This is a genomic window from Hyphomicrobium methylovorum (assembly GCF_013626205.1).
In the GTDB taxonomy this organism is placed as follows: domain Bacteria; phylum Pseudomonadota; class Alphaproteobacteria; order Rhizobiales; family Hyphomicrobiaceae; genus Hyphomicrobium_B; species Hyphomicrobium_B methylovorum.
In genome coordinates this window covers 1-454,758 of record NZ_QHJE01000001.1, presented here as the reverse complement: position 1 = coordinate 454,758, position 454,758 = coordinate 1, and the positions used below count along the sequence as shown (strand labels likewise).

Annotated in this window: 442 protein-coding genes, 9 tRNA genes and 4 pseudogenes (1 of these 455 only partly in view); 286 read left to right on the top strand and 169 right to left on the bottom strand. The window is 59.5% G+C overall.

Going from position 1 to position 454,758, the window contains the following annotated elements; genetic code table 11:
- Together DLM45_RS02265 and DLM45_RS02260 are read left to right on the top strand one after the other, a co-directional pair.
- Positions 1-1,336: the 3' portion of a hypothetical protein gene (locus DLM45_RS02265; RefSeq protein WP_181335372.1), read on the top strand. Its footprint begins 158 nt before the window's first position; 1,336 of the gene's 1,494 nt are visible here — the last part of the coding sequence; its start codon lies off the left edge, out of view; the stop codon is at positions 1,334-1,336.
- Positions 1,336-3,591 (top strand): hypothetical protein, encoded by a 2,256-nt coding sequence (locus DLM45_RS02260; protein ID WP_181335371.1) that lies wholly within the window; start codon positions 1,336-1,338, stop codon positions 3,589-3,591. Before DLM45_RS02265 ends, DLM45_RS02260 begins: the two co-directional genes overlap by 1 nt.
- Here DLM45_RS02260 and DLM45_RS02255 read toward each other — a convergent pair.
- Entirely contained in the window at positions 3,588-3,737 is a 150-nt protein-coding gene (locus DLM45_RS02255) for a hypothetical protein (protein ID WP_181335370.1), read from the bottom strand. The two genes, DLM45_RS02260 and DLM45_RS02255, sit on opposite strands and share 4 nt — an antisense overlap.
- Before the next feature lie 54 nt (positions 3,738-3,791).
- On the opposite strand from DLM45_RS02255, the gene DLM45_RS02250 reads away from it, so the two are divergent.
- The 3 genes from DLM45_RS02250 to DLM45_RS02240 are packed head-to-tail and all read left to right on the top strand — an operon-like array spanning position 3,792 to position 5,933.
- A complete protein-coding gene (locus DLM45_RS02250; protein WP_181335369.1) occupies positions 3,792-5,138 on the top strand; it encodes a DUF2793 domain-containing protein in 1,347 nt (448 codons plus the stop codon).
- Positions 5,135-5,578 (top strand): hypothetical protein, encoded by a 444-nt coding sequence (locus DLM45_RS02245; protein WP_181335368.1) that lies wholly within the window; start codon positions 5,135-5,137, stop codon positions 5,576-5,578. Before DLM45_RS02250 ends, DLM45_RS02245 begins: the two co-directional genes overlap by 4 nt.
- The gene (locus tag DLM45_RS02240) at positions 5,565-5,933 is read left to right on the top strand and encodes a hypothetical protein (RefSeq protein WP_181335367.1); all 369 of its coding nucleotides are present in this window, start codon (positions 5,565-5,567) and stop codon (positions 5,931-5,933) included. The genes DLM45_RS02245 and DLM45_RS02240 overlap by 14 nt, the downstream gene beginning before the upstream one ends.
- Here DLM45_RS02240 and DLM45_RS02235 read toward each other — a convergent pair.
- Positions 5,893-6,510 (bottom strand): HNH endonuclease, encoded by a 618-nt coding sequence (locus tag DLM45_RS02235; protein ID WP_181335366.1) that lies wholly within the window; start codon positions 6,508-6,510, stop codon positions 5,893-5,895. The genes DLM45_RS02240 and DLM45_RS02235 overlap by 41 nt on opposite strands.
- Here DLM45_RS02235 and DLM45_RS02230 point away from each other — a divergent pair.
- From DLM45_RS02230 to DLM45_RS16590, 4 genes are all read left to right on the top strand, one after another.
- A complete protein-coding gene (locus DLM45_RS02230; RefSeq protein WP_181335365.1) occupies positions 6,510-7,292 on the top strand; it encodes a lysozyme in 783 nt (260 codons plus the stop codon). The two genes, DLM45_RS02235 and DLM45_RS02230, sit on opposite strands and share 1 nt — an antisense overlap.
- A complete protein-coding gene (locus tag DLM45_RS02225) occupies positions 7,289-7,534 on the top strand; it encodes a hypothetical protein (RefSeq protein ID WP_181335364.1) in 246 nt (81 codons plus the stop codon). The genes DLM45_RS02230 and DLM45_RS02225 overlap by 4 nt, the downstream gene beginning before the upstream one ends.
- Positions 7,535-7,746: 212 nt before the next feature.
- Positions 7,747-8,001, top strand: a complete 255-nt coding sequence (locus DLM45_RS02220; RefSeq protein ID WP_181335363.1) for a hypothetical protein — start codon at positions 7,747-7,749, stop codon at positions 7,999-8,001.
- A 303-nt stretch (positions 8,002-8,304) separates the two neighbouring features.
- Positions 8,305-8,436: a hypothetical protein gene (locus tag DLM45_RS16590; RefSeq protein ID WP_281365421.1), complete on the top strand. Its 132-nt coding sequence runs from the start codon at positions 8,305-8,307 to the stop codon at positions 8,434-8,436.
- A gap of 9 nt (positions 8,437-8,445) precedes the next feature.
- Here the strand turns inward: DLM45_RS16590 and DLM45_RS02215 are convergent, their stop codons facing one another.
- Both DLM45_RS02215 and idi read right to left on the bottom strand, forming a co-directional pair.
- On the bottom strand, positions 8,446-10,197 hold the full coding sequence (locus DLM45_RS02215; protein WP_181335362.1) for a cytochrome c biogenesis protein DipZ: 1,752 nt from the start codon (positions 10,195-10,197) through the stop codon (positions 8,446-8,448).
- Positions 10,198-10,325: 128 nt separating this feature from the next.
- Complete coding sequence (gene idi / locus DLM45_RS02210) at positions 10,326-10,901, bottom strand: isopentenyl-diphosphate Delta-isomerase (RefSeq protein WP_181335361.1); 576 nt, start codon at positions 10,899-10,901, stop codon at positions 10,326-10,328.
- A 224-nt stretch (positions 10,902-11,125) separates the two neighbouring features.
- On the opposite strand from idi, the gene DLM45_RS02205 reads away from it, so the two are divergent.
- From DLM45_RS02205 to DLM45_RS02185, 5 genes are all read left to right on the top strand, one after another.
- The gene (locus DLM45_RS02205) at positions 11,126-11,494 is read left to right on the top strand and encodes a DUF2946 family protein (protein WP_181335360.1); all 369 of its coding nucleotides are present in this window, start codon (positions 11,126-11,128) and stop codon (positions 11,492-11,494) included.
- A gap of 93 nt (positions 11,495-11,587) precedes the next feature.
- Positions 11,588-14,095, top strand: a complete 2,508-nt coding sequence (locus DLM45_RS02200; protein ID WP_181335359.1) for a TonB-dependent receptor family protein — start codon at positions 11,588-11,590, stop codon at positions 14,093-14,095.
- Between the two features lie 2 nt (positions 14,096-14,097).
- On the top strand, positions 14,098-15,321 hold the full coding sequence (locus DLM45_RS02195) for a sialidase family protein (RefSeq protein WP_181335358.1): 1,224 nt from the start codon (positions 14,098-14,100) through the stop codon (positions 15,319-15,321).
- Positions 15,318-15,854, top strand: a complete 537-nt coding sequence (locus DLM45_RS02190; protein WP_246317115.1) for a TlpA family protein disulfide reductase — start codon at positions 15,318-15,320, stop codon at positions 15,852-15,854. The genes DLM45_RS02195 and DLM45_RS02190 overlap by 4 nt, the downstream gene beginning before the upstream one ends.
- Before the next feature lie 138 nt (positions 15,855-15,992).
- Positions 15,993-16,256 (top strand): GlsB/YeaQ/YmgE family stress response membrane protein, encoded by a 264-nt coding sequence (locus DLM45_RS02185; RefSeq protein WP_181335357.1) that lies wholly within the window; start codon positions 15,993-15,995, stop codon positions 16,254-16,256.
- A 110-nt stretch (positions 16,257-16,366) separates the two neighbouring features.
- Here the strand turns inward: DLM45_RS02185 and DLM45_RS02180 are convergent, their stop codons facing one another.
- Entirely contained in the window at positions 16,367-17,341 is a 975-nt protein-coding gene (locus tag DLM45_RS02180) for an NAD(P)H-dependent flavin oxidoreductase (RefSeq protein WP_181335356.1), read from the bottom strand.
- Positions 17,342-17,666: 325 nt separating this feature from the next.
- Here DLM45_RS02180 and DLM45_RS02175 point away from each other — a divergent pair, with 325 nt between their 5' ends.
- Positions 17,667-18,086: a group III truncated hemoglobin gene (locus DLM45_RS02175; protein ID WP_181335355.1), complete on the top strand. Its 420-nt coding sequence runs from the start codon at positions 17,667-17,669 to the stop codon at positions 18,084-18,086.
- 15 nt (positions 18,087-18,101) lie between these two features.
- Here DLM45_RS02175 and DLM45_RS02170 read toward each other — a convergent pair whose 3' ends face one another.
- The 3 genes from DLM45_RS02170 to DLM45_RS02160 form a co-directional block, all read right to left on the bottom strand.
- Positions 18,102-18,434 (bottom strand): YnfA family protein, encoded by a 333-nt coding sequence (locus tag DLM45_RS02170; RefSeq protein ID WP_181335354.1) that lies wholly within the window; start codon positions 18,432-18,434, stop codon positions 18,102-18,104.
- Between the two features lie 183 nt (positions 18,435-18,617).
- Positions 18,618-18,691 (bottom strand) — tRNA-Gly (locus DLM45_RS02165).
- A gap of 158 nt (positions 18,692-18,849) precedes the next feature.
- Positions 18,850-20,418, bottom strand: coding sequence for an OpgD/OpgG family glucan biosynthesis protein (locus DLM45_RS02160; RefSeq protein ID WP_181335353.1), 1,569 nt, complete (start codon positions 20,416-20,418; stop codon positions 18,850-18,852).
- 337 nt (positions 20,419-20,755) lie between these two features.
- Between DLM45_RS02160 and DLM45_RS02155 the strand changes: the two genes are divergently transcribed.
- The 43 genes from DLM45_RS02155 to DLM45_RS01945 all read left to right on the top strand — a co-directional run bounded on the left by DLM45_RS02155 (position 20,756) and on the right by DLM45_RS01945 (position 56,509).
- On the top strand, positions 20,756-21,091 hold the full coding sequence (locus DLM45_RS02155; RefSeq protein ID WP_181335352.1) for a YbjQ family protein: 336 nt from the start codon (positions 20,756-20,758) through the stop codon (positions 21,089-21,091).
- A 132-nt stretch (positions 21,092-21,223) separates the two neighbouring features.
- Positions 21,224-21,299 (top strand) — tRNA-Trp (locus DLM45_RS02150).
- A gap of 92 nt (positions 21,300-21,391) precedes the next feature.
- Entirely contained in the window at positions 21,392-21,589 is a 198-nt protein-coding gene (secE, locus tag DLM45_RS02145; protein WP_181335351.1) for a preprotein translocase subunit SecE, read from the top strand.
- A gap of 51 nt (positions 21,590-21,640) precedes the next feature.
- Positions 21,641-22,216 carry a transcription termination/antitermination protein NusG gene (gene nusG / locus DLM45_RS02140; protein ID WP_181335350.1) on the top strand — a complete coding sequence of 192 codons (576 nt, stop codon included), beginning with the start codon at positions 21,641-21,643 and terminating at the stop codon, positions 22,214-22,216.
- Positions 22,217-22,420: 204 nt separating this feature from the next.
- On the top strand, positions 22,421-22,867 hold the full coding sequence (gene rplK, locus DLM45_RS02135) for a 50S ribosomal protein L11 (protein ID WP_181335349.1): 447 nt from the start codon (positions 22,421-22,423) through the stop codon (positions 22,865-22,867).
- Between the two features lie 4 nt (positions 22,868-22,871).
- Complete coding sequence (gene rplA, locus DLM45_RS02130) at positions 22,872-23,621, top strand: 50S ribosomal protein L1 (RefSeq protein WP_281365420.1); 750 nt, start codon at positions 22,872-22,874, stop codon at positions 23,619-23,621.
- A gap of 324 nt (positions 23,622-23,945) precedes the next feature.
- Complete coding sequence (gene rplJ / locus DLM45_RS02125) at positions 23,946-24,464, top strand: 50S ribosomal protein L10 (protein ID WP_181335348.1); 519 nt, start codon at positions 23,946-23,948, stop codon at positions 24,462-24,464.
- 109 nt (positions 24,465-24,573) lie between these two features.
- On the top strand, positions 24,574-24,948 hold the full coding sequence (gene rplL / locus DLM45_RS02120) for a 50S ribosomal protein L7/L12 (RefSeq protein WP_181335347.1): 375 nt from the start codon (positions 24,574-24,576) through the stop codon (positions 24,946-24,948).
- Positions 24,949-25,259: 311 nt separating this feature from the next.
- The gene (rpoB, locus tag DLM45_RS02115; protein ID WP_181335346.1) at positions 25,260-29,426 is read left to right on the top strand and encodes a DNA-directed RNA polymerase subunit beta; all 4,167 of its coding nucleotides are present in this window, start codon (positions 25,260-25,262) and stop codon (positions 29,424-29,426) included.
- A gap of 107 nt (positions 29,427-29,533) precedes the next feature.
- Positions 29,534-33,751, top strand: coding sequence for a DNA-directed RNA polymerase subunit beta' (rpoC, locus tag DLM45_RS02110; RefSeq protein ID WP_181335345.1), 4,218 nt, complete (start codon positions 29,534-29,536; stop codon positions 33,749-33,751).
- 509 nt (positions 33,752-34,260) lie between these two features.
- Positions 34,261-34,632, top strand: a complete 372-nt coding sequence (gene rpsL / locus DLM45_RS02105) for a 30S ribosomal protein S12 (protein ID WP_015598237.1) — start codon at positions 34,261-34,263, stop codon at positions 34,630-34,632.
- 67 nt (positions 34,633-34,699) lie between these two features.
- Positions 34,700-35,170: a 30S ribosomal protein S7 gene (gene rpsG / locus DLM45_RS02100; RefSeq protein WP_181335344.1), complete on the top strand. Its 471-nt coding sequence runs from the start codon at positions 34,700-34,702 to the stop codon at positions 35,168-35,170.
- A 45-nt stretch (positions 35,171-35,215) separates the two neighbouring features.
- Complete coding sequence (fusA, locus tag DLM45_RS02095; RefSeq protein ID WP_181335343.1) at positions 35,216-37,303, top strand: elongation factor G; 2,088 nt, start codon at positions 35,216-35,218, stop codon at positions 37,301-37,303.
- Positions 37,304-37,421: 118 nt separating this feature from the next.
- Positions 37,422-38,630: an elongation factor Tu gene (gene tuf / locus DLM45_RS02090; RefSeq protein ID WP_181335342.1), complete on the top strand. Its 1,209-nt coding sequence runs from the start codon at positions 37,422-37,424 to the stop codon at positions 38,628-38,630.
- Between the two features lie 60 nt (positions 38,631-38,690).
- Complete coding sequence (rpsJ, locus tag DLM45_RS02085; protein ID WP_013215045.1) at positions 38,691-38,999, top strand: 30S ribosomal protein S10; 309 nt, start codon at positions 38,691-38,693, stop codon at positions 38,997-38,999.
- A 60-nt stretch (positions 39,000-39,059) separates the two neighbouring features.
- Positions 39,060-39,761: a 50S ribosomal protein L3 gene (gene rplC, locus DLM45_RS02080; protein WP_181335341.1), complete on the top strand. Its 702-nt coding sequence runs from the start codon at positions 39,060-39,062 to the stop codon at positions 39,759-39,761.
- The gene (gene rplD, locus DLM45_RS02075; RefSeq protein WP_181335340.1) at positions 39,761-40,381 is read left to right on the top strand and encodes a 50S ribosomal protein L4; all 621 of its coding nucleotides are present in this window, start codon (positions 39,761-39,763) and stop codon (positions 40,379-40,381) included. The genes rplC and rplD overlap by 1 nt, the downstream gene beginning before the upstream one ends.
- Positions 40,378-40,674, top strand: a complete 297-nt coding sequence (locus DLM45_RS02070) for a 50S ribosomal protein L23 (RefSeq protein ID WP_181335339.1) — start codon at positions 40,378-40,380, stop codon at positions 40,672-40,674. Before rplD ends, DLM45_RS02070 begins: the two co-directional genes overlap by 4 nt.
- A 13-nt stretch (positions 40,675-40,687) precedes the next feature.
- A complete protein-coding gene (rplB, locus tag DLM45_RS02065; protein ID WP_181335338.1) occupies positions 40,688-41,509 on the top strand; it encodes a 50S ribosomal protein L2 in 822 nt (273 codons plus the stop codon).
- A 24-nt stretch (positions 41,510-41,533) separates the two neighbouring features.
- Positions 41,534-41,812 carry a 30S ribosomal protein S19 gene (gene rpsS / locus DLM45_RS02060; RefSeq protein WP_181335337.1) on the top strand — a complete coding sequence of 93 codons (279 nt, stop codon included), beginning with the start codon at positions 41,534-41,536 and terminating at the stop codon, positions 41,810-41,812.
- On the top strand, positions 41,812-42,297 hold the full coding sequence (rplV, locus tag DLM45_RS02055) for a 50S ribosomal protein L22 (RefSeq protein WP_181335336.1): 486 nt from the start codon (positions 41,812-41,814) through the stop codon (positions 42,295-42,297). Before rpsS ends, rplV begins: the two co-directional genes overlap by 1 nt.
- 1 nt (position 42,298) lies before the next feature.
- Positions 42,299-43,141: a 30S ribosomal protein S3 gene (gene rpsC / locus DLM45_RS02050; protein WP_181335335.1), complete on the top strand. Its 843-nt coding sequence runs from the start codon at positions 42,299-42,301 to the stop codon at positions 43,139-43,141.
- Positions 43,142-43,162: 21 nt separating this feature from the next.
- Complete coding sequence (gene rplP / locus DLM45_RS02045; RefSeq protein WP_181335334.1) at positions 43,163-43,573, top strand: 50S ribosomal protein L16; 411 nt, start codon at positions 43,163-43,165, stop codon at positions 43,571-43,573.
- A gap of 39 nt (positions 43,574-43,612) precedes the next feature.
- On the top strand, positions 43,613-43,819 hold the full coding sequence (gene rpmC / locus DLM45_RS02040) for a 50S ribosomal protein L29 (RefSeq protein WP_181335333.1): 207 nt from the start codon (positions 43,613-43,615) through the stop codon (positions 43,817-43,819).
- Positions 43,820-43,833: 14 nt separating this feature from the next.
- Positions 43,834-44,064 (top strand): 30S ribosomal protein S17, encoded by a 231-nt coding sequence (gene rpsQ, locus DLM45_RS02035; RefSeq protein WP_181335332.1) that lies wholly within the window; start codon positions 43,834-43,836, stop codon positions 44,062-44,064.
- Between the two features lie 153 nt (positions 44,065-44,217).
- A complete protein-coding gene (rplN, locus tag DLM45_RS02030; protein ID WP_013215056.1) occupies positions 44,218-44,586 on the top strand; it encodes a 50S ribosomal protein L14 in 369 nt (122 codons plus the stop codon).
- Positions 44,586-44,912: a 50S ribosomal protein L24 gene (gene rplX / locus DLM45_RS02025; RefSeq protein ID WP_181335331.1), complete on the top strand. Its 327-nt coding sequence runs from the start codon at positions 44,586-44,588 to the stop codon at positions 44,910-44,912. Before rplN ends, rplX begins: the two co-directional genes overlap by 1 nt.
- Positions 44,913-44,915: 3 nt before the next feature.
- Positions 44,916-45,602, top strand: a complete 687-nt coding sequence (gene rplE / locus DLM45_RS02020) for a 50S ribosomal protein L5 (RefSeq protein WP_181335330.1) — start codon at positions 44,916-44,918, stop codon at positions 45,600-45,602.
- A 54-nt stretch (positions 45,603-45,656) separates the two neighbouring features.
- Positions 45,657-45,962, top strand: a complete 306-nt coding sequence (gene rpsN / locus DLM45_RS02015) for a 30S ribosomal protein S14 (RefSeq protein WP_181335329.1) — start codon at positions 45,657-45,659, stop codon at positions 45,960-45,962.
- Between the two features lie 12 nt (positions 45,963-45,974).
- On the top strand, positions 45,975-46,373 hold the full coding sequence (rpsH, locus tag DLM45_RS02010) for a 30S ribosomal protein S8 (protein ID WP_181335328.1): 399 nt from the start codon (positions 45,975-45,977) through the stop codon (positions 46,371-46,373).
- Between the two features lie 48 nt (positions 46,374-46,421).
- Entirely contained in the window at positions 46,422-46,964 is a 543-nt protein-coding gene (gene rplF, locus DLM45_RS02005; protein WP_181335327.1) for a 50S ribosomal protein L6, read from the top strand.
- Positions 46,965-46,975: 11 nt separating this feature from the next.
- Entirely contained in the window at positions 46,976-47,338 is a 363-nt protein-coding gene (rplR, locus tag DLM45_RS02000) for a 50S ribosomal protein L18 (RefSeq protein WP_181335326.1), read from the top strand.
- Positions 47,339-47,362: 24 nt separating this feature from the next.
- Positions 47,363-47,935, top strand: coding sequence for a 30S ribosomal protein S5 (rpsE, locus tag DLM45_RS01995; protein ID WP_181335325.1), 573 nt, complete (start codon positions 47,363-47,365; stop codon positions 47,933-47,935).
- A gap of 63 nt (positions 47,936-47,998) precedes the next feature.
- The gene (gene rpmD, locus DLM45_RS01990; protein WP_181335324.1) at positions 47,999-48,190 is read left to right on the top strand and encodes a 50S ribosomal protein L30; all 192 of its coding nucleotides are present in this window, start codon (positions 47,999-48,001) and stop codon (positions 48,188-48,190) included.
- Between the two features lie 80 nt (positions 48,191-48,270).
- Positions 48,271-48,825: a 50S ribosomal protein L15 gene (rplO, locus tag DLM45_RS01985; protein WP_181335323.1), complete on the top strand. Its 555-nt coding sequence runs from the start codon at positions 48,271-48,273 to the stop codon at positions 48,823-48,825.
- Between the two features lie 130 nt (positions 48,826-48,955).
- Entirely contained in the window at positions 48,956-50,299 is a 1,344-nt protein-coding gene (gene secY / locus DLM45_RS01980; protein WP_181335322.1) for a preprotein translocase subunit SecY, read from the top strand.
- Entirely contained in the window at positions 50,296-50,889 is a 594-nt protein-coding gene (locus DLM45_RS01975; RefSeq protein ID WP_181335321.1) for an adenylate kinase, read from the top strand. Before secY ends, DLM45_RS01975 begins: the two co-directional genes overlap by 4 nt.
- Positions 50,890-51,115: 226 nt before the next feature.
- On the top strand, positions 51,116-51,493 hold the full coding sequence (gene rpsM / locus DLM45_RS01970) for a 30S ribosomal protein S13 (protein ID WP_181335320.1): 378 nt from the start codon (positions 51,116-51,118) through the stop codon (positions 51,491-51,493).
- A 96-nt stretch (positions 51,494-51,589) separates the two neighbouring features.
- Positions 51,590-51,985 carry a 30S ribosomal protein S11 gene (rpsK, locus tag DLM45_RS01965; RefSeq protein ID WP_181335319.1) on the top strand — a complete coding sequence of 132 codons (396 nt, stop codon included), beginning with the start codon at positions 51,590-51,592 and terminating at the stop codon, positions 51,983-51,985.
- 107 nt (positions 51,986-52,092) lie between these two features.
- The gene (locus DLM45_RS01960) at positions 52,093-53,115 is read left to right on the top strand and encodes a DNA-directed RNA polymerase subunit alpha (RefSeq protein ID WP_181335318.1); all 1,023 of its coding nucleotides are present in this window, start codon (positions 52,093-52,095) and stop codon (positions 53,113-53,115) included.
- A 237-nt stretch (positions 53,116-53,352) separates the two neighbouring features.
- Positions 53,353-53,781, top strand: coding sequence for a 50S ribosomal protein L17 (rplQ, locus tag DLM45_RS01955; RefSeq protein WP_181335317.1), 429 nt, complete (start codon positions 53,353-53,355; stop codon positions 53,779-53,781).
- A 187-nt stretch (positions 53,782-53,968) separates the two neighbouring features.
- The gene (locus DLM45_RS01950) at positions 53,969-54,997 is read left to right on the top strand and encodes an SDR family oxidoreductase (RefSeq protein WP_181335316.1); all 1,029 of its coding nucleotides are present in this window, start codon (positions 53,969-53,971) and stop codon (positions 54,995-54,997) included.
- Positions 54,998-55,081: 84 nt separating this feature from the next.
- Positions 55,082-56,509, top strand: a complete 1,428-nt coding sequence (locus tag DLM45_RS01945; RefSeq protein WP_181338152.1) for a Do family serine endopeptidase — start codon at positions 55,082-55,084, stop codon at positions 56,507-56,509.
- 20 nt (positions 56,510-56,529) lie between these two features.
- On the opposite strand, the gene DLM45_RS01940 is transcribed toward DLM45_RS01945, so the two are convergent.
- The 6 genes from DLM45_RS01940 to crcB all read right to left on the bottom strand — a co-directional run bounded on the left by DLM45_RS01940 (position 56,530) and on the right by crcB (position 62,414).
- On the bottom strand, positions 56,530-57,330 hold the full coding sequence (locus DLM45_RS01940) for a sulfite exporter TauE/SafE family protein (protein ID WP_181335315.1): 801 nt from the start codon (positions 57,328-57,330) through the stop codon (positions 56,530-56,532).
- A gap of 155 nt (positions 57,331-57,485) precedes the next feature.
- Positions 57,486-59,033 carry a GTP-binding protein gene (locus DLM45_RS01935; RefSeq protein ID WP_181335314.1) on the bottom strand — a complete coding sequence of 516 codons (1,548 nt, stop codon included), beginning with the start codon at positions 59,031-59,033 and terminating at the stop codon, positions 57,486-57,488.
- Entirely contained in the window at positions 59,033-59,938 is a 906-nt protein-coding gene (gene cysD / locus DLM45_RS01930; protein ID WP_181335313.1) for a sulfate adenylyltransferase subunit CysD, read from the bottom strand. Before cysD ends, DLM45_RS01935 begins: the two co-directional genes overlap by 1 nt.
- The gene (locus tag DLM45_RS01925) at positions 59,935-60,744 is read right to left on the bottom strand and encodes a phosphoadenylyl-sulfate reductase (protein WP_181335312.1); all 810 of its coding nucleotides are present in this window, start codon (positions 60,742-60,744) and stop codon (positions 59,935-59,937) included. The genes cysD and DLM45_RS01925 overlap by 4 nt, the downstream gene beginning before the upstream one ends.
- A 294-nt stretch (positions 60,745-61,038) precedes the next feature.
- Positions 61,039-62,037, bottom strand: coding sequence for an RluA family pseudouridine synthase (locus DLM45_RS01920; protein ID WP_343062230.1), 999 nt, complete (start codon positions 62,035-62,037; stop codon positions 61,039-61,041).
- Positions 62,034-62,414, bottom strand: a complete 381-nt coding sequence (gene crcB / locus DLM45_RS01915; RefSeq protein ID WP_181335311.1) for a fluoride efflux transporter CrcB — start codon at positions 62,412-62,414, stop codon at positions 62,034-62,036. Before crcB ends, DLM45_RS01920 begins: the two co-directional genes overlap by 4 nt.
- A 218-nt stretch (positions 62,415-62,632) precedes the next feature.
- Between crcB and DLM45_RS01910 the strand changes: the two genes are divergently transcribed.
- The 4 genes from DLM45_RS01910 to DLM45_RS01895 all read left to right on the top strand — a co-directional run bounded on the left by DLM45_RS01910 (position 62,633) and on the right by DLM45_RS01895 (position 65,934).
- Positions 62,633-63,283 (top strand): polymer-forming cytoskeletal protein, encoded by a 651-nt coding sequence (locus DLM45_RS01910; RefSeq protein ID WP_181335310.1) that lies wholly within the window; start codon positions 62,633-62,635, stop codon positions 63,281-63,283.
- A 54-nt stretch (positions 63,284-63,337) separates the two neighbouring features.
- Complete coding sequence (locus DLM45_RS01905) at positions 63,338-63,880, top strand: AAA family ATPase (protein WP_181335309.1); 543 nt, start codon at positions 63,338-63,340, stop codon at positions 63,878-63,880.
- Positions 63,881-63,969: 89 nt separating this feature from the next.
- Complete coding sequence (locus DLM45_RS01900) at positions 63,970-65,286, top strand: replication-associated recombination protein A (protein ID WP_181335308.1); 1,317 nt, start codon at positions 63,970-63,972, stop codon at positions 65,284-65,286.
- 24 nt (positions 65,287-65,310) lie between these two features.
- Positions 65,311-65,934 (top strand): ParB-like protein, encoded by a 624-nt coding sequence (locus tag DLM45_RS01895; protein ID WP_181335307.1) that lies wholly within the window; start codon positions 65,311-65,313, stop codon positions 65,932-65,934.
- 15 nt (positions 65,935-65,949) lie between these two features.
- Here DLM45_RS01895 and pepN read toward each other — a convergent pair whose 3' ends face one another.
- The 6 genes from pepN to DLM45_RS01865 all read right to left on the bottom strand — a co-directional run bounded on the left by pepN (position 65,950) and on the right by DLM45_RS01865 (position 73,413).
- A complete protein-coding gene (gene pepN / locus DLM45_RS01890; protein ID WP_181335306.1) occupies positions 65,950-68,607 on the bottom strand; it encodes an aminopeptidase N in 2,658 nt (885 codons plus the stop codon).
- A gap of 104 nt (positions 68,608-68,711) precedes the next feature.
- Complete coding sequence (nspC, locus tag DLM45_RS01885) at positions 68,712-69,881, bottom strand: carboxynorspermidine decarboxylase (RefSeq protein WP_181335305.1); 1,170 nt, start codon at positions 69,879-69,881, stop codon at positions 68,712-68,714.
- A 32-nt stretch (positions 69,882-69,913) separates the two neighbouring features.
- Complete coding sequence (locus DLM45_RS01880) at positions 69,914-70,351, bottom strand: hypothetical protein (protein ID WP_181335304.1); 438 nt, start codon at positions 70,349-70,351, stop codon at positions 69,914-69,916.
- Positions 70,351-71,565, bottom strand: a complete 1,215-nt coding sequence (locus DLM45_RS01875; RefSeq protein ID WP_181335303.1) for a saccharopine dehydrogenase family protein — start codon at positions 71,563-71,565, stop codon at positions 70,351-70,353. The genes DLM45_RS01880 and DLM45_RS01875 overlap by 1 nt, the downstream gene beginning before the upstream one ends.
- Positions 71,566-71,854: 289 nt before the next feature.
- The gene (locus DLM45_RS01870; RefSeq protein WP_181335302.1) at positions 71,855-72,673 is read right to left on the bottom strand and encodes a quinoprotein dehydrogenase-associated SoxYZ-like carrier; all 819 of its coding nucleotides are present in this window, start codon (positions 72,671-72,673) and stop codon (positions 71,855-71,857) included.
- Positions 72,674-72,843: 170 nt separating this feature from the next.
- Positions 72,844-73,413: a TetR/AcrR family transcriptional regulator gene (locus DLM45_RS01865; RefSeq protein WP_246317114.1), complete on the bottom strand. Its 570-nt coding sequence runs from the start codon at positions 73,411-73,413 to the stop codon at positions 72,844-72,846.
- Between the two features lie 273 nt (positions 73,414-73,686).
- Between DLM45_RS01865 and DLM45_RS01860 the strand changes: the two genes are divergently transcribed.
- The 3 genes from DLM45_RS01860 (at position 73,687) to DLM45_RS01850 (ending at position 80,637) form a co-directional block, all read left to right on the top strand.
- Positions 73,687-74,874, top strand: a complete 1,188-nt coding sequence (locus tag DLM45_RS01860) for an efflux RND transporter periplasmic adaptor subunit (protein WP_343062229.1) — start codon at positions 73,687-73,689, stop codon at positions 74,872-74,874.
- 14 nt (positions 74,875-74,888) lie between these two features.
- A complete protein-coding gene (locus tag DLM45_RS01855) occupies positions 74,889-78,056 on the top strand; it encodes an efflux RND transporter permease subunit (RefSeq protein WP_181335300.1) in 3,168 nt (1,055 codons plus the stop codon).
- 109 nt (positions 78,057-78,165) lie between these two features.
- Positions 78,166-80,637, top strand: a complete 2,472-nt coding sequence (locus tag DLM45_RS01850) for a tetratricopeptide repeat protein (protein ID WP_181335299.1) — start codon at positions 78,166-78,168, stop codon at positions 80,635-80,637.
- A 29-nt stretch (positions 80,638-80,666) separates the two neighbouring features.
- On the opposite strand, the gene DLM45_RS01845 is transcribed toward DLM45_RS01850, so the two are convergent.
- The 3 genes from DLM45_RS01845 to DLM45_RS01835 form a co-directional block, all read right to left on the bottom strand.
- On the bottom strand, positions 80,667-81,830 hold the full coding sequence (locus DLM45_RS01845; RefSeq protein ID WP_343062227.1) for an extensin family protein: 1,164 nt from the start codon (positions 81,828-81,830) through the stop codon (positions 80,667-80,669).
- Between the two features lie 191 nt (positions 81,831-82,021).
- Positions 82,022-82,945, bottom strand: coding sequence for an AraC-like ligand-binding domain-containing protein (locus DLM45_RS01840; protein WP_246317505.1), 924 nt, complete (start codon positions 82,943-82,945; stop codon positions 82,022-82,024).
- A 182-nt stretch (positions 82,946-83,127) separates the two neighbouring features.
- On the bottom strand, positions 83,128-83,556 hold the full coding sequence (locus DLM45_RS01835; protein WP_181335298.1) for a MarR family winged helix-turn-helix transcriptional regulator: 429 nt from the start codon (positions 83,554-83,556) through the stop codon (positions 83,128-83,130).
- Between the two features lie 404 nt (positions 83,557-83,960).
- Here DLM45_RS01835 and DLM45_RS01830 point away from each other — a divergent pair, with 404 nt between their 5' ends.
- From DLM45_RS01830 to DLM45_RS01800, 7 genes are all read left to right on the top strand, one after another.
- On the top strand, positions 83,961-85,877 hold the full coding sequence (locus DLM45_RS01830) for an alpha/beta hydrolase (RefSeq protein WP_181335297.1): 1,917 nt from the start codon (positions 83,961-83,963) through the stop codon (positions 85,875-85,877).
- 237 nt (positions 85,878-86,114) lie between these two features.
- Positions 86,115-87,230 (top strand): WD40/YVTN/BNR-like repeat-containing protein, encoded by a 1,116-nt coding sequence (locus tag DLM45_RS01825; RefSeq protein WP_181335296.1) that lies wholly within the window; start codon positions 86,115-86,117, stop codon positions 87,228-87,230.
- The gene (locus tag DLM45_RS01820; protein WP_181335295.1) at positions 87,227-87,523 is read left to right on the top strand and encodes a MoaD/ThiS family protein; all 297 of its coding nucleotides are present in this window, start codon (positions 87,227-87,229) and stop codon (positions 87,521-87,523) included. Before DLM45_RS01825 ends, DLM45_RS01820 begins: the two co-directional genes overlap by 4 nt.
- Positions 87,524-87,581: 58 nt before the next feature.
- Positions 87,582-87,983 carry a hypothetical protein gene (locus tag DLM45_RS01815; protein WP_181335294.1) on the top strand — a complete coding sequence of 134 codons (402 nt, stop codon included), beginning with the start codon at positions 87,582-87,584 and terminating at the stop codon, positions 87,981-87,983.
- Between the two features lie 116 nt (positions 87,984-88,099).
- A complete protein-coding gene (locus tag DLM45_RS01810; protein WP_181335293.1) occupies positions 88,100-89,944 on the top strand; it encodes an HlyD family efflux transporter periplasmic adaptor subunit in 1,845 nt (614 codons plus the stop codon).
- A gap of 8 nt (positions 89,945-89,952) precedes the next feature.
- On the top strand, positions 89,953-93,069 hold the full coding sequence (locus DLM45_RS01805) for an efflux RND transporter permease subunit (RefSeq protein ID WP_181335292.1): 3,117 nt from the start codon (positions 89,953-89,955) through the stop codon (positions 93,067-93,069).
- 143 nt (positions 93,070-93,212) lie between these two features.
- Positions 93,213-94,013 (top strand): DeoR/GlpR family DNA-binding transcription regulator, encoded by an 801-nt coding sequence (locus DLM45_RS01800; RefSeq protein WP_343062226.1) that lies wholly within the window; start codon positions 93,213-93,215, stop codon positions 94,011-94,013.
- A 23-nt stretch (positions 94,014-94,036) separates the two neighbouring features.
- On the opposite strand, the gene DLM45_RS01795 is transcribed toward DLM45_RS01800, so the two are convergent.
- Together DLM45_RS01795 and DLM45_RS01790 are read right to left on the bottom strand one after the other, a co-directional pair.
- Positions 94,037-95,398, bottom strand: coding sequence for an aspartate aminotransferase family protein (locus tag DLM45_RS01795; protein ID WP_181335290.1), 1,362 nt, complete (start codon positions 95,396-95,398; stop codon positions 94,037-94,039).
- On the bottom strand, positions 95,395-96,411 hold the full coding sequence (locus DLM45_RS01790) for a phosphotransferase enzyme family protein (protein ID WP_181335289.1): 1,017 nt from the start codon (positions 96,409-96,411) through the stop codon (positions 95,395-95,397). Before DLM45_RS01790 ends, DLM45_RS01795 begins: the two co-directional genes overlap by 4 nt.
- Before the next feature lie 180 nt (positions 96,412-96,591).
- Here DLM45_RS01790 and DLM45_RS01785 point away from each other — a divergent pair, with 180 nt between their 5' ends.
- The 6 genes from DLM45_RS01785 to DLM45_RS01760 all read left to right on the top strand — a co-directional run bounded on the left by DLM45_RS01785 (position 96,592) and on the right by DLM45_RS01760 (position 103,325).
- A complete protein-coding gene (locus tag DLM45_RS01785; RefSeq protein WP_181335288.1) occupies positions 96,592-97,728 on the top strand; it encodes an ABC transporter substrate-binding protein in 1,137 nt (378 codons plus the stop codon).
- An 80-nt stretch (positions 97,729-97,808) separates the two neighbouring features.
- Positions 97,809-98,882, top strand: a complete 1,074-nt coding sequence (locus tag DLM45_RS01780; RefSeq protein WP_181335287.1) for an ABC transporter ATP-binding protein — start codon at positions 97,809-97,811, stop codon at positions 98,880-98,882.
- A gap of 1 nt (position 98,883) precedes the next feature.
- Positions 98,884-99,738, top strand: a complete 855-nt coding sequence (locus DLM45_RS01775; protein WP_181335286.1) for an ABC transporter permease subunit — start codon at positions 98,884-98,886, stop codon at positions 99,736-99,738.
- Entirely contained in the window at positions 99,738-100,544 is an 807-nt protein-coding gene (locus DLM45_RS01770) for an ABC transporter permease (RefSeq protein ID WP_181335285.1), read from the top strand. The genes DLM45_RS01775 and DLM45_RS01770 overlap by 1 nt, the downstream gene beginning before the upstream one ends.
- Positions 100,545-100,559: 15 nt before the next feature.
- Positions 100,560-101,339 carry a 3-oxoacyl-ACP reductase FabG gene (fabG, locus tag DLM45_RS01765; protein WP_181335284.1) on the top strand — a complete coding sequence of 260 codons (780 nt, stop codon included), beginning with the start codon at positions 100,560-100,562 and terminating at the stop codon, positions 101,337-101,339.
- Positions 101,340-101,423: 84 nt separating this feature from the next.
- On the top strand, positions 101,424-103,325 hold the full coding sequence (locus DLM45_RS01760) for a propionyl-CoA synthetase (RefSeq protein ID WP_181335283.1): 1,902 nt from the start codon (positions 101,424-101,426) through the stop codon (positions 103,323-103,325).
- Positions 103,326-103,426: 101 nt separating this feature from the next.
- Here DLM45_RS01760 and DLM45_RS01755 read toward each other — a convergent pair whose 3' ends face one another.
- Genes DLM45_RS01755 through DLM45_RS01745 form a run of 3 tightly spaced genes read right to left on the bottom strand, consistent with a single transcriptional unit; the run spans position 103,427 to position 105,932 of the window.
- The gene (locus tag DLM45_RS01755) at positions 103,427-104,176 is read right to left on the bottom strand and encodes an ABC transporter ATP-binding protein (protein WP_181335282.1); all 750 of its coding nucleotides are present in this window, start codon (positions 104,174-104,176) and stop codon (positions 103,427-103,429) included.
- 2 nt (positions 104,177-104,178) lie between these two features.
- Complete coding sequence (locus tag DLM45_RS01750) at positions 104,179-104,925, bottom strand: ABC transporter permease (protein ID WP_181335281.1); 747 nt, start codon at positions 104,923-104,925, stop codon at positions 104,179-104,181.
- Between the two features lie 20 nt (positions 104,926-104,945).
- Positions 104,946-105,932 (bottom strand): ABC transporter substrate-binding protein, encoded by a 987-nt coding sequence (locus DLM45_RS01745; RefSeq protein WP_181335280.1) that lies wholly within the window; start codon positions 105,930-105,932, stop codon positions 104,946-104,948.
- A gap of 282 nt (positions 105,933-106,214) precedes the next feature.
- On the opposite strand from DLM45_RS01745, the gene DLM45_RS01740 reads away from it, so the two are divergent.
- The 7 genes from DLM45_RS01740 to DLM45_RS01710 all read left to right on the top strand — a co-directional run bounded on the left by DLM45_RS01740 (position 106,215) and on the right by DLM45_RS01710 (position 115,075).
- Complete coding sequence (locus tag DLM45_RS01740; protein ID WP_181335279.1) at positions 106,215-106,814, top strand: cyclic nucleotide-binding domain-containing protein; 600 nt, start codon at positions 106,215-106,217, stop codon at positions 106,812-106,814.
- A 238-nt stretch (positions 106,815-107,052) separates the two neighbouring features.
- Complete coding sequence (locus DLM45_RS01735) at positions 107,053-110,886, top strand: two-partner secretion domain-containing protein (RefSeq protein WP_181335278.1); 3,834 nt, start codon at positions 107,053-107,055, stop codon at positions 110,884-110,886.
- Between the two features lie 49 nt (positions 110,887-110,935).
- Positions 110,936-111,556 carry an invasion associated locus B family protein gene (locus DLM45_RS01730; RefSeq protein WP_181335277.1) on the top strand — a complete coding sequence of 207 codons (621 nt, stop codon included), beginning with the start codon at positions 110,936-110,938 and terminating at the stop codon, positions 111,554-111,556.
- Between the two features lie 99 nt (positions 111,557-111,655).
- Positions 111,656-113,386, top strand: coding sequence for a ShlB/FhaC/HecB family hemolysin secretion/activation protein (locus tag DLM45_RS01725; RefSeq protein ID WP_246317113.1), 1,731 nt, complete (start codon positions 111,656-111,658; stop codon positions 113,384-113,386).
- Between the two features lie 20 nt (positions 113,387-113,406).
- Positions 113,407-113,862: a TonB-system energizer ExbB gene (gene exbB / locus DLM45_RS01720; RefSeq protein WP_181338147.1), complete on the top strand. Its 456-nt coding sequence runs from the start codon at positions 113,407-113,409 to the stop codon at positions 113,860-113,862.
- An 11-nt stretch (positions 113,863-113,873) separates the two neighbouring features.
- Entirely contained in the window at positions 113,874-114,320 is a 447-nt protein-coding gene (locus tag DLM45_RS01715; RefSeq protein ID WP_181335275.1) for an ExbD/TolR family protein, read from the top strand.
- Complete coding sequence (locus tag DLM45_RS01710) at positions 114,317-115,075, top strand: TonB family protein (RefSeq protein WP_181335274.1); 759 nt, start codon at positions 114,317-114,319, stop codon at positions 115,073-115,075. The genes DLM45_RS01715 and DLM45_RS01710 overlap by 4 nt, the downstream gene beginning before the upstream one ends.
- A 35-nt stretch (positions 115,076-115,110) precedes the next feature.
- On the opposite strand, the gene modD is transcribed toward DLM45_RS01710, so the two are convergent.
- The 3 genes from modD to DLM45_RS01695 form a co-directional block, all read right to left on the bottom strand.
- A complete protein-coding gene (modD, locus tag DLM45_RS01705) occupies positions 115,111-115,953 on the bottom strand; it encodes a ModD protein (protein WP_246317112.1) in 843 nt (280 codons plus the stop codon).
- A gap of 740 nt (positions 115,954-116,693) precedes the next feature.
- The gene (locus DLM45_RS01700) at positions 116,694-117,311 is read right to left on the bottom strand and encodes a recombinase family protein (RefSeq protein WP_181335273.1); all 618 of its coding nucleotides are present in this window, start codon (positions 117,309-117,311) and stop codon (positions 116,694-116,696) included.
- Between the two features lie 236 nt (positions 117,312-117,547).
- Positions 117,548-118,447, bottom strand: a complete 900-nt coding sequence (locus tag DLM45_RS01695; protein ID WP_181335272.1) for a cation diffusion facilitator family transporter — start codon at positions 118,445-118,447, stop codon at positions 117,548-117,550.
- Between the two features lie 119 nt (positions 118,448-118,566).
- Here DLM45_RS01695 and DLM45_RS01690 point away from each other — a divergent pair, with 119 nt between their 5' ends.
- From DLM45_RS01690 to DLM45_RS01635, 12 genes are all read left to right on the top strand, one after another.
- A complete protein-coding gene (locus tag DLM45_RS01690) occupies positions 118,567-118,989 on the top strand; it encodes a hypothetical protein (protein WP_181335271.1) in 423 nt (140 codons plus the stop codon).
- Between the two features lie 80 nt (positions 118,990-119,069).
- A complete protein-coding gene (locus DLM45_RS01685) occupies positions 119,070-120,440 on the top strand; it encodes a TolC family protein (RefSeq protein WP_181335270.1) in 1,371 nt (456 codons plus the stop codon).
- Complete coding sequence (locus DLM45_RS01680; protein ID WP_181335269.1) at positions 120,437-121,873, top strand: efflux RND transporter periplasmic adaptor subunit; 1,437 nt, start codon at positions 120,437-120,439, stop codon at positions 121,871-121,873. The genes DLM45_RS01685 and DLM45_RS01680 overlap by 4 nt, the downstream gene beginning before the upstream one ends.
- A gap of 16 nt (positions 121,874-121,889) precedes the next feature.
- On the top strand, positions 121,890-125,141 hold the full coding sequence (locus DLM45_RS01675) for an efflux RND transporter permease subunit (protein ID WP_181335268.1): 3,252 nt from the start codon (positions 121,890-121,892) through the stop codon (positions 125,139-125,141).
- Positions 125,138-125,608, top strand: a complete 471-nt coding sequence (locus tag DLM45_RS01670; RefSeq protein WP_181335267.1) for a hypothetical protein — start codon at positions 125,138-125,140, stop codon at positions 125,606-125,608. Before DLM45_RS01675 ends, DLM45_RS01670 begins: the two co-directional genes overlap by 4 nt.
- A gap of 44 nt (positions 125,609-125,652) precedes the next feature.
- Positions 125,653-126,753: a tetratricopeptide repeat protein gene (locus DLM45_RS01665; protein WP_210269773.1), complete on the top strand. Its 1,101-nt coding sequence runs from the start codon at positions 125,653-125,655 to the stop codon at positions 126,751-126,753.
- Positions 126,754-126,812: 59 nt separating this feature from the next.
- Positions 126,813-127,055, top strand: coding sequence for a hypothetical protein (locus DLM45_RS01660; RefSeq protein ID WP_181335265.1), 243 nt, complete (start codon positions 126,813-126,815; stop codon positions 127,053-127,055).
- Positions 127,056-127,097: 42 nt separating this feature from the next.
- Entirely contained in the window at positions 127,098-127,682 is a 585-nt protein-coding gene (locus DLM45_RS01655; protein ID WP_210269772.1) for a hypothetical protein, read from the top strand.
- A 76-nt stretch (positions 127,683-127,758) separates the two neighbouring features.
- Entirely contained in the window at positions 127,759-128,376 is a 618-nt protein-coding gene (locus DLM45_RS01650) for a cation efflux transmembrane domain-containing protein (RefSeq protein ID WP_181338145.1), read from the top strand.
- 512 nt (positions 128,377-128,888) lie between these two features.
- Positions 128,889-129,284, top strand: a complete 396-nt coding sequence (locus DLM45_RS01645) for a FixH family protein (protein WP_181335263.1) — start codon at positions 128,889-128,891, stop codon at positions 129,282-129,284.
- A 17-nt stretch (positions 129,285-129,301) separates the two neighbouring features.
- Positions 129,302-130,711, top strand: a complete 1,410-nt coding sequence (locus tag DLM45_RS01640) for an efflux RND transporter periplasmic adaptor subunit (RefSeq protein WP_246317111.1) — start codon at positions 129,302-129,304, stop codon at positions 130,709-130,711.
- Positions 130,708-133,881, top strand: coding sequence for an efflux RND transporter permease subunit (locus tag DLM45_RS01635; protein WP_181335261.1), 3,174 nt, complete (start codon positions 130,708-130,710; stop codon positions 133,879-133,881). The genes DLM45_RS01640 and DLM45_RS01635 overlap by 4 nt, the downstream gene beginning before the upstream one ends.
- 117 nt (positions 133,882-133,998) lie before the next feature.
- Here DLM45_RS01635 and DLM45_RS01630 read toward each other — a convergent pair whose 3' ends face one another.
- From DLM45_RS01630 to DLM45_RS01610, 5 genes are all read right to left on the bottom strand, one after another.
- Positions 133,999-134,280 (bottom strand): hypothetical protein, encoded by a 282-nt coding sequence (locus DLM45_RS01630; protein ID WP_181335260.1) that lies wholly within the window; start codon positions 134,278-134,280, stop codon positions 133,999-134,001.
- Between the two features lie 256 nt (positions 134,281-134,536).
- Positions 134,537-134,737 (bottom strand): hypothetical protein, encoded by a 201-nt coding sequence (locus tag DLM45_RS01625; protein WP_181335259.1) that lies wholly within the window; start codon positions 134,735-134,737, stop codon positions 134,537-134,539.
- Positions 134,738-134,867: 130 nt separating this feature from the next.
- Positions 134,868-135,080: a hypothetical protein gene (locus tag DLM45_RS01620; RefSeq protein ID WP_181335258.1), complete on the bottom strand. Its 213-nt coding sequence runs from the start codon at positions 135,078-135,080 to the stop codon at positions 134,868-134,870.
- A 94-nt stretch (positions 135,081-135,174) separates the two neighbouring features.
- On the bottom strand, positions 135,175-135,654 hold the full coding sequence (locus DLM45_RS01615) for a hypothetical protein (RefSeq protein WP_181335257.1): 480 nt from the start codon (positions 135,652-135,654) through the stop codon (positions 135,175-135,177).
- Between the two features lie 2 nt (positions 135,655-135,656).
- Entirely contained in the window at positions 135,657-135,974 is a 318-nt protein-coding gene (locus tag DLM45_RS01610; protein WP_181335256.1) for a hypothetical protein, read from the bottom strand.
- A gap of 595 nt (positions 135,975-136,569) precedes the next feature.
- On the opposite strand from DLM45_RS01610, the gene DLM45_RS01605 reads away from it, so the two are divergent.
- The 6 genes from DLM45_RS01605 (at position 136,570) to DLM45_RS01580 (ending at position 139,248) form a co-directional block, all read left to right on the top strand.
- Positions 136,570-137,433 (top strand): phage integrase N-terminal domain-containing protein, encoded by an 864-nt coding sequence (locus DLM45_RS01605; RefSeq protein WP_181335255.1) that lies wholly within the window; start codon positions 136,570-136,572, stop codon positions 137,431-137,433.
- Positions 137,434-137,462: 29 nt separating this feature from the next.
- Positions 137,463-137,840, top strand: a complete 378-nt coding sequence (locus DLM45_RS01600; RefSeq protein ID WP_181335254.1) for a hypothetical protein — start codon at positions 137,463-137,465, stop codon at positions 137,838-137,840.
- Between the two features lie 242 nt (positions 137,841-138,082).
- Positions 138,083-138,355, top strand: coding sequence for a hypothetical protein (locus DLM45_RS01595; RefSeq protein WP_181335253.1), 273 nt, complete (start codon positions 138,083-138,085; stop codon positions 138,353-138,355).
- Between the two features lie 11 nt (positions 138,356-138,366).
- Positions 138,367-138,720: a hypothetical protein gene (locus DLM45_RS01590; RefSeq protein WP_181335252.1), complete on the top strand. Its 354-nt coding sequence runs from the start codon at positions 138,367-138,369 to the stop codon at positions 138,718-138,720.
- Positions 138,721-138,736: 16 nt separating this feature from the next.
- Positions 138,737-138,982, top strand: a complete 246-nt coding sequence (locus tag DLM45_RS01585; RefSeq protein ID WP_181335251.1) for a hypothetical protein — start codon at positions 138,737-138,739, stop codon at positions 138,980-138,982.
- Between the two features lie 11 nt (positions 138,983-138,993).
- Positions 138,994-139,248 (top strand): hypothetical protein, encoded by a 255-nt coding sequence (locus tag DLM45_RS01580; protein ID WP_181335250.1) that lies wholly within the window; start codon positions 138,994-138,996, stop codon positions 139,246-139,248.
- A 77-nt stretch (positions 139,249-139,325) separates the two neighbouring features.
- Here the strand turns inward: DLM45_RS01580 and DLM45_RS01575 are convergent, their stop codons facing one another.
- On the bottom strand, positions 139,326-139,583 hold the full coding sequence (locus DLM45_RS01575; protein ID WP_181335249.1) for a hypothetical protein: 258 nt from the start codon (positions 139,581-139,583) through the stop codon (positions 139,326-139,328).
- Between the two features lie 524 nt (positions 139,584-140,107).
- Here DLM45_RS01575 and DLM45_RS01570 point away from each other — a divergent pair.
- The 11 genes from DLM45_RS01570 to DLM45_RS01520 all read left to right on the top strand — a co-directional run bounded on the left by DLM45_RS01570 (position 140,108) and on the right by DLM45_RS01520 (position 144,584).
- Positions 140,108-140,386: a hypothetical protein gene (locus DLM45_RS01570; protein WP_181335248.1), complete on the top strand. Its 279-nt coding sequence runs from the start codon at positions 140,108-140,110 to the stop codon at positions 140,384-140,386.
- Between the two features lie 3 nt (positions 140,387-140,389).
- Positions 140,390-140,764: a DUF2958 domain-containing protein gene (locus DLM45_RS01565; RefSeq protein WP_181335247.1), complete on the top strand. Its 375-nt coding sequence runs from the start codon at positions 140,390-140,392 to the stop codon at positions 140,762-140,764.
- A gap of 233 nt (positions 140,765-140,997) precedes the next feature.
- Positions 140,998-141,213, top strand: coding sequence for a hypothetical protein (locus DLM45_RS01560; protein ID WP_181335246.1), 216 nt, complete (start codon positions 140,998-141,000; stop codon positions 141,211-141,213).
- A 732-nt stretch (positions 141,214-141,945) separates the two neighbouring features.
- Positions 141,946-142,179 carry a hypothetical protein gene (locus DLM45_RS01555; protein ID WP_181335245.1) on the top strand — a complete coding sequence of 78 codons (234 nt, stop codon included), beginning with the start codon at positions 141,946-141,948 and terminating at the stop codon, positions 142,177-142,179.
- Positions 142,172-142,591, top strand: coding sequence for a hypothetical protein (locus DLM45_RS01550; RefSeq protein ID WP_181335244.1), 420 nt, complete (start codon positions 142,172-142,174; stop codon positions 142,589-142,591). Before DLM45_RS01555 ends, DLM45_RS01550 begins: the two co-directional genes overlap by 8 nt.
- Positions 142,588-142,806 (top strand): hypothetical protein, encoded by a 219-nt coding sequence (locus tag DLM45_RS01545; protein ID WP_181335243.1) that lies wholly within the window; start codon positions 142,588-142,590, stop codon positions 142,804-142,806. Before DLM45_RS01550 ends, DLM45_RS01545 begins: the two co-directional genes overlap by 4 nt.
- Complete coding sequence (locus tag DLM45_RS01540) at positions 142,793-143,173, top strand: DUF6878 family protein (RefSeq protein ID WP_181335242.1); 381 nt, start codon at positions 142,793-142,795, stop codon at positions 143,171-143,173. Before DLM45_RS01545 ends, DLM45_RS01540 begins: the two co-directional genes overlap by 14 nt.
- 1 nt (position 143,174) lies before the next feature.
- Entirely contained in the window at positions 143,175-143,543 is a 369-nt protein-coding gene (locus DLM45_RS01535) for a DUF6915 family protein (protein ID WP_181335241.1), read from the top strand.
- A complete protein-coding gene (locus DLM45_RS01530) occupies positions 143,540-143,848 on the top strand; it encodes a hypothetical protein (RefSeq protein WP_181335240.1) in 309 nt (102 codons plus the stop codon). The genes DLM45_RS01535 and DLM45_RS01530 overlap by 4 nt, the downstream gene beginning before the upstream one ends.
- The gene (locus DLM45_RS01525; protein WP_181335239.1) at positions 143,821-144,174 is read left to right on the top strand and encodes a hypothetical protein; all 354 of its coding nucleotides are present in this window, start codon (positions 143,821-143,823) and stop codon (positions 144,172-144,174) included. The genes DLM45_RS01530 and DLM45_RS01525 overlap by 28 nt, the downstream gene beginning before the upstream one ends.
- Entirely contained in the window at positions 144,171-144,584 is a 414-nt protein-coding gene (locus DLM45_RS01520) for a hypothetical protein (RefSeq protein ID WP_181335238.1), read from the top strand. The genes DLM45_RS01525 and DLM45_RS01520 overlap by 4 nt, the downstream gene beginning before the upstream one ends.
- A gap of 751 nt (positions 144,585-145,335) precedes the next feature.
- On the opposite strand, the gene DLM45_RS01515 is transcribed toward DLM45_RS01520, so the two are convergent.
- From DLM45_RS01515 to DLM45_RS01470, 10 genes are all read right to left on the bottom strand, one after another.
- Positions 145,336-147,234, bottom strand: coding sequence for a DNA polymerase (locus tag DLM45_RS01515; protein ID WP_181335237.1), 1,899 nt, complete (start codon positions 147,232-147,234; stop codon positions 145,336-145,338).
- Positions 147,235-147,301: 67 nt separating this feature from the next.
- The gene (locus tag DLM45_RS01510; protein ID WP_181335236.1) at positions 147,302-147,556 is read right to left on the bottom strand and encodes a hypothetical protein; all 255 of its coding nucleotides are present in this window, start codon (positions 147,554-147,556) and stop codon (positions 147,302-147,304) included.
- A 113-nt stretch (positions 147,557-147,669) separates the two neighbouring features.
- Entirely contained in the window at positions 147,670-147,903 is a 234-nt protein-coding gene (locus tag DLM45_RS01505; protein WP_181335235.1) for a helix-turn-helix domain-containing protein, read from the bottom strand.
- A gap of 1 nt (position 147,904) precedes the next feature.
- On the bottom strand, positions 147,905-149,350 hold the full coding sequence (locus DLM45_RS01500; protein WP_181335234.1) for an FtsK/SpoIIIE domain-containing protein: 1,446 nt from the start codon (positions 149,348-149,350) through the stop codon (positions 147,905-147,907).
- Positions 149,351-149,360: 10 nt separating this feature from the next.
- A complete protein-coding gene (locus DLM45_RS01495) occupies positions 149,361-149,765 on the bottom strand; it encodes a hypothetical protein (protein WP_181335233.1) in 405 nt (134 codons plus the stop codon).
- Complete coding sequence (locus tag DLM45_RS01490) at positions 149,762-150,307, bottom strand: hypothetical protein (protein WP_181335232.1); 546 nt, start codon at positions 150,305-150,307, stop codon at positions 149,762-149,764. The genes DLM45_RS01495 and DLM45_RS01490 overlap by 4 nt, the downstream gene beginning before the upstream one ends.
- Before the next feature lie 75 nt (positions 150,308-150,382).
- Positions 150,383-150,712, bottom strand: a complete 330-nt coding sequence (locus DLM45_RS01485; RefSeq protein ID WP_181335231.1) for a hypothetical protein — start codon at positions 150,710-150,712, stop codon at positions 150,383-150,385.
- A gap of 64 nt (positions 150,713-150,776) precedes the next feature.
- Entirely contained in the window at positions 150,777-151,097 is a 321-nt protein-coding gene (locus tag DLM45_RS01480) for a hypothetical protein (protein ID WP_181335230.1), read from the bottom strand.
- Between the two features lie 4 nt (positions 151,098-151,101).
- Positions 151,102-152,133, bottom strand: coding sequence for a protein rep (locus DLM45_RS01475; RefSeq protein WP_181335229.1), 1,032 nt, complete (start codon positions 152,131-152,133; stop codon positions 151,102-151,104).
- Positions 152,134-152,292: 159 nt separating this feature from the next.
- On the bottom strand, positions 152,293-152,679 hold the full coding sequence (locus DLM45_RS01470) for a hypothetical protein (protein ID WP_181335228.1): 387 nt from the start codon (positions 152,677-152,679) through the stop codon (positions 152,293-152,295).
- Positions 152,680-153,130: 451 nt separating this feature from the next.
- On the opposite strand from DLM45_RS01470, the gene DLM45_RS01465 reads away from it, so the two are divergent.
- Together DLM45_RS01465 and DLM45_RS01460 are read left to right on the top strand one after the other, a co-directional pair.
- Positions 153,131-154,075, top strand: a complete 945-nt coding sequence (locus DLM45_RS01465) for a hypothetical protein (RefSeq protein ID WP_181335227.1) — start codon at positions 153,131-153,133, stop codon at positions 154,073-154,075.
- Between the two features lie 88 nt (positions 154,076-154,163).
- Positions 154,164-154,382 carry a hypothetical protein gene (locus DLM45_RS01460; RefSeq protein ID WP_181335226.1) on the top strand — a complete coding sequence of 73 codons (219 nt, stop codon included), beginning with the start codon at positions 154,164-154,166 and terminating at the stop codon, positions 154,380-154,382.
- A gap of 402 nt (positions 154,383-154,784) precedes the next feature.
- On the opposite strand, the gene DLM45_RS01455 is transcribed toward DLM45_RS01460, so the two are convergent.
- From DLM45_RS01455 to DLM45_RS01445, 3 genes are read right to left on the bottom strand one after another with little or no spacing between them, the layout of a single operon-like run.
- Entirely contained in the window at positions 154,785-155,111 is a 327-nt protein-coding gene (locus DLM45_RS01455; RefSeq protein ID WP_181335225.1) for a hypothetical protein, read from the bottom strand.
- Positions 155,108-155,422: a hypothetical protein gene (locus DLM45_RS01450; protein WP_181335224.1), complete on the bottom strand. Its 315-nt coding sequence runs from the start codon at positions 155,420-155,422 to the stop codon at positions 155,108-155,110. The genes DLM45_RS01455 and DLM45_RS01450 overlap by 4 nt, the downstream gene beginning before the upstream one ends.
- Positions 155,415-156,317 (bottom strand): ArdC family protein, encoded by a 903-nt coding sequence (locus DLM45_RS01445; RefSeq protein ID WP_181335223.1) that lies wholly within the window; start codon positions 156,315-156,317, stop codon positions 155,415-155,417. The genes DLM45_RS01450 and DLM45_RS01445 overlap by 8 nt, the downstream gene beginning before the upstream one ends.
- A 1,081-nt stretch (positions 156,318-157,398) precedes the next feature.
- On the opposite strand from DLM45_RS01445, the gene DLM45_RS01440 reads away from it, so the two are divergent.
- The 3 genes from DLM45_RS01440 to DLM45_RS01430 all read left to right on the top strand — a co-directional run bounded on the left by DLM45_RS01440 (position 157,399) and on the right by DLM45_RS01430 (position 159,489).
- Positions 157,399-158,352 carry a hypothetical protein gene (locus DLM45_RS01440; protein WP_181335222.1) on the top strand — a complete coding sequence of 318 codons (954 nt, stop codon included), beginning with the start codon at positions 157,399-157,401 and terminating at the stop codon, positions 158,350-158,352.
- Positions 158,353-158,543: 191 nt separating this feature from the next.
- The gene (locus tag DLM45_RS01435) at positions 158,544-159,245 is read left to right on the top strand and encodes a ParA family protein (RefSeq protein WP_181335221.1); all 702 of its coding nucleotides are present in this window, start codon (positions 158,544-158,546) and stop codon (positions 159,243-159,245) included.
- On the top strand, positions 159,226-159,489 hold the full coding sequence (locus DLM45_RS01430; protein WP_181335220.1) for a hypothetical protein: 264 nt from the start codon (positions 159,226-159,228) through the stop codon (positions 159,487-159,489). Before DLM45_RS01435 ends, DLM45_RS01430 begins: the two co-directional genes overlap by 20 nt.
- Positions 159,490-159,505: 16 nt before the next feature.
- On the opposite strand, the gene DLM45_RS01425 is transcribed toward DLM45_RS01430, so the two are convergent.
- Both DLM45_RS01425 and DLM45_RS01420 read right to left on the bottom strand, forming a co-directional pair.
- The gene (locus DLM45_RS01425; RefSeq protein WP_181335219.1) at positions 159,506-160,186 is read right to left on the bottom strand and encodes a hypothetical protein; all 681 of its coding nucleotides are present in this window, start codon (positions 160,184-160,186) and stop codon (positions 159,506-159,508) included.
- Between the two features lie 81 nt (positions 160,187-160,267).
- Positions 160,268-161,335, bottom strand: coding sequence for a site-specific integrase (locus tag DLM45_RS01420; RefSeq protein ID WP_181335218.1), 1,068 nt, complete (start codon positions 161,333-161,335; stop codon positions 160,268-160,270).
- A gap of 139 nt (positions 161,336-161,474) precedes the next feature.
- On the opposite strand from DLM45_RS01420, the gene dusA reads away from it, so the two are divergent.
- Entirely contained in the window at positions 161,475-162,479 is a 1,005-nt protein-coding gene (dusA, locus tag DLM45_RS01415; RefSeq protein WP_343062225.1) for a tRNA dihydrouridine(20/20a) synthase DusA, read from the top strand.
- The gene (locus tag DLM45_RS01410; RefSeq protein ID WP_343062224.1) at positions 162,469-163,314 is read left to right on the top strand and encodes a sulfite exporter TauE/SafE family protein; all 846 of its coding nucleotides are present in this window, start codon (positions 162,469-162,471) and stop codon (positions 163,312-163,314) included. The genes dusA and DLM45_RS01410 overlap by 11 nt, the downstream gene beginning before the upstream one ends.
- Before the next feature lie 29 nt (positions 163,315-163,343).
- Here the strand turns inward: DLM45_RS01410 and DLM45_RS01405 are convergent, their stop codons facing one another.
- The 4 genes from DLM45_RS01405 to DLM45_RS01390 all read right to left on the bottom strand — a co-directional run bounded on the left by DLM45_RS01405 (position 163,344) and on the right by DLM45_RS01390 (position 167,901).
- On the bottom strand, positions 163,344-164,849 hold the full coding sequence (locus DLM45_RS01405; RefSeq protein WP_181335216.1) for a phosphomannomutase/phosphoglucomutase: 1,506 nt from the start codon (positions 164,847-164,849) through the stop codon (positions 163,344-163,346).
- Between the two features lie 106 nt (positions 164,850-164,955).
- Complete coding sequence (locus tag DLM45_RS01400; protein WP_181335215.1) at positions 164,956-165,531, bottom strand: retropepsin-like aspartic protease family protein; 576 nt, start codon at positions 165,529-165,531, stop codon at positions 164,956-164,958.
- Positions 165,532-165,564: 33 nt separating this feature from the next.
- Complete coding sequence (locus tag DLM45_RS01395; RefSeq protein ID WP_246317108.1) at positions 165,565-166,260, bottom strand: retropepsin-like aspartic protease family protein; 696 nt, start codon at positions 166,258-166,260, stop codon at positions 165,565-165,567.
- Between the two features lie 3 nt (positions 166,261-166,263).
- Complete coding sequence (locus DLM45_RS01390; RefSeq protein ID WP_181335214.1) at positions 166,264-167,901, bottom strand: sensor histidine kinase; 1,638 nt, start codon at positions 167,899-167,901, stop codon at positions 166,264-166,266.
- Positions 167,902-168,023: 122 nt separating this feature from the next.
- Here DLM45_RS01390 and DLM45_RS01385 point away from each other — a divergent pair, with 122 nt between their 5' ends.
- The 3 genes from DLM45_RS01385 (at position 168,024) to DLM45_RS01375 (ending at position 169,818) form a co-directional block, all read left to right on the top strand.
- Positions 168,024-168,572 (top strand): thermonuclease family protein, encoded by a 549-nt coding sequence (locus DLM45_RS01385; protein WP_181335213.1) that lies wholly within the window; start codon positions 168,024-168,026, stop codon positions 168,570-168,572.
- A gap of 5 nt (positions 168,573-168,577) precedes the next feature.
- Complete coding sequence (locus DLM45_RS01380; protein ID WP_181335212.1) at positions 168,578-169,189, top strand: glutathione S-transferase family protein; 612 nt, start codon at positions 168,578-168,580, stop codon at positions 169,187-169,189.
- 128 nt (positions 169,190-169,317) lie between these two features.
- The gene (locus tag DLM45_RS01375; protein ID WP_181338142.1) at positions 169,318-169,818 is read left to right on the top strand and encodes an Lrp/AsnC family transcriptional regulator; all 501 of its coding nucleotides are present in this window, start codon (positions 169,318-169,320) and stop codon (positions 169,816-169,818) included.
- 10 nt (positions 169,819-169,828) lie between these two features.
- Here DLM45_RS01375 and DLM45_RS01370 read toward each other — a convergent pair whose 3' ends face one another.
- Positions 169,829-170,710, bottom strand: a complete 882-nt coding sequence (locus tag DLM45_RS01370; protein ID WP_181335211.1) for an NAD(P)-dependent oxidoreductase — start codon at positions 170,708-170,710, stop codon at positions 169,829-169,831.
- Between the two features lie 507 nt (positions 170,711-171,217).
- Entirely contained in the window at positions 171,218-172,981 is a 1,764-nt protein-coding gene (locus DLM45_RS01365) for an ABC transporter ATP-binding protein (protein ID WP_181335210.1), read from the bottom strand.
- Between the two features lie 245 nt (positions 172,982-173,226).
- On the opposite strand from DLM45_RS01365, the gene DLM45_RS01360 reads away from it, so the two are divergent.
- Together DLM45_RS01360 and DLM45_RS01355 are read left to right on the top strand one after the other, a co-directional pair.
- Complete coding sequence (locus tag DLM45_RS01360; RefSeq protein WP_181335209.1) at positions 173,227-175,533, top strand: DUF4384 domain-containing protein; 2,307 nt, start codon at positions 173,227-173,229, stop codon at positions 175,531-175,533.
- A 242-nt stretch (positions 175,534-175,775) separates the two neighbouring features.
- Positions 175,776-176,954: a type III PLP-dependent enzyme domain-containing protein gene (locus DLM45_RS01355; protein WP_181335208.1), complete on the top strand. Its 1,179-nt coding sequence runs from the start codon at positions 175,776-175,778 to the stop codon at positions 176,952-176,954.
- Positions 176,955-176,978: 24 nt separating this feature from the next.
- Here DLM45_RS01355 and msrA read toward each other — a convergent pair whose 3' ends face one another.
- The 3 genes from msrA to DLM45_RS01340 all read right to left on the bottom strand — a co-directional run bounded on the left by msrA (position 176,979) and on the right by DLM45_RS01340 (position 178,562).
- Positions 176,979-177,725 (bottom strand): peptide-methionine (S)-S-oxide reductase MsrA, encoded by a 747-nt coding sequence (msrA, locus tag DLM45_RS01350; protein ID WP_181335207.1) that lies wholly within the window; start codon positions 177,723-177,725, stop codon positions 176,979-176,981.
- Positions 177,726-177,828: 103 nt separating this feature from the next.
- A complete protein-coding gene (locus DLM45_RS01345) occupies positions 177,829-178,377 on the bottom strand; it encodes a BPSL1445 family SYLF domain-containing lipoprotein (RefSeq protein WP_181335206.1) in 549 nt (182 codons plus the stop codon).
- Between the two features lie 110 nt (positions 178,378-178,487).
- Positions 178,488-178,562, bottom strand: a tRNA-Val gene (locus DLM45_RS01340).
- Between the two features lie 258 nt (positions 178,563-178,820).
- Between DLM45_RS01340 and DLM45_RS01335 the strand changes: the two genes are divergently transcribed.
- Together DLM45_RS01335 and DLM45_RS01330 are read left to right on the top strand one after the other, a co-directional pair.
- Positions 178,821-181,208 carry an efflux RND transporter permease subunit gene (locus DLM45_RS01335; protein ID WP_181335205.1) on the top strand — a complete coding sequence of 796 codons (2,388 nt, stop codon included), beginning with the start codon at positions 178,821-178,823 and terminating at the stop codon, positions 181,206-181,208.
- Positions 181,209-181,276: 68 nt separating this feature from the next.
- Positions 181,277-181,657, top strand: a complete 381-nt coding sequence (locus DLM45_RS01330; protein WP_181335204.1) for a DsrE family protein — start codon at positions 181,277-181,279, stop codon at positions 181,655-181,657.
- Here the strand turns inward: DLM45_RS01330 and DLM45_RS01325 are convergent.
- Positions 181,651-182,331 carry an HAD family hydrolase gene (locus tag DLM45_RS01325; protein ID WP_181335203.1) on the bottom strand — a complete coding sequence of 227 codons (681 nt, stop codon included), beginning with the start codon at positions 182,329-182,331 and terminating at the stop codon, positions 181,651-181,653. The two genes, DLM45_RS01330 and DLM45_RS01325, sit on opposite strands and share 7 nt — an antisense overlap.
- Before the next feature lie 156 nt (positions 182,332-182,487).
- On the opposite strand from DLM45_RS01325, the gene rpiA reads away from it, so the two are divergent.
- The 9 genes from rpiA to gltX all read left to right on the top strand — a co-directional run bounded on the left by rpiA (position 182,488) and on the right by gltX (position 191,483).
- The gene (gene rpiA, locus DLM45_RS01320; protein WP_181335202.1) at positions 182,488-183,210 is read left to right on the top strand and encodes a ribose-5-phosphate isomerase RpiA; all 723 of its coding nucleotides are present in this window, start codon (positions 182,488-182,490) and stop codon (positions 183,208-183,210) included.
- Positions 183,211-183,702 (top strand): DUF2059 domain-containing protein, encoded by a 492-nt coding sequence (locus DLM45_RS01315; RefSeq protein ID WP_181335201.1) that lies wholly within the window; start codon positions 183,211-183,213, stop codon positions 183,700-183,702.
- 16 nt (positions 183,703-183,718) lie between these two features.
- A complete protein-coding gene (gene gor, locus DLM45_RS01310) occupies positions 183,719-185,101 on the top strand; it encodes a glutathione-disulfide reductase (RefSeq protein WP_181335200.1) in 1,383 nt (460 codons plus the stop codon).
- 54 nt (positions 185,102-185,155) lie between these two features.
- Entirely contained in the window at positions 185,156-185,911 is a 756-nt protein-coding gene (locus DLM45_RS01305) for an SDR family NAD(P)-dependent oxidoreductase (RefSeq protein WP_181335199.1), read from the top strand.
- Positions 185,912-186,138: 227 nt separating this feature from the next.
- Entirely contained in the window at positions 186,139-187,542 is a 1,404-nt protein-coding gene (locus DLM45_RS01300; RefSeq protein WP_181335198.1) for a class II 3-deoxy-7-phosphoheptulonate synthase, read from the top strand.
- Positions 187,543-187,731: 189 nt separating this feature from the next.
- Entirely contained in the window at positions 187,732-188,145 is a 414-nt protein-coding gene (locus DLM45_RS01295; protein WP_181335197.1) for a universal stress protein, read from the top strand.
- 78 nt (positions 188,146-188,223) lie between these two features.
- Positions 188,224-188,385: a hypothetical protein gene (locus tag DLM45_RS01290; protein ID WP_181335196.1), complete on the top strand. Its 162-nt coding sequence runs from the start codon at positions 188,224-188,226 to the stop codon at positions 188,383-188,385.
- Between the two features lie 54 nt (positions 188,386-188,439).
- Entirely contained in the window at positions 188,440-190,116 is a 1,677-nt protein-coding gene (locus DLM45_RS01285; protein ID WP_181335195.1) for an NAD+ synthase, read from the top strand.
- Positions 190,113-191,483, top strand: a complete 1,371-nt coding sequence (gene gltX, locus DLM45_RS01280; protein ID WP_181335194.1) for a glutamate--tRNA ligase — start codon at positions 190,113-190,115, stop codon at positions 191,481-191,483. The genes DLM45_RS01285 and gltX overlap by 4 nt, the downstream gene beginning before the upstream one ends.
- A gap of 59 nt (positions 191,484-191,542) precedes the next feature.
- Here gltX and DLM45_RS01275 read toward each other — a convergent pair whose 3' ends face one another.
- The gene (locus tag DLM45_RS01275) at positions 191,543-192,742 is read right to left on the bottom strand and encodes a DUF2865 domain-containing protein (protein ID WP_343062223.1); all 1,200 of its coding nucleotides are present in this window, start codon (positions 192,740-192,742) and stop codon (positions 191,543-191,545) included.
- A 255-nt stretch (positions 192,743-192,997) separates the two neighbouring features.
- On the opposite strand from DLM45_RS01275, the gene cysS reads away from it, so the two are divergent.
- From cysS to cimA, 3 genes are all read left to right on the top strand, one after another.
- Positions 192,998-194,437 carry a cysteine--tRNA ligase gene (gene cysS, locus DLM45_RS01270; protein WP_181335192.1) on the top strand — a complete coding sequence of 480 codons (1,440 nt, stop codon included), beginning with the start codon at positions 192,998-193,000 and terminating at the stop codon, positions 194,435-194,437.
- A gap of 584 nt (positions 194,438-195,021) precedes the next feature.
- Positions 195,022-195,537, top strand: coding sequence for a GNAT family N-acetyltransferase (locus DLM45_RS01265; RefSeq protein ID WP_181335191.1), 516 nt, complete (start codon positions 195,022-195,024; stop codon positions 195,535-195,537).
- Positions 195,534-197,171: a citramalate synthase gene (gene cimA, locus DLM45_RS01260; RefSeq protein ID WP_181335190.1), complete on the top strand. Its 1,638-nt coding sequence runs from the start codon at positions 195,534-195,536 to the stop codon at positions 197,169-197,171. Before DLM45_RS01265 ends, cimA begins: the two co-directional genes overlap by 4 nt.
- 24 nt (positions 197,172-197,195) lie before the next feature.
- Here the strand turns inward: cimA and soxZ are convergent, their stop codons facing one another.
- Both soxZ and DLM45_RS01250 read right to left on the bottom strand, forming a co-directional pair.
- Positions 197,196-197,525, bottom strand: coding sequence for a thiosulfate oxidation carrier complex protein SoxZ (gene soxZ / locus DLM45_RS01255; protein ID WP_181335189.1), 330 nt, complete (start codon positions 197,523-197,525; stop codon positions 197,196-197,198).
- Positions 197,526-197,532: 7 nt separating this feature from the next.
- The gene (locus DLM45_RS01250; protein ID WP_181335188.1) at positions 197,533-198,021 is read right to left on the bottom strand and encodes a thiosulfate oxidation carrier protein SoxY; all 489 of its coding nucleotides are present in this window, start codon (positions 198,019-198,021) and stop codon (positions 197,533-197,535) included.
- Positions 198,022-198,184: 163 nt separating this feature from the next.
- Between DLM45_RS01250 and DLM45_RS01245 the strand changes: the two genes are divergently transcribed.
- The 5 genes from DLM45_RS01245 (at position 198,185) to DLM45_RS01225 (ending at position 207,003) form a co-directional block, all read left to right on the top strand.
- Positions 198,185-199,498, top strand: coding sequence for an NAD(P)/FAD-dependent oxidoreductase (locus tag DLM45_RS01245; protein ID WP_181335187.1), 1,314 nt, complete (start codon positions 198,185-198,187; stop codon positions 199,496-199,498).
- A gap of 241 nt (positions 199,499-199,739) precedes the next feature.
- The gene (locus tag DLM45_RS01240; protein ID WP_181335186.1) at positions 199,740-202,217 is read left to right on the top strand and encodes an acyl-CoA dehydrogenase; all 2,478 of its coding nucleotides are present in this window, start codon (positions 199,740-199,742) and stop codon (positions 202,215-202,217) included.
- A gap of 28 nt (positions 202,218-202,245) precedes the next feature.
- Entirely contained in the window at positions 202,246-204,246 is a 2,001-nt protein-coding gene (locus tag DLM45_RS01235; protein WP_181335185.1) for a 3-hydroxyacyl-CoA dehydrogenase NAD-binding domain-containing protein, read from the top strand.
- Positions 204,247-204,276: 30 nt separating this feature from the next.
- Positions 204,277-205,581 carry an acetyl-CoA C-acetyltransferase gene (locus tag DLM45_RS01230; RefSeq protein ID WP_181335184.1) on the top strand — a complete coding sequence of 435 codons (1,305 nt, stop codon included), beginning with the start codon at positions 204,277-204,279 and terminating at the stop codon, positions 205,579-205,581.
- A gap of 108 nt (positions 205,582-205,689) precedes the next feature.
- On the top strand, positions 205,690-207,003 hold the full coding sequence (locus tag DLM45_RS01225) for an SAM-dependent methyltransferase (RefSeq protein WP_181335183.1): 1,314 nt from the start codon (positions 205,690-205,692) through the stop codon (positions 207,001-207,003).
- Positions 207,004-207,116: 113 nt separating this feature from the next.
- Here the strand turns inward: DLM45_RS01225 and DLM45_RS01220 are convergent, their stop codons facing one another.
- Positions 207,117-208,826 (bottom strand): long-chain-fatty-acid--CoA ligase, encoded by a 1,710-nt coding sequence (locus DLM45_RS01220; RefSeq protein WP_181335182.1) that lies wholly within the window; start codon positions 208,824-208,826, stop codon positions 207,117-207,119.
- Between the two features lie 316 nt (positions 208,827-209,142).
- Here DLM45_RS01220 and DLM45_RS01215 point away from each other — a divergent pair, with 316 nt between their 5' ends.
- The 3 genes from DLM45_RS01215 (at position 209,143) to DLM45_RS01205 (ending at position 211,377) form a co-directional block, all read left to right on the top strand.
- Positions 209,143-209,412: an acyl carrier protein gene (locus DLM45_RS01215; protein ID WP_045836129.1), complete on the top strand. Its 270-nt coding sequence runs from the start codon at positions 209,143-209,145 to the stop codon at positions 209,410-209,412.
- A gap of 97 nt (positions 209,413-209,509) precedes the next feature.
- Positions 209,510-210,754 (top strand): beta-ketoacyl-[acyl-carrier-protein] synthase family protein, encoded by a 1,245-nt coding sequence (locus tag DLM45_RS01210; RefSeq protein WP_181335181.1) that lies wholly within the window; start codon positions 209,510-209,512, stop codon positions 210,752-210,754.
- A 245-nt stretch (positions 210,755-210,999) separates the two neighbouring features.
- Positions 211,000-211,377 (top strand): cyclophilin-like fold protein, encoded by a 378-nt coding sequence (locus tag DLM45_RS01205; RefSeq protein WP_181335180.1) that lies wholly within the window; start codon positions 211,000-211,002, stop codon positions 211,375-211,377.
- A 36-nt stretch (positions 211,378-211,413) separates the two neighbouring features.
- Here the strand turns inward: DLM45_RS01205 and DLM45_RS01200 are convergent, their stop codons facing one another.
- Entirely contained in the window at positions 211,414-211,557 is a 144-nt protein-coding gene (locus DLM45_RS01200; RefSeq protein ID WP_181335179.1) for a hypothetical protein, read from the bottom strand.
- Positions 211,558-211,654: 97 nt separating this feature from the next.
- Between DLM45_RS01200 and DLM45_RS01195 the strand changes: the two genes are divergently transcribed.
- Entirely contained in the window at positions 211,655-212,008 is a 354-nt protein-coding gene (locus DLM45_RS01195) for a YbaN family protein (RefSeq protein ID WP_181335178.1), read from the top strand.
- 39 nt (positions 212,009-212,047) lie between these two features.
- Here DLM45_RS01195 and DLM45_RS01190 read toward each other — a convergent pair whose 3' ends face one another.
- Complete coding sequence (locus DLM45_RS01190) at positions 212,048-212,380, bottom strand: hypothetical protein (protein ID WP_181335177.1); 333 nt, start codon at positions 212,378-212,380, stop codon at positions 212,048-212,050.
- A 201-nt stretch (positions 212,381-212,581) separates the two neighbouring features.
- Between DLM45_RS01190 and DLM45_RS01185 the strand changes: the two genes are divergently transcribed.
- Both DLM45_RS01185 and DLM45_RS01180 read left to right on the top strand, forming a co-directional pair.
- On the top strand, positions 212,582-212,998 hold the full coding sequence (locus DLM45_RS01185) for a hypothetical protein (protein ID WP_181335176.1): 417 nt from the start codon (positions 212,582-212,584) through the stop codon (positions 212,996-212,998).
- Positions 212,976-213,878 carry a COG3904 family protein gene (locus DLM45_RS01180; RefSeq protein ID WP_181335175.1) on the top strand — a complete coding sequence of 301 codons (903 nt, stop codon included), beginning with the start codon at positions 212,976-212,978 and terminating at the stop codon, positions 213,876-213,878. Before DLM45_RS01185 ends, DLM45_RS01180 begins: the two co-directional genes overlap by 23 nt.
- Positions 213,879-214,054: 176 nt before the next feature.
- Here the strand turns inward: DLM45_RS01180 and DLM45_RS01175 are convergent.
- Positions 214,055-214,130 (bottom strand) — tRNA-Ile (locus tag DLM45_RS01175).
- A 110-nt stretch (positions 214,131-214,240) separates the two neighbouring features.
- On the opposite strand from DLM45_RS01175, the gene DLM45_RS01170 reads away from it, so the two are divergent.
- On the top strand, positions 214,241-214,981 hold the full coding sequence (locus DLM45_RS01170) for an SIMPL domain-containing protein (RefSeq protein ID WP_181335174.1): 741 nt from the start codon (positions 214,241-214,243) through the stop codon (positions 214,979-214,981).
- Here DLM45_RS01170 and DLM45_RS01165 read toward each other — a convergent pair whose 3' ends face one another.
- The 4 genes from DLM45_RS01165 to DLM45_RS01150 form a co-directional block, all read right to left on the bottom strand.
- Complete coding sequence (locus tag DLM45_RS01165; RefSeq protein ID WP_181335173.1) at positions 214,982-215,893, bottom strand: carbon-nitrogen hydrolase family protein; 912 nt, start codon at positions 215,891-215,893, stop codon at positions 214,982-214,984.
- Positions 215,890-216,501 carry a GNAT family N-acetyltransferase gene (locus tag DLM45_RS01160; protein ID WP_181335172.1) on the bottom strand — a complete coding sequence of 204 codons (612 nt, stop codon included), beginning with the start codon at positions 216,499-216,501 and terminating at the stop codon, positions 215,890-215,892. The genes DLM45_RS01165 and DLM45_RS01160 overlap by 4 nt, the downstream gene beginning before the upstream one ends.
- Before the next feature lie 14 nt (positions 216,502-216,515).
- Positions 216,516-216,947, bottom strand: a complete 432-nt coding sequence (locus DLM45_RS01155) for a ketosteroid isomerase-related protein (RefSeq protein WP_181335171.1) — start codon at positions 216,945-216,947, stop codon at positions 216,516-216,518.
- 134 nt (positions 216,948-217,081) lie between these two features.
- The gene (locus DLM45_RS01150) at positions 217,082-217,501 is read right to left on the bottom strand and encodes a secondary thiamine-phosphate synthase enzyme YjbQ (protein WP_181335170.1); all 420 of its coding nucleotides are present in this window, start codon (positions 217,499-217,501) and stop codon (positions 217,082-217,084) included.
- 38 nt (positions 217,502-217,539) lie between these two features.
- Between DLM45_RS01150 and greA (DLM45_RS01145) the strand changes: the two genes are divergently transcribed.
- Entirely contained in the window at positions 217,540-217,998 is a 459-nt protein-coding gene (gene greA, locus DLM45_RS01145) for a transcription elongation factor GreA (protein WP_181335169.1), read from the top strand.
- Between the two features lie 182 nt (positions 217,999-218,180).
- A complete protein-coding gene (locus tag DLM45_RS01140; protein WP_181335168.1) occupies positions 218,181-219,293 on the top strand; it encodes a type I restriction enzyme HsdR N-terminal domain-containing protein in 1,113 nt (370 codons plus the stop codon).
- 55 nt (positions 219,294-219,348) lie between these two features.
- On the opposite strand, the gene rpoD is transcribed toward DLM45_RS01140, so the two are convergent.
- The 3 genes from rpoD to DLM45_RS01125 all read right to left on the bottom strand — a co-directional run bounded on the left by rpoD (position 219,349) and on the right by DLM45_RS01125 (position 224,054).
- Positions 219,349-221,343, bottom strand: coding sequence for an RNA polymerase sigma factor RpoD (gene rpoD, locus DLM45_RS01135; protein WP_181335167.1), 1,995 nt, complete (start codon positions 221,341-221,343; stop codon positions 219,349-219,351).
- A gap of 102 nt (positions 221,344-221,445) precedes the next feature.
- Positions 221,446-223,422, bottom strand: coding sequence for a DNA primase (dnaG, locus tag DLM45_RS01130; RefSeq protein WP_181335166.1), 1,977 nt, complete (start codon positions 223,420-223,422; stop codon positions 221,446-221,448).
- A 191-nt stretch (positions 223,423-223,613) separates the two neighbouring features.
- Positions 223,614-224,054, bottom strand: a complete 441-nt coding sequence (locus DLM45_RS01125) for a GatB/YqeY domain-containing protein (protein ID WP_181335165.1) — start codon at positions 224,052-224,054, stop codon at positions 223,614-223,616.
- A gap of 171 nt (positions 224,055-224,225) precedes the next feature.
- Here DLM45_RS01125 and carA point away from each other — a divergent pair, with 171 nt between their 5' ends.
- From carA to greA (DLM45_RS01090), 7 genes are all read left to right on the top strand, one after another.
- Complete coding sequence (carA, locus tag DLM45_RS01120) at positions 224,226-225,425, top strand: glutamine-hydrolyzing carbamoyl-phosphate synthase small subunit (protein ID WP_181335164.1); 1,200 nt, start codon at positions 224,226-224,228, stop codon at positions 225,423-225,425.
- Positions 225,426-225,457: 32 nt separating this feature from the next.
- Positions 225,458-226,501, top strand: a complete 1,044-nt coding sequence (locus DLM45_RS01115; RefSeq protein WP_181335163.1) for a ChaN family lipoprotein — start codon at positions 225,458-225,460, stop codon at positions 226,499-226,501.
- A 134-nt stretch (positions 226,502-226,635) separates the two neighbouring features.
- Entirely contained in the window at positions 226,636-227,265 is a 630-nt protein-coding gene (locus DLM45_RS01110) for a hypothetical protein (protein WP_181335162.1), read from the top strand.
- 31 nt (positions 227,266-227,296) lie between these two features.
- A complete protein-coding gene (locus tag DLM45_RS01105) occupies positions 227,297-228,052 on the top strand; it encodes a hypothetical protein (protein WP_181335161.1) in 756 nt (251 codons plus the stop codon).
- 107 nt (positions 228,053-228,159) lie between these two features.
- Complete coding sequence (locus DLM45_RS01100; protein ID WP_181335160.1) at positions 228,160-229,401, top strand: MFS transporter; 1,242 nt, start codon at positions 228,160-228,162, stop codon at positions 229,399-229,401.
- A gap of 155 nt (positions 229,402-229,556) precedes the next feature.
- Positions 229,557-232,886 (top strand): carbamoyl-phosphate synthase large subunit, encoded by a 3,330-nt coding sequence (carB, locus tag DLM45_RS01095; RefSeq protein ID WP_181335159.1) that lies wholly within the window; start codon positions 229,557-229,559, stop codon positions 232,884-232,886.
- 145 nt (positions 232,887-233,031) lie between these two features.
- On the top strand, positions 233,032-233,505 hold the full coding sequence (greA, locus tag DLM45_RS01090) for a transcription elongation factor GreA (protein ID WP_181335158.1): 474 nt from the start codon (positions 233,032-233,034) through the stop codon (positions 233,503-233,505).
- Positions 233,506-233,566: 61 nt separating this feature from the next.
- On the opposite strand, the gene DLM45_RS01085 is transcribed toward greA (DLM45_RS01090), so the two are convergent.
- Positions 233,567-234,055 (bottom strand): Lrp/AsnC family transcriptional regulator, encoded by a 489-nt coding sequence (locus tag DLM45_RS01085; protein WP_181335157.1) that lies wholly within the window; start codon positions 234,053-234,055, stop codon positions 233,567-233,569.
- Between the two features lie 139 nt (positions 234,056-234,194).
- On the opposite strand from DLM45_RS01085, the gene DLM45_RS01080 reads away from it, so the two are divergent.
- From DLM45_RS01080 to ettA, 3 genes are all read left to right on the top strand, one after another.
- Positions 234,195-235,229, top strand: a complete 1,035-nt coding sequence (locus tag DLM45_RS01080) for a mitochondrial fission ELM1 family protein (protein WP_181335156.1) — start codon at positions 234,195-234,197, stop codon at positions 235,227-235,229.
- An 8-nt stretch (positions 235,230-235,237) separates the two neighbouring features.
- Positions 235,238-235,981: a CPBP family intramembrane glutamic endopeptidase gene (locus tag DLM45_RS01075; RefSeq protein WP_181335155.1), complete on the top strand. Its 744-nt coding sequence runs from the start codon at positions 235,238-235,240 to the stop codon at positions 235,979-235,981.
- A 132-nt stretch (positions 235,982-236,113) separates the two neighbouring features.
- Entirely contained in the window at positions 236,114-237,772 is a 1,659-nt protein-coding gene (gene ettA / locus DLM45_RS01070; protein WP_181335154.1) for an energy-dependent translational throttle protein EttA, read from the top strand.
- Positions 237,773-237,796: 24 nt separating this feature from the next.
- Here the strand turns inward: ettA and DLM45_RS01065 are convergent, their stop codons facing one another.
- The 4 genes from DLM45_RS01065 to DLM45_RS01050 all read right to left on the bottom strand — a co-directional run bounded on the left by DLM45_RS01065 (position 237,797) and on the right by DLM45_RS01050 (position 242,149).
- On the bottom strand, positions 237,797-239,647 hold the full coding sequence (locus tag DLM45_RS01065) for a hypothetical protein (protein ID WP_181335153.1): 1,851 nt from the start codon (positions 239,645-239,647) through the stop codon (positions 237,797-237,799).
- Between the two features lie 173 nt (positions 239,648-239,820).
- A complete protein-coding gene (locus tag DLM45_RS01060) occupies positions 239,821-240,489 on the bottom strand; it encodes a PRC-barrel domain-containing protein (protein WP_181335152.1) in 669 nt (222 codons plus the stop codon).
- Positions 240,490-240,785: 296 nt separating this feature from the next.
- Positions 240,786-241,367 carry an ABC transporter substrate-binding protein gene (locus tag DLM45_RS01055; RefSeq protein WP_181335151.1) on the bottom strand — a complete coding sequence of 194 codons (582 nt, stop codon included), beginning with the start codon at positions 241,365-241,367 and terminating at the stop codon, positions 240,786-240,788.
- Positions 241,368-241,510: 143 nt separating this feature from the next.
- Positions 241,511-242,149, bottom strand: a complete 639-nt coding sequence (locus DLM45_RS01050) for a hypothetical protein (protein ID WP_181335150.1) — start codon at positions 242,147-242,149, stop codon at positions 241,511-241,513.
- A gap of 152 nt (positions 242,150-242,301) precedes the next feature.
- On the opposite strand from DLM45_RS01050, the gene DLM45_RS01045 reads away from it, so the two are divergent.
- From DLM45_RS01045 to metH, 4 genes are read left to right on the top strand one after another with little or no spacing between them, the layout of a single operon-like run.
- Positions 242,302-243,327 (top strand): ArsR/SmtB family transcription factor, encoded by a 1,026-nt coding sequence (locus tag DLM45_RS01045; protein ID WP_181338141.1) that lies wholly within the window; start codon positions 242,302-242,304, stop codon positions 243,325-243,327.
- A complete protein-coding gene (metF, locus tag DLM45_RS01040; protein ID WP_181335149.1) occupies positions 243,327-244,241 on the top strand; it encodes a methylenetetrahydrofolate reductase [NAD(P)H] in 915 nt (304 codons plus the stop codon). Before DLM45_RS01045 ends, metF begins: the two co-directional genes overlap by 1 nt.
- A 28-nt stretch (positions 244,242-244,269) precedes the next feature.
- Positions 244,270-245,331, top strand: a complete 1,062-nt coding sequence (locus DLM45_RS01035) for a homocysteine S-methyltransferase family protein (RefSeq protein WP_181335148.1) — start codon at positions 244,270-244,272, stop codon at positions 245,329-245,331.
- Positions 245,256-248,036 (top strand): methionine synthase, encoded by a 2,781-nt coding sequence (gene metH / locus DLM45_RS01030; protein ID WP_343062333.1) that lies wholly within the window; start codon positions 245,256-245,258, stop codon positions 248,034-248,036. The genes DLM45_RS01035 and metH overlap by 76 nt, the downstream gene beginning before the upstream one ends.
- 651 nt (positions 248,037-248,687) lie before the next feature.
- On the opposite strand, the gene DLM45_RS01025 is transcribed toward metH, so the two are convergent.
- From DLM45_RS01025 to DLM45_RS01015, 3 genes are read right to left on the bottom strand one after another with little or no spacing between them, the layout of a single operon-like run.
- Positions 248,688-249,179 carry a GNAT family N-acetyltransferase gene (locus tag DLM45_RS01025; RefSeq protein ID WP_181335146.1) on the bottom strand — a complete coding sequence of 164 codons (492 nt, stop codon included), beginning with the start codon at positions 249,177-249,179 and terminating at the stop codon, positions 248,688-248,690.
- A 1-nt stretch (position 249,180) separates the two neighbouring features.
- Positions 249,181-250,299 carry a polysaccharide deacetylase family protein gene (locus tag DLM45_RS01020; RefSeq protein ID WP_181335145.1) on the bottom strand — a complete coding sequence of 373 codons (1,119 nt, stop codon included), beginning with the start codon at positions 250,297-250,299 and terminating at the stop codon, positions 249,181-249,183.
- A gap of 1 nt (position 250,300) precedes the next feature.
- Entirely contained in the window at positions 250,301-251,101 is an 801-nt protein-coding gene (locus tag DLM45_RS01015) for an enoyl-CoA hydratase (protein ID WP_181335144.1), read from the bottom strand.
- 214 nt (positions 251,102-251,315) lie between these two features.
- Here DLM45_RS01015 and cysE point away from each other — a divergent pair, with 214 nt between their 5' ends.
- Genes cysE through DLM45_RS01000 form a run of 3 tightly spaced genes read left to right on the top strand, consistent with a single transcriptional unit; the run spans position 251,316 to position 252,954 of the window.
- Complete coding sequence (cysE, locus tag DLM45_RS01010; protein ID WP_181335143.1) at positions 251,316-252,143, top strand: serine O-acetyltransferase; 828 nt, start codon at positions 251,316-251,318, stop codon at positions 252,141-252,143.
- 21 nt (positions 252,144-252,164) lie between these two features.
- Entirely contained in the window at positions 252,165-252,380 is a 216-nt protein-coding gene (locus tag DLM45_RS01005) for a DUF3126 family protein (protein WP_181335142.1), read from the top strand.
- A gap of 19 nt (positions 252,381-252,399) precedes the next feature.
- Entirely contained in the window at positions 252,400-252,954 is a 555-nt protein-coding gene (locus DLM45_RS01000) for a gamma carbonic anhydrase family protein (protein ID WP_181335141.1), read from the top strand.
- Between the two features lie 49 nt (positions 252,955-253,003).
- Here the strand turns inward: DLM45_RS01000 and DLM45_RS00995 are convergent, their stop codons facing one another.
- From DLM45_RS00995 to DLM45_RS00985, 3 genes are all read right to left on the bottom strand, one after another.
- A complete protein-coding gene (locus tag DLM45_RS00995) occupies positions 253,004-253,690 on the bottom strand; it encodes a transglutaminase-like cysteine peptidase (RefSeq protein WP_181335140.1) in 687 nt (228 codons plus the stop codon).
- 160 nt (positions 253,691-253,850) lie between these two features.
- Positions 253,851-254,480 (bottom strand): PilZ domain-containing protein, encoded by a 630-nt coding sequence (locus DLM45_RS00990; protein WP_181335139.1) that lies wholly within the window; start codon positions 254,478-254,480, stop codon positions 253,851-253,853.
- A 191-nt stretch (positions 254,481-254,671) separates the two neighbouring features.
- Positions 254,672-255,310: a PAS domain-containing protein gene (locus tag DLM45_RS00985; protein ID WP_181335138.1), complete on the bottom strand. Its 639-nt coding sequence runs from the start codon at positions 255,308-255,310 to the stop codon at positions 254,672-254,674.
- Between the two features lie 221 nt (positions 255,311-255,531).
- On the opposite strand from DLM45_RS00985, the gene DLM45_RS00980 reads away from it, so the two are divergent.
- The gene (locus DLM45_RS00980; RefSeq protein ID WP_181335137.1) at positions 255,532-256,260 is read left to right on the top strand and encodes a rhomboid family intramembrane serine protease; all 729 of its coding nucleotides are present in this window, start codon (positions 255,532-255,534) and stop codon (positions 256,258-256,260) included.
- A gap of 184 nt (positions 256,261-256,444) precedes the next feature.
- Positions 256,445-256,876, top strand: coding sequence for a CBS domain-containing protein (locus DLM45_RS00975; protein WP_181335136.1), 432 nt, complete (start codon positions 256,445-256,447; stop codon positions 256,874-256,876).
- Here DLM45_RS00975 and rssA read toward each other — a convergent pair.
- The 3 genes from rssA to folE all read right to left on the bottom strand — a co-directional run bounded on the left by rssA (position 256,858) and on the right by folE (position 259,126).
- Positions 256,858-257,871: a patatin-like phospholipase RssA gene (gene rssA, locus DLM45_RS00970; RefSeq protein WP_181335135.1), complete on the bottom strand. Its 1,014-nt coding sequence runs from the start codon at positions 257,869-257,871 to the stop codon at positions 256,858-256,860. The genes DLM45_RS00975 and rssA overlap by 19 nt on opposite strands.
- A 174-nt stretch (positions 257,872-258,045) precedes the next feature.
- Positions 258,046-258,489 (bottom strand): phosphoribosyl-AMP cyclohydrolase, encoded by a 444-nt coding sequence (gene hisI / locus DLM45_RS00965; RefSeq protein WP_181335134.1) that lies wholly within the window; start codon positions 258,487-258,489, stop codon positions 258,046-258,048.
- 22 nt (positions 258,490-258,511) lie between these two features.
- Positions 258,512-259,126: a GTP cyclohydrolase I gene (gene folE, locus DLM45_RS00960; RefSeq protein WP_181335133.1), complete on the bottom strand. Its 615-nt coding sequence runs from the start codon at positions 259,124-259,126 to the stop codon at positions 258,512-258,514.
- Between the two features lie 146 nt (positions 259,127-259,272).
- Between folE and DLM45_RS00955 the strand changes: the two genes are divergently transcribed.
- The 4 genes from DLM45_RS00955 to thrS all read left to right on the top strand — a co-directional run bounded on the left by DLM45_RS00955 (position 259,273) and on the right by thrS (position 263,167).
- Positions 259,273-259,734: an iron-sulfur cluster assembly scaffold protein gene (locus DLM45_RS00955; protein ID WP_181335132.1), complete on the top strand. Its 462-nt coding sequence runs from the start codon at positions 259,273-259,275 to the stop codon at positions 259,732-259,734.
- 242 nt (positions 259,735-259,976) lie between these two features.
- On the top strand, positions 259,977-260,645 hold the full coding sequence (locus tag DLM45_RS00950) for a hypothetical protein (RefSeq protein ID WP_181335131.1): 669 nt from the start codon (positions 259,977-259,979) through the stop codon (positions 260,643-260,645).
- A 113-nt stretch (positions 260,646-260,758) separates the two neighbouring features.
- The gene (yidD, locus tag DLM45_RS00945; RefSeq protein WP_181335130.1) at positions 260,759-261,034 is read left to right on the top strand and encodes a membrane protein insertion efficiency factor YidD; all 276 of its coding nucleotides are present in this window, start codon (positions 260,759-260,761) and stop codon (positions 261,032-261,034) included.
- A gap of 171 nt (positions 261,035-261,205) precedes the next feature.
- Entirely contained in the window at positions 261,206-263,167 is a 1,962-nt protein-coding gene (gene thrS / locus DLM45_RS00940; RefSeq protein WP_181335129.1) for a threonine--tRNA ligase, read from the top strand.
- A gap of 111 nt (positions 263,168-263,278) precedes the next feature.
- On the opposite strand, the gene DLM45_RS00935 is transcribed toward thrS, so the two are convergent.
- Both DLM45_RS00935 and DLM45_RS00930 read right to left on the bottom strand, forming a co-directional pair.
- Complete coding sequence (locus tag DLM45_RS00935) at positions 263,279-263,734, bottom strand: allene oxide cyclase family protein (RefSeq protein ID WP_181335128.1); 456 nt, start codon at positions 263,732-263,734, stop codon at positions 263,279-263,281.
- 93 nt (positions 263,735-263,827) lie between these two features.
- Positions 263,828-264,043: a tautomerase family protein gene (locus tag DLM45_RS00930; RefSeq protein ID WP_181335127.1), complete on the bottom strand. Its 216-nt coding sequence runs from the start codon at positions 264,041-264,043 to the stop codon at positions 263,828-263,830.
- A gap of 229 nt (positions 264,044-264,272) precedes the next feature.
- Here DLM45_RS00930 and DLM45_RS00925 point away from each other — a divergent pair, with 229 nt between their 5' ends.
- Positions 264,273-264,932 (top strand): winged helix-turn-helix transcriptional regulator, encoded by a 660-nt coding sequence (locus DLM45_RS00925; protein ID WP_425485226.1) that lies wholly within the window; start codon positions 264,273-264,275, stop codon positions 264,930-264,932.
- Between the two features lie 37 nt (positions 264,933-264,969).
- Here the strand turns inward: DLM45_RS00925 and DLM45_RS00920 are convergent, their stop codons facing one another.
- Both DLM45_RS00920 and DLM45_RS00915 read right to left on the bottom strand, forming a co-directional pair.
- The gene (locus tag DLM45_RS00920) at positions 264,970-265,464 is read right to left on the bottom strand and encodes a DUF992 domain-containing protein (RefSeq protein WP_181335125.1); all 495 of its coding nucleotides are present in this window, start codon (positions 265,462-265,464) and stop codon (positions 264,970-264,972) included.
- Positions 265,465-265,667: 203 nt separating this feature from the next.
- Positions 265,668-266,093 (bottom strand): lysozyme inhibitor LprI family protein, encoded by a 426-nt coding sequence (locus DLM45_RS00915; protein WP_181335124.1) that lies wholly within the window; start codon positions 266,091-266,093, stop codon positions 265,668-265,670.
- A gap of 145 nt (positions 266,094-266,238) precedes the next feature.
- Here DLM45_RS00915 and DLM45_RS00910 point away from each other — a divergent pair, with 145 nt between their 5' ends.
- From DLM45_RS00910 to DLM45_RS00900, 3 genes are all read left to right on the top strand, one after another.
- Positions 266,239-266,754 (top strand): thiol-disulfide oxidoreductase DCC family protein, encoded by a 516-nt coding sequence (locus DLM45_RS00910; RefSeq protein ID WP_181335123.1) that lies wholly within the window; start codon positions 266,239-266,241, stop codon positions 266,752-266,754.
- 10 nt (positions 266,755-266,764) lie between these two features.
- Positions 266,765-267,688, top strand: coding sequence for a pirin family protein (locus DLM45_RS00905; protein ID WP_181335122.1), 924 nt, complete (start codon positions 266,765-266,767; stop codon positions 267,686-267,688).
- A 303-nt stretch (positions 267,689-267,991) separates the two neighbouring features.
- Complete coding sequence (locus tag DLM45_RS00900; RefSeq protein ID WP_181335121.1) at positions 267,992-268,285, top strand: hypothetical protein; 294 nt, start codon at positions 267,992-267,994, stop codon at positions 268,283-268,285.
- A gap of 60 nt (positions 268,286-268,345) precedes the next feature.
- Here the strand turns inward: DLM45_RS00900 and queF are convergent, their stop codons facing one another.
- The 5 genes from queF to DLM45_RS00875 all read right to left on the bottom strand — a co-directional run bounded on the left by queF (position 268,346) and on the right by DLM45_RS00875 (position 271,032).
- Complete coding sequence (gene queF, locus DLM45_RS00895) at positions 268,346-268,807, bottom strand: preQ(1) synthase (RefSeq protein ID WP_181335120.1); 462 nt, start codon at positions 268,805-268,807, stop codon at positions 268,346-268,348.
- A gap of 8 nt (positions 268,808-268,815) precedes the next feature.
- Positions 268,816-269,202 carry a 6-pyruvoyl trahydropterin synthase family protein gene (locus tag DLM45_RS00890; protein ID WP_181335119.1) on the bottom strand — a complete coding sequence of 129 codons (387 nt, stop codon included), beginning with the start codon at positions 269,200-269,202 and terminating at the stop codon, positions 268,816-268,818.
- Between the two features lie 87 nt (positions 269,203-269,289).
- Positions 269,290-269,919, bottom strand: a complete 630-nt coding sequence (gene queE / locus DLM45_RS00885; protein ID WP_181335118.1) for a 7-carboxy-7-deazaguanine synthase — start codon at positions 269,917-269,919, stop codon at positions 269,290-269,292.
- 48 nt (positions 269,920-269,967) lie between these two features.
- Positions 269,968-270,669 (bottom strand): 7-cyano-7-deazaguanine synthase QueC, encoded by a 702-nt coding sequence (queC, locus tag DLM45_RS00880; RefSeq protein WP_181335117.1) that lies wholly within the window; start codon positions 270,667-270,669, stop codon positions 269,968-269,970.
- Between the two features lie 3 nt (positions 270,670-270,672).
- Positions 270,673-271,032 (bottom strand): GFA family protein, encoded by a 360-nt coding sequence (locus DLM45_RS00875; protein ID WP_181335116.1) that lies wholly within the window; start codon positions 271,030-271,032, stop codon positions 270,673-270,675.
- Positions 271,033-271,188: 156 nt separating this feature from the next.
- On the opposite strand from DLM45_RS00875, the gene eno reads away from it, so the two are divergent.
- The 6 genes from eno to DLM45_RS00845 all read left to right on the top strand — a co-directional run bounded on the left by eno (position 271,189) and on the right by DLM45_RS00845 (position 275,610).
- Positions 271,189-272,475, top strand: coding sequence for a phosphopyruvate hydratase (eno, locus tag DLM45_RS00870; protein ID WP_181335115.1), 1,287 nt, complete (start codon positions 271,189-271,191; stop codon positions 272,473-272,475).
- 107 nt (positions 272,476-272,582) lie between these two features.
- Positions 272,583-272,945 (top strand): hypothetical protein, encoded by a 363-nt coding sequence (locus DLM45_RS00865; RefSeq protein ID WP_181335114.1) that lies wholly within the window; start codon positions 272,583-272,585, stop codon positions 272,943-272,945.
- 133 nt (positions 272,946-273,078) lie between these two features.
- On the top strand, positions 273,079-273,477 hold the full coding sequence (locus tag DLM45_RS00860) for a hypothetical protein (RefSeq protein ID WP_181335113.1): 399 nt from the start codon (positions 273,079-273,081) through the stop codon (positions 273,475-273,477).
- 337 nt (positions 273,478-273,814) lie between these two features.
- Positions 273,815-274,147, top strand: a complete 333-nt coding sequence (locus DLM45_RS00855) for a hypothetical protein (protein ID WP_181335112.1) — start codon at positions 273,815-273,817, stop codon at positions 274,145-274,147.
- A 239-nt stretch (positions 274,148-274,386) separates the two neighbouring features.
- Positions 274,387-274,614, top strand: a complete 228-nt coding sequence (locus tag DLM45_RS00850; RefSeq protein WP_181335111.1) for a hypothetical protein — start codon at positions 274,387-274,389, stop codon at positions 274,612-274,614.
- Between the two features lie 162 nt (positions 274,615-274,776).
- A complete protein-coding gene (locus tag DLM45_RS00845; RefSeq protein WP_181335110.1) occupies positions 274,777-275,610 on the top strand; it encodes an LssY C-terminal domain-containing protein in 834 nt (277 codons plus the stop codon).
- A gap of 38 nt (positions 275,611-275,648) precedes the next feature.
- Here the strand turns inward: DLM45_RS00845 and DLM45_RS00840 are convergent, their stop codons facing one another.
- Entirely contained in the window at positions 275,649-277,454 is a 1,806-nt protein-coding gene (locus tag DLM45_RS00840) for a monovalent cation:proton antiporter-2 (CPA2) family protein (RefSeq protein ID WP_181335109.1), read from the bottom strand.
- A 108-nt stretch (positions 277,455-277,562) separates the two neighbouring features.
- Positions 277,563-278,335: pseudogene (locus DLM45_RS00835) on the bottom strand (SDR family oxidoreductase).
- Between the two features lie 140 nt (positions 278,336-278,475).
- Between DLM45_RS00835 and DLM45_RS00830 the strand changes: the two are divergent.
- Together DLM45_RS00830 and DLM45_RS00825 are read left to right on the top strand one after the other, a co-directional pair.
- A pseudogene (locus DLM45_RS00830) lies at positions 278,476-279,378 on the top strand (LysR family transcriptional regulator).
- Positions 279,379-279,645: 267 nt separating this feature from the next.
- Positions 279,646-280,494, top strand: a complete 849-nt coding sequence (locus tag DLM45_RS00825) for a DUF2092 domain-containing protein (RefSeq protein WP_246317106.1) — start codon at positions 279,646-279,648, stop codon at positions 280,492-280,494.
- 45 nt (positions 280,495-280,539) lie between these two features.
- On the opposite strand, the gene DLM45_RS00820 is transcribed toward DLM45_RS00825, so the two are convergent.
- Entirely contained in the window at positions 280,540-281,082 is a 543-nt protein-coding gene (locus tag DLM45_RS00820; protein ID WP_181335108.1) for a TetR/AcrR family transcriptional regulator, read from the bottom strand.
- An 84-nt stretch (positions 281,083-281,166) separates the two neighbouring features.
- Here DLM45_RS00820 and DLM45_RS00815 point away from each other — a divergent pair, with 84 nt between their 5' ends.
- Entirely contained in the window at positions 281,167-282,687 is a 1,521-nt protein-coding gene (locus tag DLM45_RS00815) for an MFS transporter (RefSeq protein WP_181335107.1), read from the top strand.
- Positions 282,688-282,789: 102 nt separating this feature from the next.
- Here the strand turns inward: DLM45_RS00815 and DLM45_RS00810 are convergent, their stop codons facing one another.
- The 6 genes from DLM45_RS00810 to DLM45_RS00785 all read right to left on the bottom strand — a co-directional run bounded on the left by DLM45_RS00810 (position 282,790) and on the right by DLM45_RS00785 (position 291,969).
- Positions 282,790-283,626, bottom strand: coding sequence for an ABC transporter ATP-binding protein (locus tag DLM45_RS00810; protein WP_181335106.1), 837 nt, complete (start codon positions 283,624-283,626; stop codon positions 282,790-282,792).
- 19 nt (positions 283,627-283,645) lie between these two features.
- On the bottom strand, positions 283,646-284,665 hold the full coding sequence (locus DLM45_RS00805) for a FecCD family ABC transporter permease (RefSeq protein ID WP_246317104.1): 1,020 nt from the start codon (positions 284,663-284,665) through the stop codon (positions 283,646-283,648).
- Positions 284,662-285,756 (bottom strand): LLM class flavin-dependent oxidoreductase, encoded by a 1,095-nt coding sequence (locus tag DLM45_RS00800; protein WP_181335105.1) that lies wholly within the window; start codon positions 285,754-285,756, stop codon positions 284,662-284,664. The genes DLM45_RS00805 and DLM45_RS00800 overlap by 4 nt, the downstream gene beginning before the upstream one ends.
- 60 nt (positions 285,757-285,816) lie before the next feature.
- Positions 285,817-286,863, bottom strand: a complete 1,047-nt coding sequence (locus DLM45_RS00795; RefSeq protein WP_181335104.1) for an ABC transporter substrate-binding protein — start codon at positions 286,861-286,863, stop codon at positions 285,817-285,819.
- 81 nt (positions 286,864-286,944) lie between these two features.
- Positions 286,945-289,362 carry a TonB-dependent receptor domain-containing protein gene (locus tag DLM45_RS00790; protein ID WP_181335103.1) on the bottom strand — a complete coding sequence of 806 codons (2,418 nt, stop codon included), beginning with the start codon at positions 289,360-289,362 and terminating at the stop codon, positions 286,945-286,947.
- Positions 289,363-290,214: 852 nt separating this feature from the next.
- Entirely contained in the window at positions 290,215-291,969 is a 1,755-nt protein-coding gene (locus DLM45_RS00785) for a trimethylamine N-oxide permease (protein ID WP_181335102.1), read from the bottom strand.
- Positions 291,970-292,199: 230 nt separating this feature from the next.
- On the opposite strand from DLM45_RS00785, the gene DLM45_RS00780 reads away from it, so the two are divergent.
- Positions 292,200-292,853 carry a helix-turn-helix domain-containing protein gene (locus DLM45_RS00780; protein ID WP_181335101.1) on the top strand — a complete coding sequence of 218 codons (654 nt, stop codon included), beginning with the start codon at positions 292,200-292,202 and terminating at the stop codon, positions 292,851-292,853.
- A 63-nt stretch (positions 292,854-292,916) separates the two neighbouring features.
- Here DLM45_RS00780 and DLM45_RS00775 read toward each other — a convergent pair whose 3' ends face one another.
- The 4 genes from DLM45_RS00775 to glnT are packed head-to-tail and all read right to left on the bottom strand — an operon-like array spanning position 292,917 to position 297,262.
- A complete protein-coding gene (locus DLM45_RS00775; protein ID WP_181335100.1) occupies positions 292,917-294,254 on the bottom strand; it encodes an FMN-binding glutamate synthase family protein in 1,338 nt (445 codons plus the stop codon).
- On the bottom strand, positions 294,254-294,943 hold the full coding sequence (locus tag DLM45_RS00770) for a GltB/FmdC/FwdC-like GXGXG domain-containing protein (protein WP_181335099.1): 690 nt from the start codon (positions 294,941-294,943) through the stop codon (positions 294,254-294,256). Before DLM45_RS00770 ends, DLM45_RS00775 begins: the two co-directional genes overlap by 1 nt.
- A complete protein-coding gene (locus DLM45_RS00765) occupies positions 294,944-295,843 on the bottom strand; it encodes a class II glutamine amidotransferase (RefSeq protein ID WP_181335098.1) in 900 nt (299 codons plus the stop codon).
- 21 nt (positions 295,844-295,864) lie between these two features.
- Positions 295,865-297,262 carry a type III glutamate--ammonia ligase gene (glnT, locus tag DLM45_RS00760; protein WP_181335097.1) on the bottom strand — a complete coding sequence of 466 codons (1,398 nt, stop codon included), beginning with the start codon at positions 297,260-297,262 and terminating at the stop codon, positions 295,865-295,867.
- Between the two features lie 164 nt (positions 297,263-297,426).
- Here glnT and DLM45_RS00755 point away from each other — a divergent pair, with 164 nt between their 5' ends.
- Positions 297,427-298,776: an NAD(P)/FAD-dependent oxidoreductase gene (locus DLM45_RS00755; protein WP_181335096.1), complete on the top strand. Its 1,350-nt coding sequence runs from the start codon at positions 297,427-297,429 to the stop codon at positions 298,774-298,776.
- A 20-nt stretch (positions 298,777-298,796) separates the two neighbouring features.
- Positions 298,797-299,192 (top strand): RidA family protein, encoded by a 396-nt coding sequence (locus tag DLM45_RS00750; protein ID WP_181335095.1) that lies wholly within the window; start codon positions 298,797-298,799, stop codon positions 299,190-299,192.
- A gap of 218 nt (positions 299,193-299,410) precedes the next feature.
- Here the strand turns inward: DLM45_RS00750 and DLM45_RS00745 are convergent.
- Positions 299,411-299,500: transfer RNA gene (locus DLM45_RS00745), tRNA-Ser, on the bottom strand.
- 402 nt (positions 299,501-299,902) lie between these two features.
- On the opposite strand from DLM45_RS00745, the gene DLM45_RS00740 reads away from it, so the two are divergent.
- From DLM45_RS00740 to DLM45_RS00710, 7 genes are all read left to right on the top strand, one after another.
- On the top strand, positions 299,903-301,030 hold the full coding sequence (locus DLM45_RS00740; protein WP_181338138.1) for a septal ring lytic transglycosylase RlpA family protein: 1,128 nt from the start codon (positions 299,903-299,905) through the stop codon (positions 301,028-301,030).
- 132 nt (positions 301,031-301,162) lie between these two features.
- Positions 301,163-301,843 carry an HAD-IA family hydrolase gene (locus DLM45_RS00735; RefSeq protein WP_181335094.1) on the top strand — a complete coding sequence of 227 codons (681 nt, stop codon included), beginning with the start codon at positions 301,163-301,165 and terminating at the stop codon, positions 301,841-301,843.
- On the top strand, positions 301,840-302,643 hold the full coding sequence (locus DLM45_RS00730) for an ATP12 family chaperone protein (protein WP_181335093.1): 804 nt from the start codon (positions 301,840-301,842) through the stop codon (positions 302,641-302,643). Before DLM45_RS00735 ends, DLM45_RS00730 begins: the two co-directional genes overlap by 4 nt.
- Positions 302,644-302,723: 80 nt before the next feature.
- Positions 302,724-304,697: an acyltransferase family protein gene (locus DLM45_RS00725; RefSeq protein ID WP_181335092.1), complete on the top strand. Its 1,974-nt coding sequence runs from the start codon at positions 302,724-302,726 to the stop codon at positions 304,695-304,697.
- Positions 304,698-304,793: 96 nt separating this feature from the next.
- Positions 304,794-305,483 carry a DUF2750 domain-containing protein gene (locus DLM45_RS00720; RefSeq protein WP_246317103.1) on the top strand — a complete coding sequence of 230 codons (690 nt, stop codon included), beginning with the start codon at positions 304,794-304,796 and terminating at the stop codon, positions 305,481-305,483.
- Between the two features lie 126 nt (positions 305,484-305,609).
- Entirely contained in the window at positions 305,610-307,142 is a 1,533-nt protein-coding gene (locus tag DLM45_RS00715; RefSeq protein ID WP_181335090.1) for an acyl-CoA carboxylase subunit beta, read from the top strand.
- A gap of 237 nt (positions 307,143-307,379) precedes the next feature.
- Positions 307,380-308,093: an MgtC/SapB family protein gene (locus DLM45_RS00710; RefSeq protein ID WP_181335089.1), complete on the top strand. Its 714-nt coding sequence runs from the start codon at positions 307,380-307,382 to the stop codon at positions 308,091-308,093.
- A 30-nt stretch (positions 308,094-308,123) separates the two neighbouring features.
- On the opposite strand, the gene DLM45_RS00705 is transcribed toward DLM45_RS00710, so the two are convergent.
- Positions 308,124-310,517 carry a heavy metal translocating P-type ATPase gene (locus DLM45_RS00705; RefSeq protein ID WP_181335088.1) on the bottom strand — a complete coding sequence of 798 codons (2,394 nt, stop codon included), beginning with the start codon at positions 310,515-310,517 and terminating at the stop codon, positions 308,124-308,126.
- 78 nt (positions 310,518-310,595) lie between these two features.
- Here DLM45_RS00705 and DLM45_RS00700 point away from each other — a divergent pair, with 78 nt between their 5' ends.
- The gene (locus DLM45_RS00700) at positions 310,596-310,871 is read left to right on the top strand and encodes a metal-sensitive transcriptional regulator (protein ID WP_181335087.1); all 276 of its coding nucleotides are present in this window, start codon (positions 310,596-310,598) and stop codon (positions 310,869-310,871) included.
- Positions 310,872-310,908: 37 nt separating this feature from the next.
- On the opposite strand, the gene DLM45_RS00695 is transcribed toward DLM45_RS00700, so the two are convergent.
- Positions 310,909-312,159, bottom strand: a complete 1,251-nt coding sequence (locus tag DLM45_RS00695) for a TIGR03862 family flavoprotein (RefSeq protein WP_181335086.1) — start codon at positions 312,157-312,159, stop codon at positions 310,909-310,911.
- Positions 312,160-312,683: 524 nt separating this feature from the next.
- Between DLM45_RS00695 and DLM45_RS00690 the strand changes: the two genes are divergently transcribed.
- Both DLM45_RS00690 and DLM45_RS00685 read left to right on the top strand, forming a co-directional pair.
- Positions 312,684-313,280 carry a cold-shock protein gene (locus tag DLM45_RS00690; protein ID WP_181335085.1) on the top strand — a complete coding sequence of 199 codons (597 nt, stop codon included), beginning with the start codon at positions 312,684-312,686 and terminating at the stop codon, positions 313,278-313,280.
- Positions 313,281-313,336: 56 nt separating this feature from the next.
- Positions 313,337-313,825 carry a DUF192 domain-containing protein gene (locus DLM45_RS00685; RefSeq protein WP_343062220.1) on the top strand — a complete coding sequence of 163 codons (489 nt, stop codon included), beginning with the start codon at positions 313,337-313,339 and terminating at the stop codon, positions 313,823-313,825.
- Between the two features lie 74 nt (positions 313,826-313,899).
- Here DLM45_RS00685 and DLM45_RS00680 read toward each other — a convergent pair whose 3' ends face one another.
- A complete protein-coding gene (locus tag DLM45_RS00680; protein ID WP_181335084.1) occupies positions 313,900-314,796 on the bottom strand; it encodes a hypothetical protein in 897 nt (298 codons plus the stop codon).
- A 262-nt stretch (positions 314,797-315,058) separates the two neighbouring features.
- Here DLM45_RS00680 and DLM45_RS00675 point away from each other — a divergent pair.
- A tRNA-Pro gene (locus DLM45_RS00675) sits at positions 315,059-315,135 on the top strand.
- Between the two features lie 79 nt (positions 315,136-315,214).
- On the opposite strand, the gene DLM45_RS00670 is transcribed toward DLM45_RS00675, so the two are convergent.
- Complete coding sequence (locus DLM45_RS00670) at positions 315,215-316,831, bottom strand: sensor histidine kinase (RefSeq protein ID WP_181335083.1); 1,617 nt, start codon at positions 316,829-316,831, stop codon at positions 315,215-315,217.
- 84 nt (positions 316,832-316,915) lie between these two features.
- On the opposite strand from DLM45_RS00670, the gene DLM45_RS16435 reads away from it, so the two are divergent.
- Together DLM45_RS16435 and DLM45_RS16430 are read left to right on the top strand one after the other, a co-directional pair.
- Positions 316,916-317,230 (top strand): response regulator, encoded by a 315-nt coding sequence (locus DLM45_RS16435; protein WP_246317102.1) that lies wholly within the window; start codon positions 316,916-316,918, stop codon positions 317,228-317,230.
- The gene (locus tag DLM45_RS16430; protein WP_246317093.1) at positions 317,205-317,519 is read left to right on the top strand and encodes a response regulator transcription factor; all 315 of its coding nucleotides are present in this window, start codon (positions 317,205-317,207) and stop codon (positions 317,517-317,519) included. The genes DLM45_RS16435 and DLM45_RS16430 overlap by 26 nt, the downstream gene beginning before the upstream one ends.
- Positions 317,520-317,579: 60 nt before the next feature.
- Here the strand turns inward: DLM45_RS16430 and DLM45_RS00660 are convergent, their stop codons facing one another.
- Positions 317,580-320,822: an efflux RND transporter permease subunit gene (locus tag DLM45_RS00660; RefSeq protein WP_181335082.1), complete on the bottom strand. Its 3,243-nt coding sequence runs from the start codon at positions 320,820-320,822 to the stop codon at positions 317,580-317,582.
- A 69-nt stretch (positions 320,823-320,891) separates the two neighbouring features.
- On the bottom strand, positions 320,892-322,091 hold the full coding sequence (locus tag DLM45_RS00655) for an efflux RND transporter periplasmic adaptor subunit (RefSeq protein WP_210269769.1): 1,200 nt from the start codon (positions 322,089-322,091) through the stop codon (positions 320,892-320,894).
- Between the two features lie 340 nt (positions 322,092-322,431).
- Between DLM45_RS00655 and DLM45_RS00650 the strand changes: the two genes are divergently transcribed.
- Both DLM45_RS00650 and DLM45_RS00645 read left to right on the top strand, forming a co-directional pair.
- A complete protein-coding gene (locus DLM45_RS00650) occupies positions 322,432-324,750 on the top strand; it encodes a TonB-dependent siderophore receptor (protein WP_181335081.1) in 2,319 nt (772 codons plus the stop codon).
- 137 nt (positions 324,751-324,887) lie between these two features.
- Positions 324,888-325,193 (top strand): ETC complex I subunit, encoded by a 306-nt coding sequence (locus tag DLM45_RS00645; RefSeq protein ID WP_181335080.1) that lies wholly within the window; start codon positions 324,888-324,890, stop codon positions 325,191-325,193.
- A 132-nt stretch (positions 325,194-325,325) separates the two neighbouring features.
- On the opposite strand, the gene DLM45_RS00640 is transcribed toward DLM45_RS00645, so the two are convergent.
- Entirely contained in the window at positions 325,326-326,972 is a 1,647-nt protein-coding gene (locus DLM45_RS00640) for an OFA family MFS transporter (RefSeq protein WP_181335079.1), read from the bottom strand.
- A gap of 217 nt (positions 326,973-327,189) precedes the next feature.
- On the opposite strand from DLM45_RS00640, the gene DLM45_RS00635 reads away from it, so the two are divergent.
- The 6 genes from DLM45_RS00635 (at position 327,190) to DLM45_RS00610 (ending at position 331,045) form a co-directional block, all read left to right on the top strand.
- A tRNA-Arg gene (locus DLM45_RS00635) sits at positions 327,190-327,266 on the top strand.
- A 117-nt stretch (positions 327,267-327,383) separates the two neighbouring features.
- The gene (locus tag DLM45_RS00630; protein WP_181335078.1) at positions 327,384-327,893 is read left to right on the top strand and encodes a DUF4142 domain-containing protein; all 510 of its coding nucleotides are present in this window, start codon (positions 327,384-327,386) and stop codon (positions 327,891-327,893) included.
- 13 nt (positions 327,894-327,906) lie between these two features.
- The gene (locus DLM45_RS00625; protein ID WP_181335077.1) at positions 327,907-328,116 is read left to right on the top strand and encodes a hypothetical protein; all 210 of its coding nucleotides are present in this window, start codon (positions 327,907-327,909) and stop codon (positions 328,114-328,116) included.
- 111 nt (positions 328,117-328,227) lie between these two features.
- Positions 328,228-329,298, top strand: a complete 1,071-nt coding sequence (gene dinB / locus DLM45_RS00620) for a DNA polymerase IV (protein WP_181335076.1) — start codon at positions 328,228-328,230, stop codon at positions 329,296-329,298.
- 182 nt (positions 329,299-329,480) lie between these two features.
- Positions 329,481-330,575: a dTDP-glucose 4,6-dehydratase gene (gene rfbB / locus DLM45_RS00615; RefSeq protein ID WP_181335075.1), complete on the top strand. Its 1,095-nt coding sequence runs from the start codon at positions 329,481-329,483 to the stop codon at positions 330,573-330,575.
- A 167-nt stretch (positions 330,576-330,742) separates the two neighbouring features.
- Positions 330,743-331,045, top strand: coding sequence for an EF-hand domain-containing protein (locus tag DLM45_RS00610; protein ID WP_181335074.1), 303 nt, complete (start codon positions 330,743-330,745; stop codon positions 331,043-331,045).
- Between the two features lie 140 nt (positions 331,046-331,185).
- On the opposite strand, the gene DLM45_RS00605 is transcribed toward DLM45_RS00610, so the two are convergent.
- From DLM45_RS00605 to DLM45_RS00570, 8 genes are all read right to left on the bottom strand, one after another.
- Positions 331,186-331,917, bottom strand: a complete 732-nt coding sequence (locus DLM45_RS00605; RefSeq protein WP_181335073.1) for a proteasome-type protease — start codon at positions 331,915-331,917, stop codon at positions 331,186-331,188.
- 21 nt (positions 331,918-331,938) lie between these two features.
- Positions 331,939-332,763: a transglutaminase family protein gene (locus tag DLM45_RS00600; protein ID WP_181335072.1), complete on the bottom strand. Its 825-nt coding sequence runs from the start codon at positions 332,761-332,763 to the stop codon at positions 331,939-331,941.
- Between the two features lie 9 nt (positions 332,764-332,772).
- Positions 332,773-333,720, bottom strand: coding sequence for an alpha-E domain-containing protein (locus tag DLM45_RS00595; RefSeq protein WP_181335071.1), 948 nt, complete (start codon positions 333,718-333,720; stop codon positions 332,773-332,775).
- A 7-nt stretch (positions 333,721-333,727) separates the two neighbouring features.
- Complete coding sequence (locus DLM45_RS00590) at positions 333,728-335,122, bottom strand: circularly permuted type 2 ATP-grasp protein (protein WP_181338135.1); 1,395 nt, start codon at positions 335,120-335,122, stop codon at positions 333,728-333,730.
- 167 nt (positions 335,123-335,289) lie between these two features.
- A complete protein-coding gene (locus DLM45_RS00585; RefSeq protein ID WP_181335070.1) occupies positions 335,290-335,535 on the bottom strand; it encodes a hypothetical protein in 246 nt (81 codons plus the stop codon).
- 8 nt (positions 335,536-335,543) lie between these two features.
- Positions 335,544-336,686: a PepSY-associated TM helix domain-containing protein gene (locus DLM45_RS00580; protein WP_181335069.1), complete on the bottom strand. Its 1,143-nt coding sequence runs from the start codon at positions 336,684-336,686 to the stop codon at positions 335,544-335,546.
- Positions 336,687-336,704: 18 nt separating this feature from the next.
- Entirely contained in the window at positions 336,705-339,050 is a 2,346-nt protein-coding gene (locus tag DLM45_RS00575; RefSeq protein WP_181335068.1) for a TonB-dependent siderophore receptor, read from the bottom strand.
- Positions 339,051-339,190: 140 nt separating this feature from the next.
- Positions 339,191-339,988 (bottom strand): cobalamin-binding protein, encoded by a 798-nt coding sequence (locus tag DLM45_RS00570; RefSeq protein ID WP_181335067.1) that lies wholly within the window; start codon positions 339,986-339,988, stop codon positions 339,191-339,193.
- A 187-nt stretch (positions 339,989-340,175) separates the two neighbouring features.
- Between DLM45_RS00570 and DLM45_RS00565 the strand changes: the two genes are divergently transcribed.
- Positions 340,176-340,370: a hypothetical protein gene (locus DLM45_RS00565; RefSeq protein ID WP_181335066.1), complete on the top strand. Its 195-nt coding sequence runs from the start codon at positions 340,176-340,178 to the stop codon at positions 340,368-340,370.
- Between the two features lie 95 nt (positions 340,371-340,465).
- A complete protein-coding gene (gene ku, locus DLM45_RS00560) occupies positions 340,466-341,374 on the top strand; it encodes a non-homologous end joining protein Ku (RefSeq protein ID WP_181335065.1) in 909 nt (302 codons plus the stop codon).
- Between the two features lie 23 nt (positions 341,375-341,397).
- On the opposite strand, the gene ligD (DLM45_RS00555) is transcribed toward ku, so the two are convergent.
- From ligD (DLM45_RS00555) to DLM45_RS00540, 4 genes are all read right to left on the bottom strand, one after another.
- Complete coding sequence (ligD, locus tag DLM45_RS00555; protein ID WP_181335064.1) at positions 341,398-342,456, bottom strand: non-homologous end-joining DNA ligase; 1,059 nt, start codon at positions 342,454-342,456, stop codon at positions 341,398-341,400.
- Positions 342,457-342,475: 19 nt separating this feature from the next.
- Entirely contained in the window at positions 342,476-344,149 is a 1,674-nt protein-coding gene (ligD, locus tag DLM45_RS00550) for a non-homologous end-joining DNA ligase (RefSeq protein WP_181335063.1), read from the bottom strand.
- Positions 344,150-344,338: 189 nt separating this feature from the next.
- A complete protein-coding gene (locus tag DLM45_RS00545; protein ID WP_181335062.1) occupies positions 344,339-344,647 on the bottom strand; it encodes a hypothetical protein in 309 nt (102 codons plus the stop codon).
- A 159-nt stretch (positions 344,648-344,806) separates the two neighbouring features.
- Positions 344,807-346,114: an NRAMP family divalent metal transporter gene (locus tag DLM45_RS00540; protein WP_181335061.1), complete on the bottom strand. Its 1,308-nt coding sequence runs from the start codon at positions 346,112-346,114 to the stop codon at positions 344,807-344,809.
- A gap of 169 nt (positions 346,115-346,283) precedes the next feature.
- On the opposite strand from DLM45_RS00540, the gene DLM45_RS00535 reads away from it, so the two are divergent.
- Entirely contained in the window at positions 346,284-346,775 is a 492-nt protein-coding gene (locus DLM45_RS00535; protein WP_181335060.1) for a hypothetical protein, read from the top strand.
- Between the two features lie 106 nt (positions 346,776-346,881).
- Here DLM45_RS00535 and DLM45_RS00530 read toward each other — a convergent pair whose 3' ends face one another.
- From DLM45_RS00530 to DLM45_RS00520, 3 genes are all read right to left on the bottom strand, one after another.
- On the bottom strand, positions 346,882-347,214 hold the full coding sequence (locus DLM45_RS00530) for a hypothetical protein (protein ID WP_181335059.1): 333 nt from the start codon (positions 347,212-347,214) through the stop codon (positions 346,882-346,884).
- A gap of 174 nt (positions 347,215-347,388) precedes the next feature.
- On the bottom strand, positions 347,389-347,751 hold the full coding sequence (locus DLM45_RS00525; protein ID WP_181335058.1) for a PRC-barrel domain-containing protein: 363 nt from the start codon (positions 347,749-347,751) through the stop codon (positions 347,389-347,391).
- 28 nt (positions 347,752-347,779) lie between these two features.
- Positions 347,780-348,331, bottom strand: coding sequence for a PRC-barrel domain-containing protein (locus DLM45_RS00520; protein ID WP_246317092.1), 552 nt, complete (start codon positions 348,329-348,331; stop codon positions 347,780-347,782).
- Positions 348,332-348,474: 143 nt separating this feature from the next.
- Between DLM45_RS00520 and DLM45_RS00515 the strand changes: the two genes are divergently transcribed.
- Positions 348,475-349,452 carry an SDR family oxidoreductase gene (locus DLM45_RS00515; protein ID WP_181335057.1) on the top strand — a complete coding sequence of 326 codons (978 nt, stop codon included), beginning with the start codon at positions 348,475-348,477 and terminating at the stop codon, positions 349,450-349,452.
- 112 nt (positions 349,453-349,564) lie between these two features.
- On the opposite strand, the gene DLM45_RS00510 is transcribed toward DLM45_RS00515, so the two are convergent.
- Entirely contained in the window at positions 349,565-349,927 is a 363-nt protein-coding gene (locus DLM45_RS00510) for a hypothetical protein (RefSeq protein ID WP_181335056.1), read from the bottom strand.
- Between the two features lie 198 nt (positions 349,928-350,125).
- Between DLM45_RS00510 and DLM45_RS00505 the strand changes: the two genes are divergently transcribed.
- Together DLM45_RS00505 and DLM45_RS00500 are read left to right on the top strand one after the other, a co-directional pair.
- Positions 350,126-350,201: transfer RNA gene (locus DLM45_RS00505), tRNA-Arg, on the top strand.
- 198 nt (positions 350,202-350,399) lie between these two features.
- Positions 350,400-352,253, top strand: coding sequence for a L,D-transpeptidase family protein (locus DLM45_RS00500; RefSeq protein ID WP_246317091.1), 1,854 nt, complete (start codon positions 350,400-350,402; stop codon positions 352,251-352,253).
- Positions 352,254-352,300: 47 nt separating this feature from the next.
- Here the strand turns inward: DLM45_RS00500 and metC are convergent, their stop codons facing one another.
- Positions 352,301-353,491, bottom strand: a complete 1,191-nt coding sequence (gene metC / locus DLM45_RS00495; RefSeq protein ID WP_181335055.1) for a cystathionine beta-lyase — start codon at positions 353,489-353,491, stop codon at positions 352,301-352,303.
- A gap of 197 nt (positions 353,492-353,688) precedes the next feature.
- Here metC and DLM45_RS00490 point away from each other — a divergent pair, with 197 nt between their 5' ends.
- Positions 353,689-354,726, top strand: coding sequence for an amino acid ABC transporter substrate-binding protein (locus DLM45_RS00490; protein WP_181335054.1), 1,038 nt, complete (start codon positions 353,689-353,691; stop codon positions 354,724-354,726).
- Between the two features lie 27 nt (positions 354,727-354,753).
- Positions 354,754-355,290, top strand: coding sequence for a hypothetical protein (locus tag DLM45_RS00485; RefSeq protein WP_246317089.1), 537 nt, complete (start codon positions 354,754-354,756; stop codon positions 355,288-355,290).
- On the opposite strand, the gene DLM45_RS00480 is transcribed toward DLM45_RS00485, so the two are convergent.
- Both DLM45_RS00480 and DLM45_RS00475 read right to left on the bottom strand, forming a co-directional pair.
- On the bottom strand, positions 355,277-356,317 hold the full coding sequence (locus DLM45_RS00480) for a hypothetical protein (protein WP_181335053.1): 1,041 nt from the start codon (positions 356,315-356,317) through the stop codon (positions 355,277-355,279). The genes DLM45_RS00485 and DLM45_RS00480 overlap by 14 nt on opposite strands.
- A 32-nt stretch (positions 356,318-356,349) precedes the next feature.
- Positions 356,350-358,272: a vWA domain-containing protein gene (locus DLM45_RS00475; protein ID WP_181335052.1), complete on the bottom strand. Its 1,923-nt coding sequence runs from the start codon at positions 358,270-358,272 to the stop codon at positions 356,350-356,352.
- Positions 358,273-358,362: 90 nt separating this feature from the next.
- Between DLM45_RS00475 and DLM45_RS00470 the strand changes: the two genes are divergently transcribed.
- Positions 358,363-358,938 (top strand): nitroreductase family protein, encoded by a 576-nt coding sequence (locus DLM45_RS00470; protein ID WP_181335051.1) that lies wholly within the window; start codon positions 358,363-358,365, stop codon positions 358,936-358,938.
- A 300-nt stretch (positions 358,939-359,238) separates the two neighbouring features.
- Here DLM45_RS00470 and DLM45_RS00465 read toward each other — a convergent pair whose 3' ends face one another.
- A complete protein-coding gene (locus DLM45_RS00465) occupies positions 359,239-360,021 on the bottom strand; it encodes an NAD kinase (protein ID WP_181335050.1) in 783 nt (260 codons plus the stop codon).
- 54 nt (positions 360,022-360,075) lie between these two features.
- Here DLM45_RS00465 and cutA point away from each other — a divergent pair, with 54 nt between their 5' ends.
- Positions 360,076-360,450, top strand: a complete 375-nt coding sequence (gene cutA, locus DLM45_RS00460; RefSeq protein WP_246317088.1) for a divalent-cation tolerance protein CutA — start codon at positions 360,076-360,078, stop codon at positions 360,448-360,450.
- Positions 360,451-360,479: 29 nt separating this feature from the next.
- On the opposite strand, the gene DLM45_RS00455 is transcribed toward cutA, so the two are convergent.
- On the bottom strand, positions 360,480-361,562 hold the full coding sequence (locus DLM45_RS00455) for a hypothetical protein (protein WP_181335049.1): 1,083 nt from the start codon (positions 361,560-361,562) through the stop codon (positions 360,480-360,482).
- An 814-nt stretch (positions 361,563-362,376) separates the two neighbouring features.
- Between DLM45_RS00455 and DLM45_RS00450 the strand changes: the two genes are divergently transcribed.
- Positions 362,377-363,702 carry a hypothetical protein gene (locus tag DLM45_RS00450; protein ID WP_181335048.1) on the top strand — a complete coding sequence of 442 codons (1,326 nt, stop codon included), beginning with the start codon at positions 362,377-362,379 and terminating at the stop codon, positions 363,700-363,702.
- 159 nt (positions 363,703-363,861) lie between these two features.
- A complete protein-coding gene (locus tag DLM45_RS00445; RefSeq protein WP_181335047.1) occupies positions 363,862-364,248 on the top strand; it encodes a hypothetical protein in 387 nt (128 codons plus the stop codon).
- Between the two features lie 115 nt (positions 364,249-364,363).
- On the opposite strand, the gene DLM45_RS00440 is transcribed toward DLM45_RS00445, so the two are convergent.
- A complete protein-coding gene (locus tag DLM45_RS00440) occupies positions 364,364-364,579 on the bottom strand; it encodes a CsbD family protein (RefSeq protein WP_181335046.1) in 216 nt (71 codons plus the stop codon).
- A 162-nt stretch (positions 364,580-364,741) separates the two neighbouring features.
- A complete protein-coding gene (locus DLM45_RS00435; protein ID WP_181335045.1) occupies positions 364,742-366,901 on the bottom strand; it encodes a S9 family peptidase in 2,160 nt (719 codons plus the stop codon).
- A 351-nt stretch (positions 366,902-367,252) separates the two neighbouring features.
- Here DLM45_RS00435 and DLM45_RS00430 point away from each other — a divergent pair, with 351 nt between their 5' ends.
- The 3 genes from DLM45_RS00430 to DLM45_RS00420 all read left to right on the top strand — a co-directional run bounded on the left by DLM45_RS00430 (position 367,253) and on the right by DLM45_RS00420 (position 369,246).
- Positions 367,253-367,660 (top strand): Ros/MucR family transcriptional regulator, encoded by a 408-nt coding sequence (locus DLM45_RS00430; RefSeq protein WP_181335044.1) that lies wholly within the window; start codon positions 367,253-367,255, stop codon positions 367,658-367,660.
- Between the two features lie 597 nt (positions 367,661-368,257).
- A complete protein-coding gene (locus DLM45_RS00425; protein ID WP_181335043.1) occupies positions 368,258-368,650 on the top strand; it encodes a helix-turn-helix domain-containing protein in 393 nt (130 codons plus the stop codon).
- 14 nt (positions 368,651-368,664) lie between these two features.
- On the top strand, positions 368,665-369,246 hold the full coding sequence (locus DLM45_RS00420) for a DUF6456 domain-containing protein (protein ID WP_181335042.1): 582 nt from the start codon (positions 368,665-368,667) through the stop codon (positions 369,244-369,246).
- Here DLM45_RS00420 and DLM45_RS00415 read toward each other — a convergent pair.
- Together DLM45_RS00415 and DLM45_RS00410 are read right to left on the bottom strand one after the other, a co-directional pair.
- Positions 369,227-369,676 (bottom strand): SufE family protein, encoded by a 450-nt coding sequence (locus DLM45_RS00415; RefSeq protein WP_181335041.1) that lies wholly within the window; start codon positions 369,674-369,676, stop codon positions 369,227-369,229. The genes DLM45_RS00420 and DLM45_RS00415 overlap by 20 nt on opposite strands.
- Positions 369,677-369,758: 82 nt before the next feature.
- A complete protein-coding gene (locus DLM45_RS00410) occupies positions 369,759-370,124 on the bottom strand; it encodes a DUF5330 domain-containing protein (protein WP_181335040.1) in 366 nt (121 codons plus the stop codon).
- 265 nt (positions 370,125-370,389) lie between these two features.
- On the opposite strand from DLM45_RS00410, the gene DLM45_RS00405 reads away from it, so the two are divergent.
- The 3 genes from DLM45_RS00405 to DLM45_RS00395 all read left to right on the top strand — a co-directional run bounded on the left by DLM45_RS00405 (position 370,390) and on the right by DLM45_RS00395 (position 371,947).
- Complete coding sequence (locus DLM45_RS00405) at positions 370,390-371,100, top strand: peptidoglycan-binding domain-containing protein (RefSeq protein WP_181335039.1); 711 nt, start codon at positions 370,390-370,392, stop codon at positions 371,098-371,100.
- An 88-nt stretch (positions 371,101-371,188) separates the two neighbouring features.
- Positions 371,189-371,533, top strand: coding sequence for a DUF1491 family protein (locus DLM45_RS00400; protein WP_181335038.1), 345 nt, complete (start codon positions 371,189-371,191; stop codon positions 371,531-371,533).
- Between the two features lie 219 nt (positions 371,534-371,752).
- Positions 371,753-371,947 carry a hypothetical protein gene (locus tag DLM45_RS00395; protein ID WP_181335037.1) on the top strand — a complete coding sequence of 65 codons (195 nt, stop codon included), beginning with the start codon at positions 371,753-371,755 and terminating at the stop codon, positions 371,945-371,947.
- A gap of 46 nt (positions 371,948-371,993) precedes the next feature.
- Here DLM45_RS00395 and DLM45_RS00390 read toward each other — a convergent pair whose 3' ends face one another.
- Genes DLM45_RS00390 through DLM45_RS00380 form a run of 3 tightly spaced genes read right to left on the bottom strand, consistent with a single transcriptional unit; the run spans position 371,994 to position 375,514 of the window.
- Positions 371,994-372,551 carry a hypothetical protein gene (locus tag DLM45_RS00390; RefSeq protein ID WP_181335036.1) on the bottom strand — a complete coding sequence of 186 codons (558 nt, stop codon included), beginning with the start codon at positions 372,549-372,551 and terminating at the stop codon, positions 371,994-371,996.
- A complete protein-coding gene (locus DLM45_RS00385; RefSeq protein ID WP_181335035.1) occupies positions 372,548-373,204 on the bottom strand; it encodes a DUF1214 domain-containing protein in 657 nt (218 codons plus the stop codon). Before DLM45_RS00385 ends, DLM45_RS00390 begins: the two co-directional genes overlap by 4 nt.
- A 15-nt stretch (positions 373,205-373,219) precedes the next feature.
- Positions 373,220-375,514, bottom strand: coding sequence for a transglycosylase domain-containing protein (locus tag DLM45_RS00380; protein WP_181335034.1), 2,295 nt, complete (start codon positions 375,512-375,514; stop codon positions 373,220-373,222).
- Positions 375,515-375,771: 257 nt separating this feature from the next.
- Between DLM45_RS00380 and DLM45_RS00375 the strand changes: the two genes are divergently transcribed.
- From DLM45_RS00375 to DLM45_RS00285, 19 genes are all read left to right on the top strand, one after another.
- Complete coding sequence (locus tag DLM45_RS00375) at positions 375,772-376,233, top strand: YcgN family cysteine cluster protein (RefSeq protein ID WP_181335033.1); 462 nt, start codon at positions 375,772-375,774, stop codon at positions 376,231-376,233.
- Between the two features lie 29 nt (positions 376,234-376,262).
- Positions 376,263-376,673, top strand: a complete 411-nt coding sequence (locus DLM45_RS00370) for a hypothetical protein (RefSeq protein WP_181335032.1) — start codon at positions 376,263-376,265, stop codon at positions 376,671-376,673.
- Positions 376,674-376,776: 103 nt separating this feature from the next.
- Positions 376,777-377,133, top strand: a complete 357-nt coding sequence (locus DLM45_RS00365; protein WP_181335031.1) for a hypothetical protein — start codon at positions 376,777-376,779, stop codon at positions 377,131-377,133.
- A 68-nt stretch (positions 377,134-377,201) separates the two neighbouring features.
- Entirely contained in the window at positions 377,202-378,515 is a 1,314-nt protein-coding gene (locus DLM45_RS00360) for a TIGR02594 family protein (protein ID WP_181335030.1), read from the top strand.
- A gap of 91 nt (positions 378,516-378,606) precedes the next feature.
- Complete coding sequence (locus tag DLM45_RS00355; RefSeq protein ID WP_181335029.1) at positions 378,607-378,897, top strand: hypothetical protein; 291 nt, start codon at positions 378,607-378,609, stop codon at positions 378,895-378,897.
- A gap of 74 nt (positions 378,898-378,971) precedes the next feature.
- Complete coding sequence (locus tag DLM45_RS00350) at positions 378,972-379,643, top strand: response regulator (RefSeq protein WP_181335028.1); 672 nt, start codon at positions 378,972-378,974, stop codon at positions 379,641-379,643.
- Positions 379,633-381,015, top strand: coding sequence for a sensor histidine kinase (locus tag DLM45_RS00345; RefSeq protein ID WP_181335027.1), 1,383 nt, complete (start codon positions 379,633-379,635; stop codon positions 381,013-381,015). The genes DLM45_RS00350 and DLM45_RS00345 overlap by 11 nt, the downstream gene beginning before the upstream one ends.
- A 185-nt stretch (positions 381,016-381,200) precedes the next feature.
- Positions 381,201-381,677 (top strand): RT0821/Lpp0805 family surface protein, encoded by a 477-nt coding sequence (locus DLM45_RS00340; protein WP_181335026.1) that lies wholly within the window; start codon positions 381,201-381,203, stop codon positions 381,675-381,677.
- A gap of 139 nt (positions 381,678-381,816) precedes the next feature.
- On the top strand, positions 381,817-383,055 hold the full coding sequence (ccmI, locus tag DLM45_RS00335; RefSeq protein WP_181335025.1) for a c-type cytochrome biogenesis protein CcmI: 1,239 nt from the start codon (positions 381,817-381,819) through the stop codon (positions 383,053-383,055).
- A gap of 25 nt (positions 383,056-383,080) precedes the next feature.
- Entirely contained in the window at positions 383,081-383,548 is a 468-nt protein-coding gene (gene ccmE, locus DLM45_RS00330; RefSeq protein ID WP_181335024.1) for a cytochrome c maturation protein CcmE, read from the top strand.
- 25 nt (positions 383,549-383,573) lie between these two features.
- Entirely contained in the window at positions 383,574-385,553 is a 1,980-nt protein-coding gene (locus DLM45_RS00325) for a heme lyase CcmF/NrfE family subunit (RefSeq protein ID WP_181335023.1), read from the top strand.
- 5 nt (positions 385,554-385,558) lie between these two features.
- Complete coding sequence (locus tag DLM45_RS00320) at positions 385,559-386,041, top strand: cytochrome c-type biogenesis protein (RefSeq protein WP_181335022.1); 483 nt, start codon at positions 385,559-385,561, stop codon at positions 386,039-386,041.
- 120 nt (positions 386,042-386,161) lie between these two features.
- The gene (locus tag DLM45_RS00315; RefSeq protein WP_181335021.1) at positions 386,162-387,748 is read left to right on the top strand and encodes a Do family serine endopeptidase; all 1,587 of its coding nucleotides are present in this window, start codon (positions 386,162-386,164) and stop codon (positions 387,746-387,748) included.
- A 118-nt stretch (positions 387,749-387,866) separates the two neighbouring features.
- Entirely contained in the window at positions 387,867-388,547 is a 681-nt protein-coding gene (locus DLM45_RS00310; RefSeq protein WP_181338130.1) for a response regulator transcription factor, read from the top strand.
- Positions 388,534-389,976 (top strand): sensor histidine kinase, encoded by a 1,443-nt coding sequence (locus DLM45_RS00305; protein ID WP_210269767.1) that lies wholly within the window; start codon positions 388,534-388,536, stop codon positions 389,974-389,976. Before DLM45_RS00310 ends, DLM45_RS00305 begins: the two co-directional genes overlap by 14 nt.
- A 4-nt stretch (positions 389,977-389,980) precedes the next feature.
- Positions 389,981-392,935 (top strand): bifunctional [glutamine synthetase] adenylyltransferase/[glutamine synthetase]-adenylyl-L-tyrosine phosphorylase, encoded by a 2,955-nt coding sequence (locus tag DLM45_RS00300; RefSeq protein WP_246317083.1) that lies wholly within the window; start codon positions 389,981-389,983, stop codon positions 392,933-392,935.
- Between the two features lie 131 nt (positions 392,936-393,066).
- Positions 393,067-393,684 carry a sigma-70 family RNA polymerase sigma factor gene (locus tag DLM45_RS00295; RefSeq protein ID WP_343062219.1) on the top strand — a complete coding sequence of 206 codons (618 nt, stop codon included), beginning with the start codon at positions 393,067-393,069 and terminating at the stop codon, positions 393,682-393,684.
- Positions 393,685-393,704: 20 nt separating this feature from the next.
- Complete coding sequence (locus DLM45_RS00290; protein ID WP_181335018.1) at positions 393,705-394,181, top strand: anti-sigma factor; 477 nt, start codon at positions 393,705-393,707, stop codon at positions 394,179-394,181.
- Positions 394,178-394,711 (top strand): periplasmic heavy metal sensor, encoded by a 534-nt coding sequence (locus DLM45_RS00285; RefSeq protein WP_181335017.1) that lies wholly within the window; start codon positions 394,178-394,180, stop codon positions 394,709-394,711. Before DLM45_RS00290 ends, DLM45_RS00285 begins: the two co-directional genes overlap by 4 nt.
- A 43-nt stretch (positions 394,712-394,754) precedes the next feature.
- On the opposite strand, the gene DLM45_RS00280 is transcribed toward DLM45_RS00285, so the two are convergent.
- Positions 394,755-395,762, bottom strand: a complete 1,008-nt coding sequence (locus DLM45_RS00280; protein WP_181335016.1) for a sensor histidine kinase — start codon at positions 395,760-395,762, stop codon at positions 394,755-394,757.
- Positions 395,763-396,112: 350 nt separating this feature from the next.
- On the opposite strand from DLM45_RS00280, the gene DLM45_RS00275 reads away from it, so the two are divergent.
- Positions 396,113-397,072 (top strand): L,D-transpeptidase, encoded by a 960-nt coding sequence (locus DLM45_RS00275; protein ID WP_181335015.1) that lies wholly within the window; start codon positions 396,113-396,115, stop codon positions 397,070-397,072.
- Between the two features lie 58 nt (positions 397,073-397,130).
- A pseudogene (locus DLM45_RS00270) lies at positions 397,131-397,923 on the top strand (SDR family NAD(P)-dependent oxidoreductase).
- A 69-nt stretch (positions 397,924-397,992) separates the two neighbouring features.
- Here the strand turns inward: DLM45_RS00270 and DLM45_RS00265 are convergent.
- Complete coding sequence (locus DLM45_RS00265; RefSeq protein ID WP_181335014.1) at positions 397,993-398,244, bottom strand: hypothetical protein; 252 nt, start codon at positions 398,242-398,244, stop codon at positions 397,993-397,995.
- An 88-nt stretch (positions 398,245-398,332) separates the two neighbouring features.
- On the bottom strand, positions 398,333-399,040 hold the full coding sequence (locus DLM45_RS00260; RefSeq protein ID WP_181335013.1) for a CAP domain-containing protein: 708 nt from the start codon (positions 399,038-399,040) through the stop codon (positions 398,333-398,335).
- Between the two features lie 215 nt (positions 399,041-399,255).
- Here DLM45_RS00260 and parC point away from each other — a divergent pair, with 215 nt between their 5' ends.
- The gene (gene parC, locus DLM45_RS00255) at positions 399,256-401,508 is read left to right on the top strand and encodes a DNA topoisomerase IV subunit A (protein ID WP_181335012.1); all 2,253 of its coding nucleotides are present in this window, start codon (positions 399,256-399,258) and stop codon (positions 401,506-401,508) included.
- Positions 401,509-401,563: 55 nt separating this feature from the next.
- Positions 401,564-402,028: a hypothetical protein gene (locus DLM45_RS00250; protein WP_181335011.1), complete on the top strand. Its 465-nt coding sequence runs from the start codon at positions 401,564-401,566 to the stop codon at positions 402,026-402,028.
- Positions 402,029-402,035: 7 nt separating this feature from the next.
- On the opposite strand, the gene DLM45_RS00245 is transcribed toward DLM45_RS00250, so the two are convergent.
- Positions 402,036-402,794 carry an arginyltransferase gene (locus DLM45_RS00245; protein WP_181335010.1) on the bottom strand — a complete coding sequence of 253 codons (759 nt, stop codon included), beginning with the start codon at positions 402,792-402,794 and terminating at the stop codon, positions 402,036-402,038.
- 859 nt (positions 402,795-403,653) lie between these two features.
- Between DLM45_RS00245 and DLM45_RS00240 the strand changes: the two genes are divergently transcribed.
- The 3 genes from DLM45_RS00240 (at position 403,654) to DLM45_RS00230 (ending at position 405,569) form a co-directional block, all read left to right on the top strand.
- On the top strand, positions 403,654-403,860 hold the full coding sequence (locus DLM45_RS00240; RefSeq protein ID WP_181335009.1) for a hypothetical protein: 207 nt from the start codon (positions 403,654-403,656) through the stop codon (positions 403,858-403,860).
- Positions 403,861-403,938: 78 nt separating this feature from the next.
- Entirely contained in the window at positions 403,939-405,225 is a 1,287-nt protein-coding gene (locus tag DLM45_RS00235; protein ID WP_181335008.1) for an O-acetylhomoserine aminocarboxypropyltransferase, read from the top strand.
- A 23-nt stretch (positions 405,226-405,248) separates the two neighbouring features.
- Positions 405,249-405,569 carry a hypothetical protein gene (locus DLM45_RS00230; protein WP_181335007.1) on the top strand — a complete coding sequence of 107 codons (321 nt, stop codon included), beginning with the start codon at positions 405,249-405,251 and terminating at the stop codon, positions 405,567-405,569.
- 202 nt (positions 405,570-405,771) lie between these two features.
- Here DLM45_RS00230 and DLM45_RS00225 read toward each other — a convergent pair whose 3' ends face one another.
- Positions 405,772-407,580, bottom strand: a complete 1,809-nt coding sequence (locus tag DLM45_RS00225) for a PHA/PHB synthase family protein (protein WP_181335006.1) — start codon at positions 407,578-407,580, stop codon at positions 405,772-405,774.
- Between the two features lie 364 nt (positions 407,581-407,944).
- Between DLM45_RS00225 and DLM45_RS00220 the strand changes: the two genes are divergently transcribed.
- From DLM45_RS00220 to DLM45_RS00200, 5 genes are all read left to right on the top strand, one after another.
- Positions 407,945-409,168, top strand: coding sequence for an LL-diaminopimelate aminotransferase (locus DLM45_RS00220; RefSeq protein ID WP_181335005.1), 1,224 nt, complete (start codon positions 407,945-407,947; stop codon positions 409,166-409,168).
- 10 nt (positions 409,169-409,178) lie between these two features.
- Positions 409,179-410,504, top strand: coding sequence for a homoserine dehydrogenase (locus DLM45_RS00215; RefSeq protein WP_181335004.1), 1,326 nt, complete (start codon positions 409,179-409,181; stop codon positions 410,502-410,504).
- A gap of 41 nt (positions 410,505-410,545) precedes the next feature.
- Positions 410,546-411,547, top strand: a complete 1,002-nt coding sequence (glpX, locus tag DLM45_RS00210; protein ID WP_181335003.1) for a class II fructose-bisphosphatase — start codon at positions 410,546-410,548, stop codon at positions 411,545-411,547.
- Positions 411,548-411,655: 108 nt separating this feature from the next.
- Entirely contained in the window at positions 411,656-413,506 is a 1,851-nt protein-coding gene (recJ, locus tag DLM45_RS00205; RefSeq protein WP_181335002.1) for a single-stranded-DNA-specific exonuclease RecJ, read from the top strand.
- 130 nt (positions 413,507-413,636) lie between these two features.
- A tRNA-Glu gene (locus tag DLM45_RS00200) sits at positions 413,637-413,711 on the top strand.
- A gap of 170 nt (positions 413,712-413,881) precedes the next feature.
- Here DLM45_RS00200 and DLM45_RS00195 read toward each other — a convergent pair.
- The gene (locus tag DLM45_RS00195) at positions 413,882-414,424 is read right to left on the bottom strand and encodes an O-fucosyltransferase family protein (protein ID WP_181335001.1); all 543 of its coding nucleotides are present in this window, start codon (positions 414,422-414,424) and stop codon (positions 413,882-413,884) included.
- Positions 414,425-414,937: 513 nt separating this feature from the next.
- Between DLM45_RS00195 and DLM45_RS00190 the strand changes: the two genes are divergently transcribed.
- The gene (locus tag DLM45_RS00190) at positions 414,938-415,468 is read left to right on the top strand and encodes a dihydrofolate reductase family protein (protein WP_181335000.1); all 531 of its coding nucleotides are present in this window, start codon (positions 414,938-414,940) and stop codon (positions 415,466-415,468) included.
- A 107-nt stretch (positions 415,469-415,575) separates the two neighbouring features.
- Here DLM45_RS00190 and DLM45_RS00185 read toward each other — a convergent pair whose 3' ends face one another.
- On the bottom strand, positions 415,576-416,073 hold the full coding sequence (locus DLM45_RS00185) for a hypothetical protein (protein ID WP_181334999.1): 498 nt from the start codon (positions 416,071-416,073) through the stop codon (positions 415,576-415,578).
- Positions 416,074-416,449: 376 nt separating this feature from the next.
- Between DLM45_RS00185 and rfbD the strand changes: the two genes are divergently transcribed.
- The 4 genes from rfbD to DLM45_RS00165 all read left to right on the top strand — a co-directional run bounded on the left by rfbD (position 416,450) and on the right by DLM45_RS00165 (position 419,701).
- A complete protein-coding gene (gene rfbD, locus DLM45_RS00180) occupies positions 416,450-417,349 on the top strand; it encodes a dTDP-4-dehydrorhamnose reductase (RefSeq protein ID WP_181334998.1) in 900 nt (299 codons plus the stop codon).
- Positions 417,346-418,215 (top strand): glucose-1-phosphate thymidylyltransferase RfbA, encoded by an 870-nt coding sequence (gene rfbA, locus DLM45_RS00175; RefSeq protein WP_181334997.1) that lies wholly within the window; start codon positions 417,346-417,348, stop codon positions 418,213-418,215. The genes rfbD and rfbA overlap by 4 nt, the downstream gene beginning before the upstream one ends.
- Before the next feature lie 5 nt (positions 418,216-418,220).
- A complete protein-coding gene (gene rfbC / locus DLM45_RS00170) occupies positions 418,221-418,787 on the top strand; it encodes a dTDP-4-dehydrorhamnose 3,5-epimerase (RefSeq protein WP_181334996.1) in 567 nt (188 codons plus the stop codon).
- A gap of 161 nt (positions 418,788-418,948) precedes the next feature.
- Positions 418,949-419,701 (top strand): DUF1194 domain-containing protein, encoded by a 753-nt coding sequence (locus tag DLM45_RS00165; protein WP_181334995.1) that lies wholly within the window; start codon positions 418,949-418,951, stop codon positions 419,699-419,701.
- A 30-nt stretch (positions 419,702-419,731) separates the two neighbouring features.
- Here the strand turns inward: DLM45_RS00165 and DLM45_RS00160 are convergent, their stop codons facing one another.
- The 5 genes from DLM45_RS00160 to DLM45_RS00140 all read right to left on the bottom strand — a co-directional run bounded on the left by DLM45_RS00160 (position 419,732) and on the right by DLM45_RS00140 (position 424,740).
- On the bottom strand, positions 419,732-419,932 hold the full coding sequence (locus DLM45_RS00160; protein WP_181334994.1) for a hypothetical protein: 201 nt from the start codon (positions 419,930-419,932) through the stop codon (positions 419,732-419,734).
- 129 nt (positions 419,933-420,061) lie between these two features.
- Positions 420,062-420,874, bottom strand: coding sequence for a formylmethanofuran dehydrogenase subunit C (locus DLM45_RS00155; RefSeq protein WP_181334993.1), 813 nt, complete (start codon positions 420,872-420,874; stop codon positions 420,062-420,064).
- Positions 420,874-421,776: a formylmethanofuran--tetrahydromethanopterin N-formyltransferase gene (gene fhcD / locus DLM45_RS00150; RefSeq protein ID WP_181334992.1), complete on the bottom strand. Its 903-nt coding sequence runs from the start codon at positions 421,774-421,776 to the stop codon at positions 420,874-420,876. Before fhcD ends, DLM45_RS00155 begins: the two co-directional genes overlap by 1 nt.
- Positions 421,773-423,437 carry a formylmethanofuran dehydrogenase subunit A gene (locus DLM45_RS00145; protein ID WP_181334991.1) on the bottom strand — a complete coding sequence of 555 codons (1,665 nt, stop codon included), beginning with the start codon at positions 423,435-423,437 and terminating at the stop codon, positions 421,773-421,775. The genes fhcD and DLM45_RS00145 overlap by 4 nt, the downstream gene beginning before the upstream one ends.
- Before the next feature lie 19 nt (positions 423,438-423,456).
- The gene (locus DLM45_RS00140) at positions 423,457-424,740 is read right to left on the bottom strand and encodes a formylmethanofuran dehydrogenase (protein ID WP_181334990.1); all 1,284 of its coding nucleotides are present in this window, start codon (positions 424,738-424,740) and stop codon (positions 423,457-423,459) included.
- Positions 424,741-424,969: 229 nt separating this feature from the next.
- Between DLM45_RS00140 and DLM45_RS00135 the strand changes: the two genes are divergently transcribed.
- The 4 genes from DLM45_RS00135 (at position 424,970) to DLM45_RS00120 (ending at position 427,673) form a co-directional block, all read left to right on the top strand.
- The gene (locus tag DLM45_RS00135; protein ID WP_181334989.1) at positions 424,970-425,503 is read left to right on the top strand and encodes an SRPBCC family protein; all 534 of its coding nucleotides are present in this window, start codon (positions 424,970-424,972) and stop codon (positions 425,501-425,503) included.
- Positions 425,500-426,453: a YVTN family beta-propeller repeat protein gene (locus DLM45_RS00130; RefSeq protein ID WP_181334988.1), complete on the top strand. Its 954-nt coding sequence runs from the start codon at positions 425,500-425,502 to the stop codon at positions 426,451-426,453. The genes DLM45_RS00135 and DLM45_RS00130 overlap by 4 nt, the downstream gene beginning before the upstream one ends.
- Before the next feature lie 168 nt (positions 426,454-426,621).
- Positions 426,622-427,311 (top strand): hypothetical protein, encoded by a 690-nt coding sequence (locus tag DLM45_RS00125; RefSeq protein ID WP_181334987.1) that lies wholly within the window; start codon positions 426,622-426,624, stop codon positions 427,309-427,311.
- Positions 427,308-427,673 carry a hypothetical protein gene (locus DLM45_RS00120; RefSeq protein WP_181334986.1) on the top strand — a complete coding sequence of 122 codons (366 nt, stop codon included), beginning with the start codon at positions 427,308-427,310 and terminating at the stop codon, positions 427,671-427,673. The genes DLM45_RS00125 and DLM45_RS00120 overlap by 4 nt, the downstream gene beginning before the upstream one ends.
- A gap of 140 nt (positions 427,674-427,813) precedes the next feature.
- On the opposite strand, the gene DLM45_RS00115 is transcribed toward DLM45_RS00120, so the two are convergent.
- Positions 427,814-428,770 carry a quinoprotein relay system zinc metallohydrolase 2 gene (locus DLM45_RS00115; RefSeq protein WP_181334985.1) on the bottom strand — a complete coding sequence of 319 codons (957 nt, stop codon included), beginning with the start codon at positions 428,768-428,770 and terminating at the stop codon, positions 427,814-427,816.
- Positions 428,771-429,219: 449 nt separating this feature from the next.
- Between DLM45_RS00115 and DLM45_RS00110 the strand changes: the two genes are divergently transcribed.
- From DLM45_RS00110 to DLM45_RS00065, 10 genes are all read left to right on the top strand, one after another.
- Positions 429,220-431,040, top strand: a complete 1,821-nt coding sequence (locus DLM45_RS00110) for a methanol/ethanol family PQQ-dependent dehydrogenase (RefSeq protein ID WP_181334984.1) — start codon at positions 429,220-429,222, stop codon at positions 431,038-431,040.
- Between the two features lie 269 nt (positions 431,041-431,309).
- Complete coding sequence (locus tag DLM45_RS00105) at positions 431,310-431,945, top strand: c-type cytochrome, methanol metabolism-related (protein ID WP_181334983.1); 636 nt, start codon at positions 431,310-431,312, stop codon at positions 431,943-431,945.
- A gap of 162 nt (positions 431,946-432,107) precedes the next feature.
- Positions 432,108-433,097, top strand: a complete 990-nt coding sequence (locus DLM45_RS00100) for a substrate-binding domain-containing protein (RefSeq protein ID WP_246317079.1) — start codon at positions 432,108-432,110, stop codon at positions 433,095-433,097.
- Between the two features lie 199 nt (positions 433,098-433,296).
- Positions 433,297-433,809, top strand: a complete 513-nt coding sequence (locus tag DLM45_RS00095) for a PQQ-dependent catabolism-associated CXXCW motif protein (protein WP_425485225.1) — start codon at positions 433,297-433,299, stop codon at positions 433,807-433,809.
- Between the two features lie 154 nt (positions 433,810-433,963).
- The gene (locus DLM45_RS00090; protein WP_181334982.1) at positions 433,964-435,796 is read left to right on the top strand and encodes a monovalent cation:proton antiporter-2 (CPA2) family protein; all 1,833 of its coding nucleotides are present in this window, start codon (positions 433,964-433,966) and stop codon (positions 435,794-435,796) included.
- A 162-nt stretch (positions 435,797-435,958) separates the two neighbouring features.
- Positions 435,959-437,971, top strand: coding sequence for a transketolase (gene tkt, locus DLM45_RS00085; RefSeq protein WP_181334981.1), 2,013 nt, complete (start codon positions 435,959-435,961; stop codon positions 437,969-437,971).
- Positions 437,972-438,011: 40 nt separating this feature from the next.
- On the top strand, positions 438,012-439,208 hold the full coding sequence (locus tag DLM45_RS00080; RefSeq protein ID WP_181334980.1) for a phosphoglycerate kinase: 1,197 nt from the start codon (positions 438,012-438,014) through the stop codon (positions 439,206-439,208).
- A 45-nt stretch (positions 439,209-439,253) separates the two neighbouring features.
- Entirely contained in the window at positions 439,254-440,051 is a 798-nt protein-coding gene (locus DLM45_RS00075; protein ID WP_181334979.1) for a cytochrome c biogenesis CcdA family protein, read from the top strand.
- A 50-nt stretch (positions 440,052-440,101) separates the two neighbouring features.
- A complete protein-coding gene (gene thiD, locus DLM45_RS00070) occupies positions 440,102-440,887 on the top strand; it encodes a bifunctional hydroxymethylpyrimidine kinase/phosphomethylpyrimidine kinase (protein ID WP_181338126.1) in 786 nt (261 codons plus the stop codon).
- A gap of 388 nt (positions 440,888-441,275) precedes the next feature.
- Positions 441,276-442,532 carry an OmpP1/FadL family transporter gene (locus DLM45_RS00065; RefSeq protein WP_181334978.1) on the top strand — a complete coding sequence of 419 codons (1,257 nt, stop codon included), beginning with the start codon at positions 441,276-441,278 and terminating at the stop codon, positions 442,530-442,532.
- A gap of 69 nt (positions 442,533-442,601) precedes the next feature.
- Here the strand turns inward: DLM45_RS00065 and DLM45_RS00060 are convergent, their stop codons facing one another.
- The gene (locus DLM45_RS00060) at positions 442,602-443,156 is read right to left on the bottom strand and encodes a hypothetical protein (RefSeq protein WP_181334977.1); all 555 of its coding nucleotides are present in this window, start codon (positions 443,154-443,156) and stop codon (positions 442,602-442,604) included.
- A gap of 162 nt (positions 443,157-443,318) precedes the next feature.
- On the opposite strand from DLM45_RS00060, the gene DLM45_RS00055 reads away from it, so the two are divergent.
- The gene (locus DLM45_RS00055; RefSeq protein ID WP_181334976.1) at positions 443,319-444,524 is read left to right on the top strand and encodes an MFS transporter; all 1,206 of its coding nucleotides are present in this window, start codon (positions 443,319-443,321) and stop codon (positions 444,522-444,524) included.
- A 12-nt stretch (positions 444,525-444,536) separates the two neighbouring features.
- Here DLM45_RS00055 and dgcA read toward each other — a convergent pair whose 3' ends face one another.
- Both dgcA and DLM45_RS00045 read right to left on the bottom strand, forming a co-directional pair.
- The gene (gene dgcA / locus DLM45_RS00050) at positions 444,537-445,511 is read right to left on the bottom strand and encodes an N-acetyl-D-Glu racemase DgcA (RefSeq protein ID WP_181334975.1); all 975 of its coding nucleotides are present in this window, start codon (positions 445,509-445,511) and stop codon (positions 444,537-444,539) included.
- Between the two features lie 78 nt (positions 445,512-445,589).
- A complete protein-coding gene (locus DLM45_RS00045) occupies positions 445,590-448,298 on the bottom strand; it encodes a coiled-coil domain-containing protein (RefSeq protein ID WP_181334974.1) in 2,709 nt (902 codons plus the stop codon).
- Between the two features lie 434 nt (positions 448,299-448,732).
- Between DLM45_RS00045 and DLM45_RS00040 the strand changes: the two genes are divergently transcribed.
- The 3 genes from DLM45_RS00040 (at position 448,733) to DLM45_RS00030 (ending at position 450,625) form a co-directional block, all read left to right on the top strand.
- Positions 448,733-449,074: an Hpt domain-containing protein gene (locus DLM45_RS00040; RefSeq protein ID WP_181334973.1), complete on the top strand. Its 342-nt coding sequence runs from the start codon at positions 448,733-448,735 to the stop codon at positions 449,072-449,074.
- Positions 449,075-449,219: 145 nt separating this feature from the next.
- Positions 449,220-449,540, top strand: a complete 321-nt coding sequence (locus DLM45_RS00035) for a 2Fe-2S iron-sulfur cluster-binding protein (RefSeq protein WP_181334972.1) — start codon at positions 449,220-449,222, stop codon at positions 449,538-449,540.
- 23 nt (positions 449,541-449,563) lie between these two features.
- Positions 449,564-450,625: an NAD(P)/FAD-dependent oxidoreductase gene (locus DLM45_RS00030; RefSeq protein WP_181334971.1), complete on the top strand. Its 1,062-nt coding sequence runs from the start codon at positions 449,564-449,566 to the stop codon at positions 450,623-450,625.
- 7 nt (positions 450,626-450,632) lie between these two features.
- Here the strand turns inward: DLM45_RS00030 and DLM45_RS00025 are convergent, their stop codons facing one another.
- The 5 genes and pseudogenes from DLM45_RS00025 to DLM45_RS00005 all read right to left on the bottom strand — a co-directional run.
- Complete coding sequence (locus DLM45_RS00025; RefSeq protein WP_181334970.1) at positions 450,633-451,889, bottom strand: GNAT family N-acetyltransferase; 1,257 nt, start codon at positions 451,887-451,889, stop codon at positions 450,633-450,635.
- Positions 451,890-451,994: 105 nt separating this feature from the next.
- Complete coding sequence (locus DLM45_RS00020) at positions 451,995-452,360, bottom strand: ABC transporter permease (RefSeq protein WP_181334969.1); 366 nt, start codon at positions 452,358-452,360, stop codon at positions 451,995-451,997.
- Positions 452,361-452,423: 63 nt separating this feature from the next.
- A complete protein-coding gene (locus DLM45_RS00015; protein ID WP_181334968.1) occupies positions 452,424-452,939 on the bottom strand; it encodes a hypothetical protein in 516 nt (171 codons plus the stop codon).
- Positions 452,940-453,092: 153 nt separating this feature from the next.
- Positions 453,093-454,268 carry a vWA domain-containing protein gene (locus tag DLM45_RS00010; protein WP_181334967.1) on the bottom strand — a complete coding sequence of 392 codons (1,176 nt, stop codon included), beginning with the start codon at positions 454,266-454,268 and terminating at the stop codon, positions 453,093-453,095.
- Positions 454,269-454,388: 120 nt separating this feature from the next.
- A pseudogene (locus tag DLM45_RS00005) lies at positions 454,389-454,758 on the bottom strand (porin); the annotation flags it as partial.

Sequence of the window (454,758 nt, the reverse complement as noted above, 5' to 3'; positions counted from 1 at the left end):
ACAGCAGTACCGGCATGGACGGGATGAGAAGCAGGACAAGCTGCAGGCCGTGCAGCTATTCGGGAAACAGGCGGGTGCAGTGGAACAGATGCAGGGGTCACAGCGAGCCGCGGCGTGGCAGTCCGTTCTCGCCAAACACGGTACCGATGGATTGACACCGGAAGAACTAGACCCAGTTACCGGCCCAAAGTTGATGATGGCACAGGCGGGACAGTTTACAGACCAGCTGGACAAACAAGAGAAGGAGCTCGGTCTTCGGAAGACGCAAGCGGAGATTGACTATTACAATCGCCGCGATCCAATCGATCCGATTGACACGATGATCGCAGATCGGATGCGCGGCTTGCAGTCGCCATCACAAGCACCACGTCCCGCACCTCCGGTCCCCTACATGCAGCAGCAAAGCTTTGAGGGCGCGCCGCAACAACCGAGACTGCAGAATATCAACAACACCATCGGAGCGCCGCCGCCATCTCCGCAGCCACAGTCTGGCCTGATGCCCGGCGTTCAGCTTGTCGGGGACACGCTATCCGACGGTGGTGATCAAGAACCACATCAGGCGGTCGGAGGCGATGAGGAAATCGATACCCCAATGGGGCCAATGTCGCGCCGCGATGCAATGCAACTTGGCGCGCAGATGTCCCTCAACCCGAAGCGCGCAGCATTCGGAAAAATCCTCGTTGATCTTGCGAAAGAAGGTTCAGGCGGCCCAGGGCAACTCGCTAAACCGGCTGAGACCGACTTAGACAAGGGCATTATTAGCGCAGCGAATACACTCGGACGACTGAGCGACATAAGGAAAGGGTTCAAGCCAGAATTTCAAACTCTGGCGGGTAAATTTAAAATGTCTGGGGCATCGTGGAGTTCATTTCTTGGCGCCGATCCAGATAAGACATTCGGTGCGGGCACGACGCAGATGCTCAAAGATTATTCGGCCTACAGATCGACGGCTTACAATAACTTCAACATGCTCTTGAAAGAATTGTCCGGCACGGCGGTGTCCGCGCAAGAACTCCAGCGGCAAAAACTCGTTCAGCCGAATCCTGGCGAAGGGATTTTCGATGGTGACGATCCGATTACTCTGCAGTCGAAGCTCGACAACGGAGAGCGTGTTGCTCGGGCCGCCATGGCACGTATGAATTTCATGCGTTCACGCGGTCTAAAGTTCGACAGAAACACCGCTGAGCAGTTTCTCAGCCTCGACGATGTTCCTGCAGCGATCGACAAACGGGGGCATGAAATCGAGCAGAAGTTGAAGGCGCAAAACCCGAAGATTGACCCGATGTCGTTGGAACGCGCCACGAAGAAGCAACTCTCCAAGGAGTTTGGCATCTGATGGGGAAATATTCGGATGCACTACTAAACCCGGTAGCCGATCAAGCGTCGGAGCAGAACGGGCCACGACCGGGCAAATACTCTTCTCAGTTGCTCGGATCGCCATCCGTAGACCCAAAAGCCGCCGACCCCAACGCGACGCCTGACGCACCGACATGGTGGGGACGTCGGAAGCAAGACATCCAGGGCCGTCAGGATCAACGCTTTAAAGATCTTGGGACCGTTTACCAGCAATTCCCCGGCGAACTCGAAGCGGCGGGCGGTTGGGAAGGTTTTCTTGGAGCTTCCGACGCGCAACTAGGCGATGTGTTTGAGAAGAAGCTTGGCGATCGATTCATCCGTCGAGAGCAGGACGCCAACGGTTACGACATCTTCGTCACTAAAGGTGAGGATGGCCAAGAGCAACGCGGCTACCTGAATAAGCCTGGCCTGGACAGCGAAGACGTGACGCGCGCCATTCGCGGGACACTGCCGTATGCGCTCGTCGGGGGTGCGATCGGCGCGGCTACACGCGGCGCCGGTATTGGCATTCAGGCGATCTCCCAGGGCGTCGGCGCGGGAACTACGAGTGTTGCAGGTGACGTGGCGCAAATTCCACTCGGATCGGATCAGTTCGTCGAACTTGGCAAGGCTGGGGCGATGACCGCGTTCGGTGCAGGTGCGCCGGTGCTTGGTGCGGCCGCTGGCGCGCTTTGGCGCCGGTTCGTCACCATCCCAGGTCTAATCGATAGATCAACCGGTCAGCTGACGCCGAAAGGGATGGAAGTCGCAAAATCGGCGGGCATTGACACGACCAACATCGAACCGGATTTCGCCAAGGCGTTCTCGGAATCGCTTGCGAGATCGGGTAATTCCGCAGAAGCGGCGACCGAAGGCAGTCTGTCCCAGTTCAATATTCCGGCAACACGTGGGCAGATCACGAAAGATCCGTATCTCCTCACGCAAGAGGAAGGGATGCGCCGCCGTCTCTACGGCGAGAGTGCACAGGACACGATGCGCGGTTTTGATCAGCGTCAGTCAGAAGCGATCGAACGCGCTGCATTTGGTGACGACAGCAGTCATTTTGTGGGCATCGGTGGACGGATCAATCCCGATCGCGTCATCGGCGGCGGACAAGCCGACCGTGCACCAGGCGTTTTAGGCGAGAGCGTGCAGGATGCGTTGCAGTCTGCCAGACAAGGTGCGAAGCAGCAGGAATCCAAACTTTGGGACGATAACGTCAAGAACCTTGCAGCAACTCCCGAAGCACTCGAAACCTTGCGCCCGAACATCACTGCGGCTCTCGCTGACGAGACGGCGTTCACGCCGACAGGCGAAGCGATGGCAAAGGTGCTCGGAGAGTTCGCAGAAGGCAAAGCGCCGGTGAATGCGGCCGGGGGCATCGAATTAAAGCCCGTGCAGACGGTCGACCAGATGCGGCGGAGGCTCGGTGAGCTTGTCGAAGCGGCACCGGATGCCGACAAATACCAAGCAGGAAAGATATACGACGCCTTCAACGATTGGATCGGGGACGCGGCGAGCAAATCTCTTCTCGCGGGTGACCCCGCAGCCGCGATGCAACTCGTCAAAGCGCGGGCCTTTACCAAAGAGGTGCGTCAGATTTTTGAGCCGCGCGCTGCTGATGGAACGCGATCCGGCGCCGGTCGCAGAATCATTGCAGCGCTCGATGGAGCCAAGGCAGATAGCGGCGAGAGCGTCATTAAAAATCTCATCGGTACGCCCGGTTCGCGCGATGTTCCGTCCGGGGCGGTTCATGCGCTGCGCAACGTCAAAATCGCGCTAGACCGGTTCGCTCCTCAGCACGCAACGCAAGCTTGGAACGATATTCGGCTTGCGTACTGGTCGCGGCTCGTGACTGGGAAGAACGGCGATCTTCTCGGCCCGACCGCAATGGCAAGTAATCTGAAATCGGCTCTCCACAATCAGGCGAGCGTAATGCAGACGCTATACACCGAGCCAGAACGGCGACAGATCACCCAGATGCTCAAGGCGCTGGAAACGGTGTCTTACAAGCCGCCAAATGCGTCGGGATCAGGCTATACCGCTGCATCTTTCGCCAAGGAAGGCATTCTTAGGATCATTGACTCGTTTGGCATTGGAACGCCCGCGCGGGCGGTGCTGGAGAGAACGGGTATCGGCAACGCCTGGAATTCAGCAGCCGCGAAGCAGGCGGTGCGGTCAACTGCAAGGCCTGTTCGGCCGAATGTTGCGCCGTATGTGCTCGGTGGCGCGCAGGCAGATCAGCATAGGCGTTAATCCGGCGGGCGATAGTCCCAAAACTTCCAGATAATCACGCCCATTACGACCCAGAAGCCTGCGTACCAGTGCCAGTTCTCCGGGGACGTGGCGAAGCGAACGAACACGCCCAGCAGACCCATGCCGATCGTCATACAGACGAACATGAATAGTGGCTTCCAGCGCTCTGGATCGCCTCGGAACATTAGGAAATCCCCCATATGACCGACGCCGTTGCCGTATGGCCTCCGGGCTATCGCCTAACCGACTCTGAAACCGGTGCTCCCATCATCGGGGCGACCATTCAATTCTTCGACGCTCAGTCGACCAACCCTAAAACCGTTTACGCCGACCGTGACCTCTCTGTCGAGTTGGGAACGTCCGTCGTCACCGATTCTCTTGGGTGCCCAACATCCAATGGAACGGCAAAAACCGACGTGTTCGTCGGACCGGCCGATTACAAGGTCGTCATCAAAGACGCCAATGGCGTCGTCATCGAAACCAAGGACAACCGCCCCGGAGCTACGGTTTCCGCCTCATCGGTCGATGTCGCCGTCACTGCAATATTCCCCGTCGTCACGAAGTCGCTGAGTTACACCGTACTTCCAGAGGACCAGAACACGACCTTCCTGGTCAATTGCTCATCTGGAAACGTGACACTGACGCTGCCCTCCGCAACCGATGTCGCCAATGGATGGAAGATAAAGGTCCAGCACGCAGGATCGGCCAACCAGGCAATCATCGTCAGAAAGTCCGGGTCTGGGCAATCGATCAACGAAGGCACCAAGACCTATGGCGGCGCGTCGTTTGCTCTGGCGCTGAACGGCGAGGATTGCGAGATCACGTCGGACGGCGGCAACTGGCGTGTCTCAGCTCACACTACCCCATTCATCAAAAACAGCCAGGGCGTCATTCCGATCGTCGATCGTCTGGCGACGTCTCCGGGATCGCCAGCCGCTGGATCAGCCTATCTCCTCACGGGCGTCGGTGGTTCGTGGTCAACCTTCACCACGGGAGATATCGCGCTCTACACCGGGGCAGGCTGGGTCAGCATTACGCCGTACACAGACTGCGGTTGGCTCGTCTTCGTGCAAGACGAGAACCTCTACTATGAGTTTCAGGATTCAGCTTGGGTCTCGCAAAACGCAACGACGGGCCGCGCTGGCCGGGTGAAAGTCGCCAACCAAACGTCTCAGGAAGCCGCGGCGGCGAACGACACTGCAGTTACGCCCGGCACGCAGCAGTGGCATCCCTCTGCCGTGTCCGTGTGGGGCAAGGCGAGCGTTTCCGGCGGCAATCCTAGTCTCGTTGCGTCGTTCAATATGACCAGTATCACCGATTCGGGTGTAGGGGATCTGACGGCGACCATCGCGACAGATTTCTCAAGCAACGCTTGGGCGTGCGCTGCGCTCCTGACGAACGCGAGCGGCAGCAATATTCAGTTTGCCGGGATCGTTTCGGGGGGGCAATCCGCAGGTGCCGTCGAGTTCGCCTGTACCACGCGTCAGGACGCTGACGGGCTGAGCGACCCGGGGGCGTGGCACTGGTCTGGCCTTGGTGATCAATGACGCGTGAGCGCATTCTCGACACCCGCGCCAACGGCCGGGTGGCTGTGACGTGTCCGGCAGAGTCCGGGATCAGTTACCTGATGCGCGGATCAACAGATCCGTTCCATCCCTGGCACGGACGTCCGTGGTGGTTCTGGATCGTCCAGTTCAATCGCATGATCGCGCGCGGTGTCCTGCCCCGGGCTGCCTACCGCTATTGCCGGATGATGGTAACGGGCGGCTGCACGCGACGAGATGCGATCCAGCTCATTGCGGAGCGCGACTGCGGGCATTTGGGCGGCGCCCTAGAGATTATCGACATCGACGACCTTCCGAACGACCGAACCTACCGGGACGCATGGCGACGATCCGCCAATGGCGGGCCGGTCTGGATCGACAGCGACCACGCGCAACGCATCGACGAAGCAATCATGTGGAAGGCTTACAATGAGAGAACCTGAAGAAATGGGCTGGTTCCAGGTGGACGGCGAGGATGGTTTTCCGCGCGCCTGCAACGGCGTGAAGCGACTAATGCCGGAAGGCTCGATCGAGATCACCGAAGACGTGGCGAGAAAGATTTCGGATGATGTGCGAGCGCGGGCACCGCAGATGCAGATGGTGTCCCGGAGAGATACCGGCGGATCGGCGCCTGTGGACCTGCAACCCATACAAGACCAGATCGACGCTCTGAAACAGACGGTCATCGGTCAGGCGCGCGCCATCGACGCCCAGGACGTCGAAGTGAAAGCCGTCAACACGTCGCTTGTCGAGCTTCTTAAGGGGCAAAAGAAACTTGGCGGAGGGGGTGGGGCATGAAGCTCTCAGACGCAGGGCGCTTCCGCCCCTTCCGAATTTTATAAATCAGAGAGTCGGACACGCCGTATTCTGCAGCGAGACGGCGGAATACGACGCCACCGGCGTCCAGCCGCGCGATTATCTCACGCAGCTGCGCGTCAGAGAGCTTCGCACTCGGGTGTTTTTCGCCGCGCAGATCGAGCAATCCTGTTTCCCATTGCTTCTGCGTGTTTTCCTCTAGCGACACCCATTCAAGATTGGTCGCTCGATTATCCAGCTTGTCGCCGTTTATGTGATTGACCGTAAGCTGAGGATCATACCCCGGCACAAACGCCTGAGCGATCAATCGGTGAAGGAGAAAACGGTGCCTTTTTCTCTGAACGTAAAAAGCGACGGCGCGGTAACCGTGGTTGCCGACTTCGCCTGCGATCATCTGATCGGGCTTAGTTTGTTCGCTAACGGTGCCCCACTTAGTCCGTATGCGGTAGCGGCGGTTCGAAACCCGCATCCGGCCGCGATCTGACACCTCTATCACCCCGCCATATCCGGGCAGGAAGTCGATGCGTTTCCATTGTTCCATTTGAGAAAGATACCACAATGGCGAAGCTTTCGGCCGAAGGAAAACGGCTTATCTACTCATTTGAGGGGCTTCATAAAGCGCTCGGAGATGGCCGCTATGCCGCCTATCTCTGCCCTGCTGGCGTGCCGACGATCTATGCCGGATGCACCACGGGTGTGAAGATCGGCATGGTCGTCACCGAGGCCGAAGGCGAAGCGATGTTCGCCAAGGAAATGGGGCGCTTCGAAGAGGCCGTCACGGAAGCGGTGACTGTCTCCATCAATCAGAACGAAGCGGATGCGCTCATCAGCTTCGCCTACAACATCGGCGTTGCCGGGTTCAAGGGTTCAACGCTGCTCAAGAAGTTGAACAAGGGCGACAGGAAGGGCGCTGTGGCCGAGTTCGGCCGATGGAACAAGGCGACCGTCAAAGGAAAGAAAGTCGCGCTCGCAGGGCTCACGTCGCGGCGTACACGGGAAGCCTCGCTTTTTCAGAAGCCGATGGCTGCGCCGGAAGAACCGGCCATGCCGCATGTCGTGTCGGAAAGCGCTGACCCCCCCTCGCGCAAAACCGTCGCTGCTGTCGCTGTCAGCGCCGCTACGGGCGTGGCTCAGTTCATGCCAGCCGATCCGCTGACCTCCGTCGAAACCGCCTTGAAGACCGGCCAGCGCGTCAAGGGCATCAGCGATCAGGGACACGGCCTCTACAGCTGGGCCTCCGCCGGTGTGCCGCTCTCCGCTCTGCTCGCAATCGCAGCCTGTGGCGGGTTCTACTACCTCATCTGCCACTACCTGCCGAAGAAACAGGAGACGCCGACATGACCGCTCTCGCAAGCCTGATCCCATGGTTCGGCACGACCTTGGGCCGTCTCGCCGTCATCGGTTTCATTGCCGGCGCGTGGTTCGGCTGGCTCTATCACCACGACAGTAAGGTTGAAAACCGCGTTATCTCGAAGATCGAACAACGGAACTCAGCCAATGTCGAAAAAGCTACCGCCGCGCGCCGCTCTGTCGAAACGGTTCCTCTCGATCAGCTTAACGACCGTTATCGGCGCAACGATTAGCGGCTGCTCGAGCCTGCCGATCGATAGCGGCTGCAAAAGCTTCGCTCCGATCCACTGGAGTCGGCAGGACACTGCGCAAACGCAGCGTGAAGTGGTCGCTCACAATCGCGCCTGGGACAGTATCTGCAAGGGGTAGGACGCGCCACCGCCCTACACTTCTCACCTACTAACGAGTGCCTGCGTTCCCAACATGGAACGAAAGATCATGACCCATGCAAAACTCCGACGGGTTGCCACCGAGCTGGCCCTGGATGCTCAATATCGAGCGCCGGGTTACCCGCTTGGAAACCCTCATTCGGCAACGTGGAGCGAAGACTACGGACCGGAGCGGCGAATCCCCCAAGTGGCAGCCCAGAGACTTCATGATGGCTGGTTCGGGCCTGGCGATGGTGTTCGCAGCTCTGAGCGAGAAAGTCGGCTGGTCGACCGTGGTCGCCGGTCTCGTCCGTCTCTATGGAGGAAAGTAACCGCAGGCATTTGCCCCGGAACTCAGGTGTTCCTCGCTTGCGTGGGGATCGTGACGTTCATTCTGGTGGTGTGATCCACCGCCCGTGCTACCGCCCGTGAAAGGCGTGAACGCGAAGCGAACGAATCGCCAGTCAATAGCGTGAAAACGCCATAAAACACGGAAGACGGGTTTCTTCGGGAGCAAGGGGTCGGAGGTTCGAATCCTCTCGCTCCGACCAACACTTTCCAACGCGTTAGCGAATTTGGAGAGCTAACGCCTTCCAGACATTCTCCAAGTAACCCTGTTTTTTTGCAGGCGCAGAATGACGTTGCGAGCACACTGCGTGCGTACCCTGCTGCAGTTTTCGGGTGGCCGACCGTTGATGCCACCCGGTTTTGTCGGCTTCATCGATACGGTCGTCGATAAGCCCGTCTTTCGACTGCGCTCAGCGTGATCGCTTCAGCTATCCGAACGTGAAAGCGTACGCTTCGACACCGGGATCGAGAAACTCAATCGAAAATGTCCGCTCGCGCGTAGAGTCGGCTTGCCGCACGAGTTGATACAGGCGGTTGTTTGTGACGGTGCCGTTGCCTTCGGCATCTGTATCCGCGCCGTGGTCAGCGCCAGGCGCTTTGCCATCGATAGTCACGCGAAACCGCACGGGCTTTCCATCCGCGCCAGGGCCAAGCACGAGATGCAGATCGCGTGCGTGGAAACGATAGTCGATCGAACCGGGCGCCGCGTCGAGCCGCGCATGCTGACCGCCGATCGTCCACTTGCCAGCCAGCGCCCACTGATTGAGCATCGGCGTTGACGCACTCGCACGGTAGTCGTGCGCAACGTCGCGAACTGCGCCGCCCGGCGAGACGAAATTCTCCGCGCGATTGTAGCCGATGTACGTTTCCGGCGACTTGACGAGATCGAGCTGTGAAGACGCCTCGACGCCCGAACCCGTCACCGCAACGGTCGTCTGCGGAATGTTCGATTGGCCAGCTTCCATGAGAAGCTTCTGAATGACTTTCTCAGAGCGCTCGTATTCGCCTTCGCCGTAATGATGGTAGCGCACGTTGCCATGCGCATCGATGAAGTAGTGCGCGGGCCAGTACTGATTTTTGAATGCGCGCCAGATGCTGTAATTGTTGTCGATCGCGACGGGGTAGGAAATTTTGAGGTCCGTCAGCGCGCGGCGAACATTGTTGGCATCCTTCTCGAACGCGAACTCCGGCGTATGCACGCCGATGACGACGAGGCCGTCATTCTTGTACTTCTCGGCCCACGCCCGAACGTAGGGGATCGTCCTCAAGCAATTGATGCACGAGTACGTCCAGAAATCGATGAGCACCACCTTGCCCTTGAGTTCGTCGGCACTGAGCGGCGGCGAATTGAGCCATTCGACCGCGCCGCCAAGCGACGGCAACATGCCTTCGATCGCCAGATCATCTGACGTGTGTGCAACCTTTGCATCGTCGCCCGATCCACGCGGTTTGCGAAACGCATCCACGAGGCGCTGCTCGATTGCCGCCGTGCTGGTCGTGGAGAGCCGAGTCAGGAAGCCGGTGTCGGCGCCAAGCGCGATAGCAGCCGTGGCGGCGAGAACGGCAACGCCGAGACCGCGGCGAATCCATTCACTCGTTCCGAGTGACCCCTTCATCGCCTGGAAGACGCGGTTTCCTGCTAACAGCGCGAGCGCCAGCGACGTTGCGGCGCCGGCCGCATACGCGACGAGCAGACCCGTCGTTTGCACATTCGCGCCGTTGAGAGCCGCGCCCGTCAGGATCAACCCGAGGATTGGTCCCGCGCACGGAGCCCAAAGAAGTCCGATAGCGCCGCCGAGCAGCAGCGGAGAGAGGATCGATTGCTTTTCGCCAGCAGCAGTCGTTGCATCCGCGCGTTGCGACAAGCGGTTTCCTAGCGCCACGACTGGCCGCGACAGCCGCTCTGCAAGCTCTGGGAAAATCAACGTCACCCCGAGCAGCGCCATGACCGCGAGCGCGATATAGCGGCCGTAAACATTTGCCGCCACGGCCCATCCGCCTCCGACCGCCGCAAGCGTCGCGACCAGCGCGAACACCACCGCCATGCCGATCAATGTCGGCAGCCCGTTGCTGTAAAACGGACGATCGGCGCGCGCGAATACGAACGGAAGGACCGGCAGAATGCAGGGGCTGACGATGGTCAGAACACCGCCGAGGTAGGCGAGCAGGAGCAGCAGCATGCAAAATCTCGGTTTACGGTTTGGGCCGCCACGCGGGAGCGCGGCTTGTCATACGCTAAACCGTACGCGCCCGAACCCCGTGCCGTTACCGCTCCGCGCGCCGAAAGCTGCGCACGCCGGAAAATTGCCTAGTCTTGCACCCGCGCCGCGGCGGCAGTCGTGCTTCGCTGCGGCAGTGCCGTCTCGGAAGGAGGCACTATGGGCCAACCTGCGGCGACGTATTTGCGAAACCACGCGCTGAACGCCTCCGGAACCGCAGACACTTGGCGTTGGATCACCTCCGGGCTCGACCAGCTGAAGCCGTCGCACTCTTCCGGATTGGGAGCGATGGCTCCGTCATACCTGCCGCTAAAGATATGGACGAGTTCGTTCTCGATCAGGCCGCCATCAAGTTCGGCGCGATAAGTGAATGTGCCGATGGGCGCGAGCGGGCACGAGAAGCCCATCTCTTCATTGAGCCGCCGGAACGCCGCGTCCCCCGCGCTCTCGCCGGGGCGAGGATGCCCGCAGCACGAGTTCGTCCAAAGGCCACCCGAATGATACTTGTCGATCTGGCGTCGCTGCAGCAGCAGCCGTCCATTCCTGTCCCAGATCATCACCGAGAATGCACGATGCAGCGCGCCGCGCAGGTGCGTCTCTAGTTTCTCAGCGATCCCAAGCTCTCGGTCCTCGCTATCAACGAGGATGACGTCTTCGTGCAGCATAATTTAGTAAACCCAAATGCCCGTCGTTGCCCAAGCATATCACAGCGCGCCCGCGATGCTTCGGCTTAAATACAACAATGCCCGGTTCATCCGACATTACCGTGCCCGAGAAAAGGCACTGTGCGCGTAGTTTTACGTGACGATAAAGTCACGCGCGTGAGTTGCAGAACACCAGTTCGCAGATTATTGTTGTCGCATCGACTCTCGTGTCGACCGGGTCAACGATGCACCGTTTGCTGAAAATCTTATTCGGCTTCGTCTTTGCGGTTCGCTGTATGCTGCCCGTCGGCTTCATGCTGGCTGCATCACCGGTGCAGGGCGCTGGGATTGAAATCATCATCTGCACCGGCCACGGCCTGCAAAGCATGACGGTCGCCGATTCGGATAGTTCGGTGCCGGAGAAGTCGCCTGTCTCCGCGAAGGACACCTGTCCGTATACGCCAGTAGGCGCAACCGCACCCGCGTCCGAAGCGCTGCCCAGCCTCGCTCGGACAGTTGAATACGTTGCGGTCGCCTATCGCATCATCGCCGATCATTACAGCGCGACGCCGTTGCCGAGCGCCCGATCCGCCCGAGGGCCACCGACCGCTTGATCTGACAGTTCCGAGTATTTTGCCGCGGCCGCAGGTCGTCCTTAGAGACGCCGCACCGCATTCTCGAAGCATCAGTTTCAGTGGAATACATCCATGTTTCCTAAGTCCAGCCGATGTCCGGAAACCGCGCGCGAGGTGCGACGCAATCCGACAAACGGCCACTCACGCCGTGCAGCAGTCGCTCTATGCGCGCTCGCTGCGTTCTTCACCGGTCCCACAGCCTTGTCGGCACAGGACGCCGAGCCTGCGCAAGACGAAATCTCGCTGCCGGACGTAACCGTGCAGCAGACGCCTGCCCAACAAGCTGCGGCCAAGCCACGGCAGGGGCAGAAGTCGCAGAACAAAACAGCCGCGAAAAAACCAGCGAAGCCGGTCGCGCAGCCCGTTCAACCTGCGTCGCTTCCAACGAGCGAGCCGAACTTCCCACTGACTATAGATGCTGCCAGCCTTCGCCCGGCTGAGAGCAATCCCGGAGCGCCGTCATCCGGCGTTGCAGGCATCGCCGGAGCCAACTCGGCAGGCGCACAAACCGCAACCAGCGCCAGCATGAAGCGCTTCGAGAACACGCCGGTATTCTCGGTGTCCGACATTCTGCACGACGTGCCGGGTGTTTCGCTGAAGCAGGGCAATGGCCCGCGCGACATGGGCATATCGATCCGCGGATCCAACGCCCGCAACGGCTTCGCCATTCGCAACATCGTTATCTTTGATGACGGATTTCCGGTAACGCAGCCAGATGGCCTTTCGCGGAGCGACCTGATCGATCCGCGCGCCTATTCCGGCGTCGACGTCTGGCGCGGACCATCGTCAGCGCTGTTTGGAAACTACGCGACCGGTGGCGCCATCAATTTCCGCACCCGCCCGGGCGGCGAGATCAATGGCGTCGAATACGGCGTTGATGTCGGCAGCTCGAATTACCTGAACAACTATGTGATCGGCGGCACAAGTGGCGACGGCTACGAAGCATCCGTCTTCATGAGTGACGTGCGCGGCGACGGCAACTTTGGCTACAGCGCGTTCGACACGCAAACCATCAACGCCCTCATCACGCTGATGCCGACATCCAAAGACAGGATCACGCTGAAGGCGATCAATAACGAAGTCGACACCGAGCTGCCGTTCCGCATGTCGCTGAACAACTTCAAGCTCAATCCCTATCAAAAAGGATGCGAGAAGGCCGCCACCGCTGCGCCGGGCTGCGTCATCAACAATTTCTCGGCAACGGGTTCGGGAACACGCACGCCGCAAACCGCGGAGGAAGCAGGCGCTGGCCGCAACGATCGCCGAAGCATCGGCGGCATGCGCTGGGAGCATGATTTCGACGCCGCGACGACGGGACAGATCCAATTCGTCATCGACGACCGCAACATCAGTCAGCCGACCGGAACGACCAGTTCGATCGGCGATTACCTGTCGTACAATTTGAGCACCGGCATCACCAACCGCGCCACCTTCGCGGGCCTGCCAACGCTTCAATACCTCGGCGCGTTTTGGAATTACCTGCCGGTCGACGGGCTAACGTACAACGTGGCGCCGGGTGGCAATGCCCGCCTTGGTCTGCTGCAATCCCGAACGATCGGCTCGACGATGAACTACGGCGCGCGTGCGCGTCAGGAAGTGCAACTGACGGACGCGATCTCTGTCGTCGGTGGAGCGACTGTCGAACGGACGGCGCTGAACGGATCGCAACGGAGCTTCCGCTATAATCCCGACGGCTCGCTGCTGAGCGAGGCATCGGTCTCGGCGGATCGCGAAATGACGAACATCGCTCCCGAGCTTGGCGTTCTCTACCGGGCAAACCGGCAGTGGCAACTGCGCGCTCGCGTCGGCACAGGCTACGGCACGCCCGCGTTCACGAACCTGTTCGTGACGCCAGAGGGCACGCCGGGCAACAACACCGATCTCAAGTCGCAGAAGAACGTCGGCTACGATCTCGGCGCGGACTGGACCCCGGTCAACGGCGTGATGTTGAGCGTCACAGGCTTCTACGAGTTCTTCAACGACGAACTCGTGTCGCAAGCGCCGCCGACTGCGGGCCTGCCGAACTTCACCTTTAACGCTCCAGGCTCTGAGCACCGCGGCATTGAAGTGGCCGCCAATATCGATCTGGGCGGAGGTGCGCGTCTGACGACCGCCTATCTCTTCAACGACCAGATTTACACCGATTATGCCGAAATGCTCGCGGGCGCCGCCAGTCCGGTCAGCCGGAACGGCAATAAGATCCCCGGAGTTTCGCCCCATGAATTGACGGCGCGGCTGAGCTACGATGTGCCAACCGGCCTTTATAAAGGCGTCGGTGCTTACGTCGAATATCAGTGGCACGACGGTTTCTACATGGAGAACGCAAACCTGCTGACGGCGCCCGGCTATCAGCTGGTCGACGTCAACCTGCATTACGAAAAGAAGCTCGATTGGGGCCCGATCCGCTCGCTGATGGCCTACGTCGAAGTGCGCAACATATTCGACGAAACCTACATCGCGTCAGCCAATAACATCACCGACGCGGTGACCAGTACGCCAGTCACGCTGGCGAACGCGCCAGGCTCCATCTATTCCGGCGCCCCGCGAACCTATTACGGCGGTATGAAAGTGAGGTTTTGAGTATGCGTAAGTATCTTCTTGCCGGTGCGAGCGCAGCATTGCTCGCACTCATCACCGCTCCGCCTGCCGCGCAGGCGCACAACGGTCATCATCACGGCCCCGCAACCGCCTGCAAGACGACAGAGCTTGCGTGCGCGAGTGTCGTCTCGACAACATTCGGATCCGATGGAAAGCTGTGGCTCGTATGGGCTGCAGGCGGTCGGATCTCCGTTGCAAGCTCGACGGACCTGGGCCAGCACATTTCGACACCTGTTATGCTGCCCAAGACCGAGTCTGGCCTCGACGACGGCCCCGATGCGCGCGCGAAGATCGCGGTGGGTAGCGCAGGCGAAGTGATCGTGACGTTCGCAACGCGTGATGAAAAATACAATGGCCACGCATTCATCACGCGCTCGAACGACGGCGGCAAAACATTTGCGACACCCGAACCCATCACGTCGAACTCACCGAGCCAGCGCTTCGAAACGGCGGTGATTACACCTGATGGCCGCGCGTTCGTTGCCTGGATCGATAAACGCAACATGGCCGCTGCGAAAAAGGCTGGCATACCTTATGAGGGCGCAGCGCTCGCGTATGCGTGGAGCGACAAGACCGGCGGCAAGCTCGAAACAGCTACGATCGCGCGCGACAACACGTGTGAGTGCTGCCGCATCTCCGTCGCGTTCGATGCCGCGTCCGAGCCGGTGGTCATGTTCCGCAACATCTTCGATGGTGGAATTCGCGATCACGCCGTCATTGCGTTTTCGAACGCAGGCAAGCCCGGCGAACTGCACCGGGTGAGCGATGACGACGCGAAGATCGACGCATGTCCGCATCAAGGCCCCACCCTCGCCATCGGCCCGCAGGATGTCTATCACGCGACGTGGTTTGCGCTCGGCCGCAAACTGAAAGGCAACTACTACGCCCGCTCGGAAGATAACGGGAAGACGTTCTCAACGCCGGTGCATCTCGGACGTACTGGAACGCAGACGTCTCGTCCTTACGTCTTGGCCACGGCGAACAAGGTCTACCTCGTCTACAAATCGTTCGACGGCGAAAAGACGGACATCGAGCTGATGACGTCGGCGGACGCGGGAAAAACGTGGGATGCTCCGCGCGTCGCAGCATCGACGGGCGATGAATCGGATCATCCCCTGTTGGTTGCCGACAAAACGGGCAATGCCTACCTATCTTGGATGACGGTGAAAGACGGCTATCGGCTCATTCCGCTGGAGCCACAATCATGAACGTATTCCAGGGCGCCACGCCAACCCCACGCAGACGCAACACGGCCGTCGCGCTTCTCGCTGCGGCAGCCTCATTGCTATCGATTACCGCGGTGTGGGCTGCCGAGCCCCTCCGCAACCTCGACGCGGCGACTTGGAAAGCCTTCGCGGAAAGCCGCCAGGGTCGCCCGATGATCGTGCACTTCTGGGGCCTGACGTGTGGCAACTGCATGGTCGAACTTAAAGATTGGGGCCGCTTCGCTGCCGAGCATCCCGGAACGGAGATCGTGCTCGTCAATTGGGACCGCCGCAACGCCGACAGAAAACGGATGGGCACCGCGCTAACCGAGTCGGGTCTCGGACATCTGCCGAGCTTTGCTCTTGCTGACGGATACGAAGAAAAGCTCCGCTTTGCAGTCGACCATGACTGGCAAGGCGAGCTCCCCTACACGAGACTTGTCGCGGGCGACGGCTCCGTCACGACGTTCTCGGGCACAGCTGACTTTACGAAGCTGACGCAATGGCTGGACGGCACGATCAAGCATTACGACTGATGCGAATTTGGCATTTGCGCGAAGTGATTCGCGCAGTGCTGCCTGGCCTCTATCCCAATCCACCTTGTCAATCGTCTCGATGGCGCGGATTATTGTCGCGGTCCGATTCGTGAGCGTGCTGGACAGGGAGAAGAGCTAATGAATATCGATCCCCAAGCATTGATCATCTGGTTGATAGTCGGCGCCGTTGCCGGTTGGCTGGCTGGACAAATCGTCAAAGGCGGCGGCTTCGGCCTCGTCGGAGACATCATCGTCGGAATCGTCGGCGCGTTCATCGCGGGTGCGTTGTTCCCGAGCCTGCATTTTTCTCTCGGCGGCGGCATCCTCGGCGCAATTATCACAGCCGCGATTGGTGCCATTCTGCTGCTCTTGGTTTTGCGATTGGTTCGACGAGGGGTTTAGCGAAACCTCGTCACAACTGATTTTCGGCGCGAAGCCGGCTGCTATGGCAGCCGGTTGCGTGTCCCGAAAGCCAGCTTAACAGTCGCGTTTGAATTGTGCGGAACCGTCACTCAGCTTGAGATGAACCGCTGCGAATCCCGTAGCACCGATTCCGCTTCGCGCACCATGCGCTCGATAATCGTCGACACCGGTTCGATCTCCCGAATTAATCCGACAACCTCACCGACAAACGTATTGCTGCGATCGGGATCGCCTTCGGCCCAGGCCGCGCGATACTTGGCGGCTTCCTCGTCGGCCACCGTCATCAGCTCGGCTTCATTGCCATGCCAGCGCGCGATGAAAGCGTTCTTCAGAACACGCGCCGAATAGCGCTGCGGCCACGGCAGCTTCCGCGCGAGATCCATCGTCTGCGAGCGAATGGTATCGTCACCCGTCGCGTTAAGGGCGGCGCGATGCATTCCCTCGCTGACGTTCGCTTCCGTTGACGCCCACAGGCGCGAACCGATCATTGCCCCGTCGGCACCGAGAAGAAGCGCGGCAGCCAAACCGCGTCCATCGCCAATGCCACCCGCGGCACAAAGAAGAACGTCTGATTTTTTGGCCGCGATGAGATCCGCGACTTCCGGAATGAGCGCAAGCGTGCCGCGCTTCTCTCCGTGTCCGCCCGCTTCTGAACCTTGGGCGATCACGACATCAGCACCGCAATCAATCGCGCGCTCGGCATCACGCCGCGTTTGGACTTGGCAGAAAAGCAGCGCACCGGATGCCTTGATGCGATCCGCGAAAGGAGCGGGATCACTGAATGACAGCAGAACGGCGCGCGGCTTATGCGCCAACGCGAGATCGAGGAGTTCGGGCTGTCTGCCAAGTGACCAAGTAATGAAACCGCAGCCGACCTTCTGATCTCCGGCCGCGCGAAATTCTTGTTCAAGCCATTGGGCGTCGCCATAGCCGCCGCCGATCAGTCCGAAACCACCGGCCGCAGTCACCGCCGCCGCGAGCTTGCCACCAGCAGCAAACGCCATCGGTGCGTTGATGATCGGAAAGCGCAGCGAAAGCCGCTCAGTCAAACGTGTGTTTAACATAGTCCCCTCCAAAATATTTTGTTCGTTCGCAGCGGACGCACAGCATGGTGCTGTCGCGTCAAGCGGCGCGCAATTGTTCGCAACGTAGAGATCGTTCGAGGGGCGTCGAGCTAAGGTGCGCGCGGCGCGGCTCGGATAGGGCGGGTAAACCCGTGATCGTCACTCTGCGGCCGATCCAGAGTTATCGCAACTCCAAGTATTGTCGCGCTCGTGATGGCTGGGAGCTGAGCGGGACCCTGCGCCGCAGAAGATCCGGCGACGGAGTCATTGCGGAATGGCGGGAGAGTCCATAAGATACATTACGTTTGCATCTTTTGGTGAACACATGACCGAAACTGCACTGAGCCCGCCGCATCCCAAAGCTCCCGGCATCGAAGCGGGCATCGACGAAGCGATGATTGCGATGGTTGTGGACCGCTTCTACGCGGCTGTCCGCGAAGACCCGTTGCTTGGTCCGGTGTTCAATTCCCGCGTCGAAGATTGGGATGAGCATCTGACAAAGCTCAAAGCGTTCTGGTCGTCGGTCGTATTGATGACGGGACGCTACAAGGGCCGCCCGATGCCGGTTCACGTCGCGATCGAAGAAATCACGCCGCAGCATTTCGCGCGCTGGCTGGCGCTGTTCGCGGAAACGGTAGAGCGTGATTGCCCACCCGCCGCAGCAAAATTATTCATCGACCGCTCGCGCCGCATTGCGGAGTCATTGCATCTCGGCATTCAGGCCAGTCGCGGCATCATCGGTTGACGTCGCGGGCGCATATCAAGACGCGACAGCTCTCGGTCCAAATAGAATGACGAGCGTACCCAGCACGCAGATCGCGCCGCCGACCGAATCCCAGAAATCCGGACGCGCGCCTTCCATGCCCCACAGCCACGCGAGAGACGCGACGACGTAAATCCCACCGTAAGCGGCATAGGCCCGCCCGGCGTGGCTAACGTCGATCTGCGTCAAGAGGTATGCGAAGCCAATCAGGCAAGCGACGCCCGGCAGCATCCACCAGCCCGAAGCATTCTCTCGCGCCCAGATCCAGAAAGCGAAGCATCCCGCGATCTCGAGAATTGCGGTGAGTGAGAAAATGAAAATGGATGTCATGGCTTCCCCGGCGATAGGCGCTGCAAGTCCATGACACCAGACCTCACCCTGTTTCGTCCAGAGGCGCTTTCGAGACGACACGGACGAAGAACCGCTGTGGCGCGCAAGACGCGCAAAAAACGCCTGCGCCGAAGTCAGCGGCTGCTCAGCGTCACGTCGGCACTTTTAGCGGGGGAGGGAGGTTGGAGCGGGTGATGGGAATCGAACCCACGTATTCAGCTTGGAAGGCTGCTGCTCTACCATTGAGCTACACCCGCAGAGAACGCTCAGGTTCTCGAAACGAAGCCGGTTTCTGGCACAGCTCCGTCGAACCTGCAATCGTTCAAACCGATTCAATCACGCGCGTTCATCGTCGCAGTCGCATCGAGACGCCGATCAGGCGGCCGCCGACGCGCGTTTATACGGTTGGAGCCGCTCAGGGGAAGACTTCGTAAATCCACGTCTCGCTGAGCTGCGTGTTGTTCTTTTCCAAGTAGGCACGCAAGTCGGCGGGTTGACCGTCGAGATCGGACAGGTCGAACATCATGCGCCAACGGTTCGTGCCGACAACGGGGAACGCTTCCACGCCGCTGATCGTGCCCCGTGACGTGGTAACAGCCGTCCGCGTGCCATCGAAGCGCGTCAGATCTTCAAGCGCCTTGCCTTCAAGGTCGATCATGAACTTGCGCGCGCCAGGCTTGGTGTGGCGCAGATCGAGATCGCGCCCTCCAAGCCCGCCGAGGCCGACGCGCGTTGCAACAACGCGCGCAACGTCACCCGCTGGAGGTGCTTCGACGCCCCAATACATCCGATAGCGCGCGTTAATCACCGAACCTGCAACCACCGGCTTCTCCGGCGTCCAGAACGCGACCATGTTGTCTTCGGTCTCATTCTGCGAGGGCAGTTGCACCAGATTGACGGCGCCCTTACCCCAGCCGGGCGCAGGCTCAACCCAGATGCTCGGTCTGCGATCGTAGAAGAGGCTATCGTCCTGGTAGTTCTCGAAATCCCGATCACGCTGGATCAGTCCGAATCCCTTGGGGTTTTCATCGCTGAAGCTGTTCGTCACGATGCGAGGCGGATTGACGAGCGGCCGCCAGATGCGCTCACCGCGACCGGTCCAGAGTTGCAACCCGTCGCAATCGTGAACTTCCGGACGCCAGTCGCCGCGGAAATGGCCCGAATTCTCGCCATACCAGAACATACCTGTCAGCGGCGCAATGCCGAGCAGGTCAACCGGTGCACGGAAATACAACTCACACTCGACGTCCTGCACCGCACCGGCTTGGCCACCCTGAACGCGCCGGCTATCCATGCGATAGGCACCAGTCACGCTCTGGCTTTCAAGCAGCGCGTAGATCGTGAGCCCGCTGCCGTTCTGCTCCAGCCAAAACGCGGTGAACCGCGGAAATTCTTCGGGCCGTCCGGTATTGATCGCAAGCCCGCGCGCCGACGCGCCATACTGATCGTTGGGATCGGACGCTCGGAAGTACGACGCGCCGAGATACGCAAGCCAATCGCTCACGCCGCCGCGGCTCATCAAACGAAAACCTGCAAACCCTGCCGTCTTCAGTTTCCGCAGCGGATGATTGTCCGGCATCTTGAAGAAGTCGGGCGAGTATTCGATCAACCGCGACTGCCCGTTTTCAAGAACGCTGATCGCAACCGGTTCCGCGTAGTAACGCCCCTGGGGAAACAGGCGGACCTTCTGCGCGCCGGGAACGTCGCGCCAGAGTTCCATCTCGGGCTTGAACACGGCCTGCGCAAACGTATCGAAGGTCATGCCGCGCAGATGATCGGAATCGGACGGCTGCAGGGGCGGCACATATTGCTTCGTCGAGAGCGCCTTGGCGCGCTCCTTCAGCATATCGAACGAGAAGGGTTCGGCCGGACCGAGCGCGAACGGTCCGACGGATGAGTCGGCGATCGCGGAGGACGTCCAGGATGCGGCGGAAGCAGCAATGGCTCCGGCAAGGACGTCACGACGATTGAGGGGAAAAGTCATGTGCGTTGGTATGCTTGGCCGATCTTGGCAGGAATGGGGTTCAACGAGGCAGGCGGGCGGTTCTATCGCAGGCAGCGTGGCATTTGTTTGTCGGCTGATGAAATGGCAAATGAAGTAGGGGGTAACTTAGGCTCCGCCCATTGATTATTGGATGCCTCGTTCGTTGGAAAGCGCGCAGGCAATGCCCAAGGGAACACGCGGAATACATGAATGTCCGCTAGCGTTGGGCGAGCAGGACGTCAGAGCACCGGAACGTCGCCATCGCCATCAGCTAAGCCCTGCATTAACCTAAGTCCATCGACGGCTCAGACAGGGCCGCAAACCAAGGGGATCAGCAATGCTTGTTGTGACGACCAACGACATCCAGGGGTATCGCGTTGTCCGGCACCTCGGGATGGTTCGCGGCCTAACGGTGCGGTCGCGCAGTGTCGTCGGCAATCTGGGGGCCGCGATCCAGATTTTCTTTGGCGGAAATATCTCTGTTTATACAAGTCTCGCCGAGCAAGCGCGCCAGGAAGCGTTCGATCTTCTCATCCAGCACGCTCAGGAGATGGGGGCCAACGCCGTCATCGCCATGCGCTATGACGCCAATGAGATCGCCGCAGCAGTCACAGAGGTGCTGGCTTACGGCTCCGCGGTGATTATTGAGCCGCTGCCCGCATCCCAAAGCTGATTTTCGAGGCGGCGCGAGCACTTGCCGCGCGAAAAAATATTCCCAACGGGGTGACAACCCTAAAAACATCGGTTAAGCAAAGCGGCCGCGAAAGAGGCTGTTCGCCGCTGGGCTTTGCTCGTGTAGCGTGCTAGGGGTGTAGCTCAATTGGTAGAGCGTCGGTCTCCAAAACCGAAGGTCGGGGGTTCGAGACCCTCCGCCCCTGCCAGCCTCGCCAAGGTTTGATGTGCCGACCAACCCGATCATAAGGATGGGGCTGGGAGCGGCATGTTGTCGCATTTGCTGACAGAAAGCACTATTATGGCGAAGTTCAACCCCATTACCTTTATTCAGGAAGTTCGGCAGGAAACTTCCAAGGTCACTTGGCCGACCTGGAAAGAGGTGTGGATCACGACTGTGATGGTGCTCATCATGGTCGCGTTTGCCTCGGTTTTCTTTTTGCTCGTTGATCAGGCGTTGAGCCATATCGTGCGCTTCGTCCTGGGGGTAGGCAGCTAAGGTCGTCCCATTTTTATTTGGCTTCGGTGACGCGCAAGAGGGCGTTTGAGAATGGTTGTCGCGCAGCAACGCGAAGAAAAAACGACGGTCGCCGGTACGCGCTGGTACATCGTGCACGCTTATACGAACTTCGAACGCAAGGTCGCTGACGCCATTCGCGAGCGCGCGAAAGCGGGCGGACTCGAGCACCTCTTTGAAGAGGTCGTGGTGCCGACGGAAGAGGTCGTCGAGGTCAAGCGTGGTCGCAAGATTCCAACCGAGCGCAAGTTTTTGCCGGGCTACGTCCTCGTCAAGATGAAGATGACGGACGCGGCCTTCGTCATGATCAAGAACACGCCGAAGGTCACCGGCTTTCTGGGTGCTGATAACAAGCCGATGCCGATCCCTGAGGATGAGGCGTTGCGCATTCTGAACCAGGTCAAAGAAGGCGTGGAGCGGCCGAAGCCGACGATCACCTTCGAGATCGGAGAAAACGTCAAGGTCGCAGACGGGCCGTTCGCGTCGTTCACGGGTGTCGTCGAGGAAGTCGACGAGGAGCGTTCGCGGGTCAAGGTGGCTGTGTCGATCTTCGGCCGCCCGACGCCTGTCGAACTCGAGTTCGGCCAGGTCGAGAAGGTGCCAGGTTGAGGGCGGGTTCACTGGGGAGTGCCGTTGGCACGTAGAAACGGAATTCGAATTTCCGCCTTCGAAAGAGGGCGGAATACGCGCTTTGGATCATCTGAAGCGCGAAGCTGTGCGGGAGGGCTGAGTTCGTTTGCGAACCACGGCCCGCAGAACCGCTAACCCTGAGTCTGGTGCAAGGCATCCAGTCTCTAACGCTAAAGGGGAACCATGGCGAAGAAGATAGAAGGCTTTATCAACTTACAAGTACCGGCAGGGGCGGCCAATCCGTCGCCACCGATCGGTCCCGCGCTTGGCCAGCGTGGCGTGAACATCATGGAATTCTGCAAATCCTTCAACGCCAAGACGAAGGACATCGACCAGGGCACGCCCATCCCGGTGAAGATCACGGTCTATTCTGACCGCTCGTTCTCGTTCGAGATGCGCCAGCCGCCCGCAACGTTCTTGATCAAAAAGGCTGCAGGCTTGCGTGCCACCGGTAAGGGCGGCACGGGCTCCAAGGAGCCGGGTCGCGCCGTTGCCGGTCAGGTGACGATCGCGCAGCTGAAAGAGATTGCCAAGGGCAAGCTCAAGGACATGAACACCGACGATCTGGATGCCGCCGCTCGCACGCTTGCGGGTAGCGCCCGGTCGATGGGCCTGACGGTGGTGGAGTAAGTCGATGGCAAAAGCTCAAATCAGCGCCGAAAAGGTCAAGGAAACGCGCCTCGCAGGTGGCAAGCGGATGCTGTCCGTCAAGGACGGTCTCAATCCCAGCAAAGCCTACGAGATCGAAGAAGCGGTGAAGATCATCAAGGGACGCGCCAAGGCGAAGTTCGATGAGACGATCGAAGTCGCTGTCAATCTCGGCGTTGACCCCAAGCACGCGGATCAGATGGTTCGCGGCGTTTGCAATCTGCCGAACGGCTCAGGCCGCACGGCGCGCGTTGCCGTCTTCGCAAAGGGTGCCAAGGCTGAAGAAGCCAAGGCAGCCGGAGCAGACATCGTCGGCGCGGAAGACCTCGTTGAAATCGTCCAGGGCGGCACGATCAATTTCGATCGCTGCATCGCGACGCCGGACATGATGGGCCTCGTCGGCCGCCTCGGTAAGGTGCTTGGCCCCCGCGGCCTGATGCCGAACCCGCGCGTCGGCACCGTCACGATGGACGTCACGGGCGCCGTCAAGGGTGCGAAGGGTGGCTCGGTTGAATTCCGTGTCGAGAAGGCTGGCATCGTCCACGCCGGCATCGGCAAGGCAAGCTTCACCGAAGAAGCGCTCGTCCAGAACATCAAGGCTTTCGTCGACGCCGTCGTCAAAGCCAAGCCGACCGGCTCGAAGGGCACGTACCTCAAGAAGGTATCGCTGTCCTCGACAATGGGGCCGGGCTTGAAGCTCGAAACCGCCTCCGTCGCATCGGGGCCGGTGGCTTAAAGACTTTCGCCAATTCCGGGGCAACCCGGAAAACTCCGAACCGGAGTTCGCTCTGGTTCGGCACTGTCCGAGATTGCGGGTGCTGCTTCCAGTTCGCTGGAGAAGCCTAAGTCTCTCTTTCGAGAGCCTGCATGAGACAGAAGTTGATCGAATTTAGGGCGAGAGCCCGCAATTCGATTTGAACCTTCTGGGTCAGCACCGTGCCGCAAGTTGCGGTCCACGGGAACGAGGACAGACCAAGCGTCGTCCGATCCTTCGGGATCAGGCGGCAAGGTGCAACCCGCGAAACTTCGCAAATGAAGTTTCGCAGCAAGGAGACGAGACGTGGATAGAGCCGCGAAACGTGAGCTCATCGACCATCTTCACGGCGAGCTGAAAAGCACCGGCGTGGTCGTGGTCGCCCACAACACCGGCATGGTGGCCTCTCAATCCGCAGAATTCCGCAAGCGCGTTAAAGAAGCTGGCGGATCTGTGAAAGTGGCCAAGAACAAGCTGGCGCAGCTCGCGCTCAAGGATACCGACGCCGAACAACTTTCGGGACTGATGACGGGGCCGACCATTCTGGCCTTTTCGAAAGATCCGATTGCTGCGGCGAAGGCAGCCGTCACGTACTCCAAGGTGAACGACAAGCTCGTGATCCTCGGCGGCGCGATGGGCAAGACCATCCTCGACGCGAACGGCGTGAAAGCGCTCGCCGATCTACCATCGCTTGATGAACTGAGAGCCAAGCTCATTGGCCTCCTGAACGCTCCGGCGACGAAAATCGCTCGGACGGTCAAGGAGCCGGGTGCCCAGCTCGCTCGTGTTATCCAGGCGAAGGCAGCTCAAGGCGAGGCCGCATAAGCCGGACGGAATGTTGTGGGGCTCTTTAGAGACCCGGATCGAAACGCAGCAACCCGCGACAAGGGTGCTGCAACTCAACCACTAGGTTCAAATCGGAAGGTACCTATATATGTCCAAGATTGAGAAAATCGTTGAAGACTTGTCGAGCCTCACCGTGCTCGAAGCCGCTGAGCTTGCCAAGGCTCTGGAAGAGAAGTGGGGCGTTTCGGCTGCTGCAGCCGTCGCTGTTGCTGCTCCGGCTGCTGGTGGCGGTGCTGCCCCCGCTGAAGAACAGACGGAATTCACCGTCATTCTGAAGTCGGGCGGAGACAAGAAGATCAACGTCATCAAGGAAGTTCGCGCCATCACGGGCCTCGGCTTGAAGGAAGCCAAGGACCTCGTTGAGGCCGGTGGCAAGACCGTGAAGGAAGGCGTCACGAAGGACGAAGCTGCAAAGCTGAAGAAGCAGCTCGAAGATCAGGGCGCTGTCGTCGAAGTGAAGTAATTGCCTTAGGCGCCGATCGGAATTTCCGGTCGGCGCCGAAGCGCTTTGTGCACACTCTTCCGCTCGTGGCGGCCGGCTCCCCGAAGGGGAGTCGCCACGAGCAAAACAAAACGCTGCTCGTGGCGGCCGGCTCCCCGAAGGGGCGTCGCCAAGAGCAAAGAAAAACGGTTTTCCGGAGGGTCCTTGAGGTTTCTCGCCTCGAAAGGGCCTTCCGGTGAACCGTTTCAGGCGGTCCCGGTATTCAGGGACCCTGAGGCGTCGCAATTAAATCGCGGGTCCGCCCCCGCTTACGAGAGCACGAAGGGACCGAAATGGCTCAAACCCTCACCAGCCGCAAACGCCTCCGCAAGCAATTTGGTTCGATCGGCGAAGTCGCTGAGATGCCGAACCTCATCGAGGTTCAAAAAGCGTCCTATGATGACTTCTTGATGGTGAAAGAACCGCCCGGCGGCCGTCAGGATGATTTCGGCCTGCAGTCGGTGTTCAAGGGCGTTTTCCCGATTTCCGATTTCGCCGGTAAATCGACTCTCGAATTCGTCAGCTACGAGTTCGAAGCGCCGAAGTTCGACGTCGACGAGTGTATGCAGCGCGACATGACGTACGCAGCGCCGCTCAAGGTGAAGCTGCGCCTGATCGTGTTCGATATCAACGAAGAAACCGGCTCGAAGTCGATCAAGGACGTTAAGGAGCAGGACGTTTACATGGGCGACATGCCCCTGATGACGCTCAACGGCACCTTCATCATCAACGGCACCGAGCGCGTAATCGTCTCGCAGATGCACCGCTCGCCGGGCGTCTTCTTCGATCACGATCGCGGTAAGACGCATTCGTCCGGCAAGCTGCTGTTCGCTGCTCGCATCATTCCCTATCGCGGTTCGTGGCTCGATTTCGAGTTCGACGCGAAGGACAACGTCTATGTGCGTATCGACCGTCGCCGCAAGCTGCCGGTGACGACGATGCTGTATGCGCTGGGCCTCGATGACGAGCAGATCCTGTCGCACTTCTACAAGCACATTCTGATCAAGGAATCGAAGCGCGGCTGGAAGATGCCGTACATCGCCGAGAAGTTCCGCGGCATCACACCTCTGTCCGACATCGCAGACGCCAAGACCGGCGAAGTGATCGCCCGTCAGGGTGAGAAGATCACGGCGCGGCGCTCGCGTGAGCTTGCCGAAAACGGCGTGAAGGAAATCCTGATCTCCGCTGACGATCTGGCGGGCCGCTTCATCGGCGAAGATATCGTCGATCTCGAAACGGGCAAGATCTTCGCTGAAGCAGGCGACGAACTCGATGCCAACTTGCTGGCCGAGCTCAAGGAACAGAAGGTCAAGGAATTTAACATCCTCGACATCGACTACGTCAATGTCGGCGCCTTCATCCGCAACACGCTCAACATCGATAAGAACGCCAATCAGCAGGAAGCGCTGATGGACGTCTATCGTGTGATGCGTCCTGGCGAACCGCCGACGATCGAAGCCGCGACTGCGCTGTTCCACGGCCTGTTCTTCGATCCGGAGCGCTTTGATCTCTCGGCTGTTGGCCGCGTGAAGATGAACATGCGCCTCGAACTCGATGCGCCCGATACGATGCGCGTGCTCCGCAAGGAAGACATCCTCGCGGTCGTGAAGACGCTTGTCGATCTGCGTGACGGCAAGGGTGAGATCGACGACATCGACCATCTCGGCAACCGCCGCGTTCGCTCGGTCGGCGAGCTGATGGAAAATCAGTATCGCGTCGGTCTGCTCCGCATGGAGCGCGCCATCAAGGAACGCATGTCGAGCGTCGACATCGACACCGTGATGCCGCAGGACCTGATCAACGCGAAGCCGGCGGCCGCCGCCGTGCGCGAATTCTTCGGTTCCTCGCAGCTCTCGCAGTTCATGGACCAGACCAACCCGCTTTCCGAGATTACGCACAAGCGTCGTCTTTCGGCGCTTGGACCGGGCGGCTTGACGCGTGAACGCGCAGGCTTCGAAGTCCGCGACGTGCATCCCACACACTACGGCCGTATCTGCCCGATTGAAACGCCGGAAGGTCCGAACATCGGCCTCATCAACTCGCTCGCGACGTTCGCGCGCGTGAACAAGTATGGCTTCATCGAAAGCCCATACCGCAAGGTCATCAACGGCCGCGTGACGAACGATGTCGTCTATCTCTCCGCCATGGAAGAGATGCGCCACCACGTTGCTCAGGCGAACGCTGAGATCGACGCCAAGGGCAAGATGACGGAAGACTTGGTCACCGTTCGTCACCAGGGCGACGTCATGCTCGTGCCGACCGATCGCGTCGATTACATCGACGTGTCGCCGAAGCAGCTCGTCTCCGTCGCGGCAGCGCTCATCCCGTTCCTTGAGAACGACGACGCCAACCGCGCTCTGATGGGCTCGAACATGCAGCGTCAGGCCGTTCCGCTCGTGAAGGCGGAAGCGCCGCTCGTCGGCACCGGCATGGAAGAGCGCGTGGCGCACGACTCGGGCGCAGCGATCGCTGCGCGCCGCACCGGCATCGTCGATCAGGTGGACGCAACGCGTATCGTTATCCGCGCGACGGAAGAGACCGATCCCTCGAAGCCGGGCGTGGACATCTATCGTCTGCGCAAGTTCCAGCGTTCGAACCAGAACACGTGCATCAACCAGCGGCCGTTGATCAACGTTGGCGACCACGTTCGCGCTGGCGAAATCATCGCCGATGGTCCCTCGACCGAGTTCGGCGAACTGGCTCTCGGCAAGAACGTGCTCGTCGCGTTCATGCCGTGGATGGGCTACAACTTCGAAGACTCGATTTTGATGAACGAGCGCGTCGTCTCTGAAGACGTGTTCACCTCGATCCACATCGAGGAATTCGAGGTGATGGCTCGCGACACCAAGCTCGGGCCGGAAGAAATCACGCGCGATATTCCGAACGTTTCGGAAGAAGCGCTGAAGAACCTCGACGAAGCTGGCATCGTCTATATCGGCGCCGAAGTGCATCCGGGCGACATCCTCGTCGGCAAGATTACGCCGAAGGGCGAAAGCCCGATGACGCCGGAAGAAAAGCTTCTGCGCGCGATCTTCGGTGAGAAGGCTTCTGACGTCCGCGATACCTCGCTTCGTCTGCCGCCCGGCGTGGCCGGAACGATCGTCGAAGTGCGCGTCTTCAACCGTCACGGCGTCGAAAAAGACGAACGTGCGATGGCGATCGAGCGCGAGGAAATCGAACGTCTCGCGAAGGACCGCGACGACGAATTGCAGATCCTCGACCGCAACGTCTACGCACGTCTCAAAGACGCGCTGATGGGCAAGGAAGTCTCCAAGGGTCCGAAGAATGCTCGCAAGGGCACGGTGATCGACCTCGAGATCCTTGACGATATTCCGCGCAGCCAGTGGTGGGAAATCGGCCTGGCCAACGAGAAGGCACAGGCAGAGGTCGAAGCCATCCAGAAGCAGTACGAGGACGCCAAGAAGGGCCTCGGTCTTCGCTTTGCCGATAAGGTCGACAAGCTGCAGCGCGGTGACGAGATGCCTCCGGGCGTCATGAAGATGGTCAAGGTCTTCGTCGCCGTGAAGCGCAAGATCCAGCCGGGCGATAAGATGGCCGGCCGCCATGGCAACAAAGGCGTCGTTTCGATGATCGTGCCGTCTGAGGACATGCCGTTCCTCGAAGACGGAACGCCGGTCGACGTCGTGCTCAATCCGCTCGGCGTGCCGAGCCGCATGAACGTCGGACAGATTCTCGAAACGCACCTTGGCTGGGCGTGCCGTGGTCTGGGCCGCTTGATCGATGACGCCTTGCACCAGTTCCACGAAAGCGGACAGGCGAAGGCGCTGCGCGACCAGATGACGAAAGTCTACGGCGCCGGAGAGATCAAAGCCTCGATGAAGGATGAAGAGCTGGCGGGTCTTGCTGAAAACCTGAAGACCGGCGTTCCGATTGCGACGCCCGTGTTCAACGGCGCACGCGAGAAGGACATCGTCGAAATGCTCGAACTCGCGGGCTTCGATACGTCGGGACAGGTAACGCTGTTCGACGGCCGCACGGGCGAACCGTTCGATCGTAAGGTGACGGTTGGCTACAAGTACGTTCTGAAGCTGCACCATCTTGTCGACGACAAGATCCATGCTCGCTCGATCGGACCGTACTCGCTGGTCACGCAGCAGCCGTTGGGCGGTAAGGCTCAGTTCGGCGGACAGCGTTTCGGCGAAATGGAAGTCTGGGCGCTCGAAGCATACGGCGCTGCTTACACGCTGCAGGAAATGCTGACGGTCAAGTCAGACGACGTTGCTGGCCGCACCAAGGTCTACGAGGCCATCGTGCGTGGTGACGATGCATTCGAAGCAGGCGTGCCGGAAAGCTTCAACGTTCTGGTCAAGGAAATGCGAGCACTCGGATTGAACGTCGAGCTGCTCAATTCCGATGCACCGGCCAACGATGCCACGCCGCCGGACGAGGAACCGGAGGCACCGCCACAGGCGCAATTGCCGCCCGCAGCAGCCGAGTAAGAAACACGAGTGGCCTTCGTTCCGGGATCCGGAGCGGAGGCCTCCGACACTAACATTTTTGTCCACGGGAGCGGCTTCGCGGGCCGATCCCCTTAGGAGACAGCCGAATGAACGAAATCACCAATATTTTCAAATCGCAGGCTCCGATCCCGACGTTCGATCAGATCCGTATCTCGATCGCGTCGCCCGAGGACATCCTGTCGTGGTCCTTCGGCGAGATCAAAAAGCCCGAGACGATCAACTACCGCACGTTCAAGCCGGAGCGCGATGGCCTCTTCTGTGCGCGCATCTTTGGTCCGATCAAGGACTATGAGTGCCTTTGCGGCAAGTACAAGCGCATGAAGTACAAGGGCCTGATCTGCGAAAAGTGCGGCGTTGAAGTGACGCTCGCAAAGGTCCGTCGCGAGCGCATGGGCCACATCGAGCTCGCCGCGCCAGTTGCACACATCTGGTTCCTGAAGTCGCTGCCCTCGCGCATCGGCCTCCTGATGGATATGGCGCTGAAGGATCTTGAGCGCGTTCTCTATTTCGAAAACTACGTCGTCATCGAGCCGGGCACGACGCCGTTCGCAGAGCGCCAGCTTCTCACGGAAGAGCAGTACAATCAGGCGATCGAGGAATTCGGCGCCGACACCTTCACCGCCGGCATCGGCGCTGAAGCGATCCGCGAACTGCTGTCCGCGATGGATCTGCCGAAGATCGCCATCGATCTGCGTCAGGAAATCGCCGAAGCGACGACCGAACTGAAGCCGAAGAAGCTCGGCAAGCGCCTGAAGGTCATCGAAGCCTTCATGGAATCGGGCAACCGTCCGGAATGGATGATCCTGACTCAGGTTCCGGTCATCCCGCCGGAATTGCGTCCGCTCGTTCCGCTGGATGGCGGCCGTTTCGCAACGTCCGACCTGAACGACCTCTATCGCCGCGTCATCAACCGCAACAATCGTCTGAAGCGGCTGATGGAACTGCGCGCGCCGGACATCATCATCCGCAACGAAAAGCGCATGCTTCAGGAAGCTGTCGACGCGCTCTTCGATAACGGCCGTCGTGGTCGCGTCATCACGGGCGCGAACAAGCGTCCGCTGAAGTCGCTCGCCGACATGCTGAAGGGCAAGCAGGGCCGCTTCCGTCAGAACTTGCTCGGCAAGCGCGTCGACTATTCCGGCCGCTCGGTCATCGTCGTCGGTCCCGAACTGAAATTGCATCAGTGCGGCCTGCCGAAGAAGATGGCGCTCGAACTCTTCAAGCCGTTCATCTACGCGCGCTTGCAGACGCTCGGCCAGGCAGCCACCGTCAAGCAGGCGAAGAAGCTCGTCGAAAAGGAAAAGCCGGAAGTCTGGGACGTCCTCGACGAAGTCATTCGCGAGCATCCCGTGATGCTGAACCGCGCACCGACGCTGCATCGCCTCGGCATTCAGGCGTTTGAGCCACAACTCATCGAAGGCAAGGCGATCCAGCTTCATCCGCTGGTTTGCGCAGCCTTCAACGCTGACTTCGACGGCGACCAGATGGCCGTGCACGTTCCGCTGTCGCTTGAAGCGCAGCTGGAAGCGCGCGTGCTGATGATGTCGACGAACAACATTCTGCATCCCGCGAACGGCCAGCCGATCATCGTGCCCTCGCAGGACATCGTTCTCGGCCTCTATTACCTCTCGATGCAGCGTGACGGCGAACCGGGCGAAGGCATGATGCTCGGCTCGATCAACGAAGTGCATCACGCGCTCGAAGCCAAGGCTGTGTCACTGCACGCCAAGGTGAAGGGCCGCTTCGTCACGGTTGATGATGAAGGTAACGAGCTTATCGAAATCCACGAGACGACTCCGGGCCGCTTGCTCCTCGCAGAGCATCTGCCGAAGTCGGGCAAGGTGAAGTTCGCACTCGCCAACCAGCTTCTGACGAAGCGGAACATCTCCGGCATGATCGATGCCGTCTACCGTAACTGCGGTCAGAAGGAGACGGTGATCTTCTGCGACAGGATCATGTCGCTAGGGTTCCACCATGCGTTCAAGGCCGGCATCTCGTTCGGCAAGGACGACATGCAGATCCCGGACACCAAAGAGAAGATCGTCGAAAAGACCAACGTCGAAGTTCGCGACTTCGAGCAGCAGTATCAGGACGGTCTGATCACGCAGCTCGAGAAGTACAACAAGGTCGTCGACGCTTGGTCGCGTTGCACGGACTTGATCGCGAAGGAAATGATGGATCGCATTTCGGCAGTCCAGAAGGACTCGGCCGGTCGCGAACGTCAGATCAACTCGGTCTACATGATGAGCCACTCGGGTGCGCGCGGTTCGCCGGCGCAGATGAAGCAGCTCGCCGGTATGCGCGGCCTGATGACGAAGCCCTCGGGCGAAATCATCGAGACGCCGATCATTTCGAACTTCAAGGAAGGCCTGTCCGTTCTAGAGTACTTCAACTCGACGCACGGCGCCCGTAAGGGTCTGGCCGATACGGCCTTGAAGACGGCGAACTCCGGCTACCTGACGCGTCGTCTCGTCGACGTTGCGCAGGACGCCATCATCTCCGAAGTCGATTGCGGAACCGACGAAGGCATCAACGTGCAGGCGGTCGTTGACGCCGGTCAGGTGATCGTGTCGCTCGCGGCACGCGTGCTCGGCCGTACGGCAGCAGAAGACATCAAGCATCCGACGACGGGCGAAGTCATCGTCGAGAATGGCGAACTGATCGAGGAACGGCACGCCGAAGCCATCGGCAAGGCTGAGATTCAGGAAGTTCGCATCCGCTCGGTGTTGACCTGCGAAACGATCAGCGGCGTCTGCGCGAAGTGCTACGGTCGCGACCTCGCACGCGGCACGCCGGTGAACATCGGCGAAGCCGTCGGCGTCATCGCGGCTCAGTCGATCGGCGAACCCGGCACGCAGCTCACGATGCGTACGTTCCACATCGGCGGCACGGCCAACCTCGTCGATTCATCGTTCATCGAGTCGAACTTCAACGGCACGGTGAAGCTGAAGAATCGCGCGATCGCCAAGGACTCGAAGGGTCAGAACGTCGCCACCAGCCGGATCATGTCGGTCATCATCGTTGACCAGTCCGGCAAGGAACTCGCGACGCACAAGATCACCTACGGCGCCCGCATCTTCGTGGATGAAGGCGATACCGTGAAGCGCGGCACCAAGATCGCGCAGTGGGATCCATACACCCGTCCGATTCTGTCGGAAGCCAACGGCACCGTCGATTTCGAAGATCTGATCGAAGGCGCATCCGTGCGCGAACAGACCGACGAAATGAAGGGCACGTCGAACCGCGTCATCGTCGATTGGCGTGCGTCTCCGCGTGGCGCTGAGCTGAAGCCGGCGATCGTCATCAAGGACAGCAAAGGCAAGCCGATCAAGGTCGCGCGTGGCGGTGATGCGCGTTACTTGCTCTCAGTCGAAGCTGTGCTCTCGGTCGATCGCGGCGCGGAGGTCAAGGCGGGCGACGTTCTCGCGCGTATTCCGACCGCGTCTGCAAAATCGGGCGACATCACCGGCGGTCTGCCGCGCGTTGCGGAACTCTTCGAGGCCCGGCGTCCGAAGGATCACGCGATCCTCGCGGAAGTCTCCGGCACGGTCGAGTTCGGCAAGGACTACAAGAACAAGCAGCGCATCCATATCAAGCCGGATGACGAAACGGTTGAAGCGGTCGAATACCTGATCCCGCGCGGCAAGAGCCTCGCGGTTCAGCACGGCGACCGTGTCGAGCGTGGCGACTTTGTCTACGACGGCAATCCGGCTCCGCATGACATTCTGGCGATCAAGGGCGTCGAGGAACTCGCGAACTACCTGATCAACGAAATCCAGGACGTCTACCGACTCCAGGGCGTGACGATCAACGACAAGCACATCGAAGTGATCGTTCGGCAGATGCTGCAGAAGGTGGAGATCACCGACGCGGGCGAGACCGAGCTGATCAAGGGCGAGCAGCTTGACCGCATCGAGTACGATGAGGTCAACGCCGCAGCGGAGAAGGCGGGCAAGCGCGTAGCATCGGCAACCCCAGTGCTCCTGGGCATCACCAAGGCTTCGCTGCAGACGCGTTCGTTCATCTCGGCAGCGTCCTTCCAGGAAACGACACGCGTCCTCACAGACGCCGCCGTCAACGGCAAGTCGGATACGCTCGAAGGCCTGAAGGAGAACGTCATCGTTGGCCGCCTCATCCCGGCGGGCACGGGCGGCATGCTGCGTCAGCTCCGCAAGGTTGCAACGCAGCGTGACGAGCTGATCGCAAAGGAAAAGGCGAAATCCGCCAACCTGCCGTCACCCGATGGGGCGACCGGTCCGGGCGCGCGCCGTCGCCGCCGTCCGGCGGAAGAGGCCGCCGAGTAGGGCAGCCTTCGTCTTCTCGGATCACAAGAATTGTTGGCCGCTCCTCGCAAGGGGGCGGCCTTCTTCTTGGCGGGGTCAGGGCTGAGACCGAGCAGTCCGATTCCCGGCTTAAAAAGAAATTACATCCCGCGATGCGAAAAGAATCCGGGTTGGAACGGCAAGAAACGATCGATCCGACAACGGGTCGCAGGTCGAAATTGCCTTTAAGCGCGCGAATTTCTGAAATTAATTTCGATGCCGCGCCGAGTGGCTGTTGACCAATATGGCCGGTGTGTATATAGCTCCGCCCACTCTCACGGTAGGTGGTAGACCTTTCGGCGCTTCGCGCCTTTTCCTGGTCTAAACGCTATCGTCCATAAAGCAGAGCACATCGACGGGCCAAGATCTGTTACCCTTACAAAGGGCGGCATGATCCTCTGGTTTTTTACTTGCTAGGGGCGGACTTCGCGCACCTGGCAGGTTTGTTTGGCGCATTCCAATGGATGCGTCCCGAAGTCAGGATTGGGCGAATGCCGACGATACAACAGTTGATCCGGAAGCCGCGGGTAAAGCCGGTCTATCGCGAGAAGTCGCGCCACATGGAAGCGTGCCCGCAGAAACGCGGTGTTTGCACGCGCGTGTACACGACGACACCGAAGAAGCCGAACTCCGCGCTTCGTAAGGTTGCGAAGATCCGTCTCACGAACGGCTATGAAGTAATCGGCTACATCCCGGGCGAAGGTCATAACCTTCAGGAGCACTCTGTCGTGCTCATCCGCGGCGGCCGCGTAAAGGACCTTCCCGGTGTCCGTTATCATATCGTCCGCGGCGTGCTCGACACGCAGGGCGTTGCGGCACGCCGTCAGCGGCGTTCGAAATACGGTGCGAAGCGGCCTAAGTAATAGGCTGCAAATCGGGCCGGACGATCTGGCCCACCAACATTAGAATTGAAGCGAAGGGCCAGCCATAATGTCTCGTCGTCACGCGGCGCAAAAGCGGGAAGTGATCCCGGATCCGAAGTTCAACGACCTCGTCGTCACCAAGTTCATGAACGCGGTGATGGAACACGGCAAGAAGTCGGTCGCCGAGCGCATGGTTTACGGCGCCTTCGACAAGATGGAACAGAAGGGCAAAGCAAACCCGCTCGACCTGTTCCGTCAGGCGCTCGACAACGTGATGCCGGCCGTTGAGGTCCGCTCGCGTCGCGTCGGCGGTGCCACGTATCAGGTGCCGGTCGAAGTTCGCAACGAGCGTCGTCAGGCCCTCGCGATCCGTTGGCTTATTGCAGCCGCTCGTTCGCGCAATGAATCGACGCTGATTGACAAGCTCTCGGGCGAATTGCTCGACGCCGCAAGCAACCGCGGCACGGCCGTCAAGAAGCGTGAAGACACGCACAAGATGGCTGAAGCCAACCGCGCCTTCTCGCACTATCGCTGGTAGGCGGCGCGGACTGACCTTTTTGCTCTAAGGATTTCGAGGCACAGAATGGCCCGGCAATACGCGATTGAGGACTACCGCAACTTCGGCATCATGGCTCACATTGATGCTGGCAAGACGACGACGACTGAGCGGATCCTCTATTTCACCGGCAGGAACTACAAGATCGGCGAGACGCATGATGGCGCCTCGACGATGGACTTTATGGATCAGGAAGCCGAGCGCGGCATCACGATCACGTCCGCTGCTACGACGTGCTTCTGGGTTCGTAACAACAAGAAGCATCGCCTCAACATCATCGACACCCCAGGCCACGTCGACTTCACCATCGAAGTCGAACGCAGCTTGCGCGTGCTCGACGGCGCTGTGTGCGTTCTCGACTCCAACCAGGGCGTCGAGCCGCAGACGGAAACCGTCTGGCGTCAGGGCGACAAGTACAACGTTCCGCGCATCATCTTCTCCAACAAGATGGACAAGACCGGCGCTGACTTCTTCATGTGCCTCGCCGATATCAAGGACAAGCTTGGCGCGAAAGCCGTGCCGCTGCAGATTCCGATTGGCGCGGAAGCGGACTTCCGTGGCGTGATCGACCTTATCCGTATGAAGGCCCTCACCTGGGACGGCGACGGCAAGGACACGACGATGATCGAGGGTGAGATCCCGGCCGATCTCGCCGACAAGGCTGCGGAATACCGCGCCAGCATGATCGAAGCTGCCGTCGAGATGGACGATGCTGCGCTTGAAGCCTTCCTCGAAGGCAAAGAGCCGGACGAAGCAACGCTTCGCAAGCTGATCCGTAAAGCGACCGTTACGCGCGCATTCTATCCGATGATGTGCGGCTCGGCGTTTAAGAACAAAGGCGTCCAGCCTCTTCTTGACGCTGTCGTGGATTTCCTTCCGTCGCCCGTTGATCGTGAAGCCTATAAGGGCATCGATCCGAAGACCGGCGGAGAGCTTCTGCGCCGTCCGTCCGATAGCGAACCGCTTTCGCTCATCGCGTTCAAGATCATGAGCTTCGAGCACGTTGGCTCGATCACGTTCTGCCGCATCTACTCGGGTAAGCTCGAGCAGGGTATGGCGCTCGCCAATACCACGCGCGACAAGAAAGAACGTGCCGGCCGCATGTATCTGATGCACGCCGCTGATCGCGAAGAAATCAAGGAAGCGTTTGCGGGCGACATCGTTGCTCTGCAGGGCCTCAAGGATACCCGCACCGGCGAAACGCTGTGCGATCCGCAGAAGCCCGTCATTCTCGAAAAGATGGAATTCCCGAATCCCGTCATTGAAATGAAGATCGAGCCGAAGACGAAGGCCGACCAGGAAAAGATGGCGATTGCCCTCAATACGATGGCACTCGAAGATCCGTCCTTCCGCGTCTCGGTCGACTCGGAATCGGGCGAAACGATTCTGAAGGGCATGGGCGAACTTCATCTCGACATCAAAGTCGACATCCTGAGGCGCACCTATAACGTCGAAGCGAACACGGGCGCACCGCAGGTCGCCTATCGCGAGACGCTCGCCCGCGCGACGGACATCGATTACACGCATAAGAAGCAGACGGGCGGTACGGGCCAGTTCGCTCGCGTGAAGCTGAAGCTCGAGCCGAACGAAGTCGGCAAGGGCAACGAGTTCTCGACCACGATCGTCGGCGGTTCGATCCCGAAGGAATACATTCCGGGCGTCGAAAAGGGCGTTCAGTCGGTCTGGGACAACGGCATTCTGATCGGCTTCCCGATGGTGGACATGAAGGTCAACCTTTATGACGGCGCGTTCCACGAAGTGGACTCGTCCGCCATCGCCTTCGAAATCGCAACGCGTGCTGCGATGAAGGAAGGTTGTGAGAAGGCTGGCGTTAAGCTGCTCGAGCCCATCATGGACGTTGAAGTGGTCTCGCCTGGCGAGTTCGTCGGTGGTGTCATCGGCGACATCAACTCGCGGCGCGGTCAGATCCGCGATCAGCAGATGCGCGGCAACGCAACCGTAATCCGCGCATTTGTGCCGCTGGCCAACATGTTCGGTTACATCAACACACTGCGTTCGATGTCGACGGGTCGTGCTCAATACACGATGCAGTTCGCACACTATTCGGACGTGCCAAGGAACGTCGCCGACGAAGTGAAGGCGAAGTACGCCTAATACGAACAGCCGAAAGGCAAGCCTCGGCCGTGATCGGGTAGATCACCGTTGCGGCTGAAAGTTGAACTAAGATGGGCCGAGTAAGCCCAAGAACGATAGCTAAAGTGGAGAGCCTACGATGGCCAAAGCAAAATTTGAGCGGAACAAGCCGCACTGCAACGTCGGCACAATTGGACACGTCGACCACGGCAAGACGACGCTAACGGCCGCGTTGACGAAGGTTTCGGCCGATCGCGGCTGGACGTCGACCTCCATCGCTTACGACGAAGTTGCGAAGGCATCTGAATCGCAAGGCCGTCGCGACCCGACGAAGATTCTGACGATCGCAACCTCGCACGTTGAGTACGCGACGCCGAACCGTCACTACGCACACGTCGACTGCCCAGGCCACGCCGACTACGTGAAGAACATGATCACCGGCGCCGCGCAGATGGACGGCGCGATCCTCGTCGTGTCGGCCGTTGACGGCCCGATGCCCCAGACGCGTGAGCACATCCTGCTCGCTCGCCAGGTTGGCGTTCCGAAGATCGTCGTCTTCTTGAACAAGTGCGATATCGTCGAAGACGAAGAGCTTCTCGACCTCGTCGAAATGGAAGTTCGCGAACTTCTCTCGAAGTACAACTTCCCGGGCGACGACACGCCGGTTATCCGCGGTGCAGCCGTCAAGGCGCTGAACGGCGAAAAGGGCCCGCTGGCTGACGAAGCCATCATCAAGCTCTACGAAGCGATGGACACCTTCATTCCGATCCCGGATCGTCCGAAGGATCAGCCGTTCCTGATGCCGATCGAAGACGTGTTCTCGATCTCGGGTCGCGGCACCGTCGTCACCGGCCGTATCGAACGCGGCGTGATCAAGGTTGGCGAAGAAGTCGAAATCGTCGGCATCCGCGACACGCAGAAGTCGGTTGTTACCGGCGTCGAAATGTTCCGCAAGCTGCTCGACTCGGGCGAAGCCGGCGACAACGTCGGTTGCCTCCTGCGCGGCATCGACAAGGAAGCTGTTGAGCGTGGCCAGGTTCTCTGCAAGCCGGGCTCTGTTAAGCCGCACAAGAAGTTCGCTGCTGAGGCCTACATCCTGAACAAGGAAGAAGGCGGCCGTCATACGCCGTTCTTCACGAACTACCGGCCCCAGTTCTATTTCCGTACGACCGACGTGACCGGAACCGTCCAGCTCGCTGAAGGCACCGAAATGGTTATGCCGGGCGACAACGTCTCCGTAACTGTCGAGCTCGTCTCGCCGATCGCCATGGAAGAGAAGGTGCGCTTCGCAATTCGCGAAGGCGGCCGCACCGTTGGCGCCGGCGTCGTTACGAAAATTCTCGAGTAGTAGGGGTCTTCCTTTTCTCCACCGCTTCTAGCGGTGGGGAAGGGGAGAGTGGAGCAAACAATGCACGGCCAAAACATCCGCATCCGGCTCAAGGCGTTCGATCATCGCATTCTTGATGCATCGACCCGCGAGATCGTGAACACGGCGAAGCGCACCGGCGCCGAAGTCCGTGGCCCGATTCCGCTGCCGACGCGCATCGAGCGCTTCACAGTCAACCGCTCGCCGCACATCGACAAGAAGAGCCGCGAGCAGTTTGAAATGCGCACCCATAAACGGCTTCTCGACATCGTCGATCCGACACCGCAGACGGTCGACGCATTGATGAAGCTTGATCTCGCTGCCGGCGTCGACGTCGAGATCAAACTCTGAACCAATAAAAGGGCCCTCTGGCGGTAACGCGAACGGCCCCAACGATAGGAAGGAATGCACATGCGTTCCGGGGTAATTGCACAGAAGGTGGGCATGACCCGCATCTTCACGGAAGCGGGAGAGCATGTCCCGGTGACCGTGTTGCGGCTCGATGGCCTGCAGGTTCTTTCTCACCGTACGGACGAGAAGAACGGATACACCGCGATTCAGGTCGGCGGCGGTACGCGGAAGCCCTCGCGCTTGACGAAGGCTGAGCGCGGCACGTTCGCGAAGGCCGAAGTCGAACCGAAGCGGAAGATAGCAGAGTTCCGTGTCAGTCCTGAGAACCTCATCGAGGTGGGCGCCGAAATCACGGCCGACCATTTCGTTGCCGGTCAGTTCGTGGACGTCACGGGCACTACGCAGGGTAAAGGGTTCCAGGGCGCCATGAAGCGCTGGAACTTCGGCGGCATGCGCGCCACCCACGGCGTCTCGATCACGCACCGTGCACATGGTTCGACCGGTCAGCGTCAGGACCCCGGCAAGGTGTTCAAAGGTAAGAAGATGGCGGGTCATCTGGGTGACGAACGCGTCACCACGCAGAACCTCGTCGTCGCAAAGATCGACAAGGCACGTGGCCTTGTAATGGTTCGCGGTGCAGTTCCGGGATCGAAGGGTGGCTGGGTCGTCGTTCGCGATGCGGTGAAGAAAGCCGCGCCCGCTGATCTGCCGAAGCCCGGCGCCTTCAAGGCGCGCGGCGAAATGAAGAAGGAAGGCGCGTGATGAAAGCCGAAGTCACGAGCATCGATGCCGCCAAGGCTGGCGATATCGATTTGCCGGATGAGATTTTCGGGCTCGAAGTCCGCAACGATCTCATTCACCGCATGGTGCGCTACCAGACGCTGAAGCGTATGGCTGGCACGCATCACGCTCAGGATCGTTCTGAAGTGGCCGTCACCGGCAAGAAGAGCGTCAAGCAGAAGGGCTCTGGCGGAGCTCGTCATGGCGACAAGTCGGCTCCGCAGTTCCGCGGCGGCGGCAAGGCGTTCGGACCGAAGCCGCGCTCGCACGCTATCGAGCTGCCGAAGAAGGTTCGCGCGCTCGCTCTGCGTCATGCGCTTTCGTCGAAAGCCAAGGCCGGTGAGATCGTTGTGATCGACAAGGCGACGTCGGCCGAAGGCAAGACGTCGGCTCTGAAGAAGCAGTTCGCAGCGCTCTCGCTCGATAACGCGCTCATCATTGATGGTGCGGAACTCGAAGTCGCGTTCGCCCGTGCGGCCCGCAACATTCCGAATATCGACGTGCTCCCTGTTCAGGGCATCAACGTCTACGACATTCTCCGTCGTAAGAAGCTGGTGTTGACGCGGGCGGCCGTTGCTGCGCTGGAGGCGCGCTTCAAATGACGCTGAAACGCACCGCATATGACGTCATCGTTGCGCCGGTCATCACCGAAAAGGCGACGCTGGCGTCCGAAGCAAACCAGGTGATCTTCAAGGTCAACCCGAACGCGACGAAGCCCGAGATCAAGGCTGCGATCGAGACCCTGTTCAAGGTCAAGGTCAAAGCCGTGAACACGATCGTTCGCAAGGGCAAGCTGAGGACGTTCCGCGGCGTCAAGGCCGTGTTGAGCGACACGAAGAGAGCCGTTGTAACGCTCGAAGACGGGCAGTCGATCGACGTGACGACAGGGCTCTGAAAGGTAACGCATTATGGCGCTTAAGACATACAACCCGACGTCGCCCGGACGCCGCCACCTGATCCAGGTCGATAAATCGACGCTGTGGAAGGGCAAGCCCGTCAAGATGCTCGTTGAGGGCAAGTCGAAGACGGGTGGACGCAACAACGACGGCCGCATCACGTCTCGCCACATCGGCGGCGGCGCGAAGCAGGCTTATCGCCGGATCGATTTCCGCCGTCGCAAGTTCGACACGCCGGCAAACGTCGAGCGCCTGGAATACGATCCCAACCGCACAGCCTTCATCGCACTGATCAAGTACGAAGATGGCACGCAGGCTTACATTCTCGCGCCGCAGCGCCTTGGCGTTGGCGACACAGTCGTGTCGGGCTCGAAGGTTGACGTGAAGCCGGGCAACGCAATGCCACTCTCGGCAATGCCGATCGGCACGATCGTCCATAACGTCGAAATGAAGCCCGGCAAGGGCGGTCAGATCGCTCGTTCGGCTGGTTCGTTCGTTCAGCTCGTTGGCCGTGACTCTGGCTTTGCAGTTCTGCGTCTTAACTCGGGTGAAACCCGCAAGGTCGGCGCCGAATGCCTGGCGACCGTCGGCGCGGTGTCGAACCCCGATCACATGAACACCGTCACCGGCAAGGCTGGCCGCACACGCTGGCAGGGCCGCCGTCCGACGGTTCGCTCGATCGCAATGAACCCGGTCGATCACCCCAACGGTGGTCGTACGAAGGGCGGCAAGCACTGGGCAACGCCTTGGGGCAAGCCGACCAAGGGCTTCAAGACTCGCAAGAACAAGACGACCACGAAATATATCGTTCGCTCACGCCAGAAGGCGAAGTAAGCGGCGCCCTGAAGGAGACGCATTTTGACACGTTCAGTTTGGAAAGGCCCGTTCGTCGACGGTTACCTCCTGAAGAAGGCGGAGAAATCGCGCGCGTCGGGCAGGAACGAGGTGATCAAGATCTGGAGCCGTCGCTCTACGATCCTGCCTCAGTTCGTCGGTCTCACCTTCGGTGTGCACAACGGTCAGAAGCACATTCCGGTCGTCGTGACTGAAGACATGATCGGCCACAAGTTCGGTGAATTTTCCCCGACCCGTATTTTCCACGGTCACGGCGGCGATAAGAAATCGGTGAGGAAGTAATGGGCAAGCCAAGCCATCAGCGACGCCTCCCGGAGAACGAGGCACAGGCGGTCGTGAGATCGTTGCGTGTCTCGCCGCAGAAGCTCAACCTCGTTGCCGGACTTATTCGCGGCAAGAAGGTCGATCGTGCGCTCGCAGAACTCGAGTTCAGCGAGAAGCGCATCGCGGGCGACGTCAGAAAGTGCGTGATGAGCGCTGTTGCGAACGCCGAGAACAATCATTCTCTCGACGTGAACGACCTGATCGTGGCCGAAGCCTTTGTTGGCAAGAACCTCGTGATGAAGCGCTTCCACGCTCGCGGCCGCGGCCGCGGCGCGCCGATCCTGAAGCCCTTCTCGCAGTTGACCGTAATCGTCCGCCAGGTCGAAGAAGACAAGGCAGACAAGAAGAAGCCGTCAAAGAAGGCCGCCAAGACAACGTCTCGTAAGCCTGCCGCAAAGGCAGCATCGGACGAGGCTGCTGCGACGTCCAAGGAGGCCAAATAATATGGGTCAAAAAGTCAACCCGATCGGACTTCGCGTCGGCATCAACCGTACATGGGACAGCCGCTGGTTCGCCGCGCGCGGGACCTATGGCAAGTTGCTGCACGAAGACCGTGCCATCCGCGCTCACATCATGAAAGAGCAGCGCGAGGCGGGCATCTCTAAGGTCGTGATCGAGCGCCCGCACAAGAAGTGCCGCGTCACGGTTCACACCGCCCGTCCCGGCATCTTGATCGGCAAGAAGGGTGATAAGATCGAGCGCCTGCGTTCGGATCTCGCACGCCTGACGAGCTCGGAAGTTCACCTGAACATCCTCGAAATCCGCAAGCCGGAAATCGATGCCACGCTGATCGCTGAAGGTATTGCCCAGCAGCTCGAGCGCCGCGTTGCATTCCGTCGTGCGATGAAGCGCGCTGTTCAGTCGGCTCTGCGTCTCGGCGCAGTCGGCATCCGTATCAACGTCGCTGGCCGTCTCGGCGGTGCGGAAATCGCCCGTACCGAATGGTACCGCGAAGGCCGCGTGCCGCTTCACACGCTCCGCGCCGACATCGACTTCGGTTACGGCGTCGCGCGTACGGCGTACGGCATCATCGGCATCAAGGTCTGGGTCTTCAAAGGCGAGATCATCGAGCACGATCCGATGGCTGCCGATAAGAAGCACGCTGAAATGCAAGAGAGCGGCTCACCGCGCCCGCGTCGCGACGATGGCGACCGGCAGGATCGCCGTGATCGCCGCCCTGGCCGCGGTGGACGCGGTGGCGGACGTACCGGCGGTGGTGGTGGCGCAGGCGGCGGTGCTCCGTCGACTGCAGGCACCGATGCCGGCTCGTCGACGCCGGAATCTTGAGACCCGAAAGGCAACTGAATCATGCTGCAGCCGAAACGGACGAAGTTCCGCAAACAGTTCAAGGGTCGCATCCACGGCGCCGCCAAAAGCGGCACGACGCTGGCCTACGGCGAAATCGGCCTGAAGGCCATGGAACCGGAGCGCTTGTCAGCGCGCCAGATCGAGGCCGCACGTCGCGCCATCGCACGCCATACCAAGCGCGCAGGCCGCATGTGGCTCCGCATCTTCCCGGATGTGCCGGTAACGAAGAAGCCTGCCGAAGTCCGCATGGGCTCCGGTAAGGGTTCGCCTGAGCTCTGGGTGGCGCGCGTCAAGCCTGGCCGCATCATTTTCGAGATCGGCGGCGTAAATCCGCAGGTCGCCAAGGAAGCTTTGATCCTTGGCGCCGCAAAGCTGCCGATCAAGACGCGTGTCGTAACGCGCCTGGATTAATTTTGAGACCCGCACGAAGGGACGAAGTGAGGAACAGTCATGGCTAGCGACTTCAAGGATTTGTCGCTCGATCAGCTCGACGATCAGCTGATGAAGCTCAAGAAAGAGCAGTTCAATCTGCGCTTCCAGCGGGCGTCGGGTCAGCTTGAGAATACTGCGCGCATCCGGCTCATTCGCCGTGATATCGCGCGCGTCAAAACCGTAGCCAGCGCCAAGCGCGCCGGCAGCGTCACCAAAGGCGCGTAAGGGAGAACGAGATTATGCCGAAGCGCGTGCTGCAGGGTGTGGTGGTTTCTGACAAGAACGAAAAAACGATCGTAGTTCAGGTCGAACGCCGCTACACACATCCGCTGCTGAAGAAGACCGTGCGTCGTACGAAGAAGTATCACGCACACGATGAGAAGAATTCGTTCAAGGTGGGCGACAAGGTTTCGATTGAAGAAACCCGGCCGATCTCCAAGAACAAACGCTGGATCGCGGTTGCTGAGTGAGGCTTCGGCCTCAATGGTGAGCAGCGGACGCGAGTACAGTTCGGGCGCTTTTTGAGCCGTCGGAGAGTTGGGATTTTCCCCCAAGACCCCGCGAGCCTTAAGGCAAGTTTGAGAATAGGGCTCTGAGCTAGCCCATAGAGAAGGAACGACGCGATGATCCAGATGGAGAGCAATCTCGACGTCGCCGACAATTCTGGCGCGCGTCGCGTTCAGTGCATCAAGGTGCTGGGCGGGTCGAAGCGCAAGTACGCAACTGTCGGCGATACCATCGTCGTCTCCGTGAAGGAGGCGATTCCGAAGGGCCGCGTCAAGAAAGGCCAGGTGATGAAGGCCGTCATCGTTCGCGTTGCGAAGGGTATTCGCCGCGCTGATGGCTCGCTCATCCGCTTTGACCGTAACGCTGCCGTGTTGATCAACGCCAACGGCGAGCCGGTCGGCACCCGCATCTTCGGACCCGTGACGCGCGAGCTGCGGGCCAAGAACCATATGAAAATCGTTTCCCTCGCTCCGGAGGTTCTTTGATGTCCGCGTTTAAGATCAAAAAGGGCGACAACGTCGTTGTCCTGGCGGGCCGCGATAAAGGCAAGCGCGGCGAGGTCATCGAGATCCGCCCGAAAGAGCAGCGCGCCCTCGTGCGTGGCGTCAACATGGTTCGCCGCCATCAGCGCCAGTCTGCCAGCCAGGAAGGCGGCATCATTTCCAAGGAAGGTCCGATTGCGATCTCGAACATCGCCGTCGAGGATCCCAAGGACGGAAAGCCGACACGCGTTGGCTTCAAGATTTTGAACGACGGGAAGAAGATCCGCGTCGCGAAGCGCTCGGGCGAGCAGATCCCGGAGAAGAAGTAAGCTATGGCTAAGGATGCAAAGCCGGCGAAAGCCGCAAAGCCCCAGGGCGGCGCCCCGGGCGGTGACAAAGCTAAGAAGGCGAAGGGCGCTTCCAAGGCAGCCGCCAGCGCCGAACCGCGCGCAGCCGCAACGCCGCGCCCGAAGGATTACAAGCCGCGTCTCAAGGCGCATTACGAGAACGTTGTCCGTGCTGCTCTGAAAGAGAAGTTCGGCTACGCCAACGTGATGCAGATTCCGAAGATCGAAAAGATCGTTCTGAATATGGGCGTCGGTGAAGCCGTCAACGACCGTAAGAAGGTCGATAACGCTGCTTCCGATCTCGCGCTTATCGCCGGTCAAAAGCCGGTCGTCACACGTGCCCGCAAGGCTCTCGCGACCTACAAGTTGCGCGAAGGCATGGCGATCGGCGCCAAAGTGACGCTGCGCGGCGACCGCATGTACGAGTTCCTCGACCGCTTCGTCACGATCGCGCTGCCGCGCGTGAAGGACTTCCGCGGTTTGAACGCGAAGAGCTTCGACGGCCGCGGCAACTACGCCACCGGCCTCAAGGAGCACCTCGTGTTTCCGGAAATCGACTACGACAAAGTCGACGATGTGCTGGGTCTCGATGTGATTGTTTGCACATCCGCCCATACCGATGACGAAGCCCGCGAATTGCTCAAAGGCTTCAACTTCCCGTTTCGCAGCTAAAGGACCTCGGGATTAGGCGATGAAGCCGCCCGAAAGGCCTTTGGAGGAGATGTAATGGCAAAGACCAGTTCTATCGAAAAGAATAACCGCCGGCGCAAGATGGCGTTGGCGCAGGCTCCGAAGCGTTTGCGTCTGAAGGCGCTCGCCAAGGACAAGACGAAGACACCGGAAGAGCGCTTCGCGGCACGGCTGAAATTGGCCGAAATGCCTCGCAATGGCTCGAAGGTCCGTATTCGCAATCGCTGTGAAATCACCGGCCGGCCGCGCGGCAACTACCGCAAGCTGAGGATGTGCCGCAACCAGCTTCGTGAGCTGGCGAGCCAGGGGCGCATCCCCGGCATGGTCAAGTCGAGCTGGTAAAAGGAACGCACGATGTCCGTGAATGATCCATTGGGCGATATGCTGACTCGCATCCGGAACGCTCAGATGCGTCGCCGGCCGAAGGTCGCAACGCCGGCTTCGAATCTCCGCGCGCGCGTCCTCGACGTGCTTGCCGAAGAAGGCTACATCCGTGGCTATAGCCGCGTTGAACTCAAGGGCGAGCTCCCGCAGTTCGAAATCGAGTTGAAGTACTACAACGGCCAGCCCGCGATCCGCGAGATCGAGCGCATTTCGAAGCCTGGCCGTCGCGTTTACTCACCGGCGAAGACGATCCCAACCGTTGCAAACGGTCTCGGCGTCGCGATCCTCTCCACGCCGAAGGGCGTGATGTCGGATTCCAAGGCGCGCGAAGCCAACGTCGGCGGTGAAGTGATCTGCAGCATATTCTAAATCTCGGGCCGGTTCGCCGGCCGGACGAAACGAAGGTTATGAGAAGTCATGTCGCGCATCGGTAAAAAGCCCGTTCCTGTTCCGTCGAACGTGACGGCGACGATCGACGGCCAGACCGTGAAAGTGAAAGGCCCGAAAGGCGAGCTGGCATTTATCGTGCCGGACGCTCTGAAGGTTCAGCGCACGGACGAGGGCATCGATATCTCGCTCATCGAAGACAACAAGCCCGCCCGCTCGAAATGGGGTATGTCGCGCACGCAGGTCGCGAACCTCATCAAGGGTGTGACGGACGGCTACAGCCAGGATCTCGAAATCCATGGCGTCGGCTTCAAGGCTTCGATGAAGGGCAAGGATACGCTCACGCTGTCGGTCGGCTACAGCCACGACGTTGTGCTGAAGATCCCGGCGGGCGTCGACGTCAAGGTCGGCGGCGCTAAGCAGGAACTGCTCAACGTTAGCGGCATCGATAAGCAAGCCGTCGGCGAAGTCGCATCCGTCATCCGCGCCTCGCGCAAGCCGGAGCCCTACCAGGGCAAGGGCGTCCGCTATAAGGGCGAATATATCTTCCGCAAGGAAGGGAAGAAGAAGTAGGAACCGCAGCAATGGCTAAGGTCAACGACAAGTACAATAATCGCCGCGCGCGCGTTCGCCGTGAGCTGAAGCGCGCCGGAAACGGTCGTCCGCGGCTTTCCGTACATCGCACGTCTGAGCACATCTATGCTCAGGTGATCGATGACGTGAAGGGCGTAACGGTCGCCGCCGCATCGACACTCGAGAAGGACGTCAAGGGCGCGCTGAAGACCGGAGCCGATAAGGCCGCCGCAGCTGCCGTTGGCAAGCTCGTCGCTGAACGCGCCGTCAAGGCGGGTGTCGGCGAGGTCATCTTCGACCGTGGCGGATTCCTTTTTCACGGGCGCGTTAAGGCGCTCGCCGACGCCGCCCGCGAAGGCGGATTGAAATTTTAAGACTCACCCGAGAGGACTGAAATCGTGGCACGTGGACCCCAGAGAGACCGTGGCAGAGAGCGCGAAGAGCGCGACAGCGAGTTCACCGATAAGCTGGTGCACATCAATCGCGTCGCCAAGGTCGTCAAAGGCGGCAAACGGTTCGGCTTTGCCGCGCTGGTCGTCGTCGGCGATCTGAAGGGCCGGGTCGGTTTCGGCCACGGCAAAGCACGCGAAGTGCCGGAAGCGATCCGCAAGGCAACGGAAGGCGCCAAGCGCAACTTGCTCCGCGTTCCGCTGCGCGACGCACGTACGCTCCACCATGACAGCGTTGGCCGTCACGGATCGGGCAAGGTTGTTCTCCGCGCGGCACCGGCAGGTACCGGCATCATCGCTGGCGGCGCAATGCGCGCTGTCTTCGAAATGGTCGGCGTGCACGACGTCGTTGCCAAGTCGATGGGTTCGACCAACCCGTACAACGTCGTCCGTGCAACGTTCGACGCGCTCAAGGCACAGGAAAATCCCCGTGCTGTTGCAGCCCGGCGCAATAAGAAGGTATCTGACATCGTCTCGCGTCGTCGCGACGGTTCGGCCATAGAAGCGACGGCCGAAGGCTGATCGCAATACGATGGATCGAGGCATGCCGCGCGCATGCCGTGAGAATGGTTTGAGGTAGGGATTATGGCCGCTAAGAAAACGATCACTCTGCAACAGGTGCGGAGCCCAGCTCGTCGCCCGGAACGGCAGACGGCGACTCTCATCGGGCTGGGTCTCAACAAGCTCGGCCGCACGGCAACCTTGGAAGACACGCCCGCCGTGCGCGGAATGCTGAAGAAGGTCCAGCATCTCGTCGAAGTCGTCGACGGGAAGTAATTTTTCTTCGCCTTTCGGCCCGGTTTTTATGAAGCCGGTCTCGAAGGTGAAAATACAAAACGAGAAGGAGCTTGGGTCCCATGCGGCTCAACGGCATTAAAGACAACCCCGGCGCGCGCAAAACGCGTGTTCGCATCGGTCGCGGTATCGGCTCGGGTCTCGGCAAGATGGGCGGCCGCGGTGGCAAGGGCCAGACCGCACGTACCGGCGTTGCCATCGGCGGCTTCGAAGGCGGTCAGATGCCGTTGCATCGTCGTCTGCCGAAGCGCGGCTTCAACAAGTGGCGCCCTGCGGATTACAACGAAATCAACATCGGCTCGCTGCAGCAGGCCATCGACGACAAGCGCCTCGACGGCTCCAAGCCGGTTGACGTCGCTTCGCTAGTCGAGGCCGGTCTGGTCCGCCGCCCGAAGGACGGTCTCCGTCTTCTTGGTGACGGCGAGATCAAGGCCAAGATCGCCATCACGGTCAATCACGCGACCGCCAAGGCGAAGGCCGCGATTGAGAAGGCTGGCGGCAGCGTCTCGGTGATCGAGAAGAAAATTCTCGCGGCCGACGAAGCCAAGCGCAAAAAGTCGGCCGACAAAAAGGCGGCTCAGGGCAAGAAGCCCGCTGCTGCAAAGGGCGACGAATAATACGGCTGCGCGGCGTGGCGAACCTTCGCCGCGTGATCCGTTCCCCCGTGAGCGCTCAATGCGTAGACCGGGCTTAAGGTGCGGCGTTATCCTCAACGGACGACGACGCGACCGTTAGGAGAAGACAGCAATGGTTTCCGCTGCCGAGCAGCTTGCTTCGAACCTCAACTTCAAGTCTTTTGCTAAAGCTGAAGATTTGAAGCGGCGCCTATGGTTCACCCTGGGCGCAATGATCGTTTATCGGCTCGGCACGTTCATTCCGCTGCCCGGTATCAATCCGGCGGCGTTCGCGGCTACCTTCCAATCGCAGGCTGGCGGCATCCTGGGCATGTTCAACATGTTCTCAGGCGGCGCGCTCGAACGCCTCGCGATTTTCGCCCTCAACATCATGCCGTACATCTCGGCCGCGATCATCATGCAGTTGATGCAGTCGATCTCGCCGAAGCTGGAAGCGCTGAAGAAGGAAGGCGAGGCGGGCCGCAAGCAGATCAACCAATACACGCGCTATTTGACTGTCGTGCTTGCAGCACTTCAGGCTTACGGCATTGCCGTCGGTCTTGAAGGATCGCGCAACGCGGCTGGCGCCGTCGTTATTGATCCTGGCATGTTCTTCCGCGCCACGACCGTTATCACGCTTGTTGGCGGTACGGTTTTCTTGATGTGGTTGGGCGAGCAGGTCACGCAGCGCGGTGTCGGTAACGGCACGTCGTTGATCATTTTCGCCGGCATCGTTGCGGGCCTTCCGGGCGCCGTCGCGCAGCTCTTCGAACTGTCGCGGACCGGATCGATCGCGCCTGCAATCGTTGTCTTCTTCCTCGTGATGGCACTGGCCGTTATCGCCGTCATCGTGTTCTTCGAACGCGCGCAGCGGCGCTTGTTGGTCCAGTATCCAAAACGCCAGGTCGGCAACAAGATGTTCCAGGGCGAGGCTTCGCATCTGCCGCTGAAGCTCAACCCGTCGGGCGTCATTCCGCCGATTTTCGCGTCGTCTCTTCTGCTTCTGCCGATCACTGTCGCCCAGTTCTCGGCCGGTCAGGGTCCGGAATGGCTCAACACGACCGTCGCGATGCTCGGCAGCGGACAGCCACTTCATCTCGTGATCTACGCGAGCATGATCATCTTCTTCACGTTCTTCTACACGGCCGTCGTCATCAATCCGAAAGAGACCGCCGACAATCTGCGGAAGTACGGCGGGTTCCTGCCCGGTATTCGCCCCGGTGAAAAGACGGCCGAATTCATCGACTACGTCATGACGCGAATTACGGTTGTTGGTGCCCTCTACTTGGCCGCGGTCTGCGTCATGCCGGAAATTCTCACCGCTTACGCTGGCATCCCGCTCTACTTCGGCGGCACGTCTCTTCTGATCGTCGTCAGCGTCACGATGGATACGGTTGCCCAGGTTCAGAGCCATCTGATCGCGCAGCAGTACGAAGGTTTGATCAAGAAAGCGAAGCTTCGGGGGGCGCGTCGATGATCTTGATGCTGTTGGGTCCACCTGGCGCAGGCAAGGGGACCCAGTCTCAGCTGATCTCAGAGAAGCTCGGCATTCCTCAGCTCTCCACGGGAGACATGCTGCGGGCCGCCGTGAAAGCGGGCACGAAGGTCGGTCTGGAAGCAAAAAAGGTGATGGCCGAAGGCGGCCTGGTGAGCGACGCGATCGTGATCGGAATCATCGCTGATCGCATTTCCGAGCCAGACTGCGCCAAGGGTTTTATCCTCGACGGCTTTCCGCGCACGCTCGCTCAGGCGGACGCACTCGACGAACTTCTGAAATCCAAGAGCCGCGTCATCGATTGCGTCATCGAGCTGAAAGTGGACGACACGCAGCTGGTAGACCGCATCGAATGCCGCGCCCGGGAAACACTGGCCGCAGGCGGAACGGTTCGCGCCGATGACAATGCTGAGGCCCTCAAGACTCGCTTGATGGCCTACTATCGCGAGACGGCGCCGCTCATCGGCTACTATTTCGCGCACAAGTTGCTCAAGACGGTCGATGGCATGGCGCCAATCGACAAGGTCGGCGTTCAAATTGACGGTATTTTGAAGGAGCATCAGCCCGCTTAACCTAAATGCCGCACATTGACGAAAGGGTACGGTCGAGCTACAACACCCCACTTCTTTTAGGCTCAACTTGATCCGGACCTGGGCTTAGGCCCCGGGAGCCGCGGTCGTTGCGCCCTTTTGGCACTTGAAGGGCAGAAATTTGGGTCCGGGCGGCATGCCTGGGTTCGGTATTCGACGAAATTCGACTGAGACAAAACAGCACGACGAGATAAGGCAGGAGATTCACGTGGCCCGCATCGCAGGCGTCAACATTCCCACCGGCAAGCGCGTTGAAATCGCGCTCCGTTATATTCATGGCATCGGCCCGAAATTCTCGAAAGAGATTTGCGAAAAGTGCGGCATTCCTTCGGACCGCCGCGTGAATCAGCTGACGGACGCCGAAGTCCTGCAGATCCGCGAATCCATCGACCGTGATTACACGGTTGAAGGCGATCTTCGTCGTGAAGTGCAGACGAACATCAAGCGCCTGATGGATCTCGGTTGCTATCGCGGTCTTCGCCACCGTAAGGGCCTGCCGGTCCGCGGTCAGCGCACGCACACGAACGCCCGCACCCGCAAGGGCAAGGCTGTTGCGATCGCTGGTAAGAAGAAAGCGACGAAGTAATCTGCTGCCCTCACAGGGCAGCATCTAATGCGCTTCTGAAGCGCGCTAACTGGTTTTTTGCCTCCGGATCTCGGCAGGCTAGGAGTGACGATCGCAATGGCAAAAGAAGCAGCGCGCGGCAAGGTCAAAAAGCGCGAGAAGAAGAACATCACGTCGGGCGTTGCGCACGTCAACGCGTCCTTCAACAACACGATGATCACGATCACCGACGCGCAGGGCAACACGATCGCTTGGTCGTCGTCGGGCACGAAGGGCTTCAAGGGCTCGCGCAAGTCGACGCCGTACGCCGCGCAGATGGCCGCTGAAGACGCGGGCAAGAAGGCGCAAGAGCACGGTATGAAGGTGCTCGAAGTTGAAGTCTGCGGTCCGGGCTCGGGTCGTGAATCGGCTCTCCGCGCATTGCAGTCCGTCGGCTTCCAGATCACGTCGATCCGCGACGTCACGCCGATCCCGCACAACGGTTGCCGCCCGCGCAAGCGCCGCCGCGTTTAATTTGATTAAGGCGCCGCCGCAGATGGGTGGCGCTTTTCTGTCTATATTTTAAGTTCGCTTAAGTCGCGGGTCTTCCGCCGCCCGCGCCAAACGAAACGAGGCTCCCCGTGAACGTTCTCCAGAAGAACTGGCAAGATCTGATCAAGCCGTCGAAGCTGGACATCCAGATTGGCCGCGATCGCTCGCGTATCGCGACTGTCGTCGCAGAGCCGCTTGAGCGTGGCTTCGGCATGACGCTCGGCAACGCGCTGCGTCGCGTTCTGCTGTCGTCGCTGCAGGGCGCCGCCGTCAAGACCGTCCAGATCGATGGCGTACTGCATGAGTTCTCCTCCGTCCCCGGCGTTCGCGAGGACGTGACGAACATCATTCTGAACATCAAGGAAATTGCGCTCCGCATCCATTCGGAAGGCGTGAAGCGTATGGTGCTCAAGAAGGAAGGCGCAGGCCCTGTCACCGCTGGTGACATCGAGGCGTCGTCCGAAGTTGAAGTGCTGAACCCGGACCACGTTATCTGCCATCTCGACCAGGGCGCGTCGATCCGCATGGAGTTCACGGCCGATATCGGCAAGGGCTACGTCGCGTCAGATCGCAATCGTCCGGAAGATGCGCCGATCGGCCTGATCCCGGTCGATAGCCTCTACTCGCCGGTCAAGAAGGTTTCCTACAAGGTCGAGAACACGCGCGAAGGTCAGATTCTGGACTTCGATAAGCTGACGATGGTTGTCGAGACGGATGGTTCGGTCCGTCCGGAAGATGCTGTCGCGCTCGCCGCTCGTATCCTTCAGGACCAGCTCGCCGTCTTCATCAACTTCGAAGAGCCGAAGAAGGCACAGGAAGAGCAGCGTCATCCGGAGCTGGCGTTCAACGCTGCGCTTCTGAAGAAGGTCGACGAGCTCGAGCTGTCGGTTCGCTCGGCGAACTGCTTGAAGAACGACAACATCGTCTACATCGGCGACCTGATCCAGAAGACGGAAGCCGAGATGCTGCGCACGCCGAACTTCGGCCGCAAGTCGCTCAACGAGATCAAGGAAGTCCTGGCGACGATGGGGCTCCATCTCGGTATGGAAGTGCCGAACTGGCCGCCGGACAACATCGACGAACTCGCGAAGCGCTTCGAAGATCAGTACTAAGTCGAACACGACTACCGTGCTCGGCGGCCGACTCCCCTCAGGGGAGCGCTGAGCGCAAACAAAGTACCCTACCGTGCTCGGCGGCCGGCTCCCCGCAGGGGAGTCGCCGAGCACAAACAAAGACAGGCGAAGGTGAGGCCATAGAACCTCCCGCGCCGAACCGGACGGCAAGAACGCCGACGGTCAACGCAAGCCCCGGCATATGCCGAGGGCCAACAATGTAAGGATGAAGACACTATGCGACACAAGAAGCTTGGCCGCCGCTTTGGCCGTCACGTTGGCCACCGCCAGGCAATGTTCTCGAACATGGCCGCCGCTCTCATCAAGCATGAGCAGATCGTGACCACGCTGCCGAAGGCGAAAGACCTGAAGCGCGTCGTCGATAAGTACATCACGCTCGCTAAGCGCGGTGATCTGAACTCGCGCCGTCTCGCCATCGCTCGCCTGCGCGACGAGGACATGGTCAAGAAGCTTTTTGACGTGCTTGGCCCGCGTTACAAGACCCGCAATGGCGGTTACACCCGCGTGTTGAAGGCTGGTTTCCGCTACGGCGACGCGTCGCCCCGCGCAGTTATCGAACTCGTCGATCGCGATGAGTCGGTGAAGGGCGCTGAGGACAAGGCCCGTCACGAAGCGAAGGTTGCTGAAGAAGCAGCAGCGAGCTGATTGCGTTGGCCGGTTCCAGTTCGGAGCAGGCCACCAACAACCCGAATTCGAGAAACCCCCGTGCGTCCTGCGCCGGGGTTTTTCATTTCATATTCGCGGATCGATCGCCCGTTGCCATCGTGCGCTCATCTGGCCAATTATCGCGCTCTGCAATCGCGATGATTGCCAGCACCGAGGTATCAGCGCCATGTCCGATAGACCTCCTGTCGTCGTCACCGGCTCGACCGGGCTTGTCGCCAAACACATCATCGCCGAACTCGTAAAACGCGGACATGCCGTTCGCGCCACGCTGCGCCGGATGGAGAAGGCCGACGACGTCCGGCGCGCTGTGAAGCGCCTCGGCGGCGAGGCAGCTCAGCTTGAATTCGTCGTCGCGGATCTTGAGCAACGGGCCGGTTGGGATGAAGCCGTCGCCGGCAGCCAGATCGTCATTCACACGGCGTCGCCCTTTCCGATGGCGCAGCCAGACAATCCCGAAGACGTTATACGGCCCGCACGCGACGGCACACTCCGCGTGCTGGAAGCGGCGACGCGAGCAGCCGTGCAGCGCTTCGTGCTGACGTCGTCGTCCGTCGCGATTTTTTACGGCCGCGATTTGCCGTCCGATCACATCTATTCCGAAGCCGACTTCACCGACGAGACGCGCACCGACCTGACGCCCTATATCAAGTCGAAGACGATCGCCGAGAAGGCCGCATGGGACTTCGTACAGAAGAACGCGGCTGCGCCTCAACTTGCGGTGATCAATCCTGGCTTTGTGCAAGGTCCGGCGCCCGACGCGGATCTCTCGACGTCGCACGAACTCTATCGCCTGATGGCGCGCGGCGTTTATCCGGCGGCGCCCCGCATACGCTTTCCGGTAGCCGATGTGCGCGACGTCGCTCTCGCGCATGCCGAGGCCACAGAGCGCCCTGACGCCGCTGGAAACCGCTTTCTCGTCGGTTCGGGGCAGCTGACGCTCTTTGAACTGGGGCGCATCCTTGCCCGCGAGTATCCCGAACTCAGCTCCAAGGTGCCGAAATTCGAACTTCCCGATGCCGCCGTCCGCGCGCTCGCATATGTCGACAAACGGATGCGAACGATCCTGCCGGAACTTGGCGCGACAAAAGATTACACGAACGCGCACGTTACAAGCGCGTTGGGTTTACGCCTTAGGGATGCTGATGAAGCGGCGACCGCCGCTGTCCGATCATTACGAGACCTTAGGTTGATCTGAAGACGCACGCGGCCGTATTTTTACAACCGCTACCAGTTATCTGGTGAGTCTCGAGGCTGCGACACCCAAGGCAAAGGCATGACGATGAAGAAATCGACGTTCGGCTTGGCGATGGCCGTGCTGGCCGCGCTCGCGGTTTTCACCTTCGGTCCGGCCGATAGATTTTCGTTTGCGCAGGACAAGATCCCGCCGCCTTCGCGTCCGGCAATACAGTATTCGTACGCTCCGATCGTGCGCGCCGCTGCGCCCGCAGTCGTCAACGTCTACGTCCGCAGTCGCGTGCAAACGTTCAATACGCCATTCGGCAATGACCCGTGGTTCCGCCGCTTCTTCGGCGAAGCATTCGGGCAGCCGTCCGAGCGTGTGATGAGTTCGCTGGGTTCGGGCGTCATCGTCAGCCCGGATGGTTTGATCGTCACGAACTCGCACGTCGTCAAAGGCCGGGGCGAAACGGAAATTCGTGTCGCGCTGTCGGACAAACGCGAGTTTGATGCCAAGGTGATCGCGCAGGACGAGAAGGCGGATATCGCCGTTCTGAAGATCGAGAATGGCGATGGAAAATTCCAGTTTCTGCAGTTCGATGATTCCGACAGCCTTGAGGTCGGCGATCTCGTTCTCGCAATCGGCAATCCATTCGGCGTCGGTCAAACGGTGACGAGCGGCATCGTCTCGGCGCTTTCGCGATCCGAGATGGCGGAATCCGATAGCCAGGTCTTCATTCAAACGGACGCTGCGATCAATCCCGGTAACTCCGGCGGCGCGCTGGTCGATATGTCGGGCCGCCTCGTCGGCATCAACACGATGATCTATTCGCAGACGGGCGGCTCGGTCGGCATCGGCTTCGCAATTCCCTCAAACCTCGTTCGCGTTTACGCCGAAAGCGCCGCGCAGGGCCGCAAGGTGGAACGCCCATGGATCGGCGCGAAGCTCGAAGCCATGTCGCACGATATCGCCGAAGGGCTGGGTCTGAAGCGTGTCAGCGGCGCAGTCGTCACACGCTTGTACGATAAGGGTCCCGCGGCTGATGCTGGTTTGAATGCGGGCGACGTCATCACCAACGTCGATGGCGTCGAAGTGGCGGACGCACGCGCCGTCTACTACCGCCTTGCAACGCGCGGCATCGGGCAGACTGCGAAACTCGTAGTGATCCGCAACGGTAGCAACGTCGATATTTCGTTGCCGCTGATCGCGGCGCCGAAACCGGGAAAGAACGATGCGCGTAACTTGTCCGGAAATAATCCTCTCGACGGCGCACGTATCTCAAACATTCTGCCATCGGTCGCGGATGAACTCAGCATCGACCAGACGGACGGCGTCGCCATCGTTTCGGTACGCAACGGGTCCGTAGCGCAGAACCTCGGCTTCCAGCCGGGCGACATCATCGTATCGATCCAAGGGAAGAACATCACGAACGTGCTCGACGCCGAGACGGCCGTGGCGACGCGGCAGCGCGTTTGGCAGGTGTCCGTAAAGCGTGGAGCGCGCGTGCTGCAGCTTCAGGTGCCCGGCTAAGCCAGCGCATCGGGATTACGTCAGAGGTGGATCCAGATCTGGTACGCCGCGAAGCACAGAATTGCCGAAAGGAAGAGACGCAGCAGCCAATCGGGGAGCTTGCCGGTCAGCCGTGAACCGAGCGCAATGCCGGGGATCGAACCGACCAAAAGCAAGCCGAGCAACCCGAAGCTGGTATTCCCGATTGACATATGCCCGAGGCCGGAGATCAGCGTCAGCGGTACCGCATGAACGATGTCTGTACCGATCAAGCGGCGTGTCAGCAGATTCGGATATAACAGCGTGAGCACCACAACGCCGATGGCCCCGGCGCCGACTGATGTGATCGTAACGACAGATCCAAGAACAAGCCCGAGCGCCAGCGTCGGCAGCCGCCGGAGCGTGATTTCCTTGGGCTCAACAACATCGGCGCCGCGACGCGTGATGATCGGATAGATCAGGATCGCAAGGGCGCTAAGCGCGAGCGCGAAGATGAGCGATCTCTTGATGACGAGCGCCATCAACTCGGTGTCGAGATCGAAATAACTCAAAAACATAAGCATCGCGATTGAGCCCGGCACGCTGCCGAGCGCGAGCCATCCGACAATGCGCCAGTTGACGTTCCCGAATGTGTGGTGAGGCCAAGCCGCGGACGCCTTCGTGATCGATGCGAACAGCAGGTCCGTTCCAACCGCGAGTGGCGCGCCGACGCCGATCTGCGTGATGAGAAACGGCGTCATCAGCGAGCCAGCGCCGACGCCTGTCATTCCCACGAGGAACCCGACCACGAAACCGCCCGATATGATCATGGGCCATAAATTGTGCAGATCGATTTCCGGCATGGAAGTCCACCGTCGCGGCAGGCCATGATGACGTACGCGAGATCATCGTGGTCTGCAATTGCAGATGACTAGTGTTGGCGATGTTTTGGAGGTGCTCTCTGCAAAACGCGCCGAAGCTGTGAAGATCGGCGCGTTTCGATACACTTATTGAGAGCTCAAAGACCGGGATCCATACCATCGTCGAGCGGTGGCGGTGCTTCGATGGCAACTGACACACCAGCTGCGCGCAGGATGATCGCGACTTCGTTGGCGCGCCGCATGAACTCCTCGCGATCCTTCGACGTGAGTGAAAGATCTCGATTCAGTCCGTTGGCAAGAACATCGCGCTTCAGAACGAAATGCCCTTCGACGGGTTCTTCAGCCTTCGCGTTGACGCCCGTTGCAATTCCGCCCGCCACAGTAGACCCGGTGACGGAATCGACGAGCAGCAGCGTGCCCGTCGCCGGTGTCTCCGTGAATACGTCGATAGCAATCGGCCTGCCGACGGAAATTTTCGCGATCGCGATATCGTTCGCAGCGCAACTCCGCGACGGACGGGATGCCATTGTCTCGAGATCGAGCAAAGCCTTGATCTCGATATTCGAGACGGTGACGAGATCCGTCGCGGTGCGGAGAAGATATCCGGCGGACGGATTGAAGGCATCTTCCGACAGCCAGACGAAGCGCGCGTCGATCGTCTGCGCCGCAACCGGTGCATTCTCAACCAACGAGAGCACCGCACCGCGAGAAATATCGAGGTCGACGTCGAGCTGCAATGTTACGGCTTGACCGGCACTGGCCAACTGGAGATCGCCGTCCATCGTCGCGATGCGAATAACTTTGCCACGCGCGTTGCTGACGACGTCCGTAACCGCGTCACCGATTTTGACGGAACCTGAGGAAACCGTACCGGCGAGCCCACGAAAATCTTGCCCATCGCGCAGAACCATCTGCACCGGAAAGCGGAAGACGGAACCCGCTTCGCTCGCGCGGCTCGGCACCTTTCCGAGATGTTCGATGAGCGTCGGCCCGCTGTACCAATCGATGTTCTTCGACGCCGTCGTGACGTTATCGCCGAACACTGCGGAGAGAGGAATAGCGGTCGCGTCCCAGAAGTTGAACTTCCAGCACAGCGTCTTGAAATCCTCTTCGATCTTGCGGAACACGTCTTCAGACCAACCGACAAGATCCATCTTATTGACGGCAAGAACCACGTGCTTGACGCCGACGAGATCAAGAATGGCTGCATGCCGCTTCGTCTGCTTCTTCACGCCGGAGCGCGCATCGACAAGAACGATCGCGACATCCGCGTGGGATGCGCCAGACGCCATGTTGCGCGTGTACTGTTCGTGGCCTGGTGAATCGATGATCACAAAACGGCGCGCGTCGGTATCGAAATACTTCCACGCGATATCGATCGTGATGCCCTGTTCGCGTTCGGCTACGAGGCCATCGAGCAGCATCGAATAGTCGGGAAGGTCCGTTCCCGCAGCTTTGCGCCCGGAACGACGCACGCTCTCACGCTGGTCTTCGTAAAGATCGGACGCATCCCAAAGAAGCCGTCCGATCAGCGTCGATTTTCCGTCATCGACCGAGCCGCACGTTAGAAGATGCGTAATACCTTGAAGCTCGCGGACAAGACCGGGAACGGCAGGAGGCGTTGTCTCCAATGGCGCAACTGTGCGTGTCGCGCGCTTCGCAGTCGCCAAAGTGTGCACAGTCATCAGAAATAGCCTTCCTGCTTTTTCTTTTCCATCGCGCCAACTTGATCGTGATCGATCAGGCGGCCTTCGCGCTCAGAGGTCTGCGCGTTGAGTGTTTCTGCAACAACGTCATCGATTGTTTCCGCGTCGGAATAGACCGCGGCCGTCAGCGGGTAACACCCGAGCGTGCGAAAGCGGATCTTCCGCATTTCGACTTTCTCGCCCTCGCGCGGCTGGAGACGCTCGTCGTCCTGCATCAGGATCTGACCGTCGCGCACGATCGTCGGACGCTCGGCTGCGAAATACAGCGGCACGACTTCAAGCTTCTCGCGCAGGATGTAGCGCCAGACGTCTTTTTCCGTCCAATTCGACATCGGGAAGATACGAACTGTTTCGCCGGTGCCGAGACGCCCGTTGAGCAGATCCCACATTTCCGGACGCTGCCGTCGCGGATCCCAGCGATGCCCAGCGGCGCGGAATGAAAATACGCGCTCCTTGGCGCGGCTCGCTTCCTCGTCACGCCGTGCGCCGCCGAATGCAGCGTCAAAGCCATACTTGTCGAGCGCCTGCTTCAAAGCCTGCGTTTTCAAAACGTCGGTGTGAATGGACGGCGCATGGTCGATCGGGTTGATGCCGCGCTTGATGCCGTCGTGATTGGTGTAAACGATAAGATCCAGGCCAAGCTCTTTCGCCTGCCGGTCGCGAAACGCGATCATGTCCCGGAACTTCCAGGTCGTATCGACGTGCAGCAAGGGAAACGGGACCGGCTGCGGATAAAATGCTTTGCGCGCGAGATGCAGCAAAACAGTGGAGTCCTTGCCGATCGAATACAGCATGACCGGCAAACGGAACTGCGCCGCAGCTTCCCGGAAGATGTGAATGCTCTCTGCTTCGAGCATATCGAGATGAGATGGCGAAACCGTCATGCTGCGCGGTCCTTCGGTTCAAATCCTGGATCGTCGGATTGCGTGTGGAGACCGCATTCCTTTCCGTTTTGGCTTTCCCACCACCACCGTCCCGCTCGGATGTCTTCGCCCGGTTTGATGGCGCGCGTGCACGGTTGGCAGCCTATGGAGGGGAAGCCCTGAGCATGCAGCGCGTTGATCGGAATGGCGTTGGCGGCGACGTAGTTTTCAAGCTGCTCCAAGCTCCAGTCGGCGATGGGGTTCAGCTTGATGAGTTTCTGAGCCGCGTCGTAGCTCGCGAACGGAACGTGAGAACGTCCCTGTGATTGATCGCGCCGCAAACCCGTAACCCAGCCAGAAACGCCTTTCAGTGCCCGGTTGAGCGGACGTACTTTGCGAATTTCGCAGCACGCTTTTCGCGCTTCGACCGAATATCGGAAGCCGTTGATACCGTCGTTCGCGACAAGCTCTTCGACTTCGGCTGCATCCGGAAACATCACGCGGATCTTGAGTCCGTATTTGCCTTCGGTCTCGAAAAGAGTGTCGAGCGTCTCGGGGAAGTGCCGCCCGGTGTCGAGCGTGAAGATGTCGATCTTGGCGCCGGTTTTCGCGATGGCGTGCGTAATGGCCTGATCCTCGATGCCAAGGCTGGACGAGAAGGCGACCGGGCCCTCGATCGCCGCACGGATGGCCAGCACGCGGTCCTCAAGCGAACTCAGACCCTGAAGCGCAGCATCGAGGCGCGAAGCACGGGCTTGCTGCGCTGCGGTATGCTCATCCGTCTGCGATCCGCTGTGGGTCGGAGAAACGGCCTCGAACAATGTCATGGCGACCTCCCAATGCCAGCATACATAAGGGCAAAACATTCTCATGAGAAGCCTTATAACCAAACAAGAATAGGATATTATTTCAATAATACAGACGTATGAGTATTGTTAATCTACGGAAGTTCGCAATGGTCAACGCGCTCGCAAATGCGAAATGTGAGGCGGAATTGGCTTAGAAACGAGGCTCGGCGAAAAACTATTCTTCCTGCAGTGTCCGGAAACGCGGAGGCTGCAGCAAAAGGCCGCCCGTAGGCGGCCTAAGTGCGAGACAAATTTGGGGACGCTTAGTCGTCGTCAGTCTTCGAAGCGGCGGGCATCGAACCCCAGAAGATCCCACGATGCCATCATGTGATCCGGCAACGGCGCAGTGACGTCGATGGTCTGCCCGGTCTTCGGATGTGGGATCACGAGACGGCGTGCGTGCAAATGCAACTTGTTCTCGATGTTCTCCGCCGGCAAGTTGACGTCGCCCTCGTATTTATTGTCGCCGACGATGGGATGCCCAATCAGATGCATGTGGGCGCGCAACTGATGCTGCCGTCCCGTCACGGGCTTCAACGACACCCACGCCGCCTTGTGCGCAACGCGATCGACGACGGAGTAATGCGTCGTCGCGTGCATCGCCTGCGCCTGTTCTCCGGGCCGTGATTTGCGCACGCGGTCGCCGTCGGGGCCTGAGGCCTTAACCAGCGCGGCCTCGATCTTCCCCTGAGGCGGCTTCGGCACGCCGCGAACGAGTGCCCAGTAGGTCTTTGCAGCCGAACGCGATTGAAACGTCTTGCCTAGACGGCCAGCCGCATCGCGGGTCTTCGCGACCAGTAGGACTCCGGACGTATCCCGGTCGAGACGATGGACGAGGCGCGGGCGCTCGCCGCCGAACCGATCGGCCATGCCTTCCAGCATTCCGTCGATGTGCCTCTTGGTACCCGTGCCGCCTTGGACAGCCAAGCCGAATGGCTTGTTGAGCACGAGCACGTACTCATCCTCGTAGAGGATCATTTTCTCGATCGCGTCGCGGTCGCCCTTGGAAACGCCAAGTGGCGCGCGGCCATCGAGCTTCGGCTTTTTCGGCTCGCGAATAACGGCGGGAACGCGGATTTCGGCGCCAGCGATCAGACGGTCGTTGGCCTGCGCGCGCTTGGAATCGATCCGCACCTGGCCCGAGCGCAGCAGCTTTTGCAGATACGTATAGCCGACCTCGGGGAAATGAACGCGGAACCAGCGATCGAGCCGCATGTCCGTTTCAGAGTCGCTCACCCGAATGGTTTCGACTTTGCTTGCAGTTGTCGTCACGCCAGCAGTCCTCGTGCAATCCAAAGCCCTGCGAACACAGCGAGAATGCTGAGTACGACCGACGCCAAGACATAACCGAACGCTTGAACCAGATCGCCCCGTTCGTAAAGCGTCGCGAACTCAAGCGAAAACGCCGAGAACGTCGTGTAACCGCCAAGGATGCCGGTCACGAGAAAAGTTCGCAGCTCGTTGGACGCATTATAGCGCAGCGCGAGTACCTCGATCAGGACGCCGATCAGGAATGAACCCGAGATATTGATCACCAGGGTCGCCCAGGGAAAATTGACCAACCCCTGATGCATGAACGCTCGACCGATGAGATGGCGTAATCCGGCGCCGATGGCACCGCCGCTTGAAGCGAGCAGCAGCAGCTTCATGTTCGTGTCCTTCGATAGACGCTGGGAAGCTATAGCGGCACACCTATGGCTGAGGAAGCCGCTGCAATGCCCCAGTCCCGCGTCGCATTCGAGAGAAAAGCTCGACAAAATCGTGCGGCATTAACCACTTGGGATACACGGCTCGCGGCATCCCGTCGAGAAGCTGACAAATTCATGGCGGAGGTTGTGGCATGTAACGCGTAACCTGGAGTTCGCCGATGTCCGACAATCGTGGCGTATTGATCCTCGGCGAAGGTGCCGTCCTCAAAGGCGAGGTCAAAGACGGACGCCGGGTCGAGGTCTGGGGCTACATCGAAGGCGGCGTCAACGCATCCGAGGTCATCGTCCAGGAAGGCGGTAAGGTCTTCGGGCAGGTGAATTCCGATACCGCGGAAATTCGCGGCACGGTGCAGGGTGACGTTCGCGTGCAGCAGTTGATCGCGCTCAAGCGTACAGGCAGCGCTTCAGGTAAAATCCGCTACGGCCGTCTGTCGATGGAAGAGGGGAGCGAACTGTCCGCTCATGTCCGCAACATCCCGCCAACGCTCGCAGGCGATCTTGACCTGACCGTCGACAAGGGCAGATCGGTCCGCATCACGCTCGCCGATCTGAATGCCGTCGATCCCGACGATAAACCGGAAGATCTGAAGTTCGAAGTTTCGAACGCCGCCGGTGGCTCCGTCGTACTCGGCGCCGCGCCCAGCCAGCACGTCACGACGTTCACGCAGGCCGATCTTGCGGGAGGACAAGTGTTTTTTGCGCATGACGGCACAGACAGCGAAAAAGCAGCGTTCGATGTTCTGGTGACGGACGCGTCGGGCGCGAGTTCCGGACCGGCAAAAACCGTGAACGTCGCCGTTCGGATTTAGCTCTACGCAGGCGCTAGCCGTCGCCCCGAGAGTTTACGCACATAAGGGGGCAGCGTGAGCGAACGTTACGTCGTGCTGTCCGGGTGCTCAGGTGGCGGAAAGTCATCGATCCTCGCAGAACTTCGGCGGCGCGGATACGCAGTGGTCGAAGAGCCGGGCAGGCGGATCATCCAGTCAGAAATGGCGAGCGGAAGCCAGGCCCTCCCTTGGGTTGATATCGCGGCATTCGCACGCCGTGCGATCGAAACGTCGCTTGCGGATCGGGTCGCGGCTGCGGCGTCAGCGGGGTGGGTGTTTTTTGATCGAGGATTGATCGACGCTGCCGTCGCGTTGGAACACGCAACCGGGGAACCCGCGATCGAACGATATGGGCGACCGCACCGCTATCATCATACGGTGTTCTTTACGCCGCCTTGGCCCGAAATCTACGCTTCGGACCCGGAGCGGCGGCACGGCTTAGACGACGCGCTCGGCGAGTATCGGCGGCTCGAACATGCCTATCCGGCGCTGGGATATCGCCTCGCCGTGCTTCCGAAAGTCGGCGTTGCCGCGCGGGCAGACGCCGTTCTGGCAGCGCTCGAAGTAAACGCCGCCTGACCTATCCGGCGAGCAACCGGTATCCGATAGGACAATTGGCCTTTCTAAGCATTTGGAGCGGCAGGCGCGGGCCTCTATATACTGGCGCAATGGCCAATCTGTTCGAAGCCGCAGGACTGGAAAAGAGCGCGCCACGCCCGCTCGCCGATCGCCTGCGCCCAAAATCGCTGCCCGAAGTTGCCGGGCAGGATCACATCGTCGGACCCGACGGAACGCTGACGCGTATGCTCAAGACCGGGCGCATCCCAAGCCTCGTTCTCTGGGGCCCGCCCGGTTCCGGCAAGACGACAATCGCGCGCTTGCTCGCGGGCGAAACCAATCTCGCGTTTGAGCAACTCTCGGCAATCTTCTCCGGCGTCGCGGAATTGCGTAAGGCGTTCGACCGCGCCAAGGCGCATCGCGAGCAGGGCAAAGGCACGCTGCTTTTCATCGACGAAATTCATCGCTTCAATCGTTCGCAGCAGGATTCATTCCTGCCACACATGGAAGACGGCACCATCACGCTCGTCGGCGCGACGACAGAAAATCCGTCGTTCGAACTCAACGCCGCTCTTCTGTCACGCGCCACGGTGCTGACGCTCAACCGTCTGGATGATGCAACTCTCGAGACGCTTCTGAAGAGATCGGAAACCGAAGTAAGCCGGCAGCTTCCATTGGACGACGGCGCACGCGAGGCGCTCAAGGGTATGGCCGATGGCGACGGCCGCGCCATTCTCAATCTCGCAGAAGACGTCTTCGCTGGTGTTGCGCCGGGTTCAAAGCCGCTTGATCGGGAAGCGCTCGTCAAGCTCGTGCAGCGCCGCGCGCCGCTCTACGACAAGTCGCGCGAAGGGCATTACAATCTGATATCGGCCTTGCATAAGGCCGTGCGCGGTTCTGATCCCGATGCCGCGCTCTACTATCTTTGCCGCATGCTCGATGGCGGCGAGGATCGCCTGTTCATCGCTCGCCGGCTTGTTCGCATGGCGATCGAAGACATTGGCCTCGCCGATCCCCAAGCGCTCGTTATCGCCAACGCCGCCAAGGACGCTTACGATTTTCTGGGTTCGCCGGAAGGCGAACTGGCGCTGAGCGAAGCGACGATCTACATGGCCACCGCGCCGAAATCGAATGCCAATTACGTGGCGTATAAAGCAGCCATGCGCTCGGCCAAGGATCTGGGTTCCGTATCGCCTCCGAAAACAATCCTCAACGCGCCAACCAAGTTGATGGAGGATGAGGGGTACGGCTCGGACTATCTCTACGATCACGATCAACCCGAAGCGTTTTCGGGCCAGAACTATTTTCCGGATGCCTTCAAGAAGCGTCCGAAATTCTACGACCCACCGGAACGTGGCTTCGAGCGGGAAGTCAGAAAGCGGTTGGACTATTGGGCGAAGCTTAGGAGCGAGCGAAACGCGAAGTAAAATCCTGCAACCCCGGAGCGCGCCATGGCGCAAGCATTGAGTCCGATACTGCATTCCGTAGCAATTGCCGATCTACGGCCAACGCAAATGACGGTTGGCATGCATGAAGTTCGCCGCAAACAAAAGGAATGGCGCACCCTCGCTGACGGCAAACGAGCCGAGTTCCTCGGTCGGCATATGGTGCCGATTGTTCGCGGGCCGAAAGATCGCGCCTATATCATCGATCATCATCATCTTGCCCGCGCTTTGCACGAAGAAGGTGTGAAAGACATTCTCATTTCCGCCGTCGCAGATCTGCGCAAGCTCGACAAGGATGCCTTCTGGACGTTCCTCGACAATCGGGGCTGGATGCACCCGTTCGACGATAATGGGAAACGCCAGACGCGCAACGAGCTTCCGAAAACAGTCGCGGATCTTGATGACGATCCCTATCGCAGCCTTGCCGGAGAACTGCGCTTTGCAGGCGGCTTCGCGAAGGACACGGCACCTTTCAGCGAGTTCCTCTGGGCCGATGCGTTGCGCCGCCGAGTTCCACGCAAGATTGCCGAAAATGATTTCGACGAAGGTCTGCGTCTGGCGCTTGAATTTGCCAAAAGTGCAGACGCTTCGTTCTTACCCGGCTGGTGCGGACCGCACGCGCACGATTGATCGGCGTCGCGAACTTTAATCGTCAAGCATGCGTGTAACGATCTCGTGGCAATCGCGAGAGAGCGGGGAGGAGCCTGCCACGTGGTGCAAGGCGGCCTTCGCCAGTGCGCGCCTCTTGGGCTCGAGCGACCGGAAACTGCGGAACGCGCCAAGCATTCTCGCCGCCACCTGAGGATTGAGCCGGTCGATCTCCAGCACCATGTCGGCGAGAAAACGATAGCCCGCGCCGTCAGGCCGGTTGAATTGCACCGGATTGGCCATCGCGAACGTGCCGATCAGCGCTCGCACTTTGTTTGGTGTCGTCAGCCTGAAGAGTGGATCTCGCGTAAGCGCTTTGACCTCATCGAGCGTTTCAGAACGCGGGGACTGGGCCTGGGCGGCAAACCACAGATCGATCACAAGATGATCGCCCTTCCAGCGATCGTGGAAATCGCGAAGCACGGTCTCACGCTCGGGCGCGTCGACGCCTGAAATCAAAACGAGCGCATGGGCTGAGTCCGTCATGTTCGACGCGCGCTTGTAATGCGCGGCGACACGCGCGTAATCCTCCGGTCCATCGCACGTCGTCAACAATGTAAGAGCCGCGTTGCGAAGGGCGCGCCGCCCCGCACTTTTTGCATCCGGCGAAAACGTCTTGCTGCGCGACTTACGATCATAGATTTCGACGAGGTCGTCTTTCAGCGCTTCGGCAATTGCGCGCGAAAAACTCCGGTGCGCGGTGAAGATGGCAGAATGATCGACTTTCGATGACTTCTCGCGCGCCACGTCGGCGATTCCCGGAAGCTTCAGCAACTCGGCTTTATAGGCGTCGTCCAAGCGGTCATCGAAAAGCGCGCTTCTGATCGCCGTCGCGAATTTCGCCGCCTTTGCGCCAAGGACGGCTTTCGGCCGCTTAGCTTCGATGAGTGCGAGAATGCTGCGCGTTGCGTACTGATTGCCAGCTTGCCAGCGATTGAAAAGATCGCTGTCGTGAAGCATCAGAAACGCCAGATCGCCGTCGGACAGCGAGATATTGATGTTAACGGGTGCCGAGAATCCGCGCAGGAGAGAAGGCACCGGCCGCGACGTGACACCGGAGAACTTGAACGTATTCGTCCGCTCCGTAACAGCGAGAACGCCGTCGCGAATTTCTCGGCCCTCGGTGACTTTAACGTCCATCTCCTTGCCGTTCTCGCCCAGCAGCGCCATCGCGAGCGGAATGAACTGCGGTTGCTTCTTCTGCTTTCCGGGAGACGCCTTCAGCGTTTGATGCACGGTGAGCTCGGCCGATTTCCGCCGCTTGTCGTAAGTGAGATCGCAGACCAGCTCCGGCGTACCCGATTGCGTGTACCAGCGCATGAACTGCGAGAAGTCAGTCCCGCTCGCGTCAGCAAAACACGCGACGAAATCTTCGATCGTCACCGCCTGTCCGTCGTGCCGTTCGAAATAAAGATCCATCCCCGCGCGGAATGTCTTGTCGCCCAGAATGGTCTTGATCATGCGCACGATTTCCGCGCCCTTCTCATAGACCGTCGGCGTGTAGAAGTTGTTGATCTCGATATAGCTGTCGGGGCGAACGGGATGCGCAAGCGGCCCGCCGTCTTCCGGAAATTGCAGCGACTTCAATTGGCGTACGTCCGAGATCCGCTGCACCGTGCGGCTGCGTTCTTCAGCCGAGAATTCCTGATCGCGAAAAACGGTCAACCCTTCCTTCAGGCACAACTGGAACCAATCGCGGCACGTGATGCGGTTGCCCGTCCAATTGTGAAAGTATTCATGCGCGACGACGCTTTCGATCGCTTCATAGTTGGCGTCAGTCGCGGTCTCGGGCGAGGCAAGCACTAAGCGATCGTTGAAGATATTGAGGCCTTTGTTCTCCATCGCGCCCATGTTGAAATCAGACACGGCGACAATGTTGAAAACGTCGAGATCGTATTCGCAGCCGAAGCGTTTCTCATCCCACCGCATCGACCGCTTGAGCGAATCCATCGCCCAATGCGCGCGCTCTTCCTTTCCGTGCTCGACATAGATGCGCAAATCCACATCTCGACCCGACGCGGTCTTGAACGTCGATGCGACGGAGCCGAGATCGCCACCGACAATGGCGAACAGATACGAAGGCTTAGGATGCGGGTCATGCCAGATCGCATAGTGGCGTTTACGTTTCGCAAGCGTGCCGCGTTCGACCGGATTGCCATTTGCCAGCAACACAGGTGCCGCATCGACGTCTGCTTCAAGCCGCACCGTAAAGCGCGCGAGCACGTCCGGCCGGTCACTGAAATAGGTAATGCGGCGGAAGCCCTGCGCCTCGCATTGCGAGCAATAGACGCCGCGCGAAAGATAAATGCCCTGCAGCGCCGTGTTTGCCTGCGGATTGACGTACGTCACCGTTTCGAGAGTAAACGGCTCTTGCGGCGGGGAAGGGATCGTCAGGCTCGTATCATCAACGCGATAGGCTGGCTTTTTGAGTTGCCGCCCATCAAGCGCGATGCTTTCGAGTTCCATAAGCTCACCGTCGAGCTTCAGCGGAACCTTGCCGACTGTTTTGAGAGCAGGGTTGCGAACGATCGATAGTTTCGCAGCCACCCGCGTCCGTGTCGGATCGAGCGCGATGTCGAGTTCGACGGTTTCGATCAGGTACTCGGGCGGCTGATAGTCAGCCAACAGGATTGTTTGAGGGCCTTCAGCTTCCATGGGTGTCGCAATGCCGGAGGTTGTCCCTGAAGGATCCAGGGATCGAATGGGTTGGTATACTCTCTCGCTTGAGCCGTCGCCAGCGGAGCAAAGTTCTAGGCCGGCTACCCGAGACGGCGGCGGAACTCGTCGTAACCGAATGACCGGATCACCTCATATTCCTGATTCTCCTTCAGGATTGCGAGATCGGGTAACGGCACACCGTTGAAGGTGTTATTTTTTACAAACGAGTACTGCATCATGTCGCGGAAGATCAGCCGATCGCCCGCCTTCAGCGGCGCATCGAACGAATACTCGCCGATGATGTCGCCGGTCATGCACGTTTTACCGCCGAGAATGTAACTGTGCGCCTTCTCTCCCGGCGCACCCGCGCCGACAATAAGCGGCGTATAGGGCACTTCCAGAACGTCCGGCATATGCGTCGAGGCCGAAGCGTCGAGGATGGCGATGTTCTTCTCGTTGTGATGCACGGCGAGAACGCTTCCGACGAGATACCCGGTATCGACAACAAGGCCGCCACCCGGCTCCAGGATGACGTCCACGTTGAACGCGCGCCGGAATGCCTGTATGGCGGCGATGAGCTTGCGGATGTCATAGCCCGGCTTGTTGAGGAAGTGACCGCCGCCGAAGTTCACGGCCTTTACCCGGCCAATGTAGTCACCGAACTCGCGCGCCACGTGCTCGATGAGCCCAACGGAACCCGCATCACCTGACTCGCACAAAGCGTGCGTGTGAAGAATATCGACATCGTCCCAAGGCACTTGGTCCAGCGTGTCGGGCGTCGCGCCGAAACGCGAGAAGGGCGCGCACGGATCATAGAGCGAGCCGCCGACGGTAGCGTTCGAGTATCCGGGATTGATGCGAATGCCGATCTCGACATCCGGATGCCGCTTCAGAACGTCGAGGTGGGCGATGATCTGTTCGGGCGAATTGAAATAGATGTGTCCGGCAAGTTCCGTCAGTCGTTCCACTTCGCCCGGAGCATAAGCGGGCGAGTAAACGTGAACGTCCTTGCCGAACGTTTCCTTGCCAAGACGCGCCTCGTATTCACCGCTCGCCGTCGTTCCATCGAGCACGTCGCGCATGAGCGGAAACGCGGCCGGAAGCGCGAACGCCTTCGTCGCCAACAGCACCTTGCAGCCGGTCTCAGCCTTGATCGTGGAGACATGCGCAAGATTGCGCTTGAGCGCAGCCGCATCGAGCACGTAGGCGGGCGTTGCGATGGACTGTGCCCAATCGAAGGTCGAGGCATGAATCTTTGAGGACGTCGACAATCAGATCACCGAAGAAGCGAGAGCCAAAGACGTTAGTGCGCCACGCGCACTTGCCCGGCAGTTGTTCCGGGCCACGAGTAGATAAAAGTGAGATACGCGAGCGCAATATAGATCGCGCCGAAGGATGCCGCTCCGAGGCACGCAGAAGCTTCAAAAAGCGACAAGCCGTAGAGCCAGGATGGGCGAACATCGCCGAAGTTTGCGATTCCGCTCGCAGGGTTCACGATCGTCGCCCACGCCCGGTTCGTTCCAAGCAGAAGCTCATTCAGCCCGGCCGTCAGCGCGCCCATGAACGCAAGACCGAACGAGAGCAGCCCGAACGCCAAAAGCCGAAGCGAAATCGGAGCTTCGCGCAGAAACAGCCAAAGCCCCGCGATATACGCCGAGATCATTCCAAAACTCACCGACACGACCGAGATGACTAGCCCAGTCAGTTCGTTGCGGAGTGAAAAGATCTCGGCTTCGCTCATCAGGTCTCGACCGCGAACAGCTTCTTCTGGTCGTGCTTCTCGATTTCCTTGACGTGCCAGGGCAGGCCCTGCTTGCCAAGTTCTTCGAGATACGGCTGCGGCGGAAGCTGCTCGACGTTGAAGACGCCTTCACCCTTCCAAAGACCTTTGAACAGCATGATCGCGCCGGTAACTGCTGGAACGCCGGTCGTGTAGGAAACGGCCTGAGCGCCGACTTCCTTGTTCGTCTCAGCGTGATCCGTAACGTTCCAGATCATGTAGCGCTTCTTCTTGCCCTTGCGCTCGCCCTTGATCACGACGCCGATCGACGTCTTGCCTGTGTAATTTTCAGCAAGCGAAGAGGGCTCCGGCAGCAGCGATTTGAGGAACTCCATCGGAATGATGGGCGTGCCTTTGTGCATGACCGGATCGATCCGCGTCATGCCGACATTTTCGAGCACTTCGAGGTGCTTGATGTAGTTATCCGAGAAGGTCATCCAGAAGCGGATTTGCTTCAGGCCCTTGATGTTCTCGACCAGGCTTTCCTCTTCCTCGTGGTAGATGAGGTACGACTTGACCGGCCCGACTTCCGGATAGTCGATCATCGTCGAGATGGAGAGCGGATCGATCTCGATCCATTCGCCGTTCTTCCAGTATTTGCCGCGCTGGGTCACTTCCCGGAGATTGATCTCGGGATTGAAGTTCGTCGCGAACGCCTTGCCATGGCTGCCGGCGTTGCAATCGATAATGTCGATGGTGTGGATCTCGTCGAACAGTTCCTCCTGCGCGTAGGCGCAGAAAATGTTCGTCACGCCGGGATCGAAGCCGCAGCCGAGCACGGCCATCAGGCCCTTCTCTTTGTACTTCTCGTGGTAGGGCCACTGGTATTTGTAGGTAAACTTCGCTTCGTCGCGCGGCTCATAGTTCGCCGTGTCCATGTAGTGCACGCCCGCTTCCAGGCACGCGTCCATGATCGGCAGATCCTGATAAGGGAGCGCCATGTTGATGACGAGGTCAGGCTTGACCTTCTTTATGAGCTCCACCGTTTCCGCAACGTTGTCGGCATCGACTTGAGAAATGTCGATCGGCGTCTCGCACTCCGCCTGCACTTTTTTGCAGCTTTCGAGGCGACGCGAAGCGAGATGAATCTTTTTGAAGACATCGCGGTTCATCGCGCATTTTTTTGCAACGACCGAACCCGCTGCACCGGCCCCGATGATGAGTACGTTTTCCAAGACTGCTCCAAGAAAATGAAAATGAATTGCGGACATCCGGCACGGCCGGCGCGACAAGCGATTTCTCACGCTGGGAGCGGGAGATAGGACACGCGACCGCTTAATTCAACACTATTTCAAATCGCCGCGCGAGTGCGATCTAGCAAACGGCTCCCGAGGGCCGAATTGAGACATTTATGACAGTTTTATTGCGGTAATTCGCCGGCGCCGCCGCTACGGGTCGCTTCGACACGCGAAGGCGCTCTTTCTCTCGAAGGCGCCTTCGCCGCAGTTAACGCGGATCGACCGTTTACGACTGGCTGGGCGTCGAATGCCCGCTCAGCTCCGTGCCCATGGAATCTTCCGCCTGGACTTCCATCACATCCGATGGGTTGCCCTGATACGTGAAACGGAAATTGGGATCTTCACTGAGCGAAATGCCGCCCTCGACTGCAAAAACCAGCTTCCCACCGGTCTTCACCGAAATCTTCGACAAGAAGCGCGGCGGTGGGTAGCCATGCGTTACAGGATCCATCGCCATGCCCGACGTATTGGGATGACGGATCATCACCTGCGCTTCGGTGAGGGCTGGATCCGCAGGATCTTTCAGCGTCGTCTTGATGAGCATCTTGCCGAGCGACTTTGCAGCCTCTTCCGCGTCCTTGCTTGCGGGAGCCGAACAGCCGCCGGATGCCTTCACGAAATTGGTCGTCATGAAGAGGCTGCCATCGTTCTTCTCTGCGATGGCGCGAACGTCAGAGTACTGATCGACGCGAATGCGCGTGGAGAGCACGCGATCGGCAGAACCCGCTGCTTCGCCGTAGGTGAAAGTGGCGGCGAGCGGAGCAGGGTTCTTGTCGATGATGATGGTGAGAGATTTGACGTCCTTCGCGAAGTCCGCGGGCAGCCGGACGCTGATCGGCACCACAGCGCCGTCTTCTGCACGGATCGGCGTTTCGAGCGCGATCTTGCCGGTGCCGTCCTCGATCTGACGCGTGCCGTACATGTCCTTGCGGATGCTGTCCCAAGTCTCGCTGCGGTCATCGGCGGCCGCTGCGAAAACGGCACCTGCCGTGAAGACGGCGGCGAGGGATCCGAGAATCAAAGGCTTTATTGCAGCGCTGCGCATCGCATTCCTCTTGGTTGCCGCTCGAAACTGAGAACGTCCGAGCCCGGAAAAGTTCCCGGGATACTACAACAATATGGTGTCGCGGTCATCTTCAACAGAGGGCCGCGCCAAGCCAATCCGCTGTCTTTCTGCTCGACCGTTAACCGCCGAAAAATTCAGGAGAAATTGGCTTAACGTGCCGATTGGGCTCGTTGAGCGGCCTCTGGCTGCAATCGCCGCCCGGCCGCCAGCAGGTTTCGCAGCATCGAGACGACTCTCCGGGCAGGCCCTTTGCCGCCGCATTGGATACTGATCCGTGCACCTTCGAACAGAAGAAAAACCTCGTCAGCCAGACGCTCTGGCTCCGCATATCGCGCGGCTTTGAAAACCTTGACGATATTCGCGCGTTTGCGCCGCTTGTAGGTCTCGATGAGCGCTTTGGCGGGATGTTCCGAGTCGAGTTCGACAGCGGCATTGGCAAGCGCGCAACCGCGCTCGTACTTATTCGTCAGCACATCTTCGATATAATCAACCCAGCCATTAAGCTGGAGATCGGGATTTCCTTTGTGTTCCGAGAGGATACGCTCCCAGATATCGTCACCTTCTTTCGCCAGGAGTTCGATGTAGGCGACGATAAGGTCGTCCTTTGACTTGAAATGCCGATAAAGCGTCATTTTATTCGTAAGCGCCGCCTCCGCGATGGCGTCCACACCAACTTGATGCAGGCCAATTCGGTAAAATAAATCGCGGGAGGCGATCAAAATGCGCTCTCGAGGTGGCAGCGATGCAAAGTCCGCCGGCATTGCTCTGCGCGAATGGGAGGTCTGCGTTGTGCTCATGGTCCTTGACGAGAAAGTTACCGGTCGGTAACTAGGTGGTACCGATCGGTACCCAATAGCACGATTGCCTGAGATTTGTCATTCGTGTTTTTGCAGCTTCGCTTATGCACCCCCGTGCACGAATAGAATAATCCTTATACGGCCAATTGCGAATAACGTTACGCGATACGGCGCAAGACGGAGATATTGTAGACCGTGAGACGAGTTCCATTAGCTGCGTCATTGATCTTGCTGCTACTGGGCCTCTCGGCCTGCAGTGAGGATAAATCGAACGCACAAACGGCCGCCGCTCCCCCCGCTCCGGCCGTTACCGTTGCCAAGCCCGTAAAGAAGCTTGTGTCTGACTACGACGAATACGTCGGCCGATTCGTTGCGGTCGATTTCGTTGAAGTGCGCGCTCGTGTTTCTGGCTACCTGGATAAAATCCGCTTCAAGGACGGTCAGATGGTGAAGGCGGGTGACCCGCTGTTCACGATTGATCGCCGTCCGTTCCAGGCGTCACTCAATCAGGCGAATGCCGCAGTCGAGCAGGCGGAAGCCAATCTGGCGTTCGCAGAAGCCGACTTGAAACGCGGCGAAAGCCTCGTGCGCGGCACGACCATTACGCAGCAAACGCTCGATCAGCGCGTGCAGAGTAAGCGCGTGGCCGAAGCCAACGTGACGGCGCAAAAGGCTGCGACCGAACAGGCAGATCTTGACCTCCAGTTCACAGAGCTGACCGCGCCTGTCTCCGGCCGCATCGGTGATCGGCGTGTGTCCATCGGCAATCTGGTGACTGGCGGCAGCGCTGGCTCCACGACGCTGCTCGCGACAATCGTTTCCGTCGATCCCATCCGCTTCGAGTTCACGATGGATGAGGCCTCTTATCTCCGCTATCTGCGTGCCGCGTCTGCCGGTTCCGCAAACAGTGTGGACCGCGGTATGTCGATTCCGACAAAGCTGAAGCTGATCGATGAGAACGACTTCGCGCACGAAGGACGAATTGATTTCGTCGACAACGTAATCGATCGTTCGACCGGAACGATCCGTGCCCGCGCTGAATTCAGCAACCCCACCGGCAAGTTCACGCCGGGCATGTTTGGCCGCATTCGGATCAGCGCCTCGGCTCCCGCGCAGGCACTTCTCGTGCCCGACGCCGCCATCGGCACAGAGCAGGTTCGCAAGTTCGTCTACGCTGTTGGCGACGATAACGTCGCGACGCCGAAGTACGTCACGCTTGGACCGACCGTTGATGGCCTTCGCGTCATTACCGCCGGTCTTGATCCCAATGACACCGTCATCGTCAACGGCCTGATGCGTGTGAAGCCGGGAGCGAAAGTTGCGCCCCAGCAGGCTTCCGCCGAGGCGACGACCGCCAAAGACCAGACGGTCCGCACCAACTGATCGGCGAATCTTAAATGCGCATCTCGCACTTTTTCATCGACCGGCCGATCTTTGCCGCAGTCATCTCGATCGTGCTGATAATCCTCGGCGCGGTCTCGGTGCTGCGGTTGCCGATCGCGCAATACCCTGAAATCGCGCCGCCAGTAATCAACGTCACGGGCCAGTATCCGGGCGCAAGCGCGGAAGTCGTCGCGGCAACCGTTGCGTCTCCGCTCGAGCAGCAGATCAACGGCGTCGAGCATATGCTGTTCGTGTCGTCGAACTCGACGAATGACGGCCGCTTCTCGATCTCCGTCACGTTCGACCTCGGCACCAATCTCGATATCGCGCAGGTGCAGGTTCAAAACCGCGTCGCAATCGCAACTCCGCGATTGCCGGCCGACGTGCGCAATATCGGCGTAACGGTCGCGAAGGCGTCGCCCGACCTGATGATGGTCGTGCATCTTCTCTCGCCGGACAACTCTCGCGATACGCTGTTCATATCGAACTGGGCCAGCGTCAACGTCGTTGATACCCTGTCTCGTATCGAAGGCGTGGGTTCAATCAACGTCTTTGGCGGACGCGATTATTCCATGCGCGTCTGGCTAGACCCTGACCGCTTGCAATCACTCTCGCTGACCGCAAGCGACGTCGTGACGGCGCTCCAACGCCAGAACGTTCAAGTCGCCGCCGGTGTTTTGAATCAGCCGCCGCTGCCGAATCCGGGTGCGTTCCAGATCACGGTCCAGACGCTAGGACGTCTCGCCGATCCCAATGCCTTCGGCGAAATCGTCGTCAAGCAAACGGAGAACGCAATCGTCCGCGTGAAGGATATCGCGCGGGTGGAGCTTGCGGCCCTCGACTACGGCACCAATTCGTATCTCGATAAAACGGCTGCTGTAGGCCTCGGCATCTTCCAGTTGCCGGGTACGAACGCCATCGAGACGGCCAAGAAGATCAAGGACGCAATGACGGAGATCTCCAAGAGATTTCCGCCGGGCGTCGAATATACGATCGTCTACAACCCGACAGACTACATCCAGGAGTCCGTCAACGCCGTTATTCACACGATCCTGGAAGCCATCGTTCTGGTCGTGCTCGTCGTCGTGCTATTCTTGCAGACATGGCGCGCCGCGATCATTCCCATCGTTGCGATTCCGATCTCGCTCATCGGCACGTTCTTCCTAATGGCAGCGTTCGGCTTCTCGTTGAACAACCTGTCGCTGTTCGGGCTTGTTCTCGCGATCGGCATCGTGGTGGACGATGCGATCGTCGTGGTCGAAAACGTCGAACGTAACATCGCCAACGGGCTCAGTCCGCGCGAAGCCTCGTACCGGACGATGGAAGAAGTCGGCACCGCGCTGATCGCGATCGCGCTCGTGTTGACGGCGGTGTTCGTGCCGTCCGCATTCATCACCGGCATCTCCGGCCGCTTCTATCAGCAGTTCGCACTGACGATCGCCGGCGCCACGATCATCTCGCTCATCGTATCGCTCACGCTGTCACCAGCTCTCTGCGCATTGCTGCTGAAGCCGCATTCCGCCGGACACAGCACGAGCTGGTACATGTGGCCGATCCACGCGTTCTTCCGCATGTTCAACTGGAGCTTCGATAAGCTCTCGTCCGGCTACGGTTGGTTCATCGGACGCATCGTGCGCTTCGCAGGCGTAATGCTCGTCATCTATATCGGATTGATTGCATTCGGCCTGAACGAGTTCCGCAAGACGCCGGTCGGCTTCATTCCCGATCAGGATGGCGGCTACCTGATCACCGTCATTCAGATGCCGCCCGCGGCATCGCTTGCACGCACGGACGAAGTGAACCGGCGCGTTTCGGAACTCGCGCTCGCAACACCGGGCGTCGCCCATGCCGTGAGCTTTACCGGCTTCTCCGGCGCGACCCGAGTGAATGCGTCGAACGCCGGTGCGGTGTTCGTCACGCTGAAGCCATTCGAGGAACGAAAAACGCCGGAGCTTTCAGCACAGGCTATCAAGGCCACGCTGTTCAAGAAGTTCTCCGAGATCCAGGAAGGCACCGTTCTCGTCGTCTCGCCACCTCCTGTGCGCGGCTTGGGCAGCGCTGGCGGTTTTCGTATGATGGTCGAAGACCGCTCCGGAGCTGGGTCAGCAGCGCTGCAGGGCGCGGTCAATGCCATGATGGGTAAGGCCGCTCAAACGCAAGGCGTCCAGCAGGTCTTCTCGCTGTTCGAAACGGCAACGCCACAGCTCTATCTCGACATCGATCGCGTCAAAGCCCAGATGCTCGGCATCAACGTCGCTGACGTGTTCTCGGCCCTGCAGACGTATCTCGGCTCGGCCTACGTCAACGACTTCAACATTCTCGGCCGCACGTTCCGCGTCACTGCGCAAGCCGATAGCGAGTACCGCCTGACGAGCAAGGATGCGTTGAACATCCGCGTTCGCAACAACAAGGGCGAGGCTGTTCCGCTCGGTTCGTTCACGACGGTGAGCGACATCTCAGGTCCGTCGCGCGTTCCGCGCTACAACCTGTATCCGGCGGCTGAACTCGATGGCTCCGCCGCGCCGGGCTTCTCGCAAGGGCAAGCGATCGAGATCATGCAGAAAATGGCCGCCGAAACCTTGCCGCCGGGCTTCTCCTACGAGTGGACCGACCTTGCATTTCAGCAGATCCGGGCAGGCAACACGGCCGCCTTCGCGTTCGCGCTGGGTGTGATGTTCGTGTTCCTGGTGCTTGCGGCCCAGTTCGAAAGTCTGACATTGCCGCTGGCCGTCATTCTGATCGTGCCGATGAGTCTCATCGCCTCGATTACCGGCGTCATCTTGCGAGGGATGGACAACAACATCCTCACGCAGGTCGGCTTTATCGTCCTCATAGGCTTGGCGGCCAAGAACGCGATTCTCATCGTCGAGTTCGCGGAGCAGCTGGAGAAGCAGGGTCGCGATCGCTTCGCAGCAGCGACGGAAGCGGCACGCCTTCGCATGCGGCCAATTCTGATGACGTCGCTGGCGTTCATTCTTGGTGTGGTTCCGCTGGTCTGGGCCGTCGGCGCAGGCGCCGAGTTGCGTCAGGCGCTCGGCACCGCCGTGTTCTCGGGAATGATCGGCGTCACGTTCTTCGGCCTGATCTTCACGCCGGTCTTTTACGTGCTTTGCCGTTGGCTCTCGGGCCTTCGCCGCCGCCGCGCGACGGCAGGGGAGCACGCGCCCCAACCGGGCGAATAACTAGGAAAATGCAGCGCGCCGGGAAAACTCCCGGCGCCGCAAGCTCCGCACACGTTGCGCGAGTCATGTCTCGTTAGATCATGCCAGCCAGCAGATCGACGAGTGGCAGATGAATCGCAATGCGCGGCGGCGGGCTCAGGCTCAAAGTCGAACGACAGGAAAGTCCAACACGAACTCCGCAGCCGCGGCGGACTTCCGCGCGGCCGTCGAGTATCTGCGGGCTGGCGACTGGCACCGGTCTGCGATTGCACACCGCCGCGTGCTGGAATTATCGCCAAGGCATCCGCCGAGCCTTCACCACCTTGGCCTTATCGCTTACCAGCTCTCCGCGCCCGATCAGGCTATCGATTACATTCGCCAGAGCGTCGACGCAGATCCGAGCTATCACGAAGCGTGGCTCAATCTCGCGGTAATTCTCGGAGAGCTGCGTCGCTCAAACGATGCGATCGCCGCATGCAAGCGCTCGCTCGCGTTGCAGCCGAAGAATTCCGAAGCTTACGCCGTCCTCGGCAATCTGCTCAAAAATGCTGAGAACAGCGCCGAAGCGACGGAGGCCTATCTAACGGCGCTTCGCCTCAAGCCAGATCAACCAGTGGTGCTCATTCGCCTGAGCGCTTTGATGCTTCAGGCCGGCAACGTCGAAGCGGCGATGACCTATTGCCGTCGCGCTCTCGCGGCCGATCCCGCAAACGCAGAAGCCAAGAAGCTTGAGCGCCGCATCCTGGCGATGACGGGATCGATCGAAGATGCCGAAAGCAGTTTGGCCGCCGACTCGACCAGTGCAGCCGATCTCGCAAGCGCCCTCAACGATCTCGGCACGACCCTGCGCGTTGCGTTTCGTCACGAGGAAGCAATCGAAGTCTATGGTCGCGCGAGCTTCGCCGATCCATCGAGCCCGGAACCGCTGTTCAACATGGCGTTGGCCTTCGAAGCGTTGGGGCGGCGCGAAGAGGCGCTTGCGAGCTATCAGGCTGGGCTCGCAATAGACCCCAATCGCGCCGACGCCTACACGAACGTCGGCAACCTTCTGCGTTCAATGAATTTGCATGATGGCGCGATCCAGGCGCTCGAACATGCCATCTCGCTTGATCCGGCTTCGGCAACGGCACACTACAATCTCGCGGTGACGCTGAAGGTCCGCTCCCGTTACGACGAATCCCGCGCGGCATTCGCAAAATCGGTCGAGCTCGCACCCAATTCGGTTGGCAATCGCTTCGAACTCATCAACCTGCGTCGCACGCTATGCGATTGGGACGGCCTGGACGCCGACGAGCGCGCAAGTCTCAGCCTGTTCCGTGCAGGATCGGCGGCCATTGCGCCATTTCAGCTCATAGCGGGCGCCGCAAGCCGGGCCGATCAACTCGAAGCCGCACGGCGATACAGTAAGCTGTTCGCGGTTCCCGACGCGGTTCGGTTTTCTGACTACAGCAACACCCTCGGCGCGGGCGGGCGTCCGTTGCGCATCGGCTGGCTGTCGTCCGATTTCTTCGAGCACGCAACTGCAATGCTTCTCGTCGAGGTTTTGGAAAGCCTCGATCGCACCCGCTTCGAGAACATAGCCTATTGCTACAGCAATGAAGACGGTAGCGCATTGCGTCGGCGGACACTTGCAGCCTTCGATAAGCATGTCCCCATTCACGGTCTGACGGACCGAAGCGCCGCCCGCGCAATCCATGGCGACGGCGTCGACATCCTGATCGACCTGAAGGGCTATACCCGCGACGCGCGAACGGAAATCCTCGCCTATCGACCGGCGCCCCTGCAGGTCAACTATCTCGGCTATCCGGCCACGATGGGAGCAGACTTCATCGATTACATTCTGGCTGATGAAACGGTAGCGCCGATGGCGCATCAGGATGGTTATTCCGAGCGCATCGTGCACCTGCCGAACTGCTATCAGCCGAACGACCGCCGTCGCGAGATCGCCGAAACGCCCATGACGCGCGCCGATTTTGGCCTGCCGGATGGCGCATTCGTGTTCTGCTCATTCAACAATAGCTACAAACTCAACCCCACGATGTTCGACATCTGGATGACGCTGCTCAAAAGCGTTCCGGGTTCGGTTCTGTGGCTCCTCGTTCCGACAGACAGTTGCCATGAGAACCTTCGGCGGGAAGCATCCCGCCGCGGCGTCGACCCATCGCGATTGGTTTTCGCAAAACGCCTCCCGACCGCGGAGCACTTGGCGCGGCACCGCTTGGCGGATCTGTTCCTCGACGTCGTGCCGTGCAACGCGCATACGACGACGAGTGACGCGCTCTGGGCGGGGCTGCCTGTGCTGACGATTACGGGCGAGACGTTCTCTGGCCGCGTCGCCGGAAGCCTGCTGCGGGTGATGGGCTTGCCGGAACTTGTGACGGCGAACCTGAAAGATTACAGCGCGATGGCGTTAGCCTTGGCGCAAAATCCAGAGATGCTCACGGGCATTCGCGAGCGCTTGTCTGCTGCGCGAGAAACAGCGCCGCTGTATGATACCGCGCGCTACACTCGGAACCTCGAAAGCGCATTCGAAACGATGGCGAATTTAATGCGCGCCGGAGAACCTCCGAAGCCATTCACGGTCTCTGAGCAGGCTGACTAAACCGGACGCTGAAACGCCGTTCTGCTGTTCTAATGACAGATAGAGCGGAAGCGCCGGGCTTTCATATCGAGATGGAAATGATCGCGGTGAGCCTCGTTCGCTTCGGGCCCAAGCACCGTGCCAAACAACGAGCAGGCATCGCTATGGGCCTGATGCAGAAAAGCAGATGACGCTTCCTGCTGCTTATCGCGCTTCGGCACCGTCACCTTCACTTTGACGACGACGGACGCGGCAGCGGTCGCGCCGCCGCCAAGCTTCGCCGCCGCCGACCGCATAGCTTTTGCCTTATCGGTTTTCGCGTCTTGTTCCTCTGTGTCTGCGGTATTCTTCTCCGGCTCGTGCGGTGGCTTCCAGCCCTTCGACACGCGAATGACTTTGCCGTTGGCGAGCACGAACGCCGAAATGTCGATTGCGTTCATCAGCGCGTGCTCGCTGATCGGCGCACGCGCAAGCCCATACCGGTTCCGGCACGAATATGATCCGGCGATGATGCGAACGACGGGCGAGTTAAAGTTCTCCTTCGCCGCCGTTTGAAGTTTTTCGCTGACCCAGGTGTTCATAGCCGCAATCATCGGACACGACAGCGTGGCAGGAGGATCGATCTTTGTCTTGTCTGGTCCAAGGCTTCTCAAGAGCCGAGGAGCCGGCGCACCACATATGCCTTCTCGCGCAGGAGGAAGCTCCTCCGCAACGTAGGTAACCTTTTCAAGAAGACGGTCGCACTCGCTCTTTGCCGCCGCGATTTCTCTATCGCTCCAAGGCGGCGCTTGCTGCTCGGAGGGCGGCACTGGCTTCTCCTCTTTGGGGTCCGGCAGCGCCATCGCCGGCTTCGTTTCCGAGAGAGAAGGGGGCTCTTCTTCGCGTGCGGCAGTCGGCTTCGGCGACGTGCTGGAAACGGCCTGCGGAACGGCCGAACGCGTCTTTAGCGTTTCGGAGGGCGGCGCGGATGCAATGAGCGTCTCGCGCTTGATCGCGAACGGCAGTGAGCATGCCAATGCAATCAGTCCGATGAATACCGCTCGCGATAACCTGTCCGATGTCTTGATTGCGAAGCGTGACGCGCGCTCCAGCGCCACGATGCGAAATTTGTTCGCGGATGTTTGCGCCCGCGCGCGAAATGCCAGCGCCGAAGTCCGCAGCACTTTGGCGCGTCTCTTAAACTGGCGTATGAGCAACTCTGGGCGGGTGCTCACGATCAAGCTCCAACTGTACCGGCGGGCCCCGCGGCGCCAGCGATTAGTGTCTCATCTCTGGGTTACGTTTTGATTAGGGCGGCAGAAAGCCGTTCAGGCCGCCCATTTTGAGCGAGGCCCGAGGATAACGAACTTCGAATGCCGGGAGTTCCGCGAGCATTACCAAGATGTTGGGAGGGCGGAATGGGGCTCTAAGGCTGGCGCGCCTGCATACGGTAGCTACGTGGCGTCATTCCCGTAGCGTCTTTGAAAAGCCGGCCGAAGTGCGAAGGATCGTCGAAACCCCAGGAGTAAGCGATGTCGCTGATTTGCCGATGCGCTTGCGTCTTGTCAGCCAGTGTCGCCTGGCACTTCGCAATCCGCCTGCTGAACAGCAACCGCCGAAGCGACGTATCTTCAGCGTCAAGAAGCTGGTTGGCGTAGCGCACCGAAATGCCAGCGGCGTTCGCAAGATCCTCGCACGTCACGTTGCTGTTCGAAAGGTTGGCATCGACTACGGACTTGAGCCGAAGCAGGGAAGCAAGCCGCCCGGACGATTGCACCGGGCCAGCACTTTCGCCTTCCGACAAAGCGACGGCGACGAGATCAATCACCTGCAGCGAGATCTGCGCCTGAGCGCCGGAACTCAACTGCGAGGATTGTCCGCGCAGACCTTGTACGAAAGTAGAAAGAAGCTTTCCAAGGCCACGAGAGCCATCAATCCGACGCGCGGCCGATTGCTGAATTTTCCCGAGGCGGGCTTCGCAATCTCTACGACCCAGCTCAAGCAGAAGCTTATGGGAGTTGAGCGAGCTGGTCATGTTGGCCTGCAAGCCATTATCGACGAGCGCAAGATCACCATCGGAAAGGGAGACATCCCGGCCGTACTGACTGAACCGCGCGCTTCCTACCAACTGCAGACAAAGAAACACGCAGTCGTTCGCCTGGGCGATCTGCCGACGCGTCCGCCAAGTGGTAATGCCATTATGGCTGACAGAGGTAAGCGAGCCCCCCGCTAAAGTTTCCGCATGAATTTCGCCTTGAAAAGCGGCGCGATTTCGAGGCCGGCATTCGTGCGGCGTCGTCGCTCGACAGGCGATCTCATGCCAGTAATCAAAACGGTCGCGGGGGTGCAATTGCGATGTGGAAATCAGCTTCGAATCTGAGCCGTCAGAAAGCGCTGGCCCGCCGCATCTGCCGATGAACGTCAAAAGGTTTCACTCCGCCAAACTGCGAAATGATAGAGCGACGCCTGAAAGCGTCCAATGCTAAGTATGAAGATCAGATCAGCATTTATGCGGGCGCAGAAAGGCAAACTTTAGTTTGTCTGTGCGCTGAGAATGGATTTGAGCGACGAAACGAATTGATTGGCTTCGCCCGAGGGAAGTCCGGACAGCAGCTTCTTCTCTATCCGAGTGTAAATCCGGTCCGCTCCGGCTATTGCTTTGACTCCGCGCTTGGAAAGGCGCACGCAATAGGCCCGGCCATCTTCGGGAGAGCGACGGCGTTCCAGCAAGCCCTTGCCGATAAGGCGGCTGACAATCCCCGCGACCGTCGAACGATCGATACCCGTTTTTACGACGAGGTCGGTCTGGCTGAGATCAGGTTCCTGAGAAATTGCGGTCAGAATTGCAAGCTGCCTCAGCGTCAAATCCGAGTCGGACGCTTCTGTGGAATAGAGTTGGGCGGCACACTGATCGACGCGTCGCAGAAGATGGATGATCGAACGTTGAGCATCGTGGCGCATTCTAGTCTCCCGTTGGTGATCCAGTGTTACTCAGCATGCAAACACTCCGCACAGAACAAGAGTTCCATTCCAATTTCTCGCTTGGCTGGGCTGTGAAAATAGGATGGCAGGGAGATGCTTTAAAACAGACCGATAAACCCGATGCGCGCTTAACCGCTATTACAAAATTGTAAACTGGCCACATGGGCTAAGACTATTTGACACGTCTCGAACTTGGATTGTGTCGGACGGCAAATAGCGGATTTACTGCCACAGATTGTTACTTTTGCTTTCTTTTCCGGCGCACCTGGGGTGCTACGCCTTCCAACTTAAGCCATCATAAGTCCAAGAGACTGCAACGAACGGCGACGCTCGGATTGGCGCGTGTTTGGGTTGAGGTAGGCTGGACGTACGGGGCTGCGTAAATGGCGACGATCATCATCGTACACGGCACGTTTGCGCGCCCCACGGCCGTTGAAGCCGAAGGGGGCGAAACCGAGCTTCAATGGTGGGAGACCGGAAGCACGTTCGACACGCACATTCGCAAGCTTGTCGAGTCAAGAGACGGCCAGCTCAACATCGTTCCTTTCGTGTGGAGCGGCAATAACAGCGAGGTCGATCGGCGCGAGGCGGGTGAAAAGCTCGTTCGTGTCATGCGCGATCTCGAAACAAAAAGCGAACCGTACTGCGTCGTCGGACACAGTCACGGCGGGTCGGTCATATCGAGTGCACTGCTGAGCGCCGCTTCGCGCAAAAAAGGTCTGCCGAACCTAAAGCGCTGGATCACGATAGGCACGCCATTCCTTGGCCTGCGCAAAGAGCTCTTTCTGCTCACCCGTTTGAACCTGATGCGCAAGGTGATCTTCGTCGCCTCGATGATGCTCCTGCTCATGTTCCTGGTCTACATGTTCGCGATCATGACGAGCGGCGACAAAATGCTGTTCGGCGGACTGTTCCCACGCATCCGCGTCGTCACCGCGGTGATGATGAGCCTCCCGGCGATCATCTTCTATATCGCGCTACGCTATCTTGAGCGCCGCTCGATGCTCGCTCACAATCCGCGCGTGCGAAAACGGACGAAAGAAAACTTTGGTCCGCGCTGGCTCTCTCTCGCGCATCCTGATGATGAGGCGATCCAGGGGCTATCGCTTCTCCCCGATGCCAAGCTGGCCTTTTTCGATCGGACGTTCGCCGTCTCCGCAATCACGCTTTTGTCAGTCGTGACGCTGCCGATCATCTACTTTGCGGTGTTGTTTTCGCCGCCAACGATGGTCGCTCTTGCCGATTGGCTAAAAACCGAAATCTACGACTCGCGTGCCACTCCGGAAGCAGAGGCGGCGCTGAAAGCGTTACGCGAGGAACTGGCGCTGACACGCAAGAAGGAAGATCTGACCGACGCAGCGGAAGCCAACCCAGCGAGGTTCGGGCCGAACGTAGACCGTCGAGAAATATGGCGCACGTATCGCGAGAGGCGGCATCTACTCGAAGCAAAATTTCCTAACATCGACTCGATCGAACGCGGCATTCGCTTCAAGCAACGCTTCTTTCAGAGAAATGGCCAGCCGTGCCCCGACAACAAGTTATGTGGAGGCGGCCGCGACCTTGCCATCAACAGCGGACTGTTGCTGCATGTCGTGACGGATGAATTGTCATGGGCGCTGGGCGCGGCTGACGTGGAAGACCGGCGCCGGCGCTGGTTCTGGTCGCTCGTTGTTCCCGCGGTCATGGTGCCGGTCATCCTCGGAGCATTCGCGCTGGTCTTGATGCTGGTCATCAAAGTGATTGCAACAATCGTCAGCCGCGTGGTGAGCGATCTTCTCAATCGCATCACCAATTCGGAAGTGAAACGCGCGGCCTTCGGCAACGACACGGAAGGAGAGGTCGCTCTCGGAGCGACGGACCGGCCAGTCTGGCTCGACGCTTCGCCGATACGCCTTCCGGAACCGATCGCCGGACTCGTATCGAACTACAGCAATCAGGCGGCGAGCCTTTCGATTGCGAAATTCCGCCGTGCCATCGGCCAGATCACCTTCGCCGATCCGCGCCATTCGGCGGACTCAGCCATAAGCACCTATTTCACCTGGAAAGAACTGGTCCACGCGTCGTACTTTGACGTGCCAGAATTTCGCAAACTGGTAGCCCAGGCAATCACCCGCCTGGACGGGTTCAACCCCAGCGACGCATTCCGCAAGGATCGAGATTTCGCACGCTCCGCGCGATGGCTCGACGAGATTGAGAGTTCACCGAAAACGACCGAGGAACCAGCCGATCAGCCGTTGGACGCACAGGACGCCAAGGCCGTTGCGGCTGTCGTCGGCTCGACGGTGAAGGCGGAACCCTAGAGCGTACTGAGCCAAAGCGGCGGGCACGGTTACAGTCTGGCCGCTGCTCGATAACCCATTGAACAGCAATACAAAGCAGGCAAGTGGCATAAGCTTGCCCGGTATCTTACATCTCGCGTTCGATGAGCCTTGCTTACGCCTTTCAATCCGGCAAATTATTTCTCTCGATCATGTCGGGAACGAGCGCGCCCGTTCGTCCTGGTTCTGTAATGGAAGCAATCGCCAGGGAGAGACAGCATGGGCAGCGTACGTGTGCTGGTCGGAACGCGCAAAGGCGCCTTCATTCTGCGGTCCGACGGAAATCGCAGATCGTGGAGTGTGGACGGTCCGTTCTTTGCGGGCTGGGAAATGTATCATCTGCACGGCTCTCCCGCCGATCCCGATCGCATCTATGCCTCGCAATCGAGCAGCTGGTTCGGACAGCAGATCCAACGCTCGAACGATGGCGGAAAAACTTGGGAGGCTGTCGACAACAGCTTCGCCTACAAAGGCGTCCCAGGCACACATCAATGGTACGATGGAACGCCTCACCCCTGGGAGTTCAAGCGCGTCTGGCATCTCGAACCGTCAGCGAAAGATCCTGACACCGTCTATGCAGGCGTCGAAGACGCCGCTCTGTTTCAGTCTCGTGACGGCGGCCGATCCTGGGAGGAGCTGGAAGGTTTGCGCGGGCATGGTTCGGGAGACCATTGGATGCCAGGCGCCGGCGGCATGTGCTTGCACACCATTCTTCTCGACCCGAGCGACGATAAGCGAATGTTCGTTGCCATTTCGGCAGCAGGCGCGTTCCGAACGGACGATGCAGGCAAAACGTGGCGTCCCATAAACAAGGGCCTCCATTCCGAGTACATCCCCGATCCCAAAGCAGAAGTCGGCCACTGCGTTCATCGCCTCGCCATGCACGCGTCGCGACCGAACGTCCTCTTCATGCAAAAGCATTGGGACGTGATGCGCTCCGACGACTCTGGCGACACTTGGCACGAGGTGAGCGGCAATCTGCCGACGGATTTCGGCTTCGCAATTGACGTCCACGCCCACGAACCCGAAACGATCTACGTCGTCCCGATCAAAAGCGATTCCGAACACTTCCCGCCGGACGGTCAGCTGCGCGTCTGGCGCAGCCGCTCGGGTGGTCACGAGTGGGAAGCGCTCACGAACGGGCTTCCGCAATCGAACTGCTATGTGAACGTTTTGCGAGACGCGATGGCCGTCGACAAGATGGACTCGTGCGGCGTCTATTTCGGAACGACCGGCGGACAGGTTTATGCGTCCGCCGATTCCGGCGACACGTGGTCGGCAATCGTGCGCGATCTGCCACCCGTCCTCTCCGTCGAGGTTCAAACCCTGCCATGATCCGCGTCGTTCTGCCGGCCCACCTCAAGATGCACGCCAACGTCAACGGCGAGGTGACACTCGTTATTGACGGGCCGGTGACGCCGTCTTCCGTTCTCGACGCACTGGAACAGGCCTATCCGATGCTACGCGGCGCCATCCGCGACCATGAGACGAAGCGGCGCCGCGCGTTCTTAAGGTTCTTCGCCTGCCAACAGGATTTCTCGCACACCCCCGCCGACGGGCCGCTGCCCGATGCTGTGGCAACCGGCGCGCAGCCGTTCCTGATCGTCGGCGCTCTGGCGGGAGGTTAAGGCAGGAATGTGTCCGTGCCTCTTGACGATTCAGACTGAAGGTTGTTTGGCTCTGCACGTGAAGAGAACAGTCCAACAGGTTTTGATTGCCGTACTGTTCCTGGTGCCGCTGTTCGGCGGCGCCGGGCTGCCCATATTGCATGCGGCCGTTCACTCGCACGCTCACGACATCCAGCAGACGAGCGAGCAAAACACGCACCGGCAGGAAGTTGTCACCGCGTCGGCGTGGGTGGCTGCTGCACAGGACGCGCTCGACCAGCATGGCGACCAGCACAACGGCATCGATTTCGGATGCTGCCAAGCCCATGCTCATTGCTGCGCTTCAGTCGCTATTCTAACGGCGTTCAATTCGGGTCCCCAAACACCGGTGCTCACGTCTACGCCGAGCAAACGCGCCGCTGCGCTGCCCTATGGCGAACTAACCCAGCCTCTGCTGCGGCCTCCAAAAACCATCGCCTGATTTGATGCACGCCACGTGGCGTGCAGTCATCGTCGGACCTTCAACGGTCTCGGCGGCGCATATGCGTCGCGACTCGCCGGTCCACCCCGATGCTTCGAATATCAGGACGGCACGCCATGCCACGACTTCTCACGATTGTACTTTGCCTGTTTGCCTTCGCTGCGCCGCTCGCCGCGCACGAGGGTCACGACCACGAAGATCAGAAAGCGAACGCGCCAGCAGCCGTGCAGCTTCCGCGTATGGAAGTGACCGGAGACGGTCTGGAGCTTGTAGCTGTTTCCGCGGGCCACGATTTAACGATCTATCTCGACAAATCGGACACCAACGAGCCTATCGACGGCGCGACGATCAGCGTCGTCGCAGACGGAGGCGAAACCGCAGCGGCTCGGCCCGCGGGCCAAGGCACCTATATGGCCGAAGCGCATTGGGCCGAAGCACCCGGCACCAAGGCGGTCAAATTTACGATTACACACGACGGGAAGACGGTTTCCCTCGACGGTAAGCTCGAAATTCCGGCACCAGCCGAAGATGCGGACGCCGGGCACGCGCATGCGCTCAGTGATCTGTTCGAAAGCCCGATTGCCTGGTTAGCGCTGGGATTTGCTGCAGTCATCGGATTTGTCGTCGCCTTCGCATTTCGCCCGGCGCGACTGGCGCTCCTGATTGGCTTCTGCATCCTGGCTGCGAATAACACGCCCGCCAAAGCAGAACCCAACGATGGTCACAAACACACCGAGGGCGGCGCCACCCACAGCCACGATGATCACAAACACACTGAGGGCGACGGCCACAATCACGACGATCACAAGCACACCGAAGGCGCCACCCACAGCCACGACGACCACAAACACACTGAAGGTGACGGCCACAGCCACGATGATCACAACCACGGCGAGGGCACCAGCCACAGCCACGATCATCACCATGACGAGTCAAGCACGACGAAAATGCCGCCGCTTCTCGGCGTGGGGCCTCACGCACTTTCGGATGGCGACGTCTTCATGCCGAAGCCCTCGCAGCGTCTGCTAAACATTCGCACGCGCGTTGCAGTCATCGAAAAGGCGCGAGAGACCCGTGAACTGATCGGCAAGGTGGTGCCCGATCCGTCGTCATTCGGTCAGGTACAGGCACCGATGGACGGCCGCATCGAACTCACCCAACGCGGCATTTCACACATCGGCGAACACGTCAAAGCCGGCGATGTTCTCGCGCTGCTCTATCCGAATATTCCCATTGCCGATCTCGGAACTATGCAGCAATTGACGGCAGAAGTTGTCGGCAAGCTGCGCATCGCGGAACAGAAGCTTGCGCGCTTAACGCGTATCTCCGGTGTCGTTCCGCAGAAGGACATCGACGACACGCGTGCCGAACTCGAAGCCTTGCGTGAACAGCAGCGCGTTCTCGCGCCAAAGGATGCTGAGCGCATTGAGCTGAAAGCGCCCGTTGATGGCGTCATCTCCGTCGCCAACGTGCGCGCCGGACAGGTCGTGACCACGCGCGATACGCTCTTCGAAATCGTCGATCCCAACAAACTATGGATCGAAGCGATCGGCGTCTCGGCGCACCCGTCGCCCGAAATATCGAACGCGCACGCCGTCGATCCGGATGGCCACACGATCAAGCTGTCCTACATTGGGCGTGCACCGTCGCTGCGTCAGCAATCATTGTCGTTGCAGTTCAAGGTCGATGAAATCCACGAAGGCCTGATCATCGGTTCCGCCGTCAAAGTCTTTGTCGAACAGGGCGAGGCCGTGGAGGGCGTTGTCGTTCCGTCCGACGCGGTCGTGCGCGGAACCAGCGGATTATTGCAGGTCTGGGTCAAGACGGGAGCCGAGGTCTTCCGGCCCGTCCCGGTTCGCACACTTCCGCTGGACGGAACGCGCGTCCTTGTCGTCGCCGGTCTCGAAGATGGCGATCGTGTCGCCGTCCAAGGCGCCGAATTCATCAATCAGGTGCGGTGAGGCAGATCATGTTTGATGCAATCATTCGCGCCAGTCTCCGTCATCGCCTGTTCATTCTCGTCGGCGCGTTGGCGATCGCGACTTACGGGCTCTACAGTCTCCGTCAGCTCAGCGTTGACGTATTCCCCGATCTCAACCGCCCGACAGTTACGCTGATATCGGAGATCGAGGGCTTTGCTCCCGAAGAGGTGGAGCAACTCGTCACCTATCCGATTGAAACCGCCATGAACGGCATGGCGGGCGTAACACGCGTTCGCTCGGTCTCCGGCGTCGGTCTTTCAATCGTCTATGTCGAATTCGATTGGTCGGTTGAAATCTATCGCGCGCGCCAGGAAGTTTCGGAACGGCTTCGCCTCGTTCGCGAGCAGCTTCCCTCCAACGTATCCGCGCAGATGGGCCCGATCTCGTCGGTGATGGGCGAGATCATGTTGATCGCTATGTCGGGAACGAGCGTCAATCCGATGACGCTGCGGGAGTTAGCGGATTTCACGATGCGGCCGCAGCTTCTGACGGTGCCGGGCGTCTCGCAGGTCATCCCGATCGGCGGCGAGGTGCGCCAGTACCGCGTCGTGCCCGACCCGCGCCGAATGGCGACGATGGATGTCGCGTTCGAGACGGTGCAATCGGCGTTGCGCCAGTTCGGCGTCAACACCGGTGGCGGATTCGTCGACCTCTCGTCGCGCGAATATCTCATTCGCAACATCGGCCGCACGACAAAGATCCAGGATCTTCAGAAACTCGTCGTGGCTTACCATGACGGTCAGCCGATCACGCTCGATCAGGTGGCGGACGTAGATTTTGCGGCACGCACGAAGCGTGGTGATGCAGGACTCGGCGGCAAGCCGGCCGTCATCCTCGCTGTGCAGAAGCAGCCAGGCGCCGACACCGTCGCGATCACGAAGCGGATCGAAACGATGCTGCCGGAGCTTCAGGGCATCATGCCGGAAGGCGTGACGGCTACAACTGTACAGTTCCGGCAGGCGACCTTCATCGAAACGTCGATTGCGAACGTCAAGCGCGTGCTCGTCGAAGCACTCGTCTGCGTCGCGATCGTTCTGTTCATCTTCCTGCTCAACTGGCAGACGACATTCATATCGCTGATGGCGATTCCACTCTCGGTGTTGACGACGTTTGTCGTGTTTAGCCTCATGGGCCTTTCGATCAACACGATGACGTTGGGCGGATTGGCGATCGCCATCGGCGCATTGGTCGATGACGCGGTTGTTGACGTGGAGAATATTTATCGGCGTCTCGGTCTCCACCGGAAAGCGGGCGCAAATGACAAACGCTCGCTAGAAGAGGTCGTCGCGTCGGCTTCAATGGAAGTGCGTTCCGGCATCTTGTACGCGACGATGATTATCGTGCTCGTGTTTCTGCCGGTGTTCGCGCTGTCGGGAATAGAAGGGCGGCTGTTCGCGCCGCTCGGGATTGCCTTCATTGTCTCGATTATCGCGAGCCTCGTCGTATCGCTGACCGTCACGCCCGTACTTTCATATTGGCTTCTGCCGCGTATGAAATCGCTCACGGAGCATGACACCGCGCTGGTGCGCGTTCTTAAACGTGCCCAGGAGGCTGGCCTCAAATGGTGTTTCGCACGTCCGGCTTTCGTCATAGGAGTGCCGATCGTTGCGGTCGCCATGGCAATCGTTGCCGGCATCATGCTGCCGCGAGCATTCTTGCCGCCCTTCAACGAAGGAACGGCGCTTATCAGCCTGACTCTGCAGCCCGGTATTTCCCTTGCCGAGTCTGACCGTGTGGGCCGCATCGCCGAGAATCTCGTGGCGTCGGTGCCCGAAGTTCACTCCGTCGGCCGCCGCACAGGGCGCGCCGAACTCGACGAGCATGCGGAGGGCGTCCACGTCAGCGAACTCGATGTCGATTTGAAAACATCCGAGCGCAGCCGTGAGGATGTTCTCTCCGATATTCGCACGCGCCTCTCCGCGCTTCCGGCGAGTGTTACGGTCGGTCAGCCTATTGCCCACCGCATCGATCACATGCTGTCGGGCGTGAAAGCGCAGATCGCGGTGAAGATCTACGGCGAGGATTACGACACGCTGCGCCGTCTCGCGGCGGGGCTTCAATCGCGGCTCGCCTCCATTCCAGGCGTCGTCGATTTGCAGACTGAGAAGCAAGTGCGCATTCCGCAGCTCCAGGTTCGCGTCGACTATGACAAGGCGGCGCTTTATGGCCTGAACCCGAGCAAGATCACCGAAGCGCTGGCAACGCTTTCGAACGGTCAGGTCGTGTCGCAAATCGTCGATCAGTCGAAACGCTTCGACGTCGTCGTTCGCATAAGCGATGCCAATCGCAATACCGTTGCGTTGGCCGATATGCCGATAGAAAGCCCAGCCGGGCGTGTTCCGCTTGGCGCCGTTGCAGATATCGTTGAAACGGATGGTCCCAACCAGATCCAGCGCGAAAACGGTCGACGCCGCATTGCGGTCTTTGCCAACACCAACGGCTCAGACATGGCCCAGATCGTTGAAGAAATTCGCGAAGCCGTTTCTACCTTCGACTTCCCGCAAGATTATTTTGCGCGCGTCGAAGGGCAGTTCCAGGCGCAGGAGGAGGCATCGCGCTTGATCGGTCTGCTATCGGCAGCGTCGTTCGCGATGATCTTTCTGCTGCTGTATTCCCGCTACCGCTCGGCGGTACTGGCTTTGATTGTCATGGCAAACGTGCCGTTGGCATTCATCGGCGCTGTCGCCGCGCTCTGGATCGCAAATGAACCGTTCTCCGTTGCGAGCGCCATTGGCTTCATTACGCTCGCGGGCATTGCCACACGCAACGGTATCCTCAAGATCAGCCACTACATAAATCTCGTGAGGTTGGAGGGCCAGCCGTTTGGCCGCGAGATGGTTGTGCGCGGCACCCTGGAACGATTGACGCCAGTATTGATGACGGCCCTTGCCGCAGGAATGGCGCTCATACCGCTGCTGATAGGCGCGCACGAAGCGGGCAAGGAAATCCTCCACCCGGTCGCGGTGACGATTTTCGGAGGGTTGATTTCGGCAGTCCTGCTCGACGCCTTTGTTACGCCCGTGCTGTTCCTGATGTTCGGAGAAAAGGAGATTGCAAGACTGAACGAGGAAACCGGCGCGTCGCCCGCCCAGACCGCGTTTTGAGGTTGAGTTAGCCTTCGCCGGATATAAGCGACGCTCACCTATGGACGGAGAACCGGCGTCGGCGCTAGGAGTGTATTTGGAGCTCGTCGTTGCGCTTTGCGAAAGGCGCAACGACACCAATCTGCGTAAGACATCCGGCTGGGGTGCAGGTCATTCATATCAACGTCAGGCCTGATACAAGTAAGAAGACCGTGCGCCAGAAGGAGATCGTCTCTCTTCTGGCGGACCACCCGGCGTTGCGGGTGAGCGAGCTTGCTGAAATGCTTCGCGTCACGACAGAGACGATCCGGCGTGACCTCGATGAACTGACGGAACGGGGGCTGATCAGCCGGACTTATGGCGGCGCTATTCTTCGCCTGGTCGCTGAACCCGCAGCCGCGCAGCGGCACAATCTGCTCATCGAAGAACGCACGCGCATCGCAAACACGGCGTTTTTCGAATGCCGGGATGCGCGCGTCTTCATGCTCGGCTCAGGCGCCACCACGCTCCACGTTGCGCGCCGCATGGCGTCCGGCATGCAGAACATTACGGTCATCACCCATGCGCACGCCATCGCGAGCGCACTTGCCACCAACTCGACGATCAAGGTGTTGATGACACCGGGATTCTATCATTCAGGCGAGGGGGCCGTGTACGGAACGCAGACGCTGCGCTTCCTCGAAATGTACAGCGCGGAGTGGGCAATTCTCGGCGCCAGCGGTATCGCGCCCGACGGCCCAAGCGATGCAATGATCGAAATGGCCGACGTCTATTCGGGCATGATTGGCCGCGCAAACCGCAGCATGGTCGTGGCCGATGCCTCCAAATTCAATCAGATGTTTACCGCGCGCTACGCCGCCTGGAGCCAGATCGATCAGCTGGTGACCGATCAATCGCCGAAATCGGCGCTGCGTAAGGCGATGCAGACAGCCGACGTCGAAATCAAAATTGCCCAGTCGGATTGAACTGCGCGCTCGCGCTTCTCGCGCTATTTCTTCCCCGCCGCCTTTGCTGGAAGGTCTGCCAGCGTCTCAGACAGCCGATCGACGAAGATGTCCGCTTCTTCTTGCGAAAGAGACAGCGGCGGCCGGACCTTCAGAGTGTTTCCGTACGTTCCCGCAGCGCCGATCAAAACGCGACGCTCCTTGAGGCCATTGATGACCGCGGTAGCAAGCTCGGCGTTGGGATCATCCTTGCGGCCCGGCTGACTGAGTTCGATGCCGAGGAACAGTCCAGCACCGCGCACGTCCGCGATACGGTCGTCCTTCTCCGCTAGCGAACGCAACCGCTCCTTGATGTAGTTGCCCTGACGAAGAGCGTTCGCCTGCAGTCTTTCTTCTTCGATCACGTTCAGCACGGCCATGCCTGCGGCCGCAGCAACCGGATTGCCACCGAATGTACTGAAGTATCCAGTATCCGCGCAAAAGCGCTCAAGCAGAGCAGGGCGCGTCGCGAGGCCCGACATCGGAAACCCGTTCCCCATCGGTTTTCCCATCGTCACGATATCGGGGATGACGCCATGGCGCGCAAAGCCCCAGAAGGCTTCGCCCGTACGGGCAAATCCGGGTTGCACTTCGTCAGCGATGTAAATTCCGCCCGCCTTGCGAACGAGGTCTATGCCCTTGCGCAGAAATCCCGGCGGGTCCGCGTAAACGCCGTCGCTGGAGAAAATCGAGTCGCAGATAAACGCGGAAAGCGAATGTCCGCGCCGCTTGAGTTCGGCGATCGCGCGGTCGATCTCGGCAGCGAACGCGTCATCGATCGAAGCATGCTCACCCGCGCTGCTCGGCGCCGCAACAGTCACCACGTGATCGGGCAGCGAACCGCGCTTTAGAGCAGACGGCGAAATATCGGAAATGATCGACGTATTGCCATGATACGCATTCGCACTAACGATGATGCCCGTGCCGCCGCTCGTCGCAGCAGCGATACGGATCGCAAGATCATTCGCCTCGCTGCCGCTGCAGGAGAGAACGATGTTGGATAGCGGATCAGGCAGCGTCGCTTTCAGCGCATCGAGATACCGATCAACGACGGAGTTCAGATACCGCGAATTGATATTGAGCCGCGAGATCTGGATCGTTACCGCAGCGACGACTCGTGGGTGGCTGTGACCCACGGACAGAACGTTGTTGTAGAAATCGAGATAGCGCGTGCCGTCCGCCGCGGTCATCCAGGAGCCGCTTGCCGACACGACTTCGATAGGCTCGCGATAGAAAAGGACCGACGCTGCGCCCACATTGGCGATACGCTGTGCGAGAAGCGGGTTCGCATTCTTTCCCGCCTGTCCGGCATCGTAAGCGTTCATATCCAGAATTTGCCGCGCGGCGCGCGCATTACTTTTGGTCATGTCGGCTGGCCTTGTCCGGCGTGCTGTAAGAGGAAGGTCTGTGCAAGTTTCACGGTGCCGTCGGTGAACGCGCTACCAAGCGATTGTGCCGTCGGCGTTTCCGCATGGCTCGCAACCCATGCGGTCAAAAGCATGCGCCGCAGCATGATGAACATCGGGATCGCCGCGACGTCCTCGTCGGAGAGCGGCGCGATTTCCCGGTATCCCGCAACCCAGGCGTCTTGCAGCTTGGGAATGATGGGATCGTCTTCAAAGAAACTGATCGCAGACGCAAAATCGTAGACGAACCAACTGAAGCCGCAGTCGTCAAAATCGATGACTCCAAGCCGATCGCCGTCGACGAGAAGATTGGCAAGTCGAAGATCCGCATGGATCAGTCCGAAACGCTCCGGCCCTTCGCCATATTCGGCGAGCATTTTTTTGAGCACGGCGCTGGTCTGTTCGAGAATGGCTTTGCCGTCTGCCGTGAGACCGAGCGCATCACGCCAGTCGCCCCAGAGCGGCGCGTTTCCGAGCATGCTCTCGAAATTCCAGGTTGTACGACGGAAGTTTTCCGGGCGTTGCCATGCGCGTGCGTGCAGGTGCAGACGCGCGCTGATCTTTCCAAGCTCGTTGAACCCTTCGACAATCTTGTCGTCTTGAGCAGCAGGCTCGGCTCCGCTCATGAATTCGAACGCTACGACATGGCGAACATCGCCCGCGGCAACCATGCTGCCGATCGCAGTGGCGTCAGCGCGCGGCAAAGGCTTCGGCGTTACGACAACGTTCTCGCGGCGCAGGTCGTGAATCCAATCGAGTTCGCTCTCGATCTCGTCGATGTCGTGATAGCCGGGACGATGCACCCGGAGGATCGCTGGCTTGCCGGTCTGGGGATCGACCGCTTTGAAGGTGGCGTTCTCGGAAATGTTGAGGGTGGTTACGCTGCAGTGCGAAGACAGATCCCACTCGTGGATTATATTCGATAATCCTTGGCGCAACGCTTCAACAAATTCGTTCTCGTACATGCCTGCCATTTGTTCGTCCTGCCTATACGCTGTGCAGGAATAAAGAAAAATTCTGTGACCTGCAACATTTTGCTTGCGTTTCGCAACACATATCGTGGAACGTAGATCAACCGAATTCAATGCGGCCTTAGCTCGGCGTTGAATTGATGAGCGCTCGTTTTCGGCGCCGGATCGATATGGGAGGCTTCGATGGAACTGACACGTCGTCACTTCGCCAAAACAGCTGCCGGCGCAGCAGCGTTCGCTGCATTGGGAACGCACGCAAGACAGGCCTTCGCCGCGCGCGACAAGGAAATGAATATCCTGTGCTGGGAAGGCTACAACACGGACAACGTGCTTGGCCCTTTCCGTAAAGCCTTTCCCGGCGTAACGGCGCGCGCTGAAAGCGGCACGTCCGATCCCGATATGATCAACAAGCTTCGCGCTGGTGAGTTGAAGGTTTGGGATCTGATCAATGTCAATCAGCCATGGGCCCGTCAGCAGCTTTTTCCCGAGAAGCTGATCAAGCCGCTTTCGAAAGATCGCTTCCTTCCGTATTTCGCAACGATGTCACCGGAATTCTCGGCACCCTATCCGCTGGCATTTGCAGAAAGTGGCGAGCTTATTGGAATGCCGCAGCGCTATGGCCCATTCAGCTTCGTCGTAAATACCGATAAGATCAGCCGCAAAACTGCCGAGGATCAGGGTTGGTCGATCTTTCTCGATCCGGCAATGAAAGGCCGCTTCGGCGTTCTGACGTACGACAATTGGAACGTGATCCATCTCTGTTTGACGGCGGGAATTAACCCGTTCAAGGCCGTCGGTGCTGACGGCGTCACGAAGTTCACCGACACGACGAAAAAGGTTTTCGAAGGCGCGAAGATGCTGAGCGACGATCTCGTCGCGATGAACACCGCCCTTATCAACGGCGAGATCGACGCCTACTTCACAGGCGGAACATACACCGCAAGCCCGGCGCGCTTCGATGGCGCAACGAACATCCGCGCTATTACGCCGAACAGCGGCCCAGTCGATGGCAAGGGCGGAATCGTCTGGATCGAGCTGACCTCGGTCGTCAACAATCCGGACGTCAGTCCGCTGGCGGAAGAGTTCCTGCATTTTGTTCAGAAGCCGGAAATCGCGAAGGCCGTGAGCTTCGCGGAAGGCACGTACAATCCCGTTAGCCAGATGGGAAATCCGGATACGTTCAAAATGTGGAGCAATGTCGAGCTTGACGCGATCCAGTGGGATAGCTTGACGGAAGAACTCTCGCGCTCGGTCGATTTCTCGATCGTCCCCGATTACGAAGAGCTTCTCAAAATCTATACCGTGGCCAAGCGTCGATGAACGCAGAGCCGGCCCATCAGGTCCGCCATCCAAACACGGCGGACCTTTCTTTTCAGACCGACCCGTGCAGAACTGTAGCTATGTCCACTCAGCCAATCCTCCGCATCGTCGATCTGAAAAAGACATTCGATCAATTCACTGCCCTCGACTCCGTCAACCTGACGGTCGCGGACGGAGAGTTCCTGGCCATTGTAGGCCCGTCCGGCAGTGGCAAGACGACCCTCATCCGGCTGCTCGTCGGCATGGAAGAACAGACGAGCGGCGAAATCTGGCTTCGTGACCGGCGCATCGACGGCGTACCCGCAAACCAGCGGCCGACCTGCATGGTGTTCCAGTCGCTGGCTCTGTTTCCGCATCGCTCTGTCGGTCAGAATATCGAGTTTCCGTTGAAGATCCGAGGCGTCGATCCGGCCGTCCGTCGCGCACGCGCGCTGGAGCTGCTCGAACTCGTGCGCCTGCCAGCAAATTACTACGACAAGCGCATCCAGCAGTGCTCGGGCGGCGAACGTCAGCGCGTTGCGCTCGCTCGCGCGCTCGCATTCGATCCCGAGATTTTGTTTTTCGATGAGCCGTTGTCCGCGCTCGATTTCCGCTTGCGCAAAATGCTCGAAAAGGAACTGAAAGACCTTCACCGCCGCACCGGAAAGACCTTCATCTACATCACGCACAGCCTCGAAGAAGCGATGGTGATGTCGGATCGGATCGCCATCATGCGCTCCGGGCGCTTCGAGCAGTTCGGCCCCGCTGAAGAAATTTATTCGCGGCCAACAAGCGCCTTCGTCGCTGAATTCATGGGTGAGGTAAATCTCTTCCGGTCCATCGCCAACGGCAGCGCCGCGTCCTTCGAGCATGTGACGATCGATACGAGCTCTAACGCAGCTCAGAAAATTCCGCCGAACTTTAAAGGCCGTCTCATGGCGAGACCGGAAAGCATTCGCGTGCTCGGTCCGGCAGATCGCGCGGACGTAACCGCGACAGGCGAAATCGAAGCCGAATATCTTCTCGGCTCTCGCGTGCAATATCTTGTCCGGCTTGATGATGGCTACAAGCTGACCGTCGAACTCTCGCGCGAGAACCAGATCTCTTGGAAAGAGGGCGATCGGATGCGGTTCGGATTCGACCTCGATCGCGCGCATCTCATTCCGGAGGCGTGACGTGGAGCGGCTCAATCAGCGCTTGGGGTTATTGAGTGCGCTACCTGTCAGCCTGTTCCTGGCGCTCGGCTTCCTTGCGCCTCTGTTTGTCGTCGCCGCCTTCTCGGTGATGCCGCAAAAAGTCTTTTCTCTTGGAAACCTCCCCGATTTTTCGTCCTACGCGATCATGGTGCAGGAGGGATATTGGCAATCGCTGATTACCTCCCTCGCGATGGCGACGGCCGCAACGCTGATCCTGTTCGTCATCTGCTGGCCGCTGGCGTTCGCCATGGCGAAAGTCTTCGGACGCTTCACGCTGGTGCTTACCATCGGCGTTGTGATGACGCTGTTCGTGTCCGAAAACATCCGTCTGTTTGGCTGGGTTCTGACCTTGATGAAGGGCGGATTGATCGAAGGCTATTGGCGAAACTGGACCGGCGGGACGTTCGATGGTCTGCTCTATAATGTGCCGATCATCATTTTCGGTCTCGTCTATGTCTACTTACCGTTCATGCTGTTTCCGCTGGCGCAGGCGATCGCCATGGTGCCGGACGATGCGCGGCAAGCTGCATTCGATCTCGGCGCGAGCCGATGGCAGATTTTCCGCGAAATCGACTTACCGCTTTCCGCGCCCGGCATTGTCGTCGGCTGCCTCATCACATTCGTTCTGACGGCAGGCGCAATCGCTGAATCGAAACTTCTCGGCGGGCGCGCAGTCATCGTGATAGCCGACGAAATCGAGCGCGCCTTCACATATGGCCAGAACTGGCCGCTCGGATCGGCGTTGGCCGTAACGCTGATCGCCGTCGTCGGCGCATTGGCGATCTTCGGCGTCTCTCGCATCGACCTCGACGCGATCATGGGGAGGAAGCGCTGATGCAACCCTCCAAGACCGGGCGCATCGCTCTTTATATTTACGGCGCGCTGATCCTCGCGTTCCTCTATTTGCCGCTGGTCGCCATCGGCTTCGCATCGGTATCGCAAGCGCGCTATCTTTCGTTTCCGATCCGCCAGCACACGACGAACTGGTACGTGCAGGCGCTCCACAGCGGCACGGTTTCAGACCTGCTTTGGATTTCTCTGAAGATCGCGCTGATCGTCACCATCATCTCGATGGTTCTCGGCTTCTTCGGTGCGCTTGCCTTCGCGCGGTATCAATGGCGCTACCGCCGCCTCTACCAGAAGCTTATTTTGCTTCCGATTTTCTTTCCGCAATCCGTTCTCGGTCTCGCGCTGTTGATGTGGTTCAACGCCGTCGGCATCCTTCCGACTTGGCATACCGCGATCATTGCGCATCTCGTGTGGATCACGCCGATCGCAACGCTAATCGTCGCTATTCGCGCATATGGGTTCGATCCGGCGTTAGAGGAAGCTGCACGCGATATGGGCTGCTCTACGTGGCAAATTCTTCGCGAAGTCACGATTCCATTGCTGATGCCGGGCGTCATAACGGCCGGTCTTTTCGCGTTTCTTCTGAGCTGGGGAAATTTCCCGTTGTCGCTGTTCACCACCGGCGCCGACTCGACGCTTCCCGAATGGCTTTACGCAAAGATGGTGTCCGCCTATTCGCCGCTCGTGCCAACCGTCGGCATGCTGTCGGTCGCCGCTTCGATCATCATGGTCGCGATTGCATTCGCGATTCCCTATCTCCTAAATCGCTTCAAACCAAAAACACTGAACTGATAAGGGGACGAAACAATGCTGACCTCGATTGCAGGCCAGAGCGTCATCGTGACAGGTGGCTCCAAGGGTATCGGCAAGGGCATCGCGAAGGTGTTCGCGGCACAAGGCGCGAAGGTGCTGGTTGCGGCGCGCGGATTGGCTGACGCCGAAGCAACGGCCGAGCAAATCCGTAAATCCGGCGGCACAGCGGTGGCCCACGCGGCTGACGTTTCCGATTGGGAAAGCGTTCAGCGTCTCGTCGCCAAGACGATCGAAGTCTTCGGTCAGGTCAATATCCTCTGCTCGAACGCTGGAATTTTTCCGCAGAAGAAGATGGTCGAACTCAGTCCTGACGAGTGGGACCACGTCATGACGACCAACCTCAAAAGCACCTTCCTGTGCGTCAAGGCTTGCATTCCAGCCTTCGAGAAAGCGGGAAAGGGCCGCGTGGTCGTGACGTCATCGATCACCGGTCCAATCACCGGCTACCCGGGTTGGGCGCACTACGGTGCGTCGAAAGCAGGTCAGCTTGGTTTCCTGAGAACTGCTGCAATGGAACTCGCGCGCTACAACACGACGATCAACGCCGTCATGCCCGGCAACATCATCACCGAAGGCTTGCGGGATCTCGGGCAAGCCTATCTCGACGGCATGGCGGCCGCTATTCCGCTGAAGCGATTGGGCCGGGTGGAGGATATTGGCAACGCGGCGCTGTTCTTGGCGTCTGACGAAGCATCCTACATCACCGGCCAGACCATTGTTGTTGACGGCGGGCAGATCCTTCCGGAATCCGCTGAAGCGATCGACAGCATCTAGTCATTGAAACGTTGGACGCGGCGTGTGGAAAACGCATGCCGCGTGCCCGCGCTGCTGCCGCGCATGAAAATTGAGATGCACACCATGACCGCATATCGGGACGTCTACAATGCTTGGCTCGCGGACCCGGAAGGTTTCTGGGCCGAACAGGCGAAAAGCATCGATTGGTTCAAACAACCCGAGCGCACGTTCGACTCCACGATTGCTCCATACGGGCGCTGGTTCATCGGCGGCGAGACCAATACGGCCTACAATTGCCTCGACCGTCACGTGGGCGCTGGCCGTGGCGATCAACTCGCCATCATTTATGATAGCCCCGTCACCGGCACCCGCCGCACGTTGACCTACGCGCAACTCCTCGATGACGTCGAAGTCTTTGCCGCCGCGCTGGCCGGGCTTGGTATCACTAAAGGCGATCGCGTCCTGATCTACATGCCGATGGTGCCGGAAGTCGCGATCGCCATGCTCGCGGTTGCGCGATTGGGTGCAATCCACTCTGTTGTTTTCGGCGGGTTCGCCGCGAATGAAGTTGCCATCCGCTTGAACGAAGCAAAACCCAAAGTCGTGATCTCGGCATCTTGCGGAGTCGAGCCCAAGCACGTCGTGAAATACAAGCCATTGCTCGATGCGGCGATCGAACTGGCTGCACACAAACCGGAGTATTGCATCGTTCTTCAACGCGAGGTCGAGACGGCCACTTTGCACGAAGGCCGCGATCTCGATTGGGCAACGCTCGTCGACAAAACGCGCAAAGCAGGCGGCAAGGCCGCATGCGTTCCCGTTCAAGCAACGGACCCGCTCTATATCCTCTACACGTCCGGCAGCACCGGCCAGCCAAAGGGCGTGGTCCGAGATACCGGTGGCATGGTCGCGCTCGCGTGGTCCATGCGAAATGTTTACGGCGTGGAGCCCGGCGAAGTGTTCTGGTCCGCGTCCGATGTCGGATGGGTGGTTGGCCACTCCTACATCATTTATGGCCCTCTCCTGAACGGAAACACCACAATCATCTACGAGGGTAAGCCCGTCGGCACGCCCGACGCCGGTGCCTTCTGGCGCGTTATTTCCCAATACAAAGTCGCCGCGCTCTTCACAGCGCCGACCGCGATCCGCGCGATTAAAAAAGAAGATCCATACGGCGCGTTGATCGGCAAGTACGATATGTCCAGCCTGCGAACGCTTTTCCTTGCAGGCGAACGCGCCGATCCCGCGACGATCGCATGGGCGGAACATTATCTGGACGTCCCAGTCATCGACAACTGGTGGCAGACGGAAACGGGTTGGCCGATTGTTGCCAACCCTATCGGTCTCGGTGCGCTGCCGGTCAAACCCGGTTCGCCCACCGTTCCAATGCCCGGCTATGACGTTCGCATTCTGGACGATGCAGGAACTGAGGTCGAAGCAGGTCAGCTTGGAAATATCGTTATCAAGATGCCGCTGCCGCCGGGATGCTTTCCAACTCTGTGGGGCGCAGAAGATCGCTTCGGTAAAACGTATACGGATGATTTTCCGGGTCACTACAAAACGTCCGACGCGGGTTATCGCGATGAAGACGGATACATCTTCATCATGGGGCGAACGGACGACATCATCAACGTCGCGGGCCACCGTCTTTCCACCGGCGCAATGGAGGAAGTTCTGTCATCGCACCGCGATGTCGCCGAGTGCGCCGTCGTCGGAGCCGCCGATGCGCTGAAGGGAGAGCTTCCGGTCGGCTTTGTTGTGTTGAAGGCAGGCGTCAGCCGTGCTGCCAGTGAGATCGAAGACGAGGTCGTCGCGCTGGTGCGCGAGCGCATCGGCCCCGTCGCCGCGTTCAAATCGGTGCGCACGATCGCGCGATTGCCGAAAACCCGCTCCGGAAAAATCCTGCGCGGGACGATCCGAAAGATCGTCGAAGGCGCGGACTACAAGATGCCGCCAACCATCGACGATCCGGCAATCCTCAGCGAGATCGAAGCGGTCCTCGTCGAACGACCTCTAGCGGGGTGACGGCACGGTTCGGACGTAAGTCAGACTTTCTTTGAGATTGCGCTAGTCTACTCAAGACATAAGCACCGCATTGGTGGGGCGCGCGTGTGTCTCCATCCATTTCAAGACTGTGCTTCAAAGCTGCCTGCGATAGCATCAGAAGTCATCAGCGCCGCCACGACGGCTGGGTGGCGCAGTATTTCTGCGGATGCTTCATAAACGCCGACTTGCGTAGATGGGGGGCTATTCGAAAGATCAGCGACGACCTTGGTTGGCGTTGGTGCCATCACGATGATGCGGTCGGCAAGGCGAACGGCTTCGGTCACGTCGTGGGTAACAAATAAAACGGCGATGGCGCTTTCTCGTACTGCGACGCGAACCATGTCCTGCATCTCGCGCCGGAGACCGGAATCGAGCGCGCCAAATGGCTCATCCATCAAAATAAGCTGCGGATCGATCGCCAGCGCACGCGCTGTAGCGACACGCTGAGCCATGCCCCCGGACAATTCTCCAGATCGTTTATTGAGATCGGAATTTTTCAACCCGAAGCGACGCAAAAGCGCTTTTGCGCGCGCAAGCCTTTCGCCGCGCTCCATGCCGAGAGCTTTCATTGCGAAGGATGCGTTTTCAAGCGCGCTTGCCCAGGGCAATAGTCGCGGCTCCTGAAAGACGCAGGCGGTTCGTGTAAATGTATTCAGAACGCGCCCGCGCCTCGGTTGCAAAAGTCCGGCTGCGATCCGTAACGCGGACGTCTTGCCACAACCAGACTGGCCGAGCATGACCACAAGCTCGCCAGCGTTGACCGTAAGGTCGAGGCCATCAATGACCGGCGTTGTGCCGAAGTCCAGGCTCACATCATCGAAGCGCAGCATGATCAGCCGCCTCGCGTCTGGCCAAAACGCGCATTGATGCGGCGGCGTAGAGGAAGAAGCAAAAGCCCGTCGGAGATAAGAACCAGAACCAGGATGACAGTGATCCAAGCCATCGTCTCGGGCAAATCGAGGTTGGCGCGAGCGGTCTCCAGGCGTCCGCCGATCCCCGTCCCGCCGCCCAGCACTTCAGCCATGATTGCTACTTTCCACGAGTAGGTGAGGGCTGTTGTCAAAGCTGGCAGTGCGTATCCCCAGAGTTGCGGTAGTAAAACGTCGGTCGTGTGCAGTGTTCGGGACACAGAGAAAACGCGAGCCATCTCATCCAGATTCGTATCGCGGCTTCTCACGCCTTGTTGGCTGGCGGCAAAGACGATCGGAAATGTCGACATGACGGCTGCAAACGCCGGCTCAATACTGCCTGGGCCATACCAGAGCAGCGCCAACACCACCCAAACGATTGGCGGCGTACCAAGGATCATCGTCGCCAAGGGCGAGAGAGCGTCGCCGACCGGCTTGATGAATCCGGAAAGCAGCCCAAGACCAAACCCGATGGCGCCAGCGATGATCCATCCCGCCAGCGCCTGCTTGGCGGTTGAAATAACAGCCGGTGCCACGTCTCCGGTAAGCGTAATCCGAATGAACGCAGACAACGTCTCGTAGAGCGATGGGAGAACAAATGGGCCAGAGACGAGGTGAACGATCTGCCAAGTCGCTAGGAACAGCGAAATACCGACAGACGCCCAAAGCAACTTTGATAAATCGCTGTGCATCATAACGAGGCGTAGAAGTCGTCGCCGGGAAGTTTGCCGCCGATCGCGCGCGCATCGAGATCGATGAGGGTCTGATAGAATGCTGCCAGATCAGCTTTCATGCTCTCGGCCGAAGCGATCTCAATGCGCGAATGGTCTAGCGCTCCGATAAAGGGTTCCGGACGCATTCCGAGCCGACGCTCAGCAAGCGCACCGGCCTCGGCTCGGTTATTGAATGCCCACGCTTTCTCGCGCGGAAGGCCCTCCCGCAATGCTGCGATAAGGTCCGGGTGCTCTTCGCGTAGGCTGGCATCGACAGCTAACCCGATCATCGGCACGCGCTGCTTTCGATGAGCGAACCATATCTCCTGCAAATCGATCGCGCGGCGAAGTTTGCGGCCCTTACTCGCGGCCATAAGAATGGAACCCGTGGCGGGAGGTTCGGCAAGAACTGCGGTTTCCGCCTTGCCAGCCGCGAGCATATGCGCCGCTTCCATCGGCGATTGCACATAGCTCAACTTCATATCTCGATCGGGATCGATGCCCTCCATCTTGGAGACGGCTCGAAACACCAAGTCTGGCATATCGTTCTTGAAGAACATGAGGACCGGCTTGCCCTTCAGATCCTCAAGTTTCTTGATCGACTCATCGCTGGTCACGACTGAAAGATGACCCATGCCAAGCACAGCGACGAGGCGCATCGGAAGCCCGCGGTTGAACAGCGTCGCGGGCAGGTGTGTCGGCGTTGCGAAAACTCGGGATCGACCGGAAACGACGGCTGCCCGCAACTCGTCCGGCGAGCGCCAAGTTCTAAAGGTGATTCCCGGCGCAACCTTCGCAAGGTCGCCATTCTCGACAAGGTAAGCCAGGAGAATGCTAGCCGCATTATGCGGTGCTAGAATTTCGAGACCACCGCCTTCGGCAGCGCATGCAGGAAAATTGACGGAGACTCCGGCGACCGCCGCACCTGCACCGCCGCCGATCAGCATTGTACGTCGTGACAGCATCTCTAACCTCCCTGCAGCCCCGATAGGATGGTTGCAAGGAAGGGCAGCTTACAACGCGATATATCGTCTCCGATATATCGATATGATCAAAAAAAGACCAGACCGTCCGCTGAAATTTACGTCTAAGCTGTGCCGGGCTCCTCATTCACATATCTGCGACGCAAACGCGGACGATTTGGTGGTGTGAGAAGTTACGACCGCATGAACTCGCGATCGACGTGATGCGCTTAATCGGCGGCCCGAAGAACTTGTCAATGTCACACGCAGTGAGGATCCATCGCAGTGTCGTTCCAGGAATGGGTACCGTCGTCGCTTCGATCTTCGAGCTCGATTCTAACATTTGCGCCTGGTGGCGTCGTGTTTTCGCAGGGCGGTCAATCTGTGGGGTTCTACGAAGTTCTACGCGGGCGGGTACGCATGGAGCGCCCGACGATCACGGGAAAGCTCGTCTCATTATATGTGGCGCGACCGGGCGATTTTCTTGCGGAAGCATCGCTGTTCGCTGACGCTTATCATTGCGAAGCCACGGCTTTGGTTCAATCGACCGTGCGGCTCTATCCGAAAAAGGAGGTCCTCGCCGAGTTTGAGCGCAGGGGAGATTTTGCCAAAGCCTACACGATGATGGTCTCTCGTAGTTTGATAGCTGTGCGAGAGCGTAACGAGCGGCTCATGCTGCATTCCGCAAGAGATCGCATTCGGCATTTTCTCGCCCTCAATGCCGCGGATGACGACAGAACGGTCGTCATCAATGGGCCGTTGAAGGATCTGGCAGCAGAATTAGGTCTGACGCACGAAGTTCTCTACAGGTCGCTCGCTCGGATGACCGATGATGGAGAGATCGAGCGCGACGATAATGCAATTCGGCTTATCGATCTCAAGTAACGAAATGCCGCGCGCGGATGAGATTTTCTGCGGTCGGCACATCCATCTGTTGCGATTTTGCATATGAGAAGCTGAATTCTCCCACCTCGTATGATCGAGATCATCACCCCCTCCTTTGACCCCATGCTACGGGACCCATTCTATATCCTGTTGGCTATATCGATCGGCAGCAACTAAGCTGATCGTCGTTATGTTTGGGGGACTAATGCGTTCGTCCTGTCGCGCGGAAGCGCTGATCATGCGCGCTGAAGCAGATGAGCCGGCCAGAGAGAAAGTGGGAGCAAGCCTCTGGCGTCCCAAAGATTTCTCAGCCGGAATACTTCATCGGCTTGTGGCTTGCACGGCGATCGCAAGCCTGGTGACGCCCCATTTGGCGTTCGCTGAACCGGCCGGCGGCAATGTTGTTTCCGGCGCCGCGAGCATCTCGCAGACTGGTCCGGTCACGAACATCAACCAGACGACGGGCAAAGCGATTATCAACTGGCAGGGATTCTCGGTCGCACCGCATGAGACCGTCAACTTCCACCAGCCCGATGCTTCATCGGTGACGCTCAATCGTGTGATTGGAAACGAAAGTTCGATCATTCAGGGCGCGCTTAACGCGAACGGTCAGATCTTCCTCGTCAACTCAAACGGCATTCTGTTTTCTGATGCTGCCAAGGTGAGCGTAGGCGGCATTGTCGCCTCCACACTCGACATTTCGAACGACGACTTCCTGGCTGGAAACTACACATTCGCAGGTTCATCTGCCGCGTCCGTGGTCAATAAGGGCACCATTAGCGCCACCCAAGGCGGATACGTCTCGCTGCTTGGAAAGACCGTTTCAAACCAAGGCGCCATCACGGCGACGCTTGGCACCGTGGCCTTGTCTGCGGGCAGTAAGACGACGTTGAATTTCGGCGGCAACTCGCTTGTCGATGTGACGATCGATAAGGGGGTGTTCAACGCGCTGGTCGAGAATAAGCAGATCATCAAGGCAGACGGCGGCCAGGTCATCATGACCGCGCGCGCTGCTGACGCTGTGCTTTCCGCGCAAGTTAATAACACGGGGATCAGCGTGCAATTGAATGGCCAAGGTTTCATCACCGGCAACGGTGTCGGAACTTATGACATGTCGCTTGCTGCACTGACCGCGAGCGGGAATTCCAACTACACGATGAATGGTGCGACCGGACTTGCCATCATTTATCAGGCGGCATTGCCTGTAGGGCCGAAGGTTATCTCGGGAGATAACGTGACGGTCGCGACCAACGGCAAGGTGATGACCGTTGGCCAGAGTTCGCAAAAAGCGATCATCAACTGGGACAGCTTCAATATCGGCACCGGCTATACGGTCGCATTCAATCAGCCGAGTTCGAAGGCCGTAACGCTGAATCGGGTTATCGGTAACGAAGAGAGCGTCATCTCTGGCGCCATGACGGCACCGGGGCACGTCTACCTCGTGAATTCGGCAGGCGTGCTGTTCACAGGCTCTTCTCGAGTAAACGTCGGATCGCTGATCGCATCCACCCAGGATATGACGAATACGAGCTTCCTCAGCGGCAGCTACGTCTTCGGCGCGAACGCGGCTTCGGGATGGGTTGAGGCCCATGGCGACATTACCGTCAGCGACGGCGGCTACGTCGGCTTGATCGGAAATGGTGTCGCAAACCACGGTGCCATCAAGGCCGCCGGAGGTAAGGTCCTTCTGGCTGGCGGATCCGGGATCGGACTTACGGTCGACGCTGATGGCCACCTGACTGATTTTTCGATCGCGACAGCCAATCAGTGGGTGAACATTGGCGGCACGATCGACGTCTCATCAAACGTCGGCAATGGCGGCGTCATCGAAACCGCTGGCTACGTTACGCTCGCTCCGCATCTCTCCCTCTCCGCGTCCGGAGCACCGGGCTTCGCCAATGGCTATTGGCAAATGAAAGCGCCCGGCGATTTCAACATCGCTGCTGGAGCAAACATCCGCGGGGCCGATCTGACGAGACTGCTCGGTAGCCTCGACGTCAACGTCCGATCCAATACGGGCAACGTGAACGTTAAAGACGCCGTCTCCTGGTCGAAAAATACCCTGAGCCTCGTCTCGCCTAGCGACATCAATGTCAGCAACGTCATGACGGTGACTGACAGCGCAAGCCTCTTTGCGTCCTACGGCATCACGACCTTCGTTAGGCATCTGTCGGGCAATCTGCTCGGTGTTACGCAACCCGTCAGAGATTATACACTGCACGGCATTAACATGGCTTATGCGACTGATGCCGCCGGCAAGCCTACGAACGCTTTCAAAGGCAAGATCGACTTTCAGAGTTCCGGTAGCCTCGTGATGGGCAGCACCGGAAACGAGACGGCTTACACGGTCATCAATTCGGTCAACCATCTCCAGGCCATCAACGACAGCGCCGACAACTTCGCGAGCGGCAAGCGCTATGCGTTGGGCAAGGATCTGGACTTGGGAGAAATCGATAACTGGACGCCGCTCGGCGTGACCGGTGGCGGCACAGTTTCCTTCGACGGCGTGTTCAACGGAATGGGACACACAGTGTCGAACCTCACCTCGTCGAGAAATGGCCTGTTTGAACATGTCGGACGCGCACAATTCGATGAAGGCGCGCCGTCGGTGTCGGATCCGACGGTTGCCTTTGGCGTCGTTCCAGAATTCGCAGGCGTGAGCAATGTTGGCGTTGTCAACGTCAACGTGGATTGCACGGCAGATTGCGTCGCGAACGGCAGCTATTCCATCGGCGGTCTTGCGGGATACGCAGAAGGTCAAATGACGAATGTATTCTCGACCGGAAAGATCAACGCGCGCTACACGGCGTCCAACTCCGCGCAGAGCAGCGCTGGCGGGCTTTACGGTTTGTTCTCGGGGTACGCCAAAAACAACTATTCTACCGTAGATCTGACGACGGCGGGCTTTGCTTACGTCGGTGGTCTCACCGGTGAGAGTGGCTCAGGATACATCGGGAACAGCCACGCGTTCGGCAGTATTGCGTTCGATAGTCTTGGACGAACCAAAGCCCATGTCGGCGGCTTCGTCGGCTATTCGCATGGCACGACGATCATTGCATCGTCTGCAAGCGGCAATGTCACAGCGAAGGGCGGATATGTAGGCGGCTTTGCTGGTTACGTTGAAATGGGCACGCTCATTTCAAACTCCAAAGCAAGCGGCGACGTTTATCTCGACGATTCCGTATACGCTCGCGATGACGCGGCCGGTGGCTTCGTTGGTATGATCTATGACGGCAGCGTGGCTTTCTCATCTTCGTCCGGTCGCGTACGATCCGCGCTCGGAGATCACACCTATGTCGGCGGCTTTTCCGGAATGGTCGTTAGCGGACTGCACGGCATGGCAGTCGGCAACTTCTGGAACGTCGAAACGAGTGGAATTTCGACGAACGGCGGCGGCAACTACGAGCCCAACCACGGACCTGGAGAAGGCACACCTATCGTCGATGCTTACAACGCTCAGTATGGCACCAATCTTACGCCCGCTCAGTTCCACGGCGGTGCGGTCGGTGTGAACTCGGGCGATGCTGCGACGTTGCAGCAGCAGTCCGGCGATCCGGCAGCGCTGGCGAAGAGCACAGAAAGCATCATGAACGGTGGCTCGCCGATTCCGACGGGCGGTGGAACTGGCACCGGAAACGGCGGTGGTGGCTTAACGCCGGTCTCACCGACGCGTCCGACACGCACGCCAGCAACTGGTGTGACGCCTCAACAGTACGTCTCGTCAATTGGTGCAGCTGCCGTCTCGGCAACTGTCGGAATTGAGAAGGCGCGTGAGGACCAGGTTACGCCTTCCGATGCCAAGGCTGGTGTCGCGCAGACGACAGCAAAATCCGCTCCGAAACTCGACGAGATAATCGATCTTTCAAAGGCGCCTTCGGCGACGACGAAGGTTTCGGACGATGATCAGCGACGCCGCAAAAAGGCAAAGCGCGCAGCAGCGCCTGCTGCTGATGCCGACTATGGCGCACAGATCAAATCGATCGACGTCGATGGACAGCGGTTCGATCTCGAAAAGAAGGACGAGAGTCCTGACGGTGGCGAAACTGCGGCGCCGCCCTCCGGCGCGCCATGAGACGCACGGCCGACAAACACATCAGCATATTGGTTGAGAGTAGGGGACGATGAAAGCGCGTTTGAATATCCGTAGCAGCCACCCGCCAAGGAGGCTGCGCCGCAAAGTTCTGAATATTCTGGCAGGCGGTATCACGTTCGTGGTCGCGCCGCTGACAGCTCTGGCGCAGACAACTGCACCGCCGTCCGGAGGACAGCAAGCCGCCCCGTCCGCCGCACCGTCAGTGCTTCCCGGTGGCGCGCAGGCGATCAACGAAGCTTTTCAGGATTGGATGGTGCAGTGCGTTTCGTCTGATGGTGGTAAGCGCTGCTCGATCAGCCAACAGCAAGCCGATGCCAACACTCGGCAACGGCTCCTTGCGATCGAACTACAGCCCAAGGGCGAGAAAGCAGATGGCGTGTTGGTATTGCCCTTCGGGATTTTGATCGACAAGGGCGTGACGTTCAAAGTCGGAGATACGTCTCTCGGCTCCCTGCGCTTCAAGACGTGTCTACCGCAAGGCTGCCTCGTACCATTCAGCTTTGATGCGAAATCATTGGCCTTGTTGCGAGCTGAAAATGCGCCGCTCTCGATTGGTGCCCAGAATGACGCGAAACAGCCGTTGGCGTTCAGCGTTTCGGTAAAAGGCTTCGGGCAGGCGCTCGATCGAGCAACGTCGCTCGGGAAATAGCTCACCTCTCGGTCAATTATCACGAAGGACATGCCCTTCGTGCCCGTCTGGATGAGGCGTGTGGTGCGCAGTTGGGGAAATAAATCGATGTCACGGATCATGTCGCGCTCTGCATATTCGTATCGCGCTCGTCAGGTCGCTACGGCGTTCTTTGCAAGTGCGGCGCTCGTTCCTCAAGTCGCAGCACAGAACTACGACGCCGGAACCGCAGCGCGCGAGGGCGAGCAAGCGCAGAAGTATGCGCCGCAACCGCAACGGGGGGGCGTGCTGGACCTGCCACAGCTAGTCGAGCCACAACTGAATATGCCCCAGGGAGAGAAGCTGCATATCCGAACTATCGCCGTTAGTGGCGGAGATGACCTCGTGCCATCGCAGAGTGTTCGTGCGCTATTGAAGCCGTACGAAGGCCGCAGGTTGTCGCTCGCGCAAATCTATGAGGTCGCCGACAAGATCACAGCGCTCTATCGCGAAGCCGGTTATCTGGTGGCCAAGGTTTATGTTCCCGAGCAAGACGCGCGCGGCGGCACGCTCAATTTGAAACTCGTGCCGGGGCGTTATGGTCGAGTCACCGTCAATAACGCCTCGCTTATCCGCGACCATGTCATCGACGGCATTCTCGTTCAGCAGGGCGTGACGGAAGGCCCGTTGATTGAAAAGAACGGGCTTGAGCGCGCCATGTTGCTCATCTCTGACCTATCCGGTGCGGGCATGCCGCGCTCAGTGATGGGCGCAGGTCGGGCGCAGGGTACGTCCGACTTTCAGTTCGAAGTTCCGGAGGGCCGCCGCTTCGATGGCTTTGTGCTCGAGGACAACTTTGGCACGCCATACACAGGACGCTGGCGCACTATGGCCGGTATCAACGCCAATTCGCTGCTCGGCCTCGGAGATCGATTGTCGGTGTTCGGAATGATCTCCGAAAACACTGACCTTATGAATGGGCGCGTCGCCTATTCCGTGCCCATTGGCTATGATGGATTAAGAGCAGAAGCCGCGGTCTATCGCACCGACTATGCGCTCGGCGACCAGTTCGCAAGTCTTGACGCGGCCGGCACCGTCGACGGCATTTCTGGTGCCCTGTTCTATCCGCTGTTGCGCTCTCGCGAAGACACGATCGTCGTGTCGGCGGTTTATAACTACAAGCGCCTCAACGATCTCGTTCTCGATATGTCTACGAACTATCGGAAGATCAACGAAGGCACGGTTTCGATCAACCGAGAGCGTGTCGGTGAACTGTTCGGGCTTCCTCTTGTCACCAGCTCCAATCTCGGTCTGACGATCGGCAATGTCGAATATCCCGATGCGGCCCAGCTCGCCTTCAATAAGGCTGGCGCCGACACTGCTGGTGATTTCCAGAAGATTTCCGGCGGCATCACGTTGACGTTGGCACTTGCGCAGAAGCTTTCGCTTGTTGTCGATGCTCGCGGGCAGAAATCATTGTCGGGCAATCTCGACTCGAGCGAACAGTTCGGTCTCAGCGGCATCTACGGCATACGTTCATTGAATGAGGGACTCTCTGGCGACTCGGGATGGGTGATTACGCCAGAGTTGAAATATGCCTTGCCTGATATCTACGCATGGCACCACGCCGCAAGCGTGTTCATCGATGTCGGAGGTGTTGCGCTGGAAAATGGCGACTACACGACAACGCAGCCTGACTATCTCTCTACTGCCGACATCGGCATCGGGTACTACGGAACCTACGAACACAGCCCCGGTCGCGCGCTGATGCTGAAAGCCTATCTCGCGCACACCATCCACGAGTCAAGCGATACGCAATCATATAGCCGCGGATCGACCGTTGGCCTCCTACAGGCTGGCATTACGTTCTGAAGGGACGCATTCGCGTGACAATGGATCTGGAAGGCCTGAGTGGCCTCGTCGACTACGGCGTCATTGGATTGCTCGCAATCTCAAGCGTGCTCGTCGTCGCCATTATACTTGAGAGGCTGGCATTCTATGCGCGGTTAAAACTCGCCACCTACACGAGCGCGGAAGCTCTCGAACTCGATCTCACCAAGCGTCTCGTGATTGTCGCATCAGTCGCTTCGAATGCGCCTTACATTGGTCTGCTCGGCACAGTGCTCGGCATCATGCTGACATTCTACAGTATGGATTTTGCAGAGGGCGCCGATCCTGGAAAAATCATGGTCGGCCTGGCGCTCGCTCTTAAAGCAACAGCGATGGGTCTCGTTGTCGCCCTGGTCGCAGTCGTCGCCTACAACGGACTGTTGCGGCGGGCGAAGGTTCTCATGCTGCGCTGGAAAATTGCGCAGGTCGCCAGCGTTGAACCCGTTGCGCAGAGATAACGAGAGCGGCCATGGATGACAAACCATTCGAAAGTCTGAACGTCATTCCGTTCGTCGATATTATGCTGGTGCTCCTGACTATGGTGCTGACGACGGCGACGTTTGTCGCAGTTGGCCGCATTCCTATAGCGCTGCCGCAAGCTTCCCCAACGCAAGTTGAGAAGCAAAAGGAAACGACGATCGAGATCGCGCCCGGCGGAATCGTCCACTACGACGGCAGCCCTGTTGGCCTCAAGGAGCTAGAGCAGCGCCTTGGGGATCTTCCCAAGGACACCAGTTTTATTATCCGGGCCGACAAGAGCATTCCGTTCCAGGCATTCATCGATGTCGCTGACGCGTTGAAGCGTGGTGGTTTCACCAAAGTCGGCGTCCAGACACAAAGCGTCGGCAGTGCAGGGAAGCCGTCCGTTCAAGAGCTTTCCGACGATAGAAGTAAGCCTGCGAGTTCGGAGCCGTGAACCTCACATTCTGGCATGCGATGATCGTCTCGATTGCGCTGCACAGTGCGCTTGTGCTGCCATTCATGCTGCCTCAACCCGAGCCTCCGGAAGAACCACCCATTCTCGTCGTCGAGCTGATGGGCATCGAAGCTCCAACCCAGAGCGAAGAAAAAATCCAACAGCAGACCAAGGGCGAAGACGCGCCGCAACAGCCACAAGCTGCGGCGCCCGAGACGCCGCCAACGCCTCAAGTACAGCAGCCGACACCAACACCAGAGGAGCCGCAAGAGGTGACCTCCGAGGATGGAATTCGGCAGCAGGCTGAGCAGAAACAGCAAGAATCCCCGCCGCAGCAGCAACCTTCGCCTCCAGCACCGGCAAGCACGGGCAATACCGGCAGCGCGAACGTCGAAGGAGAAGCCGAACAGAAAAAAGCGCAGACGCTCGCCGCCGAACAAGCGGAAGAGACAGAACGCCTACGCATCTATCTTCGAAGGCTCACAAAAAAAGTGCAGGAAAATTTGCTTTATCCCGATGCAGGTCGGAAAGGCGGATTGAAAGGCACCGCAAGTGTCGCCTTTACCCTCCAGGCCGACGGCGCGATCGCTCCGGGCACGCTGCGCATCGAGACAGGATCCGGCCAGCCCGAACTCGATGTAGCCGCCATGAAGACGGTTGAGGCCAGCGCTCCATTCGAAGCTCCGCCACGCGTCATTTCAATTGCCATCTCCGTTGTCTACGGCAAGGTCGCAAGCGGCGCGAAGAAGAAATAGCCGCCGTTGGCAGGCGACGCGGATATGACAATTCCTCACGCAGGTCGAATATCGACTTTGACATCGCACGGCCGTCCGAAATAGGGAGCGGATGTGACAAGCATATCGACGCCTGTCTTAGCGTAAGCTCCGGCGTTGCCGACGTTAATGCCTCCAGTCGCACTAATCATCGGGCGCGGTGTTCCAGCACCGATGGCAGACACAATCTGGGCGACTGCTTCAGGCTTCAGTTTATCGATTTGAATGACATCAAACCCGGCCTCGCGTGCTGCACGCGCTTCGTCGAGCGACGTCACTTCGATGATGAGTTTCTGTTCGGGCGCCGCTCGCCGCAGACGTTCTACGAGCGCAGACAATGGTTCATCGTGCAAAAAGGCGCGATGCTGCGCAAATACCAGGACGGTTTCAGAAAGTCCGAGCCGATGCATCGTGGCACCGCCTGCGCGGACCGCGCGTACAGCAAATGATTTGGTTCCGGGAACGTGTTTACGCGTGCAACCAACGATGATGCGGGGAGACGCTTCCTGGGCCGCATCGACGATGGCGCGGGCTGCGGTCGCAACGCCGCTCCAGGTTTCGATGAGCGTTTGGGCCACTTTACTCGCCGCGAAAAGGCTGCCGCCCTTGCCTTGCGCGGTCAGGATCGTCTGCCCTGCGGCGATACGATTGCCGGATTGGACGTCGAGTGAGACGTGGCAGCCGGCCATTTCGAGCAGCGCCGCGGCACTCTCGACTTCAGCAAGCACCATTTCATCGCGAGCCGTAAATGTCATTTTGCCGGCGATGCGCGCTAGGCCGAGGCCTTCAGTCGTCAGATCGCCATTCGGAACGTCGTCGTAAAGGAGGCTTTCAAGTTCTGCGCGCGATGTACCGGACAACAAGTTCGTACTCCGTAAATCTAAGAATTTCTGCTCGTTCAACGAGTTCTGTAATTGCCTCATGTAAAGCAGGATGTCGAACAACATCGACTTCAAGACAACATTCGATCCCACTTCAACATCATCCAACGCTAACGTTCGCTCCGCGAAATTTCCGAAGGACTCATGCGCGCTTCGACGGAGCGGAAAACCTGTCCTCGTCTGCCACGCGATACGTCAGGATTTGGAAGGTGGCGACGCATGCAGGGTCGAGGATGATCGGCTTCGTCACAGAGCATCGTGCAAATCCCCTCCTGACACATCGTGGCGATCGCGAACGTGTTGTCGTCGCTCGGGTTACGACCGATCTCGGTCTCGACGCTCCGGCCCCTCTTCGACCAGTCGGAAGGTTCGGAGGATGCTAACCCTTGCGACGGAGCGGCGCTCGCCAACGGCTGGAAGGTAGCTTATCGAATGCTGGCGTGAGACTATTGCGGGTAGGTTCCGGCGCGCACAACGTGCGCACGCAAGATGCGATCAGATTGTGCACGGTCTCGTTCGAGAACACTAAAGAATAGGAAAGCCTTGCAGTTTCAGTCACATAGATTCTCCGTCGCGCCGATGATGGATGGCTGCGACTGATCAATCAGATCAAAAGGTTAGAGGCTGCCGTGCACGAAACGTGCACACACGTACTGCGAATATTTGCGTAAAGACGAGTAGGTTTTAAGGCAAACTGGCGGGGCGCCGCTAGAAGGCATTCAAGCAAGTTTTGAATCGTCCATCGCAGCATTCTCTGCGCGCCGACGAGAGCGCCACAACGTCGAACGGTGAACGCCAAGTTCAGCTGCTGCCTTTGCCAGAGAGAACTCTTTGTCTCGGGCAATCGCCGCCTGATCTGCTTTAGCCATGACGCCCGCGAGAGCATAGGGCGCGATCTTGGGTTTGGCACCGCCGCGACGGCCGCGTGCACGAGCCGAGTTAAGCCCGGCCTTCGTGCGTTCTGAAATCAAGTCTCGTTCAAACTCGGCAAGCGCAGCGAAGATGCCGAATGTCAGCTTGCCGTTTGGTGTCGTTGTGTCGATGTTGGCGCCTTGTCCAGTGAGGACAATGAAAGCGACGCCTCGGTCTTGCAGCCCTCGAACGGTGTTGATCAGGTGGCGAAAGTTCCGGCCGAGCCGGTCGAGCTTCCAGACGAGCAGGGTATCTCCCTCACGGAGTGCCTTGAGGCACGCATCAAGGCCGGGCCGGTTGTCGTTTCTGCCGGAAGACTTGTCTTCATAGATGTTCTCGCGGCTAACGCCGGCATCGACCAGAGCATCAAATTGAAGGTCGAGGTTCTGGTCAGTCGTCGAGACGCGGGCGTATCCGATTTTCACTCTTCACACTTTCATCGTGCGAAGAGGATGCCATGACGATGCCCTCAGGGCGATGAATACAATCGGATGCTGTCTAACTCGCGATAGGGGTAGTTGCGGGTCTGCACACTTGACCGTTCCTGCATCATGATACTGCAACGTCATTCCGCAACGTCAGCCGGATGGATCGGCTGCGGATTTCCGCGCAAAAGGTTCCACGGTTCCACACGTTGCATGAATGACCGTTTGTGCGACGCCTAATGCAGGCCGTGGTGATCTACGCCGTCACGGCAGTCTGTGGATTCCATTTGAATCGTCACGTGAGTGATCTTGAATTGGCGGGAAAGCGTTGCTGCTACCTGTTGGCGCACGTCATCGGCGCTAGCGCCATCCGTAACGATGACGTGCACTGATAGTGAAGGCAGATCGCTCGTCAGCGCCCAGACGTGCAGATCGTGGAGGTCGGCAACGTGAGGCGTCGCTTTAATGCCCGAGGCAATCGCTTCGAGGTCAAGTCCATCCGGGACGCCTTCCAACAGAACGTTCATGGTCTCGCTAAAGAGCTGCCAAGTTCGCGGCAGCACCCACAATCCAATTGCCACAGCGACAACCGGATCAACCCAACGCCAATCGGTGAACCAGATGATCGTTGCAGCGGCCATGACACCAATCGAGCCGAGCATGTCGCTCCAGACTTCCAGATAGGCACCTTTGACGTTTAAGCTCGATTGCGCGTTGCCTGCCAGCAGCCGCATGGCGGCAAGGTTCACGAGAAGTCCGAGGAACGCCACCACGAGCATTGGTATAGACTGGACTTCTGTTGGGGCGAGAACCCGCTGGTAGGCTTCATACAGAATGTACGCAGCCACACCGAACAGCAGCATCGCGTTGAAGGCTGCGGCCAGAATCTCGAAGCGGCGGTAGCCGAAGGTCCGCCGGCTGTCGGCAGGCCGTTCGCCGACCTTAATGGCGGCGAGCGCAATTGCGAGCCCGGCCGTGTCGGTCAGCATGTGAGCGGCATCGGAAATGAGCGCCAGGCTGCCGGTCAAGATACCGGCCACCACCTCAACGACCAGGAACGTCCCGGTCAGCGCCAGGGCTTTGGTCAGCGCAGACGCGCTGGATGACGTATGCCCGTGATCGTGACCGGCGCCCATATGATCTCCTCGTTACAGAAATATAACTGATGTGCAAACAGGCAACACTCGCTCTGCCGGATTTCCATGCAGCAGAAAATCGTGATAGTGCTTCTTAGTGAGGAGAATATAACCACATCATGCGACGCGTCTTAACCGCTCTGCTGCTTGCGCTATTTATCCCGGCCACCCTGGTTGCCGGGTCGATGCGCCTGTGCATCGGCAACGACGGCCACCGGATGGTGGAGTTCGTCCACAGCTCCATGCACCACCAGAACGACCAAGTTGCTGACCTTGCGCATGAAAAGGCCTCGCAAACCGACAGTCTCAAGAACGGTCCGGATTGCGTCGATATTGCTCTTCAGGCAACAACAACAGTCACCTTCTCCTCGATCAAGAAGCAGTCGACCGATGACGGCGGTAATTCGCCGTTGCAAATCGCACCTATACCTCTCGCGTTCCAACCGGAGCAAATTCGTGTTGCTTCGAGCCGCTATGCTGTGCCGCATGTGTCCAGCGACCCGCGTCTTGACGCCCTGAGCACGGTTATCCTCCTCATTTAGCGCCTCCCGTCTGATCTTTGGCTGCGCACGTCGGCACACTCGCTGACGGCGCAAAACATGATTCGATGCCTGGGGGCCCTATGGCGAAATGTACGACATTTAATCTCTTGCTGGCTGTGGCACTGGCCACCGCTTGCTCGGGCTATAGCGCCACGGGCGAAGAACTTTCCGGCTGGAGCACGGAAACGGCAGTGTCCGGGGAAGCCGGACCGACGCTGTTTCCGTCTGTTAGCGCCACGTCGACCCTAAGCTATGAAAACCGGCTGACGCTTCGCGACGCAGTCAGCCGGACGTTGGCTTACAATCCTACGGTTCGCGCGGCCTACCACGAAATCCAGGCGCGTGATGGCGAAGCCTTTCAAGCCTCACGCCGGCCCAATCCGGAGTTGTTGCTGGAGGTCGAGAACTTCGGCGGCTCTAAGGATAAGCGCGACTTCGATGTCGCCGAAGAAACCGCGAGCCTGACCCAGCTCATTGAACTCGGTGGCAAGCGCTATGCGCGTTTGCAGGCCGCTCAGCTCGAAACGTCACTTGCCACGTGGGACTACGAGGGCATCCGCGTGCAGATGGCGACCTTGGCCGCCCAGTCCTTCGTGGACGTGCTCACCGCGCAAGAGCGGGTAAAGGTTTTGGGTGAGTTTGTCTCGATAGCGGAGAAGACACGCAAAAGCGTCGATGCCCGCGTCAAGGCCGGCAAGGCCAGCCCGATCGAGCTGGATCGTACTTTGGTAGCGGCGGCGCGAGCCAAGGCCCTTCAAGGTGCGGAGAAAGCCCGGCTGGATGCGGCCAAACGCAAACTTTCGACGCTGTGGGGCGCGCATGCGCCCGATTTCGGCGCTGCAGCTGGCCGGCTTGGCAACGATACCAGCGTGCCGTCCGTGGAAGCATTGAAAACCTTCCTCAATAGCAATCCAACGCTGGCGCGCTGGAGTGATGAGGTTGGCCGCCGTGCTGCCCAAGTGGATCTGGAGCATGCCAAATCCATCCCCGACCTTCGGGTTGGCGCCGGGGTCCGTCAGTTTAATGAGAACGACTCGACGGCGATCGTTGCGTCCGTCGCGATCCCGCTACCGATTTTTGATCGCAATGACGGCAACATTGCCGCCGCCGAAAGCCGGCTTGCGAAAGCCGAGACCGATGCGCTGGCTGTCCGCGATGAACTGCTGAGAGCCTTGATTGAGGCTGTTGGCGAGCTTGAAGTTGCGGCAACGCAGCTCAATGGATTGAAGCGCGACGTGCTGCCCGTCGCGCAGACGGCCTTTGATCGGACCAAGATCGGTTACGACGAAGGCAAGTTCGATCTTCTGAATGTTCTCGATGTTCAGCGCTCGGTGTTCGAGGTGCGGCTCGATCTGTTAAACGCCCGCGCCGACTACGAGAAGGCACGGGTCAAGGTCGAGGCCCTGATCGGGCGCGACATCAAGGAATTCCAGGAAAGCATTGCTAAATGAAGTTCACCCCGAAACTGACCCTGGCCTTTGCAGCAGCACTTTTGGGCTTGTTCGTGGCGTATCGCGAGACCAGCTCCATGTGCGGACCCGCGAAAGTGGATGCGCATGGCCATGGCCACGGTCATGGCGAGGAGCAAGACGCTGGTCATGCAGCCGAAGGCTTTGGCACGAAGGTCTGTGAGGACGGAGTTTTCCGGGCCGTTTGGGAATCGGTCTGGCCTTCCAGCGCAGAGATGGCGCCGGTTGCGAAAGCGGACGCCGACCATGGTAAAATGACTGCAAGCGAGAAGGGCACGGACGGTCATGCCCACGGTAAGGAGGCTGCCGGGGAAAAGGACGCGGATGGCCATGCCCACGGCAAGGAAGAAGGCGAATCTTCGGAAGGGCTGATCAAACTCAGTGCCGAGCAGATCAAGGCTGCAACGATCGAGATGCAGCCGGCGGCTTCCGGCAAGCTCAGTAAGGAGGTTGCTGCACCGGGCCGGATAACGATGAATGCCAACGCCCAGGCCCGGGTTGTACCCAAACTGACCGGTACCGTGGCGAGCGTTGATCGGCAACTTGGCGAAACCGTTGCTGTTGGCGATCTACTTGCCACGATCGACAGCCGCGAAATGGCCGATGCAAAGGCTGATTTTCTGGCGGCGTCGCGTACCGAGGAACTGGCGCGCTCAACTTATGAGCGGGAAGAGCGCCTGTGGAAGCAGAAGGTGACTGCGGAGCAGGAGTACCTCGCCGCCCGCAACGCCCATGCGGAAGCCAAAATCAGGCTCGATGTTGCCCATCAACGCCTGCACGCGATCGGACTCTCTGACGACGAAATAAAACGGCTGCCAAAGGTCGGCGATGAGAGCAGTTTTCGCATCTACGATCTGCGGGCGCCCATCGCCGGTCAGGTCACCGCGCGTGACCTGGTGCTCGGTCAGACTGTTGGAACCGACAAAGAGGTGTTCACGATCGCCGATCCGGCAAAGGTCTGGATTGAGCTGGCTGTCGCGCCCAATGACCTGCCGTTTGCCAAACAAGGTCAAACGATACGCGTGCAGTCGGGTACTAGGCAGGCAAGCGGAACGATCATTGCGCTCAGCCCGGTGATTGATCAGGAGACGCGCTCCGCCAAAGCAATTGCCGAGGTGGACAATGCAGCCGGCACATGGAAGCCCGGCGACTATGTGGATGCGCGCCTCATCGCGTCAGAGCAGGAGGTCGACATTCTGGTGCCCGCTGGCGCCATTCAGACGGTAAAGGGTTCCAAGGTGGTGTTCGTCAGCGAAAGCGGCGGTTTCCGTGCGCGGCCGGTGACAACGGGCCGCGAGGATTCGCGAAACGTCGAGATCGTGTCAGGGCTCGAATTCGGCGAGACCGTAGCCACCTCCAACACCTTCACGCTCAAGGCCGAGCTCGGCAAAGCCGAAGCCGAGCATGAGCATTGAGGGGAGGGAATCAGCCATGATTGAACGCATCCTCAGTTTCTCCCTCACGCACCGCGTGCTGGTGGTCTTGCTGGTCGCTGCCGCATCAGCATTCGGTCTCTATTCACTGCAACGGCTGCCGATCGACGCGGTGCCGGACATCACCAACAACCAGATTCAGATCAACACGGAAGCGGCGGCGCTGTCGCCCTTTGAAATCGAAAAGAACGTCACCTTCCCGATCGAAACGGCACTCGCGGGGATACCGGGGCTCTCCTACACGCGCTCGCTATCGCGCAACGGGTTTTCGCAGGTCACGGCGGTCTTTGAGGACAACGTCGACATCTACTTTGCGCGCTCCCAGGTTTCGGAGCGGATGAACCAGGCCAAAGCCAATCTGCCGGCGGGGGCTGAACCACGCATGGGTGCCGTTTCAACGGGCCTCGGCGAAATCTACATGTGGACCGTCCATTTCGAACATCCGCGCGGCAAGGGTGCTGAGGTCAAAGACGGCAAACCAGGCTGGCAGAGCGATGGCAGTTACTTGACGCCGGAAGGCCTGGTTCTGCGTAAGGACTTCGAATTTTCCATGTACCTGCGCACGGTGCAGGACTGGATCATCCGGCCCCAGCTTAAAGGCGTGACCGGCGTTGCCGAGGTGGATGCCATCGGCGGCTACGAGCAACAATACCAGGTACAGCCTGATCCGCAGAAGCTGTTGTCGCTAGGGCTGACGTTTAGCGACGTCATCACCGCGTTGGAGCGCAACAACACCAGCGTCGGTGCCGGATACATCGAGCAAAAGGGTGAATCCTACATCGTCCGGGCCGACGGGCGCCTCGAAACAGCGACCGACATCGGCAATGTTATCATCGCCAATCGCAACGGTGTGCCGGTTTACTTGAAAGACGTCGCAGAAGTTGGAATCGGCCGCGAACTTCGTACCGGTTCGGCCAGCGAGAACGGATATGAGGTGGTGGTCGGCACCACGATGATGCTGAAGGGCGGCAACAGCCGCATCGTTTCCGCCGCTGTTGACGAGAAGATCAAAACGATCTCCAAGTCACTGCCGCCGGATATCGCCATCAAGACGGTGCTTGACCGCACGGTTCTGGTTGATGCCACCGTCAAGACGGTGGCCAAAAACCTCGCGGAAGGCGCGCTGCTGGTTATCGTCGTGCTGTTTTTGATGCTCGGCAACCTGCGCGCCGCACTCATCACGGCGCTGGTCATTCCCATCACGATGCTTTTCACCACGGTCGGGATGGTGGAAGCCGGGATTTCCGCCAACCTCATGAGCCTTGGCGCACTCGACTTCGGGCTCATCGTCGACGGCGCGGTGATCATCACCGAAAACGCACTGCGCAGACTAGCCGAACGTCAGCACCACGAAGGCCGGCTGCTCAACGTCTCCGAGCGGCTGCATGAGGTGATGGTCGCCAGCAAGGAGATGATCCAGCCGTCGGTGTTCGGGCAAATCATCATCATCACCGTCTATCTGCCGCTCCTCACCTTCACAGGGGTAGAAGGCAAAATGTTCGAACCGATGGGGCTGACCGTCATCATCGCGCTGCTAGCAGCATTCGTCATGTCACTGACCTTCGTCCCGGCCATGATCGGACTGTTCGTAACCGGTCGCGTTGAAGAAAAGGAAAGCGCGATCATCCGCTATTCCAAGCGGGTTTACGAACCGGCGTTGCGCAACGCGCTGGCAGACACCACCAGCGTCATCTGGATGTCGGTCGCCTTTTTCGTGTTCTCGCTGTTCTTGTTCACGCGCCTTGGCCAGGAATTCATCCCGACATTGGATGAGAAGAACCTCGCCATGCATGCCATGCGCATTCCCTCAACGTCCCTCTCCCAGTCGCAGGACATGCAATTAAAGGTGGAGGCGACGGTTCGTGCATTCCCCGAAGTAGCGTTCGTATTCTCCAAGACCGGTACGGCGGAAATGGCATCGGACCCGATGCCGCCTCACGTCTCGGATACCTTCATCATCCTCAAACCTCAGTCGGATTGGCCAGATCCGAGCATGACCAAGGCTGAGCTGGTCGAAAAGATTGCGGCGGCTGTCGGCCTGCTGCCGGGCAACAACTACGAGTACACCCAGCCGATCCAAATGCGCTTCAATGAGCTGATCGCGGGTGTGCGCAGCGATGTGGCCGTCAAGGTGTTCGGTGACGACTTTGACGAGCTTGGGACCACGGCGACCAAGGTGGCCTCCGTGCTGCGGCAGGTGCCGGGCGCAGCCGACGTAAAGGTGGAACAGACCACGGGCTTGCCCATGTTGGACGTCAAGCTCGATAAGCAGGCCATCTCTCGTTACGGCCTTAACATCGGGGATGTTCTGGACGTCATCTCGATTGCGGTCGGCGGGCGCGAAGCGGGGCTTGTGTTCCAGGGCGACCGCCGCTTCGCCATTCTGGTGCGCCTGCCCGACCACTTGCGCGACAATCTCGAAACCCTGGAAAATCTGCCGGTTCCCGTACCGGATACCGACGGCGACGGCGCAAAGACATCATTCATCCCGCTCAAGACTCTGGCGCGGTTTGTGGTCGAGGAAGGCCCGAACCAGATCAGCCGCGAAAACGGCAAGCGCCGCGTGGTCGTTCAGGCGAACGTGCGCGGGCGTGACATCGGCTCTTTTGTCGAAGAGGCGCAGCGTCGCATTGATACCGAGGTTCAGGTGCCTCCAGGCAACTGGCTGGCCTGGGGCGGGCAGTTTGAAAACCTGCAAGCGGCCCGCAGCCGGTTGATGATCGTCGTACCGGCGTGCTTCTTCATCATCTTCCTGATGCTATTCACCGCATTCGGCAAAGTGCGCGAGGCACTACTGGTGTTCTCCGGCGTGCCGCTCGCGATTTCAGGCGGCATCCTCACGCTCTATCTCCGTGACATGCCCTTCTCGATTTCCGCCGCGGTCGGCTTCATCGCGCTGTCCGGCGTGGCCGTACTGAACGGTCTCGTAATGGTGACCTACATCAACCAGCTGAGGCTCAAGGGCATCCAAGGCGAACTGGCCATCATCGAAGGTGCGATGACCCGCCTCCGACCTGTTCTGATGACCGCGCTGGTCGCTTCGCTCGGCTTCGTTCCGATGGCGATCGCGACAGGAACGGGCGCCGAAGTTCAAAAGCCGCTGGCCACGGTCGTCATTGGCGGTCTGATCACCGCCACGCTGCTGACACTGATTGTGCTGCCGGCGCTCTACAAGCGCTTCTGCCTCAACGAAGAGTTCACCGCCGAAGCCGAACCAGAAACCCAAATTGCAAAGGAGCATGTCGCATGAGCACCATCCGAACAATCCTGGCTGCCGCAGCCGCTGTCGTCTTTGCCGTGTCGTCGCCTGTGATGGCCGAAGAGGGCCATGACCACGGCAAGGAACACGCGCACGGGAAGGACGAGGCCCACTTCAAGGTCACGCCACCAGCCAACGTCAAAGAGGCCTGGACGCTGATCACGGCGAAGTTGAGCGAAGCCGAGACGGCCATTGGCGGCAATAAACTGGCCGGGGCTCATGAAGCGGGTGAGCACATGGAAGCGGCGGTGCACACGCTGCAGGAGAAGTCGGACATGGTTGCCGACGGCTCGAAGACCAAGCTGACCTCTGCTCTCAAGCAGCTCGATAAGGCTGTTGACGAGCTACACCACGGCGCTGAGCACAACGAGGCTGATGCTGCCTCGACCGCGCTAACGAAGATCAAGGGACTTTTGCCGCTCGTCGAAGGTCTTTACCCGCCCGGCACCCTGAAATGACACCAGCGGCCCCGCAGGCCTGTTGACGATGGAGTGCGCGTTTCATGCCTCTTGCCCTGACGCCGAAGTGCTATTTGGCCGTCCTTTTCGCAGTCCTCATTTGCGCGACAGGCGCGTCTTTGGCGCGAGGGGCTCCGGCTGAACGCGGAGAGTCTGCTGAGGCCGCCGACTTCGCCACTATCCATGACCGTGCCGCAGCCGACTACATGCAGGGCGAACTGGACGATGCCTTGGCAGGCTTCAACGCCGCGATTGCACTTAATCCGGCTAGTGCCTTGGCCTATTACAACCGTGGCAATGTCCATTATGCGAAAGGCGACTACATCGCGGCCGTCCGAGATTTTACCGAGGCCCTGAAGATCAGCCCTGGACTACCCTACGCCAACATGAATCGTGGGAACGCGTTGTCCAACCTCGGGCGGCTTGATGAAGCCCTTAAGGACCTGGACGAAGCGGTTCGACTGCAGCCCGAAGTCAGCGACAGCTACTTCAACCGCGCGATCGTGCATGTGCGCCGCCGGGAACTTGAGCAGGCGCTTAGCGACTACGAAACAGCCATCGGCCGCGACGCCGAGGACCAGGAAGCGGCTGCGGCGCGACAGCGGTTGGTGGACCTGCTCGGTGGCGCCAGGGACGGCGGTCTGGCAACGGTCGACACCTCCAAAATTGCAACGGAGATTGCCCATGCGCGGCAAGTCGAGCACCTTCTGCGGCTGGTCGCAAAGACCTGTATCGCGCACGGCGATAGCCTGGAAGGCCTGAAGACCCTTGCCCTCGTTGGCAAATGGAAACCTGCTCCGAACGAAGACTTGACGCGCAGAAGCGGCGCTGCCCACATCGACGGGGGGTGGACGTTCCACGACAGGTTCGGTGCCTATGCGTTGGTCCATTCGGCAAGCAGCCACAAGCCACCAGTATACGTCTGCTCGCTCACCACCCAGTCCGTCAGCCTGCATCTCTTCGACGATGTAAAGGCCGGGTTTGAGGCGCGTTTTGGCGTGGCACCACACGACACGCCCACATGGCCGGGTCAGCAGGTGACGCGCTATCAACTGTCGAACGGTACTGGCAGCTTGTTCACTGCGCTGGCTTTTACGCCAAAACACGGCGCGCTGACCTTCCGCATTTATTTGGGCAATCCCTGAAAGGAGGTTACGCGACTGACAACCGTTACGGCAATCAAACGCGAAACAGGAGTATCTCTATGATCAAGCCAATCATCATCGCGATTGCGACGGCGTCGCTTTTTACAGCAGCGGCCTTTGCGGGCGAGGAGCACGGTCACTGCTCGGGCCCGTCCGTCTGTCAGGGCGATGCCGCGTGCGAAAAGCAGGGCTGGAAGGAACTGACTAAAGAAGAATGCGCGAAGATTGACGGCGCCACGTTTGAGGCATCGTCGCACGAAGGTGAAGACCACAAGGACGCCGATCACGACCACAAGAAGTGACAGCCAGCGCCAAAGGAGGAAGTGCCATGAGGAAGCAAAGTTTTGCAGTCATCCTCGCCGCTGCGCTTGCAGTATTCGGCGGGACCTCTGCCGCAACGGCTCTGGTTCCGGCCGGCAACGGTCGGATCGCTCTGTCCCAGACTAGCGCGTCCGATGTTCAACAGGTTCGCCATCGGCATCACGGTCATTGGCGGCATCACGGTCACCGCCGATGGGGCCACCATCATCGCCGCTCGTGGAGGCACCGCCATCGCAGTTATGGCTATTACGGATTCGTGCCGCGGATTTACGGCTGGGGCGGCGGTCATCACCATCATCACCACGGTCATCATTAAGCGAACGGGCGGCGGCGTGAGCCGCCGTCCTCGCCGGAGAAAAATCATGACTCGGCTTTACCTAGTTGCTTGCGTCGCCGCGCTGCTTGGTTTCAGCGCCACATCAGCAACGGCACATGTTGTGCCTTGGCGTGATGGAGAGTCTCGCATGAAAGGCTTTGGCCATTGCGCCAAAGGCCCGTGCATGAAGCGGTATGACTTCAGTTCGCGCAAGCCGCACCACCATCACGGAAACCAGGTCATGATGGGCTCCAACCGTCACACCGCGCAGTGCGGTTATGCTGTGAGATGAGCAAGTGACCAATATCGTGGAGACAGACTGTAACGAGCACGCGTGCGGCTGCCACAGTACGCCGAAGTTCGACGGTATGGATCGGCGATACATGCGGGTGCTGTGGGTCGTGATCGCCATCAATGCCGTGATGTTCGCGGTCGAAATGACGGCAGGGCAACTCGCCAGCTCGCAGGCGTTGCAGGCCGATGCCCTGGACTTCCTTGGCGATACGCTGACTTACGGCCTCAGTCTCGCCGTCATCGGTCGATCGCAGGCGCTGCGTTCTTCCGCAGCACTGGCGAAGGGCGTCAGCCTGCTCGGCATGGGGCTGCTTGTTTTTGGAACCACGCTGTATCAGGTTCTCGTCCTTGGAACGCCACGTGCTGAGATCATGGGAGGCATCGGATTTCTCGCGCTTGCCGCCAACGGCGCGAGCGTACTGTTACTGCTGCGCTACAAGGACGGCGATGCCAACGTGCGCTCGGTCTGGCTCTGCTCACGTAATGATGCTGTCGGCAATGTTGCGGTCATGCTCGCTGCTGCGGGCGTCTGGGTAACACAAAGCGCATGGCCTGATCTGGTGGTCGCAGGTCTGATGGCCGGGCTCTTTTTGAGTTCGTCTTTGCAGATCCTCCGGCAAGCCTGGTCTGAACGGCAACCGGCGGCTGCAGATGACCGAAATTTAACGGCATCTGAGGGCTCGTCGCGGTAATGTTGAAAATCCGGCCAGCCTGTGTCAGGATTCTCCCGTGAGAAAGCGCAGTTGCCATCGTTGGTTTGTTGTCCTCGGCATGCTTGCCATGCTCGGGGCGCTTGTCGCTATGCCGTTGACCAGCACGTTTGCAGTTGCGATGGCGGGGGCGACGCACGCTGATCAATTAAGCGCCGATGAAATGCCCTGCCACAAGCCGGCGAAGCCGTCGCCCTGTCCGGACTGCCCGCAAAAGGTATGTCCGGACATGGGCACATGCTTGGTGAAATGCTTCCAGCAACTTGTGCCGCCGCTTACGGGGGGGATGCCACTTGGGCTCCTGGTGGCCGCGAAGCTTGCGCCCGAGCCGTCGGCCGTTGCCGCCAGCTCCCTCGTGCCACCTCTTCTCCGCCCTCCCAGCGTCTGACCCGCGCCCTTTGGGCGTCATGACGGCTGCGGCATCTGCCGTGGCCGCTGAACGTGTCGGCCAATAACGGCCGTCGCGACGGTTCACGACAACAGGAGAAGTAGACATGAAGCGCACATCATTGTGCGCGGTTGCCTTGGGCACCGCGCTACTCACCACGATTGCCACATCGGCATTGGCGGATATCAGGGACTATGAGTTCCAGCTCGTTGAAAAGGAGCTGAAGCAGGGCGAGGCCGTTGTCTCGGTCAAGCTTGTGCACAAGCCCTCGGGCCGGGCCATTCGGGACGCCGTGATCTTCGCTAAGCGCATCGATATGGGGCCCGATAAAATGGAGGCGATGACCGCGCCGCTTGAGCCGGTCCCCTCCACCGAGCCTGGCGTCTATCGCTTCAAGACCGACTTGACGATGGCTGGGCAATGGGCGCTGTCGCTCGGCGCGAAAGTCCAGGGTGAAGAGGGAACGGTCGAGACCAAACTGATCCTCAAGGCAACGCCATGAGCCCGTTATCCAGGGGTATGGCGACCGTCGCGGCGCTTGTGGCCGCGATGGGAGCCGGGGTGTGGGCCGGCCAGCATGGCCTACTCACCCTGCCGTGGGCCGAGCCGCCCGCAGCGATGGATACTGCACACTCAACCAAGCCTTCCGGCGCGGTGATCTACTATCGCGACCCGGACATGCGGCCGTTCTATGCGCTCGTCCCCCGCAAGACCGACGACGGGCGGGACTATGTTCCGGTGCTGGCCAGCGAGGACGTCAGCTTCGATCCCAAGCCTCTGCCCGAGGCCGCATCCGGCGAGCGCAAGATCAAGTTCTACCGCAATCCGATGGGCCTGCCGGATACGTCGACCGTGCCGAAGAAGGACTCGATGGGGATGGACTACATCCCCGTCTATGACGGCGAGGAGTCGGACGATGGCTCGGTCACGGTATCTCCCGGTAAGCTGCAGCGGACCGGCGTCGAGACGACGCTCGTAGGTAGGCACGTACTCACACACACCATCAAAGCTCCAGGGGTTGTCGAGCTGGACGAGCGCCGCGTCGCTGTCGTTGCCCCGCGGTACGACGGATTCATTGCCAAAGTCGGCCCTGCAACAACGGCAACCCATGTAAGAAAGGGGGATGAACTCGTGACGCTGTTCAGCCAGGAAGTGGTCGGCTGGGCCGCCAATCTAAGCGTGGAGAATATTGGCGATCGGCGCAGTTCGCCGACGGCAGGTGATGGCAATGGCCGTAGCTTTGGTGCCGCTCGCCGCCTTGAGAACCTCGGGGTGCCGGCCGACTTCATCGAGATCATCCGCAAAACGGGTCAAGTACCCAACACCTTTGTGGTGAGAGCTCCGTTGGACGGGGTGGTTCTCGAACGCAATGCCGTCGATGGCCAGGCCTTCAAGTCCGGTGACGTTCTGTTCCGCATGGCCGATCATTCCGTGGTGTGGATGATGGCCGATTTATCGGAAGGCGACATCGATGCGATCGCCGTGGGTCAGGATGTTCAGGTCACGACGCGCGCAAGGCCTGGACGCATCTTCAAGGGAATAGTCGCGGTCATCTACCCGCATCTCATGAAAGAAACCCGCACGGCTCGGGTCCGCATCGAACTTGCCAATGCGGATCTCGCTCTATTGCCGGACATGTATGGCGACGTAGCCATTACGACCGGTGAACAAGATCCTGTCGTCGCGGTGCCAATAAGCGCCGTCATCGACAGCGGATCAAGGCAGGTCGTTCTCGTTGATCGCAGCGAAGGCCGATTCGAGCCTCGTGCTGTTAGGGTCGGCCGCAAAGGTGACGGTTACGCGGAGATTCTGGATGGCATAGCCGAAGGCGACCGTGTCGTAGTCAACGGCAACTTCCTCATCGACGCGGAAAGCAATCTTCAGGCGGCTCTCAAGCCCTTCGAACAGGCGACGGAGTCCAAACCATGATCGCCAGTCTCATCGCGTGGTCTGCCCGCAATCTCATGCTGGTCTTCATCTCCACTGCCTTCGCGGTCGTGGCGGGTGTGTGGGCGGTACGGACACTGCCTCTCGACGCCATCCCTGACCTCTCGGATACCCAGGTGATCGTCTACACTGAGTTTCCGGGGCAGGCGCCGGAAGTTGTTGAGGACCAGGTTACCTATCCCCTGACAACGTCGATGCTGACCGTGCCGCGCTCCAAGGTGGTACGCGGTTTCTCGTTCTTCGGCGTCTCCTTTGTCTACGTGATCTTCGAGGATGGCACCGATATCTACTGGGCACGCTCGCGCGTTCTCGAATACCTCAATGCCGCTGCAAAGCGGCTGCCGTCCGGCGTTACGCCGACACTGGGACCCGACGCAAGTGGGGTGGGCTGGGTATACCAGTATGCCGTGATCGGCAAAGACAAGTCGCTTGCGACGTTGCGCTCCCTGCAGGACTGGGAGGTTCGCTTCGGGCTCTCAAAGGCCGAGGGAGTTGCCGAAGTCGCGTCCGTGGGCGGCTTCGTCAAGCAGTACAACGTCGTCGTCGATCCTGGCCGGTTGCGCAGTCTCGGGATTCCGCTCGACAAGATCCGCGAGGTCATTCGCGGCAACAACATGGATGTCGGCGGCCGGACGCTGGAGCTGGCCGAGCATGAGTTCATGGTGCGGGGACGCGGATACCTCAAAGGCATTGCCGATATCGAAAGCATTGTGGTCAAGGCTGATGGCGGCACACCGGTACTTCTGAAGGACGTGGCGCGCGTTGAACTGGCCGGCGACGAGCGCCGCGGCATCACCGAATTGAATGGCGATGGGGAAGTCGCAAGCGGCATCGCCTTGCAACGCTCCGGCGCCAATGCGCTGACGGTCATCGACAACGTTAAGGCGCGCATTGAAGACATCATGCCGTCACTGCCCGAAGGCACGGAGATCGTGCCGGTTTACGACCGCTCGGAGCTGATCCATCGCGCCATTGCCACACTCAAGACCACGCTGATTGAAGAAAGCATCATCGTGGCGTTGGTGTGCATTGTGTTCCTGCTGCATGTGCGGAGCGCCCTGGTCGCCATTCTCATGCTGCCCGTGGGCATATTGCTGGCGTTTGTCGCCATGCGCATGCTCGGCCTGGGGTCCAACATCATGAGCCTTGGCGGCATTGCCATCGCAATCGGCGCGATGATTGATGCGGCGATCGTTATGATCGAGAACGCTCACAAGCATCTGGAGCGCGCTCCACCTGAAAAACCTCGGAATGAGATCCTGATCGAAGCAGCGTCGGAGGTCGGCCCTGCACTCTTCTTCTCGCTGCTCATCATCACCGTGTCGTTCCTGCCGATCTTCACGCTGGAAGCCCAGGAAGGTCGCTTATTCGGCCCGCTTGCGTTTACCAAGACCTTTGCGATGGCGGCAGCAGCCTTGCTGTCGGTGACGCTCGTTCCGGCGCTGATGATCCTGTTCGTACGTGGCCGCATCATTCCGGAAGCCAAGAATCCGCTCAATCGCGCGATGATTGCAGTCTACCGGCCGGTCATCCGTGGCGTGCTCAAAGCGAAGAAGTTGACCATTGCGCTGGCTGTGGCCGTGTTGGGGATTTCATTGTGGCCTGCCACGCAGGTCGGCAGCGAGTTCATGCCGAACCTGGACGAAGGCACGCTGATGTACATGCCGACGACGTTGCCGGGACTGTCGGTCACCAAATCCGCCGAACTGCTGCAGACCCAGGACCGCATCATCAAGTCGTTTCCGGAGGTCGTATCGGTCTATGGCAAGGCCGGCCGGGCGCAGACCGCGACCGATCCGGCGCCAATCGAGATGTTCGAGACGGTGATCAACCTGAAACCCAAGGAGGAGTGGCGGCCGGGCGTCACCACGGACACCCTGATTCAGGAAATGGACAAAGCACTGCAATTTCCTGGGGTCTCCAACGCCTGGACCATGCCGATCAAGGCGCGCATCGACATGCTTTCGACCGGCATCCGCACCCCTGTGGGCGTGAAGGTCATCGGAAAAGACCTGACCCAGATGGAGAAGGTCGCCCGCGAGGTCGAAACCGTCCTCAAATCGGTCCCAGGCACGTCCAGCGCCTATGCCGAACGCGTTGTCGGCGGATTCTATCTTGAAATCGCTCCGAACCGCGAACGCCTGGCGCGCTATGGACTGATGGTGTCCGATGTTCAGGATGTTGTCGCCATGGCTTTGGGTGCCGAGCCGATCACCACAACGGTAGAAGGTCGCGAAAGGTATACCGTCGCGATCCGCTATCCGCGTGACTTGCGCTCGGACCCACAAGCGATTGCCAAGGATGTGCTCGTATCCATGCCGGGCGGAGGCACGGTGCCGCTCGGCGAGGTGGCAGACATCCGGCGAACCCAGGGGCCGACCAGCATCCGCACCGAAAACGCCAAGCTCGCGACTTACATCTTTGTCGATATCCGGGACCGCGACCTCGGTGGCTATATTGCCGACGCGAAGAAGGCGGTGACGGACCAAGTCAAGCTGCCCGCCGGCACCTATCTGGTGTGGAGCGGCCAGTTCGAATACCTGGAACGCGCGGAAGCCAGGCTCAAGCTCGTGGTTCCGTTGACGCTGATGATTATCTTTCTGCTGCTTTACCTGAACTTCCGCCGCATCACTGAAACGCTTATCGTCATGCTGTCGCTGCCGTTCGCGCTCATTGGAGGCATGTGGATGATCTGGTGGCTCGGCTTCAACATGTCGGTCGCCGTAGCGGTCGGATTTATCGCTCTTGCGGGCGTGGCAGCCGAGACCGGGGTCATCATGCTGATCTACCTCGACCACGCCGTCGAGGAGATCAAGGTCAAGTGCCGGGCCGGAGGGAAGCCATTTACGCGCATTGATTTGAATGAGGCCATCATGATCGGAGCTGTCGAGCGCGTTCGCCCGAAGATGATGACGGTGGTGGCCATCATGGCGGGACTTCTGCCAATCCTTTGGAGCACTGGTACGGGCTCCGAGGTCATGCAGCGCATCGCCGTGCCGATGATCGGTGGCATGGTGTCATCCACGCTGCTGACGCTGGTCGTCATCCCGGCGATCTATGCGGTGGTAAAGGGCTGGCGGCTTTCATCTGCTCGTCAGCCCGAGGTGACAAGTGGTTTTGACTACAAAGAAGACCTAACGATGAAATCGTAACGGGTAATAGAAAAGGAAAACTTCTTAATTTAGGAAGATTAAGACGCTCCACAGCTCGAATCTTGTGGAGCGTCATTCAATAACTGCTAATTGCAACAGTTATGACAGTGCTAGGCTCTACTCAGAACCCGGTATACATTCAGGCTGATCTGCATTTCCCACTTCATATTGCGGCATCATATGCTGACGGATACCACCATTATAAAGTTTACAATCTCGACCTGGAATGCGTTTGGCGCCGTCTAGATCGGATGTGCCAACGGAGGATTTTTGTATAATCGACTTTTCGGAATCGACAGCTGGGTCGCTGTGGTACTTGTCAGCAAGTGCGGTGCTTGCAAAGCTTAAAGAAATAAGAGCTCCGGCAATCAGTGCAGTCTTCATTTTATATACTTTCATTTTTTAAATTACGCCTGATGTCGACTAAGCCAATATGAATACAAGCGACGCATGCCATTTTTGGGGATGCATGATTTATTATAGCGCAACTACCTTTGGAGGCAACGCAAATGGAATGCACTTTGAAAGTTTCAGCAATTTGATGGTTCATTTGTTGCGAGCTGCCGGTGAAAAAATTGTCTGGCGCTGCTATTGGCGACTTACCCTGCGCGCCAGAGTAGGTAGCGAAACGCCCCCCTGAAGAGGGGGGCTTAGCTTACGGCAATGGGGCCGAACCTTCCTGGCGTATGGCCTTTATGCAGTCGATGACCGCAGTCAGCTTTGCCGCGCGCATGCCGTACTGCATGGTATAACAGCGCGTGTAGGCAAGCTTTGTCCATGTGCTTGGCGCCTTGCCGGTCTGGCGAAGGATGCGACGCGCACGCGGGGAAGGCGGCAGAGCAGCGTATTTCTGCATGGCAGACTCCAAACGTGAGGGGTTGGGTTTGAAGTCTGGGGCGGTGACGACGTTTCGCCAGTGGGGCGCCAATAAAAAAAGAAGCCCCCGCCATTTCTGACGGGGGCATGCTCGTAAGAGCGGTTCGGTGTCAGGCGGCTTCCGCTTCTTCCTTGGCCTTGGGAACCGAAAGGACGAGACGGATGTCACCCGTGAGGGTGACGCCGGGGTTCAGGATGATCGTGACCGGCGACTGCTCGCTGTCGTTCTTGAACGCAATGCCGACGCGGGTCCAGAAGTCCCGGCCGTCGCGCTCGGCAACGAGGTTGACGATGAAGTCGATCTTCTTGGTGCCTTTTGCCATTTCACTCTCCAGTGTTGAGTACCAAACGATTGCAGATAGTTCTGCACTCAAGGTCTGGGGCGGTAAGTCCGGTTCGCAAGTGGGGGTGTGAAAATTATCCTTCGCAGCTAGCCACGAAGAGGGCGTAGTCAAATCCTTCATCGAACGGTCGGCATTGCGTCATGGCGTCGACCGGGATCGCGCAGACCTCACGGCCTTTAAGCCGCATGCGATGGGAGGCGCGGATGTCGGTGTTGCGGAACAGCAGGGCCACATCGTGCTCGTGGTCTGGATACCACGCGTACCAGACCGTCAGCCCGAAATACCGTTGAAAGAAATGGAAGCCGTCGTATTCGTCGATCTCGATGATGCCGTGGCCGTCGAACAGGTCGCGGCCCTTCACGTCGACGGCGACCATGTGATCGAGAATGCCCACGAGAAAGTCAGGTCGTTTGACCTTCGAGGCAGTGATCGGCACGGTGAAGGGTGTCTGGTCGACGATCATGTAGCCGAGGCGGGTACGGTCGAGCCAGGCCCTGAAGGCCTGTTCAGCGAGAGCGCCGCGTGTGCGGCTGGCGGCAGGTATGCGGGCCATGGTTACGGTTCGAGGAATTCCGCCAATCGCTCGGAGAACCAATGGGCCGTTCTTGCATTGGTCTGCCGGGGTGTCAGGCCATCCAACAGGTGGGCCTCATGCATCCCCGCGAGTAGACGGTATAGAGGGCCAAGAACGTGGCGCTCGTGGTCGGCCATGACTTCGTCGACCGCCGCATCGCGCTGACTTGCAGCATGGGTGAGATAGGCGGCGATCCGGTCCAGCACCTGGTTTCGGAAATCGACGGAGCATGCCAACAGCGTGATGAGATGTACCAGTTGAGGATCGGGATCGGAGGGGACGGGTACGGTCGCGGTCATTCGCCATCGGAACACGACCGGCGGCAGCTGTCGAAAATGTAGCGACAAGGCTGATGTTTCAGGGATTGCACGTGTGACACGTTTGACACGGTTTGTTTTTTTCGGCCCCTCACTAGACAATGAAATTGGGTAGTGAGGGGCCGGCACGAGGTCGGTCAGGTTCGGCGACGATGATGTGTTGACCTGTGTAGCCGATGCTCGGCGCAGATCGCGGCCAGAACGGGTTTTCAGGGTGGGGACTGGCAGAACTGCATTTGCCGCCCAATAATCAATTGTAGCCACGTGACGGACGTCCGTGGCTACGACGCATCCCTCCGGCATCAGTTGGAGGTGGCCTGTTCACAGGACAACAACGAGAAGCCAAGCGGCCCTTGCTGTCTGACACGGTCCTTCGGGCACGGTCAGCGGCGCGCAGAGCGCAGAAGGGAAGTAGGCAAACTCGGGAACCGTGAACGGCGCGCGGATACCCCTTGCCGGGATACCCGCAGACCCAAGTGCAGGAAGCGCTTGTGCCGATGATTATAAGCATCGGGCGGCCTGACCATTGCTACGTGCATGGCAGGCGGACATAAAAACTAACGAGGATTCAAATGACGTGGACGCGTTGGCGTTCGACCTGAAGAACCTGTGTGCCCAATCAAAGATGGGCAGCTTCGCCACGCGAGCCAACCGGCATGACATGCTGCAAGCGGTGGCCCGGGACATCAAAAGCCTGGGCTACCATTTGCCGGGGGCGAAGTCGCTGAAGCCCAAGCATGTGCAGGGGCTGGTGACGCTTTGGCAATCGCAAGGGTTGAAAGACGGGACCATTGCGAACCGGCTGTCGGCGGTGCGGTGGTGGGCGGAGAAGGTCAACAAGAAGTCCGTAATGTTGCGGCACAATGCCGATTACGGCGTGGCACCGGTTCGGCGCATGGAAAAGCGAGCCCAGAAACTTGACCGCGAGAAGCTTACGAAGATTGATGATCCGTACATCGCGATGAGTTTGGAGCTTCAAGCAGCGTTTGGTTTGCGGCGTGAAGAAGCGATCAAGTTCAACCCGTCATACGCCGACCAGGGCAACGGCATTCAGTTACGCGGCTCGTGGGCCAAGGGCGGTCGACCGCGTTTTGTGCCGATCACGCACCAACGCCAGCGAGAAGTACTGGACTGTGCTCACGCGCTGGCCGGTTCCTGTGCGCTGATTCCGCAAGGCCGGAACTACATCGAGCACCTCAAGGCCTATGAGTACCAAACGCTACGAGTTGGCTTGCGGAACACCCACGGCTTGCGCCATGGCTGGGCGCAATGGCGTTACAAGCAGCTAAGTGGCGGGATGGACTGTCCGGCAAAAGGTGGTCCCGATCCGAAGACCTTGCGCGGTCGCGAGTGGGAAATTGACCAGGACGCCCGCCGTCAGCTTTCGCAAGAGCTTGGGCACAATCGTATCCAGATCACCAAGACCTACCTGGGCGGATGAAGCACGAAGGCCTACCCCCGTCGCAACTGATGACAGCGGTGATAAAGGCCCGCGAAGCCTACGCGCGCGAGCTGTTCGATATCGAACGCCTGCGCCAGCTGATGTGGAAGGAGGCAGACGCTGGCCACGAGATGCTGCACGTGGCTCAGGACAAGCCATTGCGCCTGCAAAGCACACGCGCGGCGATGAAACTCATCGCCTGGCTCGCGCGCGAAGGCCACCGCATTGACTGGAAGGAGATTGTGCCGAAGGACGGCGACCCCGATACGCGCCAGTATGCTGAGCTTCGCATCTACTGGTCTAAAAGCTTCGACATGATTTCCATCCCGGCCGAGAAGTATTTAGCGGACGCTGGATATGTGAAGGAGGACAACGGGGCTGACACCTTGCCGGGCGCTCAGCAGTAAGCCCGTCAGGAATTCGCCATCGTCCCTTGCCATAAGACACCGCGCCGCTCAGGACGGCGTGTTGAAACGCACATCAGATGGACCGCCTCAGTCTTCGGACTGGGGCGGTTTTCATTTTAACGGGGGCTGTGCCTGTCGGTGCTCCAGCGCAATTTTGACGAACTGGTGGCATCCCAAAAATACCTTAGTTGCTTCGGGCAAAAAATCGCGCTCGCTTTAGGCCTTCAACAACGGAGGTCAACATGCAGCGACAGACGATGATGCAGCAGGGCTCGGTCACCACCTACGACCGCGATGGAACCGTCCTTTCCCACTCGGAAAGCGAGACGGAGATCGCGGTGCCGTTGCACCGCGAGCCGGACGTGTTCGCAGCTTTTAGCCAAGCGCTGCGCAACGGCGAGAACGTGCTCGATATCGCCGAGCGCTTCGGCAGCGACCACTGCACCGTTCTGTACTGGAAGCGCAGGCTAGCCTTCAGCGGTGAGTTGGATATCGGCGCAGGCGTAGATCAGTAAGGGAGGGTGCGATGGACGACGTACGCTGGCGGGGAGCCTCAGGTTCGGCGCGAACCGTGATCACGTGGCCCGAGGGCAAGCGGCCGAGGGATGGCGCCAGTTCGCCGTCGCTGAGCAAAGAGCAGGCCCTGATGTTCCTCAAGGGAATTGCAGAAGGCCGCGAGCCGATTGCGATGGCGGAGTTCTACGGCATCGAGTCGTTCGATGTCAGTTACAGCAGGTCGACACTCAGCCAGACCGGACGACGGACCAAGAAGCCGCGCTGGTGCGTCCACATCCTGGTGGGCCTGTGCCCCAACCGCGATGCGGATTACTTCCGGAAGCCCCTTGAGGGACTTCCCCCTGAATCGTTTCGTGGGCTGTAAAGGGGGAGAATGGCCAATGATCGACGAACCGGATCTCTACTTCGTGGATACCGAAAGGGCGGACGGGAACACCGTTGTGCAGGTTCACCGCCCGTCGATGCCGGGCGCTAATCGCAGTTTATCGCCGGAAGAGCGCCGTGCGCTGCTGGATGCCCTTGGGCGCGGTGACGTTCGCGAGACCGCTGAGAAGCTCGGCCTTGCCTACTTGAACGTCATGTATTCGCGGCAGGACGATGGGTTCAAGGCGACGGTGTTGCTGTAGGGAGGTTTTGCATGGCGGATTATCGCTCTGTTGTCGATGAAGGCCAGTGGGTGTGCGACACGCTCGATGGCCATGATCTGACCTGGTCGGGCAAAGAACCCAAGGGAAAGTTCAACAGGATGCTTGCACCGGAGGAGCGCAGAGAACTCCTCGAATCCGTGGTGTACGGCGAGACGCTCGACATCGCTGAAGACCTTGGGATGAACTACATGATGATTGTGTTCTCCCGCATCAACGGCGAGTTGAAGGCGCTCGTCATGACGTAGTTGCGCGAATACCGGCGGCGAGTGGGGTAAGTCTCCTTCACGGAGGGGATGGGCCGGATGGCCTTGAACGCCGCCGGTTAGTCACGGGCTGCTGACGTTTCCGCAGAGACCTGTTCATCGGCTATCAGCTTCATAAGCTCAGCCTCAAAGACACACTTCGATTCTTCGAGGTACGATTTCAATTCTGGGGAAACCACCTGAAGCAGCGCATTCTCGATATCGGGAAGGATGCGACGTAGTTCTATGATGCGTCTGCGTCGGAGAAAACCGTCGCCATCGAAATCAATGACCATGCGGCGGGATGCTGCTGAAAAAGCGGTCTGCGGCGAGTTCATACCGGAGCTTGAGGCACCGCTCCATCACGTCCATCACAAACGGCGACTCCTGAGCGCTTGTCGCTGAAGCTTCGTGATCCACGCAAGCACGTAGCCATTCATTTCGCCGTTCGATGGCTGTCCTTAGCTGGTCTGTCGTCTGATCAGGCATGTTCGTCATATGCAGATTCTAGTCGAGCTAAATGTATACAACAAGCGCAAGCGAGCAGTCGCCACTTCGACGTGGCGCTAAATTGAGGATCAAGGAAAGGTCCGGCCTGCTTGCGCTGAGACGCAGGCGTGTGGGGATGTGTGCACGTCATCACGTGACGTGTCTGTTGACGCCGGAGCAGCCGTAAGCCCCTGAGATGTCGCGAGCCTGACGGACGTGGCCGTCCGCACAAGGGCCGCCTGCAAAGGGGCCCCTTTATCCCCTTTTCGTCGCCTTCGGTTTCAGCCCTTGCCCGGCCGTCCTTCAACGCCCGTCGTGGCGTTCGCGACGGGGCCGCACGGCGTGGCCCCTTCCAACAAGAAAGTCACGTCCAATGACCCGCACGACAACGACCCCAGCATCTGCTGCGGTCAGCCACATCAAACCGAGCCATACCTTGACGCTCGACAAACTCATCAACCCAGATGCACGACCCGCGCTGTTCTCCTGCTTCGCCGATGGCAAACCTGCCGTGGCGCTCGTCAACGTCACCTACGAAGGCGATACGACGTTCATTGAGCCGCTGTTCCTCGCCATCGAACCCAACGTGGTTCTCACCGACCACAACGGCGCAACGCCGACGTGGTCGCAATCGCCGGGCAAGGAGGGCTGAGCCATGAAGCTCCTCCTGCAAGCGCAATACGATCAGCTGCTTCACAACGGCCGTATGCAAGCCGTCCTTGAAGACTTCGATCCGAAGCCGGTCGTGAAGCTGTTCACGCCGGATGCCGGCTGCACCTGGTTGCTCACTGCGATCGAGCCCGACGAACCGGATATCGCCTGGGGGCTTTGCGATCTGGGGCTCGGCTTCGCCGAGTTCGGCACCGTAAGCTTGAGCGAAATCCAAGCCGTGCGCGGCAAACTTGGTCTGCCGGTCGAGCGCGACCGGCACTTCGTCGCGAAGGCACCGATCTCGGTCTACATGAAGTATTCGTATCCGGCTGGGCGCATCGTCACCAACATTCCTGCATTCGCGGAGACGGCGCCATGAGCGCCGCCCTCTTGGTGTGATCCCTTTTGATGAAACCGCGCCAAGCCTTCGGGCCGTCAAGACGCGGCTCCGTAACCAACGCTATTCGGCATCCACACGTATCCCCAGAGGGGCCCCTCGTGCGGAGCCTCCGAATAGCTCGTGCTTTCCTTGTCAACGTGGTGTCGCCGGTCTGTGACGGCCCGAAGGCCATGGGCGATAATTCCCTCACCAACAAAGAAAGGAAACAACACATGGACGACATCATCATCATCGGCAAATACGTGACGTTTTGGGCGATAATGAACACCGCAACCGGCATCTGGTATCTGCTCTATCGCATGGAGCAAGTGCGCCTTGAACGCCTCAAACGCGAAGGGTTCTTTCGCAAGCACCGCTTCGCGAGAAACAACTACGCGAAGAACGGCAAGTGGCCCGAGGACTATCCCGATGACCTGCCCTTGCGGTGAACGCCGCATGCGCGGGTTCACTCTGGGAACAGCGGTTGCAACAAACCGGCGGGTTTTCCGCCGGTCTATGCCTGTGACGGCGGCGGGTGCTCCCGTTGGTCGCCCCCTTGCCGCCCGCTCGCGTTTACCCCTCGCTCGCCCCGCCATGCTTCGTTGCAAACGGGCTGCGGCGCGGCGGCTGCGCCGCCGTGCTCGCCCGCCTGCTGCCTCGCTTGTCACCGCAAGCTTCGGGCGCTCGCGGGTGTGTCTGGGGGGCTTCGTGGTCTTCCCATTGCGTCCGGTGAATAGTCCAACGCTGGCCCGCGGCTCGCCGACGCCCACGGCCGCCAGGATGTCCACGAAGTGAACGTGACCACCCTGACTGGCCGTGACAGCGTCGGCTCGCCGTCAACCGACTGCGGTATCCCGCGATCGGCAGGATGCGATTGCTATTCGGCTGACGAAGACGACCGTCCATGCATCGGCAGAAGCCGATTGCTGGCAGCGAAGGTTCATCAGACAACGCAGCCTTTGAGCCGCGCTAAGAGCGCGACGTGTTTTTTGATTTCTTGAACGGGGGCGTTGCCCCCCAGCCCGTCAAGGGCATCCACACGTATCCCCAGTAGCGCGGGGCCCCTCGTGCGGAGCCTCCCTTGACTGGCCACCCCCCACCCGTCGCCCGGGGGGCGAGGGTAATGTCGCGGACATTACCCCTCGACAATTACGCAAACCAACAAGAAGGAGACCCCCACCATGCCGGTCAACGTCAGACCCATGAACCGCAAACCCATGAAAGCGTACCGTGTACGCTTCCGCGCACCCGAACCCACCGCCGTTGACGTTCTAGCCTATGGCAAGCGCAACGCCGTAACCCTTGCCCGCGAACTCTTCGCCCGCTTCGGCTGCGATGCCGAACTGAGCTTCTCGCGTGACGAGCGCACGCTCATCGGCCGCAACTGGCAAGCCGTGGAGGCCAGCCATGGGTAACCGCTGCATCCTCACCCTTGAGAACGACAAAGGCGAACAGCATCCCGTTGCCCTCTATCTGCATTGGAACGGCGGACTGGAAAGCGTTCTCGCCTTCATCCAGTACACTTGGGACACCTATCCGCGCGGACACGGTGACCTGTTCACATTCCACGCCCGCCTGTGCCAAGTGCTCGGCAATTTCTTCCCCGATGGCATGTGCCTCTATGGCCACCCGCTCGAAAACGCAGACGGATGGGCCGAGGGTTGCGACAATGGCCGGTTTCACTTCACCATTGGCGCGAAGGCCTTTGAACTCAAAGGCCGCGCTGCAGAAGTCGAACAGGCCAAACTCCACAAATACTGGACGGAAGAGCGCAACATCTTCGCCAGCATCAAGGATGCCATGCCCAAGGCGGAGGTGGTCGCATGAGCCAGCCCCGCAAAATCTACACCATCAGCGTTGGCTGGTACGAAGTCCGCAACGTCGACATCGTTGCAACATCTGCCGATGAAGCGATGGAAAAGGCCCAGAAGGATTGGGGCCTCGACCGCAATCTGAGCTGGCGGGATTGCCCGAGCTTCGAGCCTCCGCACTTCCAAATCGAAGACGAGGAAGAGGAGGGCCGTACCCATGAGCCTTTTTGATTGGGAATGGCCCATCGAGCAGGCCAAGGCCGTGCTCATCGCGCACCTCAAGACGCTCGGCTACACCGAGGTTCGTGTTGGCTACGACGGCATAGGCGATGAGGGTGGCATCACCGACATCGAAGCGCTCGAACCCAAGCTCGTAAAAATCAAGTTGATGCAGGATGGCTGGCGCATCCCTCCGCACGAAGCATTGGCCGATGCCCTAGAAAACTTCGCATGGAAGGTACTCGACGAGCACCACGATGGATTCGAAATCGATGATGGAGCGTTTGGGACGGTGACCCTCAACGTCACAACGAGGAAGCTAACGCTGGAGCGCAACGACCGCTTCACGAGCTTTGAGACCACAACGGTGGAGGTGTGACATGGCACATCCGTACCATCACGCCCTGTCATCGGTGAAGAAGTGGGGAGGGGTGGTTGAGGACTACCTCCCCATCCATAGCTGGTTCGATGAAAGCAAAGCCATCTTGGCGGACTTCCGCCATCGCGCCCTCCGGCATCACGCCGAAGGCATCTTCATGGCCGAGCGCATCTTCGGCAACACCATCACGCTTTCCAGCGGTCGGGTCATTCCGACCCGCTGGGTGGGCGAGCAGCATGTGCGCGAGGACTTGGGCCGCATCCCATCCTTTGCGGACTGGGCACGCGCCATCCGGCCAGAGCCATGGATGGGCAAGGCTGAAAAGCTCTCCCACCTTGACGAACAACCCAACGAAAGCATCACCTCATGACCACGCGTCGCAAACCCTACGAAGTCGCGATGCTCACTCGGCAGGACATCCGCACCATTCTGATTGATTGGATGGGATGGGAACCCATAGACGTCCAGAGCTTCTGGCTCGTTTGCGCGAAGCTCGCCAAGCGAGAGCCCATTCGTCTCATCGGTACCCCGCGTCCTTACATTGTGAAGACCAGCCACATCACATTGCGGGTTGAGGGCGCCAGCAGCGCTGCGCATGCCATTGCTATCGTCTGCAAATCGGAAGGCTGTCCGAGAAGTGCCATCCGATGGGTGAAACCCGCACCGCCAGCATAGGCGAGAGCGGACGACGACAGAGCCGTATCAACGGCCTGAATACAAAAAAAGCAAGAACAAGAGGAAACAACCTCATGCACAAGATGAATCTCAAACGCGCGCTTTTCGCCGAACGCGCACTAGACGCCTTCCGAGCGGAAGTTGGCTTAGACGCCATCGGCGACACCGTTACCGACCTCATGTCGGATATCGGGCACCTTTGCGATGCAAAGGAGCTGGATTTTCTGGCGTTGCTCGCCAAGGCCATTGGCGACTGGAAGCTGGAGCAAACCAACCCTGAAAGCGTCGATGTGCGGCCAATGGTAAAAATTGAGGTGGTGTCATGAACCACCTTCGCCGTTGCAGTAACTGCAAGACCCTTTACGCCGAGTGTGGAGGACAGAGCATCACGAGATGCAGGCTGTGCAGCAAAGATGATGCGCTCATGGATACGCCGTTGATTGATGCGACGCCGGTTGCGCCGCCTGCAATACCTTACAAGCGCGCGATGCCGTGGCGCGTATTTGAACGGCGGTACCTACCGATAGCGAAGCCAGATGGAAGTTATGTGTGGGAGAAATGGGAAATACCCAAAGACGCGGATTACCGCGAGTGGTGGACGGTGGTTGACCCGATGACACGTTGTGGACGCTGGTATCTGGCGGCAGGGTTTCATCTGGTGAACCGCGTCGGGTTCGTGCGCTGCGCCGTTCCATGGGGCGGGGAATGGGAGGAGCATCCGGAGTATGTGTATTGAGGGTGAGGGCGACGCTTGATGTATACGAAAGAGCGGAGCATCATTCGCGTGCTCCATTCTTCAATTGGATGCGTGGAAAGGCCCCGGATGACGTACGGGGCCTATTCCGAAGCTTCGCCGCTGAAAGTCGTCATCGGGCTTGCGGTATACAATTAATTACCCGATGATTCAGTCATCGCTTTCGGCGAGTTACTCGAAATCGCAAGGGGCCGGTTCATAGCCGGCCCCTTGTGCAATTCCTATGGAAGAAAATCGCGTTCCATTGACGTGTCGCGAACTTTATCTTCGATTGCGGAGCGTGTCTGTTCATAGGACGTACGCTCCACGTTACGATTGCCCGACTTAAGCGCTTCTACTCTTTGGACCTGATTGTGCTGTCGAGTAAATTCCGAAGAGGGGCTACGTGAGGCCTTGTCGCTCTTTGCAAGTGCAGTTATTGCCGAGAAGGGTAGCGCGACTGCGGCACCGACAGCCGCGCCGCCTACCGCACCAGCTACACCACCGATTATAGCGCACGTTGCAGCACCTGCCGGTCCACTAACAGCACCGACTTGAACTCCAAAGTACGAACCAGCTACGGCGCCATAAAACCAACCTTGGTCAATGAGTTTGGGACTGGTTGTGCGTAACTCACTCACCAAGCGCTTAAAATAACCGTTACGGGCCGTGGCCAATGTAGGAGTCCTTCCTTGTTCAAATATTCATGGAAGGTGACACAAACACTGACTGACACATGAAAGGTGACGCTGATCTAGTGGCTATCGGCCCACGTGTTGCCAACGCTGAAGTTGCCCTTCAGCGGACAGGCGAACTTGAATTGCTCACCTGCCTTGCGGATGGCATCAGCAGCGGTTTGGCCGACCAGCTCGGCAATCTCCGGCCTAGCCTCGATTTGCCATTCGTCGTGGATGTTGGCGACGAACTCGTAATCGATGCCGGCTGCAAGACCGAGACGGGCGAGGTCGTCGTCGAGGATGACCAGCGCCTGCTTCATCTGCACGGCGCCGGCCGACTGCAACAACGTGTTGAGCGCGGCGTGCGGTGAACGTGCCCGAAGCTTGCGGCCGTCAAGGCCGACCAGATAACCGGTGTCCTTGAGTTTTTTCTGGACGGCAGCAACGAGACTGGCGAGAGCCGGAAGGTTTTTCTGAAACAGCTCGCGCTGCTCACGCCCGACCTTGATACCGCCGCCGCTGATCATCCCCAGTCGGGCATCTCCGGCACCGTAGATGTAGGCGTAGAACCATGTCTTCGCGTCATCTCGGCTGGAAAGACCCAAGGCCCGCATGTTGACGGAGTGAATGTCGGTGCCGTCTTCCTTGCGGCCTTCGAGCACCGTGCGGATGTAGGCGCCGTCGTCCCACCGCGCCATGTAACCGGCGAGGTCCCGCAGTTCGAGGGCATCGGCGTCACAACCGACGAGCACCCAGCCGGGGGAAGCCCGGAACAGCGACCGGCACTCCGTACCGTAGGGCGAACGCACGGCCGGAACCTGAGCCACGTTCGGCGCGAAGTGCGCCATGCGGCCGGTAACCGTGCCGTTTGGAATGACCGAGCCGTGGATACGGCCGTTCTTCACGACCTTCAGCCACGCCTGGTTGCCATCAGCAATTTGCCCAAGGCGTTTGGTGACAAGAAGGTATTCTGCCAGGGGCTTCGCTTCAGGGTAGGGCAGCGCTGAAAGCACCGTGTCATCGAGAGCGGTTTTCCCGGTCAGTGTGCGCTTATCAGGCTTCCATCCCCGCAGCGTGACCAGACGGTCGACGATGTGAGCATGGGAACCCGGATTGAACGTGACGGTCTTGGTCTTACGAACCGGCACACCGGCAACATAGCCCTTGCGCTTGTTATCGCGCTTCGGTGTGAACTCGCCGTCATCGACTTCCCACGGCGGGAAAACGAGCTGCAATTCAGTCTTCAGTTCGGCTTGGCGTTGGCGAAGCAGCGTTTCCAGTTCGCGCGCACCATCCGCATCGAACGCGAAGCCGCGAGCCACCTGCCGTGCGATGATGGCAGCAACGCGGTGCTCCATCTCGATCGCACCGCCCGGAAGCCGATCTGGCTTGAGATAATCCCAGAGACGCGTGGCAACGTGAACGTCCTGCTCGCAATAGTCGAGCATCTCTGGCGTGAAACGGTCCCAGGCATCCGCAGCCTTGCCATAGTTGCCTTTGTGGATGCCAAGACGAATGCCCCAGGCTGCCAGCGAATGCGAGCCGACCAGCTTGCCCGTCAGTTCAAGCCCTTTCTTGATACGGGCGTAGTCGAATGGTGCGATGTCCGGGAAGGCCAGACGGGATAGCACAAGCGTATCGCGCACCGTGGCCGTGGGCTTGAACCCGAACAGCTTGACCAGCACCGGCAGGTCGTAACCGATGCCGTTGTGTGCCACGATCTGCGTGGCATCCCGCAGCAAGTTAAGGCCGTCTGCGATTGAGCCGTGGATGTCGCGGGCGTGAGGATTATTGGCAAAGCGCCGCACGGCATGGGTGTTCAGGCACTTTGCCACCATGCAATGCACGGTCGATGCCGTATCGAGAAGGCCGTTGGTTTCGAGGTCGAAGAAGAGGTTCTTGAATGTAGCGGTGTCTGGCGCAGATGCGTCGGCACACGCGATCGCATCCGGCCCGAAATATTCGGGTCGGTTCATGAGAGTCACCGTTGTTGAGGGGGAGGAAGAGTGGGAGCTAAAAAAGCCACCCGTAATGGGCGGCTAGTTAGCGAAGCATGATGAAGTATCGACGCCCGTGGATGGCATCCTCGAAATCGAGCGGACAGATATCGACCGCATCAACTTCGTTCACGTACTTCAGCGAGATTTTCCGCTCGCGATACAGAGCGTGAATATGCTTGAAGGACGGCGAGTTTCGAGCGTGTTCCGGTGAAGGGTAATACGTTTCGAAGACATCACCCTTCTTCAAGTGATCGACAAAGCGGATGACGACGTCGTCGTAGGTCGAGTTCGCGCTCATGTTTACTCCATGTAGGTTGAGTTGAAAGGATAGGTTGGCGGGCAAGGTGTTGGACGCACGCGCCACCTCTTCAAGTGCCAGCGAAAAAAGACGACGGGCCGTTAGACCCGCCGTCATGTGGGATATTCGGAAGTGGACCTGTAGGCGAAGCCGTCAAGCCAGGCCTGAAGATCGGCTTGGCGGTACAGCACGCGGCAGCGTTTGCCGGTACCGGCCTTGAGGAAGGCGGGCCCCGAGCCTTCAACCCGAAAGCGTTCAAGTGTCCGCGGCGAAAGTCGCAAGTAAGCCGCCGCTTCCGGTGTTGTCATGTAGGCTTGAGGCTCGGCAGGTTTTGCCGGGGAGGTCATGTCAGCTCCTTTCCGCTGGTGGGATGCACGACTTCAAAGTTTCCAGGTCATCCGGATCGCAGAACGTGGCTTGCAACAGATGAACCTGATTGTCGGCACCGTTCTTGAAGATGTACTGGCCGTTGGGCAGGCTGGTCGGATCGGCCGGAAGTTCCGTCAGCTCGCCAAACAACGTCGAAGCGTTGACCTTGCTTTGGATCATGAAGCACAGCGTTGACGGCAGGTTCTCGCGAACGGAGGTCTCGATGTACTTGTCGACCGGCTTCTGCAGCTGGGCGTAGATCCGGATGTTGGCCGCACGGGCTTGGGCGGCCAGCAAGTTCAAGTTCTCCATCATGCGTTGATGACGGGCGTACCGTTCCTTGTCGGTCTTCGGCGGTTCGTTCAGGCTGATCGCGGCGTACTCGTCGATGATCAGGAAGATGTACCGGCCGGGATACTTGACCGCGCCCGCGGCCAGCATTTCCGCGAAGCGTGCGTTCATGGTCTTGACGAGACCGTCGATCATGTCGGGCAGCTCGTCGTAATCCTTGATCACGCGATACTTCGGCGACATCGCCGCGAAGCGCATCATTTCCACACCGCCCTTGGCGTCGACGATGATGGCTTCGTCGATGATCGGCAGGTTGTGCGAGATGCTGCACATCATCTGCCGCAACTGCACCGACTTACCCTTGCCGTTCATGCCGGCGACGAGCGTATGGGTCATATCCTTGATCGGCCAGTAATACGGCTGGCCGTCATCGATACGGAACCCCATGAAGATCGCCCCGTCGCGGAGATAGGAGCGGTTGAACGGAATGGAGCTTGGCAGTTCCGGAACAGACCAGAGCTTGACACTGGTGCCGTCCAGCTCTTCGACCTGCCAGCGGCCGCCGAGATAGCGATTGACCATCGTGATGTGTTCTCGCCAGGCGCGCGCATCAGCGGGGCCGTAGTGAGACACGTAAACAAAGGTTCGTGCCGCAGGATCGCTGCGATTGAAATCGAGGCGCGGATAGTCTTTGCCGATGCTGAGACCGAGGTACGCCGGCAGGAACATGGCCTTGCCGTCAAATGGGAGGCCCGCAAAATCGATTTTACGGCGGTCATCGCGGTGGTACTCAGCCGCGCGGGTATAAAACTCCCTAATCGTGTCCTGCTGCGTTTGGTCTGCCGATTGATACCGCGTCAGGATGTCGGCCAGCTTACCGGGATTTTCGAGGAAGTTCAGGTCTCGGTAGATGGCATTCTTACGCTCCTCTTCGACTTCGGCGGCATGCTCGCGGGCACGTTCAGCCGCCTTTGCATCCCGCTGGGCTTGGTCGCGTGCGGCCACCTCTTGGTCGCGGCGCTCTTTCTCGCGACGGAAGTAATCGTCCCGCGCCTGGGTGTACGTGCGGGTGGCGATATCGGCCTGCTTCAGGGCTTCGGCCTGAATTTTCCTGGTGAAGAATGGAAACGGCATGGGTTGCTCCTCAATGGGTCCAGATGGTGGTGGGCTCTTCGGAAAACTGCGCCGTCGCGGCGCCTGTACCGATCGTGATGGTGACCGGTTTGCCTGAGCGCTTGCCGACATCGATCTTGCCGGTCTCGATCGTCGAGGCTCGGCAATAGCGTGCGCGGCTGATACTGCCGGCATCATCAAAAACGACATGCGTGAGCAGCACCGCGTTGAATGGATATTCCCAGAGCGGCGTGCGGATCAGGACAAAATAGCCCTCATCGACGCGGCCCCAGGCAATGATGGTGTGTTGGCCGGATGCGGGTGGCGGCATCGGATATTCGAAGGCAGGCGCTGGTTCTGACTCTTGCGAAAATGCCCAGATCACAACGGGCAACAGCAACAGCCCACCAATCACCCACAACAAGGTGCTGGTCATAATTTTCTCCAAAGGTGAGGGGCGGTCAGGGTGAGTTCAGGTTGATCGGCTGGGGGATACGTTTGCCAGACCGTGGTGCCGTCAGGCTGCAACATCGAGATGATGCGCTTATCGTTGTTCGGTCGGGTCTTCACATAGACCGGTTGCCATCCGCGCATACCGGCAATGACCATTCCTTCGTCTTCCCCGCACGTCAGGTAGGTGGCGCGCGACGAAGTAAGGCGACCGTCACGGTTGAAGTGCGACAACGTCAGAACGCACGGATAGCGGTCGTATTTGCTAAGTTCCTTGCGGGTTAGGACGGCAACACCGCTGTCCACCTTCACGCGCCCGAGTACCACCGGCTGTGGCGGCATCGCGTCTTTGCGTTTGCGCAGGAATTCTTGCAGGCGTTCGATGCCAAAGCCGACAACGCACACAATACCGAACAGCACGGCCAGCCCGACACCGGTCCACACCAAGTACAGCCAATACTCGGCAACGAAGCCGACAATGAGCACGCAGATTAGAACGGCGAGACCGCCGGCAATTTCATCCTTCATGTGCGGGAACCTTTCTCGACAATAAAAAACCCCCTCCGGCTCAGGGAAGCCGAAGGGGGTGTGACGTGTCAGATCTTACGCGGCCTTGGGCGCAGTGAAGCCGGGCAGCTCGTTCGGAGCGAGCTTGCGGTTCAGCTTCTTGAAGTCGCCGTCGTGAACCACATAGCGGGTCATGCCGGTGATGCGGTCGCCTTCGCGGCGAAGACGAACATCGACCACGAACTGCCAGATGTCGCCTTCACGCAGTTGCATGAAGTCGAAGTGTTCCGGAAAGCGAATTTCAATGGCCTCCATACGCCCCTTGGTGGGCTTAAGAGTCATCTGGGCATAGGCAAACTTGCCGTACTGGCCTTCACCCGATTGAATGTTCTCGATTTTACCGGCGATAAGTGAGATCGCGTTCATGTTTAGCTCCAATGTTACGCGTTGTTGGGGGGGAAGTTTCAGGGGTCGTGGATCAGCGGCTATCTCATGCGGCTCTCCTTTTCTTGCGAGGGGTTGATGGGCGGACCGGAACAACCGACGGAGCCAGCCTCATGGGCGGCGCGCGGTTGCCCGGTTCAGGCATCACAAAGTCCGCCTGCCCTGGACGCTTCCAGGTGAAGGCAAGATCTTTGCTGCGCTGATGGGTGAAACGGTTTTCGTCGACCAGCGTGCCGTTCCGATCGAACAGAACGACGCGAACGATCAGCTGGTCGGGGTGGGTCATATCCCGCGAGAGATAGACCTCGGCGGTGTGCTCGCCGCAGACACGGCGATGCACGCACGCCTCATCGGGGTGCTTGAACAATGGATTACTCCTTGTCGGGTTTGGATGTGTCGGGGACGTACGCCGGGCGATGCCAGAGCGAGCCCTGCTCGTAAACGACCGCCTTGACGGCCAATGGCTCGTCGTCATGCGGCAAGGGTAGCGGCTGTTCGGTTTCGATATCGACCAGCCAGTCGTCGGCATGATCGCCCTCGCCCGGCAACTGGTCGCCGTCGAGGTTCTTCACCTTGAGGTCTTTTGCGACCTCACGGATTAGACCGCCGAACGCGTAGGTGCGTTTGCCCTTCATCGCCCGATGGAAGATGTCGAGGACGTCCGGATCGACCCGAAAGCCTTCGACGGTCTCCTCGGTAAACTCGGCACTCTTCCAAGGATACTTCAGGGCCTGGGCGATGGCCTGATCAAAGGTACTTTCACTGCCCCTTGGGTTCGGCGCACGGATGTCGACAATCGGGTTGTCGACGCCGTAGGCGTTGCCCCAGAGCTGCTTCCAGCCCGGTTGATCGATGTAATCGGCGCCCTTGAAGTACGTGGCGCCGTTCACAAGGATCAGACAGTGAAAGTGGGGATGGGTGTTGCCGTGCTTGGATGACCAGGTCACCTCAAGGACGCGCAACCAGCCCACCACCACCTTCTGCCAGCGCTTCGTACGAACGAGGCGGGTGAACGCCGCGTTCATGGCATCAATGGTGTCGGCGAGATGGTCACCGGTCACGTTCGGCACCGTCAGCGTCAGAAACAGCAACCGCAGACCAGCATGCCGTTCGAACAGCTCGGAGAAGATTCGCCGGATGTTCCGGATGATCCTGAGCCGTCGATCGGCATCGCAGTTCTGGCAATTACGCTGGTTGCAGCGGTACGAAGACTTGGCGCGGGTTCGAACACTCCCGTCTTCTTCAAGCTTGTCGCTGAGCGTGAGCTTCTGGTTACACCGAAGCATCTTGTCAGCGCGTTTTCGGTATTCGTCGCCGTCGGGATGTCCCCGTTCGGCGAGCTGCAAATGGCCGTTGGCCATTGCGATGGTTCGGGCCGTCCGTTCGGCCCTGACTTCCAGCATCGGCCTCAGGGGCCGGCGCCGATACAGTCGTTTCGGAGTGCAGAGATGTTTATAGGAGGATCTAGGAAAGGACTTCGACATCATCACCTCCGTCGACGATGCGCAAAAAAAGAGACCGCACTTGGCGGTCTCTGTTTGGTTTAAGTCGCGGCACTTGCCTTAGCGCCGGTTGCGGATCGGATAGACATCGAGGGGTGGTGCGACTTCCAGAAAGTTGGCCTCGTCATCCGACACCACGAGAAGCTGCTTACGCTGTGGCGAGTAGATGATCGGATATCCGTAAAACGTATCGCCAACAGGGTAGTCGCATTCGATGCGAGGGCCGTAGACTTCAGAGACGGCCATACGTTCGAGGCTGCCGCACATAGGCCGCATGGTAGTGAACAGGCGGCTGACGCTATCTCCATGGCGAGCTTCCGCGATGCAGACGAGCCCGCTGTCCGCATAGAACTGAGCGACAAAACTGCCAACACCGCTTGTCACTCCTTCTTGGAGTTCCGCGTTGTAATGGGCCCGGGCGAGGTCGTTCAGGTTCACTGTGTACATTGCTCTTCTCCATATGATGATGTGATGGGAGTTTTGAACCGTGCGTTAGACGCCGACACGCAGCGCCCTAACGGTGGACCAGACAGCAGAGGACTGCGGTCAGGGCCGTCACGCCGGGGATTGCTTCTCGGCGTTCTCTAGTGAATCCTACCGAGGCGGCACTTTCGCGCGACGATCGGTAGGTGTCGCTTTCCACCCAGCACCAGCTCACGTCATCGGCGGTCCGATGGCGTAAGGCGTACGCTTTCAAACGTCTGCCCGCGTGATAGTGGTTAGGTGCGGACAGGCCAGGTGGCCGATCTATTCGGTTTTCAAAGAGCACCTCGCGCTACTCCGGCCGGCATGGCCGATCGGCGGTTGCAGCGATTGCTCACAGGGATAGACGACGGTCGCTTCGCCGTGGGGCTTAGCCGGAAAGTCAATTTTTGAGTTTCCGCAAGGGGGGGTGAGGATGGGCGAGCGCGGAACAAAGCGCGGAGGATTGATTACCGGTGAGGAACCGAAGCGCGCGGAAAAACCGGTCAAAAAAGCCGCCGAGCGCTACGGGGGCTATGAAGCTCTGCGCCAGCCGCAAAAAATACGGCAGCTTCTTCAGGAAATTGCGGTCCAGCGGTTTCGCGAAAAGCATGATGACACAGCGGTGCCATTAGCCCGAAATCTATTCGGGCTCGTTTTTGAAGATGGACACGGCCAGTTCTGGAACCTTCCGGCAACTGACCGCTTCGACATTCGGAGTGAGACGGCGCTGGTGACGGCATGGCTTGCAGCTCAGGTGAAGGACGCGCAGCTATTTCGATTGGCGTTGGATCAAATTCGCGCACAGCTTAAATTTGATCATAACCTGACTCTTATTTATCAAGGGCACATGGAGTGTATTGGAGCTGAGAAGTTCGGAAGGCAAGTCGAGAATGCAGCGCCTTTTACCTTTGAGCCCGAAAAGGTGTACGGGTTGTTGAGCGGCCCGTTTGCCGGTTTGAAGCCGCTACCAAACGTGGTCCGTGCAATCACAGTGCGCCACGTCAAAAGTCAGGCCGACACGGCGGACAGCCTCGATGCTACTGTGCCCGGCAGTAACAAGACTTATTTTCGCTGGCTGTTGGAATTGCGTGACGAAGCCCTGGAAAAAGGCTTGTGTGACGATGACGGCTTTTTTGTTGGTAGCGTTGTGCTCCTGGAAAGCTTGAATTTTTCTCTAACTTCTGCGGTGCGCAGAAATGATATGTCAGAAGCGATGCGCTGCTACGACCGGTGTTTTCGAGTGTACACAGAATTGATGCTCCAATCGCGAAAAGGTACGCCACGACTTTTCATGTCTCCAAACGCGCAATCCCTTCTTGATCAGGCAGATGATATTATGGCGCGAACAGTAAAGTTCATGAAAACGATTGACCGATAAGTCAACTTTTGAGAGTCTGCTCGTGATGAAGCCGCTCCGGCTTCCGCATCCGCCCCCGGCGAGATGCGGGGCGACAGGAGCAAGCAACATGAAGCATCTCGATCAATTGTTGCGTGATGCCGTTTTGGCCCGCGATGCCGAGGAAATGAAGCGGCTTATTCGACAAGGCGCCAGCCGCTTTACAGAAGGTCCTGACGGACAGGACGCAACAGATCTCGTGTTTCAGATTGAAGACGCCAATCAACGACTTGAGTGTCGACGCGCACTTACGATCCTGACAACCGACGCAATTAACAGAATGATATGATGCGCATATAGCGAAACCCGGCTTCGGCCGGGTCTTTTTCTATTTTTGCCAGTGCTTCCAACTTGTTTCGCCATGGCCGTTGGAGCCGCCCACAGCCGACCAGCACCAATGCGGCGGGCCCCTATCCAGCCCGCGCGAAGCGCGCCAAAGGCTTGGGCTGGATAGGGAAACGCATTGGTGCAGGCTGAGCACTTGGCGGTGGAGATGGCCTTGGCGAAAGCGCCATGGCCCTTGGTGAGCCAGACTTCGTCTAACGCGTTCTAGACACGTTTTCGCGTCGTGACGTACTCGGCATCATCTAAACCAGCAAAACACATCCAGACCGCGACGCGCAACCTCACAGACCAATGTGCAAGGTGTGCCGACGCGGACGACGTGATCCGCGCCGGCATCGGCGTATGATTATGCGAACAGATCCAGTTGCTGCCAGCGAGCAAGTGCTTTGCGGTAGGCCTTCGAGTCCGCCTCGCGGTCGAGCCATGCCCGGAAGAACGCGACTGGCCCGCCAGCGGCTTTGAGATCGGCTTCATCGAGGAAGTGGGACAGGTAACCGGTATCGGTGATCGGCACTGGTCTACCCTTCGGCTTAACAACGCGAAGCTCAATGTGGCTCCAACCAGCCGAGATGTAGTTCGGCGAATGCGTGGCCGACATCTCGATGCCCCGCCACGTGAACTTTTCGACCGAATTGCGCGGCTGGGCTTTAGTCTTCGCGGAAGTCTTGCTCATGAAAACCTCCCGCCATCGATGCCGGGCACGGTGATCAGGAGGTAGTCGCGGCCGTCAATGACGACCGTCTTCAGTGGCGTTTGCGCGCCAATGACCAGCTCGGCGGCGTACACGAGATTCTGTTTCATCAGCGAGGTGGCAACCATGCGGTTGTCATCGTCGTCTACGAACACCTCGACGGCGTGAAGCACCATCGGGCAGTCGCCAAAGAACAACGGCGCCATCAGGTGGATGCGGGGGTTATCGAACGGCCCGACCGGGCACCAGGTGATACGGTCGATGTCGACGATGTTGGGACACGGCTTACTCATGGCTCCCCTCCGCCGCCGTGATGCGTTTGAGGTAGCCAACCGCTTCCGACGCCTTGGCGGCGGCGGTGAAGATCGCGCGGTTGTCGGATTTCAGCACCGCCAGCCAGTTGTGGATGTACTGGGCATGATCAAGCCGAGGTTCCGGCGTGATGCCGAGTTCGGCGCACAGGAACGCGGCGCCGAGTTCAGCGACCAGTTCCTCCATGGCGTAGGCCTCGTTGCCGAAACGGCCGGACAGGTCGCGATCGAGACGGTGTTTAGCACCACTGGCATGGGTCAGCTCATGGCAGAGCACGGCGTAGTAGGCTTCCGACCGCGAACTGGTCGCGGTGCCGGTGAACAGGTGCTCGTCCGGCATCTGCACGAAGTCACCGCTTGGCCGGTAATAGGCCCGTGAGCCGCCGTAGCGGATGTCCACGTTGGTCGCGGTGACAAACGCATCGGCACGCGCCATGCGCTCGACCGGGTTCGACGGAGGCGGCGGTTCCTCCAGCTGGTATCCGTCGACTTGCGCGACGTTGAAGACCCACGAGGCCTTCGCCACCCGACGTTTGCCGTCGTCGTCGGGGTTTTGCGCGTCAGGCTCGGTCTCGTAGTTCTTGTAGAACACGACGAGCGACGCTTTTTCGCCTTTGCGCACTTGGGCATTAAGTTCGGCCCATTGGCGGTAGGTGCCCCACAGCGGGGTCTGATATCCGAACGCGTCGGATGAAGCCCAGAGCGATACGATGTTGATCCCATTGTACGGGTTCTTCGTCAGGGCATTGACCGGCAGGACGAACGGAGCGTTTGGCCGGTACCACGGCATCTGCGGCTCGCCAGGATTGGCTTCGATGGCCGCGATGATCGTGTTGGTAATGTCGGCGTGGAGGTCTCGCCGTTGGGTATCGCGCATGGTGGCGCTCTCCTCATGTTTGGCAAAGCGCGCCTATCGCGCTTGCTTCATGAGGATTTGAGTTCCGATCCGTGGGCCTCGGCGTCACCCGCAGGGCCGGAACGGAGTGGAGGAGAGCGGCCCCCTTGCCGCTCTTGACGCTGGGGTGGATCGGATACGATTCAAAGACGAAGCAAGCACACTTTGGTTTGGGATGTGTGTCCGGTGCGAGCGGCGTGCTTGCCCGCGTCAGCGACCGAAGCCGGATGGCGGCCGACGCGCTGCTTGCGCGGCGCCGTTCACGAGGGCGCGGCCCCGAGCGGTGCGAGGGGAGACGCCGATGTGGCAACGATTAAACGTGAGTTTGGCAATGATTAGCGGAAATCAGCACCGATACCGCGAAGCGGATAAATCCGCTCGCGTTCTTACGCGAGCACGTCTGATACTGGCGTGTGTAACGCCACAGGGGCAAGCGATTGGACGTCTGAGGCTGTCAGGATGGCGTTGTCGTTATGTATACAGTGCGGTTTCGCCTCATCACCCTTTTCATTAGCAAAACTGGTTTTAAACGCGTTCTACAAAGCGGGAACGTAGCCACGGTTGGCCGTTCAGAGCGTTAGCGGCGAACGGATTGAGAATTGTGAGCGGTTTCTTCAACCGCGAACGCAATTTTAAGGGTCCCGGCTAAGAACGCTGCCAGCAGTTTCGTCGAGCAGTTATCCACATGCTGCGGAAGAAGGTCAGGTCTCTAAGTCGTCTCTAATTAGTCTCTAATAAGTCTATGTACCAACCGACATGAATTAAATCAGAGGGTTGTCTAATATTTCTGCGAGGACCATTCCGTAATCTGCGAGGACCCTTCCCGTTTCTGCGGGGACCGTTACGGTTTTTGCGAGGATCATTCCGCCGATTGCTCAGAAAGTAAGCATGGCCGCTGCGGTCGTGGCGCTGCAAATCTGCGAGGACCTCTACGGGCGATCATTGCCTCCCTCTAACACATTGAAATTACGTCGCCGCATGCTGGCGAAATCATCGAAAAATGCTGGCGCTGTTCCGGATTGTGATGGCGTCGTTCCCTTTGCTGTGATTCAATTCGATCATAGTGAGCACGAACAACTCGCCCGTTCTGACGCCAGCCGAAGCACGGCGGCTCAAGCGTATCTCGGATCGACGAGGCCGGAAGAAGCCGGCGAAAGTCCCTGCCCGTTTGACGCGAACTGCTGCCTTCGCGCCGAAGCGCCATGGCCTCAACACCGACAGTGACTTCAAACGGCTTTACATCGTGCCGGGCCATTCCGTCATCCAGGTCTCCGGCCGAGAGCTTGGCTCACAACACCGCGATGCGCTTTACGCGGTATTTCGGCTCCAACGCAAAGAGACATTCATTGTTGATCCCGAAAGCACCTGGCGCCGTCGCGGCTTTATCGCGAACGCCACATGGCGCGAACTCGTGCGCCTTATGGGACTGACTGAGCACGTGAATAATGTGGCGACTTTGGTTTGCGTCCTCGGTGAGATCAAAAAGGTCGTGGTGACCGCGTACGAAGGCGATCCTGAACTCTTGCTCGAACAATACAATGCCGGGCACCTGCCCCGTGGCAAAGGCCGGATGGGTAACATCCTTCATGACATCGCCTGGGAAGGAGTCGGTCTCGATGACCGTGTGACAGTGACCTTCGGCGACTGGACTGTCGAAGCTATGCTTAAAGCCCGTCTGGTCAGTCTCAATGCCGATGTGCAATTTTCGCTCAAGTCGGACTACGCCAAGTCATTCTGGCCCTACATCGATGGCTTCAACAGCCACACGTTTGTCGATGAAGCCATGCTCGGACATTTGACGGGTAAGGACGTTGCCAAAATGCCGGCACGAGAGAAGTCCTTCTTTCGCGTGGCCTGTCGGCACGCATTTGACGACATGGTACGCGCAGGCGGGCTTGTGAACTGGCGGGAAGAAGTTCGCGGTATCGGTCGCAACAAGACGCGGCGCTATTACTACCGGCACGCCCTGGAACGTCAGATGGAGCTGGATCTGCTCAGCACATCATCGAGCGCATGACATCATAACTGTACGACTTCATACTGCATGAAATCATGCAAGGCAGGTCGCCGGAAAATCAGAAGGTTGTCGACCTTATCGAGTAATGCAGCCATTGTTCGTTGGCCTGTCGTGGCAGAATAAACGCACAGGGTACTGCGAAGGCGGTTGCATGACTTCATCAAAGCATGAAGTTGTGAAAGCATGAGATTATGAAACCATCATCTCATGCACTTCACCTGCCGCGCGTGATTGTTCTCGCAAGCGGCAAGGGCGGCGTTGGCAAGTCCACGCTCGTTCGTTCTCTCGCGGCCCACTGGCTTTCTGTCGGCCAAACCCCAGCCATCGTAGATGCCGATCCGCAGGCGAGTATCGTGAGCCTTCACGATGCAGAAGGCCTAATGGCCAAGGTGACCGTCGTCGCCGACCCAGAAGTCGAAACAATCAAGTCCACCATTGGTGACCTTGCAGCCCGGCACTCCATCGTACTGGTCGATACAGCCGGTTTCCGCAACCAGACGACGATCATGGCCTGCATCTCGGCTGACACGGTCGTCATCCCGTTGAAGCCTGCCGCTGAAGACGCGCGCGAGGCTCTGGCGATGCTCGACCTGATCAACGAACTCAATGCCACGCCGGAGCGGACGAGGGCGCCCATCGACGCACGTCTCGTGATGACCATGGTAACACCGGGGACGTTGATCGCCCGGCAAGTCAGGAAAGAGCTGGAGAAGGGTGGTTATCCCATCCTCGAAACGGACGTGATGCAGCGGGTCGCATTCCCAGAGCTGTCGATGCGGGGGCTGGCACCCAGCATCGTCGATCCCGATGGCTCGGCTGCGCGCAATATTGCGGCTGTCGCGACCGAACTTGGCAAGTCAGGGAGCACCAACCGTGTCGTCCAAGCAGCTTGAGGGTATTTTGGGGCGGGCGACGAGGGCGACCCCACCCGACGCTCCCAAACCTGTCGTAGCGCCGCCGCAGCCCGCTCAGGAACGCGAAGAACTACTCCAGGCTCGCATACCGGCAAACATCAAGCGAGAAGTGGCACGCATCGCCTTCGAACGAGGCAAGACCGTAAGGACGCTGCTGCTGGAAAGTTTGCGCCTGAACGGAGTCGCCGTGAGCGAGGATCAGCTGAAAGACCGGCGGAAATAGTTCAGACGCATGTCAGCTAGTGACGGATGCGGTTTAGTTGCTCGCGCAAAGGGATGAGTGCGGCTGTGATGTCTTCCTCTGTTACAATTCGCCGTTCAAGCCGATCGAGCTTTTGGTCTTCTATCCAGATGTCGACATGGGTCGCAGCTCGGCCTATCGGAGAGCTGATTTTGGTCATGCTGGATTGGGTCCGGTCATACAGTCGCGTTCGCTGTTCTTGGTGATCGGGCTCCGGGTCGAAGATCGGCGCGCCGTTTCCAGAGAGGTCAGACAGAACAGGCTCAATCCGATCGAAAGTTCTGTCACGCAGAGGCGATCGCTCTGTCCAGGACTTATAGGAACGATGCAAAAGCCATACGAAGGCTAGCTTTGTCCCCAATGCCGCTTCTACAGCCATATTCTTCGTCAGTTCGCGAACGTACTCCTGAGCGAACTCAGTGGCCACAGTGGAGAAGTCGACGGTGAAAAGCGCTTCCCAGCTGCCATCTCTCTGCCTGAAGTCGTGGATGTGGAAATGTCGAGAATGGTCCCCGACGTTCGTCGGAATGCGGCCTTCAGTAAAAAAATAAGCGTGCGCGCCCAAGAATTCCTGAGCGCCCGCAGTTATCTGTTTTTCAAGGCTGGTGGGCATCTTGTGGTGGGTTGCACCCAAGCCGTCGTACACAAGCCGTAGCGTGATAGAAGCCGGGTTTTCCAAGTGCGACCACCAAGACGATTGATCTCCTCGGAAAAGCCTACATTGATTCGGCTGGCACTGGTAAGATGCGAGTGCCAATTCTTAGCGCGGGTATCGAACTGATTGCGGGCGCCGTCCCACTAACTGGTGCGGCCGCAGGTTCAGATACCGGCGCAGCATCTTCCAGTCTTTGTGGCCAGTCACGAGCGATACTTCGGGAATGTCGAAGCCCGCTTCGAACAGGCGGCTGGTTGCCTCGTGGCGCAGGTCGTGGAAGTGCAGGTCTTCGATACCAAGCTCGCGGCATGTGCGTCGGAAGGCTGTTCCCAGCGATCTGCCGTTGTAGGGAAACACGCGATCCCCCCCGAGACCAAGGGCCTTCTGTTCTTTGAGGATGGCGATGGCGTCATAGCCGGTGGCATCGAGGAGGGGGACCTTCTGGTCATTGCCGGACTTGCGGCGTGGGTCCTTGCGATTGCGAACCGTTGCGAGGCTGGTGCCAAAATCCACATCCGCCCAGCGAAGGGTGCAGATCTCCTCCTGGCGCATTGCGGTCGCCACGGCGAACTTGACCAGTAGGCCAACCGGTATGCCTTGGCGGGGGTTGTTGTCGTTGTAGGCAATGATGCGGTCCAACTCGTCCTGCGTCGGCCGGCGATCCCGCTCCTGACCTTTGCCAATAAGTCCTAACCGGCGCAGCGCCACGCGAGCTAGCATCACCTGCTCGGTCGGGACCTCGACACCATGGACGGCGGCTGCATGGACGAGAATGGTTCGGATATAACCGAGGTCGATGCTCAACGTGATCGGACCGGCGCCTTCGAGTGCCCGCTGCTTGCCGAAACTGATCAGGCGTTCGCGGGTAATATTCGATAGGCGCTCACTGCCAAGCTCACGGCGCAGCTTCTCAAGGCACATGGCCTTGCTGCGTAGAAGGGGTTTGCCGACTTCGGCCAGATCGGCGATATGCAAGTCGACGAGGGTGCCGAAAAGGGTTTTCGCGTCGATCTGGACTGCGTCAGGGCTCTTTCCGGCCTGGACGGCCCGCTCAGTATCAATGGCCCACGCCTCGGCCTCCGACTTGAGCCGGAACGTCTTCGAGACGTACTGGCCTTTGCGGCGAACCTGGGCTCGCCAGTAGCCCGAGGGGAGTTTGTCGAACGAGGCCATCGGTCCGAGTGACGTACCCTTCGTTTTCGTGCACAAAACGTGCACACGGAAGTTGCGAAACACTGCGTAGAGATGAGAACAGAAGAGAACAAAAGTGTGCATGTTCTCGGTCGTGCACACTGATAGAACAGGAAAATCGGTGCAATTTCAAGCGCATAGATTCTGTGTGGCCCCGATGATGGACTGGACCGATAGACATGCGCGCGTGTTTCATCGCCAGCTGACGCGGCGCGCGCTGCTTTATACGGAGATGGTCACGGCCGAGGCGATCATTCACGGAAAGCGCGAGCGCCTGCTTGGGTTTTCGGAGTGCGAGCATCCTCTGGCACTGCAACTCGGTGGCTCCGATCCGGCGAAGCTCGCTGAAGCCGCCGCGATCGGCGCGGACTTCGGTTACGACGAAATCAATCTCAACGTCGGTTGCCCATCTGACCGCGTGCAGGAAGGCCGCTTCGGCGCATGCTTGATGGCGGAGCCGGATCTTGTCGCGCGCTGCGTCAGCGCGATGCGCGCAAGCCAGACGTTGCCCGTCACCGTCAAATGCCGGATCGGAATCGACAATCAGGATGAGGACGAGTCGCTAAGCCATTTCGTCGATACAGTCGCGGCAGCTGGCTGCACGACGTTTGTCGTGCACGCGCGCAAGGCTTGGCTGAAGGGACTCTCGCCGAAAGAAAATCGTGAAGTCCCGCCGCTGAATTTCGAACGCGTCTACCGATTGAAGGAGGCGCATCCCGAATTGACGATCGTGATCAATGGCGGGATCAATTCGATTGACGAGGCGGTCGCTCACTTGCAGCACGTTGACGGCGTCATGCTCGGCCGTGCTGCGTATCAGAACCCCGCCATCCTTGCCGATGTCGATCGTGTCATCTTCGGCGAAGCATCCGCCGCCCCGACGCGCGGAGAAGCGCTGGCGGCGCTCATTCCGTATGTCGAAGAGCACATCGGCCGGGGAGGCCGCTTGTCGAACGTCACACGCCACGTTCTTGGCCTTTATCATGGTCGTCCGCGTGGCCGCGCCTTCCGCCGGCTGTTGAGCGAACGCGCAACTGAATCCGAAGCAACGGTCGACGTGCTTCGCGCTGCGATCGAACTCGCGGAATTCGGCCGGACAGCCGAAGGGGACGCGCGTGCAGCTTAGCCTGCCAATGCTGGCGGCGATGCCGACGGAAAGCGTTGTGGGTTTGGTTCTGCTGCTCGTTGCAGCAGGGTTGCTCGGCGGGTTTCTCTCCGGCGTCCTCGGGATCGGTGGCGGCGGCATCCTCGTGCCGGTGCTCTACGAGGTCTTCGGCGCGCTCGGTGTGCCGGAAGACATCCGCATGCACGTGACGCTCGGCACCACGCTCGGCGTCATCGCGCCGACAGTCTTGACCTCGTTTTCCGCATTCCGAGCACGTGGGTCTGTCGATATGGATATCGTCTGGCGCATGGGGCCGTGGGTGTTCTTCGGCGTATTGCTCGGCGTTGTCATCGCAGATCACGCCGACAGCGTTGCGCTCCGCTGGATCTGGGTGGTGTTCGGCAGCGCGCTCGCAATCAAGATGGTGCTCGGACGGGATGACTGGCGGATCGCCGACACGTTGCCACCCCGGCCCTGGCTTGAGACCGGCGGCTTCTTCATCGGCGCGGCGTCGACGCTGATGGGCATCGGCGGCGCGACGTTCACCGTTCCGCTGTTGACGCTTTATGGCCGGCCGCTTCTCCGCGCGGTTGCGACTGCGACCGGCATCGGACCGATCATCGCGTTGCCAGGGCTCGTTGGATACATGATCGCGGGTTGGGGTGAACCCGGTTTGCCGCCGTATTCACTCGGATACGTCAACGCTGGCGCGCTTTTGGTTGCGCCGCTTGGTGTCCTCGCCGCGCCGCTCGGGGTGCGTGTCGCTCACGGCATCCCGAAGCGTACGCTTGAACTCGCGTTCGCCGCATTTCTGATCTGCGTCGTCTCGCGCTTTCTCTGGACTCTGTTAGCCTAAGCCCCGCGCAGCGGAGTGGCCAGCGCCCATCAAACAGCGATCTTCTGATTGTACGCACCAACTTCCGGGAAGCGCGAAAGCTGCTGATCGATGTCGCGGAAGATCGCCTTCATGTTGGCTTCCGACGTCGGGCTTTCGACCACAACGACGAGTTCCGGCTTATTGGACGAGGCGCGCACAAGTCCCCATGTCCCGTCAGCCAGCATCACGCGCACACCGTTGACGGTGATGAGATCGCGAATGGACTGCCCTGCGACTTGCCCACCGGACTCCATCTGACGCTGATAATGCTCTGTCACGCGCGCAACGATATCGTACTTCTTATCGTCATCGCAGTGCGGCGACATCGTTGGAGAGCCCCAGGTCTTCGGAAGCGCGTCACGAAGATCCGCAACTGTCTTGTCCGGATTGCGATCGAGCATATCGCAAACAGCCAGCGCTGAGACGATCCCGTCGTCATAACCCCGGCCAAGCGGCGTGTTGAAGAAGAAGTGACCTGACTTTTCAAACCCGACGAGCGTCTTATTCTCGAAGTTGAAGCGCTTGATGTAGCTGTGTCCCGTTTTCCAATACGTGGTCTTCGCACCATTCGCGATAAGCACCGGATCGGTCGTGAACAGCCCTGTTGATTTGACATCGACGACAAACGTCGCATTCTTATGCAATGATGAGATATCGCGCGCCAACATCACGCCGACTTTGTCCGCGAAGATCTCGTGTCCGTCGTTTGCGACCACGCCGCAGCGGTCTCCATCGCCATCGAACGCAAGACCAACGTCAGCGCCAGTTTCCAGAACCTTGGCGGAAACCGCGTTGAGCATCTTCATGTCTTCGGGATTGGGATTGTGGTTCGGGAAAGAGTGATCGAGTTCGGCGTTGAGCGGGATCACCTCGCATCCGAGGGCTTCGAGAACTTGCGGCGCAAATGCGCCCGCCGTGCCATTGCCTGACGCCGCAACGACCTTCAGACGCCGCTTTAGTTTCGGCCGGTTCGTGAGTGATTTGATGTAGCGTTCCGCCATGTCGGGCACAAAAACGTAGCGGCCGCCAGCGCGCGTCTCAAAGTCACCGGAAAGTACGATCTCTTTCAATTCCGACATATCGTCGGGCCCGAAGGTCAACGGGCGCGAAAGCCCCATCTTGATTCCGGTCCAGCCATTGTCGTTGTGGCTGGCGGTGACCATCGCCACGCCTTCGACGTCGAGTTCGAATTGCGCAAAATAAGCCATCGGCGAAAGCGCCAAGCCGATGTCGTGAACTTCACATCCGCCCGCCAGCAGTCCGGTCATCAGCGCCTGTTTTACGGCGCCTGAATACCACCGGTAGTCGTGTCCAACCACGATGCGGCGCGGCACTCCGCGACGGGTGAACAGCGTCGCCATGCCGAGGCCAACGGCATTGAGCCCCATAAGATTGATTTCATCGGGAAATAGCCAGCGTGCGTCGTATTCGCGAAATCCCGTCGGCTTGACGAGAGGAAAGCGCTCAAAGTCCGCGGTATTGGGCTTGAGGTCGGCACGAGGCTTCGGCAGCATGAATCCATCCCGATGACTGATAATCCCACACGTTGGCGGCATGCGAAGTACCGACCAGCGCCGGGCGCGCGAAATTCCCTTTGTTGGGGAGAGAGATTTAGTTGAACTACTCTTGGAGCACTAGGGTTCCTGAGCGCATTTCAACGCTGGAAAGCCGTCCTAAAAATGACATACCCAGCAGCGTTTTCTCGGATTTCCCCTGCTCGGAAACGACTGCGGGCACACGCCGCACCGTAATGTCGCCGATGCTGATCCGGTCCAGCGTGATGGACGCAACACGCGCCAGTCCGTTGGCGGTCTTGGCCGTGTGGCTGAAATCCCGGGGCTTCAAGAATATCCCGAGCCGCGCCGCGTCCTCATAGGTGAGCGCAACGAGAGAAGCGCCGGTATCGACCATGACGGGAACCGAACGCCCGTTGATCTCCGCATCCGTATCGAAATGTCCGTAGGCGCCCGCCTGGATGACCGCCGATCCGGGGAGCTGGCCAGGGCGGGATGCACTGGAGTCATCCTCGCCAACCTCGCCGCCGTCGACCGTTGCGGGCGCTTGCATCGTTCGTTCGCTTACCGGGGTGAGGACGCGCGCGAGAATACCCGGATGCGCAAGCGTGTAAGCGAGGCCGGTAGCGCCGATCGCAGCCAGAGCTACGGAGACAAAGAGACTGGACGTCGCCGAAGACATAACCGGGGCCTAGTTGCGCTGTTGAAAGGACGCCTATTGCCGAAGCGTGACGAAGTCTCCGGCGACCTGATAGGATACGAGACGCCTTAAGAAACTCATACCGAGCAAGTTTTCGTTAAGCGTTCCGGGTTTGGCGACGAGCGCCTCGACGTCGTAAACCGAAATCTGGCCAACGTGCACCGTCTTCAAACGAACGGGCGCCAGATACGTGACGCCATTGGCCGTCTTCAACGGCATCTCGAATGTCAGACGGCTCACGTCGATGCCCGCCTTCTCTGCGTCGGATTGCTTGAGCACGACCGTCGACGCACCGCTGTCGATCAGCATCGTAAGCGTCTGACCGTTCACATCGCCATTCGCCACAAAACCGGCATCCGTTTTCCGGATGAGAACGGACGCTGGCGCGCGCTGCGCGAGCGGATTGTCGTCGATGTCGGCCGTGGCGGGCTTGAAGAAATCGGCCAACATTATGGGGCGGTCGATCGAAAGGGTGAACGCGGCAACGGCAATGGCAAGGCCAAGCGCAAGGAAGATCGGCAAACGGCCAAAGCGCCGTTCGCTTCGCTCGCCATGCAACGACAGGAGATAGAGAACGATCAACGCGCCGACGACGACCGCTGCAATAGGTGGACCCTGAAGCGTTTCAAGGTTCGTGCCGTTCAACACCGCAACCCAAACCGCGCTGCCAATCGCGGCGATGATGGCGACGAGAATAAGGAACATCGGCATGCGTCAGGCCTCCCCAACAACCCGGTTCGAAACCGCTGCTGCACCGTAGGGCGAAGCCGCCCGTATGCGTCCCTGCCTTAGCGGCCGCGGAGCGGGATCGCGGTGGCGCTCTTGTCCGAGCGGCTGCAACGGCGAGATTGGATTGAGAATGCGCTGGCGCGGCAGCGTCACCGTCACTTCAGTGCCCTTGCGCAGCTCCGATTGGAGATCGAACGTACCGCCGTGCAGTTGAATGAGGTTCTGCACGATCGGCAAACCGAGACCCGTTCCGCCCTCGGCTGTTTCATGCGCGAGCGAACCCTGGCCGAACGCCTGCAGCACGCGCGGGATCTCGTTTTTGGGAATTCCGGGTCCGGTGTCCGCAACGCTCAGGTACTGCCCGCCGTCATCCGTATGTCCGACCGAGATCGTGATGCGGCCGTTCTTCGGGGTAAATTTCAGCGCGTTGGAAAGCAGGTTCAGGCAGATCTGCCGCATAGCGCGCGGATCGGCCCAGACCGGGGAGAGGTCCGGCGCAAAGTCCTCAATGATCTGCAGCGATTTAGCGCCCGCCTTGATCTTCACCAAACGCTGGCAGTCTTCGGCGATGTCGGTCAGACGAATTGACTCTTCGTTGATGTCGTAACGGCCTGCCTCGATGCGCGAGAGATCGAGAATCTCGTTGATGATCGACAACAGATGATCGCCGCTATCGTAGATATTGCGCACGTATTCGCGATACGTCTCGCTGCCGATCGGCCCGAGCAGCTCTTTCTCCATCACTTCCGAAAAGCCCATGATTGCGTTGAGCGGTGTGCGAAGTTCATGACTCATCGTCGCGAGAAAGCGCGACTTGGCTTTGTTGGCGGCTTCTGCGCGGCGCCGCGCTTCATCGGAAATGGCGCTCGCTTCTTCCAATACGGAGATCAGGTTGTCCTTCTCGGCGCGATATTCGACCATCGAGAGCGCCGTCGAGTGGAGACCGCGCGCCAGATAAACAAAGAAGACGTGAATGCCGACAGCCATCGATGCGAGCGCGAAGTAGAATGGCTCGTTCAGCGTGAACAACCGGCCAGTGACGGCCAGCGTCATCGGCACTGTGCCCGCGAGGAAGAGGCCCGGCAGCGTCGATGCGAACGTCATGCGGATCGCCAAGACGACCATCAACGTCGCGAAAATGAAAACATGCGAGGAGAAGGTCGCCGGATTGGATTGCGCGAGCGGCGTCATGGTGATGCCGATCAGAGCGAATGCGGCGAGGGCCAGTCCGTTGATCAGCTCGATACGGATGAAATGCCGCCGCCATTGTCCGACGTTGACTTCGCTGCGCGGGATCGAGAGCAACCGGCGGCACTGATCGAGCATGTAAACGCGCGTGATCGAGACAACCGCGATCCATACCGTCGCTTCGATGAAGGACGCCCAAAACATCGAAGCGATATAAAAGATAAAGCACAGCGCAGGCATGGCGAACGGCGCGCTTGTTTCGTTGCGCGCGAACATCGTCAGCAGTTCGTATTCGAACTCGGGCTTATGCGTGGTTCCATGTGCAAGACGGTCACGAAACGATTTGAGTTCGTCCGTCTGGCGGGATCGCGCCGGTCGCAGCGGGGACGGTGGACTTTTAATCCTCCGTTCGACGCTTTCGCTACCGTCGTGCATTGTGTTAGCCGCCAATCCATAGTGCATCGTCGCAGCAACCCGATGAGGGCCCGCGACCGCCGTAAATTGACGCCAATTGGTTAAAGCAAGGCTTAAAACCTGCCAAACTGCTAAGAAGAACAATGAGAATTTCGCGAATTCCCAGGTACCGGCAGCGGCAAATCCTACGCCAGGGGGCGATCCTGCTGTTCGCTGCGCTTGTCCTGATATTCGGTCGAAACGTCAGCCGACACCCCGGTCAGGACGATCCGTTCCCGCCCTCGATTGAGGGGAGAGGTCACCCGATTGATGGCGACAGCCTCCGCGTCGGCGGCGACGAGGTTCGACTGAAAGGAATTGACGCGCCGGAAGGCCGTCAGACATGCCGCCGCGATGGCACCCCCTGGAATTGCGGCGATGCTGCTCGTGACACGCTGCGTCAGCTCATCGGTGGCGACACGGTCGTTTGCAGCGTGAGCGAGCGTGACCGCTTCGGCCGCCTGCTCGCAAATTGCAGAGCTGGATCGCGCGAACTGAACGCTGGAATGGTCGCCGCGGGAATGGCCGTGTCGTATGGTGGCTTTCGCAGCGAAGAAGCGCAGGCAAAGGCGGCACGGAAGGGCCTTTGGGGAGCCGAGTTTCAGATGCCGCGTGCGTGGCGCGACGAACACCAGAAAAATTCGGGATCATGACGCCCATGCGGATCATCGAAACGCACCGTGCACCAAATCCGAGGCGCGTCTCCATCTTCCTAGCGGAAAAAGGCATCGATGTTCCGCGCGAAGAGCGCAACATGATGACGGAGAACTTATCCTCTCCGGACTTCGTGGATCTGAACCCCTGGCAGCGCGTGCCCGTGCTCGTGCTTGACGACGGGCGCACCATTGCCGAGTCCGTCGCGATCTGCCGGTACTTTGAAGAGATGTACCCGGAGCCCGCATTGTTCGGCAGTGGCGCGTTTGGGAAGGCTCAAGTCGAAATGTGGAATCGCCGCGCGGAACTCGGGCTTTTCAATGCAGTCACAGCCGTGTTCCGCCATCTTCATCCGAAGATCGCTCACCTCGAGGTGCCGCAAGTGGCCTCATGGGGAGAAGCAAACCGCGCGAAGACGGAAGCTGAGTTGGCGCGGCTGAACACCCGTCTTGGAGAGAGTCGTTATCTCGCTGGCGATGCGTATTCCATCGCCGATATCACACTGCTCGTCGCAATCGATTTTATGAAGCCGGCACGCGCAGGAAGTGCCGAAGGATTTCAGCACGTCATGCGTTGGTATTCTGAGGTCTCGTCGCGATCATCCGCCTCCGCATGATCTGGGGAAAGTCTTTCCCGGTATGAGGGAAAAATCCGACCGGACCACTGGTTGACAGGGGCTGTAAAAGAGAATTGAAATCTAAAAGCAGCCAAAAATAAAAAAAGAGATTTCGGAGACGCCGGATGCTGGATGAAATGGATGTCAAGATATTGCGCATTCTGCAGCAGGACTGCACGCGCGCAGTAGCTGAGATCGGCAAAGAGGTCGGACTATCGACGACGCCCTGTTGGCGCCGGGTTCAAAAACTTGAGGAAGCTGGCGTCATCCAGCGACGTGTTGCAATTTTGGATGCTCAGCAGGTCAATGCGGGCGTCACGGTGTTCGTCTCGATCAAAACCGACAAACACTCGCTCGACTGGCTCGAAAAATTTCATGTCGCCGTCGCCGAATTCCCCGAGGTCGTGGAATTCTATCGCATGTCCGGAGACATCGACTATCTGCTGCGGGTAGCGGTGCCAGACATCGCCGCCTATGACGCCTTTTACAAAAAGCTCATTTCGCGCATTGCTATCGCGAAGGTGTCATCCGCGTTCGCGATGGAACAGATCAAATATACCACCGCGCTCCCGCTTCAGTTTGCACTGCCAAAGCGCGAGGCGAACTCGCCACAGACCGTCCCGGCCTGAGCGCAAGAGTCTATTCGGGCGTTTGCGGTTTGAGACGGGCGATGAGGCTCGACGTATCCCAACGCCCGCCGCCGAGCGCCTGCACTTCGGCATAGAACGTGTCGATCAGGCGCGTGATGGGAAGATCGGCGCCGTTGCGCGCGCCTTCCTCAAGGCAGATCCCCAAATCTTTGCGTATCCAATCGACCGCGAAGCCGAACTCGAACTCACGATCGTGCATCGTTCGCCAGCGGTTTTCCATCTGCCAGGATTGAGCCGCGCCTTTCGAAATCGTCGCAATCAACGCTTCGACGTCGAGGCCCGCGCGCTCCGCAAAATTGATCGCTTCTGATAGGCCCTGAACCACGCCCGCGACAGCGATCTGGTTCGCCATCTTCGCTAGCTGCCCAGAGCCAGATTGGCCCATCAACCGGATCGAGCGCGCAAAGCACGCAATCAGCGGCTCGACTTTGGCAAAAGCTGCGTCATCGCCCCCGGCCATAACGGTCAGCACACCGCCTTCTGCGCCCGCCTGACCGCCCGACACCGGACAATCGAGGAAGCTGAGACCGCGTCCGTGCGCGGCTTTAGCCAATTCGCGCGCGACGTCTGCGGACGTGGTCGTATGATCGATGAAGACCGCGCCGCCTGTCATCGTCTGAAATGCGCCGTCCGGTCCAGTCGTCACCGCGCGCACGTCGTCATCGTTGCCAACGCACGCAAACACCGCGTCGCATCCGCGCGCAGCCAAGGCGGGCGTCTCGGCAATCTCGCCGCCGAATTCATCGCGCCAACGCTCGGCCTTGGCGGCGGAGCGATTATAAACGACGAGGTCATGGCCGCCGCGGCGCTTCAAATGCCCGGCCATAGGGTAACCCATGACACCAAGCCCGAGCCACGCAACTTTTGCCATCCTGTTAACCCCCTCGTTGCTGCGGCCGCCTTGGCGCGCCGCAGCGCTTATACCGCCTTTACCCGTCCATGCCGTCGCGGCCGTTTGCCCGACGGTGCCATGCCCGATGGGAATGAAAAAGGCCCCGCGAGGTTATCGCAGGGCCGGAGTTTGGATCGGTAGGGGGGAGTGATCGTCAAAAACTGTTAGCGTTGAGAAATCGAAACCATGTTCGCTTCAGACGTGTTCGCTGGAGAAAGGATGAGCGTCGCAAGCATGATGCCGCCCGTCAAACAAAGGCAGAGCATCGTGCACGTATGGGCAATTCGCTGAAACCTCGCGTCTCGGTCATATGTCGATTTGAAGTCCATCGCCGTCCGCCTTGAATTCAATCGAGTAAGTTTCTTGTAACTGAGTTTTGGTTTTCAGTCGAAGGTCATGTCGCACCATCGCTAACGCGCATATCGTAGATTTAACGAGTTCTTTACGTCTCTTAACGAGACGTTAACGGGTGACTTGGCGTGTGACTTACGCGGCTACGCAGTGCAGTCGGCGCACTTCGAGATCGACGAGAGATTTATAAGCGCCACCACGACGGAGCAGGGCATCGGGTCGGCCGTCCTGCACCACTTCGCCATCCTGGATCACCATGATCCGGTCGAAGCTCCGCAACGTCGATAAGCGATGCGCTATGGCGAGCACGGTCCGGCCGGTCATCAAGGTCGACAACGCCTCGCGGATCATTTCTTCAGACTCTGCGTCGAGGGCCGACGTCGCTTCGTCGAGCAGAAGGATCGGCGCATCTTTCAGAAACGCGCGGGCTATCGCGATGCGCTGGCGCTGTCCGCCGGAAAGCTTGGCACCCCGGTCGCCGACGATCGTATCGAGGCCTTCGGGAAGCCTCTCGATGAAGTCGAAGCAGCGCGCCGTTCTCGCGGCATCCCAAACCTCCGCGTCCGTCGCGTCCGGGCGGCCGTAACGGATGTTCTCCCGCAGACTGCGATGGAAGAGGCTGACATCCTGCGGCACCACGGCGATAGCGCGTCGGAGCGCGGCATCGGGCATCGCGGCGTTCTCCTGCCCATTGATCAAGATTGCGCCGCCCTGCTTGTCGTAAAAGCGCTGCATGAGGGAGAAGATGGTCGATTTGCCCGCGCCAGATGGACCGACGATGCCGACGCGGCTTCCAGCCTCAACGCGGAAATTCAATCCGCTGAAAACGTCGCCGCCATCGGGATAGCCGAAGTGGACATCGCGAAATTCCACGACGCCACGCGAATGAGCCGGTCCGACGCCAACGGTCGGCGCGATGAGCGTATGCCGAACGAGCAGCGTGCGCAGCGCTTCCGAGAAGCGCGCGAGATGCTGCGTGACGTCCACAAGAGCAACCGCAAGATCGCGGGTCGCGCACAGGATCGACAATCCAAGCGTGCTGACCAAAACCACATCGCCCGGCGTTGCGCGCCCGGATTGCCAAAGCGAAATCGCCCAAGCGAGCACGCCGCACATGAGCAAAGCGGTGCTCGCGGCGTGGAAGATACGCAGCTTTTCGAGGAAGTAGAGGCTTGTCTTCCGTGCGCGCATTTCCTGGCCGATCACGGAACCGAGGCGGCAGTGCTCGCTGCGCAATCGCCCAAATGATTTGACGATGGAAATATTGGAGACGACATCGATCATGTCGCCATCAACACTGGCCGCCGCGCGGGCGTAGGCGTGATGATGCGGCGTCCCGCGAGCGGCCCAATAGAAAATGATGCAGACAACAACCGCGACAGCCGCTGTCAACGAAGCAGCCATGCCGACGCTGACGGTCGCGAGATAAATGATTGCCACCACCGTCGCGATCAGCGGCGGCAGCACGTTGAACGTCACCATCGTTTCGGTCATGTAAAGCGCGTTCGACGTCGCCGTGATGCGGCTCGTGAGAGCGCCTGGCGCCTGGCTGGCGAAGAAGCTCGGTGCATGGCCGGTGAGGTGGCGGAACAGCTTTCGCCGTACGCTTCCGGATACGCCGACATAGGTCGAATGGCAGAGCCACGCGGCGATCCGCCAGAACAGATTGTCGGCCGCGATGAGCGACACCAGAAGGAAGAACGCCAACCAAACGCCAGCGTGGCGCGCGGGATCCGAAAGTGAATCGACGAGGTGCTTCAACCCGTACTGCGTTGAAACGGAACACGTCACCGCGCCAAGAACGGCGAGCCCGATAGCGACGTGGCTCCAGAAGTAGCCACCGATAACGGATCGGATGAAGCGAAAAGGATGGTTCGCATAGGCGGACAAGTCTCGCATGCGGTCTCCCGTGTCCGGTCGCAAGCTTTTCGGGCTAACAAGCGCGACGGTCGGCGGTTCAGGAGAAACGCCGCGCAATTCGTCGCGGCACTGCGCTTCGGGCAAACGGCCCGTGAATAGCGTGGCGCTGAATCCTGTTGTTTCCGCCGCCGCGCCACTATGGTGCCCCGACCGGCGGCTAATGCAGAAGCGGTTGCCGGGGGCGGGGACGAGTGGCGAGAAACTCATTGCGTTGCACACGTGTAATGAACGTGATTTCGGTCACGGCGCTGACGCTTGGCCTGCTCGTCGTCCTTTGCGTCGGTGCGAAAGGCGCCCTCGCGCAGAATAGCGCTCCCGTGAATGCGTCGTCCGTTGGTGTTCCGCCGCGGCCGGAAGAGGCGCGCGCCGCCAAGGCATACACCGTTATTGAAACATACTGCTCACGCTGCCATCAGGCCGGACGCCTCGAACGTCCGCTCGCCTCGGGCGGCCTCGCCGATATTCTGTCGCTTGATGTTCTGGCGCGCGATCCGGTGGTGGTGAAGCCCGGTCTGCCAGACGCATCGCGCCTTTACGAAGTGTTCGAAGCCCGCCACGCACCGCTCGATCTCTATTCGACTGGAACGGCAGAACCTCAGCCGGAAGAAATTCAGGCTGTTCGCGAATGGATCAAGGATCTCGCGCCGGACGTCGCAACATGCCCGTTACGTCATCCGGTAAAGAGCGCCGACGTTGCCCGTATGCTTCGGGATGCGCAGCGGCTTGAACGCGATCAGGGCGGCGACGTTCGCTTTATCTCGCTTGTTCACCTCTACAACGCATGCACCTCAGACGCGGACATGGCGGCATATGGCCAAGCGCTGAACAAGCTCATCAACGGCGTCTCGCATGCGTCGCGTCCGGTGAAGCTGACCTCGCTCGACGCCGCGGGCACCGTTTATTCGTTCCGCCTCGCCGACATTGGCTGGACACCGGAGCGCTGGGAACGCATCGCGCGCAGCTATCCGCCGACTCTCGTTCGCCCGTTCGATGATGCCATTACGAAAACCGCGGGCACGAACGTCGCGATCGTCAACGGAGATTGGCTCGCCGCCACGATCGAAGCACCGCTGTATTACGAGTTGCTCGATACGCCGGCGAAGCTATCCGATCTGGCTGAGGCAAACGGTGTCGATATCGCCGCCGATATCAAATCCGGAGCCGCGCGCCGCATTGCCAGACGGACAAGCGCCGTCACCCGCGCGAACCGTCTGATCGAGCGCCACCCCGGCGCACGTGGCGGACTCTGGTTGGTGTACGATTTTGCGACCGCCACAGGCGATCAGGACATCTTCGAGCATCCGCACGGGCCGAAGTCTGCGAGCGACAATCCGGAGCCGTTCCGGCACGACGAAGTGCGTGTCATCTACACGCTGCCGAATGGATTTTATGCCTACGCGCTCTTCGATGCTCAAGGACATCGCGTCGACCGTGTGCTGCCCGGAATTGAAAAACTTTACGCTGGCGCTGAGGCCGATGCGATCGAGCCGACGACTCGGGCAGGTGGCAAATGTCAGGCCTGCCATACGCAAGGGCTCGTTGCCGCGATCGACGAATTCAAGTCCGCAGGCCCGACGGATGCAAGCGCACCGCGAAGTCCGATCCGCGCAACTGCGCTTCCGCTCTATGCGACCGATAGCGAGAATGCACTTTTGATGCTGGGCGGAACGGAAAACTTCCAGGCCGCAGCCAAAACAGTTGGCATCGATTTGAACCTGCGCATACGCGGCGAAGAATTGATCCAGGGGCTGGCGCGGCGATACCGCGAAGATGCGGACTTTGAATCGGCGCTGAGCGAAACCGGCCAGGAGCGAGACGCCTTCATGCGCGAACTGGCTGCTGCAAAAGGGCAGGCCGCACCGCTGGCTCGCCGTCTGCTGCACGGAGTGTTGTCGCGTCCCGAACTCGACCGTCTGTTCGCACTTCTGCAAGGGATCGACGAACCGCGGCAATCGTCATTCGGCGGCTTCCTGCGCGACGAGAAAACCGAAATTGGTCTCAGCCTCTGGTTCGATAAACCGCGTCCCGTCCCCGGAGACCTGATCACGGTCAAGGCCGAAGCCGATAACGACTGTTATCTCACTGTAATCAGCGTCGACGCAGCGGGCATCGCGACGATCTTGTTTCCAAACGATTTCGAACGCGACAATCGTTTGACGGCTGCCAAGCCGATCAGCATTCCGGGAAAAGCCGCGCCGTTCCAACTTCGCTTCAAATCGGAAGGCAGCGAGACGCTGCTTGGCCGCTGCTCGACCAGCGCCACGCCACCGATCGGGATTGAGCATGACTTCGAGCGTCAGCGGTTCACCGCGCTTGGGAACTGGGAGAACTTCATCCAGGACACGCTCGTCACCGAAGCCGAGATGCGCTTGAGCCCCGAGAAGGCCGAACGCGCGCGCATTGCCCGGTCGGGAGCGTTGCGCCGCCGCGTGGACAGCGGAGAGCGCATCGAGCCGAGGCGCCCGGACATCGATACCGGCGGCGTTGCTTTGCGTGACGGACGCGCGGTGCTGATCCTCGGCCAAAAGTGACGCGCTGGTCGCTCATCGGCGGTCTGAGTGCCGCGTTTTGCGAAATCGTCATGAAACCGCACAAATGGCGCTCGTATTTCCGCTTTGGCGCGGAAGCCCTTTGGCCTGTTAAAGTCTTTCGCCGGAATGTCTTTACATGGGGGTCCGCCGATCCTAAATGCACGAACTTTGTGGGAGTACCGACTCCCGATCACCGACAGCCCGGTTTGAACCCGCTTTCGCTTACAAGGTAGACGCTCGCGATGGAGAAATTTGCAACCGCACTCGAGATGGTGACGGAACTGAAGCCGGACAGTCCGGTTTTGGCCGCGCGCCCTCATGCGGCGGCTCGCGCCGCGCGCTGGTTCATCAACAATTTCCCCGGCGAAGTGGCTTACGCCTACAAGGCCAATAGCTCGGTGTTTCTGCTCGGCGCGCTCTACGGCGCCGGCATCACGCAGTTTGACGTTGCCTCCGTTGCCGAGCTTGAAGACGCTGCAACGATCCCCGGCGTGCGCCTGCATTTCATGCACCCGGTCAAATCGCGCTACGCGATCCGTCGCGCTTACTTCGACTATGACATCAAGTGCTTTGCGCTCGACACCGAAGACGAACTGCAAAAGATCGTCGAAGAAACGGATGGCGCGAAAGACCTGGAGCTGTTCGTGCGCATCTCGGTTCCGGCCAAGAACAGCCGCGTGCCGCTGGAGCATAAGTTCGGCATCACAGGACAAAAGGCGCAGCGCTTGCTCGTCAAGGCGCGCCAGGTGGCGGACGAACTCGGCATCACCTTCCACGTCGGCTCGCAGACAACGACGCCGGACGCCTATGCCATGGCATTCGATGAAGTCAAAAAACTCATCGTCAAGGCGGGCGTCGTCGTCGACGGTATCGATATCGGAGGCGGCTTTCCCTCGCGCTATACCGACAGCGTTCCTGCGCGTCTTTCGGACTTCATCGAAGTCATAAAGGCGTCGATGGCAAAGATGCCGGTTACCGAACATTGCCGTTTGATATGCGAACCCGGCCGCGCGCTTGTCGCCGAAGCCGAGAGCTTGATCGTCAAGGTCGATCTGCGGAAGTCGGGCAACCAGCTATTCATCAATGACGGCGGTTATGGCGCGCTGTTCGATAGCGCGAACATGGGTTTCGTCTTTCCGGTTCGCTTGATCCGCGCGGGCCTCGACCCGAACGAGCCGCTCGAGCCTTTCGAGCTCTGGGGACCGACGTGTGACTCGATCGATCGGATGAAGGGACCCTTCATGCTGCCGGCATCGGTTCGCGAAGGCGACTACATCGAGATCGGCAACATCGGCGCATACGGCCGCGCGCTCGCTACGCGCTTCAACGGCTACGGCGAATACATCGACGTCATCCTGCAGGATGAGCCGATGTACTCGATTTACACCAACGATCTCGAGCCGGTTGCAAAGAACGCCTGACGCTTACGGACGCCGCGGTCGCCATCAGTGCGACTGCGATGACTGCGCCACTAAAACTGGATCCGCGCGATAGGATTGGGCGAAGACGCGCTTCAGCGCTGCGATCTTCGGCAGGTCGTTGATGACGATGTACGCGTAGCGCGGATTGCGCGTCAGGAAATCCTGATGATACGCCTCTGCGGGGTAGAAGACTTTGCCGGTCTCGACCGTTGTCTTGATCGTATCGGGAAAGACCTTCGCTGCGCCGAGCTGCGCAATGTAGGCGCGAGCAACTTTCTCCTGCTCGGCAGATGTCGGGAAGATCGTCGAGCGGTACTGCGTGCCGTGGTCCGGGCCTTGGCGATTGAGTTCCGTCGGATCGTGCGCGACCGAGAAATAGATCTGCAGAAGTTTGCCGTAACTGATTTCGCGCGGATCGAACGTCACGCTGACGGATTCTGCGTGCCCCGTGTCGCCGAGGCCTACCTTCTCGTACTTGGCCGTGTCGGCGTTTCCGCCCGCATACCCGGAGACGGCATTCCGAACTCCGGCAACATGCTGGAAAACGCCTTGCACGCCCCAGAAGCACCCGCCCGCAAAAACAGCCGTTTCGCTGGAGGCGGCCGCGTTCACCGGTTCATCCACGAGGGGAGGCGGCACCGCCCGCGCGTCTTCGGCCGAAAGATTGGAAACATGATAGGCCGCGAACACTGAGACCGCTGCCAGCGCCGCAACCGCGATTGATCGGCCGCGGCTGCTGAAAATACGGGAGAATGCGGGCGCTTTCGCCATGTGCTTCGCTCCTGACGCTTGAATCTGGGCTGGCCCGCCGCGCCCTTCACGCGCGCGACGATCGCCCAGTTTCATACGCCCGCGATGGAACGAGCGTTACGCGCTATTTCCGGATGCGCGAGATCTTTGAGCCTTCAAGCGTCAGATTATACATCAGTCCCGTGGGATCGAGAATGAAGCCGACGACGGGGCTCGTGACCTTGTTCGTGTCGATCGAGCCGCCCGCGCCAACCGTGATGATCGCGATCGATCCATCGACGCCGACTTTCCAGCCCGCGGTCTTACGGAACTGGTTCAGGGCCGAGTCGGTCATGAACATGATGATGACGGACCGCGCCTGAACGCCAAGCTGAAAGCCGAACGATGCCGAGATGGAATTGTAATACCCGGCAGTGCGGCCGTGAACGCGCAGCGCGCCTTCGCCGTATTCCCCGCCAACGCCGAAGCCTGCCTTGACGATCGACGGGAACACCAGAATGCCCACGGCCTTGTGCGCCAGTTCGCGCGCGCCGCCGACCTTGTAGAAGAACCGGTCCAGCGTCTCGTCAACGCCAGCGTCGATCTCGCGCGCTGAAGCCGCCTGGCTCTGAGGCGCCGCTGCCGCAACGGCAAAGAGCGTCAAGAGCAGACAAGCGAAGCCTTTAATGGACATGATTCTCTCCCACGATGGCCGTCCCGCCGCAGTCCTGGCTCTGCTTCGTGGCCAAATTCGGTGCTCCGCCCACAGAGTGAGCAAATTCTGTCGATCGATTTTTGGTTAAATGGTGGGCGGTATAGGGATTGAACCTATGACCCCACGCGTGTGAAGCGTGTGCTCTACCGCTGAGCTAACCGCCCGGACCGAAGAACCGCCCTTATGGGAGGGGCCGCCTCGGACTGTCAAGCCATCCGAAGAGGCGCGAATCCGCCGGGACGCCAGATCGTATTCGCGAACGGATGACGCGCCCGTCGGACTAGCGATCTCCTCCAGGAGAATCGCCGCTGGTCCTACGTGCTTGCCGTTCGACAAGCGTAAGCAGCGAATACCCGGAAAGCTGAGGCTTTGACCGTGCCTATTGGGCCACGCTGCCTTGCCTTCGCCCACTCTTCAATGGCATGTCTCCCCGCTGGGATATCACCCGACAGAAGGCGGAGCTTTGGACTTCGCACGAGGTCGAAGATTGGGAGGGACGGTTGACGCCCGCGGATCAGAAACGCGCCTTCCCATTCTCGCTGGGCTTGAACAAGTTAGGTCTGATCGGGCTGAAGTCTCCGGTCTTGACGGCGATCCTGGCGCTCATCGTAACGGCGATCGCCGCTTTCGGCCTTCTCAACCTCCGCGTTGACGACAGCCTGTCGGAGCTGTTCCGCACCAATACGCCCGAATTTAAAACATACGAGGAAATCGACAAGCGCTTCCCCTCGAGCGAATACGACGTTCTGGTCGTCGTCGAAGGGAAGAACCTGCTGACGCACGAGGGGCTCACGGCCTTCGCGGCAGCCGCTGCCGATCTACAACTTGCCGACGGCGTGGCAGGCATCGTCTCGATGCTTTCCGCGCGCGGCCACCCCGATCCAACCGGTTACGCGCCGCCCGTCGTCCCCGACGATTTGCCGGAGGGGAAGGCGTTCGACGAGATGATCGCGGCGCTGAAGGCCAATGACATCGTCAAAGGCAAATTCCTGTCCGAGGACGGCCAGCTTGCGATGATCGTGCTGGCTCTCGACCGCGCGGTGGTGGAAGAAAAATCCGCCAAGTCCGTCATCGGTGAGATTGAAGAAGTCGCACGTCAAGACCTCAACCCCGCCGGGCTTTCGGTCAAGCTGGCTGGCGCTCCGGTCATGCAGCTCGAAATCCGCAACGCCGTCGAGCGCGACCAGATCGTCTATAACGGATTTGGCCTGTTGTTCGGCGCAGTGATCGCAGCGATCTTCTTCCGTCGCGTATCGCTGATGCTGGTGGCTGCATTGCCGCCGGTGATCGCGGTCGTCTGGTCGCTTGGCCTTCTCGGTTGGCTACACTTCAAGCTCAACTTGTTCCTCAACGTTATGACGCCGCTCATCATGGTGATGGGCTTCGCAGACAGCATGCAGATGGTCTCGGCCATTCGCATTCGACTGCGCGAAGGCGACAACAAGCTCGAAGCCGTGCGCTTTGCCATCAACGTTGTGGGCCCCGCGTGCGTGCTGGCGCATGGCGCAGCGCTCTTGTCGTTCCTGGCGTTGCTATTCTCCGAATCCGGTCTCATCCGCGCCTTCGGCGAAGCCGGGGCGATGGCTGTCTGTATTTCGTTCATTGCCGTGATCGTGGTGCTTCCGATCCTGGCGCTGCTGTTTATCCGCAACGAGGATCAGCTTGCGCGTGACGTGACGCCCGCCGATGGCATGATGGACAGCCTCGGCAATTTCGTCGGTGGCATCGTGGATCGCGTGGTGAAACATGCCGGTCTTTATACGCTGGCCTTCGTCGGGCTATTTTCGCTCTTCGCGTATCTCCACCTCCAGCTCGAGCCGAGGTATCGCCTCGCCGATCAGGTGCCAGACCGCGAGCAGGCGCTGGCCGCCACGGGCCGGATCGACAGCAAGTTGACGGGTGCCAATCCGTTCCACGTCATGATCCAGTGGAAGAATGGCGCCAGCCTTTACGACCCGGCGACGCTTCAAGTGATAAAGGAAACGCACGAGGCGCTCGAAAAGGCGGCGGGCCTCGGAAACGTCTGGTCGCTCGAAAGTCTGCGGCGCTGGCTGCGTGAGATGGGCGGCGACAACGTCGAGACCATCAAAAAATACGTGAATTTGCTGCCCAAGCATCTCGTCCGCCGCTTCATCGATGAGAAGGAAGACGCGGTTCTTGTTACGGGCCGTTTGCCGGACGTCGATGCCAGCCAGATCCTGCCAGTGGTGAAATCCGTCGATCACGCACTGGACCCGATTCGACAGGCGCATCCGGAGTACGAGATTTCGGTTACCGGGCTGCCAGCGCTCGCCGCCCGCAACAGCTATCGCATGATCTCGCAGCTCGACGAGAGCATTCCGCTGTGCGTGCTGGTTGCGGGGCTATTGCTCGCGGTGGCGTTCCGTTCGCCGTTCGTCGGCGTCATCAGCTTGCTTCCGGGACTGTTCCCGGTCGTAGCGTCTGGTGCGTTACTCTGGCTTTTGGGGGGCGGACTCGAATTCGCGTCCGTCGTCGCGCTACTCGTGACCTTCGGTCTCGGCGTCGATGCGCTGATCCACTTCCTCAACCGTCTGCGTCTGGAAGAAGGGCCCGGCGTCACGCCAGAGGACGCGATCAGGCACGCTCGCGTTCTTGTCGGCCCAGCGATCATCCTGACGACGATCGTGCTTGCCTTTGGATTGGGCGTCACGATCTTCTCGGAGCTTCCGTCTCTCCGGCTGTTCGGCTTCGTCTGCAGCGTCACGTTGATCGCTTCGCTTTTCGCAGACCTCGTCTTTCTGCCAGCGACGATTCTTGTCTACCGCCGCTACATCAGCAAGCATTTCTAGCCCGCGCCCATTGCGACTGAAGGAAAGGCCGGGCTAGTCTCACCTCCACAGCGGAATGTGAGGATGCAGTGGCGCGGAAGCTGATCATTATTCTCGCGAACGTCGATCCAACCGACGGAGAGGCGCTAAGCGCACCGATCTTCCAGGCAACCGTCGCCGCAGCAATGTCTCACCAAGTCGAGGTTGTTTGCACGGGAAGGTCGGCGAAGATCCTGTGCAAAGGCTCGTCCGTCGAGATCGAACTCAAGCCCGGCGGCGGCAAGCGCTCGATCCATGATTTCATCCGTGAGGCGCGCGCAGCGGGCGCGAAGTTCTATTGCCTCGCGCCCGATCTCGACATCTGCAACATGCACAAGGACGACTTGATCTCCGAATGCTGCGGCGTGCTCGGCGCGGCGCATCTCATCGAAGAAATCATGTCGAACGACAGTAAAGTCCTCACTTACTGACGGGGCGCACCTGCGAATTTCGCCAACGCCGCCGGCAATTCGAGATAGTCGTCGATGATGCAATCCGGCCCGAACGACGCTACGGGATCGACGCTATAACCGAAGCTGACAGCAACCACGGGCACATTGGCCGCCTTCGCGGTGCGAATGTCGGTCTCGCTGTCGCCAACCATGATCGACTGGCGAACGTCTCCGTTTGCGCGCTCGATCGTGCCGGTCAGGTGTTTGGGGTCGGGCTTATACGCGCCAAGACTGTCGCGCCCGGTGAGGGCCGCAAAATACCCGTCGAGCTTGAGCGCTTCGAGCACGCCGCGCGCCTGCATCTCCATCTTGTTCGTACATACCGCGAGCGTTGCCCCTGCGGCTTGTAATGATACGAGCGTCGAGACTACATTCGGATAGGGAACGCTCCGTTCGGCGATGTGCGCGGTGTAGTAGCTAAGGAAGACCTCGAAGAGATCGTGCAGCTCGCGTTCGCCCAGTTTGCGTCCATGCGCACGCACCGCGCCGTCGATCATCGCAAGCGCGCCATGTCCGACGAAGGGGCGAATTTCGAGTTCGTTGATGCGTTCGAGCCCAAGCGTCCCAAGAACGTAATTCGTCGCCTCGGCAAGGTCCGGCGCCGTATCGACGAGGGTCCCGTCGAGATCGAAAACGATTGTCCAGCCCTTCATGATACCCCCTAAATGTGTCGGTTAGCCTAGCCGTGCGACCCTTGGATGTCACCGCGGCCCAAAAGACCGGGCGGCGGCTTGAAAGGGCCCCAACTGCGGCCTAGACATTCGCCACCGGAAAACGCCGCGGTGCGAGCCGGGCAGATAGGGGGCAGCATGAGCAGCGATGAGTGGAAGCGCCAGGCGGCTGAGCAGGCGCTCGCGCACGTCGAAGACGGAATGAAGCTCGGCCTCGGAACAGGCTCGACGGCAGCGAAATTCGTCGAACTGCTCGGCGAGCGCGTGAAGGCCGGACTGAAGGTCATCTGCGTGCCGACGTCGGAAGCGACACGTGCGCAGGCGGCCGCGCTGAACATCCCCCTTGCAACCCTCGACGAATATCCCGCTCTCGATCTGACCGTCGATGGAGCCGACGAAATCGACGAGGACCTGCGCCTCATCAAAGGTGGCGGCGGCGCGCTGCTGCGGGAAAAGATCGTCGCCGTCGCTTCGGCGCGCGTCATAATCATCGCTGACAGCACCAAGCTCGTGGACGTCCTCGGCCGCTTTCCGCTTCCCATCGAAGTCGTGCCATTCGGCCTCGGCTCGTCGCGCAGTCTTATTGAGCGCCTCGCGGCCGATAGCGGCTGTGAAGGCGAAATAAAACTGCGTACAGCCCCAGGCGGCGCACCCTTCGTTACAGACAATGGCAACCATATTCTCGATTGCTCATTCGGCGAGATTGACGATCCCGAAGCGTTGGACGACGCTTTGAAGCTGGTTCCCGGCGTGGTCGAGAGCGGCCTTTTCCTGGGCATCGCGGACATTGGCATCATCGCCGGGCCGAAAGGCGTCGAAACTCTGTCAGCAATCGAATCCGATTTCGAAGAGGAGGAATGAATGCGCAATCTCGTCCTGGGCCTCGCGCTCTGTTTTGCCGTGGCCCTCGCTGCGCCTGTCATCGCTGACGACGCGACGCCACCGGTAGATCCCGCACGCGTCGCCGCCGCTCGCGACCTCCTCGAAGTGACCGGCGTGACAAAGCAGATGGACGGCATGGTCGACGCCATGTCGAAGGGCTTCGCCAGAGGCGCGAATGCCGACAACTCCGAAGCCGGTAAGAAACTCTCGGCCGAGTTCGATGTGACGATGAAGAAGCTCCTCAGCTACAAAGATCAGATGATCACGGACTTCGCGGAGCTTTACGCGCAGACGTTCACCGTCGAGGAAATGAAATCCGTCGCAGACTTCTATCGTTCGGGCCCTGGCGCGAAGTTCATTTCGATGACGCCTGAACTGATGCAGAAGGGCGCTGCCATCGGAATGAAATACAGCGATAAGATCACAGCGGAGATGAGGGCGGCCGTGCCTCCCGCTGGCGGCGCGAAGTAGGACGCGGCCAAGCGGAATGGCCGATCCGGTATACGATCTGTTTGTCATTGGCGCGGGCTCCGGCGGGGTCCGTGCAGCGCGCATCGCCGCGAGCCACGGTGCACGCGTGGCTATCGCAGAGGAATACCGCGTCGGCGGAACCTGCGTGATCCGCGGCTGCGTTCCGAAGAAGCTGTTGGTGTACGCCAGCCGCTTTCGCGATGAGTTCGAAGATGCCGCCGGGTTTGGCTGGTCATTGGATGAGCCGCGCTTCGATTGGGCGTCGCTGATCGCAGCAAAAGACAAAGAGATCGGCAGGCTCGAAGCCGCCTACGGCCAGACGCTCGCGAAGTATAACGTGGATCTCTTCGCCGAGCGCGCAACCGTCAGCGGGCCGAACGAGATCCGCCTCGAAAAGTCGGGCCGTGCGATTTGCGCCAAGACGATTTTGATCGCGACGGGCGGCACGCCCAACGTCGACACAAATCTTCCCGGCGTCGAACACGTCATCACGTCGAACGAAGCCTTCAATCTGAAGACGCTGCCACGACGCGTCGTCATCGCAGGCGGCGGTTACATTGCCGTCGAGTTTGCTGCGATTTTCAACGGCCTCGGCGCGGACGTAACGCTGATCTATCGCGGCGAGAAAATTCTGCGTGGCTTCGATGAAGATCTGCGCGACGGGCTAACCGCTGCGTTCGCCGCGCGCGGCATCCGCATCATTTCGGGCGACGTGTTCACGCGCATCGATAAATCCGCGGCAGGCCTGACAGGCCAGTTGCGGAAGGGCGGCGCGCTCGAAGCCGACGCAATCATGTTTGCAATCGGCCGCTCGCCGAACACAGCCTCTCTTGGATTGGAGACGGTAGGTGTAAAGCTCGATCGGCAGGGTGCCGTCGTGGTTGAGGCCGACTCGCAGACCTCGGTCCCTTCGATCTATGCCGTCGGCGACGTCACCAATCGCGTGGCGCTCACGCCGGTTGCCATCCGTGAGGGCCATGCCTTTGCCGACACGGTCTTCGGCAACAAGCGATGGACCGTCGATTACACGACGATACCGACGGCAGTTTTCTCGACGCCGGAGATCGGCACCGTTGGCTACAGCGAGCACGAGGCGCGCGCGCAGTTCGGCGACGTCCACATCTACAAAGGCCGCTTCCGTCCGATGAAGGCCATCGTCGCCGGACGCGACGAACGCATGCTGATGAAAGTCGTCGTCGATGCGGCAAGCGACCGAGTGATCGGCGTTCACGTATTCGGTCCTGACGCGGCCGAGATCGTTCAGATGGCGGCGATTGCCGTTCGCCTGGGGGCGACGAAGGCTGACTTCGATCAGACGATGGCTCTGCATCCATCAGCCGCGGAAGAACTCGTAACTTTGCGGGAAAAATGGGTGGCTCCGGGCGAAGCCGCCGGTTGATCGAAGCGCACTGGAGGCCTATGGATCTCGCCGTTCGGACCCCATGAGGACGCCATGAATCGGCTTAGCGGAAAAATCGCAATCGTCACCGGTTCAGGTGGCGGCATCGGCCGCGCGATCGCGGAACGCTTTGCTGCTGAGGGCGCACACGTCTGGGTGACCGATATCAACGGCGAGACGGCGGAAGAAACGGTCGCCGGCATCAAGGCGAAGGGCGGCGCTGCAACCGCAATGGTTGTCGATGTCTCGAAGGGCCAGGATCTCACCGCCCTGATCCGCAACGTCGACAGTCAACACGGATACGCAGACATCCTGGTAAACAACGCCGGCATTTTGGTTCGTGGCGAAGTCCGCCAGCTCTCGGATGCCGACTGGACCAAGCTCCGCGAGGTCAACATTGACGGCGTCCTGCGGCTCTGCCGCGACGCGCTCCCGCTTCTAAGGAAGTCGTCCTCGGCGACCATCATTAACATCTCGTCGATCATGGCAGACCGTGGCCTGCGCCCACTCGCGGCCTACACGGCAACCAAGGGCGCAGTCACTGCGCTGACGAAGGGCTTGGCGGTCGAATACGCCCCCTTCAAAGTCCGTGTGAACGCGATTTCGCCTGGCTATATCGAAACCGCCATTACAGATCGGCTGCTGAAGCTGCCGCCCGTTAAGCAGGCGTTGATCGACAAAACGCCGATGGGCCGCCTTGGCCAGCCGGAAGATCTGACGGGCGCGGCTGTCTTTTTTGCCTCCGACGATAGTCTGTATTGCACCGGCTCCGATCTCGCGGTGGATGGCGGTATGGGTGCAGGGCTCTGATTCGCCGCCGATCGCGCTGGCGGCCGGCTCCCCAGCGGGGAGTCGCCAGCGCCAACCAAAAGCTCGGCATGGGTGCGGGCCTCTAAAGTCCGTCTCTCTGGCGCCCCCGGACTGTTTCGCCTCTCTGGCGCGCTCCGGAGATATCTTTTATAAGCCGCGGATAAACCCGACATAGAGCGAATGTCAGGCCACGCAGAAGGGCGTTGGCCTGTCTTCAGGAGTTCAAGATGGCATCTGCCAGTCAGACTGAGAAATGGGCGCCAGACACGTGGCGCAGCAAGCCGATCCTGCAGGTTCCGGATTATCCGGACGCCCGCGTGCTGAAGGATGTCGAGGCGCGTCTGACGACGTTTCCGCCGCTCGTTTTTGCAGGCGAGGCGCGGGACCTCAAGAAGCAGCTCGCCGCGATTGCGAACGGCAACGGCTTCCTGCTTCAGGGCGGAGACTGCGCCGAAAGCTTCGCTGAGCATAGGGCCGATAACATTCGCGATTTCTTCCGCGTCTTCCTTCAGATGGCGGTGGTGCTGACGTATGCCGGTGGCCAGCCCGTTGTGAAGGTGGGCCGCATCGCCGGTCAGTTCGCGAAGCCGCGTTCTTCGCCCATGGAGAAGAAGGACGGTGTGGAGCTGCCGAGTTATCGCGGCGACATCATCAACGGACCGGACTTTTCCCCCGAAGCGCGCATCCCGGACCCGAACCGTCAGCTTGAAGCTTACCGTCAGTCTGCGGCGACGCTGAACCTGATCCGCGCGTTCGCGACCGGCGGCTATGCCGATCTTGAGCGCGTGCATCAGTGGAACATGGGCTTCGTGAAGGATAGCCCGCAGGGCCAGCACTATCAGGAACTCGCCGATCGTATCGCCGAGACGCTGCAGTTCATGCGCGCCTGCGGAATCACGCCCGAAAACACGCCGCAGCTTCGCACGACCAATTTCTACACCAGCCACGAAGCTCTGCTGCTCGGTTACGAGGAAGCACTGACGCGTAAGGATTCGACCAGCGGCGACTGGTACGCAACCAGCGGACACATGATCTGGGTCGGCGACCGTACGCGCCAGCCGGATCATGCGCATATCGAATACTGCCGTGGCATCAAGAACCCGATCGGGTTGAAGTGCGGTCCGTCGCTCGATGCGGACGGTCTGTTGCGCCTGATCGACCAGCTCAATCCGAAGGACGAGCCTGGCCGCCTGACGCTCATCTGCCGTTTCGGCTTCGACAAGGTGGAGGCGCATCTGCCGAAGCTGATCCGCGCCGTCAAAAAGGCAGGGCGCTCGGTGATCTGGTCATGCGATCCGATGCACGGCAACACCGTCTCGGCCGTCAACGGCTACAAGACGCGGCCGTTCGATCGCATCCTCAAGGAGAGCCTCGCGTTCTTCGAGATCCACCGTGCGGAAGGTACGCACGCGGGCGGCATCCACGTGGAGATGACGGGCCAGAACGTCACCGAATGCACCGGTGGCGCGACGGCGATCTCCGAGCAGGATCTGTCCAGCCGCTACCACACGCATTGCGATCCGCGTCTCAATGCCGACCAGGCGTTGGAGCTCGCGTTCCTCGTGGCGGGTCAGCTTAGGAAAGAGCGCGATACAGATGCGCGCTTCGAACCGAGAACGCTGATCGCTTGAATTAGCACGATCAAATTAGCATTCGCATCAGGATGCGTACGTCATAATTCGTCCTGCGAAGCCGTTAACCGGGTTTCGCGGGACGTTTTGCGTTGGAATGGGACTGGCCACCGCAGGTTGTTTTAGAGCAGTATGCCAGCGCGGGTTCCCCGCAAGCTCCTTAAGGCCAGCCCCCTCCGAGAGGATAATATGGTTCACAAAATCCTATGTGCCGTTGATGGCACCAAGCATTCCGACAAAGCAGTTGAACTCGCCGCTGAGCTTTCGACCAAGCTCGGTTCCGCTTTGACGATCGCAACCGTAAACGTTTTGATCGGCGGCGCGCGCAGCGGCCAGATTTATGCCCATGACGACGCTGACGTTCAAAAGACGCTTGCCGACGCCAAAAAAATCGCGGAAGCAGCCGGCGCCAAAAACGCTCAGATCGTGGTTCTACGGAGCCGCGAGGCGTCCGCCGGGATCGTCGCCTATGCGGAGCAGGATGATTTCGATATCATCGTAACCGGAACGGGCGACAAGCATGGGCTGTCGCGTCTGGTGCTTGGGTCCGTCGCGGCCGATATCGCGGGCAAGGCTCATTGCACGGTTATGATCGCCCGTTAACGGGTGATGGCCAGGTTATGAATAGGCATCGAGCGGCGGCCGTTTTGGGCCGCCGCCCGGCTATCTGGAGGGGCGGACTTGTGGGTACGTCTCGTCTTCGCCACGCTCCTCGCTGTTATTACGGTTGAGGGGATAGCCGCAGCAGCGGATGGGCGAAGCGCGTCCCGCGTTCAACCGCCCGGCATCTGCTGGGATCCGGATGTCGAATTCCCCGTGGCCTGCGATGACGACGATGATTGACGGCGCGACCGGCCGACGCTGGACCGGCGCAGCGGCTCGCCTTAATAACGCTGCATGATCTCACCGGCTTCCCTCAAAATCGCTATTGCCCAACTCAATCCCGTCGTTGGCGACCTCGAAGGTAACGCCCGCCGCGCTGAGCATGCACACGCCGACGCAAAAAAGCTCGGCGCCGACGTCGTCGTTTTCCCTGAGTTGTTTCTCAACGGCTATCCGCCGGAAGACCTCGTGCTGAAACCTGCATTTCAGGACGAAACGCGGAGGACGCTCGAACGCCTCGCGGAGCGTTGCAAGGACGGGCCCGCTGTCGTCATCGGCGCGATCTGGCGAGAGAAGGAAAAGCCGCACAACGCCGTTGCCGTGCTCGACGGCGGTCGCATCGCCAGCATTAGCTTGAAATACAACCTGCCGAATTACGGTGTGTTCGATGAAAAGCGCGTGTTCGCGCCAGGTCCGATGCCGGGACCGGTCAACATCCGCGGCGTCCGCATCGGGTTGCCGATCTGCGAAGACATCTGGGAACCCGAGGTCGTCGAAACGCTGGCCGAAACCGGCGCCGAACTCATCGTCAGTCCCAACGGCTCGCCATTCGACTGGCCGAAGTTTTCCAATCGCATGAACGCAGCAATTGCGCGTGTGACGGAAAGCGGTTTGCCGCTCATGTACGTCAATCAGGTGGGCGGCCAAGACGAGCTTGTGTTCGACGGCGCATCGTTTGTCTTGAATAGCGACCGCAGCCTGCCGGTGCAGTTGCCCGCGTGGCGCGAAGGCCTCCTCGTCACCGAATGGGAGAAGACGCCGAACGGGTGGCGCTGCAAACCGAGCGAAGTGACGCCGATCGCCGAAGGCGCAGCAGCCGCCTATCACGCTTCCGTTCTGGGCCTCAGGGACTACGTGACCAAGAACAGGTTTCCGGGAGTCGTGCTTGGACTTTCGGGCGGAATCGATTCCGCCCTCGTTGCGGCCATCGCTGTCGATGCGCTGGGCAGCGAAAAGGTTCACGCCGTCATGCTGCCGTCGAAGTTCACGTCGGACGAGAGTCTCGCAGACGCCGCCGCTTGCGCCAAAACGCTTGGCATCCGCTACGACAAGATCTCCATCGAGCCGACGGTCTCGGCGCTGACGTGGAGCCTCAAGGATATTTTCGCCGGGACCAATTCGGATATCACCGAGGAAAATCTACAGAGCCGCGTGCGTGGCACAATCCTCATGGCGATCTCGAACAAGTTCGGCCACATGGTCGTCACCACCGGCAACAAAAGCGAGATGTCCGTCGGCTACGCCACGCTCTACGGCGACATGAACGGCGGCTTCAATCCGATCAAGGACCTCTACAAGACCGAGGTCTATCAATTGAGCAACTGGCGCAATGAGAACGTGCCGGAAGGTGGCCTCGGCCCCGCTGGCACTGTCATTCCGGAGCGCATCATAACAAAAGCGCCGACGGCCGAATTGCGCGCCAACCAAACCGACCAGGATTCGCTTCCGCCCTACGACGAGTTGGACGACATCCTGCGGTGTCTGGTCGAGAATGAAATGCCGGTTGCAGATGTCGTCGCACGCGGGCATTCCGCTGAAACGGTCGGCAGGGTTGAACGGTTACTCTATCTCGCGGAGTACAAGCGCCGTCAGGCAGCGCCTGGCATCAAGATTTCCGCGCGCAGTTTCGGCAGAGATCGCCGCTACCCGATCACCAACTGGTTTCGCGAAACAACGAGCACCCGCAAATGACCCCGAGAGTCCGTTTTGCTCCTAGCCCAACGGGGCGTCTCCACATCGGCAATATCCGCACGGCGGCGTTGAACTGGCTGTTCGCGAAGAAGCACGGCGGAAATTTCCTCCTGCGCCTGGACGACACCGACGCCGCGCGCTCGACCGAAGAATTCGCGGATGCTATTCGCGACGACCTCACGTGGCTCGGCCTCACGTGGAACGAAGAAGCGCGCCAGCGCGATCGCACGGAACGCTATGAAGAACAGGTTGTCCGGCTCAAGAGCGCGGGCGTCCTCTATCCCTGTTTCGAGACGGAAGAAGAACTCGATCGTCGCCGCAAGCGTCAGCTCGCGATGCGCCGCCCGCCGATCTACGACCGCGCTGCGTTGAAACTCACGCTGTCCGAAGTTGAAGCCAGGATCGCAGCCGGTGAAACCCCGCACTGGCGCTTCCGGCTGCCGAACACGGAAGAGGTGACTGGCCTCGTGCCGCAGCCGACGCTCGTTTCATGGAACGATCTGATCCGCGGCGACCAGACGGTCGATCTCGGCTCGCTGTCGGATCCAGTTCTGATCCGCGCGGATGGAACATTCCTCTACACGCTGACGAGCGTCATCGACGATATCGACTTCGCGATTACGCATATCGTGCGCGGTGAGGATCACGTCACGAACACCGGCGTGCAGGTCGCACTGTTCGAGGCGCTGGGGTCGGACGCGCCTGCGTTCGGTCATCACTCGCTGCTGGTCGGTGCCGACGGTCAGGCGCTTTCGAAACGTCTCGGCGCTCTATCGATCCAGAGCTTCCGTGACGCGAACATCGAGCCGATGGCGGTTCTCTGCCATGCTGCGCTCGTCGGCACGTCCGACGCGATCGAGCCGTTGACGTCACGCGATGAACTCGCAGCGAAACTGGATTTCTCCAAGATATCGACCGCGCCCGGCCGCTTCGATGTGGCGGAGCTGCGCACGCTCAACGGCAAGCTTCTGCATCATCTCGACTACGCCGATGTCGCCGGGCACCTGAACGAACTTGGTGTCGGGGGCGGCGAAGCGTTCTGGCACGCGGTACGTGGCAACCTCGAAGTTCTCCCCGATGCGCGTATGTGGTGGGATATCGCCACGCGCGACATCGATCCGGTGATTGAAGATCCAAACGCGACCGCCGCAGCAGCCGCGGTGCTTCCCGCGGAGCCGTGGGACGAAAGCACTTGGAGCGCGTGGACCGCCGCTGTGAAAGCCGCGACCGGCGCTAAGGGCCGCGCTCTGTTTCACCCGTTGCGGCTGGCATTGACGGCGCGCGAGGCGGGGCCAGAGTTGAAAACGCTTCTACCCTTCATAGGCCGGGAGCGTGCGCTCGCTCGTCTCGCTGGCCGCCGCTCGTAAACATTCTACCCCGCCTCCGGCTCCCCAAAGCGGAGTCGCGCGAGTAACCCAAAAACTCTTTACTGCGGTTGGGCTTCGGTGTGCCAAGCGTCGCCGGCGTCAGCAGGCGCGCCCGCTGCGGGCGGCATCGTTCCGGTATTGACGGCGTTTTGACCGGCAGCGCCGCCACTCGCGGCAGCCGCGGCTTCTACCTCAGCTTTCTTGGCCTTTCCGGCTGCGTCCGTCGGAACGAACTCGGCCGTCTTGCACGAACAGCCGTTGACGTATTCCTTCCGATACCGGAACGCGGACTTCATCTTCGAATAGGGTTCTTGTGATCCGAGCGCGACCGACTGATCGATAGAGCCGCCCGGATTGGGATAGTAGTAAAGCTCCGTCGGCGCCGCGCACTTGGACTGGCAGGAATCCGCATCCTGCGTGAAGTGGCTGGGCAGCGTTGAGAAGCTCACCGGAAAATAGAAGCCGTCGCAGAGGCGCACGCACACCGTACGAAACGTCTGCGCACCGTTGAGCGCTGCTGAGGGCGACCACGTGTTGTTGCCGCTCGACTCTTCGTCTTCCCACATGCCGTCCGTGCGCCGCCGCGCCATGTCGACGTAATTCGCGCCGCAGTTGTTGCGCGCCAGTTCGCGAATGATGTCGTCCTGATACGACCGGCCTGACGATCCCATGATGTCCTGCCGCTTCGCCTCAAGGTCCGCGAGCTTGCGCTTCGACAGCTCGACCTGACGCGCAAGATCCTTGCACTGGGGCGAGTTGCGGAACGTCTTCGTGAACAGGAACGACTCGTAGCAGCCGCGATCGAGCTGCTGCTGGCCGCTGCGGTACGCACGGTCGACGGTGCGAATTTCGTCCTCGATTTGCGGCAGCTGGTTGCGCGATTGGCCGGACTTCTGGCCTTCCTGCACAAGCCGCTGTTCGAGCTGATAGCAGATCGGGCCCTTGGTGGACGATCCGCCGCCGCCGACAGCGGATGACGGAGCACCAGGAGCCGGCCGCGGTGCATTGGAATAGCCCGGAGGAGCGCCGGGCGGCGGCTGATTGTCGGGCGGGATTGGTGCGGGAACATTGCCCGGCGGCTCGCGGTAAACGGGCTCGCGCGGCACGGGCGGGCGCGGCGCTTCCTCATCATTACCGCCAAACGGCCACCAGCTCTGTGCCGAGGCTGCATTCGGCACGGCCGATAGCGTCGCCGCCACCGCCACAAAAGCGAGAAGCAGGCGGCGGATGATATGGAGATGCGCGATCGCTTGGCTCACGCCGGGGGCCTCGAACCGATGGTCAAATTTGTGCATGCGTCTGGTGCCCGAACGGGCATTCCGGGACCCTAAGCAGCCATTTGCTAGACGGTCAATGCGGAGCAATTGCGACCGCTTGGCTTTTGTAAACCCCTTCAAGCGCTTGACGCCGCCGAATGGCGTTGCCACAGCCTGAGGCCAAAGTTATCCCCGGTCTTTCGCGCTGTGGCATAGTCCGCCATAACAGGCGGCCCGACCATTCGACGAGGACGAATCTTGGCGCTCAAGCTCTACAACACGCTAACCCGGCAAAAGGCCGATTTTAAGCCGATCGATGACAAGAACGTCCGCATGTACGTATGCGGACCGACGGTCTACGACTACGCCCACATCGGCAACGCGCGCCCGGTGATCGTTTTCGACGTGCTGTTCCGTTTGCTGCGCCACGTCTATGGGGCGGAACACGTCACCTACGTTCGCAACATCACCGACGTGGACGACAAGATCAACGCCCGCGCCGCGCGCGACTATCCCACCTTGCCGCTGAACGACGCCATCCGCAAAGTCACGGAGGCGACGGAGCAGCAGTTCCACACCGACATCGCCGCGCTCGGCGTTCTCGAACCGAAGTACGAACCGCGCGCCACGGAATATATTCGCCGCGATGACGGCCGCGAGGACATGGTGTCGATGATCGACGCCCTCGTTGCGCGCGGACATGCCTACGTCGCTGAAGACCACGTTCTGTTCGACGTCGGCTCGATGCCGGACTACGGCCGCCTTTCGAACCGCTCGCTCGACGAGATGGAAGCGGGCGCCCGCGTCGAGGTCGCGCCGTACAAGAAGGGGCCGATGGATTTCGTGCTCTGGAAGCCATCGAAGCCCGGCGAACCGGCGTGGCCGTCACCCGCTGGCATCGCGACGCCCGGCCGCCCCGGCTGGCACATCGAATGCTCCGCCATGTCCGGCGCGTTGCTTGGCCCCGAGTTCGACATTCACGGCGGCGGCATCGATCTCGCGTTCCCGCACCACGAGAACGAAATCGCGCAATCGCGCTGCGCGCACGGCACGCCCGTGATGGCGAAGGTCTGGATGCACAACGGCTTCCTGCAGGTCGAGGGCGAGAAGATGTCGAAAAGCCTCGGCAACTTCATCACGATCAATGAGCTTCTGACGATGGAAAAGTTCGGCGGCCGCCGCTGGCCCGGCGAAGTGCTTCGCCTCGCGATGCTGATGACGCACTATCGCGAGCCGATCGATTTTTCCGTCAAGCGACTGGAAGAGGCGCAAGCCATCCTCAATCGCTGGTCCGATCTCGCGTTTGGCGTTTCGACGATCGGCATATCGGCGCGCGTACCCGACGAGCATCCGCTGCTGGACGATCTGAATACACCGCAGTTCATCACGCAGATGCATGGTCTCTACAAAGCAGCCAAGGCGGGGGACGAAGCTGCGCTGACGAGTTTCCGCCTGGGTCTGGAACTCCTCGGCTTTACAGACGTCATGGCAGCCGCGAACAAATTGAGAAACCAGGATGTGCAGGCGGACCCTCGTGTTCAGGAACTCGTCACCGCTCGCCTCGAAGCGCGCAAACGCAAAGACTTCGCCGAGTCCGATCGCATCCGCGACGAACTCGCTGCAATGGGCATCACTGTGAAAGACGTAAAGAACAAGACCACCGGCGAAATCGAAACGACGTGGGAAGTCGCGCGCTAACCACACGCCCCTTCCGTCATCAACGTGCCTTCGGCAACCTTTACGCTGGATTCCCGGTCTTCGACGCGGCGTCGCCGCGCTCGACCGAGAATGACGGTCGAAATCGAAGCACCCCCGCAGCGTCTTCCGTCATCCTCGGCCGAATGAGCGAAGCGAATGACGGCCGGGGATCCAGCGTCAAGCTCGGCGCAGCCGACGTGGGTCTCTTAATCTCCGCTTCGCACCAATGACGTCCGGCTGGTAGGGCCAACGTGCCTTCGGCGACCTTTGCGCTGGATTTCCGGTCTTCGACGCGGCGCTGCCGCGCTCGACCGAGAATGACGGTCGAGGGCGAAGCACCCGCAACCCCGCAGCTTCTTCCGTCATCCTCGGCCAAGTGAGCAAAGCGAATGACGGCCGGGGATCCAGCGTTAAGCTCGGCGCAGCCGACACGCGCATCTTAATCTTCACATCCGCGCTAAAGATCTTGCATCGCGCCGCGTGCAACGATAGGCGTCGGGGGCGACGCGCATGCACGCACATTTGCGAACGACCGCGCGCCGAATAATCGATTCATTCATACCCGTTCAGTAAGTACAGCGTCGATGACCGAAGATTACCCGCTCCGTCCGTTTTTGCCGGCCGATACGATGGCCCTGCGCGATCTTTTTGCGCAAAGCATCGAAGAGTTGACGGGCGACGACTACGATGAAGATCAGCGTCTGGCATGGGCGGCGTCCGCCGTGGATGCCGAGGCATTTCTCAATCGGCTCGCAGGCGCACTGACGCTCATCGTTCAGATCGACGGTGAGTATCTGGGGTTTGCCTCCCTGAAGGACAACAAGATCATCGATATGCTCTTCGTCCATCCGGAATATGCGGGCGAGGGTATCGGCTCGGCGCTGGTGGCGGCACTGGAAAAAATAGCAGCCGCACGCGGCACAAACGAGATTTCGGTGGACGCGAGCGATACGGCCGTGCCGTTTTTCGCCGGGCGGGGCTATGAACCGGTGCGGCGCAATTCCGTGCCGCTTGATGACCAATGGTTGTCAAACACGACAATGAAAAAGCCGCTCGCCGCAGCCGACAAGAGTTCAGCACCTGCCGCCAAACCGTCATGAGCAAAGAGCGCCTCTATCTGTTCGATACAACGCTGCGTGACGGTGCGCAGACGACGGGCGTTGATTTTTCGCTCGAAGACAAGCGCAGGCTGATGCGCGTGCTCGACCAGTTGGGCATCGACTATATCGAGGGCGGCTATCCCGGCGCCAACGAGACCGACACAGCGCTCTTTTCCGCCCGGCCCGAATTACAGTGCGCGCGCTTCACCGCGTTCGGCATGACGAAGCGCTCCGGCCGCTCGGTGTCAAACGATCCGGGCCTGCAAGCCGTTCTGCAGTCCGCCGCCGATAGCATCTGCCTCGTCGCCAAGGCATCGGACTATCAGGTGCGCGTCGCGCTTGGAATCTCTAACGAGGAAAACCTGGGCGCGGTCGCCCAATCCGTGCGCGCAATCGTGGAAACGCAGCGCGAAGCCATGATCGACTGCGAGCATTTTTTCGACGGCTACAAAGCCAATCCGGAGTACGCGATCGCTGTCGCGCGGACGGCATACGACTCCGGTGCGCGCTGGGTTGTCCTTTGCGATACCAACGGCGGAACTCTGTCGCATGAAATTGAGCGCATCGTCGGAACGGTTGCGAAGCACGTGCCCGGCGCGAACCTTGGAATTCACACCCACAACGATACCGAAAACGCCGTCGCCAATACCTTGATGGCGGTACGCGCAGGCTGTCGCCAGATCCAGGGAACGTTGAATGGTCTCGGTGAGCGGTGCGGCAACGCCAACCTGACGTCCGTCATCCCGACACTATTGCTCAAGAGCGAATTCGCGGATGCCTTCTCGACCGGCATCACGCCCGAGAGGCTGCGGAACCTGACGCACGCCAGCCGGGTGCTGGATGAAATCCTGAACGAAGCGCCGGATCGCCATGCGCCCTACGTTGGCGAAAGCGCCTTCGCGACCAAAGCGGGTATTCACGCATCCGCCTTGATCAAAGCGCCTGAAACTTACGAGCATGTGCCACCCGAAAGCGTCGGCAACGAGCGGCGCATCCTCGTTTCAAAGCAGGGCGGACGTTCTTCAATGACGGCGGCGCTGGAGCGTCTTGGTCTGCCTGCGGACAAAGACGATCCGCGCGTTCATGCGCTGCTGGACGAAGTGAAGGAGCGAGAGGCGCGAGGCTATTCCTACGAGGCGGCCGAAGCCTCGTTTGAGCTCCTCGCGCGCCGCAGCCTCGCAAGCGTTCCGCGCTTTTTCTCGGTGGAGTCGTTCCGTGTGACTGTCGAACGATCCCGCGCGCTCAACGGGAATGGAAACGGCAATGGAAGCGGTTCGCGCTCGCAAGCCACGGTAACCGTCTCGATTGCAGGTGACGGCGAGCCGGTTGTTTCTCTCGGAGAAGGCAACGGTCCGGTAAACGCGCTCGACTCCGCTCTTCGCAAGGATCTCGGCCGCTACCAGAAGCACATCCAGAACGTGGAGCTGGTGGACTACAAGGTCCGCATCCTCACGCAAACCCATAAGGGCGGCACCGACGCCGTAACGCGCGTTTTGGTCGAAAGCCAGGATATCGGAACCGGCGAACGCTGGACGACCGTCGGCGTATCGCCAAACATCATCGACGCGAGCTTCGAAGCGCTGCTCGATGGCATCAACTACAAGCTGCTGCGGGATGGAGCGCCTGCGGGCTGATGTGACGCTCGAATGCCGTCGAGCTTATGTCACGACGTTCAAGATCTCGCGCGCTGTTGTTGTCACGCCCTGATCGTCCGTCCACGCGAAATCGAACGCGCCGGGTCCTGGCACGCGCAACTGAAACGCGACGTAAGGATTTGCCGAAACGCCCGGACCGAACTCGGCGCGAAAAACCTCCACGTCACCAAAGAGCGCGACGAATGCATTGATAATGTTGCGCGAGATCAATCGGCCATGCTTGTCGTGACGGTTGCCGGTTTCCATGATGTGCGTGATCAACGTCTTCACCTCGATGATCTCGCCAGCCTTGGCGCTCTCGGGCAGCTTGATGCGCGGATTGGGTTTCGTCATGAGCGCCTCACAACCCGCAGCCGCCGATCAAGACTTTGACGAACGACGTCGCGATCAGCATGTCGCCGGTCGAAAGCTCGGCGAGGGTAACGACGTCCTGCGACTTCGCGAGGCGCAGCCGGCTTTGTACGCGCGCGACCCCGTTGAGAGGCGACAGGTGAAACCGCGCAACTCCGGCAACCGGATTGGCCGTCGAAAGCAGATGGATTGTTTTGACGTAATCGGCGTCGGTCATCGGGCTTTCGACAGAGATCGTGATCGGCACGAAATTTCCGTTGTCGGCGCGCTCGGGCAGATCGACGGTTAGGCCGTGTTCAACCGGCGTTGCGCTGCCGATGATGGCCTGGAATTCGGAATCGAACTGAAGGCTGCGCTCCGGCGCCGAAGCATTTTCGGCTGCCACGCGGCCAATACTCGCCAGCATGCACGAAGCGGCAGAAGCCGAAACGAGAAACGACCGGCGATCCATGACTGAGATTGTAATCAATTTACGCACTATGGCATCTCGAAGGCGGATAACCCTTTGTGGCGTCATCTAAGAAGCCGATTGCTCAGCTACCGGTTACAGGGCAATTTGCGCTCTGCCAAGACCAGCTCGGAGAGGGGCGGACTATGCGTCTGGTACTTCGGGCCGCATCACGGCGAAAAGGGTTCGGACGATGCAAGAGATAACGCGCCGGAAATTTGCGCTGCTCGCGGCAGGCGCCGCGGCGGCGCTGCCCGAAATCTCGCGTCCGGCTTTGGCTGCGGGGCCCGCGCATGTCGTTATCATCGGCGGAGGGGCGGGCGGGGCCGCAGTAGCGAACCGCTTACGCTCGGCGGATCCCGACATTGCCGTCACGCTCGTCGAACCGAAAGAGAAGTACACGACCTGCTTCTATTCGAACCTTTACCTCGGCGGCTTTCGCTCGTTCCGTTCGATCACCTTCGACTACGAGGGCGTGAGGAAGCGTGGCGTCACCGTCATTCACGACACAGCAACAGCAATCGACACCGCCGCCAGAACCGTCACGTTGGCAAAGGACTCCGCGCCGCTCCGGTATGATCGCCTCGTCGTCGCGCCGGGTATCGACATCAAATTTGAAACCATCGAAGGTTATTCGCCCGAAGCCGCGCGCTTGATGCCGCACGCATGGATCGGTGGGGAGCAAACGTGGCTGCTGAAGGAAAAGCTGCTGGCGATGCCCGACGGCGGTCTCGTCGTCATGTCTGCGCCGCCGAACCCCTATCGCTGTCCGCCCGGCCCCTATGAACGCGCCTGCATGATCGCGCATTTTCTCAAGACAAAGAAACGCAACGCGAAGCTCGTTATCCTCGACGCAAAAAAGACGTTCTCGAAACAGGCGGTATTCGAAGAAGCCTTCCGAGAATTTTACGATGACATCATCGAGCTCAATCTCACGAACGAGATCGACGACTTCGCAGTCGTCAAAGTGAATGCGGCAACAGGCGAAGTGACAACGCGCTCGGGGCAGACATTCCGCGCGGCCGTGGCAAACATCATTCCGGCGCAACGCGCGGGCGCGATTGCCGCCAAGGCCGGATTGACGGAAGGCGACTGGTGCCCGATCCATCCGGAAAACTTCGCCTCGACCAAAGCGCGTGACGTCTACGTTCTGGGAGACGCTGCCATCGCAGCCGACATGCCGAAGTCTGCTTTCTCGGCGATCAGTCAGGCAGGCGTCGTCGCGGCAGACATCATCGCAGACCTCTCCGGCAAACCGCGGGAGAAGGGAACGTATAGCAACACGTGCTGGTCGATGGTCGCGCCGGGCAATAGCGCGAAGATCGGCGGCGACTACGCGCCAGGGATACTGAAGGGCCGCCCATACCTCGCCCCAAGCGGCGAGTTCATCTCCAGGCCCGACGATAGCGACGATATACGCCATCAGGTCTATCAGGAGAGCCAGGACTGGTATCAGGCGGCCGTTGCCGATCTGTTCGGCCAGGAACCGCAAATGACGGAACCGTAAGCGGCGTTCCGGGTCGAAACCGCCAAGGGCCGATCCCAAATGCCTATAATGTTGAGGAGTGCCGTCCGGCATGACCCCTCTTCTTTAAGATTTTTCGCGCAGCATCCGCGCCATGCGCCGGGATTTGCCCAAGAATTAGCGGCTTGCGGCCAAACGTGATTAAATAGTTTACGGAATTCGCCTGCTACCGTGTCCAGCAGGCCCCCGCGAAGACCGTAAGCGGATCGATGGAGACTAAGAAATGCTAGCGCTGGGTCTTGTCCTCGTGCTGATCGTGGCCGTGCTCGCGCTCGGTATGTTGCGTGCTCCGATGTGGGCTTGGGCTCTCGCCACCGGCATTTGGACGGCCCTCGCAACGTCGGGAACCACCGGCGTGCTGGCATACGCGGCTTGGCTGCCGTTCATCGCGCTCGTGATCCTGTCGATCCCTTCATTTCGCCGCCAGCTTGTCGTCGCGCCGATCTTCGCAAGTATCAAAAAAATTCTTCCCAAGGTTTCCGAAACGGAAACGCAGGCATTGGAAGCCGGAACGGTCGGCTTCGATGCGGAACTCTTCTCCGGAACGCTGGACTGGGTGAAACTTCAGTCGATCCCGAAGATCGTACTGTCTCCGGAAGAGCAGGCATTCCTCGACGGCCCGACGGAAGAGCTTTGCGGCATGATCAGCGATTGGCAGATACGCCATACGCTGCATGAGATCCCGGATGAGATCTGGGATTTCGTGAAGGCCAACGGCTTCCTGGGCATGCTGATCTCGAAGGAGCACGGCGGCCTCGGTTTTTCCGCGCAGGCTCAGTCGCTCATTCTCGGCAAGATCGCGTCGCGCTCGCCGGACGTCGTAACGATCGTCATGGTGCCGAATTCACTCGGGCCAGGTGAGCTGATCGAAAAATACGGGACAGTCACGCAGAAGGAACATTATCTTCCGCGCCTCGCAAAAGGCGCCGAAGTGCCTTGCTTCTCGCTAACGGGCCCAACGTCCGGCTCCGACGCGGCAACGATGCGCGATATCGGCTTCGTGACGCGCGGTTCGTTTCAAGGACAGGACACGCTCGGCATCCGCCTGTCGTGGGACAAGCGCTACATCACACTCGGCCCTAAGGCGACGCTCGTCGGTCTCGCATTCCGTCTGTTCGATTCCGATAATCTGCTCGGCAAGGGTGAAGACATCGGCATCACGCTCGCGCTCATTCCGGCGAACCATACCGGCGTCAATATCGGCCGCCGCCATCTGCCATCAGGCGCGGCATTCCCGAACGGTCCGAACTGGGGCAACGACGTTTTCATCCCGATGGAGTGGGTGATTGGCGGCGAAGCAATGGTCGGACACGGCTGGCGCATGCTGATGGAATGCCTCTCCGCAGGTCGCGCGATTTCGCTCCCGTCGTCCGCAACGGCGGGCGCCAAGTCGATGCTGCGCGTAACGTCTGCGTATGCGCGCATCCGCAAGCAATTCGGGCTTCCCATTGCCCGCATGGAAGGCGTCGAAGAACCGCTCGTTCGCCTTGTCGAAACCGCTTACGTCAACGAGGCCGCTCGCGCGATGACCGCCGCAATGGTCTCCCGCGGCGAGAGGCCGTCCGTCATCTCGGCGCTGATGAAATATCAGACGACGGAAAAGATGCGCACCGCCGTCAACGACGCGATGGACATTCACGGCGGTCGCGGCATTTGCGATGGCCCGTCGAACTATCTGCAGTCCGCGTATCAGATGGTGCCGGTCGGCATCACGGTCGAAGGCGCCAATATTCTCACGCGCACGTTGATCACCTTCGCGCAAGGCGCGTTGCGCTCCCATCCCTATCTCTACAAGGAAGTGCAGGCGGCTCAGGATCTCGACCGGGATCGCGGTCTCAACGCGTTCGAAGATGCGTTCAACGATCATATCGCTTTCTCGCTCTCGAACGCGACGGGCGCGTTCGTACACAACGTGACAGGCGGCGCATTGACGTCCGCGCCCGAGGGCGCGCTCAGCATGTCGCATTGGTATCGCCAGCTTGCCCGCGCGAGCCGGTCGTTCGCGTTCATCGCGGATCTGACGGTCGCCTTCCTCGGTGGCGGACTTAAAACGCGGCAGAAGATCACCGGACGCATGGCCGATGCGCTCTCCGAACTCTACATGCTCGCAGCAACGCTGAAGCGCTACGAAGACGACGGCCGCCCGGCAGGCGACGAGCACATCGTTGAACTCGCCGCGCTGAATGCGCTGAATCGCTTCCAAAACGCGATCGGTGGCGTGATCGATAACTTCCCGGTTCTCTGGGTGCGTCCGCTGATGCGCATCGTCGTCTTCCCGCTCGGCCGGCGCTTCAAGCCCGCGTCGGATGCGCTTGCGCGCGTCGTTGCCCGCCATGCGTTACAGCCCGGCGAAGCGCGCGATCGGCTGACGCGACACATTCATGTCTCGCACCGCGTCGATGATCCGATGGGTATCCTCGAAGTGACACTGGAAAAGGTGATCGCCGCCGAGCCGGTCGAGAAGAAACTCGACAAGGCAATCCGCGACGGCATCGTCCGGCGTTATCACGGACTGGATTGGTTCGCGGATGCTGTCACAAAAGGCGTGCTGACGGAATCTGAAGCCGAACAACTCCGCGAGGTCGAGCGGCTTGTCGCGCGCGTCGTGGCGGTCGATCACTTCGATCCGGCGGAACTGAAACCGAATTATGCGGTCCTCGGACACAATGTCCGCGGCGCCGATGCGCTCGCAGCCGAATGAGTGCGCTTTCGATATGTTGAGGTAAGCGATGACTGAGACGACGGCGCTTTTGCATGACTGGCGGTTCTCGATCGACGGCGAGAACATCGCCTGGGCGAAATTCGATCGCGAAGGTGAGAGCGCCAATTCGCTCGGCCGCCGCCCCATTGAAGAACTCAACGCCATCATCGAGCGCGTCGAAGCGGAAGTGCGCGCGAAGAGCGTGCGCGGCCTCGTCATCATGTCCGGCAAGGAACGCGGTTACATCGTCGGTGCCGACATTCGCGAGTTCGACAGCTTCGAAACCGAAAATCAGGTGGTCGACAGTTTGCGGCCGGTCAACGCGCTGCTCGACCGTATCGAGAAATTATCGGTGCCCGTCGTGGCGGCGATCCACGGCGTTTGCGTCGGCGGCGGATTGGAATTGATCCTCGCGTGCCACTACCGCATCGCTACGCGAGATGACTCGACGCGTGTCGGTTTCCCTGAGGTCAAGCTCGGCATCTTTCCCGGCTTCAACGGCACGGCGCGCTCGATCCGCCAGGTCGGGCCGATGGCCGCAATGCAGGCGATGCTGACAGGCGGAATGATCCGCGCCAGCGCCGCGAGAGCGCTCGGCTTCATCGACCAGCTCGTATCGAGCCCGGGCGAGCTTCACTGGGCCGCGCGGAAGGCCGTGCTTCAGAACCGGAAATCGAAAACCGCCAGTGCCGCGAAGCTTCTGCTGACCAAGTGGCCGCTGCGTGGCATCCTCGCGAACAAGATGCGCCAGGAAACGGCGAAGAAAGTCCGCGCTGACCATTATCCTGCACCCTTCCGCCTGATCGATCTGTTCGAGAAGGAAGGCGGCGACCTCGACGCGATGAAGGCAGCGGAAACAACGGCGTTCGCGCCGCTGATGGTGTCTGATACCGCGCGCAATCTTCGCCGCGTATTCCGTCTGACCGAGCTTCTCAAGGGGCAGGCGCCGAAGGGTCTCAAATGGCGGCCGAGCCGCGTGCATGTCATCGGCGCGGGCACGATGGGCGCCGACATTGCGGGTGTCTGCGTTGCCGCCGGAATGGAAGTGACGCTGCAGGATATTTCCGCTGAGCAGCTTGAAAAAGGCATCAAGGCGCAAGGCAAGCTCTTCGCGAAGAAGTTCAAGACCAAGCCGACGCGCGATGCTGCCAAGGCGCGTCTCATCGCGGACCCTGAAGGCAAGGGCGTGGCCCGCGCCGATCTCGTCATTGAAGCGATCGTCGAACGGCTCGACATCAAGCAGAAGCTGTTTGCGGACCTTGAAACGAAAATCAAACCGGATGCGGTTCTCGCAACCAACACATCTTCGCTGAAGCTCGAAGACATCGCGTCTCCACTGCGCGATCCAGGCCGTCTGATCGGCCTGCATTTCTTCTCGCCCGTGCCGCAGATGCCGTTGGTTGAAGTCGTGCGCGGTGCGACGACACGCGACGAGGAAGTGAAAAAAGGCGCCGCCTTCGTAACCGCAATCGGCAAGTTCCCGCTGATTACGAAGGATGTGCCGGGCTTCCTCGTCAACAAAGTGCTGACGCCATATATGTTTGCCGCAATGACCCGGCTTGAGGCAGGCGAAGACAAGGAAAAAATCGACGAAGCGGCGCGTTCCTTCGGCATGCCGATGGGACCGATCGAACTTGCCGACAATGTCGGCCTCGATATCTGCGCGCACGTCGCCAAGATCCTGGGTCAATCGCCGGAAGGATCAAGACTGGAACGGCTCGTCGAGTCCGGCCGCCTGGGCAAGAAAACGGGCGAGGGGTTCTACACCTGGAAAGACGGCAAGCCCGTCAAATCGGACAAGACATTTCCCAAGGAAGAGCTTGAACGCCTGGGTCGCGAACTCGTTGAACCGATGATCGCCGAAGCACAGCGCTCGCTCGACGAAGGTGTCGTCGAAACAGCCGATCTCGTAGATGCCGGCATGATCTTCGGCACCGGATTTGCGCCCTTCCGCGGTGGCCCGCTTCATTACAAGAATAATCTCGCGAACGCGGATGGGGCATCGAGCAGCCTCGCCGCTGCAGAATGAATTTCGCATGACGCGCGAATGGAGGATTGAATGACACGAGAACTTCGGCGCGTTGCGGTCATCGGCGGCGTGCGCATTCCATTTTGCCGCTCGAACACGCTCTACGCCGATCTCTCTAATCTCGACATGATGTCGTCCGCGTTGAACGGGCTCGTCGACCGCTTCGGCTTGAAAGGCCAGCACATCGACGAGGTCGTCGGCGGCGCGGTTGTCACGCATTCGAAAGACTTCAATCTCGCGCGTGAAGCGGTGCTGTCCTCGAAGCTCGCGCCATCCACGCCGGGAGTAACGCTGATCCAGGCCTGCGGAACATCGCTTCAATCGGCGCTGATGTCGGCAGCTAAAATCGCGACGGGCGAAATCGAAAGCGCGATCTCCGCTGGATCGGACACCACGTCCGACGCGCCGATCGTCTTTTCGAAGAAATTCTCCAAGCGCCTGATCGACGTCGGCCAGCGCAAATCGGCAATCGACAAGATCAAGGTTTTCAAAGGATTGTCGCCGGGCGAACTCGCACCGCAGCCGCCGAACGTCGCCGAGCCGCGCACAGGCCTCACGATGGGCCAGCATTGCGAACTGATGGCGCAGGAGTGGCACATTCCGCGCGCCGACCAGGATGAGCTTGCGTACGAAAGCCACATGAAGGGCGCTGCCGCTTACGAGTCCGGATACATGGACGATCTCATCGTGCCGTGCGCAGGCGTCTATCGTGACAACAACCTGCGGCCCGACACCACGCTCGAAAAACTCGCGAGCTTAAAGCCCGCATATGAAAAATCCGAGCGCGGAACGCTGACGGCTGGAAACTCGACGCCACTAACGGACGGCGCGTCCAGCGTATTGCTCGCGTCTGAAGCTTGGGCCGCCGAGCACAATCTGCCAGTGCTCGCCTATCTCACTTTCGGCCAGCATATCGCCAACGATTTCGTGGGCGGCGACGGCTTGCTGATGGCGCCGACTATCGCCGTTTCGAAGATGCTCGACCGCGCGGGATTGACGTTGCAGGATTTCGATTTCTACGAAATCCACGAAGCGTTTGCCGCGCAGGTGCTGTGCACGCTGAAGGCCTGGGAAGATGCCGATTACTGCCGCACGAAACTCGGCAAATCCGCGCCCCTCGGAGCCATCGATCGCACGAAGCTGAACGTCAAAGGCTCCTCGCTCGCGTTCGGCCATCCCTTCGCAGCGACAGGCGCGCGCATCGTCGCGAACCTCGCGAAATTGCTGTCGATCCACGGCGGCCGCGGCCTGATCTCCGTCTGCACCGCGGGCGGCATGGGCGTTGCGGCGATCCTGGAGGCACCGACGACGATCGAAGCCCGCGCCGCGGCGTGAAACCGCAGCCACAAGGCCACGCTGGCGGCCGGCTCGACGAAGGAGAGTCGCCAGCGCCATCATAAAAAGCTATGCACCACGGCGACACGAACAGCCGGGGGCCGACCGATGGTCGCGAAAGCGGATAAGCAACTCGATGCAGCGCGCGCGCTCGTGCGCAGTCTTGCCGATCGTCTCGATCTCGACGCCTGGGTGCGCCTATGGGACGGAACGCGCCTGCCGCTCGGCCACGCCCCGACGTCGAATTTCGAGATTTCGTTGCGCGATCCCGGCGTCATCGGTTCGATCCTGCGCAAGCCGGGTCTCGATTCCATCATTCTGCAGTACATCGGCAAGGGCATCGATTTTTCCGGCGGCACGCTGATCGATTTCGGACGCCAACTGCAAAGCGGCCGGAAATCCGTGAAGCTGAAGGGACGCGACGTCGCCAAAATCGGCTTGGCGCTTGCACCCTTCTTTCTCGAAAAATCCGCTCCCGCGCGCGACGCGCACGGCTTTCAAGGCGAGATAACGGGCGCCAATCGCAAGACGGCTGACAACAAGGATTTCATTCAGTTCCACTATGATCTGTCGAACGATTTCTATGCGCTCTTTCTCGATCCCGAGATGGTCTATTCCTGTGCTTACTTCACGGATTGGACGAACGGCATCGAAACGGCGCAGCACGACAAGCTGGAAATGATCTGCCGTAAGCTGCGTCTGAAGCCGGGCGATCGCATGCTCGACATCGGCGCGGGCTGGGGTGGATTGATCTGCCACGCAGCGCAAAATTACGGCGTCACGGCACACGGCATCACGCTTGCGGAGGAACAGCTTGCGTTCGCACGCGCCAAGGCGGAACGGCTGGGGTTGTCTGATCGCGTGACGTTCGAGCTTGCCGACTATTCGAAAATTTCGGGCAGCTACGACAAGATCGCGTCCATCGGCATGTACGAACACATCGGCCTGAAAAACATCCCGGCGTACATGGAGAAGGTACAGTCGCTTCTGAGCGAAGACGGTCTCTTCTTGAATCACGCCATCTCGCGCCGCGCGCCGAAGAACCCCGCTCAATGGATCAAGGGCCGGATGCGCCCCGAAAAGAAAGCCATCGCGAAGTACATCTTCCCAGGCGGCGAACTCGATGATGTCGGACACTCGATTTCCGCAATGGAGAGAGCGGGCTTTGAGGTGCACGACGTCGAAGGCTGGCGCTTGCACTATGCACGCACGTGCGAACTTTGGTGCAACCGGCTGACGGCGCACGAAAAGGAAGCCATCGCGTTTGTCGGCGAGGAGAAATATCGCATTTGGGTCGCGTATCTCGCGGGCGTAAGCCTGGCATTCTCGCGCGGCACGCTGCGGCTGTTTCAAACGCTCGCGTCGAAGTCAGCCAAGCGCCCGCCACCCTTGCCGCCAACCCGCGCCGATCTGTATCGCTAGCGCAGCCGCCTCGTCATCCTCGGTCGAGCGCGACGCAGTCGCGTCGAAGACCGGGGATCCAGCGTAAGACTCGGCAAAGCCGACCTGCGAACTATCTCGACACCAGCCGCAAACTACCCGCGAGCCTTCTTCGCTTCTTCTGCCGCCAGTTCTTTTTTCGAGAGCTTGCCGATCATCGTCTTTGGCAAGGTGTCGCGAAATTCGATCTGCGAAGGAAGCTCGATACGCGAAATCTTCGCTTCGAGATGTTTCAGGATGTCGGCCTCTGTCGCCGTCATACCCGTCTTGAGTTTGATGAACGCTTTCGGTGCTTCGCCGCGGTAGGTATCGGGAATGCCGATCACGGTCACTTCCTCGACGGCCGGGTGTTCGTAGATCGCTTCCTCGATGCGGCGCGGGTAAACGTTGTAACCCGAGCAGATGATGAGGTCCTTGATGCGATCGACGATGGAGAAGTAGCCGCGCTCGTCCATGATCGCGACGTCGCCCGTGCGAAGAAAATCGCCGACGAACTGATGCTCGGTCTCGGCGGGCTTCTTCCAATAGCCCTTCATGACCTGCGGCCCCTTGGCGCAGAGTTCTCCACGCTCCCCGAGCGGCACTTCTTTCGTGGGATCGTCGAGATCGCGCAGCGAGATAATGGTGCCGGGGAGGGGCGGGCCGATGGACCCGGCCACCGGCGGACCCTGGATCGGATTGCATGTGAGCACGGGGGAGGTCTCTGACAGTCCGTATCCCTCGACAACCTTCGAGCCCGACGCCGTTTCGAACTTCAGTTTGATTTCCATCGGCAGAGGAGCGCCGCCTGAAAGGCAGAAGCGCAGCGAAGAGAGATTGTACGATTTGATGTTCGCGGAATTGAGCATCGCGGTGAAAATTGTCGGGACCGCGGGTAGCACCGTCGGCTTCTCGCGGTGAATGAGCCGCAACGCTTCGAGCAGTTGGAAGCGCGGGAGCAGAACGATCTTGGCCGCCATCGCGACGCCCATGTTCATCACGACCGACATCGCAAAGACGTGGAAGAGCGGCAGAGCTCCGAGAATGGTCTCCTCGCCCGGTACGAGGTCGATGCCCCATGCCCGGATCTGCTCCGTATTGGCCGTCAGATTGGCATGCGTCAGCATGGCGCCCTTCGGCGTGCCGGTGGTCCCACCCGTGTACTGAAGGACTGCGACATCGTTGTCAGGGTCGATGGCGACGGGCACGGGCGGCTCGGTCGTGGCGGCAAGGGCGGCCCCATCGACGATCCGGTCCCGGACGGCCGACCCCTTGATGTCGGCAATATCCTTCCGCTTGAAGACCGAAAACAGAACGGACTTCAGCGGCGGCAGGACGTCTTTGAAGGGAACGACGATGGCGCGATGGAGGGTCCCAGCCGCCATCAGCCCCTCGACCTTGGAAAAAAGCTGCGCGAGGTCATGCGTCACCATGATCTCGGTTTCGCTGTCCTTCGTTTGGTAGGTTAGTTCTTCGAGAGTATAAAGCGGATTGAAATTAACGACGGTTGCGCCCGCTTTGAGTATTGCAAAGTAGTAGACGATGAATGTAGGGGTATTCGGCAAAAAGAGGCCGACTTTCATTCCCCGGCCAACCCCGATTTTCTGTAGTCCAGCGGTTACGCGGGCGACCTCGGCGGCAAGATCAACATAACTTGTGGTTCGCCCAAGGAAACTGATAGCGGGATTGTTGGGAAATTGTGCCGCGGCTTGGTCCAGCAACCCAGGCACCGGACCGGTTGGAATATCCATGAACCAGTCGACCCCGGGCGGATAGGATGCGATCCAGGGGTGCTGTGCCGAGGAGGACGATGCTGCGTCAGTCATTGAGTTTGTTCCCATTTGGTCCATCTCTTCGGGGCCAGGAGATCAAAACACATTCCTCCCTCCGAGGCGCTACGATCGCGACCGATTGAACAACTTTTGTGCTGGCCCGCGTTTACCTCTGGCAAAAAGGTATGAGGCTAGGATGCGGCCGGAACGGTTAGGAAGGCATGCGGGAACGGGGCCGACGGCCCGCAACTGGACTTGACCGGTGTTTAAGGATAAGTGACCCCCCCGCTTGATGGCGGAGTGGTCTTGATTTAGGTAGAAGCCAACTAAACTGGCCCATCGCAGCGGTCTGCGAGGGTGGGAGAGGCCAATGGACGAAGTCGCGACAAAGGTTATCGAAATCCTCAAGAAGCATATGAAGGAGCCGCGCGACGACATCTCGCTCGACACCCAGCTTACTGACCTCAAGATCGAGTCACTCGATCTTGCCATGATTGTCTTCGATATCGAAGACGGTTTCGGTATTGAAATTCCCTATAACGCCAACGAAGAAGTCGAAGCGTTCAAGACGGTCGGCTCAGTCGTTGATCGCGTCAAATCGCTTATTGCTGCAAAGCAAGCATCGGCCGCAAAGGCTTGAGCGAATTCGGTCGGACGATCTCGGTTGATCGTGGGTTGGCGCGCAGCGCGCGTCGACCCGGTCCGATCGTCAACCCGAAATAGAAAGATCGTAAGTAATGTCGAAAGGTAAGGCGAGCCACCGCGTCGTCGTTACCGGACTTGGAGCTGTCACGCCTATCGGCACGACGGTCGATGAGTTCTGGAACGGCATCAAGGCTGGAAAGTCGGGCGTCAGCGAACTCGGTGGGTTCCCGCTCGATGATCTCAAAATTCTCATTGCCGCGCAGATCAAGGATTTCGATCCCAAGCAGCGGCTAAAGCACTTCAAGCGCGATCGCATCATCACGCTCGCGGACCGCTACTCCTGGTTCGCCGCTGCCGCCGCTGATGAAGCCGTGCGCATGTCCGGTCTTCAGCTCCCGGAAGAAGATCCCTATCGCTCGGCCTGCATCATCGGTTCGGGCGCCGGCGGTCTCGTGACGTTTGAAACGGCGTATCGCGATCTCTTCATCCATAACAAGCGCGCCACGCATCCGCTGACGCTGTTGCGCATCATCGGCTCGTCGGCTGCGGCGCACGTCGGTATCGAGTTTGGCGTCAAGGGTCCGACGTTCGCGACCTGCTCGGCATGCTCCACTGCAACGCACGCCATCGGCATCGCGCGCGATTACATTCGTGATGGCATCGTCGATGTTGCGATCGCTGGCGCGTCGGAGTCGGTCATCAACTACGGAACGATGAAGGCCTGGCAGGCGCTCCACGTTCTGTCGCCGGAAGGCTGCTTCCCGTTCGCCAAGAAGCGCAACGGAACGGTTCTCGCGGAAGGCGCAGGCATTCTCGTGCTCGAAAGCCTCGAACACGCGCAAGCACGCGGCGCAACGATCCTCGCAGAGCTCTGCGGATACGGTATGGCGTCCGACAGCCAGGACATGGTGAAGCCGACGGTCGAAGGACCGAGCGTCGCCATGCAGGATGCCCTCAAGGACGCTGGTCTCAAGCCGGAGCAGATCGACTATCTGAATGCCCACGGTACGGCGACCATGGACAACGACATCAACGAGACGAAGGCGATCAAGAACGTCTTCGGCGACTACGCTTACAAGCTTCCGATCTCGTCGACGAAGTCGATGCACGGCCATCCGCTCGGCGCGGGAGGCGGTATCGAAGCTGTCGTGTGCATCAAGTCGATGCAGGACTCGTTTGTTCCACCCACGATCGGCCTCGACGAGCCAGGCGAGGGCTGCGATCTCGACTACGTGCCGAACGTCGGCCGCGAGAAGAAGATCACCTACGCAATGTCGAACTCATTCGCGTTCGGTGGCCTCAACGCCGTTGTCGTATTCGGACCGCCGCCAGCCTGAGCACGCTCACTAACGAGTTAGGCGAACGATTTTGACAGCCGCGAGCATGAGTAATGCTCGCGGCTGTATTGTCTTTGGACGTCACGACAACCGTCCGCCGCAGGCATAAATGGAAGAATAGTGGAAGATTAGTTTTTCGGCCTCAATTGGGCCCGAAACCCTTGAAGACCGCGCGCTCGAATGACAGACTGCGCCGCGGCGGCCGGGGTCAGTAGGCCGTACGGACTTCGGATGGATCAAGGCGCATGCGAAAGATCGTGATACGGGCGGGAAGCGTTTCAATCCGTGCCCGGCTTCTTGATACGCCGACGGCTGAACGCATCTGGGCTGCGCTACCTATCGAGGCTTCAGCGCGCACGTGGGGCGAGGAAGTCTATTTCGATACCCCGGTCACGTCTGAGGCAGAGCCTGATGCCCGCGTGCTCGTAAAGGCTGGCGATATCGCCTTCTGGCCGGATGGCGAAGCAATCACCATCGGCTTTGGCCCAACCCCTCTCTCGCGCACGCGCGCCGAGATCCGCCTTGCAGGACCGTGTAATGTCTGGGCGCAAGCGCTCGACGATGTGCGGCAACTGAAGTGTGTTCACGCAGGCGTCGCCATCTCCATCCACGAAGACGGCTGACACGCTACTCTAAACCCACCATCCCGATTTTTCTGCCTACGGACTGCCGCGCGCCGCGCGAGTGTCGAGCTGTGTCTGCGCGAGCATAAGCGTGGCGATTAAGTGATGGAGCGCAACTGAGAGTCGCTCGACCATCTTGTCTGCTGGGCTATACGTGACGTCGACGAACTCAATTGCCATCAGTTGTCGGCAGTCTGACTTTCAACATGCCGCTCAGCTATTGATAACGACGTCAGCGCTGGGCCTCGCCAATCATCAAACCGGAAGACCATCGTATTTGCGCATTCTATTCGCCACCGCCGGACTGTTCTTCGTCATGCTGGGCGTCATTGGCGTTTTTCTGCCGGTATTGCCGACAACCCCCTTCATCATTCTCGCAGCCGCCTGCTTCGCCAGATCGTCACCTCGGCTCGAAGCGTGGCTTCTGTCCCATCGGATCTTCGGACCATTGCTTCGCGATTGGCGCGAAAGGGGCGCCATTCCAAGACGCGCCAAACTGGCGGCATTGGTCGGATGTGCCTCTGGCTACGCAGTGTTCTGGTTCGGCACGGAACCAACGGCCGCGCTGAAAATTGGCGTCGGCCTCTTCATGCTGGCGGGCCTCGCCTACGTCTTCTCCAGGCCCTCGTAGGCGGTCGCGCGCGACGTCGCAGACATCATCTCGGTGTTTCTACGGCAGCGGCACACAGGAATAGCCATAGCCTTTGATCTTTTTCATAATTGGCGCTGACGTCGTCACAATGCCTTCGATCTTTTCGCGTCCGAGCGCGGCGGCGACGCTTCCTTCGTCATAGTCGCGCAGCGCCTCGCCTTTGTGCTGCTCGACATATGCGCAGCCTTTATCCGAATAGCAGGCAATGGAGAGCTCTTCGAGGGACGCCGCATCGCCCGACTTGAGGCAGATGAACTCCGGTGACGCCGCGATTGCAGACACGGTCGTGCAAAGAAACGCGAGCGCGGCGCACGCCATCAGCCGCGAAGGGTCGCAAGAGCGAAAACGCATCGGAACCACCTTCTGCCTACCTATCGAGCGGCAACCTAGTGCGCCGTCACCACGGCAGCAATCGCGCAGCGTGCTCGGCTAAACCAGCTTTCATCTTAACGCTAACCGGAAGGCGAATGCGGGGTAGGCGTCGTTTTGCGATTGCGGAGGGCTTTGGTTCGGCTAGTGTCCAGCCGTTTCGATAGGGTTCGTGGAGGAAGCTTGCTGATAGCGAAGCGCATTCGCCTCTGGGCCGCAATCGCGGGTATTGCGCTTCTGGCGACGCCGGCAGCAGCGATTGGCGAATGCCTGTCGCCAAGTGATCCGATCGCCGGAACGCTCCGCAAGGTCACCATCCGGCACCCCGAAAGCCGTAAATTGCTCACCAACTGGCACATCGTTCCCAGCGATCCCGTGTGCGTGAAAATCGGCGACGTGATCTGGAAAAATCAGCCCGATATCAAAATCGAATTCTCAAAATCCGTCGACCTTGCGGAGATGGACGCGCGATTGGGCATGCCGATCGGCTTCAAGGGCAAGATTGTCGGCTTTCGCGACGCGCGAGACACCGCAGATATTATTATGACCGACGCCAAGCCTTATGGGGAACTCGACGATGCAGGAGAGCTCAAGCGTTGAGCAACCGCGAAGGCGTCTTCTACCGCGCTTCATCGTCCGGCATTGGCAGGGCGATGCGCCGTTCTGGCTGAGCCTGCTTGGATGGACGCTGGCGCTGACGATATCGGTCTATGTCGTCTCGACGCTGTGGCTGACTAAGTGGTCCCTGCAGGATACGCCGGTCTCGCGTATGACCCAGGGCGTGATCGTAATCATGCTGATCGCCAGCGTCGCGATTTGGCAGCTTGTCGGAACATGGCGTGCCAGCAGCAGCACGAAGGCGCCGCAGCGTTGGTGGATCACCCGGTGGATTGCACGCTTGCTGGCCGCCATGGTGTGCGCGGCCGGGTTCCTGATGCTGAGCGGAATACCTCCGGGTATGAAATCGCTCTACGAAGAGGCAACGGATCAGGACTGGATCGGCCAAAACGGTTATTCGGTTACGATCGAAAATGAGAACCTCGTCATCACGGGCCATCTGGCGTGGGGCGTTCTCGACGCCGTGGCGCGCGAACTCTCAAATCATCCCGGCATTCAAATGTTCGTCTTGAACAGTCCCGGCGGACACGTCGGCGTTGGCACGCGCCTCTATGACATGATCAAGGCTCGCAAGCTCGATACCTACACAACCGAGATGTGCGCGAGCGCATGCATCATCCCGTTCCTCGCAGGCAACAACAGGTACCTACAGAAGAACGCGAAACTCGGATTTCATGCCGTCGGCGGCGAAGCAGGCAATTCGATTACGGCGGGCACCGATAAAGTGCTGTCGATTTATCGGGCGTCGAATGTTCCAGAGCCGTTTATTCAGCGGATGCTTGCGACACCCATAGAAAGCGCCTGGTATCCCACCCCTAAGCAGCTGATTGCCGCGAACGTCGTAACGGAGCTTGTCCAATGAGCGCGGATCTCTAGGCGCGGGTACGAACTCTCCCCACGAACCTCGCGGTGCCACTTTACCGTGCTCCCACCGGTTCAGCCTTTAGTGCCGAGCACTGTCCGCAAAGGCTATCCTTCGCCGCGGATGCGGGCAGCTTCTGGACGCGGTGAAATGCGCGACTAAGTTACTGATATTGTTGGTGGGCCCGCCAGGACTCGAACCTGGAACCAGACGGTTATGAGCCGTCAGCTCTAACCATTGAGCTACGGGCCCACTCAGGGGCTCTCATATCAGATGTTCAGCCGGGCGACAGCCTATCGCCTTCTTTTTTCCGTCATGACTTTATAGCGACCGCTATCGCCAGCACGAGGAGATCGGAAGTTATGCTAGCACCCCAACGAAGCACGTTTGACACGGCCATTTTGGCAGGCGTTGCCGCGGCCGTGATGATGGCGATTGCGCCGGTTTCTGCTGCCCACGCCGAGGAGAAAAAGATGGAACGGACGATCACCGTATCGGCAACGGGAACGGCGGAAGCAGAGCCCGATCGGGCACGGATTACCTCGGGCGTCGTTATCGAAGCGCCGACCGCGCGCGAGGCGCTTTCCCAGAACACGCAGGCGATGACCAAGGTCGTCGCGCAGTTGAAGGAGAAGGGCATCGAGGCGAAGGACATCCAGACGGCGTCGTTCAACGTCGAGCCTGTGATGGACTACCACAAGGATGGGCAGGCTCCCAAACTCAGAGGATACCGCGTCAGCAATCAGGTCGTGGTGCTCGTGCGCGATCTCGCCAATGCTGGCGCCGTGCTCGATCAGATGGTGACATCGGGCGCCAATCAGATTCAGGGCTTCGCCTTCGAAGTCTCGAAGGCTGAGACGTTGAAGGATGAGGCGCGCAAGGAAGCCGTCGCGAATGCACTTCGCCGCGCCAAGCTGCTCGCAGCGGCCGCCGGAGCTGAAGTCGGTGACGTGATCCAGATCTCCGAGGAGGTCTCTTCGGAAGGCCCCGCGCCATACGTGACCGCCCGCTTTGCCAAGGCGCAGTCGGCGCCAGCGGCACCCATTGAACGCGGCACGGCCACGCTCGAAGCGCGTGTCACCGCCACGTGGGCGCTGAAGTAATCAAACGAGAGATACGGTCTCGACGCTGACGCGAGCGGCAGGTGCGCCGGGCTGGAGGTCCCAGTCCAGATAGTTGCGCATCTCGCCCGTCTCGCGGACGCGCCGGAGCCGGTCGAGATCGATCGTCGCCGTCACCCATTGCGCCGCGTTCAAAGTCCCTTCGGCCAGCACGCCGGTATCCGAAACGGCGTGCTCTGAGGGAACGTAGATCCCGGCCGCTCCGGAGTTGAAATCGACGGCTGGAGACCATGGCGCGTCGCCCACAGTCGGGCTCTGCACCGTTGCAATACCGTTCTCGAGCGCGCGCGCGAGCGAGCCAGTCCTGACGCGATGATAGCCGGACACGCGCTCCGTGCAGGAGGGCACAAGCACCACATCAGCGCCAGCTTCCGCCATCGAACGCACAAGCAGCGGAAACTCGCTGTCGTAGCAAATCGCAATGCCGAAGGTGCCCATCTCGGTCTCGAAAACGCGCGGTGGCCCGCCAGCCGAAATTCCCCAGTCACGCTCGAACGGCGTCATCACCAGCTTTTCCTGCTCGCCGATTGCGCCATTGGGAGCGATCAGTTGCGCCGCGTTGACGTAACGTCCGTCCGACGTCAGACGTGGGCCGGAGCCAGCGAGAAGATGCACGTTGTGCTTATTCGCGAGCTCCACGTGGAAGGCCACGCGTTCGCCCGCGAGTTCCGCCACTTTTGCCAGCGTAAGCTTGAGATCGCCGTAGACGTCAGGTCCGAACGCGGCGGCCTGCTCGATCGCGGCATACTCCGGAAACACCAGCAGCGACGCGCCAGTTGCCGCGCCGTTTTTCACCCAGAGCGCAACCTTCTCCTCCCATTCGGCAAGCGTCTTCGGCTGGCCGATCGGGTATTGAGCGCTCGCGATCTTCAGGCTGTGCGGTTTCGTGGTCAAAGCGTGTTCATCCAGAACTGCATGTCGTGGCGCGTCTCGCCCGGCTGGTCGACATCTTTCCAGTCGTAGGTCGCGATGATGCCATCAACCGGAGAATAGCCGCGCTTTTTCCAGAACGGATCAAGTGGGGCGTAGTCAGCCGGTTTCAATGGGTGGTCATCGGGCCGGACGACCCGGCAGAACGTCGAATGCGTGAACCCGCCGAGCGTATGCGCCTGCGCCTCCCGGCCATCGAAGAACGCGTGTCCGAGACCATGCCCGCGATGGCTCTTCAGCAGCACGCTCTCGCCGCAGTAGAAGATTTTCGAGATGTCGTAACCCGCCTTGCGGAACGGTTCGCCGAACTCATCGGCATGCTCGATCATCGGCGCGCCGGTCGACGCTCCCACCATCTCCGCTCCATCGTAAGCGGTGATGACGACGGCGCCTTTGGCACTCGCGAACGTCTTGAGATACTTCTCTTCGTACTCCAGCGTGCCGTCGTAGAGATAGGGCCAGTCGCGGAAGACAATGATGCGCAGACGCGCGAGGTCGGGGAGGATCTTGTAAATATCCTCGCCCGTGACCGACTTGACGTCGAGTTTCTTTTTCTCGCTGCTATCTACCATGCTCGATCTTTCTCTCAGCCCGCGACCTGGGCGATCCAGTCAGTGAGATTGTAGTACGTCGTCACGCGCGAGATCTTGCCGTCGCGGATGGCGAAGAAGGTGCCAGCCGGAAGCACGTACGTCTGGCCGACTGCGTCCGGCAAACCTTCTTCCGTATTCTTGTAAACGCCGTGCACGTTGAACTCGGCGGCGGCGCGCTTGCCGTCCTTGGAAACAAGAACAACGATGTCCTTCAGCTCTTCTTTGTAGTTGTGCGTCATGCGCGCGTTGAAAGCGCGAAACTTCTCGATGCCTTCGCGACGCTCGCCCTGGTTGACGTCATGGATCACGTCGTCGGTAAGGAACGCGAGCATGCCGTCCGTGTTGCCGCCGTTGAAGGCTGCGTAGTAATCGCGGATCAAAGCGGCCGTAGCGGCGCGGGCTTCTGATTCTGCTGAATCCGACATGGGATCTCCGGGTGCTGAATGGGGATTGGTATGCGGGCGGTTTAACAGATTAGCTGCGAGTCTTTTATGCACTCGCCTGTAACGGTAAACGTGACATTTCCACCACCCCGGAGCTCGGACAAGTGTCCGCTCGGTCAATCTCCGGTGATGTGTACCACGACGTTGCGGGAATGCGGCCTCTGCCGGTGTTCGAACAGATAAATCCCTTGCCAGGTTCCAAGCAGCATACGCCCGCTTGTGATCGGAATTGTCAGCGTCGTCTGCGTCAGCGCCGCTTTGACGTGTGCGGGCATGTCGTCAGGGCCCTCGGCGCGGTGAACGAACAGCGGATCGCCATCAGGAACCAGCCGTTGGAAAAAGGCGTTGAGGTCGCGCAGCACGTCGGGATCGGCGTTCTCTTGGATCAGAAGCGATGCCGAAGTGTGGCTACAAAAGATATGGGCAAGGCCAACGCCCACCTCGGACGCAATAACCACACGCGAGACGCTGCGCGTGAACTCGGTCAGTCCGGGCCCGGTCGTGTCGATCGTTAACATTCGCTGGAACTGGCGCATAGCTGGCATCCGCGGTTGAAAGTCCCTAAATAATCATCATGAGCAGAGCATTCGTAAAAGAGACCGACGCGGTCGAAGACCTTCCGGACCGGCTCGTTTCCGAGCATCGCAATCTGGTAACGCCGGAAGGCCTCACCATGATTGAGCGCGAGATCGAGCGCCTTCAGGTAGAACTGTCCGCAGCGCATGAATCCGACGATCGCGATGGAGTAGGACGCGCAAATCGCGACCTGCGCTACTGGCGTAACCGTCAAAGCACGGCGGAGGTTCAGCCCGCCGTCAGCAATATGAACGCTGTAATGTTCGGTGCGCGCGTGACGCTGGAACGCGACGACGGCCGTGTGCAGACGTATCGCATCGTGGGCGAAGACGAAGCCGACCCCGCACGCGGCTCGATCTCATACGTCTCCCCGCTCGCGCAGGCGCTGCTCGACAAATCCGTCGGCGACACCGTCAAAGCCGGCGCCGGCGAAGCGGAAATCATCCGCATAGAGTAGAATTTCGTTTTCAAATACGCGGGAATTCCGCCGAATGGTTTGTTCTGCGGCGGGGAGCGAGAGTTATTCTTTCCCAATATCTGCGCATCCACCGCCGCCTGTTGACGGCGCGTAGGAGTGAACGGCTTACCGTGGTCTAATCTCCCCGAATCAAAAGCACAGGTTTTTGCGGGGGCAAGGACATGAGTTCGCTTTCACAGCTGCAGGAAAATCTTCGCAGCGTCGCCGAACGATCTCTGCTTATCAGATCGCTTTGCACCAACGAGGAAAGTACGAAGCAGCATCTCGTACTGCCGACGCTCGAGGCACTCGGATACGAATGTTCGAATCCCTACGTTCTGCAACCCGAGTATGCCGCCGATTTTAGGCCCGGCGTTCAAGATCGGGCCGATTACGTCATTCTCCAGAATGCCGAGCCCGTTATTGCAATCGAATGCAAGAAGTGCGGCACGGATCTCGCGAGCAATCGTGGACAACTGCGAGGGTATTTCACGGCACTGCCGCAGGTCCGATTGGGAATTTTGACCGACGGCATTCGGTTTGAATTTTTCACGGACTGCGAAAATACAAACATCATGGATGACGAGCCGTTCGTAACGCTTGACGTTTCGGCCGACGTTACGGCCGATGTATTGGATGCGCTTCTCGTCGTTTGCCGCAGCAACTTCAATCCCAGAACAATCGCGGAAATGGCGGAGATGCGGTTGGTGTCCAAGCGCGTTCGAACAGTCCTGATGCAAGAGGTCCGAGATCCATCGGTCGAGTTTTGCAGAAGTATCCTCAGGCAGGCTGGCCGGACAAACCTGCAAAGCAATACAATTCAAACCCGGTACGGCGGTCTCATTCGCGCAGCGTTTGAAGAAGCACTTGTCATGCCCGTCGTCGAGATCATGCGGGATTTGGCGAGCAAGCAAGCAGCTGAAGATATTATAGACCGAGCGTTGACGCCGCGGGTTATTACAACCGACCGCGAACTCGCCGTCTTTAGATATGCTTGCAGACGGCTGGCCTATCTTGCGACCGATGAAACGCAATTCGCAGCAATAGAGCGCGTTCAGTACCGTGACTTTATTGGGAAGTTCGTCGTGTATTTTGGAAGCGTGAACAAGGGGCGGTTGTTCGAATTCATCGAAGGCAAAAACGGCTACGACAAGTTCATCTTCCCTCAGCCCTACGGTGAAATCGAAACCAATACGATGAGGGATATCGACGAAGCGCTTCGTGTGACATTCGCCCAGCGGGTGCGCGAACTGAATAGCGGCGAGTTCGATTTGAGGAAGGCTGCCGTCGCTTAAACCCGGAAGCAGATCCCACAAAAACCAAGGGCCGCTTGCGCGGCCCTTTTTCGTATCAGTTATCGAGGAAGCTCCGAAGCTTGCGTGAGCGGCTCGGATGCTTGAGCTTGCGCAGCGCCTTCGCTTCGATCTGACGGATGCGTTCGCGCGTAACCGAGAACTGCTGGCCGACTTCTTCGAGCGTATGATCCGTATTCATGCCGATGCCGAAGCGCATGCGCAGCACGCGTTCTTCGCGCGGCGTAAGAGAGGCCAGAACGCGCGTCGTCGTATCGCGCAAGTTCGACTGGATCGCCGCTTCGATCGGAAGCACCGCGTTCCGGTCTTCGATGAAATCGCCGAGGTGTGAATCCTCCTCGTCGCCGATCGGCGTTTCGAGACTAATCGGCTCCTTCGCGATCTTCAGAACCTTGCGAACCTTTTCGAGCGGCATCGCCAGCTTTTCAGCCAGCTCTTCCGGCGTCGGCTCGCGGCCGATCTCGTGCAGCATCTGCCGCGACGTGCGCACGATCTTGTTGATCGTCTCGATCATATGCACGGGAATGCGGATCGTACGGGCCTGGTCCGCAATCGAGCGTGTGATTGCCTGCCGGATCCACCACGTTGCGTACGTCGAGAATTTGTAGCCGCGGCGGTACTCGAACTTATCGACGGCTTTCATCAGGCCGATGTTGCCTTCCTGAATGAGATCCAGGAACTGCAGGCCGCGGTTGGTGTATTTCTTCGCAATCGAAATGACGAGACGAAGGTTGGCTTCCACCATCTCTTTCTTGGCTTGGCGGGCTTCGCGCTCACCCTTCTGCACCGCTTTGACGATGCGGCGGTATTCCGGAATTTCGAGGCCCGTTTCCGTCGCGAGCTGATGGATCTCCGTGCGGATCTGTACAACCTGCCCGCGTTCGCTCTTAACGAACTGGCCCCACTTCTTGCCGTTGTCGGCAACACGGTCGAGCCATGTCTGGTCAAGCTCGTTGCCGTAGTATTCGTCGATAAAGTGCTGACGCGGCACGCCGTAGCTGTCGGCGAGGCGCATGAGGCGGCCTTCGAGCCCGATCAGGCGCTTGTTGATCGCATAGAGCTGTTCGACAAGGCTTTCGATACGGTTGTTGTTGAGCGAGAGCGACTTCACGTCTACGATGATCTCGTCGCGCAGCTTCTCGTAAGCCTTTTGCTGCTGACGCGAGCCCTGTTCACCAGCGAGCTGCTGCTCGATCTTCTTGTCCTGCTGCTTGCGCAGCTTTTTGTAGGTTCCGGCGATCTGGTCGAAGGTTTCGAGCACCTTCGGCTTCAGCTCCGCTTCCATCGCGGCCAGCGACATCGCGTTCTCGAATTCGTCATCGTCCTCGGCATCGCCTTCAAGAGCGCCCGGGGCACGCTGTTCGCCAGGAGCCTGCGGAGCAGCATCGCCCGGCAACTCGGGAACTTCCTTGGCCTCGGGACCCTCGTAGGTCGCTTCGAGATCGATAATGTCACGCAGCAAAATCTTGCCGTCGTTGAGTTCATCGCGCCAGATGATGATGGCCTGGAACGTCAGCGGGCTTTCGCAAAGACCGGCGATCATTGCTTCGCGGCCGGCCTCGATGCGCTTTGCGATGGCGATTTCGCCTTCGCGCGACAGAAGCTCAACCGAACCCATTTCGCGCAGATACATGCGCACGGGATCGTCGGTGCGTTCGGTCGGCTCAGACTTCGCTTCCGTTTTGACGATGGCGTTGTTCTGCGCAACGAGCGCGCCGCGGCCGCCTTCTTCCTCGTCGCCGCCTTCTTCGCTGCCTTCGCTCTGCTCTTCACCTTCCTCGGTTTCGACGACGGTGATGCCCATGTCGGACAGCGTGGCGTAAAGGTCTTCGATCTGGTCCGACGAAACTTCTTCGGACGGCAGAACCGAATTGAGCTGATCGAGCGTAACGTAGCCCTTCGCCTTCGCGGACTTCAGCAATCTTTTGACGGCGGAATCCGAAAGATCGAGCAGCGGGCTGTCGCGTTCTGTTGCGTCGGCTGCCTGGTCCTTATCGTCCGTCTTCTGAACTGCCTGCTGCGCGCGAGCCATTCTGGTATCCTTGTACGTATCCGGCGAGACCGCCGTTTTGTTCAGTTTCGGCTTCCGAAGCCCGCCGCACGGCGCTTCGGATCCAGATGAAATTCAAGCGGCCTAGCTGGCACGCGTCGTAATCGGACTATCTTCCGCAGGTTGATCCGTCTCGTTATCCGTCTGATCCATCGCAACCTCGCGGGCGATCTGGCGTTTGATATCGAGCAAGCGGGTCTCGGCCTCTTCGGTGCAATCCTCGAACCAGGCTTCTTCCGCTGCTTTCAGCGCGCGCTCTAAGGCGTCCTGCCGCTGATGAAGCGCAAGTACATGGTTCCAGGCGGCCTCGACTTCGGTGGCGGAGGCATCTGGCTCGGCAAAACGGTCGCTGATGTGCGTAATCGTTCGCGCGACGAGGTCCACCACCTTTGCAACCCCCGATTTGCTCAGTTGGGAGCGCAGAGTTGCGCTGTCAAGAGAATTCTGCCCCGCATGAACCGCTAAAATCTCGTCACGGAGTGCAGAGAGGCCCGTTGAGCAGAACTCAAGCGCCGCAATGTCCTCCGAGTGGTCATCGATCAACCACGGATGGTTTACGAGTGTCTTAAGAATGAGCGCCTCGCGCGCCGAGACCTTTCCATCCTGCCGCGCAAGTTCGGGGCTCGGGTTAAGCATATCTGTTAGCGGGATTTTTTTCGTGAAGCGTCGTTCGGGTTCTGAGAGCCTCGTCCGTTCGCGGCCGCGCCAGTCGGGGGCAACGCGGGGGCGAGCGTAGGAGGCTTCGAAGCGCTCCCCGGACGGCGATCGTGGTGCGAACTCACTGCGCCTTTGGCCCCGCCCAAGATGATACAACCTGTCGCGTATCTCGCGCGTATAATGCCCGCGCACCGTGCGGTCCTCGATCGTATTCGCAAGGCCATGGAGCCGAGCTTCGAGGGCAGCCCGCTGCTCTGGGGTAGAGTAGGGGGCGGCTTTCAGCTCCCGGTCCCAGAGAACGTCGACCAGCGGGCGCGTCGCGCCGAGGATGGCATTCATGGCATCCGTGCCTTGCTGCCGAACCAGATCATCGGGATCGATCCCTTGCGGCATGAACGCAAAGGCGATGCTGAATCCCGGCTTCAGCCAGGGCAGCGCCACATCGACGGCACGCTCGGCCGCCTTCCGGCCAGCGCTGTCGCCGTCGAAACAGAGCGTTGGCTCGGCGGCAAATCTCCATAGAAGCTTCAACTGATCTTCGGTCAGCGCCGTTCCCAATGGTGCGACGGTCTCGGCAAAACCCGCTTCCGCCAGGCTGACGACATCCATGTACCCTTCGACCACGATCACGCGGTTCTTCGTGTGCGCTGCCGTTCTCGCTCGTCCGGCGTTGAACAGCATGCCGCCCTTATGAAAGAGCGGCGTCTCCGGCGAGTTCAGGTATTTCGCCTGCGCTTGAGGATCGAGCGCGCGGCCACCAAAAGCCACGACGCGACCCTTGAGATCGAGGATCGGAAACATCACGCGGTTACGGAAGCGGTCATAAGGCTCGGCGATGTCTTCGCCCGCGATCAACATGCCCGCGGTGGCCATCTCGCCCGGCGTGAAACCTTCGGCCTTGAGGTGCGCACTCAGCGCCGAGCGCGAATTCGGCGCGAAGCCAAGGCGGAACGTTTGAATCGTTTCCCGCTTTAGTCCACGCTTCTCGAAGTAGCGGCGGGCTTCCGATCCAACACCGCTGCGCAAACTCTCCGTAAAAAACTCCGCGGACGCTTCCAGCAGCCGATAAAGCCTTGCCCGCTGATCTTCTTCCGCCACGTTGCGTTCGGTCTGCTTTGGCAGCGGTACGCCCGCTTCCGCCGCCAGACGCTCGACCGCCTCGGGAAATTCAAGACCTTCCGTCTTCATCACGAACGTGAAGATGTCACCGTGTTCGCCCGACGCGAAACAGTGATAGAAACCCTTCTGATCGTTGACGTAGAACGACGGAGTTTTCTCCGTCTTGAACGGCGAGAGGCCGCGAAATTCGCGTCCCGCTTTTTTGAGCGCAACCCGCCGTCCCACGACCTGGCTCACCGAGAGCCGGGCGCGGATTTCGTCAAGCAGGTTCGGACTGAAGCGCATGAGCCCCGGCGTCTGACAAGTCGAGGCGCGCACCGCAGATCGGGCGACGCAACTCGACGAATTGTAGTCACGAGACTCGTAAGTGATTCGCAAATCGCCCCTGCGGTATCAATGGCGATTGCCCGCTCGAGCCCCCAGAATCCACAGGCTGCTCCGCAGAAGAAGCAGAAGCTCTGCCGAAAAACCGGCAGTTACGAGGCGAGCGCGGCTTTGACGGCGGCGCTGGCCTTCTGGAAGTCCATCTTTCCGGCATACTTCGCTTTGAGCACGCCCATGACTTTGCCCATGTCCTTGGCGGATTGCGCGCCGGACTCCGTCAGCGCGCTGCGAACGGCCGCCGCAACCTCGGCGTCGTCCATCTGCTTCGGCAGATAGCCTTCAATAATGTCGATTTCCGCTTGCTCGGCTGCAGCCAATTCGGGGCGCCCGCCGCTGGTATATTGCTCGATCGAGTCACGCCGTTGCTTCACCATCTTGGTCATCACGGCCAGGATGGAGGCGTCATCCAATGTCGCCTTGCTTTCGATTTCCGCGGACTGGACGGCGGCATTGATGAGACGGAGCGTCGCGACGCGCTGTTTTTCGCCGGCCTTCATGGCCATCTTCAAGTCACCAGTGATCTTCGCGCGCATTAGATGTCTCCAGAAAGTGTGCCCCTGATTTAGGCGGCGAAGGCTGCCGGAGCAAGCGTGACCATTGCGAAACCATCGCAGGCCGCCGCAATTGACGTTGATGGGTCGTTCTTTTAGGTTCCGGCGCAATTCGAGCCTGATCCGCTCGGCGCCTCAAATTTCCGGATGATTATGACCGCACCAGCACCTTGGACTGACGTGCCGCTAACCGCGCGCCTTGTTCTCGACGACGGCACCGTCATTTCCGGCCGCGGCCTCGGCGCGACGGGAAGCGCCGTTGGCGAAGTCTGCTTCAACACGGCGATTACCGGCTATCAGGAAATCCTGACAGACCCGAGCTACGCCGGGCAGATCATCACGTTCACATTCCCTCATATCGGCAACGTCGGAGCCAATCCTGAGGACACCGAAACGTCGAACCTTGCGTCACGCTCGGGTGTTCGTGGCTGCATTCTGCGCGCCGATGTCACCGATCCGTCAAACTATCGCGCCGCCGAGCACCTCGACGAGTGGCTGAAAATTCGCGGCATCGTGGCGATGACCGGCGTCGATACGCGCGCACTCACGGCGCGCATCCGCGAGCAGGGCATGCCGAACGCCGTCATCGCGCATGAGCCGTCAGGTCAATTCGACATTGAGAAACTGAAGGCTGAAGCCAAGGCATGGCCCGGTCTTCTCGGTCTCGATCTCGTGCCCGAAGTGACGAGCGGCCAGAGCTATTCTTGGGACGAGCAGCGCTGGGTCTGGGGCAAAGGTTTCACGCCCAATGAGAACCCTGAGTTTCACGTTGTCGCCATCGATTACGGCTTGAAGCGCAACATTCTGCGCTGCCTCGCGTCCGCAGGCTGCAAAGTCACAGTCGTACCGGCCACCGAAAAAGCCGAGGACGTTCTGGACCGCAATCCGGACGGCGTCTTTCTGTCAAACGGCCCCGGCGATCCAGCGGCCACCGGTAAGTATGCCGTCCCTGAAATCCGCAAACTCGTCGACAGCGGCAAGCCGGTTTTTGGCATCTGCCTCGGTCATCAGATGCTGGGCCTCGCGCTCGGCGGCACGACGAAGAAAATGCACCAGGGCCACCACGGCGCCAATCATCCGGTGAAGGACTTCACGACCGATAAGGTCGAAATCGTATCGATGAACCACGGATTCGCAGTCGATCGTGACAGCCTGCCTGCTGGCGTCGTCGAAACGCATATTTCGCTGTTCGATGGGTCCAATTGCGGCCTCGCGGTTGAAGGCAAGCCGGTGTTTTCCGTGCAGCATCACCCTGAGGCGTCTCCGGGTCCGCAGGATAGCCACTATCTGTTCACGCGCTTCGTCAACATGATGCGCGAACAGAAGGGCCAGGCTGCGAAGCGGGAACGATAATGCTATCGCTTCTGCTCCGCGCGTGCCGCCGAATGGCTTTCGCCACAACGGCCGCAGCTATTACGCTTGTGCTGACGGCGCCGCTTGCGAGCGCCGAATGCAAGCTACCCGATGGCAAGCTGCAATCATCGATCGGCACACTGAAAGAAAACTGCACGCACGCGCTCTGCGGTGCTGTGTTCGATGCACGCGGGGCAACGTCATCAAAGCCAGCGGGCGATCGACCGTTCTCCTGCCAGTCCGCAGCGCTGAATTCGGCAATGACGGGCGCAATCGCAAACGGCGGCGTCGTGATCCTCGGCGAAACGCACGACAGTGCCATCCATCATCGGTTGCAAGGGGCAGCGGTTGCTGACCTCAGTCGCAATGCACCCCGTCTCAAAGGCGTCGTGTTCGAACAGTTCCGCGCGGACCAACAAGCAGGGATCGATCAGTTTCACGAATTCGATCGCACCGCGGCCCGGCTCGGCACCATCAACGATCTGAAGAAGATGACGGATTGGGAGAAGTCCGGCTGGGCAAAATACGATTACGATCCGTTGTTAAAGGAGGTCGTTGCCGCACGGATTCCGATATTCGCCGGCGATGTCCCGCGCGCTGAGATCATGGCAGCTGCGAAGAAGGGGCCTGAGGCTCTAAAGCCTGACGAGGCGAAGCGGCTCGCGCTTGATGTGCCCCTCGGCGCCGCAGCAGACGCAGCCTCAATCGATGAGATCGAAGCCTCGCACTGCGGCGCGATGCCGAAGTCGGCATTCGGCGGCATGGCCTTCGCGCAGCGCTATAGAGATGCGCACCTCGCCGACGTCACGTTACGGGCAATGGGCGCCGACGGCTCGGCAATCCTGATCGCAGGCACTGGCCACGCCAGATCCGACAGGGCCGTGCCATGGTATATTCGTCAGCGCGCGCCGGATAAGCCCATCGTGTCGGTGATGTTCGTTGAAGTCGAAGACGGCAAGACTGATCCCGCTGCGTATCTCCAGCGCGATCCCGACGGAAAGCCAGCCGCAGATTTCCTCGTTTTTACGGCCCGGACCGAGCGGGAAGATCCCTGCGCAAAAATGCGATCGCGGTAAACAGACCCAAATGCACGGCGCTCCTTTCGCGAAGCGCTGCGATTGCCGATCTCCTTGCAAACCTTGCCGAAGTTTTAGATCGCATCCTCACTTATTCCCGGTATAACGCAGTCAAAAGTTCCCGGGAGGATTGCATGCGTTTCCTATGGCTTGCCCTGCTACCGCTCGTTGCAGCTATCCCCGCGCAGGCTGGCGATTGTTCCAAGGATGTTCTCGCCGCCTTCGCGAAACAGCGCGCTTCAAAAGCGTTTCGCCTCGAATTCACTCAGCCGAGTGCCGAGGGCAACGTCCATATGAAGATCGACTACGTTCCGCCGGATAAAATGCTGCAAACGGTAACATCGCCCGCGATGCCGGGTGAACAGCAGACCATGCTGGTCGGCAATCACGCCTATGCTGGCAGCGGCGGCGCGTTCGAAGAGCTCATGCCCCAATTTACTCAATCGATCGTCGCTGAATTCACGCAGACGGTTCACAACGAGCCCAAGAATCTCGGCGCTTTCGATTGTCTTGGCCAGACCAAGCTCGACGGCCGCGATCTCGTCGCCTACCGCACGGCGGAAACAATCCCGCCTGGGGCAGACCTCGCGAAGATCATGGCACGGACGATTTACGTCGATCCGGCAACCGGCCTTCCAGCATACAACGTCATCGCCGCGCTGAATGAGGGCGCCGATCCGGTACTGAAAATTGACTATACCTACCCGTCAGATGTCGAGATCGTTGCACCGGTAAATGCGCCCGTGCAAAAGAAACTGCAGTAAGCCGTTCGCGGCATTATCCAGGATCAGTCACATGCGCCGCTTCGTGCTTGCCGCTATCCCGCTCATGTTAATCGTTGCGCCCGTTGCGGCCCAGCCGACGCCCACGACCGGCGTGAAGCAGAATGCTGATCCCTGTAGCGACGAAGTTTCTGCCGCCCTTAAAAAGCTGCGCAACTCGTCGTGGTTTCGCATGGATAGCTTCATGCTGACCGAAAACGGCCCAACGTCGATGCAGGTCGACTATGTCTTGCCGGACCGGATGCACCAGAAGGTGACGGTCAAGCTTACCGATAAAACGACGGAAATGATCCTCATCGGCAACGATGCCTGGTCGCGCCAGGGCGATGGACCATGGACGCCAGTACCGACCGCCATCGCGACGCAGTTGAAGGCGCAGATGGACGAAAGCGTTCTGCAGGAGCAGACGGACATCGGTAAGTATACCTGCAAAGGCCGGACGAAGTTCGAAGGCCGGGATGTCATGTCGTACAAGCTTGAGCAGGAAGCCGAGAAGGGATCGACCGCGGCGCAGAGCCAGGCCTTCCGCATGTTCTACGTCGACGCGCTGACGGGCCTGCCGGTGAGCAACGCGCTTCTGGTGCCCGGCCGCGAGGATAAGCCAATCTTCAAGACGGCCTACTCATTCCCGCTCGACCTCAAGATCGAAGCGCCGAAAGACGTTGCCGCTCCGGCAGCCGCGTCCACGCCGTCAACGCCATCTGCCGCCCCGGCGACGCCAGCGGCGCCCGATGCGGCTCCGGCACCCGCCACGCCCGAGTCGAAGTAAGCGCCACCTGAGTTCTGCTACCTTCCGCCGCCGCCATGGCAGCCATGCTGGCGCGGCGGATGACGGTGCGCGGCGGCCACGTTAGAAGCGTGGTCGGAGACTCATTCATGACCGTTACACATCCGGATGCTGGCACAACGCCCCCAGCCGTGGTTCTGCCGCGCGCTGCCACGGCGACGTTTTCGATTCTCGTCGCCGTCAGCGTTTCCCATCTCCTTAACGACGTCATGCAATCGCTGCTCCCGGCAATCTATCCGATGCTGAAGCAGAACTACGGGCTGACGTTCTGGCAGATCGGCCTGTTGACGACGGCCTTTCAGATGACGGCGTCAATCCTGCAGCCGGTCATCGGCAGCTTCACGGATCGCCGCCCGATCGCCTATTCGACGAGCATGGGCATGGCGGCAACGCTCGTTGGTCTGCTGCTGTTGGCATTCACGAAAAGCTATCCCGGGCTGCTGGTCGGTGCGGTGTTGATCGGTATCGGTTCGGCGATCTTCCATCCTGAATCGTCCCGTATCGCGCGCATGGCTTCAGGCGGCCGTCACGGCTTGGCGCAATCACTGTTTCAGGTCGGCGGCAATTTCGGCACCGCGCTCGGCCCGCTGCTCGCAGCCTTCATCGTGCTGCCCTACGGACAATCAAGCATCGCTTGGTTCGCGGTGGCGGCGCTCATGGGGATCATCATTCTGTGGCGCGTCAGCCAGTGGGATACGGAAACGCGCGCACAACCGAGCTTCGTTAAAGAAAGCGTAGAGATGCCGTTCTCACGCGGACGGACGATCCTTGCCTTGACGATCCTCGCGCTGCTGATCTTCTCGAAGTTCATCTACATGGCGAGCCTGACGAACTACTACACCTTCTACACGATCCATAAGTTCGGCGTGTCGGTGCAGCAGTCGCAGCTTTTGCTGTTCGTTTTTCTGGGCTCAGTCGCAGCCGGCACCATCATCGGTGGTCCGATCGGCGATCGCTTCGGCGCGAAGGCGGTGATCTGGGGATCGATTCTCGGCGTGCTGCCGTTCACGCTCGCGATGCCTTACGCCAATCTCCACGCCACGATCGTACTCTCGGCGGTGATCGGACTTATCCTGTCGTCGGCATTTCCCGCGATCATCGTTTTTGCGCAGGATCTGCTGCCCGGCCGGGTCGGCATGGTTGCAGGCATGTTCTTCGGTTTTGCGTTCGGCGTCGCCGGCATCGCAGCGGGTGGATTGGGTATCGTCGCAGACGCGAAAGGCATAGACTACGTTTATGACATCTGCGCGTATCTGCCGCTCATCGGCCTGCTCGTGGTGTTCTTACCATCGATGAATAAGGCCGACCGTGGTGCGCAGACCGCGCATTAGCGTAGTCACCTCTTGGAAACCCCTATGCCGCAGTATTTTCAGGGTTCCCCCGCAGGTTACCTTTGCCTATAAGCCGAGCCTAGCCTGAGTTCTGAAACCTCATCGCCGATCCGGCGGCGTCTTCGCATGCCGCCTCGGCCAAACGTCTGCGCCCAATGCCCAAACGCACTGACATAAAGTCCATCCTCATCATCGGCGCTGGCCCGATCGTCATCGGTCAGGCGTGCGAGTTCGATTATTCGGGAACGCAGGCGTGCAAAGCGCTTCGTGCCGAGGGTTACCGCATCATTCTCGTCAATTCGAATCCGGCGACGATCATGACGGACCCGGACCTTGCCGACGCGACATACATCGAGCCGATCACGCCGGAAGTCGTGGCGAAGATTCTGCAGAAGGAACGGCCGGACGCCATTCTGCCGACGATGGGCGGTCAGACCGCGCTCAACACTGCGCTTGCGCTGCATAAGCAGGGCATCCTCAAGCAGCTCGGTGTCGAGCTGATCGGAGCCAAGGCAGAAGCGATCGACAAGGCCGAAGACCGCAAGCTCTTTCGCGAAGCCATGGATCGCATCGGCCTCGAAAGCCCGCGCGCCGCGATCGCATCGTCGCCTGAGATTCGCAATCAGGACGGCAAGGTTGTCGACTACGATCGCGCGAGCGGTTTCGTCGAAGCTATGCGCGCGCTCGATCGTATCGGCTTGCCCGCCATCATTCGCCCCGCGTTCACGCTCGGTGGCACGGGCGGCGGCGTTGCCTACAATCGCGAAGAGTTCGAGCAGATCGTCCGCTCGGGCCTCGATGCGTCTCCCGTCGGTCAGATCCTGATCGACGAAAGCCTGCTCGGCTGGAAAGAGTACGAAATGGAAGTCGTCCGCGATAAGGCGGACAACTGCATCATCATCTGCTCCATTGAGAACATCGATCCGATGGGCGTTCACACCGGCGACAGCATCACCGTCGCGCCGGCTCTGACGCTGACCGACAAAGAATATCAGATGATGCGCGACGCTTCGATCGCGGTTCTGCGCGAGATCGGCGTGGAAACCGGCGGATCGAACGTGCAGTTTGCGGTCAATCCCGCAACGGGCCGCCTTGTCGTCATCGAGATGAACCCGCGCGTTTCGCGCTCGTCCGCGCTTGCGTCGAAAGCCACGGGCTTCCCGATTGCAAAGGTCGCGGCGAAGCTCGCTGTCGGCTACACGCTCGACGAAATTCAGAACGAGATCACCGGCGGCGCCACGCCCGCATCTTTCGAGCCGACGATCGATTACGTCGTCACGAAGATTCCGCGCTTCGCATTCGAGAAGTTCCCCGGCGCCGACACGACGCTGACGACCGCGATGAAGTCGGTTGGCGAAGCAATGGCCATCGGCCGCACATTCCAGGAGAGCATGCAGAAAGCGCTGCGCTCGATGGAGACGGGCCTCACCGGCTTTGACGACATTCAGTTTGAAGGGCTAGGGCAGGGCGACGACAAGAATGTCGTTCGCGCAGCCGTATCCCGCCCGACATCGGATCGCGTTTTAAAAGTCGCGCAGGCGTTCCGCGAAGGCTTCTCGATCGAGGAAATCCACCAGTATTGCAAGATCGATCCGTGGTTCCTCTCGGAGATCAAGGCCATCATCGACACCGAAGCGCGTGTCATCGCGCACGGATTGCCGAAAACCAAAACGCAGTTCCGCGCGCTCAAGGCGCAAGGCTTTTCCGACGCGCGTTTGTCGAAGCTCGCGCGCATGAGCGAGGCGGATGTGCGCCAGGCGCGCCAGGCGCTCGACGTCACGCCCGTATTCAAACGCATCGACACGTGCGCCGCTGAATTCGCATCGCCCACCGCTTACATGTATTCGACCTACGAGTCGGGCCTAAGCGGCGAGCCGGTCTGCGAAGCCACGCCGACCGACAAAGAAAAAATCATCATTCTCGGCGGCGGACCGAACCGCATCGGCCAAGGCATCGAGTTCGACTACTGCTGCTGCCACGCGTGTTTCTCGCTGACCGCGGCCGGTTTCGAAACGATCATGGTCAACTGCAACCCGGAAACCGTTTCGACCGACTACGATACGTCCGACCGTTTGTTCTTCGAACCGCTGACGGCTGAAGACGTGCTCGAGATCATTCGCGTCGAAAGCAGCAACGGCAAACTGAAGGGCGTCATCGTTCAGTTTGGCGGTCAGACTCCGCTGAAGCTCGCAAGCGCACTCGAAGAGGCAGGCGTATCGATCCTCGGCACCTCTCCCGATGCCATCGATCTCGCGGAAGACCGCGACCGCTTCAAGGTGCTGATCGACAAGCTCAAACTCAGCCAACCGAAGAGCGGCATCGCCAGAACGCCCGGCGAAGCGCGGTCCGTTGCCGAGACGATCGGCTACCCGGTTGTCATTCGTCCGTCCTACGTCCTCGGCGGCCGTGCGATGGAAATCGTCCACGACGGCGCTGAGATTGACCGGTATGTCACGCGCTTGTCCGCGACGCTCAATAGCCCGTCAGAGCTTCTCGTGTCGGACAAGCGTCCGCTGTTGATCGACAGCTATTTGACGGACGCCGTCGAAGTGGACGTCGATTGCATCGCCGACGGCAAGGACACGTTCATCGCCGGTATCATGGAGCACATCGAGGAAGCCGGAATCCATTCCGGTGACAGCGGCTGCTCGCTGCCTCCGCATTCGCTCTCGGCTGAAATCATCGCCGAACTCGAACGCCAGACGCGTGAGCTTGCGCTCGCGCTGCGCGTCGTCGGCCTGATGAACGTTCAGTTCGCCATCAAGGACGGCCAGGTGTTCATCCTGGAAGTGAATCCGCGCGCATCCCGCACGGTGCCCTTCGTCGCCAAGGTCGTCGGTTTGCCGATTGCTGCGATCGCGTCGGAAGTCATGGCTGGCAAGCCTCTCGCCGAATTCAAACTGCGCAAGCCGCAGTTCGATCATATCGCAGTGAAAGAGGCGGTATTCCCATTTGCACGTTTCCTTGGCGTCGATCCGATTCTCGGGCCGGAAATGCGCTCGACGGGTGAAGTCATGGGAATCGACCGTGATTTCGCCATGGCGTTCGGGAAAAGCCAGCTTGGCGCCGGACTAAAACTTCCCTCGGGCGGAACAGTGTTCGTCTCCGTCAAGGAAGGCGACAAGGCACGTGTCGTGGCGCCCGTTCGGGAACTCGCGTCGATGGGCTTCAAGATCATCGCAACGCGCGGAACCAAACGATATTTGGAAGGTCACGGCATTGCGTGCGACGCAATAAATAAGGTGCTGGAAGGCCGCCCGCATATCGTCGATGCGATGAAAAATGGCGACGTGCAGCTCGTTTTTAATACAACCGAGGGGTCTAAGGCCCTGAGCGACAGCAAGGACATCCGACGCACGGCCTTGCTTCACCACATCCCCTATTATACAACATTGGCGGGGACGGTTGCGGTCACCCGAGCCATAAGAGCGTTAAATTCTGATACGCTTCAAGTGGCCCCACTTCAGGCTTTCGCGCATCGTTGAGCTGTTCGAAATGATTATAAACTGAACGCTTTCGATCCGGGCGGCCAAATTCCGCTGCGTTTCCCTGTCTAGCAATCCTTGAAAAACTATCTGTGGCGGAGCCCTATGCTCCGTGAAGTGTCCGTACGGACAGTTGGAGAAGAACATGGAACGGGTCCCAATGACGCTGGAAGGCCAAAAAAGCCTTGAAGAAGAGCTTCAGCGCCTCAAGTCCGTCGAACGGCCGCGTATCATCGCGGCCATTTCCGAAGCGCGCGCACATGGCGACCTTTCGGAAAACGCCGAGTATCATGCTGCCAAAGAGCAGCAAGGCCTCAATGAGGCCCGCGTGTCCGAGCTTGAAGACAAGCTCAATCGTGCCGAGGTGATCGACATCTCGAAGCTCTCCGGAGACACCGTCAAGTTCGGCGCCACCGTCGCGCTGCAGGACGAGGATTCCGGCGAGAAGGTCACGTACATGATCGTCGGCGAGACGGAAGCAGATCTGCGCCAGAAGAAAATTTCGATCACGTCTCCGATTGGCCGCGCCCTCATTGGCAAGAACAAGGGCGAAAGCGTCGACGTTACGACCCCAAAGGGAACGCGCACGCTCGAGATCTTGAAAGTCACCTGGTCCTGATCGGGTCCGACGATCTTGTCTCTATCGAATTGCGAAGCCGCCGAAAGGCGGCTTCGTCGTATTAGGTGCCCTTCGACTCGGTGCCACCGATGGGCACGCCCGGATCGCGCTTCGTGCGTTGGATCGTCAGAAACGTCTTCACGCTCGCAACATTGGGCGCGGCCGTCAGCCCGGTCAGAACGAAGTCCTGAAACTCGGGCAGGTCGCGTGCCACGCATCGCAGCATGAAATCGCTTTCGCCTGAGAGCATGTAGGCTTCGCGGACGAGGGGCCAGGAGAGCACGCGGTTCTCGAACGTGCGCAGATCGGTTTCTGCTTGGTTGTGAAGACGGACCATGACGAAGGCCGTGAGCGCAAAGCCGAGCCCTACCTCGTCGAGAAGGGCAGTATAGCCCGTAATGAGCCCGGCCTCTTCGAGCGCCCGCACACGCCGGAGGCACGGCGGCGGCGAAAGCCCGATTCGGTTGGCCAGCGCGATGTTTGTCATTCGGCCGTCCGCCTGCAGTTCCTTCAGGATCCGCCAGTCGGTCGCGTCGAGCTCTATCGGCATGGGGCCTCGTGCGTGAATGCGATAAGTAATAACAGGAATGTCGTTGGCCCGCATTGCATTTGATTTATTAGTCGGATGCAAACGGGCGCTCGGCAGTGCGGCCTCGACTTCGCCCGCGTGACCCATCACAACGACGGCTATGACATCCACCACGCCCCCCGCTGTTCGCCTGCCCAAAGGCTCGTCCGCCTGGATCTTCTCCGATGGCAAGGCGGGGCACGAGGCGCAGTGCTTAGGGGTCGTAGAGGCGCTGGGGCTGAAAGCCGAGGTCAAGCGCGTGACGCCGCGCGGCCTGTTCAAGTGGCTGGCGCCCTGGGGGCCCGTCGCTCCGGGAGAGCGCTTCGGCCAGCCTGGATCAGCATACGCGCCGCCCTGGCCCGCGTTCGCATTTGCTACGGGCCGGACGACCGTGCCTTACATTCGGGCTCTGAAGCGGCGTGCCGGGCTCGCGACCTACACGGTAATCCTGATGGACCCGCGAACGGCTCCGGCAAGCGCGGACCTTATCTGGGTTCCGGAACACGACCGCCGCCGCGGCGGTAATGTGATTACAACGCTGACGGCGCCGCATCGGTTTTCCCGTGAGCGGATCGCAAACCTGCGCGCCGAATGCCCCCCTGACATTGCCCGGCTGCCGCAACCGCGCATCGCCTGCCTGATCGGCGGACCGAACCGCGACTTCCGCTATAGCGCCGCTGACGAGGATCGTCTTGCCGAGAGCTTGACGGCCCTCGCCGGACAGGCAGGCCTGATGGTGACGGCCTCTCGGCGAACGCCGGAGCGTCTCGTGACGCGTCTCCGCGAAGCGCTCGCAGGATCGAACGCACTCTTCTGGGATGGAACGGGTGCCAACCCGTATCCCGATTTTCTCGCGCACGCCGACATGTTCGTCATCACAGCGGACAGTGTCAGCATGGCCTGCGAAGCCGCTGCAACCGGACGCCCGATCTACATATTTCGGCCCGAGGGGCGAGCCGAAAAGTTCGATCGCTTCCATGATGCGCTCGCGACGCACGGCGTAACGCGGCCATTGCCGCCGCCCGGCGCGCCGCTTGAACACTGGCAATACGAGCCGCTGCTATCCGCCGAGACCATTGCTGCGGAAATCGCGCTTCGGTGGCGCCGGCGCAGCGAATTGCTGCCCGGTCTCGTCAATCCGAAAACGGCGCGGTGAGCGCAAGCATGGACGCCTCCATCGCGAACCAACCTGAGCAACAGACGCGTTTCGCGGCGGCCGGAACCCTTGCGCGTTCGGAAGAGGCGGAACATCCGACTGGCAACAGACGGCGTAGGCTCATAATCGAGTTCGTGGTGCTGTTCCTCGTCATGCCATGGCTGATGCGGATCGCGGTCTATGACTTTCGCGTACCGATGTTCTACGCGCTCCCGCCTGTGCTGATCGGCTTCACCGCGTTCCTTCTGTTCGACCCGAGTTTTGATCTCCGTCGTGAACTACAACGCGGCATCACGCGCGCAACACTGATCTCGATCCTCAAAATCTTCCTGATCGGTTGCGTCGTCGTCGGATGCCTAGTCGCCCTTGTCATGCCGGAGCGTCTCTTCGCGCTAGCTGCTGAGCGTCCGGGAACGTGGCTGAAGATCATGACGCTCTATCCCTTCACCTCGGTGCTGGCGCAGGAGTGTGTCTATCGCGTCTTCTTTTTCCATCGCTATGGACCGCTCTTCAAAAGCCGCGTGACGCTGATCGTCGTCAACGCGTTCGTGTTCGGGTTTGGACACGTCCTCTTTCGCAACTGGATCGCCGTTGTTGGCACCTTCGCAGTCGGATTGTTGTTCGCCTGGCGCTATGAGCGCACGCGATCGTTCTGGGCGGTCTATTTCGAGCACGTGCTGTGGGGCTGGCTCGTCTTCACCATCGGCCTCGGGGTCTATTTCTTTACGGGCGTGAAAAACCCCGCGTGGTGAGGTCGGCAGGCCGCCTTGAGAAGTCTCACCATTCTTCCTATTCTATCTGCGGTGCCTGATCGCAATTGAGGAACCGCTCGCGATCGGCTAGAAGGCGCCAAACCCTCAAGCTCAGTCACAGAGGCGCCCCTGATGGCCGCACACCAATACGTTTACCACATGCACAAGCTGTCGAAGACCTATCCGGGCGGCAAGCAGGTGCTGAAGGACATCTCGCTGTCGTTTCTGCCGGGCGCGAAAATCGGCGTAGTCGGCCTCAACGGCGCCGGTAAATCGACGCTTCTGAAGATCATGGCCGGACGCATCGACGACTTCATCGGCGAAGCCTGGGCGGCGGACGGCATCAAGGTTGGCTACCTCCCGCAGGAACCCGAGCTCGACGAAACGAAAGACGTGCTTGGCAATGCCATGGAAGGCGTCGCCGAGAAGAAGGCTATCCTCGATCGCTATAACGAAATCGCCGCCAACTACACCGAAGAGACGGCGGACGAGATGACGGCTCTGCAGGATCAGATCGACGCGCAGGATCTCTGGGATCTCGATGCGCAGGTCGAGCAGGCGCTCGACGCGCTGCGTTCGCCGCCGGGCGATGCTGACGTCACGAAATTGTCGGGGGGTGAGAAACGCCGCGTTGCGCTGACGCGACTTCTGCTGTCGAAGCCGGACATTCTCCTCCTCGACGAGCCGACCAACCACCTCGACGCCGAAAGCGTTGCATGGCTCGAACGCTATCTTCGTGAGTACACGGGCTGCGTCATCCTCGTGACCCACGACCGCTACTTCCTCGACAACATCACCGAGTGGACTCTCGAACTTGACCGCGGGCAGGGCGTGCCGTGGAAGGGCAACTACTCGGGTTGGCTGGAGCAGAAGGCCAAGCGCGAAGCAACCGAGAAGGCGCAGGAAGAGGGCAAGCAAAAAGCTCTTTCGCGCGAACTCGAATGGATCCGGTCGTCGCCCAAGGCACGGCAGGCGAAATCCAAGGCACGCATCACGGCCTATGAAAAACTCGCGGATGAAGCAGGCCGCGAGGAGGCGGGCCGCGCCAGCATTCAAATCGCAACCGGTCCGCGCCTTGGTGGCATCGTCATCGAGGCAGAGGATCTGAGCAAAGGCTTCGGCGATCGCCTGCTGATCGACAATCTGTCGTTCAAGCTGCCGCCGGGCGGCATCGTCGGCGTTATCGGTCCGAACGGCGCGGGCAAGACGACGCTGTTCAAGATGCTGACCGGCGCCGAACAACCCGATTCCGGCTCCATCAAGCTCGGCGAAACGGTGAAGATCGCCTACGTCGATCAGTCCCGCGCGCACCTCGATGACAAGAAGACGGTCTGGGAGGAAATCTCCGGCGGCCTCGACCAGATGCTGCTCGGCGGCAAGAAGGAAGTTCCGAGCCGCGCCTACTGCGGCTGGTTCAACTTCAAGGGCGCCGATCAGCAGAAGAAGGTTGGCTTACTGTCGGGCGGCGAACGCAATCGCGTCCACTTGGCGAAGCTTCTGAAAGAGGGCGGCAACCTGCTGCTGCTCGACGAACCGACGAACGACCTCGATACCGAAACGCTCGGCGCACTCGAGGCGGCGCTCGAAGACTTCCCCGGCTGCGCCGTGGTGATCTCGCACGATCGCTTCTTCCTCGACCGCTTGGCGACGCACATTCTCGCGTTCGAAGGCGATAGCCACGTCGAATGGTTCGAAGGCAACTTCGCCGACTACGAAGAAGACAAGAAGCGCCGTTTGGGCGATGAGGCCGTTGAGCCCCATCGCATCAAGTTCAAACGCTTCGAGCGATAAGTGTGTGAGCGCGCTTCGGCGCGCTCAATACATTTGTAATGCGAGAACACCGCCAGGACCGATCATGAGGCCCCAGATCTCGTCGGCACCGACCGTCACAGGTTCGGCGTCGCCGCCCGCTGCGCCTTTAAGTGAATACGAGTAGGTGCCGGGTTTGACGTCGAGCTTAGGACCGTCAGGCCCGTTCTTCCCGGCACCCGCCTTCACTTTCACAGTCTTTCCAGCGATCGTGATCGTGGCGGGCGTATCGAGAATATTGCCGAACAGGATCGTGACTTGGCCGGGCTTCGGCATGAAGCCCGATGCTTTCGCTTTTGCTTCTTCGCGAATAGCCAGAGAGACAATCGTCTCGCCGTTGGCGCGCGAGAGCTTCAGGACGGCTGGTCCATCCGGCGTCGCGTAACGAAGCTCAGCTCGGTCTGCGGTGACGACAGCTTTTGCGGTGTCCTCAGTCCAATTTCGTTTGCCGAGCTCGCTACGATAAAAATCGAGAACGGCCGCGAGCTTGGCGCGCACGCTGGCATTGGCACCGCGCCGGAAGGGCGTCGACTCGCTACCGCTCAATGAATTCGGCTTGGGCACCGGCAACCCGCCGGCTTCGTCTGCAACGAGTGGTTCATCTGCCGCGTTGCTTTGATCCGCAGTAGACGGAGTTTCGCCCGAAGCCGCTTCGCCTGAAGCTGTTTTATTCGCGGCTTTGAAGACCGAACCCGTACCCATCACGTTGACCGACGACCCCATCTTCAGAATCGTCAGCGAAACCTCGTCGCTGCCTTTGCGAAACCCGAGCACGGTCATGTTCGAGCGATTGATGACGGACTTTTGCTCCGACCATCCGAGCGCTTTCATTTCCGTTCGATAGAACGCCGCGACCTGCTGCACACTCGACGTCGTATTGAATTCGAGCCGGCCGCTATCGGTCTCGATGCCTTCGGCGTTGGCAGGGAGCGGGATCGCTGCCGCGTTGCCAGCAAGCGCTGTCAAAGCTGGTTCGCTCTCGCTTTTTTCTGGTGTCGGTTTGGGCGAGGGAGCCTTGACGCCCTGAAGTGCCTCGGCCGTTGCCCGGCGCGCCTGGTCCATAATGTCAGCAGCAAGCGCATCCATCGCGTCGCCGATCTTGTCGGGCTTCTCGGGTGCGGGAGCGGGCTTCGGCTCTTCGACCGGCGCAGCTTTTTTTGCCACGATCAATTCCGGTGGAATGGCTTCGAGAGTGACGGAGGTCTTGCCGTCATCGTGGCGCTGCAACGACAGAACCAGCGGCTTCTTGTTGTCCTGCACGTAGTACGCGAACGAACCCTTGTCGGTTTTTACGTCGGCAGCAGCGGCCTTCGCCTCTTGCTCCTTCGACCATGGAGACCAACCGCGCGCAATCAACTGCGTGCGGAAATAATCGGCAACCGCTTCGACGGCATCGGGCGTTACGCTGGTCAGCCGCGGAACATTGTCATCGTAGAAGATGTCAGTCGCCTGCGGCGGAAACGGCAGGTCGTTGATAAGATTTACGAACGAATACGTCACGCTCGTAGCATTGTTCTGCGCTGGCGCTACCGTCACGTAAACGGAGAGACCTTGAGCGCCCTTTTTGAAGGATGCGAGCGACATGGTCTCGTTCGCTTGCGCAGTCGAACTTGGCGCGTATTGCTGCCAGCCGTCTTCAGTGAGCGCCTTGCGCGTCCCTTCAGCCGAGTCCGCCACCGGAGTGGATGTCGTGAAAATCGTGGTGGCAGGGCTCGCGAATACATCCTTGGTACCACTGACGCGCGGCAGCTTGCTGGCATCAAGGGCATCGGCTGCGAGAGCCGGGCCGGAAGCAACAACGATCAGTCCGAGCATTGCCAAGACGGACGTGCGAACAGTGCGGAAATGAATGGGCATTGCGTATGAACTCCGGAATTCAGCAGATGACGGAGCGAACGGGAATTGACTAATCCCACCGCTCCGAAATTGCCATAGCGAGTGCATCCGGAACTGGTCTGTGCCCAAGGGGACAGAAAAAAGCCGCGCTTTGAGGAGCGCGGCTTTGCAATGAACATTTGTGGAGAGCGGGATCAGCCGCTGCTGTTGTCGATGACCGGCAGCTGCTTGGCCTCGTCCGCGCTAAGCGAAAGTTTTACGCTGTCTCCGACGTTGGCAATCTTATCAGCCGTCACCGCAAATACCTTTGCGTTGATGCTGGCCGATCCGCCGAGCGTGACAAGAATTTCCTGAACTTTGCCGGAGTCATCGGACTTGACGCGGTTGACCTCACCGATCTGCGTTCCATCCGAACCGAATACAGCCGTGCCGATCTTGAGTTGTGTCGCGCTGATGTCCGAGCTTGCGGCGGCCGGAGCGGCGGAATCTGCAGCGGCGGCATCCGGGTGCTCATGCGTCGAGTGATCGTTCGTAGACTGATCGTCGCTCGGAGGCGCAGTCGCACCGTCACCATCGCTCGGAGCTTCATTTTCCGGAGCCGGTGCGGCTGATGGGGCATCATCCTCTGGCGGCGCGGAAGGCTGCTCCGCGTCTCCGGAAGCCGGAGCTTCCGTGCTGTCGGTCGATTGATCGTCCGGTGCAGCCTGAGGTTCGGTTGCCTCTGCGGGCGGCGCCGTTTCTTCCTGAGCGACGACGATTGAATCCGAAGCCGGATCCGATGCGGCTGGCATCGCAGCGCTGCCCAGAACCAATGCCGCGCCGATAGCTGCGCCTGCGAGGACGCTAAATTTCGTAGAGACCATTCTCGTTCTCCCTTACCGCGACGCGTTTCGGCGCTCGCGCCAGCGTCCCCCGATCTACGGAGCGCAGTTGCCACATAGAAGCCCGGCCTTGTCAATTGAGCACAACTGCCCAGTCGGAAACCGGCCGTGCGCGCTCGCCCGAAAGGCGCCCGCGCGCCTCAGATAGGAAGTGACAAGAGTGACGATAAGAGGACGGCAACCGGCAGGTGAAAGTTTTCCCCCGGATTAGCTCGAAAACGTTGCCGCGGCGCACGCCATCGTCCGATTAAAGACGATGCAGAGCGCCGCGGATGCAATCAGCGGCTGAGCGCCAGGATCAGCGCGCGCGGATTGTTGCCGTTCTCGCTGATGTAATTCTGGAACAAATCGTTGAGGAACGAGGTCATCCAGAAGCCGACGACCTGGGCGTCCCTGACCTTATAGGTGGAGCCCGATTTCACGACGAGCCAGCGAATGTCGTAGCTCTCGCCGGTACGCATGGTGATGCGCGCATCGACGTTCGTGCCACCGGCATCGCCGGGGCCCTGGCCAACGACAGTTGCCCGGGCGACAGGATACTGCGGCGCTGTCTTAGCCGCGTACTTGGCGATGAAATTGATCATCGCGGCGTAATACGCGGGACGCTCGGTTTTCGGCAGCGTGCGTGCGTGCGGACCGAGCGCAGTCAGCCCGATACCGGGCGAATCCATGTGTGAGCGCAGCACGTTGCTGAAGGCGACGACGCCGCCATTCCGTTGCGCTGCAATCAATTCGTTCTGCACCCGCTGCATGTAGACAGCAGGCGATTCCGCCAACGCGGCACTCGTCGTAAAGCTCACGAACGAGACCATGATCAGCGCCAGCCATTGCAGAGACCGGCCCCCGTTCCAAACTGTCATGTGTTTTCCCAATTTTTGCATTCGTCGCCCCTTATCAAATCTGGCGAATGAAGTCAGCCGAAACGATCGCTTGAGCCCTGCGCTGCCTCTCAAGCCGAGCCACTAGGGGTAGAGAAGCAACAATATCGTCAAAACGATGCCCCTCAGGCGGTCATGGCAACAAGTTCTGCGCCAGCGCCGATTGTTGGTGTTTCCGGACGCGCCGAGCGCGGGCCATCCATCGGCGGTCGGCGATTGAACCCAAGTGCTTGGCGCAAAGCATCAAGTTCGCCCTCTCCGATGGTCGGCGCGCTCATCAGGATGACGCTGCGGCGGCGATCGGGATGCACCAGCATGGCCTCGCTGCGCACACCCGATAGGGAAGACCGGAGATTGAGCGAAATGCCCTCGTAAGTCGCGAGAGGCGTCCGCCAAGCTTTGATTGAAAAGGGAGTTTTATCGATGACGCGAACCTCGCCGTCACCGATTTCAATCGAACGTTTGGAGAGCAACGCCATCACGATATTGCGAAGCGGCCAGCAGACGAGCCCGGCCCAGAACGCGAAGGCAACCGCCAGTTCGACGGCGATGAGCGGTTGTTCGGCGAGGGTCGCGCGAATGTCCGGCGATACAACGGCATAGAGGCCAAGCGCGACCTGCGGCAGCACGATGAGCGCGGCGAGCGTCAGCATAACGATGAGCCCGGGAAGCTGCGATCGGCCCGCCTTGGCCTGTTTCAGCGAGATCGGGAGACTCGTTTCGCCGGAAGAAAGATCAACAAACTCATAGCTCAGCTGCTGCATCACAAAATCCGCCCCCAGGCCTTACCGGCCAGGAGACGTTAGTCCGCGTTCGCTAAAACGTGGTTAAGCGAAGCTTCAAGATTGCACGGCGGCGCGGGATAAGGTAGCAAAATTGGCCTTGACACATAAACATATCTTTATATCTTATGGCCATGCCGCTGTCGGAAATCACAACACCGGATCTTGTAACGGCCTTGAAAGCGGCCGCTGAGCCGACGCGCCTGCGCATCCTGCTGCTGCTCGCCGGAGGGGAGCTGAACGTCAAGGATTTGACGCTCATCCTCGGCCAAAGCCAGCCGCGCATCAGCCGCCACCTCAAACTACTCTGCGAAGCAGGCCTGATTGAGCGCTTCCGCGAAGGTAGCTGGGTCTATTTTCACATTTCCGATCGTCAGCCCGGTGGCCGCCTCGCGCTCCGCCTTTTTGCCGACGTCGATCCGTCTGAGCCCGCCGTCCGCCGCGACCGCGAACGCGCTGAAGCCCTCAAGAAGGAACGCGAGGCTTCCGCTCAAACATTTTTCGAGAAGCACGCCGCCGATTGGGACCGCATCCGGTCGATGCATGTCGCCGAACGCGAGGTCGAGTCTGCGATGCTCGAAGCGCTGGGACCCGGACCATTCCGCTTCCTGCTCGATCTTGGAACCGGCACCGGCCGCACGCTCGAGCTATTCTCTGACCGGTTCGAGCGCGGTCTTGGCATAGACGTCAACCAGGCCATGCTCGCCTATGCGCGCGCCAATTTGAAAACCAAAGGCTGCCAGCAGGCGCAAGTCCGCCATGGCGACATCTATGCGCTCTCCCTTGCGGACCGGCAGGCTGACGCTGTCGTGATGCACCAGATTTTGCACTTCCTGTCCGATCCTTCGCTGGCCATTCGTGAGGCCGCTCGCGTGTTGGCACCCGGCGGCAAGCTGCTGATCGTAGACTTCGCTCCGCACGAACTTGAATTCCTTCGCACCGAAGAAGCGCACGAGCGGCTCGGCTTCTCGCACGATCTCATTGCGGGCTGGCTGCGTGACTCCGGGCTCGTTGTTCGCCAGGTCCGGGATCTGACGCGCGACGCTGTCGCCGATGCCGACATTCTGACCGTTACGATGTGGATGGCCGAACGGCCGGCAGATCCATTCGCAAAATCAACTGCGACAGCAGATATCGAGACACTTGAGGAGGCCAGCTGATGGCGATCAGCACCGAAAGTAAAAGCAGGCTGCTTGGCTCCGGCGACATCCTCGCGAGTTTTGAATTCTTTCCTCCGAAGACGGAGAAGATGGAAGAGACGCTGTGGACATCGATTTCGCGTCTTGCGCCGCTGCGTCCAGAGTTCGTGTCCGTTACGTACGGAGCGGGCGGCTCGACGCGCGAACGCACGCACACGACCGTATCGCGTCTGATGCGCGAAACGGAATTGCGCCCCGCGGCTCATCTGACATGCGTTGACGCGACACGCGCCGAAGTCGATGCCGTCGCTCAAGAGTACTGGGACGCAGGCGTTCGCCATATCGTTGCGTTGCGCGGCGATCCCGTACAGGGCGCAGGCACACGCTATGAGCCGCATCCGCAAGGCTACAAGAATGCAGCGGATCTCGTCGCCGGACTGAAGCGCATTGGCAATTTCGAGATCTCAGTCGCGGGATATCCGGAGAAGCATCCCGAAAGCCCGACGATCGAAGCCGACATCGAAAATCTGAAAGCGAAAGTCGACGCCGGAGCCGACCGCATCATCACGCAGTTCGGGTTCGATAACGTACATTTTCTGCGCTATATCGAACGCGTGCGCGCGGCTGGGATATGGGTCCCGATTTCTCCCGGCATCGTTCCAATTCATAATTTCAATCAAGTCGCGAGCTTCGCCAAGCGTGCGGGCGCCACGGTTCCGTCATGGCTTGCGCGTCGCTTCGATGGACTGGAAGCCGACTCCGGAACGACGCACCTCGTTGCGGCCGCCGTTGCCACTGAGCAAGTGATGGGGCTGGTCGACGAAGGCATCAAGAAATTCCACTTCTATACGCTGAACCGCGCTGATCTCGTTTATGCGATCTGCCACTTGCTGGGCTTGCGCCCGGCAGCGGCGGCTAACGCCAACGCAGCGTGACAGCTTTCAAGAATTGTGAGGCTACAACATGAGACGTAAAGCGAGTTGGGCTGCGCTGGAAAAGGCGGCGGCAGCGCGTATCCTGGTCATCGACGGGGCGATGGGTACGATGATCCAGAAGCACAAGCTCGGCGAAGAACACTATCGCGGCGAGCGCTTTCAGGATCATTCCAAAGACGTCAAAGGCAACAACGATCTTCTCGTGCTGACGCAGCCTGCGATCATCGAGCAGATTCACAGCGAGTATTTCGAAGCCGGCGCCGACATCATCGAAACCAATACCTTCAACGCGCAGCGCATTTCGCTCGCCGACTATCATATGGAGGAGTTGGCCTACGAGATGAACGTCGCAGCGGCGAAGCTGGCGCGCAGTGCCGCCGATGAGTGGAGCGCGAAAACGCCGAACAAATCGCGCTTCGTCGCGGGTGCAGTCGGGCCGACCAATCGCACAGCTTCGCTGTCTCCTGACGTCAACAACCCGGGCTATCGCAACGTCAACTTCGATGAGCTTCGCGAGGCGTATAAAGAGCAAGTCTTAGGGCTGATCGACGGCGGCGCCGATATCATTCTGATCGAAACGATCTTCGACACGTTGAATGCTAAAGCGGCAGGCTTTGCTACGCTCGAGGCATTCGAAGAGAGAGACCTTGAACTGCCGATCATGATTTCCGGCACGATTACGGACCGCTCCGGCCGAACGCTGTCGGGCCAGACGTCGGAAGCCTTCTGGTATTCGATGCGGCACCTCCGGCCGTTCTCTATCGGCTTGAATTGCGCGCTCGGCGCGGAGCTGATGCGCCCGTACGTCGCCGAGCTTTCGCAGGTGGCAGACGTCCGCATCTCAGCTTATCCGAACGCCGGTCTTCCGAACGCGATGGGAGAATACGACGAGGACGGCGAAGAGATGTCGTGCAAGATCGAGCCGTGGCTGGCCGATGGATTGATCAACATCATCGGCGGCTGCTGCGGTTCGACGCCGGATCACATCGCGCACATCGCCGCTCACGCACGCAAATACAAGCCGCGCGAAACGCCAAAGCTGCCACCGCGCCTCCGTCTTTCAGGTCTCGAACCGTTCGTGCACGGGTAACAAGAAAAATGACAACGACAAATGCAGCTCAATTGTTCATCAACGTTGGTGAGCGAACGAACGTCACCGGGTCCGCGAAGTTCCGCAAGCTGATCGAGCAGAACGACTACTCGGGCGCGCTTACCGTTGCGCGTCAGCAGGTCGAATCCGGCGCGCAGATCATCGACGTCAATATGGACGAAGGCCTGCTCGACTCCGAGAAGGCGATGGAAACGTTCCTCAACCTGATTGCATCGGAGCCGGATATCAGCCGCGTTCCGATCATGATCGACTCCTCGAAGTGGAGTGTGATCGAGTCCGGATTGAAGTGCATTCAAGGTAAGCCGATCGTCAATTCCATCAGCATGAAGGAAGGCGAGGGGCAGTTCCTCGAGCACGCCCGTAAGGTTCTGCGCTACGGCGCGGCCGTCGTCGTCATGGCGTTCGATGAGGAAGGGCAAGCCGATACAATCGAGCGCAAGGTCTCGATCTGCGAGCGCGCCTACAAGCTTCTAACCGAGAAGGTTGGTTTCCCGCCTGAGGATATCATCTTCGATCCCAACATCTTCGCCGTCGCGACGGGTATCGAAGAGCACAACGGATACGGCATCGCGTTTATCGAAGCGACACGGCAGATCAAGGAAAAGATGCCGCTCGTGCATATCTCGGGCGGCGTATCGAACCTGTCATTCGCGTTCCGCGGCAACGAGCCGGTGCGCCAGGCGATGCACTCGGTATTCCTCTACTATGCGATCCAGGCTGGCATGGACATGGGCATCGTCAACGCCGGTCAGTTGACCGTCTATGACGATATTCCGTTAGAGCTTCGCGAGCTTTGTGAAGACGTCATTCTCAACAAACGGCCTGATGCCACGGACCGTTTGCTCGACGCTGCACCGCGCTTCAAAGGCGACGGCACCGGTGGGAAGACAAAAGAGAAGGATATGTCCTGGCGCGAAGCCCCGGTCGAAAGTCGGCTGGCGCATTCGCTCGTGCATGGCATCACCGATTTCATTGAAGTCGATACCGAAGAAGCGCGCCTCAATGCCGAAAAACCGTTGCACGTTATCGAAGGCCCGTTGATGGCGGGAATGAACGTCGTCGGAGATCTCTTCGGCGCGGGTAAAATGTTTCTGCCGCAGGTGGTGAAATCGGCGCGCGTGATGAAGCAGGCCGTCGCTTATCTGCAACCCTATCTCGAAGCCGAAAAGTTAGCGTCTGGCATCGACCAGTTGCCGTCCGCCGGAAAAATCCTGATGGCGACGGTGAAGGGCGACGTGCACGACATCGGCAAAAACATCGTCGGCGTCGTTCTCCAGTGCAACAACTACGAGGTCATCGACCTCGGCGTTATGGTGCCCGCGGCGAAGATCCTCGACACGGCGCGCAAGGAGAAGGTCGACATGATCGGCCTGTCGGGCCTCATCACGCCGTCCCTCGACGAAATGTGCTACGTCGCGGCCGAGATGGAGCGCGAGGGCTTTGATTGTCCGCTGCTCATTGGTGGCGCAACGACGAGTAAGGTGCACACCGCGGTCAAGATCAACCCGAACTACCACAAGGGCCAGACGGTCTACGTTCTCGACGCCAGCCGCGCCGTCGGCGTCGTGTCGAACCTTCTCTCCGACACCGAGAAGACGACATACGTCGATAATATCAAGGCCGAATACGAAAAGGTTCGCGCCGCACATCTTGCCAACGAAGCCAAGAAACAGCGCATCACAATCGCCGCGGCGCGCGCCAACAAGTTCAAGGTCGACTGGGACAACTTCAAGCCGGTGAAGCCGACTTTCCTCGGCGCGCGGACGTTCTCGAATTTCAGTCTCGCGGCGCTAGTGCCCTATATCGATTGGACACCCTTCTTCCAGACATGGGAGCTGGCCGGACGCTACCCGCAAATCCTCACCGACAACAAAGTCGGCGCGGAAGCCAAGAAGCTGTTTGACGATGCGCAGATTCTATTGAAGCGGATTGTCGATGAGAAATGGGTAAAGGCATCGGGCGTTGTAGGGTTCTGGCCCGCGAACAGCATCGGTGACGACATTTCGCTTTACGCTGACGATAAGCGTCAAACCGAGATCGCGAAACTGTTCACGCTGCGCCAGCAGATCGCCCGTGATCCGTCGCGCAATCGCGCACACATCGCGCTTGCCGACTTCATCGCGCCGCGCGAAACGAATATCGCCGACTACATAGGCGCGTTCGCTGTCACAGCCGGTATCGGCGAAGACGAAGCGATCGAGAAGCACATCCCAAAGACGGACGACTACAGCCGCATCCTAGCCAAGGCACTTTGCGACCGGTTCGCGGAAGCCTTCGCCGAAGTGATGCACCAGAAGGTGCGCAAAGAACTCTGGGGTTACGCCAAGGGCGAAAAGCTCACGAACGATGACCTCATTCTCGAAAAGTATCAGGGCATCCGTCCTGCGCCAGGTTATCCGGCGCAACCCGATCACACCGAGAAGGCGACCATCTGGAAATTGATGGACGTGCAGAATTCCGCCGGCATCGAGCTAACCGAAAGCTACGCGATGTGGCCAGGTGCGGCGGTCTCGGGCTTCTATTACGCCAACCCCGATAGCCATTATTTCGGTGTCGGCAAGGTGGAGCGCGATCAGGTTGAGGATTATGCCGCGCGCAAGGGTTGGACCGTGGAAGAGGCGGAGCGCTGGCTGGCGCCGGTGCTGAACTACGATCGTGCGCCGCGCATCGTCGCCGCTGCATGACACTTTGATGTCGCCTCGCGCAAAATCGCGCGACGGAGAATGACAACAAAAAAAATCGGCGCGGTACCCATAAAGGTCCGCGCCGAACGTTCATCTGGCTCTCGCCAGTCGCATCAAAAGTTTCCCGTCTCGTTGGCTCCTTGGAGCGGTTCTCGCAGGATTGCCTTTGTAGTCAGTCTCAGAGCGTTAGACCACGCCTAGGACGATTGCGAACACGAACCCGAATGACAGAACTGCAGCAATGGTATTAAGCCCGAATTGCACTGTCATGACATGACCTCCTGATTCAGAAGGAACGAGTTTCGACGCCGCTTTCGTTTAACGAGACGCTACCGATGAGCTGCACTCTCTGACAAGCAAAAAGAGTTTTGCATTGCGGAGAGAAAGAACTTCGCGCTTGCGGTATGGCATCGGGAAAAAATCCAGATCAGGCTCGGCGTCAAACCATCAGTGGCCGGAGCAAAACCCACCACAATGCCGAAGGTTGCGCGATTGAATAAATTTATATCGTAAGGCCAGAAAACCTTCGCTGACGCGAATTTTGGCGCAAAATGCGCTGCACCAAAAGGTTCAGAAAAATTTGTTGGCAATCGGCTTCGCGGAGATAAGACGAGACAGAAATCGCGCTCGTGGGCCGCTGTTAACGCGATGTCAGGTCGTCACCAAGCGTTTGCGCAGCAGGATTTCGGCTGTTCCCTCTGCAACTAAATCAGAAAGCAAAGCCGTTCGCACGTAGCCATGGCTTTCGTAGAATCTGAGCGCAGACGTGTTGAAGTCCGAAGCGGCGATCCAGAGATTCTGAGCACTTCCGCGCCGCGCTTCACGCTCAAACCAGTCGAGCACTTGGCCGCCGATGCCCTGGCGCTGAAATGCGGGAAGCACGCCAAGAAACTGCAGATATGGTCCGCGCAGCCAATTCCGCTTCACCGATATCGCGCCAGCGAGCGCCCGCTCCGCATTGATTGTGAACCGTGCCTCGTCCGCTCCCGGGTTAGCGAGAAAGGCCGTCAGCGCCTCGGATGTGTAGCGGTAGTGGTGCCATGGGTCGATGCACGACAGCGCCGGGCCGAGCGTACCGGCAGCCGTGGCCGTCATCGGTTCGAACGTGACCTGAAGAGATGTCTTTCGTGAGCTCTGACTCATGTCAGTTCGAGCCACGAGTGGCTTTCGCAGTCGTGGCGGGCTTTACGCGAGCTTGAGGCTTCTTGACGGTGGTTGCCGCCGACCAGCCCTTCGTCGCTTTGTCGGCTGCGCCCGCGCCGTTTAGGGGATGATGCAACGCCGACAGAAAGTCATAGCGATTTGTGTCGCCCGGCTTGCGATCATAGCATTCGCGCGTGATGACCGGTTTGCCCATCGCGATCAGTTCGCTGACTGTTACGAACGTATACCCCTTCGCTTTGAGCTGAGGGATGGCGATCGGCAACGCCTCTGCCGTGTGCCAGCCACGCCCGTTCGCGTGATTGACGATGATTGATCCGGGCTTCGTCTGATGCACCATCGCGTTGGCAATTGCCGCCGCTGAGACGTGCGGATCCGGATCGCCGGTCGCTACGTCCCACTGAATAGCGAGCATCCCGGCGTCATTCACGTCCTTCATCGTGGCGTCGTTGCAGGCTCCGTAGGGAAAGCGAAAAACGCGAGGCTGCTGCGGAATGCTTTCGAGAGCCGACGGGCTCGTCGACAAGCACTGATTTGCAGCGAGACGTGCGCGCGTATCCTCGTAGGTTTTCTGCGGCGCGAGAATTTGCTGCCGAGCGATCGCGGGCGTAACAAGCCGCAAATTCTGATGCGTCTCCGTGTGATTACCGATTTCGAACAGCGGGTCGAGCATCAGTTGCTGAATGCGCGTCTGGTGGGACACCATCCACTTTCCGCCGGTGAAGAACGTCGCTTTGACGCCCTGCTGGCGCAGATAGTCGATTATGCGTCCTTCATATCCGGCAATCTCGCCGCGCTGCTCACACAGGTCGAACGTCAGCGCGACCGCCTTCTGACCGCCCGGTATATCGACACGCCGGATCGCGCCGCGAAGTTCCGGGGCGACGCCAGCCGCAGGTTTGAAGTCGCCAAGTTTTTCCGGGCGATCGAAAGAACGATTGCCCTTTTGCGCGGCCTCTTCGCCAGCGACCGCGGAAAGCGCGCTCGGAGGGAAGCACGCGCTCTGCAGTGCCGCGTTTCCTGCAATCGCAGAACTGCCGGTGAGCAGGAGGAGGGCTCCTGCAATCTGAAACCGGCGAAAGCACTGAGGAGCGCGCGTCATGTCATGCGCCTGTAAACTTCGGTTTGCGCTTTTCGAGAAAGGCGCGGCGGCCTTCCGCGTAGTCGTTACTGGCGAAGCACTTAGCCACCGCCGCGTCCAGAGCATGCATATCCGGATCTTCCGGAAACCGCGAAATTTCATCGATGATGAATTTTGACGCGGAAATCGAGAGCGGCGCGTTATCGGCAATCTCCTGCGCAAGTGCGCGCACCGTCGCCTCGATGTCGGCTTTGGAAACAAGCTGGGAAATCAGTCCCATCGCGTCCGCATCGGCGGAACGGAACCGGCGGCCCGTGAACAGCAGCAGCTTGGCCTGATCGGGTCTGACAGCCGCAAGAATGGGTTGCACCCAACGCGCGTTGTAGCCGATGCCGAGCCGGGCGGCGGGAATGGCGAACTGGCTTGTTTCATCTGCAATTCGCATGTCGCAGCAAAGTGCCACTCCAAGACCGCCGCCGAGGCAAAAGCCCTGGATCATCGCGATGGTCGGCTTGGGGCAGCCAATCAGAGCGTTGAACGCCGCGTCGTTCAGCGCGTCGTACGACCGCGCGCCATCGCCGGTTCGAGCGCTCTCGAATTCGGAAATGTCGGCGCCCGCGGAGAAGGCCTTGTCGCCTTCGCCTCTGAGCACAATGACCCGGACGTCCGGGTCGGCTACGGCCGCCTTAATCTGGGCCGGAATGGATTCCCACATCGCGCTGGTCAGCGCGTTCATGCGCGCTGGGTTGGCGATCGTTATCCAGGCGATGGCTCCGTCCTTAAAGGTGCGTAAAGCCGGAACGGAGATCTCCGCGTCTGACATTCGGTGGATCCTTTCGTGTTTCCGGCCATTTAGTGTGTATTCGATAGTCGGGCAAATGCGTCCGCGGGTGGCAGATGAGCGCGGCCAAGTATATATGAGGAAAGGCCGGGCAATTGACCGGAATGCTGCGGCTCGTTAATCGCCTTCGTGCAGAATAAGCAGGTACGCGCACGGGCCCGGCCTAGCCGTGTTGGCCGGTGACAAGAGGTTACCAGTGTCGAAATCCAGTATCGCGCCGACCAGGGTGCAAATCGTCGATCCGATCTGGGCCCAAGTCCGGACCGAGGCCCAGGCCGCTATGAAGGCTGAGCCTGCGCTCGGCAGCTTCATTTTTGCGACCGTGCTGAGCCAGGAGCGGTTCGAGGACGCGATCTGCCACCGTCTCTCGCAACGCCTCCACCATTTCGACGCCGACGCGGGCGTCATTTCGCACACGTTCCAGAATGTTCTCGCTGAGGATCAGGATCTCGGCATGATGTTCCGTGCCGATCTCGCCGCCGTTTACGACCGCGATCCGGCCTGCACCCGCATGATCGAACCGCTGCTGTATTTCAAAGGGTATCATGCCCTGGCAACGCACCGTTTCGCTCACGCCCTCTGGCGCCGCGGCCGGCGAGATTTCGCGCTGTACCTACAAAGCCAAAGTTCACGTCTCTTCGCGACGGACATTCACCCGGCGGCCCGGTTTGGCCAGGGCATTATGCTCGACCATGCAACCGGCCTAGTGGTCGGAGAGACCGCCGTCGTTGGCGACAATTGTTCGTTCCTGCATGCCGTTACGCTCGGCGGCAGCGGCAAGGAAACAGGTGACCGTCATCCCAAGATCGGCGACAACGTGCTCGTCGGCGCCGGTGCCAAAATTCTTGGAAACATCAAGGTCGGCATGTGCTCGCGCATTGCAGCGGGCTCGGTCGTGTTATCGGATGTCCCCGCCAACGTCACGGTCGCCGGCGTGCCGGCAAAGATTGTCGGCAGCGCGGGCTGTGCGGAACCCGCCCGCTCAATGGAGCAGGGCTGGATCGACAACTTCGGCGGTCTGTGACCGCTCACCAGGAGAAATGAATTGAAGAAAGATGAATTAGCGAAGCTCCAGAGCTATCTCCGCAAAACGTTCGGCGCGACGACGCTTGAAGTGAAAGCGCAGCCGAAAAAGGATGATATGGCCGAGGTCTTCATCAACAACGAGTTCGTTGCCGCGCTCTATCGCGAAGAGGAAGACGGAGAGATCTCGTATCAGCTCCAGATGGCCATCCTGGACGTCGACCTCGAAGGCGTGTGACCGGCGAAAGGCTCTTTGAATGGCTCTCTATAATCTCGATGGCGTCGGAGTTTCGACCCCCCCCGGCGGCTCCTTCTGGGTGGCGCCGAATGCCATCGTTATCGGCAAGGTGAAACTCGAAGAGGACTCGAGCGTCTGGTTCAACGCCGTCCTGCGCGGTGACAACGAGCTCATCACGATCGGACCGCGTTCGAACGTGCAGGACGGGTCTGTCCTGCATACCGATCCAGGCTTTCCGCTAACAGTCGGCGCCGATTGCACGATCGGCCACATGGTCATGCTGCATGGCTGTACGATTGGCCGTGGCTCGCTGATCGGCATCGGCTCGATCATTTTGAACGGCGCGAAGATCGGCGAGGAGTGCGTGATCGGCGCGAACACTCTGATCCCGGAGAACAAGGAAATCCCGCCACGTTCGATGGTGGTGGGCTCGCCCGGCAAGATCGTGCGCGAATTGAGCGATGAGGACGTAGCGCGCTTTTCCGCCGCCGCGGGCCGATACGTTGCAAACTGGAAGCGCTATGAGGCGGGCTTTGTCCCCCACGTGCCAGATCCAGGTCTCGCAATGCCCTAAAATAAAAAAGGCCCGAAATTTCGGGCCTTTTTTATTGTTCTGATTTTGCTTAGCGAAGGGTTTCGATGCCTTCGAAGCCGCGCTCGATTGCCGGATTGGACTGCACGCCCGCAAGAGCGGCCGGCGTCGCTGCATCGTTCGGATCGAGCGAAACCCAGACCTTGGGATCGAGATACGATTGACGCATCACGTAATGATAGGGCGTCTGGTTCCAGAGCCGCACAACGTCGATCTTGTTGTCGAGGATGAAGTCACCCTGCGTCGTGCGCGCGGTCAGCACGGCGTGACCTTCGTTCTTCTCGTCACGAACAACCGTCATCAGCAGCGCGCCAGCAGGCCAGCCGCGTGCGATCAGGCGATGACGTTTGAGGAGAGCATAATCCTCGCAGTCGCCACGCGTTTTAGGCAGCGTCCAATACTCAGTGACGCCATAAATCTCCATATCCGTCGCCGGTTCGATCTCGTGATTAACCTGGCGGTTAACACTATCGAGGATCGCAAGCCGCTCGGGCGTCGCTTCGAAGCGCGCGTCGTTCTTTGCTGTCGCAACGCATTCCTGCGGCATCGACTCGCAAAAACGAACAAACCCATAGGGAGGCTGCGAACTACCGTAAATCCGCATGAATTCAGGTGCGCGCGTCGCCGGATTGACGATTGCTACCTGCTGCGCGACTGCCGGCATGGCCGCCGCAAAAACGCCTACGGCCACACCAATGGCCACGCTACCGTACATCATGATACGCCCTCGAACACTGTACGATACAATACGCGAAACACTTGTTTTTAGCATAAACACCGGCCTCGGCATTCGCGCCAAAGGTAGATAAAAATTTATCGGAAAGAATTTGGCAACTCGGCGGGCGATTTGAGGCATCACACAACCAACGCAAAAACGATCATGGAAAACTCTCGCGCATCGCCTCGGGCGACAACAGCGACAGGAACTGGAGGCCGATGCCGTGCTCATGGTGTCGCCGTACGATCGCCCGTGACTTTCCGGCGACCACAAAGCTCCCGATCGGCGGGCGCGCGGGCGTGCCGATAGAAGCTCCGGATGCGGATAAATCGAGCAATTCGACGTCGATGATTACGCCGTCGTCGACCTTCAACGTTGTCCGCCGTCCCCGGGTTCCAACGCGTTCGTGAAGGCGGACTGCCTGTTCGGGATAGTCCTCCCGGTTGATCAGCCACATAATCTGCGCGGCGAGTTTTTCCCGCTTGTGCTCTGTGACCTTGAAAGCAAAGGCAAAGCCGCCTTCGGTCAGGCGCGCAACGATGCCCTCGACGCCGCCGAGGTGCTCGAAATAGGCAACGACCCGCTCGCCGATTTCTGGAACGTGAGGAGTGAGCACCGCGGCGCCGCCAACGGAGACGTCCTTCATCTCACAGGTGAACTCGCTACGATCGGAGCGCATGTAGCGCCCCGAGAGCGTCAAAGGCAGACGGCGGTGCTTCCGCGAGTCGAATGCCGAGTGCATATCGGTCGAACGCGGGAGGTCGCGAAAGGGTGTTGTCAGCACGGACATGACCGATCCTCAAGCCCCTCAGGGAGCCGGACTTAGAGACCGTGCCCTCGAAAGCGGCGAGGAAGTGCGGCCTACCCTCGAACTATGCGGGGAGCTTCTTAATGAAGCGCTAATGGGCGGGTCATAATTGACGACCCTGCTTGGCGCGGCGGCCCTTTCGCGCCAAAGGGTTAAGTTTCTTCAAATTCGATTCAATCCTCTTGCCGCCGGTGCAGCCCGCCGTCGTAGACGCGAAATTGGCGCCGGTCGGATTTCACGATCCGTGCTTCGCGGATTGTCGGCAGAAATGGCGTCTGGCGATGCGAGAGCGCGACCAGGTCTTCGCTCGTTGGCCGGCCGTCCGGCCAAACCACGCTGTGGCTCACGAGCTTGCGGCGGGTGAGGGGAACGTCGCCAAGCCAGCAGGGTCTCTCAAGAGGCGTGCACGAGCCGAGGAAGCGTTCGATTGAAGAGCCGGTGTGGGTCAGCGGCAGTACGAGGAATTCAAAGGCGACCGAGTAGCCCGTGGCGCTCTCGGCGCCGATCTGAAAAACGCCAACCGCGCCTTCCGCCGTAATGAGTGTCATTTCCCGCTGAAGCGTTGAGCGGTCGCCAGGTTCGAAAAGGTCAAATAGGTTAACCCCGCGAAAGTCGACGCCGAACGCTTCCGAGATCCGCGTGCCGGCCAGCCGGAAGCGGATGGTCCGAGCATCGATGCGCTCCAAAATGAATGTGTCAGGAAGAAACGCGGCGATCGCCGATGGTTCAATCTCGAAGCGTTTGGGTGCAAGCCGATCTCCCCTCAGCCTGTTCCAATAGGCGAATAGGGTTTGGCTGACGGGATCTATCATGCGAGCTTTCCTGAGCCTGTTGGGGCGGTCAGGCTTGGATGCCTGCCCGTTCCATTCCGGCACATCCGTCAACCGGCGCGCCGCAACAGGCGAAAAAAAGCATCGTTCATGCCAAGAACAGCAATGCGATACCGGGCGCGTCGCTTGCTCGCGTTCGGGCCCGCCGTTAACAACGTCTCGTCCGGCGCGTCGTTCGGACTTTGAAAGACAAAGAGGTTTCGGTGGCAGAGCGAGAACCAATCTTCAACGTTCCCGGCTGCGTGCTGGCCGTTCTTGGCGTGCTCATCGCAGTGCACGTCATCCTCTCGATGCTGTCTCCGGACGATTTCACGTGGTGGTTTCTGGCGCTCGCTTTCATTCCGGTGCGCTACGCGGGAATGGCGAACGAACTCCCGGGCGGAGATCTGACCGCGGTGACCTCGTTCGTCACGCACATGACCGTGCACGCTGACCTCATGCACTTGGGGTTCAATGGGGCGTGGCTGTTGGCGTTTGGTTCCGTGCTGTGCGCGCGTCTTGGCAGCCTGCGATTTCTGGCCTTGTCGATTGGCGGCGGGATATCGGGCGCGCTGTTGTTCCTGCTTCTCAATCCGGCGCTCGCTGCTCCAGTGATTGGGGCGTCCGGTGCGATCTCGGCAATGATGGGCGCGGTCATGCGCTTTCTCTTTTCAGCGATGGACCGCAACGAAGGCTATCTGCTTCGTCACGATCCGCGCGCGATACCGGCTCACTCGCTTGGTGCCGCGTTAAGAGATCGTCGTATCTTGTCCTTTTCGCTCGTTTTCATCGCGATCAATCTTCTAGCCATTATCGGCTTCGGAAGTTTCGGCTCACAGGGATCGATTGCCTGGGAGGCGCACGTCGGCGGTTACCTTTTTGGATTATGTGCATTTGCGCTGTTCGATACCGCGCCGCACAAGAATAATCCGCCTTCACCGGAATTCGATTGAGTGCTTGCAATCGCACTGATTATGCCTCAGCCTTCAAATAGTTCGCCGTTAAGAGTGAACGACATCTGGGTCGAAACGCAGCGGAATACCGAGTGAATCTGGTTGTTCGCCGTTGTGGAAACAAAACGCCGAAGCATCCGGTTCTTTCGTTCGGTATATCGTTCCAGACGAAAGGAGGCCTACCGTGATTATCGGGCAAATACTCAAATCGAAGCCGCGCGGTGTGATGACCGCGAGACCGGAAGATACCATTCAGGAAATTTCCTTGCGGCTTTCGAGCCGCAAAATCGGCGCCATCGTCATCATCGACGAACGCGGAAAGCTGAATGGCATCATCTCTGAGCGCGATATCATTCGTCTGATTGCAGAGCATGGTGAGAAGGCTCTGAAGATGCCAGCCAGAGATGGCATGACACGAGGCGTTGTGTCCTGCACGCGTGAATGCTCGATCGACGAGATCATGGAAACCATGACGCGTGGGCGCTTCCGCCATCTGCCGGTGGTCGAAGACGATTCCATCATCGGGATCGTTTCAATCGGTGACGTGGTCAAGCACTACACCGCTGAGGTCGAACTCGAAGTCACCGCGATGCGCGGTTACTTGGCCACGGGCTGAATCGCGTCGACGAGTGTACCTGCTTGAGCGCGCGCACGCTCAAGCTGCCCCTGCGGCCGCCGAGAGTCGCGCGTACTGATTTCGCTGAGCAGATCATCAAGCTGCCGATCGACCGCGACGCGACCGCGTTCGATCGCTTCTGCCGCGCGATGGAAATCAAACAGTCCGATATCCTGCAGTCTCGGCGAGATCATCGCATCCGGCGGATCGCCTGCGAGACGCGACCGTGCAATCCGGTCCTGTACGATATTAAACGCATCCACCATGACAGTTGAGATGCCAGGAGCGCCGTCGCCGCGTCCGAAGATCTGCCGGTAGAGAAGTGCGCGCACGCCCTTCTTTTCCTGCTTCGTCTCTTCTTCCGCGAGGAATTCCGGATCGTCAGTCTCGACGTCCACCGCCTGCGGCATGGAAATAACGCTTCCACGTCCGAGAATATCAAAGTTCAAATTCACAGCGATCACGTAGCGCGCACCAAGCGCACGGCAGACCGAAACCGGAATGGGATTGACGAGCGCGCCGTCAAAGAGCCAGCGTCCGTTGACTTTGACGGGCTTGAAGAGACCCGGAAGCGCATACGATGCGCGCACAGCGTCCACCAGCCGTCCGCGCGACAGCCAATGCTCATGGCCCGTACCAATTTCGGTGGCGACAGCGGTGAAGCGCGTCGGAAGATCTTCGATGTTGCGATCGCCGAGATGCTGTTCCAGCCGATCGCACAGACGCTGGCCACTGATCAGGCCGTTGCCTGCAAGATTGAAATCGAGATAGCCAAAAACGCGTTTCGGCGTGAGGTCCGACGCCCAGCGTTCGAGATGTTCGAGGTGTCCGGCGGAGTAGCAGCCGCCAACGACCGCGCCAATCGAGGTTCCGGCAATGATGTCAGGCCGGATGCCGGCTTTCTCGAGTGAGTTCAACACTCCGATATGAGCCCATCCGCGAGCGGCGCCGCCACCCAGAGCCAATCCGACTTTTACCTTTGCCGATCCCGCCATTTGGCGCTCCTGAGCATATCGCAAGCCCATCAGCTTGCCGAGCTCCCATCGTTCGATGGCCCACCCGGATACTCGACAGATGCTAACGCCGGGGCATTAAGGGGCCACTACCAATAGGTAAGCAATGTATGAACTTGAACAATGGCAAACGCCGCTACCGAGACGCATGTGCGGTCAGCGAATTTTGCTTGGCCGCGCAATGTCTGAACGCTCCAGAACGGCGCCACTGGGCTTACCGGCAGTCGGAACGACACGGCGGTAAAAGCACGACGCGGCACCGGTATGACAGGCAACTCCATTGCCTTCGACGGTCACGGTGAGCCAAAGCACGTCCTGATCGCAATCGGTGCGCACCTCAGCGACCCGCAGGACGTTCCCGCTTTCCTCTCCCTTTTTCCAAAGCTTCGCACGAGAGCGGCTCCAGAAATGGGCAACGCCGCTTTCGAGCGTCAACCGCAGTGCCTCGGCATTCATGTGCGCGAACATCAGGACGGCGCCGGTCTTCTGATCGGTCGCGATCGCCGCGATCAGTCCATCGCGATCGAAGCGCGGTTTGAAATCGAGTGTCGCTTCTATTGTGTCGTCGCCATGCGTCGGCGCCGTTGCATTGTCGCTCATGAAATTAAGTCTCGCATGATTCTCATTCGCGCACGGCGGCCGTGAAGCGCGCGCGCAATTCGCTGTCGTGTTCGAAGTCGCCAAGAAAGCGGAATGTCACCGTCTCGACATGGGGCTGCTGCGCACCGCGCGCGGCCATGCAGTGATGCCGTGCGGTCATCATGATCGCTACGCCCTTCGCATCGAGCCCCTCCATGAGAGCTGCCGCGATCTCACCGGACAAACGCTCTTGCGTTTGCAGACGGCGCGCAAAAATGTCGACCACACGCGCGATCTTCGAAAGCCCGACGACGCGGTCCTTCGGTCGATACGCAACATGCGCCACGCCGAAGAACGGCGCGATGTGGTGCTCGCAGTGGCTCTCGAAATTGATGCCCTTCAGCAGAACCATATCGTCGTAGGCGGACGGATCATCGAACGTGCCAGCCTCAAGCTCCGCGATCGGGTCGGCGCCGTAGCCAGAGAAGTACTCACCGAAAGCATCCGAGACCCGGGCGGGCGTTTTCTCGAGACCCGGGCGCGCCGGATTGTCGCCACTCCAAGCGATAAGCGTTCTAACGGCGTCTTCCGCCTCAGATCGCGACGGACGACGCGGGGACAAAGGAGTAACTTGGCTTGAAAGCGGTGATTTCTTCATGTCTGTGGCCTTATCCCTGTGGCGGCGCGTGGTTCTCGCATTCCAGGGTGGGGCACTATATATACGATGCCCGGTATAATTCGACGAGGCGCAATGCCCATTTGTTAATATTGGCGGGCACCGCTCGATCCGTTTAGAAGACCAAAATGCCCGATCTTGATGAAATCTATAACACGCGAATTCTCGAACTCGCCGGTGCGATCTCTCGCGGCGAGCGGCTGGAGCATCCGGATGCGCGTGCAACGGCCCATTCGAAACTATGCGGCTCCACGATAACGATTGACCTCTCGCTGCGCGACGGCCGCGTCAGCGACTTCGGCCAGACGGTGAAGGCGTGTCTGCTAGGGCAGGCCGCGGCCTCCGTCATGGCGCGCGAGATCGTCGGCTCGACTCCCGATGAGCTTCGCGCTGTCGGACGCCAGATGCGCGCAATGCTTAAAGACGGTGGACCACCCCCGGATGGGCGTTGGAGCGATCTGGCTGTGCTGGAGCCCGTCCGGAACTACAAGGCGCGGCACGCATCTACTTTGCTTGTGTTCGATGCTGTCGAGCACGCCTTGGATGAGATCGTGGCCGACCACGCGGAACCCACCAGAATTACGCGCTAACCTTGACGCGAGAATATTCCCCCCGAACCCCTCAGCCCTGGTCTTGCTTCGAAACGCTGTCGTCTGTCATGCTCTTTGCCATGTGATGGCAAAAGCCGCAGGACTCGGGTGAAATTGGAAGTGGCTGTCTTCTCTGTCAGCGCGTATTCCACTACATCTCGGCAGAGTTCATCGACGGCCGCAATCGCAATTGTCGTATCCGCGCAGACCACCAGGCGCCGGACGTAAAAGGGAGAGACGTAATGGCGCCGCAGAGCGACACCGCGGATAAGGGGCAAGCCGACGGCAGATCGCCGATGGGTATCGTCAAATGGGTCTTGATCGCAGGACTTGCCTTGCTCTCAATTTATGGCGTCCAGGGAAAGACCACCGCCGAAGGTCAGCTCGCCACCCTTCGCTCTGAAGCGGACTCTTTGAAGAAGGCCGTTGACGAGGCCGATCAGGTTCGCAAGTCGGCTCAGGAAGAGATCGATCGCCTGAAAGCGAGCAACACGGATGCAATGCGCCAGGTCGAAGAAGGCAAGGCGGACGTTTCCACCGCCATGGCCAAGGTGTCCGAGCTCGAGAACAAGGTGAAGGCGCTGACCGGCGAGGTCGACAATTTGAAGTCGAAGCTGGCGGCCGCTGAAGGCGACGCAGCGAACACGCGGACGTCGCTCGACGCGAACAAGGCCGAACTCGAAAAAGCCAAGGCTGGCGCCGAGCAAACCAAGGCAGACGCCGATTCCGCGTTGAATTCGCTTCGTAGCGAGTTGGAAGACGCGAAGACCAAGCTCGAGGCAGCCCAGAAAGACGCGTCGATTGCAAATGCCCTGCGTGGCGATGTGGCAGACCTGAAATCCGAGCTTGAGGCCAAAACCAAGGAGCTGGAGGCCGCCAAGGCCAGCCAGTCAGGCTCCAGCACCCCGTAAGCTCGTCACAGACGGCGGCGCGAGAGGGGAGAGCCTCAAGCGCTGCCGCAGCGGCGGGTGTGACACGATGCAATCGTCGCGGACCGCTTCATGTGGGTTTATGAGTTGAACCCATGAGCCGGATCGCCAAGGCGCTGCTCAAGGCGCCGATCTACGTCTATCGCTACACGTTCAAGCCGTTGGTTGGGTGGCAATGCCGCCATTGGCCAACGTGCTCACAATATGCGCTGGACGCAATCGAGCTGAACGGCGCGTGGCGCGGTTTCTGGCTGACGCTCTCGCGCTTCATCCGCTGCGGTCCGGGCGGCACCCATGGCGTCGATCCGGTGCCAGACCTCCGCGCTGTCCGCCACCCGTTCGCCCCCTGGCGCTACGGCCGCTGGCGCTAAACCGAGTCTCGCGTCATCTTCGGCCAAACGAGCAACGCGAGTGCTGGCCGGCAGTTTTTCGCCCGCACGGTCAATTCGCAGACTTGACGACTCCGCCCGCCAAGCCCATTACGCCAACCCAAATCGTCTTACGCCGCGCCCGTTAGCGGCGAGTGAGCAAAGGAGCCCGCGATGACCGACGTCACCATTACGTTCCCCGACGGCAAACAGCGCCAGGTGAAATCCGGCACAACGGGCTTAGAGATCGCCAAGTCGATCTCGCCGTCGCTCGCCAAGCGCACTGTCGCGATGCAGCTCAACGGCATCCTCTCTGACCTTTCGGACCCGATTTCCAAAGACGCCGAGATCAATTTCGTTGCTCGCACCGATCCTGCGGCGCTGGAGCTGATCCGCCACGATTCCGCGCACGTGATGGCCGAAGCCGTGCAGGCGCTCTGGCCCGGCACTCAGGTGACGATCGGCCCGGTGATCGAAAACGGCTTCTTCTACGACTTCGCGAAAGAGCAGCCGTTCGAGCCGGACGACATTCCGAAGATCGAAAAGAAGATGGCGGAAATCATCGCCAAGAATGCGCCGTTCACGAAGGAATTCTGGTCGCGCGAGGACGCGAAGAAATTCTTCCGCGACAAGGGCGAGATCTTCAAGATCGAATTGGTCGACGCAATTCCCGAGGGCGAAGACCTCAAGATCTACAAGCAAGGCGATTGGCTCGACCTCTGCCGCGGCCCGCACATGACGTCGACCGGCCAGATCGGCAAGGCGTTCAAGTTGATGAAGTTCGCAGGCGCCTACTGGCGCGGCGACAGCAACAATCCGCAGCTTCAGCGCATCTACGGTACCGCGTTCGCAACCGAAGACGAACTCAAGGCATACCTCCACCAGATCGAGGAAGCCGAGAAGCGCGACCACCGCAAGCTCGGCCGTGAGATGGATCTCTTCCACTTCCAGGAGGAAGCGCCGGGTTCCGTCTTCTGGCACCCGAAGGGCTGGTCGCTTTTCGAAACGCTGATCCAATACATGCGCCGCGCCCAGATCCGCGCTGGCTATCAGGAAGTGAATTCTCCCGACATGATGGAGAAGCACTTCTGGGAGCTTTCCGGCCACTGGGAAAACTACGGTGAGAACATGTTCACGACCGTCCTGCCGGACGAGCGCGTGTTCTGCTGCAAGCCGATGAACTGCCCCGGCCACGTGCAGATCTATAAGCACGGCCTGAAGAGCTATCGCGACCTGCCGTATCGTATCGCTGAGTTCGGCAAGGTGCACCGCTACGAACCGTCCGGCGCGCTGCACGGTCTTCTGCGCGTGCGCCACTTCACGCAGGACGACGCGCACATCTTCCTCACCGAAGATCAGATCATGGAGGAATGCCTCAAGATCAACGATCTGATGCTGTCGATTTATAAGGACTTCGGCTTCGAGGACGTCTTCATCAAGCTTTCGACGCGGCCCGAAAAGCGCGTCGGCGCCGATGCGCTATGGGACAAGGCCGAGAAGGCGCTCTCCGACGTGCTCGAAGAAGTGAAGCGCCGTTCGAACGGTCAGATCAAGACGGCGATCAATCCGGGCGAGGGCGCGTTCTATGGACCGAAGCTCGAATACGTTCTGAAAGATGCCATCGGTCGCGAATGGCAGTGCGGCACCACGCAGGTCGATTTCAACCTCGCGAGCCGCCTCGGCGCGTTCTACATCGATGAGCATTCCGAGAAGAAAACGCCGGTGATGATCCACCGCGCGATGTTCGGCTCGCTGGAGCGCTTCACCGGCATCCTGATCGAAAACTACGCCGGACACTTCCCGCTGTGGCTCGCGCCGCTGCAGATCGTCGTCGCGCCGATCGTGTCGGATGCGAACGACTATGCGAACGAAGTAGCGGAGAAGGCGAAGGCGCTGGGCCTGCGCGTCGAGACCGATCTTCGTAACGAGAAGATCAACTACAAGGTCCGCGAACACAGCCTTGCGAAAGTGCCGGTTTTGCTCGTCGTCGGCAAACGCGAAGCGGAAGAAAAGAAAGTCTCCATCCGCCGCCTCGGCTCGCAAGACCAATCCGTCCTCGGCCTTGACGACGCTCTAAAGGCTCTCTCCGACGAAGCCGTGCCACCGGATTTGCGTGGCAAGCCCATGACGAGCTGAAGGTTGGACGTATTTTTTGGGATTCCTTCTACACAAGAAGGCATCCCTTTTCTGTCGACGATGCAAATGCTGAAGGCATTTGCAGAACGATCTTACAATCGCCAGCGCAACCTACTTCGAGAGTTCAAAACGGAAATCAATCTCCGTTGCTTTCGCATCTCTGGCATGAACCTTCAGCTGGCCGTGCATACCTTCGTAAGCCCCGGTTCCGCCAGTAACTGCCAACGTCGCATCCTTCGCATCGTAAAAAGGACCTGCCACCGAAATCTGGCCATCGGCTAAAAATGTCGTCCAGTTACATTCGTAGGCCTCTGCCACCACGGTGCGTATGCAGACGCCGTTGTTGGTACCGACTTGTTTCTCGTTCTTGGCATCGAAGATCGTGTTAGCAAAAGTCATAACGTCTCCGACGCTGTCTCCAGGCGCGCCAGTATCCGTTGTTGTCCAATTGCTGTTGTGTTCAACGAGAACAACCGCAACTTTGTCTGCCAGGGCCTGCGAGGACGCCCAGAAGGAAACGAAAGTTGCGCTAAGGACTATGCGAGACGCGACGCGCAGATGCTTCATGGCGAACCTGTTGAATGAACGTCTGACAGATTAAGATTGTTTGGAACGCGTAAGGTCCAGACGCCTTTCAACTTCTGAACCGCGGCGGTCGGGCTACTTACCTTGGATCGCCTTCACGTCAGCGGTGGTTAGACCTTTGCCGCCGATGCCCCAATGGCCACTGGCAACTTCGTGGATCCGAACCCAGGTGACGCCACGCATTGCCTCGCCCTCGATCTCGACCATTGCGTCGGTGATCTTGGCGATCATTTCCTGTTTTTGGGCGGCATCGAAAACACCTTCAATCAACTCAATATCGACCAGAGGCATAGGGTATCCTTTCGAACAACGCTGATGCGGCGCTCCGAATTGCCCCGCTCATCGCGACTTACCCTGCGCTTCTGACGTGCCGCTAGTTCAACAAATGAACTCCGCCAGTACAGATATGGAACTGGCCTGAACTGTGGTCCTGCCGTAGTTTCCGGCACATCGATCGCGATGCCGATTGCGGAGGTTTTCTTTGTCCAGTACCGGCTACAATCAGTTTTGTCCGGTGGCGATGGCCGCCGAGATATTGTGTTCTCGGTGGACACTCATTCTCCTGCGAGAACTCGTCGTCGGGTCGACGAGGTTCAATGACCTGAGGCGGGGTATGCCTCGGATTTCTCCCGCTCTTCTTTCGAAGCGTCTGAAGGAGCTAGAGGCAGCAGGTATTGTGTCACGCTTCCCTGTGAACGCAGAGCCCGGCGTCTATGAGTACAGATTGACCGAAGCGGGACGGGCCTTGAAGCCGATCATCGAGGCTGTCGGTCATTGGGGGCATCGATGGGTGGAGTCAGCGGCGTCGCTGAAGAATCTAGACCCAAATCTTTTGATGTGGGACATGCGTCGCAATATCGATCCCAAACCGCTGCCAGCGCGACGCACCGTTGTTCAAGTGATTTTCGCAGATCTGGATGAGGCGAGCCGAAAGTGGTGGCTGATCGTTCAGCCGGGTGACGATGTCGATCTATGCTCCGTCGATCCCGGGTTCGATGTTGATCTTTATCTAGCGACCGATTTGCGGACCATGACCGAAGTGTGGATGGGCTACGTCGACATCGCGCGAGCTAAAGATGACGGTCGGATTATATTCACCGGCAATCCCAGTCTCGAAGCAGACTTCAGATCATGGTTGCGGTTGAGCGGATTCGCGAGAAAGGAAAGATCAATTACGTAACGTCAGACCGTCTCGCCTCTTCGCAGATAGGCTGATCTCAACTCGGTTCCAGCAACAGCCCGGCAACGCCCGCCGACAAATTGAAGCCTGACTGCCCTTCGACGCTGAGCGGCTGCAGGAAGATCGATTTGCTGAAGCCACCGACGAGGGCGTTCGCGCTGCCGCCGTAGCCGATGGACATGCCGGCCGTCAGCCCGCCGTAGTTTCCAGCAAGCGCTTCGTCCGGAACTTCAAGTGTCGGTCCGAGAACCGTCCAGATGAATGTGCTGCTGTTCTTGTAGCCGAGGTCGAGACCAACCTTCGTAATCGTCGCCATGTAGGGATAGTGCTTGCCACTGATGGCGGTGGCGAAAACGCAATGCATGACCTCCTTTGACCCGAGGATCAGGCTCACGTTGCCACGACCTTTGCACGTCAACGTTCCAAGCGCGACTTTCGGCGCAGCGGCGACGGCAACTGGCAGAAGCGCCGTCGCGGCAAATGCGAGAGACGCGCCAGCAAGACGATAGGCTCGGCGCGAATGGCGAAGCATGAGAGTGTCTCCTTGAATACCACCGGCCAGCGTCCAGGCAGACGAGCACGGCCGGTGGTCTGAAACTGACGCGGGGGAATACGAACGGATACCAAACTATTCCGCCAACGCGACCGTTCCGTGGCGGCAAAGCGCCAATACTCGGAGCGACGACAACGCGGGGGTAGCGAAGCAGCGTCGCTCTGTACTGAGCGTCTCGCCGTTCACTCCGCCTCGTAACGCTCCTGCAGTTCACGTGTCCGCGTCGTCGTCTTTTCGGTCATGCATCCAAGAACGGCAGCAGACGTGCCTGTGCCGCCGGACCATTCCTGCGCGGTCAGATGCTTGCAGTCCGCGTCGCGATAGCCGACCCAAGCCCGCTGCGCCTTACGCATCGCACCTTCGTACTGAGCCGAGTCGTAAGGCTCGTCGAGATCGCGCTCCCGCGTTTTGCGAATGGCGCGGCGATACGTTTTGTTCAGTTCCTTGTCGGCGGCCGTGAAGTCGCGATCCGCGCAATAGTTGATCTCGTATGTCGAGTTGGCCTTTGCGCAGTTGATGCCTTTCGAGCGCGCTTCGGCGGCGGTCGAAAGCGCCAAAAGCGGCGCGAGAGCGGCAAGAGAAATGGCGAGTGTCAGTGCTTTCTGCATGGCGGGGGATCCGTTATTTGCGATGCTGTGACTCTGCCTGCATCGCGAATAACGAGGAAGTCATCGCTCGGCAGAAGCAGGAAAGGGCAGGAAGCGCGAAACACTCCCTATTTGCCGTTTGCTATCTCTGGCTTACGATCTGGGAATGCAGAGGCTGCCTTACAGCTACCGCAATGATCCGGCCGTCCCGCCGTTCGACGATACCTCGCCGCTCGTGATCTTCGACGGCCACTGTGTACTCTGTTCAGCGGGCATCGATTGGATGCTCGCACGCGACCCCGACGGAACGAGCCGTTTCGCTGTCATACAAGACGCCATTCCGCGCGCGCTCTACGATCACTACGGTTTTGATGCAAATACGTTTGACACGTTCATGGTGCTTGATCGCGGCATGCCCTACACGCGCTGGCAAGGTGTGATCGCTGCAGGACGCACGTTGCCCTGGCCGTGGGCCGTGTTATCGGCAATCGCGCGGCTTGTGCCGAACGCGATCGGTGACCACCTGTATGATTGGGTGCAGCGTCACCGCATTTCCTGGTTCGGCGCGCGCGATGTTTGCCGCCGGCCGAACGAAAAAGAGCGGGCGCGATTTCTCAATTCTGACGGTAATCCCGCGTGGGTTGCCATTCCGGCCGAAATTTCACAGTCTAACGCCGGATAAGCGAGGATATATGAGCTGGCTCACCGACAAAGATCCTATTCGGGGCGACGCAAAATCCTGCGACGCGATTGAAGACGTCATCATTCCACGGTCTCATGATCTCGGCGGCTTTGAAGTTCGTCGCGCGCTTCCCGCGGCAAGCCGGCAAATGGTCGGACCGTTCATATTTTTCGATCAGATGGGCCCGGCTCAATTTCTTGCCGGAAAAGGGATCGACGTTCGCCCGCATCCCCACATCGGCCTCGCGACGGTGTCATTCTTGTTCGACGGCGAAATGTTTCATCGCGATAGCCTTGGAACGGCGCTTTCGATCAAGCCGGGCGAAGTCAATCTGATGACTGCAGGGCGCGGCATCGTTCACTCCGAAAGGACCGAACCCCAGCTTCGCGTCGATGGTCAGAACCTGTTCGGCATCCAATCCTGGATGGCGCTGCCCAAATCGCATGAGGAATCCGATCCGGGGTTTTCCCATCACTCGACGTCGGATCTGCCACGTCTGGAAGGTGAGGGGAAACGCGTGAGCGTCATCATGGGAACGGTCTACGGCGCCACGTCACCGGCCAAGTTTCCGCACGCGAGTTTTTATGCCGAAGCCGTGTTGGCACCCGGCGCTATTTTGCCTCTCGACCCGGATTACGATGAGCGTGCGGTCTATGTCGTCTCGGGACGCATCGACATCGCGGGCCAGAGCTTCGAAGGCGGGCAGCTACTCGTCTTCAAGCCGGGCGATCGCATCTCGATTCTTGCGGAAACGAATGCGCGCCTGATGCTGCTCGGCGGAGAACCGATGGATGGGCCGCGCCACATTTGGTGGAACTTCGTGTCCAGTTCGCAGGAGCGTATTGACGCGGCGAAGGAAGACTGGCGGCAAGGCCGTTTCGATATTGTCCCGGGAGACGAGCAAGAATTCATCCCACTTCCCGAAAATCGCTGAGCGAAACTCCCCATCAGCATGATTTTGTTCAGCTTACGTTTACCCAGTCGCCTAGAATTTGCTCTCTAGTGCTCTTAGAACTTGCACCTCGGTCTATCATGTTGGACCGACGGATGAGCATTCGAGCGCGTGAAGCACACGTTCGGAAGCTCCGCCGAAGTCAGCACCGGGAACCTCATTCGGGATCAGGGTGTTGGTCATAAACGAAGCAAAACGCTTGCGTACACAACTCGGTTTCCCTCATCCCGGAGCCAAGTGTGGACGGAAGCGCATCACGTAGCAGAGCTAGCTCGGGAGAATTGAATGCGTAATTTCATTTTGGCAGTAGCCTTTGCCTTGGGTCTCGGCCTTGCCGGAACCGGCGCACAGGCTGCCGCTGTTGGCAGCAACGTTTCGGGCATTGAATCGGCCGCTCGCGCCGATGCCTCATCTTTGGTTGTGAAGGCTGGTCATCGCCATTGGCATCATCGCCATTATCGCCATCGCCATAATCACTGGCGTCACCGTCACTACCGTCATCGTCACTATGGCTGGCGTCACCACCACCACCGCCATCATCGCCACCATCACCACCGTCACCACCACCATCGTCGCTAAGACCGATGGTGCCCGCTATTCTTTCTATAGCGCGGTGAAGTCATCTGCAGGGGACGGGGACTATCCCCGTCCTCTGTACGTTGGGACGCCCTGATCGGGCAGCCAGACGTCCTTCGGCAGTGAACCTGTCTGCCAGAACACGTCGATCGGTATCCCGCCCCGCGGATACCAATACCCGCCAATCCTCAAATACCGCGGCCCAATGAGATCGGCGATGCGCTTGCCGATGGCGACCGTGCAGTCCTCGTGAAACGCGCCGTGATTGCGGAACGAGGCGAGGAAAAGCTTCAGCGACTTGCTTTCGACGAGCCATTTCCCCGGAACATAATCGATCACGAGATGCGCGAAATCCGGCTGACCTGTCACCGGACAGAGCGACGTGAATTCGGGTGCCGTGAAGCGCGCTGCATAATGCGTATCGGAATGAGGATTGGGCACACGCTCCAGTTCGGCCTCATCCGGTGATGCCGGCAGTCCGACTGACTTCCCCAACTGCTTGACTGAAGGTGACTTGCCCGCCATCGCGCTCTCTACTCCGCCGCCAACCGCTGCTCTGCAGACGGTCCTCGATAGATGCAACCTTCGCCGCAACTGTCACGATGCACTTCCACCTGCGCCAGTCCTGCAACGCGGTTTGAAAGCCGGTTCCAAATCCAGATCGCGATCCGTTCGAGGGTCGGCGCGGTCAATCCTTCAATCTCGTTCAAGAGACGATGATCGAGTGCATCTTCGGTTTCGCGCAGCGCATCAGCAAGCGCATCGAAATGGAAGATGTAACCGGTGTCTGCGTTGGGCTCGCCTTCAATGACGATACGCGCGCGGAATGAATGTCCGTGCACGCGCGCGTTGGCCGTTCCTGGCGCCGCCGACGGCAGAAAATGGGCCGCCTCGAACCTGAATTCCTTATAGATTTGCATGGCCGCTCAATAGGGGATTTCCGCCGTTTACGCCAGTCCACCGGGCAAATGGGTTCGCGGCAAGCTGGCGCGGGGCATCGCGTTTCCTTAAGGAATCCCGAGCATTTTGTGGGTTTGCAGCGAAAGGCGCCAGGCCGGGTTCGCCTTGCAATAGGCCACCGCGGCGCGCGTATTGGCTTCCTGCGCCGGACCATCCATAGGCTGCAGGAAGCGAAATTTGAAATCGAGATCGAGGTATGCCGCCGGATCGACGCCCGATTGCGGATAGACGAGCTTCAACTCGTGACCTGACGTCTGCAGCAACTCCGATCCGGCTTTCGGCGAAACGCAGATCCAATCGACACCATCGATCACCGGTAATGTCCCATTGGTTTCGATCGCGATGGTAAATCCCGCAGCGTGCAACGCGTCAGCGAGCGCCTGGTCGACCTGCAGCATTGGCTCGCCGCCCGTCAGCACGACCAACGCATCCTTATCGTGCGCCGAACATACGGCGCGGCATGCCTGCGCCAAAGACTCCGCCGTGCGGAATTTGCCGCCGCCGTCTCCATCGGTGCCGACAAAGTCAGTGTCGCAAAACTGACAGACCGCTGCTGCGCGATCGGCTTCCCGCCCGTTCCAAAGGTTGCAGCCCGCAAACCGGCAGAAGACAGCGGCGCGTCCGGCGTTCGCGCCTTCACCCTGCAGCGTATAAAAAATCTCTTTAACCGAATACATGACTTGCTGGGCTCGTTGCCGTTCGCTGGCCGTCGGCAGATGCGCCGATTATGCCGTCTTTTCTTGCCATTTTGCCCATCCGTCCGCGCGCAAAACGCAAGCAGGACAGGTGCCGCATCCATAACCCCAGGCGTGCCGGTGCGTCCGGTCCCCGAGATAGCACGTGTGCGTATCCTCAACGATGAGGTCGATCAACGCCGATCCGCCGAGTTCGTCGGCCATTGCCCAGGCGCCGGCCTTATCGACGAACATCAACGGCGTCTCGATAACGACAGACCGATCAAGGCCGAGTGAGAGAGAGCGCGCGAGCGACTGAATGGTGTCATTGCGGCAATCGGGATAGCCCGAATAATCCGTTTCGCACATGCCGCCAGCAAGCGCACCGATGTCGCGCCGATAGGCCAGAGCTGCCGCATACGTGAGAAACAGTAAATTTCGCCCTGGAACGAATGTCGTCGGCAGGCCGCTCGCCGCGAATGTGATCTCGCTTTCGCGCGTCAACGCGGTGTCGCTGATGGACTGGAGCGCAGGCAGATCGAGCACTGCATCCTCACCGAGCGTACTGGCCCAAGAGAACGAAGCCGAGAGCTTCTCGCGTATGATCTCGCGTTGCCGGAGCTCGACCGTATGCCGCTGCCCGTAACTGAATCCAATCGTCTCGACGCGGTCGAAACGCTGCAATGCCCAGGCGAGCACAATCGTCGAATCCTGGCCTCCAGAAAACAGAACAAGCGCCGCGTTATCGGTCACGACTTAAAGGCTCCGTCCGTCAAACATGCTTGGTCTGAGATCGCCTGCATCAACACCATCGAGGCAGCGAACGTTGACTGCCACCATCGGTCCGCTGGTGCCCTTTTCGCCGCGGGCGAAAGAAGCCACGCCGCAGACTTTGCAGAAGAGATGATGGATCGTTTTGCCGCCAAACTGGTAGTCCGTGAGGTCGCTGTCACCCGAAATCAAATTGAAATTTGCGGCGGGTACGAACGCAAGAATGGATCCGCGTTTCTGGCAGATCGAGCAATTGCAGCTCACCAGCTGAGCCAGATCGGTTTCGACTTCGAAGCGCACGTGACCGCAGTGGCATCCGCCGGTCCAGGTCGTAAGGTTTGACATGTCGTGGAACTCCCTGGTCTGCGGACCTAGCCTAAAGGGTAGGGCAGTCTTGGCCCTACGGGACTTTGCCGTCGGCGCGATACCGTCTAATAGTCGGCGCGAACGTCTAACAGACGCGCCCAATCATCAAGAATCAACCCTATTTGAGGATCGCTCATGACATCGATCGTCGACATCATCGGCCGCGAAATTCTGGACAGCCGCGGCAACCCGACGGTTGAGGTAGACGTACTCCTCGAAGACGGCTCGGAAGGCCGCGCAGCGGTCCCCTCAGGCGCCTCCACAGGCGCGCACGAAGCGATTGAACTGCGCGACGGTGACAAGCAGCGCTACTTCGGCAAAGGCGTGCTGAAGGCCGTGGAAGCCGTTAACGGCGAGATCTTCGATGCGCTCGCTGGGATTGACGCAGAAGACCAGCGCGGTATTGACGCAGCTTTGATCCAGCTCGACGGAACGAAGAATAAGAAGCGCCTCGGCGCCAACGCCATCCTCGGCGTGTCGATGGCTGTCGCCAAGGCAGCAGCGCTGGCGAATAGCCTTCCGCTCTATCGCTATATCGGCGGTGTGAACGCGCATGTTCTGCCGGTGCCGATGATGAACATCATCAACGGTGGCGCACACGCCGACAACCCGATCGACATTCAAGAATTCATGATCATGCCGGTGTCCGCTGAAACCTGCGCGGACGCGATCCGCATGGGCGCGGAAGTCTTCCACACATTGAAGACGGGCTTGAAGGATGCGGGCCATTCGACATCCGTCGGTGACGAAGGCGGCTTCGCGCCCAATCTCAAAAGCGCTGAGGAAGCGTTGACCTTCATCGTCAAGTCCATCGAAAAGGCTGGCTACAAGCCGGGCGAAGACATCGTGCTCGCGCTGGATTGCGCATCGACTGAATACTTCAAAGACGGAAAGTACAATCTCGCAGGCGAGGGCAAGGTGCTCGATAGCGCCGGCAATGCGAAATATCTCGAAGCGCTCGTCAATCGCTTCCCGATCGTCTCGATCGAAGACGGAATGGCCGAAGACGATTGGGCCGGATGGAAAGCTCTCACCGAGTTGCTCGGCAAGCGTTGCCAGCTCGTTGGCGATGATCTTTTCGTCACGAACACCGAACGCTTGGCAGACGGCATCGCTAAGGACACCGCGAACTCGATCCTCGTAAAGGTCAATCAAATCGGCTCGTTGTCTGAAACGCTCGACGCCGTCAGCATGGCTCAGCGCGCAGGTTATACGGCCGTGATGTCGCACCGTTCCGGTGAAACCGAAGATTCCACGATTGCTGATCTCGCTGTCGCCACGAATTGCGGGCAGATTAAAACTGGCTCGCTCTCGCGCTCCGACCGGTTGGCGAAATACAACCAGTTGATCCGCATCGAGGAAGAGCTCGGCGACGTAGCGCAGTACGCCGGAAAGTCGATCTTACGGCGTAGAAACGCCTGAGATTGCAGCGCGCGCGACAACCGCGCGCGGAACCAATCGAAGCTATCCTGAGTTTGCGCCTCAGAGTTTTTTAGGGGGCAATGTGTTGTGAGCCAGGCTCCTTGAATTTGGCAGTACAGAAGTCAGTCGTTCGTGCAAGCACGAGCCGTGTCGTACAAAATCATCATGCGCGCGCACGCGTCGCGCATGATTTTCGCCGTCGTGCATGGAGATCGCTGACGCGCCTTCGGGCGCAGGGCGTGTCATACGGCATCGCTAAGCCGATGCCGCCAAGCGTCGATCAGCGCGCGCGGAACGTTCATCCAGAACTGGGCTGTGAGTTTATGACTCCGACGAACGTGGGCTTCGGAGGCAAGCTGCGCCGTGTGGTGGGGTTGACATCGGACGTCACGCTGCTCGTGCTGCTCTCGCCAATATTCCTGGCGTGGTTCGGCTACCACGGCATTCGCCGCATGATGCGGTCGCAATAGCGTTTCCGAAACTTGCAGATATCTATGCCCGTCACGGTTATCGCCGCGGGCATGTTGATGGCGAGGCCATCCCACGCCTATGATGCCGCGGAACGCCACGCGGATCTGCGGCAGTCATGGGAGCCTGACGACAATGAGCGAACTGGATACCGCGAAAGCGAATTCGATCGCCGGTCGATCATATCTCCGCGCCGGTCTTCTCGGCGGCGCGCTCACGCTCGTGCTTTATCAGCTGCTCCTCTTCTCGTTCGCTCCGGAATGGTCTTACGCAATCGCGTGGGCAGCAGGTCTCGCTCTCGCTGCTCTGCTGTTTCCGCCGACGTTGTTGTCGGACGCGCGTCTCGGCTGGCAAGGTCAAGCTGTAATGGCGGTGATCCACGTCGCGTCGTTCCTTTTGGGCTTGGGAATCCTGCGGGCCATCGTTGAGCAGACTGGAATGGAACGGCTGGCGATCTTGGCGTCGGTCCTGGCGACGGCGGTGTTCGTCTTCCTGGCCATGCGCATGGCATTCCGCCCGGCGGGACAATCTTAGCGCTGCCGAAACGGGGCAGGGCTCAGTAGCGGCCATTTCAATCCCGGCGTGCAGCCAAGTCGGAGTTGAACCTCCAGCACCGTGGCTATTCGGAGACGGACGCGACGCATTTGAACGGACCCGAACTCCATTCAATGACGGCACCGACCGAGCTTCCTGTCGCGCCGCCTCTTCAACCCGCTGTCCTGCAAGCAAATTCGAATACGGGAGACGCGAGGGAAAACGTTCCCTCTCCGCTGGGGACAGGCGGTTGACAACCCCTTGGCCAACTTGGCTTCTTACCAATGTTGATCTACAAGTCAGCCGCCGCTTTTTTGGCGCTTAGGGGAGAAGACCAATGCAAGTAAAATGGGGCGCAATCGTTCTGGCAGCCGCCGGCCTGGCCCTTTCTGTGTCGTCGGCCGATGCCCGCCGTTGGGATCACCGTGGCGTGTGCAAGGCACCGCTTGAAGGATCCGCAACCGGCAAAGGAATTCTCGGCAAGGGCAGCGAACGCGCCCGCGAAGCCGCACGTTACAACTGGGAAGACGAAGCCGAAGCTCGTTACGGCCGCGCATTCGCGAACCTGAGCCGTGCGCGTGGCGTTCGTTGGGATTGCGCGCGTAACGCCGTTGTTACCGCGAAATGCGTCGTCATCGCCAGACCGTGCGCTGCCCGCATCAGCGGTTAAGCGCAGCACGATTAGAGACGGATCGAGTGCCGGATGCGCGAATTGCGCGTCCGGCATTTTTCGTATCAGACGCCCACTCTCAGTCGAGACGAAGTCGACCGACGTCCAGCGATGTATCCATCCCTTCATTTGAAAGCCGCCTCGTAAGGTACGTTGCCAAACACCTGTGCCGCGCGGAACGCTGGTTCTATTGAACAGCGCGCTATGCCGACTGCGCAACAACCGCGCGAGGCATCACAATGGCCTACAATACGAACGGAAAAGCGCCGCGACGAGCGATGCTTGCGAGTGCGATGTGCGTGGCGGCAGCGCTTCATGGGCTAATCCACGGAACGCCGGATCTGTCCGACAGCATACGCGCGCTCGTCTTGCTGACGCTCGCAGTCGGCATCTGGTCTTTCCGAGAAAGTGCGCGTCCGCTTGGCATGTCCTGGCGGGAGTTCGTAACGAAAACCCGCCAATCATAGAAAGCATACTTCGCTTGTCCCAAGGCAGTTACCGCATAAGGCCTTTTCGCGATCAATCTGAACCATTTGGAAAGTAGCCGGACAAATCCCGATAGTCCGTATGCAAACGCATGCTAAGAAGAGGCTCCGGCGACGCCAGTTCCAATCGTCCATGGGGCTTCCGTGAGACTCATCCTCCTTTTTCTGCGACGCGTAGCCATCCTCGCGCTTGGCGTCGTCAGCATTTGGCTGATCGTTGATGTGTTCCGTTTCGTCGACCATCGCACGCCGACAATTCTGGCGCTCGCCATCACCTACGCGCTCGCGGCGTACGTCATTCTTCCGCGCGCTGTCCGCATGGGATTGAAGTTTCTTCAGCGCAAGCACGTGCCACGTTTCACAGTCACCGGAGATGGACTGCCGGGCGATCCGGTGAACCTCGCCCTTGTCGGAACGCTAAGCCAACTCCGCGCCGCGTTCGCTGCAGCGGGCTGGGTCGAGGCGGACAAACTGAACCTCATGAGTTCCTGGCGCATGGCGAAGGCATTCGTGCTCAACACGCCATACCCGACGGCGCCGTTCAGCACGCTCTATTTGTTCGGCAGGGGACAAGACATCGGCTTTCAGAAAGCCATCGGCGATAGTCCGCGCAAACGTCATCATGTTCGCTTCTGGGCGCAGGATGCGGCACATGCAGAGGCAAACGCACGTTCGCTCGATTTCTGGCTCAACAACGATAAGCCGAGCGGAGATGGCCTTGCGGTTTGGGTCGGCGCCGGAACCCGCGATACCGGTCTCTCATTGACGCGCCTCACGTTCCAGATCACGCACGCAACCGACGCGGATACGAACGTCGAACGCGAGTACATCATCAGCGAGCTAAGTGGCTGCGGAGTCATCCGCCACGCAACGTTGTTCAAACCGGGCGAGGGCTTTGGGCCGGTCAACCGCTACATCACCGACGGCGAAATCGCCGTCGCCGAACTGCACGTAACCGGCGCGCTCATCGGAGCTTGAGCCGTGGGTCGCGGAATGTGAAACCGAGTCACGCAAGGTTACGTGCCCGTCTCCTCGGGCCGGCCGGGCTTGAGCGGAAGATTGCCAAGAACGAGGCTGCGTGCGCCGAGGTCGTACATCCCGCCCACGAGTTCCAAAGACAAGCGCTCGGCGTCACGCCGCCGAATATCGGTAATCACGATCTCTCGTTCTTCCTCGGAGACGTCCATCATCTCCAGCGCTTTGTCAGCGAGGACGAGTGCCGATTCAAAGGTCTCGCGGATCTGGAAGTCGGCCCCGGCATGAGTGAGCGCGGCGGCATGCTCACGGTCGATCGCCCGGACCAGAACAGGAACCAGCGGGAACTCCGCCTTGACGAGTTCGGTGATCTTGAGCGCCGCTTCCGCGTTGTTCACCGCCACGATGATCAGCCGTGCTTGAGCCGCACCGGCGGCATGCAGGATGTCGAGCCGAGTGCCGTCGCCGTAATAGACCTTGAAGCCAAAGTTCTGCGCATCGCGGATCAGGTCGGGATCGATCTCGATCAGGGATACCGAACAGCCATTCCCGAGTAGTGGCTGGCTGACGATCTGTCCGACGCGGCCGAAGCCAACCATCAAAACACTGGCGGACAGGTTTTCCGCAACCTCGACGCCGTGAAGCGAGGGCGGACGCTTCGGCATCAGCCGGTCATGGGCGATGATCATGAGCGGCGTCAGCGCCATCGAGACGATGATGGTGGCGGTGAGAACGGCGTTTGCCTCGGCGTCGATGAGGCCGACTTGCATCGCGGTAGCATAGAGCACGAAGGCGAACTCACCTCCCTGCGCCATCAGCACTGCGCGCTCGATCGCTTCACGATTGCCGGCTCGGAACAGCCGCGCAACGACATAGATGCCGATCATCTTCAGCACCATGTAGGCGGCGACCGAAATCGCGATCAGCCGCCAGTTGGCAGCGATCACACCGAGATCGAGCGCCATTCCCACGCCAAGGAAGAAAAGTCCGAGCAAGACACCGCGGAACGGTTCGATATCGGCCTCGAGTTGGTGACGGAACGAGGATTCCGACAGCAGCACACCAGCAAGGAAGGCTCCCATCGCCATGGAGAGTCCACCAAGCTGCATGGCGAGCGCAGCACCGAGCACCACCAGCAGCGCGGCGGCTGTCATCACCTCGCGCGCCTTCGCCCGCCCGAGCATGGCGAACATCGGATCGAGCAAATAGCGTCCGGCGACGATCAGCGCGGCGATCGAGCCGAGCCCGATGCCGACCGAGACGAGCCGGTGGGTGAGCGTGGTGTCCGCCCCTCCGGGCGCAAGGAAGACAACCGCCGCTAGCAGCGGCACGATGGCGAGGTCTTCGAACAGCAGAATGGCAACAATCCGCCGCCCTTTCTGCGCAGCGAGGGCGTGGCGCTCCTCCAGCATCTGCATCACGACAGCGGTGGAGGTGAGCACGAAGCCGGTGCCCGCAACGAAGCTCTGCGCGAACGAATAATTGAGCTCGAGTCCCACGCACGTGAGAAGCGCGATGCACAATCCGACCTGCACGAGCCCCAGCCCGAAGATCTCTCCACGCATCGACCAGAGACGCGACGGCTGCATCTCCAGCCCGATAATGAACAGGAACATGACGACGCCGAGTTCCGCGACGTGCAGGATCGATTGCGGATCGGAGAACAGCCCGATGCCAAATGGCCCGATGGCCAGCCCGGCCGCCAGATAGCCGAGCACCGAACCGAGGCCGATCTTCTTAAAAATTGGAACGGAGACGACCGCAGCGGCGAGCAGCACAACGACCGGGACGAGGTCGAAGCCAGCATGGGCGGCTTCGGCTGCGTGGGTCGCGGTCTCGACGGCCATTCGTCACCTCCGGTCAGTTAGGGATGCCGCAATGCTAGCGGAAAGTGTGCACTGCCGAACAGTCGCCGGGCCCGCGTCCGGATGGCGCTCCCCATTATTGGCGAGCGTCTATTTGGTCGTGTAGCCGCCGTTGACGAGGATGGTCTGCCCAGTCATCCACCAGCCGTCCGATACCATAAAGCGGATGTAGGGCACGATATCCTCGATGTCGGTCAGGCCAGTCTTGGAGAACCCGGAGAGTGCTGCGGCGGTCTTGTGATAAGCAACCGCATCCCCGCCTTCGGCCGGATAGAAAAACGGCGTGTCCATTGGGCCCGGACCGATCGCCGTCACCGAGATGCCGCGTGCACCGAATTCCTTGGAGGCCGCGCGCGTAAAGTGCTCAACCGGAGCTTTGGTGCCCGCATAGCTCGAATAGAAGGGCGTATAGGCGCCGAGCAATGATGTGACAAGCGTCAATAGCTTGCCGTTGTCGTTGAGATGCTTGCCCGCTTCCTTGATGAAGAAGAAAGCCGACTTCGCGTTGACCGCGCTCATCTCGTCATACTCGGCTTCGGAAATTTCGACGATTGGCTTCTTGAGCACCTTGCCGACTGTATTGATCGCGATGTCCGGTCTGCCGATGGCGGCGATCGCATCGGCGAAAAGCGTTTCAACAGCGCCCGCCGTTGTCAGGTCCGCCTGAAAGGCGGCACCTTGAGCACCAGCCGACTTGATTGCGGCCACTGTCTCATCAGCTTCGGCCTTGCTGGCCTTGCTGTTGTAATGAACAGCGATCGCTTTCGCGCCGTGGGCGGCAAGATCGCGTGCGATCAACCCGCCGAGGTTTTTACCTCCGCCGCGATGATGACGGTTTTGCCCTTGATGCTGTGGTCGGTCATGGGTTGGCCTCCTGAGCCGGTTGCGGCCGTGTGAGCGCCGCGTTTATCGGGGCAAGCATATCGTCTAGTATTCTCAGATAAATACGACCATTCTGACATCACTTGTCAGAAATTCCGACCAATGGAAGGCCCTCACTCCTTTGGATCGCATCGATCTGTTCCGCATCTTTGCCCGCGTTGTCGAGTGTTCGAGTTTCACCCGCGCCGCCGATACACTCGGCGTGCCGCGCTCTTCCGTTTCGGCGGCTGTCCAGGAACTGGAAGGGCGTGTCGGTGTGAGGTTGCTCCATCGCACAACACGCAAAGTTTCGCCGACGCAGGAGGGCGTTGCCCTTTATGAGCGTTGCCAGCGCGTTGTCGCCGATGTTGAAGACACCGAAAATCTGTTCCGGCAGACGGAGGCGCAACCGTCAGGCAAGCTGCGGATCGACGTGCCAGGCCGCATCGGGCGCCTGATTATCGCACCGGCACTTCCGGAGTTTCTTGAGCGCTATCCGCAGATCGACATCGATCTCGGTGTCACCGACCGCGCGGTGAACCTGGTGGAGGACGGCGTCGATTGCGTCGTGCGCGTCGGTCCGTTGAGCGACTCCGGTCTGATATCGCGGCCCATCGGCAAGCTGCCGCTCATCAATGTCGCAAGTCCGGCTTATTTGAAACGCCATGGAACTCCTTAGACGTCAGACGATCTCGAACATCATTGGGCAGTCAATTACGCATCGCCTTCGAGCGGGCGGGTCGAAGACTGGGAGTGGATCGAACACGACGCGCGTCGCACGACGCCGTTGCGCGGGCGGATCACCGTGAATAGCGCGGAAGCGTACATCGCCTGCTGCCTGGCAGGGCTCGGGCTTATCCAGATCCCGGCCTATGACGTCCGCAGTCACCTGGAAGCGGGCGAGCTGATTGAGGTTATGCCCCATCACCGCGCGGAACCCATGCCAATGACTTTGCTTTATCCGCACAGGCAGCATCTGTCGCGCCGATTGCAGGTCTTTGCCGATTGGCTCGAAACGCTGCTCAAAAAACAGCTCCTGCAATAAGTCCGCTCGCAGGACGGCGCTTATCTGAATGCGCATGCTAAATAGCTAAATATAAAATAGATTGAGCGAAAGAAACGCGCGACGAGACATGCGAAAGAATAGCAAACAACTTTCGTGAATAGTATTCTCGCGCCGATCCTGACTAAGGGATCCGGAATAACCGAGTGCAATACGTGCCGACCGCCTTTGACGATCATCTGACCACGGCATAGTTAAACGCCAGGCGCATTCTGGTGCAGCGCAAGAGCGTATTTGTTTGACTACTGAATGTTATCGGCAGAAGAGTGCTGCCAAGCGGGCGGGTGCTATTGTATCCAGCGTGAGGCTGAAATGAAAATACTCAGCTTGTTTCCGAAAACGCATTTAATTCCATTTTTATTTTTCTTGGCGCTGGGACCGTTTTTTGCGGGTTCAAGTCTTGCGGAAAACAGTGCATCTCAAATTACCGACGAAACCGATGCCAACGATCCACGCAATGTATTTAGTCGCTTGGATGAATACCTAAGAAATAACACGATCAGCTTCGTAACGTCATACGATGCGAAGAATATGTCGCTTGGCGCCTCACGAGGGCGTGCGCAATTCTATGTCGGGCGGCCAAATTTATTGCGCATCGAGCTTACGGGCAGCGGCTTCTCCTATCTGATGACGTCCGATGGCAAGGACTTCACCATCTACGATGGAAAAACGAACAAGTACGCACAGCGACCGGCCACCGAACGGCCGATAGACGCTCTAAACATATTTACGGGACTAGCCGCGCTCCAAGCGCGGGTGCTGCAATTCATTGGGCTTGTTGGCAACATCTCGCGCGGCGACAGCGACGTGAAGGTCACAAAGGCAGGTGTTGACCGCATCGGCGACCAGACGTGCGTCCGCTACGACATTCGGTACGAGTCTCAGACGGACTCCGACATATGGACGGCTTGGCTTCGGAAGGATGGTGTTCCGCTCCCGTGCAAGACCGTCATTCGAAGTCCTGACGAAGGCAGCCACCAAACGAATTTATACACGTGGCAAAACGAAAACTCAGAACCACAGAGCTATGTCTTCGCGCCACCCAAGGGGAGTAAAAAGGTCGATATCAGCGATCTGGGTTTACGCCCCGTCCAATGACGGGAGATCGATCGGTCCCATTCTCTTCGAACGAACTTAGGCGGCTCATCGTTTTTCGAGCAGACGCTCGAAGACGCTTTCGACGTCGTTCAGGAAGGCGCTCCATTCCCCGTGCTCGTCTATGCCGGTAATGCGCAACAAGAACAGTCCCTCGACTGCCAGCAGCGCGACGCGGGCCGCCTGCGCCTCGTTCGTTTCACCACCGAGGCGCTCAAGCATCGAACGATACCATTGACGGGTTTCCGTGAGGTTTTCCGGGTTCTGGATGTAGGCAATCATCAGGCCAGCCATCTTGGCGTTCATGGCCGGCTGAGAGTCGCGCGTGACCTTGATGTATTGTCGGATGAGATCGACGGCCGAAAGGCCGTCCATCTCTCCAAGCAGCTCGTCGAATTTCTGCGTCCATCGCTCGACTAGCGCACGGATCAAGTCGTCCTTCGACGCAAACGAGTACTGGACGCCGCCCTTCGAGATGTTGGCTGCTCTGGCCAGGGCATCGATCGTCAGTCCTGCGGCGCCTTCGCTGCGAACGATTTTGTCTGCGATTTCAAGCAGCCGCTCTCGCGTGATCGTCGGTTTTCTGCCCAATTCGTCATTCCCCTGCCATTATCCACTTTCAAATCCATACGTATGTATTTATATGAGTGGACGTAATCTTTGTCCAGGTGAGAGATGACAGCCGCCGATCTTCCAACCAACCGTTGGCTCGTACTGGTCGCCGTAACGCTGGCGTTTCTGCCGGTGGTACTCGACATGACGATCTTGCATGTCGCCGTCCCGACGCTGACCCAATCGCTGAATGCTTCGGGCACCGAAGTGCTCTGGATTATTGATATCTACCCGCTTCTGATGGCGGGCCTTCTCGTGCCTATGGGCACGCTTGCGGACCGAGTTGGCAACCGCAAGATCCTGCTCATCGGCCTTGGCATCTTCGGAGTGGCCTCCGCGTGGGCTGCGTTCGCCCAGAGCCCCGCAATGCTGATCGCCGCTCGCGTGCTTCTGGCCCTGGGTGGCGCGATGATCTTGCCTTGCGTTCTGGGCCTGATCCGCAAGACCTTCGAGGACGATGACGAGCGCGCCATGGCGCTTGGACTTTGGGGTATGGTCGGAGCGGCCGGGGCTGCAGTGGGTCCGCTCGTTGGCGGCGCTTTTCTCGAGCACTTCTGGTGGGGGTCGGTCTTCCTGATCAACGTACCGGTCATGCTCGTGGTCGCGCTGGCTTGCTATTTGTTGCTACCGCGCAACGAGCAGACGACGCCCGGCAAATGGGCCATCGGTCAGGCACTGCTGCTGATCGTCGGCATGATATCTCTGGTGTACGGCATCAAGGCCGGGTTCGGAGGCACGAAACCTCTGGCGGTCATCGCCTTCGTGGTCGTGTTCGGCGTCGCGGTTCTGGCGCTGTTCGCGCACAAGCAGCTCCGTTCGCCCGATCCGATGCTGGACCTATCACTGCTGTCTCATCCGGCGATCATCACCGGCCTGATCATGGCCATGGTTGCTTCGGGTGCGCTGGCAGGCGTCGAGCTGACGCTGGCGCAGGAACTGCAATACGTCCTCGATAAGACGCCACTGCAGGCAGGAATCTGGATGATCCCGATCATGGCCGCCGCCGCCGTGGGCGGTCCCGTTGCGGGCTACCTGTCCAATCGGTTTGGCTTGCGGAGTGTCGCAACCGTTTCACTCGCGGTTTCGGCGGGTGCGCTGGTGTTCCTCGGGCAAAGCGATTTCCACGATCCGGGCCTTTCTGTTCCGGCCGCGCTTGCCGCTGTCGGGCTCACGCTCAGCATCGGGCTGACGGCCTCATCAATCGCGATCATGGGCGCTGTCGATGCGAGCAAGGGCGGTGCAGCGGGTTCGCTGGAAGCGACGGGCTACGAACTTGGAAGCGGTCTCGGGATCACTCTGTTCGGAGTCTTCATGGCGAGAATGTTCAGCCGCGCCATCGAGCTGCCGTCCGGCCTGTCACATGATTTCGCAGAGCAGGCGTCCAGAACGATCGGCGACACCTACATCATTGCGAACCAGCTTGCAGGCGAGCAGGGCGCGGCATTGATCGAAGCAGGCAAGGCGGCCTTCACCAAGACTCATGCGGCGCTCCTGATGACGGCTGGCGTAGCGATCGCCGCGCTGTCGGTCGTGGTGTTCTTCACCTTGGCAGGGCATGGCAGACGTTTGCGCGCACATCACTGACCGCGACACAATCTCGTAGGACCACCGACGCTCGGTGTGATGAATATGAGTGGTGATGGCAACGAAGCATACTGCTCTAGGCTACGTCGAGTCCTACGAGTTTTATGCTTCGTTTTGAACGCCGGCCGATAGCATTACTGAGGGAAAGAACGCTACGCGATTTTTACTGAGCGAGACGCACTCCACGTCAATTCCGTAAAGCTTCCGCAGGCTCGCGCTGTTCAAAACTTGGTGGGGCGGGCCGTCTTGCGCGAGGCGGCCATCGATGAGGAGAGCAATCCGCGTTGACACATGGTACGCGAACTGAGGATCGTGACCGCTCATCAAGATGGCATGACCTTCTTTCGCTAGGTCGTTCAAATGCTGAGCAAGGACGACTTGATACCCAAAGTCCAAATTCGCCAGCGGTTCGTCCAAGATCAGAGTTGAAGCTTCCTGAGCCAACGCGCGTGCAATAAGAGTCAATTGGCGCTCGCCTCCCGAGATTCCGCTGTAGATGCGATCCGCGAGGTGCCAAATCCTGAGCTTCTCAAGTACCGTCCGCACCACGTCGTGGTCTGTCTCGGAGGGGCTGCTCAACAGGCTGCCTTTCGGCAGCCCCATGACGACAACCTCACGAACCGTGTAGGGAAACGGCGTCGTGTGCACTTGGGGCACGTAAGCGACGCGCGTTGCGATTTGACGGCGGGACAGCGACTCGAGAGCCGTTCTCCCGATCAGAACCTGTCCTCGCGAGGGAGACTCCAATCCCAGCAGCAGGCGCAGCAACGTGGTTTTTCCGGCGCCATTGGCACCAAGCAGCGACACAACTTCTCCCGGCCCAAGCGCAAGATTGACCCCCTTCAAGACATCGCGATCATCGAACAGGAAATGGAGATCGCGTGCTTCGATGCGGCAACCGGAGGGAACGTCGGATGAGATTTCGAAAGGTGCTTCCATCTGCCTACACGATCGACTGCTAGACCCACGCCCGGCGCGCACGCCCGAGCACAAAGAGAAGTGCCGGGATGCCGAGTAGCTCTGTCACGATTCCGATAGGAATTTCGGCGGGTGTCAACGCCCGCGCGAGACAATCGGCGCAAAGAAGAAACAACGCTCCGAGCATCGCGCTGAGAGGAATCAGGCGGGCGTTGGCGGGCCCGAACAGGAGACGCGCGAAGTTCGGTATGACCAGCCCGATCCAGCCAATGATGCCTGCAATCGATACCGACAAAGCGGAGACAAGCGTCGCGGCCACGATCACGCCATAGCGGACCGTCTTGACGGGAACTCCAAGCGCGCGCGCTTCATCGTCACCCATCGACAATGCATCGAGTGCCCGGCCGCACAGTGTCAGTCCCACGATGCCAGCTAAAATCGGCACGACGACAATAGAGATATGCTTCAGCTCTACGCCCTGAAGGCTTCCCATCAGCCAATAGACGATTGCCGGCAGCTGATTATATGGATCAGCGGTATACTTTACGATTGAGAGCATCGCTGTGAACAATGCGCTGCTGATAATGCCGCCAAGGATGAGCGTCAGCATCGATCCCGTTCCGAACAGTCTCGCGATCAGTACAGCAAGCCCCACTGCCAGGATCGCCATAGCAAAAGCCATCAACTGGACGACAATCCAGTGACCGGAGATCAATAAGCCAATCGCCGCTCCGAATCCCGCACCTCCGAGCACGCCAAGAATGCCCGGTGAGACGAGAGGGTTGCGAAAGACTGCCTGAAAAGCGGCGCCGGAAATCGAAAGTGCTGCGCCAATCAACACGGCTGCCAGGATACGGGGCAAGCGGATCTCGACGATGATATTTTGCAATAGCGCATAGCGTACGGGTTCAATCTCTCGAAGCCCGATCGCGGCCTGAAAAAATGCACTGATATCGCCGATACTCAGCGGATAGCGCCCGAGCGTAAGCGATAGGATCATCGCACCAAGCAATATCAGACCGAGCAGAAACATCGGCCCTTTGGCGGATCCACGCATCATGCGCGGGCCCTGGCCATCAGTCCTTTTTCGACGAGGGGCTGGACGTCACGGGCTAGAAGCGTGAGAGAGCGATTGAGCAGGTCCAGCGGCAGGAAGCCGAAGAATGCGCTAAGTGCATTGAGATACGTTATGCCGAGTTCCGCGTTGAGTTCGAGGATTCTCCGAGAGCACGTTTCGGGGCTGCCCGCGATGACCATCTCACGATAGAAAGCTTCGGGTTCGAGTTCCTGCTCGGCGATGATCCCCTTGCGATTGAAGATGCCGAAGCCTTTCAGTCTTCCAGTGAGGTTGAGAACCGTTGGCCAAAGTTCCTCCCGCGCACTTGCATCCGTCTCGCTGACGTAGACAAATCGTCCAAACGGAACTTGCCCGGCATCACCGCCGGCGTCGGTGAAAGCCCGCAGGATACGCCGCTGATTGGCCATGCTGTTGATGCCATGGCAGATAAGCGCGTGCCCCTCCCGTGCAGCCCAAGCTGCGGTTTCATCCGAATAGGTTCCGATGAAAATGGGCGGATGCGGTTTCTGGATCGGCTTAGGCTCGATCGAGTAGGCGTTTTCGCCGAACGGCATCTTGCCGTCCTGCCAGGCGCTCTGGAGAAACGTGAGCGTCGATTGGAAGCGTTCGTTCACGCTATCCGGATCAACGCCGTAAACCTCAAGATAACGACCATTACCACCACGCGAGATTCCGAAATCGACCCGGCCGTCCGATATCACATCGAGTGTCGCGATTTCTTCGGCGAGTCTCACGGGATGATGGAGTGCCAGCAGCAAGACTGAGAATCCCACGCGCAATGTCCGTGTGCGCGCCAGGATTGCCGATGCGAGAATGAGAGGCGAATGACAACGTCGCCCTTCGACTTCGATGACGCTGCCTTGAAAATGCTCTTCATTGAGCCACAACCCGTCAAAGCCGAGCGCCTCTGCCTTTTCGGCGAGATCAAGCAGGTTTGACGAAGAAATCGCCTCCAATCCGCCGGCACAACCGGAAAGCCCAATCCGGAATAGGCGCGTCTTGCGCTGAGAATTCTCGGATGAAATTCCCGCCGAGTGACCGTAGATCCGATCCGTATCTGCGCTATTGACCATTCGTTCCCTCAAATTGCCGCCGTCATGGCAGCAGCTCTGATCCTCAGTTCAAGAGTGTCATCACTTGGTGGCGCCTGCGCTGCCCGACAGGATCGTGCTGATATCTTTCTGGCTGAGGTCCGTCTTGAAAAACCGGCTGTAGAACGATCGCACTTCGTCCTCGATCGCGATATCCGAGAACAGATCCGGGTGGAGCAATTTCGACACCCAGAGGATCGTGAGCGGCTGCTCAACCGTGCGATTCCCCCACACGTGGACGCCCATTGGGATTGGGTAGACGCGCTTGTTCTTGATAGCCGAGACATTGGCAAGTCGCGCATCCGCATAAGCGTCAGCGACTTCCTGTTCCGACGTGACGATGATGACTTCGGGGTTCCATGTCAGCACTTGCTCGGTCGAGAAGTTGAATGCTTCGCCAACACGTCCATCGTCGGTGACGCTCCGCCCGCCTGCCTTGGAAATCCACCATTCCGCGATTTTATGCGGCTGCGTCATGCGCTGAAGATTAGCGTAGAGTACGCGTGGCCGCTGCTCATCCTTCAAGCCATCGATACGCCGAGCGACAGTTCCGATGATCTGATCGAAATAGCGGTTGTACGCGTCGGCGCTTTCCTGCTTGCCATAAAGCTCGCCCAGCAAACGCATCACCGCTTTAACGTCGTCTGGCTTCTGCCAGGAAAGGTAAAGCACCGGAATGTTGCTGCGGCCAAGCAGGTCGATCGTCGTCCGGTCCATGGTCAGCACGACATCCGGTGCGGCCTCGATCACGCCTTCGATATTCGGGCCCTGTCCGGATTGAATGATCGGGCGGTTCGTAAGCTCCGGAGCTACGACATACTGAAAGCGCCAACGCGGACCGCCAAGATTAGGCGGCAGGTTGTTCGCGATCGAAGATGCTTCCCCCATCGCGAAAACGAAACTGTTAAGTACGGGCACGGCGCCAATCGTTCCAACCCGAGAAACCTTGTCCGGCAAAGCAACCGCGCGCCCTGCCATGTCAGTCAGAACGCGCCCAGCGGCGACCGGTGACGTACCCGCTATCAAGACGAGCAAGCCAGCGAGCCAGAGCGCCGCTAAATTTCGGATCGCCGGGCGTCGGTCGAGCATGATAAGAAATCCAAGTCTGAAACGAACGTCACCGACCGCAAGAAAAGTGGGGATGGCCGAAGCCATCCCCTACGCCGTTCCTCAGAACTTTACCGCGACGGTCCCGATAAATGTTCGAGGAGCACCGACGTAATACTGGGCATCCGAACTCAAGTCCGTATCGTTCGGCGATATTTGCGAGATGTATTGTTTGTCGAGGATATTCACGACGCCCAATTTCAGCGTTGCCTCTTCGAAACCGAACTTCTGTCGAACGTTGTAAGCCACGTTGAAATCGGCAACCGTATAGCCTGGCACCTTGTTCAGGTTCTGCGCATCGCCATACCGCTCACCGATGATGCGAACGACAGGAGTGAATGCGAGGTCGTTCCACGTATAGGTAACGCCAGCCTTCAACATCGCTTTTGGCGTGTTGGGAATTTGCTTGCCGTTCGTCGCGATTGGAACGCCGCCGCTTAACGTCTGGGTGTCACCATCAAAGGTTTCGGACGAAAGTGTTGCCGATCCGAACGCGAAGAATTGCGATCCGAAGTTATAGGACGCTTGCAGTTCTGCGCCGTACTCCGTGCTTGATCCCGTTCCCACGAAATACGCGAGATTGTTGAGGGCAGGGTCGTTGATCTTCACCTGCTTATTGTCGTGCTTCGAATAGAAGACGCCTGGAACAACGGTCAATCCTGAGCCGCTATAGCGAAGCTGCGCGGAGAACTGGTCAGCGATTTCCGGCCGAACATTGTCCACGAGATCCTGGAGATCGACGCCCCTGGACTGAAATGCCGCGCGGTTGCTTATGTAGTTGCTCGCCTGGGGTCCCCAGTCAGGCCGGCCAAAATTGCGCCCGTAAGCGAAGTTCGTGCTCCACCCGTTGCCGAATTCTTTCGTAATCGCGATGTTCGGCAGGAACTCGTTGTAGTCTCGCGCGGTCACAAACGCGTCGCCGTACTCAGTCAGACCTGGATATGACAAGGCATCGTCCAGCGTGCCGTTCGGAACTCCGGCCGTCATATAATAGTGCATGTCCGGCGCGCCGAGACTCATGTAGCGCACGCCTCCCGACACCGTGACGGATCCGAGCGACTGTGTAACTTGAACGTAGGGGCTATTGATAACGAAGTTGTCGATCTTCGCGATCGTATTCCAGTTGGAGAAACTGAGTTCGCCCGTGGATGAAATTTTAAATCGACGCTGATCGGTTGGCGGCGGCGGCGGCGCCAACGACTGCCACCAGTAACCAGCCGTCACATCCGTTCCGCTCGCGAACTGGCCGTTATATTCGAGCACGCCACCAAGGTTATCATTCTGCTGGCGCCAAATCTGCACCTGCTTGACTGGGGCCAAGCCGTTGTACTGCACGCCGTCATTGTTCCAGTAGTAGGGCTTGAAAACGAGGTGCTGGCCCGGCGCAAAGCGGTAATCCACGTTTGCAAAGAACGCATAGTCTTCGGAGCTGACCTTGTTGAACTTGTAATAGTTCGTCGGGTTGGTCGGATCGAATGTCTTGTCGTAGTCCAGACCGTAGTTGGCGGAGAGTTTTTTTGTCTGCGCAAAGGTGAGCGCCTTATAGGGATTGCCATCGAACTTGGTATAGACCGCATTGAAATCTACCTTGAGGTCGCTTCCGATCCTCTGGCTCAGACCCAATGCAAAGCTATCCCGCGACTCGTCTCCGCCGCCTGACCATTTGTCGGCGCTTGCCGTGGAACCTGAAATGAAGAGCTGTGTACCGGTGCTAAGCACGCCGGTATCGATGCGCGCGAAGGTCTTGTTAAAGTTCCATGATCCGAAACTCTGCTCCGCGAACACGGATGGCGCATCCTGCGGCCCGAGAATGATTTGGTCGATCACACCCGTGGCATTTGAAATGCCGAGACTTCGATCGGCAGGAATAACGCCTCGATACACGTCAAGCCGAGAGATGTTCTGAAGATCGTAGAGATCGTTGGCACCAACGATGCCCATGATGGGCAGCCCGTTGATATTGCGCGAAAGATGAAAATCGGACTTGCCCCCGATATTGATGTTCCGCGAATTGCTGAGACCGAAGGGGTCCGGGCTCGATACCAGGACAGATGGGATGATATCGGCAGCTTGATAAAAGCTCGATTGCCCGGCGCCGCCGAGGATGTTCAAACCCTCCCGACTCACGCTGCTCACTCGGCCCGGCGTCGGGTCGCTGATGATCACGCCGCCGACGGTTTGCGCCGTAACGGACGGCGGCCTGACACCCTGGCTATCCAGCCCAAGTCCGGTTGACGTCACTGGCGATAAATCAGCATCGCTCATAGACGGATTTGGCGCGCTAGCCGCAGGTGACTGCGAATTTTTGGAAGCGCTCTTTTTCTTCGCGACCTTGCGCTTCGCTTGTTGAGCTTGCTTCTCCGAGTAGACGGTGACGGCCGGAAGCGATCCTTCGACGAGACCCGGTTCCGCGTCCTGCGCAAAGGCGGACATCGGCATCAGAAGCAGTGTACCGCTCAGTGCAAAGTATCTTTTTATCATTGTAACCCCTTCCAAATTCGCATGTGCAAACCTGCCGCCGCCATTTGCTCAGGCGACATGGGCTCAGCTGTTTGTTGTTTGGCTGTAAGCGCGTTGATTGGCTTCGCCAGAAGCCTCTAGGCGCGCTAAGTCGCGCGGATTCGCGCGTCGGCGCGCGTTGCTGGAACGCGCACTTCGCCCGGTGTCAAACCGCCGTTTTTCGCAGTGCGTTTACCGACGTTGCGTCTTCGATAATCGGCAAAACAAACAGATGTGGCTGCCAAAAGTGCAGCGCATACAAACTCCGACACGACTCCCCCCGACCGCTCTACGCCCCCCCGGCGTCAGATGTGCCGACATAGTTACACAACTATATCGATGTCACAAATAGAAATTCGTAATATGATCATTTGCCGGCTCGATGCAGAGGGTTTGGCGACAATCATCGGTGTCACGGTCGATAAATGGCGACCGGAGATGCCTCAAATGCGGAATGGCTGCATCAACGCAGTAAGCGGACGAACTCAACCGTTCGATCTTTCAGTGACGACCGTCAGAAGTTCGAGGTCTTTGCGTTCGCGTTTGCTCGTGTCGCAGATCGCACGGGCTCATAAAAAAGGCCGCAAGAGATTATCTCTCGCGGCAAGTTCCTAACGCCTCGGGCTTCGGAAAGCGTCAGTAGGGATCGCCCAGATAGAGCAAGTGGTGCGAAATCGATCCAATCACTGAGCGGTTGCTGTGCACTTCTTGCCAGCGGCGACCACTGCGTGATGGGATCCGCGCGTCGTCTGCAGCACAAAGAATTTCTTTCGACATGGTCATTCCTATTGTGCTGCAAACAAACCCGCGCGGTCGAGCCGCGCGGGTTGCGTGTTACGCAGGAGGAAGTTGGAAGTAATAGTGTCCGAACAGGACCACGCCCGCGCCAACCGCCAGCGCAAGGTAGGGGAGCATGCCGGCGCGCCGTGCCCCGAGATCCTGGCTCTTGAGACCGAGATCCATCAGCATATGGTCAGGAAACTGACCTTTGTCTTGGACATAGTGCCGATAGAAAAATACCGGAAGGATCAGGAGACCAAAGCCGATGCCGTACCAGAGCGCATTCGGATTACCCCAGACTTTTGCGCCAGCACCCATCAACAGAAGGTTGAAGAATCCGAGCCCCACGTTCACGGCAACCAACCAATTGGGTGTACGATAGGGCCGCGGAATATCGGGGCTATCGATGCGATGAATCCACACGGACTGCAGATTCAGGAAGATGAAAATCATATAGCCGACGTTGGAGATCGACAGGATGAAATAGTAGGCATTCGTATCTGACGACGCAAATGAGAGTAGGCCGAGATTGAAGACCAGATCGGTCCACATGGCTTTGGTTGGCGCGCCGTGCTCGTTCGTGTGCGAAAGATATTTCGGGAGCCACCCATCGAGGCCTCCCTGGTAAAGTGTGCGAGACGAACCGGCCATCGCCATCATGATTGCGAGGATCAGGGCCATCACCATCATCATTTCCAGAAGATGTGTGACGAACGTTGATCCGCTGCCGACCATCCGGCCCATCGCGGCCGCAACGCCCGTTCCATCCACGATGCCGGGTGACGTCATGCCGTCAAGGCCGAGATAGCCTTGGAACGTCGCTGCCACCAGCGAATAGAGCACCACGCAAAGGAGTCCGGCACTCACGATTGATTTCTTGGTGTCAACCGCCGGATTCTTGAACTCACGCGTGTAGCAAACGGCCGTCTCGAAGGCGTAGGTGGACCATCCGGCGATGAAAAGGGCGCCAAAGAGCTGGGTCCATCCGGCGTTGCTCCATTCTCCGACCGGCGGCATGAGCGGAAAATAGTTCTCGCTGTGAACGCTACCATTGAAGAACGGCACGATTCCAACGATCAGCATCGGGACGATGACCATGAGGCCGATCCACATCTGCACGCGGGCCGTCCCAAGAACGCCGCGGTGCTGGATCGCAAACGCCATCAGCATCAAAGCCGCGCCGATGAAGAAGGTCGAGCCGATCTCGATGTTGACGAGACCAAAAAATGAGAAATTGGCGAGCGTGAAACTGCGCAACATCGGCGTACCGGCTTCGGTAAGCGCCGCGATGGCGATTTTGGCTGCTTCTGCTGTGGTCTTGCCGTCAATGGCAGCAGCGTTCGCTGCGGAATGCAGCCAGGCTAGAACTTCCGGCGACTCCGGTGTGAAAACGGGAAGCGGCGCTATCGCATTCAGAATGTATCCCGCCGCGATCGTGCAGCCGAGGGAGAGCACCGGTGTCCAAGCATACCAGTTGGCCCAGACTGACAGCGGTGCGATGATTTTGCTGTAGCGCAACCAAGCAGCAGCGCCATAGACGGCGGCGCCACCCGATTTGTTGGCGAATAGTCCGGCGATCTCTGCGTAGCTGTAAGCTTGGCACAGCCCCATCAACACCGAAACGGTCCACACCAGAAACGCGAGCTTGCCGGCCGTGGCCCCCATTCCACCAATCGAAATCATCACAAGCGCAGGTACGCCGCTAGCGATCCAGAATGCGCCTTTCCAATTAATGGTGCGATGGAGACCGCCGACTTCGGCAGATTGTGGATTGGGACTTATTTCTTCAGCTCGCGTGAGCAGCGTCATGCGTGAGACTCCCTAGGTGATTTTTTTTGGTGTTTGAGTCGCTCGTCAAAAATTCCCGCAGCATATTCTCGCAATAATGCATCACATGCAAGATATTTGCATTGTTTGCATCTCGTTATTTGGAGGGAATTGGGCGCCCGTACTTTGTGCGGGGCAAATATCGCGCTATGCAGAAGACAACGGACTCGTCGGCCTACGTCGATAAAAGGGTCGATTCAGAAAGGCTTACGATGGCAAAGGAAAAGTCTGGAACCAAAAAACAGGGAGATGCCAAGCCGTCGGCACTGGAATTGAGCCAGAGACGTGACCATGCCCACGTGCCGCTGGAACAACGGATCGGGGCTGTTATTAAGCGGCATCGCTTGGCCGCCAATCTCACGCTGTCTGACTTGAGTGTCGGAGCTGGCTTGTCGAGCGCCATGCTGAGCCGCATCGAGAACGGCATGGCCACCGCAAGCCTGGACTCCCTTGAAAGACTTTGTGCGGCAGTCGGCATCGGGCTCTCCGATCTCTTTCGGGAGACGGATATGACCCAAGGCAGCGCACAGCTCGTCAAACGCTCGGAGCAAATGGAAGTCGTTCGGGTGGGTACGAAGTACGGACACACCTATCGCCTCCTGTCTTACGATAGGGGACCCCGAAAACTTTTCGAACCCTTCTTCATCGAGATGGATAAGAAAAGCGAATCGTACCCACGATTTTCTCATCCTGGAGCGGAATTCATTTATATGCTCCAGGGGCGAATGGAATATCGCTTCGGAGATCACACTTATCTGATCGAACCGGGCGATGCTTTTACGTTTTCCGGCAACGTGGTTCACGGTCCGGAAAAGCTGCTCGATGATCGCATCAAGTTTATAGCGATCATTATGTATGGAGAGTGATCGAGCTGCTTTGAATGTCTCCGGGAGCTCGAGCCCCCGGAGTTATGCTACCGCGCAATCGTGCTAGAGGCTCCCCAAGCCGGGAATCCAGTTGCTTCCAGCCAAAGGCACCCCGGCCATTGCTGAGGCCTCAATCGTGAGCGCCGCGAGGTCTTCCGGCTCGAGATTGTGGACATGGTTCTTGCCGCACGCCCGCGCGAGTGTCTGCGCTTCGAGCGTCATGACCTTCAGAAAGTTGGCTAACCGCCGTCCAGCGGCAATCGGATCGAGCCGCTGCATCAGTTCGGGGGTTTGCGTCGTGATGCCCGCCGGATCTCGGCCCTCGTGCCAGTCGTCGTAGCAGCCGGCCGTCGTGCCAAGCTCCTTGTATTCGGCCTCCCATTTCGGATCGTTGTCGCCAAGCGCTATGAGGGCCGCGGTTCCGATCGCCACCGCATCGGCGCCGAGTGCCAGAGCTTTTGCGACGTCGGCTCCATTTCGAATGCCGCCTGAAACGATAAGCTGAACCTTTCGATGCATGCCGAGATCTTGCAGCGCTTGCACCGCCGGGCGAATGGCCGAGAGGAGCGGGATACCGACGTGCTCGATAAATACTTCCTGCGTGGCCGCGGTGCCGCCTTGCATGCCGTCAAGAACGATGACGTCAGCTCCAGCCTTCACCGCCAGCGCGACGTCGAAGTAGGGCCGACTAGCGCCGACCTTAAGGTAGATCGGCTTTTCCCAGTCCGTTATCTCGCGCAGCTCGTGAATCTTTATTTCCAGATCGTCTGCACCGGTCCAGTCAGGATGGCGACAAGCGGATCGCTGGTCGATACCTTTGGGAAGCTGGCGCATCTGCGCCACGCGATCGGAAATCTTCTGACCGAGCAGCATGCCGCCGCCACCTGGCTTCGCGCCCTGCCCAATGACGATTTCGATCGCGTCGGCTTTGCGCAAATCGTCAGGGTTCATGCCATACCGGGACGGCAAATACTGATAGACGAGCGTTTTTGATTGGCCGCGCTCCTCCGGCGTCATTCCGCCGTCACCCGTCGTTGTCGATGTGCCGGATAAGGATGCGCCGCGACCAAGAGCTTCCTTAGCATTTGCAGACAAAGAGCCAAAGCTCATGCCGGCAATCGTGATGGGAATGGACAGCTCAATGGGCTTTTTCGCAAAGCGCGTTCCAAGCACCACGCCCGTCCCGCATTTCTCGCGATACCCTTCGAGGGGATAGCGCGACATCGACGCTCCGAGAAGCAGCAGATCATCGAAATTCGGAAGCCGGCGCTTGGAGCCGCCGCCGCGAATATCATAGATGCCGGTCGCAGCGGCACGGCGGATCTCCGCCATCGTGACATCGTCGAACGTAGCGGATTTGCGAGGAGGTGTTGGGAGCCAATTCCTCTCGAACTTGGTCATTAGTACGCTCCTGCATTATCGATGTTGAAATTATAGAGTTTGCGTGCCGACCCATATCGCCGGAATTCGGCGATATCGATTTTATGGGCTTCGCCAGTGGCCTTGAGCAGCTCCAGAAGCTCGGCTTTGTGTTCGTCGCGCATGTCTTTCTCGATGCAGTCGGCACCGAGACTGGCGACGGGGCCTCGGACGAAAATATGAGCCTCGTAAAGAGAATCCCCGAGTGCTTCGCCCGCTTCTCCGAAAACGACGAGCCGGCCGTTCTGCCCCATGAATGCCGAGAGGTGTCCGATATCGCCTTTGACGACGATGTCGATGCCCTTCATCGAGATGCCGCAACGTGCCGATGCATTGCCGTCGACAACCAACAAGCCGCCGCGACCGGTTGCTCCGGCGCTTTGACTCGCGTCACCTTTGACGTGAATACGGCCGGACATCATGTTTTCGCCGACGCCCTGTCCTGCGCTACCGTCGATGACGATGTTGGCCAGCTTGTTCATGCCGCCGCAGTAGTATCCGACGTTGCCATCGATATTCAGCGTCGTTGGCGCATCGATGCCAACGGCTATTGCATGTTCGCCGTTTGGATTTGTGATCGTCCAAAGCGTGTCGTTCGTATCTTTGTTGAGCTTATGGAGCGCGGCATTGAGCTCCCGAACTGACGTTTTTGCCAAGTCAACCGATGTCATTCAGGTATGCTCCCAGAAATAAACTGTTGCCGGTTTCGGCTCCCACACGCGCGCGCCCTTAATTCCCGGGAGGCACGTCAAAGTTTTGTATTCGGAGCCGAATGCGACGTACGCGTCGGTTTCCGCCATCACTGCAGGTTTGCAGGCGATTGGATCGCGTAGAACGCCGAAGCCGCTTTCGGTGCCGACCACAAACGTGAAAAATCCATCGAGATCATCGAGGCTCGACTTGAGCGCGCCTTCGAGCGACTGGCCCCTTTTCATCTGCAAAGTCAGGTAGCCGGCCGCGACCTCGGTATCGTTTTGCGTGGAGATCTTTATGCCTTCGCGTCTCAAGTCTCTTCGGAGCGAAGCATGGTTGGAAAGAGACCCGTTATGTACGAGACATTGGTCGGCGCCCGTTGAGAAGGGATGCGCACCATTGGTCGTCACCGCCGACTCGGTCGCCATGCGCGTATGTGAAATGCCGTGACTGCCCGACATCTTTGCGATGCCAAATTCCTTGGCAACGTGATCGGGATACCCGACCTCTTTATAAATTTCGAGCCGCTGGCCGGAACTCACGACGCTGACTTCCGGAAAATGCTCAGCAAGCCAGCCTTCGGCGCGCAACACGTCATCAGACTTCAGCGTCACGACCGCATGGGAGTGACGTATCGTGACAAGCGCAGTGTTATCGATCGCTTCGACGAGCTTCTTGCTGGCCTTGGCGATGTCGTAACTTTTTGTTGGCCCCGCAATTGTCAGCTTTGTCCGTCCTGAGTGCGGTTCGCTATAGATCGCGAAGCCCGCGGAATCTGGTCCTCGGCTACATAACGTGGACGTCATATCGGCGAGCAACGATCCAAGCTGCGGTTGAAGCTTCGTGTCTTTGATGAAAAGACCCGCTATTCCACACATAATTCTCTCCTGTCGGTGTTCTTAGAAGAAGGTGAGATATCGTCGAGTTTCCCAATCGGAGACGTGCCGATGGTAATCCAACCATTCCTCGCGCTTCAGCGAGATGAACTCGTCGATGAAGTCGGCGCCTAGTCTCGCTTTAAAAAGAGGACTCCGCTCAAGCGCATCGAGCGCCTCCGAGAGGCTTTGCGGTAAGATATCGATATTGCTTGCTGCGATGGCGGCAGGTGTCAGCGCGTAGAAATTGATATTCTGAGGTGGGCCGGGATCGAGATTGCGCTCTACGCCGTCGAGCCCGGCAGCAATGAGTGCGGCCTGCGCCAGATAGGGATTCATGCCGGAATCGCCGACCCTTAATTCAATACGTCCATAGGGAATGCGCACCATGGCAGTGCGATTATTATCCCCGTAAGTGACGAAGACCGGCGCCCATGTCGTTCCGGATGCGGTGCGTCCGTTGACGAGACGTTTGTAGGAATTGACCGACGGCGCGAGCAGCGCGGTGAGCGCTTTGGCGTGCTCGAGAATTCCAGCAGTGAAGGAGTATGCGAGCTTTGACAGGCCCATTCCGCTCGAGTCAGACGCGTCGTGAAATAGATTTTTTCCGGCCTCATCAACGATCGAGCAATGAATATGCATACCATTGCCGGTCATCGAACTCTTCGGCTTCGGCATGAACGAGCAGATAGCGCCAAGCTCATGTGCGATCTCGGCGGCAGCCATCTTGAAGAGCGTAACGTGATCGGCGGAGGTCAGCGCATCGGCGTATTTAAAATTGATCTCGTACTGACCATTCGCGTCTTCATGGTCGATCTGATAGACGTCGATATCAAGCGCCTGAAGACTTTCGGTCACCCGCTCCAGAAATGTTCTGGCACGTGATAGTCCGCGATAATCGTATGCTGGCTTTTGCAGGGTGTCGGTATCGTCGAGCGGACGCACCTCGCCATCCGATCGCCGCTCGAGCAAACTGAATTCCGGTTCGATTCCGGTATTTAGTGTCCAGCCGCGCTGGCCTAAGCGATCGATTTGCGCCTTCAGGATATTGCGCGTGTCCATCATATGCGGCTTGCCGCCGACAGTGCCGGTACCCATCACACGAGCGTAGCCGGGCGCCCACGGCAAAAGCTTGAGAGTAGAAAGATCGCCAACCAGCATGTACTCGGCTTCATGCGGAGCAAGCCGCATGCCGAACACGCCCCCTCCGGCAAAGCCGACACCGTCGCTCAGAATGTCTTCAAAATGGCTCACAGGAACGGCCTTGCTTTTCGCGACGCCGTAGATGTCGACAAACTGAGCCAGGACGTACCTGATATTGTTTTGCGCTAAGAACTGCTGAGCGGAGGCGATGGTCAGATTTTCCGGAGTAGCCTGTTGTCCCGGCGACACCCGCCAATTCCAGTGATCGAGTGAATTCATATGATCCTCGGGCGTTTTTTTATGCTGTTTAGACAGCGTTGGCGCATTTCTTCCCGGGCATGGCGAATACAATAAAATTGCATTGTGTGCAATATATTTGTATGTGTATAAACACGCAGCGAAGCGATTTTGACTGTTTGCCGGAGTCGATTGGGATGGGCCGCATGAATGTGCGATGCGATGAGTTGCGCGCTACGGACTTGGCGCGTGGCCACTCGTTGCCAAGCGAAGCAATGACGTTGCAGCCGTATTGGTGGATGGCCGCGCCGCGTGACACAGAGATATCTGATGCCTTACCGGCCCAGACGGATGTGGCGATTGTCGGTTCCGGTTTTACCGGTCTTTCCGCAGCTCTCACGTTGCTAAAACGTGGCCGGTCCGTTGTCGTGCTTGAACGCGATGTTCCGGGATTTGGAGCCAGCACGCGCAACGGTGGTCAGATTGGCAGCGGCAATCAAAAATTTCGAGTGAAGAAGCTGATAGAATTGCGCGGGCGCAGAAAGGCGGAAGAGCTTCTGCGTGAAGGCACGCGCATGCTCGACTACATCGAGCATCTCATATCGAGCGAAAACATCGAATGTTATTTCCAGCGTTGTGGCCGCTTTCGGGGCGCGATGCACCCGTCTCACTTCGAGGCCATGGCGCGCGATATGGAGGATTTAAAAAGCGTCGCGGGCGTCGAAAGTTTTATGGTTCCGAAATCCGAACAGCATAGCGAAATTGGATCGGACGCATTTTTTGGGGGTTCGGTTCTGCCCAACGATGCTTCACTTCATCCAGGCCTTTATCATCAGGGTCTTATTGATAAAGTAAGATCGGCCGGTGGAGTTATTGTCGGACACGCGGAGGTCTTCTCGATTGACGAAACTCCCGAGGGGTTCACCGTCAAGACGGCCAAAGGCGACCTCCGGTGTCGCGAAACAATTATCGCGACGAACGGCTATACGGGCGGCGTCGTCCCCGAATTGCAGCGCCGCATCGTGCCGATAGGGTCAGCCCTTATCGCGACCGACGAAATTCCCGAAACGCTGTTGGCGAAATTATTGCCCAAAAATCGGGTCTACGGAAATACAAACCGCGTCTTCTACTATTACCGTCGCGCGCCATCCGAGCGGCGCATTATCTGGGGCGGTCGCGTAGGTCGCTTGGTCGACAGAGCATCCCCGTCGGCATTCCGACATCTCGCGCGCGATATGCTTCATGTCTTTCCGGAGCTTTCGGATGTGAAGGTCACCCACGGGTGGGACGGCCTTATCGGATACACGTTCGATGAGGTTCCCCATCTTGGACGTACGCGACAGGGTATCCACTATGCGCTCGGCTATTGCGGTACCGGCGTTTCGCGAGCGACGTACTTTGGAAACAAAATCGCGCTGCGGCTTCTCGGCGATCCCGATGGCCGCACGGCGTTTGACGATCTGACGTTTCCGAGTTTTCCCCTCCACCCCATCGCCAAACACGCGGTCCCGGTCGTCGAGACTTGGTATCGCGTGCGCGACGCGATGCAAAAGTAAAGGCAATACGAGGACCGATTATGAGCAAACAAAAATTGTCTGACAAACGCACCAACATTTCGTCGGGTGGTGCGTATGAGTCTGTGTTTGGATATTCACGAGCCGTCCGCGTCGGAAACGACGTCCATGTCTCGGGAACATGTGCGCCTGCCGGTTATGAAAAAAGTGATGCCTATACGCAGGCCCGTGCCGCACTCGACATTATAGAGAAAGCTCTCGCGGATGCAGGTGCGTCGACTTCGAATGTCGTTCGCACCGTTGTCTATTTGCGCGATGTCAATGATGCCGACGACGTGGCGCGCGCGCATCTCGAAACATTCGATGCGATCCGCCCGGCGAGCACGCTCGTTCAGGTCACGTCCATGATCAGGCAGTGGCAGAAAGTCGAGATCGAGGCATACGCAATCATCCAGTGATGAACCGCGCCGGCGCAATCTGGTCGACAACTGAGAGTGGTCGGCCTTTTTGCGCTGTGCATAGCGGACACCACCAACACAATGGCGAACGATTTGAAGGTCGACTACGTATTGACGTTGCCGCCGTATCGCACGCGTGCTGACAACAGCGCGGCTACGCGGGCGTGAATGTCGGGCTCAACCCGAACGCTCAGATGTACGATACCGAGATTATAAAATGGCGGAGGGGGTGGGATTCGAACCCACGGTGGACTTGCGCCCACGCCGGTTTTCAAGACCGGAGCCTTAAACCACTCGACCACCCCTCCAGGTAATCCATCCCGACTATCGGCCTTGAAGCAAAGCGTTGCACGATCTTGGTAGCGCATCGCACAGGCGGAAGTCTTGCCGGAATACCTGCCTCTTACTGGGTCGAAGTCCGCGCGACAAGGCCGTCTCTGACGCTGGCGGCCATCCGTCCATGGCCGAAACCGCCGCAGGCAGGTTTTCGCAATAGCTCTACAACCAATGTCTCTCTGCGACGCCGCCCATTGGATATGCCCGTCCGCAAGCGCGCCGGTCGGCAATCCAGGCAAAACTCCAGCGTGTTTAACCCGATCCTAAGCGCTCTTTGCCATCATTGAAGCAAGCTTCGGCCAACCTCGTGTGCTTTCGTGCGCGTTGAGGGTGCGCTGGGCGGGCGTAAGCGTATTGAGTTGAGTTCGCGTATGATGAGCAGAGGCCCTCTAGGCCGCCTGACGACGAACGTTGGGCTGGCGATGACCGCGTCGGCGTTATTGACCGCCTGCTCGAGCAATCCGCCCGCTCGTACGATCGGCGGCGTCTCACGCCCAGTCTTTACCGAAAGCGAATACGGCGTTTCGACCAGCCCGAGAGTTGCTCCGCACGCCTTCCGCAAAGGTGGCGGACATTACAAGCTTGGTTCGCCCTACAAGGTAGCCGGACGCTGGTACGTGCCGCACGAAGATCCGAATTACCAGGCCAGTGGCGTCGCGTCCTGGTACGGCGACGATTTCCATGGCCGCCGGACAGCAAACGGCGAAGTCTTTGACGCCCGCGCCTTGACGGCTGCTCATCCCACCATGCCGCTGCCGAGCTACGCCGTCGTCACCAATCTCGACAACGGCAAAAGCGTTCTCGTTCGCGTCAACGATCGCGGTCCCTACGTCAACGATCGCATCATTGACATGTCGCACGCCGCTGCAAGCCAGTTGGGCTACGTAAACAAGGGCCGCGCTCGTGTGCGCGTTCAGTACGCCGGGCGCGCGCCGCTGAATGGCGACGATCGGCGCGAGCGCGAATACCTGTTCGCCCAACAGCGGCAGCAACCACAGCAGTGGCAGCGCCCCAATCGTGCGCCGTTGCCTCCGATGGCCGTTGCGTCCGCGCGCGAAGCCCCGCCGCAGCGCTATGATACGAATGCACGTCAAAACGCTCAGCAAGGCGGATGGTCGGCACTCGGTTATCGCGCGGGTCTCGCCGGAAAGCCCCCGCCGCAGCGGAGTGCCGCCGCCCCGATGCCGCGTCCTGCCGAAACAGCGAGCCTTGGAAATTTTGACGATCGCCGGATGCCCTACGCCCCGCGCGAGACGGCAGCCCCCTTTGGCTCAGGACGAAGCTATGTGCAGGTCGGCATCTTCCGCGAGCGATCGAACGCTGAACGGATGCGCCGTGAACTCGGAGCACTCGGTCCGGTCGAAGTCGCACCGATCTCCAGCCGGGACGGCGGGCAAGCCTACCGGGTTCGGATCGGGCCGTTTTCGCCCGACGCGGCAGGTCGAACCCAGAACCAGATCGCCGATCTCGGCGTTTCCAACACGGCGATTGTTGCTGAATAATTCAGGCGGCAGAGCCTGATCGGCTCTTTGCGAGCGCCATTCAGGTAAACGCCCATGGCGTAGCGTCGCGCCCGGCTCTTGCGGGCAGGGGTCGAATTGCGCCACCTGCGCTCCATTGCTAAAATCCGGCCCATGAAACTAGTCGTTTTCGATTGCGACGGAACGATCGTCGATAGTCAGGTCGGCATCGTCAGGGCCATGGAGCACGCTTTCACGAGCCAGCGCATGGTCCCGCCGACGCGCGAGCGGATTCTGGCCGTCGTTGGATTGTCGCTCTTTGAAGCCTGCTCGGCCCTCGCGCCTGAAGCGGAATACGCAACGCGTGCGGAACTCGCCGAACGCTACAAGGTGGCGTTCCGAACGCTGCATCGCGACTTGGCCGATGCCGACGTTTTGTTCCCGAATGCAAAGGAAACGATCGACCGGTATGTAGCGAGCAATGAACACATGCTCGGCATCGCAACCGGCAAGGCTCGTCGGGGCATCGACAGGCTGCTCGAGAGGGAAGGTTGGCTGACGGCATTCGCCACCATTCAGACGGCCGACGACCATCCCTCGAAACCCGATCCCTCGATGCTGGTGCGGGCGATGGCCGAAACCGACACCAAACCCGAAGCCACTGTTATGGTCGGCGACACCAGCTACGACATCGCAATGGCGCGCGCAGTCGGGGTGTTCCCCATCGGCGTTTCCTGGGGCTATCACAGCGTCGACGAGTTGGTCGATGCCGGTGCAGGTGCCATTGTCCGGAGCTTCGCCGAATTGCCCGCTGCAATCGAATCCGCGTGGCGCACCAAGAGCCGCGCCGCATGAGCGAAAAAGAAGCGAACTTCGGCAACGATCATCGGCGCGACCTGGAGCAGGCGGCAAACGCCCCGCAAAAAAGCAAAATTAGCGACAGCCTGACGAAGCCACTTGCACGGCGCTTCTATACCGAAGTGACCGTCGCCGGAGAGCCGGGGGCCTGGGAAATTCTGCTCGACGGGCGCACGATCAAAACGCCGAAGAAACGGACGCTGCGCCTGCCGACGCGCGAACTGGCGGACGCTATTCGTGACGAATGGGACGCGCAGGAAAAAGAGATCAATCCATCCCGCATGCCGCTGACGCGTTTCGCGAACACGGCAATCGACGCGGTAAGCGAAGCAATGGACTCCGTCGCCGCCGATATCGTTTCCTATGCCGGAAGTGATTTCCTCTGCTACCGGGCGGAAAGTCCTGAGAAACTTCGAATTCTCCAGGCGGAATGCTGGAACCCGATCGTCGCGCGCGCCGAAGCGGAACTGGACGCCCAATTTCGGATCGTAAACGGCATTATGTTCGTGCCGCAGCCCCAGGAGACGCTGGACGCAGTGGCAAATTCGCTGCGTCCCCACAATGCCTATCGCCTGACCGGGTTGCACGTCTTGACGACACTTACGGGTTCGGCGCTCTTGGCGCTGGCGCTTGATCGCCAGGACATTTCTCCGGACGACGCATGGGCCGCCGCTCATGTGGATGAGGACTACCAGATTGCCCATTGGGGCGAAGACGCCGAAGGGGCGGCGCGCCGGCGCGGACGCGAAATCGAGTTCCGTGCCGCATGCCGATGGCTGGCGGCGCTGGCTGCCTGAAGACGGGATCATGAGGACGTGGGGGGCCGGAGCCGCGATTTCGTGGACGGCCGGAGAGTTGGGGACACGGGCGTTATCTGATGATCGGATACCGTGCTGATATCGACGGCCTCCGCGCGCTCGCTGTCGCGCTGGTCATTTTGTTTCACGCCAAGCTGGGCTTCTTTTCGGGCGGCTTCATCGGCGTCGACGTCTTCTTCGTAATCTCCGGCTATCTCATCGCGTCCATCATTTCCCGCGATGTCGCTGAAGGTCGCTTTTCGATCGCGCAGTTTTATGCGCGCCGCGCACGGCGAATATTGCCCGCGCTGTTCGTCGTCATCATCGCATCGGCGATTGCCGCGATGTTCATTCTGGTCATCCCGCAAGATCTGCTGACGTTCGCTTACTCGGTGCGCGCGACACTGCTCTTCTATTCGAATTTCTTTTTTAGCCGCGCTGGAGACTACTTCCAGCCGGCGCTCGAGACGCAGCCGATGCTGCACACGTGGTCGCTGGGCGTTGAAGAGCAGTTCTATCTCATTGCACCTTTGTTGTTGGCGCCGCTGCTTCGTTCGCGCAATGCGCGCGGCTGGCTCATCTTCGCTGCCATTTTCGCAATCTTCCTCTGGCTCTCTCAGCGCGGAGTTCTGCGCGGCGGCACGAAGGCATTCTACTGGCCCCACGCACGCGCGTTTGAATTGATGATTGGCGTTGCACTGGCGTCGCCCTTCATCCGGCCCCTGGCAACTATCCCACGCGCAATCGTGGGCATCGCGGGCGTGAGTATGATCCTCACCGCCGCAATCATGTTCACCGCAAAGACACCGTTCCCGGGACTGGCCGCATTACTGCCGACCGTTGGAACCGCGCTCGTCATTTGGTCCGGCCTCGGCGGCGGTTCGTTCGTCAGTCGCGGGCTCTCCGTGGCGCCGATGGTCTTCGTCGGAAAAATCTCTTATCCGCTTTACCTGTGGCACTGGCCCATCTTCGTCTTTGCGAGCCTGCTGCCGGAACCCTTCGACTCGCCCGCAGATCGCGTGGGTCTCATCGCGCTTGCCGTCGTCTGCGCCACGCTGACGTACTACTTCATTGAGAAGCCCATTCGGACCAATGTCTCGACGTCTCCGCGCGGCAGGCCATTCGTGCTGGGCACAGCTCTAGCTTCCACGGCGGTCGCGCTCATTCCCGTTCAAGCGCTGATCGCGAGCGGGGGCTGGAAAAACCGGTTCGGCCCGGAGGTCGCGGCGTTCACCAGCTCCAATCCGACGGAGCTTTTGACGCCCGGTCTATGCAGCGGCGATCCCCAATCGTGGGGGACACAATCGAATTGTTTGATCGGCGACACGGCCGCCCCAACTGCCACGTTCGTTCTGTGGGGGGATTCCCACGGCCGCGTGCTCGCGCCAGCCGTTTCCGCGGCAGCGAAGTCGAGGGGCCTGAAGGGCTACTTCATCTCGCGCGGCGGATGCGCTCCGCTGGTGATTGCGAATCTTGTCGACGCCTTCATCCCGCTGAAGTGCGTTGACGCCGCCGATCAGACATTCGCGCTTCTGAAAAGCGGAGCGATCACTCACGTTATCGTCGCTGCGCGCTGGGCGGGCTACATTCGCCCTCCCACCACCGCCAAAGACGAAGCTGATCTCCATCCTCTCGGCATGCCGCTCAGAACGGCGCTCGGTTACACACTCGAGCGGCTGCTTGCGTTCCAGCCGAAGATCACACTTGTCGGTCCAATTCCCGAACCGCTGTTCGACGTACCACGCGTCATGACGCGCGCAATGATCGACGGTAAGCCGCACGACGCGTCGCTTCCTCGCGCCGAATTCAACGCGCGCAACGGCGAGGTTTTGCAAATTCTCAAAGATGAGGAGAACCGGACAGGTGTCCGCGTTCTCTATCCGCACCAAGCCCTGTGCAACGAAATCGCTTGCGCGGCCTCCGGTGACGGATACGCCCTCTACGTCGACGACAATCACCTCAGCCCGCGCGGGGTGGCTCGCCTCGGAGGTCTGATCGAAAGAATTTTCGAGGAGCACTCTGCGGTCCTGGAACCCCAAGGTACCAAACGTTGAAGGGTGAGCTTTCGTGGCCCTTGTAGAACCACGGCGCTCCCGGCAATCATACTCAAGAGTGATTCGCAAGCCGATGGTCCAGCCCCGATGCTGCGCATGCCGCGCATTCCCGAACTTGCCCAACGCGACCGGTTCGTGCGCCGTGCCGTCAGCGAAGGCCGCGTACTGACACTGGCCGACGAAGAGAACGCGTCGGTTCCGTCGCAAAAGGTGTCCGGGCGCACGGTCCAGCTCTTTTGGTCAAGTCCGATCGAAGCGGGCCGCTGGGCGGAAGCTCTGGCAGGCAACAAAGACCTGCAGGACATTCCGCTGACGGCCTTCGCCGCCGACATCCTGCCAGGCATCGCAACCGCCAAGGGCTTCGCCGGTACCGATTGGGTGTCGGACCCGATCGAAGCTGAGGTCGATCCGATCGATCTTCAGATCCGCCTGAAGCTGGAGTCGCTTCCCGGATACGCCAAGGCAGCGCGCGGGCGGGGCGAAGTCTATTTGCTCGCCAATGACGAAGGCCCCCTGCTGACGCCCGCTAGCGCCAAGTCCGGGCCGACCGACTCTCTGCTTCACGTCTTCGCCAGCCGGTCTGAGGCAGACCGGCACATGAAGCGCCTTGGCGGCAACCGCGTCCTCGCCGAGCCCGTCGTCGATTTCGTCGGTACAACCTTGCCCTGGGCCACCACTCAAGCCCGTGCGGTGACGGTTGAACCCATCGCGGGGGCGGGCTTCATCGAGGTTAAAATCGCTGATTTCGGCCGCCAACTTGCCGCGGCCACGGCGCCCGCCGGTTAAAGCGCATCTCCGAGTGTCGAGCGATCGTATCCCTCGCGGGCGTCCGGTCGCAGACCCAAGCGTTTGCGCTCCGGTGCCGCCATGCTAGAGAGCCTTCAACATAACGATAAGCAGGGTGCCAGCTCCATGAAAGACATCATCGCCGAGCTCGAAAAGCGTCGTGACAATGCCCGTCTCGGCGGCGGCACAGCGCGCATATCGGCTCAGCACAAGAAGGGCAAACTCACCGCGCGCGAACGCATCGAATTGATGATGGACGAGGGCTCCTTCGAAGAATTCGATATGTTCGTCGAGCATCGCTGCACCGACTTCGGCATGGAGAAGACCAAAATTCCGGGAGACGGCGTCGTCACCGGCTGGGGCACGATCAACGGCCGCGTCGTATACGTCTTCGCCAAAGACTTCACCGTTATGGGCGGTTCTCTCTCCGAGACGCACGCCAAGAAGATCACCAAGATTCAAGACATGGCGCTGAAAAACCGCGCCCCGATCATCGGCCTCTTCGATGCTGGTGGCGCGCGTATTCAAGAAGGCGTCGATGCGCTCGGCGGCTACGGCGAAGTGTTTCAGCGCAACGTGCTGGCATCCGGCGTCATCCCGCAGATCTCCGTCATCATGGGACCGTGCGCCGGCGGCGACGTCTATTCGCCCGCGATGACGGACTTCATCTTCATGGTCAAGGACACGAGCTATATGTTCGTGACCGGCCCGGACGTGGTGAAGACCGTCACCAACGAAACGGTAACGGCGGAAGAACTCGGCGGCGCCAGAGTTCACACGACCAAGTCGTCCATCGCAGACCGCGCTTACGAGAATGACGTCGAAGCGCTGCTGCAGATGCGCCGCCTGATGGACTTCCTTCCGTCGAGCAACAAGACGGGCGTGCCCGAGCTCATCTCCAAGGACGACCCTGAGCGCATCGACCGTTCGCTTGATACGCTCATCCCGGAGAATCCGAACAAGCCGTACGACATCAAGGAACTGATCCTGAAGCTTGCCGACGAGGCTGACTTCTTCGAAATTCAGGAAGCCTTCGCGAAAAACATCGTCACCGGTTTCGCGCGCATGGAAGGGCGCAGCGTCGGCATCGTCGCGAACCAGCCGATGGTGCTCGCAGGCGTGCTCGATTCAGATGCCTCGCGCAAGGCCGCGCGCTTCGTCCGCTTCTGCGACTGCTTCGAGATTCCGATCGTGACCTTGGTTGACGTTCCAGGCTTCCTGCCGGGAACCGCACAGGAATACGGCGGCCTCATCAAGCACGGCGCCAAGTTGCTCTTCGCCTACGCGGAAGCGACCGTTCCGAAGATCACCGTTATCACGCGCAAGGCATACGGCGGCGCCTACGACGTCATGAGCTCGAAGCACATCCGCGGTGACGTGAACTACGCATGGCCGACGGCAGAAATCGCGGTGATGGGCGCCAAGGGCGCCGCCGAAATTCTCTACCGTTCCGAGCTTGGCGATCCGGAGAAGATCCAGGCACGCATCGACGAATACAAGGAACGCTTCGCCAATCCGTTCGTGGCAGCGGAACGCGGCTACATCGACGAGGTCATCAAGCCTTCGACGACGAGAAAGCGGATCTGCCGCGCGCTCAACATGTTGCGCAACAAGACCCTCGAAAATCCCTGGAAGAAGCACGACAACATTCCGTTGTGATCCTGGCGGGCGGCTGGCCGTCGCAGGCCTCACGCCCGTACTGACTTCCTTCCAACTCGCAAAGCCCGAGCGCAGTACGCGCAAGAGCCTTGCCCTGACGCGTCCGACCCCGGCTCGGTTACGCGTAACGACGGCGTTTGCTCACCGAACGCCGTCGCGCTTTCGTTCCGATTTCATTTCGGAACGAAAAGCGCAATCATGGCGCCTTATCCAATAGGCATCCAATAGGAACGCGCCATGGACATGCCCCTGCACCCCACAACACTGGATATCGCTCTTCGCCTGATGCTGACGATTGCCGCCGCCGCGATCATCGGCTTGGATCGCGAAACGGGCAGCCACAGCGCCGGTCTCCGCACGACAATCCTGGTGGCGCTGGCAGCGTCCCTAGCGATGATCCAGGTCAATCTTCTGCTGAGCCTGAGCGGCAAGACTCCAGGATCGTTCGTCTCGCTGGATATGATGCGCTTGCCGCTCGGCGTCTTGACCGGCGTTGGCTTCATCGGCGGCGGAGCAATCCTCAAGCGCGGCGCAATGGTTTCCGGGCTGACGACAGCCGCCACGCTCTGGAGTGTAACGATCATTGGTCTGTGCTTCGGCGGCGGGCAAATTCTGCTCGGCATCGCCGCGACGGCGTTGATCTACCTGACGTTGGTCACGCTTCGTCACCTCGATCTGAACATCTCCCGGCAGAAACGCGCGCGTGTCGTGATTGTGTCTGAAACTTCGGATGCGGCCGTCGAAAACATCGCCAGAGTCTTCCAGCAGGCAGGGTGGAGTGCGCGCTTCTTGCGGCAAACCAGGAATGCCGTTGCCGATCACCGCGTCACGACATTCGAGGTGCGCTGGAGTCAAAAGGCAACGGCTGGCCCGCCGCTCGCGCTGCTGCAACTGGTCGAAAAGAATTTCAACTGTCGCTCGTTTGAAATCATCGACGAGGGCACGCACTAGGCGCTGGGGCGATCCGCCCCAAGCGCGTGCTCAATCGATATCCACGTTCCTGAGCCGCAATGCATTGCCGATGACGCTGACCGATGAGAGCGCCATCGCCGCCGCCGCGATCATGGGCGAAAGCAGCAGTCCGAACATCGGATAAAGCACTCCGGCAGCAATCGGAACGCCAGCGCCGTTATAGATGAAGGCGAAGAACAGGTTCTGGCGGATGTTGGCCATCGTCGCTTCCGAAAGCCGGCGTGCCTGTACGATACCTTCGAGATCGCCTTTCAGCAGCGTCACGCCCGCGCTTTCTATCGCGACGTCCGTTCCCGTTCCCATCGCAATGCCGACATCGGCGGCAGCAAGCGCAGGAGCGTCGTTCGTCCCGTCGCCTGCCATCGCAACGATACGGCCCTTGTTGCGAAGGTCGGCGACCAGCTTCGCTTTATCTTCCGGCAGCACGTCCGCGTGCACATCAGTAATGCCAAGTGTGCGCGCGACGGCTTTCGCGGTCGCCTCGTTATCGCCCGTCACCATGACGACATGGATGCCGCGCTCGACGAGCTTGCGAAGCGCCGACGGCGTCGTGCTCTTGATCGGATCGGCGACGGCAACGATACCCGCAGCCGAGCCGTCGACAGCGACGTAAACCACCGTCGCGCCAGTATCGCGCAACCGCTTCGCTTCATCGTCGAACTGGGACGCGTCAACGCCCGCTTCCATCATGATACGGCGATTGCCGATAACGACCCGCTTCCCATCGACGGTTCCGGAGACGCCTTTGCCAGACGGAGCGGAGAAATCATCAAACCGCGCTAGCCCAACGCCGCGTTCTTTGGCAGCCGTAACGATTGCTCCGCCAAGAGGATGCTCGCTCGCCTGCTCGATACTGGCGGCGAGCTTCAGCAGATCTTGCTCGCTCAATCCGGATGCAGACCGTATCTGCGTGACGGCGGGCTTCCCTTCCGTCAGCGTACCGGTCTTGTCGACAATGAGCGTATCGACCTTCTCCATGCGTTCGAGCGCTTCGGCACCCTTGATCAAAACGCCAGACCGCGCGCCGCGGCCAATGCCGACCATGATCGACATCGGCGTTGCGAGGCCGAGCGCACACGGGCACGCGATGATCAAAACCGAAACCGCAGCGACGAGCGCATAAGCAAAGCGAGGCTCCGGTCCGAACGCAGACCACGCGCCGAAGGCGAGCGCTGCAACCGCCATGACGAGCGGCACAAACCACCCAGCGACGCGATCGGCGAAACGCTGAATCGGCGCGCGGCTGCGTTGTGCATCGGCGACCATTTGCACGATGCGTGCAAGCATCGTCTCACGGCCGACCTTATCTGCCCGCATGACGAGCGTGCCGGTGCCGTTGATCGTTCCGCCGATAACGGTATCGCCTGACGCCTTTCGAACCGGAAGCGATTCACCCGTCACCATCGACTGATCGACGGAACTGCTTCCCTCTGTAACTCGACCATCAACGGGGACGCGCTCGCCAGGGCGCACGCGCAGCAAATCACCGGCGACGACGTGATCGATTTCGACGTCTTCTTCGCGCCCGTCGGCAGAGACGCGCCGCGCCGTCTTCGGTGCCAGGTTGAGCAGAGCGCGGATCGCGCCGCCGGTCGCTTCGCGCGCCCGGAGTTCAAGAACCTGCCCGACGAGAACGAGCACTGTAATCACTGCCGCCGCTTCGAAATAGACGGCGACCTGGCCGCCATGTCCTCGAAATGCGGGAGGAAAGACGCCGGGAAACAGCGTTGCGATCACACTGTAAACCCACGCCACGCCTGTTCCGAGCGCGATCAGCGTGAACATGTTGAGGTGACGCGTCTTCAGCGACTGCCATCCGCGTTCAAAGAATGGCCAACCGGCCCACAGCACCACCGGCGTCGCCAGCGCGAACTGAACCCACGCCGATGTTCGCGCCTCCAAAAGGTGCCAGCCGAAAACATGAGAGCCCATTTCGAGCACGAAGACGGGGAGCGTGAGAGCGAGCGCAAACCAAAGCCGCCGCGTCATGTCCGCGAGCTCCGGATTGGGCGCGGCGTCAAGCGTCACAACATCGGGTTCGAGCGCCATTCCGCAAATCGGGCACGCGCCGGGGCCTTCCTGGCGAATTTCAGGATGCATCGGGCACGTGTAGATCGTGCCGGGAGGTGGGGGAGGGGTATCGTCCGCAGCGGGCTCGAGATACTTGCGCGGATCGGCGGTGAACTTCGTCACGCAACCGGCAGAGCAGAAATAGTATGCCTGCCCGTCATGTTCGGTGTGATGCTTGGTCGTGTGCGGGTTGACCTTCATCCCGCATACGGGATCGATTTCGGTTTTGCCATCTGCAGGCGTCGGCGCCGAATGCCCCTTGTGCCCGCAGCAGCAAGCTGCAGGTTCCGCGTTATGTCCTTCAGACCTCGGTGAGCCGTTGACGTCCGCCATGTTGCCTCGCTCGAATACCCGGAGGGGGTATCATTCCTGCTATTGACGAAGTATACCCTATGGGGGTATATGTCAAGAATGCAAAAGCCCATGAAAGCTGCATGCCTGAAGCGCCTGAACCGGATAGAGGGACAGGTGCGCGGCCTTGCAAAGATGGTCGAAGAGGACCGCTACTGCATCGATGTGGTGACGCAGATCTCCGCAGTCCGCGCTGCGCTTCGCCGCGTGGAGGAAGAGGTGCTGCGCGACCATGTTGGCCATTGCGTTGAGCACGCGATTGCAAGCGGGAATGCCGCCGAGCAGCGCCGCAAGGTTGCTGAGTTGATGGACGTTCTTTCGCGCGCATCACGTTGACAATGCGCGGCGCCGTGCCCGGTTCCGCAAAGCAGCGCTAGTGCGTCGAAAGCCAATCGAGCAGTCCTCGAGCAGACTTCGCCGCCGTTGCAAACGTGCCTTGCAAAAGATAGCCGCCCGTCGGCGCTTCCCAGTCGAGCATCTCTCCGGCAACGAACACGCCGGGTCGTGATGTAAGCATCAGTCGGTCATCGACGCTTCGCCACGCGATGCCACCCGCTGTCGAGATGGCGCGGTCCATGCCTGCAAGACCGGTGACGCGCACCGTCGTTGCTTTGATATGATGTGCGAGAGCGTCGGGACCGAGCGGTAATCGACTTTCGCGCAGCAGCCCGATCGCAACCGGATCGAGCGCTACCGCTTTGCGCAGAAAATTCGTCATCGACGTCTTTCCGCGCGGCTTCGAGAGGCGGCTTTGGATTTCGGCCGCGGTCATATCCGGCTTCAGATCTATGGCGGCCTCTGCAAATCCATCGCGAGTGAGGCGTTCGCGGATGGCTGGTCCAAGCGCGTAAACGACGCCGCCCTCCAGTCCGCCGCGTGTCACGATCGCTTCACCGCGTGCGCGATCCTCTCCAACGGAAAGAGCAACGCGCTTCAGCGCAGAGCCCTCGAACCGGTCACGAAAGATCGCCGACCACGCGACGGTCACGCCGCAGTTCGCCGGAGAGAGCGGCGTCAACCCCACGCCCGCATTGTCGAGTATCTTCGTCCATTGCCCATTAGAGCCGAGCCGGGGCCAGCTCGCACCACCGAGCGCGAGGAGCGTTGCAGCCGGAGTTACGCGCAGCGCGGCATCGTCCGGCGTTTCGAATACAAGCGCGCCGTTCTCTCCGAAGCCGACCCACCGATGGCGCGTGCGGATCGTCACGCCGAGGCCGTCGAGCCGTCGCAGCCACGCACGCAGCAGCGGAGACGCTTTCATAGATTTTGGAAATATGCGTCCGCTCGAGCCCACAAAGGTCTCAGCTCCAAGGCCGTCCGCCCATTGGATGAGCTCCGCGGCAGGAAAGTCGGTAACGGCCGCACGGATCCTGTCTGCCTCCGTACCGTAGCGCGCCAGAAACGCGGACAGATCCTCGCTATGCGTGAGATTGAGCCCGCCGCGCCCCGCCAGCAGGAATTTTCGCGCCGGCGAAGGCATGCGTTCGTAGATCGTGACGCGATGTCCCTTCGCGGCGATTGTTTCGGCCGCGAATAACCCCGCAGGACCCGCGCCTATGATTGCGATTTCGCGTGCTGCAATGGTTGGCGCGCTCACGTTGTGCTCGCCATCATCGATCTGCATTTCGCCAGAGAGGCATCTCTGCCACACAGTGTTTCGATTGTGCGTAGCAACGGCGGCACCGGGCTGTGTACGGATTGCAGCTCATTGTGCATGACCATTGGATAACTCATGGCGAGCACGTTTCACTTATCTCTGAATCCATAGCGAATCAGTCCGAAATTTCGAATCACTAGGTGGAGTGATTCGCGCCACAAACTCGTCCTGGGGTGTGGACGAAATCCCGTTGCGAACAATCCACAAACGCGAACCTGGGGATGAATCGTAAACGTATTTTCTCGCTGTGCTATCATACATTTAAGCACCATTACACGATGTGGATTGATGCTGGTGGATGAAGCGTCAAGGGGGGCGTTCAAAAAAAGCCGCTAGCGGTAAGAAACGCCGATGCTATGGTTTGCGCAGCCTAGCAGTGTTGCCGCGATGCTTGGATCTGAAGAGGGCTCTTCCGGATCCATGCGGTCGGACTGGCAAGAACTGCGAAGCAAGTTTTATCGTTTGACGCACAGTATGCGGGGTAGCAAGTGATGGGGGATACAAAGCGTCCCGACCTTTCGGGTTTTGAGCCGGATTTAGCCGGCCCCGAGGTCTTGGATGACGCGGCGGTCGAGGTTTTCGAGATCGCCGGCATGATAAAGTGGTTTGACGCTTCCAAAGGCTACGGCTTCATTGTTCCGGACAATGGTCTTCCGGACATTCTTCTTCACGTAACTTGCCTCCGCGCAGGCGGCTTCCAAACCGCTTATGAAGGCGCGCGCGTGCATTGCGAAGTTCTCCGCAGGCCGAAGGGCATGCAGGCGTTCCGCATCCTCAGCATGGATGAAAGCACCGCGATTCACCCTTCGCAGCTTCCGCAGCGCACACACGTCATCGTGCAGCCGGAAAGCGAGTGGGAGAGGGCCTACGTCAAGTGGTTTAACCGCGTCCGCGGTTTCGGCTTCTTGACACGCGGCGAGGGAACGCCCGATATCTTCTGCCATATGGAAACGTTACGGCGCTTCGGCTTCACAGAGCTGCGTCCCGGTCAGATCGTACAGGTCCGCTGGGGTTACGGTTCGAAGGGCTGCATGGCTGCCGAACTACGGCCAGACGGCGTGCCAACGGGGCTGCCGTCGCGTAACTAAGCGCGAGGCACATGGCAAAGTCGTCATTGAGTTTTATAAAGAGGGTCACGAGATACGTGGCCCTCTTTGTTTTGGCTGTTATGGCTCAGTCGGCTCTTTCCGCGGTCAGTGTCGAGTTCGACGTCGTTCGCTTCGCGGCCGCGAAGATGCGTCAGGACAAGCTGACGATCGTACCCGCTGCGGGCGGACAAGGGCACAGCTTCACGATTGAGATCGCTTCGACCGAAGCGGAAAAATCTCTCGGCTTGATGTATCGCAGCTCGTTACCGGACACCGCGGGGATGCTCTTCCCCTACGGACCGGAGCGCATCATCACGATGTGGATGCGCAATACCTACATCCCGCTCGATATGATCTTCATTCGCGCCGACGGCACGATCGCACGCATCGAGGAACGCACGGAGCCGCTATCCGAGCGTGTGATTTCCTCAGGCTCGCGCGTTTCAGCGGTTCTGGAAATTGCGGGTGGAGCGGCAGAGCGCCTTGGCATCAAGCCAGGCGATAAAGTCCGCTACAAGCTATTCGAGAACGCTCCCGCGCGCTGAGAATGGAAACGGCACGCTTCTGAGTAAGCGAAAACAGCCTTTGCCCGCGCTTCGGCTTCTCGCAACAGCAAGACTTAATTGAAGAACGAAGAAATCTCGCGCTGGAGGGAATAGAAGCCCTCTTCAAGCGCAGATCCTTGAGGCTTCACGGCTTTTCGCTGTCCCGTCTTGGCGGCGCGAGCAGCCGGCTTCTTGGCGGGTGGAGGTGTCGGCGCAATGTCCGAATCTTCGCTGTCAGCCGCCATAGCGGGTTCGACGCGCGTTGAAGTTGGCGCCGGAATTGGCTCGGCGACGATGGGCGCAGCGGCACGCTCTGTCGCCTCATGCGTTTCTCCGAACGGCGCGAGAGCTACAGACGACCTCACGGCCGCTCGCAACGTATCATCATCCTTCGGATCGCCCGCACTTGCCGTCATCGTTCGTCCCGCGAAGGGAGAATGCAGTGAGGCATCTTTCACGCGCGCATCCTGCGCAGGAGCGGGCGCGGGACGATCGGCGACGACACTGGCCTTAGGATCACTCGGCGGTACCAGCATCGCAGCGGGCGCCCAGGCATGATCCAACATGGATTTCTCGGGCGCAGGTGGCGAAGCAGCCTCAACCCGAGCGATGGGGAATTCTGAGGCAGTTGCGGCCGCCGCTGGCGAGGTGAGAGAGCCAGTGTAGAGCAGCTCATTTTTTGGAGCAGTTACAACTGGTGGAGCCGCAGCGTGCGTGACCGGAGCTAGATCATCTGCGGTAGGTTCCGAATGCTCTAAACGGAAAGGTTGATGTTGGCTGCCGCGCAAATTATCGGGCGATGCGCGCACGATAGGCGGCATCGTTACGGCTTCGGCGCTTGTCGCCATAGCCACGTCGTCCCAATCGATCGCGGAGTAATATGCAGCCCCTGCGCCCACCGCGAGCGCGCAAGCAAGCACGCTTCTGAGCGATGTGGCGTGGAACGCCGAAATGGAACGCAGCAACGACATCACGAACTCACAAAACGCTACACGCAAACCGGGCCAATCGTGTCGGAGCCCGGCGCTGCCAAAGAGGTACTCCCTCGCCACCCCGCAGGCAAAGCGGGCAATTGCTCAGAGTGCCATTCCGCTGTGTAAAGTGGCCCATTATCGACACTTGCCCGGCCGCTCCCCCGCCAAACGGCCCAGGCCGCGGCCAAAGAGCCCTGTCAGGCGGCCAAATCCCATTTGTGCGGCGCGATGAACGTGCTAGAAGCTCCGGAAATTACGTCGGGGCGTAGCTCAGCCTGGTAGAGCATCTGCTTTGGGAGCAGAGGGTCGCGTGTTCGAATCATGTCGCCCCGACCAATACTTAAGCCTGAAAGCTAAGATTTCAGATTAAGCTGGACGCCGCTGCGTCCCTGGACGTTTAGCGGACCGGCGGCTTTTAGGCGCGCAGAACGATCTCCGGTTCGCGAGCGACAACCAACCACGCGAGCGGTCCGACGTGTTCGACGACGCCAGCACCCTGCAAAGGCGTCGGCAGCCAAACAGTGAAACACGACCCTTCACCCACCTTGCTGGTGACGTCGATTCTTGCCTCGTGCGAGTCGAGCACCATCTTTGCCAGGAACAGCCCGACGCCAGTGCCAACAATGCTCGCGACATTGCTTCCCCTGCGGAAGCGTTCGAACAAATGAGCGAGATCTTCGTCCGGTATGCCGATGCCGTGGTCCGTAATCGAAACTTTTATTCCGGACGGCACCGGCGCCGCGGTTACGCGAATGGCACCTCCATCCGGCGAGTACTTGATCGCATTCGCGAGGATGTTGCTGAACACATAAAAAAGCAGCGTCTGGTCGCCGTCGACTTTGAGATCGCCGCGATAATCTTCCCTGATGTCCGCCCGCGGATCGACGTCTCGGTGAAGCTGGCAGACTTCCACGAGAAGCTGACCAAGATCGATCTCCGAATTCGCGAACTCAGGAACGATGCCGTCCATCACGCGCGACGTGGTCAGAAGATTATTGATCGCGTGCGTCATGCGCGAAACCGCCGATCTGATTTTTGTGGCGCGATCAACGACGTCTGGAAGATTGCCCGACGTCTTCGCCAGCCTGCGCGCATGCGCGTCGATGATCGTCAAAGGCGTGCGAAATTCATGCGAGGCCATCGACACGAAATTCCGCTGGTTGGCAACGAGGGTCTGTTCTTGAACGAGCTGCTCTTCGAGCGCTGAAGCTTGATTGGCGAGAATGGCCCTGCTGCGCATCAAATCAATGGCGTTGCTGCGAAAGACCACCGCCGCTCGCGCCATCTCGCCGATTTCATTGCGCCATTGTGTGCCGAGAATCTCGACGCTCGTATCGTTGCGGGCCAGCCGGTGCATGCAGTCCGTGAGATGTCTGAGCGGCAGAGAAATGAGCCTGCGAATATAGAGCAGCGAAGCCGCAACGATCAGGCCGACAATAAGAATGGTAAGCCAGACAAGTGTCAGTGAGGAGCTGTAGCCTCCGCTTAACTGCTCCTTGGCTGTTTGAGCATTCTTGACGATCTGACTGGTCAGAACGTCGAGCATGTGGCTCTCCGCATCGTAAGCGGCGCCGGATAGATTCATGTAGGCGGCAATCGCCTGGTCGTTCTTGCCGCTATGAACAAGCGCGCGCTGCGTCGTGACCAACTCCTGATATTTTGCCCACTCAGCTTCCCATTGGCGGTAGAGCTTGAGGTCTGCCGGGTCGTGAGCGATGGCTTCAAAGCGAAGCTTGGCGTCGTTGATCTCAGCCGAAAGCCGTTTCATTTCCAGAAGCACAGAGGAGACCTGCTCTTCATTCGAGGCAAGAAGGTAGCTTCCTTCGACGGCACGGAAATCGGACGTGTAGTTATTGAGATCGCCGATCGCTCGCGTCGTAGGTAACCATTGTTCGGCAACGGCCTCGGAAAGATTATTGAGATTATGCAAGAGGGAAATGCTGAACAGGCCCAGGAGCATAACCAGCCCCAGAATGCACAGGAAGATCAACGCGAGTTGCGTGCGTATGAAATGAACGCTCGACTTTAGCATGGCGATTTCCTGCCGATCAGCGCAGGTCTATGACAACGCGCGTCGAAATTGAAAACATCGGCCGAAAAGGAATACAGTCCTGTCATGAGAACCGAAGCCAAGAAAAAGATTCTCTGTATCGAGGACGACCGAGAGACCGCTGCTGTCATCGCTGAGGAGCTGAGCGATCTCGGCTACCAAGTGTTGACCGCTTACGACGGACACCAAGGTTTCAGTTCGATCCTGACAGATGCGCCGGACCTCGTTTTATCGGACATCAGCATGCCTGTCATGTCGGGATTCGAAATCCTGGAACGCTTGACTTCGTTGTCGGCGAGATTTTCCGATTTACCTTTCATGTTTCTGACGGCGCTTGCCGATCGGGAGAATGAGTTTGAAGGGCCGACGGCTCGGCGCTGATGACTATGTTACCAAACCGATCGACTTTGAAATTCTTGGCACCATGATCGCGCGGCGGCTCGGTGAAAATCCTCGCAAGGCGCCAGCCACACATTCCATCACGGACCGCGAAGCGGAAATTCTGACCTGGGTCGCACGGGGTAAGACCTCTTCGGAGATTGCAGATATCCTCGGAGTCGCAAAGAGAACTGTCGATTTCCACGCCGACGCCGCGCGCGCCAAGCTCAACGTCTCGACGCGTACCGAAGCCGCCGTCAAAGCTGCCATCCAAGGCATCATCAAAGCCTGAAGTCCTTTTGCGTTCTGCCAACCAGAAGCGCCGATCAAGAACGAACCGCGGGCATGAGTGCTACTCATGAACGTCATCCTCTTGCGGTTTTTCGGAGATTTTACTGTCCGGATTTCTTCCGCCGAGCATGACGAACAGAGCCGGCACGACCAGCAGCAGCATCACCGGACCGATAAGCATGCCGCCGACGATCACTGTCGCGAGTGGACGCTGGATCTGGCTACCGATCCCGGTTGAAAGTGCTGCAGGCAGCAGTCCGATGCATGCCGATAGCGTCATCATGAGGATCGGTCGCATTTGCCGTTCGCCCGCTTCGAACATTGCATTGACGGATGACAGGCCCTTTGCCAGCGACTCCTTATAGGCGTTGATCAACAACACCGCGCTCATGACAGACACGCCGAAGAGCGAAATGAACCCGATCGCCGCGCTAATGCTGAACGGCAGATTCATGGCGTAGAGCGCAAATATGCCGCCGCAAATGGAAAAGGGAATTCCGAGTAGCGCCATGAAGCTGTCCCGCCAGGATTTGAACAGCACGTAGAGCATCAGGAAAACCAAAACGAGCGTGATCGGAATGATGATCGTGAGCCTTTGCTTGGCCTGCTGAAGCCATTGATATTCGCCCGCCCAATCGATGCGATATCCCGGCTCAAGCTTTATCGATTTCGCGATCCGCTCTTGAGCTTCCATGATCGCGCTGGACAGGTCGCGGTCGCGAACGCTGAACTTTACCGGAATGTAGCGCTGGTTGGATTCGTGATAGATATAGGACGCGCCTGTTTCGAGGTTGATATCGGCGAGTTCGGAAAGTGGCACGTAGGCGTTCGTACCGCTCGGCGTCGGAATACCGACACGGATTTTCCGAATGCGGTCGATGTTTTCGCGATACTCGGCAGCGAGTCTCACCGTTACGGCGAACTGCCGATCGGCTTCGAGGAGCGTGGTTGCCTCCGCGCCGCCAAGGGCCGCCTGGATAACAGCCGTCATGTCGCCAGCGTTCAAACCATAGCGGGCGGCCTGTTGCCGATTGATCTTGATGTTGAGATTGGGTTGGCCCAGCACAGGAAACACGCCGACATCCGTAATTCCGCGAACCGACGATATTTCCTTGACGACGTCTTCGGCGATCTTCTGAAGCTTGCCTAGATTGGGCCCTATGATTTTGATCGAGTTTGCACCTTTAACGCCGGAAAGCTGCTCTTGAACGTTGTCTTGAATGTACTGCGAGAAATTCAAACCGATGCCGGAAAACTTGCTGGTGACCTCCTTCCGAATGTCTTCAATAAGGTCCTCCTTCGTGAAGCCCGCCGGCCACTCGGCGTATGGCTTTAGGGGCGCAAAGAATTCGGCGTTGTTGAACCCCGCCGCGTCGCTTCCGTTGTCCGGCCGTCCGTGCTGCGAAACGACGGAAATAACTTCGGGGTGATGATAGATGATCTCCCGAACCTTCTGAACGATGGGCATTCCTGCTTCGAGCGAGATCGTCGGCGGCATCGACACTCTTATCCAGAGATTGCCTTCTTCGAGCGTCGGCATGAATTCGCTACCGAGCCGAGAAGCCGCAAGACCAGCCACCGCAACCGCCACTACGCCGAGTGCAACCGTCAACTTGCGAAACGAGAGCGACAATCCGAGAAGCCGCGAATAAACGCGCCGCAGAACTTTAACGACCCTCGTTTCGACCTCATGCACTTTGTCGGGAAGCAAAAGTGAGCAGAGGCACGGGGTAATCGTGAAGCAAGCGAGCAACGCACCGGAAAGCGCGTAAGCGTATGTCCGCGCCATTGGTCCGAAAATCCGACCCTCGACACCCTCCATAGCAAACAACGGGATGAATGCCGCAACGATGATCATCGTTGAGAACAGGATGGATTTGTCCACCTGCGCACCGCTGATGAAGATCAGACGCATGCGATCGGTCCAGGTGGCGTCCGTCGAATTGGCCTTCGGTTGGCTCGGATCGGGGCCATAGGCGCCGTTCCGAAGGCTCTGCAGCAGGCTCGCTCTCTGCGCCGATCCGGCTTGCAAATTCCGGAATACGTTTTCGACGAGGATGACCGCCGCATCCACGATGATGCCGAAATCGACCGCGCCAAGAGACAGCAGGTTCGCGTCCTCACCGCGCAGCACGAGAATGATGATACTGAATAGCAGCGCAAACGGAATGTTGATCCCGACGATAATTGCGCTCCTTAGATCGCCGAGAAACGTCCACTGAATTAAGAAAATGAGGAGGCACCCGAAGAGCACGTTGTGCATGACGGTCGCCGTCGTAATTCCGACGAGCCCGCTGCGGTCGTAAAAGGGGACGAGCTTGACACCTGGTGGCAAGGTCCCATCCACGTTCATTTTCTGAACTTCGGCTTTGATCCTCGGCAACACGTCGTTCGTGTGCATCGTGGGATTCATCACCACGATCGCAGCGACGACATCGTCTTGCGTGTTCATGCCCGCTTTTCCCAAGCGTGGCACATATCCGACCGTGACTTTCGCAATATCCTTGATCGTGATCGGCGCGCCGTTCGCCTGAGTGAGAACCACATTCTCGATATCGTTGACGCGATATCCGTTTCGCAGGTCGTCTTCTCCGCCGCTGTCGAACAGACCGATGCCGCGAATGTTGACGGATTGCTGGCCGAAATTGATTGTGCGACCACCGACGTTGATATTCGCGTTTCCGATCGCGGCGATGACTTGCGGGATCGTCACGTTGTAACGATCGAGCTTGTCGAGGTTCACCTCGACTTCAAATTCCTTGGTCGTCCCGCCCCAGGTATTAACCTGCACGACGCCTTCGACGGTCAGCAGGCGTCGCTGGATCACCCAGTCTTGCAGCGTCCGGAGATTGGTCAGTCCGTAATGCGGTGGCCCGACCAACTGATATCGATACACCTCTCCGACGAGACTTGAGCTCTGGATCGTTGGCTGAACGCCATTTGGAAGACTTACGTTTTGCTGCAGACTGAAAGCTGCGCGCGTCAGGGCAAAATAATAGTCGATATCGTATTTGAAGACGACGCGGACGAAGGAGAGACCGTAAAACGAAGTCGATCGGATCACGCTGACGCCCGGCGTGGCCGCAAGACCGACTTCCATCGGAATGGTGTAGTAACGCTCCATCTCTTCGGCTGAGAGGCCGGGCGCTTGCGCGGTGATCTCAAGAATGACAGGTGCCGGATTCGGATACGCTTCGATGTTGAGATGAGTGAAGGCATAGAGGCCCGCGACGCCAAAACCTGCGAGCGCGAGCAGCACGAGCAGTCGCTGGGTCAACCCGATGATGAGCAGTTTCTTCAGCAACAGATTGACCTGGAATGAATTGCGGGAGGAGGGCAGCGCATTGCGCGGAAAACTTGCGGAGTTATTCGCTTATTCGGTTGCGCCGGAACTTTCGTTGGAAAGGAAAAGGCCACCTTCGGCGACCACACGCTCGCCGGATTTCAGCCCCTTGAGGATTTGCCAGAACCCGTCTTGCGCAGCGCCCGTTTGAATGACGCGGCGCCCGAAGGCATTCGCTCCCTCCGAAACCCAAACCGTCATCGATCCGTCACCTTCACGCACGACCGCATTGAGAGGCACCGCGATCGACGGAGAGGGATCTCCCGTCCAGATCACAAATTTAGAGAACATGCCGGAGCGCAACTCGTGATCGGGATTTTTGACTTCAGAGCGAACGAGAACGCGCCGCGTGTTGGGGTCGACCATCGCGTCAACCAACGTGATCTGTCCATCGAATGAGCGCCCCGGAAAAGCATCCACTTTAACTTGGACACGCTGACCGGGCCGGAATGCCGGACTGTCCATCTCAGGAACGTTCGCGATCATCCACATCGTATCCATATTAGCCACGGTGTAGGGAGCCACGCCGCTACCGGGTTGAACGAAGAGACCGGGAGAGGCATTGCGCAGCGTGATGCGCCCATCGACCGGGCTTTTGACGATCAGGGTCGCATCTGCCAGCCGATGTTCAATGATGTTATCTATTTCCGCGTCAGTCTTGCCGAAGACGTGCAACGTGTTCCGTGCAGTGTGCAGCGCGCCCTCTGCGCTCTGCTGATCGGAGATTGCCTGCTCGACATCTTTTTCTGCTGTGGCATGCGTCTTGAGGAGTTCGCGCAAGCGTTTCAAATTCCGGGTCGTCAGTTCAGAGACGCCCGCAGCAGAAATGACCGACGACACGGCTTGAAGAAGATCAGGGCTATCCAAAGTGAAGAGGATATCGCCCTTCTTGACGTTTTGCCCCGTCTCTCCGAACACCGAAATGATGCGGCCCGCGTACGGCGGATAGACTTGAACGGTCAGGTCTTCGTTGAAGCTGATCGTTCCGATTTCTTCTTTCTCATCGCTGAATATTTTCTCGTGCGCCGGCGCGATTTTCAAAGACGTAATCTGGTCATTCGAGAGCACGACTGTGTCGGTGTTCTGCGGGGAGGTTATCGCCGCAGCGGCTTTGCTCGCCTCAGTCGATGGAGCGCGAGCCTTATCGATGCCTGCGTCGGCGTAGAGAAAGAACGAAACCAGCGCCGCGCCGCAGAGCACGATCAGAACCAAATATTTCCACTTGAGCATGACAGCGAGTCCGGAAACCACCTGCGCGATAAGTAGACGGAGCGCGCGGACGGTCTACTGTGATTAGTCACAGTCATCAGATGCGGCGTTCACCAAGCGACGATCCCGGTGCCGGTTGATGAGAGGTTGGCTAGGTTTTAGCAAAAGCGATGAGAACCCAGTCCGGAAGCGTATTAGCCGAGGTGGGAAAAAGTCTCGAATAGAGCTTTAAGCCGCTGGTCGGATACCCATCGGACACGCCGGATAATTTTATTCCTTTTTGGTCTACAATAGCCCTTGACGCGTCGGGTCAGCGCGCTACGCACAGGCATCAATTTATTCATTTTGCCGGGGGGCATCCATGTTGAAGGGAACGAGCGCCAATGTGTTGGCGCTGTTCGCATTCGCTTGCGGCTCGTCGATTGCGTCGATTTCGGCCCATGCGCAACAGACGGACTCGACAAATCAGGCGGCGACGACGCAATTGCCCGAGGTTGTCGTCCAGGGCGACGCCAGTGCCAAGAAGCCAGCGAAGAAGAAGTCTACCAAGGCCGCGAAGATCAAGTCGGCACCCGTAGCGCAAGCGACGATCTCTCCCGCGCCAGATTTCGCAATCGACCAGCAGCCAAGCGACGGCAGCAGCGTGCCGCTGACCACGACGGACGGCTATGTGTCAGTCGAAAGCTCGGTCGCAACCAAGACCGACACGCCGGTGAAGGAAATTCCGCAGTCCATCTCGACTGTGACGCGTAAGCAGCTCGAAGACCGCAAGCCGCAAAGTCTGTCCGATGCATTCGGCTACGTTCCGGGCACGCGCGTCAACAACTCGGGCTTCGATCCACGCTTCGACAATTTCTACATCCGCGGGTTCGACGCGTCGTACTCCGGCATCTATCGCGACGGACTGCGCCAGATATCGAGCAGCTTCGGCCAATTCCGGACCGAGCCGTATGGGCTCGAAAGCATTACGATTCTGCGCGGACCGTCCTCGACGCTCTATGGCGCGAGCAATGCTGGCGGCATCGTAGACATGTATGACAAGCGGCCGACGGCAACGCCGTTCCATGAGATCGAACTCATCGGCGGAAGCTATGATCGCTTTCAAGGCAACTTCGATTTCTCGGGCCCCATCGCGCCGGGCAGCGACGTGCTCTATCGCTTGACGGGCCTCGTCCGCGAAGCCAACACCGAAGCATACGGCGTGCCGGACGATCGCATCTATATTGCGCCCGCCGTCTCCTTCAAACTCGACCCCGACACCAAGGTCACGATCCTCGGCGAATACATGGACGCCAAGACCGGTGGCAACATGGCCTGGTGGAATGACTTAAGCGATCCGCTGCGCCCGCGCCGCACGGACATCTGGTCGGGCGACCCGAACTTCAACACGTTCAGCCAGACGCAGGAGCGGATCGGCTACGAGATCGACCATCGCGTCAACGGCATCCTCACCGTACGTCAGAAGGCACGGTACTCCCATCTCGACTCGACCGGCGAATACATCGACATCATCGAAGAGACCGCGCCGAACGTCTGGGATCGCGCCAACGGTGTTATCGAAAGCAACGTCCATGTCTTCAACATGGACAACCAGGCCGAGGCGCGCTTCGCCACCGGACCGCTCAAGCATACCGTGCTTGCGGGCGTAGACATGGCCTACGTTTCGTACACCGAAAACTACGGATACGGCGACGCCTCGACAGGCGTGCCGCCGCTTGTCAACTACAACTATGGACAGCAGTTCATTCCGACGCCGAACATCACGGAGCTGACGTCGCAGAAGCAGTTCATGATCGGCACGTATCTGCAGGATCAGATCAAGCTCGGCCGCTGGATTCTCACATTGGGCGGGCGGCACGATTGGGTCGATACGAAAACGACGAACGATACGACGGACGACGGCGATCCAAAGACCACGGAGCGCCAGCACGACGAAGCCTGGTCCGGCAAAGCGGCGCTGTCATATTTGTTCGACTCTGGCTTCGCGCCGTATGTCGCTTATGGCACCTCGTTCCTGCCCAATACCGGCACGGACACGGACGGCAATCCGTTCAAGGCGGCAACCGCGGAATCGAAAGAGCTTGGCTTCAAGTATTTTGTTCCAGGCGCAAACGCATCCATCTCGTCGGCCATTTTCGACATCACGCAGAAGAACGGTCTCGTCAACGAGCCGTTCGAAGAGGAAAACGGCATCATCACCACCGTGCTCGTGCAGCGGGGCGTCCTGCGCTCGCGCGGCTTCGAGATCGAGGGCAACACGACACTCAGCAATGGCCTGAGCCTGCTGGCGTCGTACTCATACATCGCGATGCAGATCGAAGACGATGCCGAAGGCAACTACGGCAACGACCTCTCCAGCATCCCGCGCCATACGTTCTCGATTTGGGGTGACTATACGCTGCGCACCGGCATGTTCCGCGGGCTCGGCATGGGGCTCGGCGTCCGCTACATCGGCACCAGCTTCGGCAACGACGAGAACACCTTCAAGAACAACGCCCATGCGTTCTTGGACGGCGCACTGCACTATGACCTCGGCGAACTCGATCCGAAGTTCACCGGTGCCCGCCTGCAGGTCAACGCCAACAACGTCTTCGATCGCCGCGAAGATGTCTGCTCGTCCGGCTACTGCTATCTCGACCAGGGGCGCATGGTCATCGGAAGCCTGCGCTACCGCTGGTAGGGCGAGGGCAGGGCTCCCAAGCCAGATCCGCTTGCCCGCTCGTAGAGCGGAAGCTATGCCGCACCTCGACTGGTCGCTTTTTCCGTGAACCCGGATATCCTAGGTTCACGAGGAATACGACACGAAGAGGCTCGACAATGACCGCGCGCATCTACAAGCCGGCGAGAACCGCTATGCAATCCGGTGAAGCGCGGACGAAGGACTGGGTGCTCGAATTCGAGTACACGACGCCACGCCGTGCCGACCCTCTGATGGGCTGGACAAGCGCACGCGAAACGCAGCCCCAGGTTCGCCTCGAATTCGATACGAAGGAAGAAGCGATCGCATACGCGACGCGCGAAGGCATCGCCTTCACGCTTACCGAGCCGAAGCCGCGTAAGCCGATCCGGAAATCCTACGCCGACAACTTCCGATACGGCCGCACCACCAACTGGACGCACTGATCGAGCGCGACCGGGCTTTCAACGGCGCCGCATCGCATTTCGCGATCGGACGGGGTGCGCAGTGTTTCCAATAGTCTGAGTAGTGCTCAGCGGCGGGCTTACCCGTAGGTAGCCGCCGCAAAGCGTATCTCGTTAGCCGAACAGCGCCACGGCCTTCGTGAGCGTATTCCAGACACCCCACAGGAACGGAATTCCGACCGCGATCCAGGCGATCAGCGCGCCCGGCGTGAGGCCGCCGAAGCCAATACCTTGGCCGCCCTTGGTGGCATTGGACCCTGGCGTAGCCGCTTGTAGCGATTCCATCTCGGCCTCGCTCATCATCCATTTCTGCGCCACAGGACGAATGAGCGAGTTGGCAATCAAGCCTACGAGCAGGAAGCCCGTCAGAATATACATCGTCCGGTCATAAACGAGCGCACGCGGCACGCCCGCCGCGATCTGCGCATCGCGAATGTAGCCGATCACCAACGGTCCGAGCACACCGGCCAGCGACCACGCCGTCAGCAGCCGGCCATGGATGGCTCCAACGAACTTCGTTCCGAAGATATCGGCGAGGTACGCTGGCAATGTCGAGAAGCCGCCGCCGTACATCGTGATGATGACGCAGAACGCGGCGACGAACAGTGCGATCGATCCCATATGCGCCAACGACGGCGCGATGGCATAAAGCGCGATGCCGAGAAGGAAGAAGCAGTAGTACGTCGCCTTGCGTCCGATCTTGTCGGAGAAGAATGCCCAGAGGAATCGCCCGCCGCTGTTGAACAGCGAGAGCAGGCTGACAAAGCCGCCCGCGATCGCCGCGACGGCGGCATGCTGCCCGACATCGAGATCGCCAAACTTGATGCCCGGTTGCCCGATGAGAGATCCGGCGAAGATTTCCTGCAGCATGGGCGAGGCCATTGCCAGAACGCCGATGCCCGCCGAGACGTTCATCGTCAGCGCCGTCCAGATCAACCAGAACTGCGGTGTCTTGTGAGCGTTATCGAGATGAACATGGCCCGTCGTAATCATGGCATGCGCACGGTCATGCGGCTCGACCCAGCCATCGGGCTTCCAGTTGTCGGGCGGCACGCGGTAGCCGAACGCGCCGCACAGCATCGCGACGAGATAGATGCAGCCCATCACCGCCATGGCTTCCCAGACGCCGACAGAGTGATCGCTCTTGAAGTGGTTCATCAGCAGGATTGCGAGCGGTGAACCGATCATCGCGCCGCCGCCGAAGCCCATGATGGCCATGCCGGTTGCCATACCGCGCCGGTCCGGAAACCATTTGATGAGCGTCGAGACCGGGGAGATGTAGCCGAGGCCAAGGCCAATGCCGCCGATGACGCCGAGGCCGATCCATAAAAGCCAGAGCTGATGGATGTAGACGGCGAATGCAGAAATGAGAAACCCGCCGCCCCAGCAAAGTGCCGCTGCAACACCCGCACGACGCGGACCCGCGCGTTCCAGCCAACCACCAAAGGCAGCGGCCGAGATGCCGAGGAAAACGATACCGATTGTGAAAGTGACAAGCAGGTCGCTGACGTTCCAGTCGCAGGTCGTCGTGAACAACGCCTGGGCGATCGTCATGTCAGGGCAGCTCACCGGCTTGGTAACGCCAAGGGCCTGCGCCATCGGCAGCCAAAACACGCTGAGACCGTAGCTCATTCCGATGCAGAGGTGGATCGCGAGGGCCGCCGGAGGCACAAGCCAGCGATTGAACCCAGGTTTCGCGATGATGCGCGCGCGGTCAAGAAGTCCCGGCGCCGGCGTCTCGGCGGCACTCAACGTTGCCATGCGTGTTTCCCCACTGAAATGAAGCCGCAGTCGCAGCTTTTTCCCTTTTCTTGCACTGTGCGGCTGAAGCATTCAACTGGCCGGTGTACAATAATTGTGGCCGTTGCAGGGGGCCTAGCGGCCTTGCGTTTCGGAAACGCCCCGATTATCGGTGTTCTGGCCTTGAAAATGGCCTCAGGCGGCTCTCTGTTAAGAAAGAGAGCGAACGCGCCAAAACGATCCCGTAGCTCAGTTGGATAGAGCATCTGCCTTCTAAGCAGAGGGTCGCAGGTTCAAATCCTGCCGGGATCGCCAATGATTTCAGTCCAGTACTGAGACTCCACACCCGGCTCATAGCTTCAACCGAAAGACGAACTTCGGAACGATTGCTCGCGGCGGGCATTGTCGGTGAAGTTTCTGGAGGAACCGCCGATGAAAAACCTAACGCCGCTTTTGGCTATTTCCTGCTTATTTGCGACCGCCGTTGAAGCCGCCGAAGTTCCGAAGGCTACTCATGATTTTGTCGCTGATGTCGCTGTTTCGAATAAGTTCGAAATCGATACGAGTGAGCTGGCCCTAAAGTACGGAAAGGCGGCTGACGTTCGAAATTTCGCTCAGCAAATGATTACGGATCACACGGCGGCAGGACAAAAATTCAAGGCCGCTCTTGCGGAAGCCAGTATTCAGCCGCCTGCGGATTCCCTCGATGTTGCTCACACGGCCAAATATGCAAAGCTTCGCGTGTTCACGACCGAGGCTGGGTTTGATGCGTCGTACACCCAGGAGCAACTCAAGGCGCATGAAGACGCCGTCGCAAAGTTTGAGGCCTACGCCACGAGCGGTCCAACGCCTGCGTTAAAAACCTTTGCCAACGACCTGTTGCCGACACTTCGGCATCATTTGCAGATGGTGAAGGATCTTGAACCTAAGGTTCGAAAATAGAGGGCGGAAAAACATGGCCGACCCGAAGTCTCTCGAACCCGGACATATCCCGGGCCAGAATCCGAACACCCCCCAACGTCTGCCCGGTAACACGGCGGAAAAGGAAGAGCGGAGATTTCCGTTCGGCCGCTCGATCGCGACGGTTGTCGGTGTGGCTGCGATTTGCATCGTAGCTTATGTCATTCTCCTGATGGCAGGCGTCTCCAGTCCCTCAGGAAATTGATAAGAAACGCGCGAGAGAATGTCGCGCAGTACCTGCGCGGGTGTGGATCGAACGTCGATGGTGCCCCCGGAGCAATATTGGCCAAAGCCGGCCCTATGCTAATCTCCTCCGATGCACGGAGGCACGGTCCGAAAAATCATCCACATCGACATGGACGCGTTTTATGCGTCGGTCGAGCAGCGCGATAATCCCGAACTGCGCGGGAAGCCGCTGGCGGTTGGATTCGGCGCCAAGCGCGGGGTCGTTGCGGCCGCGAGCTATGAGGCGCGCGCATTCGGCGTACGCTCTGCCATGCCGTCGACGACAGCGATCCGGCAATGCCCCGACATCATTTTCGTGCCCCCGCGCTTTGAAGTCTATCGCGCGGTCTCACAGCAGATTCGTCAAATTTTTGCGGAGTACACGCCTCTCTTCGAACCGCTTTCGCTCGACGAAGCCTATCTCGACGTAACGGAGAATTTGCGAGGCCTTCCCACCGCCGCCATGACCGCCACGGAGATCCGCGCTCAAATCCTCGCCGAAACCGGACTCACGGCTTCGGCTGGCGTGTCGTACAACAAGTTTCTCGCCAAACTCGCCTCCGATATGCGCAAACCCAATGGCCAATTCGTAATCCCGCCACAGCGCGGCGCCGAATTCATCGAAGGCTTGCCGGTGAAGAAGTTTCACGGAGTGGGGCCGGTGACGGCGGAGAAGCTCAACGCGCTGGGCATACAGACGGGCGGCGATCTGAAGGCGCGCTCGCTCAACTTTCTCGAAGAGCATTTTGGAAAAGCAGGCGCGTGGTATTACGCCATCGCCCGCGGCGAAGATGACCGCCCTGTTGAGCCCAATCGGCCGCGCAAATCATCCGGCTCTGAGACAACCTTTTCCGAAGACCGCATTCGCCCCACCGATGTCGAAGCAGGCGTGCTCGAAATGGCTGATGATGTCTGGGCGTGGTGCGAGAAGAACCAAAGCTTCGGCGCGACCGTTACCGTCAAAATCAAATACGCAGACTTCCGCATTGTCACGCGCAGCCGGACAGCTTCACGTCCAGTGACCTCGCGCGAGCTTCTCCACGAGATCAGCGTCGCCTTAGTGCGATCTGTTTACCCCGTTGCGATAGGCATTCGGCTGGTCGGTGTTTCGGTTTCAAAATTCGCTTCAGACGAAGATGCTCAGCTCGAACTCTCGATCTGAGTCCGCCAGCCGAGTGGCGACTTGCCGCCAAGCCGCATGACTGCGCGCAATCTACGTGTGCATTTAAGCCCCAGTCCGAAGGTCTTTGTAGGGATCACACGATTGCACCCTCTGGCCGCCGGGCATCCTCTGGTATGCACTGGGGACATTGTGGGGCGCATTGAAGGGGCGGGGGAGAGACTATGCGCGTTGTCGTAACGGGCGGAGCGGGGTTCATCGGCTCGGCGCTGGTGCGCTATCTCGTTGGCGTCCGCGGCTGGACAGTCGTGAATGTCGATAAGCTGACCTATGCAGCCAATCCTGCGTCGCTCGCGCCGATCGCCAACCATCCGAATTATCATTTCGTACACGCAGATATTTGCGACGCGGACGCCATGGGCAGCGTCTTAAGCAACGTCGCGCCGCAAGCCGTCATGCATCTCGCGGCTGAGAGCCACGTCGATCGATCGATCACGGGTTCGGCGGAGTTCATCAAGACCAACATCCTAGGGACGCACGTGCTGCTCGAGGCGTCGCGGCATTATTGGTCGGATCTTCGCGGTGATGCGAAGTCGGCATTCCGATTCCTTCACGTCTCCACGGACGAGGTTTACGGCACGCTGCCAGGAGACGGCTTCTTCGTTGAAACGACACCGTATGATCCGCGTTCGCCCTACTCCGCCAGCAAGGCATCGTCCGACCATCTTGTGAGCGCGTGGCGCGAGACATACGGCTTGCCGACATTGATTACGAACTGCTCGAATAACTACGGCCCGTATCATTTTCCGGAAAAGCTAATCCCGCTCGTGCTGCTGAACGCGCTAGAGGAGAAACCACTGCCCGTTTATGGCGACGGCAGGCAAGTGCGAGATTGGCTATACGTCGACGATCACGTCAAAGCGCTGACGTGCGTATTGGAGCGCGGAAAGATCGGTGAAACATATAATGTCGGCGGTCGCGCACCGATGGAGAACATCGCGGTTGTCGAGCAGATTTGCGATAGTCTCGATGCCCACCGCCCGACATCCAGAAGACGACGCGATCTCATCACTTACGTTGCGGATCGCCCCGGACACGACCGGCGCTACGCGATCGATCCCACAAAAATCGAAACCGAACTCGGCTGGCGCGCCGAGCAGACATTTGCGAGCGGAATTGCGGCGACCATCGAATGGTATCTGAATAACGATGCGTGGTGGCGCCCACTGCGCCAAGGTGTTTATTCCGGCACTCGCCTTGGTCTTCTTGCTGCGGAAGTCGCGCCAGCCGCAGTGGCTGTCGGCTCCGAGCAAGACTAGATCGTCCGCACTAGATCGTTCGGCATGCCGAATCCCGGAAAGAATTGCCAGAGCTGCCCTTGAATGTGCGCCGCGAAAAGACGCGGGATGTGCGGCCGTCGAAAACGAGCACAGGCTCCGTATCAGCAACGAGCGACGGCATCGTAACCCTCGATGGAGAACACGCGATGACCAAGGAATGGATCGCCTTCATTTCGGTACTGCTTGTGTCTGGATCAGTCGCCGCTGCCGATAACTGGGCTAGCAAATTCAAGATCTTGGACGCCGACGGCAGTGGCTCCGTCAGCCGCACGGAGTTTGAAGAGAACGTTTCGAAGCTGAAGCTCGATCCGGCGCCGACATTTACCGCAGTCGACGTCGACAATAACAATAGCCTCGATCCGGACGAATGGGCCGCCGCTGAAAAAATGACGAATGCGTACAATACACCCTGCAGGTCCTCGACATCTTCGTGGTGCCCGAAGGACTAAAACAATCTTTGAAGACACAACGACCGGCGCTCGGAGTCCGGAGGAATTTCATCCGGGCGCCGGACGGCGCGCTGAAAATGGAGGGATGCCTGCCACAAGAGGCAGGGAGCAGACGCCGGCGGTTGAGCCCTCAGCTTCGACTAGACCTCGAATTCCTCAATGGTTGTGAACGCCTGCCGCAGCGCCTCAGACCAGGCGCCTGAAAGCTTGCGGAAATATTCGTCTTCCGGACCGATGCGGATCTCGCGCGCCACGTCCAGCACGTCGGCTTCGCAAACCACCAGGTCGATCGGCATGCCGACGGATAGGTTCGAACGCAGCGTTGAATCGAACGACAGCAAAATCAGTTTCGCTGCTTCGCCCAAGCGCATGTCGGACCGCGCCACGCGATCGAGAATGGGTTTGCCGTACTTGTGTTCTCCGATCTGAAGGAAGGGTGTGTCGACGGCCGCCTCGATGAAATTTCCTTCCGGGTAGATCTGGAAGAGGCGGGGACCTTCGCCCTTGATCTGGCCGCCAAGGATGAACTGATTGTTGAAGCCGAGGCTGCTGGCTTCCAGCGCTTCACCATCGATACGCCGCTCTGCTCTGATGGCGTCACCAACGACGCGTGCCGCGCGGTACATGTTGGCAGCGTTGAAGAGATTAGGCGTTCCCGGATCGTTGTCGTCGAGCGCCTCGTTCAACATGCTTATGACGGACTGCGTAACGGCGAGATTGCCGGAGCTCATCAGCACGAGCACGCGCTCTCCCGGTTTGCGCCAAACCTGAAGCTTTCGATATTGCGAGATGTTATCGATCCCGGCGTTCGTGCGCGTGTCAGCGGCAAATACCAATCCTCGCTTAAGCCGGATCGCTACGGCGTAGGTCATGCGTCGCCTCTCCCATGTCGTTTACTGTTGTTGGCTGGCATGCCGCTGAACCTCGACCATAACGTCAAGCTGCTCGCGCGCCGCGCCATGCCGCATGCCCCGGATCGGCGCGGCGAACGTCGAATCCAAACCGGCAGCGAGACGAACGTAATGATCGGTCGGGCAAGACCGATTTGCCGGATCAAAGCCGACCCAGCCGAGGTCATTAATCCAGACTTCCGCCCAGGCATGGTTCGCTTCGGCCGGTTCGTCGCCAATCAAGAGATACCCGCTGACATAGCGCGCAGGAACGCCAAGCGCCCGGGCTGAGGAAATGAAAAGATGCGCGTGGTCCTGGCAAACGCCGACGCCATCCCGCAGCGTTTCGGCGGCTGTCGTATGAGCGTTCGTCGCGCCGATTTGGTAGTCGACGGCATCTCGCACGGCAAGCATAAGGCGATGCATGCTCTCGATGCTGGCGGGCTGTCCAGGTTCATGCATACCAGTCTCACGCGCCAAGGCAATGATGGCTTCGTTGGCCGTCGTCATCGGCGTCTGGCGGCGATAGACATTAAGAGGCGCGGGGTCGGCAAGGCCGCTAACGATGCCGGCGCGTTCCTCGGTTTCGACAATGCCTTTTGCGATGATAACGGACTCGACGTGCGGATCGGTACAACTCACAAGATGCACCGTGTTGCCGAAACCGTCTCGAAACGCCTTGGCCGCCTCAATGCCGCGCGCATGAATTTTCCATTCGATAACGCGCTGTCCCTGAAACGAGGGCGGCGTCAGGCGTAACGCCAGGATCGAATATTTGGTCGGTTCGCCGTATGTGTAACGCGTGACATGCCCAATCGAGATGCGCATGGCCGGTCCTCAATCGCTGAAATGGTAGGCGCTTGAAATTTCATTACCCAGCTTATTGTTGCGGGCGATGAAATCTTGAATGAACTCGTGCAGGCCGGATTGAAAAATGCTTTCGATGAGAGACTCGAGCAGCAGGTCTCGCGTGGACTCGGCCGTCGCGTGACAATCGTTCCGGGCGCCGTAAAAAATTCCAAGATCGCGAAGCGCAAGCGTGATCTCGTCGTAGCACGACCGCAGCGATCTCGGCATTTGCCGGTTGAGGATCATGAACTCGGCGATCTTGAGTGGGCGGTATTCATCCTTGAAGACCCAGCGATAGCTCCGATGTGCCGAAACGGAGCGCAACAGCGCAACCCACTGATAATTGTCCTTGCCGCTTCCAACTAGGTCGCTCGATGGAAGAAGGTGATAGTATTTGACGTCGAGGATACGCGCCGAGCTGTCCGCTCTTTCAATGAAGGTACCGACCTGACTGAAATAGAACGTGTCGTTGCGCAAAATCGTATTCAACATGGCGCCGCGATAAAGCGCCGAGCGCGAACGTACCCAATCGAGCAGCTCGGGAAGAGAGTTCGACGTGACGGAAGCCGGTTTGATGGCTGAAAATTCGAGCCACGAGCCGTTTAGGGATTGCCACATCTCCCGCGTTAAAGCTGTTCGTTGCGCGCGTGCGCTCCGCCGCGCGCTCGCGAGGCACGAGGCAATGCTCGACGGGTTTCCGACGTCGAACAGCATATAGTGGATGACGTTCCGCGAGTTGAGTTCGCCGTGGCGCTGCGTATATCCATCCAGGCATCCGGCGCTTTCCAGCGTCGACCGCCACTCCTCGTGAAAGCCCTCATCCTGGCGCGGAAGAAGAACAATGCGGTAGCCCACCTCCAGCAGGCGCGCCATGTTCTCTGCACGCTCCACGTAACGAGAGAGCCAATACAGGTCGTTTGCTGTTCGTGAGAGCATTCCTGTTCTATTCCTGAAGCACCCAGGTGTCTTTTGTGCCGCCGCCTTGGCTTGAGTTGACGACAAGCGACCCTTTCTTCAGCGCGACGCGTGTCAGCCCGCCGGGCATCAGCCGCACTTGATCGCCGACCAGAACAAACGGCCGCAAATCGAGGTGCCTCGGCCCGATACCCGCGTTGATGAATGTTGGGCACGTCGAGAGCGAAAGTGTCGGCTGCGCGATGTAGTTGTTTGGGTCCGCGATAATCTTTGCTCGGAAGGCCTCGATCTCGTCCGTCGTCGAGCGTGGACCGATAAGCATGCCGTAGCCGCCCGACCCGTGAACCTCTTTAACAACGAGGTCCGGCAGATGAGAGAGCACATATTTCAGGCCCTCCGGGTCACGACAGTTATAAGTTTCGACGTTCGCGAGAATGGGCTCCTTGCCGGTGTAGAATTTAATGATCTCGGGAATGTAGCTATAGATCGCCTTATCGTCGGCGATGCCGGAGCCAGGTGCATTGACGATCGCGAGGCGGCCGGACCGGAAGACGTCGAATATGCCGGGCACGCCGATGAGTGACGTTGGATCGAAGACAAGCGGATCGAGAAAAAGATCGTCGACGCGCCGGTAAAGAACGTCGACACGCTTTAGCCCTTCCGTCGTCTTCATGCGCAGGAAGCCGTCGATGACTGCAAGGTCGCAGCTTTCGACGAGATCGATCCCCATCTGATCGGCCAAAAACGAATGCTCGAAATAAGCGCTGTTGAAGATTCCCGGCGTAAGAAGAGCAATGTTCGGTTCCGCATCGAGATTGCGCGGCGAGACGCTCTCAAGAGTTTTTAGAAGCGCATCGGGATAGTTCTCGACCGGCCGCACGCGGTTCCGGCTGAAGAGATCCGGAAACAGATGCATCATCGTTTCGCGATTTTCGATCATGTAGGAAACGCCCGACGGCGTGCGCGTATTGTCTTCGAGAACGGCGAAATCGTTCTCATTCGTGCGCACGATGTCGATACCAATGATGTGGCTATAGATGCTGCGTGGAGGATCGACTCCGATCATTTCCGGCAGAAACGCCGAGTTCTGAATCACGAGATCCACCGGCACTTTTCCAGCCTTCAAGATCTCTTGGCGATGATAGATATCGTAGAGAAACGCATTGAGCGCCCTGACGCGCTGCTCGATCCCTTGCTCGAGCTTGCTCCATTCCGCGCTTGAGATGATGCGTGGCAGAATGTCGAACGGGATCAGCCGTTCGGCAGCCTCCTCGTCGCCGTAGACCGCGAACGTAATTCCGGAACGGCGAAAGAGAACCTCCGCTTCGGCAGCTTTCTGCCGCAGCGTTTCCATGTGCTGAACACCCAGCCACTCGGCGAACGCTCGGTACGGTGCCCGAATTTCGCCGCCGCCTCCCGTCATCTCATCGAATGCCGCGCCCAAGAACCCCTCCAATCGCGAGCCTTGAAGAGAGCATCGCAAAGGTTGGGCCAAGCGCAGAAACGCAGCTAAATCCGGGGCAAAGGACTGCACACCGGTGAAATACTGCCGTTGAAATAGGCAGAGTGCCTGCTTTGCAGGCGCGCAAACTACTCGGTGCTGTCACCGTCGCCGATCGTATCGCCGTTGTCACCGACGTGGCTGCGCCAGGAGCGCCACACGTGCCAGGCGATGGCGGCGAGCGGAAGCCCTACCGCGGCACTCCAGAAGTAATCTTGCACGCCGTCTTCAAGCAGAGCCGCGACCAGACCGACGCCGCTGACAATCGCGAGCAGCAGCGGGACAGCAAAAATCTGGCGCAACGTCTTCGGCCGCGTCGATGATGGTTCGCTCATGAAGCCCGTTATTCTGTCGCGAGGCGCGCGTCGCGCGAAGGCCGCTCGGCACGCTGTTGGGCACGGCGGCCCTTCCAGAGGTATAGCCCCGAAATCAATACGATGATCGCGATGACATCCAGGATCGCCCAGATGATCCTGAGGGTCAGGCCACCGTAGTCACCGAAGTGAAGCGGCTGAGAGAGGAGCAGTGTGGAAACGTACCAGGGCATTGGCCGCGTTTCGACGAATTCGCCGGTTGCGGCATCCACGAGCACGGGCTGCAACAGCCGCGAGGTTACGGCGCCGCGTCCCGCCATGAAGACCATGAAGTGCGACGGAGCGGAGAACATGTTGCCCGGATAGGCGATGAAGCGCGGCTTCATATCTGGAAGCTTGTCCTGCGCCGTCTTCACCACCGTGTCGATCGATGCAAGCTTTTCAGGACGCGGCCGGTCGCGAAGATCTCCCACCATGTCGGTGACTTCGTAGAACTGCCAGATCTTTATGACGAGATCCGCCCAGGTATTGATGACGCCCGTGAAGCCGACGACCACGAGCCAAGCCACTGCGGCAATGCCGAGAAGATTATGGAGATCCAGCCAGCGAATGCGTTCCGTTCGCCGGAAGCGGATCGTGCCGAAGTTTAGTTTTCGCATCGGCGGTCCATAGACGACGACGCCGGAAATGAGAGCGATGACGAAGAGGAATCCCATCAGGCCCAGAAACAGCTTCCCACCCAGTCCGAGATAGAAATCGGTGTGCAGCCGAAGCATGATGGCCGTGAAACGGGTGGAGAAATCCGGCGCGTCAAGGAACTGCGCCGTATTGGCATCGAAGCGAGCGAGAACGTTCGTCGACGGATCTCCGTCGTACTTCTCGTTGATCGACGCCCAGGTTACGTTGGGTTCGTGCTCATCCCAGAAAAGGAACTGGATCGCTTTTCCAGGAAAATGCGACATGGCGGACGCAGCAATCTGGTCGAGCGTTGCCGGCTTCGCTGTCGTAACCGTCTGCTCTACCGGCTTCACCGAGTCATGCAGAAGCTCGTCGATCTCCTCATGGAAGATCAGCGGCAAACCGGTAATGCACAACATGAGCAGGAACACGGTCGAAATCAGACTCGACCACTTGTGAACCCAAACCCAGCGGCGCATCGCCTTGTTCGTCATCAGATGTCTCGAGACTCGTTACCACTCGTATTTCAACGTCGCGAGCACCGTGCGTTCGGCGCCAAGCCCGCAATAGGCTTTGCTCGTTACGCACGACGCCACGTAGTATTTATCGAATAGGTTGGCGACATTGAGCTGGAAGGTCAGGCCTTCCAAGTTCGGAGCTACGTAACGGAAGTCATACTTCACGGCAAGATCAGCCAGAGTATAGCCCGGCACCTTGAATTGATTAAGCTCGTTGCCGTACTGCGAACCCGTATAGCGGACACCGGCTCCAAGACCCAGTCCAGCGAACATGCCGTTGTGCCAAGTGTACATCGCCCAGAGCGCGGCAGTGTTATGCGCGACGCTGGGGAACCTGTTGCCAATGACGTCTTCATTGGGATCGTCGGTGATAAGCGCCGAGATATGGGCATAGGACGCGATGACGTCGAGGTTGCGGTTAATGCTGGTCTTGGCTTCAAGCTCGACACCCTGAGAGCGGACTTCGCCGGACTGTATCGTGATCGGCGGAACATTGGCGTTTGGCTTGGCGACATTCTGTTGCGAGAAGTCGAACCACGCCGCCGTCAGCAACGTGTTGGTGCCGGGCGGCTGGTACTTGATACCGGCTTCGTAACCTTCGCCCGTCGTCGGCTTCAGGCGACCGCCTTGAATGGAAGTCAGGGTAAATCCGCTCGCCGGCTGGAACGATGTCGAATAGCTGAAGTACGGAGCAATTCCCGAGTCGAACATATAGCTGAGACCCGTGAAATAGGTCCAAGCCGTATCGGTATAGTTGATGGGTGTCAGCGTCAGGTGATCCAACGCATCCGTCGACGCGATGTCGTAGCGCCCGCCAGCGGTCAGGATCCAACGATCATATTTGATTTGATCCTGCAGATAGATACCGAGTTGCTCAGTATCCGTTGTACGGTTCAAAAACTCGAACAAAGACGAAATCGGCGGAGCGGGTGTTCCATAAATCGGATTATACGCGTCGATCGGAGAAAAGCCGCCGAACCGGTAGATGGCATTTCCGCGGCCCGTCTCATAGTCGATGCCTCCGAGCACCTTGTGCGCGAGAGCGCCGGTTGCGAAGTCGGCCTGCGCCTGCGTGTCGACCTGGAAGTTGCGCGTATCGCTGGTGACGTAGTTCAGTGAACGACCGACAGTGCGCCCATCGTTGGAGATAAGACCTTCGGTCCGCACTGCGAGCGTTTCGTTTTCTACGTCCATGTAACGCAGGTTCTGCCGAACCTGGAAAACTTCGTTGATCCGGTGGGCGAACTCGTAGCCAATCCAGAATTGATCGGTCCGCGAATTATCGATATCCGGCTCGCCGAGATAGCGGCTGTACGGGATCCTGCCGTACGGTGCCGAAGACTGCGTGAGCTGGAACGGCACATACTGCTGCGGGCCATAACCATCGTTATGCGCGACATTGGCGAGCAGCGTGATGCTCGTATCGCGATCCGGCCGCCATAGCAGCGACGGGCTGATAAAGTAGCGTTCGGATTCGGTGAAATCCATCTGCAGGTCGGCGTCGCGCGCCAGACCCGTCAGGCGGTATGCAAGCTTGCCCTCGCTGTCGACCGGACCCGTGAAGTCGAAGCCCGTTTCGAGGCGGTCGAAGCTTCCGGTCTGGAAGAAGATTTCGTTATGGGGAACGAAGTCCGGCCGTTTGCTGACGGCATTGACGAGACCGCCCGGAGGAGCCTGCCCATAAAGCGCTGAAGTCGGACCCTTCAGAACTTCAATGCGTTCGAGTTGATAAGGATCGAGAACGGGCTTCGCGAAGGTGAGTGTCGTTTCCGGCGGAAGCACAAGACCGTCGAGATAGAGCGGCGCCTCAAATCCGCGAACGACATACACGTCGTAGACGCCTGATGCCGTGTACTTGTCGAGCATGATACCCGGCACGTAGCGCAGCGCTTGCCCGATAGACTGCGCGGCTTGATCCTGAATCTGATCTTTCGTGACGACGTTGACGGTGCGCGGCGTCTCGATCAGCGGTGTATCGGTTTTGGTGCCGGTCAAGCTTTGCGAAGCGACGTAACCGTCGACAGGGCCATTGCCCCTTTCTGGCGCGCGACCGCCAGCTGCTTCGATACCGACTTCGGTTCCCGCGCTCGGTTGCGCGGAGGCGGCGACAGGAGCAGACGGCTGTTTGACCTTTGCTTTCTTGGTCGTCTTTTTCTTGTTCGGGGTGGGTGCCTTCTTTTGCCCGACGACGACAACCGCCGGCAGCTCGCCCGCGGGAGCTGGCGCTTCGGCAGCCGGTGCCTGCTCTGCAGCGGGAGGCGGCGTGTCTGTCGATTGGGCAGCGGCGCCGCCGCTCAAGAGGCCAACACACAAAATCGCAATTGGTGTAACGCGGCGCATAATCGTGTCCCCCCGGGCCCGATTCATTTCAATTGTGATCTATACGCATCTGGTTAAGAACCAGCCAGTGCAAATACGCCACAATATGCCGGATTCGATTTTATACGTTGATTTACAGCTTAAATGCTGAGGAAGAATCGCTAGCTGCTACTGGCCCATCGCGCCATTGCCGAACGAATGGCGTCCAGCCCGTCCGTGATCGCCGCCGGGCCAGGCTGCAGGATGAGCGGCGACTTGATTTCATAGATATGATTGTTGGTAATGGCGGGAACATTTTCCCAACCGGGCCGGCTCCGTATCGTATCGGGCCGCACCTTCTTCCCGCACCAAGATGCAAGGATAATATCTGGCTTGCGTGCAGCCACGTCGTCCGCCGTCACAACGCGATCTCGCGCCGCCGCTTCTGAACGCTTCTCTGGAAAGATGTCGTCGCCGCCAGCAACTTCAATCAATTCCGACACCCAACCGAGTCCGGTAATGATGGGCTCATTCCATTCCTCGAAATAAACACGCGGCCGAGGCGTCGCTCTGCTCGTCTCGGCAGCAATCGTCTCGATACGCGCTTCGAGCGTCCGCGCCAGATCTTCGGCCTTTCCCGGTTCCGCAATCAACGCGCCAAGCGTGCGGATCATTGCAAAAACGCCTGCAAGATCACGTTGATTGAAGACGTGCACGGCGAGCCCGGCGCGCGCGAGAGAGGCGACGATGTCCGCTTGAATGTCCGAAAACGCCAGAACGAGATCGGGTTCGAGCGCCGTGATCTTTGAAATGTCGGCTGACGTAAAAGCCGAGACGCGTGGCTTTTCGCGGCGAACCTGCGGCGGGCGCACGGCATAACCGGAAACACCTACGATCCGATCCTGCTCACCAAGCAGATAGAGTGTTTCTACGGTCTCTTCAGTCAGGCAGACAAGACGGCGCGGCGGATAGGTTCGCATGGGACTTCAACGTTTGGGCTTGTGCCGAAAGCAGACATTATCGCTACCCGGCATGGAATGGCTCGAAGCGTTAGTCGTGCCACGGTTCATTGCATTTTCATACGGTTATGACGCCGCCGCCGATGCGCCCGCACTCTGACAATGCTATGCTTGGTAACGAGCAGCGCAACCGTTCCTCGAGCCGACGATGCAGTGGATCTTGGTCGAACGAAAACCCGGCGTCGTCTACGCCGAAGGTGAGCAGATCTACCTCGGCAGCGAAGGCGCCGAGGTGCCCGATCTTGACCTGGTCATGAAGTTTCCGACGCGCCAAGACGCTGAGCAGCACCGCCGCAAACTAAAACACCCTTATCATTGGGTTTCCGCCACTTTCCCGAAGTGAGAGGCTGAGCACGAGGGAACAAACCGCCGATCTGGCCGTTGGTATGGGAGTTTTTGCGCCGCCCCGGCTGGCGAAAATCGCGTATGGAGTAAGCCATGGCCATCGCCGCCCGATCGTTCTGGAAGGGGCATCTCCGCCTCGCGTTGGTCACCATACCGATCCGCCTCGTGAGCGCCACGGCAACCGAAGACAAGATTGCGCTCCACCAAGTCGACAAAAAATCGAAACAGCGCATCCGCTACCAGAAGGTAGCGGGAGAAACCGGACGGGTCGTTCCGCAGTCGGACATCGTCCACGGATATGAACTTGACGATGGCAGTTACGTGCTGTTTGAGTCAAACGAACTCGACAACCTGAAACTGACGACGCGTCACACCATCGAGCTGACCGAATTCGTCGAAGCGTGTTCCATCGACCCGCTGTATTTCGACAATCCCTATTACGTCCTGCCCGACGGCGATGTGGCGGAGGAAGGCTATCGCATCATTCGCGATGCGCTGCGCGCCACCAAAAAGCTCGGCGTAGGACAGCTCACGATCCGCGGCCGCGAAAACCTCATCGCGATGAAGCCAAGCGGCGACGGCTTGATGATCGAAACGCTGCGTTACGCGAATGAAGTTCGCGATGCGGACGACATCTTCTCCGGCATCGGAACAGAGAAGCTTCGGCCCGAACTCATCAACATGGCGAAGCAACTCATCGACGAGCGGACGACGAAGTTCGATCCCAGTCAATTCAAGAACCATTACGCGGAAGCGCTCCGCAAGCTCGTCAAGGAGAAGGTCGAGGGCGGCGAGTCGACGGAGGTCGAAGGCGGCGACGATCGTCCCGCTGGAGGCAAAGTCGTCGACTTCATGGAAGCGCTACGCCGTTCTACGGAAAAGTCGTCTGGCGGAAAATCATCGCGCAAAACAAAGACGGCGGCATCGCAACAGAAACGCGAACCGGCGAAGCGCGCAAAGCCTGCTGCGAAATCGAAAGCGAAAACCAAAGCACGCGCCTAGAAGCTCGGCATCCAACGTGCGTGCTATCGCTTGGGTGGCGGTTTCGTCACCGGCCGTCGGATCTGGTCCGTAGGTTTGTCTTCGCGCAATCCCTTGAAGGCAGCGTGCCGCAAAAGCTTATCAGCCGTCCACGCGCGATATTCGATCTGGGCAACAAGCTCCGGTTTCACCCAAACAACACCCTTGCGCTGCAGCCCCGTAAGCATCCCGGCACTCGCGGCCGCATCAACCTTCCGAGGTTTCAGCATACGCATAAGCTCGCTCGCGGTGCGCTGGGAAAAGCCTGTGCCGACGCGGCCCGCATACTTCAAAGTCTTTTTCTCATAATAGCCGACCACCAGTGCACCGACTGCAGCGGTTGAGACGTTCGAAGGAACGTAGCCGAGAATAACGAACTCGTCGGTTTGCGTGCATTTGCTTTTCAGCCAATCGTCATTGCGGCCGGAACGATACGGCCGGTCGCTGCGCTTCGAAACAATGCCTTCAAGCCCAAGCCGGCACGCTTCGCCAAGCATCTTTCCGCCATCGCCCGCGAGATGATCGCTGTAGCGAAGCATCGATCCTTCCCGTTGTTTTCCGATCAGGCGGCGCAATATCTCCTTTCGCATTGTCAGAGACTCGGACCTGAGATCGCGACCGTTGAAGAACAGCAAATCGAAGCACTGCATCACGAAGTGCTCGCTCCGCCCGCTTTTCAGTGCGGACGCAAGCGCAGAGAAGTTCGAATGCCCTTTGCTGTCTTCGACGACAAGCTCGGAATCGATAAGCGCGTTTTCACACTCAAGCTTTGCAAGCGCGGAGGGGAGGGCGCCGAAACGTTCGGTCCAATCAAGCCCGCTGCGCGTAATGAGAAGAACGGCACCAGCGTCGATGCGCGCTTGAATGCGATAACCGTCAAACTTGATTTCGTGAATCCAGTTCGTTCCGTCGGGTGGCGCGCTGACCAGCGTTGCAAGGCACGGCTCGACGAACTTCGGCGGCGGCGCATAGGTCTTCGAGGATGCGCGAGCTTTGAGTTTTTTCGCCGCGCTGCTCCGCGGTGTGCTCGCTCGTTTCACGCCCGCACTGCTTCGCGCTCTCATGCGGAAAGATCCCTCGCGACTACGACGACTTGAGCAGCGCCTTGATTGCACCGGCGAGCGGCCGTTCGCTGTCGCAATAGTCGTCCCACGCCTTGGAGGTCTTTAGAAGTCTCGGAACGGTATGAATCGTGAAGCGCTTCGGATCGAGCCCCTTTTTGACTTGGCTCCACGTCAACGGCATGGACACCGTGGCATCCGGCCGGGCGCGCGGCGAAAACGGTGCAACGGCGGTCGCCATGCGATCATTCCGCAGATAATCGAGGAATATGCGTCCGGTTCGAAGCTTCTTCGTCATCTTTATGAGGTACGCGCGCGGATTGTCATCGGCCATGCGTTGACAGAGTGCGCCAGCAAACGATTTCGCATCGTCCCAGATCGCGGCGGCTCCGCGCGCGGTCTTCAGCGGCGTCACGACATGCAGGCCTTTCCCGCCGGTCGTCTTGCAAAATGCGATAAGTCCAACCGCGTCGAGCCGGTCACGCAACTCCAATGCCGCCGCGACGACGGCCGAGAAATCAACGTCGGGTCCCGGATCGAGATCGAAGACGAGACGCCCCGGCACGTTCGGTTCGAGCGGCTGGCAATTCCACGGATGAAATTCTAGCGCCGCGATTTGCCCGAGCGCGACGATGCCGTCGGTGCTGTTGACTTCGATGTAGGGTTCGCGATCCCCCGAAATCCGAACGAGGTCGATCTTGTCTGACATGCCCCGCATCGCGTGACGCTGAAAGAAGGTCTCGCCGTCGATGCCCTCCGGTGCGCGAATGATGGAGCAGGGACGACCTTTGATATGAGAAAGCAGATCCGGCCCAACCGCATCGAGATAATGCGCCAGATCGATTTTTGTAATCGCCTTGCCTATCCCCGCGGGCCAGAGGATTTTATCCGGGTGTGAAATCGTCGTCCCTTGGACAACGTTTTCGCCCTCATCTGTTTTGCGCTTTGCCGCCGACGCGCGTGCCGTTTTCTTAACGGGAATTCGGCGAAGCGGCCGATCGGATTTTGATGCCGTCTCATCAGCGCCGTCGTTTCGATTGGACTGCCAGACGGCATCTGGAGGGGCAGCTGATCGGCGCTTGGTCATGAACGGCTCCGGCCCGTCGCCACGCCCGCTCGCAATCTGCGCCATCGTGCGCTTCGACGCGACCGAGCGATCCTTTTTCAACACCGCATCGGCATCGCCTGGCTTTGCAGCGTCATCGCGATGCTTGATGAGGAGCCAGTTGGTTCGCTTGTTGCCCGCGCGATCGTTCTTGATGCGCACCAGCACCCAACTTCCTTCGAGCTTGATACCCGAGAGGACGAGCTTCAGCTCTCCGTTGCGCAATTGCTCTTCCGGGCTTTTATCTCCAAGAGGCGCCCAGTATCCGCGATCCCACAGCATCACCGTTCCGCCACCATATTGGCCCTTCGGAATGGTGCCTTCGAAATCTCCATAATCGAGTGGATGATCTTCGACCTCGACGGCGAGACGCTTATCTGCAGGATCGAGTGACGGTCCTCGCGTCACCGCCCAGGATTTGAACACGCCATCGAGTTCCAGCCGGAAGTCGTAATGAAGCCGCGTCGCGTCATGCTTCTGAATGACGAAACGAAGATGCTTTGCCGGACGGATGGTCTTCGCGCCGCTCGGCTCGGCCGTCTTTGTGAAATCTCGCTTGGCGCGATATTCGGAAAGCGGTTTGCTTGCCATCGTCGAGCTTCACCCCGCGTTCGCTGCCGGTGGGACCATGGTCTTCTACAACGCAACACACAAATGAAGCCGCCGGGGAACCGCGGAGGATTCCCGGACGGCCCAGCACCGTCTCCGGCGCCTGACACACGTTGGTACATGCGTCTAAGATCTCAACGTTTCCGGATAGATGAGAGTTCCTCGTCCTCGTCAGAGGCATTGAGGTCTTGGAGTGGCACCGGGATTTGCGCGCGATGAAACACGCGGCACCCAGTGGGGTGTAGCAGCCGGAACGGAGTTGCCTTTTGCGTGGCTCTGCACCAAAGCGGCTGTAAGGACATCGCGCTGGACGTCGCCGTCTGTCATCGCCATCAGCACGCACCGAGCCAGATGCTCTCGTAGATGAGACGACGCGGGGTCAGCACGAACAGCGTTCGGCATCGCGGCCCAGACTTCATCAAGGACACATTGGGCAAATGCGAGATCGTCCGGTTCAAAGACGTTGTAACCCGAAGACATCTCGGCAATCCTTTACTCAGCGGCAACAGCTCTGACTAAAGGCATTCTATAGAAAAGGACCGAGTACGTCGAATATTGAAGTTCGCAGCATATGGCCTAAGCCACAATTAAAGATGCGCACAAATGCCGGAATACGGGCATCGCGCTTCGCATATCACGTTAAAGTGCTTGCAATGCCATAGCGACGCACGCGAGTCCCATGACGAGTGCAGTGAGCCATCCGAGCCATTTCAACCATCCTGCGACTTTGAAACGTCCCATCACTCCGTCATCCGCAGCGATAAGCATCATGAATGCGATGATCGGCACGGCGACCACGCCATTGATCACTGCGCTGTAGTAGAGCGCCTTAATCGGATTGATGCTCGAGAAATTGATCGCTATGCCGATCAGGGTAGCAACCGCTATGGCGCCATAGAACGCGCGGCCCTCCATTGGCTTCAACGAAAGACCGACTTTCCATTTCAATGCTTCGCCAATGGCATACGCGGCAGAACCTGCGAGAACAGGAATGGACAGCAGGCCTGTCCCGATTATGCCAATGGCGAACAATGCAAACGCCAGCTCACCCCCGACAGGCTTTAAGGCCTCGGCGGCCTGCGCCGAACTCTCGATATTGGTGATCCCCGCGGGGTGGAGCGTGGCGCCGACCGTTACGATGATCGCGATTGCTACAATGTTCGAGAACGCCATGCCGATTAGCGTATCGAGCCGTATGCGCTCCTCCGCGGACTTCGCTTGCTTTGGAGCGTCCAGCAACGGCTCGCGCTTCGGCTTCTCATGAATGTCCTCAACTTCCTGCGAAGCTTGCCAAAAGAAAAGGTAGGGACTGATCGTCGTGCCGAAGATCGCAACGACGGTCTCCCAGTAATGTGCGTTGGATGAGAATTCCGGAATGACGAGGCGTTTAAGCACTTCGCCCCACGGCACTTCGACGACGAACAATGTCGCGACATAGGAGAAGAGCGCGAGCGTCAGCCATTTGAGCACGGCGACGTAACGCGTGTACTTCATGAAAACTTCCATGAAGATGCAGATCAAGCCGAACGCGATGACAAAGACGATGCGTGGTCCGCCAGCGAGCAGTGTGACCGCGTCGCCCATAGCGCCTAAGTTCGCACCGATGTTGATGATGTTGGCGAGAGACAGCAATCCAACGAGCACATAGACGAGGGACGGCGGATAGCGGCGTACGATGTTGCCTGCCAAGCCTTTGCCCGTCGTCCGGCCGACGCGTGCGCTGATTTCCTGCACGGCCGACATAAGCGGATAACAGAGCACCATGGTCCACAGCAGCCCGAAGCCGAACAATGCTCCCGCTTGAGAATAGGTCGCGATGCCGCTGGGATCGTCGTCCGACGCGCCGGTAATAAGTCCGGGTCCAAGCAGCTTGAAGAGGCGAGGCTTGCTTGCTCCAACGACCAGGTTTCGTTCCCCGTCTTGTCGCTTCCCATTGGCCCGGCTCATATGGTGCTCGCTCCCTACGGCCGCGCGCGAACACAACGAGTTAATGCCCATTATGTTCCGGGTAACTGCCATCCATTAAGGTGCCTTGCCGGAACTGGTCCGCTAACGCATGGTTATTTGGACAGAGGGTGATGAAGAGCACCCGTAACGGTTAGTTAAGGAGCGTAATATGCGAGCAAAGTTTATCCTTGCGTCTGGAGCTGCATTGCTCCTGGCGTTCGGCATGTCGGCCGCTGAAGCGCGGCCGCATGGCGGCGGTGGCGGCGGCGGATTCCACGGCGGCGGTGGCTTCAAAGGCGGCGGCGGCAGTTTCGGCAGCGGCGGCATGCGTGGTAACCCCGGCCGGTCGTTCTCGGGTCCTCGCAGCTATTCCGGTCCCCGCAATTTCAATCGCGCACCCGGCAATTTTAATCGCGGTGCCCAAGGCAATTGGCGACCCGTCCGCCCCGGTCCTGGCCAAAACTATGGTCGTCCCGGACACAATCACGGACATCACCACCATCATCATCGCCGCCATCGCTACGTTGGCGTGCCGTACTTCTACGATTACGGCTACTATGATGGATACTACGGCGGCGACGATTGCGGCTGGCTCTATCGCCGCGCAGTCAGCACCAACAGCCCGTATTGGTGGAACCGCTACCGCGCCTGCACCTACTAGGCCGAACAGACACGCAACCCGATTAGCGTGAAACGAAAATTGGGCTCCGGATTGAAAAATCCGGAGCCCATTATTTTTGCCTACTTAGGCGAATGTCAAAGCCGTGTTACGGGCTAGACGACCCCGTGCCTTCAGGTGAACTCGGCACGCGTGCGCCAGGATTGGAACCGGCGGCCGGATCGTTCGGTGTATTGGTCGAAGGGCCGGGCTGAACGTTTTCGTTTGTCGTCGGATCGCTCGGATTTCCAGCAGGCGCGGTCACGCCACTGTCACCAGAGCTTGCACCGCTGCTGGACGGCGGCATCGTCGAGTCAGCCGGCTGATCCATCGTCGATGCTGGTGGCGTCGTCTCCGAACCTGGCGAGCTTTGTGCCATGGCACCCGTTGCGCCAAGAGCGGCGATTGCAACGCTGGCTGCGACTGCTTGAATGAACTTCATTTCCAATCTCCTCTTTTGTGCGTTCCGTAAGGTCAACACCTCGCATCCCGCTTGGTTCCGGAGGAAAATTGGCCATTTTAGTGGCCGAGATCGCAGTTCGGAAACGTGCGCACGCAGAACAACGCCCGCGAAATAAATCGCGGGCGTTTGCATTGTGATGGGACGCAAGTGCGCCTAAACGCGTGACTCCGTATCCCAATATTGGGGCGCACCGTATGCGGAATGCAGACGCTGCTCCATCTCTCGATCTCTAATCGAGAGCGGATCGAGATCCGGCGACATCTTCAGCTGCTCTTCCGTCACGCCGGTGACGTAGCCGTTGAGATCGGCATCCCATTTCAGCGACGTCCATGGAATGACGTAGCTGCTTTTTCCAAGTCCAAGGAAGCCGCCGAAACTCAATACGGCATACCGGACTTTTCCGGAGATCGTATCAACGATCAGATCGTCGACTTCGCCGATGGATTCGCGAGACATGCCATACACGGACGTGCCCGGCACCTTGCTCGTTTCCAACATTGTTGCTTGCGTCTGCATTATCTTCCTCCTTCAAACCGATACGGGGTTAGGCGGATTTCCATGACCACTGCGGTGCGGCTTTCAAAGACTCCTTGGTCGCATCAAGCTTGACCACGTCATTGCCTCTCTCGTCGCGACTGATCTTCAGCGACTTGAACGCGACGGCAACCTGATGCTCGCCCATTCCAAGGAAGCCACCGACACCAATGATCGCTGCTGCGGCGGAGCCATCGCTCGCAAGAACGATTTCGTTGATCTCGCCGATGTTTTCATCAGCGTTGTTCGTCACCTTGGAGCCGACGAGTTTGCTTGAGCGAAGTTCGCCGGGTTGCGACTGATACCACTGCGGCGCTGCAACGGTGGACGGCGGAGTCGTCTGGGTCGTTGCGGCAGGGGGATTGGCGCTCGGCGTCGTCGTTGTTGTTTGCGCATATCCCGCCGTCGCGATTACGGGAAAAGCGACGGTCGCCATCAGAACCTTGAGATGCATCTCTGTTTCATCCTTCTGAAGATTGTTGAGGGCGACGCGCGGCTTGAAGTGATGATCAATCCGCGCCAGCAGCGATCGAAATGTTCGCGCTGTCCGTCTCCCATGCATCAAGGCAACGTCTCTTGCGGCGCACGGTTCCGAAGAAAAGGAACGTCGAGGCAGTCGGAATGTTTATCGAAAACATCGGATCTCGCGCGCCATCACGCGTGCGGCACTGCATCATGTCATTTGACACATTAGGATGGATACAGATGAAACGGCAAAAGAGTGCTGCTGAAGCAGCAAAGCAAGGGCGGCGCATTCAGGAGGAAGTCGACGCGATCGACGCAACGACAAAGGCGAAGCCGAAACCAGGCAAGCCAATGCAGGCAGGCGAGCGCGAGTACCCTGAAAAATTTCCGGCACAGCATCTGGAAAAGTCCGGAAGCGAAAAGGATCTGAAGCTGAAGCCGATGTACGAAGCGCCCGGCTACGAAGGATCGTCAAAGCTGAAAGACATGGTGGCGTTGATCACCGGCGGTGACTCCGGCATCGGACGCGCGGTGGCCGTCCTCTATGCACGCGAAGGCGCAGACGTCGCGATATGCTTTCTCGAAGAACGAGGGGACGCGGAGAAAACAAAAGCGGCAGTAGAGAAGGAAGGACGCAAAGCCATTCTCATTCAGGGTGACGTCTCGTCCGCAGACTTCTGCAACGCCGCCGTCGAGAAGACCGTGGCGGAGTTCGGCAAGCTCGACATCCTCGTCAACAACGCCGCCTTTCAGGAGCACACGAGCGACATCCTGGATCTCACGGACGAACACTTCGATCGCACTCTGAAGACCAACCTGTACGGCTACTTCTACATGGCGCGTGCTGCCGTCAAAGAGATGCAGTCGGGAGCGTCGATCATCATGACCGGTTCGGTCACGGGTCTCGAAGGGAGCAAGGAACTGCTCGACTATTCGATGACCAAAGGCGGCATCCACGCCTTCACGCGGTCGTTGTCGTCGCAGCTCATTCCGAAAGGTATCCGCGTCAACGCAATTGCACCGGGTCCGGTCTGGACTCCGCTCAATCCGGCTGACCGGTCGGCGGAAGACGTTACGGAGTTTGGAACGTGTGCCGCGATGGGCCGGGCCGCTCAGCCTGAAGAGATCGCGCCGGCCTTCGTCTTCATGGCCGCGCCATGCTGCTCCAGCTACATCACGGGCGAAATTCTGCCCGTCATTGGCGGTTACGGCAGCTAGAGGAGGCGGGGCGTCGTGGGAACGGGACTGACCAACTAATAAGGTGCGCTCACCTTCGGTGGGCGCACCTATGCATGCAAATGCAACTTTAATCGAATGTTTTGCGCGGATTTTAGTAAAGCTTAGCTGGCCGGGGCGGACGCTTCGCAAACAGATCCTGGTGCATCCGCACTTCCTCATCGACCTTGGTGCGCACCTTGGTGCCAAGGCGACGAGCACCCGTGCCAATCTGCCGCGAGATGTCGTCAGGGCTCTGGTACTCTTCGCTCCACGCCCGATAGATCGCGGCGCCCGCAGTGGCGAGTGCACTAAAAGCGATCACCAGACCGGACGAGGTCGGACCTTTGCGCTCCGCCACCGACGTCAGGAACGAGGTTACGGGAAAGAGCATAATATCGCGCGGAAGCGACCGCGGAGAGCGGAGCGCATAACGGACGATGGCGTTGGTTCCTACGCTTTGGTCAATAAATGTCATGGCCTTTGCATTCTCCCCCTCGCATGAAATCCCTCCCAGCCGGACAACGTGAGTTTCGCGGTCCGGTTCCCGCAATACGCTTCGAAGACTAAAATATTGTTCCGTTTACTCGGTGGACTTGCGTGAGCGCGAAATCTGTCGACAACACCCAGGCTTCCGGCAACAATGCGCCGGCGTATCGTTAAGTCAGTGCCCATCGGTCCCGTAGTTCAATGGATAGAGCGTCGGAATTCGACTCCGAAGGTTGCAGGTTCGAGTCCTGCCGGGATCGCCAGTCGTTCGTATGGCAAACGCATGACGCGATAATGACGAGCGGTCTCGTGGCGAGCATTCATCACAATGCTCAGGACGCACGTTACAAACGCTTAACCAGCATCTACGCTTCTGGATCGAAGCCTGTCGCTGGCCGCCGCTAAGCGGCTATGGTCGCCCGTGACGCCATTCCGAAATGCATGCAAGTGAGTTCCGAGTCATGAAAACCCTACCGCGATGGATCCCCCTCAATGGCCAGCGTGCGGTTATGGCAATCGCGGCATTGATGCTGGTGGCGCACCCGGCGGTCTCGCAAGACGCAGCCCCCTCGGAGACATCCGCACCCGCGTTGACCGGACCGGCGGCAATCATCAGCGCAAGGCTCGCACCGACCGTCGTGACGCCCTTCGACGAGGCGGACCGCGACGCGGTCGCGGCCTTTTATTCCAAACGCGAATTTCGCCCCGTCTGGGTAGACGAACGTGGACCGACACACGCCGCCCGCTTGGCCGCGACCGAACTTGGACATGCTGGCGAATGGGGACTTGACCCAGCAGCTTTCGCATTGCCGTCGCTATCGACGCCGATGTCGCAAGGCCGCTGGACCGACGTTGAAACAGCGGACGCTGAACTGGAACTGACGGCAGCCATCTTGCGCTATGCGCATCAGGCGCAAGGCAGCCGCATCGCCGATCCGACGACGACGCTCTCTTCATACATCGACCGCGCTCCGGTTGTGACGAACGCCGCAGACATCCTCGCCGCCGTCTCGTCATCCACAACGCCAGACGCCCTGTTGCGCGCGTATCAGCCCCAGCAAAGTCAATTCCTGAAACTAAAGGCATTGCTGGCGGAACTGCGTGGCTCCGAACGCTCGACGCCGGACATCACGCGCATAGCGCGGCGCGGGCCGACCTTGAATGTCGGCGACCGGAGTGCGGAAGTCGCGCTTCTGCGTAAGCAGCTTTCGCTTTCAGCGACACCTGAGACGGAGCAGCTTTTCGACAGTGACGTCGCCAAGGCCGTGAAGGCGTTTCAGCGCAAGGCGTCACTTCGCGGAGACGGCATCGTGGGCCCGAAAACCCGCGCCATTTTGGCGGGTGATCGCCCGGACGGTCGCAAGACTGCTGACCGCGTTGCTGCAGTGATCGCAAACATGGAAGCGTGGCGCTGGATGCCGCGCGACATGGGCGAAACGAATATTCTCGTCAACATCCCCGCGTTTTCGATCCGGCTGACCAGCAAGAACGAAACCCTGTTTGAAGATCGCGTCATTGTCGGGACGAACTCAACACAAACGCCGCTCTTTTCCAAAGACATGAAAACGATCGTTCTCAGGCCAGTGTGGAACATCCCGGACTCGATCAAGGTCGCAAAGCTGCTCTCCGGCCGCTCGATCGAATCGCAGGGTTATACGGTTATGCGCAACGGCCGAAAAATCGATAGTTCGCGCGTAAACTGGGCGAAAGCCAACTTGAGTGCCTATACCTTCTATCAGCCGTCGGGCGACGACAACGCGCTCGGTCTCGTCAAGTTTCTGTTCCCGAATAAGCATGCCGTCTATCTGCACGACACGCCGTCGAGATCGCTCTTCAACAGCTCGGAGCGTCTGTACAGTCACGGCTGCGTTCGCGTCAGAAACCCGCAAAAGCTCGCGCAGCGCATCTTCGATATCGATCGCAGCGAAGGCGCACTGAACGTTGCGCATCTCGTTCGCAAGGGGCCGATGAACGACGAAGAGACACTCGTGAAGCCGTTCCCGGTTCACGTTGGCTACTTCACGGTTTGGGTCGGCAAGGACGGCGAGGCTCAGTACTTCAAGGACGTCTACGGCCATCAGCGCCGCATCGAACTGGCCCTTGCAGGCAAGTGGCAGAAGATCGATGTCGGCAAAGATCATCTCGCCGCCGTCGATACCTCACGTCTGAAAGAAGTACGGCTCGGTTCGCGCGGCAGCTCTGACTCGCGTGACAGCAGCCTTGGCGCTCCCATGGGCCTGACGAAGAGCAACGTTCAATATCGGCCGAGAAAAGACACGGTCGGAGATATGATACAGCGCGCGCTCGGGTTCTGACGCGCCGCGGCTGTCAAATCGCATTGAATCAGGAGCGAAGCGTGGCGTTACGCAACGCCCGCGTTGAGGCGTGCAAATCCGTCTTCGAGATCGCTGACGAGATCTTCGACCGCTTCGAGACCGATATGGAACCGCAGCGCCGGTCCGCTTTCCGTCCAGCGTGTCGCGGTGCGATAGCTCGTCGGATCGAACGGGATCACGAGACTCTCGTAGCCGCCCCAGGAATAGCCCATCCCGAAGAAGTGCAAACCGTCGAGGAACGCGGCGAGCGCGATATCGTCGACCGGGTTCAGGATGACGGTAAACAACCCCGTCGCGCCGGTGAAGTCGCGCTTCCAGAGTGCATGTCCGGGATGGCTCTCGAGTGCAGGATAAAGCACCTTCGCCACCTCGGGTCGCGCTTCGAGCCATTTCGCGATCGTGAGGGCCGAACGCTGATGCCGTTCGAGGCGAACGTCGAGCGTTCGCAGGCCGCGCAATCCGAGATAAGTTTCCTCTGACCCCGGGCACGTGCCGAGCGCTTCCTTCACCCGATCAAGAAATCGCGCGGCGCGATCGTTGCCTGTTACCGCGCCGAGCATCGCATCGGCATGACCAACGATGTACTTCGTGCCCGCCTCGATAGAAACGTCAGCACCAAGCGCCAACGGCTTGCAGTAGAGCGGCGTTGCCCACGTGTTGTCCGCCACCACCCACAGATCGCGAGCGTGCGCCGCGTTCGCAATTGCCGGAATATCCTGCATCTCGAACGTCTGCGAGCCAGGGCTTTCGACCAGCACGAGGCGCGTGTTCTCCCGGAAGAGACTGGTAATGTCCGCGCCGATGTGCGGATCGTAATACGTCGTCTCGACCCCGAGCCGCTTCAGCATTTTGTCGGCGAAAGCGCGCGCAGGCTGATAGACGCTATCGGTGATGAGGATATGATCGCCCGCTGAAACGAACGCGAGCAGGGCGGTCGATACCGCACCGAGACCCGACGACGTAAGAATAGTCGCCGCGCCGCCTTCGAGTTCAACGATTGCCTCTTCGAGGGCATGCGTCGTCGGCGTAGCGCGCCGTCCGTATGTGTAGGGCTGCTCCCGCGATTGCAGCGATGCAAACGTCTTATAGAGCACGGTAGAGCCGCGATAGACCGGCGGATTGACGAAGCCATGAAATTGAAACGGATCGCGGCCGTGGTGCACGACAGTCGTTTCAGGACGAACGGAACCCTTCGACGTCTTATCTTTATCGGCCATAATTCAACTCTCTGGAGGTAAGTAGACCACGTGGCGCAAGTTTAGAGTGCGGTCAAGGCCTTGACCATCGGGCCTTGGCGCGGGATGTGTGGTTATCGCGGCGCCGGATCGTTCACGACCATGGCGGCACTGCCTTGGTCTGTTCGCGACAATCCCAAGAAACAAAGATTGAGAAAACAGCCGCCGGAAGAGAGCTGATGGGACTTAAAGGACGGTGTCTGAGCGTTGCGATTGCTGTGGCTGCGTCGCTCGTGAGTATCGGTGCGGCAGCCCAGACGAGTTCGAATGGCACGCTCGACGCCATTCGCGCGCGGGGACACGTTGTCTGCGGCGTCAATGAACACGCGCCAGGTTTCAGCGAAGTCAGTAGCAAGGGAACGTGGAGCGGGCTCGACGTAGAGTTTTGTGGCGCGCTTGCTGCCGCTGTTTTCGGTAACAAAGATGCGGTGAAATTTCTGAGCCTCGCCCAGAGCGATAAATTCAAGGCGTTGCAGAAAGAGGAAGTCGACGTTCTGTTGGGTGCGGCGCCCTGGACTTTAACGCGCGATACTGAGCTTGGCGCACGCTTTCCGGCCGTCCTCTATTATGACGGACAAGGTTTTATCGTCCCTCGCAATCACTCGATTTCAAGCGTGCTCGAGCTATCGGGCGCATCCATCTGCGTCTTGTCCGGATCGAGCGACGCCGCCGCGATCGCCGATTATTTCGGTTCGCGAAAGATGCGCTATCAGTTGGTGACATCCGAGCGCTGGGAAGATCTCCTTCAAACCTACACCAAAGGCGGCTGCACGGTGCTGACGGGAGATGTGTCGCTGCTGGCGTTCGAACGCAGCCGTCTGCCGAACGGCAGCGATCAGATGCTGCTACCCGAATATATCAGCAAGGAGCCGCTCGGTCCTGCGGTCAAGATCGGTCATGATGCGTGGTTCGCAGTTGTGCGCTGGACGATGATAGCGCTCATCGCGGCCGAAGAGCTCGGCATCAACAGCAACAACGTCGATATGATGAAGGCATCACCGGTTCACGAAGTGCGCCGCTTTCTCAGCCTTGAAGCGGACCTCGGCGCGCCGCTGGGATTACCGCGCGATTGGACCTATCAAGTCATCCGCCAGGTTGGTAACTATGGTGAGATCTTCGAACGCACGGTGGGGCTTGGCTCTCCATTGAAACTTGACCGGGGCTTGAACAATCTCTGGACCAAGGGCGGCCTCATGTACGCGGCGCCGATGCGTTAAGTGAAATGACGGGGCGGGGGACAGCAGATGCACGAAATGGTGGACACCGAGCAGATTTTGCGCGGAGCCATCATTGCCGTACCTGTCACCGTGTTTCTGACGTTGGCCGTTCTGCTTTTGCGCCGGCGAGCGCGCGACCGCATGAGCCGTAGCGAGACGACAGTGGCTCGCGCACTGGCAGTCGCAGAGGTCGTCGATCCGGTTATCGTCGAACGCAAAATCGAAGATGCGCTAAGGAACGACGATCACGCATCTCTCGGGCCGCTGTATCTTGAGCTCGCCGAAGGTCTGAAATCAAAAGGCGACGAGGTTGCCCGCCTCGCGGCGTTGCGTTCGGCCGCAGGTTGCGCGGCCCTGCATGGGCCGCTGGCGGCACACGCCATTGCGCGTGTCGAGCTCGGTGACGCCGCTAAAGCGTCAGGCGACCTGACCGGTGCTTGCGAGCAGTGGCAGATTGCGCGCGCCGTGTTTCTGGCCGATGGTCAGATGCAGGAGCACGCGCATATCGACAAGCGCATGCGAGAGAACGGCTGTCCGACCGATTGGGTTCTCAACGACTTTTGAAATCCAGCGTCGGCTCGGGAAAGTCTGACGGCGTGGTCGGTGCGATATCGCTTGCGCCGACACTCTCCGGCTCATAAGCGCCCGCTGTCCTGATCACTTCGACATCCTTCACGTCGCCGTCATGAATTTCGAACGTGTTGCGGTAAAGATGGCCGCCGGACGATGCAACCACGACATATTTTCCAGGCGCAAGTACGTGCGTCGGCAACGCGCCAACGCTCTCCTTCACGATGTCGCCGTCCGCCGTCTGCACAGACCAGCGCGTATCGGGCATCGCTTCACCGCCGGAGCGCGCGACCAGCTTGAACGTCGCCTTGCCGCCCGTGTGCGAGATCGTTGTTTCGGTAAGCTTTCCGGCTTCGACCGTAACGTCGGCCTCGATCCGGGCGTTCGCGTCGCCGTACTGCGAAACGATGCGATAGATACCCGAGTTGAGGCGAATGATGAGGTTCGGCTTCGCGCCGTTCAGAACGGCGGCACGGTTGTCGAACTGATCGCGGTCATCGGTGAATATGGAATAGGAAATTGAATTCGGCGGCGCGGGCTTCCCCCCAACCAGCGCGGCCAGACGCAGGCCCCCGGCGTTCAGAATAAAAGCTTCATACGGCGGCCCGTCGGCACGAACCGTAATCTTGCGCGTCAGGTTCGCTCGCCCGAACGCGGCGTTGACGGTGTAGTCGCCAGGATGAAGTTTCATCGACGGGCTGGCGTCGTGCGATTCCGCAACGAGCTTGGCTTTGCCGTTCGGACCCGACGTTTGGAACACGCGCCATACGAGTCCGCGATCGATCTGCTGACCGTCGCCCGTCAGCAGCGCAACGAGCCGCACTGCGGGCGTTCCGGTTTTTCCAGCACGCTCGATAACCGTCGTGTTTGCGCCCTTGGGCGCCTGCCGCGCCGGGATGTCCACGTTCGGCGCAGGCGGACCGTCGAGAATGGGCTGCTCGGCCATCGCGGGCGTTGCAACCGGCACAACGACGAGCGCAAGCGCCAATGAGAGCGCGAGCGAAACCGGACTTGCATGCAAGAGCCTAAATCGAAATCTTGGAACGGAGAGCATTACCCTTGACCGACCTTCACCTCTGTCGTTTCGCCTGAACGGACTTCAAACGCCGCTTCGAGTCGGACATTCTGAGCTTCGAACCGGACTTTGTAGTGACCAGGCGCGAGCAGCGCACGCGATTCCGCATCTGTGGCGTGCCAGACACGCGCGCCATCCGCCCCGATGACCTCCCAGAAGACGTCCCGCGCACCAGTGTAAGTACCGGACGGTGGCTTGAAATTCACCTGTCCGCCGTCGATGGTGAGCGTCGCTTCCATCGGTTTTCCGGCGGCCAGTGTGACATCCCGTGAGGTGGAAAGATTGAACGCGGCGAGCGACGAACTGACCCGGTAGCGCCCGGCGGGAAGATCGATTGCAAGCTGCGACCCGCTTGCGCGCGCGATCCGCGTCCGGTCGCCGTCGAGCCGGTCGATACGGTAGACGACGCCGTGAGCGTCAGTGGCAGCCGCTCCTGCGACAGACGTTGCTAGCTTGAGCGGCACGAGATCGAATTTCAGCGTCTTCCGAACCGTCTCGCCGACGCTGACGGCAAGTCGTTCACGAACATCGGCCGCGCCGGAGCGTGCGCTCACATAATAAGTTCCGGCTGGAACCGTGAACGTCGGCGCATCGGCCCGCGAACGGGCAACCTCTCTGCGGCCGTTCGGGCTTTCCGGGTCGTCTTCATAGATCGAGTAGAGAACGTCGGCGGGCACCTTTCCATCCGCCGTATTGGCCGTCAGTTCGACGACGCCGGTTTCAAGTGCGATCTCGATTGGAGCATCGTCGCCCGCAGCGAGTTTCAGTGCGCGGCGATCACGCGCGATGCCGTCTGCAACATCAAGCGCGTAGGTGCCGGGCCGCAGAAACAGATCGACACGACCGCCCTTTTCGATCGCAACCGGTTTGCCATCGGACGATACGGTCATGATCGCGCTCGGCGATGGAGACGTTGATCCCTTCGACGCGACCGCGCGAACCGAAAGATGTGCTGCATCGAGTGGAAGAACAATGCTTTCTGTTCCGCCGTCCGCAACGGTGATCGTGCCTTTGGCGATGATCGAACCGAGCTGCGCTTCGATGTCATAGCTTCCGGCGGAAAGTTTCGCGCTGATATCGCGCCCCGTTGTTTCGCCAAGAACATCTGAGCCGCCCGCCTGCCGGATGCGCCACCGGATCTGCTGATCGATGAGAGCGCCGCCCTTGATGAGTGCTGCCGAAACGCGAAGCGACGCCCCTTTGGGCGGAGGCGGCGGAGCGGCTTCCGCCGAGGGCGCGCTGACATTCGTGCCGCTCGGCGCCAGGATTGCGATCTTCGCCACCTCTTCAAGCGCCGCGCTCAGGCCGGTGGAATTCGTAATGTCGTAGTAGTGGCCGCCCGTCGCGTCTGAAACGCACGATATGCGCGGCCGCTCGCTCGCCGGAATTCCGATACCGACGACATGAACCGCGACGCCCGGCGTCGACCTGGCGAAATCGCGCGCCAGCGCGCACGTGTCCTGATGGCAGTTATCGGCGTTGTCACCGACAATCACAATCTGCGCCGGACGCGATGTGCCGATCGCCTCGGCTGCAAGCTTGAGCGCGGAGGTGACGGGACCTGGACCGCGCGGATTGAGTTTCGCCAGAGGAGCAGCCACGGCTTCGCGAGCAGAGTCGGGAGCTGCGATCAGCTCAACGTCGTTGCAATCGCCCCGGCGGCGGTGTCCGAAGGAAATCAGGCCGACGCGTGTCGAGGAGGGCTCCATGAGAGTCTTGCCCAGCGTCTCACGCACAATGTCGATCTTGGCTCGATTGTCGGGAGGAAGCCGCGCCCACATCGATCCCGATCCATCGACGATGAGCATGGTCGTCGTGTCGTTGGCGTGCGCTGCCGGTGCGATTCCCGCAAACAGGAGGGCGGTCAGACCTGCGGCAAAATGCAAAACGTCCAGACGCATGGCTTCCCTCGTTTCACCCCGGCTCGATTCCAATTGTATCAGGCGAAGGCCTGGGATAGCGAGACGGTGCCCCCAGCAAACGGAACGGTTATGAGCACTCCAATATTTGATTTCCTTGGCCAAAGACGATCCGCAAAGCCCGACAGGCTGGCTGAACCCGGACCGACGCCGGACGAATTGCGCCAGATCCTGAAAACGGGCGCGCGTGTCCCCGATCATAAGAAGCTGGCGCCATGGCGTTTTATCGTCTTTCGGGACGAGGCGCGGCGGACGATGGGCGAGGTTTTCGCCAAAGCCTGCGAGACCGAAGAGCGCGAGCCGCCATCGCCGGTGCGGCTTGATATGGAGCGCGCGCGCTTCATGCGTGCTCCGGTCGTCGTTGCCGTGGTGTCTTCGATTCGCAACCGTCCGGGAGTGCCGGAATGGGAGCAGATCCTCTCGGCGGGCGCGGTGTGCTTCAATACCTGTCTGGCTGCAAATGCGCTGGGCTTTGGAACCTCGTGGATCAGCGAATGGATCGCCTATAGCCCGAGCGTCCGCGCCGCGCTTGGCCTGAGCGAAAAGGAACGCATCGCGGGCTTCATCTATATGGGCCAGCCAATGGACAAGCCCGACGATCGCGAGCGGCCGGATATGGACAAGCTCGTCACAGAGTGGCCAGCCTGACGGCACCACGCCCGAGCCATCGAAGTGGCACGGCAGTTAACGGCTTGTTAACCGACTGGCGGTAGCTTCGAGAAAGATGTGTCTCTCGACACGGATGGGCGGCAGCGGGATCAGCACCGTGCTGCCGCTCTTTTGAGAGCACGGGACCAAATCATGGCCTTCTCAACCTCGCTCCCGAGCGGCGGTCGAGGAGGCCAGTCGGTTTTAGCGGTCCTTCACGCGCCTTGCGGCCGGCTCCCCGAAAGGGGAGTCGCAAGGCGCAAACCAAAACCAAGGCGCGACCAAAACCTAGTCGCAAACCTAAAACCTAAACTGCTCCGTGAGCACGCGTTCCTCGAGACCGTGGTTGCGGTCGAACATCATGAAAATCTCGATCGCACGCGCCTGCTCGATCTCGACCTTGACGACGTCGCGCGTCTCGAAATGATCGGCGGCAGCGCTTACCGGCCGTTTCTCCGCTTCGAGAACGGTGATGGAAACATGCGCCTTGTTCGGGATGAGGGCGCCGCGCCAGCGCCGCGGACGGAAAGGGCTGATGGGCGTCACCGCCAATAGCGCCGCGCGGATCGGCACGATAGGGCCATGAACCGAGAGGTTATACGCTGTCGAACCGGCAGGCGTCGCGACCAGAATGCCATCGCAGATCAGCTCTTCGAGGCGCATTTTTCCGTCGATCACGACTTGCAGCTTCGCCGCCTGATAGCGTTGACGGAAGAGGGAGACCTCGTTGATCGCCAGGCTCTTGTGCGCTTTCCCGGAGCTGTCGGTCGCGATCATCGAGAGCGGATGAATGCGGCTGACCTCGGCCGCAGCGAGCTTCTTGTGAAGGTTGTCTTCGCTGTAGTCGTTCATCAGGAAGCCGACCGAACCGCGGTTCATGCCGTAGATCGGGATCTTGTCATTGATAAAACGGTGTAGCGTCTGCAACATGAGGCCGTCGCCGCCGAGCGCGACGATGGCATCAGCCTCAGTCGGCTCCGCTTCGCCATAACGGGCGATCAACGCCTTGCGCGCCTCGATCGCCTCCGGCACGTCGCTCGCGACAAAGGCAATGCGTTCGAACTTGTTTTTTTCTTTTGCCATGTCTGGAGCTTTGCGCTGACTGCGGCGGAAACGGCAGGGAGGCTCGCCGAAGTGATGGAAAACAACAAGCCCCTATCACGAGATAGCGGAGCGACGGATAACACGCCAGCCGGGGATGTCGTGATGATTTATGCGACGTTTCCGGATCGAGAAGGCGCGCTGGCGCTGGGGCGCGATCTGGTTGAGCGCGAACTGGCAGGCTGTGTCAACGTTTTGCCCGCCATGACCTCGGTCTACATTTGGAACGGCGTGACGGAAACGGCCGATGAAGTCGTCCTCATCGCGAAGCTCGCGGAAAGGGGAGCCGACCGGGCGGTCGCTCATATTGTCGCCAACCACCCCTATGAGACGCCGGCGGTTTTGGTAGTCCCGCTCGCAGGAGGAAACGCCGCCTATCTCGATTGGGTGCGCGCCGGAACAAAAACCTAGAGGCCCTCACGACGAGGCGCCGGGTAGCATCAATAGATGCCGCCGAGCGATTGCATCAGGTTGAACCGCATGGTGCCAGGACGTGGCTGACCGCGCCGCGTCTTGCCAACCGACGCGTAGTGCCGAGGCCGATACTCCCGGTCGCGGTTCACGGCGCGTCGCGCGCGGTGTGGTCTCTCAGGAACCACTTCAGACGGCGTTAGGTCTTCGGCGGTCCCGTCGGCATCGAGGGCAGTATCGATAGCGGAAATTGGTTCGACTGCGATCGCACGTGGCGCCTCTCCGTTCGTCGTAAGCGGCGGCTCGACGGCCGCGAACCGTTCAACTACCGGACCGCCGACGCTCATACGGCCGGGCAACGGATCCGCCCGGCGAACGACATCCGGCCGCGCTGTTATCGGTTGGCCGTTGGCGTCAAGCCAAGGAAGCTGCTCACGCTCAACCGAAGCCAAACGCTGCGGCTGCTCGATCTTTCGCTCTTGTGCGCGCTGCCAAGACTTCGACGCCTGCGCGACGACAGCCCGAGGCACACAATGCCCGGCCGCATCCATCGCCTGTCCTGAGGGGCACCCGGCGCTGCACTGAATACCGTCGTGGTTCTGCACGAGGCTCAACAGCACGTAATCCGGTTTGTCGATTGGCAGCGACGCGTTGGCGCGATCCATAAATGCCGACATCGCGCGCCGGGTCGAAGCCGTCCACGTGCCGGTGATCTCGCCGCCGTAGCAACCGACGCGCCGCAATTCTCGCTGAAGGTCGCGTGCAAGTTCATAACGAGTCGCAGCGTCGCTCGTCCGCGTGCCGCGCTGGAGTGCCGGTCGAGCGCGATCTGGTGTGACGATGGTTGACCAGGTGCCCGCTGCCTGTGCGGGCGGTGGCGTAGGCGGAGTCGTATCATCGGAAGCAAGAGTTGCGACTTGCCGGAAGAGAGGAGAGGCGGGCGAGAACGTGCGGACGCCTTGCGTCTCGGTCGACGCCTGCCTCGCGGGCACGATCGAGATGCGCGTGACCTCAGCCAATTTCGATACGCGTTCGGGCGGGGAGGGCAGATACAGTATGCCGCCCAAGGCAACCAATCCAGTGAGCCCCAACAGCCAACCGCCAAGCCGCATGACTCGAACTCCACTCGCTAACGCGAGCCGCGGATGATTTGACTGACATTGGCGCGGACGGCGCCGCCGCCTGTCGATTCCGCGAACCCGAAACAAACTCCGCAACATCCGACCGGCACAAATGGCCTCGCCGGATAGATGCTGCTTTCACACCAACAGAATGCCCGAAAAAGACGCGGCGCGTAAGTAAAAACTGGCATCTGCAATACGATGCGAAACAGTCACACGACGTCGGATTTGCTCACCGCGGGTCGAAGCTGGCGGCGCCTTCGAGCATTGCTCCGACGCCTGTGCATTATGCGGACAAGCGGTGCAAAAGCTCTTGAAAACAGCCTAGTTATCAACCGATCGCCAAGTCACTTAGGGACGTTGGAAATGCCCATCCGTTGCCGAGTGAACACAGCTTTAGAATTTTGAATCTCCAATGAATTCGGATTCACATAGAGGTTCGACTCAGTTACCTCTGACGGAGAGGGGAGTTTAATTCGCGTTAGGTTTTCCAGTCACGCGTCCGTGCTGAGGAAAAGTCGTCCACTGGATTCAAGCGGCGAATCCGGACGTGGCAACTTCATTCGGTATGCGGACTGGTAGCTCTCGGACAGCTTGGTTGCATTGTGTCCCGATCGTTCGGTTGCCTGTGTCATGGGGATGACACTGGAGCTCACAGCCAGACGAAAAGAGACATACCGCAGTCATGCCCGTATTGCGTTTCGGGGAGCAGGCGACGTCGCCCTCATGGCGTCAGCCTACAAAAGGTCATGGCCGGTCGTGTTTCGCGTCGATGAAGACCGTCCCACACAGGAGAGGGCATACTATGAGACACGTTTTAGGCGTGTTGGGGGTTCTCGCAGCCGGCGTACTATTAGCCGTGTCGGCGACGATGAACTGGCGTTTTGGCTTCAGTCTCGGACGAACCGAGCTCGATGGCGAAATATATGGAGCGGCGTCAGCAGCTGCCGACTGTTTGAAGGCACTGGTACCGTTCTTCTTCTTTGCCGCAATGAGAAACAAAGTCTGGTCGCAGGCGGCTGCGTCGGCGCTCGTCTGGGTGGTCGTTACGGCCTACTCCATGACGTCAGCGCTCGGACACGCAGCGTTAAACCGCTACGATTCGACCGGGCAACGCGCTCAAGAAGCTCAGGCGTATCAAGACCTGAGAACTGAGCTGAAGCGTGCCGAGGAGCAAGCAGGTTGGATTCCGCAGCATCGGCCACTCGCGGCCGTTCAAGCGGAGATCGACGGCCTGAAGCTCCAGAAGCACTACCAGTGGTCGAAAGAGTGCACGAACGTGCGCACCACTAGTCAGCGCTCTCTGTGTCAACAATTGACCGGCCTTGATGCTGAACTTGCGTCAGCAGTCTCTGGTAATGCCGCCAACGATAAGATCTCTCAGTTGAGAGAAAAAGTGGCAGCAGCTGGAAGCTCGACCGCGATGTCGGAAGCCGATCCGCAGGCCAAGGTTCTAACCGAACTTGCCTCGTCGTTCTTCCCTGGCATCACGATGGAGAACGTGCAGATGGCGATGACGTTGTTCGTCGCGCTGCTGCTCGAAATCGGCTCTGGATTCGGCATGTACGTCGCATTCAGCCAATGGCGGCTCTATGACCGCGAAAGCCCAGCCGCACCGAAGATGGTGCTGGCAGAAGCAAACACCGCTGCGGCAGCGGTGGCGGATCCGGTGCTCACACCGGTTGCCGTTGAGACGAAACGGCCGCGTTCTGGCGCTAACGATAACCGGTCGATCGAGATTGCTCTCGAAGCACCCGTTGCCGAAGTGCGAGCGATCGAAGCACAGCCTGCAGTACAGCAGGCCGAGCCGAAGATCACCGAAAGGGTTGCAGCGCCGGTACGGCGTCTTGCCCCCGAAACGAATACCGAACGTTTTTACAAGGAGAATGTCGAGAACCGTGAAGGATCAAGCGTTACAGCAACTGAACTCTATGAGGATTATTGCTCTTGGTGTGACTCCAAGAATAAGGAACCTGCAGCACTTCCGAGTTTCGCACGTGAATTCGCTGAACTTGGTGTGAAGAAGGAGAAGGTAGCTGGTCGAGTACGATACATTGGTATCGCACTCAAATCCGATGCGGTGCTTGAGGAGGTTACGAATTCGACGGCTTTAAGGGCCGATGCAGCTTAAAGCTGCTTCTCGAAACGGAGGCCCGCCATCGGCGGGCCTTTTTCGTTTCTGAAGCCCTGAACGAATTCGATCGTTGCACTGAAACAGCCGCCCGACTGGGCGGCTTTTCGTTTGTCAGTGTTCTGCTTAGTATGAGCCTAGTGGGGGAGGGGCGGATCGATGCAGTTTCAGACATGCCCGGAGTGCGGCGAAACAAACTATGAGGAAGACCTGGATAGCCTCCGCACATTCGATTGCGGCTTCATGGGCGAATTCGAAAGGCGTGTAAGCCGCTGCGACTCTCACGAGCGAAAGGCCAAGGAGGTGACCATCCCCGCAGAGGTCGCTCGCTATCGGCTCGCCTTACTCGATGCTGCGCAAAGCGCCGACACGATCGCGGCCGATATGTCGGCGAGCGATATAGATCCGATTTATGTCGAACGCTGCCGCGACCTCGCTCGTCAAATGCGTGCGTTCGCGGGGCACTCGCCTGGAACGAACAATGCGCGCGCATCCGGCAAGGACGGCACGCTCTCCCGTTTCCTGCCGAAGCTTTGGTCGCGCTGACCGTTCGATGCCCATCGCAAACAACGAAGGCCCGCCAGTATGGCGGGCCTTGCTGTGATGAAGACAAGATCGGCTGTCGAGAGGCGGGCTGATCGCCCCTCCGACCGCAGCGCTGTTAGAGCGCCTTGTTGATCTTCTCGGCCGTCTTGTTCGCGGTGTCCTTCACGGCGTCCTTCGCCTTGCCGACGGCGACCTGCGCTTCACCCTTGAGTTCCTGCATCGCACCTTCGGCCTTCAACTTCTCGGAGCCAACGATCTTGCCGACGCCCTGCTTGACGTTACCGGCTGCTTCGTTTGCGTAGCCTTTGATTTTATCGCTCGTGCTGCCCATAAAAGTAGCTCCTCATAATACAATCTCGAACAGCGTCTCCGGAGCGGGGGGATGCCCGGCGCGCTCGAGTGTGCGCCATAAACGTCGCCGCCAGTGAAATGTTCCACTTGGCGGCGATGGTTACTTTTTGGTCTGGCTGAGGAGCCGTTAAGCAGTGACCGGTTACGCGTCCGCGCCTGCAATGTGCAAAGCGAATGCGTAGTTGAGCGCGGTGTCCTTCAGGCCGTCAAAACGACCGGACGCGCCGCCGTGTCCCGCTCCCATGTTGGTTTTCAACAAAAGGAGATTATCGCTCGTGTTATGCGCGCGAAGTTTCGCGATCCACTTCGCAGGCTCCCAATAGGTCACGCGCGGATCCGTTAGTCCGGCAAGCGCCAGCAGATGCGGATAGTTCATCGCCGTCACGTTGTCGTAGGGCGAATAGGAACGGATCGTTGCGAACTCGTCGGCATTCGCCAGCGGGTTTCCCCACTCCGGCCATTCCGGCGGTGTTAGCGGGAGTGTCTCATCTAGCATCGTATTCAGCACGTCGACAAACGGCACGTCGGCGATGACACCGAGGAAAAGATCTGGCGCCATGTTCGCAACGGCGCCCATCAGCATGCCACCGGCCGAACCGCCGTTCGCCACGATGCGCCCGCGCTGTGTGTACCCCTTCGCGACAAGAAATTCTCCGGCCGCGATGAAATCGCTGAACGTGTTCGGCTTCTTCTTCATCTTGCCGTCGGTGTACCAGCGGAAGCCTTTGTCCTTGCCGCCGCGAATGTGCGCAATGGCGAAGATGAAGCCGCGGTCGACCAGAGAGAGACGCCCGGTCGAGAAGGCCGCCGGCATCGCGATGCCATAGGCGCCGTACCCATAAAGGAAGAGCGGCGCCGATCCGTCGAGCGGCGTCGTTGCCTTGTACAACAGCGTGACGGGCACCAGCTCGCCATCGGCTGCAGGCGCGTACAGGCGACGCGTGACGTAGTCTGCCGAATTATGCCCGCTCGGTATCTCCTGCCGCTTGCGCAGCGTCCGCACGCCGGTCGCCATGTCGTAGTCGTAGGTTTCGGCGGGCGTAGTCATCGACGAATAGGAAAAGCGAATGCGCGTGGTATCGAACTCATAGCCCGAGCTTAGACCAAGCGCGTACGCTTCTTCGTCGAACTTGATCGAAGACTCTGCGGCGAGATCGAGGATCTTGTGTTCGCCATCTGTGTGCGAACTTAGCGGCGTAACGATGATGCGCGGGAGACTCTCTTCGCGTTCGAGGCGCGTCATGTACGTCTTGAACACGCTGACATCGAGGATCAGACGGCCGGGCTTGTGCGCAACGATCTCGCGCCAGTTCGCTTCGTTCGGCAGTTCGACAGGGGCCGCAACGATGCGGAAATCCTCGGCGCCATCCGAGTTCGTCAGGATGACGAGGTGATCGCGATGATGTTCGACGCTGTATTGATGCCCAACGCGGCGTTGCGCAACCACACGCGGCGGCTCTGTAGGATGATCTGAATCGAGAAGATGCACCTCGCTCGTTTCATGATCGTGGATGTCGATCAGAATGAACTGCCGCGACTGCGTCGATGAAAGACCGACGAAGAATCCGGAATCTTTTTCCTCGTAGATCAGTTGATCTTCGGAGATCGGCGTTCCGATGGTGTGGCGATAGACCATCAGTGGCCGCTGATGATCGTCGACCTTGATGTAAAACAGCGTGCGGCCATCGTTCGCCCATTCGAGACTTCCACGCGTGTCAGGAATCTCATCCGCGAGATCCTTGCCGGTTGCGAGATCGCGAATGCGGATCGTGTACAGCTCCGAACCTTTATCGTCCGTGGCGTAGGCAAGAAGTTTGTGGTCGCCGGAATGCGCCGTGTCGCCGAGATCCCAATAGGCCTTGCCGTCGGCTTCCGCATTGCCATCGAGAAGCACCACAGCGTCATCGACGGAACCGCCCCGTGCAATTCGGCAGAGCTGGGGATACTGCCCGCCTTTGACATAGCGCGGAAAGTATTCGAAAGGCCCGTCGGGTTGGGGAACCTGGCGATCGTCTTCCTTCAACCGCCCCTTCATTTCCTCAAAGAGAGTCTGCTGCAGCGGCTTCGTGTCAGACAGCATGGCTTCCGTGTATGCATTCTCTGCATCGAGATACGCGCGGATCTTAGGATCGAGCATCTCGGGCTTGCGCATCACCTCCTGCCAATTGTCAGCGCGCAGCCAGCCATATGCGTCGGTCAGCGTAACGCCGTGGTGCGACGCGGACTTCGGAATGCACTCGGCGATGGGAGGAGGAAAGTCCGAATGAGACGAGGAAGAGGCTGAGCGCGGCGGAGTTGTCATGATGCAGAAAGAGATCCTGTATTGGCGCATCGCGATAGCGCCGGAATGAAACGGTTGTTCACCTTACTTGGACTGAGGGTCAATCGAGGAACGGCGTCTGGAGTAACGCCACAATTGAGAGGCCCTTTCCTCAAGAATTAGTATTGATCTTGGATGATAGTCTCAAGCGATTGACAATTAAGCATTCCTGTAGTCAAAGCTCTCGTAAAATCTAATGCAGTCAATTTTCTGCCGGGGCATAGACGTTTCGGATTATGGCAAAGAACTAATAACCCTTTGATCCTCAATCCAACCTCACTTTCTCCGTTGGCGGCGGAGAGCGAAAAGAAACAGCTAGCGGAAGTAGAAGAGATGGATAATCCAGCTCAGTCCGAACTCGTGACGATTACTGCAACGATCGTCGCCGCTTACGTCAGCAACAACACCGTCGCATCCGCCGAGCTTCCGGCCTTGATTGCTGAAACACATGCCGCCTTGAGCCGCGTTGCGGGACGCGCCCCGATACCTGAGCGGGAAGAAGCCAAGCCCAAGATCGCGGTCAAAAAATCGATATTGCCAGATTATATTATTTGTCTCGAAGACGGAAAGAAGTTCAAGTCGCTGAAGCGCCATTTGCGGACGCACTATAATCTCTCGCCTGAAGAATATCGCGAGAAGTGGGGCCTTCCGCCTGATTATCCGATGGTTGCACCGAACTACGCCAGCGCCCGATCGCAACTTGCGAAAAAGATGGGCCTCGGTACGCGCCGCGATCGCTAAAGCAATCAACGCATACAGCACACGACCAACCACGTGAGCTGAGAGACGCATTACGCATGCGCTGTTGCTGGCTTCGCTCCAACACGAATTCAAAGTCGATACGTTGCCGAGCGCATGGATGCGAGCTTCTCACGCTCGCTTCTGAGCGCTAACGCAAGCAACGCATGACGCTTCAAGTCATACGCCAGATGCCGTGCGCACCCCGACGGCGCTCTTCTCGAAGCGCGCGGCTAAGCGCGGCGATGATCTTTTCGCGCCCTGCGACATTCGTGACATCGCGATCGCATGGCCAAAGCGGAAGTAGCTGCAACGCATTTTCATCAGCCTTGCACCCCGAATTGCCGGGCGTGCACTTATGCGTCGGGTTGTTTCGGACTCTGCTTTGCATGCGCAGAAGTTTGCCTCAACAACACGAGGCGTGGATAAGTCAGTATACTGTCGTTTGTATCAAGGTGAACGCGCGTTGCTTGGAAAAAACTTATCCCCGCCCTTTCAGGCACCGTTATTCTTCGCTCAGCTGAAGAACAACGTGCTCGCGCCGGCCTCCCAGGACCGCGTTGAGCTGAAACAAAATCCTACAAGGGGTTGGGATCGCAGATGCTGCAAGTCTCGCTTACGCCGAACTCGAAAGCGCGCCAGCGCTCGGCGCCATTCATCGACACAGAACGGTCCGAGCGCTTTCGTCATGCGCGCCTCGCAATCGATGTCGCAATATCAAGCGTCTTTGGCATCGCCCCAGAAGCGCTGTGGCGCAATTCACGTGGCGTGCGCGATATCGCATTCGCACGCCAGGTCGCGATGTATTTGGCGCATGTCTCGTGCGGCATGTCGCTGACTGAAGTTGGAGCCATGTTCGGGCGCGACCGCACCACTGTCGCGCACGCCTGCCTCAAGGTCGAGTATCGCCGCGATGACCCGACGTTCGATCGCTCGCTCGATCTTTTAGGCTGGGCGCTGCCGAGCCTCGTTACGCGCTCCAAAACGCATTGAGTGGGGAACTGTTTATGTCTGGATCAAAAGCTCATCGCGCGAGCACGCGCCGTCGCGCCACGCAATCACCTGGGCCCGGTCGAAACGATGCTGAAAGTCCTCTCGCTTGGCTGGTGCGTCGGAAGGACAAAGACGGCCGTCCGCTGTTATCGGACATTGAGTTTGCTGCTGGGGAAAAACTCCGCGCAGATTTCTGGTTCGGAGAAATGACGCTGCGTGTAACAGCGAATTGGTCGTTGCTGCTCGGCGGCGGAGGAGGGCAGCATCGCTCGCCAGACATCGGTCCCGACCTTCGCGACTCCGTCGTCGCCGCGCGCGAACGTGTTGCCCGCGCTCTCGCGGCAGTCGGTCCTGATCTCGCGGGTGTTCTGATTGACGTGTGTTGCTTCTTGAAAGGCCTTGAAGCCAGCGAACGAGAAAGCGGCTGGCCGCAGCGCTCGGGCAAAATCGTGCTGCAGATCGCTCTACGCCAACTCGCGCGGCACTATGGAATGGACAAACCGCAACCGGCAGAGCATGCGTCGCCCGTTCGCGCGCGCCACTGGGGCAGCAGCGATTACCGCCCGTCGATCGGCGTCAGTTCGGATCAGGCTTGACCGTGTCGTTCAACATCTGAGCCGCATCCGAGCGGATACGCTGGACCATTGAGGCGAAGCCATTTGAACGCTGTTGCGTCAAGTGTTCCCGAAGTCCGAGGCTGGCGAAAACATCTACTGCGTCGATGTCGCGGATCTCTTCGAGAGTCTTGTTCTCGTAAAGCGCGAACAGAACGGCGATCAAACCCTGCACAATGTGCGCGTCACTCGCGCCTTGCATCTCGAGGTGATCTTGCTTGCCATCGCCGTTCGCCTTCACACGGCGCGTCGCAAGCCACACCTGGCTGGCGCAACCGAGAACCTTGTTCGTGTCTGTCCTGAGATCATCCGGAAGAGGTGGCAGCGCGCGCCCAAGCTCAATCACGTAGCGGTAGCGATCTTCCCAATCATCGAGAAGCGCAAAATCGGCGCGAATGTCGTCAAGTGACATGAATGGTTCCAATGCGGACAGCAACGAGCCGTCACCCAAACATAGGTGCCGCACCGCGGTCCCGGCAAGACGCGAATAGCCGTCAGATGCTGCCTTTATTCGGCTTTTTGCCGCGCCACGCGGGTTCCTTGTCGACCGGCGTCAGCGTGCTGCCGCTCTCGCGCTCGAGAACAGCGGGCTTATAGGGGGAGTCGGCCGCCGCGATGGCTTCGGTTCCGCGCTCGCGCGCCATGTCATACGCGAGCTTTACGCCGAACTCGGCCTTGGCCAGAAATCCAGCCCAAAGCTCAGCACCTTTTTCGCACGTCGGACCATTCCGGTCGCAGAACGTGAGGACCCAGTTGGCGGAGTCGCCAGCGCGCTCGTAGAGGCGCTGCTGCTGCTCGCGATCCGACGGTAGGAGCGCGATGGCGACGGCGGCAATCGTGGCGATACGCAACAAACCCATAATCTGAACCTTCGCTTCACGTGCACGCGAGAGGCACATGGTTGGCCGCCCGAGTGATCAGGATGCTCATGTCATAGCAGGCCGAATTCACCATACCGCTATCGTTCGGAGTAGAATTCGAACTAGCTTTTTCGCAAACTTGAAACGAATTTCGATCAAATGCCGACTATTTGCGAGCCTTCCGTTTGCAACCGGTTAAGCACACCTTAACGGCTCCTCCGCGATACTGAGTGGCCTGGGGGAATATGCGACGGATCGCAGGACGATGACGGGTTGGGAGCAGAAACTAGCGCTCGTTGTGGCGCTGATGATGACGCTGAGCGTCGGCGTCAACATGGCCGTGTTCCAGAAGAGAGCTGACGGCAAAGCAATCGAAACAGGTGGCTTGCCCGCGCGCGCTTCGTGGATCGACGGCATGACGGGCGGCCAAAACGACTCCGTCGCGGCGCCCGGCGCAGAAGCTGCGGGTGCAACTTCCGCAAGCTCCAACCAGCCGGACGACACCGCATCCGTCGAAATCACGCGCGGTATCCAACGCGAACTCGGAACGCGCGGTTATGAGCCGGGCCAAGCCGACGGCGTGGCGGGCCTTGTGACGCGCGCAGCGATCTTCGCCTATGAGTATGACAACGGCCTTGTGTTGACGGGCAAGCCGAGCGAACCGCTGCTCAGTCAGATCGTGCTCGGAAGCTCTTCGCTTGAGCAGAACGGCGCGCGCCCAGGAAAGTCCACGACCCACGATGGCGAGGCGCTGATCATTACGGTGAAGCAGCAACTTGATACGCTTGGCTATCAGACCGGCGCGGCCGGAGGCGCTCTGACGCCAGAACTCCAGCGTGCGATCCGCGAGTTTGAAGCCGATCAGAAACTGAAGATAAGCGGGCGCATCTCAGGACCGATGATGAGCCGTGTGATCCGTCTTCAGGCGCAAGGGAAAGCGCAACGCAAACCATCGACGCGAACGTCGTCGCGCTAAAACCGGAGCCGATGGCCACTCCGCGGCCGCCAGCCGAAGCTTGCCGATTTGCGGTTTTGCCGGTTCATAGATAAGGCTCACCGGCATCATGCGTCTCAAATCCGAATTCTGGGTCAAAGCCTATCTTCGCCGCTGCACCGTCTCCGGCGCTTCAGGTGTCGTCGTGCGTCATGGCGACGATGACGCCGGTGCAATTTTCATCAAGGTGGTGCGCGCGGATCGGATGGTGGCCGTCTATTCACCTGCCCCTGCCGGAATGGACGAAGCCGATCGCGGCCGTCGCTGGGTCGTGTGCTTCAGCGAAGAATTCGTAACCGACGATAAGGCGGAAGCGATGCTGACACGCGAAGCTGATTTCGATCGTGACGTCTGGGTCGTTGAAATTGACGATCGCGACGGACGTCATTTTCTTGGCGACGAGTTGCTGGAATAGCGCGCGCGGACATCAATCGATTCTTCTCGTCGCGCGGGCGTTTTCAAATTAACAGGTCATTAACACTCGGCTCGCCTAATCGTACAATGCGACGATTCTTGCGGCCGCAACGCACTCGAGCCACTTGGTCCGTATCGCGTCAAATGCCGGTGGAGCGAGCCTCTCGATGAGGAGGCCGCCGGGTACGGAATTTTTCTCCGTGCCGTTGGGGGACCACGCATGGCGACGATATTGGAATTTAAAGTCACGCCACGACTGTTTGCAGATCGCCTCGGCGATGCTGACCGACCGGCCGACATTCTCTTTTTTCCGGGCGTTCGTTACGAGCGCCTCGCCGAAGCAGCGCAGGAATTCGACGAGGAGGCGCTAAACAATGGACAGCGCCGCCGCGACACCCTCGAACTCGAAAGCTAGGAAGCGCTGGCGGCCGGCTCCCCGAAGGGGGAGTCGCCAGCGCTAGTTAAGCGCGGTTCGACACGCACGAAGCCTTTTCGAGCACGGCCTGCGTCTCGGCGCGGTAAGGCTCACCCCGGTCCGGCGCGCGCACGACGATCAGCCCCTTCGGTGCCGCGATCGTCTGATCAGCAGTTACGGATTGCGCACCCTGCGACGGGAGACCCAAAAACCGATCATCAGCGGGAACGATCGAGAGATTGATCGTGGACTCGCGCTGCGATGAGGCCGCTGCAAAATAGAGATTGGACCCGTCGGGCGCATAGACGCCGAGCGTCCAACCGATATCGGGAAGCAGCGCATGGACGCGCACGGTCGCGTCGGTCGTCTCGAATGGACAAAACGCGTAGCGCGCGTCTGGCGCCAGGAACGGCAGAATTTCGTGACCCGGCGAAACGGCGTCTGTCAGCGTCATCAGATTGTGAGGCAGGCTGCCCGCCAGACGCGTATAGGACGAGCTGCGCTGATCGTTCAGCGCCATGAACGTCGCCGTAATGTGCACGATCCCCGCAACGAGCGCGAAGATCACGAGAAGCCGCCAGTCGATGAATCTCAAAATTTTCACGAGCAATCCTCGCGTTCAATGATCGGCAGACGCTTGTTGCGTTCCACACGCTGCTCATCGGACAGGCCGGTGGCCGGATCGAGAACCGTGAACACAAGCACCAGACGGCCCGCGCCGCTTGTCGGCAGCCAGTTGCCCGGACGCGCGTCACGGCCGAGCGAGATGACATATGAGCCGTTGGGATTTGGCGCGACCGTATCCGCCGTGAACTCATAGCGGTCGGCGTCGTTGGGGATCAGACGGCCTTGCAAATCGAACACCGAAAGGCTCCACCACAATCCCGGCAGACTCGCGCCTTCAATGCGATAGCTGCATGAGGAGTGCAGACGCGCGCCCTGCGAGTCCGTGCGTGCTTCGAAGATGCCCGCGCTGTCGGCCGAGATCCAGAGCTTGCCGCTGGCTAGGATGTGCGCCCGCGTATAGGGGTCTGACGACTCACGGCCCGCATCTCGCCAGTGCTGCCAAGGCCCATACATATCGGTCGAAAGCGGCGATCCGCGCGAGATCATTGCGCGGCTCGACCAGATGCCAACGCCGATCGCGAGCGCGACGGTGAGCAAAATGCTGATCGCGCGCACGAGAATGACGGCAACGGTTCGAAGCGCGCTTGCACGCTGCGGAGGATCAAGTGTGTCGGCGTCGATTGCGGCCACGTTGACGTCCTCGCGCTACTGAACGCCGGGCGCGGCTGGTGCCGGCCCTGAGCGAGGTGCGAGCGGATCGGTGCCGAACAGCGTCGCGCGGCGATCAGGACGTTCGCCAGGCGTTGCGGGAGCAGGCGCTTTAGGATCGCCTGGAGCAGGTTGCGCGGGCTCATCCGCAATGCCGCCTGCTTTGCGCAGAGCAATCCCGAGGCTCTTGAGTGCGGTTCGTGTTTTATCCGACATCACGCGTTCGTTCTTCTGTGCATCCGCGGTTCTGGCGTTCGTCGCTGGATCGATGCCAGCCGCAACCTGCGCCGCTTTCAACGCAGCGACGCGTTGTTGCTCTTCGATCTGACGCGGATGCGGTGCAAGCCCCGGGATCGTCGGGATGTTCATGTCGGTATGCGCGACCGTCATCAGATCGTGCCAGATCGGCGCGGCGTGGTGTCCGCCGGTAACGCCGGTGCGCATCGCATGATTGTCGTCGTTGCCGATCCAGACGCCCGCAACGTACTTGCCGGTGAAGCCCATGAACCACGCATCCTTCGGACCCGTCGAGGTACCCGTCTTACCCGCGACGTTGGTGAAGTCGAGGTTCGCAGCCAGAGCCGTACCTTGCGTGACGACGCGGTTCAGCATCGTATTCATTCCTTCCGCGACCTTCTTCGAAATCACCTGCGGAGCAGGCGGCTCATCGCGTTCGCGCGAATAAAGCAGGTCGCCGCGCGACGTCGTAATGTCGAGGATGCCGTAAGGCCGCGCCAAGTGGCCACCGTTGGCAAACGTAGCGAAGCCGCCGGTGTGTTCGAGAACGGTGATGCCGCCGTCGCCGAGCGCCATGGAGCAGGTTTTCTTCACGCCTTCGATGCCGAGCCGCTGCGTCATCTCGATAACCTTCTCGCGCCCGACAGCGAAGGAGAGTTCCGTCGCGACCGTATTCAGAGAGCGAGCAAGTGCCGACCAGAGTGGCATGCGCGCACCTGATCCGCCGCCGCCGCCGTAGTTGGAGGGTGACCATCGTCCGCACGAGCGCGAAGCATCGCGCACGACCGTGTCGGGGGTGTACCCGTTTTCGAGCGCCGCCGCGTAAACGTAGACTTTGAACGATGACCCAGGCTGACGCTTGGCGCGCGTCGCGCGGTTGAACTGGCTCTCGCCGTAGTCTGGCCCGCCGACGATGGCGCGCACCTTGCCGTCCGTTTCCATGACGACGATAGCGCCGGAGTTGAAGCGGTCCGCTCGGCTGCCCTTTTTGAGCGCGGCATTGAGTGCCTCTTCGGCCTGCCGTTGCAGTGAAAGATCAACAGTCGTCCGTGCCGTCAGAACGTATTGTCCCTTGCCCTCGGCCAGCCGCTGAACCTCTTCGAACGCCCAGTCGAGATACCAGTCGGGACTGGTGTTCATGCGGGTTTCGACGATGCGCGCTGGGTTCATACGCGCGGAGTGCACCTGACCAGCCGTGTAGTATCCCGCATCGACGAGGTTATCGAGAACCTGATTGGTACGCGCGCGCGACGCCGCGAGATCGACCAACGGCGAATATTTGGACGGAGCTTTGAAAAGCCCGGCGAGCATGGCGGCTTCCGGCATGGTGATGTCGCGCACCGACTTGCCGAAATAATACTGTGACGACGCTTCAACGCCGAAGGTGCCGCCGCCCATGTAAGCGCGGTCGAAGTAGAGTTTCAGGATTTCGCGCTTCGTGTACCGGCTTTCCAGCAGGAACGCGAGAAAGAGCTCTTTGACCTTGCGCTGCAGAGACCGCTCTGACGACAGGAACAAGTTTTTGGCAAGCTGCTGCGTCAGCGTCGAGCCGCCTTGCACAACCTCGTTCGCTTGCACGTTCGTCAACAGCGCGCGCATCGTTCCGTAAACGTCGATGCCGTAGTGATCGAAGAAGCGCCGGTCTTCCGTCGAAAGAGTCGCCTTGATCAGAACGTCGGGAATGTCGTCGAGCGGAACGGCGTCGTTATGCAGAATGCCGCGCTTGCCGATCTCGTTGCCGTTCACATCAAGAAACGTCACGGCGAACTTGCCGGTGAGAAATTTGCTTTCGTCGAATTCCTGAAAGGCCGGAAGCGCGAGCCCATAGAGCACGACGAAACCGCCGAACATCATCGTCAGGCCTTCGGAGGCGAACTCGTTGAGAAGGCGGCGCCAGCCGACGAGCTGAAAGCGGGCGAAGTAGCTCGATCCCGCGTTCCAATGGTCTTTAGTCCGCGACCACGCTTCTCCGAGCGCGGAGTTGATCTTGGAATCGAGGCTGAGCCAATCGATGAATCGATGGCGCCCGCCTTGCTTGAAGAACCACTCGTTCAAGTCTGCGTTCCGTTCCCGTCGTATCCGCGCATCAGCCAGCCGCCGAAGACTGGAAAGCTATCCGTGACCATGCCACCCCTTGCCATAGCCACGGCACCGTCATAAGCCCTTGACGGCGATCGTGAGAGAGTTTTTCAGGCACAGGTCCGCGTTTTCCGGATCAGCCCGGCATAGCACGGATTTTTCGGACGTTAGCCGCTCCAAGTCGACCAAATTGTGTTGGCAGCGCCACACGCGCTGAGGATGGACAAGACGTGATGTTGGACGGCGACAGCCTTCCATTCTGGAAAAGCAAACAGCTCGACGCTATGAGCCGCACCGAATGGGAGGCACTCTGCGACGGCTGCGGACGCTGTTGCCTCGTCAAGCTCGAAGACGAGGACACGGCGCAAATCTATCTGACGAAGCTTGCCTGCAGCATGCTCGATGTCAAAACGTGCCGCTGCAAGGATTATGCGAATCGTTTCAGTAAGATGCCCGACTGTCTTGAGATCGATGTTGCACGCGCGCGCGAACTCTCGTGGCTTCCTTCCACCTGCGGCTATCGCATCGTATCGGAGGGCCGTGATCTGCCGTGGTGGCACCCGCTCGTTTCCGGAACGCCCGAAACGGTGCATCAGGCGGGCATCTCCGTCCGCAGCTTCGCGATGAGCGAACGCCGCGTGAAGGAAGAAAACTACTGGAAGTACATTATTCCGGACTTAGGTGAAGAGGCCTGACGCCGTCGGGCGGCTGAGGAATTCGGCGGATGGCTTTTGCGATCAAGGCCGAGATTCGGGATCTCAACGCGAAGACGCTGACGTTTGCTGCGGCAAAGACCATGTACGGCGGCAAGGCCATCGCCGAGGGCGATGCCATTTTTCTTTTTGCAAGCGAGAACGAGGGCGGGCAGGGGTTGATCGCGCGCGGCGTCGTGACGTCGGTGCAGGCGGTCGCCAGGAAAACCGGCGTTGCGCGTCAAACACCACGAGTCAGCATTGTCGTTCAGCGTACGGCCATCGCGAAACGGCCTCTGGGTCGGCGCGAACTCAGATCGCTGACCGATTGGAACGACGGGCAGCCTGGCACCGAACTGAATTTCAAACTCTATCGCCAGGCGACGAACAAGATCGTCGGACTCTCGGACGAGGCGAGCGCCTACCTGAGCCGTTTCTTTTGAGAACAACGCGTCTCGCGGGAGAAACTTATCCCCGCCGATCGGACTTGTACAACTGAATTGGCGCTACGGACCGGGCAACCGGGATATCGGCGACGACTCCTATGTGACGGAGCCGTTCGCGTATCGCGGTCTCGGACTGCGTCCGCTATCGCCAGCCCACATCAAAGGGGCGCGAGACGGTCGCGATCTCAAACTGTCCTGGATACGCCGCACGCGGACAAGCGGCGACAACTGGGACGTGGCTGATGTGCCGCTGGGTGAAGAACGGGAAAGCTACGAAATCGATATTCTGGACGGCAGTACCGTGAAGCGCACGCTAGCAACGTCCAGTCCGGACGCCGTGTATTCGGAAGCTGCCCAAGTTGCCGACTTTGGAAGCGTGCAGTCCTCAGTGAGCGTCGCGATCTATCAGACCAACACGATCTTCGGACGCAGCCCGCCCCGTTTTGCCGTCCTTTAGGTGCCTGTGGCCGCCATCGACGACTGACTTCGCTTGTTCCAAATCCCTAGCAGAAAGTGATGACAGACATGGACCAACCTCCGTGGCTCGCCGCCGCGTGGGCCGAATTTGGCGTGCGCGAAATTCCCGGTAGCACCGATGCGCCGGAGATCATCCGCTATTTCCGCGAGGCGGGAGATGCCGTGACCCGCAGCGAGACAACACCTTGGTGTGCAGCGTTTGCAGGCGCAATGCTGAAGCGTAGCGGGCGCTCCGGAACGGGCTCCCTGTTAGCGCGCTCATATCTCAATTGGGGGACGTCTCTAGACAGCGGACGCCTTGGCGCGGTGACGGTGTTGTCGCGCGGAAGCAATCCAGGCGCCGGGCACGTCGGCTTCCTGATCGGAGAGTCGAGCAGCAATCTCTATCTTCTCGGCGGCAATCAAAACGATGCGGTCTCAGTCGCAAAATTTGCGAGGTCGCGGCTTCTTGGATTTCGCTGGCCGAAGGATAGAGAGACGGCGAACGCCGGAAACGAAATCTTCGTCAAGGCGCTTGCGCATGTCCTCGAAATGGAGGGCGGCTATTCCAATGATCCGCAAGACCCCGGCGGCCCGACCAATCGTGGCATAACGCTGGAAGTCTACGCGGCCTTCACGGGTAAGAGGCTCGACTCCAGTTCTCGTTCAAAGCTGATTTCGGAGCTGAAGCGCATTCCAGCTTCCACCGTCGAGACGATCTACCGGCAGCGCTACTTCCGGAAAGCGTCGTGCACGGAATTCGCGGCCCCGCTGGCGCTGATGCACTTCGATACCGCTGTCAATCACGGTGTCGGCGCCGCTGCACGCATGTTGCAGACGGCGCTGCGCGTTGCCGTCGACGGCGAGATCGGACCTGAGACCATCGCCAGAGCGCGCACGCACGACCTCTTCGCACTGCTGGACGCATACGCCGAGATACGCCGTGGCCGCTATCGAGCGCTCCCGCACTTCAGTCGCTTCGGTCGAGGGTGGCTGAAGCGCGTCGACACAACACTCGCACGAGCCAAGGACTGGTCGAAAGTCGATCCTCTCAATCGTGGGCCGTTGCAGCCCGATCAAATCGCAAAAGGAGAAAGCACCATGGCCAACACGAAAACGAACGCGTCAGAACTCGATGAGGCAAGCAAATCGTGGGCCCGCTCGCGCACGATTTGGGGCACGCTGATTACGGCCGCCGCCACCGTGATCCCGGCGCTCGGTCCGGCGGTGGGGATCGTCATCCCTGCGGACGTCATCCAGGTTTTCGGCGACCAGGCCGTGACGCTGGCTCAGGCGTTAACCGCACTTTTCGGAACCATTCTCGCGATTTACGGCCGCCTCAAAGCCGACACACCGTTGGCCCTCCGCAAAGTTAAGGACTAGGAGCGCGGACGATTTTGAACGGGCCGACTGAGGTATTCATCGCCCGTTCAACGCGATATTCTTATCTGGGGGAAGTTCTGAAAGAGTGCCGATGGCAGGATCGAGGACAGCGGTTGCGATGATCGCGGCGGCAGCAGGCGCGCTGTCCGCCCCGGCGTCAGCCGCAGACTGCATGACCGATTGGGGGCTCGCCGGTCAAATCGTCCGCCGCGAGAACCTGATTACTGTCGAGGAAGTTGCGAAATCCCTGGCCGCCGATGGCGTAGGGACACTTGTGAAAATGACGCTTTGCCGGTCTGACGACGGCTATTTCTATCGTCTAGTGATCCGCGGCCCAGCGGGAGAACTCAAAACCACCATCATGACTGCAAGGGTGCGATGAGGAGTGCTGGCTGCGCTTTGTTGTTTTCTCCATTATAGGATGACGTCCAAGGGGCATCAGGGAGGCGAATTGGCGTGCGCGCGCTCGTAGTAGAAGACGATAAAGATCTGAACCGTCAGCTCGTCACAGCCCTCAGCGACGCGGGATTCGCCGTCGACAAGGCGGAGGATGGCGAGGAAGGCTATTTTCTGGGTGATACCGAACCCTACGACGTCGTTATCCTCGATATCGGCCTGCCGAAGATGGACGGCATTTCCATCCTCGAGCAATGGCGGCGAAGCGATCGCAAGATGCCGGTGATCCTGCTGACGGCACGTGATCGCTGGAGTGACAAGGTTGCGGGCATGGATGCGGGTGCTGACGATTACCTGGCCAAGCCCTTCCACATGGAGGAACTGCTGGCGCGAGTACGCGCCCAGATCCGCCGCGCGTCGGGTCACGTCAAATCCGAGATCGAATGCGGGCCTGTGCGGCTCGATACGAAGTCGGCGCGCGTCACCTGCGAAGGCCAGCCGGTGAAGCTGACCTCGCACGAGTTCCGGCTCTTGGCGTATCTGATGCACCATAACGGTCGCGTCGTGTCGCGCACGGAACTCGTGGAGCATCTCTACGATCAGGATTTCGACCGTGACTCGAACACGATCGAAGTTTTCATCGGCCGCCTTCGCAAGAAAATCCCCGGCGATGTTATCCAGACCGTGCGCGGTCTCGGTTACCGCATGAGCCACGGAGCAGATGAGGCTTAATTCGCTCGCGTTGAGGCTCTTCGCGACCGCTGCAGCATGGACGCTGCTGGCGCTGCCGCTCGCCGGCTATCTGATCTACTCGCTCTATCGCGAAGACGTACAGCTGAGCTTCGATGCGCAATTGAAGAAGCTGCTCACGCAGATCACCATCGACAGCATGAGCACGACCGGCGACATTCCGGTTCTTCCGCCGAACCTTTACGAGCCGCTTTTCGAGGTGACGCAATCGGGATGGTATTGGCAGATCCATCCGATCGATGGCGCTCCGGGCCTGCGCCTTGTCTCGCCATCGCTCGCCACAGGCATTCTGCCGTCGCCCTACGATCGCAAATTCCCAACGGACGACACGGGCACCCGCTGGATGAACGTTCCCGGCCCGACGGGCTCCACCATTCGCATCCTTGAGTTCATCGATTCACCCGGCCACGACCCCGAACACACGCGATATTCGATCATCGTCGCGGGTCCGATGGATTGGTTCGAAGAGACGATCGCGAAATTCCGCGCACGCCTCTCGAGTGCGCTGTCGCTCGTTGGCCTCGGCCTTTTGGCGGCGACGGTCTTTCAGGTCCGCTTCGGTCTTTTGCCGCTGCGCCGTATCGAACGCGGCCTCGCGAGCATCCGGTCTGGCAAGGTCGAGCGCCTGGAAGGCAAGCTGCCCGCCGAAATCGAGCCGTTGCAGACGGAATTGAACGCTCTTATCGAGTCTAATCAGGACATCATCGACCGGGCGCGCACTCAGGTCGGCAATCTGGCCCATGCATTGAAAACGCCGCTCGCCGTGATCATCAACGAGGCGCGCGACGACAGCACGAAGGCTGGCGAAAAAGTTGCGGAGCAAGCCCAGCTTATGCGGGACCAGATCGGCCACTATCTCGATCGAGCGCGCATGGCCGCCCGCGCAGGCGTGATTGGTCGGGTGACGCCGGTCGAGGAAACGGTCGAGCCGTTGATTCGCACGATCGAGCGTATCCACGCCGAGAAGGGGATCGCCATCAGCTTCACGATTGAAGACGGCGCCAAGTTTCAGGGTGAAAAGCAGGACCTCGAAGAGATGCTCGGGAATCTGCTCGACAATGCCTGCAAGTGGGGACGGAGCCGGGTCTATCTGGCGGCGTCCATCGAGCCGCAGGAAGTGGCCACGCGGCGGCGGCAGATCCGCATCTCGGTCGAAGACGATGGGCCCGGCCTTTCCGCTGAAGAACGGACGAAAATCGGCAAACGCGGACTTCGTCTCGATGAAAGCAAGCCGGGATCGGGCCTCGGATTGTCCATCGTGAACGATCTGGCGGCGTCCTATCACGGCCGCCTCGCTCTGGAGGCTTCCGGCCATGGTGGCCTGAAGGCGATTCTCTTTCTTCCGGCAGCTTGATCGCCTTTGGTGTGCGATTTGCAGGGGTGCCGAGAAGCAACAGGCCGTCTTCCGAGGGGCACAACAGCTGGATTTACAGTGGATTGCTGCCTTGTCCGCGGCACAATATCAGTCTAGCGAGGGATATCGAAAAGCGCCGAGCTGTGGCCGCAGGCGCGGGGGAAGAAGCCGAAAAGAGGTTCACCATGCGCGTGCCGCGCTTTGCAATTCCGATGATGGCAGTTGCCCTGCTTGCAGGCTGCAGCAATGGCCAGGGAGGAATTGATAACAGCAACACCGGTCTTGTGTTGGGCAGCGTCGCGGGTGGCGTCGTCGGCAACCAGATCGGCAAGGGCCGTGGCAACGTATTGGCGACCGTCGCGGGCGCTGTTGTCGGTGGTATCGTTGGCAGCGAAATCGGCCGCAAAATGGATGAGCGTGACCGTCAGCTGGCCCAGGAAGCCGAATTCGATGCGCTAGAGCGGGGCCAATCGGGCGTATCACGTCAGTGGCGCGATCCTGATTCCGGTCACTATGGCGAGGTCATTCCGAGCCGCCCTTATAAGCGCGGTGTTGCCGACTGCCGTGATTACACGCATACCGTTTATATCGATGGCCGTCCGCAGCAGATGCGTGGCACGGCTTGCCGCGAGCCCGATGGGAGATGGCACAACGTCGGATGACGCAGTGCAGCGAAGATTTGCGCTTTGCCAGAATAGATTAAGCGCCATCCGCGACAGATGAGCTACGCCGGGCGAGTTGGCTTGTTTGGCCGCGCCAGCGATCCTATTCCCTGATTTGAGGCTCAAGGATCGCGCGACGATGTTATTTTGGATTTCATTGGCCGGGCTCGTCGCTGCAGTGACGCTCGCCATTACCCGGCCGTTGATGCGCACACGCACGGTTGATGCGTTTGGAAGCGCCCGCGCCGCCGATGCCGCGGCCGATATTGCCGTCTACAAGGACCAGCTGAAAGAAATCGCGGCCGACGAGGCGCGCGGATCTCTGCTTCCCGCCGAAGCTGAAAGTGCGCGTGCCGAAATCGCCCGCCGCCTGCTACGCTCGTCGGCTCAACCGGAAACGACATCATCCGGAGACATGGGTTCTGCGACCGAACCATCGAATGCCGAAGCGTCATCCCGGTCCGGCAAGTTTGGCCTATCGCTGGCAATGCTGATCCTGCTTCCCCTCGCGAGCCTTGGTCTCTATTTGGGCCTCGGCGCACCGGGTGCTCCCGACTATCCGTTGAGCGAGCGTCTCGCGGAAGCGGTGGACGCTCAGAAGCCCAACGATCTCGTCGCCAAGGTTGAAGCGCATCTGCGCAACAACCCCAATGACGGAACGGGTTGGGACGTGTTGGCACCTGTCTATTATTCGATGGGTCGTTACGCGGATGCTGCAACGGCATACGCGAATGCAATGCGATTGATCTCTGAAACGCCTCAGCGTCTGCAGGGATTTGCGAACTCTCGTATCCGTCTTGAGAATGGCGTCATCCCGGAAGACGCACGCCGCGCGCTTGAGCGGCTTCTCGTTATCGATCCCAAGCGCCACGAAGCGCAAATCTGGCTCGCCCTTGCGAAAGAGCAGGATGGGAAGCTCGCCGAAGCGGCGGCGGACTACCGCAAACTGGTCGCGGAAGCACCAGTCGATGCGCCGTGGAAGAAGATGCTGGAAGCCCGCGTCGCGAGCCTGGAAACGCCCGGAAGCGCGCCGCAACCAGCGCCCGACGGTAAGTCGGCCGCGGGGCCGCAAACACAAACCCCTGCGCAGACGCAGCCATCCGCGCCGCAAGCTCCTGACGTTGCAGCAGTCGCCGCAATGTCTCCCGCCGAACGCGAGGCATTCGTCGGCCGCATGGTCGCTGGTCTCGCAGAGCGCCTCAAGTCCGATGGCAGCGACACGGAAGGTTGGATAAAACTCATCCGCGCGTATCAGGTTCTCGGTCGGCGAGATGATGCGGAGAAGGCGCTGGGTGAAGCCCGAGATAAACTTAAAGACGACAAGCCCGGTTTGGCTCGGGTCGAGGGCTTGGCAAAGCAACTCGGTCTTGGAGGTTAAGGGTTCTCATGATCGGGTCGGATAGATGACACGGAAAGAAAAACGCGGTCTCGTTATCGGCGGTGGCGTGGCGACACTCGCGCTGGCGCTGATCCTTGTCATGTTCGCACTGAAGGACAGCGTCGTCTTCTTTCACACGCCAAGCGATATACTCGAGAAGGGTGTCCAGGCCGGTCAGCGCATTCGCCTTGGCGGTCTCGTCGAAGCTGGCTCCGTTACCCACGAAGGCAGTACGGTAAAATTCAAGGTCACGGATACGCTGAAGGAAATCCCGGTTGTGTTCACCGGCGTTCTTCCCGATCTGTTTCGCGAAGGGCAGGGCGTGGTTGCGGAAGGCGTGCTTGACGGATCGGGCGGTTTCCAGGCCGATAGCGTTCTGGCGAAGCACGATGAAAACTACATGCCGCGCGAGGTGGCGAATTCCCTCGAAGCGCGCGGTGTAAAACTCGGATCTGGCGCGCATCCAGGTGCGCCAAAGACGGAAACTCAATAAAGATTCTCGTCGGGAGATCTATCGCGTGATCGTCGAGTTCGGACACTTCGCATTGATTCTGGCGTTGCTCGTAGCAACCGTGCAGACCGTTATTCCGGCCGCTGGCGCGCACTTCCGCGACGATCGCATGATGCGCGTGGCCGAACCGGCAGCGGTATCGCAATTCTTCCTTCTGGCAATCGCGTTCCTGGCGCTGATGCACGCCTACGTTACGTCCGATTTCTCGGTTGCAAACGTTGCCGCGAACTCGCATTCGACGAAACCGATGATCTACAAGATCGCTGGAGTCTGGGGCAATCACGAAGGCTCGATGCTGCTTTGGTGTTTGATCCTGGCGCTCTTCGGCGCCGCCGTTGCAGCCTTCGGAAACAACCTGCCGCCGACGCTGAAGGCACGCGTGCTGAGCGTGCAGGCGGCCGTCGCCGTCGCATTCCTGCTCTTCACGGTTGTGACGTCGAACCCGTTCCTACGCCTCGATCCCGCGCCATCGGATGGCGGCGGTCTCAATCCGATTTTGCAAGACCCGGCGCTCGCCTTCCACCCGCCATTTCTCTACACCGGATACGTCGGCTTCTCGATTGCCTTCTCATTCGCCATCGCCGCTCTGATGGAAGGCCGCATCGACGCAGCGTGGGCGCGTTGGGTGCGCCCATGGACACTCGCCGCTTGGATGTTTCTCACTATCGGCATCGCCATGGGATCGTGGTGGGCGTATTACGAACTCGGCTGGGGCGGCTGGTGGTTCTGGGATCCAGTTGAAAACGCGTCCTTCATGCCTTGGCTTGCGGGCACCGCACTTTTGCACTCCGCTCTCGTGATGGAAAAGCGCGAGGCGCTGAAGATCTGGACCGTATTGCTCGCGATTTTGACGTTCTCTCTCTCGCTGATGGGAACGTTCATCGTGCGCTCTGGCGTTCTGACCTCGGTCCATTCCTTCGCTGTCGATCCGGCGCGCGGAGTCTTCATCCTCGCGATCCTTATTATCTTCACCGGCGGCGGTCTTGCGCTCTTCGCTCTCCGCGCCAAGGAGATGCAGGCGGGTGGACTCTTCCAGCCGATCAGCCGCGAAGGCAGCCTCGTCTTCAACAATCTCATTCTGGTAACGAGCACGGCGACAGTTCTCGTCGGCACGCTCTATCCGATGGTGCTCGAAGGATTGACTGGCGAGAAAATCTCCGTCGGTCCTCCGTTCTTCGACATGACGTTCGGTCCGTTGATGATCCCGCTGTTGATCGCGCTACCCTTCGGTCCGATGCTGGCCTGGAAGCGCGGCGATCTTCTTGGCGTCATGCAACGCCTGACGTTCGCGGCATTGGCAGCCATCGGCGTTGCGATCGCGATTTACGCTCTCAGCCACCGTGGCCCCACGCTGGCGCCGCTCGGCATTGCGCTCGGCGTCTTCGTGATGGTTGGCGCGATCATTGATTGGGCAAACCGGATCAAAGCAGGCAAGGCGGGCATCGACGAAGTAGTGCGCCGAGCCATGAACCTCCCGCGTTCGGCATACGGCACGTTGTTCGCGCATTTCGGCGTCGGCATGATGGTCGTCGGCATTGTCGCGACGAGCGCGTATCGCGAGGAACATATTCTCGCGATGAACCCCGGCCAAACGGTCTCTGTTGGCGGCTACGATGTCACGTTCACGGGAACCGACGCAGGACGCGGCCCGAACTATCGCGAAGACTTCGCCGATTTCACCGTCTCGCGTGGAGGTCAGGAAATAACGCGCCTGCAGCCGTCGAAACGCATCTACGACGCGCCGCCTCAGCCGACCACCGAAGCAGGAATCTATGCGTCGTGGGCCGGCGATCTTTACGTCGTCATCGGTGATCGGCAGCCGAACGATAGCTTTGCCGTCCGCGCGTATTTCAACCCGCTCGTGCGCTTCATCTGGATCGGCGCCTTGATCATGTTCTTGGGTGGCGGCATATCGCTGGCGGACCGTCGTTTGCGTGTCGGCGCACCTACGCGTTCGCGCCGTCCGACACCGGTACCAGCGGAGTAATTGCGATGCTGCCCCGTTTGACACGGATGCTCGTTCTCTGCGTGATGACGGCTGCCACCGCGGCGCCGGCCTTCGCCGTGCAACCGAGCGAGATCCTGCCAGACCCGGTTCTGGAACAACGCGCACGAACGATCTCCGCGGAGTTGCGTTGCCTCGTCTGCCAGAACCAGTCCATCGACGACAGCGATGCGCCGCTCGCCGCCGACCTACGCCGCCTCGTGCGTGAACGCATCATGGCGAAGGATAGCGACACCCAAGTGCTCGACTACATCGTTGCGCGATATGGCGAGTTTGTACTTTTGCGGCCGCCGTTTTCGCTGTCGACGCTGCTGTTATGGATCAGCCCGATCCTGATCTTCGTGGCTGGCCTGACACTCGCGGCCCGCGCTGCTGCCCGCCCTCGCAGTGAACCCGCAGCAGCGCTTTCGGAAGGCGAGCGCGAGAAGCTGGCGAAAATACTCGCCGCAGACGATCCGAAGACGTCCTAATTCCGCAATTAAATTCCAGATTACCAACTGTTAACGTCGCTGACATGCGACGGTAATGCCTTCTGCATTACCTCTCACTCCAGGAGGCGTGAAACGCCGCTCAATCTGGAGATTTAAGGTATGCCGCTTCCCCAACCAAATTCGCCCAAATCCAGCACTATCCGCCCCGTCAAGGTCGTGCCTGCCATCGTGGCGCTGGCCGCCGTCGCCGCGTTCGGTTTTGGTTCGCTTGTTCCCGCTGAGCCTGTCCGCGCAGATGCGAACGCAGGGCAGACGGTGCAGACGCCGTTCGGCCAGGCGCCGATGTCCTTCGCTGATCTCGTCGACCGCGTGAAGCCGTCGGTCGTGTCCGTTTCCGTCGTCAACGATGGCGGCGCCTCGAAGGTGGCCGAAAACAGCAAGGGCGGCGATAACAAGAAGGGCCCGAACTTCGCGCTCCCCGATCTCCCCCCGGATCACCCGCTGCATGACTTCTTCAAGAACCTGCCGAAGGATTTCGGCCAGGACAACGGCGGCCGCCCGAAGATCGTTCAGGGTCAGGGATCCGGCTTCGTCATCTCGCCTGATGGCTACGTCGTGACGAACAATCACGTCATCGACGGCGCAACTAAGATCCAGGTTCAGTTCGACGGCGATGAAACGAAATACGACGCGAAGCTGATCGGCACCGATCCGCGCACCGACGTGGCGCTGCTGAAGATTGAAAGCAAGAAGACGTTCCCCGCCGTCAAACTCTCGTCGAAGGACCCGCGCGTTGGCGACTGGGCGCTTGCCGTGGGCAATCCGTTCGGCCTCGGCGGCACGGTAACGGCCGGTATCGTTTCGGCGCTCGCACGTGACATCGGCTCCGGCCCCTACGACTATCTGCAGATCGACGCGGCTGTGAACCGTGGCAACTCGGGCGGCCCGACGTTCAACCTCGAAGGCGAAGTTATCGGCGTGAACACCGCCATCTTCTCGCCGTCCGGCGGCAACGTCGGCATCGCGTTCGCGGTCCCAGCAAGGACGGTGAACGAGGTTGTCAACCAACTGAGGAACGGCGGCACGGTCAAGCGTGGCTGGCTCGGCGTCAAAATTCAGAACGTTGACGAAGATACCGCCGCAAGCATCGGCATGACCACGGCTCACGGCGCTCTCGTCAGCGAAGTGACTCCGAACGGCCCGGCAGCCGCAGCCGGCATCAAGACTCAGGACGCAATCCTGCAGGTCAATGACAGCAAGATCTCGGACAGCCGCGATCTCGCCCGCAAGATCGCAGAACTCGCTCCGGATTCGCCGGTCAACATCAAGGTATGGCGCAACAACTCTGAGACGTCCTTGAAGGTGAAGCTCGGTCTCTTCCCGAAGAACGCCGAGGCTGCGATGAGCGGCGTGCCGGACCAGGATGACAACAGCGCCCAGGAGAACAAATCGAAGCTCGAACTGAGCCAGCTCGGATTGACGTTGATGCCCGCACGCAGCGGCAGCGGTAGCGACGAGGGTGTTGCGATCGCCGAAGTCGATCCCTCATCGGCAGCGGCCGAGAAGGGCATCAAGGCAGGCGACGTTATCCTTGAAGTCTCAGGTCAGGCGGTCAACTCGCCGGAAGATGTGGCGTCGGGCATCAAGAAGGCCGAAGATATGAAGCGTACGGCCGTTCTCCTGCACATCAAGTCGTCCGACCAGAAGCGTTTCGTTGCGGTACAACTCGCATCGAAGAAGGGCTGAGGTTAACGCCGTGGCAAGTTTTGGCAGCTCCGTCGATCCAAAGACGGGGCTGCCTCGACGTCTGGCGGAGGTCCAGCTAAAGATTGAGCCCACAGTTGGCCAGGATCAGAACATCGCCATGCGCGTGCTTGTAATCGAAGACGATAGGGAGACTGCGCAGTTCCTGCAGAAATCCCTGAAGGAAAACGGCCACACGGCTGACCTTGCAGCCGATGGTGAAGAAGGCTTGGCATTCGCGACTGACGGCAGCTACGACGTTCTGATTGTCGACCGGATGCTGCCGCGTCTCGATGGACTGTCCGTCGTAAAAACACTTCGTGCGGACGGCAACCGCACACCGGCGTTGATCCTTTCCGCCTTGGGCGAGGTGGACGACCGCGTGAAGGGATTGCGCGCAGGCGGCGACGACTACCTCACGAAGCCCTACGCTTATTCCGAATTGCTGGCGCGCGTTGAAGCGCTCGGCCGCCGCACGGTTCCCGAAGAACAGCAGACACGCTACACAGTTGGAGATCTCGTTCTCGACCGGCTCTCGCATCGCGTGACGCGCGCGGGCGAACACATCCTGTTGCAGCCCCGCGAATATCGTCTGCTCGAATATCTCATGAAGCATGCCGGACAGGTCGTGACGCGCACGATGCTGCTGGAGCACGTCTGGGATTATCATTTCGATCCCCAAACGAACGTCATAGACGTGCACGTTTCGCGGTTGCGCGCGAAGATCGACAAGAGCTTCGATAAACCGCTCCTCCATACCGTTAGAGGCGCAGGATACACGATCCGTGATGGCCCGGCTTGAGCGCGTCGCCAAAGCAGCATCGACGACGGCCTTTGGACTGAGCGCAGCCGCAGTCGCTTTTTTCTTGTTGTCGGCGGCGGTCGTCGTTGGCTTTCTCTTTTGGCAAACGAACAATCTGCTGACCGGACAGGTCCTCGGCGGGCTGCAGGCCGAGGCGCGCATTCTGTCGTCGGAAATGCAAACCGGCGGACTTGCCAAGCTCAGCGAGACCGTTCGCTCGATGTCGCGAACGGACGGAACCGGCCTTTACTATCTGGCGGATCGTGCGGGCGTGAAAATCGCCGGCAACCTCAATCGCATTCCACCCGAAATCGAGAATGATCCAAGGGGAGGCGTCTTTTCCTATAAGCCCGATCTCGAGGAGGGAAGCGCCGCGCACCTCGCCGTCGCGATTCCCGTAGAACTTGGCACCGAGATGCGCCTCATCGTTGGGCGCGACATCGAAGATCAGCGCACGTTCGCGGATTCGATCCGCCGTGCGTTTCTGTGGGGCTTTGGCGTGCTCTCGCTCGTCGGCTTGCTCGGCGGCCTTGCCGTCAGCCGCTTGATCCTCAATCGCATGGATACGATTACGGCGACGAGCCGCTCGATCATGGAAGGCGACCTCACGCAGCGCATCCCGACGGGCGGCGGCGGCGAGCTCGATGCACTCGCTGCGAACTTGAACGAAATGCTCGACCGCATGGAGGGCATGATGAACGGCCTCCGCGAAGTGTCAGACAATATCGCCCACGATCTCAAAACGCCGATCAACCGGCTGCGCAACGCAGCAGAAGCGGCGCTGCGTGATCCCCGTGGCGGCGAAGCCTACCGCGAGGGTTTGGAACGCACGATTGAAAAGGCCGACGATCTCATAAAGACATTCAATGCGCTCCTGCTGATCGCTCGCCTCGAAGCGGGTCCATTGGAGGAAAGCGTCGAGACGTTTGATCTTGGACGCTTCGTTGAAGACGTTGCCGAGCTTTATGCACCCGCAGCCGAAGAGGCGGGATTTGCGCTCGCGATTGAAGAGGCGCACGGGATATTCGTGCGCGCGAACCGCCAGCTTATCGGTCAGGCCGTTGCGAACCTGATTGATAATGCGATCAAGTATTCTCGAGCTGGAGAGCCGGGCAGCACAATCACCGTAACGGTCAATCGCGTAAACGACGGCGCTGCAATCGCAGTCGCGGATCATGGCCCGGGCATAAAACCGGATGACCGTGGACGCGCGCTCAAACGGTTTGTGCGTCTGGAGGCCAGCCGCACGAAGCCTGGAACCGGCCTCGGTCTCAGCCTTGTCGCCGCGGTCGCCAGGCTGCATCACGGCGAAGTTCGTCTTGAAGATAATAACCCCGGCCTGAAAGTCGTACTGGTGCTCTCCAGTAAATGTCTGGTAACTGCGCCCAGCCCGGCCTATGACGCGGCGGATAGAATTGCGGCACAATAAGCCGATGCATGATCAAATCGAATTGAGCCTCGCTTCCCGGATCACGACGGCTCCGATCTCCGGGCCTTCGGGCCCCGGCGCCGATCGGTTGGCAACTCTCGTCGCCGAAGCAGCCGATCGTTATCCCGCGCTCTCGGAAGCAATTCGCAATCCTAACGTTTCGGCACTGCTGCGCGGCACCTTTGAAGGTTCGCTCTACCTCACAACGCTCGCAACTCGCGATCTCGCGCGGCTTGAACGCGTGCTGACGCAATCACCCGAACGTCTCTTCGCCGAGCTGAGCGACAATCTCACCGCTGCGATGGCATCCGCTCCGGATTTCGCCTCCGCCAAGCACGCGCTGCGTCTTTATAAAACCGAGGTCGCGTTACTCAGCGCGCTTGCAGATCTTGCAGACGTCTGGCCGGTGATGACGGTTACGCGCACGCTGTCGGAATGCGCCGATCTCACCGTTAAGACGTCCGTGCGGTTTCTGTTTCGCCTCGCTGCAGAGAAAGGGCTGTGGCGCCCGACCGATCCCGCCACTCCCGAACACGCATCGGGATACTTCGTGCTGGCGATGGGAAAGCTCGGCGCTTTCGAACTCAACTATTCAAGCGATATTGATCTCATGGTCTTCTTTGACCGCGACCGTTCCCGTCTCGCAGGAGACGGCGATCTCCAATCGTTCTTCGTTCGCTTGACGCGCGATCTTGTTCTTCTGCTCGAAGAGCGGACGGAAGATGGCTACGTCTTCCGTACCGATCTGCGCCTTCGTCCAGACGCAGGCGCAACGCAGATCGCGCTCTCGACAGTCGCAGCGCACGGGTATTACGAAACCGTCGGCCAGAACTGGGAGCGCGCGGCGATGATTAAAGCGCGCGCGATCGCCGGAGACATCGAGGCAGGCGAGACGTTCCTCAGTGAGCTTGCCCCGTTTGTCTGGCGTAAATATCTCGACTTCGCGGCCATTGCGGACGTTCATGCAATGAAGCGCCAGATCCACGCTCATCGCGAGATCGGCGGCATCAAGGTCCGCGGCCAGAACGTCAAGCTCGGTCGTGGCGGCATTCGCGAGATCGAATTCTTCGTCCAGACTCAGCAGTTGATCGCAGGCGGCCGGCAAACGGATCTGCGTGTACGCGCTACGTTCGATGCACTGGACGCGCTCGACCGTCGCGGTTGGGTGAAGCCGGACGTTCACACGGAACTGGCCGAAGCTTATCGCTATCTGCGCGGTATCGAACATCGGCTGCAGATGATCGCAGACGAGCAGACGCACGAAATTCCCGAGGCGACAGACGCGATCGAGGCGTTTGCCCGCTTCGCAGGCTACGCCGATGAAGCGGCACTCGCGGCCGCGCTCGTCGCGCAGCTGGAAACAGTTGAAACGCACTATGCCGGTCTATTTGAAGACGCGCCGACGCTGACGGGCGAAGCCTCTAACATGGTGTTCGCAGGTGCCACGGACGATCCGCAGACGTTGGAAGAGTTGCGCCGCATCGGATATTCCCAGCCCGCTCAGGTTCTAGCCATTGTGCGTGGCTGGCATCACGGCCGCACACCTTCCGTGCGTTCGCCGCGCGCGCGCGAACGTTTGACGGAAGTTCAGCCGCTACTGATTCAGGCGCTTGCCGATACGGTTGATCCTGACGCCGCCATCGCAGGTTTCGACCGGTTTCTGTCGAACCTGCCGTCAGGCGTGCAGCTCTTTTCGTTGCTCAAAGCGCAGCCGAGCCTGATCCGGCTAATCGCCGACATTATGGGGTCAGCGCCACGTCTCGCGCAGAGCCTCGCCAAACGTCGTCGGCTCCTCGATGCCGTGCTCGATCCGCAAGCGGTTGGAAGCCGCGTTGACGGTGACGCGATCGACGATCTACTGCGGAAGGCTTTCAACGCGGCGCGCGCGGGAAGCGAAAACGATCCGATGCAGGAAATTCTCGATACAGCGCGCGTCATCGGCAGCGAGCAGCGCTTCCTGGTTGGTGTAGGAATTTTGACGGGTAGCGTCTCGGCCGCCGAGGCGGGCGTCGCCTACGCGACAGTTGCCGAACGCCTGATCGCCAGTTTGCTGCGTGAGGTCACTCGCGAAATGGAGGACGCGCACGGCCGCGTCCCGGGTGGCAGTGCCGTGGTCGTCGGCATGGGCAAGCTCGGCGGGCGAGAACTCGCGGCGGCGTCCGATGTCGATTTGATACTTATCTATGACTTCGAAGACGGCGCCTCTCAGTCGGACGGAGAAAAGCCGCTCGCGCCATCCCACTACTACACTCGCTTGACGCAGCGCCTCATCAACGCAATCTCCGCGCATACCGCAGAAGGCGCCCTCTATGAGGTCGATATGCGTTTGCGCCCGTCCGGCCAGAAAGGCCCCGTCGCAACCCGCCTATCGAGCTTCATCAGCTATCAAGCGAATGAAGCATGGACCTGGGAGCACATGGCGTTGACGCGCGCGCGTGTCGTTGGCGGCCCTGCGTCTCTGGCTGGACGCGTGGACGATGCAATCCGCAATGTGCTCGCGACGCCGCGAGATCGCCGCTTGATCGCTGCCGACATTCACGACATGCGCCGCCGCATCGAGGCGGAAAAGGGAACGTCGGACATCTGGGATCTGAAGCAGGTGCGCGGCGGCCTTGTCGATATCGAATTCATCGTGCAGCATCTGCAACTTATTCATGCCGCCGAACATCCCGCAATACTCGATCAGAACACGCTTGCGGCATTGGCGGCGGCGGCATCCGAAGGAATAATTTCAACCGAGGACCACCAGCGCCTCGCGACAGCCGGGCAACTGCTGCACGATCTGACGCAGATCCTGCGCCTGACGCTCGCTGGCTCATTTGATCCGGCGTCGGCGCCGAAAGGCCTGAAATTGCTGCTGACTCGCGCCTCCGGCGACGCGACGTTCGCCGAGCTCGAGACAAGGTTAAAGGCTGCTCAGGCCACCATTCTCGAAGCTTTCGACCGCCTTATAGTCTAGCGGCGCTTTCACGCGACGGATGTGAGCGTCTCGACCGTTCTTCTGAGTGACGGTTGAGATGGAGAATGAACGTGGCGCGGCATGGCGGAGCAACAGCCAGGTACGCAACAGAGAATTTGTCGAGGGGACACGTGGCGGCGATCAGGACGGACGGAAGCCCGGCCATACCGCGCCCGGCAGCAGAGAACCGGGCAGACGAAGCCGCGCTCGTGGCCGAAACCGGCTCCGGAGACGCGCGCGCGTTCGGGATGCTGATGGAGCGCCATCTTGCCGGCATCGTCGGCATCGCACGGCGCATGCTCCGCGATGACGCGGAGGCGGAAGACGTCGCGCAGGAGACGTTCCTGCGGCTCTGGCGGTCAGGGGCGACGCTTGAGATCGGCCCGGCGGGTGTGCGCCCGTGGTTGCGCCGCGTCGTTTCGAATTTGTGCCTGGACCGTGTGCGCGGTCAGGGCCGCGTGAAAGTGGTTGATGAATTGCCAGAGGTGCCGGAGGCCCCGAAGCAGTTGGCAGGAATAGAAAGTCGTGAAGTGCAGCAGCGCGTGGGCGTCGCGATTGAGCGGCTTCCGGAACGCCAGAGATTGGCGCTGACGCTGTTTCACTTCGAAGGTCTGAGCCAGATTGAGATTGGCCAGATCCTCGGCGTGTCGGACGAAGCGATTGAATCGCTTCTCAGCCGCGCACGGCGCCAGATGAAAGCGGAATTGAAATTGGAGTGGGAATCGCTGCGCAAAGATGGTGGTTCCTGAATGCGGGAGTGGATAGGACGATGACAGACAATCGACGGCCCATCGGCCTTGATAAATTGGAGGCGGCGCTCGACACCTACGGCGCCGACCGGACCCGCTGGCCCGCGCCCCTGCGTCACGAGCTTTCGGGACTGATTGCGACGAGCGAACCGGCGCAGAAGCTGCTGCAGGATGCGGAGCTTTTCGATCGCCTGCTCGATAGCGCGCCTCAGTACGATATGAACCGCATCGACGGGCTGAAGAGCCGTATCGTGATGGCTGCGGAGCGCCAGCCGCGGATCGTTTCGTCAGCGAACGTCGTTGCCCCATCGCGCACGCCGCGGCGCCATCATGGATTTGTTGCAACGGCGCTGGCAGCGTCGTTGGTACTGGGTGTGCTTGCCGGTCAGTCGGGCATGGTGAATTCGTTGGTGGGCGATCAGGCGGCCGCGAACGGCACCCGTCAGATCGCGCAAGTCGATGATACCGATATCTTGCTGGATGAGGATCTCCTGTGACACTGGACGTCGAGATGCCGGCTCCGCGCCGGTCGCGCTTCCTCTATCCGGGCTTCATCGCCTCGCTCGCGATCAACCTGCTGTTTGTCGGCGGCATCGCAACAGCGGCGTGGCACCATCATATGGGTTCCAAAACGGATGAGTATGGCCTGATGAGCTTCTCCCGCGACTTGAAGCCTGAGCACCGCGATGCGTTTCGCGCTCGTGTTCTTGCAACGCGCGCGGAGGTAAAGGATCTGCGGAGCAACTTGCGCCAGAAGTGGCTGGAAGCAAACGCGCTGCTGACGAGCGAGCCCTTCGACAAGGACAAGTACAAGACGGCCCTGTCTGAGCTTCGTGACGCCGAAAGCCAGTATCGGAATGTGCTGAACAATTCGCTTGCGGAAATGGCGGCGGGCCTCTCGTTAGAGGAACGCAAGTCCCTTCAGGCGTGGCGCGATAAGCGTCGGCCCAAGTTCCTACGCCATGCCGATCCGCAGAATGAAGCTGGTTCGCAGAAGCCTGCAGAGAGCTCCGCTCCGGCGCCGTAAATCCTCACGGTGAGCGCCAGCGCTAACGACGCGCGCTGGCCGATCAAGCGCCGAGGTGACGGAACAAATCGTTCTGCGTCGCGGCGAGGAACTCAATTTTCCAGATTCGGTCGCGCCCTTCTGTAGCGTCAGACGTCAACCGTGCGCCACAGAGGTCGCAAAGCGTGCGAGCAAGAATGAGAGCGAAACCGTCTTCGGGCGGCGGCGTAATCGCGTCGCGAGCGCTGAGCGCAATCGTCAGCGTAACTCCACCGGACGCTTCGACCGCACGGATACGAAGCACAGCGCCTGATGATGCGTTGCGCCCGGCTTCAGCCAGCAGATTGACAACGGCCTGACGCAGAGCCTGCGCATCTCCGCAAACCGCTGTGGCTGCGTCGATCGCACAATCAATCGAGATGGATCGTGAGGCGAGGTCGAAGTCTGCAGACGAGCACGCTTCGCCGACCACGGTCTGAAGAAAACTGGTGCGTTGCGTGGCAGAGCGATCAGCCGACGTAAGAACTGCGGTGATTGCCAGAGCATCTTCGGCGGACTTCAGAAGCATCCGGCCGCTGGAATGAATATCGCGTGCATAGTCGCCATAGCAGTTCGAACCGAGCGGCCCGAAGACCTCTTTCGTCATCAGTTCAGAAAAGCCGAGCACGGCGTTGAGCGGCGTTCTGAGTTCATGGCTCATATGGGCTGTTAGTTTGGCCCACTGCGCACGATCAAATTGGGTGCTGCCTGAAGCTGGACGCTGCAGCTCCGCGAAACGGGCTTGATAGGCCTCAACGGAGCGCGGAGCAGAATCGCTGCCGCTCGCAGATGGAACCAGGATCAGTGCCGCCAGCCCGGCGCCAGCTACGAACATCATAGTCGCGACCGACTGCGAATCGAAATTCAGAACCGCGGTGCCACCCAGAGTGGCGAGCGCCGACAAAAGCAAAATAAAACTGCGCTGCGGCTCGCGTCCGACAGCATGCCCCGTTCTGGCCAGAAATCCGCTCTTCCCCAAGAGCGCCGTACCGGCAAGAGTCCTCCGCTGAGGAACGGACGAGGTCCGAGCCATCTTGTGCATTCCCTGTCGATTTATCTAAGTGTTACTTGCGGTTTACACCGCGTCCCCACCACCGATTCGACAATCTCCGATTTGCGACTCACCTGTCGAGGGAGAAAAAATCAGCATCGAATCAATTTTCGAAAAATGTTCAAACGGCGGCAATCCCGACACGGCCGCGCCTGCGGGCTTACTGTGCTGACTGGAAACGGGGAGGCCAATCGGCCGATTCCTTATGCCGCAGCCCGCGCTTTGTGAGGTTCGCCACGGCTTGGCCGCCATCTTGCGCGAGACACAGACGGAACGAAGAACTCCATTCGTTGTTGGTTTGAGTGTTCAATGGTTTGTGTCCGCGGGGTGCCATGAAATTTGCGTTTGCTGCTGTCGGCGTTTTGTGCGCGTGGGCTTTGGCACCTTCGGTTGCTTCCGCTCAAGGCTGGGACAACTGGTCATCGCGGCGAGCGCCCTCGTCCTACGACGCTCCATATCGCGATGACGACGCCTATGACGACGACCGCTACTTCGAGCGATATGATCGCCGCACAGAGCGCGGCAGTTCTATCGACGACAGCGATCTGCGCTACGATCCTCGCTACAATGGCGGACCGGCCTATGGCTCCCGGCGCACGACACGCGTTCCCAGCTACGCGCCACGCTATCGCGATGACGATGACGCGTGGGACGCTGCATTGCCGCCAGCAGAAGAAGCGCGGCGAAATCAGAATCCCGGCGCCAGCGGCGGCAACAAGCCCTACATTCGCGCGGTCGCTCCACCGATCGTTTCCTTCAGCGGCAATTATCCGACGGGATCAATCGTCATCGATACCAGCGGTCGCAAGCTCTATTACGTGCTGAATTCCTCGTCCGCTTATGCGTACTCGATCGGCGTCGGCCGGCAGGGCTTCTCCTGGACGGGTAAGGAAAAGGTTTCTCGCGTCGCCGATTGGCCGGATTGGTATCCGCCAGCCGATATGCGCAAGCGCCGCCCCGATCTGCCCGAGCGCATGCGCGGAGGCATCCGCAATCCGCTTGGCGCGAAAGCCATTTACCTCGGCAACACGCTGTACCGCATCCACGGCACGAACGAGCCGAAGTCGATCGGACGGGCGGAATCGTCCGGCTGCTTCCGCATGATGAACGAGAATGTTCTGCATCTGGCGTCGCTGGTGCGCGTCGGCACAGAGGTGACGATCGTTCGCTCCCTCAGCGGAAAGGTGGCGTCGGCGAAGACATCCAAGGCGAAAACGCAGAACCGCTCTTTCGCCCCGAGACAGCCCGCACGCGATTATGATTACGATCCCTATCAAGACGACTGGCGTTAAGCGGCTATAGGCGCTTAGCTAACGGCGACCTCTGGCAGCAAAAGGGGACGCTTCGTCCATGAACATCGATTTGACGGGCAAAACCGCCCTGGTGACGGGATCGACCGGCGGCATCGGTCTCGCAATTGCCAAAGGCCTCGCGGCATCCGGCGCCGATGTGATCGTCAATGGCCGCAAGACAGAAACAGTGAACCGAGCGATTGCAGCCGTTCGCGAGCATGCCGGCAAAGCGAAAATTTCAGGCATCGCCGCTGACGTCGACCAGCGCCGGTTGCGATGAGATTGCGAACGCTTCAACCGCGGTCGACATTCTGATCAACAACGCGGGCATCTTCGAGCCGAAGGCCTTCTTCAATACTTCCGACGCAGATTGGACGCGCTTCTTCGAAACAAACGTCATGTCCGGCGTGCGCTTGTCCCGCGCGCTGATGCCCGGCATGCTGGAGCGAAACTGGGGACGCATTGTTTTCATTGCGTCGGAGTCGGCGTTGAACATTCCGCCGGAAATGATCCACTACGGCTTCACGAAAACTGCGCAACTCGCAATCAGCCGCGGCCTCGCGGAATTGACCGCGGGAACCAACGTCACTGTCAACTCCGTGCTGCCAGGACCGACACGCTCCGACGGAGTCGAAACGTTTCTTGCGGCGATGGCGAAGGAAGCCAATACGACGCCGGATGAGATGGCGGCGACATTCGTCAAGGACCATCGTCCGTCCTCGCTCATTCAGCGCTTCGCCAGCGTTGAAGAGGTCGCCAACATGGTGGTTTACGTTTCGTCGAAAGAAGCATCGGCCACCAACGGAGCGGCGCTGCGTGTAGAAGGCGGCATCATTCGCTCGATTGGCTGACAAAAAAGCCGCCCGTCAAAAACGGGCGGCAATCGTGAAGGGGAGAGCGTAGGAGGAATAGGGAAAAAGCTATTTTGACGGCTGCTTCGGAACCTGTATCTTGACGCCGGGAGCGTCGACACTTGTCCCGCTGCTATTCTTTTCAATGTGCGCGAACGGAGCATCGACGGTCGTTTCGCCCGTCGCCTTGTTCGTCTCGATACGAACGCCCGGACTATCGACCAGAACTTCGGTCTGCGACTGCTGATACGCCCACACACCGCCCACAACGAGCACAATCGCCAGAATGGCGAGTGCCAGAACACTTGTGCGACGTTCCATTTAGATGACCTCGTAGGCTATTGCGTTCGGTCCTAAACGCGCCAGCTACCCAAACGTTCCCAAAATAGCTTGCGGCGAAGATGCGTATTCAGCGCACATTTTCTCGCGCCGTTACATCCATGCGGATCCCGTTCGTCCCGGTTTTGAGTGTGTAGAGCTTTCCGTCTTGGGCGCGTACACGCGCAATTTCCGATGGCCCGGAAAACAGGCCGCCGCCGCTCGCTGAAAACACGATGTCTCCCGGTGAGCAGGATTCGTGCACGACTGACGTGTGCGGTTTGAGATCGTGTGTCTTGCCGGCGAACGAATACTGCACCTCGGACTTCGCAGTGTTCGAGATTTGAAACGCCAACGACGCGGAGGAGGGGCGGCCGAAAAGCTGGACGGAAATGTATTTCCCTTTCGCGCCGGGAGCCTTCGCAACCCCCGCGCCAATCTCGGTCGCGTTCGTCATCAGAATGTTGGCCCGATGTCCGGGCGAATTGATCCAACCGTTCATCGCTTGCGACGCCAGATCTTCCGCGCGAAATCCTCGGCTGTCCTGATTCATGGCGAGGTTTTCGCCGATGGCGCAGTAGCGATAGCCCGCGCTCTCGGCACGCTCACCCGGCTGCCGTCCGTCAGCAGTATGCGAAAACAGTCCGCTGCGCGCGAGCTTGTCCGCATAACTGCGCGCAGCCTTCGTCAGGATCGCGTTGACCTTGACCGCCTCCAGCTTGTGTTCGGCGCGCACTTTGTTCGTCATTTCGACAATGCGCTGCTCGACGGTCGGCAGATCAGGCGCCAAGGCAGCCATTGGGACGCTCTCCTCATAAGGCATCAACGCCGGAGATATGGAGGATGAGAGGGCGGAAAACAAACGCCTCCGGGACACGGGTTAGGGGAAATACGGCCAAGCTGTGTCGGCTGTGCATCGGTCGCAGGTGCGTCGGCGTGGCGCGTGCCTGAATGCACCGGCAGTGGCATGACCCCAGACTTGAGGGGCCCGGCCCCGCGCTGTAGGGATGCGCTATGACGACCAAACCGATTCTGCCGGGCGATGGCCCGATCGTGCCCGTTGAGCTTCGCACGGCTCTCGAAGAGCGGTATCTCGCGTACGCGCTATCCACCATTATGCACCGCGCGCTGCCGGACGTGCGCGATGGCCTGAAGCCGGTCCACCGCCGCATCCTCTACGCGATGCGCGAACTGCGCCTCAATCCGGAAAGCGGTTACATCAAGTGCGCCAAGATCGTCGGCGACGTGATGGGTGACTATCATCCCCATGGCAACCAGGCGATCTACGACGCGCTGGCGCGTCTCGCGCAGGACTTTGCCGTACGCTATCCGCTCGTCGACGGTCAGGGCAACTTCGGCAACATCGACGGCGATAATCCGGCGGCCGAACGCTATACTGAAGCGCGCATGACCGAGATCGCGGCGGCGATTCTCGAAGGCATCGACGAAGACACGGTGGACTTCCGCCCGAACTACGACGGCCGCGTCGAAGAGCCGATCGTACTTCCGGCAGCATTCCCGAACCTCCTTGCCAACGGATCGTCCGGCATTGCGGTCGGCATGGCGACGAACATTCCGCCACACAACGTCGATGAGCTGTGCGCAGCGCTGCTGCACCTCATCAAGCACCCGAACGCGACGATCGAAAAGCTCGTGGAAATGGTGCCTGGCCCTGATTTCCCGACAGGCGGCGTCATCGTGGAATCGGCCGAGTCGATGCTCGAAGCGTATAAGACGGGCCGCGGTGGATTCCGTGTGCGCGCGCGCTGGGACAAGGAAGATACAAATCGCGGCGGCTATCAGATCGTCGTCACCGAAATTCCGTACGGTGTGCAGAAGGCAAAGCTCGTCGAAAAACTCGCCGAATTGATGGGCGAGAAGAAGCTGCCGCTGCTGGGCGATGTGCGCGACGAAAGCGCCGAAGAAATACGCCTCGTTCTCGAGCCCAAGAGCCGCACCGTCAATCCAATGGTGCTGATGGAAAGCCTGTTCCGTTCCTCCGAACTTGAGGTGCGGATCGGTCTCAACATGAACGTCCTCTCGGCCGGACAAATTCCGAATGTGCTGTCGCTGCGCGACGTGCTTTCGCAATGGCTCACGCATCGCATCGAAGTGCTTGTCCGCCGGTCGACATTCCGCCTGAAGAAAATCGAGCATCGCCTCGAAGTTCTCGACGGCTACCTGATTGCATACCTCAACATCGATGAGGTTATTCGGATCATCCGCCGCGAGGACGATCCGAAGGCCAAACTGATCGCCAAATTCAAGCTGACCGAAGTGCAGGCCGAGGCCATCCTGAACCTCCGCCTCCGCTCGTTATCGAAGCTTGAAGAAGTCGAGATCAAAGCGGAACACGACAAGCTCTCAAAGGAGCGCCGAGACCTCAAGCAACTGCTGAAGTCGGAAGACTTGCAGTGGGAGCGTGTTTCCGAGGAAGTGAAGGCAACGCGCGAGCGCTTCTCGAAGAAGACAGCGCTCGGCCGCCGCCGCTCGTCATTCGCAGATGCCCCGGAGATCGATGCCGATCTCGCTGCCGCAATGGTCGAGAAGGAGCCGATCACGATCATCCTCTCGGAAAAGGGATGGGTACGCGCGCTCAAGGGCCATCAGGACGATCTCTCGAAGCTCGACTTCAAGCAGGGCGACGGCCTCAAGCGTGCGCTTAAGGCAACGACGGCCGACAAGATTGTGCTGCTCGCGACCAACGGAAAATTCTTCACGCTCGACGCTGGGGCATTGCCGGGCGGCAGGGGACACGGCGAACCCGTTCGCCTGATGATCGACCTCGAAGAAAATCACGACATCGCCGAGGTCTTCGTACACGATCCCTCGCGCAAACTTCTCGTTGCCTCCACGGGCGGCCATGGATTCGTCGTGCCTGAGGAAGAGGTCATTGCCTCGACCAAGAAGGGTAAGCAGATCCTGAACGTGTCGGAGCCTGATGAAGCCCGTCTCTGCGTTCCGGCCGACGGCGATTGCGTGGCCATCATCGGTGAAAATCGCAAGCTGCTGGTCTTCAAGCTCGATGAAGTCAACGAGATGACCCGCGGCAAGGGCGTCATCCTCCAGCGCTTCAAAGACGGCGGCTTGTCCGACATTCGCGTCTTCAAGAAATCGCAGGGTCTATCCTGGCACGACAGCGCCGGCCGCGAATTCACGCTCTCCTGGAGCGAACTGAAAGAATGGGTGGGTGAGCGCGCGCAGACCGGACGTGTTGCGCCGAAGGGTTTCCCACGCTCCAATCAGTTCGGGCCGCGATTTAGCTGAGAAGTGTTGATCGCCCGCGCTTGTCCAAGTGGTGTCGTAAAGCTACGACAATCCTATGGGCGGGTTCATTAACATCGCGGGCGCGATCTTCGCGGCTTTAGCACTGGCGTTGTCCGGCACCGGCCTGAAAGCCGATCCGGCGGACGGCACGTGCACGAAGGCTGACTTCGAATCCGTTGTCGAGACCGCAGCGGCGGGCCTGCGCGACCTCAACATCAAGAACCGTCCCGAGTTTCAAGAGAAGCTGCGCGAATTGAAAGACAAGCGCGGCTGGAGCCACGACGAGTTTATGCAGAAGGCAAAGCCGTTCGTGCGAGACGATAAAATGGTCGTCTATGACCAGTCGTCAGATGAACTGTTGTCCGCCATTTCTTCGATGGGGCAAGAGGGGGCCGCATCGGCAAAGCCGGATTGCGCCATGCTGCTGGAACTCCGTGCGCGCATGAAACTGCTCGTCGATACGCAGACGGCAAAGTGGACGTATATGTTTGGCAAGATAAACGCCGAGCTTGCGAAGTGAGTACACTTTACTCGGTGGTGTCGTCGGCGCGTTCCCACCGGTCCGGACCAAGTCTCTCTTGCGGACGAAAGCGCGTCTTGTAAGCCATCTTCCGCGAGCCCTCGATCCAGTAGCCGAGGTAAACGTGCGGTACGCCGATGCGCTGCGCAAACGCAATGTGCTCGAGGATCATGTAGGTGCCGAGGCCAGCCCCACCGTCATCTGGATCGTAAAAGCTGTAGACCATCGAAATGCCGTCCGTCAGCCGGTCGCAAAGCGAGACAGCTTTGAGCGGCCAGGATTCGAAGGTGATGTCGTCCGCACCTTCGGGCTTCGCGCGGTACTCTGTGAGGAACGTCTCGATCACGGTGTCCTCGACCATCATGCGATAATCGAGCATCGTCATATCGGCCATGCCGCCATCGCTGTGGCGCGCGTCGATGTAGGTCCGGAAAAGCGCATACTGCTCGGCCGTCGGAATAGGCGCGGTGCGCCGCGCGACGAGTCCGGAGTTCCGCGCCCAACTGCGCCGCATCGAACGGTCAGGCTGAAATTCGTCGACCAGCACGCGCACAGACACGCAGGCTTGGCAGCCTTCGCAGTACGGCACATAGGCAATGTTTTGACTGCGTCGAAAGCCGGTCGTCAGCAGACGGTCCACCAGTTCCGGCGGCTTGTCATGCGTGAGATGGGTGAAAAGCTTCCGTTCGAGGCGGCCGGGCAAATAGGGACAAGGCTGCGGAGCAGTGACGTAGAACTCCGGAAACTTCTTTTGCTGCTCCGTCATTCGAACGCGTCCCTCGGGCCAACCCGGGAATGATAATAAAAGGTAGCCATGTCAGGGATCAAGAGCACGACACCGCCACGAGCCAAAAGTAAAATCTAATTCAGAATACCCCGTCTTCGCTCCACGGTGACCTGTCGAAAATGGCACCGAAAATCATAACAGATGCTGTTTAAACGGACGAGCGGCCAGAATTTATCCCGTCGCCCACCGTCAGGCACACGAATGAAGTGCTTTTAGATCTTAAAACTTTGGCTCGTCTGCGCTGGGCCCATATGCGTGTTGCTGGCGCCAACGTCATTGGCGAAGGCATAGAGCGCGCAAGCGGATACAACTGCAGCCACTACAATCGCCGCCCAAAGCGCGGATCGTCGTAAAAACCACCCGACGGTCGGAGTAACAGACTGAACAGACTGAACGCTGTCTTCCCACGTCGAACTCTCGGCCGAAGAGGCCCCGGAAACTGTCATCTGTTGCCCTTAACCAATTAACGGGTCGTGTTCCGCACACATCGCTCTAGAGCGGCGTTTCTACAAGCCCACACATAGGATTACGTTCCAAATAACGATCAGGATGTTGCATCCCGGCGTCGCTTTGAGCATGGGAGACACCGCAGGTACACGGGCGCAAACATGTGTCAAACATATTTGACACATCTCTGGTACATTCTCGCAACATCGGCAGACCAATTCAACATGCGCAGGCGATTAGCGCCGGACTGCGACAGCGCAATCATTGCGATCGAGAATTTTTCCCGCATACTTTGCCGATATTCGCCGTGCCATAAAAAGCAGACACGAGGAACCGCCCAGGGCCAACCGGATCGCTCGCAAGAGAGGTCCTAGCTGAACCTGGGGGTCCTATGATTGAACTCGTGGTATCCGTCTGCATGCTCGACCAGCCCTCCCGCTGCAGGGAGGTAAGGCTGAATTTCGAAGGCGAAAGCGTCACTGCTGGGCAGTGCATGATGTCCGGTCAGATCGAAATGGCAAAGTGGATTGGGGAACACCCCAATTGGGTCATCCGCAAGTGGCGTTGCGGCATAGCGGGCCAGTTCGCCAATCTCTGACCTCCCTCTACCGGGAAGGTTGACTCCGGCCGCAGCCTGCGCTCCCTGACGTCAAATCGATGTCAGGGAGAATTGAGCATGAGCCAGCCGCCAAAGGGATTTGCAACACAGGCGGTCCATGCCGGAGCAGCGCCGGACCCGACCACCGGCGCGCGTGTGACGCCGATCTATCAGACGACGTCTTACGTCTTCAAGGATGCGGATCACGCGGCTGCGTTGTTCGGGCTGGAAGCGTTCGGCAACATCTACACGCGCATCAACAACCCGACTCAGGAAGTGCTTGAGAGCCGTATTGCCGCTCTCGAAGGTGGTTCCGCGGCGCTCGCAGTCTCGTCCGGCCACGCCGCGCAGTTTTTGGCGATGCATACGCTGCTGGAACCCGGCGACGAATTCATCGCCGCGCGTCAGCTTTACGGTGGCTCGATTACCCAGTTCAATCACTCGTTCAAGAAGTTCAATTGGAACGTCGTCTGGGCCGACGGAACGGATCCCGCATCGTTTGAGCGCGCAATCACGCCGAAGACGCGCGCGATCTTCTGCGAAAGCCTGGCCAATCCCGGCGGCGTCGTGATGGACCTGCAGGCCATCGCCGCTGTTGCGAAGAAAGCCGGTGTTCCATTCATCGTCGACAACACGCTGGCGACGCCCTACCTCTGCCGTCCGAAGGAATTCGGTGCCGACATCGTCGTTCACAGCCTGACGAAATTCATCGGCGGACATGGCAACTCCATCGGCGGCATCATCATCGATTGCGGCACCTTCGATTGGCAGAAAAGCAAGTTCCGGTATAAGTCGCTTGTCGAGCCCATCGCGTCGTACAACGGCATGGTCATGGCCGACGCCTTCGGACCAATGGCGTTTGCGATCGCCGCCCGCGTCCTCGGATTGCGAGATCTCGGCCCATCCATTTCGCCGTTCAATGCGTTCCTGTTGCTGACGGGAACCGAAACCCTGCCGCTCCGCATGCAGCGCCATTGCGACAACGCCCTTGCGGTTGCCAAGTGGCTGGAAAAACACCCCGGAGTCGCCTGGGTGAATTACGCGGGACTTCCGAGCAGCCCAAACCACGCAGTGCAGCAAAAAATCTGTCCGAAAGGCGCCGGAGCCCTATTCACCTTCGGGCTTAAGGGCAGTTATGAAGCGGGCGTAAAATTTGTTTCGAAGCTGAAGCTCTTCAGCCTGCTGGCAAACATTGGCGACACGCGAAGCCTTGTGATCCATCCGGCGTCGACCACCCACCGCCAGCTTCGAGACGAAGAACGTATAGCCGCGGGGGCCGGTCCTGACGTCGTGCGTTTGTCGGTCGGCATCGAAGATGTCGAAGACATCATTGCCGATCTGGATCAGGCGTTCGCCGCAAACTGAACTGTAACTGCCGGGAAGGGGTCATGAACCACCAGCTTGTACTGCAATTTCAAGGTGACGACGACGACACCATCGAGAAGGTGATCGAACTCGAAGATAAGCTGATCGAAACCTTCGAGCGCTCGACGGCTGTCGAGGTCGATGGTCACGAACCGGGCAACGGAGTCATCAATCTCATTCTGCGCACCAAGAACGCAGAACGGGTTTGGGAGAAGATCGAGCCGATCGTCGAGAGCGCGGCCGATGAGCTCGATATCAATGCAGTCGCCTTCCGCACGCTCGATGCGGAAGAGTTCACGGTCCTGTGGCCTGTGGATTTTGAAGGCGAATTCGAACTGGCTTGAGTGTCTATGCGCCTAAACGCTGGCGGCCGGTTCGACGCAGGAGAGTCGCCAGCGTCCAAAGAAAACTTCGGCCGGCGCGACGAAGGAGAGTCGCCAGCGCCAAAGAAATGTTTCCGTTGGCGCGCGAAACGCGCGTCGCAGTAGCGCCAACAAAACTCCGGGCTGGCTCGCGAGCTACGGAGCCAGCCTCAATCCAGACCGCTTACCGCGCTTTGACGTAAGAACCGGGAGCGTCTTCAATGACGCCAAGACCGGCGCCCGGCTCACGGGCATCTATCCACTCGCCAGATCGTTCGGACAGCCAGCCGATCCAATAGGGCCACCACGAACCGGGGTGCTCTTTCGCCGATTTCTGCCAATCGGCAAGACTGTCCATCGCGGTGCCCTTGGTCCAGTACTGGTACTTCACCTTCTCCGGCGGATTGACGACGCCAGCGATGTGGCCTGAGCCCGCGAGCACAAACTCAATCGGGCCGCCGAACATCTGCACGCCACGGAACACAGACGCCGCCGGAGCGATATGATCTTCGCGCGCCGCTACGGAGAAGATCGGCAGCGTGATCTTCGCGAGATTCAGCTTGATACCGCCGAGGTCCATATCGCCCTTGGCCAGCCGGTTTTCGTTATAGAATTCCCGCAGATAGAAACGGTGATTTGCGGCGGCCATGCGCGTTGAATCTTGGTTCCAGAAGAGGAGATCAAACGGGAATGGCTTCTTGCCGAGCATGTAATTGTTGATGACGTACGGCCAGATCAGGTCGCGCGGCCGCATCATGTTGAATACGTTCGCCATGCGCGAGCCGTCGAGGAAGCCACGCTCTGTCATCAGCGTTTCAAGGCTATCGAGCTGCGTGTCGTCAGTGAAGAGCAGAAGGTCTCCGGCAAGCGTGAAGTCGACCTGTGTCGTCAGCAGCGTGCAACTTTCAAACGGGTCTTCGCCGCGCTTGGCGAGATAGGCAAGGCCGGTCGCGAGCGCCGTGCCACCCACGCAATAGCCGAGCACGTTGATCTTCTCGACGTTCGTTTCCTCTCGAACGGCGCGCACGGCTTCGAGAATGCCTTCAAGGATGTAGTCTTCGAAGGTCTTATCCGCGAGGCGTTCGTCGGGATTGACCCAGGACACGATGAAGACTGTGAACCCTTGATCCACGACGTACTTGATGAGGCTCTTCGCGCTCGTCAGGTCGAGGATGTAATATTTGTTGATCCACGGCGGCACCATCAGCAGCGGCCGCTCGCGCACTTTCTCGGTCGTCGGCGAATACTGGATCAGCTGCAGAAGCTCGTTTTGAAAAACGACCTTTCCAGGCGTCATCGCTAGATTGCGCCCAAGCTCGAACGCAGCGGCATCCGTCTGGCTGATCTTCATCAGATCGCCGGAATGCTTCAGGTCAAACGCCAGTTGCTCCACGCCCTGAAGAAGATTGCGCCCGTTCGTCTCGAGCGTTGCGCGGATCACTTCCGGGTTGGTGATGAGAAAATTCGTCGGCGAATAGGCGCTTGTGAGCTGCCGTAGATAGAATTCAGCGCGGTGGCGTTCGCGCGGATCGAGGTTCGGCATCGCGGCAAGCTGATCTTCCGCCCATTTGCATGCCAGCAGGTAGGCCTGCTTGCAGAAATCGAAGAACGGATTGGAACTCCATTCCGGATCCTTGAATCGATTGTCACCCGCTGCTGGCGCGATGAGCGGCTCGACCGGCAAGCCGATCGTCCGCGTGATGACGTTGTTCCACAGCGCGGCGAACTGGCTGAAGAACAGCGCCTGAGCCTCCGAAAGCTTGATCGGATCGGAAAGCCACGTCCTGAGCAAAGCCGAGACTGTCTCGGTCGCTGCGGAAAATTCGCTGGCAGCGCTGTATGGCCCGAGCTTTGCGTCTGGCCGGTCCGCCAGCTGCGCCATAGCGGCACTACCGCGCTCAAACGCCTTCAGGAGGTTGGAAGCGAACTCTTCTGGGTTCGCGATCATGTAGCGCGCTAGAAAAGAAGGAGGCTCGCGGCTATCTTGCGGCATGTTCTTTGTGCGTTTCCCTAGACGTCCGAACGCTTGACGTTGCGCTTCGAAGACTGCCCCTGCGGCCGCGCTCGATCAAGCCGAATCGCGTAGCGCCAGGGTTGCCTCTAAGTAGAATGGCGGCGTGCCAAAACCAGGGCGGCATATTTGACGCCGCGCCGCGGCAAATGCGTTTTGCGCGGCCTAATGAGCATGATTACCAGCCATGCCGCGGCGCGGCACTGGACGGACAGGCAGCCGCAAGCGTAAAGAATGCGGCGATCTCTAAAATGCCCTGACCGGTGGCGCTTAACCAAGCCGCGCAGGCCAGCGTGTGAACGTCAACACCAGGGGCGCCGGATGATGGCGCTGAGGGTCAATACCGGTGAGCGAAGACTTTCATCGTATCAAGCGCCTCCCGCCTTATGTCTTTGCGGAAGTGAACCGTTTAAAAGCTGCTGCCCGCGCGCGCGGCGCCGACATCGTCGACCTCGGCATGGGCAACCCGGACATGCCGACGCCGCAGCACATCGTCGACAAGTTAATCGAGACGATTAACAAACCTCGGACGCATAGATATTCGGCCTCGAAGGGCATACCCGGCCTCCGCAAGGCGCAGGCTGCCTACTATGAGCGCCGCTTCGGCGTGAAGCTCGATCCCGAAACGGAGATTGTCGCAACACTCGGCTCGAAGGAAGGCTTTGCGAATATCGCGCAGGCCATTGCAGCGCCGGGTGATGTCGTTCTCGTGCCGAACCCGACCTACCCGATCCACGCCTTCGGCTTCATCATTGCTGGTGCCTCGATCCGCCATCTGCCCGCAAGCAACGGCGAAGATTTCCTCCGCGCCATCGACCATGCGGTGAAACATTCGATCCCGAAACCGCTGGCGGTTGTCATCTCCTTTCCGTCGAACCCGACGGCACAGGTCGTCGGGTTGGACTTCTACAAGGAAGCGGTCGCGCTGGCGAAGCGTCACGAACTTATCATTCTGTCCGATATCGCTTATGCCGAACTCTACTATGACGGCGTGCCGCCGCCATCGATCCTGGAAGTTCCCGGCGCGAAAGACATATCTGTCGAATTCACGTCGCTCTCGAAAACGTACAACATGCCCGGCTGGCGCATGGGCTTCGCGGTCGGCAACGAGCGTTTGATTGGTGCGCTTGCGCGCGTCAAATCCTATCTCGACTACGGCGCCTTCACACCGATACAGGTCGCGGCCGCCGCCGCACTCAATGGTCCGCAGGACTGCGTCGACGAAATTCGCGCGCTCTACAAAGGCCGTCGCGATGCGTTGGTTGAAAGCTTCGGCCGCGCCGGGTTCGATATTCCGCCGCCGCCTGCAACCATGTTCGCTTGGGCGCCGGTTCCCGAACGCTACCGTCATCTTGGTTCGGTCGAGTTTTCAAAGATGCTGATCGAGGAGGCGGACGTCGCTGTTTCACCGGGCGTCGGCTTCGGCGAGCACGGCGAAGGCTTCATCCGGATTGCTCTCGTCGAGAATGAGCAGCGTATTCGTCAGGCCGCACGATCGATCAAAAAGCTCTTCACCGAACGCGATAGCAGCGAGCCGTCTCACCCTTCCCAGAAATCCGCTAGCCGGTAGTCCATTTGCAATGAAGCCTCTCACTCTCGGAATAGCCGGAATTGGCACGGTCGGCGGCGCGCTGCTGAACCTGCTCGATACCAACGGCTCTCACTTCTCTCGTATCCTCGGACGCGACATCCGCGTAACGGGCGTTTCGGCACGTACCCGTAACAAACAGCGTGACGCGCTCGTCAAGGGCGCAACCTGGTTCGATGATCCTGTAGCGCTCGCGAAAGACCCATCGAACGAGGTGTTCGTCGAGCTCATCGGCGGCGACAGCGGCATCGTGAAGGAAGCGGTCGAGGCCGCGCTTAAGGCGAAGAAGCACGTCGTCACGGCCAATAAAGCTCTGCTCGCCAAGCACGGCATCGAGCTGGCGCAGCTGGCCGAGGCGAACGGAGTCGCGTTGAATTTCGAAGCGGCTGTCGCTGGCGGCATTCCGGTCATCAAGACGATGCGCGAGGCGCTGGGTGCAAACCGCATCCGCCGCGTCTACGGAATTCTAAACGGCACGTGCAACTTTATCCTGACAAAGATGCAGAGCGAGAAGCGCCCCTTCGACGAGGTGTTGAAGGAAGCGCAAGCGCTCGGTTATGCCGAGGCCGATCCGTCGTTCGACATCGGCGGGTTCGACGCGGCCCACAAGCTCGCACTCTTGACGAGCCTTGCGTTCGGTACGCGCGTCGCCTTCGATCAGATCCATGTCGAAGGCATTACCTCGATCACTGAGGCCGATATCGAAGCGGCCGATAGCCTGGGCTATCGCGTCAAGTTGCTCGGCGTCGCGACCGAAACCGACAGCGGTATCGAAGCGCGCGTTTCGCCAGCATTGGTGTTCAAGGATTCAGCCATCGCGGAAGTCTCCGACGTGACCAACGCGGTCGCCATCGAAGGCGACTTTTCGGGAAGCATCCTGCTGGTTGGCGCAGGCGCTGGCGGCAACCCGACCGCATCCGCTGTTGCAGGCGATATTCTCGACATTGCGCGCGGTCTCGTCGTACCGCCGTTCGTCACGCCAAGCGCCAAGCTGAAAGATCACAAGCGCGCGCCGCTGGATCGTCACTATGGGTCTTACTATGTGCGCCTTGCGCTGGTGGATCGGCCAGGCGCCATGGCGGGCATTGCAAAGAGCCTGGGCGATCAGGGCGTGTCGCTCGAAAGCATCGTCCAGCATCGTCCGCAGACATTACACGCACCGCGATCCTTGCCGCAGCGCACGTCGGATGGCGCACAACCCGTCATCATCATCACGCATGAGACGACGGAAGCTGCCATGCGCAAGGCACTGGCGACGATCGAGACAGACGGGAACGTCACCGAACCTCCGCAGATGATCCGTATCGAAGAACTCTAGAGATTGGAAACGGCTGCCGAACGGCCGGGAAGGAATGAGATATGACCAACGTCGATGAAGCGAACGGAACGCAGGGTCCGGGGCTCGAACGCATCCTGGTGCTGGAACTCGCCCGCGTAACGGAAGCGGCAGCCATCGCCGCCGCGCAGCTTCGTGGCCGCGGCAACGAGAAAGCAGCCGACAAGGCCGCCGTCGACGCGATGCGCAAGGAACTTGGTCGCGTTGAAATTCGCGGCACCGTTGTCATCGGCGAAGGCGAGATGGACGAAGCGCCGATGCTTTACATCGGCGAACAGGTCGGCACAGGCGAAGGCCCTGAGGTCGATATCGCAGTCGATCCGCTGGAAGGCACCACGATCTGCGCCAAGGCGATGCCGAACGCGCTCGCCGTTCTGGCCATTTCCGAAAAGGGCGGGCTGCTACACGCGCCGGACATGTACATGAATAAGGTCGCAATCGGGCCTGGCTATCCGGAAGGCACAGTCGATCTCGATGCCAGCCCGGCCGACAATCTGCAATCGCTTGCGAAAGCCAAGGGCGTGCCGATCGGCGAAATCATGGCCTGCATCCTGGATCGCCCGCGCCACGCAGACCTGATCCGAGCGGTGCGTGAAGCAGGCGCTGGCGTGCAGTTGATCCCTGACGGCGACATCGCCGGCGTCATCTGGACGACCGATCCGCGCGAAACCGGTATCGATATCTACATGGGCTCGGGCGGCGCACCGGAAGGCGTGCTCGCGGCGGCGGCGCTTCGCTGCATCGGCGGCCAGATCCAGGGCCGTCTGATGCCGATGAAGGACGAGGAACGTATCCGCGCTGAGAAAATGGGTATTGCCGACATCAATCGCATATTCAAACTCGAAGACATGGCGTCCGCCGACGTCGTCTTTTCGGCGACTGGCGTAACCGACGGCTCGCTGCTGAAAGGCGTCCGCATCCGTGGCGACTTCGCCGAAACGGAAACGGTCGTCATGCGCTCGAAAACGGGTACGGTCCGCCGCATCCGGTCCACAGTGCGCAACGTCGGCAGCCGGTTTATCTAGCGATTTGGCGTTTCGCCGCCCCATTGGCTGTGGGCGCGGCTCGGCGCCCGCATATCCGCCCTACGAATCGACCTACAACTTGAACCGTTGATTGGTACGGAGGGTCCAGTGCGCTCAGCACAGGTGTCGGCAGTTCAAATCGAAAGCGAAGACGGAGCGGCGCCATTTCTTGGCGTGGCAGCGAGCGCGCGTGGCTACATTTGGCGCGAACGCCTTCGCCCAGAACTCAGAGCATCGGCAACCGCCATCAGCCAGCGTCACGGATTGCCGGAGCTGATGGGCCGTATCCTGGCTGCGCGCGGCGTGACGCTGGACGATGTCGCGACCTTCCTCGATCCGACATTGAAAGCGCTGATGCCGGATCCGAGCATTCTGCGCGACATGGATAAGGCCGCGACGCGTATCGCGGATGCCGTCCAGGCGAAACAGCAGGTCGCGGTCTTCGGCGACTATGACGTCGACGGCGCGTGCTCTTCGGCGCTCATCAAACGCTTTATGGCGCATCACGGCAGCGATGCGCGCATCTACATTCCTGACCGCCTGTTCGAGGGGTACGGCCCCAATCCCGGCGCTATTGAAACGCTGGTGAAGGAAGGCGCACAACTCATCATCACGGTGGACTGCGGAACGACGAGCCATCAGCCGCTGGCGCTGGCGCGCGAGCTCGGCGTGGATGTCGTTGTTATCGACCACCACCAGGCTGACGAGCAGCTTCCTGAAGTCGTCGCGCTCGTCAATCCGAACCGTCAGGATGACGTCTCGGGGCAGGGGGCGCTCTGCGCGGCGGGCGTCGTGTTTCTCGTCCTTGTCGCCGTGACGCGCGAATTGCGCCGACGCGGTTTCTACAAGGCAACGCGCGAGCCGGATCTTCTTGCGCTGCTCGATCTCGTCTCCTTGGCAACCGTCGCCGACGTCGTGCCGCTCATCGGATTGAACCGCGCCTACGTCAAAAAAGGGCTGACGGTGATGCATGCGCGAGAGAACGCCGGTCTGACGGCTCTCGCAGATGCGGCAGGGCTTACATCTGCGCCGACGCCGTATCATCTCGGTTTCATTCTCGGACCGCGCATAAACGCAGGCGGCCGCATCGGCAACGCTGCGCTCGGCGCAACGCTGCTATCGACCGACGATCCGGTCGAGGCGCAGCGCATTGCGGAACTTCTCAATCGCTTGAACAAGGAGCGGCGCGATATCGAGACGGCCGTTCTTGAAGAAGCGATGGCCGTTGCTGACCGCCAAATGAGTGAAAACCCGGAGCGCACGATTCTGGTCGTCGCCGCGGACGGTTGGCACAAAGGCGTGGTCGGTCTCGTCGCGAGCCGCCTTGTCGAGCGTTTCCGTCGGCCCGCGTGCGTGATCGCTTGGGACGGCGAGTCCTCAGCAGGTGGAAATGGAACCGGATCGCTGCGTTCCGTTCCCGGCGTCGATCTGGGACGTGCGGTGCGCGCCGCAGCCGCTGAAGGCCTGCTTCTGAAGGGCGGCGGTCACGCCATGGCTGCAGGGCTGACTGTCTCGCGGGGTGCGCTGGCGGCATTCGAAAGCTACATGCTGGCCAATCTCGTCTCGACGGGAGGTCCATCCTCGGAGGCGTCATGCCTCGACATCGACGCCGCGCTTGTGGCCTCCGGAGCAACGCCCGAACTGATGACACTCCTCGAACGCCTTGGCCCCTGCGGGCAGGGCAATAAGGACGCCCGCTTCGTGCTGCCCGCACACCGTGTGAAATTCGCCAAGCTCGCGGGAGAAGCGCATGCGCGTGTCATCCTCGAAGGCGGCGATGGAGCCCGCATCGACGCCATCGCGTTCCGCGCCGTAGGACAGCCTCTGGGCGACTTATTGATGGGCGCTGGGGGCATGCCCCTGCACGTGGCGGGGCACCTCAGGCGCGATACCTGGGGCGGGCGTGACCGCATCGAAATGCAGATCGAGGATGCGGCCGATCCGCGCCGCCAATCCTGAAGTTAAGCCCGAACCGGGCCTAAATCTGGATATCGCGCGCAACGACCATCCTGTCGCAGGAAATAGGTGGAGCGGTATGCTTGCCAAAGACGCCCGAAGCCGACTATAGGGTGCCTCTCAGCCGAGGGCCGCTCCCTTCGTCTATCGGTTAGGACGTCAGATTTTCATTCTGAAAAGAGGGGTTCGACTCCCCTAGGGAGCGCCAACAGCGCTTGACGCTGTTGGAATCGCTCAATTTTCCCTATTCTCCCACTGATATGTTTGGCATCCTTTAAGCGGGTCACTCGTTCGTCTCGCGACGCGCATCATTGCGCCGTGGACAGTCGGCACAACAGAAGTATCAGTTAGCTCGAGATCAGCACGGCTATCGCTCTTTTATTCGAGCTCGTCGGCGGGCATTCTTGCGTAATGGAGCAGGTTTTCAAGAACGTCTTTATTTTTGCAAAGGAACGACGCCAAGCGAGAGTAGCCAGATACACAGCCCCTCGTGACGCCCGTATATAAAACGGAATCGGCCATTCCCAGAGCCGCGAGATCAATCAGCGAATTGATTGCAGATCGGCGCCGATCGTCGTCCGAGGTAATATATCTGCTGACGTGCAGCGGTTTTCCGCCGGTCTCAACAATCTCCGTTACGAAAAACGGCTCGGATTGCGGCAAGCTTTCGACAACGAAGGATCGAACCTCGGGATTGTCAGTGCAGATCAGGACACGCTTCCCGATCAAGTCGTTGGCTATGGATTCGATAAACGCCCGATAGTCTGTCTGATAGTCGGTATGTCGAATGTGGATCGCCACATATCCCGGTTTGATGTCGCGCATGGCATTCTGAATGGCCTCGGCCACCGATGGAGAAAACCATAAATCTCGGATGAGAGATTGGGACGCCGAGCCGCCGCTGCTTTGATCGTGCAGCAACAAAGGTTCGGCGTGATCGCACGAGAAGTCGAACGTAAGCGATGTCCCCGTAAGGGTGTCCACATTATTCCGGCCGTCTCTCATGAATTGAGCTTTGTAAGTCCCAATCCGCCCCGAAACTTCATGCGGTAGGCAAGCCAGTTGATTCAGGATGTTCAGACAATCGGCGTCGACGGATGGAATGATCGTTACGTCAGACGGTCGAATTTCAAAATAGTCCGAAAAGTTTCCCATAAGTCCGGAATTAGCGGCGTCAATAATTAGGGTGCGGCCGAACGTTCTGGCGTACTGACGACACTTTTCGATTTGGCAAAGAGTATCGTTAAGCCCTGCTCTCAGGGAACACAGAAGAAACCTATCGTGGGAATGCAAGGCATCCGCTCCACTCAAAAAAACAACCGGGGGCCGTCATAGCGATAGAGCGAGCGCCTGCCAAGTATCGGCGGGAGTTTCGCTGTCCGCGTAATAGCGCCATAAGCTATGTCGAATAGAGCGCGCGGCGGAGATTGCCACATGGCGAAGTTCGTTTTTGGAATGAACCAGTCATTAGACGGCTATGTCGATCAGCACGAGATGCAACCTGACCGCGTCCTGTTTCTTCATTGGACAGATCATGTTCGGAACCTGACCGGCAGCATATATGGCCGCCGGATATACGAGGTGATGCGGTATTGGGATGAAGACCATTCCGAGTGGGACGCCGACCGACATGAATTCGCAGCCGTATGGCGGGCGCAGCCGAAGTGGGTCGTGTCCGGATCATTAAAGTCCGTCGGCCCCAACGCCACCCTCATCGACCACGACTTCGAGACGGCGATACGCGCGCTGAAAGCAAAGCACGCTGGAGAGATCGCCGTCGCTGGGCCCGACCTTGCGGGAAGCCTGACAGGCCTGGGCCTTATCGATGAGTATCGACTTTACTTCCACCCCGTCGTGCTTGGGCGCGGCAAGCCATTCTTCTCTGGCCCTCGGCCGCCGCTCCGACGCGTGGCGAACGATGTGATCGGTGAGGACGTTGTCAGGCTGACATACGTTCCCGCTTAGCCACGCGCCATTCGAGGCGCGCGCAGCGGCCAACAGCGCCGCAAGATGCTGATAGCGCCACTGACCGCCGAGTTCGTGCAGATGAAGAATTTGCGCCGGTTGGGCGGCTATTCCGTCACGGTGAGATGTTTCGCCAGCTCCTCACCGGGGGTGAATTGGCTGCTCGTGCGCGCAAGCCACGCCGCAACTTCCGAAATCCGCGTTTCCGAAACATCCTGCCCATCGTGAGCGATGCGCGTTACGAAGAAGCCGTCGCTATTGCGCATGCCGACCCACCGTGCGCCATCCAACGCTACAAATTTCACGATGGGCGACGTCTTCGCCGATCCGGTGTCGATCACGAATTTCGCTTGGTCGACGTTCCAGCTCACGGTCTGGCAAGCGCCGTCCCAGTCAACCGACTTGAAGGATGCGTGCGAACGGCCGAGAGGTTTCCCGTCCGACGCGAGGGAGAAATTATCTCCATTCCAACGCACCGAAATTTCGGTGCCATCGCAGTCCTTCAAATTCAGCTTATTGTCCTCAAAAGCCACGGACATCGCAAAGGCGGTCGAGGCACCGAGAACGGCCAGAGCCCCAAAAGTCATCCACATTGCTAAGCGCATGCCCGTATCTCCATAACTAAATCCTGTTGCGATGTTGGGGAGAACGGCGAGCCGATCAAGCACAGGGAACGGGGAAGCACGACGACTGACGCAAACGTGATCCGCCGTGTGCATCTTTTCCCTGCAGGCTCAGGAAAAAAGGCCATCGGCAAGACCACATCGAGACACGAGCAGCGCGTCTCCGAAAGGTAAGTGGGAGGTCCCCGTTCTTCCGGTTCCCGATTGACCGATTCAGCGCGAAGCACGATAGCATGACGCGGTGCTTCCTCGTGACGTAGATTCGAGCGTATCGGCGAGCGGCGACGAGGGTTTCCGGTCCGCAAGCTAGCTAGGTACTGAAAGACGATCGTCGGGTTTCTGGAGGGCGAGACCTAGCGTGAAGCTGCTCGTAACAGGGAAGACGGGGCAGGTTGCCACCGCGCTCAAACGCGCGGCGTCGAATGTTCAGAATCTCGACGTGATAACGATCGGGCGTCCGGAGTGGGACCTTGCCCGCGCGGATATCGCCGAAGGCATCGCAGCAATCGCACCCAACGCTATCGTCAATGCCGCCGCATATACGGGCGTCGATAAGGCGGAGAGCGAGCCGGAAGTCGCCCGCGCGATCAATGCGACGGGGGCCGGATTCATAGCGGCCGCTGCGGCCGAACTTGGCGTCCCAGTGATTCAAATCTCGACCGATTACGTATTCGATGGATCGAAGCCGGCTCCCTACGTCGAAACGGACGGCGTTGCGCCGCTCGGCGTTTATGGACAAAGCAAATGGCTGGGCGAGGAGGCGGTTCGCGCCGCCAGCCGCAATCATGCAATTCTAAGAACGTCCTGGATATACGGACCGGCGGGCACCAATTTTCTGCGTACGATGCTGCGCCTTGCGCGCACGCACGACCAAATATCGGTTATCGACGATCAGGTCGGCGCGCCGACGTTCGCTGCGGATATCGGAGATGCGATTATCGAAGTTGCGCGCCAGCTCGTGTCGAATGACGCAAACGATCTGCGCGGAACATTCCATCTTGCAAGCAGCGGTGCAACGACGTGGGCCAGGTTCGCCGAGGCGATCTTCGAACTGTCTGCCGAGATGAACGGTCCAACCGCTCGTGTGAAGCGGATCACGACGTCCGAATATCCAACAGCGGCACGCCGCCCCGCAAACTCGCGACTCGATACATCGAAGCTCGAAAGATGTTACGGTATTGAGATGCCAGCCTGGCGAGATGGGCTGGCGCGCTGCATGCAACAGCTCTCGCAAACTGAGGACGTGAGCCCACCATGAAGGGTATCATTCTCGCGGGCGGAAGCGGCACGCGACTTCATCCGATGACGCTCGCGGTCTCAAAGCAACTTCTGCCCGTCTACGACAAGCCGATGATCTACTATCCGGTATCGGTGCTGATGCTTGCCGGTATTCGCGATATCCTGGTTATATCGACGCCGCATGATCTTCCGCTGTTTCGCCGCCTGTTGGGCACAGGAGAGCGATGGGGCGTAAAATTCTCTTACGCCGAGCAGGAAGTTCCAAATGGCTTGGCGCAGGCGTTCGTCATAGGCGAAGAGTTCATTGGCGATGACAGCGTTAGTCTGATCCTGGGTGACAACATCTTCTATGGTGCGGGGCTCATTGCACTGTTGAAGTCAGCCGCCGCGCAGAAATCGGGCGCTACGGTTTTCGCCTATCATGTCCCCGATCCTGAGCGCTACGGCGTGGTGGAGTTCGACTCCAGCGGCCGCACTCTCAGCATCGAGGAAAAGCCCCGCGCTCCGCGTTCGAATTGGGCGATCACGGGCCTCTATTTCTATGATCGCGACGTCGTCTCGATCGCGAAATCCCTCACGCCTTCCGCGCGCGGCGAATATGAGATTACCGACGTCAATCGTGCTTACCTCGAGCGCGGAGACCTGCGCGTCTCGCAAATGGGACGCGGCTTCGCGTGGCTCGATACGGGAACCGCTGAATCACTAACCGACGCCGCCAATTTCGTGCGTACGATCGAACTTCGGCAGGGTTACAGTATTTGCTGCCCGGAAGAGATCGCGTTCGAGCAGAAATTTATCGACGCGGAGCAGCTGAGTATTCTCGCTCAGGGGTTTGGATCTAGCCAATACGGTCACTATCTACAGCGCATCCTGAAGCAACGATAAGTGACATGCTGATATCTCCGCTCGCAATACCGGGATTGCTCCTGATCGAACCGAAGCGCATTGCTGACAAGCGTGGCTTTTTCTCCGAAACATTTCGTGTCGACAAACTGGAGGCCGCAGTTGGATCGGGCACGCTTGTCCAGGAAAATCATTCCTATTCGAAAAAGAAGGGAACGGTCCGCGGCTTGCACTATCAGCGCCCACCGTATGCGCAGGGCAAACTCATTCGCGTGACGCGCGGCGCTATTCTCGACGTGGCGGTCGATGCCCGCCGCGGCTCGCCGACGTACGGACGCTTCAACGCCGTCGAACTTTCAGCCGATAACTGGCGGCAGCTTTGGGTGCCGCCGGAATTTCTGCACGGCTTCTGTACGTTGGTTGACGACGTTGAGGTTATCTACAAGACGACAGCGTATTACAACGCCGACAGCGAAGGCGGCATTCGCTGGAACGATCCGGAAATTGCAATCCCGTGGCCTGTAAGCGAGGCGGATGCGAAACTGTCGGGCAAGGATCGCATGACCCCGTTCTTTCGCGACATGCCGCCGATCTTCGAATTCCAATCGGCTTAGTCGATAGAACATATGCCGGGTCGAGCAATGGCCACTTGGCGGGCAAATACCGGTTTGCTAGGCTCAAGCTCAGCGGGCTGAAAAGCCCTGCGCGGCTAGGCAAACCGAGCCGCGCGATTGAAGGAGCATGGCATTTGCGAGCGGCGCTCGGCGCGTTGATAATGGCTGCCTCCCTATTTGCGGCGCCGCAAACGATGGCACAGGATACAGCGCCGGTTGATACCGCACTCGTGGTATCGGTCGATGTATCCAATTCCGTCGATGAGGCGCGCTACAAGCTTCAGATGGAAGGCATCGCCAAAGCGCTGGAAGATCCGGCGGTCATCGACGCGATGACGGGCGGCGGCGCTGGCGGAATTCTCTTTTCAATGGTGACTTGGGCCGACAAACCGGCGTTTGCGCTGCCCTGGATACGCATCGCAACCAAGGCCGATGCACTGGCAGCCGCACAACGCGTGCGCAATCTTCCGCATCAGGGTGGCGAGTTCACCTGCATGACGCGCATGCTGCGCTCGGTGAATGATAAGATCGTTCCGCAGATTCCAGCAAAGGCATCGCGGATCATTGTCGACGTGTCGGGCGATGGCCCGGACAATTGCAACGCTGACGAGCCGATCGAAGCGGTACGCGATGAACTCGTCAAGAACGGCGTCACGATCAACGGATTGCCGGTTCTTCTCGACACGCCGGAAATCGGCCCTCTGTTGGGCAAGGCTGAGCCGGGCGGGCCCCATCCGCTGGAAACCTGGTATCGTCAGCATGTGATGGCAGGTGCGGGCAGCTTCGTATTGCCAGCGCAGGGATACGGGGATTTCGAGCGCGCGATCCGTCAGAAGTTCGTGATTGAGGTCAGCGGCGTGGAAGCTCCCGCAAAGCACAAGCAAGCGGATATCGCACTCGGGCTGATACCCTGAAGCTCGCGTTTGGCGTGCTCGATCTTAAACTCAAATATCGTCTTCGCTCGCCGCGCCGCAGCGCCATTTCGTGATCTTCCAGCCCGGATGATCCTCGGTCCACTTCGCAAAGTAGGGCGGGGCGTCCGTCACGCAATGCAGCTGGTCGATCGCGGCATCGATCGAAATTTTATAGTCACGGCAAACCGCGGGCTGGCTCGACAGACAAGCGGAAAGGATGATCGCATACATGACCGAATGTATCCCTCGAAGACGTGAAGACCGCAGCGAGCAGCGCCGGACGGTCAATCAGTATACGTCTGGGGAACACCAATCGAAACGCTTCCGGTCCCGCCAGATGACGCAGAGGACCGGTCGCGATCACGATGCCGGCAGAAGAATTTCACCCCGTCCGATCGTTGCGAGATCGCCGCCAATCTTCTGAACGAACAATGGCATAGGCTTCGGCGCCAGATCACCCAGAACTGATTTGAGGTAGCACGACAGAACGCGCGTGATCACGAGATCGTGTTTGCCGCAATCGGCGAACGTGGGAAGCAGTTCTTCGACGCTCGGCCCGATAAGCGTGCCGCGCCGCATCATAAGACCCGGACGCGGGCCGATGCCGCCCTCGGCCCAGATCGTGCCGCCGATCATCCGCGAGCCTGCGCCTTCGCCCGTCTTGCCGCGAACAATGATCGTGCCGCGGCGCATCTTTTCGCCGACGCGCATGCCGACATTGCCTTCGATGACCGCAATGCCGCCGAGCATGCCGAAGCGATCACCGGGAATGAAGCCACCCGCGCTATTTCCAGCGTTGCCCGAGACATGGATGATGCCGCCGGTCATACCGGAGGCGAGGAAGTCTCCAGCGTTGCCGCGGATCTCGAGTTTACCGCCAGACATCCGGCGCGCCGTATAGGCACCCGTGTTGCCAACGATGCGCAGCGTGCCCGAGTCGAGTTCGCTGCCCGCATAATCGAGCTGCGCGCCTGAACCTTCGATCGTCAGTGTTTCGCCAGCGGATCCGCTGACGTCAAACGCATCACCGAGGGGCAAGCCAACCTTGTCGAAGCCGACATTGAGCCGCGCGATTTCGTGAGCCGAAAGCGCCGCGAGCCGTCCCGGCGTAATACCGGAAAGATTGATTCGCTCATTCGCGGGAGCCTTGAGCCGGAGCGTAAGGCCACTCATCAGATCAATTCCTTCAGGTGATAGTGATGTTGTCCGAGCTTGCCGCCGTAATTACCTGCGGTCACGCGGGTTACGCCGCGCTTTGCCCCTGTGTCGGTGATGGCTTTAAGTCCGGCGCGCATGGCGTCTGCGACAGCTTTTGACGTCAGGCCGTCGATAACGATTTCCAGAACGGCGAGCGTGTCCGGTCCGAGTTCGCTTTTGACGGTGCCGCGCAGCGTCGGACAGAACGCGTCGTTCGACGAGGCGAACATGCCCGCGTACTTCGCACCGACTTTACTGCCGGAGCGCACGATGCCGCCAGGGAAGGGCGTAATGACATCGTCGATCTTGGCGATGGCATCAACAGCGGCTTCTGCCGTCTCGAGCAGACCCGCGCGATCCTTTCCAACGATCAGCACGTTGCCGCCGCCGACCGCATCCGTGGTGACACCGGTTTCTTCTTCAACGACGAACTCGCCGTCCATGACCGGCACGCGCCAGTAGCGGCTGTCGCCAAGCTTCTTTGCGGTCTGAAAACCGTCGCCAAAAAAGCGCGGCGCCTTACCGAGGCCGATGGATTGCGCGGCTTTGAGGCCCGCATAGCAGGCGGAGCCGGGGCTGGTCAGCACGCACTGACCGATCCGGTTTCTGATCTGTGGAACAAGCGCATCAGGCGAAAATCCGAAGATCAGGATGCGAACACCCGGGCGTCCGTCCGGCGTCTCGTCCGGCGAAAGCTCGCGGTCGATGCCGCATTCTGCGCCGCAGCCGATGACCGAGGTGCCGAAGCCCGTCGCGACAGTTGCCGCGATGCGTGCCCATTTCATTGAGTCGGCAGTGATGATGATGCCCGTGCCGCTCATGCCGAAAGCTTCGGCGAAGGTATCGTCGATCTGAATGCCGTTGACGGTCGTGCTCATGCTACGCGCGCTCCGGTCGGCTGGATGATCAATGAGCCGCGGCCATCGTTTCGGATTTCATCGTCCGACACGCGGAAGTTCTCGAGGCGCATGGTGTTATAGGACTCAAAATAGCTGGAGAGCTGTTTTTCGATTTTTGCGTCGTAAGCCGGACGCGCAACGTGCGTCGCGCCGTTGACGACCTTGATGATCTTGCCGTTGCGCACGATGAGCTCACCATTCTTGAAGAGCAGCTCGGGTGTTGCAAACATCGCTTCGCGATCCGGATTGTCATCATAGACGGTGATGTCAGCGCACGCGCCAACACCCAGATGCCCGCGGTCTTTGAGGCCAAGGCTCCGCGCAGGACCGGCGCGCGTCATGATCGCGATCTCATACAGCGAATATTCGCGATCGAGCGAACCAAGCGACGAATATTTCAGCGCGTCCTGATTGATCATCTGCATCGCTTCCTGACGGAACGATTTATCCATCAGCAGCCGGATGAGGTGAGGGTAGCACGTGAACGGCCCGCCGTTCGGATGATCCGTCGTCAGGAACAAGCGCCACGGATCCTTGACGAGCAGGAACAGCTCAAGCCCGATGGCCCACTGCAGCGCGTTGACGAAGCTCTTGTCGCGATACTTGAACGGGATCACGCCGCAGCCAGCGTCGCATTCGATATCCATCACCACCCACTTCTTCGGAGTGGCGGACTTCGTATTGACGAACTGGCGCATAGAGTCGCCAGACGCTGTACACGTCTGTCCGAACATCACCTGCCCGACATCGATCGAGACGTTCTTGTTATCGTTGACAGCATCGGCAACACGAGCAGCGCCCGACGAGAACTTCATGTCCCCTTCGGTGTCGTAGCTGTGGAACTGGATGTGCGTCAGATGGATCGGCAGGCCTTCGGCACCGTTGATCGTCGCAAGCGTCGTCTCGACGCCGCCCGGAACGCCGAGGTTGCAGCCGTGAATATGGATCGGGTGAACAACCCCGAGTTCCTGCAGTCCGCGCGCCAGGTTGAGGATGATATCGCGCGGCGTAACCCCATAGAAGGTGTGCTTCTCATCGAGGTCGAGCTTGCGCTGATTGAACTTGAACGCGCTGATGCCGCCCGGATTGACGACTTTGACGGCCAGAGCCTGCGTCGCGTGCATCGTCCAGGCGATGTAATCCTTGATCGCGGAAAAGTCGGCTTTGCCCGCAAGCTGGCGCAGGAAGAAATCATCCGACCCGAGCATCGCAAACGCGCCCTTGTCGATGATTGCCGTATCCGCCAGTTCCATGTGCGCCTGGCGCGCGTTGGCTGGCAGCATGGCCGGTTCGAACGCGGCCGTGTAACCCATCTCGGCATAGCGATAACCGGCGGTCATCGTCGAGGGAATTGCGTGACCCACACCCGCGCGCGTGAGATCGGTGCGCGCGAACTCATTCCCGATATGATCTTCCGGCAGCATCATACGGGCGATTGTCATTTTACCGCCGCCGATATGCGAATGCGGATCGATGCCGCCCGCCATGATCACGCGGCCATGAACCGGATATTCGTGATCGATCTTGGCATCCGGTGAAGGCGTTACGATCCGCCCATCCTGAATGAAGATGTCACGGACCTCTCCGTCGACGCCGTTCGCTGGATCGTAGATTTTGCCGCCGGTGAGTTTAATGAGCATTCTTGATCTCGAATTTGAACTAAAGGGCGGCTTCGATCGAAGCTAGGACATCAGTCGCTGCGGGCAGCTTCGATTGTCTGAGCTTCTTGAGCGGTAACGATACGACGTTATCGACGCGAATGACGGAGCCGTGATGGTCGACACCGGGAGTGCCGACCGGAATGAAGACTTTAGGCGTCCGCGCGAGCTTGAGCCCTGGAACACCCAGGACGATCGTCGCCAAGTCGGTATCGGGTGGCGAAAGATCGTCGCCGAACGACGCCAGCCAAACGAGCAGGTCGCCTTCTTTGTTTTCGATCATGCGCTTCGCATTGTAGCGCTCGGTATCGAACTCCGGCTTGCCCGAAGCGAACGACACGCGCAGCGGATAACCTGACTGCCAGGCGCAAACCGAAGTTGCGGAAGGGATGCCCTCGGCGCCACCGAGCGAAAGCCCAGCGAACCGCGACGTGAGATTGAGATCTTTGATGAATTCGCAGATGGCTTGAACGGTCAGATCGCCAGCCGGAAAATCGAACTTGTTAGGATCCCACGCCATCACGCCGTAAGTCGACGATTTGCAGCGCGCCAGCAGATCTTCGACGGCCGCTCGCGGCAGTCCGCCAATCGTATCGCCGGAAACGGTCGCGCCTTTAGCGAGCGCGCGCATCGCATCGAGAATTTCACCGATGCGATCGATTTTGCACGGAAGCGTAATGACTTCGCCGATCCGACTGCCGGTTGCAGCCGATGTATCCAGGCTTTCGCCGAGGAAAATGACGGTGCGCTTCGGCGGCGTATCCGAGAACATCGATTCTTCGTTGCAAACGATGCGTTCGAAAAACCGCGGATGCAAACTGGGAACGTCGGCGCCAGCAATCACGAAGAGGTCTGCGCGGTTGCGCGCTTCCGTCAGCGATGTGTTCAGCCAGCCGCTCGACTGAAGCACACGAATGTTCCGGTAGGCGGCGTCGCTCAATGCGTGATCGATAACACCGCCGCCGCTTTCCGCCAGCGCCAGGATCGCACGCGTGCCTTGAACGTCGGTGCCAAGACCGCTGAAGATTGGAAGGCGGCTCCCGCGGATCAATTTCGCGGCTTCAGCCACCGCGGCTTCAAGCGAGCAATCCTTACCGTCGATCTGCGGACTGCGCTCGATCAGAGGCCGTTCAAAGCCCGCGACGGATTTGGCACAGCCATTCTTGAGAACCTTCAGCCCGTTGCCCGACGGCCCGATATCGAGATCGTCGCAAGCGATCCCGCAAAAAGGACAAGCAACATTCTCGTAGTGGTTCGCGCCGTTCCTCGGTTTTTCGGAATTCAAACTGCACCTCTTGAACCGCACTGGGCGTCGGCGGGATTCGATCAAAGCTTTGCGGAGGTAAATCAACTCTGAAGTTTGCGGTCAAGCGTGTCTAAGGAATGAGCAGACCTGCGACACAATTTGCCGTCTTTCCGATAGAAGCTCTGGGCGCGTAAGGTCCCGCCTCGGCCAACGCGCCGAAGCACACTCAAAATTTTTGATCAAAGACGTGAATCCCGGGAGAAATCGCATGTTAAGACATTTGGCGATCGCCACCGCAGCCCTTTTGAGCCTATTGCCCGTCGCCGCCTCGGCCCATGGTCCCTCGCGTCAGAAGGTCAGCGAGTCTATCGAGATAAACGCCCCGGCAGATAAAGTCTGGGCGGTTGTCGGAAATTTTCAGGACATGAGCTGGGTCCCAGCCGTCGCCAAGACCGAAGGTAAGGGCGGGAACGATGTTAACGCCACGCGCACCCTCACGCTGAAGAGCGGCGGCGTCATCGAGGAAACCCTCAATAAGTATGACGCTGCGAACCACACGTACGGTTACGAGATCACGAAGGTCGACGTGAAGGTTCTTCCGGTTAACGACTATTCGTCAAAGATCACCGTGACGGCCAATGGAGACAAGTCGACGTTGGAATGGCACGGCGCGTTCTATCGCGGCTTCATGAACAACGACCCGCCGCCGGAGCTGAGCGACGAAGCGTCGAAAAAGGCTGTGACGGATCTCTATAAGAGCACGCTCGAGGCCGTGAAGGCGAAAATCGAAGGCGGCAAGTGAGCAAACAAGCTTCGTTCCACCGTTCCTGGGCCTTCGCCGTTCTTACGTTCGGCGCAGTGTCCACGGCGGCGGCGGACGAGGCATTGACGACAAATCAGCCGGCCGACACGCTTTCCGTCGTCGATCTCAAAACGATGAAAGAAGTTTCGGTCATCAAAGTTGGCGGCAAGCCGGCCGGCATCGCACTGTCTCCAGACCGCAGCCTCGCTTACGTCACCGCGCCCGACAGCAAGGAACTGATCGAGGTTGACGCCGTCGCTCGCACCGTTAAGCGGCGACTGGCGCTGGGTGGCGCGCCTCTGGGTGTGGCCGCTCATCCCTCGAAACCCGAAGTCTACGTCGCGGACTGGTATGCCCACAAAGTATCGGTGATCGATGCGGAACGCATGGCCGTTGTGGCCGAAATTCCGGTCGGCAACTCGCCTTCGGGATTGGCGGTGACGCCCGATGGTCGCCTGCTGCTATCCGCCGACCGCGACAGCGATGCAGTTTCAATCATCGATATTGCTGGACGGAAGCAGATTGAATCCGTGAGCGTCGGCTCCCGCCCGTTCGGCATAACCATCGATACTGCCGGGCAGAAGGCGTACACCGCGAACGTCAAAAGCAATGACGTGACGGTGATCGATATCGCAGAACGGCGCGTTCTGGGCTCACTTCCGACGGGCAGGCGGCCCTATGCAGTCGCGCTGACCGGAAATCTCGGCTTCGTCACCGATCAGTACGGCGGAACCGTAACGGTCTTCGACCTGACGACGATCAAGGTCGTCAAAACAATCGATGCCTGCGATCACCCGGAAGGGATCGAGGCCGATCAGACCAGCGGAAACATCTACATTGCATGCTGGGGTGACAATCAGCTGATCCGGCTGGACCCCGAAACCTTGACGGTGGTCGGCAAAGCGAAGGTCGGCGATGGTCCGCGCGCCTTTGGCAAATTTCTTCGCTAGCTGACGTTACTGCCTTTTAAGTTTCAACCCGCCTGCCTATACGGCATTTTGGGGAAAAACCGGCAATTGCACGTCCGTTTCGTTTCAATATGTTTGCAACATTATCTAGCCATTGCCGGGCCGCCTCGCTAAAGCGGGAAATAATCCACCCTGGAAGGACCGCCTCACATGCCTAGCTTTATGCGCCGCGGCGCAAAACTAATTGCCCTGTTGCTCGTCTGTTCCGTGCCCGCCATTGCCGCCGAAAGCGTCCCGAGTGCAAAGGACGTCCTGTTTAACCGCGCGCACATTGCCGAAGTCGCCCCGGGTACGGTCCTCGATTACAAATTCGTCCGCAAACCATCCGACGAGAAGATGCTCGGTGCCGGGTTCTCAGACGACATCAAGGTGACAGTGGAGGGCGACGGCGCGCCGGGCAAAAAGAATGTGCGTGTGGACGTCTATTCCGGCGACCGGGCGCGCGAACCGCAACGCATCACCGACATGGATGGAAATCCGGTCCTCGTTGTCTTTCTCGACAACGCTGTCGCGCATTTTCGCCAGCTCGCCGGCGGTGACGGCGCCTATCTCAAGAACATGTTCAGCCAGTATCTCGGAACCGGCGCCACCGTCGCCCCAGTTAAAATCAGCTACAAGGGCCAGGACGTCGACGGCTATCAGATCAAGGCCATGCCTTATGAAAAAGACCCGGCCAAAACTCGGATGAACGGCTACGAGAACGCAGTTTTTACAATCGCTCTGTCGGACAAGATTCCCGGCTATTTCGCCGAGATGGTATCGACCTTCAAAAGCACCGACGCGACGGCGCCGTTCCTGATTGAGACGACCACCCTCGATGGCGTGGGAGCAGTGAAATGAAAACAACAATAAAAGCGCCGCTCGCGGCGATGGCCGCAGCCTTCGCCATCGCGCTGTGCCCCTCGATTGGCTCGGCAGACGATCTACCCGCCAACGATTACCCGACCGTGGCGCGTGCGGATTACGTCTATGCGTGCATGGCTGTGAACGGACAGACTCGTGACGTCTTGGAAAAGTGCTCCTGCTCGATCGATCAGATCGCAGCAACGCTGCCCTGGAAGGCCTACGAGGAAGCCGAGACATTGCTGTCCATCGGACTGAAAGGCGGCGAGAACGTCTCCTGGACGCACAATCCGCAGATGCAGGAGAAGGTCAAAACGATGCGCCGCGCGCAAGTCGAAGGCGAACTCCGCTGCTTCTGACGAGATAGGTCTCCGCGATCTCGTCTCGGTCGAGGCCGGGACGCAGATCGGCCTATTTGCGATCAAAAAATTGCGTACCACTTGCGCGCCGTTACGCGACGTTTGACGCTCCAGCTAGTCTCAATCGAGCCCTCTGCAACTCATTCCCATTCCAGCTCCGTGAAGGCAGCGGTGACGTTCATGCCGTTGTAGTCGCTGAAAAGCTTCCAGTTGCCTTTTTCTGATTGCCCCGCTGTCGCAAGGGCGTCTTCCAGAGATTTTCCAGCCTTCAACTGAGCACGAACGTCGGCGGCAATCGTTTCGAGATAATGCTGCTCCGGCTTGATCGCGTCGGGCCATGTAACCGATTTCGGTCCATGCCCCGGAACGGCCCGCACAGCAGGTTCCTGCATGAGGATTGGGATGAGCTTGAGCCATCCGACCAGTGATCCATCGAGCGATGGGACGTGCTCGCAAAAGAGCAGGTCGCCGGGAAAAAACGTCCCCGTCGTGGTGTCCAGAACAGTTAGATCATTGTCGGTGTGAGCCGTCGGGCGTGCCGTCAGCTTCAAGGTTCGTCCGCCGAGGTCGAGATCCAGCGTGTCCGCGACGGTGCGCGTCGGAAGCACGATTTTCGTTCCCTCGAACTCGGACTCGCTAAGGTTTTCGCGGGCGCGCCGCATGTAAGTGTCCGCACGAGCAGCAAGCGCCGCCGGCAGCTTGTGATGGCCGATGAACGTGACGTCCGCCCCTTCGAACGCCGCATTTCCGAGGACGTGATCCGGGTGCATGTGCGTGTTGATGACGTAGCGGACCGGTTTATCCGTAAGTCCTTTCAGGGCGGTCAGAAAATGCTTCCCGATCGCATACGAGCCGCCCGTATCGATGACCGCCACGGCGGTATCGCCGACCACGGCTGACATGTTCGAAATATCGCCCCCGTTATCGGCGTCCGGCAACGCGTATTCGCCGACGTGAACGAATACACCGGGTGCGATCTCCGACAGCGACTGAGCCGCCAAAGCGCCGCGGCGATTGCTGAGCAACGGGAGAGCGGCGGTCGCCGCAAGCCCACGTAGAACCGCCTGCCGGGTTAGTCTTATGCTGGAAATGGGCATTACTAATCGCCTCGTCGAATTGCCGAGTTATATATTGGTCTTCGGGAAACCCGCTTCTGACTCACAGATCTTCACGAAATCGCGAGAATTCGTGATCGACCTATCAAGAAATTTCCTAATCTTCCCAACTAGACGTGCAACGCACCATTTTTGCTGCACTGCGAATTATCCCTTTGTTTACTGGGGTTTTTTGGGTCAATGGCATTGCCCTATTTTGCCACGGTGGAGCAATCGTCGCACGATGTGTTGCAGACCCTAGAGAAAAGTGTCTACATGCGGCCTGTTCACGAGATACTACCGAGTTCATCACAGATCCGTGAGGGGCTCCTCATCTGGCAAGGCTAAGACGGGAAATAATCCCGCAAAGTCCTTCTGGTGTCGGGAAAAATCGGCAAGCCTCGGGTTCAACTTGCAAGCGTGGCAAGATTCTCAAAAATGGAGGAAGCGCAATGCGCAAGAGTGCATTCGCATGTGGTTTGCTCGCAACCGTCGCATTCTCGGCGCCCACCTGGGCGAACGAAGATGTGATCAAGTTGTCGAGTGATCCGAATAACTGGGCTATCCAGTCCGGCGACTACGCGGGTACGCGGTACTCGACACTCGATCAGATCACGACCGAAAACGTTGGCCAGCTCAAAGTGGCCTGGACGTTCTCGACTGGTGTTCTCCGTGGCCATGAAGGTGGACCGCTGGTCATCGGCGACACGATGTGGCTCCATTCGGCGTTCCCGAACATCGTATTCGCGCTGAACTTGGCAGATGAGCAGAAGATCATCTGGAAGTATGAACCGAAGCAGGATCCTTCAGTCATCCCCGTAATGTGCTGCGACACGGTCAACCGTGGCGTGCAGTACGCGGAAGGCAAGATCTTCCTCCATCAGGCTGATACCTCGCTCGTCGCGCTCGATGCCAAGACCGGTAAAGAGCTTTGGAAGGTCGTCAACGGCGACCCGAAGAAGGGCGAAACGGGTACGGGCGCTCCGCTCGTAGTCAACGACAAGGTTGTCATCGGTATTTCGGGCGCTGAATTCGGCGTTCGTTGCCATGTCACCGCTTACGACATCAACTCGGGCAAGAAAGCCTGGCGCGCCTACTCGATGGGTCCGGATTCTGACATCCTGGTCGATCCTGTAAAGACGACGTCGCTCGGCAAGCCGGTTGGCAAAGACTCGTCGCTCAAGACCTGGAACGGCGACCAGTGGAAGATCGGTGGCGGTTCGACGTGGGGCTACATGGCCTTCGATCCCGAACTCAACCTGATCTACTACGGCACGGGTAACCCCTCGACCTGGAACCCCGCTCAGCGCGCGGGACCGGATGGCAAGCAGATCGACCAGAAGTGGTCGATGACCATGTTTGCTCGTGATGTCGACACCGGCATCGCACGTTGGGCTTACCAGATGACGCCGTTCGACGAGTGGGACTATGACGGCATCAACGAGCCGATCCTGGCCGAACTCGACTTCGGTGGCACCAAGCGTAAGACGGCAACGCACTTCGACCGTAACGGCTTCGGTTACACCTGGGATCGCACGAACGGCGAACTTCTCGTCGCCGAAAAGTATGATCCGCAAGTGAACTGGGCGACGCACGTCGTCATGGACAAGAACGATCCGAAATATGGTCGTCCTCAGGTCGTGGCGAAGTACTCGACGTTCCTGAACGGACCGGACGTCAACACGAAGGGCGTCTGCCCTGCGGCTCTCGGCTCTAAGGATCAGCAGCCAGCTTCGTTCTCGAAGATGACAGGCTTGTTCTATGTTCCGACGAACCACGTGTGCATGGACTACGAACCCTTCAAGGTTTCGTACACAGCTGGCCAGCCCTACGTTGGCGCAACGCTGTCCATGTTCCCGGCTCCCGACAGCCACGGCGGTATGGGTAACTTCATCGCCTGGGACGGCGTGAAGGGTAAGATTGTCTGGTCGAAGCCCGAGCAGTTCTCGGTCTGGTCAGGCGCTCTGACAACCGCTGGCGGCGTCGCCTTCTACGGCACGCTTGAAGGCTACTTCAAAGCTGTCGACCAGAAGGACGGCAAGGAACTGTTCAAGTTCAAGACACCTTCGGGCATCATCGGCAACGCTATGACTTACACCCACGGTGGTAAGCAGTACGTTGCAGTGTTCTCGGGTGTTGGCGGCTGGGCCGGTATCGGTCTCGCAGCTGGCTTGACGAACCCGACCGATGGTCTCGGTGCTGTGGGTGGCTACGCTGGCCTCAAGCAGTACACCAACCTCGGTGGTTCGCTGACGGTCTTTGCACTGCCCTAGTGGATCTCTCTGAATAAGGGCCGGCGCGGGGAAACCTGCGCCGGCCTTTTGTGATGCATCGCTCGGCGGCGGCACTCACGCCCGGTTCAAATGCCTGGCCTGACAAATAACAATTACAAATAGGACAGGGATTTAAATCAGTCTTTCGCAGCATTGAGTTTATCGCTGCGGGCGATTATTGGATTAATAGAAATTGGAACTATAAAACCATCATAATGGTTTTCGATATATCCCAAGAAATTATCCGACAAGAAGAGAAGAGGACGCTCGTGAATAAGTTTGGTCGTGCATTCGCCGTAGCCCTGTTCGTATGCGCCGGCGCTGGCGCCGCTCTGAGTGAGCCCGCGGAAACGCCGAAGAAAGATGCACCGGCGGCAGCCGCTGCAGATCCTGCAGCAGAAGCGAAGCCAGGTTCTCGTAAGCCGGATGGCGACGCTGCTGTTCCGAACCCCGTCAGCGAACTCGCGAAGACGATGGACGGCGTAAAATGGGAAGATGGCCGTTATCGCAATAAGGATGGCGATCCTCAGCCGGTCGTAACAAAGGATTACATGGTCGATTGGGGCACGTGGAATGGCTTCCGCCGCTACCACGACGCATGCCACGTTTGCCACGGTCCGAACGCGCTGGGCAGCACGTTTGCACCCTCTCTCGCAGACTCGCTCAAGACGATGGACTACAACACGTTCATCGCAACAGTTTCGAGCGGCAAGCGTGAGAACCGCGGTGGTACCGAATTCGTGATGCCGGCCTTCGGTGAAGACCGCAACATCATGTGCTACATCGACGACATCTACACGTACATCAAAGCGCGTTCGCTCGGTGTCATGCCGGCAGGACGCCCCAACGGCCGCGAAGATATTTCGCCTGAGGCGCGCAAGTCGGCCGACGATTGCACTGGCTAATGATGCCGGTAAGTTGACATTGAAAGTTGGAAAGATAGGAGCCCGCGATCTAGGCGCGGACGTGGGCTCCTCCCATATTAAAATCGAAAGCAGATAAACTGCTTCCCACTCGCCAGCCATTGCTATCGTTGCGATCCGGCTGAGCAGAAAAGAAACAATAAAATGAGGTCGCCGCTCGTGAGGAAACAAGCGCTTCAGGAATTTCGCACAATTGGGCAGATGATCGCCTTGCTCGCAGCAGGCTCGATCTTCGCTTCGACAATTCCGGCGAAAGCCGCAGACGTTCCACGCGCCGATCTTGTAAGTCGCACTCAGCTGCGCGTCTGCGCCGACCCCGCAGATCTTCCCTTCTCGAACCAGAAAGGCGAGGGGTTCGAAAACAAGATTGCTGACATCATCGGCAGCGAATTGAAACTTCCCGTCGTCTATACGTGGTTTCCCAAAGCAACGGGCTTCATCCGTATGACGCTTGGCGCCAAGCGCTGCGATCTCGTCATAGGCTGGGGCCAGGGCGACGATCTCGTTCTTAATACAAATGCCATTTACCGCTCAACGTCGGCATTGATCTATAAGAAGGGTACGGGCCTCGACGGCGTCACGACACTCGCTGATCCCCGGCTCAAGGGCAAAAAAATCGGCGTCGTACAGGGATCTGCTGGCGGAAACTACGTCGCGAAACACGGTCTGATGGGCAATGTCCACGGATACCCGATGATGGTCGATCGCCGTTTTTCCAATCCGGCCGCCGACATGATGAATGACATCCGCTCAGGCGTTATCGATGTCGCCGTTGATTGGGGTCCAATTGCATCCTATTGGGCGTCGCGCGGCGGCGAACCACTCGTCGTTGTTCCGCTGCTGAATGAATCGGGAGCGGGCAAAATTGCGTTCCGCATTACGATGGGCGTCCGCAACGGCGATGACAATTGGAAGAGGCGTCTGAACGAAGTCATCAAGAAGCGGCAGGGCGATATCGACCAAGTGCTTCTCGACTTCGGCGTACCGCTGCTGGTTGACGACGACACCTCGATGGAGATGGTGACGAAGCCTCGCGGCCCTGTCACTGCGGCGGCTGCACCGTCCAGCGAACCGCCTGCTGCTGCAACACCGGAAAAGCCAGCCGAGGCCGCACCCACGCCCGCGCCCCACTAGGCGGAATCGCACTAGGTCTCTGTGCCCAGTTTCTTCGGCAAGCTTTTCGGAATAGGCTGGCCTGAGAAACAGCAGTCGGACTTTCTCCTTGAAGCCATTCGTTTCCCGCGCCCGCGATTTGAATCTCGTCGCGGCTCTCGTTGTGCTCCTCGGCCTCCTGGCTCAAGCGGCGAGCGTGCCGCCGTCGTTCGCTGCGGATATCGAACCCGCAGCCGCACCAGCAGGCGTGCGCGCAACTGTTCCCGAACCCGCCGACTACCGAACGGACGAATATCGTGGCCCCGTTCCGCAGACTCTCAAAGGGGCAACAGTCCTTTCCGACGCTGCCGCCATGAAGCTCTGGACTGCGAAATCCGCTGTTTTTATTGACGTCTACCCGCACCCGCCGAAACCGCCCAAACTGCCAGCGGGAACGCTCTGGCGCGAAACAACCCACGTATCGATCGACAACGCGATTTGGTTGCCGAACGTCGGTTACGGCGTGCTCTCTTCGACGTCTGACGCCTATTTTCGTCAGCATCTCGAAGCGCTGACCAAAGGCGACAAGAGCCGCGGTCTCGTCTTTTTCTGCCTTCGAGACTGCTGGATGAGCTGGAATGCGGCGAAGAGAGCGCTTAGCTACGGCTATACGAACGTCAATTGGTATCCTGACGGAACCGACGGCTGGCAGGAGATCGGCGGCTTCGTGACGGAGCTTCACGCTCAGCCGTGAGGACTTTCTAAATTGACGCAGGTTCTTCCCTGGTCGCGGCCTCAAATCGGCCTATAGGACCTAATTTCTGTCCGGGACCCGCAGCGGCGCTGCCATATATTTGGAGCCGTAGGTCGCTGCCTCGAACGCCATTTTGCGTAGCCATGGGGGATGCTTGACACTCAACGACCTCGCCATCCTCCTGGCCGCGCTGGCTTTGGCCGCTCCTCTCGCGCGCTGGCTCGGCATTGCCGCGGTGCTCGGTTACCTGGTGGCGGGCGTCCTGCTGGGACCGCTCGGCGCAGGCGCGCTTTTCACAGAGCAAGACGCCGAACAGGTTCTTCACTTCGCCGAATTTGGCGTCGTCCTCCTGCTGTTTCTCATTGGCCTCGAACTGCGCCCGAAGCGCCTGTGGGCGATGCGGCAGGCCATTTTCGGCCTCGGTACGGCGCAGGTCACACTGACATCGATCGCGCTTGGAGCCATCGGCATCGTCGTCTTCGGCAGTCAGTGGCAACCCGCGCTTTTTGCGGCGGCGGCTCTTGCTCTTTCCTCGACGGCCTTCGCGCTTCAGGTGATGGAGGAGAACGGCGAACTGCAGACCCGCCACGGGCGGCTCGGCTTCTCGGTGTTGCTGTTTCAGGATCTTGCGGCCATCCCGCTGATTGCGCTCGCTCCTTATTTTGCTGTGACCGCAGCGCATGAAGCGCTCAAGATAGACTATCTGGCGCTTGGCAAAGGCTTAGCGACGATCGTCGCCGTCATCGTAATCGGACGTTATGTGCTCGACTTCCTGTTGCGCGTCGTTGCCTTGTCGAAGGTCAAGGAGGCCATGACGGCTGCGGCGCTGCTGACCGTGGTCGGCATCGCGCTCATCATGGAGTCGGTCGGGCTATCCCCGTCGCTCGGCGCGTTTATCGCCGGAGCGCTCCTCGCGGAAAGCAGCTACCGGCACGAGCTTGAAGCCGACATCGCGCCATTCGAAGGCCTGCTGCTCGGCATCTTCTTCACCGCCATCGGCATGTCGCTGAACCTTCGGCTGATCGCGTCCGAACCGGCGCTGATCATAACGCTGACGGCGACGCTGATCGCCGTGAAAGCAGGAATTCTGTATGCGCTCGGCCGCTGGCAAGGACTTGAAGCAAGGCCGTCGCGTCGCCTCGCATTCGCGCTATCGCAAGGCGGCGAATTTGCATTCGTGCTTTTGTCCGTTGGGCGCGCGGCGGGCGTTCTCGGCACGAGGCCGTCGGAAATCCTGGCCGTCGTCGTCACTCTATCGATGGCGCTCACACTGATCCTGCTGATGCTGGATCGCCTGCTTTCCAAGACGGCGTTACCTCAGCGCGCGTTCGATAGGCCGCCCGAGAAAGATGGCCACGTCGTCATCGCTGGCTTCGGCCGCTTCGGCCAGATCGTTGCCCGCGTTCTGCGCGCGAAGGGCGTGCCGTTCACCGCGCTCGATATCAGCGCTGAGCAGATTGAATTCGTGAGCCGCTTCGGTGCGACGGCCTTCTTCGGCGACGCCAGTCGGACGGAGGTTCTGGAGGCAGCTCAGATCGGACGTGCGCGCGCGTTCGTGCTCGCGATCGATGATGTCGAAGCCGCGATGCGAGCCGCGGCGATCGTCAAAGCCAATTACCCGAATGTTCCGATCTACGCCCGCGCACGCGACCGTCTTCACGCGTTACGCCTTCTCGATCTCGGCGTCACCGGAATACGGCGAGAGACGTTTCTCGCCTCCCTCGATCTCACGCGCGAACTGCTGGTGGGCCTTGGCTATTCCGAACGCGTCGCCCAACGGGCGGTTCAGACATTCCGCAACCACGACGAGCGGCGCTTGAACGAGGACTACAAGCACGCCTCTGACGCCGAAAAGCTGGCCGAGCGTGCGCGATCCTCCCAGGCCATGTTGGAAAAACTCTTCCGAGACGACGAGATCGAGGAGGCGAAATTGGCGCAGGCGGAAAAAAGCCAGCGCGACGGCACAGCTAAGCCGGAGCGGCTCTGACGGCGGCCGTGACACTTCGTCTGAAGCACGAGTCTTGGAAATGCTCAACATTGACCGGACGCGTCGGGGTCTGCGGTAGACGGCCCCCCGTTACCCCGGTAAATGTCCGGCAACCCGATGAGCCGCGCCACAGGGCGCCGAAAGACTGGATCCGACACGACCATGAGCAAAGCCCAGACCAAGGCTGTGAGCACCCCGGAACCGAGCACCAGAGCTTTGGCGAATGCCATCCGCGCTCTCGCCATGGACGCCGTGCAGGCCGCCAACTCGGGACACCCGGGAATGCCGATGGGCATGGCGGACGTGGCAACGGTCCTCTTTAACGATGCTCTCCGTTTCGATCCGACCGATCCCGCGTGGCCCAATCGCGATCGCTTCGTCCTGTCGGCCGGTCATGGTTCCGCGCTGCTTTACGCGCTGCTTCATCTCACCGGCTATCCCGGCGTCACGATCGAAGAAATCAAGAACTTTCGCCAGCTCGGCTCGAAGACGGCGGGCCATCCGGAATATGGACACGCGCCCGGCATCGAAACGACGACCGGTCCGCTCGGCCAGGGTCTTGCCAATGCGGTCGGCATGGCAATCTCCGAGAAGCTTTTGGCCGCGCGCGTCGGCAGCGACCTGATTGACTATCACACCTACGTCATCGCGGGCGACGGATGCCTGATGGAGGGTATCAGTCAGGAGGCAATCTCGCTCGCCGGCCATTTGAAGCTCGGCAAGCTCATCGTGCTTTGGGATGACAACTCGATCTCGATCGACGGCGCGACGAACCTTTCAGTCTCCGACAACGAAGCAAAGCGTTTCGAGGCCTCAGGCTGGAATACGCTGAGCGTCGATGGACACAATCCGCAAGCGATTGCAGCAGCGATTGCAAAAGCAAAGGCAGATACATCGCGCCCGTGGCTGATCGCATGCAAGACGGTCATCGGATTTGGTTCGCCGAACAAAGCGGGCAAATCGTCCGCTCACGGCGAACCGCTTGGCCCGGATGAGATCAAAGCGGCCCGCGAGCAGCTCGAGTGGCCGTATCAGTCGTTCGATATTCCCGATCACATTCTTGGCGCGTGGCGCGCAATCGGCGCGCGCGGCTCAAAAGTTCACGGCGAATGGAAAAAGCGTTTCGACGCCGCCAATTCGGATGCGAAAGCATTGATCTCCGGACGCGCCGTAGAAGATGCGGCAGCGGAAGCAATCGCCGCTGCGAAAACCGCATTCGCCGCCGACACCGCGAAACGCGCAACCCGCGTCTGGTCTCAGTTGACGCTTGAGCATCTCGTTCCGAAGGTGCCGGAGCTGATCGGCGGCTCGGCCGATTTGACGGGCTCGAACGGCACCAAGACGAAGCATCACACGTCAATCACGCCCGACGATTTTGCAGGCAACTACCTCCATTACGGCGTTCGCGAGCATGGCATGGCCGCCGCGATGAACGGCTTGGCGCTGTCGGGTTCGTTTATTCCCTATGGCGGTACGTTCCTCGTATTCACGGACTATTGCCGGCCGTCGATCCGCCTCTCGGCGCTGATGAACCAGCGCGTCGTTTACGTCATGACGCATGACTCGATCGGCCTCGGAGAAGATGGCCCGACGCATCAGCCGGTCGAGCATTTGAGTGCGCTCCGCACCATTCCGAACGTGCTCGTTTTCCGTCCAGCCGACGCAATCGAAACAGCGGAATGCTGGGAGCTTGCGATCAAGTCGAAGACCGCGCCGTCGGTGTTGGCCTTGTCGCGTCAAGCGGTGCCGAACCTTCGCGCAGACGGTGCTGAGAACAAGTGCGCCAAGGGCGCTTATGTCCTGAAGGCACCCCAAGGAAAACGTGACGTCACGCTGCTGGCAACCGGTTCCGAAGTTGGCTTGGCGATCGAAGCCGCCGCCAAATTGGCGGAGGAGGGGATTGCGGCCGCAGTCGTCTCGATGCCGTCGTTTGAATTGTTCCGTACGCAGCCTGACGCCTATCGCGATGAGGTGTTGGGTTCAGCGCCGCGCGTCGCTGTTGAAGCGGGCGTCGCCCAGCCGTGGCACGAATGGCTGGACAAGTCCGACACCTTCGTTGGCATGCACGGATTTGGCGCCTCAGCCCCCGCGCCGAAGCTTTATGAGCACTTTGGCATCACCGCAGCGCATGTCGCAGAAGCCGCGCGTCGACTCGTCAAGTCGAAGCCCGCCTAATCCGCGATAACGTCCGTCTTTTGCCTTACAGGTGCACCGAATGAACCTCGATAAATTGAAGACGACGGACGCCCTTGACGTCACAGGCAAGCGCGTGCTGGTGCGCGCCGATCTCAATGTGCCGGTTAGAGACGGAAAGGTGACGGACGCAACGCGCCTCGAACGCGTCGTGCCCGGCATTCGCGCGCTTGCGGAACGCGGTGCAAAGGTGATCGTCATCTCGCACTTCGGACGGCCGAAAGGACCGGACGCCGAACTATCCCTTCGGCCCATCGCAGCCGCACTAGAGACCGCGCTGGGACGCCCAGTGGCCTTTGCTGCCGATTGCATCGGAGAGGAAGCATCAAACGTCGTTGGCGCATTGGCGAACGGCGGCGTAGCGCTGCTTGAAAATCTTCGGTTCCATAAGGGCGAAGAAAAGAACGATCCCGCATTTGCCTCCGAGCTTGCCAAACAAGGCGATATCTTCGTTGGCGACGCATTTTCGTGCGCACATCGAGCACACGCCTCGACAGAAGGCATCACGCATCATCTTCCGTCCTATGCAGGCCCGCTGCTGATGGAAGAGATCAATGCGCTGCGCACTGCGTTGGAGAAGCCGCAACGCCCGACCGCTGCAGTCGTCGGCGGCGCCAAGGTTTCAACGAAGATCCCTGTGCTGACGAATTTGGTCGCGAAAGTCGATCGCCTGATCATCGGCGGCGGCATGGCCAACACATTCCTGCAGGCGAACGGAACGGCCGTCGGTAAATCGTTGGCCGAGCCCGATTTCCAAAAGACCGCGCGCGAGATCATGGCGGAAGCCAAGGCAAAAGGATGCGAGATCGTTCTGCCGGTCGATGCGGTTATCGCGCGAGAGTTCAAGGAAGGCGCAGCGAGTGAAGTCGTTGCAATCGACCAGGTCCCGGCAGATGCAATGATCCTCGATGTCGGTCCCAAATCCGTCGCGGAATTGACGGCGTTGCTCGCATCAACCCACACGTTGCTTTGGAATGGTCCGCTTGGCGCGTTTGAAATCGCTCCGTTCGGTGAGGGTACTTTTACGCTTGCGCGCGCGGCCGCTAATTTGACTAAATCCGGAAAGCTCGTATCGGTAGCAGGCGGCGGAGATACGGTCGCAGCGTTGAACGCGGCGAATGTCACCGACGAATTCACCTATGTCTCGACTGCTGGCGGGGCGTTTCTCGAATGGCTCGAAGGCCGCGATTTGCCGGGTGTGTCGGCTCTCGCGCGCTGATGCCGGCATTGGGGACACGTTGGTCCCAGAAAGTGACGTGATCGAATGTTTGCGGACGCGCACATCTACATCGGTGTTGCTCTTGCAGGCTTGGCAAGTTTCCTCTCGCCTTGCGTTCTTCCGTTGGTACCGCCGTATCTCGGCTATATCGGCGGCACGACACTGGATCAGCTCACCGGCGAAGACGAGATCGATCGGCGCGTCTGGGCGCGCGTCGTAACAGCGTCGATTGTTTTCGTATTGGGCTTCACGACCGTGTTCGTGGCGCTTGGTGCAGGCGCCAGCACCATCGGTCAGGTGCTTCTCACCTACAAATCCTTGCTCGGCACCGTCGCAGGCGTCGTCATCGTTCTGTTCGGCTTGCACTTCCTCGGCATTTTGCGCATCCCGCTGCTCTACAGCGAAGCGCGATACGCGACAGCGCGTGAAGACGCGAGCCTCTTTGGCGCCTATGTCATGGGTTTGGCATTCGCCTTCGGATGGACACCCTGCATCGGCCCCGTTCTCGCAACGGTGCTGACAGTGGCGGCAAGCGAATCCAGTCTGTGGTCGGGAGTTCGCCTGCTGCTCGCTTACTCGCTCGGGCTCGGCATCCCGTTCGTTCTTGCAGCCATCGCCATCCGGCCATTTCTCGGATTCATGAAGCGCTTCAAGAAGTACTTCGGACTGTTCGAAAAGGTAATGGGCGCGCTGCTTGTCGTCACGGGATTGCTCTTCGTATTCGGTGCGCAGAACTGGTTTGGCCAATGGATGCTTGAAAACTTCCCCGGTCTTGCAGCAATTGAAACAATGCTGACGCCCGCTGATCTCGGTAGCGAAATTCTGAAGCAGGGCACGCAGTAATCAACCGATCGAGAGATCCTCGAGTGAGCGCCGCCACGCCCCCGATTGCAATGACCATTGCGGGCTCCGATCCGTCGGGCGGCGCGGGCATTCAAGCCGATCTCAAAACGTTCTCCGCGTTCGGCGTTTACGGGGCCTCTGTCATCACGGCGTTGACGGCGCAGAATACCCGCGGCGTCACCGGCATCTTCTCCATTCCGGTCGAATTCATCGCGGATCAGTTTCACGCTGTCGTCTCTGACCTCAGCGTCTCCGCGATAAAGACCGGCATGCTCGGGGATGCCGCGACGGTTGAAGCGGTCGCCCGTTTGCTCGGCGAAAAGCCGGGACTTCCTGTTATCGTCGATCCCGTGATGGTCGCGACCAGCGGAGACGTCCTGCTGCCTCCATCGGCGGTCGAAGCGGTCCGCACCGTTCTGATCCCCCGCGCCACGCTTATCACACCGAATATTCCCGAGGCGGCGACGCTGCTGGGCTGCTCACCCGCGACGTCCACCGAGGAGATGCGCGAGCAGGCTGAAAAGCTCATGCAACTCGGATGCGCCGCGATTTTGCTGAAGGGCGGGCACGCCATCGGAGACGAGGCCATCGACGTCTTTTTCGACGGCTCCGATCACCACATTCTAACCCGGCCAAGGGTCGAAACGTCGAACACCCACGGCACGGGTTGCACGCTGTCTGCGGCGATTGCCGCTGGCATCGCCATGGGGCGAGAGCCATACGACGCTGTCTCGGATGCGAAATCCTTCGTCTGGAACGCACTTGTTTCCGGAGCAGAACGGAAAATCGGCCACGGGCACGGCCCCCTCGATCATCACTTCGCTTCACGGAAATGACGCAAATCCGACTTGCGCGCGCATATTGCGGCGCATACGGACGAGATCTGTTGCGAGGGCGCATCTGCAGCACCACGACGTTGGGGAGCAAACGTTTCCGTGCTTGCGGGCGGCATGCGACTTTGGCACTGTGCGCGCGGCTCCGGCACACGCGCCGGTAAACATCTCCGGGGGGAGCGCCAAGCTCGATTTTGTGAAAAGCCGAGCTTGGCAAAAACCGGTCCGCTACGGCGGGCCGGTTTTTTGTTGCCAATCGAGCACACGCTTTCTCTAACTTGCTGTAAGTGCATGTTAGCTGTTCGAAATTAGCGTGGAGACAAGCCTCTGCCGACGTATTGTGGCAGAATCGGCGAGGTGCAGAGGCGGCACCGACGGGGGCAGATCTACGATGCGAATTCAGATGCGCGCGGCGGGGCTTACGCAATTGGTCGGCGCAAGCGTAATAGCGCTCAGCGCGGCAGCGCCTTCGGCGATGGCTGGCGGCTTTGATATCCAGCAGCAGTCTACCGTGTTCATGGGCTCGTCATCGGCCGGTAACGCCGCGGGCGGCAGCATCGGCTCGATGTTCTGGAACCCGGCCGCAACGGCACAGTACTCCGGCCTCAACACGGAATCCTCTTACATCCTGGTCCTCCCGTCGGGCGATGTGCACGTCAATTCGCCGACCGTTTTTGGTCGCGACAGCGGCGAGATCGGCATCGATGCGGTGACGAGCTCAAGCTACGGCACTTATCAGTTTTCCAAGGATCTCTGGCTGGGCATGGCGATTAACGCGCCGTTCGGCCTTGCAACAAAGCCAAGCGACACGACCTACGCGGGGTCCGTTCTCGGCCAGACGACCAAACTGACGACCGTCAACGCCAATCCCACCATTGCCTATCGGATCGCCCCTGGCATCACCATCGGTGCGGGCATCCAGATCGAATGGGCGCGCGCGAAACTGCGCTTTGACGAAGTCGGCGGCGGTTTCGGCAATGCCCAGTTCAAGGGCGACGACTGGGCCTTCGGCGCAACGGCCGGCATCATGCTGGAACCGGCGCGCGGCACGACGATTGGCCTCGGCTATCGTTCGCGCATGAGCCATGATTTTGATGGCAATCTGGATCAGCCGATCGTAGGGCGCGCAAGCGCTGTTGGTTCGATCGATCTCCCTGACATCGTTACGCTGAGCTTGCGGCAGGAAATCACGCCGACGATGCGCCTGTTGGGATCGGTTCAGTGGTCGAACTGGAGCCGCTTCGAACAATTGACGCTCACCAGCCCTGGTTTGGCGCCGATTGGTGGTGCGCTTGTTGTTCCGGCAAACTGGAACGATGGCTGGATGTTCGCCATCGGCGGCGAATACGACTATTCGCCATTCCTGACGCTGCGCACGGGTGTTTCCTACGAAATCTCACCGGCGGATTCGCCTGAGAAGCGCATGACGAATATCCCGGACGCGGATCGGGTCTGGCTGAGCGTCGGCGCCAGCTATCAGTGGTCGGATTCGATCACTGTGGACGTAGCCTACAGCCATATCTTCGTCGCGGACGAGTCGTTCTCACGCTCTCCAGCGTCGCCATTTGCTATCGACCAAGGGCCAATCACCGGCACGATCGAAGGCTCGGCGGACTTGCTGTCGGTCGGTCTGCGCACGCGCTGGTAGACGGATGCAGCAGCGCGTTCGCGGGCGGTTCGCCGCCTGCATGAATGCGCAATGCGGTGGCTTGATAAGCTAGATTTCGCTATCGACCTGCAACTCGTGCAGCACGCTTTCCAGGATGCCTTCGAGCTTCGCAGCAGCGGCGTCGAGCGTGGACGTCGCATCGAGCGTCCGCTGGGAGTGGGCAGCGTGCGTCTGGCTCATAGCGTAGAGCTTGCCGGCATGACGCGCGATCTCTTCGCAACCCTTGGGATCGAACGGGTTCGCCTGCAGCGCCCAGGCAACTTCGTGAACGTCTTCCGCAGCCTTCAGGATCGCGTGTGTGGGTACGATGCTTTCATCGACTGTCGGCCGGGCCATAAGTCGTGCGCGCGTGTCCGCCAGCGCAACCTTCAGCGTTTCAATTTCAGCCTTGAGCAATCCAAGAAGAGCAGGCGGTTCGCGCAGCGACTGCTGTAGCCGCCGAATGGCATCTTCAAGCAGGATGCTGTCCAGGCGCCGTGCTCGGCGTCCATGTTCGGCCAGAAACCAGCGTCCACGCGCGGTCTCGAGCAGCGTCAGCTCAATGGCGCGATATTCGGCGTCGATCGACTCCGCGGACGGTCTGGAGGCTGAATGCGATGACATTGTGTGCTCCGCGCTAGACTCCTTTGAATATGCGATTCGATGTATCCGGCGAGACGCCGAGCGGCGTAACCCTCTGCTCGGGGGCGGATGAGTGCCTTTCGTAGCAATTGCGCATCGGGCAGGTACATCTTCGCCGCGTGTTAACCGTCGGGATCGGTCCGGATGACGTCAGACGCAGAGAGTAGAAGTGGCTTCGCGCTACGGGTGGCCGTGTTCTACGGCGCCATCTTCGTCGTCTATGGCATGTACCTGCCGTTCATGCCGGTTTGGCTCGACTGGAAAGGTCTGAGCGCGGGCGAGATCAGCTTTATCATGGCCGCGCCGCTGTTCCTTCGCGCGTTCGTAACCCCGCCGGTCGCAATGGCGGCCGACCGAAACCACACGCACCGCAGATACCTGATCGCGCTGGCATGGGCGGGGCTCTGCTTCGCGCTGGCGTTGACGGTCTCGGACGCGTTCTGGCCGATCTTGCTCTTTGCCGTTCTGTTGACGATCTGCAACTCGACAATCATTCCGCTGATCGAAACCATCGCTATGCAGGGAGCGCGAACGCGGGGGCTGGACTACGGCCGCATGCGTCTCTGGGGCTCGCTGAGTTTCATCGCCGCGAGCTTCATAGGCGGCGCAGTGCTGACGGCTGCCGGGCGCGGCATCGGCATCTGGCTCATCGCGTTGGGTGGGGTTCTGACCATCGCGGCCGCGCATTGGCTACCGAAGAGTGACGGCGCAGTACCTGAAGAGGCTGCGGCTCAACACACACCGCTTTGGCACGCGGCCGAACCGCGAGAGCTTCTGGCCAATCCCGAGTTTCGGACGTTCCTCATTGCGGCCGGGCTTACGCAGGCTGCGCACGCAACGCTTTTCACATTCGGTACGCTCATCTGGGAGAAGAACGGAATATCGTCCGTATCGTGCGGCGCGCTATGGGCCATCGGAGTTCTGGCAGAGGTCCTGCTGTTTTCCGTCTCGACCCGCGTGTGCGAGGCGTTTGGCGCGGCGCGGTTACTTGCGATGGGCGCTGGTATTTCCGTTGTCCGCTGGCTCGCGCTCGCATTCGAGCCGTCGCTCGCGCTTCTTGTGCCGCTGCAGTTGCTGCACGCCATAACCTATGGCGCTACGCACCTCGGTGCGATGCACTACATCCGCGAAAAGGTTCCACACCGGAAGGCGGGCAGCGCTCAAGCGCTTTACGCCACGGTTTCATCGGGTGTCGCAATGGGAGTGACCACACTCATCGCGGGCTTTGCTTACACGGAAGTGGGCGCGCTATCGTATCTGGCCATGGCAGGATTTGCGGTCATCGCACTCGTTGCCGCGCTGAAACTGATACGCCCGACGCCGATGAGGGAAGCGGCCACCGAAATCTGAAACGGAAGCGCGTTAGCCCCAAAGCTCAGGCGGCGGCGGAAAAATACGTCCGTTTTCGATTAAGACACCGAACTCGCGATCCGCGCCGAGCAGAAGCGGCCCGTCCAAGTCGACCCAATCGGCATGCGGCGCAAGAAGCAACGCCGGTGCAACAGCGAGCGACGTCGCGACCATCGAACCGATCATGATTTTCAGCCCGCGTCCGCGAGCTTGCTGCAAGAGGTCGAGGGCGCCGGTCAGTCCGCCGGCCTTATCGAGCTTGATATTGACCGCATCGTAGAGAGAAGAAATCCGGTCGAGATCGGCGCTCGTGTGAACGCTTTCGTCAGCGCAGATCGGGACGAGGTGCTCGACGTCCTTCAGCGCATCGTCCGCTTGCGCGGGTAACGGCTGTTCGATGACTTCGATCCCGCAGTCGGAAGCATCGGCGATCAGAGCCGCGAGATCCGTTGCGGACCAGGCCTCGTTGGCATCGACAAGAAGGCGAGCATCCGGACGGGCTGCACGAACAGCGCGCATCCGAACTCCATCGCCGTCGCCGCCGAGCTTAAGTTTCAGCAGCGGAAGATTGGAAACGGCAAGTGCCTTTTCAGCCATTTGTTCGGGCGTAGCCAGGCTGATCGTGTAGGCCGTTAAAACGTCGGCCGGTTGGGGCAGGTTCGCGAGCGCCGCTGCCCGTTGCCCGGTTCGTTTGCAATCGAGATCCCACAGCGCACAGTCGAGAGCATTCCTCGCGGCACCGGGCGGAAGAAGATCGAGCAGCGCCACGCGGGTTGTCAGATTGCCAGCGACGCGGCGAATATCATCGATGACACCCGCAACGCTTTCGCCATATCGCGCGTAGGGCACGGACTCTCCGCGCCCGCGATGCGCGCCGTCGCCCAACGAGACGACGACGACTTCAGCAGCGGTCTTCGCGCCGCGAGAGATGCTAAAGCGCTCCTTGAGCGGCCAGACCTCGCTTCGGACGTCGAGCAGAACAGGCATCGCAGATCAATCCACTCGATGGAGATCGGATAGTGGCGTCCGCGCGGGCTGAACAGCCAGCACGGAGCTCGAAGGTGATTAGCGGATGCGGCCCGCGGCGTGCGCGAGGAAGAGATAGACGCGCCCGGTATCGGAAACGAGGTGGCCCTGCGCGGTCCGTCCGCTGGGATCGCGCATCTCCGCATCCTTGATGATGCGCTCGAAGTCCGAGAGGTAGCGGAAGATCGATTGCTCGAGTTCGCCGTCAGAGCGAATTCGGCTTGCGATTTGATCGAACAGTGCGCGCGCCTCAGGTGCGTAGATGCTGCGCACCATGACTTGGCGTTGGCCAGCGCGAATACGGCTCCAGATCGCCGACGCCGTTGCCGGATCGAGCGCTCTTGCGATCGTCGCGATGTCGAGGCGCGCCGGGCTGCTTGCAGGCGGAGCTTGGCGCGGGGCCTGAGGAGGCGGCTGCGGATTGTGGGCGGCATGCGCCGCATCCTCGTGCGAAGCACGCGCAAGAAGGTCACCCAGCGACCAGCCCTCGCGAGCATCGGTGGAACCTGCACCCTTGCCACGGCTCGACGGCGTCTCCTGCTGAGTCAGCGCAGACGTCAACGACATTGGCGGTCGCGCGGCTTTGGGCATCTCAGGACGCATCACATCGCGCGGCGAGTTTGCACGCTGCGAAATTTGCGTGAGCTGTTCGACGGCACGCAACTGATCCTGCAGCGCGCGACGCATGGATTCCGCTGTTTCACGCGTGGAGGAGGGGAAGCGTGCAGCTTCTTCGCGAATACGCGCTTGTTCGCGGGCAAGCGTCGCGGCAGCTTCCGCTGCTCGTTGACGTGTCTCTTCCGAAGCCGACGACAGTTGGCCGGAAAGCTCTTCGAACTCGCGTGTCAGTTCGCCGGAGACGCTTTGGAAGCGCGTGCGCAAATCTGACAATGCGCGGCTGCTCTCGGCTTCGGTTTCCGTCTTGACGCGTTCGAGTTCCGCCATAAGTGCACGCGAACGGCTCGTCGCGCCGTCGCGCAGCTCTTCCGCAATGGCGCGCGCCTTGATCTCGATATTGGAAAGCGATCCTTCGAGATCGGTCGAATAGCCCGCAAGCGTGCGCCCGAATTCGTCGGCCTTGCCGGAAAACCGATCGAGCGTCTGGCTGATCTCGGCGTGCCGCGAAGACAGCGTCGATTCAATACGCACGTTCGCCGTATCGAGAACGTTCGCTGCCTTGAGGATCTGCTCGCCGTGGCTTTCAAAGCGATCGGTGACGCCGTGAATTTGCGAGAACAGATTTTCGGCAACGTTCTGAAGCGCGCCGGATTGCTTCGCGAGACCGTCGATCGCCTTCATCGTCTGGCGCGTGATGTTTTCGCTGGTCCGCCGTACCGCGCTGATGCCGTTCATAACGGAGTCGTCGAGATCAGCGGCCTGCCGCGAAATCGTTTCGCGGAACGTGCTCGCGTGCAGCTCCAATGCGTTCGTCAGCAGCGATGCCTTTTCGCTCACCGCCGCATCGATCGCCGATGTCGAACGCACGATCTGATCGTCAAACAGCTCGAGGCGCTTCTGGAACGCTTCATCGAGCGAACGGGTGCGTTCAACGAGTTGGATATCGAGAGCCTGCGCGCGGTTCGAGAGCGTCGTATCGAGGGCGCGGCCGTATTCTTCAAAGACTGTCTGCAAGTTCTCGGTGCGATTACCGAGCGTCGTGTCGAGAGTCTGCATGTAGTCGTCGAACGTAAGGCGCATCTGCTCGGTACGCGTACCGAGAGCCGTCGCGAACGCCGTCGTGTAATCTTCCAAAACGGACTGAAGCTGCTGCGTCCGCGCACCGACAGCGCCTTCGAATTTGCCCGTGGCCGTCGCGAGCGAACCTTCGAGGTTGGCGAGGTTTTCTCCAGCCCCGGCGATGATCCCGGAGAGCGTGACTTGCTGCGTCGAGAGCCGTTCGATCAGCGCCGGGATTTCCGTGCCGAGAGTCTTCAGCGTGTCGGTAACGCTTGTCGAGGTGTTGACCAGCGCGTGCCGCTCGCCGCTCAGTTCCTTGATGAGATCGCGAATGCGCTGCTCGTTCTGCTCATACGAGCGTTCGAGTTCCGCCACGTGGTTGTGAACCAGCGCTTCGAGCTCGCCCGCACGTCCGAGCGCGCGCGATACGGCATCGTTCATGAACGATACTTGCCGCCGCACCGCCTGTCCGAGACTTGCGATCGATTGTTCCGCCGTACGATCCGGCTCAGCAAGACGGATCGCAACTTCGCTCATTGTCGAAGACTTGAGCGCCAGCGAAGCGATGTGCCAGCTCAACAGCGCCAGCATCCAGATGATGCCCACCGGCGCGATGATTGCGGTCAGCGTGTAAAACGTCGTCGGATGGACGAGGAGCGCGGAGAATGAAGTTCCTGCCTGCCACTCGGGCGCCAGCGTCATAGCGCCGACGGCAAGTCCACCGATGGCCCAAACAATGCTGCCGATCGTTGCGAGACGGAAGACCTTGCTCGATGGCTTCTGTTCAAGCGCGTAGATGAGGCCGCCGATGCTCGGCACGTCATCGTTGGCAGCGATCTTTCCGCGAACGGGACCAGCCGGACGGCGCCGCGCAACACGACGCGAAGGCGCGTCATCAACAGGAGCTGGGGTTTCAGCAATTGCCGGCTGCCGCACTTCGGCGCCGAGCAGGGGAGGCGGAAGAGCTGGGCCCGGCTCCGGGTTCTCAGGCGTTACTGATCCAAGGCTCGGCTCGGTAGCGGCGGTTCGGCCCGCGATCGCCATGAGCTTCGTAATCTGGTCTTGCGACATTGCGCACCGTCCCCCACTCACACCGGCGTCCCACATCGGTCCGTGCGCGCGGACCTGCCGGATAATCTTCCCACCCTATAGGACTTTCAATTGGGCGCAAATTGGAAAGCAACGCGTAACCATAAGAAATGCCTATGCATCACAAGGGCTTAGAAACTCGTCCACCGTTTACGGCGGCATTGCGGCGGCCGCGGGCGTAAAATGCGGAATACACGCGAGAATTGCGAGTCATCGGCGCGTATCGGACGGCGACGAAAAAGTCGGGTCGGCCTTTACCGGGAGTTATTTTCAACGTGCGAAAGTCTGGGGAAAACTTGGCCGCGACAGATGATGCAACGTCCGACAGCAGGTGCCCGTGTACCGAGAAAAGTCAGGGCATCGTCGGCGTTTCGACAACGAGATAGAGCCGCAGCAAGGCTGCGCCGGAAGGAACCGTGCATTCAACTGATCCAATAGATTTCGAGCATTTGCGTCGCTACACGTTCGGCGATCAGGCGTTGGAGAAGGAAATCCTCGGCCTTTTTCTCACGCAACTGCCCGAGACGATGGCGTTGCTCAAGGCCGCCACAAGCGAGCGCGATTGGAAAATCGCGGCCCACACGCTGAAAGGCTCAAGCCGCGCCGTCGGTGCCGCGCGTCTGGCCGACATCGCTCAGATGGCGGAAAGCCTTGCCGCAAGCCCGGATCAGGCGGCGAAGGACGATGCCCTGCTACAGCTCGAAGCCGCGGCGGCAGAGGCCCGAACATTCATAGAGAACACATACCAAGGTCGTTGAAAGGCCGTTCAAACGGACGCAGTTGAGGGCTGTCCGGCTTGAAATGCCAGCAACGGCAATCTAATTGTGCGCGCTAGATAACTGCACAACCCTTCGAAGTCCGGTGGCACTGGCTCCCTGGAAAATACAGGACGCACAATAGATCATGACTAAAATCACGTTCATCCAGCCGGACGGCGAAAGCCAGACGGTGGAGGCGGAAAATGGCCTGACCGTCATGGAGGCTGCCAAGCTGAATGACATTCCCGGAATTGATGCCGAATGCGGCGGCGCTTGCGCCTGCGCAACCTGCCATGTCTACGTTGACGATAGCTGGCGCGAGAAGACGGGCGCACCTGCGGACATGGAAGAGGACATGCTGGACTTCGCCTTCGACGTCAGAGAAGGAAGCCGGTTGTCGTGCCAGATCAAGATCACCGACGCGCTTGACGGCCTCGTCGTGCGAGTGCCCGAGAAGCAGTTCTGATAACGAACGAAATCGAGACGGAAATGAATACAAAGAGCCCGCCGGATTCGGCAAATGATGTGTCTGAACCGATTGACGCCGATGCGGTCATCGTCGGCGCTGGGCCGTGTGGTCTTTTCGCGGTCTTCGAACTCGGCTTGCTCGACATCAAGGCACACGTCGTCGATATCCTCGATCGTCCGGGTGGGCAGTGTACGGAGCTTTATCCGGAAAAGCCGATCTACGACGTTCCCGCTCTGCCGACTGTCACGGGCCAGGAGTTGACGGATCGCTTGATGGAGCAGATCAAGCCGTTTTCTCCGACATTCCACTTCAATGAGCGCATTGATGGACTGAAGCGCGAAGCCGACGGACGCTTTCGCGTAACGACTGATGCTGGCACCGAGTTTCTGACGAAGACCGTCGTCATCGCCGCTGGCGGTGGATCGTTCACGCCGAAACGCCCCCCGCTCGACGGTATCGAAGCCTACGAAGGAAAGTCGGTCTTCTATTCCATCCGCAAAATGGAAACGATGCGCGGACGCGATGTCGTCATCGTCGGCGGCGGCGATAGCGCGCTCGATTGGACACTCAACCTCCAGCCGCTCGCAAAGAGCCTGACGCTCATCCATCGTCGCGATGAATTCCGCGCCGCACCGCATTCCGTCGAGAAGATGCGTAAACTCGTGCAGGAAGGAAACGTGCGCCTGATGATCGGTCAGGTGACGAGTCTCGAAGGTGAGGACGGGCAACTCTCTGCGCTCAACGTCAAGACGGCGAACGGCGTCGAGAAGCTACCGGCCAATGCGATGCTTCCGTTCTTCGGCCTGACGATGAAACTCGGGCCGGTCGCGGATTGGGGATTGAACCTTCGCGAAAATCTTGTTCCCGTTGATACCGAACGCTTTGAAACGAGCGAAAAGGGCATCTTCGCAATCGGCGATATCAATTGGTATCCCGGTAAACTGAAGCTCATTCTGTCCGGATTCCACGAGGCCGCGCTGATGGCGCAGGCCGCGCATCACATCGTCTATCCCGACAAGAAGCTGATGTTTCAGTATACGACGTCGTCTTCGAGCCTGCAGAAAAAGCTCGGCGTAAAATAAGCGACGATCACGAAGCGGAATTGTTGGCGCCGGTCTGCATGTCCTTGCGCATGAACCGGCGCATCGGCTGCGGCAGCGCCTTCAGCCACGCTTTAAGCCGGGTGCGCAAAAAGCCGAGATAAACCCGCGAATACGCGTAGCCCTTCGCATTGAGCGGCTGCACCCAATCGATTACGTCCTCCGACCGGTCGCACCAATCGAGCTTATAAGCGTCCCCCGGCGCCATCAGGTCGTAACTTGCGATTTGCTCGGTGTAGGCATCCTTCAGGCCGTGTTCGAGAAGAAGCACGCCAACGCCGGACTTCTCGAATTCAAGATTGAACGCCATCACATGCACGGCCAGGCGGCCTTTGCAGGCAAATGCAATATCGAGAGCCGCGCATTCGCCGTCGACGGTCAACGCCGAAACAATACAGCCCGCAGGTTTGGCAAATCCCTTGGCGAGATCTGCAAACACGCTGGAGGCGCGCGCGTCGGAAAAAGCGTTGGAGACGAGACCGCGATCTTTCAACCAAGCGGACTTCAGTGCAATCGCGCGCTGCGCAAGATCGCCCGCTGCTTCACCGCCGCGAAGACGTAAGAACGCAACCTGTCCTTTGTCCTCGAGACGCCGCGCGAGGCGCTTGCGATTTCGGCGAGCCTTGCTGCTAAAGCGTTCTTCAAAGGCCGCAAAGTTTGGTGCGCTGGAGAGATCCATATACGGAGCGATCTGGTGATCTGCGGCATGTGCGCCGCTGTCGGCTAGAATGCCCGCAACGTTGGCATCAGCGCGCACACGTCTGAGACGCAACAAGTCTGACGCAAGTTGTGCTTTCAGAAAATCATAGGAAGCCTGCAGGAGCGCGTCGGCATCGCCTTCGTTGTCGACCAAGGCGTCGCCGTACTGAGCGAGCGGTTCGCCCATCCAATACGTCTGCGTTACGCCGCGAACGCGTTCGGACACCAGCGGCCAAACCAGGATAAGCCGCCCCGCGCGGTGAGCCGTAACGATCGAAAGCCGGGAGGAGGGGCCGTCCGGGCGGGGCTTGAGATAGTGGTTCGCCCAATGCCAGCAGAAATTGAAAGTTTGGAAGACGTGAATGGAGCGTGCAGCCCGATCAAAGAGTGCATTCCATTCGCTCTCCAGCGCATCAAAATCCGCGCGTTCGGTGACGATGCGAAATGTAACGTCGGGAAAGTCGTTCGCCGTCAATCGCGCTTGCTTTGGCATCGGCGCGGGTGGCGCAACGCTATGCGATGGAAGGAGGCGAGCGGCGGCGTCCATGTGGGCCTTTGCGGAATGTGATGCGCGGCCAGGGCCGCAACCTGTCGCTAAGCTTCTATCCCGCAATGATTATTCGAGCGTTACGATGGCATCGTAAATCGACTCTTAAACGTGTGCGATTTCGAGAAACCCAAAGCCAAGAAACGCAATCGTCAGCAAAATGACGACGAATTTGCCCCGGCGCGACGGAGCCGCGCTTCCAAGAATGAGGTGATAGGAAAGTGCGCCTGCGGCCATGAGATTGATCGGCACCAATCCGGCAGGGCCGATTGCGCCGCGTGCGGTCGGAAACTGCAGGCCAATCCAAATACCCACGCCAACGCCCAGAAAAACTGCGCCGAGGAGGCGAGGGCCGAAGCTGGAAACCGGTCGAGCGAATCCGGCGAGACGGATAGCGGTTACCGGCGCGAAGATCATGATCGCGCCGCCAATCGCTTTGAAAAGAATTTCAGCCCAGAGAATTTGCTGCACGAAACAATCGTCCCCGAGCACACTGAGGGAGTTTATGCCGCAAATCTCACGATAACGGCAACGTTAGTGGGCGTAGATGTCTTGCATATTAGCGCCCTGGTTGGACGATGAGGTTCCACCACCGCTGCTACCCCAGCTACCGAATATGCCATCTTCCTGTACGACCTCAGGCGGCGCTGGCGTATAGTCACCCGCGAGATGGCGATTGAGGGCAACCTTGATGCCGGCAGTCTTTTGGGCCGTGCAGTAGTCGGCGCCGTTTTCGGCGACCGCTTTCGCGACACCCCGGAACGCCGTATCGTAGACTTGCCCCAGCTTCTCTGCATCGGCGGGGTTGGCGGCCGTTTCGCTAGCCAGGTACTGGCTGCGCAACTTCGCCGGATCGAAATTATAACCGCACCGAACTGCGCGTGCAGAGGTCGCGGCCACACCCATCGTGCGGGAAAGCGAATCATTCGCCGCCGTTGGCGCAGGCTTCGCACCAAATAGCGAACCCGTTGTCGGACCCGACAAACTAGCGCCGCAGCCAGCGAGGCTGACGGCCGAAATTGCCACGAATACGATCTGCTTGATGTGCATAGGCGTGCCCGAGTTCCCCAACCCTTCCTATCAGATGACCGACACCGCCGAAACGGTCAACTGTGCGGGCTCGGTTTTGCGGGGATGATCGATGCCATAAGCATCAGATAGAGCACACCAGATGGGGAAAACGCGGCGCTCAGCGGGCGCCCGTCAGCGCATCAGTTCCCGCATTGCAGCATCCAGACCGTCGAGCGTCAGTGGATACATTCGCCCATTGAAGAGCCGCCGCACCATGCCGACGGACGGCGTCCAGCCCCAGTGAGCTTCGTTGAGCGGATTGAGCCAGATCGCGTGTTTGTAAGTCTCAAGCATGCGCGACAGCCAGAGAGCACCCGGCTCTTCGTTCATGTGCTCGACGGAACCGCCCGGCATACTGATTTCATACGGGCTCATCGACGCGTCGCCGATGAAGATCACCTTATAATCCGCGCCGTAGGTATTGAGCACCTGCCACGTTGGAATCTTGTCGGTCCAGCGCCGGGAATTGTCCTGCCACACGCCCTCGTAAAGGCAGTTGTGAAAGTAGAAGTACTCGAGATGTTTGAATTCCGTGCGCACCGCGGAGAACAGTTCTTCGACCTCTTTGATGTGATCGTCCATCGACCCGCCGACGTCGAAGAACATCAGCAGCTTGACGGTGTTGTGTTTCTCCGCGCGCATCCGAATGTCGAGATAGCCGTTCTCCGCCGTGCCCCGGATCGTGCCGTCGAGATCGAGTTCCGATGCAGCTCCCGTACGCGCAAACTGACGAAGCTTTCTCAATGCAACTTTGATGTTGCGCGTGCCGACTTCGGAGGTGCCTGCAAGGTCCTTGAACTCGCGTTTATCCCAAACCTTGATAGCGCGGCGATGCCGGCTTTCGTGCTGACCGATACGAATGCCCGCGGGGTTGTAACCGTAAGCACCGAACGGTGATGTGCCGCCCGTTCCGATCCACTTGTTACCGCCCTGGTGGCGTTCCTTCTGTTCGGCGAGGCGCTTCTTCAGTTCCTCCATGATCTTGTCCCAACCGCCGAGTTCAGCGATCTTCGCTTTGTCTTCCTCACTGAGATGCAGCGTGCTGATGCGACGGAGCCATTCCTCAGGAATTTCCGTTTCAAGCGTCTCCGAAGACATCTCGATGCCTTTGAAGACGTGCGCGAACACCTGATCGAAACGATCGAGATTACGCTCGTCCTTCACGAGCGTCGCGCGTGCGAGATAATAAAAATCTTCGACACGCCGTCCGGCGACGCCGGATCCGACGGCCTCCAGCAAGAGCAGGTACTCTTTGAGCGTTACCGGCAGCTTGGCCGCACGCAACTCTGAAAAGAATGTCTCGAACATAACCCGAGTTTAGCGGATCGCAGGCCTGGAACAACGCAGGCTTGGTGTCACGGCATTCCCGCAAAACGAAAAAGCCGTCCCGAAGGACGGCTTCTCGCAATTCTTGGCTGTGGCTTCAGATCAGAAGTTGATCAGAGCACCGAAACCAACGTACTGGAAGTTGTCGGTCGGCAGACGACCAAAATCTTCATCCACCGCGTCTGCATCAAGATGGCGATACTTGAGCCAGATCGACATAGCAGCAGCGTCGATTTCCTGAACAACACCAAGACCCCAGACATCAACGCCCGTGGTGCCGATAAAGCGACCATCAAAGCTACCGCCGCTGTCCACGTTCACACCGAGATTGTTTTCGGCGCTCAGGTACTCACCGTAGAGAACGGTGTGACCGAGCGGGTTCCAACGCTGACGGATACCAGCCTTGATGTAGTACGTGTTGTTCGAGTCGATGCCGGAAAGGTTCAGGTCGAGGTGACCGTAAGCACCGTAG

What these genes read in the sequence shown, in the direction of transcription:
- DLM45_RS02260 (WP_181335371.1), top strand. Translation starts at nt 1,336, where the DNA reads ATGGGGAAATATTCGGATGCACTACTAAACCCGGTAGCCGATCAAGCG.
- DLM45_RS02255 (WP_181335370.1), bottom strand. Translation starts at nt 3,737, where the DNA reads ATGTTCGTCTGTATGACGATCGGCATGGGTCTGCTGGGCGTGTTCGTT.
- DLM45_RS02250 (WP_181335369.1), top strand. Translation starts at nt 3,792, where the DNA reads ATGACCGACGCCGTTGCCGTATGGCCTCCGGGCTATCGCCTAACCGAC.
- DLM45_RS02245 (WP_181335368.1), top strand. Translation starts at nt 5,135, where the DNA reads ATGACGCGTGAGCGCATTCTCGACACCCGCGCCAACGGCCGGGTGGCT.
- DLM45_RS02240 (WP_181335367.1), top strand. Translation starts at nt 5,565, where the DNA reads ATGAGAGAACCTGAAGAAATGGGCTGGTTCCAGGTGGACGGCGAGGAT.
- DLM45_RS02230 (WP_181335365.1), top strand. Translation starts at nt 6,510, where the DNA reads ATGGCGAAGCTTTCGGCCGAAGGAAAACGGCTTATCTACTCATTTGAG.
- DLM45_RS02225 (WP_181335364.1), top strand. Translation starts at nt 7,289, where the DNA reads ATGACCGCTCTCGCAAGCCTGATCCCATGGTTCGGCACGACCTTGGGC.
- DLM45_RS02220 (WP_181335363.1), top strand. Translation starts at nt 7,747, where the DNA reads ATGCAAAACTCCGACGGGTTGCCACCGAGCTGGCCCTGGATGCTCAAT.
- DLM45_RS16590 (WP_281365421.1), top strand. Translation starts at nt 8,305, where the DNA reads ATGACGTTGCGAGCACACTGCGTGCGTACCCTGCTGCAGTTTTCGGGT.
- DLM45_RS02215 (WP_181335362.1), bottom strand. Translation starts at nt 10,197, where the DNA reads ATGCTGCTGCTCCTGCTCGCCTACCTCGGCGGTGTTCTGACCATCGTC.
- idi (WP_181335361.1), bottom strand. Translation starts at nt 10,901, where the DNA reads ATGCTGCACGAAGACGTCATCCTCGTTGATAGCGAGGACCGAGAGCTT.
- DLM45_RS02205 (WP_181335360.1), top strand. Translation starts at nt 11,126, where the DNA reads ATGCACCGTTTGCTGAAAATCTTATTCGGCTTCGTCTTTGCGGTTCGC.
- DLM45_RS02200 (WP_181335359.1), top strand. Translation starts at nt 11,588, where the DNA reads ATGTTTCCTAAGTCCAGCCGATGTCCGGAAACCGCGCGCGAGGTGCGA.
- DLM45_RS02195 (WP_181335358.1), top strand. Translation starts at nt 14,098, where the DNA reads ATGCGTAAGTATCTTCTTGCCGGTGCGAGCGCAGCATTGCTCGCACTC.
- DLM45_RS02190 (WP_246317115.1), top strand. Translation starts at nt 15,318, where the DNA reads ATGAACGTATTCCAGGGCGCCACGCCAACCCCACGCAGACGCAACACG.
- DLM45_RS02185 (WP_181335357.1), top strand. Translation starts at nt 15,993, where the DNA reads ATGAATATCGATCCCCAAGCATTGATCATCTGGTTGATAGTCGGCGCC.
- DLM45_RS02180 (WP_181335356.1), bottom strand. Translation starts at nt 17,341, where the DNA reads ATGTTAAACACACGTTTGACTGAGCGGCTTTCGCTGCGCTTTCCGATC.
- DLM45_RS02175 (WP_181335355.1), top strand. Translation starts at nt 17,667, where the DNA reads ATGACCGAAACTGCACTGAGCCCGCCGCATCCCAAAGCTCCCGGCATC.
- DLM45_RS02170 (WP_181335354.1), bottom strand. Translation starts at nt 18,434, where the DNA reads ATGACATCCATTTTCATTTTCTCACTCACCGCAATTCTCGAGATCGCG.
- DLM45_RS02160 (WP_181335353.1), bottom strand. Translation starts at nt 20,418, where the DNA reads ATGACTTTTCCCCTCAATCGTCGTGACGTCCTTGCCGGAGCCATTGCT.
- DLM45_RS02155 (WP_181335352.1), top strand. Translation starts at nt 20,756, where the DNA reads ATGCTTGTTGTGACGACCAACGACATCCAGGGGTATCGCGTTGTCCGG.
- secE (WP_181335351.1), top strand. Translation starts at nt 21,392, where the DNA reads ATGGCGAAGTTCAACCCCATTACCTTTATTCAGGAAGTTCGGCAGGAA.
- nusG (WP_181335350.1), top strand. Translation starts at nt 21,641, where the DNA reads ATGGTTGTCGCGCAGCAACGCGAAGAAAAAACGACGGTCGCCGGTACG.
- rplK (WP_181335349.1), top strand. Translation starts at nt 22,421, where the DNA reads ATGGCGAAGAAGATAGAAGGCTTTATCAACTTACAAGTACCGGCAGGG.
- rplA (WP_281365420.1), top strand. Translation starts at nt 22,872, where the DNA reads ATGGCAAAAGCTCAAATCAGCGCCGAAAAGGTCAAGGAAACGCGCCTC.
- rplL (WP_181335347.1), top strand. Translation starts at nt 24,574, where the DNA reads ATGTCCAAGATTGAGAAAATCGTTGAAGACTTGTCGAGCCTCACCGTG.
- rpoB (WP_181335346.1), top strand. Translation starts at nt 25,260, where the DNA reads ATGGCTCAAACCCTCACCAGCCGCAAACGCCTCCGCAAGCAATTTGGT.
- rpoC (WP_181335345.1), top strand. Translation starts at nt 29,534, where the DNA reads ATGAACGAAATCACCAATATTTTCAAATCGCAGGCTCCGATCCCGACG.
- rpsL (WP_015598237.1), top strand. Translation starts at nt 34,261, where the DNA reads ATGCCGACGATACAACAGTTGATCCGGAAGCCGCGGGTAAAGCCGGTC.
- rpsG (WP_181335344.1), top strand. Translation starts at nt 34,700, where the DNA reads ATGTCTCGTCGTCACGCGGCGCAAAAGCGGGAAGTGATCCCGGATCCG.
- fusA (WP_181335343.1), top strand. Translation starts at nt 35,216, where the DNA reads ATGGCCCGGCAATACGCGATTGAGGACTACCGCAACTTCGGCATCATG.
- tuf (WP_181335342.1), top strand. Translation starts at nt 37,422, where the DNA reads ATGGCCAAAGCAAAATTTGAGCGGAACAAGCCGCACTGCAACGTCGGC.
- rpsJ (WP_013215045.1), top strand. Translation starts at nt 38,691, where the DNA reads ATGCACGGCCAAAACATCCGCATCCGGCTCAAGGCGTTCGATCATCGC.
- rplC (WP_181335341.1), top strand. Translation starts at nt 39,060, where the DNA reads ATGCGTTCCGGGGTAATTGCACAGAAGGTGGGCATGACCCGCATCTTC.
- rplD (WP_181335340.1), top strand. Translation starts at nt 39,761, where the DNA reads ATGAAAGCCGAAGTCACGAGCATCGATGCCGCCAAGGCTGGCGATATC.
- DLM45_RS02070 (WP_181335339.1), top strand. Translation starts at nt 40,378, where the DNA reads ATGACGCTGAAACGCACCGCATATGACGTCATCGTTGCGCCGGTCATC.
- rplB (WP_181335338.1), top strand. Translation starts at nt 40,688, where the DNA reads ATGGCGCTTAAGACATACAACCCGACGTCGCCCGGACGCCGCCACCTG.
- rplV (WP_181335336.1), top strand. Translation starts at nt 41,812, where the DNA reads ATGGGCAAGCCAAGCCATCAGCGACGCCTCCCGGAGAACGAGGCACAG.
- rpsC (WP_181335335.1), top strand. Translation starts at nt 42,299, where the DNA reads ATGGGTCAAAAAGTCAACCCGATCGGACTTCGCGTCGGCATCAACCGT.
- rplP (WP_181335334.1), top strand. Translation starts at nt 43,163, where the DNA reads ATGCTGCAGCCGAAACGGACGAAGTTCCGCAAACAGTTCAAGGGTCGC.
- rpmC (WP_181335333.1), top strand. Translation starts at nt 43,613, where the DNA reads ATGGCTAGCGACTTCAAGGATTTGTCGCTCGATCAGCTCGACGATCAG.
- rpsQ (WP_181335332.1), top strand. Translation starts at nt 43,834, where the DNA reads ATGCCGAAGCGCGTGCTGCAGGGTGTGGTGGTTTCTGACAAGAACGAA.
- rplN (WP_013215056.1), top strand. Translation starts at nt 44,218, where the DNA reads ATGATCCAGATGGAGAGCAATCTCGACGTCGCCGACAATTCTGGCGCG.
- rplX (WP_181335331.1), top strand. Translation starts at nt 44,586, where the DNA reads ATGTCCGCGTTTAAGATCAAAAAGGGCGACAACGTCGTTGTCCTGGCG.
- rplE (WP_181335330.1), top strand. Translation starts at nt 44,916, where the DNA reads ATGGCTAAGGATGCAAAGCCGGCGAAAGCCGCAAAGCCCCAGGGCGGC.
- rpsN (WP_181335329.1), top strand. Translation starts at nt 45,657, where the DNA reads ATGGCAAAGACCAGTTCTATCGAAAAGAATAACCGCCGGCGCAAGATG.
- rpsH (WP_181335328.1), top strand. Translation starts at nt 45,975, where the DNA reads ATGTCCGTGAATGATCCATTGGGCGATATGCTGACTCGCATCCGGAAC.
- rplF (WP_181335327.1), top strand. Translation starts at nt 46,422, where the DNA reads ATGTCGCGCATCGGTAAAAAGCCCGTTCCTGTTCCGTCGAACGTGACG.
- rplR (WP_181335326.1), top strand. Translation starts at nt 46,976, where the DNA reads ATGGCTAAGGTCAACGACAAGTACAATAATCGCCGCGCGCGCGTTCGC.
- rpmD (WP_181335324.1), top strand. Translation starts at nt 47,999, where the DNA reads ATGGCCGCTAAGAAAACGATCACTCTGCAACAGGTGCGGAGCCCAGCT.
- rplO (WP_181335323.1), top strand. Translation starts at nt 48,271, where the DNA reads ATGCGGCTCAACGGCATTAAAGACAACCCCGGCGCGCGCAAAACGCGT.
- secY (WP_181335322.1), top strand. Translation starts at nt 48,956, where the DNA reads ATGGTTTCCGCTGCCGAGCAGCTTGCTTCGAACCTCAACTTCAAGTCT.
- DLM45_RS01975 (WP_181335321.1), top strand. Translation starts at nt 50,296, where the DNA reads ATGATCTTGATGCTGTTGGGTCCACCTGGCGCAGGCAAGGGGACCCAG.
- rpsK (WP_181335319.1), top strand. Translation starts at nt 51,590, where the DNA reads ATGGCAAAAGAAGCAGCGCGCGGCAAGGTCAAAAAGCGCGAGAAGAAG.
- rplQ (WP_181335317.1), top strand. Translation starts at nt 53,353, where the DNA reads ATGCGACACAAGAAGCTTGGCCGCCGCTTTGGCCGTCACGTTGGCCAC.
- DLM45_RS01950 (WP_181335316.1), top strand. Translation starts at nt 53,969, where the DNA reads ATGTCCGATAGACCTCCTGTCGTCGTCACCGGCTCGACCGGGCTTGTC.
- DLM45_RS01945 (WP_181338152.1), top strand. Translation starts at nt 55,082, where the DNA reads ATGAAGAAATCGACGTTCGGCTTGGCGATGGCCGTGCTGGCCGCGCTC.
- DLM45_RS01940 (WP_181335315.1), bottom strand. Translation starts at nt 57,330, where the DNA reads ATGCCGGAAATCGATCTGCACAATTTATGGCCCATGATCATATCGGGC.
- DLM45_RS01935 (WP_181335314.1), bottom strand. Translation starts at nt 59,033, where the DNA reads ATGACTGTGCACACTTTGGCGACTGCGAAGCGCGCGACACGCACAGTT.
- cysD (WP_181335313.1), bottom strand. Translation starts at nt 59,938, where the DNA reads ATGACGGTTTCGCCATCTCATCTCGATATGCTCGAAGCAGAGAGCATT.
- DLM45_RS01925 (WP_181335312.1), bottom strand. Translation starts at nt 60,744, where the DNA reads ATGACATTGTTCGAGGCCGTTTCTCCGACCCACAGCGGATCGCAGACG.
- crcB (WP_181335311.1), bottom strand. Translation starts at nt 62,414, where the DNA reads ATGAAGCTGCTGCTGCTCGCTTCAAGCGGCGGTGCCATCGGCGCCGGA.
- DLM45_RS01910 (WP_181335310.1), top strand. Translation starts at nt 62,633, where the DNA reads ATGTCCGACAATCGTGGCGTATTGATCCTCGGCGAAGGTGCCGTCCTC.
- DLM45_RS01900 (WP_181335308.1), top strand. Translation starts at nt 63,970, where the DNA reads ATGGCCAATCTGTTCGAAGCCGCAGGACTGGAAAAGAGCGCGCCACGC.
- DLM45_RS01895 (WP_181335307.1), top strand. Translation starts at nt 65,311, where the DNA reads ATGGCGCAAGCATTGAGTCCGATACTGCATTCCGTAGCAATTGCCGAT.
- pepN (WP_181335306.1), bottom strand. Translation starts at nt 68,607, where the DNA reads ATGGAAGCTGAAGGCCCTCAAACAATCCTGTTGGCTGACTATCAGCCG.
- DLM45_RS01880 (WP_181335304.1), bottom strand. Translation starts at nt 70,351, where the DNA reads ATGAGCGAAGCCGAGATCTTTTCACTCCGCAACGAACTGACTGGGCTA.
- DLM45_RS01870 (WP_181335302.1), bottom strand. Translation starts at nt 72,673, where the DNA reads ATGCGCAGCGCTGCAATAAAGCCTTTGATTCTCGGATCCCTCGCCGCC.
- DLM45_RS01855 (WP_181335300.1), top strand. Translation starts at nt 74,889, where the DNA reads ATGCGCATCTCGCACTTTTTCATCGACCGGCCGATCTTTGCCGCAGTC.
- DLM45_RS01850 (WP_181335299.1), top strand. Translation starts at nt 78,166, where the DNA reads ATGAATCGCAATGCGCGGCGGCGGGCTCAGGCTCAAAGTCGAACGACA.
- DLM45_RS01835 (WP_181335298.1), bottom strand. Translation starts at nt 83,556, where the DNA reads ATGCGCCACGATGCTCAACGTTCGATCATCCATCTTCTGCGACGCGTC.
- DLM45_RS01830 (WP_181335297.1), top strand. Translation starts at nt 83,961, where the DNA reads ATGGCGACGATCATCATCGTACACGGCACGTTTGCGCGCCCCACGGCC.
- DLM45_RS01825 (WP_181335296.1), top strand. Translation starts at nt 86,115, where the DNA reads ATGGGCAGCGTACGTGTGCTGGTCGGAACGCGCAAAGGCGCCTTCATT.
- DLM45_RS01820 (WP_181335295.1), top strand. Translation starts at nt 87,227, where the DNA reads ATGATCCGCGTCGTTCTGCCGGCCCACCTCAAGATGCACGCCAACGTC.
- DLM45_RS01810 (WP_181335293.1), top strand. Translation starts at nt 88,100, where the DNA reads ATGCCACGACTTCTCACGATTGTACTTTGCCTGTTTGCCTTCGCTGCG.
- DLM45_RS01805 (WP_181335292.1), top strand. Translation starts at nt 89,953, where the DNA reads ATGTTTGATGCAATCATTCGCGCCAGTCTCCGTCATCGCCTGTTCATT.
- DLM45_RS01795 (WP_181335290.1), bottom strand. Translation starts at nt 95,398, where the DNA reads ATGACCAAAAGTAATGCGCGCGCCGCGCGGCAAATTCTGGATATGAAC.
- DLM45_RS01790 (WP_181335289.1), bottom strand. Translation starts at nt 96,411, where the DNA reads ATGGCAGGCATGTACGAGAACGAATTTGTTGAAGCGTTGCGCCAAGGA.
- DLM45_RS01785 (WP_181335288.1), top strand. Translation starts at nt 96,592, where the DNA reads ATGGAACTGACACGTCGTCACTTCGCCAAAACAGCTGCCGGCGCAGCA.
- DLM45_RS01780 (WP_181335287.1), top strand. Translation starts at nt 97,809, where the DNA reads ATGTCCACTCAGCCAATCCTCCGCATCGTCGATCTGAAAAAGACATTC.
- DLM45_RS01770 (WP_181335285.1), top strand. Translation starts at nt 99,738, where the DNA reads ATGCAACCCTCCAAGACCGGGCGCATCGCTCTTTATATTTACGGCGCG.
- fabG (WP_181335284.1), top strand. Translation starts at nt 100,560, where the DNA reads ATGCTGACCTCGATTGCAGGCCAGAGCGTCATCGTGACAGGTGGCTCC.
- DLM45_RS01760 (WP_181335283.1), top strand. Translation starts at nt 101,424, where the DNA reads ATGACCGCATATCGGGACGTCTACAATGCTTGGCTCGCGGACCCGGAA.
- DLM45_RS01755 (WP_181335282.1), bottom strand. Translation starts at nt 104,176, where the DNA reads ATGCTGCGCTTCGATGATGTGAGCCTGGACTTCGGCACAACGCCGGTC.
- DLM45_RS01745 (WP_181335280.1), bottom strand. Translation starts at nt 105,932, where the DNA reads ATGCTGTCACGACGTACAATGCTGATCGGCGGCGGTGCAGGTGCGGCG.
- DLM45_RS01735 (WP_181335278.1), top strand. Translation starts at nt 107,053, where the DNA reads ATGCGCGCTGAAGCAGATGAGCCGGCCAGAGAGAAAGTGGGAGCAAGC.
- DLM45_RS01730 (WP_181335277.1), top strand. Translation starts at nt 110,936, where the DNA reads ATGAAAGCGCGTTTGAATATCCGTAGCAGCCACCCGCCAAGGAGGCTG.
- DLM45_RS01725 (WP_246317113.1), top strand. Translation starts at nt 111,656, where the DNA reads ATGTCGCGCTCTGCATATTCGTATCGCGCTCGTCAGGTCGCTACGGCG.
- exbB (WP_181338147.1), top strand. Translation starts at nt 113,407, where the DNA reads ATGGATCTGGAAGGCCTGAGTGGCCTCGTCGACTACGGCGTCATTGGA.
- DLM45_RS01715 (WP_181335275.1), top strand. Translation starts at nt 113,874, where the DNA reads ATGGATGACAAACCATTCGAAAGTCTGAACGTCATTCCGTTCGTCGAT.
- DLM45_RS01695 (WP_181335272.1), bottom strand. Translation starts at nt 118,447, where the DNA reads ATGGGCGCCGGTCACGATCACGGGCATACGTCATCCAGCGCGTCTGCG.
- DLM45_RS01690 (WP_181335271.1), top strand. Translation starts at nt 118,567, where the DNA reads ATGCGACGCGTCTTAACCGCTCTGCTGCTTGCGCTATTTATCCCGGCC.
- DLM45_RS01685 (WP_181335270.1), top strand. Translation starts at nt 119,070, where the DNA reads ATGGCGAAATGTACGACATTTAATCTCTTGCTGGCTGTGGCACTGGCC.
- DLM45_RS01680 (WP_181335269.1), top strand. Translation starts at nt 120,437, where the DNA reads ATGAAGTTCACCCCGAAACTGACCCTGGCCTTTGCAGCAGCACTTTTG.
- DLM45_RS01675 (WP_181335268.1), top strand. Translation starts at nt 121,890, where the DNA reads ATGATTGAACGCATCCTCAGTTTCTCCCTCACGCACCGCGTGCTGGTG.
- DLM45_RS01670 (WP_181335267.1), top strand. Translation starts at nt 125,138, where the DNA reads ATGAGCACCATCCGAACAATCCTGGCTGCCGCAGCCGCTGTCGTCTTT.
- DLM45_RS01665 (WP_210269773.1), top strand. Translation starts at nt 125,653, where the DNA reads ATGCCTCTTGCCCTGACGCCGAAGTGCTATTTGGCCGTCCTTTTCGCA.
- DLM45_RS01660 (WP_181335265.1), top strand. Translation starts at nt 126,813, where the DNA reads ATGATCAAGCCAATCATCATCGCGATTGCGACGGCGTCGCTTTTTACA.
- DLM45_RS01650 (WP_181338145.1), top strand. Translation starts at nt 127,759, where the DNA reads ATGGATCGGCGATACATGCGGGTGCTGTGGGTCGTGATCGCCATCAAT.
- DLM45_RS01645 (WP_181335263.1), top strand. Translation starts at nt 128,889, where the DNA reads ATGAAGCGCACATCATTGTGCGCGGTTGCCTTGGGCACCGCGCTACTC.
- DLM45_RS01640 (WP_246317111.1), top strand. Translation starts at nt 129,302, where the DNA reads ATGGCGACCGTCGCGGCGCTTGTGGCCGCGATGGGAGCCGGGGTGTGG.
- DLM45_RS01635 (WP_181335261.1), top strand. Translation starts at nt 130,708, where the DNA reads ATGATCGCCAGTCTCATCGCGTGGTCTGCCCGCAATCTCATGCTGGTC.
- DLM45_RS01630 (WP_181335260.1), bottom strand. Translation starts at nt 134,280, where the DNA reads ATGAAAGTATATAAAATGAAGACTGCACTGATTGCCGGAGCTCTTATT.
- DLM45_RS01625 (WP_181335259.1), bottom strand. Translation starts at nt 134,737, where the DNA reads ATGCAGAAATACGCTGCTCTGCCGCCTTCCCCGCGTGCGCGTCGCATC.
- DLM45_RS01620 (WP_181335258.1), bottom strand. Translation starts at nt 135,080, where the DNA reads ATGGCAAAAGGCACCAAGAAGATCGACTTCATCGTCAACCTCGTTGCC.
- DLM45_RS01615 (WP_181335257.1), bottom strand. Translation starts at nt 135,654, where the DNA reads ATGGCCCGCATACCTGCCGCCAGCCGCACACGCGGCGCTCTCGCTGAA.
- DLM45_RS01610 (WP_181335256.1), bottom strand. Translation starts at nt 135,974, where the DNA reads ATGACCGCGACCGTACCCGTCCCCTCCGATCCCGATCCTCAACTGGTA.
- DLM45_RS01600 (WP_181335254.1), top strand. Translation starts at nt 137,463, where the DNA reads ATGACAGCGGTGATAAAGGCCCGCGAAGCCTACGCGCGCGAGCTGTTC.
- DLM45_RS01595 (WP_181335253.1), top strand. Translation starts at nt 138,083, where the DNA reads ATGCAGCGACAGACGATGATGCAGCAGGGCTCGGTCACCACCTACGAC.
- DLM45_RS01590 (WP_181335252.1), top strand. Translation starts at nt 138,367, where the DNA reads ATGGACGACGTACGCTGGCGGGGAGCCTCAGGTTCGGCGCGAACCGTG.
- DLM45_RS01585 (WP_181335251.1), top strand. Translation starts at nt 138,737, where the DNA reads ATGATCGACGAACCGGATCTCTACTTCGTGGATACCGAAAGGGCGGAC.
- DLM45_RS01580 (WP_181335250.1), top strand. Translation starts at nt 138,994, where the DNA reads ATGGCGGATTATCGCTCTGTTGTCGATGAAGGCCAGTGGGTGTGCGAC.
- DLM45_RS01575 (WP_181335249.1), bottom strand. Translation starts at nt 139,583, where the DNA reads ATGAACTCGCCGCAGACCGCTTTTTCAGCAGCATCCCGCCGCATGGTC.
- DLM45_RS01570 (WP_181335248.1), top strand. Translation starts at nt 140,108, where the DNA reads ATGACCCGCACGACAACGACCCCAGCATCTGCTGCGGTCAGCCACATC.
- DLM45_RS01565 (WP_181335247.1), top strand. Translation starts at nt 140,390, where the DNA reads ATGAAGCTCCTCCTGCAAGCGCAATACGATCAGCTGCTTCACAACGGC.
- DLM45_RS01560 (WP_181335246.1), top strand. Translation starts at nt 140,998, where the DNA reads ATGGACGACATCATCATCATCGGCAAATACGTGACGTTTTGGGCGATA.
- DLM45_RS01555 (WP_181335245.1), top strand. Translation starts at nt 141,946, where the DNA reads ATGCCGGTCAACGTCAGACCCATGAACCGCAAACCCATGAAAGCGTAC.
- DLM45_RS01550 (WP_181335244.1), top strand. Translation starts at nt 142,172, where the DNA reads ATGGGTAACCGCTGCATCCTCACCCTTGAGAACGACAAAGGCGAACAG.
- DLM45_RS01545 (WP_181335243.1), top strand. Translation starts at nt 142,588, where the DNA reads ATGAGCCAGCCCCGCAAAATCTACACCATCAGCGTTGGCTGGTACGAA.
- DLM45_RS01540 (WP_181335242.1), top strand. Translation starts at nt 142,793, where the DNA reads ATGAGCCTTTTTGATTGGGAATGGCCCATCGAGCAGGCCAAGGCCGTG.
- DLM45_RS01535 (WP_181335241.1), top strand. Translation starts at nt 143,175, where the DNA reads ATGGCACATCCGTACCATCACGCCCTGTCATCGGTGAAGAAGTGGGGA.
- DLM45_RS01530 (WP_181335240.1), top strand. Translation starts at nt 143,540, where the DNA reads ATGACCACGCGTCGCAAACCCTACGAAGTCGCGATGCTCACTCGGCAG.
- DLM45_RS01525 (WP_181335239.1), top strand. Translation starts at nt 143,821, where the DNA reads ATGGGTGAAACCCGCACCGCCAGCATAGGCGAGAGCGGACGACGACAG.
- DLM45_RS01520 (WP_181335238.1), top strand. Translation starts at nt 144,171, where the DNA reads ATGAACCACCTTCGCCGTTGCAGTAACTGCAAGACCCTTTACGCCGAG.
- DLM45_RS01515 (WP_181335237.1), bottom strand. Translation starts at nt 147,234, where the DNA reads ATGAACCGACCCGAATATTTCGGGCCGGATGCGATCGCGTGTGCCGAC.
- DLM45_RS01510 (WP_181335236.1), bottom strand. Translation starts at nt 147,556, where the DNA reads ATGAGCGCGAACTCGACCTACGACGACGTCGTCATCCGCTTTGTCGAT.
- DLM45_RS01505 (WP_181335235.1), bottom strand. Translation starts at nt 147,903, where the DNA reads ATGACCTCCCCGGCAAAACCTGCCGAGCCTCAAGCCTACATGACAACA.
- DLM45_RS01500 (WP_181335234.1), bottom strand. Translation starts at nt 149,350, where the DNA reads ATGCCGTTTCCATTCTTCACCAGGAAAATTCAGGCCGAAGCCCTGAAG.
- DLM45_RS01495 (WP_181335233.1), bottom strand. Translation starts at nt 149,765, where the DNA reads ATGACCAGCACCTTGTTGTGGGTGATTGGTGGGCTGTTGCTGTTGCCC.
- DLM45_RS01490 (WP_181335232.1), bottom strand. Translation starts at nt 150,307, where the DNA reads ATGAAGGATGAAATTGCCGGCGGTCTCGCCGTTCTAATCTGCGTGCTC.
- DLM45_RS01485 (WP_181335231.1), bottom strand. Translation starts at nt 150,712, where the DNA reads ATGAACGCGATCTCACTTATCGCCGGTAAAATCGAGAACATTCAATCG.
- DLM45_RS01475 (WP_181335229.1), bottom strand. Translation starts at nt 152,133, where the DNA reads ATGCTGGAAGTCAGGGCCGAACGGACGGCCCGAACCATCGCAATGGCC.
- DLM45_RS01470 (WP_181335228.1), bottom strand. Translation starts at nt 152,679, where the DNA reads ATGTACACAGTGAACCTGAACGACCTCGCCCGGGCCCATTACAACGCG.
- DLM45_RS01465 (WP_181335227.1), top strand. Translation starts at nt 153,131, where the DNA reads ATGGGCGAGCGCGGAACAAAGCGCGGAGGATTGATTACCGGTGAGGAA.
- DLM45_RS01460 (WP_181335226.1), top strand. Translation starts at nt 154,164, where the DNA reads ATGAAGCATCTCGATCAATTGTTGCGTGATGCCGTTTTGGCCCGCGAT.
- DLM45_RS01455 (WP_181335225.1), bottom strand. Translation starts at nt 155,111, where the DNA reads ATGAGCAAGACTTCCGCGAAGACTAAAGCCCAGCCGCGCAATTCGGTC.
- DLM45_RS01450 (WP_181335224.1), bottom strand. Translation starts at nt 155,422, where the DNA reads ATGAGTAAGCCGTGTCCCAACATCGTCGACATCGACCGTATCACCTGG.
- DLM45_RS01445 (WP_181335223.1), bottom strand. Translation starts at nt 156,317, where the DNA reads ATGCGCGATACCCAACGGCGAGACCTCCACGCCGACATTACCAACACG.
- DLM45_RS01435 (WP_181335221.1), top strand. Translation starts at nt 158,544, where the DNA reads ATGAAACCATCATCTCATGCACTTCACCTGCCGCGCGTGATTGTTCTC.
- DLM45_RS01420 (WP_181335218.1), bottom strand. Translation starts at nt 161,335, where the DNA reads ATGGCCTCGTTCGACAAACTCCCCTCGGGCTACTGGCGAGCCCAGGTT.
- DLM45_RS01405 (WP_181335216.1), bottom strand. Translation starts at nt 164,849, where the DNA reads ATGCTGCCGAAGCCTCGTGCCGACCTCAAGCCCAATACCGCGGACTTT.
- DLM45_RS01400 (WP_181335215.1), bottom strand. Translation starts at nt 165,531, where the DNA reads ATGTCTTCGGCGACGTCCAGTCTCTTTGTCTCCGTAGCTCTGGCTGCG.
- DLM45_RS01395 (WP_246317108.1), bottom strand. Translation starts at nt 166,260, where the DNA reads ATGCCGATGTTCCTTATTCTCGTCGCCATCATCGCCGCGATTGGCAGC.
- DLM45_RS01390 (WP_181335214.1), bottom strand. Translation starts at nt 167,901, where the DNA reads ATGCACGACGGTAGCGAAAGCGTCGAACGGAGGATTAAAAGTCCACCG.
- DLM45_RS01385 (WP_181335213.1), top strand. Translation starts at nt 168,024, where the DNA reads ATGAGAATTTCGCGAATTCCCAGGTACCGGCAGCGGCAAATCCTACGC.
- DLM45_RS01380 (WP_181335212.1), top strand. Translation starts at nt 168,578, where the DNA reads ATGCGGATCATCGAAACGCACCGTGCACCAAATCCGAGGCGCGTCTCC.
- DLM45_RS01370 (WP_181335211.1), bottom strand. Translation starts at nt 170,710, where the DNA reads ATGGCAAAAGTTGCGTGGCTCGGGCTTGGTGTCATGGGTTACCCTATG.
- DLM45_RS01365 (WP_181335210.1), bottom strand. Translation starts at nt 172,981, where the DNA reads ATGCGAGACTTGTCCGCCTATGCGAACCATCCTTTTCGCTTCATCCGA.
- DLM45_RS01360 (WP_181335209.1), top strand. Translation starts at nt 173,227, where the DNA reads ATGAACGTGATTTCGGTCACGGCGCTGACGCTTGGCCTGCTCGTCGTC.
- DLM45_RS01355 (WP_181335208.1), top strand. Translation starts at nt 175,776, where the DNA reads ATGGAGAAATTTGCAACCGCACTCGAGATGGTGACGGAACTGAAGCCG.
- msrA (WP_181335207.1), bottom strand. Translation starts at nt 177,725, where the DNA reads ATGGCGAAAGCGCCCGCATTCTCCCGTATTTTCAGCAGCCGCGGCCGA.
- DLM45_RS01345 (WP_181335206.1), bottom strand. Translation starts at nt 178,377, where the DNA reads ATGTCCATTAAAGGCTTCGCTTGTCTGCTCTTGACGCTCTTTGCCGTT.
- DLM45_RS01335 (WP_181335205.1), top strand. Translation starts at nt 178,821, where the DNA reads ATGTCTCCCCGCTGGGATATCACCCGACAGAAGGCGGAGCTTTGGACT.
- DLM45_RS01325 (WP_181335203.1), bottom strand. Translation starts at nt 182,331, where the DNA reads ATGAAGGGCTGGACAATCGTTTTCGATCTCGACGGGACCCTCGTCGAT.
- rpiA (WP_181335202.1), top strand. Translation starts at nt 182,488, where the DNA reads ATGAGCAGCGATGAGTGGAAGCGCCAGGCGGCTGAGCAGGCGCTCGCG.
- DLM45_RS01315 (WP_181335201.1), top strand. Translation starts at nt 183,211, where the DNA reads ATGCGCAATCTCGTCCTGGGCCTCGCGCTCTGTTTTGCCGTGGCCCTC.
- gor (WP_181335200.1), top strand. Translation starts at nt 183,719, where the DNA reads ATGGCCGATCCGGTATACGATCTGTTTGTCATTGGCGCGGGCTCCGGC.
- DLM45_RS01305 (WP_181335199.1), top strand. Translation starts at nt 185,156, where the DNA reads ATGAATCGGCTTAGCGGAAAAATCGCAATCGTCACCGGTTCAGGTGGC.
- DLM45_RS01300 (WP_181335198.1), top strand. Translation starts at nt 186,139, where the DNA reads ATGGCATCTGCCAGTCAGACTGAGAAATGGGCGCCAGACACGTGGCGC.
- DLM45_RS01295 (WP_181335197.1), top strand. Translation starts at nt 187,732, where the DNA reads ATGGTTCACAAAATCCTATGTGCCGTTGATGGCACCAAGCATTCCGAC.
- DLM45_RS01285 (WP_181335195.1), top strand. Translation starts at nt 188,440, where the DNA reads ATGATCTCACCGGCTTCCCTCAAAATCGCTATTGCCCAACTCAATCCC.
- gltX (WP_181335194.1), top strand. Translation starts at nt 190,113, where the DNA reads ATGACCCCGAGAGTCCGTTTTGCTCCTAGCCCAACGGGGCGTCTCCAC.
- DLM45_RS01265 (WP_181335191.1), top strand. Translation starts at nt 195,022, where the DNA reads ATGACCGAAGATTACCCGCTCCGTCCGTTTTTGCCGGCCGATACGATG.
- cimA (WP_181335190.1), top strand. Translation starts at nt 195,534, where the DNA reads ATGAGCAAAGAGCGCCTCTATCTGTTCGATACAACGCTGCGTGACGGT.
- soxZ (WP_181335189.1), bottom strand. Translation starts at nt 197,525, where the DNA reads ATGACGAAACCCAATCCGCGCATCAAGCTGCCCGAGAGCGCCAAGGCT.
- DLM45_RS01245 (WP_181335187.1), top strand. Translation starts at nt 198,185, where the DNA reads ATGCAAGAGATAACGCGCCGGAAATTTGCGCTGCTCGCGGCAGGCGCC.
- DLM45_RS01240 (WP_181335186.1), top strand. Translation starts at nt 199,740, where the DNA reads ATGCTAGCGCTGGGTCTTGTCCTCGTGCTGATCGTGGCCGTGCTCGCG.
- DLM45_RS01235 (WP_181335185.1), top strand. Translation starts at nt 202,246, where the DNA reads ATGACTGAGACGACGGCGCTTTTGCATGACTGGCGGTTCTCGATCGAC.
- DLM45_RS01230 (WP_181335184.1), top strand. Translation starts at nt 204,277, where the DNA reads ATGACACGAGAACTTCGGCGCGTTGCGGTCATCGGCGGCGTGCGCATT.
- DLM45_RS01225 (WP_181335183.1), top strand. Translation starts at nt 205,690, where the DNA reads ATGGTCGCGAAAGCGGATAAGCAACTCGATGCAGCGCGCGCGCTCGTG.
- DLM45_RS01220 (WP_181335182.1), bottom strand. Translation starts at nt 208,826, where the DNA reads ATGACTGACGCAGCATCGTCCTCCTCGGCACAGCACCCCTGGATCGCA.
- DLM45_RS01215 (WP_045836129.1), top strand. Translation starts at nt 209,143, where the DNA reads ATGGACGAAGTCGCGACAAAGGTTATCGAAATCCTCAAGAAGCATATG.
- DLM45_RS01210 (WP_181335181.1), top strand. Translation starts at nt 209,510, where the DNA reads ATGTCGAAAGGTAAGGCGAGCCACCGCGTCGTCGTTACCGGACTTGGA.
- DLM45_RS01205 (WP_181335180.1), top strand. Translation starts at nt 211,000, where the DNA reads ATGCGAAAGATCGTGATACGGGCGGGAAGCGTTTCAATCCGTGCCCGG.
- DLM45_RS01200 (WP_181335179.1), bottom strand. Translation starts at nt 211,557, where the DNA reads ATGGCAATTGAGTTCGTCGACGTCACGTATAGCCCAGCAGACAAGATG.
- DLM45_RS01190 (WP_181335177.1), bottom strand. Translation starts at nt 212,380, where the DNA reads ATGCGTTTTCGCTCTTGCGACCCTTCGCGGCTGATGGCGTGCGCCGCG.
- DLM45_RS01180 (WP_181335175.1), top strand. Translation starts at nt 212,976, where the DNA reads ATGCAGGAGAGCTCAAGCGTTGAGCAACCGCGAAGGCGTCTTCTACCG.
- DLM45_RS01170 (WP_181335174.1), top strand. Translation starts at nt 214,241, where the DNA reads ATGCTAGCACCCCAACGAAGCACGTTTGACACGGCCATTTTGGCAGGC.
- DLM45_RS01160 (WP_181335172.1), bottom strand. Translation starts at nt 216,501, where the DNA reads ATGGTAGATAGCAGCGAGAAAAAGAAACTCGACGTCAAGTCGGTCACG.
- DLM45_RS01155 (WP_181335171.1), bottom strand. Translation starts at nt 216,947, where the DNA reads ATGTCGGATTCAGCAGAATCAGAAGCCCGCGCCGCTACGGCCGCTTTG.
- DLM45_RS01150 (WP_181335170.1), bottom strand. Translation starts at nt 217,501, where the DNA reads ATGCGCCAGTTCCAGCGAATGTTAACGATCGACACGACCGGGCCCGGA.
- greA (WP_181335169.1), top strand. Translation starts at nt 217,540, where the DNA reads ATGAGCAGAGCATTCGTAAAAGAGACCGACGCGGTCGAAGACCTTCCG.
- DLM45_RS01140 (WP_181335168.1), top strand. Translation starts at nt 218,181, where the DNA reads ATGAGTTCGCTTTCACAGCTGCAGGAAAATCTTCGCAGCGTCGCCGAA.
- rpoD (WP_181335167.1), bottom strand. Translation starts at nt 221,343, where the DNA reads ATGGCTCGCGCGCAGCAGGCAGTTCAGAAGACGGACGATAAGGACCAG.
- dnaG (WP_181335166.1), bottom strand. Translation starts at nt 223,422, where the DNA reads ATGCGCTTCAGTCCGAACCTGCTTGACGAAATCCGCGCCCGGCTCTCG.
- DLM45_RS01125 (WP_181335165.1), bottom strand. Translation starts at nt 224,054, where the DNA reads ATGCGCGCGAAGATCACTGGTGACTTGAAGATGGCCATGAAGGCCGGC.
- carA (WP_181335164.1), top strand. Translation starts at nt 224,226, where the DNA reads ATGACCGCACCAGCACCTTGGACTGACGTGCCGCTAACCGCGCGCCTT.
- DLM45_RS01115 (WP_181335163.1), top strand. Translation starts at nt 225,458, where the DNA reads ATGGCTTTCGCCACAACGGCCGCAGCTATTACGCTTGTGCTGACGGCG.
- DLM45_RS01110 (WP_181335162.1), top strand. Translation starts at nt 226,636, where the DNA reads ATGCGTTTCCTATGGCTTGCCCTGCTACCGCTCGTTGCAGCTATCCCC.
- DLM45_RS01105 (WP_181335161.1), top strand. Translation starts at nt 227,297, where the DNA reads ATGCGCCGCTTCGTGCTTGCCGCTATCCCGCTCATGTTAATCGTTGCG.
- DLM45_RS01100 (WP_181335160.1), top strand. Translation starts at nt 228,160, where the DNA reads ATGACCGTTACACATCCGGATGCTGGCACAACGCCCCCAGCCGTGGTT.
- carB (WP_181335159.1), top strand. Translation starts at nt 229,557, where the DNA reads ATGCCCAAACGCACTGACATAAAGTCCATCCTCATCATCGGCGCTGGC.
- greA (WP_181335158.1), top strand. Translation starts at nt 233,032, where the DNA reads ATGGAACGGGTCCCAATGACGCTGGAAGGCCAAAAAAGCCTTGAAGAA.
- DLM45_RS01085 (WP_181335157.1), bottom strand. Translation starts at nt 234,055, where the DNA reads ATGCCGATAGAGCTCGACGCGACCGACTGGCGGATCCTGAAGGAACTG.
- DLM45_RS01080 (WP_181335156.1), top strand. Translation starts at nt 234,195, where the DNA reads ATGACATCCACCACGCCCCCCGCTGTTCGCCTGCCCAAAGGCTCGTCC.
- DLM45_RS01075 (WP_181335155.1), top strand. Translation starts at nt 235,238, where the DNA reads ATGGACGCCTCCATCGCGAACCAACCTGAGCAACAGACGCGTTTCGCG.
- ettA (WP_181335154.1), top strand. Translation starts at nt 236,114, where the DNA reads ATGGCCGCACACCAATACGTTTACCACATGCACAAGCTGTCGAAGACC.
- DLM45_RS01065 (WP_181335153.1), bottom strand. Translation starts at nt 239,647, where the DNA reads ATGCCCATTCATTTCCGCACTGTTCGCACGTCCGTCTTGGCAATGCTC.
- DLM45_RS01060 (WP_181335152.1), bottom strand. Translation starts at nt 240,489, where the DNA reads ATGGTCTCTACGAAATTTAGCGTCCTCGCAGGCGCAGCTATCGGCGCG.
- DLM45_RS01055 (WP_181335151.1), bottom strand. Translation starts at nt 241,367, where the DNA reads ATGACAGTTTGGAACGGGGGCCGGTCTCTGCAATGGCTGGCGCTGATC.
- DLM45_RS01050 (WP_181335150.1), bottom strand. Translation starts at nt 242,149, where the DNA reads ATGCAGCAGCTGAGCTATGAGTTTGTTGATCTTTCTTCCGGCGAAACG.
- DLM45_RS01045 (WP_181338141.1), top strand. Translation starts at nt 242,302, where the DNA reads ATGCCGCTGTCGGAAATCACAACACCGGATCTTGTAACGGCCTTGAAA.
- metF (WP_181335149.1), top strand. Translation starts at nt 243,327, where the DNA reads ATGGCGATCAGCACCGAAAGTAAAAGCAGGCTGCTTGGCTCCGGCGAC.
- DLM45_RS01035 (WP_181335148.1), top strand. Translation starts at nt 244,270, where the DNA reads ATGAGACGTAAAGCGAGTTGGGCTGCGCTGGAAAAGGCGGCGGCAGCG.
- DLM45_RS01025 (WP_181335146.1), bottom strand. Translation starts at nt 249,179, where the DNA reads ATGAGTCAGAGCTCACGAAAGACATCTCTTCAGGTCACGTTCGAACCG.
- DLM45_RS01020 (WP_181335145.1), bottom strand. Translation starts at nt 250,299, where the DNA reads ATGACGCGCGCTCCTCAGTGCTTTCGCCGGTTTCAGATTGCAGGAGCC.
- DLM45_RS01015 (WP_181335144.1), bottom strand. Translation starts at nt 251,101, where the DNA reads ATGTCAGACGCGGAGATCTCCGTTCCGGCTTTACGCACCTTTAAGGAC.
- DLM45_RS01000 (WP_181335141.1), top strand. Translation starts at nt 252,400, where the DNA reads ATGGCTCTCTATAATCTCGATGGCGTCGGAGTTTCGACCCCCCCCGGC.
- DLM45_RS00995 (WP_181335140.1), bottom strand. Translation starts at nt 253,690, where the DNA reads ATGATGTACGGTAGCGTGGCCATTGGTGTGGCCGTAGGCGTTTTTGCG.
- DLM45_RS00990 (WP_181335139.1), bottom strand. Translation starts at nt 254,480, where the DNA reads ATGTCCGTGCTGACAACACCCTTTCGCGACCTCCCGCGTTCGACCGAT.
- DLM45_RS00985 (WP_181335138.1), bottom strand. Translation starts at nt 255,310, where the DNA reads ATGATAGATCCCGTCAGCCAAACCCTATTCGCCTATTGGAACAGGCTG.
- rssA (WP_181335135.1), bottom strand. Translation starts at nt 257,871, where the DNA reads ATGGCGGGATCGGCAAAGGTAAAAGTCGGATTGGCTCTGGGTGGCGGC.
- hisI (WP_181335134.1), bottom strand. Translation starts at nt 258,489, where the DNA reads ATGAGCGACAATGCAACGGCGCCGACGCATGGCGACGACACAATAGAA.
- folE (WP_181335133.1), bottom strand. Translation starts at nt 259,126, where the DNA reads ATGAAGAAATCACCGCTTTCAAGCCAAGTTACTCCTTTGTCCCCGCGT.
- DLM45_RS00955 (WP_181335132.1), top strand. Translation starts at nt 259,273, where the DNA reads ATGCCCGATCTTGATGAAATCTATAACACGCGAATTCTCGAACTCGCC.
- DLM45_RS00950 (WP_181335131.1), top strand. Translation starts at nt 259,977, where the DNA reads ATGGCGCCGCAGAGCGACACCGCGGATAAGGGGCAAGCCGACGGCAGA.
- yidD (WP_181335130.1), top strand. Translation starts at nt 260,759, where the DNA reads ATGAGCCGGATCGCCAAGGCGCTGCTCAAGGCGCCGATCTACGTCTAT.
- thrS (WP_181335129.1), top strand. Translation starts at nt 261,206, where the DNA reads ATGACCGACGTCACCATTACGTTCCCCGACGGCAAACAGCGCCAGGTG.
- DLM45_RS00935 (WP_181335128.1), bottom strand. Translation starts at nt 263,734, where the DNA reads ATGAAGCATCTGCGCGTCGCGTCTCGCATAGTCCTTAGCGCAACTTTC.
- DLM45_RS00930 (WP_181335127.1), bottom strand. Translation starts at nt 264,043, where the DNA reads ATGCCTCTGGTCGATATTGAGTTGATTGAAGGTGTTTTCGATGCCGCC.
- DLM45_RS00925 (WP_425485226.1), top strand. Translation starts at nt 264,273, where the DNA reads ATGGCCGCCGAGATATTGTGTTCTCGGTGGACACTCATTCTCCTGCGA.
- DLM45_RS00920 (WP_181335125.1), bottom strand. Translation starts at nt 265,464, where the DNA reads ATGCTTCGCCATTCGCGCCGAGCCTATCGTCTTGCTGGCGCGTCTCTC.
- DLM45_RS00915 (WP_181335124.1), bottom strand. Translation starts at nt 266,093, where the DNA reads ATGCAGAAAGCACTGACACTCGCCATTTCTCTTGCCGCTCTCGCGCCG.
- DLM45_RS00910 (WP_181335123.1), top strand. Translation starts at nt 266,239, where the DNA reads ATGCAGAGGCTGCCTTACAGCTACCGCAATGATCCGGCCGTCCCGCCG.
- DLM45_RS00905 (WP_181335122.1), top strand. Translation starts at nt 266,765, where the DNA reads ATGAGCTGGCTCACCGACAAAGATCCTATTCGGGGCGACGCAAAATCC.
- DLM45_RS00900 (WP_181335121.1), top strand. Translation starts at nt 267,992, where the DNA reads ATGCGTAATTTCATTTTGGCAGTAGCCTTTGCCTTGGGTCTCGGCCTT.
- queF (WP_181335120.1), bottom strand. Translation starts at nt 268,807, where the DNA reads ATGGCGGGCAAGTCACCTTCAGTCAAGCAGTTGGGGAAGTCAGTCGGA.
- DLM45_RS00890 (WP_181335119.1), bottom strand. Translation starts at nt 269,202, where the DNA reads ATGCAAATCTATAAGGAATTCAGGTTCGAGGCGGCCCATTTTCTGCCG.
- queE (WP_181335118.1), bottom strand. Translation starts at nt 269,919, where the DNA reads ATGTATTCGGTTAAAGAGATTTTTTATACGCTGCAGGGTGAAGGCGCG.
- DLM45_RS00875 (WP_181335116.1), bottom strand. Translation starts at nt 271,032, where the DNA reads ATGTCAAACCTTACGACCTGGACCGGCGGATGCCACTGCGGTCACGTG.
- eno (WP_181335115.1), top strand. Translation starts at nt 271,189, where the DNA reads ATGACATCGATCGTCGACATCATCGGCCGCGAAATTCTGGACAGCCGC.
- DLM45_RS00860 (WP_181335113.1), top strand. Translation starts at nt 273,079, where the DNA reads ATGAGCGAACTGGATACCGCGAAAGCGAATTCGATCGCCGGTCGATCA.
- DLM45_RS00855 (WP_181335112.1), top strand. Translation starts at nt 273,815, where the DNA reads ATGCAAGTAAAATGGGGCGCAATCGTTCTGGCAGCCGCCGGCCTGGCC.
- DLM45_RS00850 (WP_181335111.1), top strand. Translation starts at nt 274,387, where the DNA reads ATGGCCTACAATACGAACGGAAAAGCGCCGCGACGAGCGATGCTTGCG.
- DLM45_RS00840 (WP_181335109.1), bottom strand. Translation starts at nt 277,454, where the DNA reads ATGGCCGTCGAGACCGCGACCCACGCAGCCGAAGCCGCCCATGCTGGC.
- DLM45_RS00825 (WP_246317106.1), top strand. Translation starts at nt 279,646, where the DNA reads ATGTTATCGGCAGAAGAGTGCTGCCAAGCGGGCGGGTGCTATTGTATC.
- DLM45_RS00815 (WP_181335107.1), top strand. Translation starts at nt 281,167, where the DNA reads ATGACAGCCGCCGATCTTCCAACCAACCGTTGGCTCGTACTGGTCGCC.
- DLM45_RS00810 (WP_181335106.1), bottom strand. Translation starts at nt 283,626, where the DNA reads ATGGAAGCACCTTTCGAAATCTCATCCGACGTTCCCTCCGGTTGCCGC.
- DLM45_RS00805 (WP_246317104.1), bottom strand. Translation starts at nt 284,665, where the DNA reads ATGATGCGTGGATCCGCCAAAGGGCCGATGTTTCTGCTCGGTCTGATA.
- DLM45_RS00800 (WP_181335105.1), bottom strand. Translation starts at nt 285,756, where the DNA reads ATGGTCAATAGCGCAGATACGGATCGGATCTACGGTCACTCGGCGGGA.
- DLM45_RS00795 (WP_181335104.1), bottom strand. Translation starts at nt 286,863, where the DNA reads ATGCTCGACCGACGCCCGGCGATCCGAAATTTAGCGGCGCTCTGGCTC.
- DLM45_RS00790 (WP_181335103.1), bottom strand. Translation starts at nt 289,362, where the DNA reads ATGATAAAAAGATACTTTGCACTGAGCGGTACACTGCTTCTGATGCCG.
- DLM45_RS00785 (WP_181335102.1), bottom strand. Translation starts at nt 291,969, where the DNA reads ATGACGCTGCTCACGCGAGCTGAAGAAATAAGTCCCAATCCACAATCT.
- DLM45_RS00780 (WP_181335101.1), top strand. Translation starts at nt 292,200, where the DNA reads ATGGCAAAGGAAAAGTCTGGAACCAAAAAACAGGGAGATGCCAAGCCG.
- DLM45_RS00775 (WP_181335100.1), bottom strand. Translation starts at nt 294,254, where the DNA reads ATGACCAAGTTCGAGAGGAATTGGCTCCCAACACCTCCTCGCAAATCC.
- DLM45_RS00770 (WP_181335099.1), bottom strand. Translation starts at nt 294,943, where the DNA reads ATGACATCGGTTGACTTGGCAAAAACGTCAGTTCGGGAGCTCAATGCC.
- DLM45_RS00765 (WP_181335098.1), bottom strand. Translation starts at nt 295,843, where the DNA reads ATGTGTGGAATAGCGGGTCTTTTCATCAAAGACACGAAGCTTCAACCG.
- glnT (WP_181335097.1), bottom strand. Translation starts at nt 297,262, where the DNA reads ATGAATTCACTCGATCACTGGAATTGGCGGGTGTCGCCGGGACAACAG.
- DLM45_RS00755 (WP_181335096.1), top strand. Translation starts at nt 297,427, where the DNA reads ATGAATGTGCGATGCGATGAGTTGCGCGCTACGGACTTGGCGCGTGGC.
- DLM45_RS00750 (WP_181335095.1), top strand. Translation starts at nt 298,797, where the DNA reads ATGAGCAAACAAAAATTGTCTGACAAACGCACCAACATTTCGTCGGGT.
- DLM45_RS00740 (WP_181338138.1), top strand. Translation starts at nt 299,903, where the DNA reads ATGAGCAGAGGCCCTCTAGGCCGCCTGACGACGAACGTTGGGCTGGCG.
- DLM45_RS00735 (WP_181335094.1), top strand. Translation starts at nt 301,163, where the DNA reads ATGAAACTAGTCGTTTTCGATTGCGACGGAACGATCGTCGATAGTCAG.
- DLM45_RS00730 (WP_181335093.1), top strand. Translation starts at nt 301,840, where the DNA reads ATGAGCGAAAAAGAAGCGAACTTCGGCAACGATCATCGGCGCGACCTG.
- DLM45_RS00725 (WP_181335092.1), top strand. Translation starts at nt 302,724, where the DNA reads ATGATCGGATACCGTGCTGATATCGACGGCCTCCGCGCGCTCGCTGTC.
- DLM45_RS00720 (WP_246317103.1), top strand. Translation starts at nt 304,794, where the DNA reads ATGCCGCGCATTCCCGAACTTGCCCAACGCGACCGGTTCGTGCGCCGT.
- DLM45_RS00715 (WP_181335090.1), top strand. Translation starts at nt 305,610, where the DNA reads ATGAAAGACATCATCGCCGAGCTCGAAAAGCGTCGTGACAATGCCCGT.
- DLM45_RS00710 (WP_181335089.1), top strand. Translation starts at nt 307,380, where the DNA reads ATGGACATGCCCCTGCACCCCACAACACTGGATATCGCTCTTCGCCTG.
- DLM45_RS00705 (WP_181335088.1), bottom strand. Translation starts at nt 310,517, where the DNA reads ATGGCGGACGTCAACGGCTCACCGAGGTCTGAAGGACATAACGCGGAA.
- DLM45_RS00700 (WP_181335087.1), top strand. Translation starts at nt 310,596, where the DNA reads ATGCAAAAGCCCATGAAAGCTGCATGCCTGAAGCGCCTGAACCGGATA.
- DLM45_RS00695 (WP_181335086.1), bottom strand. Translation starts at nt 312,159, where the DNA reads ATGCAGATCGATGATGGCGAGCACAACGTGAGCGCGCCAACCATTGCA.
- DLM45_RS00690 (WP_181335085.1), top strand. Translation starts at nt 312,684, where the DNA reads ATGGGGGATACAAAGCGTCCCGACCTTTCGGGTTTTGAGCCGGATTTA.
- DLM45_RS00680 (WP_181335084.1), bottom strand. Translation starts at nt 314,796, where the DNA reads ATGTCGTTGCTGCGTTCCATTTCGGCGTTCCACGCCACATCGCTCAGA.
- DLM45_RS00670 (WP_181335083.1), bottom strand. Translation starts at nt 316,831, where the DNA reads ATGCTAAAGTCGAGCGTTCATTTCATACGCACGCAACTCGCGTTGATC.
- DLM45_RS16435 (WP_246317102.1), top strand. Translation starts at nt 316,916, where the DNA reads ATGAGAACCGAAGCCAAGAAAAAGATTCTCTGTATCGAGGACGACCGA.
- DLM45_RS00655 (WP_210269769.1), bottom strand. Translation starts at nt 322,091, where the DNA reads ATGCTCAAGTGGAAATATTTGGTTCTGATCGTGCTCTGCGGCGCGGCG.
- DLM45_RS00650 (WP_181335081.1), top strand. Translation starts at nt 322,432, where the DNA reads ATGTTGAAGGGAACGAGCGCCAATGTGTTGGCGCTGTTCGCATTCGCT.
- DLM45_RS00645 (WP_181335080.1), top strand. Translation starts at nt 324,888, where the DNA reads ATGACCGCGCGCATCTACAAGCCGGCGAGAACCGCTATGCAATCCGGT.
- DLM45_RS00640 (WP_181335079.1), bottom strand. Translation starts at nt 326,972, where the DNA reads ATGGCAACGTTGAGTGCCGCCGAGACGCCGGCGCCGGGACTTCTTGAC.
- DLM45_RS00630 (WP_181335078.1), top strand. Translation starts at nt 327,384, where the DNA reads ATGAAAAACCTAACGCCGCTTTTGGCTATTTCCTGCTTATTTGCGACC.
- DLM45_RS00625 (WP_181335077.1), top strand. Translation starts at nt 327,907, where the DNA reads ATGGCCGACCCGAAGTCTCTCGAACCCGGACATATCCCGGGCCAGAAT.
- dinB (WP_181335076.1), top strand. Translation starts at nt 328,228, where the DNA reads ATGCACGGAGGCACGGTCCGAAAAATCATCCACATCGACATGGACGCG.
- rfbB (WP_181335075.1), top strand. Translation starts at nt 329,481, where the DNA reads ATGCGCGTTGTCGTAACGGGCGGAGCGGGGTTCATCGGCTCGGCGCTG.
- DLM45_RS00610 (WP_181335074.1), top strand. Translation starts at nt 330,743, where the DNA reads ATGACCAAGGAATGGATCGCCTTCATTTCGGTACTGCTTGTGTCTGGA.
- DLM45_RS00605 (WP_181335073.1), bottom strand. Translation starts at nt 331,917, where the DNA reads ATGACCTACGCCGTAGCGATCCGGCTTAAGCGAGGATTGGTATTTGCC.
- DLM45_RS00600 (WP_181335072.1), bottom strand. Translation starts at nt 332,763, where the DNA reads ATGCGCATCTCGATTGGGCATGTCACGCGTTACACATACGGCGAACCG.
- DLM45_RS00595 (WP_181335071.1), bottom strand. Translation starts at nt 333,720, where the DNA reads ATGCTCTCACGAACAGCAAACGACCTGTATTGGCTCTCTCGTTACGTG.
- DLM45_RS00590 (WP_181338135.1), bottom strand. Translation starts at nt 335,122, where the DNA reads ATGACGGGAGGCGGCGGCGAAATTCGGGCACCGTACCGAGCGTTCGCC.
- DLM45_RS00585 (WP_181335070.1), bottom strand. Translation starts at nt 335,535, where the DNA reads ATGAGCGAACCATCATCGACGCGGCCGAAGACGTTGCGCCAGATTTTT.
- DLM45_RS00580 (WP_181335069.1), bottom strand. Translation starts at nt 336,686, where the DNA reads ATGACGAACAAGGCGATGCGCCGCTGGGTTTGGGTTCACAAGTGGTCG.
- DLM45_RS00575 (WP_181335068.1), bottom strand. Translation starts at nt 339,050, where the DNA reads ATGCGCCGCGTTACACCAATTGCGATTTTGTGTGTTGGCCTCTTGAGC.
- DLM45_RS00570 (WP_181335067.1), bottom strand. Translation starts at nt 339,988, where the DNA reads ATGCGAACCTATCCGCCGCGCCGTCTTGTCTGCCTGACTGAAGAGACC.
- DLM45_RS00565 (WP_181335066.1), top strand. Translation starts at nt 340,176, where the DNA reads ATGCAGTGGATCTTGGTCGAACGAAAACCCGGCGTCGTCTACGCCGAA.
- ku (WP_181335065.1), top strand. Translation starts at nt 340,466, where the DNA reads ATGGCCATCGCCGCCCGATCGTTCTGGAAGGGGCATCTCCGCCTCGCG.
- ligD (WP_181335064.1), bottom strand. Translation starts at nt 342,456, where the DNA reads ATGAGAGCGCGAAGCAGTGCGGGCGTGAAACGAGCGAGCACACCGCGG.
- ligD (WP_181335063.1), bottom strand. Translation starts at nt 344,149, where the DNA reads ATGGCAAGCAAACCGCTTTCCGAATATCGCGCCAAGCGAGATTTCACA.
- DLM45_RS00545 (WP_181335062.1), bottom strand. Translation starts at nt 344,647, where the DNA reads ATGTCTTCGGGTTACAACGTCTTTGAACCGGACGATCTCGCATTTGCC.
- DLM45_RS00540 (WP_181335061.1), bottom strand. Translation starts at nt 346,114, where the DNA reads ATGAGCCGGGCCAATGGGAAGCGACAAGACGGGGAACGAAACCTGGTC.
- DLM45_RS00535 (WP_181335060.1), top strand. Translation starts at nt 346,284, where the DNA reads ATGCGAGCAAAGTTTATCCTTGCGTCTGGAGCTGCATTGCTCCTGGCG.
- DLM45_RS00530 (WP_181335059.1), bottom strand. Translation starts at nt 347,214, where the DNA reads ATGAAGTTCATTCAAGCAGTCGCAGCCAGCGTTGCAATCGCCGCTCTT.
- DLM45_RS00525 (WP_181335058.1), bottom strand. Translation starts at nt 347,751, where the DNA reads ATGCAGACGCAAGCAACAATGTTGGAAACGAGCAAGGTGCCGGGCACG.
- DLM45_RS00520 (WP_246317092.1), bottom strand. Translation starts at nt 348,331, where the DNA reads ATGCATGGGAGACGGACAGCGCGAACATTTCGATCGCTGCTGGCGCGG.
- DLM45_RS00515 (WP_181335057.1), top strand. Translation starts at nt 348,475, where the DNA reads ATGAAACGGCAAAAGAGTGCTGCTGAAGCAGCAAAGCAAGGGCGGCGC.
- DLM45_RS00510 (WP_181335056.1), bottom strand. Translation starts at nt 349,927, where the DNA reads ATGACATTTATTGACCAAAGCGTAGGAACCAACGCCATCGTCCGTTAT.
- DLM45_RS00500 (WP_246317091.1), top strand. Translation starts at nt 350,400, where the DNA reads ATGAAAACCCTACCGCGATGGATCCCCCTCAATGGCCAGCGTGCGGTT.
- metC (WP_181335055.1), bottom strand. Translation starts at nt 353,491, where the DNA reads ATGGCCGATAAAGATAAGACGTCGAAGGGTTCCGTTCGTCCTGAAACG.
- DLM45_RS00490 (WP_181335054.1), top strand. Translation starts at nt 353,689, where the DNA reads ATGGGACTTAAAGGACGGTGTCTGAGCGTTGCGATTGCTGTGGCTGCG.
- DLM45_RS00485 (WP_246317089.1), top strand. Translation starts at nt 354,754, where the DNA reads ATGCACGAAATGGTGGACACCGAGCAGATTTTGCGCGGAGCCATCATT.
- DLM45_RS00475 (WP_181335052.1), bottom strand. Translation starts at nt 358,272, where the DNA reads ATGCGTCTGGACGTTTTGCATTTTGCCGCAGGTCTGACCGCCCTCCTG.
- DLM45_RS00470 (WP_181335051.1), top strand. Translation starts at nt 358,363, where the DNA reads ATGAGCACTCCAATATTTGATTTCCTTGGCCAAAGACGATCCGCAAAG.
- DLM45_RS00465 (WP_181335050.1), bottom strand. Translation starts at nt 360,021, where the DNA reads ATGGCAAAAGAAAAAAACAAGTTCGAACGCATTGCCTTTGTCGCGAGC.
- cutA (WP_246317088.1), top strand. Translation starts at nt 360,076, where the DNA reads ATGGAAAACAACAAGCCCCTATCACGAGATAGCGGAGCGACGGATAAC.
- DLM45_RS00455 (WP_181335049.1), bottom strand. Translation starts at nt 361,562, where the DNA reads ATGCGGCTTGGCGGTTGGCTGTTGGGGCTCACTGGATTGGTTGCCTTG.
- DLM45_RS00450 (WP_181335048.1), top strand. Translation starts at nt 362,377, where the DNA reads ATGAGACACGTTTTAGGCGTGTTGGGGGTTCTCGCAGCCGGCGTACTA.
- DLM45_RS00445 (WP_181335047.1), top strand. Translation starts at nt 363,862, where the DNA reads ATGCAGTTTCAGACATGCCCGGAGTGCGGCGAAACAAACTATGAGGAA.
- DLM45_RS00440 (WP_181335046.1), bottom strand. Translation starts at nt 364,579, where the DNA reads ATGGGCAGCACGAGCGATAAAATCAAAGGCTACGCAAACGAAGCAGCC.
- DLM45_RS00435 (WP_181335045.1), bottom strand. Translation starts at nt 366,901, where the DNA reads ATGACAACTCCGCCGCGCTCAGCCTCTTCCTCGTCTCATTCGGACTTT.
- DLM45_RS00430 (WP_181335044.1), top strand. Translation starts at nt 367,253, where the DNA reads ATGGATAATCCAGCTCAGTCCGAACTCGTGACGATTACTGCAACGATC.
- DLM45_RS00425 (WP_181335043.1), top strand. Translation starts at nt 368,258, where the DNA reads ATGCTGCAAGTCTCGCTTACGCCGAACTCGAAAGCGCGCCAGCGCTCG.
- DLM45_RS00420 (WP_181335042.1), top strand. Translation starts at nt 368,665, where the DNA reads ATGTCTGGATCAAAAGCTCATCGCGCGAGCACGCGCCGTCGCGCCACG.
- DLM45_RS00415 (WP_181335041.1), bottom strand. Translation starts at nt 369,676, where the DNA reads ATGTCACTTGACGACATTCGCGCCGATTTTGCGCTTCTCGATGATTGG.
- DLM45_RS00410 (WP_181335040.1), bottom strand. Translation starts at nt 370,124, where the DNA reads ATGGGTTTGTTGCGTATCGCCACGATTGCCGCCGTCGCCATCGCGCTC.
- DLM45_RS00405 (WP_181335039.1), top strand. Translation starts at nt 370,390, where the DNA reads ATGACGGGTTGGGAGCAGAAACTAGCGCTCGTTGTGGCGCTGATGATG.
- DLM45_RS00400 (WP_181335038.1), top strand. Translation starts at nt 371,189, where the DNA reads ATGCGTCTCAAATCCGAATTCTGGGTCAAAGCCTATCTTCGCCGCTGC.
- DLM45_RS00395 (WP_181335037.1), top strand. Translation starts at nt 371,753, where the DNA reads ATGGCGACGATATTGGAATTTAAAGTCACGCCACGACTGTTTGCAGAT.
- DLM45_RS00375 (WP_181335033.1), top strand. Translation starts at nt 375,772, where the DNA reads ATGTTGGACGGCGACAGCCTTCCATTCTGGAAAAGCAAACAGCTCGAC.
- DLM45_RS00370 (WP_181335032.1), top strand. Translation starts at nt 376,263, where the DNA reads ATGGCTTTTGCGATCAAGGCCGAGATTCGGGATCTCAACGCGAAGACG.
- DLM45_RS00360 (WP_181335030.1), top strand. Translation starts at nt 377,202, where the DNA reads ATGGACCAACCTCCGTGGCTCGCCGCCGCGTGGGCCGAATTTGGCGTG.
- DLM45_RS00355 (WP_181335029.1), top strand. Translation starts at nt 378,607, where the DNA reads ATGGCAGGATCGAGGACAGCGGTTGCGATGATCGCGGCGGCAGCAGGC.
- DLM45_RS00345 (WP_181335027.1), top strand. Translation starts at nt 379,633, where the DNA reads ATGAGGCTTAATTCGCTCGCGTTGAGGCTCTTCGCGACCGCTGCAGCA.
- DLM45_RS00340 (WP_181335026.1), top strand. Translation starts at nt 381,201, where the DNA reads ATGCGCGTGCCGCGCTTTGCAATTCCGATGATGGCAGTTGCCCTGCTT.
- ccmI (WP_181335025.1), top strand. Translation starts at nt 381,817, where the DNA reads ATGTTATTTTGGATTTCATTGGCCGGGCTCGTCGCTGCAGTGACGCTC.
- ccmE (WP_181335024.1), top strand. Translation starts at nt 383,081, where the DNA reads ATGACACGGAAAGAAAAACGCGGTCTCGTTATCGGCGGTGGCGTGGCG.
- DLM45_RS00320 (WP_181335022.1), top strand. Translation starts at nt 385,559, where the DNA reads ATGCTGCCCCGTTTGACACGGATGCTCGTTCTCTGCGTGATGACGGCT.
- DLM45_RS00315 (WP_181335021.1), top strand. Translation starts at nt 386,162, where the DNA reads ATGCCGCTTCCCCAACCAAATTCGCCCAAATCCAGCACTATCCGCCCC.
- DLM45_RS00310 (WP_181338130.1), top strand. Translation starts at nt 387,867, where the DNA reads ATGCGCGTGCTTGTAATCGAAGACGATAGGGAGACTGCGCAGTTCCTG.
- DLM45_RS00305 (WP_210269767.1), top strand. Translation starts at nt 388,534, where the DNA reads ATGGCCCGGCTTGAGCGCGTCGCCAAAGCAGCATCGACGACGGCCTTT.
- DLM45_RS00300 (WP_246317083.1), top strand. Translation starts at nt 389,981, where the DNA reads ATGCATGATCAAATCGAATTGAGCCTCGCTTCCCGGATCACGACGGCT.
- DLM45_RS00290 (WP_181335018.1), top strand. Translation starts at nt 393,705, where the DNA reads ATGACAGACAATCGACGGCCCATCGGCCTTGATAAATTGGAGGCGGCG.
- DLM45_RS00280 (WP_181335016.1), bottom strand. Translation starts at nt 395,762, where the DNA reads ATGGCTCGGACCTCGTCCGTTCCTCAGCGGAGGACTCTTGCCGGTACG.
- DLM45_RS00275 (WP_181335015.1), top strand. Translation starts at nt 396,113, where the DNA reads ATGAAATTTGCGTTTGCTGCTGTCGGCGTTTTGTGCGCGTGGGCTTTG.
- DLM45_RS00265 (WP_181335014.1), bottom strand. Translation starts at nt 398,244, where the DNA reads ATGGAACGTCGCACAAGTGTTCTGGCACTCGCCATTCTGGCGATTGTG.
- DLM45_RS00260 (WP_181335013.1), bottom strand. Translation starts at nt 399,040, where the DNA reads ATGGCTGCCTTGGCGCCTGATCTGCCGACCGTCGAGCAGCGCATTGTC.
- parC (WP_181335012.1), top strand. Translation starts at nt 399,256, where the DNA reads ATGACGACCAAACCGATTCTGCCGGGCGATGGCCCGATCGTGCCCGTT.
- DLM45_RS00250 (WP_181335011.1), top strand. Translation starts at nt 401,564, where the DNA reads ATGGGCGGGTTCATTAACATCGCGGGCGCGATCTTCGCGGCTTTAGCA.
- DLM45_RS00245 (WP_181335010.1), bottom strand. Translation starts at nt 402,794, where the DNA reads ATGACGGAGCAGCAAAAGAAGTTTCCGGAGTTCTACGTCACTGCTCCG.
- DLM45_RS00240 (WP_181335009.1), top strand. Translation starts at nt 403,654, where the DNA reads ATGATTGAACTCGTGGTATCCGTCTGCATGCTCGACCAGCCCTCCCGC.
- DLM45_RS00235 (WP_181335008.1), top strand. Translation starts at nt 403,939, where the DNA reads ATGAGCCAGCCGCCAAAGGGATTTGCAACACAGGCGGTCCATGCCGGA.
- DLM45_RS00230 (WP_181335007.1), top strand. Translation starts at nt 405,249, where the DNA reads ATGAACCACCAGCTTGTACTGCAATTTCAAGGTGACGACGACGACACC.
- DLM45_RS00225 (WP_181335006.1), bottom strand. Translation starts at nt 407,580, where the DNA reads ATGCCGCAAGATAGCCGCGAGCCTCCTTCTTTTCTAGCGCGCTACATG.
- DLM45_RS00215 (WP_181335004.1), top strand. Translation starts at nt 409,179, where the DNA reads ATGAAGCCTCTCACTCTCGGAATAGCCGGAATTGGCACGGTCGGCGGC.
- glpX (WP_181335003.1), top strand. Translation starts at nt 410,546, where the DNA reads ATGACCAACGTCGATGAAGCGAACGGAACGCAGGGTCCGGGGCTCGAA.
- DLM45_RS00190 (WP_181335000.1), top strand. Translation starts at nt 414,938, where the DNA reads ATGGCGAAGTTCGTTTTTGGAATGAACCAGTCATTAGACGGCTATGTC.
- DLM45_RS00185 (WP_181334999.1), bottom strand. Translation starts at nt 416,073, where the DNA reads ATGCGCTTAGCAATGTGGATGACTTTTGGGGCTCTGGCCGTTCTCGGT.
- rfbA (WP_181334997.1), top strand. Translation starts at nt 417,346, where the DNA reads ATGAAGGGTATCATTCTCGCGGGCGGAAGCGGCACGCGACTTCATCCG.
- rfbC (WP_181334996.1), top strand. Translation starts at nt 418,221, where the DNA reads ATGCTGATATCTCCGCTCGCAATACCGGGATTGCTCCTGATCGAACCG.
- DLM45_RS00165 (WP_181334995.1), top strand. Translation starts at nt 418,949, where the DNA reads ATGGCTGCCTCCCTATTTGCGGCGCCGCAAACGATGGCACAGGATACA.
- DLM45_RS00160 (WP_181334994.1), bottom strand. Translation starts at nt 419,932, where the DNA reads ATGTATGCGATCATCCTTTCCGCTTGTCTGTCGAGCCAGCCCGCGGTT.
- DLM45_RS00155 (WP_181334993.1), bottom strand. Translation starts at nt 420,874, where the DNA reads ATGAGTGGCCTTACGCTCCGGCTCAAGGCTCCCGCGAATGAGCGAATC.
- fhcD (WP_181334992.1), bottom strand. Translation starts at nt 421,776, where the DNA reads ATGAGCACGACCGTCAACGGCATTCAGATCGACGATACCTTCGCCGAA.
- DLM45_RS00145 (WP_181334991.1), bottom strand. Translation starts at nt 423,437, where the DNA reads ATGCTCATTAAACTCACCGGCGGCAAAATCTACGATCCAGCGAACGGC.
- DLM45_RS00135 (WP_181334989.1), top strand. Translation starts at nt 424,970, where the DNA reads ATGTTAAGACATTTGGCGATCGCCACCGCAGCCCTTTTGAGCCTATTG.
- DLM45_RS00125 (WP_181334987.1), top strand. Translation starts at nt 426,622, where the DNA reads ATGCCTAGCTTTATGCGCCGCGGCGCAAAACTAATTGCCCTGTTGCTC.
- DLM45_RS00120 (WP_181334986.1), top strand. Translation starts at nt 427,308, where the DNA reads ATGAAAACAACAATAAAAGCGCCGCTCGCGGCGATGGCCGCAGCCTTC.
- DLM45_RS00115 (WP_181334985.1), bottom strand. Translation starts at nt 428,770, where the DNA reads ATGCCCATTTCCAGCATAAGACTAACCCGGCAGGCGGTTCTACGTGGG.
- DLM45_RS00110 (WP_181334984.1), top strand. Translation starts at nt 429,220, where the DNA reads ATGCGCAAGAGTGCATTCGCATGTGGTTTGCTCGCAACCGTCGCATTC.
- DLM45_RS00100 (WP_246317079.1), top strand. Translation starts at nt 432,108, where the DNA reads ATGAGGTCGCCGCTCGTGAGGAAACAAGCGCTTCAGGAATTTCGCACA.
- tkt (WP_181334981.1), top strand. Translation starts at nt 435,959, where the DNA reads ATGAGCAAAGCCCAGACCAAGGCTGTGAGCACCCCGGAACCGAGCACC.
- DLM45_RS00080 (WP_181334980.1), top strand. Translation starts at nt 438,012, where the DNA reads ATGAACCTCGATAAATTGAAGACGACGGACGCCCTTGACGTCACAGGC.
- DLM45_RS00075 (WP_181334979.1), top strand. Translation starts at nt 439,254, where the DNA reads ATGTTTGCGGACGCGCACATCTACATCGGTGTTGCTCTTGCAGGCTTG.
- thiD (WP_181338126.1), top strand. Translation starts at nt 440,102, where the DNA reads ATGACCATTGCGGGCTCCGATCCGTCGGGCGGCGCGGGCATTCAAGCC.
- DLM45_RS00065 (WP_181334978.1), top strand. Translation starts at nt 441,276, where the DNA reads ATGCGAATTCAGATGCGCGCGGCGGGGCTTACGCAATTGGTCGGCGCA.
- DLM45_RS00060 (WP_181334977.1), bottom strand. Translation starts at nt 443,156, where the DNA reads ATGTCATCGCATTCAGCCTCCAGACCGTCCGCGGAGTCGATCGACGCC.
- DLM45_RS00055 (WP_181334976.1), top strand. Translation starts at nt 443,319, where the DNA reads ATGACGTCAGACGCAGAGAGTAGAAGTGGCTTCGCGCTACGGGTGGCC.
- dgcA (WP_181334975.1), bottom strand. Translation starts at nt 445,511, where the DNA reads ATGCCTGTTCTGCTCGACGTCCGAAGCGAGGTCTGGCCGCTCAAGGAG.
- DLM45_RS00045 (WP_181334974.1), bottom strand. Translation starts at nt 448,298, where the DNA reads ATGTCGCAAGACCAGATTACGAAGCTCATGGCGATCGCGGGCCGAACC.
- DLM45_RS00035 (WP_181334972.1), top strand. Translation starts at nt 449,220, where the DNA reads ATGACTAAAATCACGTTCATCCAGCCGGACGGCGAAAGCCAGACGGTG.
- DLM45_RS00030 (WP_181334971.1), top strand. Translation starts at nt 449,564, where the DNA reads ATGAATACAAAGAGCCCGCCGGATTCGGCAAATGATGTGTCTGAACCG.
- DLM45_RS00025 (WP_181334970.1), bottom strand. Translation starts at nt 451,889, where the DNA reads ATGGACGCCGCCGCTCGCCTCCTTCCATCGCATAGCGTTGCGCCACCC.
- DLM45_RS00015 (WP_181334968.1), bottom strand. Translation starts at nt 452,939, where the DNA reads ATGCACATCAAGCAGATCGTATTCGTGGCAATTTCGGCCGTCAGCCTC.
- DLM45_RS00010 (WP_181334967.1), bottom strand. Translation starts at nt 454,268, where the DNA reads ATGTTCGAGACATTCTTTTCAGAGTTGCGTGCGGCCAAGCTGCCGGTA.